This is a genomic window from Streptomyces qaidamensis (assembly GCF_001611795.1).
Taxonomy (GTDB): domain Bacteria; phylum Actinomycetota; class Actinomycetes; order Streptomycetales; family Streptomycetaceae; genus Streptomyces; species Streptomyces qaidamensis.
Genome location: NZ_CP015098.1, coordinates 3,250,099 through 3,707,696, shown reverse-complemented (window position 1 = coordinate 3,707,696; position 457,598 = coordinate 3,250,099). Strand labels below are relative to the sequence as shown.

General features: G+C 71.3%; 402 protein-coding genes, 6 tRNA genes, 3 rRNA genes, 1 other RNA gene, 7 pseudogenes and 1 riboswitch. Of the genes and pseudogenes, 227 read left to right on the top strand and 192 right to left on the bottom strand.

Annotated elements, in window-relative coordinates:
* Window positions 1-1,221 (bottom strand): acetyl-CoA C-acetyltransferase, encoded by a 1,221-nt coding sequence (locus A4E84_RS16200; protein WP_062927269.1) that lies wholly within the window; start codon window positions 1,219-1,221, stop codon window positions 1-3.
* Between the two features lie 141 nt (window positions 1,222-1,362).
* On the bottom strand, window positions 1,363-2,388 hold the full coding sequence (locus tag A4E84_RS16195; protein ID WP_062927268.1) for an SGNH/GDSL hydrolase family protein: 1,026 nt from the start codon (window positions 2,386-2,388) through the stop codon (window positions 1,363-1,365).
* 159 nt (window positions 2,389-2,547) lie between these two features.
* Between A4E84_RS16195 and A4E84_RS16190 the strand changes: the two genes are divergently transcribed.
* Window positions 2,548-3,936, top strand: a complete 1,389-nt coding sequence (locus A4E84_RS16190) for a cystathionine beta-synthase (protein WP_062927267.1) — start codon at window positions 2,548-2,550, stop codon at window positions 3,934-3,936.
* A 416-nt stretch (window positions 3,937-4,352) separates the two neighbouring features.
* Entirely contained in the window at window positions 4,353-4,775 is a 423-nt protein-coding gene (locus tag A4E84_RS16185; protein ID WP_062927266.1) for a DUF6924 domain-containing protein, read from the top strand.
* Here the strand turns inward: A4E84_RS16185 and A4E84_RS16180 are convergent.
* Window positions 4,743-5,609: a helix-turn-helix transcriptional regulator gene (locus tag A4E84_RS16180; protein ID WP_062927265.1), complete on the bottom strand. Its 867-nt coding sequence runs from the start codon at window positions 5,607-5,609 to the stop codon at window positions 4,743-4,745. The two genes, A4E84_RS16185 and A4E84_RS16180, sit on opposite strands and share 33 nt — an antisense overlap.
* A 145-nt stretch (window positions 5,610-5,754) precedes the next feature.
* Between A4E84_RS16180 and A4E84_RS16175 the strand changes: the two genes are divergently transcribed.
* Window positions 5,755-6,516 carry an SDR family oxidoreductase gene (locus tag A4E84_RS16175; RefSeq protein WP_062927264.1) on the top strand — a complete coding sequence of 254 codons (762 nt, stop codon included), beginning with the start codon at window positions 5,755-5,757 and terminating at the stop codon, window positions 6,514-6,516.
* 13 nt (window positions 6,517-6,529) lie between these two features.
* Here A4E84_RS16175 and A4E84_RS16170 read toward each other — a convergent pair whose 3' ends face one another.
* Complete coding sequence (locus A4E84_RS16170) at window positions 6,530-6,955, bottom strand: hypothetical protein (protein ID WP_062927263.1); 426 nt, start codon at window positions 6,953-6,955, stop codon at window positions 6,530-6,532.
* Between the two features lie 171 nt (window positions 6,956-7,126).
* Between A4E84_RS16170 and A4E84_RS16165 the strand changes: the two genes are divergently transcribed.
* Window positions 7,127-7,969: a MurR/RpiR family transcriptional regulator gene (locus tag A4E84_RS16165; protein ID WP_062927262.1), complete on the top strand. Its 843-nt coding sequence runs from the start codon at window positions 7,127-7,129 to the stop codon at window positions 7,967-7,969.
* Window positions 7,970-8,059: 90 nt separating this feature from the next.
* Window positions 8,060-8,644 carry a hypothetical protein gene (locus tag A4E84_RS16160; RefSeq protein ID WP_062927261.1) on the top strand — a complete coding sequence of 195 codons (585 nt, stop codon included), beginning with the start codon at window positions 8,060-8,062 and terminating at the stop codon, window positions 8,642-8,644.
* Between the two features lie 86 nt (window positions 8,645-8,730).
* On the opposite strand, the gene A4E84_RS16155 is transcribed toward A4E84_RS16160, so the two are convergent.
* The gene (locus A4E84_RS16155) at window positions 8,731-10,104 is read right to left on the bottom strand and encodes a type III PLP-dependent enzyme domain-containing protein (protein WP_062927260.1); all 1,374 of its coding nucleotides are present in this window, start codon (window positions 10,102-10,104) and stop codon (window positions 8,731-8,733) included.
* A 129-nt stretch (window positions 10,105-10,233) separates the two neighbouring features.
* Between A4E84_RS16155 and hutU the strand changes: the two genes are divergently transcribed.
* The 5 genes from hutU (at window position 10,234) to A4E84_RS16130 (ending at window position 16,123) form a co-directional block, all read left to right on the top strand.
* Window positions 10,234-11,913, top strand: coding sequence for a urocanate hydratase (hutU, locus tag A4E84_RS16150; protein WP_062927259.1), 1,680 nt, complete (start codon window positions 10,234-10,236; stop codon window positions 11,911-11,913).
* A complete protein-coding gene (locus A4E84_RS16145; RefSeq protein ID WP_062927258.1) occupies window positions 11,910-13,127 on the top strand; it encodes an allantoate amidohydrolase in 1,218 nt (405 codons plus the stop codon). Before hutU ends, A4E84_RS16145 begins: the two co-directional genes overlap by 4 nt.
* A complete protein-coding gene (locus A4E84_RS16140) occupies window positions 13,118-14,470 on the top strand; it encodes a formimidoylglutamate deiminase (protein WP_107308330.1) in 1,353 nt (450 codons plus the stop codon). Before A4E84_RS16145 ends, A4E84_RS16140 begins: the two co-directional genes overlap by 10 nt.
* Window positions 14,467-15,744 (top strand): imidazolonepropionase, encoded by a 1,278-nt coding sequence (hutI, locus tag A4E84_RS16135; RefSeq protein WP_062927257.1) that lies wholly within the window; start codon window positions 14,467-14,469, stop codon window positions 15,742-15,744. Before A4E84_RS16140 ends, hutI begins: the two co-directional genes overlap by 4 nt.
* A gap of 64 nt (window positions 15,745-15,808) precedes the next feature.
* Window positions 15,809-16,123: a hypothetical protein gene (locus tag A4E84_RS16130; protein ID WP_062927256.1), complete on the top strand. Its 315-nt coding sequence runs from the start codon at window positions 15,809-15,811 to the stop codon at window positions 16,121-16,123.
* A gap of 96 nt (window positions 16,124-16,219) precedes the next feature.
* On the opposite strand, the gene A4E84_RS16125 is transcribed toward A4E84_RS16130, so the two are convergent.
* Complete coding sequence (locus tag A4E84_RS16125; protein ID WP_062927255.1) at window positions 16,220-17,146, bottom strand: RNA polymerase sigma factor SigF; 927 nt, start codon at window positions 17,144-17,146, stop codon at window positions 16,220-16,222.
* A 239-nt stretch (window positions 17,147-17,385) separates the two neighbouring features.
* Here A4E84_RS16125 and A4E84_RS16120 point away from each other — a divergent pair, with 239 nt between their 5' ends.
* The 4 genes from A4E84_RS16120 (at window position 17,386) to A4E84_RS16105 (ending at window position 20,563) form a co-directional block, all read left to right on the top strand.
* Complete coding sequence (locus tag A4E84_RS16120) at window positions 17,386-17,763, top strand: STAS domain-containing protein (protein WP_030844747.1); 378 nt, start codon at window positions 17,386-17,388, stop codon at window positions 17,761-17,763.
* A 243-nt stretch (window positions 17,764-18,006) separates the two neighbouring features.
* Window positions 18,007-18,561: an ATP-binding protein gene (locus A4E84_RS16115; RefSeq protein ID WP_062927254.1), complete on the top strand. Its 555-nt coding sequence runs from the start codon at window positions 18,007-18,009 to the stop codon at window positions 18,559-18,561.
* Between the two features lie 251 nt (window positions 18,562-18,812).
* Window positions 18,813-19,514, top strand: a complete 702-nt coding sequence (locus A4E84_RS16110; protein ID WP_062927253.1) for an LPXTG cell wall anchor domain-containing protein — start codon at window positions 18,813-18,815, stop codon at window positions 19,512-19,514.
* 59 nt (window positions 19,515-19,573) lie between these two features.
* Window positions 19,574-20,563, top strand: coding sequence for a hypothetical protein (locus tag A4E84_RS16105; protein WP_062927252.1), 990 nt, complete (start codon window positions 19,574-19,576; stop codon window positions 20,561-20,563).
* Between the two features lie 58 nt (window positions 20,564-20,621).
* Here the strand turns inward: A4E84_RS16105 and A4E84_RS16100 are convergent, their stop codons facing one another.
* A complete protein-coding gene (locus A4E84_RS16100) occupies window positions 20,622-22,127 on the bottom strand; it encodes a peptide MFS transporter (RefSeq protein ID WP_062927251.1) in 1,506 nt (501 codons plus the stop codon).
* A 514-nt stretch (window positions 22,128-22,641) separates the two neighbouring features.
* Here A4E84_RS16100 and A4E84_RS16095 point away from each other — a divergent pair.
* Both A4E84_RS16095 and A4E84_RS16090 read left to right on the top strand, forming a co-directional pair.
* The gene (locus A4E84_RS16095; protein WP_062927250.1) at window positions 22,642-23,319 is read left to right on the top strand and encodes a response regulator transcription factor; all 678 of its coding nucleotides are present in this window, start codon (window positions 22,642-22,644) and stop codon (window positions 23,317-23,319) included.
* Window positions 23,320-23,354: 35 nt separating this feature from the next.
* Window positions 23,355-24,626, top strand: a complete 1,272-nt coding sequence (locus A4E84_RS16090) for an ATP-binding protein (RefSeq protein ID WP_062927249.1) — start codon at window positions 23,355-23,357, stop codon at window positions 24,624-24,626.
* A 13-nt stretch (window positions 24,627-24,639) separates the two neighbouring features.
* Here the strand turns inward: A4E84_RS16090 and A4E84_RS16085 are convergent, their stop codons facing one another.
* On the bottom strand, window positions 24,640-25,152 hold the full coding sequence (locus A4E84_RS16085) for a GtrA family protein (RefSeq protein ID WP_062927248.1): 513 nt from the start codon (window positions 25,150-25,152) through the stop codon (window positions 24,640-24,642).
* Between the two features lie 162 nt (window positions 25,153-25,314).
* On the opposite strand from A4E84_RS16085, the gene A4E84_RS16080 reads away from it, so the two are divergent.
* The 3 genes from A4E84_RS16080 to A4E84_RS16070 are packed head-to-tail and all read left to right on the top strand — an operon-like array spanning window position 25,315 to window position 28,162.
* Window positions 25,315-26,454, top strand: a complete 1,140-nt coding sequence (locus A4E84_RS16080; RefSeq protein ID WP_062927247.1) for a 5-(carboxyamino)imidazole ribonucleotide synthase — start codon at window positions 25,315-25,317, stop codon at window positions 26,452-26,454.
* Entirely contained in the window at window positions 26,451-26,978 is a 528-nt protein-coding gene (gene purE / locus A4E84_RS16075) for a 5-(carboxyamino)imidazole ribonucleotide mutase (RefSeq protein WP_107092465.1), read from the top strand. The genes A4E84_RS16080 and purE overlap by 4 nt, the downstream gene beginning before the upstream one ends.
* A 5-nt stretch (window positions 26,979-26,983) precedes the next feature.
* On the top strand, window positions 26,984-28,162 hold the full coding sequence (locus A4E84_RS16070; RefSeq protein ID WP_062927246.1) for a dipeptidase: 1,179 nt from the start codon (window positions 26,984-26,986) through the stop codon (window positions 28,160-28,162).
* Here the strand turns inward: A4E84_RS16070 and A4E84_RS16065 are convergent.
* Complete coding sequence (locus tag A4E84_RS16065; protein WP_062927245.1) at window positions 28,111-29,244, bottom strand: alkene reductase; 1,134 nt, start codon at window positions 29,242-29,244, stop codon at window positions 28,111-28,113. The two genes, A4E84_RS16070 and A4E84_RS16065, sit on opposite strands and share 52 nt — an antisense overlap.
* 52 nt (window positions 29,245-29,296) lie before the next feature.
* On the opposite strand from A4E84_RS16065, the gene A4E84_RS16060 reads away from it, so the two are divergent.
* Both A4E84_RS16060 and A4E84_RS16055 read left to right on the top strand, forming a co-directional pair.
* Complete coding sequence (locus tag A4E84_RS16060; protein WP_062927244.1) at window positions 29,297-29,656, top strand: MerR family transcriptional regulator; 360 nt, start codon at window positions 29,297-29,299, stop codon at window positions 29,654-29,656.
* Between the two features lie 113 nt (window positions 29,657-29,769).
* Window positions 29,770-30,906 (top strand): dipeptidase, encoded by a 1,137-nt coding sequence (locus A4E84_RS16055; protein WP_062927243.1) that lies wholly within the window; start codon window positions 29,770-29,772, stop codon window positions 30,904-30,906.
* A 22-nt stretch (window positions 30,907-30,928) separates the two neighbouring features.
* Here the strand turns inward: A4E84_RS16055 and A4E84_RS16050 are convergent, their stop codons facing one another.
* Window positions 30,929-31,327, bottom strand: coding sequence for a VOC family protein (locus A4E84_RS16050; RefSeq protein ID WP_062927242.1), 399 nt, complete (start codon window positions 31,325-31,327; stop codon window positions 30,929-30,931).
* A 13-nt stretch (window positions 31,328-31,340) separates the two neighbouring features.
* Window positions 31,341-31,712 (bottom strand): VOC family protein, encoded by a 372-nt coding sequence (locus A4E84_RS16045; RefSeq protein ID WP_062927241.1) that lies wholly within the window; start codon window positions 31,710-31,712, stop codon window positions 31,341-31,343.
* Between the two features lie 116 nt (window positions 31,713-31,828).
* Here A4E84_RS16045 and A4E84_RS16040 point away from each other — a divergent pair, with 116 nt between their 5' ends.
* Window positions 31,829-32,335, top strand: a complete 507-nt coding sequence (locus A4E84_RS16040; RefSeq protein ID WP_062927240.1) for a CGNR zinc finger domain-containing protein — start codon at window positions 31,829-31,831, stop codon at window positions 32,333-32,335.
* A gap of 648 nt (window positions 32,336-32,983) precedes the next feature.
* On the opposite strand, the gene A4E84_RS16035 is transcribed toward A4E84_RS16040, so the two are convergent.
* Window positions 32,984-34,327, bottom strand: coding sequence for a UDP-glucose dehydrogenase family protein (locus A4E84_RS16035; RefSeq protein ID WP_062927239.1), 1,344 nt, complete (start codon window positions 34,325-34,327; stop codon window positions 32,984-32,986).
* A 188-nt stretch (window positions 34,328-34,515) separates the two neighbouring features.
* On the opposite strand from A4E84_RS16035, the gene A4E84_RS16030 reads away from it, so the two are divergent.
* Window positions 34,516-35,673, top strand: a complete 1,158-nt coding sequence (locus A4E84_RS16030) for an acyl-CoA dehydrogenase family protein (RefSeq protein WP_062927238.1) — start codon at window positions 34,516-34,518, stop codon at window positions 35,671-35,673.
* A 39-nt stretch (window positions 35,674-35,712) separates the two neighbouring features.
* Here A4E84_RS16030 and A4E84_RS16025 read toward each other — a convergent pair whose 3' ends face one another.
* Window positions 35,713-36,918, bottom strand: coding sequence for a phospholipase D-like domain-containing protein (locus A4E84_RS16025; RefSeq protein WP_062927237.1), 1,206 nt, complete (start codon window positions 36,916-36,918; stop codon window positions 35,713-35,715).
* A gap of 241 nt (window positions 36,919-37,159) precedes the next feature.
* On the opposite strand from A4E84_RS16025, the gene A4E84_RS16020 reads away from it, so the two are divergent.
* Window positions 37,160-37,525, top strand: a complete 366-nt coding sequence (locus tag A4E84_RS16020; protein WP_062927236.1) for a four-helix bundle copper-binding protein — start codon at window positions 37,160-37,162, stop codon at window positions 37,523-37,525.
* A 60-nt stretch (window positions 37,526-37,585) separates the two neighbouring features.
* Here the strand turns inward: A4E84_RS16020 and A4E84_RS16015 are convergent, their stop codons facing one another.
* On the bottom strand, window positions 37,586-38,884 hold the full coding sequence (locus A4E84_RS16015) for an LCP family protein (protein WP_079128984.1): 1,299 nt from the start codon (window positions 38,882-38,884) through the stop codon (window positions 37,586-37,588).
* A 119-nt stretch (window positions 38,885-39,003) separates the two neighbouring features.
* Between A4E84_RS16015 and A4E84_RS16010 the strand changes: the two genes are divergently transcribed.
* Window positions 39,004-39,561 (top strand): acyl-CoA thioesterase, encoded by a 558-nt coding sequence (locus A4E84_RS16010; protein WP_062927234.1) that lies wholly within the window; start codon window positions 39,004-39,006, stop codon window positions 39,559-39,561.
* 7 nt (window positions 39,562-39,568) lie between these two features.
* On the opposite strand, the gene A4E84_RS16005 is transcribed toward A4E84_RS16010, so the two are convergent.
* On the bottom strand, window positions 39,569-41,050 hold the full coding sequence (locus A4E84_RS16005) for an LCP family protein (RefSeq protein ID WP_079128983.1): 1,482 nt from the start codon (window positions 41,048-41,050) through the stop codon (window positions 39,569-39,571).
* 126 nt (window positions 41,051-41,176) lie between these two features.
* On the opposite strand from A4E84_RS16005, the gene A4E84_RS16000 reads away from it, so the two are divergent.
* Window positions 41,177-42,214: a glycosyltransferase family 2 protein gene (locus A4E84_RS16000; RefSeq protein ID WP_062927232.1), complete on the top strand. Its 1,038-nt coding sequence runs from the start codon at window positions 41,177-41,179 to the stop codon at window positions 42,212-42,214.
* 101 nt (window positions 42,215-42,315) lie between these two features.
* Here A4E84_RS16000 and A4E84_RS15995 read toward each other — a convergent pair whose 3' ends face one another.
* From A4E84_RS15995 to A4E84_RS15975, 5 genes are all read right to left on the bottom strand, one after another.
* Window positions 42,316-43,977, bottom strand: a complete 1,662-nt coding sequence (locus A4E84_RS15995; RefSeq protein ID WP_079128982.1) for an LCP family protein — start codon at window positions 43,975-43,977, stop codon at window positions 42,316-42,318.
* A 242-nt stretch (window positions 43,978-44,219) separates the two neighbouring features.
* Window positions 44,220-46,007 (bottom strand): LCP family protein, encoded by a 1,788-nt coding sequence (locus tag A4E84_RS15990; RefSeq protein ID WP_062927231.1) that lies wholly within the window; start codon window positions 46,005-46,007, stop codon window positions 44,220-44,222.
* Between the two features lie 230 nt (window positions 46,008-46,237).
* A complete protein-coding gene (locus tag A4E84_RS15985) occupies window positions 46,238-47,980 on the bottom strand; it encodes an LCP family protein (protein WP_079128981.1) in 1,743 nt (580 codons plus the stop codon).
* Between the two features lie 241 nt (window positions 47,981-48,221).
* Window positions 48,222-49,403 (bottom strand): LCP family protein, encoded by a 1,182-nt coding sequence (locus A4E84_RS15980; protein WP_237304926.1) that lies wholly within the window; start codon window positions 49,401-49,403, stop codon window positions 48,222-48,224.
* A 115-nt stretch (window positions 49,404-49,518) separates the two neighbouring features.
* Window positions 49,519-50,289: a TIGR03089 family protein gene (locus A4E84_RS15975; protein WP_062927229.1), complete on the bottom strand. Its 771-nt coding sequence runs from the start codon at window positions 50,287-50,289 to the stop codon at window positions 49,519-49,521.
* 149 nt (window positions 50,290-50,438) lie between these two features.
* Here A4E84_RS15975 and A4E84_RS15970 point away from each other — a divergent pair, with 149 nt between their 5' ends.
* The gene (locus A4E84_RS15970) at window positions 50,439-51,911 is read left to right on the top strand and encodes an N-acetylmuramoyl-L-alanine amidase (RefSeq protein ID WP_062927228.1); all 1,473 of its coding nucleotides are present in this window, start codon (window positions 50,439-50,441) and stop codon (window positions 51,909-51,911) included.
* A gap of 144 nt (window positions 51,912-52,055) precedes the next feature.
* Window positions 52,056-53,138, top strand: coding sequence for a mannose-1-phosphate guanylyltransferase (gene manB / locus A4E84_RS15965; RefSeq protein WP_062927227.1), 1,083 nt, complete (start codon window positions 52,056-52,058; stop codon window positions 53,136-53,138).
* 175 nt (window positions 53,139-53,313) lie between these two features.
* Here the strand turns inward: manB and A4E84_RS15960 are convergent, their stop codons facing one another.
* The 4 genes from A4E84_RS15960 to A4E84_RS15945 all read right to left on the bottom strand — a co-directional run bounded on the left by A4E84_RS15960 (window position 53,314) and on the right by A4E84_RS15945 (window position 57,196).
* Complete coding sequence (locus A4E84_RS15960; protein ID WP_062927226.1) at window positions 53,314-54,315, bottom strand: DNA-3-methyladenine glycosylase family protein; 1,002 nt, start codon at window positions 54,313-54,315, stop codon at window positions 53,314-53,316.
* 63 nt (window positions 54,316-54,378) lie between these two features.
* The gene (locus tag A4E84_RS15955; RefSeq protein WP_062927225.1) at window positions 54,379-55,698 is read right to left on the bottom strand and encodes a coenzyme F420-0:L-glutamate ligase; all 1,320 of its coding nucleotides are present in this window, start codon (window positions 55,696-55,698) and stop codon (window positions 54,379-54,381) included.
* On the bottom strand, window positions 55,695-56,654 hold the full coding sequence (cofD, locus tag A4E84_RS15950; RefSeq protein WP_062927224.1) for a 2-phospho-L-lactate transferase: 960 nt from the start codon (window positions 56,652-56,654) through the stop codon (window positions 55,695-55,697). The genes A4E84_RS15955 and cofD overlap by 4 nt, the downstream gene beginning before the upstream one ends.
* A gap of 35 nt (window positions 56,655-56,689) precedes the next feature.
* Window positions 56,690-57,196, bottom strand: coding sequence for a cysteine dioxygenase (locus A4E84_RS15945; RefSeq protein ID WP_062927223.1), 507 nt, complete (start codon window positions 57,194-57,196; stop codon window positions 56,690-56,692).
* A 657-nt stretch (window positions 57,197-57,853) separates the two neighbouring features.
* Here A4E84_RS15945 and A4E84_RS15940 point away from each other — a divergent pair.
* The 3 genes from A4E84_RS15940 (at window position 57,854) to A4E84_RS15930 (ending at window position 63,471) form a co-directional block, all read left to right on the top strand.
* A complete protein-coding gene (locus A4E84_RS15940) occupies window positions 57,854-58,117 on the top strand; it encodes a WhiB family transcriptional regulator (RefSeq protein ID WP_010034659.1) in 264 nt (87 codons plus the stop codon).
* Between the two features lie 162 nt (window positions 58,118-58,279).
* The gene (locus tag A4E84_RS15935; RefSeq protein WP_079128979.1) at window positions 58,280-61,942 is read left to right on the top strand and encodes a glycosyltransferase family 2 protein; all 3,663 of its coding nucleotides are present in this window, start codon (window positions 58,280-58,282) and stop codon (window positions 61,940-61,942) included.
* Window positions 61,939-63,471 (top strand): DUF5719 family protein, encoded by a 1,533-nt coding sequence (locus A4E84_RS15930; protein WP_062927221.1) that lies wholly within the window; start codon window positions 61,939-61,941, stop codon window positions 63,469-63,471. Before A4E84_RS15935 ends, A4E84_RS15930 begins: the two co-directional genes overlap by 4 nt.
* Before the next feature lie 22 nt (window positions 63,472-63,493).
* On the opposite strand, the gene A4E84_RS15925 is transcribed toward A4E84_RS15930, so the two are convergent.
* Window positions 63,494-63,949: a metallopeptidase family protein gene (locus tag A4E84_RS15925; RefSeq protein WP_107308329.1), complete on the bottom strand. Its 456-nt coding sequence runs from the start codon at window positions 63,947-63,949 to the stop codon at window positions 63,494-63,496.
* 294 nt (window positions 63,950-64,243) lie between these two features.
* Here A4E84_RS15925 and A4E84_RS15920 point away from each other — a divergent pair, with 294 nt between their 5' ends.
* From A4E84_RS15920 to A4E84_RS15885, 9 genes and pseudogenes are all read left to right on the top strand, one after another.
* Window positions 64,244-64,666 carry a DUF3499 domain-containing protein gene (locus tag A4E84_RS15920; protein ID WP_030844668.1) on the top strand — a complete coding sequence of 141 codons (423 nt, stop codon included), beginning with the start codon at window positions 64,244-64,246 and terminating at the stop codon, window positions 64,664-64,666.
* Window positions 64,667-64,799: 133 nt separating this feature from the next.
* Window positions 64,800-66,412: pseudogene (locus A4E84_RS15915) on the top strand (L-lactate permease).
* 102 nt (window positions 66,413-66,514) lie between these two features.
* Entirely contained in the window at window positions 66,515-67,879 is a 1,365-nt protein-coding gene (locus A4E84_RS15910; protein ID WP_062927218.1) for a phosphomannomutase/phosphoglucomutase, read from the top strand.
* Window positions 67,880-67,950: 71 nt separating this feature from the next.
* On the top strand, window positions 67,951-68,121 hold the full coding sequence (locus A4E84_RS40755; RefSeq protein WP_079128977.1) for a Trm112 family protein: 171 nt from the start codon (window positions 67,951-67,953) through the stop codon (window positions 68,119-68,121).
* A 173-nt stretch (window positions 68,122-68,294) separates the two neighbouring features.
* Window positions 68,295-69,422 (top strand): SIS domain-containing protein, encoded by a 1,128-nt coding sequence (locus tag A4E84_RS15905; protein WP_062927217.1) that lies wholly within the window; start codon window positions 68,295-68,297, stop codon window positions 69,420-69,422.
* A 54-nt stretch (window positions 69,423-69,476) separates the two neighbouring features.
* The gene (gene manA, locus A4E84_RS15900; protein ID WP_062927216.1) at window positions 69,477-70,628 is read left to right on the top strand and encodes a mannose-6-phosphate isomerase, class I; all 1,152 of its coding nucleotides are present in this window, start codon (window positions 69,477-69,479) and stop codon (window positions 70,626-70,628) included.
* 156 nt (window positions 70,629-70,784) lie between these two features.
* Window positions 70,785-71,759, top strand: a complete 975-nt coding sequence (locus tag A4E84_RS15895; protein ID WP_062927215.1) for a cation diffusion facilitator family transporter — start codon at window positions 70,785-70,787, stop codon at window positions 71,757-71,759.
* A gap of 322 nt (window positions 71,760-72,081) precedes the next feature.
* The gene (ahcY, locus tag A4E84_RS15890; protein ID WP_062927214.1) at window positions 72,082-73,539 is read left to right on the top strand and encodes an adenosylhomocysteinase; all 1,458 of its coding nucleotides are present in this window, start codon (window positions 72,082-72,084) and stop codon (window positions 73,537-73,539) included.
* 134 nt (window positions 73,540-73,673) lie between these two features.
* Window positions 73,674-74,288: a hypothetical protein gene (locus A4E84_RS15885; RefSeq protein ID WP_062927213.1), complete on the top strand. Its 615-nt coding sequence runs from the start codon at window positions 73,674-73,676 to the stop codon at window positions 74,286-74,288.
* 38 nt (window positions 74,289-74,326) lie between these two features.
* On the opposite strand, the gene A4E84_RS15880 is transcribed toward A4E84_RS15885, so the two are convergent.
* Window positions 74,327-75,373: an RDD family protein gene (locus A4E84_RS15880; protein WP_062927212.1), complete on the bottom strand. Its 1,047-nt coding sequence runs from the start codon at window positions 75,371-75,373 to the stop codon at window positions 74,327-74,329.
* Between the two features lie 128 nt (window positions 75,374-75,501).
* Here A4E84_RS15880 and A4E84_RS15875 point away from each other — a divergent pair, with 128 nt between their 5' ends.
* The 4 genes from A4E84_RS15875 (at window position 75,502) to rrf (ending at window position 82,252) form a co-directional block, all read left to right on the top strand.
* A complete protein-coding gene (locus A4E84_RS15875) occupies window positions 75,502-76,509 on the top strand; it encodes a stage II sporulation protein M (protein ID WP_062927211.1) in 1,008 nt (335 codons plus the stop codon).
* A gap of 580 nt (window positions 76,510-77,089) precedes the next feature.
* Window positions 77,090-78,615 (top strand): 16S ribosomal RNA (locus A4E84_RS15865).
* A 305-nt stretch (window positions 78,616-78,920) separates the two neighbouring features.
* Window positions 78,921-82,040 (top strand): 23S ribosomal RNA (locus A4E84_RS15860).
* 95 nt (window positions 82,041-82,135) lie between these two features.
* Window positions 82,136-82,252 (top strand): 5S ribosomal RNA (gene rrf, locus A4E84_RS15855).
* The 16S, 23S and 5S rRNA genes sit together here, the layout of an rRNA operon.
* 76 nt (window positions 82,253-82,328) lie before the next feature.
* Here rrf and A4E84_RS15850 read toward each other — a convergent pair.
* The 5 genes from A4E84_RS15850 to A4E84_RS15830 are packed head-to-tail and all read right to left on the bottom strand — an operon-like array spanning window position 82,329 to window position 87,954.
* Window positions 82,329-83,639: a DUF58 domain-containing protein gene (locus A4E84_RS15850; protein WP_062927210.1), complete on the bottom strand. Its 1,311-nt coding sequence runs from the start codon at window positions 83,637-83,639 to the stop codon at window positions 82,329-82,331.
* A complete protein-coding gene (locus tag A4E84_RS15845) occupies window positions 83,639-84,628 on the bottom strand; it encodes an AAA family ATPase (RefSeq protein ID WP_107308327.1) in 990 nt (329 codons plus the stop codon). Before A4E84_RS15845 ends, A4E84_RS15850 begins: the two co-directional genes overlap by 1 nt.
* The gene (locus A4E84_RS15840; RefSeq protein ID WP_062927208.1) at window positions 84,628-85,830 is read right to left on the bottom strand and encodes a DUF4350 domain-containing protein; all 1,203 of its coding nucleotides are present in this window, start codon (window positions 85,828-85,830) and stop codon (window positions 84,628-84,630) included. The genes A4E84_RS15845 and A4E84_RS15840 overlap by 1 nt, the downstream gene beginning before the upstream one ends.
* The gene (locus tag A4E84_RS15835) at window positions 85,827-86,594 is read right to left on the bottom strand and encodes a DUF4129 domain-containing protein (RefSeq protein ID WP_062927207.1); all 768 of its coding nucleotides are present in this window, start codon (window positions 86,592-86,594) and stop codon (window positions 85,827-85,829) included. The genes A4E84_RS15840 and A4E84_RS15835 overlap by 4 nt, the downstream gene beginning before the upstream one ends.
* Window positions 86,595-86,598: 4 nt before the next feature.
* Window positions 86,599-87,954 (bottom strand): glycerophosphoryl diester phosphodiesterase membrane domain-containing protein, encoded by a 1,356-nt coding sequence (locus A4E84_RS15830; protein ID WP_062927206.1) that lies wholly within the window; start codon window positions 87,952-87,954, stop codon window positions 86,599-86,601.
* 140 nt (window positions 87,955-88,094) lie between these two features.
* On the opposite strand from A4E84_RS15830, the gene mtnA reads away from it, so the two are divergent.
* The 7 genes from mtnA (at window position 88,095) to A4E84_RS15795 (ending at window position 97,299) form a co-directional block, all read left to right on the top strand.
* Window positions 88,095-89,243 carry an S-methyl-5-thioribose-1-phosphate isomerase gene (gene mtnA, locus A4E84_RS15825; protein ID WP_062927205.1) on the top strand — a complete coding sequence of 383 codons (1,149 nt, stop codon included), beginning with the start codon at window positions 88,095-88,097 and terminating at the stop codon, window positions 89,241-89,243.
* Window positions 89,244-89,418: 175 nt separating this feature from the next.
* Window positions 89,419-90,108 carry a two-component system response regulator MtrA gene (gene mtrA / locus A4E84_RS15820; protein ID WP_009188938.1) on the top strand — a complete coding sequence of 230 codons (690 nt, stop codon included), beginning with the start codon at window positions 89,419-89,421 and terminating at the stop codon, window positions 90,106-90,108.
* A gap of 1 nt (window position 90,109) precedes the next feature.
* On the top strand, window positions 90,110-92,302 hold the full coding sequence (mtrB, locus tag A4E84_RS15815) for an MtrAB system histidine kinase MtrB (RefSeq protein ID WP_062927204.1): 2,193 nt from the start codon (window positions 90,110-90,112) through the stop codon (window positions 92,300-92,302).
* The gene (locus A4E84_RS15810; RefSeq protein WP_062927203.1) at window positions 92,292-94,121 is read left to right on the top strand and encodes an LpqB family beta-propeller domain-containing protein; all 1,830 of its coding nucleotides are present in this window, start codon (window positions 92,292-92,294) and stop codon (window positions 94,119-94,121) included. Before mtrB ends, A4E84_RS15810 begins: the two co-directional genes overlap by 11 nt.
* A gap of 295 nt (window positions 94,122-94,416) precedes the next feature.
* Complete coding sequence (locus tag A4E84_RS15805; protein ID WP_062927202.1) at window positions 94,417-95,340, top strand: ComF family protein; 924 nt, start codon at window positions 94,417-94,419, stop codon at window positions 95,338-95,340.
* Between the two features lie 311 nt (window positions 95,341-95,651).
* Window positions 95,652-96,347 carry a ribosome hibernation-promoting factor, HPF/YfiA family gene (gene hpf, locus A4E84_RS15800; protein ID WP_062927201.1) on the top strand — a complete coding sequence of 232 codons (696 nt, stop codon included), beginning with the start codon at window positions 95,652-95,654 and terminating at the stop codon, window positions 96,345-96,347.
* A 205-nt stretch (window positions 96,348-96,552) separates the two neighbouring features.
* Window positions 96,553-97,299, top strand: a complete 747-nt coding sequence (locus A4E84_RS15795; protein WP_062927200.1) for a response regulator — start codon at window positions 96,553-96,555, stop codon at window positions 97,297-97,299.
* Window positions 97,300-97,308: 9 nt separating this feature from the next.
* Here A4E84_RS15795 and A4E84_RS15790 read toward each other — a convergent pair whose 3' ends face one another.
* Window positions 97,309-98,481 (bottom strand): winged helix-turn-helix domain-containing protein, encoded by a 1,173-nt coding sequence (locus A4E84_RS15790; protein WP_062927199.1) that lies wholly within the window; start codon window positions 98,479-98,481, stop codon window positions 97,309-97,311.
* A gap of 68 nt (window positions 98,482-98,549) precedes the next feature.
* Window positions 98,550-99,116, bottom strand: a complete 567-nt coding sequence (locus A4E84_RS15785; RefSeq protein WP_062927198.1) for a GNAT family N-acetyltransferase — start codon at window positions 99,114-99,116, stop codon at window positions 98,550-98,552.
* A gap of 298 nt (window positions 99,117-99,414) precedes the next feature.
* Here A4E84_RS15785 and secA point away from each other — a divergent pair, with 298 nt between their 5' ends.
* Window positions 99,415-102,261, top strand: coding sequence for a preprotein translocase subunit SecA (gene secA, locus A4E84_RS15780; RefSeq protein ID WP_062927197.1), 2,847 nt, complete (start codon window positions 99,415-99,417; stop codon window positions 102,259-102,261).
* Between the two features lie 108 nt (window positions 102,262-102,369).
* On the opposite strand, the gene A4E84_RS45765 is transcribed toward secA, so the two are convergent.
* A complete protein-coding gene (locus A4E84_RS45765; protein ID WP_062927196.1) occupies window positions 102,370-102,639 on the bottom strand; it encodes an Rv3235 family protein in 270 nt (89 codons plus the stop codon).
* A 1,200-nt stretch (window positions 102,640-103,839) separates the two neighbouring features.
* On the opposite strand from A4E84_RS45765, the gene A4E84_RS15770 reads away from it, so the two are divergent.
* The 4 genes from A4E84_RS15770 to A4E84_RS15755 all read left to right on the top strand — a co-directional run bounded on the left by A4E84_RS15770 (window position 103,840) and on the right by A4E84_RS15755 (window position 111,080).
* Window positions 103,840-104,352, top strand: a complete 513-nt coding sequence (locus tag A4E84_RS15770) for a DUF6912 family protein (protein ID WP_062927195.1) — start codon at window positions 103,840-103,842, stop codon at window positions 104,350-104,352.
* A 70-nt stretch (window positions 104,353-104,422) separates the two neighbouring features.
* Window positions 104,423-105,088, top strand: a complete 666-nt coding sequence (locus A4E84_RS15765) for an HAD family hydrolase (protein ID WP_062927194.1) — start codon at window positions 104,423-104,425, stop codon at window positions 105,086-105,088.
* Window positions 105,089-105,556: 468 nt separating this feature from the next.
* Window positions 105,557-110,509, top strand: a complete 4,953-nt coding sequence (locus A4E84_RS15760) for an NAD-glutamate dehydrogenase (RefSeq protein ID WP_062927193.1) — start codon at window positions 105,557-105,559, stop codon at window positions 110,507-110,509.
* Window positions 110,510-110,621: 112 nt separating this feature from the next.
* Window positions 110,622-111,080, top strand: coding sequence for a GtrA family protein (locus tag A4E84_RS15755; protein WP_237304925.1), 459 nt, complete (start codon window positions 110,622-110,624; stop codon window positions 111,078-111,080).
* A gap of 63 nt (window positions 111,081-111,143) precedes the next feature.
* Here the strand turns inward: A4E84_RS15755 and A4E84_RS15750 are convergent, their stop codons facing one another.
* The 4 genes from A4E84_RS15750 to A4E84_RS15735 all read right to left on the bottom strand — a co-directional run bounded on the left by A4E84_RS15750 (window position 111,144) and on the right by A4E84_RS15735 (window position 116,792).
* A complete protein-coding gene (locus A4E84_RS15750; protein WP_062927191.1) occupies window positions 111,144-112,790 on the bottom strand; it encodes a glycosyltransferase family 2 protein in 1,647 nt (548 codons plus the stop codon).
* Window positions 112,787-114,982: a CDP-glycerol glycerophosphotransferase family protein gene (locus A4E84_RS15745; RefSeq protein WP_062927190.1), complete on the bottom strand. Its 2,196-nt coding sequence runs from the start codon at window positions 114,980-114,982 to the stop codon at window positions 112,787-112,789. Before A4E84_RS15745 ends, A4E84_RS15750 begins: the two co-directional genes overlap by 4 nt.
* Before the next feature lie 78 nt (window positions 114,983-115,060).
* Entirely contained in the window at window positions 115,061-115,885 is an 825-nt protein-coding gene (locus A4E84_RS15740) for an ABC transporter ATP-binding protein (protein WP_062927189.1), read from the bottom strand.
* Complete coding sequence (locus A4E84_RS15735) at window positions 115,878-116,792, bottom strand: ABC transporter permease (RefSeq protein ID WP_062927188.1); 915 nt, start codon at window positions 116,790-116,792, stop codon at window positions 115,878-115,880. The genes A4E84_RS15740 and A4E84_RS15735 overlap by 8 nt, the downstream gene beginning before the upstream one ends.
* A 179-nt stretch (window positions 116,793-116,971) precedes the next feature.
* On the opposite strand from A4E84_RS15735, the gene A4E84_RS15730 reads away from it, so the two are divergent.
* Window positions 116,972-117,598, top strand: coding sequence for a TetR/AcrR family transcriptional regulator (locus A4E84_RS15730; protein WP_062927187.1), 627 nt, complete (start codon window positions 116,972-116,974; stop codon window positions 117,596-117,598).
* Window positions 117,599-117,741: 143 nt separating this feature from the next.
* On the opposite strand, the gene galE is transcribed toward A4E84_RS15730, so the two are convergent.
* Together galE and A4E84_RS15720 are read right to left on the bottom strand one after the other, a co-directional pair.
* Window positions 117,742-118,722, bottom strand: a complete 981-nt coding sequence (gene galE / locus A4E84_RS15725; RefSeq protein ID WP_062927186.1) for a UDP-glucose 4-epimerase GalE — start codon at window positions 118,720-118,722, stop codon at window positions 117,742-117,744.
* A 71-nt stretch (window positions 118,723-118,793) separates the two neighbouring features.
* Window positions 118,794-120,611, bottom strand: a complete 1,818-nt coding sequence (locus tag A4E84_RS15720) for a glycosyltransferase family 2 protein (RefSeq protein WP_062927185.1) — start codon at window positions 120,609-120,611, stop codon at window positions 118,794-118,796.
* A gap of 157 nt (window positions 120,612-120,768) precedes the next feature.
* Here A4E84_RS15720 and A4E84_RS15715 point away from each other — a divergent pair, with 157 nt between their 5' ends.
* Entirely contained in the window at window positions 120,769-122,535 is a 1,767-nt protein-coding gene (locus A4E84_RS15715) for a glycosyltransferase family 39 protein (protein WP_237305132.1), read from the top strand.
* Here the strand turns inward: A4E84_RS15715 and A4E84_RS15710 are convergent.
* Window positions 122,465-122,980: a MarR family winged helix-turn-helix transcriptional regulator gene (locus A4E84_RS15710; RefSeq protein ID WP_062927184.1), complete on the bottom strand. Its 516-nt coding sequence runs from the start codon at window positions 122,978-122,980 to the stop codon at window positions 122,465-122,467. The two genes, A4E84_RS15715 and A4E84_RS15710, sit on opposite strands and share 71 nt — an antisense overlap.
* A gap of 96 nt (window positions 122,981-123,076) precedes the next feature.
* Here A4E84_RS15710 and A4E84_RS15705 point away from each other — a divergent pair, with 96 nt between their 5' ends.
* The gene (locus tag A4E84_RS15705; RefSeq protein ID WP_062927183.1) at window positions 123,077-123,490 is read left to right on the top strand and encodes an organic hydroperoxide resistance protein; all 414 of its coding nucleotides are present in this window, start codon (window positions 123,077-123,079) and stop codon (window positions 123,488-123,490) included.
* Here the strand turns inward: A4E84_RS15705 and A4E84_RS15700 are convergent.
* The 9 genes from A4E84_RS15700 to A4E84_RS44520 all read right to left on the bottom strand — a co-directional run bounded on the left by A4E84_RS15700 (window position 123,480) and on the right by A4E84_RS44520 (window position 142,403).
* Entirely contained in the window at window positions 123,480-125,060 is a 1,581-nt protein-coding gene (locus A4E84_RS15700; RefSeq protein WP_062927182.1) for a hypothetical protein, read from the bottom strand. The two genes, A4E84_RS15705 and A4E84_RS15700, sit on opposite strands and share 11 nt — an antisense overlap.
* 71 nt (window positions 125,061-125,131) lie before the next feature.
* On the bottom strand, window positions 125,132-126,970 hold the full coding sequence (locus A4E84_RS15695; protein ID WP_062927181.1) for an arabinofuranosyltransferase AftB family protein: 1,839 nt from the start codon (window positions 126,968-126,970) through the stop codon (window positions 125,132-125,134).
* Entirely contained in the window at window positions 126,967-129,207 is a 2,241-nt protein-coding gene (locus A4E84_RS15690) for a bifunctional glycosyltransferase/CDP-glycerol:glycerophosphate glycerophosphotransferase (protein WP_062927180.1), read from the bottom strand. Before A4E84_RS15690 ends, A4E84_RS15695 begins: the two co-directional genes overlap by 4 nt.
* A gap of 8 nt (window positions 129,208-129,215) precedes the next feature.
* Window positions 129,216-131,414 carry a bifunctional glycosyltransferase/CDP-glycerol:glycerophosphate glycerophosphotransferase gene (locus A4E84_RS15685; RefSeq protein WP_062927179.1) on the bottom strand — a complete coding sequence of 733 codons (2,199 nt, stop codon included), beginning with the start codon at window positions 131,412-131,414 and terminating at the stop codon, window positions 129,216-129,218.
* Window positions 131,415-131,603: 189 nt separating this feature from the next.
* On the bottom strand, window positions 131,604-133,865 hold the full coding sequence (locus tag A4E84_RS15680; RefSeq protein WP_062927178.1) for a bifunctional glycosyltransferase/CDP-glycerol:glycerophosphate glycerophosphotransferase: 2,262 nt from the start codon (window positions 133,863-133,865) through the stop codon (window positions 131,604-131,606).
* A 142-nt stretch (window positions 133,866-134,007) separates the two neighbouring features.
* Window positions 134,008-134,868, bottom strand: coding sequence for a carbohydrate ABC transporter permease (locus tag A4E84_RS15675; RefSeq protein WP_062927177.1), 861 nt, complete (start codon window positions 134,866-134,868; stop codon window positions 134,008-134,010).
* Window positions 134,865-136,211: a carbohydrate ABC transporter permease gene (locus A4E84_RS15670; protein WP_237304923.1), complete on the bottom strand. Its 1,347-nt coding sequence runs from the start codon at window positions 136,209-136,211 to the stop codon at window positions 134,865-134,867. The genes A4E84_RS15675 and A4E84_RS15670 overlap by 4 nt, the downstream gene beginning before the upstream one ends.
* Window positions 136,212-136,215: 4 nt before the next feature.
* Complete coding sequence (locus A4E84_RS15665) at window positions 136,216-137,628, bottom strand: ABC transporter substrate-binding protein (RefSeq protein ID WP_062927175.1); 1,413 nt, start codon at window positions 137,626-137,628, stop codon at window positions 136,216-136,218.
* 176 nt (window positions 137,629-137,804) lie between these two features.
* Entirely contained in the window at window positions 137,805-142,403 is a 4,599-nt protein-coding gene (locus A4E84_RS44520) for an FHA domain-containing protein (protein WP_079129369.1), read from the bottom strand.
* Between the two features lie 362 nt (window positions 142,404-142,765).
* Between A4E84_RS44520 and A4E84_RS15655 the strand changes: the two genes are divergently transcribed.
* The 4 genes from A4E84_RS15655 to A4E84_RS43915 all read left to right on the top strand — a co-directional run bounded on the left by A4E84_RS15655 (window position 142,766) and on the right by A4E84_RS43915 (window position 147,959).
* Window positions 142,766-144,457, top strand: a complete 1,692-nt coding sequence (locus A4E84_RS15655; RefSeq protein ID WP_062927174.1) for a serine/threonine-protein kinase — start codon at window positions 142,766-142,768, stop codon at window positions 144,455-144,457.
* A 122-nt stretch (window positions 144,458-144,579) separates the two neighbouring features.
* Complete coding sequence (locus tag A4E84_RS15650; RefSeq protein ID WP_062927173.1) at window positions 144,580-145,827, top strand: serine/threonine-protein kinase; 1,248 nt, start codon at window positions 144,580-144,582, stop codon at window positions 145,825-145,827.
* Window positions 145,828-145,885: 58 nt separating this feature from the next.
* Window positions 145,886-146,989: a peptide chain release factor 2 gene (gene prfB, locus A4E84_RS15645; RefSeq protein ID WP_062927172.1), complete on the top strand. Its 1,104-nt coding sequence runs from the start codon at window positions 145,886-145,888 to the stop codon at window positions 146,987-146,989.
* Between the two features lie 289 nt (window positions 146,990-147,278).
* Window positions 147,279-147,959: a hypothetical protein gene (locus tag A4E84_RS43915; protein ID WP_062927171.1), complete on the top strand. Its 681-nt coding sequence runs from the start codon at window positions 147,279-147,281 to the stop codon at window positions 147,957-147,959.
* Between the two features lie 102 nt (window positions 147,960-148,061).
* Here A4E84_RS43915 and A4E84_RS15635 read toward each other — a convergent pair whose 3' ends face one another.
* Window positions 148,062-148,253: a hypothetical protein gene (locus A4E84_RS15635; protein ID WP_062927170.1), complete on the bottom strand. Its 192-nt coding sequence runs from the start codon at window positions 148,251-148,253 to the stop codon at window positions 148,062-148,064.
* Window positions 148,254-148,510: 257 nt separating this feature from the next.
* On the opposite strand from A4E84_RS15635, the gene ftsE reads away from it, so the two are divergent.
* The 6 genes from ftsE to A4E84_RS42910 all read left to right on the top strand — a co-directional run bounded on the left by ftsE (window position 148,511) and on the right by A4E84_RS42910 (window position 152,646).
* Complete coding sequence (ftsE, locus tag A4E84_RS15630) at window positions 148,511-149,200, top strand: cell division ATP-binding protein FtsE (RefSeq protein ID WP_003990615.1); 690 nt, start codon at window positions 148,511-148,513, stop codon at window positions 149,198-149,200.
* A gap of 40 nt (window positions 149,201-149,240) precedes the next feature.
* Window positions 149,241-150,158, top strand: a complete 918-nt coding sequence (gene ftsX, locus A4E84_RS15625) for a permease-like cell division protein FtsX (RefSeq protein WP_062927169.1) — start codon at window positions 149,241-149,243, stop codon at window positions 150,156-150,158.
* A 68-nt stretch (window positions 150,159-150,226) separates the two neighbouring features.
* Window positions 150,227-151,396, top strand: coding sequence for a S41 family peptidase (locus A4E84_RS15620; RefSeq protein WP_079128975.1), 1,170 nt, complete (start codon window positions 150,227-150,229; stop codon window positions 151,394-151,396).
* 46 nt (window positions 151,397-151,442) lie between these two features.
* Complete coding sequence (gene smpB / locus A4E84_RS15615; protein WP_062927167.1) at window positions 151,443-151,925, top strand: SsrA-binding protein SmpB; 483 nt, start codon at window positions 151,443-151,445, stop codon at window positions 151,923-151,925.
* Between the two features lie 99 nt (window positions 151,926-152,024).
* Window positions 152,025-152,413, top strand: a transfer-messenger RNA (tmRNA) gene (ssrA, locus tag A4E84_RS15610).
* Between the two features lie 71 nt (window positions 152,414-152,484).
* A complete protein-coding gene (locus A4E84_RS42910; protein ID WP_159029581.1) occupies window positions 152,485-152,646 on the top strand; it encodes a hypothetical protein in 162 nt (53 codons plus the stop codon).
* Window positions 152,647-152,705: 59 nt separating this feature from the next.
* On the opposite strand, the gene A4E84_RS15605 is transcribed toward A4E84_RS42910, so the two are convergent.
* The 3 genes from A4E84_RS15605 to A4E84_RS15595 all read right to left on the bottom strand — a co-directional run bounded on the left by A4E84_RS15605 (window position 152,706) and on the right by A4E84_RS15595 (window position 157,250).
* Complete coding sequence (locus tag A4E84_RS15605; RefSeq protein ID WP_062927166.1) at window positions 152,706-153,716, bottom strand: LacI family DNA-binding transcriptional regulator; 1,011 nt, start codon at window positions 153,714-153,716, stop codon at window positions 152,706-152,708.
* Window positions 153,716-155,965: an alpha-xylosidase gene (yicI, locus tag A4E84_RS15600; RefSeq protein WP_062927165.1), complete on the bottom strand. Its 2,250-nt coding sequence runs from the start codon at window positions 155,963-155,965 to the stop codon at window positions 153,716-153,718. The genes A4E84_RS15605 and yicI overlap by 1 nt, the downstream gene beginning before the upstream one ends.
* Window positions 155,966-156,041: 76 nt before the next feature.
* The gene (locus A4E84_RS15595) at window positions 156,042-157,250 is read right to left on the bottom strand and encodes an MFS transporter (RefSeq protein WP_062927164.1); all 1,209 of its coding nucleotides are present in this window, start codon (window positions 157,248-157,250) and stop codon (window positions 156,042-156,044) included.
* 249 nt (window positions 157,251-157,499) lie between these two features.
* On the opposite strand from A4E84_RS15595, the gene A4E84_RS15590 reads away from it, so the two are divergent.
* The 6 genes from A4E84_RS15590 (at window position 157,500) to A4E84_RS15565 (ending at window position 164,575) form a co-directional block, all read left to right on the top strand.
* Window positions 157,500-157,745 carry a hypothetical protein gene (locus A4E84_RS15590; protein ID WP_062927163.1) on the top strand — a complete coding sequence of 82 codons (246 nt, stop codon included), beginning with the start codon at window positions 157,500-157,502 and terminating at the stop codon, window positions 157,743-157,745.
* A 13-nt stretch (window positions 157,746-157,758) separates the two neighbouring features.
* On the top strand, window positions 157,759-158,598 hold the full coding sequence (locus tag A4E84_RS15585; RefSeq protein ID WP_237304922.1) for a hypothetical protein: 840 nt from the start codon (window positions 157,759-157,761) through the stop codon (window positions 158,596-158,598).
* Window positions 158,599-158,648: 50 nt separating this feature from the next.
* Window positions 158,649-159,614 carry a LysR family transcriptional regulator gene (locus tag A4E84_RS15580; protein ID WP_062927162.1) on the top strand — a complete coding sequence of 322 codons (966 nt, stop codon included), beginning with the start codon at window positions 158,649-158,651 and terminating at the stop codon, window positions 159,612-159,614.
* Between the two features lie 214 nt (window positions 159,615-159,828).
* A complete protein-coding gene (locus tag A4E84_RS15575) occupies window positions 159,829-160,803 on the top strand; it encodes a hypothetical protein (RefSeq protein WP_237304921.1) in 975 nt (324 codons plus the stop codon).
* A gap of 371 nt (window positions 160,804-161,174) precedes the next feature.
* Window positions 161,175-163,367 (top strand): bifunctional polysaccharide deacetylase/glycosyltransferase family 2 protein, encoded by a 2,193-nt coding sequence (locus A4E84_RS15570; protein WP_062927161.1) that lies wholly within the window; start codon window positions 161,175-161,177, stop codon window positions 163,365-163,367.
* Window positions 163,364-164,575, top strand: a complete 1,212-nt coding sequence (locus A4E84_RS15565) for an acyltransferase family protein (RefSeq protein ID WP_062927160.1) — start codon at window positions 163,364-163,366, stop codon at window positions 164,573-164,575. Before A4E84_RS15570 ends, A4E84_RS15565 begins: the two co-directional genes overlap by 4 nt.
* Window positions 164,576-164,794: 219 nt before the next feature.
* Here the strand turns inward: A4E84_RS15565 and A4E84_RS44515 are convergent, their stop codons facing one another.
* Window positions 164,795-165,025, bottom strand: a complete 231-nt coding sequence (locus A4E84_RS44515) for a hypothetical protein (protein ID WP_062927159.1) — start codon at window positions 165,023-165,025, stop codon at window positions 164,795-164,797.
* 123 nt (window positions 165,026-165,148) lie between these two features.
* Between A4E84_RS44515 and A4E84_RS15555 the strand changes: the two genes are divergently transcribed.
* The 9 genes from A4E84_RS15555 (at window position 165,149) to A4E84_RS15515 (ending at window position 176,259) form a co-directional block, all read left to right on the top strand.
* Entirely contained in the window at window positions 165,149-166,066 is a 918-nt protein-coding gene (locus tag A4E84_RS15555) for a hypothetical protein (RefSeq protein WP_062927158.1), read from the top strand.
* A 157-nt stretch (window positions 166,067-166,223) separates the two neighbouring features.
* Window positions 166,224-167,609, top strand: coding sequence for a nitrate/nitrite transporter (locus tag A4E84_RS15550; protein WP_062927157.1), 1,386 nt, complete (start codon window positions 166,224-166,226; stop codon window positions 167,607-167,609).
* Between the two features lie 116 nt (window positions 167,610-167,725).
* Window positions 167,726-168,877 (top strand): uroporphyrinogen-III synthase, encoded by a 1,152-nt coding sequence (locus A4E84_RS15545; RefSeq protein ID WP_062927156.1) that lies wholly within the window; start codon window positions 167,726-167,728, stop codon window positions 168,875-168,877.
* A 273-nt stretch (window positions 168,878-169,150) separates the two neighbouring features.
* Window positions 169,151-169,744, top strand: a complete 594-nt coding sequence (locus tag A4E84_RS15540; RefSeq protein WP_062927155.1) for a CGNR zinc finger domain-containing protein — start codon at window positions 169,151-169,153, stop codon at window positions 169,742-169,744.
* A gap of 352 nt (window positions 169,745-170,096) precedes the next feature.
* The gene (locus A4E84_RS15535; protein ID WP_010039908.1) at window positions 170,097-170,618 is read left to right on the top strand and encodes a sigma-70 family RNA polymerase sigma factor; all 522 of its coding nucleotides are present in this window, start codon (window positions 170,097-170,099) and stop codon (window positions 170,616-170,618) included.
* Entirely contained in the window at window positions 170,618-171,448 is an 831-nt protein-coding gene (locus A4E84_RS15530; RefSeq protein ID WP_269465894.1) for an anti-sigma factor family protein, read from the top strand. Before A4E84_RS15535 ends, A4E84_RS15530 begins: the two co-directional genes overlap by 1 nt.
* 127 nt (window positions 171,449-171,575) lie before the next feature.
* Window positions 171,576-173,873: a HelD family protein gene (locus tag A4E84_RS15525; RefSeq protein WP_062927153.1), complete on the top strand. Its 2,298-nt coding sequence runs from the start codon at window positions 171,576-171,578 to the stop codon at window positions 173,871-173,873.
* A 331-nt stretch (window positions 173,874-174,204) separates the two neighbouring features.
* A complete protein-coding gene (locus A4E84_RS15520) occupies window positions 174,205-175,638 on the top strand; it encodes an NAD-dependent malic enzyme (protein ID WP_062927152.1) in 1,434 nt (477 codons plus the stop codon).
* A 339-nt stretch (window positions 175,639-175,977) separates the two neighbouring features.
* Window positions 175,978-176,259, top strand: a complete 282-nt coding sequence (locus tag A4E84_RS15515; RefSeq protein WP_003990598.1) for an HU family DNA-binding protein — start codon at window positions 175,978-175,980, stop codon at window positions 176,257-176,259.
* 243 nt (window positions 176,260-176,502) lie between these two features.
* Here A4E84_RS15515 and murA read toward each other — a convergent pair whose 3' ends face one another.
* The gene (gene murA / locus A4E84_RS15510; RefSeq protein WP_062927151.1) at window positions 176,503-177,843 is read right to left on the bottom strand and encodes a UDP-N-acetylglucosamine 1-carboxyvinyltransferase; all 1,341 of its coding nucleotides are present in this window, start codon (window positions 177,841-177,843) and stop codon (window positions 176,503-176,505) included.
* 252 nt (window positions 177,844-178,095) lie between these two features.
* On the opposite strand from murA, the gene A4E84_RS15505 reads away from it, so the two are divergent.
* From A4E84_RS15505 to A4E84_RS15460, 10 genes are all read left to right on the top strand, one after another.
* Window positions 178,096-178,668 carry a YqgE/AlgH family protein gene (locus A4E84_RS15505; RefSeq protein ID WP_062927150.1) on the top strand — a complete coding sequence of 191 codons (573 nt, stop codon included), beginning with the start codon at window positions 178,096-178,098 and terminating at the stop codon, window positions 178,666-178,668.
* A 29-nt stretch (window positions 178,669-178,697) separates the two neighbouring features.
* Window positions 178,698-178,973 (top strand): DUF3039 domain-containing protein, encoded by a 276-nt coding sequence (locus A4E84_RS15500; protein ID WP_033308193.1) that lies wholly within the window; start codon window positions 178,698-178,700, stop codon window positions 178,971-178,973.
* Window positions 178,974-179,184: 211 nt separating this feature from the next.
* The gene (locus A4E84_RS15495) at window positions 179,185-180,483 is read left to right on the top strand and encodes an extracellular solute-binding protein (RefSeq protein ID WP_062927149.1); all 1,299 of its coding nucleotides are present in this window, start codon (window positions 179,185-179,187) and stop codon (window positions 180,481-180,483) included.
* 665 nt (window positions 180,484-181,148) lie between these two features.
* Window positions 181,149-182,057, top strand: coding sequence for a carbohydrate ABC transporter permease (locus tag A4E84_RS15490; RefSeq protein WP_062927148.1), 909 nt, complete (start codon window positions 181,149-181,151; stop codon window positions 182,055-182,057).
* Window positions 182,054-182,899: a carbohydrate ABC transporter permease gene (locus A4E84_RS15485; RefSeq protein ID WP_062927147.1), complete on the top strand. Its 846-nt coding sequence runs from the start codon at window positions 182,054-182,056 to the stop codon at window positions 182,897-182,899. The genes A4E84_RS15490 and A4E84_RS15485 overlap by 4 nt, the downstream gene beginning before the upstream one ends.
* 1 nt (window position 182,900) lies before the next feature.
* The gene (locus A4E84_RS15480) at window positions 182,901-184,523 is read left to right on the top strand and encodes a beta-N-acetylhexosaminidase (RefSeq protein ID WP_062927146.1); all 1,623 of its coding nucleotides are present in this window, start codon (window positions 182,901-182,903) and stop codon (window positions 184,521-184,523) included.
* 291 nt (window positions 184,524-184,814) lie between these two features.
* Window positions 184,815-185,708, top strand: a complete 894-nt coding sequence (locus A4E84_RS15475) for an FAD binding domain-containing protein (RefSeq protein WP_062927145.1) — start codon at window positions 184,815-184,817, stop codon at window positions 185,706-185,708.
* Window positions 185,705-188,035, top strand: a complete 2,331-nt coding sequence (locus A4E84_RS15470; protein WP_062927144.1) for a 2Fe-2S iron-sulfur cluster-binding protein — start codon at window positions 185,705-185,707, stop codon at window positions 188,033-188,035. Before A4E84_RS15475 ends, A4E84_RS15470 begins: the two co-directional genes overlap by 4 nt.
* A complete protein-coding gene (locus A4E84_RS15465; protein ID WP_062927143.1) occupies window positions 188,032-190,350 on the top strand; it encodes a xanthine dehydrogenase family protein molybdopterin-binding subunit in 2,319 nt (772 codons plus the stop codon). Before A4E84_RS15470 ends, A4E84_RS15465 begins: the two co-directional genes overlap by 4 nt.
* Window positions 190,351-190,568: 218 nt before the next feature.
* A complete protein-coding gene (locus tag A4E84_RS15460; RefSeq protein WP_062927142.1) occupies window positions 190,569-191,735 on the top strand; it encodes an SUKH-4 family immunity protein in 1,167 nt (388 codons plus the stop codon).
* 11 nt (window positions 191,736-191,746) lie between these two features.
* Here A4E84_RS15460 and A4E84_RS15455 read toward each other — a convergent pair whose 3' ends face one another.
* The 3 genes from A4E84_RS15455 to A4E84_RS15445 all read right to left on the bottom strand — a co-directional run bounded on the left by A4E84_RS15455 (window position 191,747) and on the right by A4E84_RS15445 (window position 194,700).
* Entirely contained in the window at window positions 191,747-192,973 is a 1,227-nt protein-coding gene (locus tag A4E84_RS15455) for an LAETG motif-containing sortase-dependent surface protein (RefSeq protein ID WP_237304920.1), read from the bottom strand.
* Window positions 192,974-193,090: 117 nt separating this feature from the next.
* Window positions 193,091-193,933, bottom strand: coding sequence for a MerR family transcriptional regulator (locus A4E84_RS15450; RefSeq protein ID WP_062927140.1), 843 nt, complete (start codon window positions 193,931-193,933; stop codon window positions 193,091-193,093).
* Complete coding sequence (locus A4E84_RS15445) at window positions 193,927-194,700, bottom strand: alpha/beta fold hydrolase (RefSeq protein WP_062927139.1); 774 nt, start codon at window positions 194,698-194,700, stop codon at window positions 193,927-193,929. Before A4E84_RS15445 ends, A4E84_RS15450 begins: the two co-directional genes overlap by 7 nt.
* A 140-nt stretch (window positions 194,701-194,840) precedes the next feature.
* Between A4E84_RS15445 and A4E84_RS15440 the strand changes: the two genes are divergently transcribed.
* Window positions 194,841-195,509, top strand: a complete 669-nt coding sequence (locus A4E84_RS15440) for an HAD family hydrolase (protein WP_062927138.1) — start codon at window positions 194,841-194,843, stop codon at window positions 195,507-195,509.
* Window positions 195,510-195,583: 74 nt separating this feature from the next.
* Here the strand turns inward: A4E84_RS15440 and A4E84_RS42905 are convergent.
* Window positions 195,584-195,683, bottom strand: a tRNA-OTHER gene (locus A4E84_RS42905).
* A gap of 180 nt (window positions 195,684-195,863) precedes the next feature.
* On the opposite strand from A4E84_RS42905, the gene A4E84_RS15435 reads away from it, so the two are divergent.
* The 4 genes from A4E84_RS15435 to A4E84_RS15420 all read left to right on the top strand — a co-directional run bounded on the left by A4E84_RS15435 (window position 195,864) and on the right by A4E84_RS15420 (window position 201,361).
* A complete protein-coding gene (locus tag A4E84_RS15435) occupies window positions 195,864-197,540 on the top strand; it encodes an MFS transporter (protein WP_062927137.1) in 1,677 nt (558 codons plus the stop codon).
* A 175-nt stretch (window positions 197,541-197,715) separates the two neighbouring features.
* Window positions 197,716-199,515 (top strand): DEAD/DEAH box helicase, encoded by a 1,800-nt coding sequence (locus tag A4E84_RS15430; protein WP_062927136.1) that lies wholly within the window; start codon window positions 197,716-197,718, stop codon window positions 199,513-199,515.
* A 335-nt stretch (window positions 199,516-199,850) separates the two neighbouring features.
* The gene (locus tag A4E84_RS15425; RefSeq protein WP_062927135.1) at window positions 199,851-200,492 is read left to right on the top strand and encodes an IclR family transcriptional regulator; all 642 of its coding nucleotides are present in this window, start codon (window positions 199,851-199,853) and stop codon (window positions 200,490-200,492) included.
* Between the two features lie 77 nt (window positions 200,493-200,569).
* Entirely contained in the window at window positions 200,570-201,361 is a 792-nt protein-coding gene (locus A4E84_RS15420) for a S16 family serine protease (protein ID WP_062927134.1), read from the top strand.
* Here A4E84_RS15420 and A4E84_RS43440 read toward each other — a convergent pair.
* From A4E84_RS43440 to A4E84_RS15390, 7 genes are read right to left on the bottom strand one after another with little or no spacing between them, the layout of a single operon-like run.
* The gene (locus A4E84_RS43440; protein WP_167455409.1) at window positions 201,358-201,528 is read right to left on the bottom strand and encodes a hypothetical protein; all 171 of its coding nucleotides are present in this window, start codon (window positions 201,526-201,528) and stop codon (window positions 201,358-201,360) included. The genes A4E84_RS15420 and A4E84_RS43440 overlap by 4 nt on opposite strands.
* Before the next feature lie 10 nt (window positions 201,529-201,538).
* Entirely contained in the window at window positions 201,539-202,126 is a 588-nt protein-coding gene (locus A4E84_RS15415) for an ArsR/SmtB family transcription factor (protein WP_418082260.1), read from the bottom strand.
* Window positions 202,127-202,172: 46 nt separating this feature from the next.
* Window positions 202,173-203,138, bottom strand: coding sequence for a glycine betaine ABC transporter substrate-binding protein (locus A4E84_RS15410; protein ID WP_062927133.1), 966 nt, complete (start codon window positions 203,136-203,138; stop codon window positions 202,173-202,175).
* Window positions 203,135-203,941, bottom strand: coding sequence for an ABC transporter permease (locus A4E84_RS15405; RefSeq protein WP_062927132.1), 807 nt, complete (start codon window positions 203,939-203,941; stop codon window positions 203,135-203,137). Before A4E84_RS15405 ends, A4E84_RS15410 begins: the two co-directional genes overlap by 4 nt.
* On the bottom strand, window positions 203,938-205,197 hold the full coding sequence (locus tag A4E84_RS15400; RefSeq protein WP_062927131.1) for a betaine/proline/choline family ABC transporter ATP-binding protein: 1,260 nt from the start codon (window positions 205,195-205,197) through the stop codon (window positions 203,938-203,940). Before A4E84_RS15400 ends, A4E84_RS15405 begins: the two co-directional genes overlap by 4 nt.
* On the bottom strand, window positions 205,190-205,837 hold the full coding sequence (locus A4E84_RS15395; RefSeq protein WP_062927130.1) for an ABC transporter permease: 648 nt from the start codon (window positions 205,835-205,837) through the stop codon (window positions 205,190-205,192). The genes A4E84_RS15400 and A4E84_RS15395 overlap by 8 nt, the downstream gene beginning before the upstream one ends.
* Before the next feature lie 18 nt (window positions 205,838-205,855).
* Complete coding sequence (locus A4E84_RS15390) at window positions 205,856-206,326, bottom strand: Lrp/AsnC family transcriptional regulator (protein ID WP_033308172.1); 471 nt, start codon at window positions 206,324-206,326, stop codon at window positions 205,856-205,858.
* A gap of 123 nt (window positions 206,327-206,449) precedes the next feature.
* Between A4E84_RS15390 and hppD the strand changes: the two genes are divergently transcribed.
* Both hppD and A4E84_RS15380 read left to right on the top strand, forming a co-directional pair.
* The gene (gene hppD / locus A4E84_RS15385; RefSeq protein WP_062927129.1) at window positions 206,450-207,595 is read left to right on the top strand and encodes a 4-hydroxyphenylpyruvate dioxygenase; all 1,146 of its coding nucleotides are present in this window, start codon (window positions 206,450-206,452) and stop codon (window positions 207,593-207,595) included.
* A 176-nt stretch (window positions 207,596-207,771) separates the two neighbouring features.
* A complete protein-coding gene (locus tag A4E84_RS15380) occupies window positions 207,772-209,193 on the top strand; it encodes an FAD-binding oxidoreductase (protein WP_062927128.1) in 1,422 nt (473 codons plus the stop codon).
* Window positions 209,194-209,204: 11 nt separating this feature from the next.
* Here A4E84_RS15380 and A4E84_RS15375 read toward each other — a convergent pair whose 3' ends face one another.
* A complete protein-coding gene (locus tag A4E84_RS15375; protein ID WP_062927127.1) occupies window positions 209,205-209,615 on the bottom strand; it encodes an SsgA family sporulation/cell division regulator in 411 nt (136 codons plus the stop codon).
* Window positions 209,616-209,859: 244 nt separating this feature from the next.
* Between A4E84_RS15375 and A4E84_RS15370 the strand changes: the two genes are divergently transcribed.
* Together A4E84_RS15370 and A4E84_RS15365 are read left to right on the top strand one after the other, a co-directional pair.
* The gene (locus A4E84_RS15370; protein WP_079128974.1) at window positions 209,860-211,680 is read left to right on the top strand and encodes an RDD family protein; all 1,821 of its coding nucleotides are present in this window, start codon (window positions 209,860-209,862) and stop codon (window positions 211,678-211,680) included.
* A gap of 59 nt (window positions 211,681-211,739) precedes the next feature.
* The gene (locus A4E84_RS15365; RefSeq protein ID WP_062927125.1) at window positions 211,740-212,435 is read left to right on the top strand and encodes an RDD family protein; all 696 of its coding nucleotides are present in this window, start codon (window positions 211,740-211,742) and stop codon (window positions 212,433-212,435) included.
* Between the two features lie 33 nt (window positions 212,436-212,468).
* Here A4E84_RS15365 and A4E84_RS15360 read toward each other — a convergent pair whose 3' ends face one another.
* Window positions 212,469-212,747 carry a hypothetical protein gene (locus A4E84_RS15360; RefSeq protein ID WP_062931461.1) on the bottom strand — a complete coding sequence of 93 codons (279 nt, stop codon included), beginning with the start codon at window positions 212,745-212,747 and terminating at the stop codon, window positions 212,469-212,471.
* A gap of 415 nt (window positions 212,748-213,162) precedes the next feature.
* On the opposite strand from A4E84_RS15360, the gene A4E84_RS15355 reads away from it, so the two are divergent.
* A complete protein-coding gene (locus A4E84_RS15355) occupies window positions 213,163-215,511 on the top strand; it encodes an immune inhibitor A domain-containing protein (protein WP_062927124.1) in 2,349 nt (782 codons plus the stop codon).
* A gap of 122 nt (window positions 215,512-215,633) precedes the next feature.
* On the top strand, window positions 215,634-215,978 hold the full coding sequence (locus tag A4E84_RS15350; protein WP_062927123.1) for a hypothetical protein: 345 nt from the start codon (window positions 215,634-215,636) through the stop codon (window positions 215,976-215,978).
* 28 nt (window positions 215,979-216,006) lie between these two features.
* Here the strand turns inward: A4E84_RS15350 and A4E84_RS15345 are convergent, their stop codons facing one another.
* Together A4E84_RS15345 and A4E84_RS15340 are read right to left on the bottom strand one after the other, a co-directional pair.
* A complete protein-coding gene (locus A4E84_RS15345; protein WP_062927122.1) occupies window positions 216,007-216,597 on the bottom strand; it encodes an isochorismatase family protein in 591 nt (196 codons plus the stop codon).
* A 113-nt stretch (window positions 216,598-216,710) separates the two neighbouring features.
* Window positions 216,711-218,057 (bottom strand): nicotinate phosphoribosyltransferase, encoded by a 1,347-nt coding sequence (locus A4E84_RS15340; RefSeq protein ID WP_062927121.1) that lies wholly within the window; start codon window positions 218,055-218,057, stop codon window positions 216,711-216,713.
* Between the two features lie 183 nt (window positions 218,058-218,240).
* Here A4E84_RS15340 and clpS point away from each other — a divergent pair, with 183 nt between their 5' ends.
* From clpS to A4E84_RS15310, 7 genes are all read left to right on the top strand, one after another.
* On the top strand, window positions 218,241-218,558 hold the full coding sequence (gene clpS, locus A4E84_RS15335; protein WP_031102986.1) for an ATP-dependent Clp protease adapter ClpS: 318 nt from the start codon (window positions 218,241-218,243) through the stop codon (window positions 218,556-218,558).
* A gap of 32 nt (window positions 218,559-218,590) precedes the next feature.
* On the top strand, window positions 218,591-219,199 hold the full coding sequence (locus A4E84_RS15330) for a DUF2017 domain-containing protein (RefSeq protein ID WP_062927120.1): 609 nt from the start codon (window positions 218,591-218,593) through the stop codon (window positions 219,197-219,199).
* A 365-nt stretch (window positions 219,200-219,564) separates the two neighbouring features.
* Complete coding sequence (locus tag A4E84_RS15325) at window positions 219,565-220,989, top strand: amino acid permease (protein ID WP_062927119.1); 1,425 nt, start codon at window positions 219,565-219,567, stop codon at window positions 220,987-220,989.
* A gap of 133 nt (window positions 220,990-221,122) precedes the next feature.
* The gene (locus A4E84_RS15320; RefSeq protein WP_062927118.1) at window positions 221,123-221,545 is read left to right on the top strand and encodes a M67 family metallopeptidase; all 423 of its coding nucleotides are present in this window, start codon (window positions 221,123-221,125) and stop codon (window positions 221,543-221,545) included.
* 98 nt (window positions 221,546-221,643) lie between these two features.
* Window positions 221,644-221,739 carry a putative leader peptide gene (locus tag A4E84_RS45480; protein ID WP_311125941.1) on the top strand — a complete coding sequence of 32 codons (96 nt, stop codon included), beginning with the start codon at window positions 221,644-221,646 and terminating at the stop codon, window positions 221,737-221,739.
* Between the two features lie 116 nt (window positions 221,740-221,855).
* Complete coding sequence (locus tag A4E84_RS15315; protein ID WP_062927117.1) at window positions 221,856-222,134, top strand: MoaD/ThiS family protein; 279 nt, start codon at window positions 221,856-221,858, stop codon at window positions 222,132-222,134.
* Window positions 222,135-222,140: 6 nt separating this feature from the next.
* A complete protein-coding gene (locus tag A4E84_RS15310; protein WP_062927116.1) occupies window positions 222,141-223,091 on the top strand; it encodes a PLP-dependent cysteine synthase family protein in 951 nt (316 codons plus the stop codon).
* A 61-nt stretch (window positions 223,092-223,152) separates the two neighbouring features.
* Here the strand turns inward: A4E84_RS15310 and A4E84_RS15305 are convergent, their stop codons facing one another.
* Window positions 223,153-223,602, bottom strand: a complete 450-nt coding sequence (locus A4E84_RS15305; protein WP_062927115.1) for a type II toxin-antitoxin system PemK/MazF family toxin — start codon at window positions 223,600-223,602, stop codon at window positions 223,153-223,155.
* A gap of 213 nt (window positions 223,603-223,815) precedes the next feature.
* Here A4E84_RS15305 and A4E84_RS15300 point away from each other — a divergent pair, with 213 nt between their 5' ends.
* Entirely contained in the window at window positions 223,816-224,568 is a 753-nt protein-coding gene (locus tag A4E84_RS15300; protein WP_062927114.1) for an MBL fold metallo-hydrolase, read from the top strand.
* A gap of 73 nt (window positions 224,569-224,641) precedes the next feature.
* Here the strand turns inward: A4E84_RS15300 and A4E84_RS15295 are convergent, their stop codons facing one another.
* On the bottom strand, window positions 224,642-225,904 hold the full coding sequence (locus A4E84_RS15295; RefSeq protein ID WP_062927113.1) for a PTS transporter subunit EIIC: 1,263 nt from the start codon (window positions 225,902-225,904) through the stop codon (window positions 224,642-224,644).
* Window positions 225,905-226,080: 176 nt separating this feature from the next.
* The gene (locus A4E84_RS15290; RefSeq protein WP_062927112.1) at window positions 226,081-227,394 is read right to left on the bottom strand and encodes a PTS transporter subunit EIIC; all 1,314 of its coding nucleotides are present in this window, start codon (window positions 227,392-227,394) and stop codon (window positions 226,081-226,083) included.
* A 166-nt stretch (window positions 227,395-227,560) separates the two neighbouring features.
* Here A4E84_RS15290 and A4E84_RS15285 point away from each other — a divergent pair, with 166 nt between their 5' ends.
* The 4 genes from A4E84_RS15285 (at window position 227,561) to rdgB (ending at window position 229,972) form a co-directional block, all read left to right on the top strand.
* The gene (locus tag A4E84_RS15285; protein WP_033308152.1) at window positions 227,561-227,794 is read left to right on the top strand and encodes a PTS sugar transporter subunit IIB; all 234 of its coding nucleotides are present in this window, start codon (window positions 227,561-227,563) and stop codon (window positions 227,792-227,794) included.
* A gap of 105 nt (window positions 227,795-227,899) precedes the next feature.
* Complete coding sequence (gene rph, locus A4E84_RS15280) at window positions 227,900-228,637, top strand: ribonuclease PH (RefSeq protein WP_062927111.1); 738 nt, start codon at window positions 227,900-227,902, stop codon at window positions 228,635-228,637.
* 212 nt (window positions 228,638-228,849) lie between these two features.
* Complete coding sequence (locus A4E84_RS15275; RefSeq protein ID WP_062931460.1) at window positions 228,850-229,248, top strand: hypothetical protein; 399 nt, start codon at window positions 228,850-228,852, stop codon at window positions 229,246-229,248.
* 121 nt (window positions 229,249-229,369) lie between these two features.
* Window positions 229,370-229,972: an RdgB/HAM1 family non-canonical purine NTP pyrophosphatase gene (gene rdgB / locus A4E84_RS15270; RefSeq protein ID WP_062927110.1), complete on the top strand. Its 603-nt coding sequence runs from the start codon at window positions 229,370-229,372 to the stop codon at window positions 229,970-229,972.
* Between the two features lie 4 nt (window positions 229,973-229,976).
* Here the strand turns inward: rdgB and A4E84_RS15265 are convergent.
* Together A4E84_RS15265 and bcp are read right to left on the bottom strand one after the other, a co-directional pair.
* Window positions 229,977-230,063 (bottom strand) — tRNA-Leu (locus A4E84_RS15265).
* A gap of 39 nt (window positions 230,064-230,102) precedes the next feature.
* The gene (bcp, locus tag A4E84_RS15260) at window positions 230,103-230,570 is read right to left on the bottom strand and encodes a thioredoxin-dependent thiol peroxidase (protein ID WP_062927109.1); all 468 of its coding nucleotides are present in this window, start codon (window positions 230,568-230,570) and stop codon (window positions 230,103-230,105) included.
* A 95-nt stretch (window positions 230,571-230,665) separates the two neighbouring features.
* Between bcp and A4E84_RS15255 the strand changes: the two genes are divergently transcribed.
* The 3 genes from A4E84_RS15255 to A4E84_RS15245 all read left to right on the top strand — a co-directional run bounded on the left by A4E84_RS15255 (window position 230,666) and on the right by A4E84_RS15245 (window position 231,876).
* Window positions 230,666-230,995, top strand: a complete 330-nt coding sequence (locus tag A4E84_RS15255; protein WP_033308145.1) for a DUF3618 domain-containing protein — start codon at window positions 230,666-230,668, stop codon at window positions 230,993-230,995.
* Window positions 230,996-231,039: 44 nt separating this feature from the next.
* Window positions 231,040-231,396 (top strand): GroES family chaperonin, encoded by a 357-nt coding sequence (locus A4E84_RS15250; RefSeq protein WP_062927108.1) that lies wholly within the window; start codon window positions 231,040-231,042, stop codon window positions 231,394-231,396.
* Window positions 231,397-231,453: 57 nt separating this feature from the next.
* Window positions 231,454-231,521: riboswitch (guanidine-III (ykkC-III) riboswitch) on the top strand.
* 34 nt (window positions 231,522-231,555) lie between these two features.
* The gene (locus tag A4E84_RS15245; protein ID WP_062927107.1) at window positions 231,556-231,876 is read left to right on the top strand and encodes a DMT family transporter; all 321 of its coding nucleotides are present in this window, start codon (window positions 231,556-231,558) and stop codon (window positions 231,874-231,876) included.
* A 22-nt stretch (window positions 231,877-231,898) separates the two neighbouring features.
* Here A4E84_RS15245 and A4E84_RS15240 read toward each other — a convergent pair whose 3' ends face one another.
* A complete protein-coding gene (locus tag A4E84_RS15240; RefSeq protein ID WP_062927106.1) occupies window positions 231,899-234,307 on the bottom strand; it encodes a transglycosylase domain-containing protein in 2,409 nt (802 codons plus the stop codon).
* 478 nt (window positions 234,308-234,785) lie between these two features.
* On the opposite strand from A4E84_RS15240, the gene A4E84_RS15235 reads away from it, so the two are divergent.
* Genes A4E84_RS15235 through A4E84_RS15220 form a run of 4 tightly spaced genes read left to right on the top strand, consistent with a single transcriptional unit; the run spans window position 234,786 to window position 238,123 of the window.
* A complete protein-coding gene (locus A4E84_RS15235; RefSeq protein WP_062927105.1) occupies window positions 234,786-235,586 on the top strand; it encodes an ABC transporter permease in 801 nt (266 codons plus the stop codon).
* On the top strand, window positions 235,579-236,400 hold the full coding sequence (locus A4E84_RS15230; protein ID WP_062927104.1) for an ABC transporter permease: 822 nt from the start codon (window positions 235,579-235,581) through the stop codon (window positions 236,398-236,400). Before A4E84_RS15235 ends, A4E84_RS15230 begins: the two co-directional genes overlap by 8 nt.
* A 1-nt stretch (window position 236,401) precedes the next feature.
* Window positions 236,402-237,388, top strand: a complete 987-nt coding sequence (locus A4E84_RS15225) for an ABC transporter ATP-binding protein (protein WP_062927103.1) — start codon at window positions 236,402-236,404, stop codon at window positions 237,386-237,388.
* Window positions 237,389-237,421: 33 nt separating this feature from the next.
* The gene (locus tag A4E84_RS15220; protein WP_062927102.1) at window positions 237,422-238,123 is read left to right on the top strand and encodes a DUF1707 SHOCT-like domain-containing protein; all 702 of its coding nucleotides are present in this window, start codon (window positions 237,422-237,424) and stop codon (window positions 238,121-238,123) included.
* Window positions 238,124-238,177: 54 nt separating this feature from the next.
* Here the strand turns inward: A4E84_RS15220 and A4E84_RS15215 are convergent, their stop codons facing one another.
* Window positions 238,178-239,512, bottom strand: coding sequence for an SGNH/GDSL hydrolase family protein (locus tag A4E84_RS15215; RefSeq protein ID WP_062927101.1), 1,335 nt, complete (start codon window positions 239,510-239,512; stop codon window positions 238,178-238,180).
* Between the two features lie 194 nt (window positions 239,513-239,706).
* Here A4E84_RS15215 and A4E84_RS15210 point away from each other — a divergent pair, with 194 nt between their 5' ends.
* Both A4E84_RS15210 and A4E84_RS15205 read left to right on the top strand, forming a co-directional pair.
* Window positions 239,707-241,050 (top strand): DUF445 domain-containing protein, encoded by a 1,344-nt coding sequence (locus A4E84_RS15210; RefSeq protein ID WP_418082204.1) that lies wholly within the window; start codon window positions 239,707-239,709, stop codon window positions 241,048-241,050.
* A 65-nt stretch (window positions 241,051-241,115) separates the two neighbouring features.
* A complete protein-coding gene (locus A4E84_RS15205) occupies window positions 241,116-242,633 on the top strand; it encodes an MFS transporter (protein WP_062927099.1) in 1,518 nt (505 codons plus the stop codon).
* Window positions 242,634-242,720: 87 nt separating this feature from the next.
* Here A4E84_RS15205 and A4E84_RS15200 read toward each other — a convergent pair whose 3' ends face one another.
* Entirely contained in the window at window positions 242,721-244,187 is a 1,467-nt protein-coding gene (locus A4E84_RS15200; protein ID WP_418082203.1) for an alginate lyase family protein, read from the bottom strand.
* A 288-nt stretch (window positions 244,188-244,475) separates the two neighbouring features.
* The gene (locus A4E84_RS15195) at window positions 244,476-244,787 is read right to left on the bottom strand and encodes a hypothetical protein (RefSeq protein ID WP_062927098.1); all 312 of its coding nucleotides are present in this window, start codon (window positions 244,785-244,787) and stop codon (window positions 244,476-244,478) included.
* Between the two features lie 168 nt (window positions 244,788-244,955).
* Here A4E84_RS15195 and A4E84_RS15190 point away from each other — a divergent pair, with 168 nt between their 5' ends.
* The 6 genes from A4E84_RS15190 (at window position 244,956) to A4E84_RS42195 (ending at window position 247,998) form a co-directional block, all read left to right on the top strand.
* Entirely contained in the window at window positions 244,956-245,381 is a 426-nt protein-coding gene (locus A4E84_RS15190) for an Hsp20/alpha crystallin family protein (RefSeq protein ID WP_174569430.1), read from the top strand.
* 105 nt (window positions 245,382-245,486) lie between these two features.
* Window positions 245,487-245,945, top strand: a complete 459-nt coding sequence (locus A4E84_RS15185) for a DUF2267 domain-containing protein (RefSeq protein ID WP_062927096.1) — start codon at window positions 245,487-245,489, stop codon at window positions 245,943-245,945.
* 99 nt (window positions 245,946-246,044) lie between these two features.
* Window positions 246,045-246,530, top strand: coding sequence for a hypothetical protein (locus A4E84_RS15180; RefSeq protein WP_062927095.1), 486 nt, complete (start codon window positions 246,045-246,047; stop codon window positions 246,528-246,530).
* 76 nt (window positions 246,531-246,606) lie between these two features.
* The gene (locus A4E84_RS15175) at window positions 246,607-246,972 is read left to right on the top strand and encodes a VOC family protein (RefSeq protein ID WP_062927094.1); all 366 of its coding nucleotides are present in this window, start codon (window positions 246,607-246,609) and stop codon (window positions 246,970-246,972) included.
* 23 nt (window positions 246,973-246,995) lie between these two features.
* Window positions 246,996-247,544 (top strand): hypothetical protein, encoded by a 549-nt coding sequence (locus A4E84_RS15170; RefSeq protein WP_062927093.1) that lies wholly within the window; start codon window positions 246,996-246,998, stop codon window positions 247,542-247,544.
* 76 nt (window positions 247,545-247,620) lie between these two features.
* Window positions 247,621-247,998 carry a hypothetical protein gene (locus A4E84_RS42195; RefSeq protein WP_063827500.1) on the top strand — a complete coding sequence of 126 codons (378 nt, stop codon included), beginning with the start codon at window positions 247,621-247,623 and terminating at the stop codon, window positions 247,996-247,998.
* Here the strand turns inward: A4E84_RS42195 and tgmC are convergent.
* The 3 genes from tgmC to A4E84_RS44510 are packed head-to-tail and all read right to left on the bottom strand — an operon-like array spanning window position 247,972 to window position 250,948.
* Complete coding sequence (tgmC, locus tag A4E84_RS15160; RefSeq protein WP_062927091.1) at window positions 247,972-249,180, bottom strand: ATP-grasp peptide maturase system methyltransferase; 1,209 nt, start codon at window positions 249,178-249,180, stop codon at window positions 247,972-247,974. The genes A4E84_RS42195 and tgmC overlap by 27 nt on opposite strands.
* Complete coding sequence (gene tgmB / locus A4E84_RS15155) at window positions 249,164-250,165, bottom strand: ATP-grasp ribosomal peptide maturase (protein ID WP_062927090.1); 1,002 nt, start codon at window positions 250,163-250,165, stop codon at window positions 249,164-249,166. Before tgmB ends, tgmC begins: the two co-directional genes overlap by 17 nt.
* 3 nt (window positions 250,166-250,168) lie before the next feature.
* On the bottom strand, window positions 250,169-250,948 hold the full coding sequence (locus A4E84_RS44510) for a putative ATP-grasp-modified RiPP (RefSeq protein WP_237304919.1): 780 nt from the start codon (window positions 250,946-250,948) through the stop codon (window positions 250,169-250,171).
* Between the two features lie 190 nt (window positions 250,949-251,138).
* Between A4E84_RS44510 and A4E84_RS15145 the strand changes: the two genes are divergently transcribed.
* Complete coding sequence (locus A4E84_RS15145) at window positions 251,139-252,413, top strand: hypothetical protein (RefSeq protein WP_062927089.1); 1,275 nt, start codon at window positions 251,139-251,141, stop codon at window positions 252,411-252,413.
* On the opposite strand, the gene A4E84_RS15140 is transcribed toward A4E84_RS15145, so the two are convergent.
* The 12 genes and pseudogenes from A4E84_RS15140 to A4E84_RS15090 all read right to left on the bottom strand — a co-directional run bounded on the left by A4E84_RS15140 (window position 252,394) and on the right by A4E84_RS15090 (window position 266,417).
* Window positions 252,394-253,056, bottom strand: a complete 663-nt coding sequence (locus A4E84_RS15140; protein WP_062927088.1) for an HAD family hydrolase — start codon at window positions 253,054-253,056, stop codon at window positions 252,394-252,396. The two genes, A4E84_RS15145 and A4E84_RS15140, sit on opposite strands and share 20 nt — an antisense overlap.
* 73 nt (window positions 253,057-253,129) lie before the next feature.
* On the bottom strand, window positions 253,130-253,342 hold the full coding sequence (locus tag A4E84_RS15135) for a DUF397 domain-containing protein (protein WP_062931457.1): 213 nt from the start codon (window positions 253,340-253,342) through the stop codon (window positions 253,130-253,132).
* A gap of 153 nt (window positions 253,343-253,495) precedes the next feature.
* The gene (locus A4E84_RS15130; protein WP_062927087.1) at window positions 253,496-254,266 is read right to left on the bottom strand and encodes a DUF6339 family protein; all 771 of its coding nucleotides are present in this window, start codon (window positions 254,264-254,266) and stop codon (window positions 253,496-253,498) included.
* Window positions 254,263-255,189, bottom strand: coding sequence for a hypothetical protein (locus tag A4E84_RS15125; protein ID WP_062927086.1), 927 nt, complete (start codon window positions 255,187-255,189; stop codon window positions 254,263-254,265). The genes A4E84_RS15130 and A4E84_RS15125 overlap by 4 nt, the downstream gene beginning before the upstream one ends.
* Entirely contained in the window at window positions 255,186-257,123 is a 1,938-nt protein-coding gene (locus tag A4E84_RS15120) for a hypothetical protein (protein ID WP_062927085.1), read from the bottom strand. The genes A4E84_RS15125 and A4E84_RS15120 overlap by 4 nt, the downstream gene beginning before the upstream one ends.
* Window positions 257,120-258,154 (bottom strand): PD-(D/E)XK motif protein, encoded by a 1,035-nt coding sequence (locus tag A4E84_RS15115; RefSeq protein ID WP_062927084.1) that lies wholly within the window; start codon window positions 258,152-258,154, stop codon window positions 257,120-257,122. Before A4E84_RS15115 ends, A4E84_RS15120 begins: the two co-directional genes overlap by 4 nt.
* Window positions 258,151-260,778 carry a Z1 domain-containing protein gene (locus A4E84_RS15110; RefSeq protein ID WP_062927083.1) on the bottom strand — a complete coding sequence of 876 codons (2,628 nt, stop codon included), beginning with the start codon at window positions 260,776-260,778 and terminating at the stop codon, window positions 258,151-258,153. Before A4E84_RS15110 ends, A4E84_RS15115 begins: the two co-directional genes overlap by 4 nt.
* 320 nt (window positions 260,779-261,098) lie before the next feature.
* Window positions 261,099-262,271: a DNA cytosine methyltransferase gene (locus A4E84_RS15105; RefSeq protein WP_079129365.1), complete on the bottom strand. Its 1,173-nt coding sequence runs from the start codon at window positions 262,269-262,271 to the stop codon at window positions 261,099-261,101.
* A gap of 400 nt (window positions 262,272-262,671) precedes the next feature.
* Window positions 262,672-262,806: a hypothetical protein gene (locus A4E84_RS45760; protein ID WP_418082280.1), complete on the bottom strand. Its 135-nt coding sequence runs from the start codon at window positions 262,804-262,806 to the stop codon at window positions 262,672-262,674.
* 45 nt (window positions 262,807-262,851) lie between these two features.
* Window positions 262,852-263,112, bottom strand: a pseudogene (locus A4E84_RS45755) (very short patch repair endonuclease); the annotation flags it as partial.
* A gap of 688 nt (window positions 263,113-263,800) precedes the next feature.
* The gene (locus A4E84_RS15095; protein WP_062927081.1) at window positions 263,801-264,817 is read right to left on the bottom strand and encodes an SEC-C domain-containing protein; all 1,017 of its coding nucleotides are present in this window, start codon (window positions 264,815-264,817) and stop codon (window positions 263,801-263,803) included.
* 124 nt (window positions 264,818-264,941) lie between these two features.
* Window positions 264,942-266,417 carry a glycoside hydrolase gene (locus A4E84_RS15090; RefSeq protein WP_062927080.1) on the bottom strand — a complete coding sequence of 492 codons (1,476 nt, stop codon included), beginning with the start codon at window positions 266,415-266,417 and terminating at the stop codon, window positions 264,942-264,944.
* A gap of 223 nt (window positions 266,418-266,640) precedes the next feature.
* Here A4E84_RS15090 and A4E84_RS15085 point away from each other — a divergent pair, with 223 nt between their 5' ends.
* The 7 genes from A4E84_RS15085 to A4E84_RS15055 all read left to right on the top strand — a co-directional run bounded on the left by A4E84_RS15085 (window position 266,641) and on the right by A4E84_RS15055 (window position 273,267).
* Complete coding sequence (locus tag A4E84_RS15085; protein ID WP_062927079.1) at window positions 266,641-266,952, top strand: DUF6412 domain-containing protein; 312 nt, start codon at window positions 266,641-266,643, stop codon at window positions 266,950-266,952.
* A gap of 111 nt (window positions 266,953-267,063) precedes the next feature.
* Entirely contained in the window at window positions 267,064-267,774 is a 711-nt protein-coding gene (locus tag A4E84_RS15080; protein WP_062927078.1) for a YidC/Oxa1 family membrane protein insertase, read from the top strand.
* A gap of 143 nt (window positions 267,775-267,917) precedes the next feature.
* On the top strand, window positions 267,918-268,775 hold the full coding sequence (locus A4E84_RS15075; RefSeq protein ID WP_062927077.1) for a fumarylacetoacetate hydrolase family protein: 858 nt from the start codon (window positions 267,918-267,920) through the stop codon (window positions 268,773-268,775).
* 277 nt (window positions 268,776-269,052) lie between these two features.
* Window positions 269,053-270,852, top strand: a complete 1,800-nt coding sequence (locus tag A4E84_RS15070) for a serine/threonine-protein kinase (RefSeq protein WP_079128972.1) — start codon at window positions 269,053-269,055, stop codon at window positions 270,850-270,852.
* A gap of 222 nt (window positions 270,853-271,074) precedes the next feature.
* Window positions 271,075-271,467 (top strand): hypothetical protein, encoded by a 393-nt coding sequence (locus A4E84_RS15065; protein WP_062927075.1) that lies wholly within the window; start codon window positions 271,075-271,077, stop codon window positions 271,465-271,467.
* Between the two features lies 1 nt (window position 271,468).
* A complete protein-coding gene (locus A4E84_RS15060; protein ID WP_062927074.1) occupies window positions 271,469-272,002 on the top strand; it encodes a hypothetical protein in 534 nt (177 codons plus the stop codon).
* Window positions 271,999-273,267 (top strand): hypothetical protein, encoded by a 1,269-nt coding sequence (locus tag A4E84_RS15055; protein ID WP_062927073.1) that lies wholly within the window; start codon window positions 271,999-272,001, stop codon window positions 273,265-273,267. Before A4E84_RS15060 ends, A4E84_RS15055 begins: the two co-directional genes overlap by 4 nt.
* Before the next feature lie 36 nt (window positions 273,268-273,303).
* Here A4E84_RS15055 and A4E84_RS15050 read toward each other — a convergent pair whose 3' ends face one another.
* The 3 genes from A4E84_RS15050 to A4E84_RS15040 all read right to left on the bottom strand — a co-directional run bounded on the left by A4E84_RS15050 (window position 273,304) and on the right by A4E84_RS15040 (window position 275,882).
* On the bottom strand, window positions 273,304-274,170 hold the full coding sequence (locus A4E84_RS15050; RefSeq protein ID WP_062927072.1) for an LLM class F420-dependent oxidoreductase: 867 nt from the start codon (window positions 274,168-274,170) through the stop codon (window positions 273,304-273,306).
* Window positions 274,171-274,271: 101 nt separating this feature from the next.
* Entirely contained in the window at window positions 274,272-274,721 is a 450-nt protein-coding gene (locus tag A4E84_RS15045) for a heme-degrading domain-containing protein (protein ID WP_062927071.1), read from the bottom strand.
* A gap of 69 nt (window positions 274,722-274,790) precedes the next feature.
* Complete coding sequence (locus tag A4E84_RS15040; RefSeq protein WP_062927070.1) at window positions 274,791-275,882, bottom strand: Gfo/Idh/MocA family oxidoreductase; 1,092 nt, start codon at window positions 275,880-275,882, stop codon at window positions 274,791-274,793.
* Between the two features lie 95 nt (window positions 275,883-275,977).
* On the opposite strand from A4E84_RS15040, the gene A4E84_RS15035 reads away from it, so the two are divergent.
* Complete coding sequence (locus tag A4E84_RS15035; RefSeq protein ID WP_062927069.1) at window positions 275,978-277,330, top strand: ROK family transcriptional regulator; 1,353 nt, start codon at window positions 275,978-275,980, stop codon at window positions 277,328-277,330.
* Between the two features lie 91 nt (window positions 277,331-277,421).
* On the opposite strand, the gene A4E84_RS15030 is transcribed toward A4E84_RS15035, so the two are convergent.
* Window positions 277,422-278,252, bottom strand: a complete 831-nt coding sequence (locus A4E84_RS15030; protein ID WP_237304918.1) for a TetR/AcrR family transcriptional regulator — start codon at window positions 278,250-278,252, stop codon at window positions 277,422-277,424.
* 120 nt (window positions 278,253-278,372) lie between these two features.
* On the opposite strand from A4E84_RS15030, the gene A4E84_RS15025 reads away from it, so the two are divergent.
* The 6 genes from A4E84_RS15025 to A4E84_RS15000 all read left to right on the top strand — a co-directional run bounded on the left by A4E84_RS15025 (window position 278,373) and on the right by A4E84_RS15000 (window position 283,107).
* The gene (locus A4E84_RS15025; RefSeq protein WP_062927068.1) at window positions 278,373-278,588 is read left to right on the top strand and encodes a hypothetical protein; all 216 of its coding nucleotides are present in this window, start codon (window positions 278,373-278,375) and stop codon (window positions 278,586-278,588) included.
* A 97-nt stretch (window positions 278,589-278,685) separates the two neighbouring features.
* Window positions 278,686-279,468: an LPXTG cell wall anchor domain-containing protein gene (locus tag A4E84_RS15020; RefSeq protein WP_062927067.1), complete on the top strand. Its 783-nt coding sequence runs from the start codon at window positions 278,686-278,688 to the stop codon at window positions 279,466-279,468.
* A gap of 107 nt (window positions 279,469-279,575) precedes the next feature.
* Window positions 279,576-280,355, top strand: coding sequence for an HAD-IIA family hydrolase (locus tag A4E84_RS15015; RefSeq protein ID WP_062927066.1), 780 nt, complete (start codon window positions 279,576-279,578; stop codon window positions 280,353-280,355).
* Between the two features lie 121 nt (window positions 280,356-280,476).
* Window positions 280,477-281,199, top strand: coding sequence for a hypothetical protein (locus tag A4E84_RS15010; RefSeq protein ID WP_062927065.1), 723 nt, complete (start codon window positions 280,477-280,479; stop codon window positions 281,197-281,199).
* A 2-nt stretch (window positions 281,200-281,201) separates the two neighbouring features.
* Window positions 281,202-281,879: a class F sortase gene (locus A4E84_RS15005; RefSeq protein ID WP_062927064.1), complete on the top strand. Its 678-nt coding sequence runs from the start codon at window positions 281,202-281,204 to the stop codon at window positions 281,877-281,879.
* Between the two features lie 190 nt (window positions 281,880-282,069).
* Complete coding sequence (locus A4E84_RS15000; protein ID WP_062927063.1) at window positions 282,070-283,107, top strand: glycoside hydrolase family 6 protein; 1,038 nt, start codon at window positions 282,070-282,072, stop codon at window positions 283,105-283,107.
* Between the two features lie 70 nt (window positions 283,108-283,177).
* On the opposite strand, the gene glxA is transcribed toward A4E84_RS15000, so the two are convergent.
* From glxA to A4E84_RS14980, 4 genes are all read right to left on the bottom strand, one after another.
* Window positions 283,178-285,118, bottom strand: a complete 1,941-nt coding sequence (gene glxA / locus A4E84_RS14995) for a radical copper oxidase GlxA (RefSeq protein WP_062927062.1) — start codon at window positions 285,116-285,118, stop codon at window positions 283,178-283,180.
* The gene (locus tag A4E84_RS14990) at window positions 285,115-287,115 is read right to left on the bottom strand and encodes a glycosyltransferase family 2 protein (protein WP_062927061.1); all 2,001 of its coding nucleotides are present in this window, start codon (window positions 287,113-287,115) and stop codon (window positions 285,115-285,117) included. The genes glxA and A4E84_RS14990 overlap by 4 nt, the downstream gene beginning before the upstream one ends.
* Before the next feature lie 326 nt (window positions 287,116-287,441).
* Complete coding sequence (locus A4E84_RS14985) at window positions 287,442-288,155, bottom strand: FadR/GntR family transcriptional regulator (RefSeq protein ID WP_062927060.1); 714 nt, start codon at window positions 288,153-288,155, stop codon at window positions 287,442-287,444.
* An 86-nt stretch (window positions 288,156-288,241) separates the two neighbouring features.
* Window positions 288,242-288,315 (bottom strand) — tRNA-Lys (locus A4E84_RS14980).
* 200 nt (window positions 288,316-288,515) lie between these two features.
* Here A4E84_RS14980 and A4E84_RS14975 point away from each other — a divergent pair.
* From A4E84_RS14975 to A4E84_RS14955, 5 genes are all read left to right on the top strand, one after another.
* Window positions 288,516-289,841, top strand: a complete 1,326-nt coding sequence (locus tag A4E84_RS14975) for a peptidoglycan-binding protein (RefSeq protein WP_062927059.1) — start codon at window positions 288,516-288,518, stop codon at window positions 289,839-289,841.
* An 84-nt stretch (window positions 289,842-289,925) separates the two neighbouring features.
* Window positions 289,926-291,047 (top strand): SPFH domain-containing protein, encoded by a 1,122-nt coding sequence (locus tag A4E84_RS14970; RefSeq protein WP_062927058.1) that lies wholly within the window; start codon window positions 289,926-289,928, stop codon window positions 291,045-291,047.
* Window positions 291,048-291,148: 101 nt separating this feature from the next.
* A complete protein-coding gene (locus A4E84_RS14965; RefSeq protein ID WP_062927057.1) occupies window positions 291,149-291,754 on the top strand; it encodes a lytic polysaccharide monooxygenase auxiliary activity family 9 protein in 606 nt (201 codons plus the stop codon).
* Window positions 291,755-291,861: 107 nt separating this feature from the next.
* Complete coding sequence (locus A4E84_RS14960; protein ID WP_062927056.1) at window positions 291,862-292,356, top strand: hypothetical protein; 495 nt, start codon at window positions 291,862-291,864, stop codon at window positions 292,354-292,356.
* A gap of 85 nt (window positions 292,357-292,441) precedes the next feature.
* The gene (locus A4E84_RS14955; protein ID WP_079128970.1) at window positions 292,442-294,109 is read left to right on the top strand and encodes a long-chain-fatty-acid--CoA ligase; all 1,668 of its coding nucleotides are present in this window, start codon (window positions 292,442-292,444) and stop codon (window positions 294,107-294,109) included.
* On the opposite strand, the gene A4E84_RS14950 is transcribed toward A4E84_RS14955, so the two are convergent.
* The 7 genes from A4E84_RS14950 to ehuB form a co-directional block, all read right to left on the bottom strand.
* Window positions 294,075-294,148 (bottom strand) — tRNA-Lys (locus A4E84_RS14950). The genes A4E84_RS14955 and A4E84_RS14950 overlap by 35 nt on opposite strands.
* A 118-nt stretch (window positions 294,149-294,266) precedes the next feature.
* Entirely contained in the window at window positions 294,267-295,025 is a 759-nt protein-coding gene (locus tag A4E84_RS14945) for an IclR family transcriptional regulator (protein WP_062927055.1), read from the bottom strand.
* A gap of 320 nt (window positions 295,026-295,345) precedes the next feature.
* Entirely contained in the window at window positions 295,346-295,798 is a 453-nt protein-coding gene (locus A4E84_RS14940; protein WP_062927054.1) for a hypothetical protein, read from the bottom strand.
* Between the two features lie 343 nt (window positions 295,799-296,141).
* Window positions 296,142-296,927, bottom strand: a complete 786-nt coding sequence (gene ehuA / locus A4E84_RS14935; RefSeq protein WP_062927053.1) for an ectoine/hydroxyectoine ABC transporter ATP-binding protein EhuA — start codon at window positions 296,925-296,927, stop codon at window positions 296,142-296,144.
* Window positions 296,917-297,567 (bottom strand): ectoine/hydroxyectoine ABC transporter permease subunit EhuD, encoded by a 651-nt coding sequence (gene ehuD / locus A4E84_RS14930; protein ID WP_062927052.1) that lies wholly within the window; start codon window positions 297,565-297,567, stop codon window positions 296,917-296,919. Before ehuD ends, ehuA begins: the two co-directional genes overlap by 11 nt.
* A complete protein-coding gene (ehuC, locus tag A4E84_RS14925; protein ID WP_062927051.1) occupies window positions 297,564-298,274 on the bottom strand; it encodes an ectoine/hydroxyectoine ABC transporter permease subunit EhuC in 711 nt (236 codons plus the stop codon). The genes ehuD and ehuC overlap by 4 nt, the downstream gene beginning before the upstream one ends.
* A complete protein-coding gene (gene ehuB, locus A4E84_RS14920) occupies window positions 298,271-299,194 on the bottom strand; it encodes an ectoine/hydroxyectoine ABC transporter substrate-binding protein EhuB (protein WP_107308323.1) in 924 nt (307 codons plus the stop codon). The genes ehuC and ehuB overlap by 4 nt, the downstream gene beginning before the upstream one ends.
* 106 nt (window positions 299,195-299,300) lie before the next feature.
* On the opposite strand from ehuB, the gene A4E84_RS14915 reads away from it, so the two are divergent.
* Window positions 299,301-299,795, top strand: coding sequence for a DUF3830 family protein (locus A4E84_RS14915; RefSeq protein WP_062931456.1), 495 nt, complete (start codon window positions 299,301-299,303; stop codon window positions 299,793-299,795).
* On the opposite strand, the gene A4E84_RS14910 is transcribed toward A4E84_RS14915, so the two are convergent.
* Entirely contained in the window at window positions 299,776-301,188 is a 1,413-nt protein-coding gene (locus A4E84_RS14910; protein WP_062927049.1) for an amidase, read from the bottom strand. The two genes, A4E84_RS14915 and A4E84_RS14910, sit on opposite strands and share 20 nt — an antisense overlap.
* A gap of 17 nt (window positions 301,189-301,205) precedes the next feature.
* A complete protein-coding gene (locus tag A4E84_RS14905) occupies window positions 301,206-302,153 on the bottom strand; it encodes a D-2-hydroxyacid dehydrogenase (protein WP_062927048.1) in 948 nt (315 codons plus the stop codon).
* A 198-nt stretch (window positions 302,154-302,351) separates the two neighbouring features.
* Between A4E84_RS14905 and A4E84_RS14900 the strand changes: the two genes are divergently transcribed.
* Together A4E84_RS14900 and A4E84_RS14895 are read left to right on the top strand one after the other, a co-directional pair.
* A complete protein-coding gene (locus A4E84_RS14900) occupies window positions 302,352-303,167 on the top strand; it encodes a maleate cis-trans isomerase family protein (protein WP_062927047.1) in 816 nt (271 codons plus the stop codon).
* The gene (locus A4E84_RS14895) at window positions 303,164-303,895 is read left to right on the top strand and encodes a maleate cis-trans isomerase family protein (RefSeq protein ID WP_062927046.1); all 732 of its coding nucleotides are present in this window, start codon (window positions 303,164-303,166) and stop codon (window positions 303,893-303,895) included. Before A4E84_RS14900 ends, A4E84_RS14895 begins: the two co-directional genes overlap by 4 nt.
* A gap of 61 nt (window positions 303,896-303,956) precedes the next feature.
* Here A4E84_RS14895 and A4E84_RS14890 read toward each other — a convergent pair whose 3' ends face one another.
* A complete protein-coding gene (locus A4E84_RS14890) occupies window positions 303,957-304,220 on the bottom strand; it encodes a hypothetical protein (RefSeq protein ID WP_062927045.1) in 264 nt (87 codons plus the stop codon).
* On the bottom strand, window positions 304,217-304,438 hold the full coding sequence (locus A4E84_RS14885; RefSeq protein WP_159029580.1) for a hypothetical protein: 222 nt from the start codon (window positions 304,436-304,438) through the stop codon (window positions 304,217-304,219). The genes A4E84_RS14890 and A4E84_RS14885 overlap by 4 nt, the downstream gene beginning before the upstream one ends.
* Before the next feature lie 260 nt (window positions 304,439-304,698).
* Between A4E84_RS14885 and A4E84_RS14880 the strand changes: the two genes are divergently transcribed.
* Together A4E84_RS14880 and A4E84_RS14875 are read left to right on the top strand one after the other, a co-directional pair.
* Window positions 304,699-304,968 carry a hypothetical protein gene (locus A4E84_RS14880; RefSeq protein WP_062927043.1) on the top strand — a complete coding sequence of 90 codons (270 nt, stop codon included), beginning with the start codon at window positions 304,699-304,701 and terminating at the stop codon, window positions 304,966-304,968.
* Window positions 304,969-305,060: 92 nt separating this feature from the next.
* Window positions 305,061-306,179, top strand: a complete 1,119-nt coding sequence (locus A4E84_RS14875) for an LLM class flavin-dependent oxidoreductase (protein WP_062927042.1) — start codon at window positions 305,061-305,063, stop codon at window positions 306,177-306,179.
* Here A4E84_RS14875 and A4E84_RS14870 read toward each other — a convergent pair.
* Complete coding sequence (locus A4E84_RS14870) at window positions 306,149-308,014, bottom strand: putative bifunctional diguanylate cyclase/phosphodiesterase (protein WP_062927041.1); 1,866 nt, start codon at window positions 308,012-308,014, stop codon at window positions 306,149-306,151. The genes A4E84_RS14875 and A4E84_RS14870 overlap by 31 nt on opposite strands.
* 307 nt (window positions 308,015-308,321) lie before the next feature.
* Here A4E84_RS14870 and A4E84_RS14865 point away from each other — a divergent pair, with 307 nt between their 5' ends.
* On the top strand, window positions 308,322-309,587 hold the full coding sequence (locus A4E84_RS14865; RefSeq protein ID WP_062931455.1) for a M6 family metalloprotease domain-containing protein: 1,266 nt from the start codon (window positions 308,322-308,324) through the stop codon (window positions 309,585-309,587).
* A 133-nt stretch (window positions 309,588-309,720) separates the two neighbouring features.
* Here A4E84_RS14865 and A4E84_RS14860 read toward each other — a convergent pair.
* From A4E84_RS14860 to A4E84_RS14830, 7 genes are all read right to left on the bottom strand, one after another.
* Window positions 309,721-309,794, bottom strand: a tRNA-Lys gene (locus A4E84_RS14860).
* A complete protein-coding gene (locus A4E84_RS14855; protein WP_062927040.1) occupies window positions 309,785-310,381 on the bottom strand; it encodes a bifunctional DNA primase/polymerase in 597 nt (198 codons plus the stop codon). Before A4E84_RS14855 ends, A4E84_RS14860 begins: the two co-directional genes overlap by 10 nt.
* A 124-nt stretch (window positions 310,382-310,505) precedes the next feature.
* The gene (locus A4E84_RS14850) at window positions 310,506-310,874 is read right to left on the bottom strand and encodes a hypothetical protein (RefSeq protein WP_062927039.1); all 369 of its coding nucleotides are present in this window, start codon (window positions 310,872-310,874) and stop codon (window positions 310,506-310,508) included.
* Between the two features lie 341 nt (window positions 310,875-311,215).
* On the bottom strand, window positions 311,216-312,550 hold the full coding sequence (locus tag A4E84_RS14845) for an AAA family ATPase (RefSeq protein WP_062927038.1): 1,335 nt from the start codon (window positions 312,548-312,550) through the stop codon (window positions 311,216-311,218).
* Complete coding sequence (locus A4E84_RS14840; protein ID WP_062927037.1) at window positions 312,547-314,139, bottom strand: hypothetical protein; 1,593 nt, start codon at window positions 314,137-314,139, stop codon at window positions 312,547-312,549. Before A4E84_RS14840 ends, A4E84_RS14845 begins: the two co-directional genes overlap by 4 nt.
* Window positions 314,130-315,263 carry a hypothetical protein gene (locus A4E84_RS14835; protein ID WP_062927036.1) on the bottom strand — a complete coding sequence of 378 codons (1,134 nt, stop codon included), beginning with the start codon at window positions 315,261-315,263 and terminating at the stop codon, window positions 314,130-314,132. The genes A4E84_RS14840 and A4E84_RS14835 overlap by 10 nt, the downstream gene beginning before the upstream one ends.
* Entirely contained in the window at window positions 315,214-316,167 is a 954-nt protein-coding gene (locus A4E84_RS14830) for a phosphatase PAP2 family protein (RefSeq protein ID WP_062927035.1), read from the bottom strand. Before A4E84_RS14830 ends, A4E84_RS14835 begins: the two co-directional genes overlap by 50 nt.
* Before the next feature lie 201 nt (window positions 316,168-316,368).
* Between A4E84_RS14830 and A4E84_RS14825 the strand changes: the two genes are divergently transcribed.
* Window positions 316,369-316,992, top strand: coding sequence for a histidine phosphatase family protein (locus A4E84_RS14825; protein WP_062927034.1), 624 nt, complete (start codon window positions 316,369-316,371; stop codon window positions 316,990-316,992).
* 16 nt (window positions 316,993-317,008) lie between these two features.
* Here the strand turns inward: A4E84_RS14825 and A4E84_RS14820 are convergent, their stop codons facing one another.
* Window positions 317,009-318,460, bottom strand: a complete 1,452-nt coding sequence (locus tag A4E84_RS14820) for a hypothetical protein (RefSeq protein ID WP_062927033.1) — start codon at window positions 318,458-318,460, stop codon at window positions 317,009-317,011.
* Window positions 318,461-318,757: 297 nt separating this feature from the next.
* Here A4E84_RS14820 and A4E84_RS14815 point away from each other — a divergent pair, with 297 nt between their 5' ends.
* Window positions 318,758-319,153 (top strand): hypothetical protein, encoded by a 396-nt coding sequence (locus A4E84_RS14815; protein ID WP_062927032.1) that lies wholly within the window; start codon window positions 318,758-318,760, stop codon window positions 319,151-319,153.
* Window positions 319,154-319,281: 128 nt separating this feature from the next.
* Window positions 319,282-320,151: a spermidine synthase gene (locus tag A4E84_RS14810; RefSeq protein ID WP_062927031.1), complete on the top strand. Its 870-nt coding sequence runs from the start codon at window positions 319,282-319,284 to the stop codon at window positions 320,149-320,151.
* 49 nt (window positions 320,152-320,200) lie between these two features.
* Here A4E84_RS14810 and A4E84_RS14805 read toward each other — a convergent pair whose 3' ends face one another.
* A complete protein-coding gene (locus A4E84_RS14805) occupies window positions 320,201-320,722 on the bottom strand; it encodes a hypothetical protein (protein ID WP_062927030.1) in 522 nt (173 codons plus the stop codon).
* Between the two features lie 140 nt (window positions 320,723-320,862).
* Here A4E84_RS14805 and A4E84_RS14800 point away from each other — a divergent pair, with 140 nt between their 5' ends.
* From A4E84_RS14800 to A4E84_RS14775, 6 genes are all read left to right on the top strand, one after another.
* Window positions 320,863-321,567: a response regulator transcription factor gene (locus A4E84_RS14800; protein ID WP_062927029.1), complete on the top strand. Its 705-nt coding sequence runs from the start codon at window positions 320,863-320,865 to the stop codon at window positions 321,565-321,567.
* Window positions 321,564-322,961 (top strand): sensor histidine kinase, encoded by a 1,398-nt coding sequence (locus A4E84_RS14795; protein WP_062927028.1) that lies wholly within the window; start codon window positions 321,564-321,566, stop codon window positions 322,959-322,961. Before A4E84_RS14800 ends, A4E84_RS14795 begins: the two co-directional genes overlap by 4 nt.
* Window positions 322,962-323,147: 186 nt before the next feature.
* Window positions 323,148-324,461: an ABC transporter substrate-binding protein gene (locus tag A4E84_RS14790; RefSeq protein WP_062927027.1), complete on the top strand. Its 1,314-nt coding sequence runs from the start codon at window positions 323,148-323,150 to the stop codon at window positions 324,459-324,461.
* A 31-nt stretch (window positions 324,462-324,492) separates the two neighbouring features.
* Entirely contained in the window at window positions 324,493-325,476 is a 984-nt protein-coding gene (locus A4E84_RS14785) for a carbohydrate ABC transporter permease (RefSeq protein WP_062927026.1), read from the top strand.
* Window positions 325,473-326,360, top strand: coding sequence for a carbohydrate ABC transporter permease (locus A4E84_RS14780; RefSeq protein ID WP_062927025.1), 888 nt, complete (start codon window positions 325,473-325,475; stop codon window positions 326,358-326,360). Before A4E84_RS14785 ends, A4E84_RS14780 begins: the two co-directional genes overlap by 4 nt.
* A gap of 25 nt (window positions 326,361-326,385) precedes the next feature.
* Window positions 326,386-327,702, top strand: coding sequence for a glycoside hydrolase family 36 protein (locus A4E84_RS14775; RefSeq protein WP_062927024.1), 1,317 nt, complete (start codon window positions 326,386-326,388; stop codon window positions 327,700-327,702).
* A gap of 55 nt (window positions 327,703-327,757) precedes the next feature.
* On the opposite strand, the gene A4E84_RS14770 is transcribed toward A4E84_RS14775, so the two are convergent.
* The 4 genes from A4E84_RS14770 to A4E84_RS14755 all read right to left on the bottom strand — a co-directional run bounded on the left by A4E84_RS14770 (window position 327,758) and on the right by A4E84_RS14755 (window position 332,551).
* Complete coding sequence (locus A4E84_RS14770) at window positions 327,758-329,194, bottom strand: GH1 family beta-glucosidase (RefSeq protein ID WP_062927023.1); 1,437 nt, start codon at window positions 329,192-329,194, stop codon at window positions 327,758-327,760.
* 97 nt (window positions 329,195-329,291) lie between these two features.
* Window positions 329,292-330,200 (bottom strand): carbohydrate ABC transporter permease, encoded by a 909-nt coding sequence (locus A4E84_RS14765; RefSeq protein WP_062927022.1) that lies wholly within the window; start codon window positions 330,198-330,200, stop codon window positions 329,292-329,294.
* A 12-nt stretch (window positions 330,201-330,212) separates the two neighbouring features.
* Window positions 330,213-331,220: a carbohydrate ABC transporter permease gene (locus A4E84_RS14760; RefSeq protein ID WP_062927021.1), complete on the bottom strand. Its 1,008-nt coding sequence runs from the start codon at window positions 331,218-331,220 to the stop codon at window positions 330,213-330,215.
* A gap of 5 nt (window positions 331,221-331,225) precedes the next feature.
* Window positions 331,226-332,551 carry an ABC transporter substrate-binding protein gene (locus A4E84_RS14755; RefSeq protein ID WP_062927020.1) on the bottom strand — a complete coding sequence of 442 codons (1,326 nt, stop codon included), beginning with the start codon at window positions 332,549-332,551 and terminating at the stop codon, window positions 331,226-331,228.
* A 411-nt stretch (window positions 332,552-332,962) separates the two neighbouring features.
* Here A4E84_RS14755 and A4E84_RS14750 point away from each other — a divergent pair, with 411 nt between their 5' ends.
* Both A4E84_RS14750 and A4E84_RS14745 read left to right on the top strand, forming a co-directional pair.
* A complete protein-coding gene (locus A4E84_RS14750; RefSeq protein ID WP_062927019.1) occupies window positions 332,963-334,018 on the top strand; it encodes a LacI family DNA-binding transcriptional regulator in 1,056 nt (351 codons plus the stop codon).
* Window positions 334,015-334,833, top strand: a complete 819-nt coding sequence (locus A4E84_RS14745) for a serine/threonine-protein kinase (RefSeq protein WP_062927018.1) — start codon at window positions 334,015-334,017, stop codon at window positions 334,831-334,833. The genes A4E84_RS14750 and A4E84_RS14745 overlap by 4 nt, the downstream gene beginning before the upstream one ends.
* On the opposite strand, the gene A4E84_RS14740 is transcribed toward A4E84_RS14745, so the two are convergent.
* From A4E84_RS14740 to A4E84_RS14715, 6 genes are all read right to left on the bottom strand, one after another.
* Window positions 334,784-335,314, bottom strand: a complete 531-nt coding sequence (locus tag A4E84_RS14740) for an NUDIX hydrolase (protein WP_062927017.1) — start codon at window positions 335,312-335,314, stop codon at window positions 334,784-334,786. The two genes, A4E84_RS14745 and A4E84_RS14740, sit on opposite strands and share 50 nt — an antisense overlap.
* A 20-nt stretch (window positions 335,315-335,334) precedes the next feature.
* Window positions 335,335-336,525, bottom strand: a complete 1,191-nt coding sequence (locus tag A4E84_RS14735; RefSeq protein WP_062927016.1) for an MFS transporter — start codon at window positions 336,523-336,525, stop codon at window positions 335,335-335,337.
* 97 nt (window positions 336,526-336,622) lie between these two features.
* A tRNA-His gene (locus A4E84_RS14730) sits at window positions 336,623-336,695 on the bottom strand.
* A 116-nt stretch (window positions 336,696-336,811) separates the two neighbouring features.
* Window positions 336,812-337,414 (bottom strand): oligoribonuclease, encoded by a 603-nt coding sequence (orn, locus tag A4E84_RS14725; RefSeq protein WP_062927015.1) that lies wholly within the window; start codon window positions 337,412-337,414, stop codon window positions 336,812-336,814.
* Window positions 337,415-337,517: 103 nt separating this feature from the next.
* Entirely contained in the window at window positions 337,518-338,759 is a 1,242-nt protein-coding gene (locus A4E84_RS14720) for a helix-turn-helix domain-containing protein (RefSeq protein ID WP_062927014.1), read from the bottom strand.
* Window positions 338,760-339,136: 377 nt separating this feature from the next.
* Complete coding sequence (locus tag A4E84_RS14715; protein WP_062927013.1) at window positions 339,137-339,469, bottom strand: hypothetical protein; 333 nt, start codon at window positions 339,467-339,469, stop codon at window positions 339,137-339,139.
* A 304-nt stretch (window positions 339,470-339,773) separates the two neighbouring features.
* Between A4E84_RS14715 and A4E84_RS14710 the strand changes: the two genes are divergently transcribed.
* A complete protein-coding gene (locus A4E84_RS14710; protein ID WP_062927012.1) occupies window positions 339,774-340,301 on the top strand; it encodes a universal stress protein in 528 nt (175 codons plus the stop codon).
* A gap of 124 nt (window positions 340,302-340,425) precedes the next feature.
* Window positions 340,426-340,986, top strand: a complete 561-nt coding sequence (locus A4E84_RS14705) for a GPR1/FUN34/YaaH family transporter (RefSeq protein ID WP_062927011.1) — start codon at window positions 340,426-340,428, stop codon at window positions 340,984-340,986.
* 157 nt (window positions 340,987-341,143) lie between these two features.
* On the opposite strand, the gene glmS is transcribed toward A4E84_RS14705, so the two are convergent.
* The 3 genes from glmS to A4E84_RS14690 form a co-directional block, all read right to left on the bottom strand.
* A complete protein-coding gene (glmS, locus tag A4E84_RS14700) occupies window positions 341,144-342,961 on the bottom strand; it encodes a glutamine--fructose-6-phosphate transaminase (isomerizing) (protein ID WP_062927010.1) in 1,818 nt (605 codons plus the stop codon).
* A gap of 12 nt (window positions 342,962-342,973) precedes the next feature.
* Window positions 342,974-343,231, bottom strand: coding sequence for a hypothetical protein (locus A4E84_RS14695; protein WP_030838058.1), 258 nt, complete (start codon window positions 343,229-343,231; stop codon window positions 342,974-342,976).
* A gap of 202 nt (window positions 343,232-343,433) precedes the next feature.
* Window positions 343,434-344,318, bottom strand: a complete 885-nt coding sequence (locus A4E84_RS14690) for a DUF4429 domain-containing protein (protein WP_062927009.1) — start codon at window positions 344,316-344,318, stop codon at window positions 343,434-343,436.
* Between the two features lie 94 nt (window positions 344,319-344,412).
* Between A4E84_RS14690 and A4E84_RS14685 the strand changes: the two genes are divergently transcribed.
* Window positions 344,413-346,002, top strand: coding sequence for a beta-N-acetylhexosaminidase (locus A4E84_RS14685; RefSeq protein ID WP_269465893.1), 1,590 nt, complete (start codon window positions 344,413-344,415; stop codon window positions 346,000-346,002).
* A 131-nt stretch (window positions 346,003-346,133) separates the two neighbouring features.
* On the opposite strand, the gene A4E84_RS14680 is transcribed toward A4E84_RS14685, so the two are convergent.
* The 10 genes from A4E84_RS14680 to A4E84_RS14635 all read right to left on the bottom strand — a co-directional run bounded on the left by A4E84_RS14680 (window position 346,134) and on the right by A4E84_RS14635 (window position 359,235).
* Window positions 346,134-347,903 (bottom strand): IucA/IucC family protein, encoded by a 1,770-nt coding sequence (locus A4E84_RS14680; RefSeq protein WP_062927007.1) that lies wholly within the window; start codon window positions 347,901-347,903, stop codon window positions 346,134-346,136.
* The gene (locus A4E84_RS14675) at window positions 347,900-348,451 is read right to left on the bottom strand and encodes a GNAT family N-acetyltransferase (protein ID WP_062927006.1); all 552 of its coding nucleotides are present in this window, start codon (window positions 348,449-348,451) and stop codon (window positions 347,900-347,902) included. The genes A4E84_RS14680 and A4E84_RS14675 overlap by 4 nt, the downstream gene beginning before the upstream one ends.
* Window positions 348,448-349,734: a lysine N(6)-hydroxylase/L-ornithine N(5)-oxygenase family protein gene (locus A4E84_RS14670; RefSeq protein WP_062927005.1), complete on the bottom strand. Its 1,287-nt coding sequence runs from the start codon at window positions 349,732-349,734 to the stop codon at window positions 348,448-348,450. The genes A4E84_RS14675 and A4E84_RS14670 overlap by 4 nt, the downstream gene beginning before the upstream one ends.
* Window positions 349,718-351,160, bottom strand: a complete 1,443-nt coding sequence (desA, locus tag A4E84_RS14665) for a lysine decarboxylase DesA (RefSeq protein WP_062927004.1) — start codon at window positions 351,158-351,160, stop codon at window positions 349,718-349,720. The genes A4E84_RS14670 and desA overlap by 17 nt, the downstream gene beginning before the upstream one ends.
* 158 nt (window positions 351,161-351,318) lie before the next feature.
* Window positions 351,319-352,173, bottom strand: coding sequence for a siderophore-interacting protein (locus tag A4E84_RS14660; protein ID WP_062927003.1), 855 nt, complete (start codon window positions 352,171-352,173; stop codon window positions 351,319-351,321).
* Between the two features lie 146 nt (window positions 352,174-352,319).
* Window positions 352,320-353,363 carry an ABC transporter substrate-binding protein gene (locus A4E84_RS14655; protein WP_062927002.1) on the bottom strand — a complete coding sequence of 348 codons (1,044 nt, stop codon included), beginning with the start codon at window positions 353,361-353,363 and terminating at the stop codon, window positions 352,320-352,322.
* 211 nt (window positions 353,364-353,574) lie between these two features.
* Window positions 353,575-354,735, bottom strand: a complete 1,161-nt coding sequence (locus tag A4E84_RS14650; RefSeq protein WP_062927001.1) for an acyl-CoA dehydrogenase family protein — start codon at window positions 354,733-354,735, stop codon at window positions 353,575-353,577.
* Between the two features lie 5 nt (window positions 354,736-354,740).
* Window positions 354,741-355,691, bottom strand: a complete 951-nt coding sequence (locus A4E84_RS14645) for a hydroxymethylglutaryl-CoA lyase (RefSeq protein ID WP_062927000.1) — start codon at window positions 355,689-355,691, stop codon at window positions 354,741-354,743.
* Window positions 355,688-357,604: an acetyl/propionyl/methylcrotonyl-CoA carboxylase subunit alpha gene (locus A4E84_RS14640; RefSeq protein ID WP_062926999.1), complete on the bottom strand. Its 1,917-nt coding sequence runs from the start codon at window positions 357,602-357,604 to the stop codon at window positions 355,688-355,690. The genes A4E84_RS14645 and A4E84_RS14640 overlap by 4 nt, the downstream gene beginning before the upstream one ends.
* Before the next feature lie 14 nt (window positions 357,605-357,618).
* On the bottom strand, window positions 357,619-359,235 hold the full coding sequence (locus tag A4E84_RS14635; protein ID WP_062926998.1) for a carboxyl transferase domain-containing protein: 1,617 nt from the start codon (window positions 359,233-359,235) through the stop codon (window positions 357,619-357,621).
* 87 nt (window positions 359,236-359,322) lie between these two features.
* Here A4E84_RS14635 and A4E84_RS14630 point away from each other — a divergent pair, with 87 nt between their 5' ends.
* From A4E84_RS14630 to A4E84_RS14620, 4 genes are all read left to right on the top strand, one after another.
* On the top strand, window positions 359,323-359,916 hold the full coding sequence (locus A4E84_RS14630) for an SACE_7040 family transcriptional regulator (RefSeq protein ID WP_062926997.1): 594 nt from the start codon (window positions 359,323-359,325) through the stop codon (window positions 359,914-359,916).
* Between the two features lie 323 nt (window positions 359,917-360,239).
* The gene (locus A4E84_RS44505) at window positions 360,240-360,380 is read left to right on the top strand and encodes a hypothetical protein (protein WP_237304917.1); all 141 of its coding nucleotides are present in this window, start codon (window positions 360,240-360,242) and stop codon (window positions 360,378-360,380) included.
* A gap of 129 nt (window positions 360,381-360,509) precedes the next feature.
* Entirely contained in the window at window positions 360,510-361,667 is a 1,158-nt protein-coding gene (locus tag A4E84_RS14625) for an acyl-CoA dehydrogenase family protein (RefSeq protein ID WP_062926996.1), read from the top strand.
* Window positions 361,668-361,702: 35 nt separating this feature from the next.
* A complete protein-coding gene (locus tag A4E84_RS14620) occupies window positions 361,703-362,578 on the top strand; it encodes an acyl-CoA thioesterase (RefSeq protein ID WP_062926995.1) in 876 nt (291 codons plus the stop codon).
* An 82-nt stretch (window positions 362,579-362,660) separates the two neighbouring features.
* Here the strand turns inward: A4E84_RS14620 and A4E84_RS14615 are convergent, their stop codons facing one another.
* Together A4E84_RS14615 and A4E84_RS14610 are read right to left on the bottom strand one after the other, a co-directional pair.
* Window positions 362,661-363,449: a phosphatase gene (locus A4E84_RS14615; protein ID WP_062926994.1), complete on the bottom strand. Its 789-nt coding sequence runs from the start codon at window positions 363,447-363,449 to the stop codon at window positions 362,661-362,663.
* Window positions 363,450-363,583: 134 nt separating this feature from the next.
* A complete protein-coding gene (locus tag A4E84_RS14610) occupies window positions 363,584-365,065 on the bottom strand; it encodes a PucR family transcriptional regulator (RefSeq protein WP_237304916.1) in 1,482 nt (493 codons plus the stop codon).
* A 239-nt stretch (window positions 365,066-365,304) separates the two neighbouring features.
* Between A4E84_RS14610 and speB the strand changes: the two genes are divergently transcribed.
* Complete coding sequence (speB, locus tag A4E84_RS14605; RefSeq protein ID WP_030838119.1) at window positions 365,305-366,285, top strand: agmatinase; 981 nt, start codon at window positions 365,305-365,307, stop codon at window positions 366,283-366,285.
* Complete coding sequence (locus A4E84_RS14600; protein ID WP_062926992.1) at window positions 366,282-367,967, top strand: thiamine pyrophosphate-binding protein; 1,686 nt, start codon at window positions 366,282-366,284, stop codon at window positions 367,965-367,967. The genes speB and A4E84_RS14600 overlap by 4 nt, the downstream gene beginning before the upstream one ends.
* A 16-nt stretch (window positions 367,968-367,983) precedes the next feature.
* On the opposite strand, the gene A4E84_RS14595 is transcribed toward A4E84_RS14600, so the two are convergent.
* Both A4E84_RS14595 and A4E84_RS14590 read right to left on the bottom strand, forming a co-directional pair.
* On the bottom strand, window positions 367,984-368,586 hold the full coding sequence (locus A4E84_RS14595) for a hypothetical protein (RefSeq protein WP_062926991.1): 603 nt from the start codon (window positions 368,584-368,586) through the stop codon (window positions 367,984-367,986).
* Between the two features lie 177 nt (window positions 368,587-368,763).
* A complete protein-coding gene (locus A4E84_RS14590; protein ID WP_237304915.1) occupies window positions 368,764-369,402 on the bottom strand; it encodes a DUF7691 family protein in 639 nt (212 codons plus the stop codon).
* A 343-nt stretch (window positions 369,403-369,745) separates the two neighbouring features.
* Here A4E84_RS14590 and A4E84_RS14585 point away from each other — a divergent pair, with 343 nt between their 5' ends.
* The 5 genes from A4E84_RS14585 to A4E84_RS14565 all read left to right on the top strand — a co-directional run bounded on the left by A4E84_RS14585 (window position 369,746) and on the right by A4E84_RS14565 (window position 377,684).
* The gene (locus A4E84_RS14585) at window positions 369,746-370,597 is read left to right on the top strand and encodes a serine hydrolase (protein WP_062926989.1); all 852 of its coding nucleotides are present in this window, start codon (window positions 369,746-369,748) and stop codon (window positions 370,595-370,597) included.
* Between the two features lie 203 nt (window positions 370,598-370,800).
* Window positions 370,801-371,769: an esterase-like activity of phytase family protein gene (locus A4E84_RS14580; protein ID WP_062926988.1), complete on the top strand. Its 969-nt coding sequence runs from the start codon at window positions 370,801-370,803 to the stop codon at window positions 371,767-371,769.
* 134 nt (window positions 371,770-371,903) lie between these two features.
* Window positions 371,904-375,635, top strand: coding sequence for an ABC transporter ATP-binding protein (locus A4E84_RS14575; protein WP_062926987.1), 3,732 nt, complete (start codon window positions 371,904-371,906; stop codon window positions 375,633-375,635).
* A 112-nt stretch (window positions 375,636-375,747) separates the two neighbouring features.
* Window positions 375,748-376,137 carry a hypothetical protein gene (locus A4E84_RS14570; protein WP_062926986.1) on the top strand — a complete coding sequence of 130 codons (390 nt, stop codon included), beginning with the start codon at window positions 375,748-375,750 and terminating at the stop codon, window positions 376,135-376,137.
* Between the two features lie 119 nt (window positions 376,138-376,256).
* On the top strand, window positions 376,257-377,684 hold the full coding sequence (locus tag A4E84_RS14565) for a S28 family serine protease (protein WP_062926985.1): 1,428 nt from the start codon (window positions 376,257-376,259) through the stop codon (window positions 377,682-377,684).
* Between the two features lie 108 nt (window positions 377,685-377,792).
* Here A4E84_RS14565 and A4E84_RS14560 read toward each other — a convergent pair whose 3' ends face one another.
* From A4E84_RS14560 to A4E84_RS45750, 4 genes and pseudogenes are all read right to left on the bottom strand, one after another.
* Complete coding sequence (locus A4E84_RS14560; protein WP_062926984.1) at window positions 377,793-378,458, bottom strand: hypothetical protein; 666 nt, start codon at window positions 378,456-378,458, stop codon at window positions 377,793-377,795.
* A gap of 113 nt (window positions 378,459-378,571) precedes the next feature.
* Window positions 378,572-380,404, bottom strand: coding sequence for a glycoside hydrolase family 3 protein (locus A4E84_RS14555; RefSeq protein ID WP_062926983.1), 1,833 nt, complete (start codon window positions 380,402-380,404; stop codon window positions 378,572-378,574).
* A gap of 333 nt (window positions 380,405-380,737) precedes the next feature.
* The gene (locus tag A4E84_RS14550; RefSeq protein WP_418082202.1) at window positions 380,738-381,253 is read right to left on the bottom strand and encodes a LysR substrate-binding domain-containing protein; all 516 of its coding nucleotides are present in this window, start codon (window positions 381,251-381,253) and stop codon (window positions 380,738-380,740) included.
* 25 nt (window positions 381,254-381,278) lie between these two features.
* Window positions 381,279-381,353, bottom strand: a pseudogene (locus A4E84_RS45750) (hypothetical protein); the annotation flags it as partial.
* Between the two features lie 51 nt (window positions 381,354-381,404).
* Between A4E84_RS45750 and A4E84_RS45745 the strand changes: the two are divergent.
* Window positions 381,405-381,794, top strand: a pseudogene (locus A4E84_RS45745) (EamA family transporter); the annotation flags it as partial.
* Here A4E84_RS45745 and A4E84_RS14545 read toward each other — a convergent pair.
* The 4 genes from A4E84_RS14545 to A4E84_RS14530 form a co-directional block, all read right to left on the bottom strand.
* Window positions 381,760-382,944 carry a hypothetical protein gene (locus A4E84_RS14545; RefSeq protein WP_062926982.1) on the bottom strand — a complete coding sequence of 395 codons (1,185 nt, stop codon included), beginning with the start codon at window positions 382,942-382,944 and terminating at the stop codon, window positions 381,760-381,762. The pseudogene A4E84_RS45745 and the gene A4E84_RS14545 sit on opposite strands and share 35 nt — an antisense overlap.
* Before the next feature lie 182 nt (window positions 382,945-383,126).
* A complete protein-coding gene (locus A4E84_RS14540) occupies window positions 383,127-383,924 on the bottom strand; it encodes a sugar phosphate isomerase/epimerase family protein (protein WP_062931454.1) in 798 nt (265 codons plus the stop codon).
* Window positions 383,925-383,956: 32 nt separating this feature from the next.
* Window positions 383,957-385,108: a dihydrodipicolinate synthase family protein gene (locus tag A4E84_RS14535; protein ID WP_062926981.1), complete on the bottom strand. Its 1,152-nt coding sequence runs from the start codon at window positions 385,106-385,108 to the stop codon at window positions 383,957-383,959.
* Window positions 385,105-386,256 (bottom strand): Gfo/Idh/MocA family protein, encoded by a 1,152-nt coding sequence (locus A4E84_RS14530; protein ID WP_062926980.1) that lies wholly within the window; start codon window positions 386,254-386,256, stop codon window positions 385,105-385,107. Before A4E84_RS14530 ends, A4E84_RS14535 begins: the two co-directional genes overlap by 4 nt.
* Window positions 386,257-386,595: 339 nt before the next feature.
* Here A4E84_RS14530 and A4E84_RS14525 point away from each other — a divergent pair, with 339 nt between their 5' ends.
* On the top strand, window positions 386,596-387,645 hold the full coding sequence (locus tag A4E84_RS14525; RefSeq protein ID WP_062926979.1) for a LacI family DNA-binding transcriptional regulator: 1,050 nt from the start codon (window positions 386,596-386,598) through the stop codon (window positions 387,643-387,645).
* A gap of 403 nt (window positions 387,646-388,048) precedes the next feature.
* Here the strand turns inward: A4E84_RS14525 and A4E84_RS14520 are convergent, their stop codons facing one another.
* Window positions 388,049-388,621, bottom strand: a complete 573-nt coding sequence (locus A4E84_RS14520; RefSeq protein WP_062926978.1) for a dihydrofolate reductase family protein — start codon at window positions 388,619-388,621, stop codon at window positions 388,049-388,051.
* A gap of 172 nt (window positions 388,622-388,793) precedes the next feature.
* Between A4E84_RS14520 and A4E84_RS14515 the strand changes: the two genes are divergently transcribed.
* Both A4E84_RS14515 and A4E84_RS14510 read left to right on the top strand, forming a co-directional pair.
* Window positions 388,794-389,759 (top strand): bifunctional helix-turn-helix transcriptional regulator/GNAT family N-acetyltransferase, encoded by a 966-nt coding sequence (locus A4E84_RS14515; protein WP_062926977.1) that lies wholly within the window; start codon window positions 388,794-388,796, stop codon window positions 389,757-389,759.
* Between the two features lie 11 nt (window positions 389,760-389,770).
* Window positions 389,771-390,574, top strand: a complete 804-nt coding sequence (locus A4E84_RS14510; RefSeq protein WP_062926976.1) for a sugar phosphate isomerase/epimerase family protein — start codon at window positions 389,771-389,773, stop codon at window positions 390,572-390,574.
* 125 nt (window positions 390,575-390,699) lie between these two features.
* On the opposite strand, the gene A4E84_RS14505 is transcribed toward A4E84_RS14510, so the two are convergent.
* Complete coding sequence (locus A4E84_RS14505) at window positions 390,700-391,584, bottom strand: NAD(P)-dependent oxidoreductase (RefSeq protein WP_062926975.1); 885 nt, start codon at window positions 391,582-391,584, stop codon at window positions 390,700-390,702.
* 50 nt (window positions 391,585-391,634) lie between these two features.
* On the opposite strand from A4E84_RS14505, the gene A4E84_RS14500 reads away from it, so the two are divergent.
* Entirely contained in the window at window positions 391,635-392,030 is a 396-nt protein-coding gene (locus A4E84_RS14500; protein WP_062926974.1) for a MerR family transcriptional regulator, read from the top strand.
* On the opposite strand, the gene A4E84_RS14495 is transcribed toward A4E84_RS14500, so the two are convergent.
* The gene (locus A4E84_RS14495) at window positions 392,027-392,233 is read right to left on the bottom strand and encodes a DUF397 domain-containing protein (protein ID WP_237304914.1); all 207 of its coding nucleotides are present in this window, start codon (window positions 392,231-392,233) and stop codon (window positions 392,027-392,029) included. The genes A4E84_RS14500 and A4E84_RS14495 overlap by 4 nt on opposite strands.
* Window positions 392,223-393,044: a helix-turn-helix domain-containing protein gene (locus A4E84_RS14490; RefSeq protein ID WP_062926973.1), complete on the bottom strand. Its 822-nt coding sequence runs from the start codon at window positions 393,042-393,044 to the stop codon at window positions 392,223-392,225. Before A4E84_RS14490 ends, A4E84_RS14495 begins: the two co-directional genes overlap by 11 nt.
* A 329-nt stretch (window positions 393,045-393,373) precedes the next feature.
* Between A4E84_RS14490 and A4E84_RS14485 the strand changes: the two genes are divergently transcribed.
* Window positions 393,374-393,682 (top strand): hypothetical protein, encoded by a 309-nt coding sequence (locus tag A4E84_RS14485; RefSeq protein WP_062926972.1) that lies wholly within the window; start codon window positions 393,374-393,376, stop codon window positions 393,680-393,682.
* A gap of 11 nt (window positions 393,683-393,693) precedes the next feature.
* On the opposite strand, the gene A4E84_RS14480 is transcribed toward A4E84_RS14485, so the two are convergent.
* A complete protein-coding gene (locus A4E84_RS14480; RefSeq protein WP_062926971.1) occupies window positions 393,694-394,287 on the bottom strand; it encodes an ABATE domain-containing protein in 594 nt (197 codons plus the stop codon).
* A gap of 86 nt (window positions 394,288-394,373) precedes the next feature.
* Between A4E84_RS14480 and A4E84_RS14475 the strand changes: the two genes are divergently transcribed.
* Entirely contained in the window at window positions 394,374-395,174 is an 801-nt protein-coding gene (locus A4E84_RS14475) for an MBL fold metallo-hydrolase (protein WP_062926970.1), read from the top strand.
* A 7-nt stretch (window positions 395,175-395,181) separates the two neighbouring features.
* Here A4E84_RS14475 and A4E84_RS14470 read toward each other — a convergent pair whose 3' ends face one another.
* Entirely contained in the window at window positions 395,182-395,829 is a 648-nt protein-coding gene (locus tag A4E84_RS14470; protein WP_062926969.1) for a dihydrofolate reductase family protein, read from the bottom strand.
* Between the two features lie 77 nt (window positions 395,830-395,906).
* The gene (locus tag A4E84_RS14465) at window positions 395,907-396,272 is read right to left on the bottom strand and encodes a cupin domain-containing protein (RefSeq protein WP_062926968.1); all 366 of its coding nucleotides are present in this window, start codon (window positions 396,270-396,272) and stop codon (window positions 395,907-395,909) included.
* A gap of 225 nt (window positions 396,273-396,497) precedes the next feature.
* Between A4E84_RS14465 and A4E84_RS14460 the strand changes: the two genes are divergently transcribed.
* The 5 genes from A4E84_RS14460 to rbsD all read left to right on the top strand — a co-directional run bounded on the left by A4E84_RS14460 (window position 396,498) and on the right by rbsD (window position 402,336).
* Window positions 396,498-397,517 (top strand): LacI family DNA-binding transcriptional regulator, encoded by a 1,020-nt coding sequence (locus A4E84_RS14460; protein WP_062926967.1) that lies wholly within the window; start codon window positions 396,498-396,500, stop codon window positions 397,515-397,517.
* On the top strand, window positions 397,514-399,034 hold the full coding sequence (locus A4E84_RS14455; protein WP_062926966.1) for a sugar ABC transporter ATP-binding protein: 1,521 nt from the start codon (window positions 397,514-397,516) through the stop codon (window positions 399,032-399,034). The genes A4E84_RS14460 and A4E84_RS14455 overlap by 4 nt, the downstream gene beginning before the upstream one ends.
* On the top strand, window positions 399,024-400,973 hold the full coding sequence (locus A4E84_RS14450; protein ID WP_062926965.1) for an ABC transporter permease/substrate-binding protein: 1,950 nt from the start codon (window positions 399,024-399,026) through the stop codon (window positions 400,971-400,973). The genes A4E84_RS14455 and A4E84_RS14450 overlap by 11 nt, the downstream gene beginning before the upstream one ends.
* Window positions 400,974-401,047: 74 nt before the next feature.
* Window positions 401,048-401,950: a ribokinase gene (locus tag A4E84_RS14445; RefSeq protein ID WP_062926964.1), complete on the top strand. Its 903-nt coding sequence runs from the start codon at window positions 401,048-401,050 to the stop codon at window positions 401,948-401,950.
* A complete protein-coding gene (gene rbsD / locus A4E84_RS14440) occupies window positions 401,947-402,336 on the top strand; it encodes a D-ribose pyranase (RefSeq protein ID WP_062926963.1) in 390 nt (129 codons plus the stop codon). The genes A4E84_RS14445 and rbsD overlap by 4 nt, the downstream gene beginning before the upstream one ends.
* Window positions 402,337-402,580: 244 nt before the next feature.
* Here rbsD and A4E84_RS14435 read toward each other — a convergent pair whose 3' ends face one another.
* Together A4E84_RS14435 and A4E84_RS42900 are read right to left on the bottom strand one after the other, a co-directional pair.
* The gene (locus A4E84_RS14435; RefSeq protein ID WP_062926962.1) at window positions 402,581-403,111 is read right to left on the bottom strand and encodes a GNAT family N-acetyltransferase; all 531 of its coding nucleotides are present in this window, start codon (window positions 403,109-403,111) and stop codon (window positions 402,581-402,583) included.
* Between the two features lie 72 nt (window positions 403,112-403,183).
* Window positions 403,184-403,354: a hypothetical protein gene (locus tag A4E84_RS42900; protein ID WP_157851227.1), complete on the bottom strand. Its 171-nt coding sequence runs from the start codon at window positions 403,352-403,354 to the stop codon at window positions 403,184-403,186.
* A 527-nt stretch (window positions 403,355-403,881) separates the two neighbouring features.
* On the opposite strand from A4E84_RS42900, the gene recD2 reads away from it, so the two are divergent.
* Together recD2 and A4E84_RS14425 are read left to right on the top strand one after the other, a co-directional pair.
* A complete protein-coding gene (gene recD2 / locus A4E84_RS14430; protein WP_062926961.1) occupies window positions 403,882-406,161 on the top strand; it encodes an SF1B family DNA helicase RecD2 in 2,280 nt (759 codons plus the stop codon).
* 178 nt (window positions 406,162-406,339) lie between these two features.
* Complete coding sequence (locus A4E84_RS14425; RefSeq protein ID WP_062926960.1) at window positions 406,340-407,629, top strand: citrate synthase; 1,290 nt, start codon at window positions 406,340-406,342, stop codon at window positions 407,627-407,629.
* A gap of 702 nt (window positions 407,630-408,331) precedes the next feature.
* On the opposite strand, the gene A4E84_RS14420 is transcribed toward A4E84_RS14425, so the two are convergent.
* Both A4E84_RS14420 and A4E84_RS14415 read right to left on the bottom strand, forming a co-directional pair.
* Window positions 408,332-410,572 (bottom strand): heavy metal translocating P-type ATPase, encoded by a 2,241-nt coding sequence (locus A4E84_RS14420; RefSeq protein ID WP_062926959.1) that lies wholly within the window; start codon window positions 410,570-410,572, stop codon window positions 408,332-408,334.
* A 172-nt stretch (window positions 410,573-410,744) separates the two neighbouring features.
* On the bottom strand, window positions 410,745-410,984 hold the full coding sequence (locus A4E84_RS14415; RefSeq protein ID WP_062926958.1) for a heavy-metal-associated domain-containing protein: 240 nt from the start codon (window positions 410,982-410,984) through the stop codon (window positions 410,745-410,747).
* Window positions 410,985-411,097: 113 nt separating this feature from the next.
* Here A4E84_RS14415 and A4E84_RS45225 point away from each other — a divergent pair, with 113 nt between their 5' ends.
* Complete coding sequence (locus tag A4E84_RS45225; protein WP_257784339.1) at window positions 411,098-411,232, top strand: hypothetical protein; 135 nt, start codon at window positions 411,098-411,100, stop codon at window positions 411,230-411,232.
* Window positions 411,233-411,426: 194 nt separating this feature from the next.
* Entirely contained in the window at window positions 411,427-412,470 is a 1,044-nt protein-coding gene (locus tag A4E84_RS14410; RefSeq protein WP_062926957.1) for a zinc-dependent alcohol dehydrogenase family protein, read from the top strand.
* 63 nt (window positions 412,471-412,533) lie between these two features.
* Here A4E84_RS14410 and A4E84_RS14405 read toward each other — a convergent pair whose 3' ends face one another.
* Window positions 412,534-412,734, bottom strand: coding sequence for a helix-turn-helix transcriptional regulator (locus tag A4E84_RS14405; protein WP_062926956.1), 201 nt, complete (start codon window positions 412,732-412,734; stop codon window positions 412,534-412,536).
* 440 nt (window positions 412,735-413,174) lie between these two features.
* On the opposite strand from A4E84_RS14405, the gene iolC reads away from it, so the two are divergent.
* The 5 genes and pseudogenes from iolC to mmsA all read left to right on the top strand — a co-directional run bounded on the left by iolC (window position 413,175) and on the right by mmsA (window position 418,668).
* Window positions 413,175-414,125 (top strand): 5-dehydro-2-deoxygluconokinase, encoded by a 951-nt coding sequence (gene iolC, locus A4E84_RS14400; RefSeq protein ID WP_062926955.1) that lies wholly within the window; start codon window positions 413,175-413,177, stop codon window positions 414,123-414,125.
* Window positions 414,122-415,003 (top strand): Cgl0159 family (beta/alpha)8-fold protein, encoded by an 882-nt coding sequence (locus A4E84_RS14395; RefSeq protein ID WP_062926954.1) that lies wholly within the window; start codon window positions 414,122-414,124, stop codon window positions 415,001-415,003. The genes iolC and A4E84_RS14395 overlap by 4 nt, the downstream gene beginning before the upstream one ends.
* 64 nt (window positions 415,004-415,067) lie before the next feature.
* A pseudogene (locus A4E84_RS44500) lies at window positions 415,068-415,181 on the top strand (5-deoxy-glucuronate isomerase); the annotation flags it as partial.
* A gap of 86 nt (window positions 415,182-415,267) precedes the next feature.
* On the top strand, window positions 415,268-417,151 hold the full coding sequence (iolD, locus tag A4E84_RS14390) for a 3D-(3,5/4)-trihydroxycyclohexane-1,2-dione acylhydrolase (decyclizing) (protein WP_062926953.1): 1,884 nt from the start codon (window positions 415,268-415,270) through the stop codon (window positions 417,149-417,151).
* 14 nt (window positions 417,152-417,165) lie between these two features.
* On the top strand, window positions 417,166-418,668 hold the full coding sequence (gene mmsA / locus A4E84_RS14385) for a CoA-acylating methylmalonate-semialdehyde dehydrogenase (protein ID WP_062926952.1): 1,503 nt from the start codon (window positions 417,166-417,168) through the stop codon (window positions 418,666-418,668).
* Between the two features lie 40 nt (window positions 418,669-418,708).
* Here the strand turns inward: mmsA and A4E84_RS44495 are convergent, their stop codons facing one another.
* The gene (locus tag A4E84_RS44495) at window positions 418,709-419,173 is read right to left on the bottom strand and encodes a site-specific integrase (protein WP_237304913.1); all 465 of its coding nucleotides are present in this window, start codon (window positions 419,171-419,173) and stop codon (window positions 418,709-418,711) included.
* A 3-nt stretch (window positions 419,174-419,176) separates the two neighbouring features.
* Complete coding sequence (locus A4E84_RS44490; protein ID WP_237304912.1) at window positions 419,177-420,232, bottom strand: site-specific integrase; 1,056 nt, start codon at window positions 420,230-420,232, stop codon at window positions 419,177-419,179.
* Here A4E84_RS44490 and A4E84_RS14375 point away from each other — a divergent pair.
* The 4 genes and pseudogenes from A4E84_RS14375 to A4E84_RS40695 form a co-directional block, all read left to right on the top strand.
* Window positions 420,231-420,866 carry a hypothetical protein gene (locus tag A4E84_RS14375; RefSeq protein WP_159029579.1) on the top strand — a complete coding sequence of 212 codons (636 nt, stop codon included), beginning with the start codon at window positions 420,231-420,233 and terminating at the stop codon, window positions 420,864-420,866. The genes A4E84_RS44490 and A4E84_RS14375 overlap by 2 nt on opposite strands.
* A 229-nt stretch (window positions 420,867-421,095) precedes the next feature.
* The gene (locus A4E84_RS44485; protein ID WP_237304911.1) at window positions 421,096-421,248 is read left to right on the top strand and encodes a DUF2742 domain-containing protein; all 153 of its coding nucleotides are present in this window, start codon (window positions 421,096-421,098) and stop codon (window positions 421,246-421,248) included.
* Between the two features lie 46 nt (window positions 421,249-421,294).
* Window positions 421,295-421,498, top strand: coding sequence for a hypothetical protein (locus A4E84_RS44480; protein ID WP_237304910.1), 204 nt, complete (start codon window positions 421,295-421,297; stop codon window positions 421,496-421,498).
* A 17-nt stretch (window positions 421,499-421,515) separates the two neighbouring features.
* Window positions 421,516-421,749: pseudogene (locus A4E84_RS40695) on the top strand (AAA family ATPase); the annotation flags it as partial.
* Window positions 421,750-421,974: 225 nt separating this feature from the next.
* Here A4E84_RS40695 and cutA read toward each other — a convergent pair.
* A pseudogene (cutA, locus tag A4E84_RS14360) lies at window positions 421,975-422,301 on the bottom strand (divalent-cation tolerance protein CutA).
* Window positions 422,302-422,358: 57 nt separating this feature from the next.
* Entirely contained in the window at window positions 422,359-422,925 is a 567-nt protein-coding gene (locus tag A4E84_RS14355; protein ID WP_062926948.1) for a hypothetical protein, read from the bottom strand.
* A gap of 270 nt (window positions 422,926-423,195) precedes the next feature.
* Between A4E84_RS14355 and A4E84_RS14350 the strand changes: the two genes are divergently transcribed.
* Window positions 423,196-423,405, top strand: coding sequence for a hypothetical protein (locus tag A4E84_RS14350; protein WP_159029578.1), 210 nt, complete (start codon window positions 423,196-423,198; stop codon window positions 423,403-423,405).
* A gap of 78 nt (window positions 423,406-423,483) precedes the next feature.
* Here A4E84_RS14350 and A4E84_RS14345 read toward each other — a convergent pair whose 3' ends face one another.
* Window positions 423,484-424,056 (bottom strand): hypothetical protein, encoded by a 573-nt coding sequence (locus A4E84_RS14345; RefSeq protein ID WP_062926946.1) that lies wholly within the window; start codon window positions 424,054-424,056, stop codon window positions 423,484-423,486.
* 226 nt (window positions 424,057-424,282) lie between these two features.
* On the opposite strand from A4E84_RS14345, the gene A4E84_RS40685 reads away from it, so the two are divergent.
* On the top strand, window positions 424,283-425,041 hold the full coding sequence (locus A4E84_RS40685; protein ID WP_079128966.1) for an IS5 family transposase: 759 nt from the start codon (window positions 424,283-424,285) through the stop codon (window positions 425,039-425,041).
* Window positions 425,042-425,553: 512 nt separating this feature from the next.
* Here A4E84_RS40685 and A4E84_RS42185 read toward each other — a convergent pair.
* A complete protein-coding gene (locus A4E84_RS42185) occupies window positions 425,554-426,114 on the bottom strand; it encodes a transposase (RefSeq protein ID WP_237304909.1) in 561 nt (186 codons plus the stop codon).
* Window positions 426,115-426,173: 59 nt separating this feature from the next.
* Between A4E84_RS42185 and A4E84_RS14330 the strand changes: the two genes are divergently transcribed.
* Window positions 426,174-426,713 carry a PH domain-containing protein gene (locus A4E84_RS14330; protein WP_062926945.1) on the top strand — a complete coding sequence of 180 codons (540 nt, stop codon included), beginning with the start codon at window positions 426,174-426,176 and terminating at the stop codon, window positions 426,711-426,713.
* A gap of 123 nt (window positions 426,714-426,836) precedes the next feature.
* On the opposite strand, the gene A4E84_RS44475 is transcribed toward A4E84_RS14330, so the two are convergent.
* Window positions 426,837-427,241: a restriction endonuclease gene (locus A4E84_RS44475; protein ID WP_418082201.1), complete on the bottom strand. Its 405-nt coding sequence runs from the start codon at window positions 427,239-427,241 to the stop codon at window positions 426,837-426,839.
* Between the two features lie 473 nt (window positions 427,242-427,714).
* On the opposite strand from A4E84_RS44475, the gene A4E84_RS14320 reads away from it, so the two are divergent.
* A complete protein-coding gene (locus A4E84_RS14320) occupies window positions 427,715-427,924 on the top strand; it encodes a DNA-binding protein (RefSeq protein WP_237304908.1) in 210 nt (69 codons plus the stop codon).
* A gap of 80 nt (window positions 427,925-428,004) precedes the next feature.
* On the opposite strand, the gene A4E84_RS45220 is transcribed toward A4E84_RS14320, so the two are convergent.
* Window positions 428,005-428,130 (bottom strand): hypothetical protein, encoded by a 126-nt coding sequence (locus A4E84_RS45220; RefSeq protein WP_257784337.1) that lies wholly within the window; start codon window positions 428,128-428,130, stop codon window positions 428,005-428,007.
* A gap of 1,485 nt (window positions 428,131-429,615) precedes the next feature.
* Here A4E84_RS45220 and A4E84_RS14315 point away from each other — a divergent pair.
* The 4 genes from A4E84_RS14315 (at window position 429,616) to A4E84_RS14300 (ending at window position 436,812) form a co-directional block, all read left to right on the top strand.
* The gene (locus tag A4E84_RS14315) at window positions 429,616-432,273 is read left to right on the top strand and encodes a CocE/NonD family hydrolase (RefSeq protein WP_062926943.1); all 2,658 of its coding nucleotides are present in this window, start codon (window positions 429,616-429,618) and stop codon (window positions 432,271-432,273) included.
* Window positions 432,270-433,136 carry an ABC transporter permease gene (locus tag A4E84_RS14310; protein WP_062926942.1) on the top strand — a complete coding sequence of 289 codons (867 nt, stop codon included), beginning with the start codon at window positions 432,270-432,272 and terminating at the stop codon, window positions 433,134-433,136. The genes A4E84_RS14315 and A4E84_RS14310 overlap by 4 nt, the downstream gene beginning before the upstream one ends.
* A 130-nt stretch (window positions 433,137-433,266) precedes the next feature.
* Window positions 433,267-434,790 carry a vWA domain-containing protein gene (locus A4E84_RS14305; RefSeq protein WP_062926941.1) on the top strand — a complete coding sequence of 508 codons (1,524 nt, stop codon included), beginning with the start codon at window positions 433,267-433,269 and terminating at the stop codon, window positions 434,788-434,790.
* Between the two features lie 96 nt (window positions 434,791-434,886).
* Complete coding sequence (locus tag A4E84_RS14300; RefSeq protein ID WP_062926940.1) at window positions 434,887-436,812, top strand: AMP-dependent synthetase/ligase; 1,926 nt, start codon at window positions 434,887-434,889, stop codon at window positions 436,810-436,812.
* Window positions 436,813-436,885: 73 nt separating this feature from the next.
* Here the strand turns inward: A4E84_RS14300 and A4E84_RS14295 are convergent, their stop codons facing one another.
* On the bottom strand, window positions 436,886-437,281 hold the full coding sequence (locus tag A4E84_RS14295; RefSeq protein ID WP_062926939.1) for a rodlin: 396 nt from the start codon (window positions 437,279-437,281) through the stop codon (window positions 436,886-436,888).
* 245 nt (window positions 437,282-437,526) lie between these two features.
* On the opposite strand from A4E84_RS14295, the gene A4E84_RS14290 reads away from it, so the two are divergent.
* The 3 genes from A4E84_RS14290 to A4E84_RS45360 all read left to right on the top strand — a co-directional run bounded on the left by A4E84_RS14290 (window position 437,527) and on the right by A4E84_RS45360 (window position 439,264).
* Window positions 437,527-437,922 carry a rodlin gene (locus tag A4E84_RS14290; RefSeq protein WP_062926938.1) on the top strand — a complete coding sequence of 132 codons (396 nt, stop codon included), beginning with the start codon at window positions 437,527-437,529 and terminating at the stop codon, window positions 437,920-437,922.
* A gap of 188 nt (window positions 437,923-438,110) precedes the next feature.
* Window positions 438,111-438,338 (top strand): chaplin, encoded by a 228-nt coding sequence (locus A4E84_RS14285; protein ID WP_062931451.1) that lies wholly within the window; start codon window positions 438,111-438,113, stop codon window positions 438,336-438,338.
* A gap of 107 nt (window positions 438,339-438,445) precedes the next feature.
* Window positions 438,446-439,264, top strand: coding sequence for a chaplin (locus A4E84_RS45360; RefSeq protein WP_063827498.1), 819 nt, complete (start codon window positions 438,446-438,448; stop codon window positions 439,262-439,264).
* 49 nt (window positions 439,265-439,313) lie between these two features.
* Here the strand turns inward: A4E84_RS45360 and A4E84_RS14275 are convergent, their stop codons facing one another.
* On the bottom strand, window positions 439,314-439,523 hold the full coding sequence (locus A4E84_RS14275) for a hypothetical protein (RefSeq protein WP_159029575.1): 210 nt from the start codon (window positions 439,521-439,523) through the stop codon (window positions 439,314-439,316).
* A gap of 154 nt (window positions 439,524-439,677) precedes the next feature.
* Between A4E84_RS14275 and A4E84_RS14270 the strand changes: the two genes are divergently transcribed.
* Window positions 439,678-441,009, top strand: coding sequence for a glycoside hydrolase family 26 protein (locus A4E84_RS14270; protein WP_062926935.1), 1,332 nt, complete (start codon window positions 439,678-439,680; stop codon window positions 441,007-441,009).
* Between the two features lie 33 nt (window positions 441,010-441,042).
* Here A4E84_RS14270 and A4E84_RS14265 read toward each other — a convergent pair whose 3' ends face one another.
* The 8 genes from A4E84_RS14265 to A4E84_RS14230 form a co-directional block, all read right to left on the bottom strand.
* Entirely contained in the window at window positions 441,043-442,134 is a 1,092-nt protein-coding gene (locus tag A4E84_RS14265; protein ID WP_062926934.1) for a GNAT family N-acetyltransferase, read from the bottom strand.
* Entirely contained in the window at window positions 442,131-442,781 is a 651-nt protein-coding gene (locus A4E84_RS14260; protein WP_062926933.1) for a hypothetical protein, read from the bottom strand. Before A4E84_RS14260 ends, A4E84_RS14265 begins: the two co-directional genes overlap by 4 nt.
* A complete protein-coding gene (locus A4E84_RS14255; RefSeq protein WP_062926932.1) occupies window positions 442,778-443,929 on the bottom strand; it encodes a glycosyltransferase in 1,152 nt (383 codons plus the stop codon). The genes A4E84_RS14260 and A4E84_RS14255 overlap by 4 nt, the downstream gene beginning before the upstream one ends.
* Window positions 443,926-444,687 carry a polysaccharide deacetylase family protein gene (locus A4E84_RS14250; RefSeq protein WP_062926931.1) on the bottom strand — a complete coding sequence of 254 codons (762 nt, stop codon included), beginning with the start codon at window positions 444,685-444,687 and terminating at the stop codon, window positions 443,926-443,928. Before A4E84_RS14250 ends, A4E84_RS14255 begins: the two co-directional genes overlap by 4 nt.
* Entirely contained in the window at window positions 444,671-446,155 is a 1,485-nt protein-coding gene (gene murJ, locus A4E84_RS14245; RefSeq protein WP_418082200.1) for a murein biosynthesis integral membrane protein MurJ, read from the bottom strand. The genes A4E84_RS14250 and murJ overlap by 17 nt, the downstream gene beginning before the upstream one ends.
* 854 nt (window positions 446,156-447,009) lie before the next feature.
* A complete protein-coding gene (locus A4E84_RS14240; protein ID WP_062926930.1) occupies window positions 447,010-448,347 on the bottom strand; it encodes an O-antigen ligase family protein in 1,338 nt (445 codons plus the stop codon).
* A gap of 4 nt (window positions 448,348-448,351) precedes the next feature.
* Window positions 448,352-449,776: a sugar transferase gene (locus A4E84_RS14235; RefSeq protein ID WP_062926929.1), complete on the bottom strand. Its 1,425-nt coding sequence runs from the start codon at window positions 449,774-449,776 to the stop codon at window positions 448,352-448,354.
* On the bottom strand, window positions 449,773-450,939 hold the full coding sequence (locus A4E84_RS14230; RefSeq protein ID WP_062926928.1) for a glycosyltransferase: 1,167 nt from the start codon (window positions 450,937-450,939) through the stop codon (window positions 449,773-449,775). Before A4E84_RS14230 ends, A4E84_RS14235 begins: the two co-directional genes overlap by 4 nt.
* A 404-nt stretch (window positions 450,940-451,343) precedes the next feature.
* Between A4E84_RS14230 and chpG the strand changes: the two genes are divergently transcribed.
* From chpG to A4E84_RS14195, 7 genes are all read left to right on the top strand, one after another.
* Complete coding sequence (gene chpG, locus A4E84_RS14225; RefSeq protein ID WP_062926927.1) at window positions 451,344-451,583, top strand: chaplin ChpG; 240 nt, start codon at window positions 451,344-451,346, stop codon at window positions 451,581-451,583.
* Between the two features lie 246 nt (window positions 451,584-451,829).
* Window positions 451,830-452,456 (top strand): hypothetical protein, encoded by a 627-nt coding sequence (locus A4E84_RS14220; RefSeq protein ID WP_062926926.1) that lies wholly within the window; start codon window positions 451,830-451,832, stop codon window positions 452,454-452,456.
* Window positions 452,457-452,624: 168 nt separating this feature from the next.
* Window positions 452,625-452,909, top strand: coding sequence for a hypothetical protein (locus tag A4E84_RS14215; RefSeq protein WP_062926925.1), 285 nt, complete (start codon window positions 452,625-452,627; stop codon window positions 452,907-452,909).
* On the top strand, window positions 452,906-453,511 hold the full coding sequence (locus tag A4E84_RS14210; protein WP_062926924.1) for a vitamin K epoxide reductase family protein: 606 nt from the start codon (window positions 452,906-452,908) through the stop codon (window positions 453,509-453,511). The genes A4E84_RS14215 and A4E84_RS14210 overlap by 4 nt, the downstream gene beginning before the upstream one ends.
* Before the next feature lie 136 nt (window positions 453,512-453,647).
* Complete coding sequence (locus A4E84_RS14205) at window positions 453,648-454,166, top strand: hypothetical protein (RefSeq protein WP_062926923.1); 519 nt, start codon at window positions 453,648-453,650, stop codon at window positions 454,164-454,166.
* Between the two features lie 106 nt (window positions 454,167-454,272).
* The gene (locus A4E84_RS14200) at window positions 454,273-454,752 is read left to right on the top strand and encodes a tyrosinase family oxidase copper chaperone (RefSeq protein WP_062926922.1); all 480 of its coding nucleotides are present in this window, start codon (window positions 454,273-454,275) and stop codon (window positions 454,750-454,752) included.
* The gene (locus A4E84_RS14195) at window positions 454,736-455,602 is read left to right on the top strand and encodes a tyrosinase family protein (protein ID WP_062926921.1); all 867 of its coding nucleotides are present in this window, start codon (window positions 454,736-454,738) and stop codon (window positions 455,600-455,602) included. The genes A4E84_RS14200 and A4E84_RS14195 overlap by 17 nt, the downstream gene beginning before the upstream one ends.
* Before the next feature lie 107 nt (window positions 455,603-455,709).
* Here the strand turns inward: A4E84_RS14195 and A4E84_RS14190 are convergent, their stop codons facing one another.
* The 3 genes from A4E84_RS14190 to A4E84_RS14180 all read right to left on the bottom strand — a co-directional run bounded on the left by A4E84_RS14190 (window position 455,710) and on the right by A4E84_RS14180 (window position 457,454).
* Entirely contained in the window at window positions 455,710-455,991 is a 282-nt protein-coding gene (locus A4E84_RS14190) for a chaplin (protein ID WP_062926920.1), read from the bottom strand.
* A 160-nt stretch (window positions 455,992-456,151) separates the two neighbouring features.
* Window positions 456,152-457,111 carry a D-2-hydroxyacid dehydrogenase family protein gene (locus A4E84_RS14185; protein WP_062926919.1) on the bottom strand — a complete coding sequence of 320 codons (960 nt, stop codon included), beginning with the start codon at window positions 457,109-457,111 and terminating at the stop codon, window positions 456,152-456,154.
* A 31-nt stretch (window positions 457,112-457,142) separates the two neighbouring features.
* Window positions 457,143-457,454: a hypothetical protein gene (locus A4E84_RS14180; protein WP_159029574.1), complete on the bottom strand. Its 312-nt coding sequence runs from the start codon at window positions 457,452-457,454 to the stop codon at window positions 457,143-457,145.
* Window positions 457,455-457,598: the final 144 nt, after the last annotated feature.

The window sequence follows — 457,598 nt, the reverse complement described above, 5'->3', positions numbered from 1 at the left end:
TCAGCTGAGGCGCTCGATGACCATGGCCATGCCCTGGCCGCCGCCGACGCACATCGTCTCCAGACCGAACTGCTTGTCGTGGAACTGCAGGGAGTTGATGAGCGTGGTGGTGATGCGGGCGCCGGTCATGCCGAAGGGGTGGCCGACGGCGATGGCACCGCCGTTGACGTTCAGCTTCTCCAGCGGGATGCCCAGGTCGCGGTAGGAGGGGATCACCTGGGCGGCGAACGCCTCGTTGATCTCGACCAGGTCGATGTCGTCGATGGTCAGCCCGGCGCGGCCGAGGGCCTGCTTGCTGGCCTCCACCGGGCCGAGGCCCATGATCTCGGGCGACAGGCCGGAGACGCCGGTCGACACGATGCGGGCGAGCGGGGTGAGGCCGAGCTCGCGGGCCTTGGTGTCGGACATGATCACCAGCGCGGCGGCGCCGTCGTTCAGCGGGCAGCAGTTGGCGGCGGTGACCAGGCCGTCGGGGCGGAAGACCGGCTTGAGGCCCTGCGCGCCCTCCAGTGTGACGCCGGCGCGGGGGCCGTCGTCCTTGGAGACGACCGTGCCGTCGGGGAGGGTCACCGGGGTGATCTCGCGCTCCCAGAAGCCGTTCTTGATGGCCTCTTCGGCGAGGTTCTGCGAGCGGACGCCGAACTCGTCCATGTCCTGGCGGGTGACGCCCTTGGCGCGGGCCAGGTTCTCGGCGGTCTGGCCCATCGCGATGTACGGGTCGGGCAGCAGGCCGTCCTCACGCGGGTCGTGCCAGGTGGAGCCCTCGGACTGGGCGGTCGCGACCGTGCGGGCCTCCGCGTCGGCGAAGAGCGGGTTGTGCGTGTCGGGCAGGCCGTCGGAGCTGCCCTTCGCGTAGCGGGAGACCGTCTCCACGCCCGCCGAGATGAACACGTCGCCCTCGCCGGCCTTGATGGCGTGCAGGGCCATGCGGGAGGTCTGCAGGGAGGAGGAGCAGTACCGGGTGATGGTGCAGCCCGGCAGGTGGTCCATGCCCATCTGTACGGCGACGATGCGGCCGAGGTTGTGGCCCTGCTCGCCGCCGGGCAGGCCGCAGCCGAGCATCAGGTCGTCGATGTCCTTCGGGTCCAGCTCAGGGACCTTGGCCAGGGCGGCCTGGATGATCGTGGCGGTCAGGTCGTCCGGGCGGAGGTCCTTGAGGGAGCCCTTGACGGCGCGGCCGATGGGGGAGCGGGCGGCTGAGACGATCACGGCTTCGGGCATCACGGCTCCATTGACGTACCGGGTGGTCTGCTTGGGCTGTCTGGGAAGTTACCCGTACGTATGGGCTGGGTCACTGGTGTCGCGGTGTGACCCTGGCCGCAGTTTTCTAAGCGCTTGCTTTTCGACGTCCGGCGGGTTGCGTCAGTTCGACGGGGTGGCCGGTGCCGGCTCCTGCTCGGGTACCCGCCGACGCCGCCGGCGCTTCAGCAGCGCCCACGGCCCGCGCGGCCCGCTCGGCATGGCCGCCGCGACCTCCGTGCCCGCCTCCGAGGCGGCCTCCGCCGCCGCCCGCGCCACCGGCAGGAATCCCTCGCGGCGGGAGGCGTCCGGGCGCTCCTCCTCCGCGGGCCACAGGCCCAGGGACGCGCAGACGGTCGGCAGCACCGCCATCGCCGCCGTCGCGTAGCCCTCGGCGGAGGGGTGGTAGCTGTCCGGGCCGAACAGCTCGCGCGGGTTCTCGGCGAACTCGGGGCCCAGCAGGTCGCCCAGCGACACGGTGCGGCCGCCCTGTTCGACGACTCCGATCGTCTGGGCGGCCGCCAGCTGGCGTGAGGCCCGCCGGGCCAGCCAGCGCAAGGGCTGCCGCACCGGCTCGATCGTGCCGAGGTCGGGGCAGGTACCGACCACGACCTCCGCACCGGCCGTGCGCAGCCGGCGAACCGCCGAGGCCAGATGGCGGACCGAGCGCGTCGGGGGCATGCGGTGGGTGACGTCGTTCGCGCCGACCATGATCACGCAGATGTCGGGCACGGGATCGGGATCGGCCAGCACCAGGGCCACCTGGCGGTCCAGGTCGTCCGAACAGGCCCCCGGCGTCGCCACCGTGCGCAGCTCCACCGGGCGCTCGGCCAGCGCCGCGAGCCCCGACGCCAGGAGTGCCCCCGGCGTCTGCCCGCCGCGGTGCACGCCCTGGCCCGCGGCCGTGGAGTCGCCCAGCATCGTCAGCCGCAGCGGTGCCCCGGCCGGACCGGCGTACATCCGGCCGTACAGCCCGTCCGCGTGCGGCACGTGAGGTGACGTGCCGTTGCTCACCCGGCGCCGCGCCAGCTGCACCTCCGCCAGCACCAGCCCCACGGTGGCCGCTCCGGCCAGACCGATCCCGCCGCCGCCATAAGCCGCGCCGGCCGCGATCCGACGGGCCACCCTCGCCCTCGACATGCTCGTCATGCGTCGCCGCCACCTCCTCGAACCCGTACACCCAGTGCTTGCCCCGTACAGCCCGTCGCCCAATCTCAACGGGGAGTGAACGACCGTCACGGGCGACGGCGAAGTCATAGGCTGGCGGCACCACTACGACCGAATCTTTTGCAGCATCCGGAGACAACGGTGCAATTTCACGACTCGATGATCAGCCTCGTCGGCAACACCCCGCTGGTGAAGCTCAACAGCGTGACCAAGGGCATCAGGGCGACCGTCCTGGCCAAGGTGGAGTACTTCAACCCCGGCGGCTCGGTGAAGGACCGCATCGCCCTGCGCATGATCGAGGCGGCGGAGGAGAGCGGCGCGCTCAAGCCCGGCGGCACGATCGTCGAGCCGACCAGCGGCAACACCGGCGTCGGGCTCGCCATCGTCGCCCAGCAGAAGGGGTACAAGTGCATCTTCGTGTGCCCCGACAAGGTGAGCACGGACAAGATCAACGTGCTGCGCGCGTACGGCGCCGAGGTCGTGGTGTGCCCGACCGCCGTCGACCCCGAGCACCCGGACTCCTACTACAACGTCTCCGACCGGCTGGTCCGTGAGACGCCCGGAGCCTGGAAGCCCGACCAGTACTCCAACCCCAACAACCCGCTCTCCCACTACCACTCGACCGGCCCCGAGCTGTGGGAGCAGACGGAGGGGAAGATCACCCACTTCGTGACGGGCGTGGGCACCGGCGGCACCATCTCCGGGACCGGCCGCTATCTGAAGGAGATCAGCGACGGCTCGGTGAAGGTCGTCGGCGCCGACCCGGAGGGCTCGGTCTACTCCGGCGGCTCCGGCCGGCCCTACCTCGTCGAGGGCGTCGGTGAGGACTTCTGGCCGACCGCCTACGACCGGACCGTCGCGGACGAGATCGTCGCCGTGTCCGACAAGGACTCCTTCCAGATGACGCGCCGCCTCGCCAAGGAGGAGGGCCTGCTCGTCGGCGGCTCCTGCGGCATGGCCGTCGTGGCCGCGCTGGAGGTCGCCGCGCGGCTCGACGAGGACGACGTCGTGGTGGTGCTGCTGCCGGACAGCGGCCGCGGCTACCTCAGCAAGATCTTCAACGACGAGTGGATGGCCGACTACGGCTTCCTGGAGGACGCCGGACCGAGCGCCCGCGTCGCCGACGTCCTCGCCGACAAGGAGGGCGACCGCATGCCCTCCCTCGTCCACATGCACCCGGAGGAGACGGTCGGTCAGGCCATCGACGTGCTGCGCGAGTACGGCGTCTCGCAGATGCCGGTCGTCAAGCCGGGCGCCGGCCACCCTGACGTGATGGCGGCCGAGGTCGTCGGCTCCGTCGTCGAACGCGAGCTGCTGGACGCGCTGTTCAGCAAGAGCGCCTCGCTCGACGACCCCCTGGAGAAGCACATGTCCGGCCCGCTGCCCCAGGTCGGCTCCGGCGAACCCGTCGCCGACCTCATGGCCGTGCTGGGCAAGGCGGACGCGGCGATCGTCCTCGTCGAGGGCAAGCCGACCGGTGTGGTCAGCCGGCAGGACCTGCTGTCCTTCCTCGCCCGCACGGGTAAGTGACGGCCAACGTCCGGTGAACCGCCCGTGAACCGGGTGAACTCGCGGCGTCCGTGATCTTCGCGGACGTCGCGGAACCGGTACGCGGGTGTCACGTTCGCGCAGCACCCGCTTAACACGCGTCCGGCACATTGGTGGATGTCGGCAAGGGCGATGGGGGCACCTCCCAGGCGTTCAGCACTGGGGGAGGCTCCTCCCCGCCCCGGCCGGCGCCGAACGGCGTCACAGGACCTCCGGAGCGGCTCCCGGACCTCCACGGACGCCATGGACGCGCCCGCCCGGCCCTGACCGGGCCCGCGTCCTTCGCGGGGACCGCCGTCGTCCCGCCCCCCGGTCACGGGGGTGCGGCGGTCCCCGCGCACTTTCCTTCCCGGCCCTCCGGCCGCCGGGTTGTCAGTGGCGGATGGCAGGATCCCGCCATGCCACTGCCTCAGCCCCACGACCTGACCACGCTCGTGCTGCGCACCGACTTCGGCGACGACGCGGCGTGGGAGGCGCTGTGCGCCGCTCTCGACGGGGCCGACGAGCATCCGTGCGCCACCCGCGTCAGCGATCCCCGGTTCGCCGGGGCCGGCGTTCAGGCGCTGCTCGCCGAGGAGTCGGCCGCCGGGGAGGACGAGCGGATCTGCGAGGTCTTCCTCGCCGACGCGACGGCCCTGGCCGCCCCGGAGCACCCGCTCCTGGCCGTCGACCTCTACACGGAGCCGGGGCGGACCTTCCGCGTCCCGCTCCGCTGGTACCCGGAGATATCCGCCAACCTGAGCATCGCCAACATGGACTTCGCCGAGTACGCCGACGCCGCGGACCCCTCAGGCACGTTCCGGGGCTTCGGGGACGGCTGAGGACCAGCTCCCCAGCAGCGCCAGGCGCTCCGCCGTCTCCGAGCCCGGCTCGGGCGCGTAGGCCACGATCGTCTGGTCCGGGGCCGCCGGGATCGTGAGCGTCTCGTACGGGAGGGTCAGCAGGCCCGCGACCGGGTGCCGCACGAGCTTCACGCCGTGGTCGCAGGGCTTGACCAGATGGTCGGCCCACAGACGGCGGAACTCCTCGCTGGCCCGGGTGAGTTCGGCGACGAGCTCCCCCGTGACGGGGTCCCCGGGATGGTGGCCCGCCTGCAGACGGAGGTGCGCGACCGTCTGGGCGGCGATCGCGGACCAGTCCGGATAGAGCTCGCGCGAGGCGGGGTCGAGGAAGAACCGGCGCGGCAGGCTGAGATCGCCCGTGCCGCTGAAGCCGAGCACGGCGTCGGCGAGGGCGTTCCAGGCGAGGACGTCCATGCGGTGGTCCAGGACGTAGGCGGGGTTGCGGTCCATGCCGTCCAGGAGCAGCCGGACACCCGGGCGCACCCGGGAGGCGGCGGACCCGGGCCCGTCCTGCCGGCGCGGCCGGGCCACCGCCCGCAGATACGCGTGCTCGGCCTCGTCCAGCCGCAGCACCCGGGCGATCGCGTTCAGCACGGCGTCCGAGACACCCCCGGACTTGGTCCGGCAGGGATCCCCGGGCCCCCTGCCCTGTTCCAGGCGGACGTAGTAGTCGACGCTCACCCCGGCCAGCTGCGCCACCTCCTCGCGGCGCAGACCCGGGACGCGGCGGCGGCCGTACGAGGGCAGCCCCACCTCTTCCGGCCGGATCCGGGCGCGGCGCGAGCGCAGGAAGTCTCCCAGTTCTCCGTCCATGGCTGCGAGCCTAGGCCGCCCGGGCCCGGCGAACCTGGTACTGCCGGACCCAGGATGAGCGCAGCCCTGGGTGGCGCGGCCGGAGCCGCCGAGGGTGGTGGCCGAGGCCGGGGACACGCCCCGGCCGCCACCGAGGGGATATCCCATGTCGTACGACAACCTGGCCGGCCGTACCGCCGTCGTCACCGGAGCCGCGAGCGGGATCGGCGAGGCCATCGCCGTGCTGCTGGCCGCCCACGGGGTCCGGGTGGCCCTGCTGGCCCGGCGGGCGGACCGGCTGACGGCGATCGCCGGGAAGATCCGGGCCGACGGCGGGCAGGCCCTGGCCGTCGCCGCGGACGTCACCGACGAGACGTCCGTGGCCGACGCCGCCGACCGCGTCCGGGCGGAGTACGGGACCGTCGACCTGGTCGTGAACTGCGCCGGCGTCATGCTGCCCCACCCCGTGGACGCCCGGCGCGCCGACGAGTGGCAGCGGATGCTCGACACCAACGTCGCCGGGGTGCTGCGGATGACCGGCGTCTTCACCGGCGACCTGGTGAGCGCCGCCGAGGACGGCCGTACGGCCGACATCGTGAACATCTCGTCCATCGCCGCGCACGTCAGCTTCCCGAACTACGCGGTGTACGGCGCGACCAAGGCGGCCGTCACCTACCTGTCGGAAGCCCTGCGCGGAGAGTTCGGGCCCCGGGACGTCCGGGTCACGAACATCGAGCCCGGTATCGTCGAGAGCGAGCTGCGCACCCACATCTCCGACACGGAACTGTCCCGGCAGGTGGAGGACATGGTCGACGCGGTGGGCGCACTGTCCGCCGAGGAGCTGGCCGACCTGGTGGCCTACGCGACGAGCAGGCCGCGCCGGGTCAACCTGCGGCAGATCGTCGCGCTGCCGACGCGGCAGGTCTGAACGGCGTGCGCGCTCAGTCCTCCCAGTCACTGTCCTGGGAGGACCTGCGGCGGCGCCCGAAGAGGTTCGGATTGGTGCGGAGCGCCTGGACGACGTTGACGCCGACGATGCCCGCCCAGGCGACGAGCAGCCCGGGCAGCCGGGCCACACCCCCGCCGATCGCCGACAGCGGCACCGCGAGGACCAGGGAGACGATCCCGAAGCCGAACCGCTCGCCCCAGGAGTCCGTGGCCCCCGGCGACCGGGAGTCCCGGGCCGTCTGCATCTGCTGCTCGGCGAGCTGCCGGCGCACCCGGCGCTCCACCGCGCCGTCGATCCGCTGGTCGACCTTCTCCAGGAACGAGTCGACCAGCGCCGGCTCGTACTCCTCGCCCAGATCCCTGCGTGCGTGCAGGGTGGCGTCGAGTTCCTTCTTCAGGTCGGTGTCCCGCGCGTCCATTCCCGTCATGCCGTCCACGGTAGGAAGCGGCGGCGCCGGCCGCACTGGGGTTAGCCCCCGGTTCCGCAGGGGGCTACCGGTCGTACCGCCGCCGTCCTCCGGTCCGGCTTGCCGCTCTGCATATGCTCATGCAGAATCCTCAGCTACTGAATAGGCGAGGGGGAGCACGTCATGAGCGTGACCGACAGCCCTGCCGCGCGGCTCCAGGCGCTCTTCGAGGGCCACCGGCTGACGCCGACCCAGCGGCGCATCGCGCACAGCATGGTGCGGCGCGCGGCCGACGTGCCGTTCCTGTCGAGTGTGGAGCTCGCCGAGCTGGCCGGGGTCAGCCAGCCGTCCGTGACCCGCTTCGCCGTCGCCCTCGGCTTCGACGGCTACCCCGCCCTGCGCCGCCATCTGCGCGAGGTGGCCCCCGCCGAACCCGCCGCGGAGGCCGGGGCCCACAACGAGTACCAGCAGGCCGTCGAGGCCGAGATCGAGAACCTGCGGCACCTGGCGGAGGCACTGGCCGATCCCGCGCCGGTCCGGCGCGCGGGGCAGCTCCTCGCGGCCTCCCGCCCGCTGCTCGTCCTCGGCCTGCGGGCGGCTGCCGCCCAGGCGCACGGCTTCGCCTACTTCGCCGCCAAGGTCCACCCCGACGTACGGCTGCTCGGCGAGGGCGGCACGATGCTCCAGGACCGCATCGACGCCGCCGTCCGGGCCGGCGCGAGCACACTGCTCTGTTTCGCGCTGCCCCGGCACCCCCGTGAGGTCGTCGACACCCTCGGCTACGCCAAGGAGGCCGGGCTGACCGTCGTCACGGTCGCCGACTCCGCGTTCGCACCCGTCGCCAAGGTGTCCGACCTGCTGCTGCCCGCCGCGGTCGGCACCGGCCTCGCCTTCGACACGGCCTGCGCGCCGATGCTGCTCGGCCGGGTTCTTCTGGAGGCCATGTGCGACGACCTGCCCCAGGCCCAGTCGCGCCTGGAGGAGTTCGACACGAAGGCGGCGGCGCGCGGCCTGTTCGTCGACTGACGGCACGGTCGGGGCTTTTAAGACGTGTCTCACATTGCGTCGCTACCGTACGTCTCCACGAGGCTTCGGAGACCGGACGGGAGGCTGGACGTGACGCGCGGAGGACAGGGACTGGCCCGGGTGGCCGTCGTCGTACGGGCGGGGGCGGCCCCGCTGTGGTGGCTGGGCGTGCTCGCGGCGGGCATCGGCCTGCTCGCGCCGGGTCTGACCGGACGCCGCATCGGCGTCCTGGCCGGGGCGGCGCTGTTCCTCCTGGCGACGGCGGCGGTGGCCTGCGGACGCCGCAAGCGCTACGCGGCCCTGGCCGCCGCCGCGTCCCGGGCCGGCAAGCACGACGTGCTCCAGGACCGCGCGGTCACGGTACGCAACTGGCGCCGGGGCCACCGCTGGTGGCTCCTGCTCGCCTTCCTCGCCGCCCTCGGCAGCGCCGTCGCGGCCCCGGCGGCAGGAGGCATGCTGCTGGCCGGCTGCGGGGCGGGCCTGTGGCTGAAGTCGGCCTGGCTGGGCCGCCGGGAGCGGGCCGACGGGGCGTTGCTGTGGGTCCGCGTGGACTGGCTGAGCGGGGGAGCGGCCCACCCGGCGGGCAAGCGCGTGAAGGCGTACCGCAGCACGGGCATCGCGGCGGGGGACGCGGCGCCGGGAGGAGCCAGGAGGAAGTCACCGGCGTTGGTGTGACGCCCGTTTCAGGGGCGCGGGGCCGTGTCGATGTGCGGCCCCGCCGCGTGGGCGCCACAAGCCACACAGCGCCCGAGGCCGGAATCCTACGGAACCTCCCAGGCCGCTCGCGTCAACGCATCCGCCTGCGCCCCACCCGACTCCGCGACGACCTCCTCCACGCTCTGCGCCCGCCGCACCACCGCGAAGCGCCCGCCCGGTCCGAACCCGTACACCCCGGGCCGGACCAGCGAGTTGTACCCGTAGTGGTGCGCGAAGTAGTACGCCCCGGTGTCCAGCGCCGCCGCGTAGTCCCCCTGCTCCAGCAACGGCATGGACCGCCCCTGCGCCAGCAGGTCCCCCGCGAAACAGGCCGGCCCCGCGACGTCCTGCACCACCACCGGCCCCTCCTTCGGCCGCCCCTTCGCGTCGTACGCGGCGATGCGCAACGGCCAGCTCCCCGGCGCGTACACCGTCCGCGCGGCCACCTGCACCCCGGCATGCGTGACCGCCACGGCCCGCCCGCCGGAGGTCTTCGCGTACTCGACGCGCGCCACCACCGTCCCGTGCTTCGCCAGCAGTGACCGCCCGAACTCGGTGACCAGCCCGTACCGCCCGTCGAGCAGCCCCGGCACCTCCCCGGCCAGCAGCCGCGCGTACTGCGCGTACGTCGGGGTCGTCGCGTCCGACGCGAAGTTCACCGGCAGGCCGCCGCCGATGTCGAGCGTGTCCACCTGCCGCCGCCCGGCCCGCCGGTTGATCTCCTCCGCCAGCGCGTACGTCTCCGCCACGCCCCGCGCCATCAGGGACAGCGGGATTCCCTGGGAGCCGGCGTGCGCGTGCAGGCGGGTCAGCCAGGGCCGGTCCAGATACGCCTGGACGACCCACTCCCGGGCCCCCTCGTCGCGCAGCGCCACACCGAACTTCGAGGTGGCCGTCGCCGTGGACAACGCCTCGATGGAACCGCCGCCGACCTGCGGGTTCACCCGGATACCCAGAGGGGAGCGGCTGGCGCCCGACCGCATCAGGGTGTCGATGCGGTCCAGCTCCTGCGGATTGTCGGCGTTGACGGCGATGCCCAGGGACAGCGCCTCGCGCAGCTCGGCCGGGGTCTTCGCGGGGGAGTCGAGCACCGTCGTCTCCACCGGCATGCCCGCCGCCCGCGCCAGGGCCAGCTCACCCGGACTCGCGACCTCCGCGCCGACTCCCTCCTCCCGCAGCAGCCGCAGCACCGGCACCAGCGGAGTGGCCTTCACCGCGAAGGCGTGCAGCACAGGCGTGCCCGGCGCCACCACCGCGGCGAACGCCGCCCGCAGCTCCGCCGCCGACTGCCGGATGCCGGTGACGTCCAGCAACCCGACGATGGGGCTGTCGGGCCCGAGCAGCCCTTGCTCCACGGCCGCCCGCACCGCCTCGTCCCGCCGGGCAGCCCGCCCGGCCCCGGCGTCGCCCGCCTCTTCCGCCTCGATGTGTGCGCCCATGCATCCAGCCAAACACCCACGGCTGGGCCGCGCCGACGCCCCGACGTATTGACTAGTCCTATTCATGAGGTCAGGATGTGAATAGAAGCAGCAACATTCCGCCGGGAGCACCCACCCAGGAGGCAGACCATGTCAGGACCCCGCCCCGTCCGAGCACCACGCGGCACGGAACCGAGCGCCCTGGGATGGCAGCAGGAAGCCGCCCTGCGGATGCTGCAGAACAACCTCGACCCCGAGGTCGCCGAGCACCCCGACAAGCTCGTCGTCTACGGCGGCACCGGCAAGGCGGCGCGCGACTGGCGCTCCTTCGACGCGATGGTGCGCACGCTCAAGGGGCTGAAGCAGGACGAGACCATGCTGGTCCAGTCCGGCCGCCCCGTCGGCGTCATGCAGACCCACGAGTGGGCCCCGCGCGTCCTCATCGCCAACTCCAACCTCGTCGGTGACTGGGCCAACTGGGAGGAGTTCCGCCGCCTGGAACAGCTCGGCCTGACCATGTACGGGCAGATGACCGCCGGCTCCTGGATCTACATCGGCACCCAGGGCATCCTCCAGGGCACCTACGAGACCTTCGCCGCCGTCGCCGCCAAGAAGTTCGGCGGGACGCTGGCCGGCACCATCACCCTGACCGCAGGCCTCGGCGGCATGGGCGGCGCCCAGCCGCTCGCCGTGACCATGAACGACGGCGTCGCGATCTGCATCGACTGCGACCCGCGTGCCATCGACCGGCGCATCGAGCACCGCTACCTGGACGTGAAGGCCGACTCCCTGGACCACGCGCTCCGGCTGGCGACCGAGGCGCGCGACGCCCGTCGTCCCCTCTCCATCGGCGTCCTCGGCAACGCGGCCGAGCTGGTGCCGCAGCTCCTCGCCATGGGCGCCCCCATCGACATCGTCACCGACCAGACCTCGGCCCACGACCCGCTGGCCTACCTGCCCCTGGGCACCGCCTTCGAGGACATGGCCGACGCCGCAGCCAAGGACCCGGCCGGCTTCACCACCCGGGCCCGCGAGTCCATGGCCCGGCACGTCGAGGCCATGGTCGGCTTCATGGACGCCGGCGCCGAGGTCTTCGACTACGGCAACTCCATCCGCGGCGAGGCCCAGCTCGCCGGATACGACCGCGCCTTCGCCTTCCCCGGCTTCGTCCCCGCCTACATCCGCCCCCTGTTCTGCGAGGGCAAGGGCCCCTTCCGCTGGGCCGCCCTGTCCGGCGAGGCCTCCGACATCGCCAAGACCGACAAGGCGATCCTCGACCTCTTCCCGGAGGCCGAGTCCGTTCAAAACGCGTCCCTCGCCCGCTGGATCAAGATGGCCGGCGAACGCGTCCACTTCCAGGGCCTGCCCGCCCGCATCTGCTGGCTCGGCTACGGCGAGCGGGACAAGGCCGGCGAGCGGTTCAACGACATGGTCGCGAGCGGGGAGCTGGCCGCCCCGGTCGTCATCGGCCGCGACCACCTCGACTGCGGTTCCGTCGCCTCCCCCTACCGGGAGACCGAGGCCATGCTCGACGGCTCCGACGCGATCGCCGACTGGCCGCTGCTGAACGCCATGGTGAACGTGGCCTCCGGGGCGTCCTGGGTGTCGATCCACCACGGCGGCGGCGTCGGCATGGGCCGGTCGATCCACGCCGGGCAGGTGACGGTGGCCGACGGCACGCCCCTCGCGGGCGAGAAGATCCGCCGGGTGCTCACCAACGACCCCGGCATGGGCGTCATCCGGCACGTCGACGCCGGATACGACATCGCGGAGTCGGTGGCGGGGGAGCGGGGCGTGCGCGTCCCGATGCGCGAGGGTGACGGCGCGTGAGTTTCCCCAGCATGTGGGCGGAGCTGCTGCCGGTCGGCCGCAGCTCCGCGTCCGGTGGCTACCGCCGCTTCGCCTGGACGGACGCCGACGCCGACTGCCGCGCCTGGTTCGAGGACCAGGCCCGCGCGCGGGGCCTCGCCCACGAGGTCGACCGCAACGGCAACCAGTGGGCCTGGCTGGGCGACCCCGCCGAGGGCGACGCCGTCGTCACCGGATCGCACCTGGACTCCGTGCCGGACGGCGGCGCCTTCGACGGGCCCCTCGGAGTCGTGTCCGCCTTCGCCGCGCTGGACGAGCTGCGCGGCAGGGACGCCCGGTTCACCCGCCCCCTCGGCATCGTGAACTTCGGCGACGAGGAAGGCGCCCGGTTCGGACTCGCCTGCGTCGGTTCCCGGCTCACCGCCGGGCAGCTCACCCGCGAGCAGGCGCACCGGCTCACCGACGGCGACGGCGTGACGCTGCCCCGGGCCATGGAGGCGGCCGGATACGACCCGGACGCCATCGGGCCGGACCCCGAACGGCTCGCCCGCATCGGTGCCTTCGTCGAACTGCACGTCGAGCAGGGCCGGGCCCTCGACCTGTCCGGCGACCGGGTCGGCATCGCCAGCGCCATCTGGCCGCACGGCCGGTGGCGGTTCGACTTCCGCGGCGAGGCCAACCACGCCGGCACCACCCGGCTCGCCGACCGGCGCGACCCCATGCTGTCCTACGCCGAGACCGTCCTCGCCGCCCGGCGCGAGGCCGAACTCGCCGGAGCCGTCGCCACCTTCGGCAAGATCGCCGTGGAGCCCAACGGCGTCAACGCCATCCCCTCCCTGGTGCGCGGCTGGCTCGACTCCCGCGCCGAGGACCAGTCGCGCCTCGACACCGTGGTCGGCGGCATCGAGAAGGCGGCCCGGAGCTACGCGGACGCGCACGGCATCGACCTCGACGTCGTCCGCGAGTCCTTCACCCCCGTCGTCGAGTTCGACCACGCCCTGCGCGACGAACTCGCCCGCATCCTCGGCACGGACACCGGCCTCACCGTCCCCGTCCTCGGCACCGGCGCCGGACACGACGCCGGGATCCTGTCCGGGAGCATCCCGACCGCCATGCTGTTCGTGCGCAACCCCACCGGCGTCTCCCACTCGCCGGCCGAGTCCGCGAGCGAGGACGACTGCGTGGCCGGGGTACTCGCACTCGCCGACGTACTGGAAGGACTGGCGTGCAGGTGACGACAGCGGCCCCGCGGACGTACTGGCTGGAGCACGCCTGGCTCGGCCCTCGCGTCGAGCCGGGTGTCGCCCTGGAGGTCGCGGACGGCCGCATCACCGCCGTCCGCGCCGGCACCCCCGCCCCGACTCCCGGTGCCGAGGTCCTGCGCGGGCTCACCCTGCCCGGCCTGGCCAACGCCCACAGCCACGCCTTCCACCGCGCCCTGCGCGGCACCGTCCAGGTCGGCTCCGGAACCTTCTGGACCTGGCGCGAGGTCATGTACGCCACGGCCGCCCGGCTCACCCCGGACCGCTACCACGCCCTCGCCCGCGCCGTGTACGCCGAGATGGCCCTGGCCGGCGTCACGGCGGTCGGCGAGTTCCACTACGTCCACCACGCCCCCGGCGGCACCCCCTACGCCGACCCCAACGCGATGGGGGAGGCCCTCATCGCGGCCGCCGCCGAAGCCGGGATCCGCATCACCCTCCTCGACACCGCCTACCTCTCCTCCGGCTTCGGGCAACCGCCCACCACCCCCCAGCTCCGCTTCTCCGACGGGGACGCCGAGGCCTGGGCCGCACGCTCTTCACTTCTCAAGGAACGGGATCACGCACGGATCGGCGCGGCGATCCACTCCGTACGGGCCGTGCCCGCCGACCAGTTGGAGACCGTCGCACGATGGGCCGGGGAGCGGCGGGCCCCGCTCCATGTGCACCTGTCCGAACAGACCGCCGAGAACGAGGCGTGCCGGGAGCTCCACGGCTGTACTCCGACCCAGCTCCTCGCGCTGCACGGGGTCCTCGGGCCGCGCACCACCGGCGTCCACAACACCCACCTCACCGCGGAGGACATCTCCCTCATCGGCCGCAGCGGCACCGGCACCTGCATGTGCCCGACCACCGAGCGGGACCTCGCGGACGGCATCGGGCCGGCCGTCGCCCTCCAGAACGAAGGCTCACCGCTCTGTCTCGGCTCCGACAGCCACGCCGTGATCGACCTGCTCGAAGAGGCACGGGCCATGGAGCTGAACGAGCGGCTGCGCACCCGCACCCGAGGTCACTGGACGGCGGCGGCCCTCCTGCGGGCGGCCTCGGCCGACGGCCACGCGGCCCTCGGCTGGGAGGACGCGGGCGCCCTGGAGCCCGGCGCGCTCGCCGACTTCACCACCATCGCGCTCGACTCGGTCAGGACGGCAGGGCCGCTTCCGCGGCTCGGGGCCGAGACGGCCGTATTCGCCGCGTCGGCAGCGGACGTGTCGCATACGGTCGTGGCAGGGCGGCACGTCGTACGGGACGGGGTCCACTCCCTCGTACCGGACGTGCCGCGAGCCCTCGCGGACGCCGTCGAAGCCCTGCGCGGATGAAGCCGAAGAAACCGGGCAGCGAACCCGACCCCACCGCCGACCAGGCCACCAAGGACGCCATGAGCAACGCGACGACCGTCAGCCCCGCCCACTCCGCGAGCACCGCAAGCACGCTCATCACGAACATCGCCAGCCTGGTCACCAACGACCCCTCCCTAGGTGACAAATCCCCCCTCGGACTGATCCCGGACGCGGCCGTCGTCATCGAGGGCGACCGCGTCGCGTGGACCGGTGATCACAGGAAAGCACCCGCCACTGACAATCGGGTCGACGCGGGCGGCCGGGCGGTCCTGCCCGGCTTCGTGGACTCCCACTCCCACCTCGTCTTCGCGGGCGACCGGACGCAGGAGTTCAACGCGCGCATGTCCGGGCGTCCCTACAGCGCGGGCGGCATCCGCACCACCGTCGCGGCCACCCGGGCGGCGAGCGACGGGGAGCTCGAAGCCAACGTCACCCGTTACCTCACCGAAGCCCTCCGCCAGGGCACCACCACCTTCGAGACCAAGTCCGGCTACGGCCTGACCGTCGAGGACGAGGCCCGCGCCCTGCGCATCGCCGCCGCCCACACCGACGAGGTCACCTACCTCGGCGCGCACATCGTCCCGCCGGACCACGCCGAGGACCCGGCCGGCTACGTCGCCCTGGTCACGGGCGAGATGCTCGACGCCTGCGCCCCGCACGCCCGCTGGATCGACGTGTTCTGCGAGAAGGGCGCCTTCGACGGCGACCAGGCCCGCGCGATCCTCACCGCCGGCAAGGCCCGGGGCCTGCACCCCCGCATCCACGCCAACCAGCTCTCCTACGGACCCGGCGTGCAGCTCGCGGTCGAGCTCGACGCGGCCAGCGCCGACCACTGCACCCACCTCACGGACGCGGACGTGGACGCCCTGGCGAACAGCCGTACGGTCGCGACGCTGCTGCCCGGTGCCGAGTTCTCCACCCGGGCCCGGTGGCCGGACGCCCGGCGGCTGCTGGACGCCGGTGTCACGGTCGCGCTCTCCACGGACTGCAACCCGGGTTCGTCCTTCACCTCGTCCGTCCCGTTCTGCGTCGCGCTGGCCGTACGGGACATGGGGATGACGCCCGACGAGGCGGTGTGGTCGGCCACGGCGGGCGGTGCGGCGGCCCTGCGGCGCACCGACATCGGCCGTCTCACCCCGGGCGCGTACGCCGACCTGACGCTCCTGGACGCCCCGAGCCACGTCCACCTGGCCTACCGCCCCGGCGTCCCGCTGGTCAGGGGGGTGTGGCGGCGCGGACAGCGGGTGGTGTGATCACCGGCTCGGTCATAATGCGGTGCCGCGTCGGACGGCGGGCAGCACCGTAGGGCGGGGACGGATGACGAAGCACTGGTCGGTACCCGTGGTGGTGAACGTGCTGCTCGGGATACCGGGCGTGGCGCCCTTCCTCCTGCTGTGGCAGGCGGCGCACTGGCCGCTCACGGAACTCGGCTGGATCACGCAGGAACCGACCGAGAACGACGGAATGGCAGTCTGGCTCGTGTACGGCCTGCCGCACGTCGCGGTGTACGGCCTGATCTGGTGCCTCGTCAGGTTGCTGCGCCGCAGGACGGCACTGGCTCCGCGCACCTACTGGCTGCTGAGCCTGACGGCCTCGCTTCTCCCGACGGTCGCGCTGCACCTCGACTTCTGACAGGCCCCCGGAACCTCCGGGAGACCGCCGGTGACACGCGCCCGGGGGCGGGCCGTGCGGCCCGCCCCGAAGGACACGTTCACTCCTGGCCGAGGATCACTCCTCGACGGTCAGCCCCTTGCGCAGCCGCACCAGCGTCCGCGACAGCAGACGCGAGACGTGCATCTGCGAGATGCCGAGCTCTTCGCCGATCTCCGACTGGGTCATGCCGGCGACGAACCGCAGGGACAGGATCTTGCGGTCGCGCGGCGGCAGTTCGGCTATCAGCGGCTTCAACGACTCGACGTACTCGATGCCTTCGAGTCCGTGGTCCTCGTAGCCGATGCGATCCGCGAGCGCGCCCTCGGAGTCGTCCTCCTCCGGCTGGGCGTCCAGCGAGGAGGCGGTGTAGGCGTTCGAGGCGGCCATGCCCTCGACGACCTCGTCGTTGGAGAGCCCGAGGCGTTCGGCCAGCTCGGCCACCGTGGGGGCGCGGTCGAGCTTCTGGGCCAGTTCGTCACCGGCCTTGGCCAGGTCGAGCCGTAGCTCCTGGAGCCGCCGCGGAACGCGCACGGACCACGAGGTGTCGCGGAAGAAGCGCTTGATCTCGCCGACGATCGTCGGCATCGCGAACGTGGGGAACTCCACACCGCGGGACAGCTCGAAGCGGTCGATCGCCTTGATCAGGCCGATGGTGCCGACCTGGATGATGTCCTCCATCGGCTCGCTGCGGGAGCGGAACCGGGAGGCGGCGAACTTGACCAGCGCGAGGTTCAGTTCGACGAGCGTGTTGCGGACGTACGAGTACTCGTGGGTCCCTTCCTCCAGCGTCTCCAGACGCTCGAAGAGGGTCTTGGACAGGGCCCGGGCGTCGACCGCGCCGACTTCCTCGTACGGGGGGATGACCGGAAGTCCGGCGAGAAGGCCGTCCTGTGTGACGAGCATCTCGTCCTGCTCGATGGGATCCAGATGTTCCGGAGGGGATGTCGACGTCGCTTTCTGGGTACGCGATGCGTCGAGCCGGGGTGACATGATGTCCTCCATCGTTCTCGGCATATGGCTGCCGGAGCCGTTAGGTGCACTGCGGTGTGCGGCGCCTCCAAAGCCGGCCGTGGTCGGGTACGTGTCCTTACTAGGCCTACCCGCTTTCCCGAGCCCACCGCAAGTGCGTTCTGTGGGCATATGTCCGTTTGTGTGTAGTTGTTCGGGTGTCGAAGCGCGCTGGGAAGGCGTAGTGTTCGAGGGCGTCAGCAACCACCTCGACGTCGGGAGAGAGAGACGGCATGGACCGCGGGACGGTCGGCAGCGCACAGTCTGGCCGGCTTCTGGTGGAGGTGCGGGAAGAGGGCTCTAGTGCCGTCGTGACCCCGGCGGGTGAGTTGGATCACCACACCGCCGATCTGTTGCGTGAGCCACTCGACGACTGCCTCGCCAAGGGATTCAAGCGCCTGGTCATCGATTGCGCGCGCCTGGAGTTCTGCGACTCCACGGGGCTCAACGTGCTCCTCGGGGCGCGGCTGAAAGCGGAGGCCGCCGGTGGCGGCGTCTCGCTCGCCGGCATGCAGCCGGTGGTGGCGCGCGTATTCGAGATCACGGGTGCGGATGCGGTCTTCAGCGTCCACGACTCGCTCGAGGCGGCCCTGGCCGACGAGTCGGGCTGACCGGCGGTGTGTCGTTGCGCGGCGCCTCGGACATCCCCCTGTGACCGGTGTGTCGGTCCTGTCACGTCATTCGTGCGGAATACATGGGTGTTCCAGTCGTCCGCCAGGGCAGGAGACAGTCTGAACCTGTCGGTCGCCAGGGTGGCAGGGGTGCCGCGAAACCGACGCGCCGCGCACTGCGTGACCGACCGTGTAGTGAATTTTTTGAATCGTGAACTGGTGAATCGGTGAGGTGAAGCGCTGATGAGCACCACCCGGCCTTACTCGCCGGGCGACCGCGGGCCGGAGCCCGGCGGCGCTTCCGGGGCGTCCGAGGGTGGCGTAGCGGCGGCCGGTGCGTCCGGCGAGGGTGCGGGTGCGCCCTCCGGGGCCGTGGCGCCGCCGGGGGGCCGGCAGGTGCGCCGGCTGAGCTTCGGCGACGAGAGCGGCGTCGTTCCGCTGGCTCGCGACTTCACCCGCCAGGCGCTGTACGCGTGGGGCTGGCTGCCCGCCGCCTCCGCCGATCAGCGGGCTGCCGCCGAGGACGTGCTGCTGGTCGTCTCCGAGCTGGTCACCAACGCCTGCCTGCATGCCGAAGGGCCGGACCAGCTGCGCATCACCTGCGACAACAAGGTGATCCGCGTCGAGGTCGCGGACCGGGGCACCGGCCAGCCGGCCCCCCGTACCCCGCACCGTGCGGGACGCCCGGGCGGTCATGGCATGTTCATCGTCCAGCGCCTGTGCCTGGACTGGGGGGTCGTCCGCACGCCGGGAGTCTCCGGCAAGACAGTGTGGGCGGAACTGAGCGCACCCGCCTGATATCGGGCAGATCTCGTGATTCCGGATGTCTCTTTCCGTTCCGGACATAATAGAACGATTCCGTGCATAGCTGTCTGCTCCTGTGCGCGCCTGTCGGATTTCCGGCCGGTGCGGGCACCTGCGGTGCGTCCGAACGGGTGACCGTTCCGCCGTGGATCCGGCGCGCACTGTGTCTTCCTTCCTCAGGGCCCCGGGCGTACCTTGACGGCCCTATCTGATACGCCGTCAGGAACAGGAAGGGGAGCGGCACCGTGTCGTACCGGAAACGAACCGCCGTGCTCGCGTCCGCCGCGGCCCTGGCCGGCTCGGCGGTGTGGATGGCCGCCCCCGTCGCCCGGGCCGAGGTCGTCGACGTCAACTACCAGTGCAAGACGCCCATCGGCGACAAGAGCGCCGTCTCGCCCATCGACATCAAGGGCGTCAGGAGCGGCGGTGGCTACCGGATCACCATGTCCTGGCAGAAGGGTGTCTCCTCCAGCCCCGTCGAACTGGGCAAGGGCGCGATGACGCCGAGCGCCACCATCGCCCTGGGTGGCGCCGACAGCGGCACCCTGTCGGTGACCGGCCCCGCCAACGACGCCGCGATCCCGGCCAACACACCCATCAAGATCAGCGACCTGAGCGGCACGTACACGCCGAAGAAGAGTGGCGAGGTCACCTTCACGGCCGGTGTGCTCACCATCAAGGCCCTCGGTACGACCACCACGTGCACCCCGACGAACGACCCGGGCCCGTCCCTCACCCTCGACGTCACGGCCACGAGCGGTGGCGGCGCCACCGGCTCCGCCCGGGGCGGCGGCTCCGGTCCGGACAGCGGTGCCGGACTTCCGCAGACCGGACCCGAGGACTCGGCCGTCGCCCTCGGCACCCTCGGCGGCACGGTCCTGCTCGCCGGAGCGGCGGGTGCCCTGTGGCTGACCCGGCGTCACCGCGAGGCAGGGGCGGGCCGTTGACCGCCGCCCACCCTCGCCGGCAGGTGCACCGCTGAGCGCAACGACCGCTGGAGCCGCCGATGCCGCCCGCCGTCCGTCCTCCGTATGGGCCACTGCCGGTTCTGCTCGCGCTGTTGCTGGTCCTGGCGGGTGCCGGGCCCGCAGGGGCGGTGGAGCGGCCCGTGGTCGAGCTGTCCACGTCCCAGGCCGGGACGGGCGGTTCCGTCACCGTCAGCGGCAGCGGCTGGCGGCCCCGTGCCCTGCTGACGCTGCTCGTGTGCGGGCAGGCCGAGCCCGAGCGGGGGGTGACCGGCGGCACCAACTCCTGCGCCAACGCCGACGGCAGGGCCGTCACCACCGACGCGGAGGGGCGCTTCCGCCGTGAACTGCCCGTCGTGGAGCCGCCGGTGCCGTGCCCCTGCGTGGTGCACGTGGCGACCGTGACGGGGGCGGGGGCCGAGGCCGACGCGGCCCTCCAGGTCGCCGGGCACGCCGTCGAACCGCTGCCCGCGGACGCGGCCGGCGGGCGCTTGTCCCTGCTCGCGGACACCAGGCTGCGGGGCTCCGGCGGTCTGCTCACCTGGTTCGGCTCCCCGCCCGCCCGGACGCTCGTGGTCACCCTCGGCAACGTCGGCACGTCCCCCGTGCGCGACCCGGTCTTCCAGGTCGGCACCTCGCACGGCGTGTTCGCCCCCGAGTGGCAGGAGCAGCGCTGGCGGGGCACGATCCGGCCCGGCGGCAAGGCCCGTGTCGAGCTGCCCGTCGAGCTCGCGGCCGGGGCGCACGGCGACTACACCGTGACGCTGAAGTACGGCGGCAAGGTGCTCGCCGAACATCCCTGGGGGGTGGGCCGCCCCTGGGGCGTGACGCTGTTCTGGGTCCTCGTCCTGCTGGTCGTCCCCGCGGCGCTGTTCCGGGCCGCACTGGCCGTGGTCGACCGGGTGCACCCGCGCAGCCCCGGTCACGCGGCCCGGCCGGCCCGCCGGATGCGGCTGCCCGCCGCCCGCGGGTCCGCGGCCCCGCCCTGGTTCGCCCCGGAAGGCGACCGGTCCGAGGCGCGAAGGCCATGACGAAGGGCCGCCGCACCCTGGGGTGCGGCGGCCCTTCGCCGGAATCCGGTGACCGGCGTCAGCGGACGTCGCCCATCATGGCCTTGACCTTCTTGCGGTACATGTACACCGCGAAACCGGCGACCACGGCCAGTGCCGCCTCCAGCGCCACGAAGCCCGTCCGGTCGAGGTTGATCCCGCCGACGGCCGGGTTGGACAGCAGCGCGGTGACGGAGTCGCCCGCGGTGACCGCGAGGAACCAGACGCCCATCATCTGCGAGGCGTACTTCGCCGGCGCCATCTTCGTCGTCACGGACAGGCCCACCGGGGACAGGGTCAGCTCACCCACGGTCTGTACGAAGTAGATCGCGACCAGCCACATCGCCGCGGCCTTGTGACCGCCCTCCGCGATCGACAGCGGGGCGAGGAACAGGAAGAAGGACGCGCCCACCAGCACTAGGCCGGAGGCGAACTTCACGATGGTGCTCGGCTCCTTGCCACGCCGGTTCAGCCACAGCCACAGCCAGGCGAACACGGGCGCCAGCGCCATGATCAGGACCGGGTTGACCGACTGGTACCAGGAGACCGGGAACTCCCAGCCGAAGATCGTGTTGTCGGCCTTCTCCTTGGCGAACAGCGACAGGGTCGAGCCGCCCTGGTCGTAGATCATCCAGAAGACGGCGGCCGCGACGAAGAACCAGATGTACGCCGACACCTTCGAGCGCTCGCCGGAGTCCAGGTCCTTGTCGCGCAGGATGCGGGTGATGACCAGGATCGGCACGATCAGGCCGAGAAGGGTGAGCGGGATCAGCGCCCAGTTCAGGGTGAAGTGGCCGGTGCCGCCGACCAGGCCGTAGAAGACCACCGCGACGGCCAGCCAGATCAGGCCCTTGCGCAGGGTGGAGGCCTTCTCGGCGGGCGTCAGCGGGGTCGGGACCAGGCTGCTCTTCGCGTCCAGGTGGCGGCTGCCGAGCAGGAACTGCACGAGACCCAGCGCCATGCCGAGCGCGGCCAGCGCGAAGCCCAGGTGCCAGTTGACGCTCTCACCGACGGTGCCGATGACCAGCGGCGCGATGAACGCGCCGAGGTTGATGCCGATGTAGAAGACCGTGAAGCCACCGTCGCGGCGCGGGTCGTCCGGGCCGTCGTAGAGGTGGCCGACCATCGTCGAGATGTTGGCCTTCAGCAGACCGGAACCGACGGCGACCAGGCCCAGGCCGACGTAGAAGCTCGCGGCGGCGGGCAGCGCCAGGCACAGGTGGCCGAGCATGATGACCACGCCCGCGACGGCGACCGTCTTGCGGGGGCCGAGCACACGGTCGGCGAACCAGCCGCCGGGCAGGGTGAGCAGGTACACCAGCGACAGGTACACGGCGTAGATCGCCGTGGCCGTGCCCGCGCTGAGGTGCAGGCCACCCGGGGCGACCAGGTACAGCGGGAGCAGGGCCCTCATGCCGTAGTAGGAGAAACGCTCCCACATCTCGGTCATGAACAGAGTGGCCAGTCCGCGGGGGTGGCCGAAGAAGGTCTTCTCGGAACCGGGGGTGCCCGGTCGGGCCGAGTCCTTCGTCAGGCTGGACGCCATGGTCGTTCCTTGCTGCTCGGGACGCGCCCCGCGACAGCGGTGGTGCGCCCGGTGGGGGGCTGCCGGCACCGGTGGGTACGGCCGTCCGCCCGACGCCTACGGGGGTCCGCTCCGGGTCACGGAGCGGTGGGCGGTCGCCACCGGGATCCACGCCTCTACGCGCGTCGCCGCACGAGGAGGCCCGGCCACAGGTCGTTTCTCTCGGGGCCGGCGGGAACCGGCCCGCACACAAAAGAGACCTTCAGGGCAATTGGCCTCCGAAGGTCGCCGTGGTGCTACAGGCGTCGATTCACCATACGGCAGGACACCGCCGCATATGGAAGGACTTGAGACACGGATCACAGGTGTAAGGGGAACCGTACACACCGATTCCAAGGTCCTTACTGAAATTGCACCCCAGAGGCAGAGGTCCGTACGTCTACCCGGGCAACGTAAGAAGCGGGTATGCCAACGGTAAGAATCAAGGCTTCCGGTCACACCCCAGCTCAGGGCGTCGCAGGTCTACCATCACCTCATGACCCGTGTACTGCTCGCCGAGGACGATGCGTCCATCTCGGAGCCGCTGGCCCGCGCTCTGCGCCGGGAGGGCTACGAGGTCGAGGTCCGCGAGGACGGACCCACCGCTCTCGACGCCGGACTGCAGGGCGGCATCGACCTGGTCGTGCTCGACCTCGGCCTGCCCGGCATGGACGGTCTGGAGGTGGCCCGCCGCCTGCGGGGCGAAGGCCACGCCATCCCGATCCTCATCCTGACCGCGCGCGCCGACGAGGTGGACACCGTCGTCGGGCTCGACGCGGGCGCCGACGACTACGTCACCAAGCCGTTCCGGCTCGCCGAGCTGCTCGCGCGCGTGCGGGCCCTGCTCCGGCGCGGCGCCAGCGAGCCGCAGCAGCCGCCCGCCACCCACGGCGTGCGCATCGACGTCGAGTCCCACCGCGCCTGGATGGGCGAGGAGGAGCTCCAGCTCACCGCGAAGGAGTTCGACCTGCTGCGGGTCCTGGTGCGCGACGCGGGCCGGGTCGTCACCCGCGACCAGCTGATGCGGGAGGTCTGGGACACGACCTGGTGGTCGTCGACCAAGACCCTCGACATGCACATCTCCTGGCTGCGCAAGAAGCTCGGCGACGACGCGGCCAACCCGCGCTACATCGCCACCGTGCGCGGTGTGGGCTTCCGTTTCGAGAAGAGCTGAGCCGCGGACAGGCACGGGCGATCGGGTAACAGGACATGCGCCGCCGACTGATCCAGTCCACGCTCGCCGTGGTGCTCGTCGTGATCGCCGTCTTCGGCGTCTCGCTCGTCATCGTCGAGACCCGCACGATCAGCGACAGCGCCCAGGAGCGGGTGGAGTCCGAGGCGGTGCGGCTGGCCAGCATCGTCGACAGCCGGCTCTTCGGGGCACAGCAGGTCGACGCGGAGGTGCTGCGCAAGCAGGTCACGCAGGACCACTACTACGCGGTGATCCGCCTCCCCGGGGAGGCGCCCATCGAGGTCGGCACGAAGCCCGCCGGGGACGTCATCAGTGCGACCGCGGCCGGTGAGGAGGGCGAGACGGTCACCGTCCAGGAGCCGCGCTCCTCGGTGACCCGGGAGGTCGGCCGGACGCTGCTGATCATCGCGCTGGTCGCGCTGCTGGCGGTGGTGGCCGCGGTGCTGCTGGCCGTCCGCCAGGCGAACCGGCTGGCGTCGCCGCTGACCGACCTCGCGGAGACCGCCGAGCGGCTCGGCTCGGGTGATCCGCGGCCCCGGCACAAGCGGTACGGGGTGCCCGAGCTGGACCGGGTGGCCGACGTGCTGGACAGCTCCGCCGAGCGCATCGCCCGCATGCTGACCGCCGAACGCCGGCTGGCCGCGGACGCCTCCCACCAGCTGCGCACCCCGCTCACGGCCCTGTCCATGCGGCTGGAGGAGATCACCCTCACCGACGACCCGGACACCGTGAAGGAGGAGGCGACGATCGCGCTGACACAGGTCGAGCGGCTGACGGACGTCGTGGAGCGGCTGCTGACGAACTCCCGCGACCCGCGCACCGGCTCCGCCGTCTCCTTCGACCTCGACGAGGTCATCCAGCAGCAGCTCGCCGAGTGGCGCCCGGCGTACCGCAGTGCGGGGCGGGCGATCGTCAGCTCCGGCAAACGGCATCTGCTGGCGGTGGGAACGCCCGGCGCGGTCGCCCAGGTCCTGGCCGCGCTGATCGAGAACTCCCTCATGCACGGCGGCGGCACGGTGGCCCTGCGCACCCGCGTCACCGGCAACCAGGCGGTCATCGAGGTCACCGACGAGGGCCCCGGAGTCCCCGCCGACCTCGGCGCCCGCATCTTCGAACGGGCGATCAGCGGCCGCAACTCCACGGGCATCGGCCTGGCGGTGGCCCGTGACCTGGCGGAGGCCGACGGCGGCCGCCTGGAGATGCTCCAGACCAAGCCCCCGATCTTCGGCCTGTTCCTGTCCCGCACGGCACTGTCCAAGCCCCAGGACGACGAGCCGATGGTCCGCTAGCCGGACACGGCCTCTAGGGGATCTGCTGCCGCGTCTTCCGGGGGCCGGCCGAGTCGTTCCGCGGCACCGGGGCCGGGCCCGGCGCCGCCGGTGTCTCCCGGGCGGGGAGCGCGCGGAAGACCCACGAGCGGTAGGACCAGAAGCGGAACAGGGTCGCGACGCCGATGCCGAGGAACTTGAAGACGTTGTTCTGGAGCGGGGTGTTCCAGCCGAAGCCGTACGTCGCCACGTACAGGACGCCGTTCTCGATGACCAGGCCGATCGCGCTGAACAGCAGGAACAGGGTCATCTCACGGGTACGGCGGCTCTTGTCGCGGTCGCGGTACGTGAAGTAGCGGAAGCCGACGTAGTTGAAGACGATCGCGACGACGGTGGCGATGACGCTCGCGCGCACCACCTGGAGGTCGGTGGTGTGCCGCACCAGGTTGAAGACGACGAGGTTGACCAGCACCCCGGCACCGCCCACCGCGCCGAACTTGGCGACCTCGTGAACGAGCCGCCGGAGCCGAGAGGCACCATGTCCCATGGCCGTCCAGGCCCCCGTCCGTGTGTCGGCGTCAACCCAGCCATGCTAACCACCCTCCCGCGCGATCTTCCTGTGGATACCCATGGACGGCCGGAGATGGTCCGGACGGGCCCGGGGAGGGCGGGAAACCAGCCACTCCGGCGCGGCCATTACCCTGGGGGAGTGACGTTCCCGGTAGTCGGCATGGTCGGCGGTGGCCAGCTCGCTCGTATGACACACGAGGCGGGCATCCCGCTGGGCATCAGGTTCAAGCTCCTCAGTGACACCCCGCAGGACTCCGCTGCGCAGGTCGTGAGCGATGTCGTCGTCGGCGACTATCGCGACCTCGACACGCTGCGCGAGTTCGCCCGGGGGTGCGATGTGATCACCTTCGATCACGAACACGTACCCACCGAGCACCTCCGGGCCCTGGAGGCGGACGGCATCCCCGTGCGCCCCGGCCCCGACGCGCTCGTGCACGCCCAGGACAAGGGGGTGATGCGCGCGAAGCTCGACGCGATCGGTGTGCCGTGTCCACGGCACCGGATCGTGAGCGACCCGCAGGACGTGGCCGCCTTCGCAGCCGAGGGCGACGGCTTCCCGGTCGTCCTCAAGACCGTCCGTGGCGGCTACGACGGCAAGGGCGTCTGGGTCGTCGACTCCGCAGAGGAGGCCGCCGAGCCGTTCAAGGCCGGTGTCCCCGTGCTCGCCGAGGAGAAGGTCGACTACCTCCGCGAGCTCGCCGCCAACGTCGTACGCTCCCCGCACGGCCAGGCCGTCGCCTACCCGGTCGTCGAGTCCCGCCAGGTCGACGGCGTCTGCGACACGGTCATCGCCCCGGCCCCCGGCCTCGACGAGGGTCTCGCGGTCCGGGCCTCCGAGATGGCCCTGAACATCGCCAAGGAACTCGGCGTCGTCGGCCACCTCGCGGTCGAGCTGTTCCAGACCCGCGACGGCCGCATCCTCGTCAACGAGCTCGCGATGCGCCCGCACAACTCCGGCCACTGGTCGATGGACGGCGCCGTCACCAGCCAGTTCGCCAACCACGTCCGCGCGGTCCTCGACCTGCCCCTCGGCGACCCGCGCCCGCGCGCCGAGTGGACGGTCATGGTCAACGTCCTCGGCGGCGACTACCCGGACATGTACTCCGCGTACCTGCACTGCATGGCCCGCGACCCCCAGCTCAAGATCCACATGTACGGCAAGGACGTGAAGCCCGGCCGCAAGGTCGGTCACGTCAACACCTACGGCGACGACCTCGACGACGTGCTGGAGCGCGCCCGTCACGCTGCCGGCTACCTGAGAGGCACCATCACCGAATGAGCCCTGTTGTTGGCATCGTCATGGGGTCGGACTCCGACTGGCCCGTCATGGAGGCCGCCGCCAAGGCCCTCGACGAGTTCGAGATCGCCTACGAGGTCGACGTCGTCTCCGCGCACCGCATGCCGCGCGAGATGGTCGCCTACGGCGAGCAGGCCGACGCCCGCGGGCTCAAGGTGATCATCGCCGGGGCGGGCGGCGCCGCCCACCTGCCCGGCATGCTCGCCTCCGTGACCCCGCTGCCGGTCATCGGCGTGCCCGTGCCGCTGAAGTACCTCGACGGCATGGACAGCCTTCTGTCCATCGTGCAGATGCCGGCCGGTGTCCCGGTCGCCACGGTCTCCGTCGCCGGTGCCCGCAACGCCGGTCTGCTCGCGGCCCGCATCCTCGCCGCGCACGACGAGGAACTGCGCGGCCGGATGCGCGACTTCCAGCAGGAGCTGAACGACCAGGCCACCGAGAAGGGCAAGCGCCTGCGCTCCAAGGTCGAGGGCGCGGGCGGGTTCGGCTTCGGCGCCGGGAAGTGACGACGATGACCTCCCTGGAGGCGGCCCGGGAACTCCTGAGCGAGTTCCCGGTCGCCGACGGCCACAACGACCTGCCCTGGGCGCTGCGCGCGCAGGTCCGCTACGACCTCGACGCGCGGGACATCGCCGCCGACCAGAGCGCCCATCTGCACACCGACATCCCCCGGCTGCGCGCGGGCGGGGTCGGCGCGCAGTACTGGTCGGTGTACGTCCGCACGGACTCGCCCGACCCGGTCGCCGCCACACTCGAACAGATCGACTGTGTGCGGCAGTTGCTGGCGCGTCACCCCGGCGACCTGCGCCCCGCGCTCACCGCCGCCGACATGGAGGCCGCGCGCGGGGAGGGCCGCATCGCCTCGCTCATGGGGGCGGAGGGCGGCCACTCCATCGCCAACTCCCTGGGCACCCTGCGCGGTCTGTACGGCCTCGGCGTGCGGTACATGACCCTCACCCACAACGACAACGTCGACTGGGCGGACTCCGCGACCGACGAGCCGAAGGCCGGCGGCCTCACCACGTTCGGCCGTGAGGTCGTCCGGGAGATGAACCGGCTGGGCATGCTCGTCGACCTCTCGCACGTGGCGGCGACGACCATGCGGGACGCGCTCGGCGCGAGCTCGGCCCCGGTCATCTTCTCCCACTCCTCCGCGCGGGCCGTGTGCGACCACCCGCGCAACGTCCCCGACGACGTCCTGGAGCGGCTCCCCGCCAACGGCGGCATGGCGATGGTGACGTTCGTGCCGAAGTTCGTGCTCCAGGCGGCGGTCGACTGGACGGCCGCGGCCGACGAGAACATGCGTGCCCACGGCTTCCACCCCCTCGACACCACCGCGGAGGCCATGAAGGTCCACCGCGCCTTCGAGGAGCGGCGGCCGCGCCCGGTCGCGACGGTGGCGACGGTCGCCGACCACCTGGACCACATGCGCGAGGCGGCCGGCATCGACCACGTCGGCATCGGCGGCGACTACGACGGCACGGCCTTCACCCCCGACGGCCTCGCCGACGTCTCCGGCTACCCGAACCTCCTCGCGGAACTGCTCGACCGCGGCTGGTCCAAGGCCGATCTGGCCAAGCTGACCTGGAAGAACGCGGTCCGGGTGCTGGACGCGGCACAGGACGTGGCCCGGGGGCTTCAGGCGACGCGGCCGCCGTCCAACGCCACGATCGAGTCACTCGACGGCTGAGCGCCCAGAGCGGGGTAGTCGGTGTAGCCGGCCGCCCCGCCCACGTACATGAAGTACCGGTCGCGCAGCTCGTTGAGCGGCGCCCCGAGCCGCAGCCGGGTCACGAGGTCCGGATTGGCGAGGAAGGGCCGGCCGAGCGCGATCAGATCGGCCCCGGCGGCCAGCAGCGCCTCGGACACCCGGTGCACGCCCTCCGTGGAGATCTCGTCCAGCACCGGGTTGGCGATGATCACCCCGGGCCAGGCGGCCCGCATTCGCCCGAACACCGCCGTGTCCGGGTCGGCGTACCCCACGTGCAGATAGGCGAGTCCCCGTCCGCCCAGCCGCTCGACGAGCGCCGGGTAGAGCTCGTCCGTCTCGCCCTCCTCGATGCCGTTGACCGTGTTGCCGGGGGAGATCCTCAGCCCCACCCGCCCGGCCCCGACCTCGGCGGCCACGGCCTCCGTCACCTCGGCCGTGAACCGGATCCGGGCGGTGACGGAACCGCCGTAGCCGTCGGTGCGGAGGTTGGTGTTGCGGGCCAGGAACTGGTGCAGCAGATGGCCGTTGGCGGAGTGCACCTCCACTCCCTCGAACCCGGCATCCAGCGCGTTGCGGGCGGCCTTCGCGAAGTCCGCGACGGTGGTGCGGATGTCCTCGGCGGTCATCTCCCTGGGCACGACGGCCGGCCGGTGGCCCTCCGGTGTGAAGATCGTCTCCGGCAGCGGGACGGGCGAGGGGGCGACCGGCGTGAGTCCACTGGTCGCGGGGTGCCCGACCCGGCCGCCGTGCTGGAGCTGGAGGAACATCCGCCCGCCCGCGTCCCGCACCGCGTCCGTCACCAGCCGCCAGCCGGCCACGTGCGCCGGGCTGTGGACGGCGGTGATGTTCGGGTACGTCTGCCCGGTCGCGTTCGGTGTGGAGGCCTCCGCGATGATCAGCCCGGCTGAGGCGCGCTGGGCGTAGTACTCGGCCATGAGCGGGGTCGGGGTGCCGTCGGCCTCGGCCCGGTTGCGGGTGAGCGGTGCCATCACCAGACGGCTGGGCAGATCCAGCCCGGGAAGACGAGCCGGTTCGAAGAGTGCTGTCGTGTGCTGCGTCATGCTCGTACGCTAGAACCTGACACTGATGTCAGAATCAAGTCCGGGAGTGGACGTGCGGATCGGTGAACTGGCCCGGCGCACCAACGTCAGCGAGCGGTCGCTGCGCTACTACGAGAAGCAGGGGATGCTCACGGCCGAGCGGACCCCCGGCGGGCACCGGGAGTACCCGGAAGCGGCCGTGGACCGCGTGATCCGCATCCAGGAGCTGTTCGCGGCCGGGCTGTGCAGCGAGAAGATCGTCCAGTTGCTGCCGTGCATGCGCGACTCGGACGGCGGCCCCTCGCTCGTCGCCGGACCGAAGCTGGTCACCGACCTGACCGCCGAGCGTGCCCGCATCGACCGGATGATCGCCGATCTGGTGCGCTCCCGGGAGACCCTGGACGAGGTCATCGAGGCGGCCCGGCTGCCCTGAGGGCGGCTGCGCGCCCGGACCGGAGCAGTACTCCGAACGCCCCGCCCACCAGGAACCGCTCCCCGCTCCGTGCGACGGTGACCGTACCTCACGAACGACCGTACGGAGCCGCCATGGCAGACCTCCAGGACGACCTGCGCCCCACCGCCGCGGCCGCCGGCGAGTCCGCCGAGCCGGCCGAGCCGTACCCGGACGAGGGCATCGTCACGGCGGAGTCCTACGAGCCCGTCTCCGACCCGGACGACGCGCCCATGACCCGGGCCCGCGCCATCCTCGCCGCACACCCCGTCGCCGACGGCTACAACGCACTGCCCTGGGCGCTCAAGCGCCTGTCCTGGTACGACCTGGAGGACGGCGAGAGCACCGTCGACACGGATGTGCCCCGGCTGCGCAGCGGCCATGTGGGCGCCCTCTTCTGGTCGTTGCACCTGCCCGAGGGCCTCGACGGCGACCGGGCCGTCGGCGCCACCCTGGAGCAGCTGGACCTGGCCAAGACTGTCGTGCGGACCTGTGAGGAGGGTCTGCGGCCGGCCTGTACGGCCGGGCAGGTCGCGGACGCCCGCAACTGCGGCCGCGTCGCCGTGCTCCTCGGCCCCGCCGGGGCCCCGGCCCTGGGTGACTCGCTCGGCATCCTGCGCCAGCTGCACCTGCTCGGCCTGCGCGTCCTCACGCTGACCGGGGTGTCCTGGGCCAGCGAGGCGGGCCTGACCCGGTTCGGCGAGGAGGTCGTGCGCGAGATGAACCGCCTCGGCGTGATCGCGGACCTCTCCGGTGCATCCGCCCAGACCCTGCGCCGCGTCCTGAGCCTGTCCCGGGCACCCGTGCTGTGCAGCCGCTCCGCCGCCCGCACCCTGCGCCCCCACCCGGCCAACCTCCCCGACGACCTGCTGGCGGAGCTGGGCGCGGCCAAGGGACTGTGCCTGGTGCCGCTGACCGCCGAGCAGACCGGCCCGACCGTCCGCGATGTCGCCGACCACCTCGACCACATCCGCGCCGTGGCAGGGCCGCAGTGCGTCGGACTGTCCGGCACCTACGACTCCGGAGCCGCCCACCCGCAGGAACTCGGCGACACCTCCTGCTATCCGCGGCTGATCGCCGAGCTGCTGCGACGCGGCTGGGAGGAAGCCGATGTGGCCCTGCTGACCTGGGGCAACGTGCAGCGCGTGCTACGCGGCGCCGACTTCACGGCCCGCGCCGCACAGCAGCGCCGCGAACCGTCGACGGCGACGATCTCGGAGCTGGACGCGTAGCCCGCCGACCGGGCGGGCCGGATCAGCCGGACTCGATCCGGCACAGGCAGAACGGATGACCCGCCGGGTCGGCGTAGACGCGGAAGTCCTTCTTCACGTCGTCCTCCTTGTCCAGCACCCGCGCGCCCAGCGCCAGCACCCGCTCCTCGGCCGCGTCGATCTCGTCCCAGGTGGAACCGGCGTCGAAGTCCAGGTGGAACTGCTGGGCGTTGCGGTCCGCCCGCGGCCACTCCGGCGGGGTGTGGCCGGGAGAGCGCTGGAAGGCGAGCCGGGGCCCGCCGGGGAGGCGGAGCACCACCCAGTCGGGGTCGTCGTCCTCCCGCTCCGGCGTACCGCCGACGATCTGCGTGTAGAAGCGGGCCAGCTCGCGGGGGTCGGGGCAGTCGACGACCACGGAACGGAAACGGGCCACGGTGGACATGGGACCTCCGGGGTCAGCAGGCGCAGAGGCAGAACGGGTGCCCGGCCGGGTCGGCGTAAACCCGGAACGTCCGCTCCCGGTCCTCGGCGTCCAGCGGCTTCGCCCCGAGGGCCAGCACGCCCTTCTCGGCCGCGTCCAGGTCGTCCACCACGAGGTCGAGGTGGAACTGCTGCGCGCCGTCGGGAGACGGCCACGTCGGAGGCACGTACCCGGGGGATGCCTGGAAGGCCAGTGGTGTACCGCCCGGCACCTTCAGGTCGACCCACTCCTCCTCCCCGTCGGTCTCCACCGTCGGCGTGCCGCCCAGCACCTCCGCGTAGAAACCGGCCAGCCCGCGCGGGTCGGGACAGTCCAGGACGACGACACCCAGCTTGGCGAGAGTCATGACTTCCTCCTCGAAGTCGCCGTTACCCGCAGAGGCGGGCAACCAGTAACCGTTACTGCATGCTCCCTCATGAGCGGTAACATCGCAAGGGGAATCGCGAGAGGTACGGTCCAGCCATGACGGAGAGATCGCCAGCGCCCGGCGGCCTGGCCCTGGTCGAGGCCCTGGTGAACACGCTGGACATCGAGTCCGGCGCCGACGCGCTGGACACCCCCGACGGCCGGGCGCGCCTCGGCATCACCGAGGCCGGGACGGACCGGGCCCGCACCCTGCGCGAATCCCTGCGCGCGACCCTCCTCGCTCACGCCGGCCACCCGCCGCACCGCGAGGTCACCCCCCTCGGCACGCTCTTGGCCGAAGCCCCGCTCCTCGTCACGGTCGACGCGGCGGACGGCTCGGCCGCCCTCGCCCCCGCCGACGACCGCTCCCTGCACGCGCGCGTGGCCGCCGCCGTCGCGGAGGCCCTGGTCGCCGGCACCTGGATCCGCCTCAAGGCCTGCGAGGCCGCCGACTGCCACTGGGCCTACTACGACCGCAGCCCGGCCGGCCGCGGCCGCTGGTGCTCCATGCAGGTCTGCGGGGCCCGCGCGAAGATGCGCCGCTACCGGGCCAAAGAGGTGTAGAAGGCCTCTGGCGGACCGCCGCGGCGGAGCGCCGTCCAGCCGGCGCTCCGGCTGGGGCCGGTCTGCGCCGGCGCCGCGCCGTCCAGCCGGCGTTCCGGCTGCCGTCGGTCTGCGCTGGTGCTGTTGCTCGGCTGGCGTTCCGGCTGCCGTCGGTCTGCGCTGGTGCTGTTGCTCGGCTGGCGTTCCGGCTGCCGTCGGTCTGCGCCGGTGCTGTTGCTCGGCCGGCGTTCCGGCTGCCGTCGGTCTGCGCTGGTGCTGTTGCTCGGCTGGCGTTCCGGCTGCCGTCGGTCTGCGCCGGTGTCGTTGCTCGGTCTGCGTTCCGGCTGCCGCCGGTCTGCGCCGGTGCTGTTGCTCGGCCCGCGCTCGGCCTCCGTCGGCCCGCGCTCCCGCTGCCGCCCGGCACGTGCTCGCGATGCTCGCTGCCCTATCGTCGCGGCGGACGTGAGACATGGCAGCCCCGCTACGAGAGCCTCCTCGGCACGCCGGTGGCACGCACCGGACGCCACCGCTCCTTCCACGGGGCTCCGTCGGAAGCCCCGTGTCCGCCCCGCCGCACGGCCCAGTGGTGCAGAATGCACGAAGACGCCGGTTCGGCCGACTGAGCCTCGGCCGAACCGGCGTCACCCCTCTCCGAGTCCGCTCGCGGGCTCAGGCCTTCGGACGCCCCATAGCCCGGTACGTCCAGCCGGCCTTGCGCCAGCGCTCCGGGTCCAGGGCGTTGCGCCCGTCCAGGATGAGGCGGGCCGCCGCGACCTCGCCGAGCGCCTCGGTGTCCAGTTCGCGGAACTCCCGCCACTCCGTCAGATGCAGCACGATGTCGGCCCCGCGCACGGCGTCCAGCGCCGAGTCGGCGTAGCCGAGGGTCGGGAACACCCCGCGGGCGTTGTCCATGCCCTTCGGGTCGTACACCGTGACCTGGCCACCCTGGAGGTGGATCTGCCCGGCGACGTTCAGCGCGGGGGAGTCCCGCACGTCGTCCGAGTCGGGCTTGAACGTCGCGCCCAGCACCGCCACCCGCTTGCCCAGGAACGGCCCGCCGCCCAGCGCCTGCCGGGCCAGCTCCACCATCTGCCCCCGCTGGCGCATGTTGATCGAGTCGATCTCCCGCAGGAACGTCAGCGCCTGGTCCGCGCCCAGCTCACCGGCGCGCGCCATGAACGCCCGGATGTCCTTCGGCAGACACCCGCCGCCGAAGCCGATCCCGGCCCGCAGGAACTTGCTTCCGATCCGGTCGTCGTAGCCGATGGCCTCCGCCAGCTTCGCGACGTCACCGCCCGCGGCCTCGCAGACCTCCGCCATCGCGTTGATGAACGAGATCTTCGTGGCGAGGAAGGAGTTCGCGGAGGTCTTCACCAGCTCCGAGGTCGGGAAGTCCGTGACCACGAACGGCGACCCCTCGGCGATCGGCGTGGCGTACACCTCCCGCAGCAGCTTCTCGGCCCGCTCGCTGCGCACGCCCACCACGAGACGGTCGGGGTGCAGCGTGTCGTTGACGGCGAAGCCCTCGCGCAGGAACTCCGGGTTCCACGCCAGCTCGGCGTCCTCACCGGCGGGCGCGTGCGCGGCCAGGTAGGACGCGAGGCGGTCCGCGGAGCCGACCGGCACGGTCGACTTGCCAACGACCAGCGCCGGACCGTGCAGATGCGGGGCCAGCGAGGCGATCGCGGAGTCGACGTAGCTCATGTCGCAGGCGTACTCGCCGTGCCGCTGCGGGGTGTTCACACAGACGAAGTGCACATCGCCGAAGGCGCCGATCTCGGCCCAGTCCTGGGTGAAGCGCAGCCGGCCGCTGGAGCCGTCGATGCCGGCGACGTGCTTGCGCAGCAGCTCTTCGAGCCCCGGCTCGTACATCGGGGCCTCGGCCCGCTCCAGCTTCTCGATCTTCTCGCGCACCACGTCGAGGGCGAGCACCTCGAAGCCCAGCTCGGCCATGGCCGCCGCGTGTGTCGCGCCGAGATAACCGGTGCCGATCACGGTGATCTTCAGGGCCATGGGTGCTCCAGGGGTCTACGGCATGCGGTGCGCGCCCGAGCATAGCCGGGGCATGGCGGCGCGCTTCACTGGGCAACTTCTCCGCTGTCGCCTAGCTCACGTATCACTCCCGTGGGCGACCCCATAAACTTTTGATTACTTAACGGTAGTTAGCGTCAGCATCGCAGCGTTTTGGAGCGTGAGAGACCTTGGCCGGATCGGCTGACTTCGACCTGTACCGCCCGTCCGAGGAGCACGACATGCTCCGTGACGCCGTCCGTTCGCTGGCCGAGGCGAAGATCGCGCCGCACGCCGCCGCGGTGGACGAGGAGGCCCGCTTCCCGCACGAGGCCCTCCAGGCGCTGGTCGCGAACGACCTGCACGCCGTGCACGTGCCCGAGGAGTACGGCGGCTCCGGCGCCGACGCGCTGGCCACCGTCATAGTGATCGAGGAGGTCGCGCGGGTCTGCGCCTCGTCCTCCCTCATCCCGGCCGTCAACAAGCTGGGCTCACTGCCGGTGATCCTCTCCGGCTCCGAGGACCTGAAGAAGAAGTACATGACCCCGCTCGCCAAGGGCGACGGCATGTTCTCCTACTGCCTCTCCGAGCCGGACGCCGGCTCCGACGCCGCCGGCATGAAGACCAAGGCCGTCCGCGACGGCGACTTCTGGGTCCTCAACGGCGTGAAGCGCTGGATCACCAACGCGGGTGAGTCCGAGTACTACACGGTGATGGCCGTCACCGACCCCTCCAAGCGCTCCAAGGGCATCTCCGCCTTCGTCGTCGAGAAGTCCGACGAAGGCGTCTCCTTCGGCGCCCCCGAGAAGAAGCTCGGCATCAAGGGCTCCCCGACCCGCGAGGTCTACCTCGACAACGTCCGCATCCCCGCCGACCGCATGATCGGCGAGGAGGGCACCGGCTTCGGCACGGCGATGAAGACCCTGGACCACACCCGCATCACCATCGCCGCCCAGGCCCTCGGCATCGCCCAGGGTGCCCTCGACTACGCCAAGGGCTACGTCCAGGAGCGCAAGCAGTTCGGCAAGCCGATCGCCGACTTCCAGGGCATCCAGTTCATGCTCGCCGACATGGCCATGAAGATCTCGGCCGCCCGCGCCCTGACCTACCAGGCCGCCGCCGCCTCCCAGCGCGTCGACGCCGACCTCACCTACCTGGGCGCCGCCGCCAAGTGCTTCGCCTCGGACGTGGCGATGGAGGTCACCACGGACGCGGTCCAGCTCCTCGGCGGATACGGCTACACCCGCGACTACCCGGTGGAGCGCATGATGCGCGACGCCAAGATCACGCAGATTTATGAGGGCACGAACCAGGTCCAGCGCATCGTCATGGCGCGCAACCTGCCATAGCCCCGTCGCCGGGGGCCGGACGTCCGGCCCCCGGCGTTCTCACAGGAAGCGCCGGATCGGGGTCACCGCGGCCTCCGCGAGGCGCATGGGCAGGGGTCGCCGCTTCCAGCGGCGGGGATCGACCGGCTCGCCCCGCTTCCGGTCGGCCTCGAAGTCGGCGTCGAGCTCCGCCGTGAAGTCCTCGTCCAGGACGGCCAGGACGACCTCCTCGTCGTGCTCCATGGAACGGCGGTTGAAGTTGGTGGAGCCGATGAGGGAGCAGACCCCGTCCACGGTCATGATCTTCGTGTGGAGCATCGTCGGCTGGTACTCCCGCACCTCCACACCGGCGTCCACGAGCGTCTGGTAGTACTGCCGCCCGGCCAGCAGGCACACCCGCTGGTCGGTGTGCGGGCCGGGCAGCAGGATCTCGACCCGGACCCCGCGGTGGGCCGCCGCGGCGAGCAGGCCGATGAAGTAGGCGTCGGGGGCGAAGTAGGCGGTGGCCAGCCGCAGGCGCTCCTGCGCCGAGGTGATCAGGACCCGTAGGACCGTCTGCATGTCCTGCCAGCCGAAGGAGGCCGACCCCCGCACGACCTGGACCGTGGCCCGCCCCGGCTGCGGTTGGGCCGTGAAGCGGTCGTGGTCGTCGTAGAGGTCGTCGTGGCACTCGGCCCAGTTCTGGGCGAAGGCCGCGGCGATGCCGTCCACGGCGGGGCCGCGGACCTGTACATGGGTGTCGCGCCACTCGTCCGGGTTCCGGGCGGAGCCGCACCACTCCTGTGCGATCCCGACGCCGCCGGTGAAGGCCGTGTGCTCGTCGGTGACCAGCACCTTGCGGTGGCAGCGGTGGTTCTGCCGCATCGGCGACAGGCGCGTGGGTCTGCGGAACCAGGCGACCTGGACACCTGCCTCGTCCATGGCGTCCAGCAGGTCGGGCTCTATCTCCTTGGCCCCGAAGCCGTCCAGCAGCAGCCGCACCCGGACACCGGCGCGGGCCCGCTCGGCCAGGGCCGCGGCGAACTCGTGGGCGACCTCGCCGCGCCAGTACACGAACGTCATCATGTCGACGGTGTGCTCGGCGGCCCGGATGGCGGCCAGCATGGCGGGGAAGATCTCGTCCCCGTTCCGCAGCGGCACGAGCTCGTTGCCCTCGGTCGCGGCGATGCCGATCAGCCGCTCCAGCCGTCTGCGCAGCCGCTGCTTCTGCCCCTGTGGGCCCCCCGGACCCGAAGTCCGTGGCTCGTCGTACACCTGCTGTGTCATGTCTGGGTCTCCCCCCTGTACGGTTTCCGGCCGCCCCGCCCTCGCCGCGCCGGGCCCCGGCGCGCCTGCATCCCCTTTTTGCCGCTGCCGGAGCTTTCACGCAGAGCCCGCTGAGTCATGCCTCACAGACGGAGCGGACCACACTCGGGCGGCTCCGCCCTGTGGTGCTCATGGGGCCGGAGGCGTAGGACGAGAGGAGCGGGCGCCGATCCGCGGCCCCCGCCGCCCCTGGGAGGACGTCATGACCCAGCAACCCACCGCCGCCACCCCGCTGAGCAAGGAGATGCAGGACTGCGTCCAGGCGTGCATGACCTGCCACAGTGTGTGCGAGGAGACCATGAGCTCCTGTCTGCAGATGGGCGGTCCGGCCCAGATGCAGATCATGCGCACGGTCATGGACTGTGCCGAGATGACGCGCATGTGCGCCGACATGATGATGCGCCGCTCGCCCCTCATGGCCGAGATGTGCGCGATGTGCGCCCGCGCCTGTGACATGTGCGCCGAGGCGTGTATGGCCATGCCGGAGGACGCGCAGATGATGCGCTGCGCCGAGGCCTGTCGCCGCTGCGCCGAGATGTGCCGCTCGATGTCGGCCGCCTCGATGTGAGCACCGCCTCACGACGAAGGGGGCACCCGCCCGGGTGCCCCCTTCGCGCTGCCTGCCCGCTCAGTTGCCCGTGACGGTGACCGGGTCGTCGTTCTTCAGCTCGTTCACCAGGGTCTTCACCTTCGCGGTGTTCCACTGGAGGTTGCCGTTGGGGCTGCTGCCCGCGATCGGCATGTTCATCGACTTGCCCTCGCCGCCGCTGACGCCCTTCATCGCCCAGAACATGGATGCCAGGTCGAAGAGGCTCATGTCCTTGTCGACCACGAGGGTGTCCAGGCCGGCGCTCATGGTCGGGTACAGCTTGAAGGGGTTGAGGACCGTGCCCGGAGTGGCGACCTGGTTGGCCAGGGCCGACAGGAACTTCTGCTGGTTCTTCGTGCGGTCCAGGTCGGAGCCCCTGAGGGCGTAGCGGGTACGGACGAAGGCGAGGGCCTGCTCGCCGTCGAGGGTCTGCGTGCCCTTCTTCAGGTCCGCGCCGGACTTGGTGTCCTTGATGTCCTGCGGGATGTTCATCTCGACACCGCCGACCGCGTCCACGATGTTCGCGAAGCCGGCGAAGCCGATCTCGACGTAGTGGTCGATGTGCAGGCCCGTGTTGGCCTCCACGGTGCGCACCAGCAGCTCCGGGCCGTCCTCGGCGTAGGCCGCGTTCAGCTTCGTCTGGCGGCCGGTGGCCGGGTAGACCTTGCCGGAGTCGGAGCCCTTGAAGGACGGGATCGTGACGTTCGAGTCGCGCGGCAGCGAGATCAGTGTGGGGGCGCCGCCGCCGGTGTGAAGGATCATCATCGAGTCCGTGCGCTTGCCCTCGGCGGACCCGGTGTGCAGCTTCTTCTTCTCCTCGGCGGACATGCCCTTGCGGCTGTCGGAGCCGACGATCAGGTAGTTCGTGCCCTCGCCCGCCTCCGGACGGTCGATGACCTTCGACAGGTCGACCTCGCGGTTGAGCTTGGAGTCGGCCCAGAAGTACGTGCCGACGCTCGTCACGACCAGCAGCGTCACCAGCGTGATGGCCGTCACCTTGATGCGGCGGCGCCAGTTCGGCGCGGGGCGCGGCTCGTACAGGCCGTCACCCGGACCACCGGGGCCTCTGCCGCCGGGGGAGCCGTAGACCTGGCCGGTGTTGTAGCCACTGTCGTAACCGTCGCCGCCGTGGCCGCCGCCGTCGACGTAGGACGGCTGCGGGGGCACTCCGCCGCCGTACGCCGGGGCGCCGCCGTATCCCGCCTGCCCGGGTGATGCCGCCGGACCGCGGCGGACCTGCCGCATGACACGGGCGCTCTCGGGCTGCGCGCTCGAGCTGCCGCGTCCGTATCGGCTGCCGCGGTTGTCGCCGGGAAATCCCTCGGGCCAGTCATTCATGCGCCCCAGTGTGCAGGTCCCCGTAGTGCGCCATACAAGAGTCGTCGGAAAATCAGAGCACGGCTGTGGCGAAGCTGACACAAATCCCCCTCATACCGCGTCGGCATAAGGTGGGGGCCATGACAGACCAGCCCCCAGCTGCGGATTCCGGCAGTCCGGATATCCCGGGCAAGCCGACTTCGGCGTCCCGCACCACCCTCAGCCACATCATGACCCACAACGACACGAACCTTCTGGGGACCGTGCACGGCGGGGTGATCATGAAGCTGGTCGACGACGCGGCGGGAGCCGTGGCGGGACGGCACTCCGGCGGGCCGGCGGTCACCGCGTCCATGGACGAGATGGCGTTCCTGGAGCCGGTCCGCGTCGGTGACCTGGTGCACGTCAAGGCACAGGTGAACTGGACCGGCCGGACGTCCATGGAGGTCGGCGTCCGGGTCCTGGCCGAACGCTGGAACGAGTCCGCCCCGCCCACGCAGGTCGGCTCGGCGTACCTCGTCTTCGCCGCGGTCGACGCCGACGGCAAGCCCCGCCGGGTCCCGCAGGTACTCCCGGAGACCGAGCGCGACAAGCGCCGCTACCAGGAGGCCCAGATCCGCCGCACCCACCGCCTGGCCCGCCGCCGGGCGATCATGGACCTGCGGGAGAAGCGGGCGGCCGAGGGCTTCGAGGACTGACGCGCGCCTACGAGCACGCCACCTCGTCGCCCCGCACCACTCCGAACTCGCCCTGACCCGGGTCCTCGGCCCGCACCTTCCGCACGCGTTCGAAGTCCGCTCCGGCGATCACCTTCAGGGTCGGGCCCAGGCCCTTGACCGCCCGGAGCTCACTGCCCGGCAGAGCCGCCGCGAGGGACTTGGCGGAGCGGTCCCAGCGGGGGTCGTGGGCGACGATCGTGCGCCTGACGTCGCGGGTCGCGGAGTTCACCGGGGCCTTGGTCGTGCGGAAGCCGGTCGAGGTCAGGGCCGCGTCCACCCGGCGGCCCAGGCCGGCCGTGCGGGTGCCGTTCTCCACCTGGACGCGGATCTGCTGCGGGGCGACCGGGACGATCCGGGCCGCACCGCGCGACCGGTGCACCGACAGCGGCTGGTCCTGGCGCAGGGCGTGGAAGAGACGCTCGGACTTCTCGGTGTCCCACTTCAGCGTGGATCCGACGCCCTTCACGGCGTACCCCATCCGCCCGATCGGGACGGTCGTGAACTCGGAGGAGGAGGGGGAGAAGTTCCGCATGGCGCGGCCCAGGTCCAGCATCTCGTCCGTGCCGAAGCCCTTGTCGGCCCGGACCGAGCCGAGCACCGCCCGTGTCACGTCCCGGAACTTCATGGGGTTGAGGAGGATGCCGGACGAGGTGAGCCGTTCCACGAGAGCCGCCATGAAACGCTGCTGCCGCTTCATGCGGCCGAGGTCGGACGCCCCGTCGACGTGGCGCGCGCGGACGTACTGGAGCGCCTGCCCGCCGGCGAGCGTGTGCCGCCCGGCCGGCAGGTTCAGGCCGGTGTAGCTGTCCTTCAGGGGGTCGGCGGTGCAGATGGGCACGCCCCCGACCACGTCCACCGTCTTCATGAAGCTGGTGAAGTCGACCTCCAGGTAGTGGTCGATCTTCACCTTCGTCATGCTCTCGACCGTGCGCACGGTCAGCTGCGGTCCGCCCTCGGCGTACGCGGCGTTCAGCTTGAGGGGGTGCCCGTTGTGCCGCTTGCCCGAGACCCGGTCGACGTGCGACGGCGTCACCGCGTACGAGTCGCGCGGCAGGCTCACCACGCTCGCCCGTTCCCGGTCCTCGGAGATGTGCACGATCATGATCGTGTCGGTGCAGTGGCACGGGGCGCCGCCCAGCCGGTACTTGTGGCGCTCCTCCTTGCTGATCTTCTCGCGGCCGTCGGTGCCGACCAGCAGGATGTTCATGCCGTGGCCCGCCTGCGGGCGGTTCTTCATGTCCTTGAAGGGGTCGACCCGGGTGATGTCCGCGTCCAGGCTGGTCATCACCGCGTGCCCGATGCCGGCGGAGGCGAGGACCACCACGGACAGCGTGGTGACCGCCCGCATGCCCCAGCGCGGCCGCCGCGAGGGCGGTGCCGGCCTGCGCGGAGCGCTGCGGGGGGGGGGGGGCGGGGGGCGGCGGCGGGGAGCGGCGGTGGACCGAGGGGACCGCGGCGGCGTGGGCATGGGGCACCTCCGGACGACGGCCGTACGTGGGATCCGTGAAACCGTAGGCCGATACGATCTGCGGCCCGCGCCACCGCCCCGGCGGCGCGCACCGGTGTCCCCCGTTCGCGGTAACGTGAGCCCCCTATGAACGCCAATCCCGACGTGCGGCACCCCGCCGTTTCCGTGATCATGCCCGTCCTCAACGAGGAGCGGCATCTGCGGGGAGCAGTCCAAGCGATCCTCGCGCAGGAGTACGCCGGCGAGATGGAGGTCGTGATCGCCCTCGGTCCGTCCACGGACCGCACGGACGAGATCGCCGCCGAGCTCGTGGCCGAAGACGCGCGTATCCACACCGTCCCCAACCCCACCGGCCGTACGCCCGCGGCGCTGAACGCGGCGATCAACGCCTCCCGGCATCCGATCGTCGTCCGCGTCGACGGGCACGGCATGCTCTCGCCGAACTACATCGCGACGGCCGTACGGCTCCTGGAGGAGACCGGCGCGCAGAACGTCGGCGGCATCATGCACGCCGAGGGCGAGAACGACTGGGAGCACGCGGTCGCCGCCGCGATGACCTCGAAGATCGGGGTCGGCAACGCCGCCTTCCACACCGGTGGTCAGGCGGGCCCGGCCGAGACCGTCTATCTGGGTGTGTTCCGGCGCGAGGCGCTGGAGCAGCAGGGCGGCTACAACGTGGAGTTCATCCGCGCCCAGGACTGGGAGCTGAACTTCCGCATCCGCGAGGCCGGCGGGCTGGTCTGGTTCTCGCCCGAGCTGAAGGTGTCGTACCGGCCGCGGCCGAGTGTGAAGGCGCTCGCCAAGCAGTACAAGGACTACGGCCGCTGGCGGCACGTGGTGGCCCGCTTCCACGAGGGCTCGATCAACCTGCGCTACCTCGCCCCGCCGACCGCCGTGTGCGCGATCGGCGCCGGCATCCTGGTGGGCGCCCTGCTGACGCCGTGGGGCCTCGTGGTGCCCGGCGGCTACCTCGCGGCGATCCTGCTCGGCTCGGTCCCGGCGGGCAAGGGCCTGCCCCTGAAGGCGCGGCTGCAGATCCCGGTGGCTCTGGCCACGATGCACATGTCGTGGGGCTGGGGCTTCCTGACCAGCCCGCGGGCGCTGGCGAAGAAGGTCATCGCCTCCCGGCGCCCCGCGGTGCGCGCCGACGCCGCCGCGAGCTGACCCGACGCGGCCATGGGCCCCCTTCCCGGTCGGGGAGGGGGCCCATGGTGTGCGGCGCAGCAGGAGGGGAGCAGCCCCGCTCCCTCACGCCGCGGAGGCGTTCACCACTGGTAGGGCTCGTACACGTCCATGCACTCCGTCTTGTCCGCGCTCAGCGCGTCCGCGGATTCGGGCAGATCGCCCGCCTCGGGTGCCTTCTGCTTGGGGTAGGCCGTGCCCTCCCGCCAGTCGGCGCCGATCGTCAGCGTGGTGGTGACGTCGTCCGTGGCCCGCACCTGGCTGCTCGGGATGCCGACCGCCTTCGCCACCGACAGCGCGTTGGCGCGGCCCTGCTCGCCCGTGCTCTTCGGATACGTCACCTGGGTCCGGCCGTGCGGGTCCTGCCGGCTCGCGGCGACGGCCTGGGTGAAGCCCTCCTGCTGCAGCGCCGCCACGACCGCGGCGGCCCGTCGCGGAACGGCGGGCCGCTCGTCGCTCGCCGTCCCGTTGACGACGGTGACCGACAGCCCGGCGGCCGGCGCCGCGGCCGGACCCGTGGCCTTCACCGACGCCGGGGACGGACCCGAGGCGGTGCCCGCGCGTGCCTTTCCGGCCTTGTCGAAGGAGACGTCGTCGCGGAGCATCGCCCACATCTTGTCGGCGTCCTCCGGCTTGGGCACCAGGTGGTTGCGGTTCAGGGGGTCCTCGATCCACGGCATCGTCGTCATCGTGATGCGGTTGGTCGGGACCGACTTCAGCTGCATGCCGACGTCGTACAGCTCCTTGACCGTGCCGATCTCCTCGGACACCTTCAGCGCCTTCGTGCCCGCCTCGGCCAGGCCCATCAGACGGCCGGTGTCGGTGAAGACGTTCTGCTCCTTCAGCGTCCGGATCATCGCGTTCATGTACATGTGCTGCGCCTTGGCGCGCAGCGGGTCACTGCCCCAGGCGTGGCGGGTGCGCAGCCACTGCAGCGCCTCCTTGCCCTGCACCTTGTGCGTGCCGGCCTTCAGCTTCAGTCCGGAGCCGCCGCGCTGGCCGGACAGCGGCCGGTCCCACACGTTCTGGTTGACGCAGACGGGAACACCGCCGATGGCGTCCGCCATGTCCACCACTCCGGCGAAGTCGACCATCATCCAGTGGTCGATGTACACGCCGGTCAGGTTCTGCCAGGTGGCCAGGGTGCAGCCCGGGCCACCGCGCTGGAGCGTCTCGTTGATGATCGTGTTCTTGGCCGGGTAGGTGTCCCCGGTGTCCGGGTCGACGCACTTGGGGATGTCCACCCGGGTGTCCCGCGGGATGCTCACCACGGACGCGCTCTCGCGGTCCGCCGAGACGTGCAGGAGCATCTGCACGTCCGCAAGGGGCTTGCTGCCGACGTTGTCCCTGCCGCCGCCGAGCTTGACGTTCTCCGCGGAGTTCCGGCTGTCGGAACCGATCAGCAGGATGTTGAGCGGGGTCTGGCCCGCCGCGTTGGGCCCGGTCTTCTCGACGTCGGACTCGCCGCTGTTGCGTTTGCCCTTGTCGATGTTGCCGTTGAGGTGGCGGTAGTAGAGGTATCCGGCGCCGGCCGTCCCGAGTATCAGCACGGACAGCACGATCGCGAACCAGCGCACTATCCGGCGTTTGCCGCCGCGCCGCCGGCCACGCCGCCGGCCCTGGCCGCCCCCGCCCTCCGCGCCCCCGCCCGCGGCGGACGCCGCCGTCCCCGGACGTTCGTCCTGGGCGAGGCCGCCGCCCGACTCGCGCCGGGTGCCGCCTCCGCGCACGTCACTCTGCGCCATGCCCCTGCCTCCCCACCCCTACGGCCGACCCACGGGTCCGCCCCGCGTCGTGTTCGGATCGCGGGCGACCCGTGCCCGCCCGGACCACGGGTTCCCCCGGTGTTCCGCCGGCGCACGGCCGTCCCCGCTGCTGGTTGGACCACTGACATGCCCGGTCGGATGTACACCTGACCGATTCGTCCGGGCATGCCCCGTTCACGCATGCTCCGTCCACCTGTTAGACGCAGGACGGGACGGTCAGGTCACTTCGCGCACTCGACCTTGTCGGCCGTGGCCTTCTGAACGTCCTCCGGAACCTTCGCCGGAGTGGTGAGGGGCACGCCCGCACCCTCGAAGTCCTTTCCGAGGGTCAGTGTCATCGCGGGCACGCCCTGGGCGTTGGTCACGCTCTCGCCCGGCTTCATCGCGGCCCCGGACAGGCCCATGATCTCGGCGAGCCGGCGGGCCTGGTCGGCCTGGTCGGGCCCGTACTCCAGCGTGGTCTTCGCGAGCGGCTGCTCAGCGTTGCCCGCGTTCTCGGACTTGGTCACGCCCTCCTGGACCTGCAGCCAGCTGAGGGTCTCCTGGGCGCTTCCGGCGACGGCACCGCCGTTGAGGATCCGCACCCGCACCTCGGAGGCCTGGGCCTTGGTGCCCTTCAGCCGGGCGGCCTCGGCGGCCTTCTCCTTCTTCTTCTGCTGTTTCACGTCGGTCAGCGACACGTCGTCCCGGACCATCGCGAACAGCTGCTGGGCCTGGGGCTCCTTCAGGACCACCGTGGCCTTGACCTTCTCCGCGGGGTTGTCGACGACGGGCACAGTGGCGAACGTGAGGTTCTTGGTGTCGAACTTGCCCAGCTCCGCCCCGAGATCGGCCAGCTTCTTGATCGTGCTGATCTGGGAGTCGACGGTCAGCGCCTTGGTGCCCGCCTCCGCCAGCTTGATCATTTTCTGCGGGCTGGTGAGGGTGTCGTTGGACTTCAGCTTGCGCATCATCGAGCCGAGGAACTGCTGTTGCAGCTCGATCCTGCTCAGGTCACCGCCGAAGCCCACGGAGTGCCGGGTCCGGACGAAGGCCAGCGCCTCCTCGCCCTCGATCGTGTGCTCGCCCTTGGGCAGATCGAGCTTGGAGTCCTTGTCCTTGATGTCCTTGGCCAGGCACACGTCGACGCCGCCCACCGCGCTGGTCAGCGTCTTGACCGCGTTGAAGTCGGCCACCATGAAGTGGTCCATCTTCAGCCCGGTGAGCTCGGTGATCGTGCGCATGGTGCAGCTCGGGGTGCGTTCCTCCTGCCCGAGGCTGTTGTTGAAGCGCGTGCGCTGCTGGCCCGGGATGATCTTCTCGGTGCCGTCCTCCTGAGTCGTCGGACAGTCCGGGATGTCGGTGATCAGGTCCCGCGGGATGCTCAACACGGTCGCGTTGGAGCGGTCCTTGGCGACGTGCAGTACCAGTGTGGTGTCCGCGTGCCCGGCGCTGTCCTTGTCGCCGTAGCCCTCGTTGCCCTTGCCGGTGCGCTTGTCGGTGCCGATCAGCAGGATGTTGATCGCGCGGTCCTTGCTGAAGCCCCCGGTGCCGGCGCCGTCGTCGGAGACGGACGTGATGTTGTTGTTGAGGTGCTCGTAGTAGAGGTAGGCGGCCCCGCTCGCCGCGATCAGTACGAAGGCCAGTGAACCGCCGGTCCACATCAGGACCTTCTTGCCCTTCGCCTTCTTCGGCACCGGGCGGCGCCCGCGCCGTCCCGCGGCCGCCTCGGCCGGGGCGCCGGCGCGTCTGCGCGGGGAGGGAGCGTCATCACCGGGTGCCGCGGCTCCGGGACGCCGGGCGGGGGCGGTCCGGCGGGCGCCTGCCGCACCGGCCGCACCGGTCGTGCCCCGGCCGGTCGTGCCACGACGGCCGGTCGTGCCACGGTCACCGGAACCGCGCGGGCCGGGAACGGACGACTGCGCTGCGGAAGGGGCCAGTCGCAGTTCGTATTCACCGGTGTTCGGGTTGAGTACCCATTGGTCTGCGGGGTCGATGTCGTCCGCCCGCCCACGGCCTTGCGCGTCCACGTGCCTGATTCCTCCGTCGGGCCACGCGGCGCCCTCCCCCGGAAGGCGCACGGTGCTGTTCAAGCAGTGCACGCCCCCAGGACGGACCTCATGGGTGAGAGCACTGGATCGCACACACTATCCGCACACTTCCTCGTCAAGCGACGTGGGTGACAAATTGCACGTCTCACAACTGGGCAATCCCGCCCATTTGTTTGAAGGAAGTTCCGTGAACGCAAAGGGATTGCACGTCACTTCGCGCACTCCACCTTGTCGGCGGTGGACTTCTGCACCCCCTCCGGTGCCTTGGCGGGCGCGGTGAGGGAGACACCCGCCCCTTCGAAGTCCTTGCCGAGGGTCAGCGTCATCGCGGGCAGCCCCTGGTCGTTGGTCACGCTCTCGCCCGGCTTCATCGCCGCCCCGGACAGACCCATGAGGTCCGCGAGGCGGCGGGCCTGGTCGGCCTGGTCGGGCGCGTACTCCAGGGTCGTCTTCGCCAGCGGGGCGGGCGCGTTGCCGGCGTTCTCCGACTTGGTCACGCCCTCCTCGTTCTGCAGCCAGCTGAGGGTCTCCTGGGCGCTTCCGGCGACGGCACCGCCGTTGAGGATCCGCACCCGCACCTCGGAGGCCGGGGCCTTGGTGCCCTTCAGCCGGGCGGCGACCGCGGCGGCCTCCTTCTTCTTCCGCTCCTTGACGGCGGTGAAGGAGACGTCGTTCCTGATCATGTCGAAGACCTGCGGGGCCGTCGACTCGTTGAGCACGACCGTGGCCTTGACCTTCTCCGCCGGGTTGTCGATCACCGGGACGGTGGTGAAGGTCAGGTTCTTGGTGTCGAGCTTGCCCAGCTCCAGGCCGAGGTCCTTCAGCTTGCCGATGCTGTCCAGCTGCGCGTCGACGGTCAGCGCCTTCGTGCCCGCCTCGGCCAGGTCGAGCATCTTCGACGGGCTGGTGAGGGTGTCGTTGGACTTCAGCTTGCGCATCAGCGCGCTCAGGAACTGCTGCTGCAGCCCGATCCGGCTCAGGTCGCCGCCGAAACCGACGGCGTGCCGGGTGCGCACGAACGCCAGCGCCTGCTCGCCCTCGATGGTGTGCGTGCCCTTGGACAGTTTGAGGTGCGAGTCCGGGTCGTCGAGGTCCTTGCCCACACAGACCTCGACCCCGCCCACCGCGCTGGTCAGCGTCTTGACCGCGTTGAAGTCCGCGACCATGAAGTTGTCCGGCTTGACCCCGGTCAGCTCGGTCACGGTACGCGCTGTGCAGCTGGGCGTACGGCCGTCCTGGCCGAGACTCGTGTTGAAGCGGACCTGCTGCGTGCCGGGGATGATCTTCTGGGTGCCGTCCTCCTGCGTCGTCGGGCAGTCCGGTACGTCGACGATCAGGTCACGCGGGATGCTCAGCGCGGTCGCGTTCGAACGGTCCTTGGAGACGTGCAGCAGGATCGTGGTGTCGGCGTGCCCGACACTGCCCGCGTCGCCGTAGCTGCCGTTGCCCTTGCCGGTGCGCTTGTCGGTGCCGATCAGCAGGATGTTGATCGCCTTGTCCTTGCTGAAGCCACCGGTGCTCGCGCCGTCGTCGGAGACCGACGCGATGTTGTCGTTCAGGTGCTCGATGTAGAAGTACGCGCCCCCCGCGCCGGCGACCAGGACGAACGCCATCGCGCCGCCGGTCCACAGCAGGGCCTTCCGGCCCTTGGAGGCCTTCTTCACCGGGCGCCGTCCGCGCCGCCCCGGCAACGGCTCCTCCGGCGCCCCGCGGCGCCTGCGGGGCGGCGGCACCGCACGCCCGGGCGTCTCGGACCGTGACCGGCCGGGCGCCCGCGTGCGGCTCCGGGCCGGAGGGGCCGCCTCGGAGGACCGTGGCTTGCGGGGCGAGGGGACGCCCGGCTGCGGTGCGGAAGGCCCCAGTCGCAGTTCGTATTCACCGGTGTCCGGGTTGAGCACCCACTGATCTGCGGGATCGACGTCGTCCGCCCGCCCACGGCCTTGCGCGTCCACGGTTGTCTGTTTCCTCCGTCGGGGCACGCGGCGCCTTCCCCTCCAAGGCGCTCGGGTCTCGGTCACACAGTGCGCGACCTCGGGACCTTCCCTCAGGGCCGGGCGCACCGGATCGCTCACACTAACCGCCCCTTTCACCGCCGGGCGACGACGGTGACCCATTCCACGTCCCTACAGCTGGGCAATTCGCCCATTTCCCGGGTGAGGAGCTCAATACCTTGGAGCGGCCTTGGTGCCCGCTTTACTCACAGGTGTCCTCGGCTGCCGTGTTCCCCCGAAACGTCGGTGGAGGAGAAACAGTGACGGTGGGATCGCGAAAGGGACCCGGATACGAATCCCCGTACGACCCGTCACGTGGGCCGTTACCCTCCACCACCACCGGTGTGTCCGTACGCAGCCGCTCGAACAGCCGCTTTGCCGCGGGCTCCACGAGTTGGTCGCGATTGGCGTCGTAGGCGTACGACTCCCGGGGGACGGTCAGGAATTGCACTTGTTCCATGGGGATGTCGCGCAGGCCGCGCACGAGTGCGTACAAACCACGCAAGCTCGCCAGTTCCGGGTCGGTGGTGAGGGACGACGTGGCGGCGTCCAGTACGGGATACAGCTTCGCCGGATTCAGCAGGACGTCATTGCTGCGCGCCTTGTTGACGAGCGCCCCGAGGAAACGCTGCTGCCGCTCCATCCGCTCGGTGTCGCTGCCGTCGCCCAGCGTCTTGCGGGCGCGCACGTAGCCGAGGGCCTGCTCGCCGTTGAGCGTCACGCGCCCGGCGGGCAGCCGCAGCTTGGCGGCCCGGTCGTCGATCGGCTGCCGCAGGCACACCTCGACGCCGTCGACCGCGTCGACCATCTCCTTGAACCCGTGGAAGTCGACGACGACGTGGTGGTCGACGCGGATGTCGGTCAGCTTCTCCACGGTCCGGATCGTGCAGGCCGAGCCGCCGAGCTGGAAGGCCTGGTTGAACATGGCGAACCGGGGCGCGCTGCGGGACCCGTCCGGACGCCGGCAGCCCGGCAGGTTCACCATCAGGTCCCGGGGGATGGAGACGGCGGTGGCGCTGTCCCGGCCGGCGGACAGATGCAGCAGGATCGTGGTGTCGGACCGCTCGGTGCCGGAGTCCCGCCCGTAGCGGGCGTTGCCGCTCCCCTCGCGCGAGTCCGACCCGATCAGCAGGATGTTCCGGGCGTCCTTGACCAGGGAGGTGGGCCGCTCCCGGTCGTAGCGCGCGAGTTCGGCGGCGGCCGCTTCGTCGGGTGTGATGTTCCCGCTGAGCTTCGCGTACACGGCCCAGCCGATCCCCCCGGCGACCACGAGGAGTGCCGTGACCCCGAAAGCCGTGCGCCGCACCCACCGCCGCCGGCGCCGCCGCAGGAGCCCCCGCCCGCTGGCGGACGCTCCCGTGCCCGGACCGACCCTGTAGCCCACGGCAGCAACCACCCCTCCTGACGTAGGAACGCCCCGCGCGCACCGCTCCTACGACCATGGCGCGGATGGAGGGCCGGGGGTGGGTGGGGATGGGCCGTACGGGGGAGGGGCCCGGCTACCGGCCCGCGGTGCCGTGGGCGATCGTCGTGACCCGCTCGCTCTCCACCCGCTTGTCCAGCACCCCGTCCCCGGCCTGCTCCAGATGCCGGCACAGCACCACGGAACCCCCCGTGGCCAGGGGCCCGTACAGCCCCGCGTTCAGCCCGTCCCATGTGTCGTACGGCAGCCCCGACAGGATCCGCGACCCCGGCCCCGTCAGGCCCAGCGCCGTCGCCTCGGCCCGGGCCCGCTCGACCACCTCGGCCCCGCTGAACTCCCGCCCGGCCACGATCAGCGCGGGCCCCTCCGGATCCACGGGTGCGTACGGCACGAACCGGTCGCCCTGCCCCGGGACTTCCACCGCGTAGTCGGTGAACCCCTCGGGAGCCTGCGGAAACCGCCCGCCGAGCGGCCGCAGCGCCATCGCGATCCGCGCGCCGGAGCAGGCCCGCGCCTCCTCCAGCCGGTCCGGCCCGCTCACCACGACATCGGCCGCCCGGGCATCCCCGGACACGTCCGCGACGACGCCCACCGACGCACACGCCAGCAGCCACACCGCGGTCTGCCAGTGCGCGGGCAGCAGCAGCGCCACCCGGTCGCCGGGCTCGACGGACAGTTCGTCCTGGAGGAGGTTGGCGGTCTTGGCCACCCAATTGGCGAAGGTGGCCACGGACAGTTCGACACGTTCGCCCGTGGCGTCGTCGTAGAAGGTCACCAGGGGACGTCCGGGATCCGCGGCGAGCGCGGAACCCAGCAGGTCGGCGGGGGTGCGATCGGTGGCGTTCATCCGCGCAAGCGTACGCGGCGCACGACCCTGCGCCCAGCGGCCCGGCCACCGCCCCGCCGGGCAGCCGCCACCGGTTCGGCCGAACCAGGCCGACAGCCCGTCAAATCCCAAATGGACAGACTTGTATGACTATGTCAAAGATCAGGAGCATGCGTGGATTCCTTGCTTCCTCGATCGGTGTCACCTGTGCGGCCGCTCTGGCCCTTCCCCTCACCCCTCCCGCCCTCGCGGCGACGGCGAGACCGGTGCCGGCCACAGAAGCCGCGACGACGGCGAGACCCGCGCCCCACGCGGGGACCCCGGCCACCACCGCGGCCGGCCGGCGCGCGGCCGAACCGAACGCCGCCGGCAGCACCCAGTCCCTCCCCCTCGAACCCCTCACCCGCAACCGCGCCACTCCCTCCGCCCCCGCCGCCGAGCAGGGCCTGCCCCGCCGGGCCGTACGCCACTTCTCCCTCGTGGGCGTCGTCTGGGACGACCCCGACGCCGAACTGCACGGCCGCGTCCAGGTCCGCACCCGCGCCGCCGGCACCGGCAGTTGGTCGGGCTGGCAGGACGTGGAGACCCACAACGCCGACCACGCCGCCGACCCGGACACCCCCGAGAGAGCCTCGGGCCGCGTCCGCGGCGCCACGGCCCCGCTGTGGGTGGGCGACTCCGACGGCGTCGAACTCCGGGTCCGCTCCGAGCCCGACCACTCGGCAGCCGACTCCGCCGGACAGACCCCGGACGCCCGGGGCCTGCCGGAGGCGCCCCCGCTGCCCTTCGGCCTCCGCCTCGAACTCGTCGACCCCGGCGAGGACGACGACACAGCCCTCGGCGCCGAGGAGGGCCCCCGCGCCGCCGGCGCCTCGAACGCCGAGACCTCCGCTCTCACCGAAGCCTCCGCCGCCAACGCCGACCTCGCCCCGCTCGGAGCCACCGAGATCGCGGCACTGAGCCGCGCCCGGACCGAGCAGGAGTACCTCGTCCTCAACCCCGGCGGGCTGACGGAGCAGCAGCGGCAGGCCAAGCCGTACGTCGGCCCGCGCCCGGGTATCGTCACGCGGCGCGGCTGGGGGGCGAACGAGGGGTTGCGGGAGAGCGGCTTCCGGTACACGAAGAAGGTCAAGGCGGCCTTCGTGCATCACACGGCCAGCGGCAACAACTACCGCTGCTCGCAGGTCCCGTCACTCATCCGCAGTATCTACCGCTACCACGTCAAGAGCATGGGGTGGCGGGACATCGGCTACAACTTCCTCATCGACAAGTGCGGAAAGATCTACGAGGGCCGCGCCGGGGGCGTGGCGAGACCGGTCCTCGGCGCGCACACCCTGGGTTTCAACAGCAACAGCATGGGGATCGCCGTCCTCGGGTCGTACGGCGCCACGAAGCCGTCGAAGTCGGCGGTCAAGGCCGTCGCCCGGCTGACCGCCTGGAAGCTGGGGCTGTACCGGATGAACCCGAAGGGCAAGACGTACCTGAAGTCGGCCGGCAGCAATCTCCACCAGAAGGGTAAGAAGGTACGGCTGAACGTGATCTCGGGGCACCGGGACGGCTTCGTGACCGAATGCCCGGGACGCAAGCTCTACGGAAAGCTCGGCTCGGCCCGCTCCAAGGCGGCCCGCTACCAGGGCCGCTGAGTACACGTTCGACCGCCGTCGGGGGGCATGCGGGGAGATGGGACGTAATGCCGCACGGCCAGCGAAGGCGCCACGGAACGGTCTGCATACACTGACCGGCCGAAAGACAGTTCGGCCGGTCCCGGCAGGAAGCAGAGACGACACGTGACAGAAGCGATCCTCCTGGTCGGCGGCAAGGGCACGCGGCTGCGCCCGCTCACGGTGCACACGCCCAAGCCCATGGTTCCGGCGGCCGGGGTGCCCTTCCTCACGCACCAGCTGGCGAGAGCGAGAGCGGCCGGCGTCGAGCACATCGTCCTGGCCACGTCCTACCTGGCCGAGGTCTTCGAGCCGTACTTCGGCGACGGCTCCGCGCTGGGGCTCCACCTGGAGTACGTCACCGAGGAGGAGCCGCTCGGCACGGGCGGCGCCATCCGCAACGTGGCATCGCGGCTGCGCTCCGGCCCCGACGACCCGGTCCTGATCTTCAACGGGGACATCCTGACGGGCCTCGACATCCGGGCCCTGGTCGACACCCACGAGTCGTCGGGCGCCGACGTCTCCCTGCACCTGACGAAGGTCACGGACCCCCGCGCCTACGGTCTGGTCCCCACGGACGACACGGGCAGGGTCCTGGCGTTCCTGGAGAAGCCGCAGACGCCCGAGGAGATCGTCACCGACCAGATCAACGCGGGGGCGTACGTCTTCCGCCGCTCGGTCATCGACGCGATCCCGCTCGGCAGGCCGGTTTCGGTGGAACGCGAGACCTTCCCGGGTCTGCTGTCGGCCGGGGCCCACCTCCAGGGCATGGTCGACTCCACGTACTGGCTGGACCTCGGCACCCCGGCGGCCTTCGTCCGGGGCTCGGCGGACCTGGTCCTGGGCCGGGCCCCGTCGCCCGCCGTCCCCGGCCGCTGCGGCGACCGCCTGGTCCTGCCGACGGCCCGGGTCGCCTCCGACGCCAAGCTGTCCGGCGGCACGGTGGTGGGCGAGGGCGCGTTCGTCGCGGAGGGCGCGCGGATCGTCGGCAGCACGATCCTGCCCGGCGCGGTCATCGAACCGGGCGCGGTCATCACCGACTCCCTCATCGGCACCCGGGCCCGCGTCGGCCGGCGCTCGGTCCTCACGGGCACGGTCATAGGCGACGGCGCGGTGATCGGCCCCGACAACGAACTCCTGGAGGGCGCCCGCATATGGTGCGACGCCCGCATCCCGGCGGGGGCGGTCCGCTTCTCGTCGGACCAGTAGGACGCACGGGGGGCGGGGTGCGGCTCCCGAGCTGCGGGCATGCGTGCCGCTGGGGGCGACGGGGTCCCCCCTGCTCGAGCGCTTGAGGGAGGGCGGGCGCAGCGGCACCCCGCTACGCCGGGCTGCGAAACGCCCCGCCCCCGGCACCGACGCCGAGCACCTCGACCCCGACGGCTCACAACTGCCCGATATCCCACCGAGGCATCTTCGGCGCCCGCCGCGCCGGCACCCTCCCGCTCAGCAGAATCAACCGAGCCGCCCGATGCCGCTGCCCCGCATACGGCTCCAGCAGCTCCAGCATCACCGCGTCATCCGCGTCCCGGTCCCCGGCCAGCGCCCACCCCACGATCCCGGGCAGATGCAGATCCCCCACCGTCACCTCGTCCGCCGCCCCATGACTGCGCTGCACCGTCTCCGCGGAGGTCCACGGCCCGACCCCCGGCACCAGCTCCAGCCGCGCCCGAGCCGCCCCGGGCTCCATTCCCACCGCCTGCTCCAGCCGCGCAGCGACCCGTACGGCGCGCAGGATCGTCGACGCCCGCTTGTCGTCGACCCCGGCCCGATGCCACTCCCACGACGGAATCAGCGCCCACGTCCGAGGCGCGGGCATCACGTACATCCGAGCGGACGCGGGCCCCGGCGCCGGTTCCCCGAACTTCCGCACAAGCAGCCGCCATGCCCGGTACGCCTCGTCGGTCGTGACCTTCTGCTCCAGGATCGACGGGATCAACGACTCCAGCACGAGCCTGCTCCGGGTCAGCCGCAACCCCGGCCGCCGGTGCCGGGCCGACGCCAGCAGCCGGTGCCGCGGCACGAACGCCGACGGGTCGTCCGCGGCCCCGAGCAGCTCCGGCAACCCCTCCAGCAGCCATTCCGCCCCGGGCCCCCAGGCCTCCCCGCGCACCCCACCGCCGTACGCGCACACCCGCAGCGTCCCGGGCCCGGCCGGAGTGAGGCTGGTCCGCCACACGGATCCGTCCGGCGTCGCCCGGAATGTCGGGTCGCCGGGCCCGCGCCGCAACGGCCCGAGCACCAGGCCGATATCCAGCGGCCCGTCCGGCATCCACGCTCGCACCCGCCCCGGCCCCGTCGCCTGCCGCGGCACGCCCGGGGGCACGGCGACCTGCCCACCGCGCACCGTCGTACGGGTGGGCCGCTGAGCGAACCGTCCTGCCATGAATGACGTCCCTGGGATCCGTGAAGAAGCAGCCCTACGAGCGTAGGCGCCGCCCGGCGGCTGTCACCGCACCTCGATGAACGCCCCCGCGTCCCGCCCGGGCCGCGCCCGTGGTTCCTCGGCCGGATGTCCGACCGCCACCGCCCCCATCGGGTCCCAGTCCGCCGGCAGCTCCAGCACCTCGCGCACCACGTCCCGGCAGAACATCGTCGACGACACCCAGGCCGACCCCAGCCGCTCCCCGGCCAGCGCGACCAGGAAGTTCTGCACGCCGGCACCGGCGGCGACCACGAACATCTCCCGCTCGGCGCCGTCCCGCCGCGGGTCGCCGTACGTGTGGGAGCCGTCCATGACCAGGCAGGGGACGACGAGGTAGGGCGCGTTGCGCAGCACGTCCCCGCGCCGGACCCGCTTGGCGATGGACTCCTCGCTCTTGCCGTCCCGCCGCAGATCGGCGATCCACGCGTCCCGCATGGCGTCGAGCAGCCGGGTGCGCGACGCCTCCGACTCCAGCAGCACGAACCGCCACGGCGTGGTGTGGTGCGGCGCCGGGGCGGTCACGGCCGCGGCCACGGCCCGCCGTACGGCACCCGCGTCGACGGGCTCGTCGGTGAAGGACCGGACCGTGCGCCGCTGGGTCACGGCCAGCCGTACCGCCTCCGAGGTGCCGAGGCGGAACATGTCGTCACGGGCACCGCGGACCATGGCCCGCGCTCCCTCGCCGTCGTCGCCCTGCGCCACCAGGTGCGAAAGCCCGCGCACCACCGCCACGGGCAGCCCCGCGGCCTTGCCCTTGACCAGGTCGCCCGCGGCGGCGAGTTCGTCGGCCGTGGCGACGACGGTGGCGCTGAGCGGATTGCCGTACGCGTCCGTGCCGCCGCGCAGATCGTCGAGCACACGCACTCCGGCGGCCCCGATCGCGACGTCCGTGAGCCCGGCGCGCCAGGGCCGGCCGAAGGTGTCGGTGACGACGACGCCGACATCGACGCCGAGGGCGTCGCGCAGTCCGTCGCGGATGGCACGGGCCGACGCGTCGGGGTCCTCGGGGAGCAACAGCACCGTGCCGGACGGGGTGTTGGACGCGTCGACACCGGCCGCGGCCATGATCAGGCCCTGCCGGTTCTCCACGATCCGCAGGGCGCCGCGCCGGGCCACCACCCGGACCGTCTCCGCGTCGATCGCGGCCTCCCGGTCGGCGGCCCGCACGATCCGGCCCTCAGCCTTGGACACGATCTTCGAGGTGACGAGCAGCACGTCCCCGTCGGTCAGGCCGGGCTCGGCGGCCGCGATCAGCTTGGCCAGGTCGTCCCCGGTCGTGACCTCCGGTATCCCGCCCAGGGCCCACACCCGGTACCCGGCGGCTCCTTGCGTCTCGCCGCTCACGCCCCCCGCACCTCCTCGGCCAGTGCCAGCGCCTCCTGGGCCATCCGCGCGGTCGCGTCCGTGTCGCTCATCATCAGCGGCACGGCCCGGCAGCGGATCCCGGCCGCCTCGACCTGTTCGACCGCTGCGGCGTCCACCGAGTCCACGAGCCAGCCGTCCAGCAGGCCCGAGCCGTAGTGCTCGGCCACCGCCGTCGCGGTCGACTCGACGCCCACGGCGGCGAGCACCTTGTCGGCCATGCCCCGCACGGGCGCGTCGCCGACGATGGGGGAGAGGCCGACGACCGGCACCCCGGCGTCGGCGATCGCCTCCCGGATGCCGGGCACGGCGAGGATCGTGCCGATCGACACGACCGGGTTGGACGGCGGGAAGAGGATCACGTCCGCCTCGGCGATGGCCTCCAGGACGCCCGGCGCGGGCTTCGCCTGGTCGGCGCCGACCGGCACGACGGCCCGGGCGGGCACCGAGGCGCGCATCCGCACCCAGTACTCCTGGAAGTGGATCGCCCTGGTCTCGCCGTCGATCTCGACGGCCACATGCGTCTCGATGCGGTCGTCGGACATGGGGATCAGCCGCACGCCCGGCTTCCAGCGGTCGCACAGCGCCTGCGTCACCGCGCTCAGCGGGTAACCGGCGCCGATCATCTGCGTCCGCACGATGTGGGTGGCGAAGTCCCGGTCGCCGAGACCGAACCACTCGGGTCCGACGCCGTACGCCGCGAGCTCCTCCTTGAGGTGGAAGGTCTCGTCGGCGCGCCCCCAGCCCTGCTCCTCGTTGATGCCGCCGCCGAGCGTGTACATCACCGTGTCGAGGTCCGGGCAGACCTTCAGCCCGAAGAGGTGGATGTCGTCCCCGGTGTTGCCGATGACCGTGATGTCCGCGTCCGGGACGGCCCGCTTCAGACCACGCAGGAACCGGGCACCGCCGATGCCGCCTGCCAGAACCACAATGCGCATGGGCGACAGTCTTGCAGGCGGCTACGACATCCGGGTCAGGCAGTCACGGCACCCGGCAGGGCCCGGGCCTCGCAGTGCGGGGCCGTGTGCATCGGCATCTCGGTGAGGCCCGGGTAGTAGACGTGCAGGCTCACCGCCGGCTCCAGCGCGTCGTTGACGACTTCGTGCACGTACCCCGGCGCGAACACGCGCTGCGCGCCCGCCCGCAAGGCGCGCGTGCCCCGCTCCGTGCGCTCGGTCAGCGTGCCGTCCAGCACGGTCAGCACACCGGAGGAACGGCCGTGGTCGTGCAGCCCGCTGCCCTGCCCGGGGACCCAGGACAGCAGCCACACCTCGTAGCCGGGGCCGGTGCGCAGCCGGTGGTACCAGCGGCTGGTGGCGTCGTAGCGGACGAGGTGCTCCCACTGGGAGCGGTCCTCGGCGAGAGAGCGGGCCAGGCCGGCGAACTCGGCGACGGTGGCCGGGTGCTCGCGGGGGGTCTGGAGGAGGTGCGTGACTTCGAGGATGTCGCCGGCGATCTGGAGGTCGCTGTCGCTGTTCATGGGGTGCGTGGTTCCTCAGTGAAAGAAGGTCAGAGGGAACAGGAGGCGAGCTACGGGTGGCTCGGCCTTCAGCTGGAGCGGGTGTGGCTCAACAGCTGGGACAGCAACAGCTACAGCGAGCGCGGGCAGCACCGTGGGACCCGGCGGTGCGGGTCGAGGTGAGTGCCGAGTTCGCGAGCATGCCCACAAGGACACCGGTTCACACCTCCACTGTCAACTCGGCACCCGGTATGTGGGATGTGGTTCACCTCATCCGGTCGATCGCTCAGATGAAAGGTTTGTTCATGGCCCGCCCGGGACACATGGCGTCCAACCGGGCGCACAAACCCCGTTGCGTAGTCGTGATCCGACTGTGATCCGTTTCGCTTCGACGTGCGTGTCGGAACGAGATCGAACTCCTGGGCGTCCTTCCCTGTAGAGGTCTGCGAGGGGTCCGGCGGAAGGTGTGGGCCCTCGCGGGCTCCGCCCGTGTGTCAGGTTTTAAGGTGATTTGAACACTTTCCGCATGGGCTTGGTTCCGCAGAGTGAATAAGGGGCTCAATAGCAGATCTCGGCTTGACTCGCCCGGAGCAGCACACTTGTAATTTCACTCGTGTCGTTCAGCCGGAATCGGTAACGGCTAGATCACGGGGACGCGAAGACAGACGAGGGGCGCACATGACCGAGACGGTGCAGCAACTGCTGGTCGACGACGCGGACGAGGAACTCGGCTGGCAGGAGCGCGCGCTGTGCGCCCAGACCGACCCCGAGTCCTTCTTCCCCGAGAAGGGCGGCTCGACCAGGGAGGCCAAGAAGGTCTGCCTCGCCTGTGAGGTCCGCTCCGAGTGCCTCGAGTACGCCCTCGCCAACGACGAGCGCTTCGGCATCTGGGGCGGACTGTCCGAGCGGGAGCGCCGCCGGCTGAAGAAGGCGGCCGTCTGAGCCCCACCCCTCTGCGTGAACGGCCCGTCGTCCGTGGGTTATCCACAGGCGGCGGGCCGTCTTCCGTGCAGCCGATAGTGTGGTCGCTCGTCCGAGACGCCCCGCCGCCCCCTCCGGGCACGGGCGTCCACCGCAGTCCACCGAACCGGGGCCCGTACCTCGATGTCCGTGCACAGCCACTCGGCAGCCCATCACGACGCCGCTGCCACACCTGAGTTCCCGCGTCATGTGGTGACCGCGGTCCTCGTCTCCCACGACGGCGCCCGCTGGCTGCCCGACGCGCTCGCCGGGCTGCTCGGCCAGGAGCGCCCCGTCCAGTACGCGATGGGCGCCGACACCGGCAGCTCGGACGCCTCCGCGCAGCTGGTCACCGACGCCCTCGGCGCCGACCGGGTGCTGCACCTCGCCCGCCGCACCGGCTTCGGCCAGGCCGTCGAGGAGTGCGGCCGCACCGCCCCGGTGCTCACCCCGGACGAGCTGCCGTACCTGAAGCGCCCCAGCGGCTGGGACCCCGTCACGCGCTCCTGGCGCGACGACGCCTACGACCTGCCCGAGCTCCCGCACGGCGAGCCGGTGCAGTGGCTGTGGCTGCTGCACGACGACTGCGCCCCGGACCCGGACGCCCTGGCCCAGCTGCTGCGGGTCGTGGAGAACGAGTACGAGCTGGGCCGGGACGACGTCGCCGTCGTGGGCCCCAAGCTCCGCGGCTGGTACGACCGGCGGCAGCTGCTGGAGGTCGGCGTCTCCATCGCCAACTCCGGCCGCCGCTGGACCGGCCTGGACCGCCGTGAGCAGGACCAGGGCCAGCACGACCACGTCCGGACCGTGCTCTCGGTGTCCACCGCCGGCATGCTCGTCCGCCGCGACGTCTTCGAGCAGCTCGGCGGATTCGACCGTCATCTGCCCCTCATGCGCGACGACGTCGACCTGTGCTGGCGCGCGCACGCGGCCGGCTACCGCGTCCTGGTCGCCCCCGAGGCGGTCGTCCGGCACGCCGAGGCCTCCAGCCGCGAGCGCCGCACGGTCGACTGCATGGGCCGTGCGGCCGCCTCCCCGCACAAGGTCGACAAGGCCGGCGCCGTCTACACCCTGCTCGTCAACTCGCGTACGGCCGTCCTCCCCTGGGTGATGCTGCGGATCGTGCTCGGCACCCTGCTGCGGACCGTGGCCTACCTGGTCGGCAAGGTCCCCGGACAGGCCGTCGACGAGATCCGCGGCCTGCTGGGCACGCTGCTCAGGCCCGAGCGGATCCTCGCCGGGCGCCGCGGCAGAGGCGCACCCCGGATCGACAAGGGCGAGCTGCGGGCGCTGTTCCCGCCGCCCGGCGCGACCGTCCGCGTCACCGTCGAGCAGGTCGCGAGCAGCCTCGTCGGCCGCTCCGACCCGGAGGTCGCCGCCGGCGCGGGACGGCACGGCGGCGCCGTCGAGTCGGGCCCCGGCGGCGACGACGCCGACTTCCTGGAGATCGAGCAGTTCGCCCGGCTCAAGCGCATCGCGCGCAAGCCCGGCCCGGTGCTCTTCCTGGTGCTGCTGCTCGTCTCCCTGGTCGCCTGCCGTCAGCTCCTGGGCGGCGGCGCGCTCGCCGGCGGCGCCCTGCTGCCCGCCCCGGCCGACTCCGCCGAGCTGTGGTCGCGCTACCTGGACGCCTGGCATCCGGTCGGCACCGGCGGCACCTCGTCCGCGCCGCCGTACGTCGCGCTCGTGGCGATGCTGGCGTCCCTGCTGTTCGGCTCGACCGGCCTCGCCGTCACGGTCCTGCTCGTCGGCTCGGTGCCGCTGGCCGGAGTCGCCGCCTACTTCGCCTCCCGCCCGCTCGTGGAGTCCCGGCTGCTGCGCGCCTGGGCGGCCGTCGTCTACGCCTTCCTGCCGGCCGCCACCGGCGCCCTCGCCGGCGGCCGCATCGGCACCGCCGTCCTGGCCGTGCTGCTGCCGCTCATCGCCCGCGCGGGCATCGCGGCCGGCGGCCTGACGAACTCCGCCGGAACCCGCGGCAGCTGGCGCGCCACCTGGGCGTACGCGCTGCTGCTGACCATCACCACCGCCTTCACGCCGATCGTGTGGCCCATCGCGCTGCTCCTCGGCATCGGCCTGCTGGTGCTGCGCAGGAGCGACATCACGGCCTACGGGCTGCGGTTCCTCGCCCAGCTCGGCACCCCCCTGCTGCTCCTCGCGCCCTGGTCGCTGACGCTGCTCCCGTTCGGCTTCCTCAAGGAGGCGGGCCTCGACTACGGCGCCTCGGCCGCCTCCGCCCTCGACCTGCTCGGCGCCAGCCCGGGCGGCCCCGGCACCGTCAGCGGCCTCATGCTCCTCGGCATCGTGCTGGCCGCCCTCGCTGCCCTGGTGCGCTCGGAACGCCAGTCGGGCATCTGGACGGCCTGGGCGGTCGCCCTGACCGGCTTCGTCTTCGCGGTCCTGTCCAACGGCTCCACCTGGGCCGGCCCGGCGACCCTCGTCTACGGCATCGCCCTGCTGGCCGCCGCCGCGCTCGGCGCCGACGGGGCACGCGCGCGGGTGGCCGAGCAGAGCTTCGGCTGGCGCCAGCCGGTCGCCGTGCTGATCGCCTTCGCCTCGGCCGCCGGTCCGCTGCTCATCGCCGCCGGCTGGATGATCCGCGGAGCCGACGGCCCGCTGGAGCGGCGCGACCCGACCCAGGTCCCGGCGTTCGTCGCCGAGGAGAGCGGCACCCGCGACCAGGCCCGCACCCTCGTCCTCGACAGCGACTCCGGCGCCCGCGTCGTCTACATGCTGGTCCGCGGCTCAGGCGCCCGCCTGGGCGACGGCGAGATCGCCGCCGCCGACGGGGAGAACAGCAGGCTCGACAAGGTCGTCGCCAACCTCGTCGCCGGTTCCGGCGCCGACCAGGCCGACCAGCTCGGCGGCTTCGCAGTGCGCTACGTCCTCGTCCACCAGGGCGCGCCCCGCGAGGTCACCCGCGTCCTCGACGCCACGCCCGGCCTGACCCGCCTCAGCCAGCAGGACGGCGGAGCCCTGTGGCGCGTCAACCGTGAGGTAGCGCGCGCCACCATCACCCCCGACTCCGGATCCGCCGGTGCCCCGCAGCCGGTCGCCGCCGGACCCGTCGACATCCACACGACGATCCCGACCGGCGCGGACGGGCGGCTGCTGCGCCTCGCCGACTCCGCCTCAGACGGCTGGTCCGCCACGCTCGACGGCAAGCCGCTGACCCGCACCACGGTCGACGGCTGGGCCCAGGGTTTCGAACTCCCCGCCGCCGGCGGCAGGCTGGACGTCACCTACGACGACCCGATCGGCCACACGGCCTGGCTGTGGGCCCAGGGCCTGCTCGCCGTCGTCCTGGTGGTGCTGGCCCTGCCCGGCCGGCGCCGCGACATCGACGACGACCTCCCCGACGAGCCGGCCGTCCCGGCCCAGGCCGTCGCCGGCGAGGGCCGCCGCGCCCGGCGACTGCGCGCCCAGGCGGAGGCCGAGACCGAAGAGGCCGCCGGACCCGAGGAGTTCCCGCCCCCACAGCCTGAGCAGCCGCCGGCGGCAGTGCCGCAGCAGCAGAACTACGGTGAGTGGGACAACGCCGGCTACCAGAGCGGCGAGTACGCGAACTACGGCGACCAGTACCAGAACGCCCAGTACCCGGCGGACGCCTACGGGCAGCAGTACCCGGCGGACCCGTACCAGGGCGGCCAGTACGACCCGTACGCGTACGGGGGACAGGGCCAGAACCAGCCGTACGACCAGCAGGGCTACGACCAGGCCTACCAGCAGGGCTACGGCACGCCGTACGACCCGGCACAGCAGCACCACCCCCACGGCACGGGCAGTGAGCGTCCCGACGGGAGCCAGCAGTGAACCGCACCACCCTGTCCCTGATCGCCGGCACGACCGCGCTCGCCGCCGTCACCGGCTTCGCCGCGCTGTCCGCTCCGGACACCCCGGGCACGGACACCGCCGCCAAGGCGGCCGCCCAACTGCCCGTGGAGCGCACGAGTCTGCTGTGCCCGGCGCCCAGCACGTCCGACCTCGCCGAGACGTCCTACACCTCCTTCACGCCCGTCACGAAGGGCACCGGGAGCGGCGGCAAGGCCGAACTGCGGGCGGCCACCGAGGAGTCGGCGGACGCCCCGGCCGACGGCAAGGACGAAGGCGCGGGCAAGGACGGCGGGAAGTCCGGCAAGGACAAGACCGCGGAACCGGTGCTGACTCCCAAGGAGCCCGGCAAGCCGGTCACCGTCGACAGCTCCGGCGGCGATGCGCCCGCCCTCGTGGGGACCGCGGACGGCAGGTTCGCGCCCGGCTGGACCGTCCAGGAGACGACCGAGGTCGCCGCGGGGACCGGCCGAGGCCTGCAGGGCGTCAACTGCACCGCTCCGGAGACCGACTTCTGGTTCCCCGGAGTCAGCACGGACGCCGACCGCACCGACTACGTCCACCTGACCAACCCCGACGACTCGGCCGCCGTGGTCGACATCGAGCTCTACGGCAAGGACGGCGCGCTGAAGTCCGCGGTGGGGGAGGGCATCACGGTCCAGCCGCACTCCAGTGAGCCGGTCCTGCTGTCCACCCTCACCGACGAGCGGCAGACCAACCTCACCGTGCACGTCAACGTCCGCAGCGGACGCGTGGGCGCCGCCGTGCAGGCCCTGGACGACAAGCTCGGCGGTGACTGGCTGGCCGCGTCCGCCGACCCGTCGGGCAGCCTGGTCCTGCCCGGCATCCCCAAGGACGCCACCTCCGTGCGCCTGGTCGCCTTCACCCCCGCCGACGCAGACGCGGACCTGAAGGTGCGTCTGGCCTCCCCCTCCGGGCTGATCACGCCGGCCGGTCACGAGACCGTGCACGTCAAGGGCGGCATGACGACCGCCGTCGACCTGGGCGACGTCACCCGCGGCGAGGCGGGTTCCCTGGTCCTGACGCCGACGGACCGGTCCGTGCCGGTCGTGGCGGCCCTACGGGTCGTACGCGGCAAGGGCGACAAGCAGGAGACGGCGTTCATCCCGGCCAGTCGCCCCGTCGGCACGCGCGCGACGTCCGCGGACAACAGCGGCAAGGGCAGCACCCTGTCCCTGACGGCCCCCAACGCCGCCGCCACGGTCAAGGTCACCGCCTCGGCCGGCAGCGAGGGCGGGACCCCGGTGTCGAAGACGTACACGATCAAGGCCGGCACCACCCAGGACATCGAACCCCCGGTCCCCGGCGGCCTGAAGGGCACCTATGCGCTCACGGTCGAGCCGGTCTCCGGAGGCCCGGTCTACGGCGCCCGCACCCTGGCGGCGAGCGAGGGCGGCGTCCCCGCCTTCACCGTGCAGACACTGCCGGACGACCGGGGGACAGTGGCCGTGCCGGAGGCGGACGAGGACCTGTCGGTGCTCCAGAAGTAGGTCTGCCGGGCCGGGATCCGGCTCAGCCCTGGTCCTCGCCGTAGCGCGGATCGACCGTCTCCGGCGTCAGCCCGAGGAGCTCGGCGACCTGCTCGACGACGACCTCGTGCACCAGTGCCGCCCGCTCGTCGCGCCCCTTCGTGCGGATCTCGACCGGCCGCCGGTAGACGACCACGCGCGCGGGGCGGCCCTCGCGGGCGCTGATCGTGCCGCCGAGCGGAACGGCCTCGTCGTTCCAGGCCTGGCCGGGCCCGTCGAGCCGCGGCACCTCCAGGACCAGGAAGTCGACGTCGGCGAGCTGCGGCCACCGTCGCTCCAGGCGCTCCACGGAGTCCTGCACCAGATCGGCGAACGCCTCCGCGCGGCTCGCGGCGAGCGGCACCTGCGGCGGTGCGATGGGGCCGCGCATGCCCCGTCCGTGGCGATCACGACGGCGGGGCCCGGGGGCGGCGGCACGGGGCGGTACGGGCTTGTCCATCACTGGTGAAGGGTAGTCCCCGCCGCGCCCCCGCGCCCGGCACCGCACGGCGGCACGGGCGGCTTCCGGCCGCGCCGCACGGCATGTCGTTACATGACCATTCAAGCCAAGGTTGGGCTCAAATCCGTATCCCGCCGAGACCGGCACCCTCACGGCAATTGAGGGTTTTGTGATGACTCTTGACCGCTTGCGGCACCGTTCGGCGCTCCGGACGGCGATGTCCTGGCAGGTCAGCGAAGTGTGCCCGGAGGGGTGTGTGGGGTGTTTCACAGCACGACACGGTGGGGTGACCTGGTGGAGAGTCGTCGCGGCCCGCTCAAGAGTGCGGTACCGTCCAACGTCGTGAGCCCTGTACGTCGCTGTTCGCGCACCGCCTGCGGCCGTCCCGCCGTCGCGACGCTGACGTACGTCTACGCCGACTCGACCGCGGTCCTCGGCCCGCTCGCCACCTACGCCGAACCCCACTGCTACGACCTGTGCGCCGAGCACTCCGAGCGCCTCACCGCCCCGCGCGGCTGGGAAGTCGTCCGGCTCCTCGACGGTTCGGCACCGGCCCGCCCCAGCGGCGACGACCTGGAAGCGCTTGCGAACGCCGTGCGCGAGGCGGCCCGTCCCCAGGAGCGGGCGGCCGGGGCGGGCGGCGGGGGTCGCGGGGCCGACCCGAGGGAGGTCGCGCGACGCGGCCACCTGCGGGTTCTGCGCTCGCCCGACAACTGACCCCACCCCCGGTCCCCCGCATTCCCGTTTTCTCCACACGCGCACCATTGACGTGAGCTTGGCGCGGACATGACCATTCCGGCGTGAGGCTGCGAGAAATCGCTTTCGCATGACGGAAACCGGGAAGGCGCCCGTGTACGTCCGGGAACTGGAACCCCTCGCCGGCTCACTCGGCCTGTCCGCCCTGGTGGCTGCCCTGCCCTTGGTGATCGTCCTGGTCCTGCTCGGCGGCGTCCGCATGAAGGCACACCTGGCGGGCCTGACCGGCCTTGTCGCCGCCGTCCTCGTCGCCCGGCTCGCGTACGGCATGCCGCTCTGCCAGACCCTCTCCAGCGCTGCCCAGGGGGCCGTCTTCGGCCTCTTCCTCATCCTGTGGATCGTCGTCAACGCCCTGTGGGTGTACCGGATGACCGTCCGCACCCGGCACTTCGACATCCTGCGCCGGTCCTTCGGGCGGCTGTCCGACGACCCGCGCATCCAGGCCCTCGTCATCGCCTTCTGCTTCGGGGCGCTGCTGGAGGCGCTCGCCGGCTTCGGAGCGCCCGTCGCGATCAGCGCGGTGATGCTGGTCGCCCTCGGCTTCGAACCGGTGCGCGCCGCGGTCGTCGCCCTGGTCGCCAACACCGCGCCCGTGGCCTTCGGCGCGATGGGCACACCGGTCGTCACGCTCGCCCAGGTGACCGGACTGCCGATTCACTCCGTGGCGTCCGTGGTGGGCCGTCAGACGCCGCTGCTGGCCCTCGTGGTGCCCCTGGTCTGGTCTGGCTCGTGGACGGCCGGCGCGGCCTGCGTGAGACCTGGATGCCCGCCCTGGCGTGCGGAGTCGCCTTCGCCGTCGCCCAGTTCGCCGCCTCCAACTACGTCTCCGCCCAACTCGCGGACATCGGCGCCGCCCTGGCCGGCGCGGGCGCCCTGGTCGCCGTACCACGCGCGCGTGTGTGCCCGCCGCCGAAGCCGTACGCGCCTCCGTGCTGACCGGCGCCCGCAGTGAGGAACTGGACGAGCAGGACCCGCCCCGCGAGGTCCTGCGCGCGTACGCCCCCTACGCCCTGATCGTCGTGATCTTCTCCGTCGCGCACGGCCGTCAAGGACTGGCTCGCCAGAACCACCCAGACCTTCGACTGGCCCTTCCTGGATGTCGCCGGCCCCGACGGCGAACCGGTCGCCGGCAACGTCTTCAGCTGGCCCGTCGTGTCGACCGGCGGCACCCTCGTCCTGCTCGCCGGGATCTGCACGGCCGCCGTCCTCGGGGTGCACGCGCGCGTGGCGGTCAGGGAGTGGCTCGCGACCGTCCACGAACTGCGCTTCGCGATCCTGACGGTGACGTCCGTCCTCGCGCTCGCCTACGTCATGAACCTCTCCGGGCAGGCGGCGACCATCGGCCACTGCGTGGCGGCGGCCGGGGCGGGACTCGCGTTCCTGTCGCCCGTCCTCGGCCGGTTCGGCGTCGCCGTGACCGGCTCGGACACCTCCGCCAACGCCCTCTTCGGCGCCCTCCAGGCCACCGCCGCCCGCGAGTCCGGACTCTCGCCCGAGCTGCTGGCCGCAGCCAACAGCTCCGGCGGCGTCCTCGGCAAGATGATCTCCCCGCAGAACCTCACCATCGCCTGCGCGGCCGTCGGAATCGCGGGCCGCGAGGGCGACCTGCTGCGCAAGGTGCTGCCCCGGAGCCTGGGCCCGCTGCTGGTGATGGGCCTGATCGTGGTCGGCCAGAGCACCCCGGTCCTGGACTGGACGCTGCCCTGACCTGAGGTTACGGCTGAGGGTCCTCTTGGCATCCGCCCGGCGCGCTGTCGGTGGGCGAGGGTAGTTTGGGCGGACCGACAGTACTTTTCAGGAAGGTTGGCCGTGGCTGCTGATCTGTCGCAGGTCGTGAAGGCGTACGACGTACGCGGAGTCGTCCCCGACCAGTGGGACGAGTCCCTGGCCGAGCTCTTCGGAGCGGCCTTCGTGCGGGTCACCGGCGCGAGCGCCATCACGACCGGGCACGACATGCGGCCCTCCTCACCGGGCCTGTCGCGTGCCTTCGCGCGCGGGGCGGCCGCCCTGGGCGCCGACGTGACGGAGATCGGTCTCTGCTCGACCGACCAGCTGTACTACGCCTCGGGCGCGCTGAACCTGCCGGGCGCCATGTTCACCGCCTCCCACAACCCGGCGCAGTACAACGGCATCAAGATGTGCCGCTCGGGCGCCGCCCCGGTCGGCCAGGACACCGGCCTCGCGCAGATCCGCGAACTGGTCGAGGGCTGGAGCGAGTCGGGCGCCCCGCAACCGGCCGCGAAGGCGGGCACCATCACCGGCCGCGACACGTTGTCGGACTACGCGGCCCATCTGCGCTCCCTGGTCGACCTGACCTCCATCCGCCCCCTGAAGGTCGTCGTCGACGCGGGCAACGGCATGGGCGGGCACACCGTCCCCGAGGTCTTCACCGGCCTGCCGCTGACGCTGGTCCCGATGTACTTCGAGCTCGACGGCACCTTCCCCAACCACGAGGCCAACCCCCTCGACCCGGCCAACCTCGTCGACCTGCAGAAGCGGGTCCGCGAGGAGAGCGCCGACCTGGGCCTCGCCTTCGACGGCGACGCCGACCGCTGCTTCGTCGTCGACGAGCGCGGCGAACCGGTCTCCCCGTCGGCGATCACCGCCCTGGTCGCCTCCCGCGAACTGGCCCGACACGGCGGCAGGGGCACGATCATCCACAACCTGATCACGTCCTGGTCGGTCCCCGAGGTCGTCGAGGAGAACGGCGGCAGCCCGGTCCGCACCCGCGTCGGCCACTCCTTCATCAAGGCGGAGATGGCCCGAACCGGAGCGATCTTCGGCGGCGAGCACTCCGCGCACTACTACTTCCGCGACTTCTGGAACGCCGACACGGGCATGCTGGCCGCCCTCCACGTCCTGGCGGCCCTCGGCGGCCAGGCCGGCCCCCTCTCCGCCCTCGTGGCCCAGTACGACCGCTACGCCGGCTCCGGCGAGATCAACTCCACCGTCGCCGACCAGCAGGCCAGCCTCGCCGCGATCCGCTCCGCCTACGGCACCCGCGAGGGCATCACCCTCGACGAGCTCGACGGCCTCACGGTCTCCTCCGCCGACTGGTGGTTCAACGTCCGCCCGTCCAACACGGAGCCTCTGCTGCGCCTGAACGCGGAAGCGAGGGACGCCGAGACGATGGCCCGGGTCCGGGACGAGGTGCTGGGGATCATCAGGAGCTGAGGCCCCACCCCCACCGGCGGTAACCTGACCAGGCACGACCCCACGCGCCCGCACCCTCGGAGGAACCCCTCATGCCCCTCGAATCCGGCCTCCTCGAGATCCTCGCCTGCCCGGCCTGCCACGCCCCCCTCAAGGAGCAGGAAGCCGAACTGATCTGCACCGACACCAGCTGCGGCCTGGCCTACCCCGTCCGCGACGGCATCCCCGTCCTCCTCGTCGACGAGGCCCGCCGCCCCGCGTGACCGACGGGGGCGCCCGCACCCACGGGGACACCCGGTGCACCCATAGCCCCCGCGTGACCGACAGGGGGCGCACGCACCCACCGGGACACCCCGGGGCACACATAGCCCCCGCCACAGCGGGCACGATCCAGGACACCCTCATAACGGACCCCGGCGATGGGAAGCTGCCGCCCATGCTCGACGAATCGCTGCTCGACTCCCCTGAGGGCCTCGCCGAGGCCGACCACCGCGGACTGCTCCGCGGCGCCGCAGAAGCCGGTGCCCGCGTCCGCACGGCCGCCCGCCACGCCGCCGAGGCGGGCGTGGGCGACCTCAAGCCGGACGGCCGCCCCCGCGCGGTCCTCATCGCCGGCCCGGGCGCCGCCGCCACCCACGCCGCCGACCTCATCGGCACGCTCGCCGGCGCCGGCAGTCCGGTCACTCGCCTCGCCCCCACCGGCGTCGCCCCCGCCGCGGGCGCCCTGCGCTGGGAACTGCCCGGCTGGGTCGGCTCCGTGGACCTCCTGCTGATCACCACCCCCGACGGCACCGAACCCGGTCTGTCCCTCCTCGCCGAGCAGGCCTACCGCCGGGGCTGCACCGTCGTGGCCGTGGCCCCCGCCCGTACCCCGCTCGCCGACGCCCTCGCCGGTGTGCACGGCCTGTTCGTCCCCGTGGCGACCGCCCCCTACGACCAAGAGGAGCCCCTCGCCGCGTCCGCCCCCGGCGTCCTGTGGGCCCTGCTCACCCCGCTGCTCGCGCTCCTGGACCGCACCGGCGTACTCGCCGCCCCGCCGGACGCTCTCGGCAAGGTCGCCGACCGCCTCGACCGCGTCGCCGAACGCTGCGGCCCGGCCATCGCCACGTACAGCAACGCCGCCAAGACCCTCGCCGCCGAACTCGCCGACGCACTCCCGATCGTCTGGACCGAGGGGATCTCGGCCGGCCCGGCCGGCCGCCGCTTCGCCGCCGCCCTCGCCGAACTGTCAGGAACCCCCGCGGTCGTCGCCGAACTCCCCGAGGCGCTCGCCGCCCACGGCGCCCTGCTCGCCGGGCCACTGGCCGCCAGCGCCGACCCCGACGACTTCTTCCGCGACCGCGTCGAGGAACCACCCGCCCTGCACGCGCGCGTGGTCCTGCTCCGCGACCGCCCCATCGGCGGCCTCACCGCCGCCCCCGGCGCCCGCGACCTCGCCCTCAGCCACGACACACCGATCAGCGAGCTGGAACCGGAGGCCGGCGGCGAACTGGAGACCCTCGCGGAACTGATCGCCATCACGGATTTCGCCGCGGTTTACCTGGCGCTCGCTTCGAGGGTCTGATCTTGCCCGGGACACCCTGAAGCGCCCGCACCCCGCACACGCAGAGAGAACCCCATGGACCGCCTCGACAACACCATCCGCCCCTACGCCTGGGGTTCCCCGACCGCCATCCCGCAGCTGCTCGGCGTCGAACCGACCGGCGAACCGCAGGCGGAGATGTGGATGGGCGCCCACCCCGGCGCGCCCTCGCGCACCGACCGGGGCACACTCGTCGAGGTCGTCGGCGCCGACCCGGAGAAGGAACTCGGCCCCGCCGCCGTCGCCAAGTTCGGCCCCCGGCTGCCCTTCCTCCTCAAGCTCCTCGCCGCGGGCGCCCCGCTCTCCCTCCAGGTCCACCCCGACCTCGTCCAGGCGAAGGAGGGCTACGCGGACGAGGAGCGGCGGGGCATCCCCGTGGACGCACCGCACCGCAACTACAAGGACGCCAACCACAAGCCCGAACTGATCTGCGCCCTCACCGAGTTCGACGGCCTGTGCGGCTTCCGTGCCCCGCTGGAGGCCGCCGCCCTCCTCGACGACCTCGGAGTCGACTCCCTCAAGCCCTACGTCGACCTGCTCCACGCCCACCCCGAGGACGCCGCTCTGCGCGAGGTCCTCACGGCGATCCTCTCCGCCGACCCCGACGAGATGGCCCGCACCGTCGCGGAAGCGGCCGCCGCCTGCGACCGCCTCGGCGGCGCCTACGCCCCCTACGCCGACATCGCCCACCACTACCCGGGCGACCCCGGCGTCATCGCCGCGATGCTGCTGAACCACGTCAGGCTCCAGCCCGGCGAGGCCCTCTACCTCGGCGCCGGCATCCCGCACGCCTACCTGAACGGCCTCGGCGTGGAGATCATGGCCAACTCCGACAACGTCCTGCGCTGCGGCCTGACCCCCAAGCACGTCGACGTCCCCGAACTCCTGCGCATCGTCCGCTTCCGAGCCGGCGACCCCGGCGTCCTGCGCCCCGAGGCCTCCCCGGACGGCGAGGAGGTCTACGAGACCCCCATCGACGAGTTCCGCCTCTCCCGCTACGTCCTGCCCGAAGCCGGCACCGCCCGCGACCTCACCCGCACGACCCCCCAGATCCTGCTCTGCACGGCCGGCGCCGTCCGGGCGGGCGAGCACGACCTGACCCCCGGCCGGTCCGTCTTCGTACCGGCCGGCGAAAGGGTTGAAGTGTCCGGAACGGGAACGGTCTTCCGGGCCACGGTCGTCGCCTGACCGTTTCGACGCCCCTCGTGCCGGTGACCTGAAACACCACAGTCGGATCGGGCTGCAACAATGGCCCACCGTCAAGCACGGGCAAAGCCACGGGCGCCGCACACGGCGGCGTCCCGGCCCTGGAACGGCGTACGTACGAAGGGACAACGCGAACCTATGAGCGCGTCAGGCGGCACCAAGGCGATCGTGGCGGCACTGGCCGCCAACCTCGCGATCGCGGTAGCGAAGTTCGTGGCGTTCATCTTCAGTAACTCGTCGTCGATGCTCGCCGAGTCCGTCCACTCACTCGCCGACTCCGGCAACCAGGCGCTGCTCCTGGTCGGCGGCAAGAAGGCCAAGCGCGAGGCCACCCCGCAACACCCCTTCGGCTACGGCCGCGAGCGCTACATCTACGCCTTCCTCGTCTCCATCGTCCTCTTCTCGGTCGGCGGCATGTTCGCCCTCTACGAGGGCTACGAGAAGATCAAGCACCCGCACGAGCTGACGAACTGGTACTGGCCGGTCGGCGTCCTCGTCTTCGCGATCATCGCCGAGACCTTCTCCTTCCGCACGGCCATCAAGGAGTCCAACGTCCTGCGAGGCGAGCGCTCCTGGAAGGAGTTCGTCCGCCACGCCAAGGCCCCCGAGCTCCCGGTCGTCCTCCTGGAGGACCTCGGCGCCCTCGTCGGCCTCATCCTCGCCCTCGGCGGCGTCGGCCTCGCCCTGCTCACGGGCGACAGCGTCTGGGACGGCATCGGCACTCTCTGCATCGGCATCCTGCTCATCCTGATCGCCCTGGTCCTCGCCGCCGAGACCAAGTCGCTGCTGCTCGGCGAGTCCGCCGGCACCGAGGAGACCCAGAAGATCGAGGCCGCCCTCGTCGACGGCGAGACGGTCACCCGCATCATCCACATGCGCACGCTCCACCTCGGCCCCGACGAACTCCTCGTCGCCGCCAAGATCGCCGTCCAGCACGACGACACGGCGACCGAGATCGCCTCCGCCATCGACGCCGCCGAGTCCCGCATCCGCGACGCCGTCCCGATCGCCCGCGTGATCTACCTCGAACCGGACATCTACAGCGAGGCCGAGGCGGCCAAGGGCTCCGACCCCGAGGCCTCCCCCGGAGGCCCGGCCCCCGCGGCCCACTGACCTCTCCCGCCTGCGCCCACGGGGCCCGCCGGACCAACCGGCGGGCCCCGTCGCCGTCCCCGGACCCGCCGGTGATCGCTCGGGGGATTCACGGGCGGGCTGGGGTTCGCCCCCGCCCCCGGTGTAGCTTGGGACGGAGCCAGACGTCGCTGCTGATGGCGGTCGGGCGGTCCGATGCGGACCGGCCGAGGGAGAGAGGGCCTCCGACGGACTGCGCTGCGCGTACGCGGGCATGCCTGTGTCCTCTTTCGGGCACTCCTGTGTCCGCCGCCGCGCAGACCAGCCGTACCCACCTCGCCCCAACTCCGAGGAGCAGCTCGCAATGACGACTGTCGAGAACCGACAGGACTTCAAGGTCGCCGACCTCTCCCTGGCCGCATTCGGCCGCAAGGAGATCACCCTCGCCGAGCACGAGATGCCGGGTCTGATGGCGATCCGCAAGGAGTACGCCGCGACGCAGCCCCTGGCCGGCGCCCGCGTCACCGGCTCCCTGCACATGACCGTCCAGACCGCCGTGCTCATCGAGACCCTGGTCGCCCTCGGCGCGCAGGTCCGCTGGGCCTCCTGCAACATCTTCTCCACCCAGGACCACGCGGCCGCCGCCATCGCCGTCGGCCCGAACGGCACCGTGGACAACCCCCAGGGCGTCCCGGTCTTCGCCTGGAAGGGCGAGACCCTGGAGGAGTACTGGTGGTGCACCGAGCAGGCGCTGACCTGGCCGGACAGCCCCACCGGCGGCCCCAACATGATCCTGGACGACGGCGGCGACGCCACCCTCCTCGTCCACAAGGGCGTGGAGTACGAGAAGGACGGCAAGGTCCCCTCGCCCGACACCGCCGAATCCGACGAGCACCGCGTCATCCTCGAACTGCTGAACCGCACCATCACGGACGGCTCGCAGAAGTGGACCCAGCTGGCCTCCGAGATCCGCGGCGTCACCGAGGAGACCACGACCGGCGTCCACCGCCTGTACGAGATGCAGCGCGACGGCACCCTCCTGTTCCCGGCGATCAACGTCAACGACGCCGTCACCAAGTCGAAGTTCGACAACAAGTACGGCTGCCGCCACTCCCTCATCGACGGCATCAACCGCGCCACCGACGTCCTCATCGGCGGCAAGACCGCGGTCGTCTTCGGCTACGGCGACGTGGGCAAGGGCTGCGCGGAGTCCCTGCGCGGACAGGGCGCCCGCGTGATCGTCACCGAGATCGACCCGATCTGCGCCCTCCAGGCCGCGATGGACGGCTACCAGGTCGCGACCCTCGAGGACGTCGTCGACAAGGCCGACATCTTCATCACCACGACCGGCAACAAGGACATCATCATGGCCGCGGACATGGCCAAGATGAAGCACCAGGCCATCGTCGGCAACATCGGCCACTTCGACAACGAGATCGACATGGCCGGCCTCGCCAGGATCCCGGGCATCGTCAAGGACGAGGTCAAGCCGCAGGTCCACACCTGGACCTTCCCCGACGGCAAGGTGATCATCGTCCTGTCCGAGGGCCGCCTGCTGAACCTGGGCAACGCCACCGGCCACCCGTCATTCGTGATGTCCAACTCCTTCGCGGACCAGACCCTGGCCCAGATCGAGCTGTTCACCAAGCCCGACGAGTACCCGACCGGCGTATACGTGCTGCCCAAGCACCTCGACGAGAAGGTCGCCCGCCTCCACCTCGACGCGCTCGGCGTGAAGCTCACGACGCTGCGCCCCGAGCAGGCCGAGTACATCGGCGTGAAGGTCGAGGGCCCGTTCAAGCCGGACCACTACCGCTACTGAGCCGAGCAGCACCGCTGCCGGTCAGCCGGCTACCGGTTCAGATCTCCGAGGCAGGCCCCCGCACCCCCGTGCCGGGGGCCTGCCCCGTTTGACGGACCGGCGACCGGCCCAGCCCGTCAAGACCCAGGACCCCCATGCCCCGCGGCCGATATTCGCTCCACGATCCGCACGATCACACCCTCCTCGCAGACGAGCACTTCCAGTGCGCCCCCGGCCCCTCCGGCTGGCGCTACGTCTCCCAGCTGACCACCCCCGCCGGCGATCACCACGGCTCCGTCGACCTCACCCTCGACGAACTGGGCCGTCCCCTCCGCCTTGAGCTCCACGCCGCCGCCTGGCAGGTCCGCGGCGCCGCCCTCGACGGAGTGACCTGGGTCCGCACCGATCCCACCGGGACCGAGGCCACCGAAGGCAATGTGCGCGCCCACGCCTTCACCGGCACGTCCCCGGCATTCCTCGTCGCCACCGCCCGACTCCTGCGCCTCACCCCCTCCGCGACCGCCACCCGCGTACGCCTCGTCGCCTTCACGGACCCGGTCCTCGCCCCGCGCACCGTCGACCAGTCCTGGGCCTTGCTGAAAAGCGAAGCACACGCCACTGACAACGGCCCCCTGACCGTGGACGAATACCAGGTCACAGCCCTGGATACGGGCGAACAGCACACCGTGCACATCACCGGGGACGTGGTGCTCGCGGCCCCCGGCATCGAGCTCGAAGACCTGGAGTCACCACCGTCGGTGTTCACCTGAGCAGGCAGCGGAGCCCGGCCGGACTGCGCCGCCCTCCACTACCCCGGCGGCACGAACCCGGTGCCGGGCCGCTCGCCCGCCGAAGCCCCCGGTGACTCCGCGGGCCGCCACCCCGCGTCGGACGGCTCGGACACCACCTCGGGTGCCCCGACCGGCCGCGCAGAGGCAGCCGGTGCCGAGCCCACAGCCTGTGCGTTGCCCGCTGCCGGAGTCTCGCCCGTACCCACCGCGCCGTTCGTCGCCGGAGCCGGAGCCGGAGCCGGAGCCGGAGCCGGAGCCGGAGCGGATGCGGTCGCCTGGGCCGAAGCGGATGCGGATGCGGTCGCCTGGGCCGCATCGTTCCCGAAGGCCCGCCGGGCCTCCCGCGCCTGCCGTTCCTGCACGACAGCAGCCAGATACGCCGCCGGCGGCACACCCTGCGGCACCGGAGCGCCCGTCCGCTCGGCGAGATCCGACGCCAGCCGGTCCGCCATCGACCAGCCCACCTGTGGATCCAGCTGCTGCATGCGCGTCAGGTACTGCCGGACGGCGAGCCACAACCCGTCGGGCACCGCGGACAGATCGAGCGCCGAGAACCGCCCCGCCAGCCAGGGCGGAGGAGGCGGCACGAAACCGGTCCGCGTGACCGGAATCCGCTCCCGCACGACGAGCGTCCCCGCGAAAACATCCCCCAGCCGCCGCCCGCGCGCCGACACGAACGAGGCGATGCAGGCGACGGTCCCCAAGGTCATGAGGATCTCGATCACGCCGATCAAGCCCCTCACCAGCGCATGCCGGAACCGGATCGGACCCCCGTCGTCCCGCACCACCCGCAGCCCGCACGCCATCTTTCCGAGCGACCGCCCGTGACTGAGCGTCTCCACCGCGATCGGCGCGCCCACCAGCACGAGAACGAACGTGGCGATCGACAGCGCCGTCTGCGCCGCCTCGTCGAGCGACGCCGTGGAAACGACCAGCGCGATGGTCACCGCGACATAGACCGCCATGGCCGCCACCAGATCGAGCAGTACGGCCAGCGCCCTGCTGGGCAGCCTCGCGGGGCGCAGCTCCAACGTCACAGCCTCGCCCGTCACCAGCTCACTCACGCCTGCCGTCCTTCCCCTGCCCTGCCCCCGACAGGGCCAGTCTGCCAAGCTGAGGGCGCATCGCACCGTAGTACGACAAGCTGATCCACGACGAGCCTCCGACGACCAGCCGAGGAGCAGGCACCCCCATGGACCTCGACGTCTTCGTCTCCGCCCACCGAGCGGAGTGGGACCGCCTCGAAGCCTTGCTCCGCCGCCAGCGCCGCCTCAACGGCACCGAAGCCGACGAACTCGTCACCCTCTACCAGCGCACGGCGACGCACCTCTCCCTGATCCAGTCCAGCGCCCCCGACCCCCAGCTGACCGGCCGGCTCAGCCAGCTCGTGGCACGCGCGCGTAGTGCCGTGACAGGCACCCGACGCGCCTCCTGGCGCGATGTCACACGCTTCCTGGCTCACGGTTTCCCGGCCGCCGTCTACACGTCGCGCCACTGGTGGGTGCCCACCGCGCTCCTGTCGACGGCCGTCGCGGCCCTCCTGGGCTGGTGGATCGGTACCCACCCCGAAGTGCAGGCCTCCATCGCGGCCCCCAGCGAACTCCGCGAGCTGACCCGCCCCGGCGGCCAGTACGAGACGTACTACTCCAGCCACCCGGCGGCGAGCTTCGCCGCCCAGGTCTGGACGAACAACGCCTGGGCCGCTGCCCTGTGTCTCATCCTCGGGGTCTTCCTGGGACTCCCGGTCCTCTGGATCCTCTTCCAGAACATGCTCAACCTCGGCATCGGCATCGGCCTGATGTCCTCGGCCGGCCGCCTCGACACCTTCCTGGGCCTGGTCCTCCCGCACGGCCTCCTCGAACTGACCGCGGTCTTCGTCGCGGCCGGCACCGGCCTGCGTCTGGGCTGGACGCTCATCGACCCCGGCCCTCGGACACGGCGGACGGCGCTCGCGGAAGAAGGCCGAGCCGCCATAGGCATGGCCATCGGTCTGGCCCTCGTCCTCTTCGTCTCCGGCGCCATCGAAGGCTTCGTCACCCCGTCCGGCCTCCCCACCTGGGCCCGCATAGCCATCGGGGTCGCCGCCGAGGTGGCCTTCCTGACCTACGTCTACGTCCTGGGCAGCCGTGCCGCCCGTGCTGGAGAGACAGGTGACGTCGAGGCAGCGGAACGCAGCGCGACCGTCCCCACAGCAGCCTGATCGTCCCGCCCACCGGCGGATGTGCGACCACCTCTGTTCAGCTGCTAGTCTCCTCTTCGCCCCACAGGAGCCGTTGACACGGCGAGTGTGGGGAGGTAGATTTGAACAGTTGCCTGGAGATGGGCTCTAGCCCCGGACCAGCCACAGTGAACATCTACCTGCTTCTTGAAACGCTGATTTCATTGAAGCCTCTCCCGATGAATCGGAAATGAGCGGCCGGTCAATCCGGTCTGAAACTTCTGATAAAGTCGGAACCGCCGGAAAGGGAAACGCGGAAGCGGGAACCTGGAAAGCACCGAGGAAATCGGATCGGAAAGATCTGATAGAGTCGGAAACGCAAGACCGAAGGGAAGCGCCCGGAGGAAAGCCCGAGAGGGTGAGTACAAAGGAAGCGACCGTTCCTTGAGAACTCAACAGCGTGCCAAAAGTCAACGCCAGATATGTTGATACCCCGTCTCCGGCCATAACGGCTGGGGCGAGGTTCCTTTGAAGAAAACACAGCGAGGACGCTGTGAACGGTCGGGCCTATTCCGCCTGACTGTTCCGCTCTCGTGGTGTTCATCCCGATTACGGGAAAACATTCACGGAGAGTTTGATCCTGGCTCAGGACGAACGCTGGCGGCGTGCTTAACACATGCAAGTCGAACGATGAACCACTTCGGTGGGGATTAGTGGCGAACGGGTGAGTAACACGTGGGCAATCTGCCCTTCACTCTGGGACAAGCCCTGGAAACGGGGTCTAATACCGGATAACACTTCCATCCTCCTGGGTGGAGGTTAAAAGCTCCGGCGGTGAAGGATGAGCCCGCGGCCTATCAGCTTGTTGGTGAGGTAATGGCTCACCAAGGCGACGACGGGTAGCCGGCCTGAGAGGGCGACCGGCCACACTGGGACTGAGACACGGCCCAGACTCCTACGGGAGGCAGCAGTGGGGAATATTGCACAATGGGCGAAAGCCTGATGCAGCGACGCCGCGTGAGGGATGACGGCCTTCGGGTTGTAAACCTCTTTCAGCAGGGAAGAAGCGAAAGTGACGGTACCTGCAGAAGAAGCGCCGGCTAACTACGTGCCAGCAGCCGCGGTAATACGTAGGGCGCGAGCGTTGTCCGGAATTATTGGGCGTAAAGAGCTCGTAGGCGGCTTGTCACGTCGGGTGTGAAAGCCCGGGGCTTAACCCCGGGTCTGCATTCGATACGGGCTAGCTAGAGTGTGGTAGGGGAGATCGGAATTCCTGGTGTAGCGGTGAAATGCGCAGATATCAGGAGGAACACCGGTGGCGAAGGCGGATCTCTGGGCCATTACTGACGCTGAGGAGCGAAAGCGTGGGGAGCGAACAGGATTAGATACCCTGGTAGTCCACGCCGTAAACGGTGGGAACTAGGTGTTGGCGACATTCCACGTCGTCGGTGCCGCAGCTAACGCATTAAGTTCCCCGCCTGGGGAGTACGGCCGCAAGGCTAAAACTCAAAGGAATTGACGGGGGCCCGCACAAGCAGCGGAGCATGTGGCTTAATTCGACGCAACGCGAAGAACCTTACCAAGGCTTGACATACACCGGAAAGCATTAGAGATAGTGCCCCCCTTGTGGTCGGTGTACAGGTGGTGCATGGCTGTCGTCAGCTCGTGTCGTGAGATGTTGGGTTAAGTCCCGCAACGAGCGCAACCCTTGTTCTGTGTTGCCAGCATGCCCTTCGGGGTGATGGGGACTCACAGGAGACCGCCGGGGTCAACTCGGAGGAAGGTGGGGACGACGTCAAGTCATCATGCCCCTTATGTCTTGGGCTGCACACGTGCTACAATGGCCGGTACAATGAGCTGCGATACCGCGAGGTGGAGCGAATCTCAAAAAGCCGGTCTCAGTTCGGATTGGGGTCTGCAACTCGACCCCATGAAGTCGGAGTTGCTAGTAATCGCAGATCAGCATTGCTGCGGTGAATACGTTCCCGGGCCTTGTACACACCGCCCGTCACGTCACGAAAGTCGGTAACACCCGAAGCCGGTGGCCCAACCCCTTGTGGGAGGGAGCTGTCGAAGGTGGGACTGGCGATTGGGACGAAGTCGTAACAAGGTAGCCGTACCGGAAGGTGCGGCTGGATCACCTCCTTTCTAAGGAGCACTTCTTACCGATCCCTTCGGGGTGAGGTCAGAGGCCAGTACATCGGCGAATGTCTGATGCTGGTTGCTCATGGGTGGAACGTTGACTATTCGGCACACTTGATCGTCTTCTCCTTCTAGTACTGCTCTTCGGAGCGTGGAACGTCGAGGGGAGCGGGGAGTGTGTCGGGCACGCTGTTGGGTGTCTGAGGGAATGAACTTCCTCAGTCGCCGGCCCCAGTGAACTCGCCTGTGAGGGCGGGGTGATGGGTGGCTGGTCGTTGTTTGAGAACTGCACAGTGGACGCGAGCATCTGTGGCCAAGTTTTTAAGGGCGCACGGTGGATGCCTTGGCACCAGGAACCGATGAAGGACGTGGGAGGCCACGATAGTCCCCGGGGAGTCGTCAACCAGGCTTTGATCCGGGGGTTTCCGAATGGGGAAACCCGGCAGTCGTCATGGGCTGTCACCCGCTGCTGAACACATAGGCAGTGTGGAGGGAACGCGGGGAAGTGAAACATCTCAGTACCCGCAGGAAGAGAAAACAACCGTGATTCCGGGAGTAGTGGCGAGCGAAACCGGATGAGGCTAAACCGTATACGTGTGAGACCCGGCAGGGGTTGCGTATGCGGGGTTGTGGGATCTCTCTTCTGTTGTCTGCCGGCAACAGGACGAGTCAGAAACCGTTGATGTAGGCGAAGGACATGCGAAAGGTCCGGCGTAGAGGGTAAGACCCCCGTAGTCGAAACATCAGCGGCTCGTTTGAGAGACACCCAAGTAGCACGGGGCCCGAGAAATCCCGTGTGAATCTGGCGGGACCACCCGCTAAGCCTAAATATTCCCTGGTGACCGATAGCGGATAGTACCGTGAGGGAATGGTGAAAAGTACCGCGGGAGCGGAGTGAAATAGTACCTGAAACCGTGTGCCTACAAGCCGTGGGAGCGTCGGATGGAAGCTTGCTTCCATCTCGTGACTGCGTGCCTTTTGAAGAATGAGCCTGCGAGTTTGCGGTGTGTTGCGAGGTTAACCCGTGTGGGGAAGCCGTAGCGAAAGCGAGTCCGAATAGGGCGTTTCAGTAGCACGCTCAAGACCCGAAGCGGAGTGATCTAGCCATGGGCAGGTTGAAGCGGAGGTAAGACTTCGTGGAGGACCGAACCCACCAGGGTTGAAAACCTGGGGGATGACCTGTGGTTAGGGGTGAAAGGCCAATCAAACTCCGTGATAGCTGGTTCTCCCCGAAATGCATTTAGGTGCAGCGTCGTGTGTTTCTTGCCGGAGGTAGAGCACTGGATAGGCGATGGGCCCTACCGGGTTACTGACCTTAGCCAAACTCCGAATGCCGGTAAGTGAGAGCGCGGCAGTGAGACTGTGGGGGATAAGCTCCATGGTCGAGAGGGAAACAGCCCAGAGCATCGACTAAGGCCCCTAAGCGTACGCTAAGTGGGAAAGGATGTGGAGTCGCAGAGACAACCAGGAGGTTGGCTTAGAAGCAGCCACCCTTGAAAGAGTGCGTAATAGCTCACTGGTCTAGTGATTCCGCGCCGACAATGTAGCGGGGCTCAAGCGTACCGCCGAAGTCGTGTCATTCACACAATAGGGCCAACGCCTGTGTGGATGGGTAGGGGAGCGTCGTGTGCCGGGTGAAGCAGCACCGGAAGGTAGTTGTGGACGGTTCACGAGTGAGAATGCAGGCATGAGTAGCGATACACACGTGAGAAACGTGTGCGCCGACTGACTAAGGGTTCCTGGGTCAAGCTGATCTGCCCAGGGTAAGTCGGGACCTAAGGCGAGGCCGACAGGCGTAGTCGATGGATAACCGGTTGATATTCCGGTACCCGCTGTGAAGCGTCAAACATCGAGCATCGTGATGCTAAGGCCGTGAAGCCGTTCCGGACCCTTCGGGGAAAGGAAAGTGGTGGAGCCGCTGAACCAAGCGGTTAGTAGGTGAGTGATGGGGTGACGCAGGAAGGTAGTCCATCCCGGGCGGTGGTTGTCCCGGGGTAAGGGTGTAGGCCGTGATCCAGGTAAATCCGGATCACATGAGGCTGAGACCTGATGCCGAGCCGATTGTGGTGAAGTGGATGATCCTATGCTGTCGAGAAAAGCCTCTAGCGAGTTTCATGGCGGCCCGTACCCTAAACCGACTCAGGTGGTCAGGTAGAGAATACCGAGGCGTTCGGGTGAACTATGGTTAAGGAACTCGGCAAAATGCCCCCGTAACTTCGGGAGAAGGGGGGCCACGTCTGGTGATCCGTTTTACACGGTGAGCTGGGGGTGGCCGCAGAGACCAGCGAGAAGCGACTGTTTACTAAAAACACAGGTCCGTGCGAAGCCGTAAGGCGATGTATACGGACTGACGCCTGCCCGGTGCTGGAACGTTAAGGGGACCGGTTAGCTCAGATTCGTCTGGGCGAAGCTGAGAACTTAAGCGCCAGTAAACGGCGGTGGTAACTATAACCATCCTAAGGTAGCGAAATTCCTTGTCGGGTAAGTTCCGACCTGCACGAATGGCGTAACGACTTCTCGACTGTCTCAACCATAGGCCCGGTGAAATTGCACTACGAGTAAAGATGCTCGTTTCGCGCAGCAGGACGGAAAGACCCCGGGACCTTTACTACAGTTTGATATTGGTGTTCGGTTCGGCTTGTGTAGGATAGCTGGGAGACTGTGAACTCTGGACGCCAGTTCAGGGGGAGTCGTCGTTGAAATACCAGTCTGGTCGTGCTGGATGTCTAACCTGGGTCCGTGATCCGGATCAGGGACAGTGTCTGATGGGTAGTTTAACTGGGGCGGTTGCCTCCTAAAGAGTAACGGAGGCGCCCAAAGGTTCCCTCAGCCTGGTTGGCAATCAGGTGTTGAGTGTAAGTGCACAAGGGAGCTTGACTGTGAGACCGACGGGTCGAGCAGGGACGAAAGTCGGGACTAGTGATCCGGCGGTGGCTTGTGGAAGCGCCGTCGCTCAACGGATAAAAGGTACCCCGGGGATAACAGGCTGATCTTCCCCAAGAGTCCATATCGACGGGATGGTTTGGCACCTCGATGTCGGCTCGTCGCATCCTGGGGCTGGAGTCGGTCCCAAGGGTTGGGCTGTTCGCCCATTAAAGCGGTACGCGAGCTGGGTTTAGAACGTCGTGAGACAGTTCGGTCCCTATCCGCTGTGCGCGTAGGAATATTGAGAAGGGCTGTCCCTAGTACGAGAGGACCGGGACGGACGAACCTCTGGTGTGCCAGTTGTCCTGCCAAGGGCATGGCTGGTTGGCTACGTTCGGGAGGGATAACCGCTGAAAGCATCTAAGCGGGAAGCCTGCTTCGAGATGAGTATTCCCACCTCCTTGAGAGGGTAAGGCTCCCAGTAGACGACTGGGTTGATAGGCCGGATATGGAAGCACGGTAACGTGTGGAGTTGACCGGTACTAATAGGCCGAGGGCTTGTCCTCAGTTGCTCGCGTCCACTGTGTTGGTTCTGAAACCACGAACAGCCCCATGCCATGGTCACGGTATGGTGTGGCATGGTTCGACAGTTTCATAGTGTTTCGGTGGTTATAGCGTAGGGGAAACGCCCGGTTACATTCCGAACCCGGAAGCTAAGCCTTACAGCGCCGATGGTACTGCAGGGGGGACCCTGTGGGAGAGTAGGACGCCGCCGAACAATTCTTAGGGAAACCCCCGCATCTTCGGATGCGGGGGTTTTCTGCGTTTGGGCCCCCTTTCGGGGGCTCGTTGTTTTACAACCGTCCGGCCGTCTTCAATGCCAGGTACGCGTCCGCCAGCGCCGGCGCCAGGTTGTCCGGGGTGGCGTCGACGACCGTGACACCGTGGCGGCGGAGTTGTTCTGCTGTGCGGTGACGTTCTGACTGGGCCTGGGCTGCTGCTGCGGCCTCGTAGACGGCGTCGGCATTGCCGCGGGCTGTGGCCATTTCAGTGATGTGCGGGTCTGCCACCGACGCCAGCAGGACAGTGTGCCGCTGGGTGAGCTGAGTGAGGACCGGAAGCAGGCCCTCTTCGATGGGGGCGGCGTCCAGCGTGGTGAGCAGGACGATCAGGGAGCGGCGGGGAGACGTACGGAGAGTGGTCGCCGTGAGGCCTCGGGCGTCCGTTTCGACGAGCTCCGGTTCCAGCATGGCCATGGTGTTGACCAGGGCGGGAAGGACATCGCCTGCCGTGCGGCCCTGAACGAGGGCGCGGACCTTGCGGTCGTACGCGAGAAGGTCCACACGGTCGCCGGCGCGGGAGGCGAGCGCCGCGAGGAGGAGGGCCGCGTCCATGGAGGCGTCGAGGCGTGGTGCGTCACCCACGCGGCCGGCCGAGGTACGGCCGGTGTCGAGGACCAAGAGGATGTGGCGATCTCGCTCGGGGCGCCAGGTGCGTACGGCGACGGTGGTCCGGCGGGCTGTGGCGCGCCAGTCGATGGAGCGGGTGTCGTCACCGGGAACGTACTCGCGCAGGCTGTCGAACTCCGTGCCCTCGCCGCGGGTGAGGACGCTGGTGCGGCCGTCCAGTTCGCGGAGGCGGGCCAGTTTGGAGGGGAGGTGCTTGCGGCTGGTGAACGGCGGCAGGACGCGGACCGTCCAGGGGGCCCGGTGGGTGCCCTGGCGGGAGAAGAGGCCTAGGGGGCCGTAAGAGCGGATGGTGACGCGGTCGGCCTGGCGGTCGCCGCGGCGGGTGGGACGGAGACGGGTGGTCACGCGGCGGCGTTCGCCCGGGGGGACCGTGAGGCGGTGGCGGGAGGCCGTTGTCTCCGTGCCGGGCTGCCAGCTGCTGGGGGGCCAGGCGTCGCGGAGTCGGGCGCGGAGGGGGCGGCGGGACGGATTGGTGATGGTCAGGGTCACGTCTGCCGTGTCGCCGAGGCGTACGGAGGTGTCACCCGAGCGGGTCAGGCCGAGTCGGCGTACGGGGGCGGCCAGCGCGAAGTCGCAGGCGCAGGCCACGGCCAAGGGGGCGTTGACCGCGAGGATGCCCGTCCAGCTGGGCTCCCAGATACCGACGGGGAGGGAACCCAGGGCCGCGAGGAGGGCGGTGCGTCCGGTGAGTGCCATCAGCGGGGGACGGGGACGTGGGCGAGGATCGCGTTGATGACGGAGTCGGCCGTCACGCCTTCCATTTCGGCCTCCGGGCGGAGTTGCACGCGGTGGCGGAGGGTGGGGAGGGCGAGGGCTTTCACGTCGTCGGGGATGACGTAGTCGCGGCCGGTCAGCCAGGCCCAGGCGCGGGCGGTGGCCAGGAGGGCCGTGGCGCCTCGGGGGGAGACGCCGAGGGTGAGGGAGGGCGACTCGCGGGTCGCGCGGCAGAGATCGACGACGTAGGCGGTGATCTCCGGGGAGATCGTCGTCTTGGCGACGGCGGCTCGGGCCGCTTCCAGGTCGGCCGGGCCCGCCACCGGGCGTACGCCGGCGGCCTTGAGGTCGCGGGGGTTGAAGCCCTCGGCGTGGCGGGTGAGGACGTCGATCTCGTCCTGGCGGGAGGGGAGGGGGATGGTGAGTTTGAGGAGGAAGCGGTCCAGCTGGGCTTCCGGGAGGGGGTAGGTGCCCTCGTACTCGACCGGGTTCTGGGTCGCTGCGACCAGGAACGGGTCGGGCAGGGGGCGGGGGGTGCCGTCGACGGTGACCTGGCGTTCCTCCATGGCTTCGAGGAGGGACGACTGGGTCTTGGGGGGCGTGCGGTTGATCTCGTCGGCGAGGAGGAGGTTGGTGAAGACGGGGCCGGGCTGGAAGGAGAACTCGGCGCTGCGGGTGTCGTAGACCAGGGAGCCGGTCACGTCGCTCGGCATGAGGTCGGGGGTGAACTGGACGCGCTTGGTGTCGAGTTCGAGGGCGGAGGCGAGGGCGCGGACCAGGAGGGTCTTGGCGACGCCGGGGACGCCTTCGAGGAGGACGTGGCCGCGGCAGAGCAGGGCGACGACGAGGCCGGTGACGGCGGGGTCCTGGCCGACCACGGCCTTGGCGATCTCGGCGCGCAGGGCCTCCAGGGCGTCGCGGGCGGTGCCCGGGTCCCCGGTCTGCCCGGCGTTGTCAGTGGTCGGGTCCATCATGGACGGCGTACCTCTCTTTCGAGGGCGTCGAGTCGGTCGGCGAGTGCGATGAGTGCTGCGTCGTCGCTGGGCGGTGGTCCGAAGAGGAGGGATTGCTGGTCCTGGCCGTTGCCGTCGCCGTGGAGGTGGGCGGACAGGGCGGGGAGCAGGGCCTCGGGCGTGTGCGCCTGGGTGACGGGGACGCCTATGAGGGGGGCGAGGCGGGTGCGGGTGGTGGAGCGAAGAGCGTCGGCCGCGCGGTCGCGGGCGTCGGTCTTGCGGTAGAGGCGGGCGCGGCCTTCGGCGGTTTCGGAGGCGCGGATCGCGACGGGGAGTTTTTCGGGCACGAGGGGGCCGAGCCGGCGTGCCCTCCAGAGGGCGGCCAGGGCCGCGGCGATGAAGAGCTGCAGGGTGCCCCAGAGCCAGCCCGAGGGGAGCAGGTCGAAGAAGCTGCGTTCGTCGTCGGGGTTGGTGGCCGACGCGTCGGAGAGGGAGGGGAGGTACCAGACCAGATGGGGGCGGGAGCCGAGGAGTTGGAGGGCGAGCGAGGCGTTGCCCTGCTCGTCGAGGTGGTCGTTGAGGAGGATGTCGGGCGCGCCCAGGGCGATGGTGTCGCCGTCCCCTGTGCCGTCCGGGATGCGCAGCAGGGTGGCCAGGCGTTCGCTGGGGTAGCACGCGTCGGCGCCGAGGTGAGTGGTGGTGTAGCGGACGCCGCCCGTGTCGGCGGTGCCGGCGCGCTGGGCGGCGGGCAGGGCGCAGTCGGGGGAGAGCGTCGAGTCGAGGCTGGTGGCGGGGTCGGCGGTGACGCCGGGGGCGAGTCGTTCGATGGAGGCGCTGCCGGAGGCGACCAGGACGGTGCGGCCGCGGGAGTCGGCGAACGCGTTGTGGAGCCGGGTCTGCTGAGTGGGGGTCAGCAGGTCGGGGGTGGCGACCAGGAGGGTCGTGTCCGGGCCGGCCGCGGTGGCTGCCTCGTCCAGGGTGGTGACCACGCGGGTGTCCACGCCCCGGTCGGCGAGGAGTTCGGCGATGGCGCGGCTGCCGCCCGGGTCGGCGGAGCGCGGGTCGAGTTCGCCGTGGCGGGCATCGGAGCGGATGACGGCGATGGCGACGGCTCCCGCGAGGAGTACCACGAGGGCGAGTGCGATACCGCGCGCGCGGGTCCACACCTGGCGGGCGGTGGGCGAGGCCGAGGTGGACGTGAGGGTGGCCTCGGTGGTCATTCGGCGGCTCCCTGGCGGGTGTTGGGGGCCGTGGTGGCGCTGCTCGTCGCGAGCTGGGGCTTGGTGCGTTCCAGGTCGCGGTCGAGTTCCGCGATGCGGTGGTACGACTGTTCGGTCGCCGAGCGGCCGCCGTATGTGACGTCGTCGAAGTCGCGGGCGGCTGTGCGCAGTCGGTCGGTGTGGGCGGGCAGGGCCCGGCCGGCTTCGGCTGCGGCCTCGTCGGCGGTGCGGCCGGGGCGGACGTCGAGGAGGGCGCGTTCCTCCAGGGCGCGGACGAGGGCGCGCATGCGTTCCTGGACGGCCTGGTTCCAGTGGCCCTGGGCGGCGTGTGCCTCGGCGGTGGCGCGGTGGTCTGCGGCACTGCGGGGGCGGTCGTCGAACAAGGTTGCGGACGAGGTGGGTTGGCGGTGCGGGGCGCCCAGGCGCCACCACAGGGCGGCGAGGACGGCGATGACGGCCAGGATGATGACGATCAGGCCGAGTGTGCCGCCGGGGGTGGCGGTCGAGGCGGCGTTGAAGAGTTTGCCGAGCCAGTCCCAGAAGGCGTCGAGGGCGCGCTGGAACAGGCTGGGGTCGTTCTCGTGGTACATGCGCTTGGACAGCTCGCGCCGGGCCGCCTCGCGCGCAGGGTCGCGCGGGGTGGTGAGGGGCGGCTCGTCGGCGGAGCGGGCCGGCGACAGCAGGGAGCTGTCGCCGGCGCTCAGCAGCGTCCGTATGCCGGCGCGTGGCAGCGCCGTTGTGAGAAGTTCCCCCGCCCGGCTCACCGCATCAGCTCCCCGGGGTGGCGCCGGGGGCGGTGGAGCCGTAGCCCTGGACGCCGGCGGCGCGGGCCAGTTCGAGGTCGAGGGCCTCGCGGCGGATGCGCTGGTCGATGTAGAGGAGCACGGTGACGCCGGCCGTGATCGGGAACGTGATCATGGAGCCGATCACCGAGCCGATGCCGCTGATGATGAGGAACGTCCAGCCGAGGCTTCCGACACCGGTGCTGAGCCAGCCGGTGAGGCCGTCGCCGCTGAGGGCCGCGGCGAGGAGGGTGAAGGGGATGACGATGATCGAGGCGACGACGCTCGCGATGAGCGCGGCGAGCAGCTGGATGCCGAAGATCCGCCACCAGGTGCCCTGGACGAGCTTCGCGGAGCGGCTCATGGCCTTCTTGATGCCCTGCTTCTCCAGCATGAGGGCGGGAGAGGCGAGGGAGAAGCGGATGGCCAGCCACAGGGCGACGATGCCGGCGCCGATGATGCCGAGGACGGTGAGGGCGACGCCTGGACCGTTGCTCCCGGCGATGGTCACGAGGAGGCCGGGCAGGGCTCCCACGGTGACGACGCCGACGGTGATGAGCAGCAGCACGCAGATGAGGCCGAACAGTTTGAGGACCTGGGGGCGCCCGTCGCGCCAGGCCTCGCCGATGGTCACCGACTTGCCGAGTACGGCGCGGCTGGTGACGGTGGTGAGCAGGGCGGTCGCGATGACGGTGCCGACCAGGGAGATCACGAAGACGACGCTGGAGTTGAGCATGGCGTCGCCCATGGCGCGGCTCAGTTCGCTGAGGGTGGCGCTGGGGTCGTTGAGGGCTTCGGTGCTGGAGTCGTTCAGGACGAGGCCCTGGAACAGGACGACGATGAGCTCGGTGAGGACGGCGACGGTCAGGGAGATGCCCAGGACCGTGCGCCAGTAGGTGCGCATGGTGGAGACCGCGCCGTCGAGGATCTCGCCCACGCCGAGCGGGCGGAGCGGGATGATGCCGGGCTTGGCGGCGGGCGGGGGGCCGCCCCAGCCGCTTCCCCAGCCGCCGTGAGTTCCGGGCGCGCCGTATCCGCCGTGGCCTGCGGGGCCGTAGCCGCCGGGGGGCTGATTGCCCCAGCCCGGGCCGGGGGGGGGGGGCGGGGGCGCCTGGCCCGGGGCGGCCGGGCCGCTGGGGGCGGACCACTGAGCCGGTGGCGGCTGCTCCTTGGACCACTGCGGGCCGCCGGGGCCCTGCGGGGCCTGGCCGGGCTGGGCCGGCTGGTCCGCGGGCTGTGCGGGGGCGGGGCGGTCGGTGGGCTCGGCAGGGCCGGACTGGTCCGGCTTCTGCCCGTCGGACGGGGCGGATCCGGGCGAGGCCCAGCCCGGAGTGTCGTTCATCGTCGCTCCTTCACGGTGCCCGTCCGCGGTCGCGGCGGCAGGTTGGCAGCCATCGTGCCATGGGGTGGTCTTGGAGTGACCGGCCGCGGTATGGGCTGCGTACCTTCAATTGTCCGCTCGAAAGGGGGCAGACTGACGACATGGCTGATCAGTACGCGCACAGCGGCGATGACAAACGGCCGACCGAGATCCCGGCGATCCGCTGGGAAGAGCCACCGGAAGGCCCGGTTCTGGTCCTGCTGGACCAGACGAGGCTGCCGGCCGAGGAGGTCGAACTGGTCTGTACGGACGCATCCGCACTGGTGGAGGCGATCCGCTCGCTGGCGGTGCGTGGGGCGCCGCTGCTCGGCATCGCGGGGGCCTACGGCGTCGCGCTCGCCGCCGTGCGGGGCTTCGACGTGGACGAGGCGGCGGCCGCGCTGGCGGGTGCCCGGCCGACGGCGGTGAACCTGGCCGTGGGTGTGCGACGGGCCCAGTCGGCGCACGAGGCGGCGCTTGCCAAGGGCGGGGACGTCCGGCAGGCGGCCGCGGCGGCGCTGGCCGCGGCGCGGCAGCTGCACCGGGAGGACGCCGAGGCCAGTGGGCGGATGGCCGAGCACGGGCTGGCGCTGCTGGACGAGTTGCTGCCCGGTGGCGGGCACCGGATTCTCACCCACTGCAACACCGGTTCGCTGGTGTCGGGCGGAGAGGGGACGGCGTTCGCCGTGGCGCTCGCGGCGCACCGCACGGGTCGGCTGCGGCGGCTGTGGGTGGACGAGACGCGGCCGCTGCTGCAGGGCGCTCGCCTGACGGCGTACGAGGCGGCTCGCAGCGGGATGGCGTACACGCTGCTCACCGACAACGCGGCGGGGTCGCTGTTCGCCGCGGGGGAGGTGGACGCGGTGCTGATCGGGGCGGACCGCATCACGGCGGACGGTTCGGTGGCGAACAAGGTCGGGAGCTATCCGCTGGCGGTGCTGGCGCGGTACCACCATGTGCCGTTCATCGTGGTGGCGCCGGTGACGACGGTGGATCTGGACACGGCGGACGGGGCGTCCGTCGAGGTGGAGCAGCGTCCCGGGCACGAGGTGACCGAGGTGACGGCGCCGCAGGTGCCGGTGGTCGGTGCGGAGGCGGGGGGTGGAATTCCGGTGGCGCCGCTGGGGACGCAGGCGTACAACCCGGCGTTCGACGTGACTCCGGCCGAGCTGGTGACGGCGATCGTCACGGAGGAGGGTGCTGTTTCGCCTGTGACGTCAGAGGCACTCGCCGAGATGTGTGCGCGGTCACGCCGGGTGGCGGCGGGCTGAGCTGGGGCGCTGCGCGGGGTGCCCGGGGCGGCGGCGGGCTCCGGCATCCTCGCGTCTCAGCCCTGCTGGAGATCATCTACGGGCCGGCGAGGGCAGACAGTAGCGCTTGCTGCGACTATGGTCACTGGCCGGTGACCTACCTCACCACTGCCTTCGCCACCGTTATGAGAATGGGATGATGTCGTTTATGAAGGGACGAGTCCTTGTCGTCGACGACGACACCGCACTGGCCGAGATGCTCGGCATCGTGCTGCGTGGTGAGGGTTTCGAGCCGTCGTTCGTGGCCGACGGTGACAAGGCGCTGGCCGCGTTCCGTGAGGCCAAGCCCGACCTGGTGCTGCTCGATCTGATGCTGCCCGGCCGTGACGGCATCGAGGTGTGCCGCCTGATCAGGGCGGAGTCGGGTGTGCCGATCGTGATGCTGACGGCGAAGAGCGACACGGTCGACGTCGTCGTCGGCCTGGAGTCGGGCGCCGACGACTACATCGTGAAGCCGTTCAAGCCGAAGGAGCTGGTGGCCCGGATCCGGGCGCGGCTGCGGAGGTCGGAGGAGCCCGCTCCGGAGCAGCTCGCCATCGGTGACCTGGTCATCGATGTGGCGGGGCACTCCGTGAAGCGGGACGGGCAGTCGATCGCGCTGACGCCGCTGGAGTTCGACCTGCTGGTCGCGCTCGCGCGCAAGCCGTGGCAGGTGTTCACGCGCGAGGTGCTGCTGGAGCAGGTCTGGGGCTACCGGCACGCGGCGGACACGCGGCTGGTCAACGTCCATGTGCAGCGGCTGCGCTCCAAGGTCGAGAAGGACCCGGAGAAGCCGGAGATCGTGGTGACCGTCCGTGGTGTCGGATACAAGGCAGGGCCGAGCTGACATGTCCGGCGACAGTGCCGCTTCGGCGCCCGGCCGGTCCGGGGCCCGCCCGGAGCGGCCTGTCGGGCGGAAGAAGCCCGGCTCCCGCTGGGGACGGTTCCTGGAGAGCGGGCTGCTGCTCCAGGGCGGAGTCCAGGGCAGCCCGGTCATCCGCCTGTTCATGCGGTGGGTGCGCCGGCCCTTGCTGCCCGTCATGCGGCTGTGGCGGCGCAACATCCAGCTCAAGGTCGTCGTCACGACGCTGCTGATGTCGCTGGGCGTGGTGCTGCTGCTGGGCTTCGTCGTCATCGGGCAGGTGCGCAACGGCCTGCTGGACGCCAAGGTGAAGGCGTCCCAGAGCCAGGCCACGGGCGGGTTCGCGGTGGCCAAACAGCGAGCCGACGACGCGGCGAGCGGCACCGGCGACGACGGCACCACGTCGGTCGGGCGTCCCGCGCAGAACGTCACCCCGTGGATGAGCGACCTCGTCTCCTCGCTGTCCAGCGGCGGCCAGGGCGCCTTCGACGTCGTGACGCTCCCGGCCACCGACGCGGACGGGGCGGGCGGCCGCGGGCAGCGTGCCTCCGGTGAGGTGGACTGGAACCGGAGCGTGCCCGCTGACCTGCGTGAGCGGATCGGCCACAGTACGACGGCCGCGCAGAGCTACACCCGCATCACCTACAACAACCCGACCAAGGACTCCCAGCCGGGGCTGGTCATCGGCCAGCAGGTGGACGACCCCAACGGCGACCCGTACCAGCTGTACTACCTCTTCCCGCTCACCCAGGAGGAGAAGTCGCTGAGCCTGGTCAAGGGCACGCTGGCGACCGCCGGGCTGTTCGTCGTCGTGCTGCTGGGGGCCATCGCCTGGCTCGTCGTGCGGCAGGTCGTCACGCCGGTGCGGATGGCGGCGGGGATCGCCGAGCGGCTGTCGGCCGGGCGGCTCCAGGAGCGTATGAAGGTCACCGGCGAGGACGACATCGCGCGGCTCGGCGAGGCCTTCAACAAGATGGCGCAGAACCTCCAGCTGAAGATCAGCCAGCTGGAGGACCTGTCGCGGATGCAACGCCGGTTCGTGTCGGACGTGTCGCACGAGCTGCGGACGCCGCTGACGACCGTACGGATGGCCGCGGACGTCATCCACGAGGCGCGGGTGGACTTCGACCCGATCACCGCGCGGTCGGCGGAGCTGCTCGCCGATCAGCTGGACCGGTTCGAGTCGCTGCTCGCGGACCTGCTGGAGATCAGCCGGTTCGACGCGGGCGCCGCGGCGCTGGAGGCGGAGCCGATAGACCTCAGGGACGTCGTACGGCGAGTGGTCAGCGGGGCCGAGCCGCTCGCGGAGCGCAAGGGCACGCGGATCCGCATCCTCGGCGACCAGCAACCCGTCGTCGCCGAGGCCGACGCCCGGCGCGTGGAGCGGGTGCTGCGCAACCTCGTGGTCAACGCCGTCGAGCACGGCGAGGGTCAGGACGTCGTCGTCAAGCTCGCCGCTGCGGGCGGTGCGGTCGCCGTGGCGGTGCGGGACTACGGCGTCGGGCTCAAGCCGGGCGAGGCGACCCGTGTGTTCAGCCGCTTCTGGCGGGCCGACCCGGCACGCGCGCGTACCACGGGTGGTACGGGACTGGGGCTGTCCATCGCCCTGGAGGACGCGCGGCTGCACGGCGGCTGGCTGCAGGCCTGGGGCGAGCCGGGCGGCGGTTCGCAGTTCCGGCTGACGCTGCCCAGGACCGCCGACGAGCCGCTGCGGGGCTCCCCGATACCGCTGGAGCCCAAGGACTCCCGGCGCAACCGCGGTCTCGACGACGCCGGTCTGCCGTGCGGCGGCGGGGACGGTGAGAAGCGGGCGACCGTGCCGGCGCAGCCGGTGAGCGGGCCGGTGTCGCAAGGGGCGAAGCGGGACCCGATACCGCCGCGGAGCGCCCCTACGGCCGATCCGACGGCGCTGCCCGGCAATGGTTCACGTGTGGTGCCCAGGCCTGCCTCGGGCACGCGCCGGCAGGACGAATCGGCGGGGGCGGAGCAGCGGGCTCCCGGCGACGGCGCGGTTCGCCCGGAGAGGGCCGGGCGCGAAGGTGGTGCCGAGGGCCGGGCCGGACGGGATCCGGTCGTGAACGGGCCCCGGGACGAGGACGACCACTCCGCGGGAACGGGCAGCCGGGCGACCGGGCCCGGGGACGTGGACAGGCAAGGGGAGGCATCTCGTGGGCGCTGACCGCGAGGGGCGCGGCCGGCGCAGGCCCGCGCGCGTGATGGCGTACGCCGCCGGTGGCGTTCTGGTGCTGGCGGGGTGTGCCTCGATGCCGGACAGCGGGGATCTGCGGGGCGTGGAGTCCACACCGCGCCAGGAGACCCAGGTGCAGGTGTTCGCCGTGCCGCCGGGGGAGGACGCGTCGCCCTCGGAGATCGTGCAGGGCTTCCTGGAGGCGCTCACCAGCGACGATCCGCGGTACAAGACCGCACGGCAGTACCTGACCGGCGACGCCGCGAAGACGTGGCGGCCCGAGGCGTCCGCCACGGTGCTGACGGACGGGCCGGGTGCCAAGCCCGAGCCCGGCGGCGGCGGGGAGGCCACCGGCGAGATCTCGTACATGCTGACCGGCACCAAGGTCGCCACCGTCGATGCCCAGCAGGCGTACGCGCCCGCGACCGGGGCGTACGGCAGGAGCGTGCACCTGACGCAGGACGACAAGCGGCAGTGGCGGATCGACGCGCTGCCGCAGGGCGTCGTCATCGGCGAGTCGGACTTCCAGCGCAACTACATGTCGGTCGGCAAGTACTACTTCGCCTCGAACACCGATGCGGCCGGATCGAAGTCACGGCCCACGGCGGTCGCCGACCCCATCTACGTGCGCCGGCGCGTGGAGCCCATGACGCAGATAGTGAGTTCCCTGCTCAGCGGGCCCACGCGGTGGCTCGGACCTGTGGTCAGATCGAGCTTTCCCACTGGTACGGCGCTGGCGAAGAACGCCGGCGCGCTGACGCCGGACGACCGGAGCAAGCTGACGGTCCCGCTCAACGACAAGGCCGCGGGTATCGGCACGAACCGGTGCGAGGAGATGGCCGCCCAGATGCTCTTCACGCTGCGCAACCTCAGCCCCGCGGTGGACGAGGTCGAGCTGCGGGCCGGAGGGGCGGAGCTGTGCTCGCTCACGCAGGAGGGGGCCGATTCGACGGCCTCCCGCAGCTCGGCGCGGCACCCCGACTACCTGTACTTCGTCGACGGCAAGCACCGGCTCGTACGGATCGCCGCGGGCAGCAGCGGCAACGAGCCCGATCCGGCGCCGGGGGCCCTCGGCGAGGGTGACACGGCGCTGCGGTCGGTGGCGGTGTCCCGTGACGAGCACACCGCGGCCGGCGTCAGCCTCGACGGCCGGTCGCTGTACGTGGGCTCGCTCGTCTCGGGCGGTTCGCTGGGCGAGCCGGTGCTGCGCAGCCAGGGCCGGTCCGAGAAGGACCGGCTGACGCCTCCCAGCTGGGACGCGGACGACGGCCTGTGGGTGGCCGACCGCGACCCCGACCGTCCCCGGCTGCTCCTCTTCGAGGAGGGCAAGGGCGATCCGGTGGAGGTGCGCGTGCCGCACCTGGACGGGCGGGTCCAGTCCGTGCGGGTCGCCGCCGACGGGGTGCGGATCGCGCTCGTGGTGGAGAAGGGCGGCAAGAAGACCCTGCTCATCGGGCTGATCGAGCGGGACGAGAAGCCGGGTGAGAAGCCGGCCGTCAGGGTGGTGGAACTGCGCTCCGCGACGCCGGAGTTGGAGGAGGTCACCACCATGTCGTGGGCCGGGGACAGCCGGCTCGTGGTGGTCGGGCGCGAGCACGGGGGCGTCGAGCAGATGCGATACGTCCAGGTCGACGGCTCCACGCCGGACGTGCCGGCGCCCGCCGCTCTGACCGGCGTCAAGGAGGTCACCGCCGCCCAGGACGACCAGCTGCCGCTGGTGGCGTACTCGGTGGACGGCATCGTCCGCCTGCCGTCGGGCGAGCAGTGGCAGAAGGTGACGGAGGGGACGGCGCCGGTCTATCCGGGCTGAGCTGTGAACGCCCCGGCGGCAGGTGTGGCCGCGGTGCCGGGCATGAGCGGCCGCTCCTGCCGAGGCCGGACTCGGCAGGAGCGGCCGCCGGCGTTCAGGGGGCGTCGGCCGCCGGTGTTCAGGCGTGGGCGGGGCTGGTGCTCGTCGCCTCCGGCTTGTGGTCTTCTGCGGCGCTGCGGGGCGTCACTCGTGTGGGGACGAGCCGGTGGCGGGGGCGGGAAGTTGTCCACAGGCGGTCGCCCACGGTTGTCCACAGGGGTGGCCGGTCCGGGCCCGCAGGGGCACAGTGGTGGCCATGCGGGGGTGGTGGCAGGACCTGACCGACCTGGTGCTGCCGGGCGAGTGCGGAGGCTGCGGGGTGCCTCGTACGGTGCTGTGCGCCCGGTGCCGTGCGGTGCTGGGCGGAAGTGCGGTGCGGCGGGCGAGGCCGGTGCCGGAGCCGCCCGGGCTGCCCGCGGTGCACGCGGCGGCCCGGTACGCGGACGAGGTCCGGGCGACGCTGCTGGCCCACAAGGAACGGGGCGCCCTGGCGCTCGCCGGACCGCTCGGAGTGGCGCTGGCGGAAGCTGTACAGGCGGGGCTCAGGGACGCCCGGGCTCCGGCGCGGGCCGAAGGGGCCCGGCCCCCGGGCAGCAGGGCTCCTGCGCTGCTTGTGCCGGTGCCGTCCGGGCGGCGGGCCGTGCGGGCCCGGGGGCATGACCCGGCGCGGCGGATCGCGCTCGCGGCAGCGGGTGAGCTGCGGCGAAGGGGGCTTCCGGCCCGGGTGGCCGGCGTGCTGCGGCAGCGCCGGGCCGTGGCCGACCAGTCGGGGCTCAACTCACGGCAGCGGCTGGACAATCTCGCGGGCGCGCTGGCAGTGGCTCCAGGCGGCGCCCGGCTGCTCTCGGGAGGACCGGTCGTCCTCGTCGACGACGTGATGACCACCGGTGCCTCCCTGGCGGAGGCCGCGCGTGCCGTGCGGGCGGCCTCGGGCGGGCGGCGAACCGCTTTCGGGGTGACGGGGCCGATTCCGAACGCCTCATGGACTTCGGCCGTGTATGCGGGAGAGACGTGGGAAAGCAGAGAGGAACAGAACGTCGGATCAACGCGAGAGAGGACGGGCCGGCGGCCCGCCCGGCAGGTGAACGCGGGCGCGGGCAACGTCGGCGGAGTCGTCGAGGTGGTGTGCGCTGCAGTCGTCGCGGCAACACCGGATTCTTTCGAAATAAACCGGAACTGACTGAGATCTTGTGTCGTTGCAGGTAACGAGAGGGCCTATTCACCTGAACGGAGGTACGCCGCAGTAGAGGGTGACGACATCCGTCCAGGCGAGATATGTTCGGTTGAGAGGGAAAGCCGCAGGCCACACCTCTCGAATCCGAATGCCGTGCTGCGAGTTCTTCTTCATCACTCGCGCCGGTGGAGTGGAGATCTCGCTCGCGGGGGAGGAGGTGGAAGTCACCGAGTCCGAGGTTCCGGGACTCACCGGAGCCTGGTGCAAAAGGGAGACGCTCCGCACCGCAGCGGAGCGATCCGGGAACGGAGTTCTGCGTGGACATCGTCGTCAAGGGCCGCAAGACCGAGGTGCCCGAGCGGTTCCGGAAGCACGTGGCCGAGAAGCTGAAGCTGGAGAAGATCCAGAAGCTCGATGGCAAGGTGATCAGCCTCGACGTCGAGGTGTCCAAGGAGCCCAACCCCCGGCAGGCCGACCGCTGTGACCGAGTGGAGATCACGCTCCGCTCCCGCGGCCCGGTGATCCGGGCGGAGGCAGCGGCGAGCGATCCGTACGCGGCGCTCGACCTGGCGGCGGAAAAGCTGGAAGCCCGGCTGCGCAGGCAGCACGACAAGCGGTACTCGCGCCGTGGCGCGCGCCGGATCCCGGCCGCCGAGGTCGCCGACCACGTCCCGGGCGTGGCGACGCTCAACGGAAACGGCCTGGTGCCGGCTCCCGAGGAGGAGCCCGAGGCCGTACCCACGAAGAAGATCGGCTCGCTGGAAGTTCAGGGTGACGGCCCCATCGTCGTCCGCGAGAAGACCCACGTCGCAGCCCCCATGACCCTCGACCAGGCTCTCTACGAGATGGAGCTGGTCGGGCACGACTTCTACCTGTTCGTCGACTCCGAGACCAAGGAACCGAGTGTCGTCTACCGACGGCACGCCTATGACTACGGTGTGATCCACCTCAGCACGGACACGATGGTCACCCAGGCGCACGCCCCCGACGCGGGCGGTGCGCTCGGCGGCTGACCGTGCCGGCCGACAGCGGAACAGGTGCCCCTGGAGCGCGTGTGCGCCCCCAGGGGCACCCCCGTGCGACCACTTCGCGCCCCGCTCCGGCACCCCGGTGCCGTCCGGGCATGAAATCATGGTGGCCACGGCCCAACCGGTGGGTCGTTGCTCTGGGTTGGCGATGGCTCAGGACCTCAGGCCACAGCCTTCAGGGGGAGGAACGATGGCGGACAGCTTCGGACCGATGCGTGACGGGGATGCCAACGACGGCGTCGTCGGCATGGGCCCGGACTCGGGGACTCCACGCAAGGAACCGATCAGAGTCCTTGTGGTGGACGACCACGCCTTGTTCCGCCGGGGCCTGGAGATCGTGCTCGCGGCCGAGGAGGACATCCAGGTCATCGGGGAGGCGGGCGACGGCGCCGAGGCCGTGGAGAAGGCCGCCGACCTGCTGCCCGACATCGTCCTGATGGACGTGCGGATGCCCAAGCGGGGCGGGATCGAGGCGTGCACCTCCATCAAGGAGGTGGCACCCAGCGCGAAGATCATCATGCTGACGATCAGCGACGAGGAAGCCGATCTCTACGACGCCATCAAGGCGGGAGCGACCGGCTATCTGCTGAAGGAGATCTCCACGGACGAGGTGGCCACCGCCATTCGCGCGGTGGCCGACGGGCAGTCGCAGATCAGCCCGTCCATGGCGTCGAAACTGCTCACCGAGTTCAAGTCGATGATCCAGCGCACGGACGAACGCCGACTGGTGCCCGCGCCGCGCCTGACCGACCGCGAACTGGAAGTGCTCAAGCTCGTCGCGACGGGAATGAACAACCGTGACATCGCCAAGGAGTTGTTCATCTCCGAGAACACCGTGAAGAACCACGTCCGCAACATCCTGGAGAAGCTGCAACTGCACTCCAGGATGGAAGCGGTGGTGTACGCGATGCGGGAGAAGATCCTCGAGATCCGCTAGGACGCGGTCTCAGCCGAGAAGGCGGGCGAGTTCCTGCGTCAGGGGCTCGCGCAGCTCCGGGGTGTCGACCCGTTCCACGCGGGCGTCCGTGCAGTCCACCCACGTCGCCGCCTCGGCCAGGGCCTGGGCGACGGCCGGGACGGCCTTCGGGCCCTCCAGGGTGACTTGCTTGGCCACCAGCGTGCGGCCCTCGCGGGCCGGGTCCACGCGGCCGACCAGCCGGCCGCCGGCCAGGACCGGCATCGCGAAGTAGCCGTGGATGCGCTTCTGTTTGGGGACGTAGGCCTCAAGGCGGTGCGTGAATCCGAAGATCCGTTCCGTGCGCGCCCGCTCCCAGATCAGGGAGTCGAAGGGCGACAGAAGTGTCGTGCGGTGGCGGCCGCGCGGGGGCGTCTCCAGAGCCGCGGGATCGGCCCAGGCCGGCTTGCCCCAGCCCTCGACCGAGACCGGGACCAGGCCCGACTCGGCGATCACCGCGTCGACCTGCTCGCCCTTGAGGCGGTGGTAGTCGGCGATGTCCGCGCGGGTGCCCACCCCCAGGGACCGGCCCGCCAGGCCGACCAGACGGCGCAGGCACTCGGTGTCGTCCAGCTCGTCGTGCAGCAGATCGTCGGGCACGGCGCGCTCGGCGAGGTCGTAGACGCGCTTCCAGCCGCGGCGCTCCACGCAGACCACCTCGCCGTACATCAGGGCCCGTTCCACCGCGACCTTGGAGCCGGACCAGTCCCACCAGTCGTTCGTCTTCTTCGCGCCGCCCAACTCCGTCGCCGTGAGGGGGCCTTCGGAGCGGAGCTGCTTGATGACCTGGTCGTAAACGCCGTCGGGCAGGTCATGGTTCCAGTGCGGGCGGTTGCGGTAGGCGCGGCGTCGGAAGGCGAAGTGGGGCCACTCCTCGATGGGGAGGATGCAGGCGGCGTGGGACCAGTACTCGAAGGAGTGCGTGTCCTGCCAGTAGGCGTCCTCGACCGCTCTGCGGCCGACCGCGCCCAGCCTCGCGTACGGGACGAGTTCATGGGAGCGGGCCAGGACCGAGATGGTGTCGAGCTGTATCGCGCCCAGGTGGCGGAGGATGCCACGGACACCGGAGCGGCGGTCGGGCGCGCCGATGAAGCCCTGGGCGCGGAGCGCGATTCTGCGGGCCTCGTCCGCGGAGAGGTCTGCGAGGGGGCGAGGGGTGGTCATGGTCGCAGCGTAGGGGGTGGGACTGACAACGGGGGTGGCCTGCGGGTTCGCCGGGACGGCCGGGCAGGTCAGCGGGCCGGCAGGTACGGGGCCGTCGACGGCAGGCCCAGGTCCGAGGGGAGCAGCGAGCCCACCCAGGTGTCCCGTCGTACTCCCTTGTTGTTGGTCGCGGAGCGCAGCGTGCCCTCGATCGTGAAGCCCGCTCGTTCCGCCACCGCGCGGGAGGCCCGGTTGCCCACCTCGGCGCGCCATTCGACGCGGTCGAGTGCGGCGCGGGTGAAGGACCACCGGCAGGCGGTGCGGGCGGCCTCGGTGACGTAGCCGTTGGCGCGGTGCTGCTTGGCGGCCCAGAAGCCGATCTCGCCCATGCCGAGAGCGCGCATCGTGATGCCGAGCATGCCCGCCAGTTCCCCGGAGTGCAGGAAGACGCCGAAGGTGAACATGGAGCCGTCGCTCCAGCCGTCAGGGACCAGTTGCTCGGTGAAGCTCTGGGCGTGCTCGCGCAGATAGGGCGAGGGGATCGTGGTCCAGCGCTGGATGTCGGGGTCCTGGCAGGCCTCGTACACCGCGTCGGTGTCCTGGGGCCCCACCGTGCGCAGCAGGAGACGGTCCGTGGTGAGGGTGACGGGTTCCATCGGGCGATTCTGCTCGGAGGCCGGCCGCGATGTCTTGTGTTTGCCCTCGGTGAAGAAGTGATCACAGGTTGTGCGATTCGTTGGAGGGGTGCGGCACTATCCGCGGGGGCCGGACGTTGTCCCTTTGAAGCAGGCGTGAATCTCGACGCAGACGTGAATCAGAATCGAAGCAGCGGACGGTCGCCCGTCACGGCAGGCCCTCCCGGCGCGGCGGGGTCCTCGCATACGATGGCCGTTGCTCAGTAAGTCAAGTGGTAACCGACCGTCCCAGGCCCGACCGGCAAGGAGACCAACCCCCGTGTCCGTCCTCTCGAAGATCATGCGTGCAGGCGAAGGCAAGATCCTGCGCAAGCTGCACCGCATCGCGGACCAGGTCAACTCCATCGAAGAGGACTTCGTCGACCTCTCCGACGCCGAGCTGCGCGCCCTCACCGATGAGTACAAGCAGCGCTACGCCGACGGCGAGACCCTGGACGACCTGCTGCCCGAAGCGTTCGCCACCGTCCGCGAGGCCGCCAAGCGCGTCCTCGGCCAGCGTCACTACGACGTGCAGATGATGGGTGGCGCGGCCCTGCACATGGGCTACGTGGCCGAGATGAAGACCGGTGAGGGCAAGACCCTCGTCGGCACCCTGCCGGCTTACCTGAACGCCCTGTCCGGCAAGGGTGTCCACATCATCACGGTCAACGACTACCTGGCCGAGCGCGACTCCGAGATGATGGGCCGCGTCCACCGGTTCCTGGGCCTTGAGGTCGGCTGCATCCTCGCCAACATGACGCCCGCTCAGCGCCGCGAGCAGTACGCCTGCGACATCACGTACGGCACGAACAACGAGTTCGGCTTCGACTACCTGCGCGACAACATGGCGTGGTCCCAGGACGAGCTCGTCCAGCGCGGCCACAACTTCGCCATCGTCGACGAGGTCGACTCCATCCTCATCGACGAGGCCCGTACTCCGCTGATCATCTCCGGCCCGGCCGACCAGGCCACCAAGTGGTACGGGGACTTCGCCAAGCTGGTGAAGCGCCTCAAGCGCGGCGAGGCCGGCCAGCCGCTCAAGGGCATCGAGGAGACCGGCGACTACGACGTCGACGAGAAGAAGCGCACGGTCGCCATCCACGAGTCCGGTGTCGCCAAGGTCGAGGACTGGCTGGGCATCGACAACCTCTACGAGTCGGTGAACACCCCGCTGGTGGGCTACCTGAACAACGCCATCAAGGCCAAGGAGCTCTTCAAGAAGGACAAGGACTACGTCATCATCGACGACGAGGTCATGATCGTCGACGAGCACACCGGACGTATCCTCGCGGGCCGCCGCTACAACGAGGGCATGCACCAGGCGATCGAGGCCAAGGAAGCGGTGCCGATCAAGGACGAGAACCAGACGCTCGCCACGATCACCCTCCAGAACTTCTTCCGCCTCTACAAGCGACACGACCACAACGAGAAGGAACAGCCCGGCCTCTGCGGCATGACCGGTACGGCCATGACCGAGGCCGCCGAGTTCCACCAGATCTACAAGCTCGGCGTGGTGCCCATCCCGACGAACCGGCCGATGGTCCGCAAGGACCAGTCGGACCTGATCTACCGGACCGAGGTCGCCAAGTTCGAGGCGGTCGTCGACGACATCGAGGAGAAGCACCGCAAGGGGCAGCCGATCCTGGTCGGCACGACCTCCGTCGAGAAGTCCGAGTACCTCTCGCAGCAGCTCAGCAAGCGCGGCATCCAGCACGAGGTGCTGAACGCCAAGCAGCACGACCGGGAAGCGACGATCGTCGCCCAGGCCGGCCGCAAGGGCGCCGTCACGGTGGCCACGAACATGGCCGGCCGTGGTACGGACATCAAGCTCGGCGGCAACCCCGAGGACCTCGCCGAGGCGGAGCTGCGCCAGCGCGGCCTCGACCCCGAGGAGCACATCGAGGAGTGGGCGCACGCCCTGCCCGAGGCGCTCAAGCGGGCCGAGAAGGCCGTCCAGACCGAGAAGGACGAGGTCGAGAAGCTCGGCGGGCTCTATGTGCTGGGCACCGAGCGGCACGAGTCGCGGCGGATCGACAACCAGCTGCGCGGTCGTTCCGGCCGTCAGGGCGACCCGGGCGAGTCCCGCTTCTACCTCTCCCTCGGCGATGACCTGATGCGCCTGTTCAAGGCCCAGATGGTCGAGCGCGTGATGTCGATGGCGAACGTCCCGGACGACGTGCCGATCGAGAACAAGATGGTCACGCGCGCGATCGCCTCCGCCCAGTCGCAGGTCGAGCAGCAGAACTTCGAGACGCGTAAGAACGTCCTGAAGTACGACGAGGTCCTCAACCGTCAGCGCGAGGTCATCTACGGCGAGCGGCGCCGCGTCCTGGAGGGCGAGGACCTGCACGAGCAGGTGCAGCACTTCATGGACGACACCATCGACGCCTACGTCCAGGCCGAGACTGCCGAGGGCTTCCCCGAGGACTGGGACCTCGACCGGCTGTGGGGCGCCTTCAAGCAGCTCTACCCGTGCAACGTCTCGGTCGAGGAGCTGGAGGAGGCGGCCGGCGACCGCGCCGGGCTGACCGCCGAGTTCATCGGCGACTCCATCAAGGACGACATCCACGACCAGTACCAGGCGCGTGAGGACCAGCTCGGCTCCGAGATCATGCGGGAGCTGGAGCGCCGGGTCGTGCTGTCGGTCCTGGACCGCAAGTGGCGCGAGCACCTCTACGAGATGGACTACCTCCAGGAGGGCATCGGCCTGCGCGCCATGGCGCAGAAGGACCCGCTGGTCGAGTACCAGCGCGAGGGCTTCGACATGTTCACCGCCATGATGGAGGGCATCAAGGAGGAGTCCGTCGGCTACCTGTTCAACCTGGAGGTCCAGGTCGAGCAGCAGGTCGAGGAGGTCCCAGTCGAGGACACCAAGCCGGTGGCCGACCTGGAGAAGCAGGACGCGGTGCCGGCGCAGGCGGGCTCCCGGCCGGAGATCCGCGCCAAGGGGCTCGACGTCCCGCAGCGGCGCAACCTCCACTTCTCCGCGCCGACGGTCGACGGCGAGGGCGGCACTGTCGAGGGCGAGTTCACCGAGGACGGCGAGCCGGTGCGCTCCGAGGCCGACGGCCTGACCCGCGCGGAGCGGCGCAAGCAGGCGCGGAGCCGCGGGCGCCGCAAGAAGTGACGGTCGCCTGGACGCCGTAGCGGCTTGAAGGGCCGGACACCTGAGGGTGTCCGGCCCTTCGGCGTCGAGGGCGGTCGGCGTGGACCGCCTCAGTCGGCGGCGACGGCCTCAGTCGGCTTCCGGGCGAGGCGGACGGGGGCCGCCGAGTTCGACCGCCGTGCAGCGCCACCGGCGGTCCTGCCCGAGTTCCAGGCGGAAGGCCATGGCGCGCAACCGGTCGCCTGCACCGACACGGGCGAAGGCCTCGATGGCGCCCGGGCGGGGCTCGTAGTAGCCGATGTCACGGACGACGGGACGGGCGCCGCGCGTGCGCAGAGGGCCGCGTTCGGCCAGCCAGGCCAGCTCGTCGTAGGCGCGGCCGCGGGTGTGGCGGAGCATGGAGTGGACGGGGCGGTGGCCGCTCAGCACGGCGACGAGAAGGTCGGCGAAGAGGTCGGTGGGCAGGGGCTGGGGGATCGCCGCGGGGCGGAAACCCTGGGTCGGGACGCGGGGGGCCGTTCCGGTCTCGGCGGGGGCCGGAGCGGCGGCGTCCGTGTGTGCTGGGGTGGTGGCCGTTCCCGTGGTCCTGCGGTGTGCTGTGCGGGTCGCGGAGGGGGTCGGCGGGCGCGTGTCCGACGGGCGGGTGCGGGAGGCCCTGGCACGGGTGGAGGCCGGCGGACGTCCGCCCGCTGCCGGAGGCCGGGTCCGCCCACTCCCGGGAGAACGCGGAGGTGCTGCGCCGGCGGGCGCGGCCGGTGGGGCTTCGCGGCGGGCGGGGAAGCGGGGTTGGGTGCCCTCGGAAGGGTGCGGTGCGGTGCCGTCGAAGGTGTGCGGTGGGGTGCTGCCAAGGGTGCCGGGTGCTGTGTCCAAGGGAGGACGTGGTGCTGTGGCGCCGGCAGGTGTGCGGGGTGTGGTCCCGTCGAGGGCACGGGGCGGGGTGTCGGCCGGTGTGTGCGATGTGGTGCTGCCGGGGGTGTGGGGTGTGGTGCGGGCGGGTGTGCGTGGGGCGGCTCCGCCCGGCGTGTGGGGTGGGGTGGTGGCCGGTGTGTGCGATGTGGTGCGGCCGGGGGTGTGGGGTGTGGTGCGGGCGGGTGTGCGTGGGGCAGCTCCGGCCGGGGCGCCGGGTGTGGTGCCGCCCCCTGTACGCGGCGCGGTGCCGCCCGCGGCGCGGAGCGTCGTGTCCGCCGGTGGGAGGGGTGCCGTCGTCGAGGTGGGGCCGTGGGTGTCGGGTCGGTTGCGGGTGGGGCGGGGCGGGGTCCTGGTCATGACCTTGTGCATGGGGGGTCCCCGTTTCGTGGGCCCGGTGTGTACCGGGGAGTAACTTCGGGTGGTGATCTTGTACGGGGCCGACGGGGGCGGCGGCAAGGAAGCGCGAGGCGGGTTGTGGGCGCCGGAATGTTCACTTATCCGAGTGATGCCGGAGGCGTGGAGCCCACGAGTGCGGGGGTTCGCCGGGTGAATTCCGGGCCCGGAGTGGACGCGTCGGGCGTCACGGGGCGGGACTCGAAAGGGGACGCCCCGCACGTATCCTGAAGGCCTTCCGGAGCCTCACGGAGCCCTTCGGAGCACCCCGACCACGACCACGAAAGCGGCCAGCCCATGCGTGTCTACGTGCCCCTGACCCTCCCCGGTCTCGCCGAGGCGTACAGGACGGGCGAGCTGGGAGCCGGGCCGCTCGTCGCCTACGCCGTGACGCCGGGGCTGCGCGAGTGGTACGTCTCGGACGACACCGAGGAACTGGAGTACGCGGCGCTCGGCCGGGCCGCGCTGGCCTCGCTGCGCCTGCTGGCGGCCGAACCCGAGGCGCCGCCGCGCCGGGTCGTGATCGCCGTCGACGTGGCCGACCGGGCCGTGAGCGCGGATCCCGGCCGGGGGCCCGGTCCGGCGCCGGGCGAGGTGCGGGTCGCGGGCGCGGTGCCGTTGGGCAAGGCGGCGTCGGTGCATGTCGACGCGACGGACGCCCAGGCCGATGTGACGGCGGCCGCCGAGGCGCTGCCGGCGGCGGACGGCGGGGACGACGACGCGCAGTCCGTCGTGGACGGCGCGGAGGACCACGAGCTGCTGTGGTTCGCCACGCAGGAGATCGCGAACCTGGTCGGGCGCGGGGACTGAACCGCCCCCCCGGGGGCGCGTTGAGGCGTCGCCCTCTTGATTGTCAGTGGGGGCGGGTACGTTTTCGGGCATGGGGATGAAGACGGGCGCGCACATTGTCTGGGACTGGAACGGCACGCTGTTCCACGACATCGACGCGATCATCGGGGCGACGAACGCGGCCTTCGCCGAGCTGGGGCTGGAGCCGCTGACGCTGGAGAAGTACCGGGAGCTGTACTGCGTGCCGGTGCCCAAGTTCTACGAGCGGCTGATGGGGCGGCTGCCGACCGAGGCGGAGTGGGAGGCGATGGACGACGTCTTCCACCGGTACTACGCCGAGCACCGGACGGCGTGCGGGCTGACGGTGGGGGCCGTGGAGCTGCTGGCCGGATGGCGCTCGACGGGTCGCAGCCAGTCGATCCTGAGCATGTACGTGCACGAGGAGCTCGTCCCGCTGGTGCGCGGGTTCGGCATCGAGCCGCACTTCATACGGGTGGACGGGCGGACCGGGCCGTCGGGGGGCAGCAAGGCCGAGCACATGGTGCGGCACCTGGCGTCGCTGAGCGGGGTGGCTCCGGAGCGCACCGTGGTGATCGGGGACGCGGCGGACGACGCCGTGGCCGCGCTGCATGTAGGGGCCCGGGCCGTGCTGTACACCGGCGGGTCGCACAGCCGGGTGAGCCTGGAAGCGGTCGGCGTTCCTGTCGTGGACACGCTGGAAGAAGCGGTCGAAGAGGCGGAGCGGCTCGCGGCCTGACCGGTCCCCGGAGGTCCCCCAGACCAAAATGCGTAGCGGCACTGTGCAGAACGTCAAACTTCCGGGGCTGGTTTTGTACACATACGGCTCATGACGGAGCCCCTGTGAGGAGCGATAGCCTTGGTGGCGTGATCAGCGCGATAGTTCGCGGGGACGTCGTCGTCCCTGCCCTGCGCCCGGAGAGCACGGACGACATCCGTGACCGGGCGGCAGTCGCTGGTCTTCGCGGGCGGGACGTGCCGTCGAGGGCTCCCGGGACGCCGGGCATCACCAGGACCCGGGCGTCGCAGAGAGCATCGTCACACCGGTGGCGCAGCTCAAGAATGGCTCAGACATCCCCGCTCATCTCACCTTGCGGCATAGCGTCGGATCAGACCGGATACCCCGTGTCACGACGTGAGGTCGTAAGCGCAGAGGCCGTACTTCCTTCTACGTCACGCAACGGCGCGCGACAGGAGCCAGAGGACAATGCAGACCAAGCTGGACGAAGCCAAGGCCGAGTTGCTCGAGAGGGCCGCCCGGGTAGCTGAGAACAGCCCGGTCGGGGGGCACCTACCGACCGGGTCGACGGGCGAGGAGACCCCAGACGCCCAGAAGGCCCCGGACCGCGAGACCCTCCTCACGTTCCTCCAGCGTTACTACCTGCACACGGCCCCGGAGGACCTCACCGACCGCGACCCGGTCGATGTCTTCGGAGCTGCCGTATCGCACTACCGGCTGGCCGAGAACCGCCCCCAGGGCACGGCGAACGTCCGGGTGCACACCCCCACGGTGGAAGAGAACGGGTGGACCTGCAGCCACTCCGTGGTCGAGGTCGTCACCGACGACATGCCCTTCCTCGTCGATTCCGTCACCAATGAGCTGACGCGTCAGGGGCGTGGCATCCACGTCGTCATCCACCCCCAGTTCGTCGTGCGGCGCGACGTCACCGGCAGGCTCATCGAGGTCCTGTCGACCCCGGCCACCGGCGACCTTCCGCACGACGCGCACGTCGAGTCCTGGATCCACGTAGAGATCGACCGCGAGACCGACCGGGCCGATCTGAAGCAGATCACCGCCGACCTGCTGCGGGTGCTCTCCGACGCCCGTGAGGCCGTCGAGGACTGGGGCAAGATGCGGGAGGCGGCGATCCGGCTGGCGGAGGGGCTGCCGGACGAGCCCATCCCCGGCGACCTGCCCGGACCCCAGGTCGAGGAGGCCCGCGAGCTGCTGCGCTGGCTCGCCGACGACCACTTCACCTTCCTCGGCTACCGCGAGTACCAGCTGCGTGACGACGACTCGCTGGCCGCCGTGCCCGGCACCGGGCTCGGCATACTGCGCGCGGACCCGCACCACGCGGCCGAGGAGAGCCACCCCGTCAGCCCCTCGTTCGAGCGGCTGCCCGCCGACGCCCGGGCCAAGGCGCGCGAGCACAAGCTGCTCGTGCTGACCAAGGCGAACAGCCGGGCGACCGTGCACCGGCCCTCGTACCTGGACTACATCGGCGTCAAGAAGTTCGACGCGGACGGCAACGTCATCGGCGAGCGGCGCTTCCTCGGGCTGTTCTCCTCCGCCGCCTACACCGAGTCCGTGCGCCGGGTGCCGGTCATCCGGCGCAAGGTCGAGGAGGTCCTGGAGCGGGCCGGGTTCTCGCCCAACAGCCACGACGGGCGTGACCTGACACAGATCCTGGAGACGTACCCGCGCGACGAGCTGTTCCAGACCCCGGTCGACGAACTGCGGGCCATCGTCACCTCCGTCCTGTACCTCCAGGAGCGCAGGCGCCTCAGGCTCTACCTGCGCCAGGACGAGTACGGGCGCTACTACTCCGCCCTCGTCTACCTCCCGCGCGACCGCTACACCACGGCCGTGCGCCTGAGGATCATCGAGATCCTCAAGGAAGAGCTCGGCGGCATCAGCGTCGACTTCACGGCCTGGAACACCGAGTCGATCCTGTCCCGGCTGCACTTCGTGGTGCGCGTCCCGCAGGGCACCGAGCTGCCGGAGCTGTCCGACTCCGACAAGGAGCGCATCGAGGCCCGGCTGGTGGAGGCCGCCCGCTCCTGGGAGGACGCCTTCGCCGAGGCGCTCAACGCCGAGCTCGGCGAGGAGCACGCGGCGGAAGCGCTCCGCCGCTACGCGCACGCCTTCCCCGAGGGTTACAAGGCCGACCACAACCCGCGCGCCGCGGTCGCCGACCTCGTCCACCTGGAGCAGCTGAACGCCGAGGCGGACAAGGACTTCGCGCTCAGCCTGTACGAGCCGGTGGGCGCCGCCCCCGAGGAGCGCCGCTTCAAGATCTACCGCACGGGCGACGCGATCTCCCTCTCGGCCGTCCTGCCGGTCCTCAACCGGCTCGGCGTCGAGGTCGTCGACGAGCGGCCGTACGAGCTGCGCTGCTCGGACCGCAGCGTGGCCTGGATCTACGACTTCGGCCTGCGCATGCCCCGCGCGAATGGCGGCGCGGACTACTTCGGCGACGACGCCCGCGAGCGCTTCCAGGACGCCTTCGCCGCCACCTGGACCGGCAAGGCGGAGAACGACGGCTTCAACGCCCTCGTGCTGAGCGCCGGGCTGACCTGGCGCCAGGCCGTGGTGCTGCGCGCCTACGCCAAGTACCTGCGTCAGGCGGCGTCGACGTTCAGCCAGGACTACATGGAGGACACCCTCCGCAACAACGTCCACACCACCCGCCTGCTCGTCTCCCTGTTCGAGGCGCGAATGTCGCCGGACCGGCAGCGCGCGGGGCACGAGATCGTGGACGCGCTGCTGGAGGAGGTCGACGCGGCCCTCGACCAGGTGGCCTCGCTCGACGAGGACCGGATCCTGCGGTCCTTCCTCACCGTCATCAAGGCGACGCTGCGGACCAACTTCTTCCAGGAGGCCGCGGGCGGCAAGCCGCACGACTACGTCTCCATGAAGTTCGACCCGCAGGCCATCCCCGACCTGCCGGCACCGCGCCCGGCGTTCGAGATCTGGGTGTACTCGCCGCGCGTCGAGGGCGTGCACCTGCGCTTCGGCAAGGTCGCACGCGGTGGTCTGCGCTGGTCCGATCGGCGTGAGGACTTCCGCACCGAGATCCTCGGCCTGGTCAAGGCGCAGATGGTGAAGAACACCGTCATCGTGCCGGTCGGCGCCAAGGGCGGTTTCGTCGCCAAGCAGCTGCCCGACCCGTCCGTGGACCGGGACGCGTGGCTCGCCGAGGGCGTCGCCAGCTACAAGACGTTCATCTCGGCGCTGCTCGACATCACCGACAACATGGTGGCGGGCGAGGTCGTGCCCCCGGCGGACGTCGTCCGGCACGACGAGGACGACACCTACCTCGTCGTCGCCGCCGACAAGGGCACGGCGACCTTCTCCGACATCGCCAACGGGGTCGCCGAGCAGTACAACTTCTGGCTCGGTGACGCCTTCGCCTCCGGCGGCTCCGCCGGCTACGACCACAAGGGCATGGGCATCACCGCCCGCGGCGCCTGGGAGTCGGTCAAGCGGCACTTCCGCGACATGGGCGTGGACTGCCAGACCGAGGACTTCACGGTCGTCGGCATCGGCGACATGTCCGGCGACGTGTTCGGCAACGGCATGCTGCTCTCCGAGCACATCCGCCTGGTCGCGGCCTTCGACCACCGGCACATCTTCATCGACCCGAACCCGGACGCCGCCACCTCCTACGCCGAGCGCCGTCGCCTGTTCGAGCTGCCCCGCTCCAGCTGGGAGGACTACAACACGGAGCTGCTGTCGGCCGGCGGCGGCATCTTCCCGCGCACGGCTAAGGCGATCCCGGTCAACGCGCACATCCGCGAGGCCCTCGGCATCGAGGCCAAGGTCACCAAGCTGACCCCGGCCGACCTGATGAAGGCGATCCTGCACGCGCCGGTGGACCTGCTGTGGAACGGCGGCATCGGCACGTACGTCAAGTCCTCCGTCGAATCGAACACGGACGTCGGCGACAAGGCCAACGACTCCATCCGCGTGGACGGCAAGGACCTGCGCGTCAAGGTCGTCGGCGAGGGCGGCAACCTCGGCCTGACCCAGCTCGGCCGGATCGAGTTCGCGCTGCACGGCGGCCGGATCAACACCGACGCCATCGACAACAGCGCGGGCGTGGACACCTCCGACCACGAGGTGAACATCAAGATCCTGCTCAACGGCCTGGTCACGGACGGCGACATGACCGTCAAGCAGCGCAACAAGCTGCTCGCCGAGATGACCGACGAGGTCGGCCGCCTGGTGCTGCGCAACAACTACGCGCAGAACACGGCGATCGCCAACGCCCTCGCCCAGTCCAGCGCCATGCTCCACGCCCAGCAGCGCTTCATGAAGCACCTGGTCAGGGAGAGGCACCTGGACCGGGCGCTGGAGTTCCTGCCCACCGACCGGCAGATCCGCGAGCGGCTCGCCCAGGGCCAGGGCCTGACCGGCCCGGAGACGGCCGTCCTGCTGGCGTACACGAAGATCACGGTCGCCGAGGAGCTGCTGCACACCTCGCTGCCCGACGACCCGTATCTGAGGGGTCTGCTGCACGCGTACTTCCCGACCGAGCTGCGCGAGCAGTTCGCCGAGCGGCTCGACGGCCACCCGCTGCGCCGCGAGATCACCACGACGGTCCTGGTCAACGACACGGTCAACACGGGCGGCACGACGTACCTGCACCGCCTGCGCGAGGAGACCGGCGCGTCGCTGGAGGAGATCGTGCGGGCGCAGACCGCGGCCCGGGTGATCTTCCGCCAGTCCCCGGTGTGGGACGGGGTCGAGGCGCTCGACAACAAGGTCGAGGCCGAGGTCCAGACCCGCATCCGGCTGCACGCGCGCCGCCTGGTGGAGCGCGGCACGCGCTGGCTGCTCAACAACCGGCCGCAGCCGCTGGAGCTCGCCGGCACGGTCGACTTCTTCGCCGAGCGGGTCGAGCAGGTCTGGGGACAGTTGCCGAAGCTGCTGCGCGGCGCCGACCTGGAGTGGTACCAGAAGATCTACGACGAGCTGACCGGCGCCGGTGTCCCGGACGAGCTCGCCACGCGGGTGGCGGGCTTCTCCTCGGCCTTCCCGACGCTCGACATCGTCTCGATCGCCGACCGCATGGGCCGGGAGCCGCTGGACGTCGCCGAGGTGTACTACGACCTCGCCGACCGGCTGCGCATCACCCAGCTCATGGACCGCATCATCGAGCTGCCCCGCGCCGACCGCTGGCAGTCCATGGCCCGCGCGGCGATCCGCGAGGACCTGTACGCGGCGCACGCGGCGCTGACCGCCGACGTCCTGGCCGTCGGCAACGGCACCTCGACGCCCGAGCAGCGCTTCAAGGCGTGGGAGCAGAAGAACGCGGCGATCCTGGGCCGGGCCCGCACCACACTGGAGGACATCCAGAGCTCCGACTCGTTCGACCTGGCCAACCTGTCGGTGGCCATGCGCACGATGAGGACGCTGCTGCGCACGCACTCGTAGGGCGTACGGCGTGCCAGGCGCCCCGGGCCGGTCCGGCCCGGGGCGCCTCTTCTTGGGGTGCCTTAAGGCGATTCGAGGGGAGGACTTACCGACCCCGGCTAAGGCTGGGGGCGTGACTGTGAACGTTTCCGAGGAGCGGGTGTCCGCTCCCGCCCTCCCGGTCAAGCGCGTCGTCCTCGAAGCGGTGAACTTCGCTCTGGTCGGCGGCAGCGGCGTCGCCGTGAACTTCCTGGTGTTCAACGTGCTGCTGCACGGACTGCACCGGGACGCCATGGCGGCGACCGTCCTGGCCAGCCTGGTCGCCATGGGTACCAACTATCTCGGTTTCCGGTACTTCGCCTATCGCGACCGGGCGTCCCGCACCCGGCGTCAGATCACGCTGTTCTTCGTCTTCAGCGCCCTCGGCGTCGCCATGGAGAGCGGGCTGTTCTACGCCGGGTATCACGGCCTCGGCCTGGACGGGCCGCTCGAAGCGAATGCGGTCAAGGCGGTGTCCATCGTGCTGGCCTCGGCCTTCCGCTTCCTGGTGTACCGGACCTGGGTGTTCCAGCACGACGTACCAGGCGCCTAGGAGGGTGCCGCCCGTGCCGTTCTTGGCGGCACGACTGCCCGCAGCCGAGCGGACCGGTGGGGCCTACTTCAGCGCGCTCGCCACCAGCCGCGCCGCCGACTTCACGCGCGGGCGGGCCACCCTGCGTACCGTCGGGCGGATCAGCTTCGCCGTCACTCCCACCGGTTCCCAGCGGACCTGGAGGCGGCCCGCGCCGTGGCCCTCCGGTTCCACCGTCAGGTGGTGGGACGGGACGCGTGTCGTCAGCGTCGGGAAGGTCAGGGGCGCCAGCAGCAGGCCCGTGTGGGACAGGCCCTGGTGCCGGAGGCGGAGCAACGGGTGGCGGATCCCCGCGAAGCCCTGGAGGGGGAGCCGGGCCGCCCCGAGGTCGAGGTGGGCGTGGCCCTCGAAGATGCCGGGGCGGACGGGGGAGAGGCGGAAGTGGACGTGGAGACGGTGGCCGCCCGGGGCGATGAGGAGCGTCGCGCGCTGGGGGCCGACGGGAAGGCGCAGCGCCGGGTCGTACGTACGGATCGCGAGGTCGATCGAAGCGCCCGGGCCCCGGGTGATCTCCGTGATCTCGTGGCGGAACTGGGCGCTCGGGAAGGGGCGCGTCTCCAGCTCCAGGTCGGAGATGTCCAGTTCGCGGCGGGACCACTCCGCCTCGGGGACGCGGTTCCCCCAGTAGGTGCACCCCTCCGCGTCGGCTGTCACGCGCCTCGGTGCCACCCCGTGCCCCAGGCCGCGGGCCGCCAGCCGGGCCTCCGGCAGGCGCCGGTCGCGGATCAGCTGGATGACGACGCGTTCGGCGCGCGGGAGACGGGCGAACGCGCCGGGGGTGAGCGTGTCCAGGTAGGGGGTGACGAGGTCCGCGAAGGACGTCAGCCAGGCGTCGTCCCGGTAGGGCAGGTCACCGGTGTACATCCGGAGGTCGTGCTTGAGGAACTTGTGGTCCTTGTCCTCGCGCAGCGACTCGTGCCCGCTCTCGGCCAGGAAGGCGTCGATGAGGTGCTGGACGTGGACCCGGTCCCGGACGTTGGCGAGCTTGTGCCGCTGGTTGGATATCGAGGCGGCCTCGGAGGCCGCGAAGGGCGCCACGTACCAGCGGTAGACCGGTTCCGGGATGATCGTGAAGCTCTTGGCCAGGCAGTACGCCTGCGCCGAGAACAGCTGGTCCTCGTAGTGGATGCCCTCGGGGAAGCGCAGGTCGTGCCGGTCGAGGAAGGCGCGGGCGTACATCTTGCTGGTGGCCAGGTGCTCGAAGAGCAGGCGCGGGTCGGCCTCGATGCCGTCGAGGGCGCGGCGCTCGGCGACCAGGTGCGGCATCCACGTCGAGCGGCGGCCGTTGTCCACCCGGACCCGCTGCACCGCGCCCATCGCGAAGTCGATCTCGCGTTCGCGGTGTGCGGCGAGCAGCAGTTCGACGGCGTTGTCGGGGAGTTCGTCGTCGCTGTCGAGGAACATCAGGAACGGCGCCCGCGCGATCTGCAGGGCGCGGTTGCGCGGGGCGCTGCAGCCGCCGCTGTTCCGCTCCAGGCGGAGGTGGCGGATGCGGGGGTCCTCGACCGCGAGCCGCTGGGCCACCGCGGGGGTCGCGTCGGTGGAGTGGTCGTCGCTGATGATGATTTCGAGGTTGGCGTGGGTCTGGCGGCGGACCGACTCCACGGCGCGGGGGAGGCGCTCGGCGTCGTTGTGGACGATGACCGTCACGGTGACGTCGGGGGTGCTCATGCGGTCGCCTCCTGCGGGGTCGGGGCCGGCGTGCGTTCCTCGATCGGCAGCACGGGCGGCAGGTCCCGTTGGTCCTGGCCGAGGAAGACCCGGCGGACGACGCGTTCGGCGGCGCGCCCGTCGTCGTACTCGCAGAACCGGCGCCGGAAGACGGCCCGGGTCTTCGCCGCGCTCTCGTCGCGCCAGGCGTCGGTGGTGAGGATCTCCGTCAGCTCCTGCTGGGTGCGGGCGACCGGGCCCGGGGCCTGGTCCATCAGGTCGAAGTAGACGCCGCGGGTGGTGCGGTACGTCTCCCAGTCGTCGGCGTAGATCACGATCGGCCGGTCGAGGTTGGCGTAGTCGAACATGATCGAGGAGTAGTCCGTGACCAGGGCGTCCGCCGCCAGGCACAGTTCCTCGACCGGGTCGTAGGAGGAGACGTCGATGATCCGGCCGGTGCGGCGCAGGTGGGTGAGGGGGGAGGCGGCGCCGCCGTAGAAGTAGTGGCCGCGCACGAGCAGGACCGTGTCGTCGCCCAGGTGGTCGGCGAGGGTGGCGAGGTCCAGGCGCGGGGTCCAGCCGGCCTCGTAGTCGCGGTGGGTGGGCGCGTAGAGGACGGCACGGCGGCCCGGGGCGATGCCGAGGCGGTCGCGGACCGTGCGGATGTCGTCGGCGCCGGCCGTGTAGTAGACGTCGTTGCGCGGATAGCCGTGGTCCAGGGAGACGTAGCGCGACGGATACGCCCGCTCCCACATGCGGGTGGTGTGGCTGTTGGCCGAGACGCTGAAGTCCCATCGGTCGATGCGTTCCAGCAGCGCCTTGAAGTCCAGGCCCTGTGCGGCGGCCGGGAACGCCATCTGGTCGATGCCCATGCGCTTCAGGGGCGTGCCGTGGTGGGTCTGGACGTGGATCGCGTCCGGGCGTTTGACCACCGCGTTCTCGAAGTTGACGTTGTTGACGAGGTACTTGGCACTCGCCAGCACCTCCCAGTAGCGGCGGCTGCCGGGCACGACGTGGTCGGTGCCCGGCGGCAGCAGGGCCGCGTTCTCCTCGGTGACCACCCACACCGCGTGGATCTGCGGGGCCAGTTCGGCGAGCTTGGCGGCGATCGCGGCGGGGTTGCAGGCGACGCCGCGGTTCCAGTACGCCGCGAACACCGCGAGGTGCGGATTGACGGGACGGCCGAGCGCCCTGCGGTACTGGTGGTCACGGAGTCTGGCGCCCACCTGGCGCTTACGGGCCCGTACGGCCGACTTGGCGGTGCGGCGGGTGCGGTTGACGGTCTGGAAGGCCCGGTACTTCGCGTAGGCGCCCTCCTCCAGCAGGGAGCGGCGGACGCCTTCGAGCCCGCCCGGGCGGCGGTGGCCCTCGGGGCGGCGGCGCCGGGCGGCCAGGGACGCCCGGCGGAAGAACTCCCGCGCGACCTCCTCCTCCATGCCGCCACGCGCGAAGGTGCGCAGGCAGTCGCGGACCATGAGGTCGTAGAGCACGGTGTGGGCGGCGCGCCGGTCGCGGGTGAGGTCGAGGAGGGACTCGTAGCGCTCGACGAGGCCGTAGCGCTGCTCGGGGGTGACCGGGGGCAGGCTCGCGGGGCGCAGCCGGCGGTCCTCGTAGGCGACGTGCGGCAGGCAGGCGACGCGGTCGGCGAGCAGCAGGGCGGCCAGGGCCGCGTACGGCTCGTCGTCGGTGGCGAGCCGGGGCTCGTGCGCCCGCCAGAAGTCCGCGCGCAGGACGCGGGTGCCGAGCAGCGGGGTCAGCCGCAGCAGGGGCGAGCAGTCGTCGAGGGGGACGTCGGCGCGGCCCGCCCGGGCGAGGAGCGGGCCGTCCGGTGAGGGCATGCCGGAGGAGTGCCAGGTGCTGCGGACGTGGTCCACGAGGAGGACGTCGACCTCGCCGGGGAGCTCGGCCACCCGCTCGGCGACCATGCGCGGGGTGCCGGCCGGCAGGCCGTCCTTGGCGTGGACGAAGTGCAGCCAGCGGCCGGAGGCCCGGGCCGCGCCCTCCGCCCGGGCCGCCGCGTCCCCCGTGCCGTGCGGCAGCGGCACGACCTGGACCTCCGGGGCGTGCCGTTCGGCGGTCTCCCGGGCCCAGTCGCCGACCGCGGCCACGATCACCTCGGCGTCCGGCAGGGGGTGGGCGGCGAGGGAGCCGAGGAGTTCCGTCAGATGGTCCTGAACGTTCGGCCCGTGGACGACGACGCTGAGCTCGGCCATCACGGGGACCCCTCTCGCAGCTGCACGGTATGCGGTCATGCTGCCATCAATGGGGCGAAACGGCCGACCGGGTGCGCCTCACGAGGGAACGGTGGCCTTCGCCTTCGGCTTGTCCGCCTTGTCGCCGGTGAACGCCTCGTACTCCTTGAGCACGTCCTCCGTCGGCCCGTCCATGCGCAGTTCCCCGCGCTCCAGCCACAGCACCCGGTCGCAGGTGTCGCGGATCGACTTGTTGTTGTGGCTGACCAGGAACACCGTGCCCGCGTGCTTGCGCAGCTCGCGGATGCGCTCTTCGGAGCGCTTCTGGAAGGAGCGGTCGCCGGTGGCCAGCGCCTCGTCGATGAGCAGGACGTCGTGGTCCTTGGCGGCGGCGATGGAGAACCGCAGCCGCGCGGCCATGCCGGAGGAGTACGTCCGCATCGGCAGCGTGATGAAGTCGCCCTTCTCGTTGATGCCCGAGAAGTCGACGATCTCCTGGTAGCGGTCCTTGACCTGCTCGCGGGACATGCCCATGGCCAGGCCGCCGAGGTGCACGTTGCGCTCGCCGGTCAGGTCGTTCATCAGGGCGGCGTTGACGCCGAGCAGGGAGGGCTGGCCGTCGGTGTAGATCCGGCCGTTCTCCACGGGCAGGAGCCCGGCGACGGCCTTCAGCAGGGTCGACTTGCCGGAGCCGTTGGTGCCGATCAGGCCGATCGCCTCACCGCGGTAGGCGACGAAGGACACGTTCCTCACGGCGTGCACCCGGCGCACGCCCGAGGCCTTCTCGGTCTGCTTGCGGCGCACGATGCGGTTGAGGGCGGCGGTCGCGGAGCCGCGTCCGGTGCCGGTGCCGTTGACGCGGTAGACGATGTCGACGCCGTCGGCGACGACGGTGGGGATCTTCTCGCTCGGGTGCTCAGCCACGGCCGTACGTCTCCTCAGCCTTCCAGAAGTAGATGAACCCGCCGACACCGGCGACCAGTGCCCACCCGGCGGCGAGGGCCCACACATGAGTGGGGAGCTGGCTCGCGTGGAAGCTGTCGATCAGGGAGAAGCGCATCAGGTCGATGTAGACGGCGGCCGGGTTCGCCGCCAGCGCGAGCGTCACCACGTGGGGCAGGCTGTCCTTCTGCGCCAGCTTGTCGATGCTCCACATGACGCCCGAGACATACATCCAGGTGCGCAGCACGAACGGCATCAGCTGGGCGATGTCGGGGGTCTTGGCGCCCATCCGGGCCATGACCAGGGAGATGCCCGCGTTGAACGTGAACTGCAGGAACAGGGCCGGCAGCGCCAGCAGCCAGGACGCGCCGACCGGCACGCCGAAGCAGAGCAGGATGACGACCAGGGCGCCCATGGAGAACATCAGCTGCTGGAGCTGCTGGAGGCAGAAGGAGATCGGCAGGGCGGCGCGCGGGAAGTGCAGGGCGCGTACCAGGCCGAGGTTGCCGGAGATGGCGCGGGTGCCCGCCATGATCGAGCTCTGCGTGAACGTCCAGATGAACACGCCCGTGACCAGGAACGGGATGTAGTCGGGCACGCCGTGCTTGGTGCCGAGCAGTACGCCGAAGATGAAGTAGTAGACCGCCGCGTTCAGCAGCGGGGTCATCACCTGCCAGACCTGGCCGAGCTTCGCCTGGCTGTACTGGGCGGTGAGCTTGGCGGTGGCGAACGCGGTGATGAAGTGGCGGCGCGCCCACAGCTGCCGGACGTACTCGGGCAGGGAGGGCCGGGCGCCGCTGACCGCGAGGCCGTGACGGGCGGCGAGGGCCGCGAGGTCGTGTTCGGCCGGGGCCGGGGTCTGGGGCGGTGTGTGGAGGACCGTACTCACATCCGGTGCTTTCGCTCGGGGGTGTGGGACCTGGGGGGTGAAGAGCGAGGAGGAGCCGGCTCTTACCGGACTCTTCACGACTTCTTACGTCGGGACGGGACCGTATCGTCGTAACGGGAGCGTACGCCGGGCCAGCGTCGGAACGCAACCGTTTCGTCGTGACGCCCTATGCTGTCGGCATGACGACGAAGCCCGACGAGCCCCAGCAGCCCCCGCGCCGCCGGGCCCCCGCGGGGGCGGCCGTACTGCGGGAGGACGTGACGGAAGCGATCCGGGCGGCCGTCTTCGAGGAGCTCGCGGCCGTCGGCTACGCGCGGATGTCCATCGAGGGGATCGCCCGCCGGGCGGGGGTCGGGAAGACGGCGGTGTACCGCCGCTGGCGCTCCAAGCTGCACCTGGTGCTCGACATCGTCTCGGCGCTCGCCGTGCAGGGCCTGCCCGCGCCGGACACCGGCTCCCTGGAGGGCGACCTGCGGCTCCTCTACGAGGTGACGTCCCGCGCCCTGCGCCACCCCGTCGCCTCGCAGGTCATCCCCGATCTCCAGGCCGAGGCGGCCCGCAACCCCGACATCGCCGAGGCCCTGCAAAAGGCCCTGCGGGAAGGTCAGGACGGGGTCGCCACCGGCATCGTGACGGCGGCGGAACGCCGCGGTGAACTCAGCGAGGGCATCGACCACGACCTCGCGCTCGACCTGATCTCCGGCCCGCTCTACTGGCGCTCGGTGGTCATCCGCAGCCCGAAGCTGCCGAAGGGGTACCTGGGCGCGCTGGCCCGGGCCACGTCGGAGGGGCTCAAGGCGCTCTAGGCCGGCGGCGCGGTGCCGTCAGGGGCGTTGCCACGGAGGCCGGAGTGGGGGGGCGTGGCGGCGGGCCTTGCTGCGGCCCGGAGCGTGCGCCCACAGGAGTGAGCCCGGCAGCGCGCCGGGGCTCGCCCCGGTGCCGGGGCGGATCAGCCCCGTCCCGCCTCTGGATGCAGCCGCAGCCACCCCTCCCACGCCGACGCGATCATGTCCTGCACGTCGAGCCGGGCCTTCCAGCCCAGTTCCGCGGCGGCGCGGCCGGCGGAGGCCACGACCCGGGCCGGGTCGCCCGGGCGGCGGGGGGTGACGGCGGGCGGGCGGTCGTGGCCGGTGACGGCGTTGATGCGGTCGATCATCTCGCGGACGGAGACGCCCTCGCCCCGGCCGATGTTGAGCGTGAGGTCGCGGCCGGGGGAGGAGCGCAGGGCCGCCGCCGCCGCGACATGGGCCTCGGCCAGGTCGACCACGTGGATGTAGTCGCGCACGCAGGTGCCGTCCGGGGTCGGGTAGTCGTCGCCGAAGACGCGCGGCGGCGCGTTCTCGGTGAGCTTCTCGAAGACCATCGGCACGAGGTTGAACACCCCGGTGTCCGCGAGTTCCGGGCCGGCGGCGCCCGCCACGTTGAAGTAGCGCAGGCACGCGGTCGACAACCCGGTCGCCCGGCCGGTCGCCCGGACCAGCCACTCACCGGCCAGCTTGGTCTCGCCGTACGGCGACATGGGCAGGCACGGCGTCTCCTCCGTCACGAGGTCCACGTCCGGCATGCCGTACACCGCCGCCGACGAGGAGAAGACGAAGGACGGCACCTTCGCTGCCGTCACGGCGTCCAGCAGGACCCGCAGCCCCTCGACGTTCTCCCGGTAGTAGTGCAGCGGCCGTTCCACCGACTCGGCCACCTGCTTCTTCGCCGCGAGGTGGACGACTCCGGTGACAGCGTGGTCCGCGAGGGTGCGGGCGAGCCGCTCGGCGTCCAGGGTCGAGCCCACCACCAGCGGCACCCCGTCGGGCACCCGCTCGGCGAAGCCGGTGGACAGGTCGTCGTACACCACCGCCTGCTCGCCCGCCGCGGTCATCGCCCGTACGACGTGCGCGCCGATGTAGCCGGCGCCGCCGGTGATCAACCAGGTCATGTGCGGCCGTCCCCTCGTCAGTTGGCCCGTGGTGGTGGTGCGGTGCGCTGCTCCGTCGCGGACTGGTGCTCTCAGTGAAGCAGGCGGCGCAGCCGCGCGCGGGCGACCGACAGCACACCGCGTACGCCGGGGGCCACCCGCAGCGCCAGCGCGCCGGAGTGGGTGGCGTACGGCTGTACGAGTACCACGCCGTGCCGGGCGCTCGGGACAGCGCTGCGGCGCAGCAGACCGGCGCCCGTGAGCGCGTGCGCCGAGACGTCGCGGCTCACGCCGTCGCGAAAGCGGATACGAAGGCGCAGGTCCCAGGTGCCCGCGCCGAACGCGGACAGCGCGGCGAGATCGACGGCCACCTCCGCCGACCAGGCGCCACCGCGGACGGAACCGGTGGTCCCGGCGGGCTCGGAGCCCTGCGCGCAGGGTCCGAGCGCCACGGCTCCGGCGGGCTCGGCGCCCTCTGCGAGCGCCATGGCTCGTGAACCGGCTCTCCCGGCGGGCTCCGGGCCCTGTGCGAGCGCCACGGCTCCGGAACCGGGGGTCCCGGCGGGCTCGGAGCCGCTCGGGCACGGCGCGAGCGGCACGGCCGTGTCCCGGACCGCCAGGCTCCCGTCGTCCCGGTGCAGCCACTCCGCCTCCACCGTCTCCGGCCCCGCCTGCGCCACCCGCCCGTACAGCTCGTGCAGGCGCAGCCGCAGCCGGATGCCGCGCGCGCACGGCCGCAGCTCCGCGTCGACGGCGAGGGGCAGCGCGCGCACCGGCCGGGCCAGCAGCGGCTCCAGGGAGACCGGGAGGGCGTCCGACCAGACCGGCGTGCCGTCCGCGGCACGGGCGTACGGCGGGCACAGGCGGGCCGGGCGGGCCGCGAGCTCCCGCAGCCGGGGCAGGTCGCACGGCTCCGGGCAGGCCAGGACGACCCGCCCGATCAGCCGGCCGGGAGCGGCCGGGTTGCGCGCCCAGTCGTCGGCGTCGTACTCCGCGAGGTGCGCCCGCGTGAGCTCCCACCACGCCCGCCGGTACGCGGCGTCGCGCAGCCCCAGTTCGCGCACGTACATCCGCAGGTCGTGGTCGAGGAACTTGGCACGCACGGCCCGCGCGAGTTCCTTCTGCCCGGCGCCCAGCAGCACCTCGTACGCCTGCCGGCACGCCTCCGTGCGGGCCCTCCAGTTCTCGACGCCGGACCGGTCCAGGGAGATCGACAGCCGCCCGGCCGACCGGCGCACGTGCCAGACGTACACCCGGTCCGGGACCAGGGCGATACGGGGAGCAGCGGCCAGGACACGCGCGGTGAAGACGACGTCCTCGTACGGGAAGCGGCCCTCGGGGAAGCGGATGCCGTGCGCCCGCAGGAAGCCGGTGCGGTAGAGCTTGTTGACGCAGAGCGTGTCGTGGACCAGGCGCGGCCGCCGAGCGGGGTGCGGTACGACGGCGTGCAGCGCGTAGAGGCGCGCCTGCCAGGGGACTTCGCGCCCCGACGGCAGCTCACGGCGTACGCACAGGCCGCCCGCGACCTCGGCGTGCGCGCCCTCGGCCGCTTCGAGCAGCGCCGCGGCCGCGCCGGGCGGCAGGACGTCGTCGCTGTCCAGGAACATCACGTACGGCGAGGTCACCGCGTCGAGCCCGGTGTTGCGCGGGGTGCCGCAGCCGCCGCTGTTGGCCCGGCGGCGGATCACCTTCAGGCGGGGCTCCGAGGCGGCGAGCCGGTCGAGCAGGCCGACGCTGCCGTCCGTCGAGCAGTCGTCGACGGCCACCACCTCGCGCACGGCCGGTCCCTGGGCGAGCGCCGACCGCACGGCGTCCGTCACATGGACGGCGTCGTCGTAACCGATCACCACGACGGCGACCCCGGCAGGCGGCCTCCGGGCGTCCCTCTCGGTCTCACTCTCGGCATTCATCACGGCGGATGGTAAGCCGGGCGAATGACATGAAAGTGATAACACACCATCAAACCGCCCCGAACTCCCTGATTCAGCACAGAATCGGGCCGTGAAGAGCGGACAGTCGAGGGGGAGCGGCCGGTCCGGCGCGGGGCCGGTGCCCGTGGCGGTGCCCATGGCGGTGATGCTCGCGACCGGGCTGTGGGGCCTGGACCGCGGCGGCATGTGGGGCGACGAGAGTGTCACCTTCCAGGTCGCGCAGCGCACGGTCCCGCAGATCTGGCGGCTGCTGCACGACGTCGACGCCGTCCACGGCCTCTACTACCTGTTCATGCACGCCGTCCTCACCGTCCACCCCGGCGAGGTCGTGCTGCGCCTGCCGTCGGTGTGCGCGGCGACGGCGACCGCCGGCCTGGTCGCCGCCCTCGGCGTCCGGCTGGCCGGGCCCCGGGTCGGCCTGTGGGCCGGGATCCTGTACGCGATCACGCCGATGACCGGCCACTACGCCCAGGAGGGCCGGTCGTACGCGCTCGTCGCGGCAGGCGTGGCGGGGGCGACGCTGCTGCTGGTGAGGGCCGTGGACGCAGGGGGCGCCCGGGCCTGGTGGCCGTACGGGACGGTCGTCGCCCTGACCTGTGTGCTGCACGAGCTGGCGGTGCCGGTGCTGGGCGCGCACGCGCTGACGCTTGCCCTGCTGCGGGTGCCGAGGAAGGTGTGGTCCGGCTGGGGGCGGGCGGCGGGGGCGGTGGCGCTGCTCCTGCTGCCGCTGGTGTGGGTGTCGCAGGGGCAGTCCGGGCAGGTGGCGTGGCTGGTGCCGCCGGGGTGGGACCGGGTCGGGAGGCTGGGCCGGAACTTCTCTCCCGGCCCGGCCGGGCCGGTGTTCTGGGGGACGCTGCTGCTGATGGCCGTGGGACTGCGCGAGCGGCGCACGGCCGCGGTCGCGCTTCCGCTGCTGCTCGTGCCGCCGGGGATCCTGATGACCGTGTCGCAGGTCCGGCCGCTCTACCACGACCGGTACGTGCTCTACGCGCTGGCGGGCGCGTCCCTGCTGGTCGCGGCCGGGGCCGGGCGGGTGGCCGGAGCGCTGGGGCGGGTGCGGTTCGAGGGGCGGCGGATGCGGGCCGGGGGCCGCCGGGTGCGGGCCGTCGTGGGCATGGCAGGCGTCCTCGCCCTCACCGTCGCCTTCCTGAGCCAGCTCCCCGTGCACCGCCAGGACCGGTCCGCCGCCCACCGCCCGGACAACCTCGCCGAGGTCTCCGCGCTCGCCGTCAGCCGGATGCGCCCCGGTGACCCGGTGCTGTTCCTGCCGTCCGTCGGCAGGCTCGCCGCGCTGGCCTACCCGAAGGGGTTCCGGCGGGTGCGGGACATCGCGCTGCGGGAGTCCGCGCCCCGCTCCGGAACGCTGTGGGGACGGGAGGCGGCCCCCGGGGAGCTGGTGCGGCGGCTCGCCTCGGTGGACCGTGTCTGGGTCGTCGCCGCGCGCTCCGCCCTGGACCCGCGCCGGAGCCCGCCCGACCCGGTCGAGCGCACCAAGCTCGCCGTCCTGGCCTCGGAGTTCACCGTCCGTGAGGAGCACGTCCACGAGGGACACGTCCGTGACGACGTGCTCCTGCGCCTCTACGTCCGGCGCCCGCCCGGCGGTGAGTCGCCGGGCGAACCGTCCGGGGGTCGTTGGCCCGGTGTGTCGGCAGGCGCTCCGGCTCTCGCCCTCCCGGGCTCGGGTGCCGCCCAGCGCGGCGCGATCCCTCGCGCCCCTGCTCGCGGCGCGCTCCCGGCGCTTCCCCCTGTCCCCGGCGCTTCCCCCCCGTCTCCGGCGCCTTCGCCCCGTCTCCGGCGCCCCGTCTCCGCCGACGGCGTAGCGCCCGGTGCGGTTACGGCCGCTCGTCGGCGGACGAGCCGCCCCGCGGCTCCGCGAGCGCGGCCGCGTCCAGCGCGGTGGTGAGGTCGTCGAGGCGGGCGCGCAGGGCGCGGATCTCCTCGGGACCGAAGCCGGTCGAGGACGCGATCCGGCGCGGCACCTGAAGCGCCCGCCCGCGCAGCGCGACGCCCTCCTCGGTCAGCCGCACCTCCACCGACCGCTCGTCGCGGGCGCTGCGCTCCCGGCGTACCAGACCGGCCGCCTCCAGCCGCTTGAGCAGCGGCGACAGTGTGCCGGAGTCGAGACGCAGGTGCTCGCCGAGCTTCTTCACGGGCAGCTCGTCGTGCTCCCAGAGCACCAGCATCACCAGGTACTGCGGGTAGGTGAGCCCGAGGTCCTTGAGGATCCCGCGGTAGACCCCGTTGAAGGCGCGGGAGGCCGCGTGCAGGGAGAAACAGATCTGCTGGTCCAGGCGGAGCCAGTCGTCGTCGGGCGTGTTCATGCCTCCAGGGTAGCGCGTGCTCGCCATTTAATTGCGCACAACTTAGTTGTGTGCTCTAATTCTGGATGTCAGGCGGCCCGTAAGCGGGCCGCCGAACGTTGACGTGAGAGGGAAGGTTTTTCCATGGACGCGCTCTACACCGCTGTCGCCACCGCCACCCACGGCCGCGAGGGCCGGGCCGTCAGCTCCGACGGCGTGCTGGACCTCGCCCTGGGCATGCCCCAGGCACTGGGCGGCAACGGCCAGGGCACCAACCCCGAGCAGCTCTTCGCCGCCGGTTACGCCGCCTGCTTCGGCAGCGCCCTCGGTCTCGTCGGCCGTGGTGCCAAGGTCGACGTCAGCGACGCCGCCGTGACCGCCGAGGTCTCCATAGGCAAGCAGGGCGAGGGCTTCGGCCTCGCCGTCACCCTCCGCGTGGAGCTGCCCGACAGCGTGGACGAGGCGACCGGCCGCAAGCTGGTCGAGCAGGCCCACCAGGTCTGCCCGTACTCCAACGCCACCCGCGGCAACATCGAGGTCGACCTCGTCATCGAGTAACCGTTCGCACGCCACCCCCGACCCGCGCCAGCACCTCCCCCGTCCGTCTGCTCCACGCCACCACCACGGCCTCCTCGGGCACCGGGTGCCAGCGTGTCAGCAGCAGCCAGCGCACGTGGTAGCGGCGGACGACGGCGGACCGCTCGGCGCGGGTCGAGCCGGGGGCGAGATAGGCGCGGACGTCGGCCGCCCGGCGTTTGCGCTCCCGCTCGTCCAGGGCGGGGTCGGGCCAGATGGGCGCGGCGAGGTTCGGGCCGTACCCGGCGATGGCGTGACTGGCGAAGTACCCGTCGGTGATCACCACCTCGCCGGGCCCGATGTGCCGCGCGGCCCAGTCGTAGGACGGCCAGCGCGTCGGCTGCGTGAACCCCACCGGGTCGGCCGACCGCGGCACGACCGCCCCGGCGTGCACGGTGACGAACCCGGCGCACACCCCGGCCACCGCCGCCCCGCCCAGCACCCGCCGGGCCCGCCGCCAGGGCCGGGGCGCCGCCAGCTCCACCGCCAGGGCGAACTGCAGCGGCACCAGCACGGCCCACAGCGCCCGGGCGTACGTGTAGTGCCCGCTCACCCAGCCGTACGCCACCAGCAGGCACTCCAGCAGGAACATCAGCACCAGCGGATCACGCACCGACCGGCGCGCCCGCAGCCACAGCGCGGGCAGCCCGAGCAGCGCCAGCCAGGAGTTGGCGAGCATCCTCTCGTACAGCTGCTGGTGCATCGCGTCCATGCCGGTGTCGCCCACCAGCGTCAGGACGTCGTAGTACGGCCACGCCACCGCGACCGCCGCGCAGACCGCCCCGCACAGCGCCCAGCGTGCCGCGACCGGCCGGCGCCAGCCGCGCTGCCGGGAGGCCACGACCGCCACCGCCCCGGTGAGCGCCGAGGCCGCCGTGACGGGATGGGTGAGCAGGATCAGCGCGTACAGGGCGCCGATCCCGGCATACCCCCACCAGCCGCCGAGCCCGCTCGGACCGACGAACCGCACGGCGGGGGCGTCGTCCCGCGCACGGGTGCCCGTCCAGGCCCACGCCCAGAACGTCAGCCCGATGGCGAGCGCGGACGGGTAGCCCAGGTTCGTCGTCATCGACATCAGCCCGAGATAGCCGCTCCACAGGATCCGCGCGGTGCCCCACAGCAGCGTCATGAACAGCAGGGCCCACACCGGCGCCCACGGGCGGGCGGTGACGCTCCGGACGAACCGGCCGAGCCCCGTCAGCAGCACCAGCAGATGCACCGGTCCGGCGAGCTTCACGACCTCCCAGCCCGACAGCCCCGTCAGCCGCGCCACCAGGCCTTGGGCGACGGCGTACGGGCCGTAGTACGGGCTGCCCGCGCCCGGCAGGTCCGCCATGGTGTGGGCCGGGTGGAGCAGGTCGGCCTTGAGGCGCTCGACGACCGCCGCGTGCTGTCCGGCGTCACAGCACAGCGGGATCCGCCAGTACGCCAGCGTCATCACCAGCCAGAACAGGGCGCCGTAGAACTGGTACGGAGTGAGCCTCCCGGCACGGCCGCCGCGCAGCGCCGTCGCGCCGCGCACGGCCCGCCGGACCAGGACCGGGGCGCTCACAGGAGGGTGGAAGGGATCTGGGGCATGCGCCGAATGTTCCCGCCCTACGCATGCCCTGACCCCGGATCACTTCATCGGGTGAGGCCGCTGCGCCCACCTGCCGGTCGGTCGCACAGCGCCTGCTGTGCCGCCGCCGGCCAGCGCGCGAAGCGGAACCGCGTCCGCTCGACCGCTCCGGTGAGGTTCCGCCAGAACCGCTCGGCGGTGAGCGGTGCGCGCACCGACTCCCTCAGCTCGGCGAGATCACCGCAGCCCAGCGCGGCCCGGGCCGCCTCGACCGCCTCCCGCGGCGCCCCGGCCCGCAGCAGGTCACGCTGCGGCGGATGCTTAGCCGCCCACTCGGCGAAGACCCAGTGGTTGCGCAGGAACTTCTCGTGCCCGGGCCAGCTCCACCGCTCCAGCGCCAGGTGCGCGCCGATCGGGCTGGCCAGCCCCCAGGCGTCGTTGACGTAGGCGTCCAGCGGCGCCGCCGCCCCCGTCACGCCGAGATGACGTCCCACGATCACCACCTGGTACGGCGAGTCCGCGCGCATCGGCGTCGCGTGCAGCCGCCGCTCGGCGTCGAAGTAGAGCAGCGTCGGCACGGGCGCCCGCTCGGCCCGGGCCAGCATGGCGCGCCCCTCCGGCAGGGCGGGCCAGTTGTCCACCCAGGTGGCGGTGCGCACCGGGTTGTGGTCACCGAGGCCCTCCACATCGGAGCTGCGCACGTTGAACGAGCCGGGCGTGCTGCGCACGTCGAACGGGGCCCGCAGCGGACTGACCGCCGCGCACAGCCACACCACCAGCAACGCGCTCGCGACACCCGTGACCCTGGTCGCGGGTACGACCAGTACCGGCAGGAGCAGCAGGAAGAGGGCGGGCAGGATCATGCGGGCGTGCATGTAGTCACCGCCGACGCGGACGACGTACCCGGCGAGCAGCAGACCCGCCGCGAACGGCGCCAGCAGCACCGCGAGCGAGGCCCGCCCCGGGGCGCGGTCCCGCTGCTCCCGGCGGGCGCGCCGCACCAGCAGGACGGCCAGCGCCCCGAGCACCGGGACGACCGGCCACAGCCAGTACGGCCCGAGCGTCTCCTGCACGTACCCGGCGCCCCGGCTCCAGTCGCTGGCGCTCGCCTCCTTGGCGATCGCGGGCAGCGGCACCAGGACCCCGTAATACCCCGCCCGGAACACCTCGTACGCCAGCGGCACCGCCCCCGCCGAGGCCAGCATCGCCGCCGTGCCCCGCCGGGAAGGACGCAGCACCCACCACTGCGCGGCCAGGAAGCACGCCGTGACCACCGCCAGATCGGGCCGGACCAGCGGACCCAGCCCGAACACGAAGGCGGCCGTGCACGTCGGCCGGGCCTCCTGCCCGCGCCGGGTCCGCGTCAGCAGCCACCACGACAGGCCGGTCCAGAAGGTGCCCAGACCGCTCTCCAGACCCGAGGTCATGTACGACCAGAACGGCGGCACGGCCAGCAGTACGAGCACACCGGCCGGGAGCAGCAGCCCCGCCCCCCGGTGCAGCCGGCACGTGGCGAGCAGGGCGAACGCGAACCCGGCGGTGCTCAGGACCAGACCGAGACCGACCGCGAGGAACGCCGGGTCCTCGCCGGTGACCCAGGTGGCGAGGGCGAGCAGCCACTGCCAGAGGGTGCCCGTCGAACTCTCCGCCCGCTCACCGACGTTGAACACGGGCCCGTTGCCCGCCAGGATCTGCCGGACCGGGCGCAGGTAGATGAGCCCGTCGTCGCAGATCCAGCGGCGCCGGTAGCCCAGCACGAACAGGGCCGCGGTGGGCACGGCGACCAGGGCGGCATGCCATCCGTGCACCGGCCGCAGCCCCTCGACGGCGGCCGGCGGCCGGGCCGAGGCAGCCCGCTGGCCGGGCAGGGAGGGGACGGCCTCGGGAGTCGCGGGGGTTCTCATCTCTCGATCAGCGCCTCGGGTCGTGTGCGGGCCCCCTCGGTCCGGCGCGCCGCGGGCAGCAGCGCCCCGCCCCGCTCGCCCGGCATCAGCAGCCGGACGACCCGTTCGGCGGCCCGGCCGTCCTCGAACTCGCAGTACCGTTCCCGGAAGCCGGAGCGCAGCCGCGCCGCCTCCGCGTCCTGCCAGGTGCCGGACGCGAACAGCCAGGCCAGTTCCCGGTACGAGCGCGACACATGGCCCGGCGCGTCGGTCGTGATGTCGACGTAGGCCCCCCGGCTTGCCGCGAACGCCCCCCAGTCGTCGGCGTGGACGACGATCGGCCGGTCCAGCAGGACGTAGTCGAACATCAGGGCCGAGTAGTCGGTGACCAGCGCGTCGGAGGCGAGCATCACGTCCTCGACGTGCGGCTCGTCGGTGACGTCCACCAGCACGCCCCGCCGGTGCAGGTCGGCCAGACCGAGACCCCGCGCCACACCCGCTGCCAGCGACGGGTGCAGCCGGACGAGCAGTGTGTGCCCGGGGCCCAGGTCCGCGGCGAACCGGGCCGGGTCGAGCCGGTCGACATGGCCGCCCCGCCGGTAGTCACGGCGGGTCGGCGCGTACAGCACGACCGTGTGGTCGGCCGGGACGCCGAGCCGCTCGCGCACCGCCCGGCCCCGCTCGGGCCCCGCCCCGACCAGCACGTCGTTGCGCGGGCTGCCGGTCCGCAGCGAGGTGAAGTGGCACGGATACGCCCGCTCCCAGGCCCGTTCCGCGTGCCGCCCCGCGACCAGGCTGTAGTCCCAGCGGTCGGCGCGGCGCAGCATCTGCGGCACGTCGAAGCCGTGCCGGGCGCCCGGCTTGGTCAGCAGGTCGGCGCCCATGTACTTGAGCGGGGTGCCCTGGTGGGTGTGGATGTGCACGCTGCCGGGACGCTTGGCCAGGGTGCCGGGCCAGTTGACGTTGTTCACCCAGAACGTGGCCCGCGCCATGACCTCGTGGTAGCGCCGCGAGCCCGGTGTCACATGGTCGATGCCGGGCGGCAGCGCGTCCACCGCGTCCTCCCGGACCACCCACACGCCCCGGATGTGCGGGGCGATCTCGCGGGCCTTCTGGTAGATCGCGGCCGGGTCACCGGTCACACCCCGGTGGTGGGTCGCCGAGTAGACGGCGAGATGCGGATCCAGCGGGCGTTTCGACTGGGCCGTGTACCAGCCGCGCAGGGCGCTCTCCGACGCCTTCCTCGCCACCCGCCGCCGCCCGCCCAGGGCGGCCGCGCGCAGGTCCCGCAGCCCACGGGCGGTCGCGTACGTCGCGTAGGGCGCCGAGGCGAGCAGCCGCATCTCGGCCCCGCGCCAGCCGTCCGGCCGCGGGAAGCCGCCGTCGGGGAGGTGACGGCGGTGGAAGGAGCGGATCTCGCGGTAGAAGTCGCCCCGGTCCGCGGGCCGCACCCGGTCCTCGCGGGCCAGCACGAACAGCATGTGGTCCAGCGCCCGCTCCAGCAGCAGCGGCCGCGCCCAGTCCAGGTCGGGGCGCTGCTCCAGGAACGCGAACAGGCCCTCGTACTGCGGGAAGATCTCGAAGTGCCGGCGCCCGGGCGTCTTGGTGATCGCGCCCTGCCGGCGTTGCCGGTACTCCACGCCGATCCGGTCCAGGCAGGCGATGCGCTCGGCCAGCACCATCGACCGGTAGGTGACCGGCGCGTCCTCGTACAGCCCCGGCGCGTACTCCAGCGCGTGCTCCTGGAAGAAGGAGCGCCGGTAGGCCTTGTTCCAGGCGACCAGGAACAGGTTCAGATACTGCGGGCTCTGCCGGATGCCGAACGTCTCGAGGCCCGCCGCGGCCAGCAGGTCCGCCGCCTCGCTGCGTCCGCCGCGGCCCCACCAGTGGGTGCGCACATGGTCGAAGACCAGGATGTCCGGGTCGTCGGTCGCCGCGAGGCGTGCGGCGACGGCGGCCAGCAGGCCCGGTGTGTAGTGGTCGTCGCTGTCCAGGAACAGGACGTAGTCGCCGGCGGCCCGCGCGAGACCGGCGTTGCGGGCCCGGCCGAGGCCGACGTTCTCGGGCAGGTGCAGCACCCGTACCCGGGCGTCGCGGGCGGCGTACTCGTCGAGGATGGCGCCGCTGCCGTCGGGCGAGCGGTCGTCCACGGCGATCACCTCGAAGTCGCCGTAGGACTGGCCGAGCACCGAGTCGAGACACTCGCGCAGGAAGCCCTGCACCTTGTAGACGGGGACGATGATGCTGAAGCGGGGCACTTCTTCGGTCAGCTCCTCACGAGGGTGGCGGCGGGGGCCGGGACGCGCTCCGCGAGCGGGATCACGGGCGGGATCGACTCGGGCGGCTCACCGAGCAGCACCCGGCGCACGACGCGTTCGGCGGCCCGCCCGTCGTCGAACTGGCAGAAGCGCTCCCGGAAGGCGGCCCGCAGGGACGTGGCGGTCCCGTCCGCCCAGGAGCCGTCGCGGAAGAGGGCCGCCAGCTCCCCGGGAGTCCGGGCGACCCGGCCCGGCGGGAGCTCCATCAGGTCGAAGTAGACGCCCCGGGTCTCCCGGTAGACGTCCCAGTCGTCGGCGTACACGACGATCGGCCGGTCCAGGTTGGCGTAGTCGAACATGATCGACGAGTAGTCCGTGATCAGCCCGTCAGCGGCCAGGCACACGTCCTCCGACGAGCGGTGCCCGGTGACGTCGATGATCCGCCCGCCGCCCCGGGAGGCGCCCTGGTCGTAGAAGTAGTGGGCGCGCAGCAGCACCACGTAGTCGTCGCCGATCGCCTCGCAGAACTCCGCCAGGTCCAGGCCCGTCTCGAAGCCGGTGGCGTAGTCGCGGTGCGTGGGCGCGTAGAGCAGGGCCTTCTTGCCGTCGGGGACGCCCAGTTCCTTGCGTACCCGGGCGACGTCCTCGGCGGACGCCGTGCAGTAGACGTCGTTGCGCGGATAGCCGTACTCGAGGGTCTCGTGCGTGCTCGGGAACGCCCGTTCCCACATCTCGGTGGAGTGCCGGTTGGAGGTGAGGTTGTAGTCCCAGCGGTCCACCCGGGCCAGCAGCTTGGCGAAGCTGCCGGTCGCCGCGGCCACCACGGGGTACGTCGCCTGGTCGGCGCCCATCGTCTTGAGCGGCGTGCCGTGCTGGGTCTGGAGGTGGACGCTGCCGGGGCGCTTGACCACGGCGTCCGCGAAGTTGGCGTTGTTGACGAGGTACTTGGCGCGGGCCAGCACCTGCCAGTACCTCCGGCTGCCGATCACCGCGTACTCGACGCCCGGCGGCACGCTGCCCACCGCGTCCGGCTCCACCAGGAACACGGCGCGCAGGTGCGGCGCGAGTTCGCGGGCCTTGGCGTGGATCGCGGCCGGGTTGCAGGCGTAGCCGCGGCCCCAGTACGCGCAGTACACGACGAGGTTCCGGTCCAGCGGCAGGCGCAGAGCCGCCGCATAGCGCAGCCGGGTGCGCAGGCCCTGCGGGCGGGGGAGCAGCGCGGCGGCCCGCGACGCCGCCCGGTTGGCGGCGCGCAGGGAGCGGAACGCCGCGTACGACCCCGAGGCCAGCAGCCGGTGCTGGACGCCGAGGCTGCCGCCGGGGGCCCGGTATCCGTCGGGGCGGTGCCGCCGGTAGAGCGTGCTCGCCCGCCGGAAGAAGGCCCGTCGTCCGGACGTCAGCCGCCGGGGGTGGGCGGCCGTCTTCAGTACGGCGGCGAAGAGCTGCTCGAACAGCGGCATCAGCCGGTCCGCCGCCAGTTCCTGCTCGGCTGCCCGCGTCAGCACCAGCTCGGCCTGGTCGAGCAGTTCGGCGTGGTGCTCGCCGGGCAGGCCCAGCCGGTTGCCCTGCCGGCGCAGCAGGTGCCGGACGACGACCGTGCGCAGGGCCGCCATCCGCTCCGCCCGCAGGGCGACAAGACCGCCGAAGCCGACATCGGTGAAGTGGTCCCCGGGGAAGGCGATGTCCTGCTCGGTGAGGAAGGCCCGGCGGTAGACCGCGCTCCACGCGGGGAGCGTCACGCCCGTGAGCCGGGGGGCTCGGTCGGGGGTGAAGGCCCCGTCCGGCGTCCTGGCCAGCAGGGAGGCGGCCGGGGCGGTCGGCTCGCCCTCCCACCAGGGGGTGCGCTCGTGCTCGAAGTACAGGACGTCCACGTCGCCGGTCTCGCCCAGCCGGGCGTCCAGGGCCGCCAGTGCCCCCGGGACCAGGACGTCGTCGCCGTCGAGGAACAGCACATGGCCGCCGACCGCCGCCCGCAGCCCGGTGTTGCGCGCCCCGGCCAGTCCGTCCGACGGCGGCGAGTGCACCGGCGTCACCCGGGAGTCCCGCCCGGCGTATCCGGTGACGACGTCCGCCGCCGGCGCATCGGGTGCGTCGCACACCGGGATCAGCTCGAAGTCGCCGAACGACTGGGCGAGGACGGAGTCCAGCGCCTGGGACAGCCGGCCCGCGACCCCATGGGACGGGACGATGATGCTGAAGCGGGGCATTCTGCTCTTTCTGTCGGGAGGCTGGTCTGTCGGGAGGCTGGTTTGTCAGGAAGCGGGTCTGCCGGAGTCGGAGTTCTCAAGCGGTGCGCGGGCGTCCCGGCCGCCCGGACAGGCGCCAGGAGGACGGCCGGCGGGTGTCGGCCGGGACGGGCTGGAGGGCATGCGGACTCCCCGGGGTGCGAACCGTGGTCAGAGGCTGTCGCTGACGGCGCGGGGGCCGGCCGGCAGCGGTACGGTGGTGAGCGGTTCACGCGTCAGCGAGGCCGCCGCCGAGGGCACCGGGCGGCGCTCGTCGAGCGGCACGACCGGCGGCAGCTCCGACTCGCCGAGCACGACCCGGCGCACCACCCGCTCGGCGGCCCGGCCGTCGTCGTAGGTGCAGAACCGCTCACGGAACGCCGCCCGCAGCTGAGCCGAGCGGGAGCCGCGCCAGTGGCCGGTGGCGAAGATGTCGATCAGCTCGTCCTCCCCGCGAGCGACCGCGCCCGGCGGAAAGTCGCGCAGGTCGAAGTAGGTGCCCCGGGCCGCGTCGTACGCCTCCCAGTCGTCGGCGTGGACCACGATCGGCCGGTCCAGGTTGGCGTAGTCGAACATCAGCGACGAGTAGTCCGTGACCAGGGCGTCCGACGCCAGGCAGAGCGACTCCACGCTCGGGTGCCCGGAGACGTCGACGACCCGGCCGCAGGTGCTGGTCAGCGGGGCGTCGTAGGCGTGGTGGGCGCGGGCCAGGACGATGAAGCGCGGGCCGAGGCGGCGCACGATCCGCTGGAGGTCGAGGGTGTGGCGCTGGGAGCGGCGGTAGTCGCGGTGGGTCGGCGCGTACAGGATCGCCACCGAGCCCCGGGGGATGCCCAGCGAGGCGCGCAGCCGGGCCACGTCCGCCGGGGTCGCCGTCCGGAACACGTCGTTGCGGGGGTAGCCGTACTCCAGCGTGGTGTAGCGGCCGGGGTGGACCCGCTCGTTCGTCAGCGTGGTGTGGCGGTTGGCGGACAGCACGTAGTCCCAGCGGTCGACGTCCTTCAGCAGCCGCGTGAAGTCCCGGCCGCGGGCCGCCGCGGGGCGCTCCTGGAGGTCGAGGCCGAGGTGGCCGAGCGGGGTGCCGTGCCCGGTCTGGATCAGGACCTGGCCCCGCCGCTTGGCCAGCCGGTCGTCGAAGCCGGTGTTGCTGATCACGTAGCGGGAGCGGGCGAGGGCCGTCCAGTAGGCGGCCGTCCCGGGGACGAGGCGGCGCGGGCCGGGCGGGATCGTGTGGTGGTGCTCGCGGCGGGCGATCCACGCCGTGCGGATGTGCGGCGCGAGCTCGCGGAACGCGGCCTCCAGCGCACCCGGGTTGCAACCGTGGCCGCGGCCGTCGTAGGCGGCGAAGACGGCGCGGTCGGCGCGCAGCGGCAGACAGCGCTGCACGCGGTAGTGGGTCCGCAGGGCCGCCGACCGCAGGCCCCGCAGCAGCGTCCCGGTGGCCCTCGCCGCGGCACGGTGCAGGGCGGAGGCCAGCTGGAGGGTGCGGTAGGTGCGGTGCAGGCCGAAGCGGATCAGGACGTGGTGGATGCGGCAGCGCAGGGGGACGGGCACGCCGGAGGTGCGGTAGCGGCGGTAGTGGGCGCGGGCCCGGCGCAGGAAGTCGGCGCGCGAACCCCGGGGCAGCCGGTCCCGCCGGGAGTACACGATCGCCAGGTGGTGCACCATGCGGCGGAACAGCACCGGCCGCCACTGGGCCAGCCCGGGGCGCTCGTCGAGGAACGCGAAGACCCGCTCGTACTGCTCGAAGACGTCGAAGTGCCGCTCGCTGGTGGTGCGCAGGATGCTGCCCTGCCGCCGCTGCCGGTAGTGCACGCAGACGCGGTCGAGGGTCGCGATCGAGTCGGCTGTCATCAGCACCGGGTACGTCCACGGCGTGTCCTCGTAGACGCCGGGCGGGAAGACGAAGCCCTCGCGCTCGACGAACTCCCGCCGGTAGGCCTTGTTCCAGGCGACCATCAGCAGCCGCAGCAGCCCCGGCCGGTCCTCCAGGCGGAACGGCGCCGGGCCCTTCTCGGTGAGCTGCAGGGCCGCCTGGTTGCGGATCGCCTCACCCGTCCAGTAGGTGCGGGCGTAGTCGAAAACCAGCACGTCCGGCTCGCCGGTCTCCTTCAGCCGGTCGGCGATCGACCGCAGCGCGTCGGGCGTGAGGGTGTCGTCGCTGTCGAGGAACAGCAGGTAGTCGCCGCTCGCGTGCGCCACCCCGGCGTTTCTCGCACGGCCCAGGCCCACGTTCTCCGGCAGGTGGACGGGGCGTACGCGCGTGTCGCGGGCGGCGAACTCGTCGATGATCGCGCCGCACGCGTCCGGCGAGCAGTCGTCGACGACGATCAGTTCCAGATCGGGACAGGACTGGGAGAGCACCGATTCGAGGCACTCGTGCAGGTACGCCTGAACCTGGTACGCGGGGACAATGACACTGAACCTGGGCAAGAGGCCATCCATCGGTCGGCGCGGGCGTTCGGCCCGGGAACGGCCGATGGGCCGACTTGGTTACGCCGGCTACGGCATCCGGGGGAACGCGGAAGGGGCGGACCGCCCCCGGCCCGCCCCTTCAATTGCGCTGTTCTGAGGGCTACTTGACCGCGCCCGCCATGACACCGGACACGAACTGCCGCTGGAACGCGAAGAAGACGGCCAGCGGGACCACCATCGAGATGAACGCGCCGGGTGCCAGCACGTCGATGTTGTTGCCGAACTGCCGTACCTGCGTCTGGAGCGCGACCGTGATCGGCTGGCTCCCGGAGTCCGAGAAGATCAGCGCGACCAGCATGTCGTTCCACACCCACAGGAACTGGAAGATGCCGAGCGCGGCGATCGCCGGACCGCCGAGGGGCATGACGACACGGAAGAACAGGCGCAGTTCGCCCGCCCCGTCCAGGCGCGCCGCCTCCAGCAGTTCCTTCGGGATCTCCGCGAAGAAGTTCCGCAGCAGGAACACCGCGAACGGCAGACCGAAACCGACGTGGAAGAGCACCACGCCGAGCACCGAGCCGAAGAGACCGATGTTGCCGAAGAGTTCGGCGATCGGGATCAGCGCCACCTGCACGGGCACGACCAGCAGACCGACCACACCCAGGAACCACCAGTCCCGGCCCGGGAACTCCATCCAGGCGAAGGCGTAGCCGGCCAGCGAGCCGATGATCACGACGAGCAGGGTCGCCGGCACGGTGATCCAGACGGTGTTCAGCAGGGAGCTGGTGATGTCGTCGTTCTCCAGCAGCTTCGCGTAGCTGTCGAAGGTGATCTGCGAGGGCTCGGTGAACACCTTCCACCAGCCACTGGCCGCGATGTCCTGCGGCGCGCGGAGGCTGGACAGCAGCAGCCCGATCGTCGGCACCAGCCAGAACAGTCCCACGACGATGAGGAACACCCGCAGCACCCCGCCGCTGACCGCCTCGGCGAGCCGCGATCCCAGCGACTGTCTGGCCTTCATCGCCGCACCTCCCGCCGCAGCCTGCGTACGTTGAACCACATCACCGGGATCACGAGCAGCAGCAGGAACACCGAGATGGCGCTGGCGATGCCCGGCTGGTCCTCGGAGAAGCCCTTGCGGTACAGCTCCAGGGCGAGGACGTTCGCGTCGTCCTGGGAGGAGCCGGGGGCGATGATGAAGACCAGGTCGAAGATCTTCAGCACGTTGATCATCAGGGTGACGGCGACGACCGCGAGGACCGGCGCCAGCAGTGGCACCGTGACCCGTCTGAACACCTGCCACTCACTCGCGCCGTCGACCCGGGCCGCCTCCAGCAGCTCCCGGGGCACGCTCGCGAGCCCGGCCGCGATCAGCACCATCGCGAAACCCGCCCACATCCAGATGTACGAGCCGATGATGGCCGGGGTGACCAGGGACGGGCCGAGCCAGTCCAGGCCGTTGTAGGGCTCCTTGAAGTTGCTCGCCGGGAGACGGAGTTGGGCCCCGTCGGCCGCGGCGGGCAGTGTGAAGGTGCCGTCGCCGGCGGCCGTCGCCGACGCCACCACCCTGCCGTCCTTCACGGCCTCGATCCTCATGCCGGCATAGCCCAGTTCGGCGGAGTCGACACGGTTGAGCGTGCCGACGCCCTTGCCGCGCGTGAAGTCCTGCCAGGCGGTGCCCGTGACCTTGTCCGGCTCGGGCTTCGGCGCCGCCGCGGCCTTCGCGCCGTCGGGCATCAGGTCGGGCGCCACACCCACCAGGGGCAGCGAGACCGCCTCGCCCGTCCGGACCGGCGACGTGGTGATGAACGCGCCCCCGCCGGCCGGTTTCAGCGGCGACTCCCGGCCCGGGTGGGCCTTCGGGAACGCCGACGCCTGGGAGAACGTGTCGTGCACGCCCACCCACACCGCGTTCGCCACGCCCTTGTCCGGGTCCTGGTCGTACACCAGGCGGAAGATGATCCCGGCCGCCAGCATCGAGATCGCCATCGGCATGAAGACGACCAGCTTGAACGCCGTACCCCAGCGCACCCGTTCGGTCAGCACCGCGAAGATCAGGCCGAGCGCCGTCGCGACCGTCGGCGCGAACACCACCCAGATGATGTTGTTCTTCAGCGCGGTGCGGATGCCCTCGTCGGTGAAGAGGGCCTTGTAGTTGTCTATTCCGGCGAAGCCGCCACCGGACTGGTCGTAGAAACTGCGCACGACCGAGTACCCGATCGGGTACACCACGAGCGCGCCGAGCAGGACGAGCGCGGGCAGCAGGAACAGCGCCGCGACGGTCCTGCGGGTGCCGGTCACACTCTTGCGCGACTTGGGAGCGGCAGGGGGCCTGGTGCCCCCTGCCGCCGGAACCGGCGTCATGACGTCAGTTCCCGTAGGCCGCTGCCGCTTCGGCCTCCAGCTTCGCCTGCGTCCCCGCGATGTCCTTCGGGTTCTTCAGGAAGTCCTGGAGGATCTTCCACTCGCCCTTGCCGGGCGTACCGCCGAAGGCCTGCGGGGCCTGGTCGGACATGTCGAAGCGGAAGTCGTCACCGGCGTCGATGAGCGCCTTGGCAATCCTCTGCTGCACCGCGTTCGGGTACGCGGAGTTCGGCACGTTCTTGTTCGGCGAGAGGTAGCCGCCCAGCTTGGCCTGGATCTGCGCCGCGTCGGGCGAGGCGAGCCAGGTGGCCAGGGCCTGCGACCCCTTCGAGTCCTCCAGGATCACGGCCGCGTCGCCGCCCGAGACCACCGGTCCGTTGTCACCGACCGCCGGGAACGGGAACACCTTCGCGTCCGTGCCGATCTTCATACTGGAGGGGATGTTGACCTGCGCGAAGTCACCCGCCGCCACCATGGCGGCCTTGGGCTGGTCCCCGCCGGTGAACACCTGGGTGACGGACTCCGGGAAGTCGGTCTGCAACGCCCCGTTCGCCCCGCCCGCGATGTAGTCCGGCTTGCCCCAGACCTGCGCGAGCGTGGTCAGCGCGTCCTTCACGGACGGGTCCGTCCACTTGATCTCGTGCTTGGCCAGCTGGTCGTACTTCTCCGGCCCGGCCTGGGAGAGGTACACGTTCTCGAACCAGTCGGTCAGCGTCCAGCCCTCGGCGCCGCCGACGGAGAACGGGGTGACGCCGGAGTCGAAGACCGTCTGCGCGGTGCTGAGCAGATCCGGCCAGGTCTCGGGCTCACTCGCCCCGGCGTTCTCGAAGACCTGGTTGTTGTACCAGATCAGGGACTTGTTGGCCGCCTTGTAGTAGACGCCGTACTGCTTGCCGCCCACCTTGCCGATGTCCTGCCAGCCCTGTGAGTAGTTCTCGCCGAGCTCCTTGGCGGCCTCGGAGCCCAGCGGCTTGGCCCAGCCCTTGTCGACGGCCTGCTTGATGGCGCCGGGCTGCGGCAGCATCACGATGTCCGGCGGCTGCCCGCCGGCCACCTTGGAACCGATGAAGTTGACGATCGGGTCCTGCGCGGGCACGAACGTGACCTTGGCGCCCGTGCGCTTCTCGAACTCCTGCAGGACCTTCTTGAAGTTGGCCTGTTCGGTGCCGCTCCACACGGCGGCGACCTCGAGGCTCGTCCCGTCCAGCTTCGGAAGGGTGACGTTGTTGGCGGTTTCTTCGGTGTCGCCCGTGCTTCCACTGCTGCCTTCGTCGCTGCTTCCGCAGGCGGACAGCGAGAGCGCGAGCGCTCCCGCGGCGACGGCGGCCGCTGCCTTGGCGGCTCTGCGGTGCTGGGGGGTCGCCGTGTCCCGCTTGGGCGACCAGCGTGTCCGGATGGTGCTGCTCGTCATGCGCATGACTGCCCCGTTCTTCGTTCCTCGTCGAACGTCGAGCGCGCTCCCGTGCGATCTGGTCTACGCCCGGGTGTGCGGGGGCGGCAAGATGGCGTCGGCTGTCAAGCGGGAGATCGTGACTCCCTCGTGACCAGGGCCGCGGCCCATGACGCCGGGTGGGGCCGGCGGCCGTCTCCCGGCTACAGCAGCGACGGCACCTTCGCCGCCGCGACCTCCCGCGCCGCCCTTTCCAGCGCGCTGGCCAACAGTGCCAGGTCGGTCGGGCCGTTTCCGAGCTCCCGCACCGGACGCCGGGCCGGAGGGTCACCCATGCGGTGCCATTCCAGGGGGATGACCGTGGGGCGCAGCGTCGCCGTCCGGGGGATCCGGCCGGTGACCCGGCCGCCCTGGAACGGGGTGACCCGCCCGTCCGCACCGGTCAGCCTGCCCCGGCCGGGCGCCGGTTCGTCCGGACCCGGGGCGGGAGTGTCGAGTGTGACGCGCAGGGTGGCCCGGCGCGCCGGTTCCGTCTCCGCCGTACGGGGGCACGGGCCGGTGGCCGCCACCAGATGGACGCCGAGCCGCTCGCCCTCCTTGGCCACGGCCTCCAGCGCGCGCATCACCGACCCGGCCGCGGGCCGGCCGGTGGAGCCGAGCGCCGGGGAGACCAGCGCGTCCAGGTCGTCGACGACCACGACGAGCCGGGGGAGCGGGGGCGGGGCCGCCTCCGTCTGCCGCCGGGCCGCTCCGGGCCGCAGCCGAATGGTCGAACTGGACGGAGAGTCGAGATCCCCGGCCCCTCCCTGGGATGCGGTCTCGGCCGGCGCACCGCCCCGTGCCGTCGCCGTGCGCTGGGCGACCATACGGCCCGACAGCTCGCGCCCGGTATGCCACTCGGCGAAGTCGGACCGGCCGAGCAGCTCGGCACGCCGCTTCAGCTCGGCGCTCAGGGACTGCGCGAACTCCCGCATCCGGACCGGGTCGTGGGCCATGAGCAGCGTGGTGACATGCGGTACGTCCGTACATACCCGCAGGCCCTCGCCGTGCCCGCCGCCCGCGCCCGGGCCGCCCCGGCCGTCGACCAGCACGATGCCGAGGCGGTCCGGCCGCTCGGCGGCGGCCAGCGACGCGACGATCGCCCGCAGCAGCTCCGTACGGCCGCTGCCCGGCGGGCCCTCGATCAGCAGATGGGGCCCATGGACCGCGAGGTCCGCGCAGACCGGCCCGCGCGGACCGGCGCCCAGCACCGCGCGCACGCGCCCGCCCAGCGCGTCGGCGTCGTCGGCCGCGTCCGCCCAGCGCGCCATCAGCGACGCCGGGGTGGCCCGGGCCAGGCCCAGCTCGTCCAGCAGGCGGGCCGCCTGCGGCAGCGGTGCGGAGACGCGCGGCTGACGCTCGCTCGCCGGGCCGTCCGTCCGCAGCGGCGCCAGCGCCCGCGCGAACCGCTCGGCCCAGGCCGGGGAGACGGCGTCGACGGTGGCGATGGTGCCGTGCCCGACCGGTCCGGCCGGAGCGCCGTCACCGCCGGCCCCCGCCACCCGCACCAGCCGCAGGGCCGTCGCCACGTCCCCGCTGAGCAGCGCGACCGCGCCGCACTGCCGGAACGTCGGCGCCACCGAGCAGGCCGCCTCGTACGTCTCCGTCACCGGCGAGGCCGGGGAGGCGGCGGCCGTCTCGGCCAGGCAGACGACGTGGATCCCGGCCCGCGGGCCCTCCAGAGCCAGCCGCGCGACCGCTGCGCGCAGGTCGGCGCCGCCCGGGTCGCCGTCGACGACCACGACCGTGTACGGGCCGGGGAAGCCGGCTGTCGCGTCGGTGCCGGAGGCGTCGTCCCGCGCCCAGGAGGGGCGGCGGGGGGGCGGGACGGTCGCGGCGGGGGACGAGACGGTACCGGTGGGCTGTGCGCCGCTCCCCGCGGCCGCGTCCGCCAGCTGGTCCTCCAGGCGGCGGGTGAGTTCGTCGGTGCGGGCCGCGGCCTGCTCGCGGTCGAGGGCCAGCAGCAGCCGGCAGTCCTGCCCGTGCCCCGGGCGCACGTGCGGCAGCCAGCCCAGCCAGGACCACTCGGCGGTGCGCTCCTCAAGGGGGCGGGAGCGGTCCGCGGCGATCAGGACGACCTCCAGCGTGTCGGGGGAGTGCAGTGCGGTGAGCTGGGCCAGCACGGCCCGCGCCAGCCCGGCCAGCCGCGCCCGCGGTCCGGCCAGGCCCAGGGCACCGACCTCGCGCAGCCCGGCGGTCACGGGGACGGCGGGCAGCAGGCCCGAACCGTCCGGCGCCGCCCGGTCGGCCGTACCGAGGCGCACGGCGAGCGCCTCCGGGTGGCCGGGGCCGCGCTCCCACAGCCGCGGCCCCGGCCCCAGGGCCGTGAGCAGCAGCGTGGCCGGGTCCGGCCAGGTCTCCGGCGCGGCCGGCACGACGACCGGGTGCTGCTCCGCCACCACGGCGGCCGGGGCGTCCTCATACGCCTCGCGCGGCTCGGCCGCCTGCTCGCCACGCCCTCCGGCCAGCCGCCGGGCCCATGCCCCGAGCCCGCCACGCCTGCGGCTCCCCGGGGGCACGTCGGTACCGCGCAGGGGAGTGCCTTTGCGCCCGCGCCCGGCACGCTGGTCCGCGAGGGCCGGGTCGTCGGTACCGAGGGGAGCGGCCGGCCCGTCCTGGACCCAGGAGTGCGGGCCGGTTCCGTCCGCGTGACCGGTGTCGTACGCCGCGGCCCCGGAACGACCCGCGTGCGTGTCCCCGGCGCCGCTCGCGGGCCGGCCCGCTTCGTGCTGCCGTGCGGCGTCGGCCGGGGTTCCGGAAGAAGCCGGGGACGGCGAACCGTGAGCGGCGTCGTGCTCCCGGGTACGCGTTCCGTGCGTCCCGGAGGCGGCCTGCGCGGCCCCGGCGGGCCCCGGCCGCGATCCCCCGCCGGCCGTCTGCCGACGGGCCTCGCCGCCGGTGCCTCCGGGCGGCACCTCACTCCAGCCGTCCCCCGCGTGGGCGGCGCCCCCCGGACCCGGATGCGGCACTTCGCTCCTGCGGTCGCCTGAGAGGACTTCGCCCCGGTGGACCGGGGTGGGCACGTCGTTTCGGCGGTTGCCGAAAGCGGCTTCACCTCGGCTGCCCGGGGTCGGTACGTCGTTGCGGCGACCAGCGGAGGGTGTTTCGCCCCGGCTGCCCGGATGCGGCATCTCGCTCCGGCGGTCGCCTGAGAGGGCTTCGCCCCGGCTGCCCACGGTGGGCACGTCGTTTCGGTGGCTCCCGGCGGGGGCTCCACCCTGGCTGCCCGGAGGCGGTACGTCGCTCCGGCGGTCCCTCGCGCGGGCAGCGCCCCCCGCGCCCGGCGGCGGCACGTCACTCCGGCGGCCCCCGGCGGGTGTTTCGCCCCGGCTGCCCGGGAGCGGCATCTCGCTCCGGCGGTCGCCTGAGAGGGCTTCGCCCCGGCTGCCCACGGTGGGCACGTCGTTTCGGTGGCTCCCGGAGGGGGCTTCGGCCCGGTTGCCCGGCGTGGGCACGTCGCTCCGGTGGCTTCCGAAGGGGCCTTCGCCCCGGCTGCCCGCGGGCGGCACGTCGCTCCGGCGGTCCTCCGCACGGGCAGCGCCCCCCGCGCCCGGCGGCGGCACGTCACTCCGGCGGCCCCCGGAGGGCGCTTCGCCCCGGCTGCCCGGGGACGGCACCTCGCTCCGGCGGTCATCCGAGAGGGCTTCACCCCCGCTGTCGGCGAGGCGGGCACCGCTGCCCGCAGCAAGGGCATCGCTGCCCCGCACCCACTGCCGCGGCGCTTCCGCCCCCGCGCCCGCCCTTCCGCCATCGGTCCGCGGAGCTTGATGTCCCGCCGCCCCGGCACTTCCGCCATCGGTCCGCGGGGCTTGATGTCCCGCCGCCGCACCTCCGCCGTCGCTGCGCGGCGCCTGGTATCCCGCCTCCGCCCTCCCACTGCCGGTCCGCGGCGCCTGAGACCCCGGCCCCGCCCCCGTACCCCCGCTCTCGATCCGCGGCGCCCCGCCCTGCCCCGGCACCACGGCCGGATCAGTGGAACCGGGCCCCGCGGTACCCGGCGTGCCCCAGGCCGCCGAGCCGTAGGCGTGCTGCGTGGGGCCCGAAGGTCCGGCCGGTCCCGGATCCGCCATGGGGGCGGAAGAGGGGGACACTCCGTCCCCGGCGGGGCCGGCCACGCGCACGTGCCCCTCCCCGTCCGGTGTCGTCTCCACCCGGCCCCCCGGCCCCCCGGCCGGGGCAAGCCGCAGGGCCGACTCGCCGATCCGCAGCAGCGCACCCGGCGCGAACGGGACCACCCGGGCGCCGACCCGCGCGCCGTTCACCGTCGTGCCGTTCGTGGAGTCCAGGTCGGCGACGGCGACACGGCCGTCCGCGCTCACCGTCACGGCGCAGTGCAGCCGGGAGACGTCCGGGTCGTCGAGGGGCACGTCGGCGTCGGCGGAGCGGCCGATGCGGATCTCGCCGCCGTGCAGCAGATGGACGCCGCCCGCGTCGGGGCCGGCCACGACCTGGAGCTGGGCCGGGGCGTCGTCCAGCTCGGGGTGCGGCTCCGGCTCGCCGGGCGCGCCGACGGACAGCACGGCACCGTCGGTCAGCGGCGGCTCGCCCAGCGTGCAGCGCTGCGCGTCCAGCCGCTGCTCCCCGGCGTACAGCACAGGCGTGCCCGAGCCGTCACCGCCGGAGACCACCTGGACGAGCGCCGACGCCACCGCGGCGAGCGCCGTACCGGCAGGGGCCGTGACCAGTACGTCGCTGCGCGGGGCGCGGTCCAGCGCCGGCGCCGACGGGCCCAGCGGATCTACGACGGTCAGCCGGATCTGCATCGCCGTCAGCGGTCCCTTCTGCCCGGGCGCGGAGTCCCCCACCCCGCCCCAGCACGTCGGCCAGTACTGCCAGCATCCTCGCACCTGCCACTGACAGCGCGCCCCTCGCTCCGGAAAAGGTGATCTTGATTGGTCGGCTCTGCCCGCAAAAGTGCCTGAGAGATGACCCACAGGCGACCTCTTGAGATCAGTCACGTTCGTTCCCGGCAACCACAAGACCGAGGTGAGCGTCTTTCCTTCGAACGGGTGTGAGGGGCGCTACGTAAGACCCAGAGAAAGACGACACCCCGGTCCTCGGCCCCCCGGCACTACAGTGGGTCGGACAGGCCAGCAGGCAAGGCAAGCACCAGGGAGCGCATGACGTGCGGCCGGTAGGCAGCAAGTACTTGCTCGAGGAGCCGCTCGGACGCGGCGCCACGGGCACCGTCTGGCGAGCCCGCCAGCGCGAGACCGCGGGCGCCGAGGCGGCCGTGCCGGGGCAGCCCGGCGAGACCGTCGCGATCAAGGTCCTCAAGGAGGAGCTGGCCGGCGACCCGGACATCGTCATGCGGTTCCTCCGCGAGCGCTCCGTCCTGCTCCGGCTGACCCACCCGAACATCGTCCGGGTCCGCGACCTGGTGGTCGAGGGTGAGCTGCTGGCGCTGGTCATGGACCTCGTCGAGGGCCCCGACCTGCACCGCTACCTGCGCGAGAACGGGCCCTTCACCCCGGTCGCCGCCGCCCTGCTCACCGCCCAGATCGCCGACGCGCTCGCCGCCAGCCACGCCGACGGCGTCGTCCACCGTGACCTCAAGCCGGCCAACGTCCTGCTCCAGCAGTACGACGGGCAGATGCACCCGCTGCTGACCGACTTCGGCATCGCCCGCCTGGCCGACTCCCCGGGACTGACCCGCACCCAGGAGTTCGTCGGCACGCCCGCGTACGTCGCGCCCGAGTCCGCCGAGGGCCGCCCGCAGACCTCCGCCGTCGACATCTACGGCGCCGGCATCCTGCTCTACGAGCTGGTCACCGGCCGCCCGCCGTTCGCCGGCGGCTCCGCGCTGGAGGTGCTGCACCAGCACCTGAGCGCCGAGCCGCGCCGCCCCTCCACCGTCCCCGACCCGCTGTGGACGGTCATCGAGCGCTGCCTGCGCAAGAACCCCGACGAGCGGCCCAGCGCCGAGAACCTCGCCCGCGGCCTGCGCGTCGTCGCCGAGGGCATCGGGGTGCACGCGAACTCCGCGCAGATCGCCGCCGCCGAGGGCGTCGGCATGCTCCTCGTGCCCGACCCGGCCCCCGCGCCGGTGCCGGACACGCCCGGCGCGGCCGACCCCACCCAGGTCCTCCCGCAGGGCGCCGGCTCGTACGACCCGAACGCCGCGACCAGCGTCATGCCGCACACCGGCGGCCCGGCCGGCGCCGCCGACCCCACCGCCGTCATGAACCACCGGGGCGCGGCCGACCCGACCGCCGTCATGCCGCCGGTCCCGCCGGGCGCGCCCGGCCAACAGGGGCAGCAGGGCGGCCCGGATGACCCGCACCCCTGGCAGAACCAGCTGCGTGCGGCCCGCGACCGCAACGAGCAGACGCAGGTCCAGTACCTCGACCCCGGCCAGGACCCGCTGCGCCGCCGCCCCCAGCGCCAAGTGGCCCGGCCCCAGCAGCAGCCCCCGCGCCGCCAGGCACCCCCGCCCGGGCCCGGCTACGGCCACCCGCAGCAGCAGCCCCAGCCCCAGCAGTACGCCCCGCAGCCCCAGCGGCCCCAGCCGCCGCAGCGCTACGCCCCGCCAGCCCCGCCGCCCCAGCCGCAGCAGCCCCAGCAGCCGCAGCGCGAGCCCCGGCAGCCGCGGCAGCGCAGCGCCAACCCGATGCGGATCCCCGGGCTCGGCTGCCTGAAGGGCTGCCTCTTCACGATCGTCATCCTGTTCGTCGCGGGCTGGCTGATCTGGGAGCTGAGCCCGCTCCAGGAGTGGATCGGCACCGGCAAGGGCTACTGGGACCAGCTCACCGACTGGTTCAGCACCGTGACCGGCTGGTTCGAGAAGCTCGGCGGGAGCAGTTCCGGCACGAACTGACCGGAACCACCCTGCGGGATTGGTGATTTGTCGACACCCGGCGGGTGATTTCGGCCTCCACGGTGAAGGTTGGCTCTCCGGACGCGTAGTTTTAGCGACAACACGCGTCGGTAGGAGCAGCCTTGGCACGGAAGATCGGCAGCCGGTACACCGCCCACCAGATCCTGGGGCGGGGCAGCGCCGGCACGGTGTGGCTGGGCGAGGGGCCGGAAGGTCCCGTCGCCATCAAGCTGTTGCGCGAGGACCTGGCGTCCGACCAGGAACTCGTCGGGCGTTTCGTCCAGGAGCGCACCGCGCTGCTCGGCCTGGAGCACCCGCACGTCGTCTCGGTGCGCGACCTGGTCGTCGACGGCAACGACCTGGCGCTCGTCATGGACCTCGTGCGCGGCACGGACCTGCGCACCCGGCTGGACCGGGACCGGCGCCTGTCCCCCGAGGCGGCCGTCGCGATCGCGGCCGACATCGCCGACGGACTGGCGGCCGCGCACGCCGCCGGTGTCGTGCACCGGGACGTCAAGCCGGAGAACGTCCTCCTGGACATGCAGGGCCGGCTCGGCCCCGGCGGCTCGCACCGCGCGCTCCTGACCGACTTCGGCGTGGCCAAGCTCATCGACACCCCGCGCCGCACCAAGGCCACGAAGATCATCGGTACTCCGGACTACCTCGCCCCGGAGATCGTCGAGGGCCTGCCCCCGCGCGCGTCCGTCGACATCTACGCGCTCGCCACCGTCCTCTACGAACTGCTGGCGGGCTTCACGCCCTTCGGCGGCGGCCACCCGGGCGCGGTCCTGCGCCGGCACGTCACGGAGACGGTCGTCCCGCTGCCCGGCATCCCGGACGAGCTGTGGCAGCTGCTCGTGCAGTGCCTGGCCAAGGCCCCGGCCTCGCGGCTGCGGGCCTCGGAGCTCGGAGCCCGGCTGCGCGAGCTGCTGCCGATGCTGGCGGGCATGCCCCCGCTGGAGGTCGACGAGCCGGACACCGAGTCCGCGGAGGACTCCGACCGCGAGGAGCAGCCCGCCGGGCCGGTGCCGGCCGGGGAGCGGGTCCGGCGGCGGGGCGCGGTCCCCCTGGTGCCGGGCGCGAAGCCGGCCGACTCCAACCGCGACACCCATACCTCGATGCGCGTCCCCGCCCCCGACGAGCTGGCCGGCGGCGCCCACGGCACGGCCCGGGCCCCGCGCCCGGCGGGTGCTCCCCGCCCCGGCTCGGCCCGCAACCGCGCCGCGGCCCGACGCCGCCGGGTGGCCCTGGGAGCGGGCGCGGTCGCCCTCGCGGCGGCGATCGGCGTCGGCGCCTGGCTGACCACGTCGGACGACGACGGCGGCGCGCCTCCCCAGGACACGAGGAACTCCGCCCCGCAGACCCCCTGAGCAGCCGGCTCCGGCCGCCCGGCGATGGCCGCCGGGCGGAGCCGTTACGCTGGAGGGCGTGGCAGTCGTCGACGTATCCGAAGAGCTCAAGTCCCTCTCCTCGACCATGGAGTCGATCGAGGCCGTTCTGGACCTCGAGAAGATGAGGGCAGACATCGCCGTGCTCGAGGAGCAGGCGGCCGCGCCGTCCCTCTGGGACAACCCCGATGAGGCGCAGAAGATCACCAGCAAGCTGTCCCACCTCCAGGCCGAGGTGCGCAAGGCAGAGGCCCTGCGCGGTCGCATCGACGACCTGGGCGTCCTCTTCGAGATGGCCGAGGAGGAGGACGACCCGGACACCCGCGCCGAGGCCGAGTCCGAGCTCACCGCCGTGAAGAAGGCGCTGGACGAGATGGAGGTCCGCACCCTCCTCTCCGGCGAGTACGACTCCCGTGAGGCGCTGGTGAACATCCGCGCCGAGGCCGGTGGCGTCGACGCCGCCGACTTCGCCGAGAAGCTCCAGCGCATGTACCTGCGGTGGGCCGAGCAGCGCGGCTTCAAGACCGAGATCTACGAGACGTCGTACGCGGAAGAGGCCGGCATCAAGTCGACCACCTTCGCCGTCCAGGCGCCCTACGCGTACGGGACGCTCTCCGTCGAGCAGGGCACGCACCGGCTCGTGCGCATCTCGCCCTTCGACAACCAGGGCCGGCGGCAGACGTCCTTCGCGGGCGTCGAGATCCTGCCCGTGGTCGAGCAGACCGACCACATCGAGATCGACGAGTCCGAACTGCGCGTGGACGTGTACCGCTCGTCCGGCCCCGGCGGCCAGGGCGTCAACACCACCGACTCCGCGGTGCGCCTCACCCACCTCCCCACCGGCATCGTCGTCTCCTGCCAGAACGAGCGCTCGCAGATCCAGAACAAGGCGACCGCCATGAACGTTCTCCAGGCGAAGCTGCTGGAGCGGCAGCGCCAGGAGGAGCGGGCCAAGATGGACGCCCTCAAGGACGGCGGCAGTTCCTGGGGCAACCAGATGCGTTCTTACGTCCTGCACCCGTACCAGATGGTCAAGGACCTGCGCACCGAGTTCGAGGTCGGCAACCCCGAGGCCGTGTTCAACGGCGAGATCGACGGTTTCATCGAGGCCGGAATTCGCTGGCGCAAGCAGCAGGAGAAGTAAGTTTGTCGACAAGGCAACTGCCGCCATGAGCGCGGTAGTTGCCTTTTCTGTGCCCCCATGTCTGGGTTTTACATCACACTCACAGCCTCAGACTCCCGGCATAGCCCCCGTAGTTGGACATGGCGGCTGCAAACGGCCTTGACGTGTTCTTGAAAAGTGGGAAGGGTAAAGCGTGGCATGCGTGTCTCTGGGGCGCATGTGAACCGGGGGGCCTTTCACTGCGGCTTCCCCGTCGAGCACAGCCCCGAGCGCTGCCTAATGACGATGAGCTACTGGGGGTAGCAACCACATGACGAAGAAGACGCGGATTCGTGTCGCGCGGATAGCGGCCGGTGCCGTGATCGCCGCCGGTGCCTCGCTGACCGCCGCCGGTGCGGCATCCGCTCTCGACCTGGGCGTGAGTGTCGGCCTCGGTGACACCAATGTCGGTGTCGGCGTGGGCGTCGGCGAAGAGAACCCGGGTGAGCCCGGTGAGCCGACTGAGCCGGGCGAGCCGTCGGAGCCCGGTATCCCGACGGAGCCGAACCCGACCGAGCCGGGCACGCCCACCGAGCCGGGCACGCCCACGGAGCCGGGCACGCCCACGGAGCCGGGCACGCCCACGGAGCCGGGTACGCCGACCGAGCCGGGTACGCCGACCGAGCCCACCGACGAGCCGACGGAGCCCACCGAGGACCCGACGGACGGCGGCGGCAACGGCAACGGCGGCAGCACCGGCGACGGCAACAACGCCGACCCCGACGGCGGCACCTCGCCGCAGGAGGAGGGCTCCTCCGCCCTCACCGAGATCGGCTCGGACTCCACCCCGGCCTCGCAGGCCCAGGCCCAGGGCAACGGCCAGGAGCTCGCCGAGACGGGTGCCGCGCAGACCACCTTCCTGGTGATCGGCGCCGCCACGATGATCGCCGGCGGTGTCGGCTTCCGGCTTCTGCCGCGCCTCGTGAGCGGCCGTGGCGGGGCTGCCGCCTGACGGTAGCCGCGGCCGTAAGGGACCGTACGCACAGCGCACCACCGAGGGCCCGGAGCGAAACGCTCCGGGCCCTCGGGCATGTCCGGGGGGCTGCGTACCGCCTTACGCGGTCTGGTGCGCCAGCAGGGCCACCGCGGCGATCAGCACCGTCAGCAGTGCGATCAGAGCCATCGGATTCATGCCCGCCAGGAAGTTCTCCTGCTGCATCCGCTCACGGTTCGCGCGGCACACGGGGCAGCGGCCCTCGTTCACGGGGGACGCGCAGTTCGCGCACACCAGCCGGTCGTACGTCATGCGCTTGCCCTCCTTGCGCCGGTTCCACGTGTCCAACGTCCGTGGGGGTGGGAATGTTCCCCCCACCACTGTGCCAGGTTCCGTCGGCCGTCGCGCGGCTGCGCGTTTTCTGTGGTTGTACGCACAGTCTCCCCGCGCCCCTCCGGGCTCGGCATAAAACGGCACATCCATGGCGCAACCACAGTCGGTGACTGCGGTGCCCCACCCGGTTCGCGTAAGGTCACGCTCATCTACCCCCGGCGACCCGTGGTGCATCCGTGATCCGATTCGACAATGTCTCCAAGGTCTACCCCAAGCAGACCCGCCCCGCCCTCAGGGATGTGTCCCTGGAGGTCGAGAAGGGCGAGTTCGTCTTCCTCGTGGGGTCCTCCGGCTCCGGAAAGTCCACCTTCCTGCGACTGATCCTCCGCGAGGAGCGGTGCAGCCACGGACAGGTGCACGTTCTGGGCAAGGACCTCGCCCGCCTCTCCAACTGGAAGGTGCCGCAGATGCGGCGCCAGCTGGGGACGGTGTTCCAGGACTTCCGCCTGCTGCCGAACAAGACGGTCGGCGAGAACGTGGCCTTCGCGCAGGAGGTCATCGGCAAGTCGCGCGGCGAGATCCGCAAGTCCGTGCCCCAGGTGCTCGACCTCGTCGGGCTCGGTGGCAAGGAGGACCGGATGCCCGGCGAGCTGTCCGGTGGTGAACAGCAGCGCGTCGCCATCGCGCGGGCCTTCGTCAACCGGCCCAAGCTGCTCATCGCCGACGAGCCCACCGGCAACCTCGACCCGCAGACCTCCGTCGGCATCATGAAGCTGCTCGACCGCATCAACCGGACGGGCACGACCGTGGTGATGGCCACGCACGACCAGAACATCGTGGACCAGATGCGCAAGCGCGTCATCGAACTGGAGAAGGGCCGCCTCGTCCGCGACCAGGCCCGCGGTGTCTACGGCTACCAGCACTGATACCGCACCCGAGATCCACGGAAAGGCATAACCAGTCGCCATGCGCGCCCAGTTCGTCCTGTCGGAGATCGGTGTCGGTCTCCGCCGCAACCTGACGATGACCTTCGCCGTCGTCGTCTCCGTCGCCCTGTCGCTCGCCCTGTTCGGCGGGTCGCTCCTGATGAGCGACCAGGTCAGCACCATGAAGGGCTACTGGTACGACAAGGTCAACGTCTCGATCTTCCTCTGCAACAAGAGCGACGCCGAGTCCGACCCCAACTGCGCCAAGGGCGCGGTGACCGACGACCAGAAGAAGCAGATCAAGGCCGACCTCGGCAAGATGGACGTCGTCCAGGCGGTCACGTACGAGACGCAGGACCAGGCGTACAAGCACTACAAGGAGCAGTTCGGCGACTCCCCGCTCGCCAGCTCCCTCACGCCGGACCAGATGCAGGAGTCGTACCGCATCAAGCTGAAGGACCCGGAGAAGTACCAGGTCATCGCCACCGCCTTCAACGGCCGGGACGGCGTGCAGTCCGTGCAGGACCAGAAGGGCATCCTGGACAACCTCTTCAAGCTGCTGAACGGCATGAACTGGGCCGCCCGCGCGGTGATGGCGCTGATGCTGGTCGTCGCGCTGATGCTGATCGTCAACACCGTGCGCGTCTCCGCGTTCAGCCGCCGGCGTGAGACCGGCATCATGCGGCTGGTCGGTGCCTCCGGCTTCTACATCCAGGCGCCATTCATCATGGAGGCCGCGGTCGCCGGACTCATCGGCGGCACCCTCGCGTGCGGCTTCCTGCTGCTCGCCCGGTACTTCCTCATCGACCACGGACTCGCCCTGGCCGACCAGCTGACACTGATCAACTTCATCGGCTGGGACGCCGTCCTCACCAAGCTCCCGCTCATCCTCGCGACGAGCCTTCTGATGCCCGCGTTGGCCGCGTTCTTCGCGCTGCGCAAGTACTTGAAGGTGTGACGCATGCCAAGAGGGGCCGTGCGGTCAACCGGCCGTACGGCCCTTCCGCTTGTCCTAGACTCACCGGCATGTCAGGTCGTGACCCGTTCTGTCAGCCCCGCCGCATCCGTCGCGGGGCCGCCCTGACCTTGGTGTTCGCGAGCGTGCTCGTCGCCGGAGCGGCCACGGGGGCGTTGCCGCAGAGCCAGGGGAAGTCCGCCCCGGACGAGGCCCGTTCGGCCGGTCCGGCCGGGCGCCACGCGGACGTCGCCCGGGCCGCCGAGGAGGCCATGGCCGACGGCAAGTCCCCGGTCCAGGCCGCGAAGCGCGCCGTCAGCCGCAGCGGCGACCGCTGGGCCGCCGTCTACTCCCGGGGCGAGTACGAGGAGTTCGAGGAATCCCTCGACGGCCAGTACACCGGCGTCGGCCTGTGGGCCCGCAGTGACCGGGACGGCCGTATCGAGGTGACGAAGGTGCGCGCCGGCTCGCCCGCCGCCACCGCCGGGATCCGCCCCGGAGACCTGCTGCGCAGCGTCGACGGCGAGAGGACCGACGGCCGTCCCGTCACGGAGGTCGTCTCCTTACTGCGCGGGGACGCCACCGACGCCCCCGCCGGCACCGCCGTCCGCCTCGGCCTGGAGCGCGGCACCCGCGCGTGGACCGAAACCCTGCGCCGGGCCCAGCTGTCCACGGACTCGGTGACCGTGCGGGAACTCGACGGCCGGGTGACCGTGATCAAGGTCGCCACCTTCACCAAGGACTCCGGCCACCAGGTCCGCGAAGCCGTACGGCAGTCCCCGCCCGGCGCCGGAATCGTCCTCGACCTGCGCGGCAACTCCGGTGGTCTGGTCGGCGAGGCCGTGACCGCCGCCTCCGCCTTCCTCGACGGCGGCCTGGTCGCCACCTACGACGTCGACGGCGAGCAGCGCGCCCTGCACGCCGAGCCCGGCGGGGACACCACGAGACCCCTGGTCACGCTCGTCGACGGTGGGACGATGAGCGCGGCCGAGCTCCTCACCGGCGCCGTACAGGACCGCGGGCGGGCGCTCGTGGTGGGCGCCCGCACCTTCGGCAAGGGCTCGGTCCAGATGCCGAGCCGGCTGCCCGACGGCTCCGTCGCGGAGCTGACCGTCGGGCACTACCGCACCCCCTCCGGCCGCGGGGTGGACGGCCGGGGCATCACGCCCGACCTGGAGACCGGCGAGGACGCCCTCCCTCGGGCCCAGGCCGTACTGCGCGGCCTCGCGAGCCCCTCGTAATCGACTTTCCGCAGGGCCCCTCCGTAGTGCGAAAATGGTCGGCACTATGGCTAAGGAAAAAGGGCGCAAGCTGATCGCGCAGAACAAGAAGGCGCGGCACGACTACCTCATCATCGACACCTACGAGGCCGGCCTGGTCCTCACCGGGACCGAGGTGAAGTCCCTGCGCCAGGGACGGGCGTCGCTGGTCGACGGCTTCGTGCAGCTCGACGGGAACGAGGCGTGGCTGCACAACGTGCACGTGCCGGAGTACAGCCAGGGCACGTGGACCAACCACAGCGCCCGGCGCAAGCGGAAGCTGCTGCTGCACCGCGCCGAGATCGACAAGCTGGAGTCGAAGACAGGGGAGACGGGCCACACCATCGTGCCGCTCGCGCTGTACTTCAAGGACGGCCGGGCCAAGGTCGAGATCGCGCTGGCGAAGGGCAAGAAGGAGTACGACAAGCGTCAGGCGCTGCGGGAGAAGCAGGACCGCCGGGAGACCGACCGCGCGATCGCTGCGGTGAAGCGGAGGCAGCGCGGGGCGTAGGGAATACGCTGGCACCGACCCGCGTTGGTCACGTAGGATGGTGTCTGCACCCCACAGCGGGTGCGCGCCTCTCTCCGGAGGGGATTGTCAACACAACATGGGGATGATCGGTTTCGACAGCGGCTGTCGAAGCAGGGGAAGCGTGTCGAGGAAGCGGCAATGATCTCGTAAACCATATGTCGCAAAAAATAATCGCCAATACCAAGCGCGATTCCCAGTCCTTCGCCCTCGCTGCCTGATAAGCAGTGACTGAAGGACCCTAAATGGGTGTCAGCCCGGGAGTGTTCCCGACCCGGATCCTGGCATAAGCTAGGGAACTAAACCATCGAGCCCGGTCACGGGGTTCGATGGGAAATCAAACAGTGACTGGGCTCGTCGGCGACTTGTTCGCGTGATCGCCGGGGCCGAGAAAATCGCAGCGAACTGCACACGGAGAAGCCCTGATTCTGCACCGTTGGACGCGGGTTCGATTCCCGCCATCTCCACTCATCCCATGTGGGCGAAGGCCCCGCCGCTTTTGAGCGGCGGGGCCTTTGTCATGGGTCGTCGAGGAGATTTCATGGGTTACAGTCCGTCGGTTTACAAGTTCGCCGCGGGCGCCGACGTCCCCGTGCCGCTGGACCTTGAACTGGTCCGGGCCGTTCTGGAACCCCACGATGTCGGGGATCACCGACTGCGTTTCGACCCTGACGGCGACCTCCAGTTCTGGATTCGCCCCTGAGCATGCGGAAGAACGCCGTGGTCATCGAGATGACGGGGGAGCTGCTGGAGGCCGCGCTCCTAGGCCGGCATCCGGTGTGACGTGCTCGCCCGTTCCGTCAGCCGGGGCGCAAGGAGCGTCGTCTCCGGTACGGGGGCGCCGTGCAGCTTCCGTATCAGGAGGTCCACCGCGTGGGCGCCCAGTTCGTCGGCCGGCAGGGTCACCGAGGTGACCGGGACGCGGGGCGTCGCCGCCAGGTCGTCGGGGCAGACCGCGGTGACGGAGAGGTCGGCGGGGACCCGCAGGCCGAGGTGCTCGAAGGCGGTGATCAGGGGGGCCAGAAGAGGTTCGTTGTGGATGACCACGGCAGTGAGGGCGGGATGCTCGCGGAGCAGCCGTTCGGCGAGCCGGGGGGCCGTGGCGGGGTCGGGGTCGCCCGGGTGGACGGACGTGGTGAGGCCGTGCCGGGCGGCTGCCGCGGTGAAGCCCTGCATGAGGTGGTGGGCGTAGGCCGTTCTGCGGAGGTAGACCTCCGGGGGTGAACCGACCAGGGCGACCGTGCGGTGACCCAGCCCCGCCAGGTGGTTCACACAGACCTCGCCCGCCGCCCTGAAGTCGAGGTCCACGCAGGTCAGGCCGCGCGGGTCCGCCGGGACACCGATCAGGACCGACGGGCTGTCCAGGAAGCGGAGCCGGGGGAGACGGGGGTCGTGGAGTCCGACGTCCGTCAGCAGCAGCCCGTCCACCGACGCCGTGCCCAGGGCGCGGTTCAGGCCCTCCTCGGCCTCCTCCTGGGTGAGGAGCAGGACGTCGTGGTCGTGCGCGCGGGCCGTCGTCACCACCGACACCGCCAGCCGCATGACCACCGGAGTGTGCACGCCGGGGCGGAGCGGCGCCGCCAGGGCCAGGACGTTCTGCTTGCCGCCGGCCGGGCCGCGGGCGCCCGCGTGGGGGCGGTAGCCCAGGTCGCGGACGGCCGCCTCGACACGCCGCCGGGTCGCGTCGGAGATCGGGCGCTTGCCGCTCAGCGCGTAGGAGACGGTGCTGGGGGAGACCCCGGCCAGTCGTGCCACGTCCGTGATCCTGACCATCAGCCGAGCTCCAGCGCGATACGCCCCGTGCCGGGCGGGGCCTGGACCTCGTGGCCGCCGGCCGCCAGGCTCCAGGCGGCCGCCGGGGCGCCGCGCGTCGCCCGCAGGGTGTTCCCTTCGCGGACGACCGTGAAGGTCACGTCCCCGACCGGCACCGTCACCTCGTCGCCGGGCCGCAGGCCGTACGCCCGCAGCGTCACCCCGTCGGCGTGGTCGTAGTCCGGGCGGTCGTCCCGCGCGCCGACCGGGATCACCGCGCCGGGCCGCACCAGCAGCGGCGCGCTCAGGAAGCCGTGGCGTTCGCGCACCCAGCGCGGGCCGGTCACCGTCTCGCCGGTCAGGAAGTGGGTCCAGGTGCCCTCGGGGACGTAGTACGTGACGTCGCCCTCGTCGCTGAACACCGGGGCGACCAGCAGGTCCGGGCCGAGCATGTACTGCCGTTCCAGGTGCGCGCACCCCGGGTCGTCGGGGAACTCCAGCACCATGGCCCGCATCATGGGCAGGCCTTCGGAGTGGGCCGCGCGGGCCGTCTCGTACAGGTAGGGCATGAGGCGGAGCTTCAGCCGGGTGAAGTGGCGGGCCACGTCCACCGACTCCTCGTCGAACTGCCAGGGGACCCGGTAGGAGCTGCTGCCGTGCAGGCGGCTGTGCGAGGAGAGCAGTCCGAAGGCCAGCCAGCGCTTGAACAGGGCCGGGGTCGGGGTGCCCTCGAAGCCGCCGATGTCATGGCTCCAGAAGCCGAATCCCGACAGGCCCAGCGACAGGCCGCCGCGCAGCGACTCCGCCATCGACTCGTACGTCGCCTCGCAGTCGCCGCCCCAGTGCACGGGGAACTGTTGGCTCCCCGCCGTCGCCGACCGTGCGAAGAGGACGGCCTCCTGCTCGCCCCGGTGCTTGCGCAGCACCTCGAAGACCGTGCGGTTGTACAGGTACGTGTAGTAGTTGTGCATCCGCTCGGGGTCCGAGCCGTCGGACCAGACCACGTCGAGCGGCACCCGTTCGCCGAAGTCGGTCTTGAAGCAGTCGACGCCCTGCCCGAGCAGCGCCTCCAGCTTGGCGGCGTACCAGTCGCGGGCGGCCGGGGAGGTGAAGTCGACCAGGGCCATGCCGGGCTGCCACATGTCCCACTGCCAGACGCTGCCGTCCGGCCGCCTCAGCAGGTGCCCGAGCGCCTTGCCCTCGGCGAACAGCGGGGAGCGCTGGGCGATGTACGGATTGATCCAGACGGAGACCCGCAGGTCACGGGCGCTCAGCCGGGCCAGCATGCCCTCCGGGTCGGGAAAGACGCGGGGATCCCACCGGAAGTCGCACCAGTTGAACTCGCGCATCCAGAAGCAGTCGAAGTGGAAGACGGACAGCGGCAGTTCACGCTCCCGCATGCCGTCGATGAAGGACGTCACCGTCTCCTCGTCGTAGGAGGTGGTGAAGGACGTCGACAGCCACAGGCCGAACGACCAGGCGGGCGGCAGGGCCGGGCGGCCGGTCAGGGCCGTGTACCTGCGCAGGATCTCCTTCGGGGTGGGGCCGTGGACGACGTAGTACGTCAGCTCCTGCGTCTCCGCGCTGAACTGCACCCGGGAGACCACCTCCGAGGCGACCTCGAAGGACACCTTGCCCGGGTGGTCGACGAAGACGCCGTAGCCCGCGTCGGTGAGGTAGAACGGCACGTTCTTGTAGGCCTGTTCGCTGCACGTGCCGCCGTCGGCCTGCCAGATGTCGACGACCTGGCCGTTCTTCACCAGCGGACCGAAGCGCTCACCGAGGCCGTAGACGGACGTGCCGACGTTCAGGACCAGCTGCTCGCGCAGGTGGTGGGCGCCCGAGGCGTCCCGCATGATGCCCGCGTTCTTGTGGCCGCTGCTGGTGAGCGTACGGCCGTGCGCGAGGAACTCGACGTGCCACGGCCCGCCCCGGGCCAGCCGGACCGACAGGTCGCCGGAGGTCAGGGTCGCGTGCTCGTCGTCGTACGAGATCTCCGCGGTGGTGTCCGACGCCATGAGCTCGAACTCGGGGCCGAGGGGCTCGCCGCCGGTGAAGTGCGTCAGGGTCAGGCCGATGACGCCGGGCATGGGGGTGTGCACCTTGACCGTGAGGACCGGGCCGGTCATCAGGTCGCCGCGCGAGCGGACGGTCCGCGTCGGCGCGTGGATCTCCAGGGCGCCGTCCGACTCGGTGACGTCGAGGGCCTGGGCCGGGTGGGCCGCGGTGACGCCCTCGCGCAGGAGCCAGTAGCCGTCGGTGAACTTCATGTGGGGGTCCCTACTCTCCCGGCGCATGACGTCGAAGCGCTTCGACGATCGAACGTATGCGGGGGACCTGAGGGCGTCAATGGTGCGTGGGGATAACGGTGAAGCGATTCGAAGCGCGGCGCAGGGACAATGCCAGGGCCACGGACGCCGCCGTCACCGGGACCACGTAGCCGGCCGTCGGCGAGAGGTGCTCCACCGTCCAGCCGCCGATCGCACTGCCGCAGGCGATGCCGCCGAGCAGTCCGGTCACCGCGAGGGTCATGCCCTCGTTCAGCCGGCCCTCGGGGGTGCGCTCCTGGACCAGCGTCATGGTGGTGACCATCGTCGGGGCCGTCGCCATCCCGGCGACCAGCAGCGCCGCCGCCAGGGCGAGGAGCGAACCGGTGAGGGCCGCGGCGAGCAGCGGCAGGGCCAGCAGCCCGGCCATCGCCGCCACGCACCAGGGCAGCCGCGCCGCGGCCGGACCGGCGGGCTTCACGGCGCCGTACAGCAGGCCCGCCCCGCAGGAGCCCGCGGCCTGGAGCGCGAGCACGACACCGGCCGCCGACTGCCGCCCCTGCGCGTCGGCGAACGCCAGCGTGACGACCTCCGTAGCGCCGAAGACGGCGCCCATCGCCAGGCAGACCGCGAGCAGCGGGGGGATGCCGGGGGCGCGCAGGGGCGCCTTGCCGGGTATGTGTGCGCGCACCGGGGGCTCCGTCGCGCGCCGGGTCGTGAACAGGACCATGCCGGTCAGCAGCAGCACCGAGCCCACGAGCGTGCCCGCCTCGGGGAAGAACGCCCCGCACAGGAAGGCCGCGAGCACCGGGCCCAGCATGAAGCACAGTTCGTCCGCCGCCTGCTCGAAGGAGTTGGCGGTGTGCAGCGCCTCCGGATCGCCGGCCAGCAGATGCGCCCAGCGGGCCCGGGACATGCCGCCGGTGTTCGGCGTGGTGGCGGTGGCGGCGTAGGAGGCGAACAGCGTCCAGTCCGGGGCGTCGTGGTGCACGCACAGCAGCAGACAGAGCGAGCCGAGGACGGCGATCATCGTGGCGGGCAGGGCCACCCGGGCTTGGCCGTGCCGGTCGACGAGCCGGGCGATCCACGGTGCGACCAGAGCGGTCGCCGCGAGCCCCGTCGCCGTGACGGCCCCGGCAAGGGCGTACGAACCCCGGCTCCCGGCGATCATCACGACCGCGCTGACGCTGAACATGCCCATCGGCAGCCGGGCGATGAGGTTCCCGGCGGTGAACGCGCGGGTGCCGGGCAGGCGGAACAGGCGGCGGTACGGGGAGAGTTGCGGCATGCGTCCACCGTCGCCCGGGGACGATCAAGCGGTCCAACACCTGTTCCGTGCGCAGTCACGCACCTGGGTTGTGGATCCGCGACGGGGAGGCCGGAAGAGCGTGGCGGAAAACGTTCGCTCCTTGTTCTTCATACAGGGATATGGAGATTCCTAATGCTCCTCATGGCGCATGGAAAAGATGTTCATTCGGGAAAATCCTTCACTCGTTTGCCGCGCATCCGCCGAAGTGGGCCGACGGTTAGTCGGTACATGACCGAGGCGACCAGGAAAGACGGCTGGGCGGTAACGCTCGGCCCGTACACCTACATTCCCGCTCCAGCGCACTCGTCGGCGACTGTCAACGGGACGCTCACCAAAGGGGGTTGCCCGGTCGCGCTGCAGGTGACCGAGCCGGTTCTGCGCGATTTCATCGACCGCATGAGCGCACTGGAAAAGGATCTCGCCCGACGGTGGATCAGTGCCACGGATTGGCCCGCTTTCGCGCTCGCGGAATAGTCGGGGTCCCGCCATGTACGACAAAGTAGAGGGCACCGGCCGGCATCGGGCTCCGGCCCGCGATTTCATCACCCCCCTCACACCACCGGACCCGACCTGGGACCCCGCCGAGGAACTGGCGTTCATCCTGGAGGAGGCCCTCGGGGAGCAGGCGGCGAGGATTCCCGCACCCCGGGACGAGGACCCGGTCCCCGCCGCGGATCCGGCACCGGCCGCCGCCCCGGGCATCCATATGCGACGGCTCCAGGACATCACCGAGGAACTGCCGCCCGTACGGGAGCTGCCCCGGCGGCACCGCAAGGTCCGGGCCCGCAAAGCCCACGGCCTGCTCCGCACCACCAGCTTCCTCGTCGCCGCCCTGGCGGCCGTCATCGCCTCCGCGGTGAGCCTCCTCAGCGGCATCGTCGCCTACGACCCCCTGCGGCTGGTCGCCGTGTCCCCCGCGGCTCGGGGCCTGCGCACCTGGTGGCCGCTGCTGGTGTACGGGCCCTGGTTGGTGGGCTCCCTGTCCGTCCTGCGTGCCGCGCTGCACCAGCGCCGTGCCGTGCACTCCTGGTGCGTGGTCCTGGTCTTCTCCTCCATCGCCGTGCTGCTGTGCGTCGTCCAGGCGCCGCGGACGATCCTCGGCACCGCGGCGGCCGCCCTGCCCGGCCTCGCCGCCCTGGCCTGCTTCCAGCAGGTCGTCCGCCAGATCACCCTGACCAGACCGCCGATGCGGTCGGTACCCCGGCACCGGGTGGGGCAGGCTCCGCCGGAAGCGGGTGCGGAGGGCCGGAAGAACGCGGAGGGCCCGAAGGACCCGGACGCCCGCACGGGCGAGGCCGGGACGTCCCTGAAGGGCACCGGCCCCTGAGTCCGGGAGGGCCGCGCACCCCCGCGCTCCGGCCGCTGTAGGTTCGCGGCATGTCCGGGCACCTCGATCACCGTCTGCTGCGCGGCTTCGTCGCCGTCGCCGAGGAGTTGCACTTCACGCGTGCCGCGGTGCGGTTGCACGTGGCTCAGCAGGCGCTCAGCCGGGACGTGCGGCGACTGGAGCGGGAGCTCGGTGCCGAGTTGTTCGTGCGGACCACCCGGCAGGTGACGCTCACCCCCGACGGGGAGCGGCTGCTGCCGTACGCCCGCCGGGTGCTCCAGGCGCAGGAGGAACTGCTCGCCGCCTTCGGCCAGGCGAGGCCGCTGCTGGTCGACCTCAACTCCCCGGGCCTGGTCACACCGCGCCGGGTGCTGCACGAGGCGCGTGAACTCGCCCCCCGCCACGAACTGATGGCCCGCTACGAGAGCGGCCTGACGGGAGCCGCCGGAGAACTGCTCGCCGGCCGGCTGGACGCGTCGTTCGGACGGTTCGCCGGGCTGGACCCGGCGCTGCGGTCCGGGCTCGACCACCAGCCCGTGCGGTTGGAGCCGATGGCGATCGTGCTGCCGGACGATCACCGGCTGGCCGCGTGGGACGCTGTGCCGCTCGCCGAGCTGGCCGGCGAGAGCGTCTACGCCGGCGCCGGCAACCCGCGTACACCGGAGTGGACCGGTCTCGCACGGCTGCTGTTCGAAGGACGGGGCATCGATATCGCGCCACCCGCGCCGCTGGCCGTCGGGGATGAGGAGTTCCAGCGGATCATGGCCAGAACGCGCAACCCGGTCCTGGCCGTCGTGGAGTTCCCGGCGCTCCCGTCGATGGTGGTGCGGCCCCTGGTCGACCCGGTTCCGCTGGCCCCCGTCTCCCTGGTGTGGCGCAAGGGCCTGACCCATCCCGCGTTCGACGCGTTGCGCCGGGCGGCGGCCCGGCTGGCCGCGGAAACGGGCTGGTTGCGCAGGCCCCGGGGTGCCTGGCTCCCGGCCGGAGACGATGTCCTCATGGCGTCTCACGGTTGACACGATTCGACACGGCGCCCACACGAAACCTGCGCGTGCGCTACATTCGACGCCTGAGCACGGTGTGGTAAGAGGGGGCGCTCGGACGGGTGGGGGCCCGATCCGACGGCGGGTGCTCAGGTCGGCAAGCGCACCTGAACCATCCCGTGGGGGGAAGTGCGTGAGCGTGAAACAGTGGCGAGAAGACGCCCAACCAGAGTGGCCCGAGGCCGTTATGGCTACCGGGGAACTCCCGTCGGACAGCGGAGCCCGGGACGGGAGAGCCACTCAGGTCTTCCCCGACCGCGATGTCCGCACGACCGGCCACCGGCTGCCCGCCGGGACGGAGATACTGCGCGGCATTCCCCGCCAGAGCGAGGGCGAGGCCGACTCGCTCGCCCCGCAGCCGGCGAACGGGACCTCGGTCCGCGACCCCTGGCAGGAGCAGGAGGAAGCCGGAGCCGACCCGTCGGAGGACACCCCTGCCGCCGACGGGCAGACCCACGACCCACACGAGGTCACCGTCCAGCTCGACGCCGTGCAGCTCGGCGACGGCTTCCTGCGGCAGGTCAAGGAGGGCCCGGGCGCCGAGGCCGCCGCCGACCGGCCCGTCTTCGTCGACGAGTCCGGCCGCCGCAGCCGCCGCTACCGCCGGATCGGCATGGCCGTAGCCCTGGCCTGCGGGGCCTACGCCGTAGTCATCGTGGCCACGCTGCTGTCGGGCAACTCCAACGCTCCCTGGCTGCCCGTGCCGACCAAGGACGACAACCCGCCGGCCGGGCAGGTCGACACCCCGTCGCTGCCCGCCGAGTCGGCACCCGCCACGGACACCGGCGCCACCGCGCCGGGCAGCACGCCGACGACCGGCCAGGCCACGGCACCCGCGCCCGGCCCCAGCGCCGCCGCACCCGAGGCCACCGCCGCCCCCGGCCGTCCCGGCACATCCGCCGAGCCCTCGCCGAGCGCGACCCGGACCGCCCCGGCACCGGGCGGCAAGGCCACCGTCCCGGCCCCCACCAAACCGGCGGACCCGCCGAGCACACCGGCCACCGACCCGACCCCGACGGTCGAGCCCACGGCCACGCCCACCGAGACGACGGGCACCGGCGGCGACGGCGGCACCGTCGCCGAGGGCCCGGCCGAGCCGCAGCCCGTCGCCGAGGGCCCGGCCGAGCCGCAGCCCGTCGCGGAGACACCGGCCGCCGCCTAGGCCGTGCCCGCGGAAGCGGCGCCCACCGCCCGGGCGCCGCTCCACCGGCCTTTCTGGCGGGGCGCCGCTCCACCGGCCCTTTCGGCGGGGCGCCGCTCCCGCACCGGTCCGGCCGGCGGGGAGGGAACCCCGAGCTCTCCGGAGCGGAGCAGCCCATTTCGCGATCACCCGCTCCATCCGCTCCACCCGATCCATCCGCTCCACCCACTCGTCCCGCTCCCGCAGCGGGACCTCAGGACGCCGCGGAGTGCGCCCCACCCCGCGCAGCCGAGACGTCCCCGACCGGCCGGGCCCGGCCCACCTCACCGTCCGCCCGCCCGCCTCCGTCCCCGTATCACCCCATCCCGCACCACCCCGGAGTACCACCACCCATGGCATCCCGTACTCGCCGTTCCGGGCCCGCGTCGCGAGCCCGTGACGGCTTCAGGCGCCGGCGCCTGCCCATGCGTCTGTTGCTGCCCCTGCTCGTGCTCGTCGCGCTCGGCGCGATGCTCATGCTGCGCGGCTACGTGCACAGCGAGATCCTCGCCGACCACCGTGTCGGCCCGCCCGCGGCGAACGACCGCGTCCCGAAGGACATCCTGAAGGGCGGGCCCGTCATCGACACCCGGGGCGGGAAGCCCACCGCTCTGGACCTCCCGGACGGCGAACTGGTCCTGACCTTCGACGACGGCCCCGACCCGATGTGGACGCCCAAGGTCCTCGACGTCCTGAAGAAGTACGACGCCCGGGCCGTCTTCTTCATCACCGGCACCATGGCCTCCCGTCACCCGGACCTCGTCCAGCGCATGGTCGACGAGGGCCACGAGATCGGCCTGCACACCTTCAACCACCCGGACCTGTCGCTGCAGACCAAGAGCCGCGTCGACTGGGAGCTGTCCCAGAACCAGCTCGCGCTGGCCGGGGCGGCCGGTATCCGCACCTCGCTGTTCCGCCCGCCCTACTCGTCGTTCGCCCACAACATGGACAACAACACCTGGCCGGTCGCCGAGTACATCGGCAGCAAGGGCTACATCACCATCGTCAACAACACCGACAGTGAGGACTGGCGCCGGCCCGGGGTCAAGAAGATCATCAGCAATGCCACGCCGAAGGACGGCAAGGGCGCCATCGTGCTGATGCACGACTCCGGCGGTGACCGCTCCCAGACCGTGGCCGCCCTCGACGACTACATCTCGGGGCTGCAGGACAAGGGCTACCGCTTCCACACCCTCACCGGCGCACTGGACGCACCGAGCGCGCACACCCGCGTCGCCGGGCTGGAGTCGCTGAAGGGCGAGGCGTGGGTCTTCCTGGTGCAGGCCTCCGAGAAGGTGACCGGGGTTCTCGTCGCCGGCCTCGCTGTCGTCGGTGTGCTGGTCTTCGGGCGTCTCGGGCTGATGCTGATCCTCTCCGTGGCGCACGCCCGCCGGGTCCGGCGCCGCGGGTTCAGCTGGGGCGAACCCGTCACGGAACCGGTGTCCGTCCTCGTGCCCGCCTACAACGAGGCCAAGTGCATCGAGCAGACGGTCCGTTCGCTCGTCGCCAGCGACCACCCCATCGAGGTGCTGGTCATCGACGACGGTTCCAGCGACGGCACCGCCCGTATCGTCGAGAACCTGGGCCTGCCCGGTGTGCGGGTCGTCCGCCAGCTCAACGCCGGCAAGCCCGCCGCCCTCAACCGGGGCATCGCCAACGCCAAGTACGACCTGATCGTGATGATGGACGGCGACACCGTCTTCGAGCCGACCACCGTCCGCGAACTCGTCCAGCCCTTCGGCGACCCGCGCGTCGGCGCCGTCGCGGGCAACGCCAAGGTCGGCAACCGGGACTCGCTCATCGGCGCGTGGCAGCACATCGAGTACGTGATGGGCTTCAACCTCGACCGCCGCATGTACGACGTGCTGCGCTGCATGCCCACCATCCCCGGCGCGGTCGGGGCGTTCCGGCGCAGCGCACTGGAACGCGTCGGAGGCATGAGCGACGACACGCTCGCCGAGGACACCGACATCACCATGGCCATGCACCGCGACGGCTGGCACGTGGTGTACGCCGAGAAGGCCGTGGCCTGGACCGAGGCCCCCGAGTCCGTCCAGCAGCTGTGGTCCCAGCGCTACCGCTGGTCGTACGGCACCATGCAGGCCATCTGGAAGCACCGCCGGTCCGTCTTCGAACGGGGACCCTCGGGCCGCTTCGGCCGGGTTGGCATGCCGCTGGTGTCCATGTTCATGGTCGTGGCACCGCTGCTGGCCCCCCTGATCGACGTGTTCCTGCTGTACGGGCTGGTGTTCGGCCCCACCGAGAAGACCATCGGCGCCTGGCTCGGCGTCCTCGCGGTGCAGGGCGTGTGCGCGGCCTACGCGTTCCACCTCGACAAGGAACGCATGACCCACCTGATCTCCCTCCCGCTCCAGCAGCTCCTCTACCGCCAGCTGATGTACGTCGTCCTGCTCCAGTCCTGGATCACCGCCCTCACCGGCGGCCGGCTGCGCTGGCAGAAGCTGCGGCGCACGGGCGCGGTGGGCCTGCCCGGGTCCGGAACCGGCACGCCCCAGCAGATGACGGAGAAGAGGCCGGTCGGATGACCACGCAGGTGACCACCGCGGCCGAGGCGGCTCCTCAGGAGCGGACCTCCTCGAAGCAGCCCGGCCGCGACCGGTACTTCGACCTGCTGCGCGCCCTCGCGCTGTTCCGCGTCGTGCTGTACCACCTGACGGGCTGGGCCTGGCTGCCGCTGCTGTTCCCGTCCATGGGCGTGATGTTCGCGCTCGCCGGGAGCCTCATGGCCCGCTCGCTGAAGCGCCCGGCCGTGCAGGTGATCCGCGGCCGGCTGCGCCGGCTGCTGCCCCCGCTGTGGCTGCTGGGCGTCGTCGGCGTCACCGGCATGGTCCTGCAGGGGTGGGGTCCGGACGCGGACGGGCACCCCGGCTGGTGGCTGCTCCACCTCACCTTCTGGATCGTCCCGCTCAGCGACCCGCCGTACGCGGAGGGCCTGCCCGGCATCCACGGCTTCATCGGCGAGAACTGGGCGGCGGACCTCGCCGGCCCCCTGTGGTACATCCGCGCCTACCTCTGGTACGTCCTGCTGTCCCCGCTGCTGCTGAAGGCCCTGCGCGCCCTGCCGGTCGTCACGATCCTCGCGCCGATCGCCCTGGCCGTCGCCTTCGAGCAGGGCTGGCTCACGCTGCCCGGCGAGCGGATCCCCTCGGCGCTCACGGACTTCTCCACCTTCGGCGCCTGCTGGATCCTCGGCATGGCCCACCAGGAGGGCATCCTGCGGCGGCTGCCGCGCTACATCGTGCCGTCCGTCGCCCCCGTCATCGCCCTGGCCGGTCTCTGGTACGCCCTGCACCACGACTTCGGCACCGGAAACGACCTGGACAGCATGCCGCTGGCCCAGGCCCTGTGGTCGTTCGGCACGGTGTTCCTGCTGCTGCACCTCAGCCCTTCTTGGACGGAGTGGCCGCGCCGGCTGCGCCCCTTCGCGGGGACGATCACCCTGCTCAACTCCCGGGCCGTGACCATCTACCTGTGGCACAACACCTGCATCCTGATCGCCGCGACCCTGTGGGACCGCCTGTGGGGCTTCCCCCTGCTGGAGCAGAACGTGCCCGGCCTGCTGGAGAGCGTGTGGCCGGTGCTGCTCCTGGTCTGGGCCCTGATCGGCTGCTGCGTCCTGGCGTTCGGCTGGGCTGAGGACCTGGCGGCGAAGCAGAAGCCGCGGTTGTGGCCGACGAAGGAGCCGAGTGTGAGGGCTCGCGGGGGGCGGAGGCGCGCGGCGCACGGCGGCTGATCACGCCCGAGGGCCGGCGCCCGGACAGGGACCCGTCGTGACGGGTTGCACCGTCCGGGAGCGCCGGCCCAGTCACTTCGCCCGGCGTGACGCGGACGGCTTGAGCTTCCCGAACCCATCGCCCGGCCCGAACCGCTCCCAGGGCACCAGCGCGGGCGGCACCCAGCCGAACCCGATCGCGAAGACCGCGACGACCGTGGTGAGCTGGGCCGGGAGGATTCACCCCAGCCCGCCGACCGCGATGCCGCCCACCACCAGGGCGTGGTGCCCGTGGCCGGGCGCCACGCCGGACAGCGGGCCGGGGTCCACGGTTCTGCCCAGCAGGGCCACGGCCGCGAACGCGCCGAGGGTTGCAGTCGCCAGCGTGAGGAACGCACCCGCTCCGAAGGCGAAGTTCCCGGCGGTGGAGCGCCGCGCCTCGGGCTGCCCGGCCCCCGACTCAGCGGACATGGCCTCTCCCTCTCCCCTGTCGGGTCCGCCAGAGGATATCGGGCCCGTTCGTCCCGGCCTTCCCGGTGTGGAAAACTGCCCGGGTTGCGCTTGTGAACAAAGTGGCCGGCGGAAGCGGTGGGGATGAGTAAGCGGCAGATGCAGAAGATGCTGCGGCTGATGGCGAGCGGGGAACCCGTCGAGCTCACCAGCCCGATGGCGTCCGTGAAGAAGCTCGCCCGGCTGGCCTTCGTCGCCCAGCAGTTCGGCTACGAGTACGCCGACGTCCGTCAGAGCAGCGGCCGCGGCGGCGCGCTCACCATGCTGATCCTTCCCGACCCCAGCCCGCAGGCCCGGGGCCGGGCCGGGCAGAACTGGGCGCAGTACCCCGACGCGGCCGACGGGGTCTCCCTGCCGCCCGTCGTGCCGCACGCGTTCGAACTCCTCAAGGCCCGCATCAACTTCGACCTCACCGGCAAGCACGCCGAGAAGCGCATGGGGTATGGGGCTCTGGGCGGCACCGTCGGCTGCGCGATCCTCGGCTTCCGTATCGGAGGCGGGTCCGCCGGCTTCGTCGTGGCCGGAGTCGTGTGGCTGCTGCTCATGGCGGCCCTCGGGATCGGCCTCGTGGTGACACGCAAGCGCAACGCCAAGTTCGCGGCCCGGTTGCAGGCGGCCGGCTTCCTGCCGGTGACGGACGAGAACGGCCGGACGCGGTATCTGCCGCCGGGGGCCCAGCTGCCCGGGCAGGGCAATCCGTTCGCGGGCGGACCCTACGGGCAGCAGCCCTCGGGCCCGTACGCGCAGCAGCCCCCGGCACCGGCACCGGCACCGTACGGCGGTCAGCCCGCCCCGGGCCCCTACGGCGGTCAGCCCGCCCCGGGCGCCTACGGTGGTCCGCCCGCCGCCGGCCCCTACCCCGGCCGGCCCGCGCCGGGCCCGTACCAGGGTCAGCCCGCCCCCGGCCCCTACGGAGCGCAGCCCCCGGGCCCGTACGGCCAGCCGTACAACCAGCCCCACTCCCAGCAGCAGAACCCGCACTGGCAGCCCCCGCAGCCCTGAGCGAAACCTGCCGGAACCTCTCATCCCGCCCGAGCCGGGGGTGAGAGCAAAGTTCCCTCGCGGACACCCGCGGTGCCACAGGCAGGAAACGCGTCCTCCCTACCTTCGGGGTCAGTCACTCGAAGTACGACCGAGCCCGGAGCACAGTGGAGGCGTCATGACAGGTCCTGGCACAGCACCCGCACCCCCGAGCAAGGGCGGACGCTGGATCCGGCACTGGGACCCGGAGAACGAGACGTTCTGGAAGGAGACCGGGGAGAAGGTCGCTCGGAGGAACCTCTTCTTCTCCGTGCTGTCCGAGCACATCGGCTTCTCGATCTGGACCCTGTGGTCCGTGCTGGTGCTGTTCATGGGCCCGGAGTACGGGCTCACCCCGGCCGACAAGTTCATGCTGACCTCGATGGTCACGCTGGTCGGCGCGGTCGTCCGCGTCCCCTACACCTTCGCCGTGGCGATCTTCGGCGGACGGAACTGGACGATCATCTCCGCGAGCCTCCTGCTGGTCCCGACCGTCGCCGCGTTCGCCGTGATGGAGCCGGGGACCTCCTTCGCCACCTTCCTCCTCGTCGGTCTGCTGGCCGGCATCGGCGGCGGCAACTTCGCTTCCTCCATGACCAACATCAACGCCTTCTTCCCGCTGCGGAAGAAGGGCTGGGCCCTCGGCCTGAACGCGGGCGGCGGAAACATCGGCGTACCGGTGATCCAGCTCGCCGCGCTCGCGATCATCGGCGCGAGCGGCGGCCCGCGCGTGCTGCTCGGGATCTACATCCCGCTGATCGTCGTCGCCGCCGTCCTGGCCGCGCTCTTCATGGACAACATCGAGAACGTGAAGAACGACACCGGCGCCGCCAAGGACGCCGCGCGGGACCCGCACACCTGGATCATGTCGTTCCTCTACATCGGCACCTTCGGGTCGTTCATCGGATACAGCTTCGCCTTCGGGCAGGTCCTGACGAACCAGTTCGGACGCACCCCGCTGGAGGCCGCGTACGTCACCTTCATCGGTCCGCTCCTCGGCTCGCTGATCCGTCCCCTGGGCGGCTGGATGGCCGACAAGTACGGCGGCGCGAAGATCACCCTGTGGAACTACGTCGCCATGGGCGCGGCGACCGCCGTCCTCATCTCCGCGAGCATGGAGAAGTCGCTGGCGCTGTTCACCGTCGCGTTCGTGGTGCTGTTCGTGCTCACCGGCATCGGCAACGGCTCGACGTTCAAGATGATCCCGGGCATCTTCCAGAACAAGGCCCTCGCCAAGGGGCTGAAGGGTGAAGCGGCCGCTGCCCACGGGCGTCGCCTCTCCGGCGCCTCCATGGGGCTCATCGGCGCGGTGGGCGCGCTCGGCGGCGTCGGCATCAACCTCGCCTTCCGCCAGTCCTTCCTCTCCTACGGCTCCGGCACCGGCGCCTTCGTCGCCTTCCTCGCCTTCTACGCGGTCTGCTTCCTGGTCACCTGGGCCGTATACCTTCGCCGCACGACCCCCCGGGTACCCGCCACGACGGCGACCTCGGAGGCGGAGCCGCAGCTCAGCTACGCCAGGGTGTGACGTAACACCGTCGTCATCAAGCCGATCCTGGCCTGTCACGAGCCGTTGACAGGCTCGATCGGCATGTAGGTACGCCGTACCCATAAGTACGACGACTCGAGTGCGGGACGAGAGCCATGTACGAGGAAGAACAGCGACCGGACCACGGACCCCTGGCGGGTTTCACCGTGGGTGTGACGGCCGCGCGCCGGGCCGATGAGCTCGGGGCGCTGCTGCAGCGACGCGGTGCCGCCGTCCTGCACGCCCCTGCCCTCAGGATCGTGCCGCTCGCCGACGACAGCGAACTGCTGGCCGCGACGAAGGAGATCATCGAGCAGGTGCCGGACATCGTCGTGGCCACGACCGCGATCGGCTTCCGGGGCTGGGTCGAAGCCGCCGACGGCTGGGGGCTGGGCGAGGAGTTGCTGGCACGGCTGGGCGGCGTACGGATCATGGCGCGCGGGCCGAAGGTCAAGGGCGCGGTCCGGGCCGCCGGCCTGACGGAGGAGTGGTCGCCGTCGTCGGAGTCCATGGCGGAGGTGCTGGACCGGCTGCTGGAGGAGGGCGTCGACGGCCTGCGCATCGCGATCCAGTTGCACGGTGAGCCGCTGCCCGGCTTCGTGGAGGCGCTGCGGGCGGGCGGGGCCGAGGTGCTCGGGGTGCCCGTGTACCGCTGGATGCCACCGGAGGACATCACACCGGTCGACCGCCTGCTGGACGCGACGGTCGGCCGGGCCCTGGACGCGGTCACCTTCACCAGCGCCCCCGCAGCGGCCTCCCTCCTCTCCCGGGCGGAGGAGCGCGGGCTGCTCGACGAGGTCCTGGCGGCGCTCGGCCACGACGTCCTGCCCGCCTGCGTGGGCCCGGTCACCGCACTGCCCCTGCAGTCCCGCGGCATCGACACGATCCAGCCGGAGCGCTTCCGGCTCGGCCCCCTGGTGCAGCTCCTCTGCCAGGAACTCCCCGCGCGGGCCCGCTCCCTCCCCGTCGCCGGGCACCGCGTGGAGATCCGGGGCCACGCCGTCCTGGTCGACGGCCACCTCAAGCCGGTCCCGCCCGCCGGCATGTCCCTCCTGCGCGCCCTCTCCCGGCGCCCCGGCTGGGTCGTGGCCCGCGCGGACCTCCTGCGCGCCCTCCCCGGCTCCGGCCGCGACGAACACGCGGTCGAAACGGCCATGGCCCGCCTCCGCACGGCCCTCGGCACCCCGAAGCTGATCCAGACGGTGGTCAAGCGGGGCTACCGCCTGGCCCTGGACCCCAGCGCGGAGACGAAGTACGCGGACGCGTGATGTCGTCCGGGGGTTGAGCGGGAACACGCCAGACCCGGCCACCCAGCCCGAGCGGGATGCCTTGGGCCCGGGGGCCATCGGAGCATGGCCTCCGGCCCCGGCGTGGCCTGAACGCGCATCTCCTTCGGGCGGCCGTGGCGACGAGGCGTGTGCGAGGGGTTTCCGGCGTCGTAGCGGGCAGGCACTGTAAGAGGGAGCGGTTTACCGGCCCTCTCACGGGCGTCTCACCCAAGCCCTCGCGACCGGGGTGAACCCCTAGGCGGTGACAGGCACATGGCACTGGGTACGGCCACGGCCCCCTACGAGCTGCGCTTCGACGCCGGGCGGGCCTGTCTGGACCTGCTCTCCACCACGCACCCGGAGGAGCGGCTCGACTCCGTGGACGTACTGCGCGCCTGGATCACCGGCTCCGGACTCGTCCCGGCGGACACCGCCCTGACCCACGCGGACACCGGCTGGCTGCTCGCCTTCCGTGAACTGCGCGCCCAGATCGACCGGTTGGTCCGCTGCCGGCCGAGACCCGGCGTCGCCACGTACGACCTCGCCCTCGCCCGCGTCAACGACCTGGCCCGCACCGCGCCCCCGGCCCCGCGCGCGGTCCGCGGCGAAGACGGCCAGCTCCTGCGGCGGTTGGACGGCCCGCCCGGCTGCGCCGCCCTGCTCGCGGTCGTCGCCCGGGACGCCGTGGACCTGCTGACCGACCCCGTCGCCCGCGCGGCCCTGCGCCAGTGCGAAGGCGACAACTGCCCCATCGTGTACCTCGACACCTCCCGGGGACGCAGGAGGCGTTGGTGCTCCAGTGAGGTCTGCGGGAACCGCGAAAGGGTCGCCCGGCATCGTCGTCGCGCGGCACTCTCCCGCGCATGAAACGGAATTGAGTGGTCCGTGCACTCAATTTCCCTGTCCTAAATGCGACTTCTGCGACCGCACTGTCGAAGTGATTTCGATTACATGCCGTTTACCTACGCCACCGTAGGGAAGGCCTGGCTTGATCTTGCCGATGTGGCGGAAATGTAAAGAACGCGGGGTGGGAATGTGACCCCATGTCCAGCTCGTCACGTCATCTCGAAGAAATCTGTCACGTCTCTTTGAACACCCAACGGCTCGCGTCCGTACGGCTTGTGGAGCGACCGACTGGGGGAACCCCCGGACACCGGAGGTGGGCGTGCGCAAGGATTCCGTCGTGGCCAATGAACGTGCACCGAGGGCCCGACATCGCATGTCCCAGCCCTCGGAACCCGATGAGGAGCTGATGCGTGCGCTCTATCGCGAACACGCCGGACCCCTTCTGGCATATGTCCTGCGCCTGGTCGCCGGAGACCGGCAGCGCGCCGAGGACGTCGTCCAGGAGACGCTCATCCGTGCCTGGAAGAACGCCGGTCAGCTCAACAGAGCGACCGGATCGGTACGCCCCTGGCTGGTGACGGTCGCCCGGCGCATCGTCATCGACGGCCACCGCAGCCGGCAGGCCCGGCCGCAGGAGGTCGACCCGTCGCCGCTGGAGGTCATCCCCGCGGAGGACGAGATCGACAAGGCGCTGTGGCTGATGACCCTCTCGGACGCACTCGACGACCTGACGCCCGCCCACCGGGAGGTGCTCGTCGAGACGTATTTCAAGGGGCGTACCGTCAACGAGGCGGCCGAGACCCTGGGCATACCCAGCGGCACCGTCCGCTCCAGGGTCTTCTACGCCCTGCGTTCGATGAAGCTCGCACTGGAGGAGCGGGGGGTGACGGCGTGATGAGTGTTTACGGGGGTAACCAAGGGTTCGGTACGGGAGGCATGGGTATGTCTGGCCCCATGCAGGAATCTCCGGTGCCGAACGAGCACGAGACCGTCGGCGCCTACGCCCTCGGCATCCTCGACGACGCCGAAGCAACCGCTTTCGAGGCCCACCTCGCCACCTGCGAATGGTGCGCCCAGCAGCTCGACGAACTGGCCGGCATGGAGCCGATGCTCGCCGCCCTCGCCGACCTCCCCGGCTCCGGCAGCACGCCCGCGATCGGCGAGTCGCTGTCCGCGAAGCCCCGGCCGCGCCTGGTGGAGAAGCTGGTCGACGAGGTCGCCGACCGCCGCGCCCAGAAGCGCCGCCGCAGCTTCTACATGGTGGCCGCGGCCGGTGCGCTGATCATCGGCGGCCCGTTCGTCGCGGTCGCGACGAACGGTGGCGACGGCGGCGGCGGTGCGGAGAACCGCCCGCTCGCGGCCAGCCCCGCCAAGGCCGCCTTCGACGGCATCTCCGACAAGATCACCGCCACGGACCCGAACACCAAGGTCTCCGCCACCGTCGCCGTCCAGAAGAAGGACTGGGGCACGGGCATGGTCTTGGAGCTGAAGAACGTCAAGGGCCCGCTGAAGTGCGCCCTCGTCGCGGTCGGCAAGAACGGTGAGCGCGAGACCCTCTCCTCGTGGTCGGTCCCGGAGTGGGGCTACGGCCTGCCGGACGCCAAGTCCGAGAAGGCCAAGGAGCCCCTGTACGTCCAGGGCGGCGCCGCCTTCGAGCCGAACGAGATCGACCACTTCGAGGTCGTCACCTTCGACGGCAAGCGGCTGGTCGAGGTCGACGCCTAGCCCCGCCCGGTCGCCGGGCGGGAGCCATTGGGGGCAACAGGTCCCACGCCTGCCCGCCGGCCCGTAGCTTCCAGGGGTCCCCTTCGCGTACGGTTGACGGCTGCCCAGCACGTCAGAAGGGGGCCCGGTGGCCGCTCAGGCTCACAGACAAGGCGCGGTCGGTTCGGTGCACGATTCGGTTCGTGACCGGGAGATCGGCGTCGAACAGGAACACCTCGACCGGGTGTACCAGCGCCTTGAGGAGAAGATCCACGAGGCGGAGTTCCTGATGCAGGACGCGGCCCGGCGCGGGCAGGTCGGCACCCCCGGCGCACTCGCCGAGCGGGACGCGCAGGTCTTTCGCGCGGGCGTCCACCTCAGCCGGCTCAACAACGAGTTCGAGGACTTCCTCTTCGGCCGTATCGACCTGCTGACCGGCAAGGACGGCAAGAAGGGCCCCGACGGGGCGTACACCGCCATCGAGCCGGCGGAGGGGGCCGTACGCCCCGACAACACCGCCGACATCGCCGAGACCCTGCACATCGGCCGCATCGGTGTCCTCGACCAGGACTACGCGCCGCTGGTCATTGACTGGCGGGCCCCGGCCGCCGCCCCCTTCTACCGCTCCACCCCGGTCGACCCGGGCCGTGTCGTCCGCCGCCGCGTCATCCGCTCCAAGGGCCGCCGGGTGCTGGGCGTAGAGGACGACCTGATGCGCCCCGAGCTGACGGCGTACCTCGACGGTGGTGAGCTGCCCGTCATCGGCGACGGCGCCCTGATGGCCGCGCTCGGCCAGGCCCGCAGCCACACCATGCGCGACATCGTCGCCTCCATCCAGGCCGAGCAGGACCTGGTCATCCGCGCCCCCGCCGCCTCCGTGACGTACGTCGAGGGCGGCCCGGGCACCGGCAAGACCGCGGTCGCCCTGCACCGCGCCGCCTACCTCCTCTACCAGGACCGGCGCCGGTACGCGGGCGGCATCCTGATCGTCTCGCCGACCCCGCTGCTCGTCGCCTACACCGAGGGCGTGCTGCCCTCCCTCGGCGAGGAGGGCCAGGTCGCCATCCGCGCCATCGGCTCCCTGGTCGAGGGCAGCGAAGCCACGCTCTACGACTCCCCGTCCGTGGCCCGCGCCAAGGGCTCCTCCCGCATGCTCAAGGTGCTGCGGAAGGCCGCGCGCGGCGCCCTGGAGCTGAACGATCCACCGGAGCGGCTGCGCGTGGTCGCCTTCGGCCGCCGCCTGGAGCTTCAGGCCCGGGAGCTGGACGGCATCCGCCACTCCGCCCTCGGCGGCACCGCCCCCGTGAACCTGCTGCGCCCGCGCGCCCGCAAGCTCCTCCTGGACGCCCTGTGGGAGCAGTCCGGCGCGGCCGGCCGGCACAGCGACCCGGAGCTCGCGGCCGAGCTGCGCTCCTCCTTCGACGAGGACATCACCTCCGAGGACGCCTTCATCGCCTTCCTCGACGACTGGTGGCCGGAGCTGACCCCGGCGGCGGTCCTGGACGCCATGGCCGACGAACGACGCCTCGGCCGCTGGGCCCGGCGCATCCTCAACCCCGGCGAGGTCCGCAAGGTCGCCCGCTCGCTCAAGCGCGAGGGCCGCACGGTGCACGACATCGCCCTGCTCGACGAGCTCCAGGCCGTCCTCGGCGCCCCGGCCCGCCCCCGCAGGAAGCGCGAACTCGACCCGCTCGACCAGCTCACCGGCCTGGAGGAGCTGATGCCGGTGCGCGAGGAATCGCAGCGCGAGCGCGCAGAACGTCTCGCACAGGAGCGCGTCGAGTACGCCCATGTCATCGTCGACGAGGCCCAGGACCTCACCCCGATGCAGTGGCGCATGGTCGGCCGCCGTGGCCGGCACGCCACCTGGACGGTCGTCGGCGACCCGGCCCAGTCCTCCTGGTCCGACCCGGACGAGGCGGCGCAGGCCCGCGACGAGGCGCTCGGCACCCGGCCCCGCCGCCGCTTCGAACTCACGGTGAACTACCGCAACCCGGCCGAGATCGCCGACCTGGCCTCGAAGGTCCTCGCCCTCGCCATGCCCGGCTCCGTAGCACCGAAGGCGGTCCGCTCCACCGGCGTGGAACCCCGCTTCACCGTCGTGGAGGACCGACTGGGCGCGACCGTCCGCGACGAGGCGGCCCGGCTGCTGGAGCGCGTCGACGGCACGGTCGGTGTGGTCGTCGCCATGCAGCGCCGCGAGGAGGCCCGCCGCTGGCTCGCCGGTCTGGGCGACCGGGTCGTGGCGCTCGGCAGCCTGGAGGCGAAGGGTCTGGAGTACGACGCGACGGTCGTGGTCTCCCCGGCGGAGATCGCCGACGAGTCCCCGGCCGGCCTGCGGGTCCTCTACGTCGCGCTGACCCGGGCCACCCAGCAGCTCACGGTCGTCTCGGCCGACCGGGACGAGCCCGACGCGGCGGGAATCCCGGACCTGCTCAGGGACTGAGCCGGGTTACCCACTTGCCGGAGAAATGAACTCCCGGTACGGGAATGGCCTTACGGGATCTGTTTGTTAGCCTGGATGTGGCACCGGCCCGATCCAAGCCCCCGGGCCCAACCTTCGTCGCTACGAGCGACCACTTGCCGCGAGGCGAGCATGGCGGGTCGGTGCCACTTGACTGAGAAGAGACCCACGTCCACGTGACGTGGGTCTCTTCTTTCTGCCCCATTCCGCGAACAAAACGTTCGCAATCGAGGGCGGCTACCTGCTACTCAGCGGTAGGTGCGACGATCGGACGGCACAACTCAGCGTCAGGTGAAAGCAGAGGAAGTCGGCCATGGCAACGGCGCCCAGCGTCTCCTACTCGATGACGGTCCGGCTGGAGGTGCCCGCGAGCGGAACCGCCGTCTCGCAGCTCACCACCGCCGTGGAGTCCTCCGGAGGCTCGGTGACCGGCCTCGACGTCACCGCGTCCGGTCATGAGAAGCTCCGTATCGACGTCACCATCGCGGCGTCGTCGACCTCGCACGCGGACGAGATCGTCGAGGAACTCCGCGGCATCGAGGGCGTCACCCTGGGCAAGGTCTCGGACCGGACCTTCCTCATGCACCTCGGCGGCAAGATCGAGATGGCGTCCAAGCACCCCATCCGCAACCGTGACGACCTGTCCATGGTCTACACGCCGGGCGTGGCCCGCGTCTGCATGGCGATCGCCGAGAACCCCGAGGACGCCCGCCGCCTTACCATCAAGCGCAACTCCGTTGCGGTCGTGACGGACGGCTCCGCCGTGCTGGGCCTGGGCAACATCGGCCCCAAGGCCGCGCTGCCCGTCATGGAGGGCAAGGCGGCCCTCTTCAAGCGGTTCGCCGGCATCGACGCCTGGCCGATCTGCCTCGACACCCAGGACACCGACGCGATCGTCGAGATCGTCAAGGCGATCGCCCCGGGCTTCGCGGGCATCAACCTGGAGGACATCTCCGCCCCGCGCTGCTTCGAGATCGAGGCCCGGCTGCGCGAGGCCCTGGACATCCCCGTCTTCCACGACGACCAGCACGGCACCGCGATCGTCGTCCTCGCCGCGCTCACCAACGCCCTCCGCGTCGCCGGCAAGGCCATGGAGAACATCCGGGTCGTCATGTCCGGCGCCGGCGCGGCCGGTACGGCCATCCTCAAACTGCTGCTCGCCGCGGGCGTCAAGAACGCCGTCGTCGCCGACATCCACGGCGTCGTGCACGCGGGCCGCGAGGACCTCGTGGACGCCGCCCCGGACTCGGCGCTGCGCTGGATCGCCGACAACACCAACCCCGAGGGCCTTGCGGGCACGCTCAAGGAGGCCGTGCGCGGTGCCGACGTCTTCATCGGCGTCTCCGCCCCGAACGTCCTCGACGGCGACGACGTGGCCGCCATGGCCGACGACGCCATCGTGTTCGCGCTCGCGAACCCGGACCCCGAGGTCGACCCGGCAATCGCCCGCCAGACCGCGGCCGTTGTCGCCACCGGCCGTTCGGACTTCCCGAACCAGATCAACAACGTGCTGGTCTTCCCGGGTGTCTTCCGCGGACTGCTGGACGCGCAGTCCCGGACGGTCAACACGGAGATGATGCTGGCCGCCGCCAAGGCGCTCGCGGACGTGGTGACCGAGGACGAGCTGAACCCGAACTACATCATCCCGAGCGTCTTCAACGACAAGGTCGCGGGCGCGGTCGCCGGAGCCGTGCGGGAGGCCGCCAAGGCCGTCGGCGCGACGGCGGGCAGCCCGACCGGCGTCTGAAGCGGGTCCGTCCGGGCCCCCACGGGGGCCCGGGAGCCGCCGGCGCCCGGACTGTGAGTAACCCCACGGCGGCCCGGAACCCGGCGCGTCGCAAGAACCCTGTCAGCAGCGCAGCTATCGTGGCGCCAGGCTCAGGCCCTCTTTTCGTGTGACTCCCCAAGGGTGTTCTCACGACTCCTGCGGGTGCCGGATTGGCTTTCCCGCCGCAGGTAGGGGCAGGATGCGTCCCTGGGCGCGAGGGTCTGACGACGGACCCGGGTCCGGGGACTCATCGAGGACCCTGGCAGCATCGGCTTCGATCTGACGCCTCAACGGCAAGATGAACACGGGAGTAACAACATGAACCGCAGTGAGCTGGTGGCCGCGCTGGCCGACCGCGCCGAGGTGACTCGCAAGGACGCCGACGCCGTGCTGGCCGCGTTCGCCGACGTCGTCGGCGACATCGTCTCCAAGGGCGACGAGAAGGTCACCATCCCCGGCTTCCTGACCTTCGAGCGCACCCACCGTGCCGCTCGCACCGCCCGCAACCCGCAGACCGGCGAGCCCATCCAGATCCCCGCCGGCTACAGCGTGAAGGTCTCCGCGGGCTCGAAGCTCAAGGAAGCGGCCAAGGGCAAGTAACCCTGCCGTTCGCACGCCGACGGTGTGCGAACCACAGTGAGTGACATCAAAGGGGCGGCCACCCGAACCGGGTGGCCGCCCCTTTGGCGTCTTCGCGTGAGCTACCTCTTCGCGTGAGCTACCCGAGCGCCTTGCCCGGCAGCTCCACCTTCGCGCCGAGCTCCATGAGCTTCTCCATGCTGTGCTTTCCCGGGGGGTAACCCCCGGACCCCCAGCCGGGCGGGCGTTGCTCCGGGGCCGGGATCAGCCGAGCGCCTTGCCCGGCAGCTCCACCTTCGCGCCGAGCTCCATGAGCTTCTCCATGAAGTTCTCGTAGCCGCGGTTGATCAGGCCGATGCCGTGGACACGCGACGTGCCCTGGGCCGCCAGCGCCGCGATGAGGTACGAGAAGCCGCCACGCAGGTCGGGGATGACGAGATCCGCGCCCTGGAGCCTGGTCGGGCCCGAGACGACCGCCGAGTGGAGGAAGTTGCGCTGGCCGAAGCGGCAGTCGGAGCCGCCCAGGCACTCGCGGTAGAGCTGGATGTGCGCGCCCATCTGGTTCAGCGCGGACGTGAAGCCGAGCCGGGACTCGTAGACCGTCTCGTGGACGATGGACAGGCCTGTGGCCTGCGTCAGGGCCACGACCAGCGGCTGCTGCCAGTCCGTCTGGAAGCCCGGGTGGACGTCCGTCTCCAGCGCGATGGACTTCAGCTGGCCGCCGGGGTGCCAGAAGCGGATGCCCTCGTCGTCGATCTCGAAGGCCCCGCCCACCTTCCGGTAGGTGTTCAGGAACGTCATCATCGAGCGCTGCTGCGCGCCGCGGACGTAGATGTTGCCCTCGGTCGCCAGCGCCGCCGACGCCCAGGACGCGGCCTCCAGCCGGTCCGACAGGGCGTGGTGGGTGTAACCGCCGAGCTTGTCGACACCGGTGATCCGGATCGTCCGGTCGGTGTCCATCGCGATGATCGCGCCCATCTTCTGCAGCACGCAGATGAGGTCCTCGATCTCCGGCTCGACGGCCGCGTTGGACAGCTCCGTGACGCCCTCCGCGAGGACGGCCGTCAGCAGCACCTGCTCGGTCGCGCCGACGGACGGGTACGGCAGCCGGATCTTCGTGCCGCGCAGCCGCTGCGGCGCCTCCAGGTACTGGCCGTCGTCCCGCTTCTCGATGCGCGCGCCGAACTGGCGCAGCACGTCGAAGTGGAAGTCGATGGGCCGGCCGCCGATGTCGCAGCCGCCGAGCCCGGGGATGAACGCGTGGCCGAGGCGGTGCAGCAGCGGACCGCAGAACAGGATCGGGATACGGCTCGAACCGGCGTGGGCATCGATGTCAGCGACGTTGGCGCTCTCCACGCGCGTCGGGTCCATCACCAGTTCGCCGGGCGCGTCACCCGGACGGACCGTCACACCGTGCAGCTGCAGCAGACCCCGTACGACCCGAACGTCGCGGATGTCCGGAACATTGCGCAGCCGGCTCGGAGCGCTGCCCAGCAGCGCTGCGACCATGGCCTTCGGTACGAGGTTCTTCGCACCGCGGACACGGATCTCGCCCTCCAGCGGGGTTCCGCCGTGGACAAGCAGGACATCGTCGTTGACGGTCATGAATCTCGCGTTCCATGGAGTCGGGCAGGGGCCAGGAGGGAAAGGGTAATCGCCCACCACCCCCCTTCTGTAAGCCTGAGAGAGACCCAGCCACGTCATAGCTCTGTCACAACACGAACCGTTCCGCGCCGGGCACATGGGGTCACGGCCGGTTTCGTGCGCGTGGAACGCACCAGTGCGCCCTGAGCTGCGTTCCCTCCCTGTGCCGCATTGCCTCCCCAAGCGAAGGGAGAATGCGGGATCATGTCTGCCATGACCGAGGTGTCCTCGCTCACAGGGCGGTTGCTCGTGGCCACCCCCGCCCTGGCGGACCCCAACTTCGACCGCGCGGTGGTGCTGCTCCTCGACCACGACGAGGAGGGCTCCCTCGGTGTCGTCCTGAACCGCCCCACCCCGGTGGACGTGGGCGACATCCTGGAAGGCTGGGGGGATCTCGCGGTGGAGCCGGGTGTCGTGTTCCAGGGCGGCCCGGTGTCGCTGGACTCCGCCCTCGGGGTCGCGGTCGTTCCCGGCGGTGCCTCCGGCGAGACCACCCCGCTGGGCTGGCGCCGGGTGCACGGCGCGATCGGGCTGGTCGACCTGGAGGCCCCGCCCGAGCTGCTGGCCTCCGCCCTCGGCTCCCTGCGCATCTTCGCCGGGTACGCCGGCTGGGGCCCGGGCCAGCTGGAGGACGAGCTGGTGGACGGCGCGTGGTACGTCGTCGAGTCGGAGCCCGGCGATGTCTCGTCCCCGTCTCCCGAGCGGCTCTGGCGCGAGGTGCTGCGCCGCCAGCGCAGCGAGCTGGCGATGGTGGCGACGTACCCGGACGACCCTTCGCTCAACTGATGCGTGTGAGCTTCAGTACCCTTGGCTCTATGAGCACTCTCGAGCCCGAGCGCGGGACTGGTACGGGGACCCTCGTTGAGCCGACGCCGCAGACCTCGCATGGTGACGGTGACCACGAGCGCTTCGCCCATTACGTCCAGAAGGACAAGATCATGGCGAGCGCCCTCGACGGCACCCCCGTCGTGGCGCTGTGCGGCAAGGTGTGGGTGCCGGGCCGCGACCCGAAGAAGTACCCCGTGTGTCCCATGTGCAAGGAGATCTACGAGTCCATGAGCTCCGGGGACGACGACAAGGGCGACAAGTAGGCCCTGCCCGCCGGGCGTGAAGCCCCCAGGGTGCGCTTTGCGCGCCCTGGGGGCTTTTGTGCTGTCCGGGCGTTGCACGGGGTGCGTCTGCCGGTCACAGAGTGGTTGAGACCTCTTGTGGGCGTGTTCATGCAGTCCCTAGCCTCCGATGTGTTGTGCACAGCGAAACCTTCATTGCGCATGTTGCAACACTCCCTCGGAGGAACACTCCATGAACCTGTCCGTCCGTTTTGCCGGGCTCACCGCGCTCGCCGCTCTCCTGGCCACCGGGTGCGCGCCCCAGACCTCCTCGAACTCCTCCTCCGACAAGGACGAGAAGACCGGCACGCTGCGCGTGTGGCTCTTCCAGGAAGTCGGCAACGCCCCGAAGGAGAAGGTCGTCGACTCCGTCGTCGCCGGCTTCGAGAAGGCCCACAAGGGCACGAAGGTCGACGTCGAGTACATCCCGATCGACACCCGCGCCCAGCGCGTCAAGGCCGCCTTCAACGACCCCGCCTCCGCGCCCGACGTGATGGAGTACGGCAACACCGACACGGCCGGCTACGTGAAGGACGGCGGACTCCTCGACGTCACGAAGGAGTTCGGCGACTGGAGCGAGGCGAAGGACACCGACCCGACGGCCAGGCAGTCGGTGACGGTGGACGGCAAGCTCTATGGCGCCCCCTTCTACGTCGGCGTCCGCGCGCTCTACTACCGCACGGACGTCTTCAAGGAGCTCGGCCTGTCCGTCCCGAAGACCATGGACGAACTCGCCTCCACGGCCCGCGAGATCCGCGCCGCGAAGCCCGGCCTGTACGGGCTGGTCGTCGGCGGTGCCTACACCTACGGCGCGATGCCGTTCGTGTGGGCCAACGGCGGTGAGATCGCGAGCGGCAAGGGCGGCTCGTACGCGTCCGGCATCGACAGCCCCGAGGCCCGCAAGGGCATCAAGGCGTACACGTCCCTGTTCGGCGACGACAACTGCCCGGCCGCCAAGTGCGCGGGCATGGGCGGCAACGACACGATCTCCGCGTTCGCCGCGGGCAAGGCCGGCATGGCCATCGGCGGCGACTTCAGCCACACCGCCGTCGAGGCCGGGAAGGTCAAGGGCAAGTACGCCGTCGTCCCGCTGCCCGGGGTGAAGTCCGGCTCGATCGCGCCGGCCTTCGCGGGCGGCAACAACATCGGCATCCTGAAGAGCACCTCGCGCCGCACGCTCGCCGTCGAGTTGATGGAGCAGCTCGCCTCCAAGAAGACGCAGGGTGAACTCTTCGAGGCGATGGGCTTCCTGCCGACCTTCACGGACGTCCGCCAGCAGGTCGCGCGGCAGGAACCGTTCGTGAAGCCCTTCGTGCAGACCCTCTCCGCCGGAACCAAGTTCGTCCCCGCGTCACCCGCGTGGGCCCAGATCGACTCCTCCCTCGTCCTGCCGACGATGTTCCAGGAGGTCATCAGCGGCAAGAAGGACATCACGCAGGCCTCGGACGACGCCGCGAAGAAGATGAACGCCGCGTTCGGCTCCGCGGGGTGAGCCGGGTGAACGACCACACCGACGGTGTCGGAGCCGCAGGTGCTGCGGAGCGGGTCGACCCGCTGAGGGCCGGAGATGCTTCGGCCGGGGTCGGCACCGGCGTGAACGCGGGTGACACCCGTGCCGGGGGAGACGCCGAGGCGGAGACGGCCCGGCCGCGTGCCGCACGGCCACCGCGCGGGAACCGTCCGGTGTCCGCGCCGGCATCCGGTCCGGGGAGTGTCACCGGAGCCGAGGCGGCTGCGGCGGGCGCTGCCGGGGAGGGGTCCGTCGAGGGGGGCGGCAGCGCAGCCGAGGCGGGCCCGGCGGGGGCGGCTGGGGAGGGGTCCGTTGAGGGGGGCGGCGCCGGAGGCGAGGCGGGCCCGGCGGGGGCGGCTTGGGAGGGGTCCGTTGAGGAGAGCGGCACCGGAGTCGAGGCGGGCCCGGCGGGCGCTGCCGGGGAGGGGTCCGTTGAGGGGAGCGGCGCCGGAGTCGAGGCGGTCCCGGCGGGGGCGGCTCGGGAGGGTTCCGTCGCGGTCCGCGCGGTGCAGGGCGGGAGTTCCGTCGCGGTCCACGCGGTGCAGGGCGGGAGGAGTTCCGGCGCCGTCCGCGCGGTGCGGGGCGGGGGATCGGCCGGCCGGCCCCCGGCCAAGGAGGCCCGGGGGAAGCGGAGCGGCCGGACGGGGGTGCGCCGGGCCGCGTCCGGCACGTCTCCGCTCGTGTCCGGCGGCTGGACGCCCTGGCTGTACCTCGCGCCCGCGCTCGTCGTGCTCGGGGGGCTGCTCGTCTACCCGATCTACCAGCTCGGGCTGATCTCCTTCTTCCAGTACACCCAGGCGCAGGTCAGCGGCGGCGAGCCGGCCACCTTCGAGGGGTTCGGGAACTACGCCGAGCTGTTCGGGGACCCGCAGTTCTGGCAGGTGCTGCTCGCCACCGTGCTGTTCGCGGCGGCCTGTGTCGTCTCCACGCTCGCGGCCGGCTGCGCCCTGGCCGTGCTCCTCACCCGGGTGCGGGCCCTGCCGAGGCTCGCGCTGATGCTGGCCGCGCTGGGGGCGTGGGCGACCCCGGCGGTGACCGGCTCGACCGTCTGGCTGTTCCTCTTCGACCCGGACTTCGGCCCCGTCAACCGGATGCTGGGCCTCGGCGACCACTCGTGGACGTACGGCCGTCTCAGCGCCTTCTTCCTCGTCCTGCTCGAAGTGGTCTGGTGCTCCTTCCCGTTCGTGATGGTGACCGTGTACGCGGGGATCCGCGCCGTACCCGGCGAAGTGCTGGAGGCCGCCTCCCTCGACGGCGCCTCGCAGTGGCGCATCTGGCGCTCCGTACTCGCCCCGATGCTCCGGCCGATCCTGGTCGTCGTCACCATCCAGTCGGTCATCTGGGACTTCAAGGTCTTCACCCAGATCTATGTCATGACGAACGGCGGCGGCATCGCCGGCCAGAACCTGGTCCTGAACGTCTACGCCTACCAGCAGGCCTTCGCGTCCTCGCAGTACGGCCTCGGCTCCGCGATCGGCGTCGTGATGCTGCTGATCCTGCTCGCCGTCACGCTGGGGTACCTGCGGCTGCTGCGCCGGCAGGGGGAGGAACTGTGAGTCTGCTCCGCGCCCGTGTGCGCCGCCCGGGCCGGCTTGCCGCCGAGGCCTCCGCCCTGCTGATCGCGGTCGTCGTCGCCTTCCCCCTGTACTGGATGGTGCTCAGCGCCTTCAAACCGGCCGGGGAGATCGAGTCGAGCCAGCCCAGGCCGTGGACGCTCGCGCCCTCCCTTGATTCCTTCCGACGCGTCTTCGGGCAGCAGGAATTCGGCCGCTACTTCCTCAACAGCCTTCTCGTCGCGGGCTGTGTCGTGATCGCCTCCGCCCTCATCGCGTTTCTCGCCGCGACCGCCGTCACACGATTCCGCTTCCGCCTCCGGACCACCCTTCTGATCATGTTCCTGGTGGCCCAGATGGTGCCCGTCGAAGCGCTGACGATCCCCTTGTTCTTCCTCATGCGGGACGCCGGTCAGCTGAACACGCTGGGTTCGCTGATCCTGCCCCACATCGCCTTCTCACTGCCCTTCGCGATCTGGATGCTCCGGGGGTTCGTGAAAGCCGTTCCGGAGGCCCTGGAGGAGGCCGCGTACATCGACGGGGCGAGCAGGGCGCGATTCCTCTGGCAGATCCTTTTCCCGCTCGTGCTGCCGGGTCTCGTGGCCACCAGCGTGTTTTCGTTCATCTCCGCCTGGAACGACTTCCTGTTCGCCAAGTCGTTCATCATCAGCGACACCTCGCAGTCGACGCTGCCGATGGCCCTGCTCGTCTTCTACAAGCCCGACGACCCGGACTGGGGCGGGGTCATGGCCGCCTCCACGGTGATGACGATCCCGGTCCTGGTCTTCTTCGTACTCGTACAGCGCCGTCTGGTCTCCGGACTGGGCGGAGCGGTGAAGGACTGACGTGACCGAACTGATTCCGGCGCCCCGCAGTGCCGTAGCCGGTTCCGGCGAGGTGCGGCTGACGCGCCACTCCCGGCTCCACGCCGGCACCGGGACGGAAGGCGTCGGCCACTGGCTGAGCGCCACCCTGCGGCAGGCAACCGGCCTGCCGCTGTGCGAGGCGCGGGAGCCCGACGACACCGAGGGCGGCATCGGGCTGCGACTCGGCCCCGGGCTCGGCCCCGAGGAGTACCGCCTCCTCAGCGACGGCAACGGCGTCCTCGTCGAGGGCGGCGGCGCGGCCGGTGTCTTCTGGGGCGCCCAGACCCTGCGGCAGCTCCTCGGCCCCGACGCGTACCGCAGGGCCCCGCTGGGCCGCGACCGCGCCTGGACCGTGCCGTACCTGACGATCGAGGACGGCCCCCGGTTCCGCTGGCGCGGCCTGATGCTCGACGTCGCCCGGCACTTCATGCCCAAGGAAGGCGTCCTGCGTTACCTCGATCTGATGGCGGCGCACAAACTCAACGTCTTCCACTTCCACCTGACGGACGACCAGGGCTGGCGCATCGAGATCGAGCGGCATCCGCGGCTGACGGAGACCGGCTCCTGGCGCGCCCGGACCAAAACCGGCCATCGGGCCTCGCCCTTGTGGGAGGACAAGCCGCACGGCGGCTACTACACCCAGGACGACATCCGGGAGATCGTCGCCTACGCCGCCGAGCGGCATATCACCGTCGTCCCCGAAATCGACGTACCGGGCCACTCGCAGGCCGCCATCGCCGCGTACCCGGAACTCGGCAACACCGACGTCATCGACACGACCTCCCTCTCCGTCTGGGACACCTGGGGAATCAACCCGAACGTACTCGCCCCCACTGACAACACCCTGCGCTTCTACGAGGGCGTCTTCGAGGAAGTACTCGCGCTGTTCCCCTCGGAGTTCGTCCACGTGGGCGGCGACGAATGCCCCAAGGACCAGTGGCGGCGCTCGGGGGCGGCCCAGGCGCGCATCAGGGAACTCGGGCTCGCGGACGAGGACGGGCTCCAGTCCTGGTTCATCGGGCACTTCGACACCTGGCTCGCCGAGCGCGGCCGCCGGCTGATCGGCTGGGACGAGATCCTGGAGGGCGGGCTGGCCGAGGGCGCCGCCGTGTCCTCCTGGCGGGGCTACGCCGGGGGCATCGCCGCCGCCCGGGCGGGCCACGACGTCGTCATGTGCCCCGAACAGCAGGTGTACCTGGACCACCGTCAGGACCCGGGCCCCGAGGAGCCGGTACCGATCGGGTGGGTGCGCACCCTAGGGGACGTCTACCGGTTCGAGCCCGTTCCACCGGAGTTGACGCCCGAGGAGGCCCGGCACGTGCTGGGCACCCAGGCCAACCTGTGGACCGAGGTGATGGAGGACCACGCGCGCGTGGACTATCAGGCCTTCCCCCGCCTCGCGGCCTTCGCGGAGGTCGCCTGGAGCGCCCTGCCGGCCCCGGCGGCACGGGACTTCGCCGACTTCGAACGCCGGATGGCCGCCCACTACCGGCGGCTGGACGCCCTGGGCGTGGCCTACCGGCCCCCGACGGGCCCGCTGCCCTGGCAGCAGCGCCCCGGGGTGCTGGGCCGCCCGATCGACGGCCCACCGCCCAGCCGGTAGGGCCGGCGGTCGCGACGCCCGGCGACCGGTTCTGCCGCCCGTCGCGACCGAACAGCTCGAACACGCCGCGGAAAAAGCGCACAAGGGTCACCGAAAGTGCCAATCGGCATGCACTGGTGAACCTGTACGAAAACGGACCATCTCGCCGGTGAGGTGGGCGAATGCCTCCTAGCGGACCCGTGTCTTCGGCTCTCGCCAAGATGTGCCAGAGTTGCCACGTCCGCCCTGTCAGCACGTACCGTACGGCAGCACAGGTGGGACCAGGTGGGGCAGCGGGAAGGGGCAGCCGGTTTGACCACGCACGCACCGCAGGCGGGGCAGGCCGTCACGCTGCCCACGACGCTGGACGAGGCCGTAGCGGCGCTGACCGCCGTGCCCGCCGCCGTGCCCGTCGCGGGCGGCACCGACCTCATGGCCGCCGTCAACTCCGGGCAGCTCAGGCCCGCCGCGCTGGTGGGACTGGGCCGGATCAGCGAGATCCGCGGCTGGCAGTACCTGGACGGTCACGCGCTGCTCGGCGCGGGCCTCACGCACGCGCGCATGGGCCGCCCCGACTTCGCGGCCCTGATCCCGGCGCTCGCCGCCGCCGCGCGCGCCGCGGGCCCGCCGCACATCCGCAACGCGGGCACCCTGGGCGGCAACATCGCCTCCGCCGCCCCCACCGGGGACGCGCTGCCGGTGCTGGCGGCCCTGGAGGCGACCCTGATCATCGCGGGCCCGGGCGGAGCCCGCCGGGAGATCCCGGTCTCGCACCTGCTGGCCGGGATGGACATGCTGCGCGCCGGCGAACTCATCGGCTACGTGCGCGTGCCGCTGCTGCACGCCCCCCAGGTCTTCCTGAAGGCGACCGGCCGGACCGGCCCGGGGCGGGCGGTGGCGTCCGTGGCCCTGGTCCTGGACCCCGCGCGCCGGGGTGTGCGCTGCGCGGTGGGCGCCATAGCGCCGATGGCGCTGCGGCCCCTGGAGGCCGAGCAGTGGGTCGCCGGACTCATCGACTGGGACAACAACCGGGCGCTCGTCCCGGAGGCGCTGAGCGCCTTCGGGGAGTACGTCGCCGCGGCCTGCATCCCCGACGCGGCGCCGGCCGAGGACGGCTCGGTCGCGCAGCTTCCGCCCGCCGTACTGCACCTGCGGCGCACCGTCGCCGCGCTGGCCCGACGAGCACTGGGGAGGGCACTGTCGTGACCGACGACCAGCACGGAGAGGGCACGCCCCGGGGCGGCAGCCGCTGGGACCCGCTGCCCCAGGGTGAGTACGACGACGGCGCCACGGCCTTCGTCGAACTCCCCGAGGGGGGCGTCGACGCCCTGCTGGCCGCCGACAGCCCCCTGGCCGCGCCCGGCCACGGCTACGTACCGCCGCAGATAACGGTCAACCCCGCCTCGGCGGCCGGCACCGACCCGGCGGCCACCGGCACGTGGCCCGTGCCGGGCGCGCCGGTCGACGGGGCGCAGTGGCACGACCCGAACGCCGGGCACCCGCAGCACGGACACGAGCACGGCGCGCACCAGCAGCAGGGCCACGACGTGCCCGAGCAGTCGTACGGCTCCGACGTGCCCGAGCAGTCGTACGGCTCCGACGCGCCGTACGGCCACGGGACGCCCTACGGCTCCGACGCGACGGCGCCGCAGCACGGCGGCGACGACCGGTTCACGTACAACCCCGGGGCGACCGGGCAGTGGAACTTCGAGGAGACCGCGGCGGCGGGGGCCGTGCCCGGCCATGACGTGACCGGGCAGTGGTCCATCCCCGTCGCCGGGGGCGACCTTCCGGACGAGTCGGGCGAGTTCACCACGTCCTCGCTGGTCGAGCAGTGGGGCGGCACCCCGCCGGCCACGCTGCCCGGCGGAGCGCCCGCACCCTGGGCCACCCAGGCCGCGGGCCGGCCGTGGGGGCAGGACCCGCAGGACCCGGCCGGGCCGGAGGAGGCCCACCCGGGCTACCCCCACGAGCACGGTGACGAGCGGGGCCACGGGCACAGGCCGGACCTCGGCCGCGAGCCGGGCCACGACCAGGAGCAGGGCCCCGGCCACGGGCAGCAGGGCGACGCCGGACCGGCCTTCGGATACGCACCGGAGCAGCAGCCCGCCGAGGCCCTGCGGCGGGAGGCGGGCCCGGCTGAGGCCGGACCCGGACACCCGCAGGACGCCCACGCGCAGGACGCCCACGCGCAGGACGCCCACGCGCCGGGAGCCCACGAGGACAGCGGCCCCGCGCACCAGCCCGGCGAGTTCGGCCATGCGCCGGAGCCGTCCGCGATCGCCGGCCACGCGCCGGAGGCGCCCGGCACGGATCACGCGCCTCGGCCGTCGGAGTACGCGCCGGAGGAGCCCGGGGCGGCGGCCGGCCACATGGCGGAGCCGTCCCGTTTCGCCGACCTCGGGACCGGCCACGGGACCGGCCACGAGGCCGGCCACGAGACCGACCACGGATTCGAGCCCTCCGACTTCCCCGAGCACGGACCGGAGGTGCCCGCCCCCGACGGCCACGCGTTCGGGCAGCCGTACCCCGAGGCCCCCGGTGAGTTCCCCGGGGAGCCCGGGCCCGAGGCACACCCGGAAGCCGCCGCGCCCCCGCAGGACGCCCAGGAAGCCTCACAGCCCGCTCCCGGCTCCGGTGAGGTCTCAGAGGGCGCCGAGGACGCCTCCGGGGCCACAGAGGCCGCCGACGGCCCCTCCGAGCCCGCTGCCGGGCCCCTCCCGGCCTTCGCGGACGCCGATGCCGACACCGGCGGCCCGGAAGCCGCCGACGGCGAGAACCAGGACGACCCGGCCCCTGACGAGACCCGGGCGGCGGAGACGGTGCCCGAGCCAGCCGGTGCCGCCCCTCACGACGTACCCCCGGCCGCGCCCCAGGAGGAACACCCCCTCGCCTCCTACGTCCTGCGCGTCAACGGCACCGAACGCCCTGTCGCCGACGCATGGATCGGCGAGTCCCTGCTGTACGTGCTGCGTGAGCGGCTCGGACTCGCGGGCGCCAAGGACGGCTGCTCGCAGGGCGAATGCGGCGCGTGCAACGTCCAGGTCGACGGACGGCTCGTGGCGTCCTGCCTGGTCCCGGCCGTGACCGCCGCCGGCAGTGAGGTCCGTACCGTCGAGGGCCTGGCCGAGGACGGGCAGCCGTCGGACGTGCAGCGGGCGCTCGCGCGCTGCGGCGCCGTGCAGTGCGGCTTCTGCGTCCCCGGCATGGCGATGACCGTGCACGACCTCTTGGAAGGCAACCCGGCGCCCACCGAGCTGGAGACCCGCCAGGCGCTGTGCGGCAACCTGTGCCGCTGCTCCGGCTACCGGGGCGTGGTGGACGCCGTCAAGGAGGTCGTCGCCGAACGCGAGGCCCACTCCGGGCCCGCCGACGGCGACACCGACGAGGCCCGCATCCCGCACCAGGCGGGCCCGGGCGCCGGTGGCGTGAACGCGTCGGCCTTCGGAGCCCCCCCGGAACCGCACACCCCGGAACCGCACTCCCCAGAACCGCATGACCAGCCCTACGGCCAGGACGGAGGCCCCGCGTGAGCAACGAAGCAGCCACCGCCCAGGCCGCACAGGCCGCGGAGGCCGCCCCCGCCCCCGAACCGCTTCCGCACGGCATCGGCGCCTCGCTCCCGCCCGCCGACGCCCGCGCCAAGACGGAGGGCACCTTTCCGTACGCCGCCGACCTGTGGGCCGAGGGCCTGCTGTGGGCGGCCGTGCTGCGCTCCCCGCACCCGCACGCCCGCATCCTGTCGATCGACACCACCCACGCGCGCGAGATGCCCGGAGTCCGCGCCGTCGTCACCCACGAGGACGTCCCCGGCAGACCGCTGCACGGCCGCGGCACGGCCGACCGCCCGGTCTTCGCCTCCGAGGTCGTGCGCCACCACGGCGAGCCCATCGCCGCCGTCGCCGCCGACCACCCGGACACCGCGCGCATGGCCGCCGCCGCCGTCATCGTCGAGTACGAGGTGCTCGACCCGGTGACCGACCCGGAGCAGGCCTTCGAAGCGGAGCCGTTGCACCCCGACGGCAACCTGATCCGGCACATCCCGCTGCGCCACGGCGACCCGGAGGCGGCCGGCGAGATCGTCGTCGAGGGGCTGTACCGCATCGGCCGCCAGGACCCCGCGCCCATCGGAGCCGAGGCCGGCCTGGCCGTACCGCGCCCGGACGGCGGGGTGGAGCTGTACCTCGCCTCCACCGACCCGCACGCCGACCGCGACGCGGCCGCCGCCGCGTTCGGCCTGGAACCCGAGCGCGTCAAGGTCGTCGTGACCGGAGTCCCCGGCGCCACCGCCGACCGCGAGGACCAGGGCTTCCAGCTCCCCCTCGGCCTGCTCGCGCTGCGCACCGGCTGCCCGGTCAAACTCACCGCCACGCGCGAGGAGTCCTTCCTCGGCCACGTCCACCGGCACCCCACCCTGCTGCGCTACCGCCACCACGCCGACGCCGAGGGCAGACTCGTCAAGGTCGAGGCGCAGATCCTGCTCGACGCGGGCGCCTACGCCGACACCTCCTCCGAGGCCCTGGCCGCCGCCGTCGCGTTCGCCTGCGGCCCCTACGTCGTCCCGAACGCCTTCATCGAGGGCTGGGCCGTCCGTACCAACAACCCCCCGTCCGGCCACGTACGCGGCGAGGGCGCCATGCAGGTCTGCGCCGCCTACGAGGCGCAGATGGACAAGATCGCCAAGAGGCTCGGCCTCGACCCGGCGGAAGTGCGGCTGCGCAACGCTCTGGCCACCGGCGACGTGCTGCCGACCGGCCAGACCGTGACCTGCCCGGCCCCGGTCGCCGAACTCCTCCAGGCCGTACGGGACTTCCCGTTGCCGCCGCTGCCCAAGGACACCCCCGAGGACGAGTGGCTGCTGCCCGGCGGCCCCGAGGGCGCGGGCGAACCGGGCGCGGTGCGCCGGGGCGTCGGCTACGGCCTGGGCATGGTGCACATGCTCGGCGCGGAGGGCGCGGACGAGGTCTCCACGGCGACTGTGAAGGTCCACGACGGCGTCGCCACGGTCCTGTGCGCGGCCGTCGAGACCGGCCAGGGCTTCACGACCCTGGCCCGGCAGATCGTCCAGGAGACACTCGGCGTCGACGAGGTGCACGTGGCGCCGGTCGACACCGACCAGCCCCCGGCCGGCGCGGGCTGCCGCGGCCGGCACACCTGGGTGTCGGGCGGGGCGGTGGAGCGCGCGGCCAAGATGGTCCGGACCCAGCTCCTCCAGCCGCTCGCCCACAAGTTCGGCATGTCGACGGAGCTGCTCCAGATCACCGACGGCAAGATCACGTCGTACGACGGGGTCCTCTCGACGACCGTCACCGAGGCGCTGGACGGCAAGGAACTGTGGGCCACCGCCCAGTGCCGCCCGCACCCGACCGAGCCGCTGAACGAGGCCGGGCAGGGCGACGCCTTCGTGGGCATGGCCTTCTGCGCGGTCCGCGCGGTGGTGGACGTCGACATCGAGCTCGGTTCCGTGCGGGTCGTCGAACTGGCCGTCGCCCAGGACGTGGGCCGGGTCCTGAACCCCGCCCAGCTGACGGCCAGGATCGAGGCGGGCGTGACGCAGGGCGTGGGCATCGCCCTCACGGAGAACCTCCGCACGCCGCGCGGCATCGTCCGCCACCCCGACCTGACCGGTTACGCCCTCCCGACCGCCCTCGACGCGCCCGACATCCGCATCGTCCGTTTGGTGGAGGAACGGGACGTGGTCGCCCCCTTCGGGGCCAAGGCCGTCAGCGCGGTGCCGGTGGTGACGTCCCCGGCGGCCGTCGCGTCCGCCGTGCGGGCAGCGACGGGCCGTCCCGTGAACCGGCTCCCGATCCGCCCCCAGGCCGCGGTGGTCACCGAACGGGGCTGAGGGGATTCCGGGGATTCCGCGGAAAGGGAACGCGCGGGGGTGCTCCGAGCGTCTTGTGAGGTGACGCGGCGTGGTCGCCGGGCGCGCGTCGCTGTTCCGGGGCGTTGTCAGTGGTGGGGCGTACTGTTCTGGGCAGTGGGGAACGGCTGCCGGGCTGGGCCTGGGCGGTCTGCCGTGCTCCGCCAGGGGACGGTGAGCAAGCACATGCGGGGGAGCCCATGAGTACGACCGACGCCGGTTCCGCGGTGATCACCCTGACAGAGTCCGAGCTGGACCCGTGGGTGACGCACGCGTCCACGCGGCACTGGCTGACCGGCCCCGGACTGCCCGGCGACAGCGGCGTGCTGAGCTTCGCGGAGCTGAGCCGCGAGGGCCTGCGCACGGTCGCCGACTCGACGGGCGACCCGGACGACCGTCTCGCGGCGGAGCTGCGCGAGCAGCTGGTGATAGGCGGACTGCTGGGCCCCGCCGGCCTGGAGACGGAGTCGGTCCTGCTCGACGGTGCGACGGGCGAAATCTCGACGACGTACGTCCTGCACGACCGCCCCGACCTGATGGACCGCCGCCCCCTGGCCCCCTCCCTGCGGACGCTGGTCCGTTTCGCGGAGGCCACGGACGAACTGGCGGGTCTGCGCGGCCAGTTCGCCTCCTACGCGGGCCGCTTCGGCCCCAAGGCGGTGGCGGAGGCCTCCCAGCACCTGCTGGCGGTGTTCCGGGACGGCGCGGACGGCGAACCGGCCCCGTTCTGGAAGATGGCGGCACTGATCCGCCCCCTGTCCCTGGTGGCGGGCCGGGGCGGCGTGTCCGGCCTCTCCCTGGACCTCCCGCACCGCCTCCTGGACCAGGAGTTCGGCCCCGGAAAGGTCGCGCGCTTCGAGGACGTCGACTTCCCCGCGACCCTCACGCACGAACCGACCCGCCGCTTCCTGCGCGAGGTGGGCCTGCCGGAGGACGCCCACGTCTTCTCCCTGGACACGGACGTCCCCCTGGCGACGCTCGCCGAGTACTACGCCGACACCGGCGCCCCGGCCGAACTCCCCGCCGGGACCGACCGCCTGATCCGCCTCGGCCACCTGGTCGAGGACAACAGCCTGGTCGTCGACGGCGCGACGGGCGCGGTCCTGAACTGGAGCGAACCCGAGGCGACGCTGTACCCGCTCAACACGGACGTGTCGACCCTCGCCTTCACGCTCTGGCTGCTGCACCGCGAGCGCGCGATAGACGCCCTGTCGTCCCATGAGCTGACGACCGACACCTACGACCAGCTGGCCATGACGATGCTCCAGGTCCTGTCGACCGTGGACCCGACCGGCGTGACCGCGGGCGGAACGGTCCGTCACTACTGGACGGACGCGTTCCAGGACGAGGCGGGCGGGGTGCTCTGACGGCCCTGCCGTCAGGCGGACTTGGCGGCGCTGCGGCGGCGTACGGCGAACACCAGGCCGCCACCGATCACCGCGGCGGCGGCAGCGGCACCGGCGAGGAGCGGGGTGCCGTCGGAGCCGGTGGAGGCGAGGTTGCCGCCGGTGGTGCTGCCGGTCGTGGTGCCCGTGGAGCCACCGGTCGTGGAGCCACCGGTCGTGGAGCCGGTCGAGGTCGACGCCGAAGGGGAAGCCGTGGCCCCCGTGCCGCCGGCGGCCTGGCCCTCAGGGGCGTTGCCGTCGCCGGCACCACCGTTTGCGCCGTCCGAGGGGCTCGGCTCCGGCTCGTAGTCGCTCGGCAGGTCGATGCTGATCACGGCGGTGTTGTTGGCGCGGTTCGTGTCGTACTTCGGGGCGATGTCGTAGACGGACGATGCCTTGACCTCGCCCTTGGTGTCCTGCGCGGATTCCTTGATCTTCAGCGTGAAGGTGTAGTCCAGGGACTGACCGACGTCGAGGGTCGCGTCCTGCGGCCAGCACACGTACTTGGGCTTGCCCGTGGTCCCCTGCGGGCCGCTCGGCCCGTCGATCCCGAACGGCGCGCAGTCCTTCGGCACACCGACGGCCACGGTGCCCGGCGGGATCTGCACCAGCAGCGCCGGAAGGTCGTCGCTCTCCTGGTTCTGCACCCAGCCGGGGCCGTCGTTGCGCAGGGTCGCCGTGACCGACTGCTCTTCGCCGGCCAGCGCCTCGGTCGACTCACCGACCGCTACGAGGTCGGCGGTGCTGTCCGCGGTCAGGGTCAGCCGCCGGTAGCTGTCGTCGTACCCCTCGCCCGGCGCCTCACCGCTCGCGCTCGTGCCGTACTCGACGGCCTCCATCAGGGCGTTGTCCAGAGCCTTGAACCGGACGGGCGTGGTGACGGAGGCACCGGGCTCGACGACCGTGTCGAGTTCGCAGAGTGCCTGCCTGACCTGGTCCTTGACGGTCGAGTAGGTGCAGCCCTTCACCTGCTCCGGGAAGTCCAGCCCGCGCGTCAGACGCACCCGGAAGGTGACCCCGTCCACGGCGGCCGTGCCCTTGTTGGTGAGGGTGACGGACTTGTCGTACACGTCACCCGGCTGGGGAGCCGCGGCCGGCAGGGCCGACACGACCAGCTCGGGCGCCCCCTCCTCGGCGTGTGCCACGGGCGCGGCGACAGCGGGACCGGCGACGGCGATCACGGCAGCGGCCAGGACGGCTGCCGGGGGGCGGAGGTGCACGGTGGTTCTCCTCGTCGAAACAGGGGGCGAACGACCGGAGCGTGGGCCACCGGTCATGTCCTGGACACGTGAGGGGTGCTCGGGGTTGTGCACGAGTTTGCCGGGGCCGACGGGGTGTCAGAGAGGGCAGGTCAGGTCGGCAGCACTGGACGCGGGCGTTTCAGGACGAGGTGGGCGGGGCGGGTGGGAACCGGACGCACGGTGGAGGGCGGTCCAACCGTCCCAGCCCCGCTCTTTCAGTAACTCGATGAGCCGACGGGCGGACGGCACGGTGTCGAATGCCAGCGTGTCCATCAGCTCGACGAACGTCGGCTCGATATCGGCCGGGCCACCGAGGTACTCCTCGCCCCGCTCGTCGACCAGCTTGGTGAGGTAGGCAGCCACTTGGTCGGCCAGCTCGATCAGCGACGAGTCGTCGTCACCCCGTTCGAGAGCCTCACTCAAGTGCAGGTAGAAGCCGGTGAGCTCCGGGTCTGTGATCTGCTCCTGCTTGCGCGCGATCCACTCCGTCACCCGCCCGGGTGAGCGCGCCGCCAGCGGGATCCAGCCGTCCCGTTCGGCCTGGACGATCCGTTCGTCGACGCCGAGCGCTCGCAGCCGGTCGAGGAACGCGACGACATCGGAGGGGAGGGCCAGACCGTCCCCCGAAGCGAGCCGGGCGATTCGCTCACGGTGCCGCTGCCGCTCCTGGATCTCGGCCTCCAGCCTCCTGTCGATGTCCGCGACAGCAGCGGCGAACTCCTCCTCCCCGGCCTGGAGAAGCTCCCGCACACGCGCGAGTGGGACCCCGGCCTCGGCGAGGGTACGGATCCGCAGCAGCTCCACCACGGCACCGGCGTCGTACCGCCGGTATCCGGCGTGGTCCCGCTCGGGCTCGGGCAGCAGTCCCTTGGTGTGATAGTGCCGCACAGCGCGGACGGTGACTCCGGCGTACGCCGCCAGCTCGCCGATGGTCAGCATGGGACCAGTCTGCTCCGGATGATCTCGGCGACGTCGGGGGCGTGCGTGAAGACCAGCCCATGGTCGGCGTCGATCCAGTCCGCGGAGATGCGCGGCTGCTCGCGTATGAGCCGCTCCACGCCGGCACGCCACAGCCGGTTGTGCCGCGGGGCGCGCCCTTCGGTGCTGTCGCCTGCGATCGCAGTGGACGCGATGACGTGCACGGGCAGGTCGATCCTTTGGTACCGGTCGAGGACCTGGCCCCGGACCACATCCATCTCAAGACCCAGGCCGACGATGTCCTCGGCGGTGAGCGAGGCGTGACGCGCCGCCTCAGCCTCTGCGATGGCCCGGAACTCAGCGAGGTCGGCCTCGGTGAGGAACGGTTCCGGCAGCGGATTCGCCCCGTCGATGAGCACGAGCCCGGCGACGGTCCCGGGGCGCTCGGCCGCAAAGTGCACGGCCAGGTCCGCGCCCAGGGAGTAGCCCACGAGCACCGGCGCCGAGGGCAGGTCGAGTTCCGCCATCACGGCGACGAGGTCACCCAGGAAGGCATCGAAGGAGTACCGCTCGGCGGGGGAGGCGAGACCGTGACCCCGGAGATCGAAGGTCACAACATCATGATCCCGCCGCAGCAGCGAGACCAGCTCGTGCAGGTCGGCCTGTGTGCAGTTCAGCCCCGGGCACAGCACCAGGGGGCGCCCCCGGCCGCCACGTGACACCGGGATGGCGACACCGTCGTGCCGAACGGTGAAGCACTGGATGCCGCTGTCGCTTCTCACAGTCATGCGGACATGCTGGAGGGTTGACCCTGCGTCAGGGGCAACACCCCGGGTGTCGGACGGCGATCCGAGCGGCGGGCATCGGGCGATACAGGCTGGCGTTGCTGTCCCCGAATCGTCTGCCGGCCGCCTGGCATGATCAACGCGTGACCAGTGAACCTGGGCGGCCGGGCCGCACGAAGTACGTCCTGTTCGATGTCGATGGCACCTTGATCGACGCGGTGAGCAACCAGCGCCGGGTCTGGGAAACCTGGGCGGGGCGTTACGGGCTGGACGCGGACGACGTCTACCGGGTGGCTCTGCGGACACGGCCGATGGAGACGTTCGCTCGGGTCGCCGCCGACCGTGATCCGAGCGAGTGCCTGGCCCTGCTGCACGAGCTGGAGGACGAGGACGTACGGTCCGGCGTCTATACGGCTTTCCACGGCGCGTCGGAGTTGCTGCACGGTCTGCCGCGGGGGGCCTGGGCGCTGGTGACCTCGAACTACGAGCACCGGGTGCGCGGCCGTTTCGAGCGAACGGGCCTGCCTGTGCCGGAGGTGATCGTGGACGCCGCCGCTGTGGAAGAGGGCAAGCCCTCCCCTGTGCCCTATCTGCAGGCTGCCGCACGGCTCGGTGCCCAGCCGGCAGACTGCTTGGTCATCGAGGACGCCCCGTCCGGAGTGCGGTCCGGGATACACGCCGGGATGACGGTATGGGGCGTGAACGCCGCTGCGGCGGTGGAGGGCGTGCATCGCCACTTCGCCAGTCTGCGCGAAGCGGTCCCTCACATCCTGGCCTGGACGTCCGGGCCACAAGGGATCGCCGCAGTCTGATCCCGCGCTGCTTCGGCACCACCGGGTCGGCGCCCGGGGACCACCCCGTCCATGCGCTCGCCCGGTCATCGTTGTGGAGGCCGTGGCGGGATTCGGACCCGCGTCACCCCCGCGAGCGGAGCTCGCTGATGGATGCAGCGCAGGCGAGCCCCTGAACCACTCGGGCACACGGCCGGTGCGGTGACCGTAGGGCGGGGGTGGAGCCAGGCTCAAGGGCATCGCGGGGGCTGCAACGTGACTGCCATACGCAGTTCATGAAGGGGGCGGCCGAGAAGAGGCGTACGACCAAGGTCTCAGGCCGGGACCGTCCAGGGACAGGGGTCAAAGTGGGGTGTGGACCTTACGCTGGCGGGCATGACCGTCCCGAAGCCGCGTGATGCCGATGTCGAGGAAGCCGTTGATCCGCCGTTTGTGGCCGAGCGGGAAGAAGGCGTGCTGGGGGCGGCGTACCGGGCGTTGAGTGTCGGGATCGTCTCCGTCGTGCTGCTCATCGCCTTCGAGGCGACCGCCGTGGGGACGGCGATGCCCGTCGCGGCCCGGGAACTGGACGGGGTGTCGCTGTACGCGTTCGCGTTCTCCGGGTACTTCACGACCAGCCTGTTCGGGATGGTGCTCTCCGGGCAGTGGTCGGACCGGCGTGGCCCCCTCGGGCCGCTGACGACGGGCATCGCCTCCTTCGGCGCCGGGCTGCTGCTGTCCGGCACCGCCGGGTCGATGTGGGTGTTCATCCTGGGCCGGGCCGTGCAGGGGTTCGGCGGCGGGCTGGTGATCGTCGCGCTGTACGTGGTCGTCGGGCGGGCCTATCCGGAGCGGCTGCGGCCGGCCATCATGGCGGCGTTCGCCGCGAGTTGGGTGCTGCCGTCGATCGTCGGTCCGCTCGCCGCCGGCACGGTGGCCGAACAGCTGGGGTGGCGATGGGTGTTCGTCGGGATACCCCTGCTCGTCGTCTTCCCGCTCGCGCTCGCGCTGCCGCAGATACGGCGTCGGGCGTCCGGGCCGGCGGGGCAGACCGCCGCGAAGTCCGCCGCGGCGGAGAGCCCCGCCCAGGCGGACCTGCCCGTCCCCGCGGAACGGACCGCCCTCGCGGACCGACCTGTCACCTCGGACCCGGCGCGGACAACGGCCCCGGCACAGACAACCGACCGGCCCGTCACGTCGGACGCCGCGCGGACCAACGACCGGTCCGTCACGGCAGGCCGCGCGCAGACAACCGACCAGCCCGCCCCGCCCGACAACCCGCCCGCCTCCTTCGACCGTCGGCGTATCCGGCTCGCCCTGGCCATCTCCCTGGGCGCCGGGCTGCTCCAGTACGCCGCCCAGGACCTGCGCCCGCTCTCGCTCCTGCCCGGTGCCGTGGGTGTGGCCCTGCTCGTGCCGGCCGTGCTCGGGCTGCTCCCGCGTGGTACGTACCGGGCGGTGCGCGGCCTGCCGTCCGTCGTGCTGTTGCGCGGCGTGGCCGCCGGGTCCTTCATCGCCGCCGAGTCGTTCGTGCCGCTGATGCTGGTCACGCAGCGCGGGCTCAGTCCGACGCTGGCCGGGTTCTCGCTCGCCGCGGGCGGCGGGACGTGGGCGCTGGGCTCGTGGGTGCAGTCGCGGTCGCGGGTGGAGCCGTACCGGGAGCGGCTGACCACCGTCGGGATGCTGCTGGTGGCGGCGGCCATCGCCGCGGCGCCGAGCGTGCTGATCGACTCCGTGCCCGTCTGGACCGTCGCCGTCGCCTGGGCCTTCGGCTGTTTCGGGATGGGGCTCGTGATCTCCTCCACGAGCGTCCTCCTGCTCAAGCTCTCCGCCCCCGAGGAGGCCGGCACCAACTCCGCCGCCCTCCAGATCTCCGACGGCCTCTCCAACGTCGTCCTGCTGTCCGTGGGCGGTGCCGCCTTCGCCGCGCTGGGCGGCGGCACCGTGACCCACTCGGCCACCCACACCTCCGGCTCCCACCCGGCCGCCTTCACCGCGGTGTTCCTGCCGATGGCGGCGGTGGCGCTGGCCGGGGCCTGGGTGTCGACGCGGCTGCGGGAGCGCCGGCCGTAGAACCGGCGGGCCTCGGAGCGGGGCCGTACGCGCTGTGACGTCGGTCCCACCCGCAGGTGACCCGGCCCGGTCCGCGCCTTGACCGGCTCGGGGCGCCGGTAGGGTGGCCCGGTTGTCATACGTAGCCGAGCCGTCAGGCTCCCTCGCACGAGCCGCCCGACCCCCAACGGAGACCGTGACTACCACCGCCGGCACCAGTTCCGCCTCGCACCACCTGTCCCCGGCGTTCCCCGGCCGCGCCCCCTGGGGCACCGCCAGCAAGCTGCGGGCCTGGCAGCAGGGCGCGATGGACAAGTACATCCAGGAGCAGCCCCGGGACTTCCTGGCGGTCGCCACCCCCGGCGCCGGCAAGACGACCTTCGCGCTGACGCTGGCCTCCTGGATGCTCCACCACCACGTGGTGCAGCAGGTGACCGTGGTGGCCCCGACCGAGCACCTGAAGAAGCAGTGGGCCGAGGCCGCCGCCCGCATAGGGATCAAGCTCGACCCGGAGTACAGCGCCGGGCCGCTCGGCCGGGAGTACCACGGCGTCGCCGTGACGTACGCCGGTGTCGGCGTCCGGCCCATGCTGCACCGCAACCGCGTGGAGCAGCGCAAGACGCTCGTCATCCTCGACGAGATCCACCACGCCGGTGACAGCAAGTCCTGGGGCGAGGCCTGCCTGGAGGCCTTCGAGCCCGCGACCCGAAGGCTCGCCCTGACCGGTACGCCCTTCCGGTCCGACACGAACCCCATCCCCTTCGTGACGTACGAGGAGGGCAACGACGGCATCCGGCGGTCGGCGGCCGACTACACCTACGGCTACGGCAACGCCCTCGCCGACAACGTCGTCCGGCCCGTCATCTTCCTCTCCTACAGCGGCAACATGCGCTGGCGCACCAAGGCCGGTGACGAGATCGCGGCTCGGCTCGGCGAGCCCATGACCAAGGACGCCATCAGCCAGGCGTGGCGGACCGCGCTCGATCCGCGCGGTGAGTGGATGCCGGCCGTGCTGCGGGCGGCCGACCAGCGGCTGACCGAGGTCAGGAAGGCCATCCCGGACGCGGGCGCCCTCGTCATCGCCTCCGACCAGGACTCGGCGCGTGCGTACGCCAAGCTCATCCGGGAGATCACCGGCAGCAAGGCGACCCTCGTGCTGTCCGACGACTCCGGAGCCTCCGAGCGGATCGACGAGTTCAGCGCGAACAACGACCGGTGGATGGTCGCGGTGCGGATGGTGTCCGAGGGCGTCGACGTGCCGCGGCTCGCGGTCGGGGTGTACGCCACGACCATCTCGACGCCGCTGTTCTTCGCGCAGGCCGTCGGGCGTTTCGTGCGGTCGCGGCGGCGGGGCGAGACCGCCTCGGTGTTCCTGCCGACCGTGCCCGACCTGCTCTCCTTCGCCAACGAGATGGAGCGCGAGCGCGACCACGTTCTCGACAAGCCCAAGAAGCAGGGCGAGGAGGACCCGTACGCCGAGTCCGAGAAGGAGATGGACGAGGCGAACCGGGAGCAGGACGAGGACACCGGCGAGCAGGAGCAGTTCTCCTTCGAGGCGCTGGAGTCCGAGGCCGTCTTCGACCGGGTCATGTACAACGGCGCCGAGTTCGGCATGCAGGCCCATCCGGGCAGCGAGGAGGAGCAGGACTACCTCGGCATCCCGGGACTGCTGGAGCCCGACCAGGTGCAGCTGCTGCTGCAGAAGCGGCAGGCCCGGCAGATCGCGCACAGCCGCAAGAAGCCGGACGAGGAAGCCGACCTGCTCGAAATGCCCGCCGAGCGGCGGCCGGTCGTCTCCCACAAGGAGATGATGGAGCTGCGGCGGCAGCTCAACACGATGGTCGGCGCCTACGTCCACCAGAGCGGCAAGCCGCACGGGGTGATCCACACCGAGCTGCGGCGCGTGTGCGGGGGGCCTCCGGCGGCTGAGGCGACGGCGGGGCAGTTGCGCCAGCGGATCACCAAGGTGCAGGAGTGGGCTACGCGGATGAAGTAGCTCCTCTGCCGTGTCGTCCTCGGGTTGTGCGGGGCTTGGCGTGCAGTTCCCCGCGCCCCTTTGGGGCACGCAAACCGCCCAAACACAAGCACTACACCCAGACCCGTGCCCGGATTCTGGACGGAGCCTTCCGCTCAGCGAACCTGCTTCGCTACTGTCCCGCTACGCACACGCCCCGTGGCAGCGCCGCCGCGGAGCGCAGCCGTGAAGCGACGCGGCCCGGACAGGCCGGGCCGCCGGCCGATCGGCGGCCTCTGAAGCGCGTTACCGACGGGACTCGGTGACGCATCCGCCGACCGGGGGGCCGCCGACCTCACCACTAAGGAGTGGGCGTCGTGACCGCGGAGACCTCCCAGACGCTCGACCGGGGACTGCGTGTCCTCAAACTGCTCGCCGACACGGACCACGGGCTGACCGTGACCGAGCTCTCCCTCCGGCTCGGCGTGAACCGGACCGTCGTGTACCGGTTGCTCGCCACTCTGGAGCAGCACGCCCTCATACGCCGCGACCTCGGCGGACGTGCCCGGGTCGGGCTCGGGGTGCTGCGTCTGGGACGGCAGGTCCACCCGCTGGTGCGGGAGGCCGCGATGCCGGCGCTGCGGTCACTGGCCGAGGACATCGGCGCGACGGCGCACCTGACCCTGGTCGACGGGGCGGACGCGCTGGCCGTGGCCGTGGTGGAGCCGACCTGGACGGACTACCACGTCGCCTACCGGGCCGGATTCCGGCATCCCCTGGGCCGGGGCGCCGCCGGCAAGGCGATCCTCGCGGCCCGCCAGCACCCGATGACCGACCCCGGCTACCTGCTGACCCACGGCGAGCTGGAGGCGGGCGCCTGCGGGGCGGCCGCGCCGCTGCTGGGCGTGACGGGCGTCGAGGGCAGTGTGGGTGTGGTGATGCTGGCGGAGGCGGTGCCGGAACGGGTGGGGCCACGGGTCGTCGACGCGGCCCGGGAGGTCGCGGAGGCGCTGAGCTGACGCATGCCGGGTCGCGGGGGAGGCCCCCCGGACGCCCTGGTCCCGGCGGTCTCCCCCTCCCGCGTTAGATTGATCCCGTGTTCTCTCGCCTCACGCGCCCCCAGGTCATCGCCGTCTGCGCCCTGCCCGTCGTGGCCCTGCTCGCGACGGCGGCGCTGGCGCCGTTGCCGTTCTCGGTGGCGCCGCCGGGGCTGACGGCGAACGTGCTGGGGGAGAACAAGGGCACGCAGGTGATCACCGTCTCGGGTGCGCAGGTCCGGGACACCCGGGGCCAGCTGCGGATGACCACCATCGAGGCGACCTCCCCGGACACCCGGGTCTCGCTCCCCGACGTCATCGACAGCTGGTTCCGCACCGACCAGGCGGTCATGCCGCGCGACTCCGTCTATCCGAGCGGGGACAACGTCAAGGAGATCGAGCAGCACAACGAGAAGCAGATGAGGCAGTCCCAGGACGCGGCGACGCAGGCCGCGCTGGGGTACCTCGGCCTCGACGACAAGGACGTGAAGGTCAGCCTGAAGCTCGCGGACGTGGGCGGGCCCAGTGCGGGGCTGCTCTTCTCCCTGGGGATCATCGACAAGCTCGACGGCGACGGCACCGGCGGGGATCTGACCGGCGGCCGGGTCATCGCCGGTACGGGCACGATCGACGCGGCAGGCCGGGTCGGTGCGGTGGGGGGCGTCGCCCTCAAGACCCAGGCCGCGAAGCGCGACGGGGCGACGGTGTTCCTGGTCCCCAAGGCGGAGTGCGGGGACGCGCGTGCCAACCTTCCGAAGGGCCTGCGGCTGATTCCGGTGACCACGCTGAAGAGCACGGTGAGTTCACTGGTGGCCCTGGAGACGGGCAAGGGGTCCGTGCCGAGTTGTTAGTGGGCGGGCACCGGCCCGGGTCGGGCGGCCAGCTTCAGCCCGACTTCGACGAGGGTCCAGCCCAGGCGCGTACGGATGTCAGGACGGGGCGTCGAGCGGGGTTCGGTCTCGGCTCGGAGTTCCGCGGCGCGGGCGTGGTGCAGGGCGAGGTGGATGTCCGGGTGCATGGCGATCCTTTCAGTCGGTTCGGATCGGGAAGGCGTGTGTCTGGATGCGGACCTGCTCCACGCCGGGTGTTTTCTCGGCGGCAGCACGGTCGCGGTAGGTCTCGACCAGCGCGTGCATCTTCTCGACGAGCTCCCGTGTCAGTTCGGGAGTGAGGCTCAGGGTCGCACTGCTCATGTCCCAGGCGCGGGTCCACTCCTCCGGCCACGATTCGCGGTTGCCCAGCCAGGTCGACAGGGCCCGGGTCTGCGTGGTGGCGACCTCGTGCAGATACAGGTCCGCCGCCCCGCGGACGACCGGGTCCGAGTCGGTGAGCAGGGAGTCGTCGAAGCGGATGCCGTGGTGCGTCGCCTTCCACCAGCGTTCGCGGCCCTTGCCGTGCTCAGGAGCGTCCTCGACGAAGCCGTACTCCGCCAGTTGACGCAGGTGGTAGCTGGTGGCACCGCTGGACTCGCCCAGCTTCTGGGCCAGTTGCGAGGCCGTCGCCGGGCCGCTGAAACGCAGGGAGTCCAGCAGCTGAATGCGCAGGGGATGCGCCAGTCCCCGCAGGGATCGGGCGTCGAGTTGCCGTACAGGTGTGTTCTCGGGCTCGCTCACGATGCAAAGGTAGCGTTGCAAAGGAATGCTTGCAAGGGGTTCTTTGCAACTAGCCCTCCTTGACGAACCCCTCCTCCACCATCCAGTCCAGCGCCACCTGGTGCGGATCCTCCCCTTCCACATCCACCTTCGCGTTCAGCGTCCGCGCCACGGAGTTGTTCAGCCTCGCCGTCACCGGGTTCAGGACCTCCGCGATCGCCGGCCACTCCTTCAGGGACTTCGCGTTGATCATCGGCGCGGCGTTGTAGTTGGGGAAGAACTTCCGGTCGTCGTCCATCACCGCCAGGTTCATGGACTTGATGCGCCCGTCGGTGGTGAACACCTCACCGAACGTGCAACTGCCCTTGTACGTCTGGGTGTAGATGATCCCGGTGTCCATCTGCGTGATGTTCCGAGCCGGGACGTCCATGCCGTAGGCCTTCTGCATGCCCGGCAACCCGTCCGCCCGGTTCGCGAACTCGACCTCCACGCACAGCTTCACCGCCCCCGGATCCGACTTCGCCAGCTTCGCCACCTCCGACATGGTCTTCGTGCCGTACTTCTTGGCGTTCTCCTGGTTCATCGCCAGGGCGTACGTGTTGTCGAGCTTCGACGGCGGCAGCCAGACCAGGCCGTTGCCGGCGTCCTCCTTCTTCACCGCCTCCCACTGCTCCTGCGGATCGGTGATCGGCCTGCTGTGCCCGAGGTAGGTGATCCAGGCCGTGCCCGTGTACTCGTACCCGGCGTCCGCGTCGCCCTTGCGGACCGCCTCGCGGCTGCCGATGGAACCCTGGATGCCGGTGCGGTCGATCACGTCCGCCCCGGCCGCCTCGAACGCGATGCCCATGATCGAGCCGAGGATCAGCTGCTCGGTGAACGACTTCGACGTCACGGTCAGTTGCGCGCCCTTCAGCGGCTCACCCCGGCCGATCGACCCCGGCTCCACGTCGTCGGTCAGCGGAGAGCCGCTGGTCAGGCCGCAACCGGCCGCCGCCAGCAGCAGACCGGCCGCCGCCGGGCACGTACGCCGCCTCATGGCTGCAACCCCCGCGGCCGCAGCAGCAGTTCGGCGATCGACGCCAGCCAGTCCACCAGCAGCGCCAGCACCACCGTGAGGATCGACCCCAGCACCAGCACCGGCATCCGCTGGTTGGTGATCCCGGTCGTGATCAGCACACCGAGGCCGCCGCCCCCGCCGAAGACCGCCAGGGTCGCCGTACCGACGTTCAGGACGAGGGCCGTGCGCACGCCCGCCAGGATCAGCGGGACCGCGAGCGGGAGTTCGACCCGGGTCAGCACCCCCGTGGGGGACATGCCGATGCCGCGGGCCGCCTCCAGCAGGGTCGGGTCGTTCGCCTTCAGGCCCGTGATCGTGTTGGAGAGCACGGGCAGGATGGCGTAGACGATGATGCCGATCAGGGCGGCCCTGCGGCCGATGCCCAGCCAGATCACCAGGAGGGCCAGCAGGCCGATCGCCGGGGTCGCCTGACCCATGTTGGCGAACGCCATCGCCACCGGGGTGGCCCTGCTCATCGCCCCGCGGGTCAGCAGGACGCCCAGCGGGATCGCGATGATCAGCACGAAGAACGTGGAGATCACGGTCAGCTCGATGTGCTGCCACAGCGCCTTGGTCACCTGGCCGCCCGACAGGGCGTTGCGGGTGAGCGCGTCCAGATCGGCCTGCTGGAACCACAGCCAGGTGGCGAGCAGCACGGCGATCAGGGCCACCGGAAGGAACGTCAGCTTCTGCCAGGTGAGGCGTGACGGCCGGCGCTCCGGCGGGGGCGCCTCGGACTCGTCGAGGGGCTCGGAGGTCTCCTCGACCTCCGTGGCGGTCACCGCTGCCCTCCCGGGCCGCTCACGGCCGCCGGACCCGCGGCCCCCTCCTGCTCCGCGTGCGTCTGTGAGGCCCGCAGCGACTCCAGTTCGTGCTGGTGCTCCATCGCGTCGAGCCGGTCGGCCTCCAGCATCTCGTGCACGGAGTTGATGAGGGTCTCCATGTCGACGACGCCCGTGTACTCGCCGCGCCGCCCGGTCACCGCCACCCGCCCGGCGTTGTCGGTGAGCACCGCCTCCAGCGCGTCCCGCAGGGTGGCGTCCCGGGTGACCGTGTCGTGCACCAGCGTCCCGGCGCGGGCCAGCGAGCCCCGGGCCCGCATCAGGTCGCCACGCCGCAGCCACTTGTAGGGGCGGCCGCGCCGGTCGAGCAGCAGGATCTCGTTGCTGCCGCTGGTCCGCAGCCGGTTGAAGATCTGCTGCAACGGGTCGTCGACCGTGACCGTCGGATAGTCGGTGATCTCCACGTCCCGTACGCGGGTCAGGTTCAGCCGCTTCAGTGCCGCACCGGCGCCCACGAAACCGGACACGAAGTCGTCGGCCGGGTTGGTCAGGATCGCCTCCGGGGTGTCGAACTGCGCGATGTGTGACCGCTCGCGCAGCACGGCGATCCGGTCGCCGATCTTGATGGCCTCGTCGAAGTCGTGGGTGACGAAGACGATCGTCTTGTGCAGCTCGTGCTGGAGCCGGATCAGCTCGTCCTGGAGGTGGTCCCGGGTGATCGGGTCCACCGCACCGAACGGCTCGTCCATCAGCAGCACCGGCGGATCGGCGGCCAGGGCCCGGGCCACGCCCACGCGCTGCTGCTGCCCGCCGGAGAGCTGACGCGGGTAGCGGCCGCGGAACTCCCCGGGGTCCAGGCCCACGAGGTCGAGCAGTTCCTCGGTCCGTTCCCTGATCCGCGCCTTCGGCCAGCCGATCATCTTCGGGACGATCCCGATGTTCTGCGCGACCGTCATGTGCGGGAAGAGCCCGGCGGACTGGATGGCGTAGCCGACCTTGCGGCGCAGCTTGACCGGGTCCATGTCGGTGACGTCCTCGCCGCCGATGCGGATGCGGCCGCCGGTCGGCTCGATCAGCCGGTTGATCATCTTGAGCGTGGTCGACTTCCCGCACCCCGAGGGGCCGACGAAGACGACGACCTCACCCGCCTTGATCTCCATGCTGACGTTGTCCACGGCCGGCTGCGCACTGCCGGGATAGCGCTTGGTCAGGCTCTCCAGCGCGATGGACGCGCCGTGGTCGCCGGTCTCAGGCACGGATCCCCCTGGGAATGGTCAGCCGTCCGATCAGGACGTACGCGGCGTCGAACAGCAGGGCCAGAACGATGATGCCGAGCGTGCCCGCGAGGACCTGGTTGAGCGCGTTGGCGCTGCCCAGCGAGGCCAGGCCCCGGAAGATGACGTTGCCCAGGCCCGGTCCCGAGGCGTACGCGGCGATGGCGGCGATGCCCATCAGCATCTGGGTGGAGACCCGGATCCCGGTCAGGATCGGCGGCCAGGCCAACGGCAGCTCTACCCTCAGCAGCCGGGCCGGGCGGGACATCCCGATGCCCGTGGCCGCGTCCACCAGCGTCGGGTCGACGCCGCGCAGCCCGACGATCGCGTTGCGCACGACCGGCAGCAGCCCGTACAGCGTCAGCGCGATCACCGTGGGCGGCACGCCGAGGCCCACGAGGGGGATGAGCAGACCGATCAGGGCGAGCGCCGGCACGGTCAGGATGGTGGCGGTGGTCGTGGTCGCGAGGTTCCCGGCCCATTCGCTGCGGTAGCCGGCGACGGCGATCAGCACCCCGAGCAGGGTCGCCACGACCATGCACTGGAAGACGGCGCTCGCGTGCTGGTAGGCGTCCGTGAGCAGCTGCTGGTGCCGGTTGACCAGGTACTCCCAGAAGTTCACACGCGCTCACCCCACGACTCAGGTCTCCTCCGCGGCCTGCTCCACGAGCGGGATGATCCGCAGCGGAACGGGGTTCTCCATGACGATCGCCGTGGAGGCCCGGACGATGCCATCAAAACCGACGACCCGGTCGATCACACGCTGGAGATCGGCGTTGGAGCGGGCCACGAGCCGGCACAGCATGTCCCCGGTGCCGGTGGTCGTGTGCAGCTCCAGCACCTCCGGCACGGTCGCCAAGTGGGCCCGTACGTCCGGCCCTTGCCCCTGCCGGATCTGCAGCGTGGCGAACGCCGTTACCGGGTAGCCGAGCGCGGCCGGATCCACCTGCGGGCCGAATCCGCTGATGACTCCGTTCGACTGAAGCCGGTCCAGCCGGGCCTGCGCGGTGCCGCGGGCCACCCCCAGCCGCCGGGACATCTCCAGCACCCCGATCCGCGGCTCCCTGGCGAGCAGCAGGATGATCCGGCCGTCCAGATGATCGATCGCCACAGCAGCCTCCCGGCATGGTCATCCTGTACAGAAGGGCCGCCGATACGGCCGTATTGCTGAACAGATTGCCCAGTCAAAACGCAAACTATTGCGCACCTTGCCGAGCGGGGAGACCCTGCGGCTATGACGCAGACCACACACCACACTCCCGACACCGCCCGGCAGGCCGACCCCTTCCCGGTCAAGGGAATGGACGCGGTCGTCTTCGCCGTGGGCAACGCCAAGCAGGCGGCGCACTACTACTCCACCGCCTTCGGCATGAAGCTGGTCGCGTACTCCGGACCGGAGAACGGCAGCCGCGAGACCGCGAGCTACGTGCTGGAGAACGGCTCCGCCCGCTTCGTCCTCACCTCGGTCATCAAGCCCTCCACCGAGTGGGGCCACTTCCTCGCGCAGCACGTGGCGGAGCACGGCGACGGCGTCGTCGACCTCGCCATCGAGGTCCCGGACGCGCGTGCCGCCTACGCCTACGCCCTGGAGCACGGCGCCCGCTCGGTCGCCGAGCCGTACGAGCGCAAGGACGAGCACGGCACGGTCGTCCTGGCCGCCATCGCCACCTACGGCGAGACCCGGCACACCCTCGTCGAGCGCTCCGGCTACGACGGCCCCTACCTGCCCGGCTACGTCGCGGCCCAGCCGATGGTCCAGCCGCCCGCCCAGCGCACCTTCCAGGCGATCGACCACTGCGTCGGCAACGTCGAGCTCGGCCGGATGAACGAGTGGGTCGGCTTCTACAACAAGGTGATGGGCTTCACGAACATGAAGGAGTTCGTGGGCGACGACATCGCCACCGAGTACAGCGCGCTGATGTCGAAGGTCGTCGCCGACGGCACGCTCAAGGTCAAGTTCCCGATCAACGAGCCGGCCATCGCCAAGAAGAAGTCCCAGATCGACGAGTACCTGGAGTTCTACGGCGGTGCGGGCGTGCAGCACATCGCGCTCAACACGGGCGACATCGTCCAGACGGTCCGCACGATGCGGGCGGCCGGCGTCGAGTTCCTCAACACGCCCGACTCCTACTACGACACGCTCGGGGAGTGGGTCGGCGAGACCCGCGTCCCGATCGACACCCTGCGCGAACTGAAGATCCTCGCCGACCGCGACGAGGACGGTTACCTGCTGCAGATCTTCACCAAGCCGGTCCAGGACCGTCCGACCGTCTTCTTCGAGATCATCGAGCGCCACGGCTCGATGGGCTTCGGCAAGGGCAACTTCAAGGCCCTGTTCGAGGCGATCGAGCGCGAGCAGGACCGCCGCGGCAACCTGTGACCCGGCCCGACTCCTAGTCCGTGCGGGTGTCACGGGGCACCCGCACGTCGGTCTCCGGGTGGTGGCAGAGCAGTCACCAGCGGGAACGAGAGTGCTTGTGGAGGACCCACTCCCGCTCGGTCCCTCCCGCTCGGTCTCCAGGAACGGTTCCCACCGATGGCCCCCGGTGGGACCCTGTGATCATGAGCCGTAGCGAAGCGCCCCGCTCCGAAGACGCAGACGCCGCAGCGACCGGCGGCCTTGTCGACTCCCTGCTCAGCGGCCTGCCCGCGGAGGCCGTCCTCACCGACCCCGACGTCACGGCCTCCTACGCCAACGACATGGCGAGCTTCTGCCCCGCCGGCACCCCGGCCGTGGTCGTGCTGCCCCGCACGACCGAGCAGGTCCAGCACGTGATGCGCACCGCCACCGCCCTGCGCGTCCCCGTCGTCCCGCAGGGCGCCCGCACCGGGCTGTCCGGCGCCGCCAACGCCTCCGACGGCTGCATCGTGCTCTCCCTGACGAAGATGGACCGCATCCTGGAGATCAACCCGGTCGACCGTATCGCCGTGTGCGAACCGGGCGTGGTCAACGCCGCCCTGTCCCGCGCCGTCGGCGAACACGGCCTGTACTACCCGCCGGACCCCTCCAGCTGGGAGATGTGCACCATCGGCGGCAACATCGGCACCGCCTCCGGCGGCCTGTGCTGCGTGAAGTACGGGGTGACCGCCGAGTACGTTCTCGGACTGGACGTGGTGCTCGCCGACGGGCGCCTCATGTCCACCGGCCGCCGCACCGCCAAGGGCGTCGCCGGCTACGACCTGACCCGCCTGTTCGTCGGCTCCGAGGGCTCGCTCGGCATCGTCGTGCGGGCCGTCCTCGGGCTGCGCCCCAAGCCGCCCGAGCAGCTGGTGCTGGCCGCCGAGTTCGCCTCCGCCGCGGCGGCCTGCGACGCCGTGTGCCGCATCATGGAGGGCGGCCACGTCCCGTCACTCCTCGAACTCATGGACCGTACGACGGTCAAGGCCGTCAACGCCATGGCGCAGATGGGCCTCCCCGAGAGCACCGAGGCCCTGCTCCTGGCCGCGTTCGACACCACCGCCCCCGCCGCCGACCTCGCCGCCGTCGGCGCCCTGTGCGAAGCGGCCGGTGCCACCCAGGTCGTCCCCGCCGACGACGTGGCCGAGTCCGAACTGCTGCTCCAGGCGCGGCGGTTGTCGCTCACCGCGCTGGAGGCGGTCAAGGGCGTGACGATGATCGACGACGTGTGCGTGCCGCGCTCCCGGCTCGCCGAGATGCTCGAAGGCGTCGACAAGATCGCCGGAAAGTACCAGCTCACCATCGGTGTCGTCGCCCATGCGGGGGACGGCAACACCCATCCCACGGTCTGCTTCGACCCGGCCGACCCCGACGAGTCCCGGCGCGCCCGCGAGTCCTTCGACGAGATCATGGCCCTCGGCCTGGAACTGGACGGCACCATCACCGGCGAACACGGCGTCGGCGTCCTGAAGAAGGAGTGGCTCGCGCGCGAGATCGGCCCCGTGGGCATGGAGATGCAGCGGGCCGTCAAGCAGGCCTTCGACCCGCTGGGCATCCTGAACCCGGGCAAGCTCTTCTGAGCCCGGGGCCCTCACTGGGCGAGCAACTGGTCCAGCTCGTCGTCCAGCCCGAGCTGCTCACCCTCCGTCCCCGGCGGAACCACCCGCAGCGTGCGCTCCAGCCAGGCCGACACAGCCGTCGCCGGAGCCTCCAGCAGGGCGTCCCCGTCGGGTGAACTCAGCGCCATCAGCACGACGCTGCGCCCCTCGGTCTTCGTCGGCCACACCCGCACGTCCCCCTGCCCGCACGGCCGGAACACGCCCTCGACCAGCAGGTCCCGGGCGAACGTCCAGTACACCGGGTGCTCGGTGTCGATGTGGAAGGTGACGTGGACGGCGTAGGGGTCGTCCGTGAGGTACCCGAGCCGGGCCGGCACGGGGATCCTGCGCTCCGGTGACAGGACGAGTTTCAGCTCCAGTTCCCGCTCCACCACGGTGTGCACGGCGGTCTCCCTTCTCCTGACGGCTGCCCGCGAGGGCCGGTCAGGAGGAGAGAGCGGGCGCGGGCCGCGGCATTACGCGCCTTCCCGGAAGTTTTTTCGCAGGGGGATCCGCCGGAGCCGCGCGGTGCGTAGCACATCGGTGCTCGAAAGGGGCGGGTCCGGTGGGAGCGGCGGTGGGGCTTGCGCACGTCTGATAGATGTGGAGGCCCCCATTTGGCCCCCGAGCAGATACGGGACGACGGACATGAGCGCCCCAACCCCGGCCCCCGGTGACGACAGGCCCCGCGAAGGGTATTACCCGGACCCGTCCATTCCTGGATATGTCCGGTACTGGAACGGCGCTTCCTGGGTGCCGGGCACCAGCCGTCCGGCACCCCGGGACGGCGAGTCGCTCGCGCCACCGCCCGGAGCGGGGGCGGCGCAGCCCGCCTCGGTCGAGGAGACCGGCCCGCACTTCTTCGACGAGGACCCGGTGGAGGAGCCGTCCGAGCCGCCGTCCGCCGCCGACGCCCAGCACGGCAGCCGTCCCGAACCGGCCTCCGCCTGGGGCGCGGACCGCTCGCGTCAGTCCGGCTTCGGCGGCGACCAGGACCGCCGTGTCTCGTGGGGCGCGCCGCAGGGGGCGCAGGGCGCCGACCCGAGGGTGTCGCCCGCCGGCCTGCGGCCCGACGGGGAGGCCGCCCGCACCGACGGCACGGCGAACGTCCCGCCGGCCGACCAGGAGGCGAACGCGGCGGCGGGGGGCAGCACGTTCGTGTTCCGCCGCCCGGCGGGGCAGACGGGACAGCCCGGGGGAGGGGCCCCGGCCGGTGCCCCCGACGACGGCACGATGACGTTCCGCGCGGCGTCCCCGCGCACGGGTCCGGCCGGCGGCGGCCCGAAACCGTCCGTGGGGCCGGGGGGTTCGGACCGCGGGGCGGCGGGTTCCGGCGGAAACTCAGGCGGCGCCGGCTTCGGTCCGGCGGGATCGGGCGGCGGCGCGGCGGCGTCCGGCTTCGGAGGGCAGGGCGGGGGCGCTGGCTCCGGTTTCGGGCCGGCGGGGCCGGGCGGCGACTCGGCCGCTTCGGGTTCCGGCGGGCAGGGCTCAGCAGCCGGTTCCGGCTTCGGGCCGGCCGGCCCGGGCAGTGGTGCGGCGGCGTCCGGCTTCGGCGGCCGGCCCGGGGCGGCGGGCGCGGGTCCGTCGGGCCCCGCGTTCGGCGCGCAGACCGGGCCGGCCGGTTCCGGGAGCGGTTCCGCGGGGCCCGGCTTCGGCGCGGGCAAGGCGGCCGCCGCCCGCGCCTCCGCCGCGCAGCCGGGGGCCGGGAGCGCGGCGGCCCAGGCCCCCGGGGCCGCCCCGACGGCGCTGTCCGGACCCCAGGCGGCGCCCGTCGTCCCCGCGCAGTCCGGCGGGCCCGGCAGCGCCCAGCCCGGCGCCGCGGCCTCCTCCGGTACGCCTCTCAGCGCGGGCCCCGGCGGCGGCCAGTCCTCCTGGGCGCAGCAGGTGCACCGGCTCGCCGGAGCCGGCGGCGGTGACGAACAGCCCGTCACACCCTGGAAGCCGCCGGTCGAGGACGTGTTCCAGGCGGCCGCCCGGCGCCAGGCGGAGGCTCGCCCGGCCGGACTCGGCAAGCGGCTGGTGGCGCGGCTGCTGGACACCGTCGTGCTCGCCGCGCTCACCGCCGCGGCCGCCGTCCCGCTCGGCACCAGGGCGATCGACCACGTCAACGAGAAGATCGACGCGGCCAAGCTCTCCGGCGAGACCGTCACGGTCTGGCTGCTCGACGGCACCACCTCGATCTACCTCGGCATCATCCTGGCCGTGCTGCTGCTCGCCGGCGTGCTCTGCGAGGTGCTGCCCACCGCCAAGTGGGGCCGCACCCTCGGCAAGAGGCTGATGGGCCTCGACGTCCGCGACATCGAGGGCCACGACTCGCCCGACTTCGGCGCGGCCCTGCGCCGCTGGCTGGTCTACAGCGTGCCCGGGCTGCTCGTCGTCGGAATCGTCGGCGTCGCCTGGTGCCTCTTCGACCGGCCCTGGCGCCAGTGCTGGCACGACAAGGCCGCACACACGTTCGTGGCGGGCTGACTCCCTCGGACGGCCTTCCGCCGGATGCGGAGCCCGGGAGTTCGCGATCGACTCGGGCCATGAGCAGCGAACCGCCCTCCGGCTCCGGTCAGGAGCCTCCGGACGAGGACCCGTTCCGCAAGCGCCCCCCGAGCGAGCCGCCCGGCGAGGGCACGGGCCCGCCCTACGGCAGCGAACCCCCGCCGTACGGGGGCGGCGGTCCGGGCGGTCAAGGCGGCCCGGGAGGTCCCGGCGACGGCTTCGGGGGCGGCCCCTACGGCGGTGATCCGTACGGCGGCGGTTCCTACCCCACCGACCCCCTCGCCGGCATGCCCCCGCTCGCCGACAGCGGCAAGCGCACGCTCGCGCGCATCCTCGACATGATCCTGGTGGGTGCCGTGGTCTGGCTGCTCACGTGGGGTTTCGGCGTCAACGAGTACGACGTGGACAGCGACCGTATCGAGGTCAGCAAGTCGTTCTGGCAGTCGGGGGTCGCCGCCGTCCTCTACATCGCCTACGACACCGTCCTGACCGCGCGGACCGGCCAGACCCTCGGCAAGAAGCTGCTGCACATGCGCGTGGCCAACCTGGACAACGGCGCGACGCCCTCCGTGCAGAACGCGCTGGCGCGCGCCGCGGTGCTGTGGATCCCGTTCGCCTTCTGCTGCGCGTGCGTCTGGACCGCGATCTGCGGCGGCTGGAGCTTCTTCGACCGGCCCTACAAGCAGGGCCTGCACGACAAGGCGGCCAAAACGGTCGTGGTCAGCACCGATTGAGGCCCAGAAGGATCAACCGGGTGCAGCGGGCGGTCAGGAGGCCGCCCGTTCGCGTACCGGTTCCGGGGCCGGCACCGGAACCGAGGCCCGTACCGGTTCCTGGGGCGCGGGCTGTTCCACCGCGGCAGGGCGCTTCCCGGACAGCGGCACCGTCATGGCGACCAGCAGCCCGAGGACGAGCGCCGCGACGGCGATGACCGCGATCCCCGCGCCCGAACTCGTCTGAGACAGCAGCAGCATGGCGAAGGTCGAGAAGATCACGGTGCACGAACCGTAGGCGAGCTGTGCGGCAGTCGGACGGGGCATGGCCATCATGTCCTCGAAAGTGGGGGTCCACGGCGGTGTCGGCCTGGCATTGCGCCGGTTTCCGGGCGTCCGGCCATCCGACATTCTCACCGGCAGCGTGCCCGACCGGAACCGACGGTAAGCGTGACCTAATCAACAAGGGCGGTGCACAGGGGGCGCACGGAGTCATGACGTCCACCTGGTGGACATATGCACGCGCCCGCACGGCCGGTGACGGGTGTCCGCGACAACCGTTTGGTTGTCCGTAAAACGAACGTTGCCTCCGCATAGTGCACTTGACTTGTGCAAGTCAAGGTCTGTCTTTTCTTCTAAACCTCTAGTCAAATGTCGTCACTTGACTACACGCGTTGATCACGCGCGCGCGGATTTCCACGACCGGGACCCTGCCTGCCGCGCGCCCGAACGCGGGGGAGGATCTCAAGTGACCAGTAGACCCTGGACGTTCAGAGCGGCCGCCATAAGCGTGGCGCTCGCGGCGGCCACCGCCACCGCCTCGACCTACGCGGTGGCCGACGACGCCCCGGCTCCCCGGCCCACCACCGTGGACCGGCACGACCCGGCGGAACGTCACCACGACGAGCACGACCTCGAAGGACCGCTGAGCAAGACGCAGGACGCCCAGCGACAGGAGGCCCTGAATCAGGTCCTGTCGGGCAAGAGCAAGGTCAAGAACCGCGAGGGCTCGAAGGTCGTCCAGCTCAAGAGCAAGAAGGGCGACGCCAAGTACGTCGAGCTCGGCCGCGAGAAGACCGACAAGATCTTCACGATCCTGGTCGAGTTCGGGGACGAGATCGACAGCCGCTACGGCGGCACCCCGGGCCCGCTGCACAACGCGATACCCAAGCCCGACCGCAAGAAGGACAACTCCACGGCCTGGCGGGCCGACTACGACCGGGACTACTTCCAGGACCTGTACTTCGGTTCCGGCAAGGGCGTCGACTCCGTCAAGACCTACTACGAGAAGCAGTCCTCGGGCCGCTACTCGGTGGAGGGCGAGGTCTCCGACTGGGTCAAGGTCCCCTACAACGAGGCGCGCTACGGCAACAACGCCTGCGGCGACACCAACTGCTCCAGCGTGTGGAACGTCGTCAGCGACGGTCTGAACGCCTGGGTCTCCCAGCAGAAGGCAGCGGGGAGGACCGACGCGCAGATCAAGGCGGACGTCGCGCGCTTCGACGAGTGGGACCGCTACGACTTCGACGGCGACGGCGACTTCAACGAGCCCGACGGCTACATCGACCACTTCCAGATCGTGCACGCGGGCGAGGACGAGTCCGCGGGCGGCGGCGCCCAGGGCACCGACGCGATCTGGGCCCACCGCTGGTACGCCTTCGGCACCGACGCCGGTGCCACCGGCCCCGAGAACAACAAGCTCGGCGGCGCGAAGATCGGCGACACCGGCATCTGGGTCGGCGACTACACCGTCCAGCCGGAGAACGGCGGACTCGGCGTCTACGCCCACGAGTACGGCCACGACCTCGGCCTGCCGGACCACTACGACACCGCGGGCGGCGAGAACTCCACCGGCTTCTGGACGCTGATGTCGTCCGGTTCCTGGCTCGGCACCGGCAAGAACGAGATCGGTGACCTGCCCGGCGACATGACCGCCTGGGACAAGCTGCAGCTCGGCTGGCTGAACTTCGACAAGGCCAAGGCCGGCGTCAACTCCTGGCACAAGCTGGGCGTGGCGGAGTACAACACCAAGCACAAGCAGGCCCTGGTCGTCGACCTCCCCAAGAAGGCGGTCACCACCGAGGTCGTCACCCCCGCCGAGGGCAAGACCCAGTGGTGGAGCGGCAGCGGTGACAACCTCAAGAACACCCTGACGCGTGCCGTCGACCTGACCGGCAAGTCGAAGGCGCAGCTGACCCTCGACGGCTGGTACGACATCGAGGCCAACTACGACTTCCTCTACACCGAGGTCTCGACCGACGGCGGCGCCAACTGGACCGCTGTCGACGGCACGGTGGACGGCCTGCCGATCCAGCGTGACGCCAGCGACAAGCCGGTCCTGACCGGCACGGTCGACGGTTACAAGAAGCTCGCCTTCCCGCTCGACGCCTACGCCGGCAAGAAGATCGACCTCCGCTTCCGCTACCAGACCGACGGCGGCGTGGCCCAGAAGGGCTTCGCGGCCGACGCGATCACGGTGACGGCCGACGGCGCGCCCGTCTTCTCCGACAACGCCGAGAGCGCGGACGCCGCGTGGAAGGCCACCGGCTTCTCCCGCATCGGCGCGTCCTTCACCAAGGACTACGCGCAGTACTACATCGCCGAGAACCGGCAGTACGTGTCGTACGACAAGACGCTGAAGACCGGCCCGTACAACTTCGGCTTCACGGCGCGCCCGGACTGGGTGGAGCACTACGCGTACCAGAACGGCCTGTTGATCTGGAAGTGGGACACCTCCCAGGTGGACAACAACACCAGCCAGCACAAGGGCACCGGTCTGGTCCTGCCGATCGACTCGCACCCGGACGCGCTGAAGTGGGCCGACGGCACGCTGATGCGCAACCGCATCCAGGCCTACGACTCGCCGTTCAGCCTCTACCGCACCGACGGCATGACGCTGCACAAGGCGGACGTGGCGAAGTACATCCCGGGGTCGAAGGGCGTCTCGGTCTTCAACGACCGGAAGAACACCTACTACGACGAGTCGAACCCCACCGCGGGTGTCAAGATCACTGACACCAACACGAAGATCAAGATCCTCAAGGAAGCCAAGGACGGCTCGACGATCGAGCTGGAGGTCGGCGCCGCGGGTAGGTAATCCGCATCCTTGCAGGTCAGAACATGATCGGCGGTGACCCACTGGCGGGTCACCGCCGATCCGTGTTTAGGTGCGTCCTGTGGCTCTCTTATTGACACCGACCGACACGGGGGGATGAGCGCATGGCCGCAGGAGGCTTCTGCAAGCTGCCGAACGGCATGGTGGTGGTGGCACTGAACCTGCCCAGCCCCGCCGCCGACGGCCCCGGCGCCGTCCGCGTCCTCGTCCACTCCGTGAACCGCGCCCGGGCCCTGACCAGGCTCCGCAACCTCGGTCTGCGGTCGGTCTACCTGCGCGGCAACGCAGCCCCGCCGACCCCCGACGAGATCACCGCGGTCCTGCACCACCCCGACGGCCTGATATGGCGCACCGCCCCTGACAACGGTGTCGCGTCGAGCCCGGACCTGGTCCAGGAGCTGTGGCGCCCGATCCGGGCCCTGCTGAGGCGCCCGACGGCCCAGACCTGACCGGCGGACGCCCCTGTGGGCCCCGGGGCTACTGCACGACCGGCTTGCCCGACAGCTCCACGCCCGCCCGGCGCAGCTCCTCCAGGGCCCGCTCGGTGCTCTCCGCGGCCACCCCGGCCGTCAGGTCCAGCAGGACCTGCGTACGGAAGCCCTCCCGGGCGGCGTCGAGGGCCGTGGCGCGTACGCAGTGGTCCGTGGCGATGCCGACCACGTCGACCTCGGTGACCTCGCGTGAGCGCAGCCAGTCGGCCAGGGGTGTGCCGTTCTCGTCCGCGCCCTCGAAACCGCTGTACGCCGCCGAGTACGCCCCCTTGTCGAACACCGCGTCGATCGAGCCGGAGGCGACGGCGGGGGCGAAGTTCGGGTGGAAGCCGACGCCCTCCGTGCCGGCGACGCAGTGCGCGGGCCAGGAGCGGGCGTAGTCCGGGTTGGCGGAGAAGTGGCCGCCGGGGGCGATGTGGTGGTCGCGGGTGGCCACGACGTGCTGGTAGCCGGACCCGGCCGCCTGCCCGATCAGCTCCGTGACGGCGGCGGCCACGTCGGCACCACCGGCCACCGCGAGGCTGCCCCCCTCGCAGAAGTCGTTCTGCACATCGACGACGATCAAGGCGCGGCGCATGGTCGGTGTCCTTCGGCTATGAGGTCGGCAAGCCCGGCCGTTGGACCACCGAGCCTATTGACAGAGGGGAGCGGACGGGAGGGGTACGGGTCGGCGCGTCACGGCACACGCAATTAGCTACCCGAGCTCTCGTGCAGGTACTCCGTGGGAAGGACGGGCTCCCCGCGTGAGAGCTGCGTGGCCGACATCGGGAGACTCGCGCGCGCCCTCGTGTGCCGCTCGCGCGCCGCGTCCAGGGGCTCGCGCGCCACCACCTCGCCGCCCTTGACCAGCTCCACCAGCAGCTGCCGGTCCGCGAGCCCGGCCGGCACCGGCCCGGTCCCGATCACCTCGGCCTCGGCGACGCCGTAGGAGTCCAGCCGTCGCGCGGCCCACTTGCGTCCGCCGATCGACGTCTTGCCGCCGCTGGACTTCTTCGCCACCGGCACCAGCGGCGCCTTCGGGCCCGTGGACTCGGCCCGCGCGACCAGCTTGTAGACCATCGAGGAGGTGGGGTGGCCGGAGCCGGTCACCAGCTGCGTCCCGACGCCGTAGGCGTCCACCGGCGCCGCCGCCAGCGAGGCGATCGCGTACTCGTCCAGGTCCGAGGTCACCACGATCTTCGTGTCCCTCGCGCCCAGCTCGTCGAGCTGCTGGCGCACCCGGTGCGCCACCAGCAGCAGGTCACCCGAGTCGATCCGCACCGCGCCCAGCTCGGTCCCGGCGACCTCGACGGCCGTGCGGACCGCCTCGGCGACGTCGTAGGTGTCCACCAGCAGCGTGGTGCCCCGGCCCAGCGTGTTCACCTGGGCCTGGAAGGCGTCCCGCTCGCTGTCGTGCAGCAGGGTGAAGGCGTGCGCCGAGGTGCCGACGGTCGGGATGCCGTAGCGGAAGCCGGCCGCCAGGTCGGAGGTGGTCGCGAAGCCGCCGACGTACGCGGCCCGGGAGGCCGCGACCGCCGCCAGCTCGTGGGTGCGCCGGGCGCCCATCTCGATCAGCGGCCGGTCACCCGCCGCCGCCGACATGCGCGAGGCGGCCGCGGCGATCGCCGAGTCGTGGTTGAGGATCGACAGGATCACGGTCTCCAGCAGCACGCATTCGGCGAAGGTGCCCTCGACCCGCATGATCGGCGAGCCCGGGAAGTACACCTCGCCCTCGGGGTAGCCCCAGATGTCGCCGCGGAACCGGTAGCCGGCGAGCCACTGGAGGGTCTCCTCGTCGACGATCTCCCGCTCCCGCAGGAAGTTCAGCACGGCCGTGTCGAAGCGGAAGTTCTCCACCGCGTCCAGCACCCGGCCGGTGCCGCCCACGACGCCGTAGCGGCGCCCGTTCGGCAGCCGCCGGGTGAAGACCTCGAACACGCTCCGCCGCTCGGCCGTGCCCGCCGTCAGGGCGGCCCGCAGCATCGTCAGCTCGTACTGGTCCGTGAAGAGCGCCGTCGAGGGAACGTCCACCGGCAGCCCAAGGTCCGCTACGTCCACTTCAGCTCTCCTCGCCATTTCTCGCCGGGTTGCCTGTCGGCCGGGGCCGGGGGTCGTCCCCCGGTGCCCGCAGCATGCTGAGGAGCGTACCCCCATTTCGTCAATCTGACGATTGCGGTCCGCGGGCACGCGATCGCCTTGCGGCCAGGCCCGTTTGTGCGACTACCCCCCTCGGGTGGCAGCATGGGCAGTGTGACGTCACCCGCGCCCCTGGAGATCGAACGCACCGAGTCGGCGGAGGAGGTCTTCGCCGTACCCGAGCCGGACGTCCCGTGGGTCACCATCGTCCACAACGACCCGGTCAACCTCATGAGCTACGTGACGTACGTCTTCCAGTCGTACTTCGGCTACTCCAAGGACAAGGCCACCAAGCTCATGCTCGACGTCCACCACAAGGGCCGGGCGGTCGTCTCCAGCGGCAGCCGCGAGGAGATGGAACGCGACGTGCAGGCCATGCACGGCTACGGCCTGTGGGCCACCCTCCAGCAGGACCGCAAGTAGCCAGCACCCCGCCCAGCAGCGAAAAGGCGTTCATGCCCGGAACCTTCGAACCGCTCCCCGGCGGCGGCGCGGCCGTCGCCCTCGACGACGTCGAGATCTCCATCATCCGGTCGCTGGCCGTCCAGCTCCTGGAGCTCATCGGCCCCGGCCCCGCCGAGGACACCTCCGGCGACCCGCTCGCCGAGTTGTTCGCCGAGGGCCCCAGCGAGCCGCCCTCCGACCCGGTGCTGAGGCGGCTCTTCCCGGACGCCTACAGCGACCCGGAGCAGCCCGCCTCGTCGCGGGACGCCGAGGAGCAGAAGGCGTACTCCGCGGAGTTCCGGCGCTACACCGAGAACGACCTGCGGGCCGGCAAGCGGGACAGCGCCCTCGCGGTGATCCGCTCCCTCGACGCGCTCTCCTCGGCCTCGGCCGGCGAGGGCGGCACGGTGCTGAAGCTGTCGCCGGCGGAGTCCCAGCAGTGGCTGGGCGCCCTGAACGACCTGCGGCTCGCGATCGGCTCGCGGCTGGAGATCACAGACGACGAGGACACCGACCTCCTCTACCGCCTCCCGGACGACGACCCGCGTAAGCCGATGGTGATGGCCTACCTGTGGCTGGGCGGCCTCCAGGAGACGCTGGTCGGAACCCTCATGGCCTGATCCGTGCAGGTTTTGTGACCTCTGGGTGACCGATCGGTGTTCGCTCAGAGGACACTCAAATCCGGATAACGATCACGTCACCGCACCCGCCTTCTATGGCCTCTTCGGGTGCTCTTTGTCCGCTTTTCCCTGTGTGGTGCGCCACATCTCACCCCTGAAATCAGTGTTGCGGCCGTGATAAATCTTCACGACCGCCCGGCAGAACACCACCCGAATGTTCGGCCGGGTGCGCCACCGAGCCGGTAACCGCCGGCCAGGCACGAGCGGGTTTCCGAGCCCGCTCAGCTCCATCATTCCGGGGGGATCGAAACCCGATCCGAGGTCGACGAAGGACCCGGGTCGGCATGGAGAAAGGCGCACCACACATGACCTCTGCGCAGGTCGACACGGAAAGCGTGCCCGAAGAGGGGTACGAGCGCGGCCTCGGCAGCCGTCAAGTCCAGATGATCGCGATCGGCGGCGCCATCGGCGTCGGCCTGTTCATGGGCGCCGGGGCGAACATCGCCAAGGCCGGCCCCAGCATCATCCTCATGTACGCCCTCGCGGGCGTCGTGATCTTCTTCATCATGCGGGCCCTGGGCGAGCTGCTCCTCTACCGGCCCGTCTCCGGCTCCTTCGCCGAGTACGCCCGCGAGTTCCTCGGCCCGTTCTTCGGCTTCGTCACGGGCTGGACGTACTGGCTCATGTGGGTGGTCACCGGCATGGCCGAGCTCACCGCCGCCGCGATCTACATCCACTTCTGGTTCCCGGAGATCCCGCAGTGGGTCAGCGCCCTGGTGTTCCTGGTGGTGCTCTTCGGCGTCAACCTGATCTCCGTCAAGATCTTCGGCGAAGTCGAGTTCTGGTTCTCGATGATCAAGGTCACGGCCATCATCGGCATGATCGTCATCGGCCTCGGCGTGCTCACCCTCGGCTTCTCCGACGCCGGTGACACCGCCGCCGTCTCCAACCTCTGGTCGCACGACGGCTTCTTCCCGAACGGCATCGGCTCCAGCCTGATGACGCTCCAGGGCGTCATGTTCGCCTACCTCGCCGTCGAGCTCGTCGGCGTCACCGCGGGCGAGTCCGAGAACCCCGAGAAGACCCTGCCCAAGGCCATCAACACCCTGCCCTGGCGCATCATCGTCTTCTACGTCGGCGCGCTGCTGGTGATCCTCTCCGTCGTCAAGTGGACCGAGTTCTCCGCCGGCGAGAGCCCGTTCGTGCACGCCTTCGGCAAGATCGGCATCCCGCTCGCCGCGGGCATCGTGAACTTCGTGGTGCTCACCGCGGCCCTGTCGTCCTGCAACTCGGGCATGTACTCGACCGGCCGGATGCTGCGCGGCCTGGCCGCCAACAGCGAGGCGCCGCGGGCGTTCGGCAGGCTCAACGCCCGCAAGACGCCCGCCGTCGGCATCACCGTCTCGGTCGCGCTCATGGGCATCGGCGTCGTCCTGAACTACGTCGTCCCGGAGAAGGCGTTCCTCTACGTCACCTCCGTCGCCACCGCGGCCGGCATCTGGACCTGGATGATGATCCTCGTCAGCCACATCCGCTACCGCTCCGCGGTCGACGCGGGCCGGCTGCGCGCCTCGTCCTTCCCCGCCCCTGGCGGTGCGCTCTTCAGCTGGGTCGCGCTGCTCTTCCTCATCGGCGTGACCTGCATGATCGCGTACGACAAGGATGCGCGGGTCTGCCTGTACGTCGCGGCCGGCTGGGCCGTCGCCCTCGGCATCGGCTGGGCGGTCCTCAAGCGCCGCAACCCGCAGCTCACCGAGCGCCGCGGCGCGGAGTTCGAGAAGGTCGGCTGACCAACCCGCAGGACGCCCAGCCGCAGGGAGTACTCGTGGCACTCCCTGCGGCTGCCGCTCAGGGCGTCCGGCATATGGGCCGTTCCGTACCAACCCTCGGTACGGAACGGCCCTTCTGCTTATCCTGACGAGCATGCTGACCATCACCCAGGCCCTCGTCGACCAGATCGTCGTTCACGCGCGCAAGGACCACCCCGACGAGGCGTGTGGCGTCGTCGCCGGCCCGGCGGGCTCGGACCGCCCCGAGCGCTTCATCCCCATGCTCAACGCGGCCATGTCGCCCACGTTCTACGAGTTCGACTCCGGCGACCTGCTCAAGCTCTACCGCGAGATGGACGACCGCGACGAGGAGCCGGTGGTCATCTATCACTCCCACACCGCGACCGAGGCCTACCCCTCACGCACCGACATCTCCTACGCCAACGAGCCCGGCGCCCACTACGTCCTCGTCTCCACCGCCGACACCGACGGCGCCGGCGAGTTCCAGTTCCGCTCCTTCCGCATCGTCGAGGGCGAGGTCACGGAGGAGGAGGTCCAGGTCGTCGAGGCATACTGAGGACGCCTGAACAGCACGGTCTCACTCCCCGGCCCAGAAACGTCCGCCATGTGGGATCACATTCCAGAACCCGGACCGGGAATCGATACGATGAGCCCATGGTTTTCCACGACGTGAGCGACAAGACGCCGGGCGAGCTGCTCGTGGCGCGGCTGCACGTCGACCTGTGCAGGCTCGCCAGCGCCATCTGTTGACGCAGGCCCCTGCCGCCGTACGGCCGTGAGCCGCGGCGCCGCCCACACGCACCACCCCGCTGTTCCTGCGCTGCCGCGCGCCCCGACCGACTACTCCCGACAGGAGCCCTGAAGCCATGGCCATCGAGGTCCGCATCCCGACCATCCTCCGCACCTACACCGACGGCCAGAAGGCGGTGGAGGGCAAGGGAGACACCCTCGCCGAGCTGTTCACCGACCTCGAGACCCGGCACGCCGGCATCCAGGCCCGCATCGTGGACGACGGTCAGCTGCGCCGCTTCGTCAACGTGTACCTGAACGACGAGGACGTCCGCTTCCTCGACGGCATCAACACCAAGCTGTCGGACGGCGACAACGTCACGATCCTGCCGGCCGTGGCCGGCGGCATGGTCTGATCACCGATGCGCTACGACTCCCCCCTGGCCGCGGTCGGCAACACCCCCCTGGTGCGCCTGCCGCGGCTGTCGCCGTCCGCCGACGTCCGCATCTGGGCGAAGCTGGAGGACCGCAACCCGACGGGGTCGGTCAAGGACCGTCCGGCCCTGCACATGATCGAGCAGGCGGAGAAGGACGGCCGCCTGACGCCGGGCTGCACCATCCTGGAGCCGACGTCGGGCAACACCGGCATCTCCCTGGCCATGGCGGCGAAACTCAAGGGCTACCGCATCGTCTGCGTGATGCCGGAGAACACCTCGCAGGAACGCCGGGACCTGCTGGGCATGTGGGGCGCGGAGATCATCTCCTCCCCGGCGGCGGGCGGTTCCAACACCGCCGTACGCGTCGCCAAGGAGCTCTCGGCCGAGCACCCCGACTGGGTGATGCTCTACCAGTACGGCAACCCGGACAACGCGGGCGCCCACTACGCCACGACCGGCCCCGAGATCCTCGCGGACCTGCCGTCCGTCACGCACTTCGTGGCCGGCCTCGGCACCACCGGCACCCTCATGGGCGTGGGCCGCTTCCTGCGCGAGCACAAGCCGGACGTCCAGATCGTCGCGGCCGAACCGCGCTACGACGACCTGGTCTACGGCCTGCGCAACCTCGACGAGGGCTTCGTCCCCGAGCTGTACGACGCCTCCGTCCTCACCACCCGCTTCTCGGTCGGCTCGGCGGACGCGGTCACCCGCACCCGCGAGCTGCTCCAGCAGGAGGGCATCTTCGCCGGCGTCTCCACGGGCGCCGCGCTGCACGCCGCGATCGGCGTCGGCAAGAAGGCCGTCAAGGCGGGGGAGACCGCCGACATCGTCTTCGTCGTCGCCGACGGTGGCTGGAAGTACCTCTCGACGGGCGTCTACACGGCGGCCACCACGGAGGAGGCCATCGACACGGTCCAGGGCCAGCTCTGGGCGTAGCCGACGGCGAACACCGACACGACGAAGGGCCGGAGTCACGACTCCGGCCCTTCGTGCCCGCTCAGCCCGCCAGGTACCGCACCCGGTCCCACAGCGCCGGATCCACCACGCCGATCCGCCGCCTGAAGCCCCACACCGGGACCTCCCGCAGCTCGTCCGTCTCCAGGAAACTCGCCCGGGCCCGGGCGTCGCCCACCGAGCCGGGCGGCAGCGGGATCACCCCGGCGCGCCCGCCCCGGACCCGGGTGGTGATCTTCGCGACCGTCGCCCGCTCCCCGCGCACCGCCAGCACCAGACAGGGGCGGTCCTTCGTACGGGCCTCGTCCTCGTAAGGGACGTCCGCCCACCAGATCTCCGCCGGCTGCGGCCGGCCCTCCGGCGCGCCGGCCGGTGCCGCCGTCCGCACCCGCCGGGCGGACGGCCGCCGCCCCCGGCCCCAGCCGTCGACGAGCGTGGCGACGAGCGCGAGCAGTACCACCGCGGCGAGCGCCAGCCACCAGGACGTGTCCATACTGAGACGTTACCGGCGCCGCCCCTGCCGCGCGCCCCCCTCACGAGGATCACCTGCCGGCCCTGCCAGCCGAACCGGTGACAGCACAGGTGAGTTCGCACACAACAGGCCTTTGTGGAGGAGCTACCGGAGGTTTTGCGCCTTACGCTCGACGGACCGCACGACCCCCGACGCCCCTCTCAGACTTATCCCGCCAGCGGAGGTTTCTGCTTCATGAAGCTCACCGTCGTCGGCTGCTCGGGGTCGTTCCCGTCCGCGGAATCGGCCTGCTCGAGCTACCTCGTCGAGGCCGACGGCTTCCGGCTGCTTCTCGACATGGGCAACGGTGCCCTGGGCGAGCTGCAGCGCCACTGCGGTCTCTACGACCTCGACGCGATCTTCCTCAGCCATCTGCACGCCGACCACTGCATCGACATGTGCGCGTACTTCGTCGCGCGCTACTACCGCCACGACGGCGGCCGCTGCGATCCACTCCCCGTCTTCGGCCCCGAAGGCACGGAACACCGGCTGACCACCGCCTACGCGGACACCCCCTCCGCCTCCTCCATGAGCGAGGTCTTCGACTTCCACACGGTCAAGCCGTCCACCTTCGAGATCGGCCCGTTCACGGTGCACACCGAGCGGGTCGCCCATCCGGTGGAGGCCTACGGCATCCGGATCGAGCACGGCGGCAAGGTCCTGACGTACTCCGGTGACACCGGCGTGAGCCCCGCGCTGGACGAACTCGCCCGGGATGCCGACCTGTTCCTGTGCGAGGCGGCCTTCACGCACGGCAAGGAGGACATCCCCGACCTGCACCTCAACGGCCGCGAGGCGGGTGAGACGGCGGCCCGGTCCGGAGCCCGCCGCCTGGTCCTCACCCACGTCCCGCCGTGGACGGACCCCCAGGTCAACCTCGCCGACGCCCGCGAGGTGTACGACGGTCCGGTGGACCTCGCCGCGCCCCGGCAGACGTACGAGATCTAGGTCCCGGCGCCCGCACACGCGAAGGCCCCGGAACCCCAAGCTCGGGTTCCGGGGCCTCCTGCGTGGCGCGGGCCTACTTGGCCTCGGCCTTCTGCAGCTCGGCGAGTTCCTCGTCGGACTCGCGGCCCGGCGTGGGCAGGTTGAACTTGGTGATCGCGAAGCGGAACACCACGTAGTAGACCGCCGCGAAGCACAGACCGACCAGGGCCAGGCCCCACGGGTTGGTCGCGATACCGAGGTTCAGAGCGAAGTCGATCGCACCGGCCGAGAAGCCGAAGCCGTCCCTCATCCCCAGAGCCCAGGTCAGCGCCATCGAGACACCGGTGAGCACGGCGTGGATCGCGTAGAGCACCGGGGCGATGAACATGAAGGTGAACTCGATCGGCTCGGTGACGCCCGTGACGAACGACGTCAGCGCGAGCGACAGCATCATGCCGCCGACGATCTTGCGCCGCTCGGGCCGGGCGCAGTGCACGATCGCCAGGCACGCGGCCGGCAGGGCGAACATCATGATCGGGAAGAAGCCCGTCATGAACTGCCCGGCGGTCGGGTCACCGGCGAGGAAGCGGGCGATGTCACCGTTCTTGCCCTCGTACTCGCCGGCCTGGAGCCACGGGAAGGAGTTCAGCAGGTGGTGCATGCCGACCGGGATCAGCGCGCGGTTGGCGACACCGAAGATGCCCGCGCCCACCGCGCCGGAACCGACCAGCCACTCACCGAGGTTGTGCAGGCCCGCGCCGAGGACCGGCCAGATGTATCCGAAGACGATGCCGATGAACAGACCCGCGAAGGCCGACAGGATCGGGACCAGGCGGCGGCCGCCGAAGAAGCCGGCCCAGTCCGGCAGCTTGGTGCGGTAGAAGCGCTGGTAGAGCAGGGCGACGACGATGCCCATGACCACGCCGCCGAGGACACCGGCGTTGACCGCCTTCTCCACCATGACGACCTTGCCGTCGACGGCGGTCGGCACCTTCGGCTGGTTCGGGTCGGTGAAGGTGGCGAGCACTCGCTGGAAGACCAGGTAGCCGGTGACGGCGGCGAGCGCCGTGGAACCGTCCGACTTCTTGGCGAAGCCGATCGCGATGCCCACGGCGAACAGCAGCGCCATGTTGTCGAGGATCGCGTTGCCGCCCGCGGCCATGAAACTGGCGATCTTCGTCAGGAAGGCGGGGAACTCCGGGCGGCCCAGCATGTCGTCGTTGCCGAGCCGGACCAGCAGGGCTGCCGCGGGCAGCACCGCGACGGGCAGCATCAGGCTGCGGCCGATCCGCTGCATGACGGCCATCACGGCCGAGCCCTTCTTCGGGCTCGCGGGCGCGGCGGTGTCTGTGGACATGAACTTCCTCCAGGGGGCACGGCGCCGCCCAGGAAGCATGCGAAGGGGGACGGCGGCGTCTCAAAGAAAGGGGAACGCGGTCATCGCCGCGCGACCTCCACCGGTGAGTGGTGTAGACCAGTTGTAGCACGGTAGGCCGAACGAGTGGAACCCGCCAATTCCGCCCGCTGTGACGATCACGCCTTGGCGCTGTCCTCGACCTCTTCCGCGGGCTCACGCCCCGGAGTCCTCAGGTCGAACTTCGTGATCGCGAACCGGAAGATCACGTAGTAGAGGAGCGCGAACCCCAGCCCGATCGGGACGATCAGCCACGGTCTGGTCGCCAGGTTCCAGTTGATGACGTAGTCGATCAGCCCTGCCGAGAAGCTGAACCCGTCGTGCACCCCCAGCCCCCACGTCACCGCCATCGAGGCCCCCGTCAACAGCGCGTGCACCACGTACAGCGCCGGCGCGACGAACAGGAACGAGTACTCGATCGGCTCCGTGATGCCCGTGACGAACGACGTCAGCGCCACCGACAGCATCAGGCCACCGACCTCCTTGCGCCGGTCCGGCCGCGCACAGTGCGTGATCGCCAACGCCGCCGCCGGCAGGGCGAACATCATGATCGGGAAGAACCCCGAGGTGAACTGGCCGGCCTCCGGATCCCCCGCCAGGAACATGTTGATGTCACCGTGCACCACTGTCCCGTCCGGCTTCGTGAACGAGCCGAACTGGAACCAGATGGGCACGTTCAGGAACTGGTGCAGCCCCACCACCAGCAACGCCCGGTTCGCCACCCCGAACACGCCCGCGCCCCACGCGTCCAGCCCGTCCATCCAGTCGCTGAAGCTCTCCAGCGCGTCACCGATCGGCGGCCACACCCACAGGCACAGCGCGGCGAACGCGATCGCCACGAACGCCATGATGATCGGAACCAGCCGCCGCCCGTTGAAGAACCCCAGCCAGTCCACCAGCCGCGTCCGGTGGAACCGGGCCCAGAAGAACGCTGCCAGCAGCCCCATCACGATCCCGCCGAACACCCCCGGATTCTGGAACGCGAACGCCGTGACCTCCCGGCCCCCGTCGGTCACCTGACACCCGACGTCCGGAACCGCCACCGACCCCTCGGGGCAGTCCTCCGGGAACTGCCGCAGCACCGTGAAGTACACGAGGAACCCAACCACCGCGGCCAGCGCCGTCGAACCGTCCGACTTCTTCGCCATCCCGATCGCAACGCCCACGCAGAACAGCAGCGGCAGCCCCAGCGAACCGTCCAGCAGCGCCCCGCCCGCCCCCGCCATCACCTTCGAGACGTTCGTCCAGCCAAGACCGTCGTCCCCGAACACGTCCGGCTGCCCCAGCCGGTTGAGGATCCCCGCCGCCGGCAGCACAGCGATCGGCAGCTGCAGACTGCGGCCCATCTTCTGCAATCCCTGGAACAGCCGGTTCCAGCGAACACGGACCGGGCTGGCGGCGGCCTCGGCGCCGGCAGGGGTGTCGGCACTCATTCCGGTCCCCTTTGTCGGGAGGCATACTCGTGGTGTAGACCAGTCGTTCGACGGTCGCGTCGCGCTGGTGTGACGCCATCCTTTGGCACACACGACATGGCCGCTCGCGAAGTTGGACCAACTGTGGGTTACTGCGACAAAGCGGTTCGGATCAGGGAGAGCGAAGATGGCCAGCAAGGCTGAGAAGATCGTTGCCGGGCTCGGCGGCATCGACAACATCGAAGAGGTCGAAGGCTGCATCACCCGCCTGCGGACCGAGGTCGTCGACCCCGCCAAGGTAGACGAGGCCGCCCTGAAGGCCGCCGGCGCCCACGGCGTCGTCAAGATGGGCACCGCGATCCAGGTCGTCATCGGCACCGACGCCGACCCCATCGCCGCGGACATCGAAGACATGATGTGAAGAGCGGGGATCGTCCCGGGCTTCACCCCCTGACCTTCCCGGCGCACCAAGGGCCCCTCCCACCGCGGGAGGGGCCCTTCCGCACGTACGGATAGGCTCAGCCGCATGTCTCGAATCGACGGCCGCACCCCCCAGCAGCTCCGCCCCATCACCATCGAACGCGGGTGGAGCAAGCACGCCGAAGGATCCGTTCTGGTCTCCTTCGGCGACACCAAGGTCTTCTGCACCGCCTCCGTCACCGAAGGCGTCCCCCGCTGGCGCAAGGGCAGCGGCGAAGGCTGGGTCACCGCCGAGTACTCCATGCTGCCCCGCGCCACCAACAGCCGCGGCGACCGCGAGTCCGTCAAGGGCCGCATCGGTGGCCGCACCCACGAGATCAGCCGCCTCATCGGCCGGTCCCTGCGCGCCGTCATCGACTACAAGGCTCTCGGCGAGAACACGATCGTGCTCGACTGCGATGTCCTCCAGGCCGACGGCGGCACCCGCACGGCCGCGATCACCGGCGCCTACGTGGCACTGGCCGACGCCGTCGCCTGGGCCCAGGGCAAGAAGCTCATCAAGGCCGGCCGCAAGCCTCTCACCGGCACCGTCTCCGCCGTCTCCGTCGGCATCGTCGGCGGCGTCCCCCTCCTCGACCTCTGCTACGAGGAAGACGTCAAGGCCGACACCGACATGAACGTCGTCTGCACCGGCGACGGCCGCTTCGTCGAAGTCCAGGGCACCGCCGAAGCCGAGCCCTTCGCCCGCGACGAACTGAACGCCCTCCTCGACCTCGCCGTCGCCGGCTGCGCCGATCTCGCCGCCCACCAGCGCACCGCACTCGACGCCGTCCTCGAAAAGTAGGCCGTCCTCGAAAGTGGGCCGTCCTCGACAGTGGGCCGTCCTCGACAGTGGGCCGTCCTCGAAAAGTAAAGGGCACACCAAGACGGGTGCTCGGCTCGGGCAACCGAGCCGAGCACCCGCGCGTCTGAAGGAGTACGGGCGCACGGCTCATCCCTGTGCGCCCGGCCAGCCACGCGGGCCCGACCGGCCCGCCGAACGAGAGGGACCGCTCCATGGCCGCGAGCCGCCGACGCCGCACCGCAGCCGTCGCCGCCACCCTGGCGGCCGTCGCGCTGACCGCCGGACTCACCACCGGCTGTGCCGCCGTCGACAAGGCGCTGGACTGCGTCCAGACCGCCGACGCCATCGCCGACAGCGTCACGGAACTCCAGCAGGCGGTCGACAGCGCGGCGAACGACCCGACGCAGCTCGACGAGTCCCTCGACTCCATCGACAAGAACCTCGGCGAGATCGGCGACAAGACCGACAACGCGGATGTCAGCAAGGCCGTCGACGACCTCAACAAGGCGGTCGACAACGTCCGTACGTCGATCGAGAACGGCGACGAGACACCCGACATCAGCCCGGTCACGGACGCGGCGGGCGAACTGACGAAGGTCTGCACGCCGTAACGCTGCGCCGGCCCGGCCGGGCTTCTCGTGTGCCGGGTTTCTGCCGTCGATGGGGTGCGGGTCCGCGGGGGCTGATCGCGCAGTTCCCCGCGCCCCTGGCGGGGCCCCTACCCTTGGGGCCATGAGTCGCCTGATCCTCGCCACCCGAAACGCCGGGAAGGTCACCGAACTTCGCGCGATCCTCGCCGAAGCCGGGCTGCCCCACGAACTCGTCGGCGCCGACGCCTACCCGGACATCCCCGACGTCAAGGAGACCGGGGTGACGTTCGCCGAGAACGCGCTTCTCAAGGCCCACGCGTTGGCCCAGGCGACGGGCCTGCCCGCCGTCGCCGACGACTCGGGCCTCTGCGTCGACGTCCTCAACGGCGCCCCGGGCATCTTCTCCGCCCGCTGGGCCGGCCGGCACGGCGACGACAAGGCCAACCTGGACCTCCTCCTCGCCCAGCTCTCGGACATCGCGGACGAGCACCGCGGCGCCCACTTCGCCTGCGCGGCGGCCCTGGCCCTGCCCGACGGCACGGAGAGGGTGGTCGAGGGACAGCTCCGCGGCACCCTCCGCCACGAGCCGACGGGCACGGGCGGCTTCGGCTACGACCCGATCCTCCAGCCGGACGGCGAGCACCGGACCTGCGCGGAACTGACCCCTCAGGAGAAGAACGCGATCAGCCACCGGGGGAAGGCATTCCGGGCGCTGGTGCCCGTCGTGCGTGAGCTGCTCGGCTGAACTCTGGTGCGGCCGGAGGGACTCGAACCCTCACGGGAGTTACCCCACTGGGACCTAAACCCAGCGTGACTGCCAGTTCCACCACGGCCGCCTGGCATTGCCCGGCCATGCTACTGGTCGGGCAACGCCCTCAGACCCCCAGATCCTTGATGATCTTGGCGACGTGGCCCGTGGCCTTGACGTTGTACAGGGCGCGTTCGACCTTGCCCTCCTCGTCCACGACGATCGTGGAGCGGATGACGCCGACGACCGTCTTGCCGTACAGCTTCTTCTCGCCGAAGGCGCCGTAGGACTCCAGGACCTGCTTGTCCGGGTCGGCCAGCAGGGTGACCTTCAGGGACTCCTTGTCGCGGAACTTGGCCAGCTTCTCCGGCTTGTCGGGGGAGATGCCGATGACCTCGTAGCCCGCGCCCGCCAGCAGCTCCAGGTTGTCGGTGAAGTCGCAGGCCTGCTTCGTGCAGCCGGGCGTGAGGGCGGCCGGGTAGAAGTACACGATGACCTTGCGGCCCTTGTGGTCCGACAGGGACACCTCGGTGCCGTCGGCGTCGGGCAGGGTGAAGGCGGGGGCCATGTCCCCCGGCTGGAGTCGCTCGCTCATCTGGCCAGCGTAACCGGGGGTGCTGACAGTGTGATGACCCGTGGAGCTGACAGACTGTCCTGCACAGGCTTCACACCGACTTCGGAGGCGACACGGTGGCGGACACGGCGGACTCCAGGACCCCGGCGCAGATCGAGGCGGACATCAGGCGCCGCCGCGCGACCCTGGCCGAGACCCTCGACGAGATCGGGGTGCGGGTGCACCCCAAGACGATCGTCGGGGATGCCAAGGCCAAGGTCGCTTCCAACATTGATCACACCCTCGGACGGGCTTACGTGGGGGTCAACCGGGCCGTCACCGATGTGCGCGCCCGGTTCGTGGACGAGGACGGGGCGCCCCGGCTGGAGCGTGTCGTGCCCGTCGCGCTCGTCGTCGTGGGCGTGGTCGGGCTGCTCGCGGTCAGCACGCGGCGGCGCAAGGGCTGACCCGGCTGCGTACGTTTGCGGGGGAGACAGGTAGGTTTCAGGGCGTGAGCGCCAAGAGAAACGAGCACAATACCCATCCGGACAAGCTGCCGATCCGGATGCTGCACGACCGCGTACTCGTGCGGCAGGACACCAGCGAGGGCGAGCGGCGTTCCGGCGGCGGCATCCTGATCCCCGCCACGGCGGCGGTGGGCCGGCGGCTGGCATGGGCCGAGGTCGTCGCGGTCGGGCAGAACGTGCGGACCGTGGAGGCGGGCGACCGGGTGCTGTTCGACCCGGAGGACCGCGCCGAGGTCGAGGTGCGGGGGATCGCGTACGTGCTGATGCGCGAGCGTGATCTGCACGCCGTGGCCGCGGACCGGTTCGAGGGCGCCGAGGACTCGACGGGCCTGTACCTCTAGGACCCATGGCGAAGGGGCCGGTGACCACCGTCACCGGCCCCTTCGCCGTGTCGTGGGGCTTTGCTACGTTGGAAGGACCCCCGACGAGACGCGCCGTACCGGGATCAAGGCAAAGACGACGCACCGACACCGTCAGCCCTTTTCCCGGAGGTGCCCGTCATGGCCTGGGTTCTGCTCGTCGTCGCCGGTCTGCTGGAGGTGGGCTGGTCCGTCGGCATGAAGTACACCGACGGCTTCACGCGTCCGCTGCCCAGCCTGCTCACCGGCGCCGGCATCGTCGCCAGCATGCTGCTGCTGTCGCAGGCCGCCAGGACCCTCCCCATCGGTACCGCCTACGGAGTGTGGGTGGGGATCGGTGCGGCCGGGGCGGCGGTGTTCGGCATGGCGGTGCTGGGTGAGCCGGCGACCGCCGCCCGGATCTTCTTCGTGTGCCTGCTGCTGGTCGCCGTGGTGGGGCTGAAGGCGACCAGCGGTCACTGACGCGTCCTGAGCCGTCGTGGCGCTACTCGCGGCGGGCGGTCTGCGGGACCACGCCCCAGCCGGGGCCGGTCGGGCCGCCCGTCGCGCCGCCGTCGCTCGTGTCGCCGCCGCCACCGCCCTCCGTGGTACCGCCGTCGGCCGTACCGCCGCCCGTGGTACCGCCGTCGGTCGTGCCGCCGTCCGCGGTGCCGCCGCCCGTGGGGGACTCGCCGCCGGTGCCGCCGTCGGTGGTGCCGCCGTCGGTCTGGCCCGCGGTCTGCCCCTCGGGGGCGCTGGGGCTCTGGCCGGGCGTCTCGGTGCCGGTCTCCTCGCCGCCGGTGGTCGTGCCGCCGTCGGTGGTGCCGCCGGTGGTCGGGTCGGCGGGGGCCTCGCTGCTGGGTGCCTGCGAGACGTCGGAGCCCGGCTGGAGCCTGAGGTCGAACTCCTTGACGGGCTTGCCCTTGAGGGCGTCCTGGGTGAACTGCGTCCAGATCTCCGTGGGCGCCCCGCCGCCGTTGATGCGCGGCAGGCCCATGGCGCCGTACAGCGACTTGTGGGCGGCGGTGACGGGGTCCTGTCCCATGACGGCGACGACGGTGGCGAGGTCGGGGGTGTAGCCCGCGAACCAGGCCGCCGTGTCCTCCTCGGCGGTGCCGGTCTTGCCGGCGACGGGGCGGCCCGCGCCCTGGGCGGCGGAGGCGGTGCCGTTCTGGACGACACTGCGCAGCATGGAGGTGGTGGTGTCGGCGGCCTCGCGGCTCACGGCCTGCCGGGTGCGCCGCTCGGGCAGCTCGACGGGCGTGCCTTCCTTGCTGACCTTCTCGACCATCGTGTAGGTGCCGTGCCGCCCGTGGTTGGCGAGCGTGGCGTAGGCCTCCGCCATGTCGAGGACGCTGGCGGTGGCGGTGCCGAGCGCGATGGCGGGGCCGTCGGCGAGGTCGGGGGTGGTCTCGGGGACGCCCAGGTCGATCGCGGTCTGCTTGACCTTCGCGGGGCCGACGTCGGCGGCCATCTGCGCGTACACCGAGTTAACGGAGCTGTCGGTGGCCTCGGTGACGGTGATGTCGCCGTAGGAGTGCTGGTCCTCGTTCTCGGGGTTGTACGGTTCGCCGGCCCAGCCCTGGACCACGCGCTTGTTGGTGCCGTCGTAGATCGTGTTCGGGGTGATGACGCGGCCGTCCTGGGTCTCCGAGTGGTTCTCGACGGCCGAGGTGAACACGAACGGCTTGAAGGTGGAGCCGACCTGGAAGTCCCGGCGGGTGGCGTTCGGCGTGTACTGCTTGACGTAGTCGATGCCGTTGTACATCGCCACGACCTTGCCGGTCTTCGGGTCGACGGAGGCGCCGCCGGCGCGGACGTAGGTGTCGACCTTGTTGTTCTTCTTGTCGAGCTTGGCCATCAGCTTGTCGTTGACGGCCTTCACGAACGCGTCCTGCTTGCCCTTCTGCAGGGTGGTCGTGATGCGGTAGCCGCCGGCGTCGAGCTTGCTCTCTTCGATGATCTTGTTCTGGGTGAGGTAGTCCTTGACGATCCGGACGATGTAGCCGCGCTGCCCGGACATGCCGGTCGAGAGGGTGGACTCCTTCGGCATGGGGAACTTCATGCCGGCCCGCTCGGACTCGCTGAGCCAGCCCTTCTTGACCATGCCGTCCAGGACGTAGTTCCAGCGGGACTCGGCGGCCTTGCGGTTCTCCGGGTGGGCGACGACGTCGTACTGGCTGGGGGCGTTGACGAGCGCGGCGAGGTAGGCGGAGCGGGCCGGGTCGAGTTCCTTGGCGTCCATGCCGTAGTAGGCCTGGGCGGCGGCCTGGATGCCGTAGGCGTTGCGGCCGAAGTAGCTGGTGTTGAGGTAGCCCTCCAGGATGTGGTCCTTGCTGACCTCGCGGTCCAGCTTGATCGCGATGAAGAACTCCTTGGCCTTGCGCGTGACGGTCTGGTCCTGGCGCAGGTAGTAGTTCTTCACGTACTGCTGGGTGATCGTGGAGCCGGACTGCTTGCCCTTGCCGAGGGCGGTGTTCCAGGCGGCGCGGACCATGGCCTTGGGGTCGACGGCGGACTCGGTGTAGAAGTCGCGGTCCTCGGCGGCCAGGATCGCGTGCTGGGCGTCCTTGGAGATCTGCGGGAGGGTGACGTTCTCCCGGTTGACCTCGCCGTCGCGGGCGATCACGGAGCCGTCGGCGTAGAGGTAGACGTTGGCCTGCTTGGTGGCGAGCGCGTTGGCCGGGGGGATCTTCACGAGGGAGTAGCCCAGGAAGAACCCGCCGACCAGCAGCAGGACGACGATGATGAAGCCGCCGAGCGTCATGCGCCAGGTCGGGATCGCCCGGCGCCAGCCGGTCCGCTTCGGTTTCCCGGCCGCCGCGGGCGTGCCCGGGGCGCCGTCGGCGTGCGCCTGCGGCTGGCTCGCTGCCCAGCCCGGATTCGGCTGCTGCGGCTGAGGCTCGTCACTCATGTCGTGCACGGACTCCTGTTTCGCGTCGTACGTCGTTCCCGTACGTCTCTGCTCGCTCTTGCGCCCCTGTGATGAAGACTGTCCCATCCGTTGATCAGTTCCCTGATCGAGGGCCGTGTCGTGTGCCGTGTGGTGAGGCGGGCCGCGTGTGAGCGGGTGCGCGGGCGGGCACGGGGCCGACCGTGGTGCTCCGCACGTCTGCCCGCATCGTGATCTCGCCTGCGCGACATTCGCCCGAAGGGGGACACGGCCGTGGATCGCGACGGCTCGTACGCTCCGCCCGGCCGGCACCGCCGCCACGCTGCTCGCCCCGGCCACGGGCGCCTCGGCCCACGCGGACGCAACGGATCGTACCGTCTGCGCCGGTGCGCACTCGCCCCGCGGCGCCCCCGCCGCTCCCCGAAATTGCGTGGCACGCCCGATCACCCGACCACTAGGCTCCTGCGCTTCGGTGCCGGCGGCGAGGAGGGCTGTGGATGTGGGCTCGGGACGGTTGTACGCGGCCGTCGCGGCGGGAGGCTTCCGGCGGTACGCGACGTACCGGGCGGCCACGGTGGCCGGAGTGTTCACCAACACCGTCTTCGGCGTCATCCTCGTCTACACGTATCTGGCGCTGTGGCACGAGAAACCGAACCTCGGGGGGTACGACCAGGCGCAGGCCGTGACGTACGTCTGGCTGGGGCAGTGCCTCTACGCGACCCTCGCGATCCAGGGCGGCGGCGCCGAGAAGGACCTGATGGAGCGCATCCGCACCGGCGAGATCGCCGTCGACCTGTACCGGCCGGCCGATCTTCAGCTGTGGTGGCTGGCGGGGGACGTGGGGCGGGCGCTGTTCCAGATGCTGGGGCGGGGGGTGGTGCCGTTCGTTTTCGGCGCGGTCTTCTTCCCGATGGCACTGCCGACGGACGTCACCCCGTGGGCGGCCTTCGTGGTGACGCTGCTGCTGGCGACGGTCGTGAGCTTCGCCCTGCGCTATCTGGCCGCGCTGAGCGTGTTCTGGCTGATGGACGGCATGGGTGTGAACCAGGTCCTGACAGTCACGGGGATCTTCTTCTCGGGCATGGTGCTGCCGCTGAACGCCTTCCCGGGCGCTCTCGGCGAGGTGGTGCGGGTGCTCCCGTGGGCGGCGCAGATCCAGATGCCGGCGGACGTGCTGATGGGGGAGACCGATCCGCTCGGGGCGTTCGCCTTCCAGGCGGCGTGGGCGGTGGCGCTGCTGGCGGCGGGGCGGCTGCTGCAGTCGGCCGCGACACGCAGGGTGGTGGTGCAGGGTGGGTGAGCGCAGTGCCGTGGCCGAGGGGCTGCGGGCCTACCGGCTGATCGCCGGGATGTGGATCAGGTCGAGCATGACCTACCGCACCTCGTTCGTCGTCACGGTGTTCGGGAACCTGACGGTGACCTGCCTGGACTTCGTGGGGATCCTGCTGATGTTCTCGCAGGTGGACTCGCTGGGCGGCTGGTCGCTGCCCGAGGTCGCCTTCCTCTACGGGCTGTCCGTGACGTCGTTCGGGATCGCCGATCTGGCGCTCGGCTCGATGGACGTCCTGGGCGCCCGGATGCGCGACGGCTCCTTCGACACGCTGCTGGTGCGTCCGGCGCCGGTGCTCGCCCAGGTCGGGGCCGACCGGTTCGCGCTGCGCCGGCTGGGCCGGATCACCCAGGGCGCGGTGGTGCTGGGCTGGGCGCTGGCGTCGGTGGACGTCGAATGGACCGCGTCCAAGGTGCTGCTGGTGCCGGTGATGGTGGTCAGCGGCGCGGCGATCTTCTCGGCGGTGTTCGTGGCGGGTGCGGCCTTCCAGATCTACGCCCAGGACGCCGCCGAGGTGCAGAACGCGTTCACCTACGGCGGGACGACTCTGCTGCAGTATCCGCCGACGGTGTTCGGCAAGGACCTGGTGCGGGGCGTGACCTTCGTGCTGCCGCTGGCCTTCGTCAACTGGGTGCCCGCCACCTACGTGCTGGGGCGGCCGTACCCGGTCGGGCTGCCCGGGTGGATGGCGTTCGCCTCGCCGCTGGTGGCGGTGGCCTGCTGCCTGCTGGCCGGGCTGGCGTGGCGGACGGGGCTTCGTTCGTACCGGAGTACAGGGAGTTGAGTTGACCGAGTCGGCGAGCGGGTTCATCGAACTCGACGGTGTGGAGAAGGTCTTCGAGGTGCGCAGGAAGACCGGCTTCATGAAGCGGGAGCGGCGGCAGGTGAGGGCCGTCGACTCGATCTCCTTCCGGGTGGAACGCGGCGAGATGGTCGGCTACATCGGGCCCAACGGCGCCGGCAAGTCCACCACGATCAAGATGCTGACGGGCATCCTCACCCCCAGTGCGGGCCGGCTCAGGGTGGCGGGCATCGATCCCTCCCGGGAGCGGACGCGGCTGGCGCACCGCATCGGCGTGGTGTTCGGGCAGCGCACGACGCTGTGGTGGGACCTGCCGCTGCTCGCCTCCTACCGGCTGATGCACCGCATGTACCGGATCCCGGACGCCCGTTACCGGGAGAACCTCGACCGTCTGGTCGAACTCCTGGATCTGGGAGACCTGCTGGACGTGCCGGTACGGCAACTCTCCCTCGGGCAGCGGATGCGCGGCGACATCGCGGCGGCGCTGCTGCACGACCCGGAGGTGCTGTACCTCGACGAGCCGACCATCGGGCTGGATGTCGTGTCGAAGTCCAGGGTGCGGGAGTTCCTGCGGGAGTTGAACGCCGAGCGCGGCACGACGGTGCTGCTGACCACGCACGACCTGCAGGACATCGAGCAGTTGTGCAAGCGGGTGATGGTCATCGACCACGGGCGTCTGATGTACGACGGCTCGCTCGCCGGGCTGCACGAGGCCGGGGAGAGCGAGCGGACCCTGGTCGTGGACCTGGAGCGGGAACTGCCGCCGATCGAGGCGCCGGCGCCTGCCCGGGTGGTCCGGGTGGACGGTCCGCGGCAGTGGCTCGCGTTCCCGGCGGGGGAGTCGGCGGCGCCGCTGGTGGCGCGGATCGCGGCCGATTACCCGCTGGTGGACCTGTCGGTCCGGGAGCCGGACATCGAGGCGGTGATCGCGAAGATGTACGCGGAACAGGCCGAGCGGGCGATCTCGTAGCCCCCGGCGGGGTGAACTCGTAATCTGCTGTGTATGACCGACGACGCCCTCCCGGACCTCCGCGCCTCCGACGCCGACCGTGAACGGGTCGCCGAGATCCTGCGGGACGCCCTCGCCGAGGGCCGTCTCGACATGGCGGAGTTCGAGGAGCGGCTCGACGCGACGTACCAGGCCCGGACGTACGGGGAACTGGCGCCGATCACCCGGGACCTGCCGGCCGCGGGCGTGACCGTCCCGGCGGTCTCCCTGACGAAGGACCCGGCGGCCGCCCCGGACTGGTCCGGGCGGATCGTGGGCGGCGAGGGGTCCTCCACGTGGGCCGTGGCCGTGATGTCCGGCTTCCAGCGCAAGGGGCGCTGGACGATGCCCCGGCGGTTCACCTGCTTCGCCTTCTGGGGCGGCGGCGAGATCGACCTGCGCGAGGCGAACTTCGCCGACCGCGAGGTCGAGGTCAACGCCATCGCGATCATGGGCGGGGTGGACGTGATCGTGCCGCCCGGAGTCGAGGTCGTCGTCCGCGGCGTCGGCGTCATGGGCGGCTTCGACAGCCGCGAGGAGGGTGTGCCGGGTGAGCCGGGCGCCCCGCGGGTCGTCGTCACGGGCTTCGCGTTCTGGGGCGGTGTCGGGGTGCAGCGGAAGCTGACCCGGGCACAGAAGCTGCGCATCCGCGAGGAGCGGCGCCAGGAGAAGCTGGAGCGCAGGGCGGGGCGGCGGGAGCCGGACGGGGAGCCTTGAGCAGCGGTGTGCCCGCCGCCTGTGGTCGGGCAGCGGGCACGGGACGGGACGGCGCTACAGCTCCGCCGGTGCCGACCCCTTCAGCGTCTCCAGGTCGAAGGACTCCGCCATCCGCGCGTACCCCTTGTCGCTGGGGTGCAGATGGTCGCCGGAGTCGTAGTCGGCCCGCAGCCGCCGCGGGTCGTACGGGTCCCGCAGCGCCTGGTCGAAGTCGGCCACCGCGTCGAACACCCGCCCGGCGCGGATCTCCGCGTTGATCGTCCGGCGGACCGCCTCCCGGGCCTCCGTGTACCCGCGGTGCCCGTAGAACGGCATCAGGGTCGCGCCGACGACCTTCACCCCGCGCGCGTGGGCCTGCCCCACCATCGTGCGCAGGCCGTTCAGGATCGCGTTCGGGTCGGCGAGCTGCGGGTTGCGCAGGATGTCGTTGACGCCGAGGTCGATGACGACGACCTTGACGTTCGTCCGCTCCATGACGTCCCGCTGGAAGCGGTTCAGCCCGCTGGGGTTGTCCGCGGGGCGGCCCAGCCCGTCGGCGAGGACCTGGTTGCCGCTGATGCCCTGGTTGACGACGCTGTAGCGGGGCAGGTCACGCCCGGCCGCGATCTCCGCGCGCAGCCGGTCGGAGAGCACGTCGGTCCACCGGCTGTTGGTGTCCGGCGTGGAGGTGATGCCGTCGGTCAGGGAGTCGCCGAGGGCGACGATCGTGCCCTCGGACTCGTTGCTCAGCACGTCCAGCGCGGTCAGGTACCGCCAGGAGCCGGTCCGCTCGGTGTAGGGCGTGCCGGTCGCGTCCTGCGTGTGGTCGCCCTGGGCGACGTAGGAGACCTGCCGGGCGTGCCGGTGGTAGGTCACGGGGCCGGAGCCGGCTGGGGTGTAGGTGGTGATCAGGACGTCGGAGTCGTGCGGGACGACGACCCGTACCGCGTCGCTCATCACCTGCTGTCCGGGCGGGATGACGACCGCGGGTCCGCCGCTGAAGGTCAGCTGCCGCATGGTGTCCGCGAGCGCCGCCGCCGTACCACTGCCCGCGGACACGGCGATCGTCGCCCGCGTGATGTTCAGCGGCGACTGGCCGTAGAGATTGGACAGCGTCACGCGGGCACCCGTACCCCCGACGCTGGTGTGGACGACGTTGCGTACCGAACGGTCCGCCATGCCGGTCGTCTCGGTGCCGGGTTCGGCGGCGGAGGGGGACGTGGACCAGGTGCCGACCCAGGTGCCGGTGGAGGCGGGGGCGGCGGAGTTGTGGGGGGCGCTGCCGTCGCCGAGGGCGTTCCGGTTGCGCAGGCCGTCGTCGGACGCCACGCCGACGTATATGGCGGTGGAAAGGGCCACGATCGCTGCGACGACCAGGGCCAGGAGGGCGTAGCCACGTCCTCGGGTCATGCTGTTCAGTTCTCCTCGGGCGATGGGAGCCCAAGGCTCCGATCTGATGTGCCCATGATGCGGCATGGGCCGGGGGGAGCTCACAGGACCCCATGGCATTACCCCCTCCCGACAGACGCCGGGAACTCCTGTTCCGTTCCAGGAGTCGGTCAGGAAGGGACAATGTGTGCGGGATCACCAAGCGGGTGGAGCGGATGGAACGGACGAAAGCAGCAGAAAAGGACGCCGGTATCGGAGGGCAGCATGCCCGGCCCGGCGGCGCGGTGAACCGTGCGATGACGACCTTCAGCCCGGCGGACGAGGAGAAGCAGCGCGGCGTACGGCAGATGAAGCTCACCGCCACCGGACTCCTGGTCTTCGTGGCCGTGGTCTACGTCCTCGCCAAGTGGGCACAGAACTCCGGCGCCGGCCCCTGGGCGGGCTATGTGGCCGCGGCCGCCGAGGCGGGCATGGTGGGCGCGCTCGCCGACTGGTTCGCCGTCACCGCCCTCTTCCGGCACCCCCTCGGCATCCCCATCCCGCACACCGCGATCATCCCCACCAAGAAGGACCAGCTCGGCGTCTCCCTGGGCGAGTTCGTCGGTGAGAACTTCCTCTCCGAGGACGTCGTACGGCAGCGGCTGCGCGCCGTCGGCATCGGCAGCCGCCTCGGCGCCTGGCTCGCGGTCCCCGAACACGCCGACCGGGTCACCGCCGAGCTGTCCACCGCCCTGCGCGGCGCCCTGACGGTCCTGCGCGACTCCGACGTCCAGGCCGTGGTCGGCGAGGCCATCACCCGCCGCGCCAACGCCCAGGAGATCGGGCCCGGCATCGGCAAGATGCTGGAGAAGGTCGTCGCCGACGGCGGCCACAAACGGGTCGTCGACCTCGTCGTCAACCGCGCGCACGACTGGCTGGTGCTGCACCGCGACGAGGTGATGGACGCCGTGGAGGGCGGCGCCCCCGGCTGGACGCCGAAGTTCGTCGACCGCAAGGTCGGCGAGCGGGTCTACCGTGAACTTCTGCGCTTCGCCACCGAGATGCGCGACATGCCCGGCCACCCCGCCCGCGGCGCCCTCGACCGCTTCCTCACCGACTTCGCCTCCGACCTCCAGTCCGACACCGACACCCGGGCCCGCATCGAGCGGCTCAAGGGCGAGGTGCTGGGCCGCGGCGAGGTCCAGGACCTCATCGCCAGCGCCTGGACGGCCGTACGATCCATGATCGTCGCCGCCGCGGAGGACGAACGCAGCGAGCTGCGGCTGCGCGTGCGGGCATCCCTGCTGTCGCTGGGCTCGCGGATGGCGGCCGAGCGCAAGGTCCAGAACAAGGTCGACAAGTGGGTGGAGGACGCGGCCGTCTACGTCGTCACCACCTACCGCAAGGAGATCACCTCCCTGATCACGGACACGGTGGCGAGCTGGGACGCCGAGCACACCACGAAGAAGATCGAGGCCAACATCGGCCGCGACCTGCAGTTCATCCGCATCAACGGCACGGTGGTCGGCTCCCTGGCCGGCCTGCTGATCTACACGGTCTCCCGCGCGCTGGGGGCGTAAATCCGGGGCGTGAGAAAAGGTGCTCAGGGCACTCGACCCGGGTTCGCCCGATGGGGAGGGAGCCCATGACCACCGCGCACGCCGAGACCGGCCGAACCGTGACGACCGACATCCCCGCCCGCCTCGACCGCCTCCCGTGGTCGCGCTGGCACTGGACGATCGTCATCGGTCTCGGCACCGTGTGGATCCTCGACGGACTCGAAGTCACCGTCGTCGGCAACATCGCCAGCCGCCTGTCCGAACCCGGCAGCGGTCTGCCCATCACCTCCGGCGAGGTCACCGGCATGGCGGCCGCCCTGTACGTGGCGGGCGCCTGCCTGGGCGCGCTCTTCTGGGGCCGCCTGACGGACAAATGGGGCCGCAAAAAACTCTTCATGATCACCCTGGCGGTCTACCTGGCGGCCACGGCCCTCACCGCGATCGCCTTCGACACCTGGTGGTTCTTCCTCTTCCGGTTCCTCACCGGCTTCGGCATCGGCGGCGAGTACGCGGCCATCAACTCCGCGATCGACGAGCTGATCCCCAAGGAGTACCGCGGCCGCACCGACCTGATGATCAACGGCAGCTTCTGGCTGGGAGCCGTCTTCGGCTCGCTGCTGTCGATCGTCGCGCTGGACACGGACATCTTCGCGGCGAACGTCGGCTGGCGCCTCACCTTCGCCCTCGGCGCGGTCCTCGCCCTGGTGATCCTCCTCGTCCGCCGGCACGTCCCCGAAAGCCCGCGCTGGCTCCTGATCCACGGCCGCGAGGACGAAGCGGAACGCATCGTCTCCTTCATCGAACGCAAGATCGAGGAGGAGAGGGGTGAGCCGCTGCCGCGCCCCGAGGGCGAGATCACCATCCACCAGCGCCGCAGCGTCTCCTTCATCGAGATCGGCCGCACGGTCTTCTCCGCCTACCGCAGGCGCGCCATCCTCGGCTTCTCCCTCTTCATCGGCCAGGCCTTCCTCTACAACGCCATCACCTTCGGCTTCGGCGCGATCCTGACGACGTTCTTCGACGTCCCGAGCGGCAACACCGGCTACTACTTCGCGGTCATCGCGCTCGGCAACTTCTTCGGCCCGCTGCTCCTCGGCAAGCTCTTCGACACGGTCGGCCGCCGCATCATGATCTCCGGCACCTACATCCTGTCCGGCCTGCTCCTCTTCGGCACGGCCTGGCTCTTCGACCAGGGCTCCCTGAGCGCGGCCACGATGACGGCGTGCTGGTGCGCGGTCCTGTTCTTCGCCTCGGCCGGCGCGTCCAGCGCCTACCTGACCGTCTCCGAGGTCTTCCCCATGGAGACCCGCGCCATGTCGATCGCGTTCTTCTACGCCATCGGCACGGCAGCCGGCGGCATCAGCGGCCCGCTCCTCTTCGCCAAGCTCACGGAATCCGGCGTCGTCGGCGACACGGTCCTCGCGTTCTCGATCGGCGCGACGCTGATGTGCCTGGCGGGCCTGGTCGCGGCGCTCCTGGCGGTGAAGGCGGAACGCCGCTCCCTGGAGGACATCGCCACGCCGCTGACGGCGGTGGACAGCGGGGGCACCGACGGCGCGTCCAAGGGCGGCTCCGGGACGGAGGGGGCTCGGACGACGGCGTAGGTCTGGTGGCCGGGGTGCGATCGGAGCATGCGGGCCGCGAACGGAAGGGCAAACAAGGGCAGGGCCGGCCCACATGCTCCGACCGCGCTACTCGGCCACTCCTCGACGCCCCCGGTCACGCTTCCGCAGCAACAGCAACCCGCCCGCCACCGCGCCGATCCCCGCCGCGGCGGCCCAGCCCGCCGCATCCCCGGAACCGGTCGCGGCGAGGTCGCCCCCGGCAGCCGGAGACGCCGAAGCCTGCGGCCGCACACCCCCGGCACCCCGTGCCCCACCGGACGGATCCGGGCCCGGCGTCGACCCGGCGGCCGTCTCCTCCACCCGCTCCCGGGTGAACGCCAGCGTCCCGAACCCCAGCTGGTCGAACCCCCCGCTGTTGGGCCCGTAATCCCCGCCCCCGCCCTCGGGCGCGGCCTTGGCTGCCGCCCGCGTGAGGTACGACGCCGGCAACCCCCGCCGCTTGGTGTAGTGGTTGGCGATCATCGCCCAGATGGGCCGGGTCATCGACGGGTCCACGCCCGCGACACCGGACGCCGTCTCGCTCCCCGACCCCCCCCCGATCGCCCCCTTCCTCCGCGTGTTGGCCCTGTACGGCACATCCCCGCCCAGGCTCCACTTGGCCACGTACTGCGCCCCCTTGAGGAACCGGCTGTCGTCGTACCCGTACAGGTCGATCCCCTGGTTCCACGCCATCTCGCACACCGTGCCCATCAGCCCGACCCCGAGCAGCGCATGCCCCTGATCCCGACCGGCCTCGACCCACTCGCCGAGCCCGTCCTCGTGGACGACGGGAATGGCGTGCTTCACCGACCCCATGCCGTCCCCGTGCTTGAAGTACTCCACGGCCCGCTCGACCACGGCCCGTTCGTCGCAGAAGATCCCTGTCGCGAGCACACACGCGATCGCCGTCAGGTCCCAGTTGGGCCAGTAGTTCGTGACGACGGCGCCGTTGTGCCTGGTCAGGAAGTCGTCGCTCAGCGGATGGAAGACGGTGCGCATCAGCTCCCGCGCCCGCCCCAGGTCGAAGTCCCCGTGCTCCCGCACCAGTTCGGCCGCGTTCGCGAACTGGTAGCCGTACAACCCCGCCGCCAGGAACCGATCGGCACTGCCCTCCAGCCTGGTCAGCTTCCCCGACCAGGCGTTGAGGATCGCCACGGCGGTGTCGGCGTGCGCCTCCTCGCCGCTGACGTGATACCGCAGGGCGTTCTGGTACGCGGCGTGGATGTCGTTGTAGAGGATCCCGTAGTTCTCCGGCGACCCCGACCCCCGGTACACGACGGCCTGCGGATTCGGCCGCCACCCGCTCTGCGCATGCCGGTTGGCGGTGAGCTTGGCGAACCCGGCGGCGTACGGTCTGGCACCCGCCCTCACCTTGGCCGCCATACGGTCCAGATCGGTGCGGGTGTGCAGCAGCCCGGGGTGAGCGAGAGGGGCGCCGGCAGCGTCGGCCGGCGTGGCGAGCGCAGGCGCGGTCACAGTCGCAGTCGCACTGATGCCGATACCGATGCCCGCTGCCTTCACCACGCTCCGGCGGCTGATGATCTGTCGTTTCACGTCGTCGTACCTCAGCGTCACAAGTCGCGTACCTGCGGGGGACGGTGAGGAGACGTCCGGCGGTGCGGGCGATAACAGAAACTGCGCTATAGTTGATCTGTGTCCAGTCGCCGGAACTCCGGTGGGCGGACAGTGCGTTGGTGGTCCAAGGAAAGACGCCCCACTTCCTGTGGGGAAATGCAGGTGCAAGGCCTGCCCGGCGCTCCGATCAAGAACCCGGCCCTGGGATTCAGGGCCGGGTTCTTTGCTGTCGCCTACGCGCCGGTGTCGCCTACGCCCGGCCGTCGCCTACTCGCTGGGACTCCGCCGGTCGGCGACCGCCCACGACGCCAGCCCCACGGCCCCCGCCACCCCGAACACGGCAGGCCAGGCGCCCACCTTCTTGGCCAGCGGATGAGACCCGGCGAAGGCGGCGACATACGCGGCCGACAACGCCCCCGCGGCCACCCCACCGGCCTGCTGCCGCCACTGTCGCGCGGCCACCACCCCGGCCGCGGCCAGTACGACCCCGCCGAGCGGCCGCTGCCTGGTCCAGCGGGCAACGCCGTACCCGCCCACGAGCCCGCTCGCGGCGACCACCGCACTCGGAACCTTCGCCATACCTGCCTCCTGCGTCCTGCGCCGTGCTGGGGATCTTGAGGCTAGCCCGCAGCTTTCCGAAACCCGAACCTGAGCCCAGGCTTGTCAAGTTTCCTCCTTCGAGCTATATAAGAAGACGCAGACCGTAGGGCATCGCACCACTGCACCTGAAGAGAGGAGTGACCAGTGATGCTCATGCGCACGGACCCCTTCCGTGAACTCGACCGACTCACCCAGCAGGTCTTCGGCCCCGCCGCCACCCGCCCATCGGCGATGGCGATGGACGCCTACCGCTCCGGGGACGACTTCTTCGTCCACTTCGATCTCCCCGGCATCGACCCCGAGACGATCGAACTGGACGTCGAGCGCAACGTCCTCAACGTGCGAGCCGAGCGCAGGTCCCCCGCCCCCGAGGGCGCGGAACCGCTCGTCGCCGAGCGCCCCACCGGCACCTTCACGCGCCAGCTCTTCCTCGGCGACACACTCGACACGGAGCGCATCGACGCCTCCTACGAGGCCGGCGTCCTGACCCTGCGCATCCCGGTGGCCGAGCAGGCCAAGCCCCGCCGCATCCAGATCTCGGGCGGCGACACCCGCAGGCAGCTCAGCGGCTGACCGCACCGCACCGCCCACAGCCAGGTCGCGCCGCCGGCACGATCCCCGGCGGCGCGACACGGGCCCCCTCACCCTCACTCACGCACCCGGAGGAAAACCCCACACATGAGCACGACGACGGTGCCCCGTGTGACTCCCAGCCGCGCCCCCCACACCACCGAAGGCAACGGCTGGCCCCAGCTGATCGAAGCGGTCCGCGAGACGGGCCTGTACCCCACCCGGACGAAGGCGGAGCAGGTCACCCGCACCGTCCTGGCCGCCCTCGGCACCCACGTCACCGGCGACGAGCGGGTCGAGCTCGCCCGCTCCCTGCCCGGCGAGGCCGCCCGGCTGATCGCCGCCCAGATCCCGGCCACGCACCGGCTCACGGCCGCGCGCTTCGTCGACGAGGTCGCCTCACACACCCCCGGAGCCACATCCGCCACGGCCCGCTGGGACGTCAGCTCGGTCCTCAGCACGCTGCCGCCCCTGATCGGCGACGACCTGGTCACCCGCATCCTGGCCCAGCTCCCGCCCGGCTACGCCCTCCTGTTCGGCCGAGCCGACCTGACCCCGGCGTCGTAGGCTCCCGCAACTCAGCGCGCAAGGCGGCCACCCCTTGAGACGCAGGGGGTGGCCATGCCGCCTTGACCTCAAGTTTGCTTGAGGTCCTACGTTGACCGCATGAGCGCACAGACCGAGAACCTCAAGGAGTACTCCCCGGAGGAACTGGCCGCCCAGCCGATCGGCGCCTGGACCGGCGAGGCCTACCGCAGGGTGGTGGGGGCCATCCGCGGCCAACTGGCCGTGGAGAACCTCACCCAGCCCCACTGGTGGACCCTCAACCACGCCTCCGGCGCCCCCGGCCACTGGACCCGCGCGACCCTCACCGGCCGCCTGACCCCCTACGACGACCAGAACACCGACTTCAATGCGGTCTACGACGACCTCATCGCCCGGGGCTGGCTCACCCAGGACGCGACGGGCGCCATGACCCTCACCGAGGAGGGCGAGGCCGGCCGCCTCCGCGCCCGGGAACGCAACCTCCGCGTCCATCACCGCACCCACGAGGGCATCACCCAGGCGGACTTCATCACGACGATCAACGTGCTGCGCCGCATGGTCGCCAACCTGGGCGGCAACGGAAACCTCCCCGAGAACCCCAAATAGTTCGACAGACCCAGGCCTCCCCACGCATCCTGCGAACCGCACCTCGCGCAGCGAACCCACTTGAGGGAGAAGGCCGTTGAACCCGACCATCCGCCACATCACCTTCGACTGCACGGGCGAGCCCTACGAACTGGCCTGCTTCTGGTCCGAGTTCCTGGGCCACCCGATCTCCGACATCGACAAACCCGGCGACGACGAGGTCCTGCTCGAACTCCCCGACGGAGTGCCCGGCCTCCTCTTCGTCAGAGTCGAGGAGGCCAAGACGGCGAAGAACCGCATCCACTTCGACCTGGGCCCCACGGGCCGCACCCGCGCCGAGGAGGTCGAACGCGCGGTCTCCCTCGGCGCCCACATCCTGACGGACCGCACCCTCCCGAACGGCCGGGGCTGGGTGGTGATGGCGGACCCGGAGGGCAATGAGTTCTGCGTCGAGCGGGGCTAGAGGCTGGTCGCGAATCCATCACCATGCTTTCCCTCGACCGCATCAGGGGTCTCCTGCGCGAACTGGACGACCCGGAGCACCTCGAAATCCCGCAGCACTACGACCTCCCGGCCGCCCGCGACCGCTTCACCCGCCTGACCAGCGCCCTGAAGGTGCGCTACGGCCAGTCCGCCACGCCCGGCATGCCCCAGGACGCGAGCTACTACGGCGCCGTCTCGGTCCCTGCCTCCGCCACGGGCACCGACCGCCCCCTGTGGGTACTGATGAGCAACTTCGGTCCCTTCGTCACGGCCGGCACCGGCAGGGACGGGGGAATGCCCGGCTGTGAGGAGGGCCTGACCGAGGAATTCCTGATCTGGCTCGACGAACTCTGCACGGAGCTGGGATGCGTCCACGTACCCGTGACCCTGCTCCTGGAGCCGTACGACGGCCGGGCCCAGTTGGAGCCTCCGGAGGAGGACGAGGAGGTGCTGAGGGCGTGGGCGGCCGCCGAGTACGGCTTCGATCCCGACGAGGACGAAGACGAGGAACTGCCGCTGGCCTGGTGGGACAGGTACTTCCAGTACATGTGAGCCGCACGGCGATGGGCGCCACCGCCCACCCCGCGGCGCCGACTCAGGAGCTGTAGAACCGAACCAGGAGGCATGCTTGTCAGCGGTCGAAGACCAACCACGGGTGTACGAGATCCGCATTGCCGGACACCCGAGCACGGAGGAGGCGCTCGCCCTCCAGGACCCGATCAAACGCCTCCTGTGCCCGGACCCCGACCACGCGCCCCCGTGCGAAGTCCCCTGGAGCTTCACCGTCGCCGACGACGGGCCCGACGGAGGCTCCACGGCGCTCGTCCTGGGTGTGTATGCGTCCGAGGGGGAGGCCACGCGGGTGGCAGCCCAGGTGCGCAACCTGGCGGGCGCGGGGAGGGCCGTGGCTGTGAGTGAGGGTGATGCCGGGGAGTGGGAGGAACTCGTGGAGCAGTATCGGTTCGAGAGGGGACTGCACTCAGAGCGGAGCGGTCCCGGGCAGTAGGAGACCAGGCATCTTCGGGTGCTCCAGGCGCTGTCCCCTGTCGCACACTCGCAGTGTGAAGGTCTCCGGCCCTGGACGGCCTGCGGCGTCGAAGGCGTCCAGGACGCCCTCGACGCGCTCCCACAATCTCACCGGGCCGCCCTCTCGTACGTGCCAGTCGCCGTCCACGGGCGTCAGCGTGGCCGCGGAGCCGCTCACGACGTCGACCAGGTACACGACCTCATCGACGGTGACCATCTGGGCGTTCGGTACGGCGCATTGGGCGAGGAACCGCAGATGGAACGCCCCTTCGGTCACAGCCGCGAGGCGCTCCGGACCGTGTCGGGCCGTTCTGGGCTTGTCCGGAAGCCCGGCGGCCCAGTGGGCAGGATTTCCGAACGCGGGAGCGGCATGTGTCCGCGCAGACATGAAGGACACCGTGCCGGGCAGCAATCCCCCCTCGGCCGTGCCATCCCCGGCGACGGTGAGCAGCACACGCGCATAACCGTAGAGCCATCCCGACAGGGTGAGCAGGACCTTTCCGCCCGGCCGGGTCTGCGCGAGCAGGGCAGGTGGGACCGTACGGAAGGAGCAGGCGGCGACGACTCGATCGAAGCGGGCCTCGGGCCAGTACCCGTACAGCCCGTCCGCCACGGCCAGGGTCGGGGTGTAGCCGCAGCCGTACAGCGCGTCCGCCGCCGCCTCCAAGCGACGGGGGTCGACCTCGATGCTGGTGACATCTCCGGAATCGAGACGCTCACAGGCCAGCGCGGTCGAGTAGCCGGTGCCGGTCCCGATCTCCAGCAGTGTGTGTCCCTCGGCCACTTCGGCGTCGGACCACATACGCACCACCAGGGATGGCAGCGTGGACGACGAGGTGGGCGCGCCACCGTGCCGTACGACCGGTGCCCGCCAATCGGGTTCCTCTCCGTCGAACTGGGTGATTAGCGTGGTGTCCGAGTACACGGCCGCCAGCCACCGGCCGTAGTCGAGCTCGGCGGTGACCGGTTCCCAAGCCGTCAGTCCCTGCTCGTCACGCTCGCCGGCGGGCAGGTAGAACCCGCGCACGAATCGGTGCCGTGGCACCGCTTCCACAGCGGCCCGCCAGGCCGGGTCAGCCAGACCTTCGTCCTGCGAGAGGGCGTCCACCATGGCTGCGCGTAGCGGGACCCCATCGGTTTCGGGGTCAGCGGGCATCGCCATCACCTGGTGTCTCCTTCCGTACGTTGTTGCTCAGAATGTCGGCGAATGCCTCGGCGATGTGCGCCGCCTCCGGAAGCCAGCCCCACTGTCCGTTCGGATTGCACTCGATGGCCCACCAGTCGTCGGGATCGTCCCCGTCCCCGGTGAGCGCGAAGTCGAAGCAGCCGAAAACCAGACCGAAGGACTCCAGGTATGCGTGCAGGGCAGCCTCGATCGGCGCAGGTACGGCGATGGAGGAGTGCGACAGCTCGTCCCAGTCGCCACGACGCCAGTCCAACGCTCGGTCGGGCGTGATGATCTGCTGGGCGAAGACCCGATGGCCCACCACAGTGATCCGTACATCCGCGCGTTTGGGGACCTCTGCCTGGAATAGGTGCGCGGTCACCGTCAGGGACTCGTCGAAGCTGTCAGGGTCCACCCGCTGGGTCCAGATCGCGCCGGTGTGGCCGTCCTCGCTGCGGGGAAGCCCGCGGAACGTCTTGCAGACGACCCGTCCGTGATCGGCGGCGAACTTCCTGGCCGTATCCGCGTCGTTGGTGATCAGCGTGGGTGGGACCCGAAGCCCCAGTACGGCAAACCGCTGCAACTGGGCCGGCTTGAAGTCCGCGCGAGCCACCGCATGCGGATGGTTCACGTACGTCGCCATCCGCAGAGCGTTCAGGACACCACCCAACCCGTGCCTCGCCTCTGCCTCGCAGAAGACCTGCTGTTGCCGGGGGAGATGCCCGAAGCGGGCGGTGTACGGGGTGGGGCGACGGTAGTAGACCGCCGCCACCTCCCGTACGTCCACCTCTCGACTCGGGGTGGTCAGCCGCCCGGCCCACACAGGATCGTCTTCGCCGAGGCGGAATCCGAAGGCCAGGTCGGCTCCGATATGCGCGGGATCGACGCGTACGACAGGCACCTCGCGCTCATTGAGCGCATGGATGACGAGATCCGCGGTGACGTCCTCCAACGCGGTGACCACCAGAACCGTGGACGCCACCGGTCAGTCCGACTCGTAGTCGGTGGTGTGGTCGTCCTGAGTCTGTGGCTGCGGATTCTGCCCGTCCCCGCCTCCGGAGATCGATGCGGTTCCCGTCGTCCTGGATGTGCCGTGCTTGCCCATCTCGACGGCCCGGCCGTCGGTACCCGTGTACCGAGCCGTCTGTGAAGGCCCGTCCAACACGACGCTCGCGTACGACGGCGGGCGTACGGGCAGCCGGTCCGTCACGAGTCGCATGGCCCACGGGCCTTTGACGACCACAGCCTTCACGAGTCCACCGTCGTCATGCGAGCGGACCTCGCCCTCCGCGGCCAGTCGAGCGCGACCCGCTCCGAGCAGGTCGAGGACCGCACGCGAGGGACACAGTTCGCCCTCGTGCCGCGGCGGAACAACCCAGTACGTCCCCGGCGGTTGCCGTCTGTCGATGCGCGGAACCCCCAAGTAGGTGCCACGACCAAGGCACGTCACGGCATCGTCGTTGACCCACGCGAGACCGGCATGCCCATCGACCAGGGCGTAATAGGTGCCTCCCGCCACTCGGCGGTCGAAGATGATGCCCCCTCCCAGTAAGCCACTTAGCTCGGCCCCCACGCGGTCCTGGTCCTCGGACTGGACGGCGGCGTGCACGATCTCGGACGGCATACGCACGGCGGCGAATCGCCGGCCGAGAGGCAGCAGCGCGACGCCCTGCGTGGCCCACTCCGCCCATACGCGCTCCGGGTCCGGGTGCGTCCGAGCCAGCCACTCCGAGACCACTCCGTCCAAGCCCTCATGTGTGTACACAACGTGCTCCCTCGCTGTCCGACGGTGTGCACGGGACAGAGTTCACCAACCGATCTGTCTATTCGAGGACTTTGGAAGGCTGTTGAGAGGACATCAAGAGGGCCTAGGTACCTACTTGAGGTGGATCCGATGTCCTGTAGGGGACTCACGTGGGAAGGTTGGAGCCGCAGACAGCAGGAGGAGGTGGCTCATGCCAAGGCCCACAGGCAACGTTCGACTCAAGGCGGCTCGGGTGGCCGCCGGCTTCAACTCGCAGCAGGACCTGGCCGACGCTCTCACCGAGCATGCGAAGGACATGGGCATTCGAGGCTTGTCCATCGGGGTGCGTCAGGTCCGGCGCTGGGAGTCGGACAATCCACCGTGGCCCCAACCAGACTGTCAGCGCGTGCTGGTACACCTGCTCGGCCAGAGCCTGGAGACCCTCGGCTTCACGCCTCCGTGGGGGGCGGAAGGAACGGTGCCTGATGACGCCAGGCGCAGGCGGGTTGCCGGTGCGGCGCCGGCACCGGGTCTGGCGATCGGAGCAGGCCGTGCCCCAGCCGCCTCGCACCCGGAGACCGCCGGAGCGGACTTCGAGGCCGTCACTCGTTCCCACCGTCGGCTCTACTGGTCGGTCGCACCGACCACACTGCACCCGGCTGTCGTGGCACACGCGACGCTCGGCTGTGCCCTGCTGCCGGAAACGTCCGACTCCACCCGGCGTACGATCGCCGCTGCCCTTGCCGAGACGTACCTCCTGGCGGGCCGGATCGAGTTCTTCGACCTCTCCGAGCCTGCCACCGCACACGACACGCTTCTCCTCGCCCTGCAAGCGGCGGGCGAGGCCGACCACGCATTGCTCGGTTCGGCGATCATCGCGCACATGGCCTTCATCCCGGGCTGGGTGGGCGATCAGGAAGGAGCGCAGGAGCGGATGATCGCGGCCCGGACCTACGCCCGCCGTGCCCCTGCCTCCGCCGAGTTCCTCGCTTGGCTGGACGCAGTGGAGGCCGAGTGCGAGACCAGGTGCGGCGACACCCGAACCGCGCTGAATCTGATCACCCATGCCGAGGACGTCCTGGAGGCCGGAAACGAGCACCCGTCACCGCCGTGGCTGGACTGGTTCTCCCCGGCGCGGCTCGCGGCCTTCAAGGGAAACACCCAGCTGCTCGCCGGCCACCTCCCGCAAGCCCGGGCTGCGCTTCTCCAGGCGCTTGAAGCCATGACTCCGGGCGAGGAGAAGCAACGAACGGTCGTGTACGGCGACTTGGCGGCCGTCGAAGCGGCCTCGGGCAATCCCGAAGAGGCCTGCGAGTACGCGGGCAAGGCACTCGATCAGCTGGCTCTCACCTGGTACGCCACCGGTATGGACCGGGTGCGGGAAGTCCGACGTGCGTTGACTCCGCACCAGCACGAGAGCTGTGTTCGCGACCTCGACGACCGCCTGTACGACTGGTCGACGACCCTCAGCGCGTTGAGGCGTTGAACGAGTCCACCCTGGAGGCAAGCTCGGTGAGGGTCTCGATACGGAAGGTCGGCAGCTCCTTGGCTTCGGTGCTGTTCCACTGAATCCCGGCCCACGGCCCGCGATGCACGAGCGCGGTACGCATCCCAGCCTGCCTGGCAGGCGCGATGTCGTTGTCGCACCGGTCACCGACGTACAGAATCTCGCCGGCCTCGAAGGGCACGGCAGCGGCCACGCGCTTGAAGAACTCGGGGTCGGGCTTACTGGCGCCCCAGTCGTCGGAGGTACCGATCAGGTCGACGTCATCGGAGAACAGCTCCCGCAGAATGCCACCGGCCCGTACGGTCTGGTTGCCGGCGATCCCGAGCCACAACCCGGCGGCCCGGAGCTGTCGGAGGGCGGGCCGAACATCGCTGTACAGGTCGTCTTCCCCGAAGCTCTCCGGCTGCCCGGCAGCGGCCCGCTTCTCCCGCTCGGCGTACAGATCGAACCCGGGCCGGAACTCCTGGAAGGTCTCCCGGTAGTCACGGCCCTGGGCGATGACGGCCCCGAACATCGCATGAAAGGTGTGCCTCGGCACGCCGAGCCAGTCGGCCCAAGTCCCGTACTCCCGGGTCTCGTCCACGAGGCACTCACCGACGTCGAAGACCACTGCGCGAATCATGAGGGCAGAGTATCGGCAGCCAGTTCTTCAGTACTGACCGCAAGAGCCCATTGCTGTCGTCTCGGTAGCAGGGTCAATACCTCGCACTGAGACGCTTCACGGCCTGGGTGAAAGAGCACCACGCATCGCCGCTCGCGGCGATCACGTGCGACCCCGCGATCTTCGAGTCCCGAACGAGAATGCCGTCACCGGCGAGCGCACACTCGACGCACTCCCCTCCGGCGCCGTTGCTATGGGAAGACGTGAACCACATCAAATGGTTGTCAACACCGTCTTCGGTCGACATCACCATGTGCTCCTTCAAGGTCGGTCCGAGAGTCGCGGCTACCGCCGCGGAGCGCAGATGGGGAGCCGCACAGGGACATTCGAATGGGGGACTTCATTCGGATCACGGCGATCGTTCGAGCTGTTTGTGAGCCCGGCTGTACGTATGAGCTTCTTAACTCGCCAATGCGGAACGAGCCTCGGCTCTGACGCTCCTCACCAAGTGCCCCAGCTCGGGTTCCGAAGCCGAGTCGAGGTCGAGGAATGCCGTGATGCGGAGAAGGCGCATCAGGCTCTCCCGGAGTACGTCCCTGGACGAGACGAGTCTGTCGGACTGGTCATCGCGGTGCGCCCTGACGATCGATCGCACAAGCGCCGGTGAAGCGGCGAGAGCGGAACGTCTGGCCATGATTTGGTCGAGATCGGATTCACCCAGAACGTCCAACAGGTGATAGACATCGTCTTCCGTCGGGTCGTGGAGCACGTGCGCGCGGGTCCACAGACGGGCGAACGCGTGGCGGGTCAGGTCGGTGCCCTTGAAGCGGTCAGCCACATAACGGCCGTCCGAGTCGGCAGGCCAACGCCAGGCACACACGTCGGGAAGCAGGACGAGCGAGAGAAACGCCCAGACCTGCCGTTGTGAGGCTTCTCCCGGCACCATGAGGCACTGCTCGTGCAGAATCTGGGCCGTCTCCCGGTCGAAGATGCTCCGTTGCACGGTGGATCGGGAGGTCGGAAAACCTTGACCACGGGCGATTCGAAGCACGCTCTCTCGGAGTTGATCGAGCTCCTCCCGTGAGATGCGGCGGCCTCCGGTGGCGGCGTAGACGGCTCGCGGAGAGTGATTGGCCACCATGGTCGGGTGGTGCTCAGGGGAGATTTCGTGGAGCTTGCGGAAGCGCCGCTCCGTCTCGTTGGGGAGGAGACGTGGGTATAGCAGGCTCATGCTGTGGCCTCCCGGGGGAACTTGACACCGGCGTGGACGTGGGCGCGGAACCGAGACGGATCTCTGCGCCGTTCGTCGCGAAGTCGCTTGATCGCCTGTTCGGCAGCCTCACCCGGGCGTGCCAGGTACGTGCGCACGAGAGCGCGTACCAGACCGGCCATCGTCAAGTCGCCGTCAGGATCGTCCGATGGGGACTCGTCGACGAACGCTTCGTCGTCCAAGGCGCGTCCTACGAGGTCGGTGACGATATCGGCCTCGAGGATGCTCCATAGCATCCCGGACAACTCTCCCTGCGTGGACTCCATGGCCTCCTTGACCGCGGGATTGTCTTCATTGAGCAGGACGAGGAGGCTGCCCATAGCGGCCTGCTGCCAGTCGCCACCGTCCATGCTCACATACCAGGCGGAGCCCGCGGGGAGCCCGGCTTCGCTGAAAGACACCGGGGCCACCGGCAGCAGTCCGGCACCGCCTTCCAGATGGATTCGGATTTGGTCGCTCCAAAGGATCGAGCCGGCGCGCGTAGCGACGAAGGGCACGGCGGAGGGGAGATCGGCGGCCAGCTCTATCAGTGTCTCGACGGTCAAGAACCCGCCGAGTCGAGTGCTGTCCGCCGAGAACTGGATCTCGCAGGATGTGCGAGCCATGTGGGCGGGGAGGTCGTGGACGAATGCGGACCTGCGCAGAAGCGACGTGGACGGCCAGTACCGAACACACAGACGCAGAGGCGCATCCGGTGTCAGTCCGCAGTCCTCGCGGAGCTCGGCGAGGTCGATTTCGATCACGCGCCCTAGAGCGATGTCGGTGGTGTAGTCCCAGGCGGTGAACGCGGTCGGCGCAGGCTCGCCCGTGGCGTCGCCCGACCTCCACGCTTCGGCGTGAATCCGGCCTACAGGCCTGCGGTAGGGCCAGACTCGAACGCTCATGAGCGGCCCACCACGTTGATGTCGATGAGTACGTCAGCCACGGCGATGACGATCATCTCGACATCCACAGCATCACCGGAGTGGTAAAGGACTTCTCCGGTCACGATGCGTCCGTCCGCAGGAATGCGCCAGCCGTAGACCTCCGGCTGCGTCGCTCCGGTGGGCGTTTGTCCTTCCGCTCCTCCGTCACCGGTCATGACTCGTACGGAGCCCTCGACTCTGTCGGGTCCATGAAGCCGAACACGCTGCACGATGACCGGCAACCCGTCGATCACTTCGAAGTAGGGCTCGGACGTCAACGTCGGCCTGCGGGCGCCACGTCTCCTTCCGGCCGGTTCCCATGCGCCGCCTCCTTCCCCCGCGTCGCCTCGTGGGGCAGGAAACGGTGCGAGGCCCGGAGGAGCTCCGGAAACATCATCCTGTCTCGCAGGCGCCATGACGACCCGTGAGGTTCCGGGTAGGAGGCTGGAGGGGAGCACAGCCGTGCCGAACCCGCCGGGGCCTGCCAAGAGATGCCCGAGCCGTTGTGCCACCGAGCCCAGGGCATAAGCGCCGACCTTGACGGCTCTCCGCGCCTGGGCACCGCTGAGTCTGTCGCACTGCTCCTTCAAGCGCCGTCCGGCAGTGCGTACGAAGGTCGCTTCTCGGCCCTGCAACTGCTGGTATTCCCACCCGTCGTGGGTCGGCGGTTCGGCTCGTGCGAACGTCTGGTCCAAGTCGTCGTTGACTCTGAATACGGCGGCATAGCCGGCGTCGGGATTCGATCTCTCCGGTCCGGAGTGGTAACGGACGACGAGCTCGGGACCACGCAGCAGACAGACGTGGTGAGGGGCTCCCTCGAGTCCGAGTTCACGCGCGGCGAGTGAGGTCACGGACGCGCCGTACGTGTACTGGTGTGCGAAAAGGCCGAGTTCCATGCGTGGTTTGCCGCAGGCGAGCATGAGGCCGGAGCCTTCCGAGACCGTTCGGTAGGCGGAAGCGAAGAAGGCGAGGGCTGCATCGGATTCGGCGTCCGGCACCTTGATGTCGACACCGTTCGCCGTCACTCGGACAGCCATGTGTACGGCCCGGTCCGTAAGCATGATCGGCCACAAGTTCCAGGCCGCCGCGTCGGCGAGAAATGCGCCCGCATCGGCCACGGAAAGTTCCGGCGGCGCGTCCGAGTCCGGGAGCGAGGGATCCGTCAGGTCGGGATCGACCACGATGAGGGTCGTGCCCGTCTCCTCCGCTTGAAATCCGGGAATGCCCAGCTCTCGGGCGATCGTGTCCGCGTGAGCGTCCAGCAGGGGCTCACAGTGTTCCTCTTCCGGCAGTCCCCACCAGTGCCGTCCGGTGTACCGCGAGTCGTCTTCCCAGAAGGCCTCCCGGATTGCTACGCCGATGAAGCGTGAGCGCAGGTCCCCACCTTCATCCTCAAAGCGCGTGTAGACGAGCACGCAGCCGACTTTGGACAGCTGGAACAGGGCGCTCTTGCCGTAGCCGTAAGTGCCGCCGCTCGAGGAGGCCGAGGCGCCGTCGCGGTCACCGCTGTTCAACACGAACCGCGCCCATTCCCTCCTCTCCGTCCTTCCGGCGTCGGATCGGGTCGGCCCGGCGAGCCCGGACGTGCCACGGTCGGAGACGGCGAGATAGCGAATGGCCGTAGCTTTGGTGAGGCGATGGAAAATCCCGTCCGTGAAGCCGGTGCTCGACGAGCCGAGCGAGAACATGCGGCGCCAGGCTGCAACGTGCCCGGGGCCGACGGTGCTCAAATCGAGACGGAAGGGCACGACGGGGTGTCCGGGCAAGCGGGCGTCCCAGGAATTCTGGGCCGCTTCACGGACGAGCAGCGTCAAACGCGACAGGCTAGGGCGGCCGAGCTGGCTGAGGAGGCCGCTGGCGGTGATCCCTCCGTCGGCGCGAAAGGGTTGTGCGTACCAGCCAGGCTCGTTCATAGATCGGCTCCCAAGCGTTCCAGGACGACCTCCCGCTCGGTGAGGTGTGAGACCGCGTCGAGATCGACTTGGTACTCCACGCTATGCACCCCGGCGGGGACGGCTCCGCGTACAAAACTTTGGGGGACAATGCGGGGAAAGTCACCCGCGACCTCGTACCAGCGGTGTTCTGTCGGAAGAAAGCGGGTTCGGCTCATCGGACCTTCGTCGCCCTCGGGTAGGCCGAGAGCCGCCAACCTAGTGTCCAAGGCCCCCAGATCATGGGTCTTTTCTCGACATGCGTCGAGTATCTCGGGTATCGATCGGGCCCCCGGCGCCGTCGACTCAGTGATGCGCAGCCAGACGAGGGCGAGTGTCCCGTTCTCGGGTGCTTCCAGTTGGTCCGCCCCATGGATGTGGACGATACGGTCCTCGGCAGCCACGGTGCCCTTGACCTCTATGGCGTGGTGTGCGCCGCGGAAGTCCTGAGGGCAGCCGAGTGGGCCGAGCCAGGCGCGGACCGAGCGCGGCTGCACCTCCAACAGGTCTTCCAACACGACTAGTTCGGCGAACAAGCCCGCAAGTCGCGGGAGGGTCCACTTGCTGGACGTACCGCCGAGCAAGAGCCTCCAGGCGTGCAGTGTACGGACAATGAGTGACGGCGCCCGATCGGGATTCGCGGCTATCAGGCCGGTCAGATCTGCGACCAGTCCCGTGAACGTTCCCGCGAGATCGTGCCGTCGACAAGCGATGTCGGCGTATCTGACGGGCAGTTCATCGTCGCTCGACAGCGTCCGAGTGGTCAGCTGTACACCCGCGCTGCGCAGATCGTCCTCGACTTGGTCGCCCGGATCAATGGGCACCAGCAGGTGGCGCAACCCATCGGCATCCCGACCCAGTCGGAGTAGACCATGGGGAGTCTCGGCCTCCAGCGCCACCGTGATCATCGCGCTCTCGGTCTCCATGAAAGCTTGCCGGTCGAGCCGGTCCCAAAGCACTTCCAGGAGTTCGCGCAGACGCAGAGAAGCCACAGACCAGCGGTGGTCGTTCATGTGGCAGCCTCCGGACCGGCGTCGAGGTCCTGCTCGAGCACTGAGAAATCTTCGTCTTCGTCTTCGCCGGCGGAGGGGAATACTCGAGAGAGATCGGCCTGGAGGTAGTCGTACTCGATGCCGAGGTCCTGCCCGCTGGTCGGCTTGGGGAAGACGAGCGCGGCGCCCCACACGATTTCGCCGGGTGCGTCTAGAGGGACACGCCCCTCCACAGGCCGCTCCTCACCGTTCTTGCGGATGATCGGCACCGGGGCTTTGGCGTCGATCGGATAGAGGAGGACAAGGCCACGCTCGGGCTGTTGGGCCATCCTCAACTTTTGTAGGACGATGCGGTTCACCTTCTCCTCGCCCTTCGGGACGGTGAGGTCGAGGGCCTCGTCGCGGGAACCCGTGAGGGTCTTGATGTCAGCGACCGATTCATCGCCGGTCGACGAGAGGCGGGTGCGCACCACAAGATCGACCGCTGCGCCGTTGGGTAGATCGACGCGGCCGCCGGCGGTGGCCGGCTTCTTCCCGATGACTCCGATATTCCAGAAGGCCAAAGCGCCGGAATTCTTGTTCCTCTTGATGACGTAGTCTCGCATCAGGCTACGAGCGGCGTCGAGCGCCTTAGGGTGAAACTCGTACTCGTCGATGAAGGCGAGCACGTGTTCCATCGGTACACCCCGCCAGAGGGCGCGGCCGACGGTGACACCGTCGTCGACGCTTCCGTCGCGATGTGCACCGGCCAACAGTTTGTGCACTGCTACGGCGTTTTCGGAATGCCACCGCTCGTCAGCGTCGTTCTTCTCACGCGGGAAGTAGCGCGTCTCGACGAGTTGGCCCCCGTATGAGGCCGCAGCTCTTACCGCACTCTTGGATTTCGCCGGGGCTGTCACCTTCATCTTGGGGTGGCACCTGATCCGAGGGGCCAAGTCGAGCGGCGTGAGGTGCTCGGTGAGGTAGCGGTCGATTTCGATGCGCATCTCCGCCTCGACCGTTGCCAGATGGGCGAACCAGCGTCGGGTTTCGTCCGGCATGAAGATGCGGGGGAGGTCTTCGTAGCCAGGCCGGTACCCGAACCAGCGCCCCATCTGCAGAAGTGTGTCGTAGACGTTGGATGAGCGTACGAAGAAGCTGACCACGAGCCCCTCCAGGGTGAGACCCCGGGACAAGGTGTTCCCGCCCACCGCGATGACGTTGACCGGCCCGGAGTCATAGTCAAGTCGGTCGGTGCTGCGGTAGTGGTCCATGACGATTCTCGTCGTCGAAACGACCGAGGCCAGCACCGCAGACACGGCCTCGAAGTCCAAGCGCCGGTTCGCGTCCGCCGGTTCTACTCGGCGGGACTCCTCGTTCCACAGCGCCCGTAGCTCGTCGACGACACCGGTCCGCTCGCGAAGCCCCTGATCGACCTCATCGCGAAGCCTCTGGAGCACAGGGTGGTACGAGTCGTGGACGCGCGTATCCGAGTGTGCGTGGACGAGCATCGAGGAATGCTGGTCGTTCTGTCCTCGTGCATGCCGGGCGGCGGTGGCCAGCCAGAACCAGAAGACGGCGCGGCGAAGCGATGGAGTCGCTTCGGGGGCGAAGTCGGGAGCGTCGGCCTTCTTGGCCGGTCGCAGTGCGGGCAGTTCGTTGACGGGGATACTGCGGATCATGTCGAGTCCGCCGGGAACCTCGGACGGGTCTTCATGGTCAAGCGGATTCCGGCCGAAAAGGGTTTCGGGCCCTTGGTATCGCTCTCCACGAGGAAGGCTGAGGATGAAGTCTCGAGGGTAGAAGTCCTCCTCATCGACAGGGTCGACGAGGAGGTTGGCGAAGGGCGTGGCCGTGTAACCCACGTAGCAGACCTTGGGGATGCGGCCGATCACATCGCGTATGAGCGGATTGATCCGGCGCGTGGCGAGAGTCGCTTGGTCGGCCTCGTCGTCGATGATCAACGTAGGACAGTTGCCCAGCTGCTCTCGTGCCTGCTCGAGCCAGTCTCGCAACTTCTTGAGTACAGGGCCGTTCTTCTTGACCACCAAGAGCAGGTGCTGGTCTTTGGAGGCGAGGAAGGATTGCGCATTGGGTGGAGGCTGGAAGTCGTGCTCAGGCTTGGTTATCTGATGCCACAGCGGTGGATTGAGATCCACGAGATCTCGGATGAGACGAGTCTGCGTCTGCCGCCGCAGTGAATTGTGCACGCCCGACAGGACGATGAACATGCGGTACCCGCGGTCTGCGGCCTTGCTCACGACGGCCGTGAAGTTGCTCGTCTTGCCGGACTGCACGTGCCCGATGACCAGCCCGCGGGAACGGAAGTTCACGGTCTTAGGGTGATCGAGCATCGCGACGACCCGGTCGGAGGCCTCGTCGATCTTCCTGACTTCATCGAAGTCCAGATAGCGCCGCAGACGCTTCTCGAAGGCCGGCCAGTTTTTGTCCCCTGCTCGCGGTCCCCCATACCAAGGAACGGCGTTCTCCCGCCCCAGCGCCAACGGCTCACGAAGGCTGACGATCTTCGTCATGGCCGCTTCGTGTCGCCGCAGCATCTCCTCGATCACCTCGTCGGGAACGAAGAGATCGTGCAGCTGCTGCGTGGCCTCGTGCGGGAGCATCCCGTCGAGCATGCTCTGAAAACGCGCCCAGGCCGCGTCCATACGCGGGTCTCCCACAATGCCTCACAAATGATCACGGCCGGCCGACGTCCCCCGCCTGACCGACACCACGTCCTTCCAGCTGCTTACGCTACCGATCAGCACTGACAAAGCATGCCGGGTTGCCAATATCGGCTCACCGTAGGAACTATCTGCCGGGGGTTTTGCCGTTGGCGGTCCAAACACGTCAGCCGTGGCTAGGGCTGCCAGGGAAACCGGGCGGTCGGCTCGCACGCCTGAGGTGGTGTGCAGCCGTCTGAATGAGGTAACGGTCGAGAGGGCGGCAAGAGGGGCGGGTGTACCCGCCTACAACGGCGTCTGTTTCATACCGGCTGCTTGACGGGCGACGCCACCTGCACGGGGAACAGCTCCGGCACTTCCACCCCGTTGCTCCGGTGCCCGGCCGGCAATGGCGCCGATTGCGGTGCCGCCGCATGGCAGGCGATGGCCTTCTTGACGGCGGCGTCGCGAGCTTCGTTCCCCAGGCCCAGCGCGGCGGCGAGGATGTGGACGCCGAGGAGAGGGGGGATGGCGTTGCCGATTTGCTGGGGAATGTCTTTACCTCGCCACGGAAAGTCCCGGGGAAAGCTCTGCAGCTGGCCGGCCTCGGCGTCGTCGAAACGAGGGTCGGTGTCGGGCTGGCCCGGAGGGCCCACCTTGTTTCTCCGAATCTTTCCGGTGACGGTGAAGGCCGGCTCATCATGTTGCCGCCGGCCACGCGCCTTGGGGTCTCCGCCGGTGCCATAGTTGGAGGTGACCTCGAACGGCGTGAGACGCTCGAGCACGTCCGCCATCGTTACGTAGGACCGCCTGCCCTCTTCCTCATGCGTGTACTTCTTGCGAAACGGGCGATGGGTTTTCTCCGGCAGCAACGCCGGTCCCCGACGTCGTGCGATCAGCACTGCACGCTTGCGGGTTTGTGGCACCCCGTACTCCTCCGCGCGCAGTACAGCGGTTTCGACCGAATAGCCCTCTTTCGTGAGGATCGCGTCGTAGGCCTCCCATACCGGCATCACCGTGGGGACCTGCTCCAGCACGATTGCTTCGTACGGTCGCCCCTCAGCAAGGGCGGTCAGCGCCCACCGCAGCGGTTCGAGTACCAAACCCGTCCGGCCCTTATCGCCCGGGGCTTTGGCGAGCTCGGTGAGCTCGGCCTCGACCTTGGCCTTCTTCCGCTTGTCGTTCTTGCTCTCGGCCATGAGGCCGGCCAAGTCGAGTACCTGGGTGAGCGCCCGGCGTCCGGCGCCACCATCGCGTCCGCCCGCAACCGTGTATGTCTGGCAGGGAGGACCCCCGGCCAAAACTTTCGCCTCCGGGAAGTCGGCCGGGTGGAAGGCCTTCACGTCGCCCGACATGGTCGCCAGGCCCGCCGCCTCGCGCGTCGCGCACGCGTCGGAGTCCAGCTCGATGCCGACGGCGGGAATCCCCAGCCAGCGGGCAGCCACGTCCAGCCCACCGGGACCGGCGAAAAGATCCACAATAAGGGGGTCGGGCACGTAGTCTCCAGGCTGTATGCGGTCCGCGGAGGCGATCACGAGGATGTCCCGAACGTGGCCGCCTCGATCTCCCCTCAGTGGGTCGTCATCATCGATCTGACAGGATAACGCCTGTTCACGGTGGCCGGCCACCGTGGGACGCTTTCGCTGTGCCGGGTCGACACAGGTATGCGGCGGTCGTCTTCCATCCGCCTCTGAGCTCGGCGAACAAGCCAAGTCGGCGGTCCCTGAGGTCAACTCGGACAAACGCCAACGTGATCGAGTTCCTGCCCTGGCTGGTAGGCGACACGGATGGCCTGTCCGAACGTTTGTCGCCGCACAAGGGTTTCAGACCGAGAGGTGGCTCGGTACGGCCGTGCGTTTCCGTCTTGCAGGCGTCGTCTCAAGGCGAGTCGGGGTTTCAGGAGCCGTTCAGGGGCCGCCTTCGACGAGAGCTCGCGCGCTCGGCCCGTGCCTCTTCGATCTCCTTGGACAGCCGGTCGTAGACCTCGCGTACTCGCAGGGCGGCGGTCGCCGGGTCTTCGTGCTCCCACACGCGCAACACCTCCCACCCCGCCTCGCGCAGCCACTGATCCGTCTGCCGATCGCGCTGGCGATTCGTCTCGAATTTCGCGGTCCAATAAGGCGTGTTGGTCGCCGACAAGGTGTGGTGCTCGGGGCACCCGTGCCAGTAGCACCCATCCAGGAAGACGGCCAGGTGGACTCGGGTGAAAACGAGATCAGCGGTGCGCCTGACCTTCGGTAGCGGTCGTGTAGACACACTGAATCGGAGTCCCAGGGCGTGTACGGCACTCCGTAGAGCCTTTTCAGGCTTCGTGTCCCTCGGCCTATTGGACTGCATGCTTGCACGCGTGGCCGGCGATGACGCCCAGGAGGGCTGAGCATCCTTCCGGCGCGCGCTGCTCTCACTCATGGTTTCTCAGGGGAAGACGGGACGATGGGCTTGGTCGCGATCGGTCATGCAGCCCGTGGCAATGCCGAGAGTACTCGTTCGAGCGATCGCAGGTTGGGCCCCGTTGCATGCCATGGCAAATGGTTATGGCGGTGGTGGCGGAGCCGGTGTCCTAAGAGGCATGGAGTGGCAGGTGTGGGTAAGGGCAACGCTTCCTGAAGCGGTACTGGAGCAACATGGCACCGCGTCGATCTGGCGCATGGAGGGTGGCGGTTGGACGGGTTCCGTGTCGTGGGGCATGGCCATGTGGATTCAACGAGGCGTACGTACGCTGATGACAGCTTGGTGCCGTGAAGGCCGCCCGCTTCCTGGCCAGTCTCGTGCCTCCGCACCCCGCCTCAAGGGCGCTCCCACTCCGCTGCGCTGCGTTCCGCGTCGGCTGCGCCGATGGCCCTGCGGGCCACCCGTGACCCGGGCCGCTCCAGCACGGGAGAGAAGCGAGCGGGCGGCCCGGGGAAGCGGGGGTCTGGGTGGGCGGCGCAGCAGTGGGGTGTGTGGGTGCCCGGCGTGATGGGCGCGTCAGCGGGTCCGGGCACGCCGGGTTGGCTCAGCGGCGACCCGTCGGGGGAGTCGGATATCAGGCAGCGACGCCGTGGCACTGCCCATACGCCGTGCCCGACCCGCACCAGCAAGGTGCCCCCTGCTGCGGCGGCCAAGCCACCGCTCGCCCCCGCGCCGCCAGTGTCGTCGCGTACTGGGGGAGGAGGGTCGTGTCGCCGGGGGAGGAGAGTTCCGAGGCGGCGAAGGCCTCGTAGGAGGGGACCGTGCCCGTGACGATGCCCAGGTTCGGGGTGCCGGAGGCGGACAGTTCGCGTAGGGCCGTCTCTATGGTCGCGAGGTGTTCCTCGTGGGTCGGGTACTCCGACGTGAGGGTCGGGTACGCCTCCAGGAGCTCCGAGAGTTCCGTCGCCGGCCAGTGCAGGACCGCCACTGGGAAGGGGCGGGACAGGGCCTCCCGGTAGGCGCCCAGTTCTGCTCGGAGACGGAGGATCTCCGCCTCCAGTTCCGCGGGGTTCTCCGAGCCCAGGGACCAGACGCGCTTGGGGTCGTGGAGTTCGTCCAGGGTGATCGGGAGGGAGTGGACGGTGTCCGCCAGGGCATCCCACTCGTCGTGGGACCTGCCCAGCATGCGCCGTACGCGGTGGCGGCCGAAGAGGAGGGGGTGGGTGGCGTAGGGGGGCTCGGCGACGTCCGTCAGGAGGCGGCGTACGGCCTCGGTGAAGGTGTCGTGGGCCGCTTCCAGTTCGTCGTGGGATTCCAGGGACTCCGCGACGATCACCCAGGGGGCCGGGTCCTTGGGGGACGCCACCCGGACGCCCTCGATGATCGCGCGGGCCTCGGCCTCGTGGCCGTACTCCCAGAGGTTGGAGGCCTTGAGCGCCCGTACCAGGTGGGGGTTCTCCAGGCCGTCGGGGGAGGACAGCAGGCGGTCGTAGAGCGTGGTCGCGGTGGGGCGGTCGCCGGAGAGTTCCAGGTGGGCCGCCGCCCGCAGCAGCAGGGCCTCGGCGTCCTCGGGATACAGGCCGGCGGTCCGCTCCAGGCGTGCCGCCTCGGCGGTGTGGTCGACGTTTTCGGCAGGCGTGTCGGGGCGCATGGGGGACACCGTACTGCCGGGAGGTGACGAGCGTGAGAGATGCGCAGGCCAGACCACCCGGCCTCCCGAATTCCCATGCCCGCCACCCAGGCTTCACGGTTCGCCCCGAACCGCCGCCGCCGACCTACAGCGTCACGCCGTCTATGTGGAGGGTTTGGACCGACTTCGCGGCGAATGGGAGGCTTACCGATTTGCCGTTCAGGCGGATGTCCGAGCGGGGTGTGTAGAGGTCACCGCCGCCCGTCGTGACCGTGTTCCAGCGGGGTACCAGGCCTCCGGAGCCGCCCGTGACCGTCGAGAAGCGGGAGAGGTCGAAGGTGAGGGTCTGGGCGGACGTGGACGTGTTGACCGCCACGATCACCAGGCGGCGGGCCGCCGCGTCGTACGCCGCCACCGCGTAGCTCACGCCCGTGTCCATGATCGTCATGCCGGGGCGGATGTGGCGGCTGAACTGGGCCAGTACGTAGTGCTTGGTCTGGACGGTCGTCGGCTGGAGGGTGTTCTTGTCGTAAGCGATCATCGCCCAGCCCGCCGTCGGGTCCATGACCTGCCAGTAGCACCAGGCCGTGGGGTGCAGCCAGCGGAAGTCGTAGCAGAGGTTCGAGGCCATGGTCAGGCCGGTGCCGTCGCTGTCGCCCGTCTCGGAGTTCCACAGCTTCTTGCGGGAGGTGGTCACCACGTCCGTGTAGAGGAGGTCGCGGCGGCCGCCCGAGCCCTGGTAGCCGTGCACGTTGACCTGGGAGACCAGGCCCTTGGTCGTCGAGTTGAAGGACGACCAGGTGGAGCGGGCCGTGTCGTAGTTCGTCTCGTCCGAGGCGGCGATGCGCAGGCCCGTGAGGCCGCGCTTGTCCAACTCGCTGCGCATGTAGGGGAGGACGGCGGCCTGGACCGCCGGGTCCATGTGGCAGCCCTCCTGGGTGCCGGTCGCGGTCCACCAGGTGGAGGCCGGCTCGTTGAAGGGGTCGACCGTCGCGAAGTTCACGCCCCAGTTGTTCTTCGCGTACAGGGCCGTTGCCGCCAAATGGCTCGCGTGCTGGCGGTAGTTCCAGGTCTGGAGGTTGTTGCCGCCGCCCGCGGCGCCCGAGGGGTTGTGGTTGCTGCACATCCACCACATGGGGGAGTTGGCGAAGAGCTCGGTGATCGCGCCGCGCTGGGTCGCCTTCACCAGCATCGCGCGCTGGTTGGCGTCCGCCGTCCACTTCCACGCCGAGGAGGTGGGGTCCTCGTTGTTCCAGTCCTGCCAGAAGCCCTCGATCTGCTTGAAGGCGGGGATGTTGGGCGACTTCACCATCGTCTCGCCGCCGACGCTGTTCCAGCTGCACGCGCCGAGGTTGTAGCGGGCGATGTTGAGGCCCAGGCCGGGGAGGGAACGGCCGTTGTACGTGACGGACTTGGTGGTGAAGAACAGGTCGGCGAAGTCGTCCCGGGCGCCGAAGACGTTGGCCCACCAGGCGAGGGAGGTGCCCCAGCCCTCCCAGGTGCCGTACGTCGTCGACGGGTTGACGGCGATCGTGGCGTCCGCGTGCGCGGTGCCCGTCGCCAGGGCGCTGCCGAGGAACGTACCGCCTGCTGCTGCCAGCAGACTCCTGCGTCGGATCACGGCTCCTCCGTAAGGGAGATGGGGGCAGACGCCGGCCCCCGGCCCGGCGTCACAGGGGTGTCCCCGTGGTTGGTGACGAGAAGCATCGGGTGTGGCGGGTGGGTTGTCGAGAGTTCTGACGAACCTTTCTCAAACCCGTGTACGAAGTGGTGGGCCCGGGCGGCAGGGGCATCCTGTATAACGAACAACAGGGCCTGCACACGTACGAGGGGAGGGGCAGCCGGTGAACCGGAGCTGGGTCACGCTGCGTCCCGCCCTCGCGTTGCTCTTCCTGCTCGTCGAGGTGGTGCTGCTCGACACCGGCAGCCTCTCCGCCACCGTCGCCCTCGCCGCGACCACCGCGGCCTCCGCCGCCCTCGCGCTCTGCGCCGTCGTCGCCTCCCGCTGCGCGCCCACCGTGCCGCGCACGCGGGTGCGGACGGCCATCCGCGACCGGGACCGGCGTACGGCCTTCCTGCCCCAGCGTGATCCCGACGCCCGGGGGCGCACCCGGCCCCGGGCACCCGGCCACGCCCTCCGGGCGACCGTCGCGTAGGGGCGTATCCACACCAGAGTGAGGGCGTATCCACACCTGGGTGACCCCGCGCGGGTCGTCATGCCGCCATGACCTGCTTCCGGCACGACGAGACCCCCGGAGGGCTCACCCATGTCCGTCTTCGCCAACCTGGTCGAGCACCTTGCCGACCTGCTCCAGCCGCTGTTCGGCGCCTCGGCCGCAGCGGGCGCGATCGTCCTGTTCACCGCGCTCGTACGACTCCTCGTCCACCCCCTGTCCCGGGCCGCCGCGCGCGGCCAGAAGGCCCGCACCGCGCTCCAGCCGAAGATCGCCGAGCTGCGGAAGAAGCACGGCAAGAACCCCGAGAAGCTCCAGAAGGCCGTGCTGGAGCTGCACGCCGAGGAGAAGGTGTCGCCGCTGGCCGGCTGCCTGCCCGGGATGCTCCAGCTCCCGGCGTTCTTCCTGCTCTACCACCTGTTCTCCAGCGACACGATCGGCGGCGAGCCCAACGGGCTGCTCGGCCACCAGCTGCTGGCAGCGCCGCTGGGGGAGCGGTGGACGGACGCCCTCCAGGGCGGTGTCCTCAGCGGGGCGGGGCTCGTCTACGCCGGTCTGTTCGTGGTCGTGGCCTGCGTCGCCGCGTTCAGCTACCGGCTCAGCAAGCGCATGATGGCCGCCAACCCCGCCGCCCGGCCCGGCGACGGGGAGCAGCTGCCCGGGCTGGGGGCGGTGACCAAGGTGATGCCGTTCATGTCGTTCTTCACGCTGGTCACCGTGGCCGTCGTGCCGCTGGCCGCCGCGCTGTACGTCGTCACCAGTACGACGTGGAGTGCCGTCGAGCGGGCCGTGCTGTACAGGTGACCGGGCGGGCGGGGTCCAGTACGTGAACGGGGTATTGCGGAGTGCACGCCCAGCTTGGAGGATCGACCAGTCCTCCGATGGCTGTCCCGCCGCATCCGGGTTGCGCGCATCGGCCGGGCGCCCGCGATCGAGGGAGACTGATCATGAAGCTGCTGCGAGTCGGTACGGCGGGGGCGGAGCGGCCCGCGCTGCTCGACGCCGAGGGGACCCTGCGGGACCTGTCGGGCGTCGTCGCGGACGTCGACGGCGCGCTGCTCGCCGACGATGAGGCACTCGGCCGGGTCCGGGCCGCCGCCGAGGCCGGTGAGCTGCCCGTCCTGGACGCCACCGGGCTGCGGATCGGGCCGCCGCTGGCGCGGATCGGCAAGATCGTCTGCATCGGGCTGAACTACCACGACCACGCGCGGGAGACCGGCGCCGAGCCGCCCGCCGAGCCGGTCGTCTTCATGAAGGCGCCGGACACCGTCGTCGGGCCCAACGACACGGTCCTCGTGCCGCGGCGGTCCCGCAAGACCGACTGGGAGGTCGAGCTGGCCGTCGTCATCGGGCGTACGGCCAGGTACCTCGGGTCCACGGAGGAGGCACTGGCGCATGTCGCCGGGTACGCCGTGGCGCACGACGTGTCCGAGCGGGAGTTCCAGATCGAGCGCGGCGGGACCTGGGACAAGGGGAAGAACTGCGAGACGTTCAATCCGCTGGGGCCCTGGCTCGTCACGGCGGACGAGGTACCGGACCCGCAGGACCTGTCCCTGAAGCTCTGGGTCAACGGGGAACTCAAGCAGGACGGGACGACGGCCGAGCAGATCTTCCCCGTGGGGGAGGTCGTGCGGTACCTCAGCCAGTTCATGACGCTGTACCCGGGCGATGTGATCAACACCGGGACGCCGGCGGGGGTGGCGCTGGGCGCGTCCGAGCCGAAGCCGTTCCTGCGGGCCGGAGATGTCGTGGAGCTGGAGATCGAGGGGCTCGGGCGGCAGCGGCAGGAGTTCAAGGACGCCTGAGAGGCGGACACCGCCCTTTCGCCGGCGACTTCGGACAGCTCGGCCCGCCTTCCGGACGGCGCACGGCGTGCGGACAGCAGGGTGAAATGCGCCCCCAGCGCAGTTGTGCGCGATAGGAGCGCGTGAAAAGCGCGCGCTCCTATTCGGACTCTCATACCGCTCGATGTGCGGAAATCAGCCAGTACGGTTGGCGGTCGGGTGGACGGACGCAGGGGCGACGCTCCGAAACAGACCGCTGTTGCGCCGTCTCGCACCCTGACGCTGAACGGGGGGCGCCATGCGGGTACTTGCGGAGCGGTACGAGCTGATCGAAGAAGCAGGACGTGGCGGAATGGGCCAGGTCTGGCGCGCCACGGACCGGGAGCTGGGGCGTGTGGTCGCCGTGAAGGTCCTGCCGCCGGAGCTGACCAGGCACGAGGAGTTCCGGGTCCGGTTTCGCAGGGAGGCCCGCACCATCGCCTCGCTCAGCCACCGCAACATCGCCGTGCTGCACGACGTGGGCGAGGACGTACGGGAAGGCGAGACGACCCCTTTCCTCGTCATGGAGTTCATCGACGGCCGCACCGTGGCCGACGCACTGGCCGAGGGACCGTTCACGGTCGAGCGCGCTCTCGACGCCGGCCGGGGAATCGCGGAGGCCCTGGCCCACAGCCACGGTCAGGGCCTGGTGCACCGGGACATCAAACCCTCCAACGTCATGCTCACCTCCGAAGGCGGGGTCAAAGTCCTGGACTTCGGGATATCCAAGGTGGTGGCAGAGACCACCACCCGCCTCACCGCGACGGGAATGACGGTCGGGACCCCGGCCTACCTGTCACCGGAGCAGCTGACCGGTGGAGCCGTCGACGGTCGCTCCGATCAGTACTCCGTGGGCTGCCTGCTGTACGAACTGCTCACGGGACGCCCGCCTTTCCTCGGCGACTCCCCGTTCGCGGTGATGCACCAGCACATCAGCACGGAGCCCGTAACCCCGTCCAAGCTGCGGCCGCAGATCCCGGCGGCGGTCGATGAGGTCGTGCTGCGGGCGCTGTCGAAGGACCGGGAGCAGCGCTTCGCCGGCATGAGAGAGATGCAGCAGACCCTGGCCCGCGCGGGAATCAGAGTCCCCGGCCTGCCGACGGTGCCTCCGGCCCCTCCGGTCCCGCCGCCGTCGGAAGCGGGGCCCGGGCGGACGATGCTGGCCGAACAGCCGACCCAGGCCGCCTCGGTGCCGAAGCAGGCTGCTGCCACACCCCCGCCGCCTCCCAACGGTCCCGGCGAGGCGGCGACCGACCGCAGTGATCAGGCAACCGTCGCCTCCACGGCGGCGACTGCCACCGGGCCCGAGCGGACCGACGCCGCCGCAGAGCCGTCACCGCGCAGATGGCGACGGCTCCCGTCCGGGAACCGTGCGACGGCCCTGCTGGGGCTCGTGGTCTCGGCCATGGTCGTCCTCGTCCACCAGGACCTCGATCCGTCGAGCGACTACTTCGTGCCGTTGGCGTCGATCGCGGTTCTCGGACTGGCCGCATTCCGCCGGCTTCCGCTGACGTCCGCTCTTCTGTGGTGGGGCGCCGGTGCCCTGGTCACCGCCGGCGTCACCGCGGGCGCGGCAGTCGAGGAGAGCGACTACGCCTTTGCCTCCGATGACGATTTCGACGACCCCCTCCACTTCTACAGCTCCTACTACAAGGACTACTACGAACTGCCCGAGGATCCTTCCGGCCACACGCTGTTCGAGGAGGGGTACGACGGAGGGTACGAGCCCGCGTCGGCCATGGTCTCCGTGGATTACACGGGGCACGAGCCGATGTCCTTCCTCGCCGCCCCGGTCCTCGTTCTCGCCGTCCTGTGCCTGGTCAGGGCTCTGTGCACCCGACGGCACTCTGCTCTTCTGGCGGCCGCCGGTATCACGCTGGCCGGACTGGGAGTCAGCTGGCTGGCGTTCGGAGCGGATGCTCAGCTGACTGCGTTCTCCGTCGCCTGGGGCCTGACGGCACTCGTGGCTGTCGTCCAGGAGTTGCGCGGCCGCCGGCGAGGGCCGGGCCCACGGCAGCCCAGGAGCCGGCGCCGCCTCCGGTTCGTCGTCGCCGAGTAGAGACGGCGCGCACATCGCCGGGCGGGCAGCCCCCGCCTTCTCCCGAGAGACAGGGCTTAGCTCATGACGTTCTTACGCGCGCGCAGCATGCGCGGCATCGCAGGAGCACTACTGGTGGTGGCGGTCGTCGCGGGGTGCGGGGACTCAGGGAACTCGAGGGGATCCGGGGGGACGACTCCACCTGGCCCCCCGACCCACACCCAACCGAGCCGCGACATCTCCGTGTCGCCCTCAGCCACACCGACCGACGACCTCACCGAGCCGTCCTCGCCCTCGCCCTCGACGCCGGAGCCTGCTCCGTCATCGGCGTTCGTCGCGCCGAAGGGCTCCGTTCCCGCTGAACTGGTCGGCGAATGGGACGGGGACGGCACCTCCGTGCGGTTCGACAAGATCCGCTTCTCCAGCGGTGGCGACGTGAGCCTCATCTACAACAACGGTCTCGTCCTCGAAGGATCAGCGGTGGCCGAAGGCACCTCCATGACCCTGTACGTGCCGATCGGCCCCATCGCGTACGACTACTGGGCGATCGAAGAATTCGACGCCGGCTACGGGTACACGTTCGAGAATCTCATGCTGGACGGGGTCAGCTACGTCCGGCAGATCGGTGGGAGCTGAGATGGCTGTCACCGGTGCGGTTCGGTCGTCGCTGCTCCTCGTCACCCTCCTCGTGGGCGTCACGGCCTGCGCCTCACGGGGCGAACCGCCCGGCCCGGGGCCCACGTCCCGTACGGCCTCGCCCAACCCGGCGCCGAGCACCACACATGCCGATCCGCCCGAACAGGCGCTCCCCCAGGCCCTCGTCGGGACGTGGCAGAGCGACTCGAAGGACAGTGACGCCGGCCTCACGTACCGCTTCCGGGCCGACGGCGGCTACACCTTCACGGGCGTCCTCGCCTACGACTCCCCGGACGGCATCGTCCAGGTCACTCACGCCTCGGAAGGCACGGCACGGGTCCGAGGGGCGCAGCTCGTCCTGACGCCCCGGAAAGCCGAGACATCCCGCCGGGACCCGGGCGATCCGGAGGGCGACTACTCGGCCAGGCCCGCTGCGCGCACCCCTCAGCGTCACACGTGGGAGGTGACGGGCGACGCCCTCGCTCTCACCGACCAGAAGGGGCTGACGGTCACGTACGAGCGGCGGTCGCCGTGAACCCGTCCACCTCGCGGTTCGCCCTCCGCATCCGGGTCCAGATCGTCCTGCTCGCCGTCATCACCGTGGCGACACCCCTGTCCGCATGGGCGTTCAGCGAGGCCTCCGGGACGTACCAGGACGCGGTGCGCCAGGAGATCACGCGTCAGGAGACCCTGTTGGACGATGTGCGCACGGTCTACACCGAAGACGCGCGCCTCGCGTTCGAGGTGGCCGCGGCCTCGGCGCGCGCCGACGCGCTGAGACCGATCCGCCATGAGGGCAGGACCGCCGCGTCGGAGTACGAGATCGCCGCCCAGACCGCGTTCGCCCTGCGCAGCACCGCCGATTCCGGGAGCTTCCTGCACGACGCCTACCGGCACCGGGAACTCGGCTACGACCTGCCCCGCCGACTCGCCGACCTGCAAAGGGACAAACCCGGGCGCTACGGCCTCGAGCCAGAGGCGACGATGCGGTCCGGGGACACATGGGTCATGTGGGGGCTCGGGTTCGCCGCGCTCGCCGGGGCGGCCGTCATCGCCGGGGTGGTCGCCGCGAACGTGGTGCGGCCGCGCGTTCTGCGCAGACCACCGGGGCCGGACCGCCGGCGCGTCATCAGGAATCTGCAGCTCATCCCCCAGCCGGCCCTCACGCGCACCGGGGAGAGCCGCCTCGCCGCGCTGCTCCAACTGTTCGTCGTCGTCCTGCTGATGGTGCTGCCCCTCGGGGCCGTCTACGCGGCCGGCGGCGAACAGCGGGCCCAGGCGGAGGCAGCCCGCAAGGCCAGCCAGCTGGGTACCGCCGCTCTGGCCTTCGGGCAGCGCATGGCATTCCTGGAAGAGAGCCGCCGAGCGGCAGAGCTCACCGAGCTCCGGGCGATGGCCCGCGAACGCGCCTCGCTGGAGACCGGGATCGCACCCGGTCAGGCACGACACGAGCGAGTGGTGGCCGCGGTCGAGACCCGGGCCGCGGAACGGGTGCGCGAGATCGCCGAGTACATGGGGCGTCCACCCACCCGCGCCGACCGCGTCGACGCCGCGACGGTGACGACTCTGGCCGAGGATCCCGAGCACCTGTCGGACCTGCGGGACGAGCAGAAACGCCAGGTGTCCTTCGCGGAGCTGGCCAGCAGCCGCGGCGTGTACCTCGGCGCGGCGGCCGCCATGGCCGCCATCGCGCAGATCCTGGTCGCGGCCGCTGTCGCCGACGGCCGCCGCAGGTGGCTGCTGTGGCCGGCCGGCGCCGCAGTGTGCTCGACCGTTCTGACCGGCATGGCCCTGATCTGAACCGTGCCCTGCCGGACCGCCCCTGGCGGAAGCAGCTCAGGCGAGCAGAGCCGCCACCTCGCGCCACGCCTTCCTCGGGAGGGCGTCGCGGGGCTCGCCGGTCAGGACCTGGAGGGCGACGTGGTCCGCGCCCGCCTCGAAGAAGGCGTCGATCCTGGTGCGGATCGCCTGGTCGTCGCCCCAGGCGAACAGGGCGTCGACCAGGCGGTCGCTGCCGCCGTCCTTCAGGTCGTCCTCGGTGAAGCCGTGCCGGAGGAAGTTGTTGGTGTAGTTCGGCAGGGGGAGGTAGATCTCCAGGAACTCGCGGGCCAGGGAGCGGGCGCGGACCGGGTCCGTCTCCGGGACGACGCCCAGCTCCGGCGCCAGCAGCGGGGCGTCGCCCAGGATCTCGCGGGCGTGCGCCGTGTGCTCCGGGGTGACCAGGTACGGGATCGAGCCCGCCGCCCGGTCGCGGGCCAGCCGCAGCGACTTCGGGCCCAGGGCGGCCAGGAGCCGGCGCTCCGCAGGAACTCCCGCGGTGTCCAGGCCGTCGAGGTGGCCGACCAGCGCCGAGTAGGGGCGGGCGTACTGCTCCACGCGCTTGGCGTGGCTGACCCCGAGGCCCAGCAGGAAACGCCCGGGGTGGGCCGACTCCAGTTCCGCGAAGGCCGCGGCGGCGGCGTCCGGTTCGTGCTGCCAGATGCTCTGGATGCTGGTGCCGACCGTGAGCGTGGAGGTCGCCCCGATCAGCGGGGCGGCGTTGGCGGCGGAGCTGTTGCCGCCCAGCCAGACGGCGCCGTAGCCGAGTTCCTCCAGTTCGGCGGCGGCCTCGGCGAGTTCGCCGCGCCGGTCCGGGTCCTCCGAGCGCAGGCCTACGCTCCAGATGCCGTACCGGCCGACGGTGTCCTTCAGGGGGGTGGTCATGGGGTGGGGTCCCTCCGGTGGGCGCCGTGCTCGATCACGCGTACGCAGGTGCCAACCGGAGGGGGTCCCCGCTCATTCCGGGCTCGTTCCGGGAACGAAGGTCAGCGGTCCAGGAACCGCTCCAGCGCCTCCACCACCAGCCGGTGGTCCTGGAGTTGCGGCAGCCCGGACACCGTCACCGCGCCGATCACGCCCACGCCGTCGACGGTGATCGGGAACGAGCCGCCGTGGGCCGCGTAGGTGTCGGGGTCGAGGCGCGAGGACTCCTCGAAGGTGCTGCCCTTGGCGCGGAAGCGGGCGCCCACCAGGTAGGAGGCGGAGCCGTAACGCTCGACCACGCGGCGCTTGCGGGCGATCCAGGCGTCGTTGTCCGGGGTCGAGCCCGGCAGGGCCGCGTGGAACAGCTGCTGGCCGGCGCGGTGGATGTCGATGGCGACCGGGGCATGCCGCTCCCGGGCCAGCTCGACGAGGAGCGAGCCGAGCGCCCAGGCGTCGTCGTACGTGAACTGGCGGAACACCAGGTGGCGTTCCTGCTTCTCCAGCTCCTCCAGGCTCGGGGTGAGCTCCGGGTGGAACTTCGGGGTGAGCCCCTGGCTGTGGGGGGGGGTTGCTCTTGTGGGTCACAGCGTCACCGTCACCTTCTCGCGGGCCGAACGACGGGCGGCCTCCAGTACGTCCAGGGCGGCGGCCGCCTCCCGTGCGGTCACCGGATTCGGGGCGCCCTCCAGCAGGGCCTTCGCCACGGCCGCATAGTAGGCCGGGTAGTCGCCCGCGAGGGTGGGTTCGGCGCGGCCGCCGCCGGTGACCGGGGACTCGCCGGAGCCGACGCGGCCCCACAGCGACTCGGGCTCCGCACCCCAGCCGGGGCCGGGGCGAAGGCCGTCCCGGAGTGCCGCCTCCTGGGGGTCGAGGCCGTACTTGACGTAACCGGCGGCAGAGCCCAGGACGCGGAAGCGGGGGCCGAGTTGGGCGGTCGTCGCGGAGACGTGGAGGTGGGAGCGGACGCCGCCGGTGTGCGTGATCGCGATGAACGTGTCGTCGTCCGTCTCGGCGCCCGGGCGGCGGATGTCCGTCTCCGCGTAGACGGAGGCCGCCGGGCCGAACAGGACCAGGGCCTGGTCGACGACATGGCTGCCGAGGTCGTAGAGCAGACCTCCGATCTCTGCGGGGTCGCCGGACTCCCGCCAGCCGCCCTTCGGCTTCGGACGCCAGCGCTCGAAGCGGGATTCGAACCGCCAGACGTCGCCCAGCTCGCCCTCGTTCAACAGCTTGCGCAGGGTGAGGAAGTCGTTGTCCCAGCGGCGGTTCTGGAAGACGGAGAGGAGCAGCTCGCGCTCCTCGGCCAGGGCGGCCAGCTCGCGGGCCTCGGCCGCGGTGCCCGCGACGGGCTTGTCGACGACGACCGGCAGGCCGGCCTTCAGCGCGGTCGTCGCGAGCGGCACGTGCGTCTTGTTCGGGGACGCCACGACGATCAGGTCCAGCTCGGCGGCCCGGGCGAACAGCTCGTCCGGTGTGGCGGCGAGGCGGACATCCGGGAACTCGGCGCGGGCCTGCTGCTGCCGCTCCGGGTTCGAGGTGACCACCGTGTCGAGGGCGAGGCCCTCCGTGGCGGCGATCAGCGGGGCGTGGAAGACGGAGCCGGCGAGGCCGTAGCCGATAAGGCCGACGCGGAGGGGCGAGCCGGGGGCTGTGCCGGGGGGTGTGCCAGTCATGCCACCCACTTTCGCAACGCTGTTGCCAAAGTGCAAGCGCCGGGGACAATGGTGGTGTGAACAGGGCGGACGACCGTACGGGCGGAGTGGGCGGCATGCGCGGGGCGGGAGGGCCGGGGACGACCGGTCCGGTCGGGCCGGGTGGCGGCGGGGTGAACCTGCTCGCCCTGCGCAGCCACAACGCCGCGCTGGTGCTCGACCTGTTGCGGGCGGCAGGGGACGAGGGCATCAGCCGGCTCGAACTCGCCGAGCGCACCGGGCTCACTCCCCAGGCGGTCAGCAAGATCACGGCCCGGCTGCGGGAGGACGGCCTCGCGGCGGAGGCGGGACGCCGGGCGTCGACCGGGGGCAAGCCGCGCACGGTCCTGAGGCTGGTGCCGGAGGCCGGGCACGCGGTCGGCGTCCACCTGGACCGGGACGAGGTACGAGCCGTGCTCGTGGACCTGCGGGGCACGGTGGTGGGGGAGCGGCGGGCCGCGCTGGACCTGGGGGCGGGGGCGGAGGCCGTGCTGGGGGCGGTACGGGAGACGGTGACGGAAGCGCTGGCGGCGGCCGGGACGGGTGTGGTTCCCCGGCTGGGAGCGGCCGGGGGCGGCGGGGCCTCCCGGCAGGGGGCGGTCGACGGAGGGCCCCAGCAGGAGGAGGCGGGTCCCGGCGGGGCATCCGGGTCGGGGGCGGCCGAGGTCGGTGAGACCTCCCCGCAGGGGGCGGCTGGGCTCGGAGAGGCTTCCCGGCAGGGGGCTGCCGGGGGCAGTGGGGATTCCCTGCTGGGCCCGGCCCGGCTCGGCCCCGCCCTGCTCGGCGTAGGGATCGCGTTGCCCGGGCCGCTTGATCATGCCCGGGGGGTCCTGCACCGGGTGACCGGATTCCCCGAGTGGGACGGCTTCCCGCTGCGGGAGGCGCTGGCGGAGCGGCTCGGCGCGCCGGTCGTGGTCGACAAGGACACCAACGCGGCGGCGCTGGGCCTCGCCGCCGGTGGCGAGTGCGGCTCCTTCGCGTACCTGCACCTCGGCACGGGACTGGGCGCAGGGCTGGTCATCGGCGGCAGCGTGCACCGGGGTGCCAGGACCGGGGCCGGGGAGTTCGGCCACCAGGTGATCCAGCTCGACGGCCCGCCCTGCACCTGCGGGAACCGGGGCTGCGTCGAGGCCCTGTGCCTCGGTGCGGTGGCGCGCGGTGATCTGCGGGAGGCGGCACGGGTCCTGGGGGCCGGGGCGGCGAACCTCATCGGGCTGCTCGACATCGACGTCGTCCTGCTCGGCGGCCGGACGGTGGCGGCGGCCCCGGAGACCTTCACGGACGGGGTCGGCGCGGTGCTGGAGGCCTGGGCCAGGCGCACGGGCCAGGACGTTGTACCGGTGCGCGTCGCGGCGGGGGGCGGCGGCGTCGTGGCGGCGGGGGCGGCCGAGCTGGTGCTGGGGCCGGTGTTCGGGCGTGGCGGCATCTGAAGCGCCGGGTCGGGGAGTGGCTCGGCCGGTTCAGCGGCTCGGGCAGGACGCTGCGCGAGAAGCGCCGGCTGAGCTGGTGCCGGGGCCGGTATCAGGGCGCGGTGCGCGGCTGATGTCCGGGCGCTGACGATCGATGCCCGGCGGCCCCGGCGGTCGCCAACGGCACTGCGGCCTCGGCCGGGAAGATCCTGGCCAGGTGATAGTCCAGCACCTTCCGCACTCCCGCGAGGGACCGGCGTTCGTGTACGACGTCCAGGCCCAGCCCGACGGCTCCCGACACCAGCAGGTCGGCCTCGTGTGCCCGGTCGATGCCCGGGGCCGTGCTCCCCGCCGCCTGGCCGGCCCCGATGATGTCCGCGACGAGGTCTTCCAGCGGCTGCTCGGCCGCCAGGAAGACCGCCGCGAGCTCGGGATCGGTCAGGCTGCGCGCGTAGTACGCCGTGAACACGCGCAGGGCGAAGGCGCGTTGCTCGTCCAGCGGAAGGAACTCGTCCAGCACGGCCCGCAGCAGCGCGCACGGGTCGGTCATGTCGTACGGGATGCGCGCCCGGGCCAGCCGCTCGTTCTCCTCGTGCAGCAGGCGCAGCGCGTCCACCAGGAGGGCGTGCTTGGAGTCGAAGTGGTACTGCACGACCCGCAGTGACACCCCCGCCTCCGCCGCGATCCTGCGCATGCTGGCCGCGTCCAGGCCCTGTCCGGCCGCGATCCGCCACACCGCCTCGGCGATCCGGCGCCGCTGCCGCGCCCGGACGTCCGACGGCGGGGACGCGGGCGGCGTGCCCGGCTCGGGCAGCGGCTGCCTGCGCCTGCGGTAGGCCCGGGCCTGACAGCTCCGGGAGCAGTACACGGGCGGACGGCCCCGGCTCGGACGGGTCAGGGCCGCGCCGCACACCGGGCACGCCCGCGTCTTTTCGTCACGCACCTTTCCACGATAGCGCGTCGAGAAAGTGTGACGTAATCAGAAGATCGCCTGCCATATCGGGCGGATATACCTCCGCTGATTGATACGTTCGTAACGTAGTTCCTAGCGGAAAGGAAGGCCATGAAGTACGACATCCTGCAGGTTCTCGGCATGCTGGTGCTGGCGGTGTGCGTCCAGGGGCTCGCCCGGCTCCTCATCGACGACAAGCGGGGCCTGCTGGGCGGGCTGCCCGGTGGCTTCGTCCCGCTGCTGGTGACCTACGCGGTCCTCACCGCGGTGGGTCTCGTCCTCGCGGGCTGGGCCCACACACGCGCGAAGGCCCTGGGCCGCCGCTAGGTCGCGTCCGCCGACCGGGCGGATCCGCGCCGCCGTTCGGGGGTGATTCGGGCGGGCGCCGTCTCGCGATCCCCGCCGGTCGGAATGTCACATCATCATGCGACTCTGCACGCCCGCTCATCTCTGCCTGGCGGCGGCAGCGACGGCCGCCGTCCTGCTCCCCGGTGCTCGTCCGGCGTACGCGGACGCCCCGGCGCCCGCCTGTGCCGCGCCCGACGACCACACCTTCCCGCTCACCACCCGCATCCACGGCGGGCCGGACTCCTACACGGCCGGGGGCGGGTTCGGGACCTGGTACGTCGACCTGACCAACACCACCGACCGGACCTGCACCGGCATCCACCCCGTCGTCGTCCTCGTCGACGACAAGCGCGCTCTGGAACCGTCCCAGCCGCGTCTCGAGTTCTTCGAGGGGCCGCGGGCCCACCCCGTGCGCTTCGAGAAGACCGGCGAGGACGAACTGGTCGGGGCGTTCACCGACGAGGAGGACCGGTTCGCCGGGTTCACCGTCGGGCCGGGCAGGACCGTCACCGTGAAGGTGCGGCTCATGCTCACCTCGGACGCCGTGCCCAACGACGTCACGGCCAACGCCGCGGTGGTGCAGCGGCACGACGACGACGGCGACTGGGTCGGGCAGTCGAACGACTACCGGTTCGGGATCGGCGGCGGGGACGCGGGGACCGACACCGGCACCGACACCGACACCGGTAAGGAGACCCGCCCCGACCCCGACCCCGACGCCTCCGTCCCGCCCCGCGAGGACCGGTTCCCCTTCGCTGAGGAACTGGCCCGGACGGGCACCGGCACGCAGGTCGTCGCCGCCGCGGCCCTGCTGCTCACCGGCGGCGGGGTCCTGCTCGTCGCCCGCCGTCGCCGCTGATCAGGCGTCCCGCCAGTCGGGACGCCGCACGCGGGCCATTCCGCAAGATCCCGCCACTGTCTAGGCTGGGTCGCACGCTGGACCGCGTACGGCAGGAGATCCCGCACATGGCAGACCGCAAGCCCATCGAGTCGTGGCTCACCGACATGGACGGTGTGCTCATCCACGAGGGCGTACCGATCCCCGGCGCCGACGCCTTCCTCAAGAAGCTGCGCGAGTCCGGGAAGCCCTTCCTGGTCCTCACCAACAACTCGATGTACACCCCGCGCGACCTGCACGCCCGGCTGCGCCGCATGGGCCTGGAGGTGCCGATCGAGAGCATCTGGACCTCGGCCCTGGCCACCGCCCAGTTCCTGGACGACCAGCGGCCGGGCGGCTCGGCGTACGTCATCGGCGAGGCCGGGCTCACCACCGCGCTGCACGACATCGGCTACATCCTGACCGACCACGAGCCGGACTACGTCGTCCTCGGCGAGACCCGCACGTACTCCTTCGAGGCCATGACGAAGGCGGTTCGGCTCATCCTCGGCGGCGCCCGGTTCATCTGCACCAACCCCGACGAGACGGGTCCCTCCACCGAGGGACCGCTGCCCGCGACCGGCGCGGTGGCCGCGCTGATCACCCAGGCGACCGGCAAGAAGCCGTATTTCGCGGGCAAGCCGAACCCGCTGATGATGCGGACCGGGCTGAACGCCATCGGGGCGCACTCCGAGACCAGCGCCATGATCGGCGACCGCATGGACACCGACGTGCTGGCCGGCATAGAGGCCGGGATGCAGACGTTCCTGGTGCTCACCGGCCTGACCCGGCCCGAACAGGTCGAGGACTTCCCCTACCGGCCGTCGCAGGTCGTGGACTCGATCGCGGACCTCGTCGAACGGGTCTGAGCCCGGGCGCCGGCACCCGAAGAGCTCAAACCCGTCGTCACCCGTACGGAGCAGCCGCCGCGTCCCTGAGGATGCGACGGCCCTCCGCCCGGGGGAGGCTCCAGGCGTCTGGAGGTTCACGATGGGTTTCCTGAGAGTCACTGTCTGTACGAGCGTCCTGGCCGTCGTCGCCCTCGCCCCCTCGGCGTACGCGGCGGACGAGGGGAGCGTCTCGGTGACCCCGGCGGCCCCCGCCCCCGGCACTGACGTCACACTCCGCCTGACCGGCTGCGCGCAGCGGACGGCCGTGGCCGCCTCGGCGGCGTTCGTCGCGGACGCCCGGCTCACCGTCACCGGAGCGCGCGAGCTTGCCGGTGAGAGCCGCGTCCGCTCCACGATCGAGGCGGGTCCGTACGCCGTGCGGATCACCTGCGGTGCCGCGAGGCAGACCGTCACCCTCACCGTCCGGGACGGCACGGCGCGGGGGTCCGGCGCCGCGCCGCTGCCCGTGTCCGGGGCCGGTGGACAGCAGCCCGCGCACGGTGAGCCGGCGAACGGTGAGGTCGGACAGCAGCCCGCGCCAGGTAGGGGCGGGCAGCAGCCCGCGCCGGAAGGGGGCGGGCAGCCGTCCGCTCCCGGCCGTGACCCGGAGACGTTCCCCTCTCACCGGCCCGGTGCGCCGGCCTCGCCCGTCGCCCCCGTCCGGGCGGGCGGTGGCGGTGCCGCCGAGCGCATCGCCGCCGAGGAGCGGGGCGCCGGTCCCGGCGCGGCGCAGGGGGTGACCGGGCTGGTACTCGCGGGGGTGGCCGCCGCGGTGATCGTCGTGCTGCGACGCGGTGTCCGCCGGGGCCGCGGGACGGACTGACCATGCGGGATCGCGATCACCTGGACAGACGCTTCTCCGGCACCGGCCGCCTGCTGACCGGCATGGCCTGGGTGGTGCTGCTGCTCGGGCTGTGGCTGTGGGGCCGCGAGGTCACCGAGATGCGGCACGGCATCTCCGCCCCCGCCACGGGCGACATGGCGGCGGCCGGACGGCCCCCGGACATCAAGCTGCCGCCCGAGCACCGCCCGCTGGGGGACGCGCTGCCGCAGCGCGTCGACATCCCCGGGCTCGGCGTCCAGGCCCCCGTGGTGGCACGCGGCCTCGACGCCGACGGTGCGCTCGACCCACCGCCGTACGACCAGCCGGGTGTGGTCGGCTGGTACGCCGGCGGGGTCGCGCCCGGGGCGCCCGGCACCGCGCTGATGGTCGGTCATGTCGACACCGGCACCCGGCCGGCCGTCTTCTACAAGGTCAGTGCCATGCGGCCCGGCCAGACGATCCGGGTGCTGCGGGCCGACGCCAAGGTCGCCGAGTTCACCGTCGAGTCCGTCCAGGTCCTGACCCGCGACCGCTTCGACGCCCACCAGGCCTACGGGCCCCGCGAGTCGGGGCGGGCCGAACTGCGGCTGGTCACCTGCGGCGGCAGCTTCGACCGTACGACCCGCAGCTACACGGCGAACGTGGTCGTCTCGGCGTATCTGACGGGGACCGGCCTCTGACGGACCCGGCGGGGCCCGGTGCGGCCACCCGGCCCGGTCGGCGACCGCTCCCCCTGAAGCCGGGCTCGGACGACGCCACGTCCCGGCACGGTGGCGCTGCGTCATCCGCGCAGGTGGGGTTTGCCTCGTGGGTGCCGCGGGACGTATGTCAGGATTGAGACTTGTCACGCTGCACCCAAGGGGGAGTTGGATGTACGGCAGCAGGGGGGCCGGGGTGTTCGCCGGGAGGCGGATGTCCGCAGTGGTGCTGGGGGCGGCACTGCTGATCACGGGGTGTTCCTCCTCCGACGGAGGAGACGGATCGGAAGAGCCCGCCGACGCGGGCGCCGGGATCACCCAACAGCCCAAGAAGAAAGCCCCGTTCTGGGTCAATCCGGACGGGACCGCGGCCCAGCAGCTCGCCGAGCTGGAGAAGTCGGGCAAGAAGCAGGAAGCCGAGGAGATCCGCAAGATCGCCGAGCAGCCGACTGCCGAATGGGTCGGCCCGGACGACCCGCAGCAGCAGACCCGCGGCCTCACCGAAGCCGCCGACAAGGCCGGCCGCACGGCCCTGCTGGTCCTCTACAACATCCCGCACCGCGACTGCGGCCAGTACTCGCAGGGCGGCGCAGCCGACGGCAACGCCTACCGCGACTGGGTCGACGGCGTGGCCGCGGGCATCGGAGACCGGCCCGCCACGATCGTCCTGGAACCGGACGCGCTGCTCCACCTCGTCGACGGCTGCACGCCCCAGCAGTTCCACGAGGAGCGCTACGACCTCCTCAAGGGCGCCGTCACCAAGCTGAAGTCCCTGAAGAACACGAAGGTCTACCTCGACGCGGGCAACGCCGGCTGGCAGAACCCCGACCAGATCTTCGAACCGCTGAACCGCGCGGGCATCGCACAGGCCGACGGCTTCTCGGTCAACGTCTCCAACTTCTACTCCACCGAAGACTCCATCGCCTACGGCAAGAAGCTCTCCGCCAAGGTCGGCGGCAAGCACTTCGTCATCGACACCAGCCGCAACGGCAAGGGCCCCTACACCGACGGCAAGCCCGACGAGCGCTGGTGCAACCCGCCGGGCCGCTCCCTGGGGGAGACCCCGACGACGAAGACGGCCGACCCGCTGGTCGACGCGTACCTGTGGGTGAAGCGGCCGGGCGAGTCGGACGGCGAGTGCAAGGGCGGACCCAAGGCGGGCCAGTGGTGGGCGGACTACGCCCTGAAGCTGGCGAAGGCCACCGGCTGACGACCGGTCCCTCCCGGACCATACGAAAGGGGCGCTCTCCTCGCGGAGAGCGCCCCTTTCCGGTTGTCTGTCAGGGCACCTTGACCCACTGCGCCTTGCTCGGGGTCCCGTCGGCGTCCGTCACGAACATCATGTACCAGCCCGCCTGGACCAGGTTCCGGTTCTCCGGCACGGTCACGGTCAGCTTGCTGCCGGACGCCTCGAAGTCCAGGGCGATCGACCGCTGGTCGACGTCGGTGACGTGCGTGGCGGCGCTCGGCCGGATCAGCCGGACCTTCTTGACCTTCGCCGCGTCCGACGAGGTGAACGTCCCCGTCCCGCCGCGCTCGATGGTCTGCGGCCCGCCCGACAGCGAGGGCCGGTCCCCGTCGCCGTAGAGGTACGGCGGCGTGTATATCTCGATGCGCTGCTCGAACTCGCCCGGCTTGGTGTTGGCCGCATCCGCGTAGAGCGAGTCGGAGCCGAAGAACATCACGCGGCCGTCGGGCAGCAGGATCGACCCGGAGTGGTAGTTGCGGCCCACGAGCGGGTCGGCCACGCGCCTGAGCTCGTTCTTCTCCGTGTCGTAGAGCCGCGCCTCGAAGATGTTGGAGTCACCGCGGCCGCGGTAGTCCTCCGAACCGCCGGAGATCAGCACGCTGTCGTCGGGCAGGACCGAGGCGTTCGGGTAGCGCGTGCCCTTGTCCAGGGACGGGCCGTCCTCGAAGCGCGGGTCCGCCTTCTTCAGGTCGACGATCCGGGTCTTCTCGCTGGACTTCTCGGACTCGCCGACGCCGCCGCCGCCGACCACCATGTACTTCTCGTCCTGCGCCGGCGGCAGCAGTACCGTGCCCGACGTCTCCATCAGCGTGGGATCGCTCAGCCCCGGGATCTTCGAGAACTTGTTGGTGTCGACGTCCCACACGCCCGGCTCACGGCCCACGTCGTCCGGCCCGTAGCCCGCGTTGGACCCGGAGTAGAAGACCTTGCCGTTCTGCATGAGGAACAGCGCCGGGTACGTCGGGAACTGCCGGACCTTGTCGGTGTAGGTCCACTTCTTGGTCTTCGGGTCGAAGACCTCGTTCTTGCCCGGGACCAGCTGGCCGATGTCGTCGAGGCCGGAGACGCTGAGGATCTTCCCGTCGCTCAGGGTGGTGAGCGTCGGGTACCAGCGGGCCTCCTTCATCGGGTCGACCTTGATGTACTTCTCGGCCACGGGATCGAACTCGAAGGCGTCCCGGATGCCCTGGAAGTCCTTCTTGTCGAGCGCGAGCTTCTGCGCGATGCCGTAGGTGTTCTTGGCGTCGGCGCCCTTCAGGCCGTGCACGCGGTAGTTGTCCTGCGTGCCCGTCTCGTACTTCTTGCCCCGCTTCTGCGCCTCGACGTAGATCCGGCCGAGACCGGGGTCGTTGCGCAGGAACCTGCCGGTCGCCTTGTCGAAGACCTTCTTCGCGCGCGGCACGAGCACCGGGTCCTTCGAGACGAACGTCTTGCCGTTCTCCTTGCCCGTGAACTTCGTGCCGGCGGGCAGCGTGATCGGCTGGTCCGGGTTCTCGTTGTGGACGATCATCAGGCCACCGGCCTTGGTGACGTCACCCTTGAGCTTCTCGTAGCGCTTGGTACCGCCCGCGATCAGCAGGTTGCCGTTGGCGAGCTGGGTGTGGCCGGTGCAGAACAGGTCGGCCGGTGTGGGGACCTTCTTGATGGTGCCCTTGACCGGGTCCCAGATCCGGGTGTCGAACTTCTTCGCGTCGAAGTTGTCCTGGTCGTTGCCCGACCCCGCGACGAGCAGCACCTTGCCGGTGCGCAGCAGCGCCGCGTGGATGGTGTTCTGCCGGTACTCCTCGGGGAAATCGATGATCTCCCACTTGCCGTTCGCGGCCTTGTACTCCGGTTTGTTGATTGTGTACTGGTGGTATTTCTCGGTGCTGAAGCGGTAGAGCCACGGCCCGTTCATCCCGGCCAGCGCGAGTACCACCGCCGTGCCGATCGCGAGTCGACGGGCCCGGCGGCGGCCTGCACGGTCGTTCATTCCTTACGTCCCCCAAGTCCACCAAGGGCGATCTGCATGGTCTGGTCGGTTCCCCCGACCTCCCCGTGTGCGCCCGGGGTGGCGGCCCACGTGGGCTTCTGCTGCGGGACGTGCCCCGACGGCTGCTGCGGGATGGGCAGCGGCTGCGTCCGGTTCGGCCCAGCAGGGTCCTGCGGCTGTTCCGCGGCATGGGCGGCGGGCTTCTTCGCGTCCTGCCGCAGCTGCCAGCGCCAGGCGAACACCGGCGAGGCGGTGATCAGCAGCGCGAACGTCGCCCAGATGATCATCGCGGGGTGGGAGTGACCGAAGACGAAGCCGGCCGCGATGGACCCACCGAAGATGGCGACGAAGTACCAGTGGTAGCGGAACGTGCCGAACCAGCGGTCCGGGCTCGCCGAGTCGCCCTTGGGCGTGACCACGAACTTGCTCTTGCGCCGCAGCACGGAGTCGATGAGCGCCTTCGCGTACAGCGGCGCCGACAGCGCGGACATCACCATGCCGGCCACACCGCCGGAGCCCTCCGGCTCGTGCGGCGAGACGTTGTGCCGGCGGTTCCAGACGTACAGACCGATCTGGAGGGCGGAGGCGTTGCCGTAGAGCATCAGCCAGACCGCCGGGTCGATGTTCACACCCGAGGCGCCCAGGCCCAGGAACAGGCAGCAGCTCAGCGCCGCCAGGATCCAGTTGAGGGCCGACATCGGGTAGAAGATGATCATCATCGTGTAGTTGAAGAGCTTGCTCGGCGGAAGCGAGTACCAGCCCTTCCAGTACTGCCCGATGATCGTCTCGTACGTCCCTCGCGACCAGCGCATCTGCTGGGTGAAGAAGTCCGTCCAGGCGCTGGGGCCCTCACCGACGGCGAGCACGTCCGGCGTGTACACCGAGCGCCACTTGCGGCCCGTCGCCGGGTTCTTGTGGCGGTGCATCTCGAAGCCGGTCGCCATGTCCTCGGTGATCGAGTCGTACAGACCGCCGATCTGCTTCAGCGCCTTGATGCGCACGGCGTTGGAGGTGCCGACGAACATGGGGGAGCCGTAGCGGTTGCCGGCGCGCTGGATCAGCGCGTGGAAGAGGAACTGCTGCGACTCGGCGGCCTTGGTGATGGGGTTGTCGTAGTTGCCGTAGACCTGCGGGCCGATGACGAAGCCGACGTCCGGGTCGCGGAAGAAGCCGAGCATCCGCTCCAGGTAGTTGGGCAGCGGCACGTGGTCGGTGTCGACCGAGGCGAAGAAGTCGTAGTTGTCGCCGTGCGCTTCCAGCCAGGCGTTGTAGTTGCCGTGCTTGGTCTTGGCGCGGTGCGGGCCCTTGGCCTGGTTCCACTTCGCGACGCCCTTGCGGGAGAAGTGGTGCACGCCGAGGCGCTCGCAGACCGCCTTCACCTCGGGGTCGTCGCCCTCGTCGAGCAGCCACACGTGCATCAGGCCCCGGTGGCGGATCTTGACGGCCGCCTCCAGGGTCTTCGTCACCATCTCCAGCGGCTCCTTGCCGGGCACGAAAGAGGTGAGGAAGGCCACTCTGGTGCCGGTCTCGGGCACCACCGGGATCGGGTCGCGGGCCACCAGCGTGGCGTGCGCGTTGGACAGCACGTTCATGCAGCGGAAGAACTCGATCAGGCCGATCGAGACGAGCATCACCATGTCGAGCGTGGGCAGCCAGTCGAAGGCCGGGTAGTCGCGCTCGGTCCAGTGCTCGGGCTGGAGCAGCCAGAACAGCAGCACCAGGGACAGCACCGGGGCCGCGGCCAGCATCAGGGCGACCCGGATGCGGTGCGGTTCCTGCGAGATCAGCGAGCGGTACTGCACCTTGTACGGCTTGCTCGGATCCGGCTGGGTGAGGGGACCCGCGAGCCGGCTGTAGTGCTCGTAGTCGTACCTCGGCAGGGTCTTCTTGATCCGCCGGAACGTCCCCGTCGTGCTCATCCGGTGCCCGGGCACCCTGAGCTGGGTGGTCTGGGACGGGTCGTGGTCCTGCCGGGCACCCGTCGGCCTCGACGTCATGAGTCATCCCCCCACACGCGGGCAACCGCGTGTTTCGTAGCTTCTTACCGTCTGCTCCAGGTCCCCCTCGACCTTCACAGACGTATCAGTGGTGGATCGCAGTCACCACGTCATCCACACCCTATAGACACGGCAACGCGACCTTCCGGTTGCATGATGCCCCCCACGGCATCGGTTCATGAACGCGGGCCCCTACCCCCGCTCAGCCTGCAACCGGCCCTAAAGCCCCCCAACTGCCGCGAACCCGCAGCACCTTGTAAAGCCAGATGACCAGGGTTCTACGGCGTCCATCATGATCGCAAGATGCGAAACACGGTGGTTACCGGTCAAACGCGTTCATTGTGACGGGTGTGGGGGCCGTGTGGAGCCGTTGTGGACAGGCGGGCGCGGATGTTGCCGAAGTGTTCTCTTATGGCCTCCTCCGCCCGCATCGCGTCGCCGGACCGCACCGCGTCGAGGATCTCCCGGTGCTGCCGGCAGGTCACCTTCGGGTCCTGCGGCTCGCCCCCGAGGTCCGTGCGGACCCGGTGGAAGGCGTCCCAGAACGCCTCCAGGACCTCGCACAGCAGCACGTTGTCCAGCCCCCGGTAGAGGGTGGCGTGGAAGGCCCGGTCGGTCTCGGCGAGGCCGGCTCCCTGCGCGGCCTCCTCTTCCATACGAACGACTAGCGCGTCCAGTTCAACGAGGTCCGCTTCCGGCATCCGTCCGGCGAGCCGGGACACCAGGCCCGTCTCCACCGCCTCCCTCAGCTCCAGCAGCTGCAGCAGGGAGTCCTCGCCCCGGTAGTGCCCGGCGACCGTGCGGAAGGCGAGGCCCTCGATCATCGGGGCCAGGGACATCGGGCCGACGTAGGTGCCGAAGCCGTGCCGGATCTCCACGATGCCCATCGCCTGGAGCGCCTTCAGTGCCTCCCGCACCGAGTTCCGGCTCGCGCCGAGGTACTCCATCAGCTCGGGCTCGGTCGGCAGCGGGGCCCCGGAGGCCAGCCGGCGGTCGATGATGAGCTTCTTGATCCGCTCTTGTAGGTCACGCGCTGCCATGGCGAGAGGGTATCCGGCCAGACCGCGGCAGGCTGTGCACAGGCATACAAAAGGCCCCCCGCTTCCGCGAGGGGCCTTCCGGTCGGTGCGCCGCCAGGGACTCGAACCCCGGACCCGCTGATTAAGAGTCAGCTGCTCTAACCAACTGAGCTAGCGGCGCCTGCTGACGCCGTAACTCTACAGGACGTGCGCAGGTGCTCCGGACCACCCGGCCCGGGGCCGGGAGGGGGCGGTTAAGGCTCCCGCGTACATCATTCGGACCGTCAGCATGCGCATGGGGGCGACAGTTGCGAAACTGACGACGCGCGCCTTCTGGTGCTCGGGCGCCGCATTTTCCGCCGGAAGTGTGAGGGGAATCGCATGGAGTCTCCGGTATTCGAGGAAATCGACCCCGCGAGCGACTGCGACTGCCCCGGCTGCGTCCACTGGCGTCGTGCCCTGCCGCATTCCTGGTCCGGCCGGGCCGGCGCTCACCCGGCCGCTCACCCGGCCGCGCACCGGGCCCTCGCCCTGGCGGCGGTGGCCTCCACCGCCCTCGGCGCCGGTCACGCCGTACCCGCTGCGGCCGCCCCGCACGCATCCCACCGACCGGGTGTCGCCGCAGGTGACGAGCCCGACAGCCCCCAGGGCGGTTCGGCCCCGCTGCACGGCCCCGGCGGCCGCCCGGCGAAGCCGTCCGTCGCTCCCAAGCCCACCGCCATCACCCGCACGGAGATCATCAACCGGGCCAGGACCTGGGTCACCGCGAAGGTGCCGTACAGCATGAGCGCCTTCTGGTCCGACGGTTACCGGCAGGACTGCTCCGGCTATGTCTCGATGGCCTGGCGGCTTCCCGGAAACGAATGGACGGGCAGCCTCGCCCAGTACGGGGAGCGCATTTCCAAGGAAGAACTCCAGCCGGGCGACATTCTGCTGTTCCACAATGCGTCCGACCCCGCGAACGGCTCGCACGTCACCATTTTCGGCGGCTGGACGGACGCCGCGCACACCCACTACACCGCCTACGAGCAGACCCGCCCGCACACCCGCCGCCAGTCCACCCCGTACGCCTACTGGAACGACTCCGACCGGTACGTGCCCTACCGCTACAAGGGCGTCACCCCGGAGGAGACGGTGCCCGGGAAGGACGGCGGCCAGCCCGGCGCCCCGGCCGTCACGCCGTATCCGGGAGCGGCGTATTTCGGCCCCGGCGCGAACAACAAGTACGTCACGCTGCTCGGCCGGATGCTCGTCACGCGCGGGGCCGGCGGCTCGTACGCGTCGGGCCCGGGGCCGCGCTGGACCGACGCCGACCGCCGCGCGACCCGGGCGTTCCAGCAGGCGCAGGGCTGGACGGGCGCGGACGCCGACGGGCTGCCCGGCCCGCGCACCTGGGAGCTGCTGGTCTCCGGCGAGGGCAAGGACGTGAAGGACGGGGCGGTCGGCCCGCCGCCCGCCTCGCACGGCGTGCCCGGCTACCCGGGGCGGGCGCTGTTCCGCCCGGGTGCGGACAACGCCTACGTCACCCAGCTGGGCAGGCAGCTCGTGCGGAAGGGGTTCGGCCGGTTCTACAAGGTCGGGCCGGGACCGCGCTGGACCGAGGCGGACCGGCGCGCCGTCGAGGCCTTCCAGCGCACCCAGGGCTGGCGGGGCGGCGCGGCGGACGGCTACCCGGGGCCGGAGACCTGGCGGCGCCTCTTCTCGTAAGGCCCTCGGTCCGCCCCGGCTCTTCCGGGCGGTCCCTCACCGACCACTGATGTGACGCATCTGGCGCGGAGGCTGGAGGCAGGCATGAGTACGACCACTTCCCACCCGTCCGAGCCCGACGGACCGGCCGACGGACCGGCCAGGTCCGCCCGGCTGATCCAGAACGCGGCCACCACCGAGATCCCCGTCCACCTGTTGTTCCGCGACGACCCCGTCCCGGCGACGGTGCCGCTGAAACCGGCGGTCGTGGGCCGCAGGCAGGGCACCGGGGAGCAGCCGCGCCTCAGGCGCCCGGCCATCGCCCCGAAACGACCGGTGCCGCAGCTCGATCCCGACCTGGTGGAGCGGCCCGCGCGGGTGCTGCCCGGCGCGGCCGGTGTACTGGCCGGGGCGTGCGGTGCGGCCGGCTGCGTGGCCACCTCGTGGTGGGCCGGGGTGCTGCCGCCGCTCGCGGTGGAGGCACTGCGGCTGCCCGCGATCGCCGGAGCCGGGCTCGGTCCCGCGCAGTGGGCGGCGTACGCGGGGGCCGGGGCGCTCGGGCTGTTCGGGCTCGGCGGGCTGGCGCGGGGCCGGACCGGGCGGGCCTGGGTGCTGGACCTGTTCGGCCGCTACCGGGGCACCGTCCGGCGCTCCGGCCTGCTGTGGGTCAACCCACTGCTGCTGCGCCGCCGGGTGGACGTACGGCTGCGGCACTGGCGCAGCGAACCGGTGCCCGCGGCCGACGGGGGCGGAGTCGCGCTGCGGGTGGTCGTGCTGGTGGTGTGGCGGGTGCGGGACACCGCCCGGGCCACGCTCGGCGTCGAGGACCACGAGACGTATCTGCGCGAGTGCGTCGAGGCGGCTCTGGCCCGGGTTCCAGTGGAGACGCCGGGCGGGCCGAGGGGGGCCGGGGACGCGGCGGCCGAGACGCTGACCCGGCTGGTGGCGACGGACGCGGCCCCGGTCGGCCTGGAGGTGTTCTCCGTGCAGCCGGTCCGTGTGGAGTACGCCCCCGAGGTCGCCGCCGCGATGCACCGCCGCCGGATGGCCGCGCTGGACGCACAGCACCGGGCGAGCGTGCTCACCTCGGTCGTGGACTCGGTGGAGGACACGGTGACCCGGCTGACCGTGCGGGGACTGGTCGAACTCGACGACTACGAGCGGAAGGCGCTGGTGAAGGACCTGACGGTGGCGTTCTGCGCCGGCCGGGGAGAAACAGCCCCGTGATTGGTATGGACATGTTCAACTAGCGGCCATAATCTCGAACTTGGTCTAGACCTACATGCACGGCTCACTGAACCTCCCCCACGTTCTCCAGGAGCGGCAGCATGCGTACAAGGACCAAGTTGTCCGCAGCCGCGGTGGGACTGGCCACGACCGGAGCCCTCGTGCTCTCCTCCGGCGGCGCCAGCGGCCACGGCTACACCGACCTCCCCATCAGCCGGCAGAAGCTCTGCCAGAACGGCACCGTGACCAACTGCGGCTCGATCCAGTGGGAGCCGCAGAGCGTCGAGGGCCCGAAGGGCTTCCCGGCCTCCGGCCCGGCCGACGGGCAGATCTGCAACGCCGGCCTCGGCCACTTCGGCCAGCTCAGCGCACCGCGCACACCGTCCGGCGGTGCCTGGCCCGCCACGAAGGTGACGGGTGGACAGAGCTACACGTTCCGCTGGCAGTTCACCGCGATGCACGCCACGACCGACTTCAAGTACTACATCACCAAGCCGGGCTGGAACCAGAACCACAGCCTGGCCCGGTCCGACCTCAACCTCACCCCGTTCTTCACCGTGCCCTACAACGGGCAGCGGCCGCCGTCCACGCTCTCCCACAGCGGCAGGCTGCCGTCCGGGCTGAGCGGCCGTCACGTCATCGTGGCCGTCTGGACGATCGCCGACACGGCCAACGCGTTCTACGCCTGTTCGGACGTCGCCTTCTGAACCCTCCGAACTCTGAGGTTCTCTTGAGTCACCGGTGCGGCCGGCGCGGGTAGGTTCCTCCCACGCCGGCCGCTCGGGGCCGGCGCATCGACCTCGGGGGATACGCGATGGACGTGATCTTCTACGTCGTGCCCGGACTGATCATGGCCCTGGCCGTCTTCATGGCCTACCGGGTCGTGCGGCGCTGGCTGCAGATCCGGGGCGCCTGGAACAGCGGCCTGACGGCCGAGGGCCGCTGCCTGCGGACCTTCACCACGGTCGGCGGCGGCCACGGCGAAACCTCGGTCCGCACCACCCTCCACCACGTCTACGAGTTCATCGCGCACGACGGCCGGGTCATCCGCTTCGAGGAGGACGGCGGCCCCGCGACGACCGTCGAGGGCGACTACGTCACGGTCCACTACACCGACGGCCGCCAGGTCGTGGCCACGGCCCAGGCGCCCAGCCGCGTGAAGCAGGCGGTCGGCGCGATCGGCATCCTCGCGTTCCTCGGCGTGGTCGTCGTGTTCTGCGCCGGCTTCGTCGTCACGTACAGCCAGGCCTTCGGCGAGTACGGCGATGTCGTCTTCAGCGTCGACAGCCGGACGTCCGTGGTGCCGTGAGCCGTGGTGCCGTGAGCCGTGGTGGCGTGATCCGTGGTGGCGCGACCCTCCACATCTGACGACACGTCAACTACCGTGCGCGCCCATGGAATCCAGGGCGAGCACGGTCGCGGAACTCATCGCCGCCCGGTGGGGCGATGACCGCCCCGGCCTGCGCTGGGAGGACCGGACCCTGACGCACCACGAGGTGGCGGCGGGCGCGGCATCCCGGGCCGCACTCCTCACGGACCTCCTCCCGCCGGCCGCCGAACCCCACCTCGGCGTGCTGCTCGACAACACCCCCGAGTTCCCGCTGTGGCTGGGCGCGGTGGCCCTGGCCGGGGCGGCCGTCGCCGGGGTCAACCCCACCCGCCGCGGCGCCGAACTCGCCCGCGACATCCTCCACACCGAGTGCCGCGTCCTGATCACCGAGCGGGCCCACCTGCCGCTGCTGGAGGGTCTGGACCTGCCGGGCGTCCGCCTGCTGGTGACGGACACCACGGAGTACCACGAGCTCCTGACCTCCTACGCGGACGCCCGCCCGGACCCCTCCCGCGCCACCCCGCGCGATCGCTTCCTGCTCTACTTCACCTCCGGCTCGACGGGCGCCCCCAAGGCCGCACTCTGCTCCCAGGGCCGCCTGGCGGCCGCCGGCCGCTCCCTGGCGGACCAGTTCGCCCTGTCCGCCGACGACGTCCACTACGTCTGTATGCCGATGTTCCACGGCAACGCGGTGATCGCAGACTGGGCACCCGCGCTGGTGACCGGTGCGACGGTGGCGCTGCGCCACCGCTTCTCGGCGTCCGGGTTCCTGCCGGACGTACGCCGGTACGGAGCGACGTACTTCACGTACGTGGGCCGGGCGATCCAGTACGTCCTCGCGACCGGGCCGCGGCCGGACGACCGCGACAACTCCCTGCGCCTGGGCTTCGGCACGGAGGCGGGCGCGGTGGACGCGGCTGCCTTCGAGCGGCGGTTCGGGGTGCGGCTGGTGGAGGGCTACGGCTCGTCGGAAGGCGGGGCGGCGATCGCGTGGTCACCGGGCACACCGCCGGGCGCCGTCGGCCGGGCGGCACCCGGGCTCGTCGTCCTCGACCGGGACACCCGCGAGGAGTGCCCGGCGGCCGTCTTCGACGGGGCGGGGCGACTGCTCAACGGGGACGAGGCGATCGGCGAACTGGTGAACCGGGGACCCAGCGCCTTCGAGGGCTACTGGCGCAATCCGCGGGCGGAGGCGGAACGCCGCAGAGGGGGAGGCTGGTACTGGACGGGCGATCTCTTCTGCCGCGATGCCGACGACTACCTGTACTTCGCCGGCCGCACCGACGACCGCCTCCGCGTCGATGGCGAGAACCTGGCGGCCGCGATGATCGAGAACATCCTGGCCCGCTACGAGGGGGCGGAGGCGGTCTGCGTGTACGCCGTGCCGGACCCGGTCACCGGCGACCAGGTGATGGCGACGATCGCCGGCTCGTTCGATCCGGAGAGCTTCGCGAGATTCCTGGCCGCTCAGCCCGATCTGGGGACGAAGATGGCGCCCCGGTTCGTCCGGGTGGTGGAGCGAATGCCGGTGACGGCGACGAACAAGATCCACCGGGCGGAGCTGCGCAGGGAGGGCCTCACCTGCGCGGACCCGGTGTGGCGGAGGGAACCGGGGGAGCGCACGTACCGCTGGATGGCCGATGGGGATCCTGAACGCGCTGAGGGGCCCCTCGCTCCCACGAGAGGCCCCTCATCCGTGCGCCGCCAGGGACTCGAACCCCGGACCCGCTGATTAAGAGTCAGCTGCTCTAACCAACTGAGCTAGCGGCGCATGACTCTCGCCTGCCGCCGGAAGGTGTTCCGCGGCGGGCGACGGAGAAAATACTACCCAATGTCGGGGGGTGCTCCGGACCACCCGCGCCGGGTGCTCCGGAGCATCCGCGACGGGCCTAGATCGCCATGGAGAGCAGCACCGGTGCCGCACTGCGGTTGAGGGCGTCCGCGGCCTGGCGCAGGCGGTGGGCGTGCTCGACCGGGAGGGACAGGGCCAGGCAGCCGACGGAGGAGCCGGCCGTGATCGGGACGGCCGCGCAGACCGTGCCGACCGCGTACTCCTGGAGGTCCAGGACGGGCACGGTGGGCGGCTGGGCCTCCAGGCGGGAGAGCAGCAACCGGTCGCTGGTGATGGTGCGCGAGGTGAGGCGGGCCATCTTGTGCCGGGCGAGGTGGTCGCGGCGGCCGGCGTGGTCGAGCTGGGTGAGCAGGCTCTTGCCGATGGCGGTGGCGTGGGCCGAGGAGCGGAAGTCGACCCACTCGTTGACCGCGGGCGCGGCCGGGCTGGCGGCATACTGGGTGATGCTGATCTCGCCGTCGACGTACCGGCTCATGTAGACGGCGGCGCCGACCGAGTCGCGCAGCCGGTCCAGGGTGCGCTGGAGCTTGTCGCGCAGGGCCTGCTCGCGGTGGTGGGCGGAGCCGAGTCGGGCCAGGGTCTCGCCCGTGACGTACGCGCCGGCGGCGATCTGCTCGACGTACCCCTCGCGGCGGAGCATGCGCAGGAGCGCGGTCAGTCGCTCCGGGGCGATGCCGGTGTGGCGGGCTATCTCGGCGTCGGTGACACCGCTGGAACCGCGCGCCACCGTCTCCAGGACGCGCAGGGCTTCCTGGGCCGAGTGGTACGGGGTGGTCGGCTCGTGCTTCAGCGCCACGGTGGTCTCCCCCTGCGCTTGCTGTTGGGCCGTAATCCGGACAGCGAATCCCCTCCACGATACCGGGCAACGGGCATGCGGGAAGCGGGGGTTGACAAGATTCGCAGGGCTCCAGGCTGGGGCATTGGCCCTCTGGAATATGCCAGATGCATGCCCCAGCCTCCGGGCCCCGCGTTCCGCCTGGTCACAGGCGGTAGTTGTGTCGCTGCGGTGAGGAACTGCCGCGTGCGGTCCTTCTCCGGCTCACTGAAGGACACGGCCCGGCCGGGCGGTCCGCCGGCGCCGCGACGCGATCGGGTGCGACCGCGTCGAGGGCGGCCTCAGGTGGTGGAGCTGAACTTGGGGTCCCCGCCGGTGCCGAGGAGCTTGCCGCCCTCCCACAGGCCGATTTCCCAGTAGATCGTGGAATGCTCGGGGATCTCGTCGGCGAAACTGTCGCAGACCTGCCAGCCGGCCGAGGAGCCTCCGAGCTCGTAGCAGCGGAAGTTGTCACCGGTGCGGTTCACCGTGCCGCGTACTTCGATGTGATGGCCGTCGCCAAGGGTGTCCCGCACGTAGAACTTGTCGCCGAGAGGCCTGAAGCAGGCGAGGCCCGCCGTCGCGCGAGGGTTCTCGTATCCGGTCACCTCGTTGCAGTTGGCGTCGAGGGTGGGCGTGGTCGACGTCGCGGAAGCCCTCTCCGTATAGAGCGTCGCGGCGGAAGCGGACGTGCCGAGAAACGCGACGAGGGCGAACGCGGTGGTCGCGACGACCATGGGGGTCGCGAGTTTCATCCTGAGCCTCGATCCTGTTGACTTCAGGTTGTCGTCGGCCGCTCCTGTGCCATCGGATCTTCGGAACGGCCGTTCACGCGGACGGCGGACGTCTCCTTTCCCCTGGACGGTGAGGGGGAGGGTGCCCCCTATTGCTATGTGCATGACATTACGCAGGGTCCCGGTACCCGCATCCAACGGCGCACCATCGCCGGAGCGCGGCCGTCAACCCGTGGACCTCACGTGTCCGGTGGTCCTGCACGGGATGACGGCCGCAGCCGCGTCGGTCTCTGCACGCGGCTTCTGTCCTCGCGCGCCGCGTCGACGTCGGTGACTCACCAGCGCAGACCCGTCGGGCCGGCCGTCACAGCACGGCGCCGAGGAATTCTCTGGTGCGCTCGTGCTCCGGCTCGCTGAAGATCTTCTCGGGCGGACCGGACTCGATGATCCGGCCCGAGTCGAACATCAGCACCTGGTCGGAGATGTCCCGGGCGAAGTTCATCTCGTGGGTCACGCAGAGCATGGTGATGTCGGTGGAGCGGGCGATGTCTCTGAGGACGTCGAGCACGCCGGCGACCAGCTCCGGGTCGAGCGCGGACGTCACCTCGTCCAGGAGCAGCACCTGCGGCCGCATCGCCAGCGCCCGGGCGATCGCCACCCGCTGCTGCTGACCGCCGGACAGCTGCGCCGGGTGAGCGTCGCACTTCTCGGCCAGGCCCACCATGTCCAGCAGGCCCTTGGCCCGCTCCACCGCCTCGTCCTTCGACAGGCCGAGGACGGTGACCGGCGCCTCCGTGATGTTCCGCAGCACCGTCATGTTCGGGAACAGGTTGAACTGCTGGAACACCATCCCGATCTTCTTGCGGACCTCCCGGACCTCCTTGTCGGAGGCGGGGAACAACTTCTGCCCGTCGACCGTGATCGTGCCCTCGTCGGGCTTGAGCAGGGTCATCAGCAGCCGCAGGATCGTGGTCTTTCCGGAACCGGAGGGACCGATCAGGGTGACGTGCTTCCCGGCGTCCACCGTGAAGTCCAGGTGGTCGAGGACCGTGTTCTGGCCGAACCGCTTGGTGACCTGGTCCAGCCGGATCAGCTCGCCGGCGCTCTGGGCGGGGTTCTTCTCGGGGTTGGGGAGAGTGTCAGTGGGCAAGGCGTCGCTCCAGGGCTCGCAGGGCAAGGGAGGCCAGGTAGGAAATGACGATGAAGGCCACGCCGATCACCGTCAGCGGCTCGGTGAACTGGAACTGCTCACGGGCGAAGAGTTGTGCCTCGCCCAGCATCTCCAGCACGGTGATCGCCATCAGGATCGGAGTGTCCTTCAGCATGGCGATGACGTAGTTGCCGAGCGCCGGGACGACACGGCGGATCGCCTGCGGAAGGATCACCGCGGACCACGTCCGGCGCAGGGGCAGGTTCAGCGCCGTGGCGGCCTCCCACTGGCCCACCGGCACAGCCTCGATGCCGGCCCGGTACACCTGCATCGTGTAGGTCGAGTAGTGCAGGCCGATACCCACGACACCGGTGGTCAGGGCGGAGAAGGCCAGGCCCCACTCGGGCATCACGTAGAACAGGAAGAAGAGCTGCACCAGCAGCGGTGTGTTCCGGATGAACTCGGTGATCGCGCCGACCGGCCAGGTGACCCAGCGCGCGGGCACCCGCATGAGCAGCGCCCACACCAGGCCCAGCACGAAGGAGATCACCGACCCGATGACCAGGATCTGCAGGGTGACCAGCAGGCCGTCCCAGAAGTGCGGCATGAAGTCCGCGACCGCGTTCCAGTCCCACTTCACGAGACACCTCCCACACCGGTGGCCTCAGGCTGCCGCGTGGCTTCGACACCGGCCCGAGGCTCCTTCCCCACGCCTGCCTTCAGCTTCTTCTCCAGGCCCCGCATCAGCCGGGTGAGCAGGAAGGCGATGACGAAGTAGATCAACAGGATGTACGTGTAGATCTCCGCGCTCTCCTGGAGCGCCAGGCGCACCAGGTTGCCGCTGAACGCCAGGTCGCCCATGCCCATGAGGGACACCAGCGCGGTGCCCTTGAGCAGTTCGACCAGCAGGTTGGAGAACGGTGGAATCATCTCGGGCACCGCCTGCGGCAGAAGGACCAGCCGTATCCGCTGCCAGGGGGTGAAGCTGAGGGCGATGGCACCCTCCCGCTGGGCCGGATCGACGGCGGCGATCGCGCCGCGCACGATCTCCGATCCGTACGCCCCGTACGTGAGCCCGAGCGCGAGCGTCCCGGCCCACATGGGCACGAGCTGCCAGCCGAAGCTCAGCGGCAGGACGAAGTAGATCCAGAAGATCATGATCAGCGCGGAGGTCCCGCGGAACACCGTGGTGTACAGGCCCGCGAGGAACCTGACTGTCCGCGACCGGTGCGTGCGGGCGATACCGACGACGAACGAGACCGCCGCGCCCAGCAGGGCACTGAGGACGAGGAGTTGGACCGTCGTCCAGATGCCTCTGACGACGAGTTCCCAGAGTCCGGATGTCATCCGCCGCAGAGCTCCTTCGCGGTCATGTCCGTCATCTCGTTCTCGGTGAACCCGAACGGCTTGAGAATCCGGAGCAGTTCGCCGCTGTCCTTGAGCTTGTGCAGCTCGCGGTTGAAGGCGTCCCGCAGGTTGGTCTCGTTCGGCCGGAACGCGAAGCCGCCGCCGTCGACGTGCGGTTCACCCTGGACGATCGGCTTGAACGGCTCGGTCACCTCCGCCTTGGCGGACTTCTTGACCACTTCCCGGGTGGTCAGCGCCGTACCGGCGAAGACATCGACGCGCCCGGTCTCGACCGCGTTGAGGCCGGCCACCTGGTCCGGAACGATGAGGATGTCTCCCCGCTTGTAACCGGCCTCCACGGCGTAACCGATCTCCGCGTAGCCGGCTCCGGTGGCGAACTTCGCCTTCTTCTCGACGACGTCCTTGTAGTCGCTCAGGCCCAGGGGGTTTCCCTTGCGCACGATGAACGAGTCGAGCATCTGGTAGTCGGGGTCGGAGAAGATGACCTGCTCGCAGCGTTCCGGGTTGATGTACATGCCGGCGGCCACGATGTCGAACTGCTGCGAGTTCAGGCCGGGGATGAGGGAGCCGAACTCGGTGGGGACCGCCTGCACCCGGTCGACCCCGAGCCGCTTGAAGATGACCTTCGCCAGCTCCGGCGCCTCGCCGGTCAGTTCGCCGTTCTTGTCGATGTACCCGAAGGGGATCTCCCCGGCGATGCCGAGCCGTGCCACGCCCTGAGCGCGGAGCCGCTCCAGGAGCTCACCCCCCTCCGTGTCGGAGGCGGTGGCCACGCGCGAGCATCCGGACGCCCCCAGCGCGCCGAGCGCCGCGACCCCCGCGAGCAGCGACCGGCGGGTGGGCCCTGATGTGCGGTCACGCCTGACTATGGGCGGAATTCTGTCTGGTGGTGAGGCCATGGGCGCGCGGCTACCCGAAGCATTTCGAGTTATGCCGATCTTTTTAGGACCGATACGCGCCGATGCGCCCTTGACCATGGCGGCCGTGGGCACTCCCATGGAGGGCATGGCTGATCGCTACATCGAAGTCTCGCTGCTCAAGCGCGACGTGACCTGCACGGCCAGGCTGCTGGACGACCGCGCGCCGATCACCTGCGCGGCCGTCTGGGATTCCCTTCCGCTGGCCGGGGACGTCTACCACGCGAAGTACGCGCGCAACGAGATCTACGCTCTTTTCCCACCCTTCGCCCCAACCGAGCCACCCCTGGAGAACCCGACCATCACCCCCATTCCCGGCGACCTGTGCTATTTCACCTTCGCCGGGGCGGAGTTGGGGACCAAGGCCTACGGCTACGACCGCGAGGTCCGCGCCGGGACCACGCTCGTCGACCTGGCCCTGTTCTACGAGCGCAACAACCTGCTGCTGAACGGCGATGTCGGCTGGGTCCCCGGCATCGTCTGGGGCCAGGTCGTCGACGGCCTGGAGACCATGGCCGAGGCGTGCAACGACCTGTGGAGGTCGGGAGCGGCGGGGGAGACGCTCAGCTTCCGGAGGGCGTAGGCCGGCCGGCCGAGGCCGCCCCGGCCCCGTACAGCGCGTGGGCCGCCCGCAGCACCAGATCGTCCCGGTGCCGGGCGGCCACGAGCTGCAGACCGATCGGCAGGCCGTCCGCGTCGGCGCCGACCGGCACGCTCGCCGCGGGCTGCTGCGTCATGTTGAACGGGTAGGTGAACGGGGTCCAGCCCGTCCAGCGCCGGTGGCCGGATCCTTTCGGTACCTCGGCGCCCGCCTCGAACGCCGTGAGCGGCAGGGTCGGCGTGACGAGCAGGTCGTACGTGTCGTGGAACCGGCCCATCCGGCGGCCCAGGTCCATCCGGACGTCCACCGCGGCCAGATACTCCAGCGCCGAGTAGCGGGCGCCCCGCGCGCAGATCTCCCGCAGCCCCGGGTCCAGCAACTCCCGCTGGTGCGGGCCCAGATGCTGAGTCACCCGGGCAGCCCCGCTGAACCACAGGGTGTGGAATGCCTCCACCGGGTCGGTCAGGTCCGGGTCGGTCTCCGTGACGTACGCGCCGAGCTCCGCCAGCCGCTCCACCGCCCGCCGCACCGCCCCGGCGACCGCCGGCCGCACCGCCACCTGCCCGCCCAGCGACGGCGAGTACGCCACCCGCAGCCCCCGCACCCCGCCCGCCAGGCCGCCCGTGTACGGACCGGCCGGGGCCGCGAGCGCCGACCAGTCGCGCGAGTCCGGGTGGCCGATGACGTCCATCAGCAGCGCCGCGTCCGCCGCGTCCCGGGTCATCGGACCCACGTGCGCCAGCGTGCCGAACGCGCTCGCCGGGTAGAGCGGCACACGCCCGTAGGTCGGCTTCAGCGCGAAGATCCCGCAGAACGACGCCGGGATGCGCACGCTGCCGCCGCCGTCCGTGCCCAGCGACAGCGGCCCCGCGCCGAGCGCCACGGCCGCCGCACTGCCGCCGCTCGACCCGCCCGCCGTGCGCGAGGGGTCCCAGGGGTTGCGCGTCACACCGCTGAGCGGCGAGTCCGTCACACCCTTCCAGCCGTACTCGGGGGTCGTCGTCTTGCCGAGGAAGACCGCCCCGTGCTCGCGCAGCCGGGCCACGGAGGGAGCGTCCTCGTCCCAGCGCCCGGCCGCCGGGTCCACGGCCTTCGAACCCCGCAGGGTCGGCGCGCCGCGCTGCAGCAGGATGTCCTTGACGGTGACCGGCACCCCGTCGAGCAGGCCCCGTGGCTCACCGCGCCGCCATCGCTCCTCCGACTCCCGGGCCCGTTCCAGTGCGTCCTCGGCGGTCAGCCGGACGAAGGCGTTCACCTCCGGCTGGACCGCCTCGGCCCGCTCCAGCGCCGCCCGTGTCGCCTCCACGGGACTCCACTCGCCCTTGCGGTACCCGTCGAGAAGCCGTACGGCGGTCAGCTCGGTGAGCTCGGTCATCCAACCTCCCAAGAACGTCAGTGTCCGGGTACGTACCCACGCTGCTTGTCGACCACGTTCTTCAGCGGCTCCCCGGCCGCCCACCGTTCGTACAGCTCCACGAACTGGGCCCCGAGTTCGTCGCGCCAGCCGATGGTGTCGCCGCTCATGTGCGGGGACACGATCAGGTCCGGTGCCTGCCACAACGGGCTGTCGCCGGGCAGAGGTTCGGCCTCGAAGACGTCCAGGGCGGCGCCCGCGATCCAGCGTTTGGCCAGGGCCTCGGCGAGCGCGTCCTCGACGACCAGCTGGCCGCGGCCGATGTTGACGAACCGGGCCGACGGCTGCATCAGGCCGAAGCGGCGTGCGTCGAACATCCCGTGTGTCTCGTCCGTGAGCGGCGCCGCCGCGATCACCCAGTCGGCGCGGGCCAGCAGCCGGTCCAGGTCCTCCGGGCCGTGCACGCCGGAGCGCGCGGCACGGCCCACGAGCGCGGTCGTGATGCCCAGCGCCCCCAGTGTGTGCGCGATCGCCCGGCCGATCGGACCGGAGCCGACCACGACGGCCCGGGTTCCGGCGATCTTGTGCGACTCGCGGTGCCGCCAGGTCCGTTCCCGCTGGAGTTCCAGCGTCCGCGGCAGGTCCTTGGCCATCGCCAGCACGAGCGCGGCGACGTACTCGGCGATCGGCTGGTCGAAGATGCCGCGCGCGTTCGTCACCACCGTGTCCGAAGCGGCGAGTTCCGGGCACATCAGGTGGTCCACACCGGCGCTCGCCGTATGCACCCAGCGTGGCCGCGGGCCCTCACCCGGCCAGGCGTCCCGCACGGCGCGCGAGGTGAAGTCCCACACCAGGAGTACGTCCGCACGCGGGAGGCGCGCGGCGAGTCCCGCCGCGTCGGTGTGCTCGATACGGGCGTGACCGGTGAGGCGGCCGAGGCGGGGGAGAGGTTCGGCGTCCAGGACGAGAAGAGTGGGGGTGGGCATGAGCAGCCGTTTCTCCAGCCGTTCGGCGGGGCCGGCCGGCCTGGGGGCGGCCGCCGGTGACGACGAGTTAACCCGGTGTTGACCAAGGAGTGATCCGGGCGGATTGACCACGCTCGCACCCGAACCTACCGTCGTCAACACGGGCGTTCCCACGATCCGTTGCACACTCGTTGCCCAGTGTGAGGCCGGTGCCCTGCCATGGACGTCTCATTTCTCGGCGGGCCCAGCCCGCAGCGCGGGGTCGGCGTCGTCGCCCCCTTCGACTTCGCACTCGACCGCGAGCTGTGGCGCTGGGTGCCGGACGAGGTCTCGCTCCATATGACCCGCACACCGTTCGTGCCGGTCGAGGTGAGTCTGGACCTGGCCCGCCTGGTCAGCGAGCACGAGACGCTGGGCGAGGCGGTCCGCACGCTCAACGCGATCGCCCCCGAGGTCGTGGCCTACGCCTGCACGTCCGGCAGCTTCGTCGGCGGCATGATGGGCGAGCGGGCGATGTGCGAGGCGATGAGCCGGGCCGGTGCCGTACCGGCGATCACCACCTCCGGCGCACTGCTGGAGGCCCTCGTGGAGCTGGACGTACGCCGGGTGGCACTGGTGACGCCGTACACGGTCTCGGTGACGCAGTCGCTGGAGGCCTACGTCGCCCAGGCCGGCGTCACGATCTCCGGCTGCGCCTTCATGGGGCTGACCCGGCACATCTGGAAGGTCCCCTACCGGGAGGTGGTGGACATGGCGCGGCAGGCCGTCCGCGACGACGCCGACGCGCTGTTCATCAGCTGCACCAACCTGCCCACCTACGACGTGATCCCCCAGCTGGAGGCCGAGCTGCGCATCCCGGTGATCTCGGCCAACCAAGTGACGATGTGGGCGGCACTGCGCCGACTGGGTACCCGTGCGGTGGGGCCGTACCAAGCGCTGATCAATCCGGCGGCGCGTTCCGGTCCCGCAGCACCGGGGGCGGACCCCGGTCCCGTACTGCCGGAAGAAGAGCAGCAGCAGGAAGGCTGGACATGACAGCACTGGGATTTCTCTACCCGGGCCACTCCGCCGAGGACGACTATCCGCGCATCGAGCAGTTGCTGGGCAGCGACATCCGGGTGGACCTGGTGCACACCGACATCGGTGAGGACGCGCACCGGGTGGACGCGCTGCTGGAGATGGGCTCCGCCGGCCGGCTCGCGGCGGGAGTCCAGGAACTGCGGCACGCCGGTGCGGACGCGGTGGTGTGGGCCTGCACGAGCGGCAGCTTCGTCTACGGCTGGGACGGCGCGCAGGAGCAGGTCCGCGCCCTGGCCCAGACCGCCGGGCTGCCGGCCTCGTCCACGTCCTTCGCGTTCGCGCACGCGGTGCGGGAACTGGGGGCGCGCAGGGTCGCGATCGGAGCGACCTACCCGGAGGACGTGGCGCAGCTCTTCGCCGAGTTCCTGCGCGCGGCCGGCGTGGAGGTCGTGTCCGTCAACAGCTCCGGCATCATCACGGCCGCCGAGGTCGGCACCTGGGGCGAGTCCGAACTCCTCGCCCTGGCCCGGAACTCCGACCACCCCGATGCCGAGGCGCTCCTCCTGCCCGACACGGCCCTGCACACGGCGGCCCACATCCCGGCCCTGGAGAAGGAACTCGGCAAGCCGATCCTCACCGCCAACCAGGTCACGGTCTGGGAGGGCCTGCGCCTGGCGGACCGACGGGTGAACGCGCCTGAACTGGGAGCGCTGTTCACGAGGGAGCCGATCGTCCAGGCGTGAGCCGCGAGAACGCCCCCTCGCCGCCCGCGGCACCTGTCGCGGGCGGCGAGGGGACCGCGGTTCATGCTCTCCGTTCAGGGGGCGGGGGCGGGGGATGCGGCGGTGGCGGGACGGTGGGCCGCTCCCGGCGGCGACGGGTGAGGACCGAGGGGAACGCGAAGCCGACGGCTCCGCCGGCGAGGGCCCCGACGGCCATGGCCAGGAGGAAGTCCCATCCGATCCCTGAGCCGAACAGCTGCTGCGGCCCGGCGACCACGGCCCCGAAGAAGCCCGCGGCGCCGGCGCCGCGCAGGCGGCCGCGCAGGCCGGTCCGGTGCCTGCTCATGGACGTTCGCTCCTCGTCCGCCGCCACCGAAGCAGACGCAGCGCGACGTACGCGACGAGGGCGACGGTGAAGAGCGCGGCGGCTGCCAGTCGGGCTGCCGTCCAGGCGAGTCCACTCGGGTCCCAGACGGCTTCGGCCAGGTTCATGCCGACGGCCACCGCGAACGCAGCCTTGAGGTAGCCGGCCGCTCGCGCCACCTCGTACGCACCAGTGGTCATGGAGTCCGAGTGCCCCGGGGCGGTCGGGGCAAGGTGCCGTGCCCTCGGACGCGCCTTCCATGGGGGCCGGAATCGGTCCCGCCCCTTCTTCGGGGCAGAGCGGGGCAAAATAGCTCCAACACCCCACCCGAAGCTGAGGAATGCTCAACTCCGCCGCATCACACGGCCCTTGGGTTGACCGAAAGCGCGTTCCCCTTCAGTCGTCCATCCCGTGCACACTGACCACGTCCGCAGCCAGTCGTGCCGTGAAGGACTCCCCGATGGCCGAACCGGGCCCGTTCAGATCCCCCGCAAGCGCTGTCCGGCTGTCCGGGCGCCTGCTGTGCTGGTGCCTGGCCACGGCCATGGCCTCCGCCGTCGTGGACGCCTTCCTCCATCCCGCGCCCGGGTGGTGGGGTGCCGTGTGGCTCCTGCCCTGGTGGCTCACCTGTGCGACCGCCCTTGCATGGGCCGCCCTGCGGGCCCGCGAGAAGGCCGACCGGCCGCCCCCGCAGGGCGGCGCCCGGAGCGACTGGGAGCAGGCCGCCTGACGGTCCCGGGCGCATGGCCGGGAATAACCGGAGACTGTCCCCTGTTAGAGCCGGAACGACAGCACACGGCCCACAGCAGGAGGCACCCCACCGTGGCGGCAGACGACACACACGGCGCGGCAGACGAGATACGCGGCGCGGCACAGGGCGACGCGCCCGTCCCCCTCTCCGTACTGGACCTGGTCACCGTGGGGGCCGGCCGCACCGCCTCCGACGCCCTGCGCACCAGCGTCGGCCTGGCCCGCCTCGCGGAACACCGCGGCTTCCACCGCTACTGGGTCGCCGAGCACCACTCCATGCCGGGCGTCGCCTCCTCGTCCCCGGCCGTGATCCTCGCCCACCTCGCCGCCCACACCGACCGCATCCGGCTCGGCTCGGGCGGTGTGATGCTGCCCAACCACGCCCCGCTCGTGATCGCCGAGCAGTTCGGGACGCTGGAGGCCATGGCCCCGGGCCGGATCGACCTCGGCCTCGGCCGCGCCCCCGGCACGGACGGCGCCACGGCCGCCGCCCTGCGCCGCACGGAACGCCTGGGCGAAGGCGCCGACGACTTCCCCCAGCAGCTCGCCGAGCTGACCCGCTTCCTCGACGACGACTTCCCCGACGGGCATCCCTACCGCCGCATCCACGCCGTACCGGGCCCCGTCCAGGCCACGTCCCCCGGAGGCGTCCAGTCCCCGCACCGCCCGCCGATCTGGCTGCTCGGCTCCTCCGGCTTCAGCGCCCGCCTCGCCGGGACCCTGGGGCTGCCCTTCGCCTTCGCCCACCACTTCTCCGCGCAGAACACCGTCCCCGCCCTGGACCTGTACCGGGAGTCCTTCCGGCCGTCCGCCGTGCTCGACGAGCCGTACGCCCTCATCGGCGTCTCCGCGCTCGCCGCCGACGAGGAAAAGGAGGCCCGCCGGCAGGTGCTGGCCGCCGCCCTCAGCATGGTCCGGCTGCGCACCGGCCGCCCCGGCCTCGTGCCCAGCCCTCAGGAGGCGGAGGCCTACGCGTTCAGCCCCATGGAGCGCGACTTCGTCGACTCCTGGAACGCCAACGTCGTCCACGGCACCCCGGACGAGGTCCGCTCGGGCCTCGACGACCTCGCCAAGCGCACCGGCGCCGACGAGCTGATGATCACGGCCAACGCGCACGGCGGTGACGTCCGGCTCCGCTCCTACGAACTCATCGCCGACGCCTACGGGTTGCCGACGCCCGCCTCCGCCTGAACGTCGGGCGTGCCCAGCAGCTCGGAGATGCGGTCCGGCGGCACCGGACGGGAGTAGAGCCAGCCCTGCCCGGTGTCGCAGCCGATGCTGCGCAGCCGGGTCGCCTGGGCCGAGGTCTCCACGCACTCGGCCGTGACGGTCAGCCCGAGCCGGTGTGCCAGCTGGATCATCGCCTCGACGACCACCTCGTCGGCCGGGTTGGCACGGGCGGCCGCCTCCCGGTCGTCGTACTGGAAGCCGCGCACAAACGATCCGTCCAGCTTCAGCACCGAAACCGGCAGCCGGCTCAGGTACGCGAGGTTCGAGTAGCCGGTGCCGAAGTCGTCGATGGCGATGCGCACGCCCATGTCGCTGAGCGCCTTCAGGGTCTGCAGCGGGCGGCCCGCCGAGCCCATCACCGCGGACTCGGTCAGCTCCAGCTGGAGCAGATGCGGTGCCAGACCCGTCCCGGCCAGGGTCTCCGCGACGTCCGCCACCAGGTCGGAGTCCCAGACCTGACGTACCGCCACGTTCACGCTGACGAAGATCGGCGGCTCGTCGGGGTGGTCGAGCTGCCAGCGACGGGCCTGCTCACAGGCCGTGTGCAGCACCCAGCGGCCCAACGGGACGATCGAACCGTCCTCCTCCGCCAGTCCGATGAACCGATTCGGCGTCAGGACGCCGAACTGCGGGTGGTTCCAGCGGATGAGCGCCTCGACGCCGTGCAGCCGGTCGTCCTCCATACCGACCAGCGGCTGGTACTCCAGTCGGAACTCGCCCCGCTCGATGGCCGGCCGGAGCGTGGAGGCGAGGGCCTGGCGGGTCATGCGGTGCGCGTTGCGCTCCGGGTCGAACAGGGTCCAGCGGGCCTTGCCGTCGGTCTTCGCCCAGTACAGCGTCGTGTCCGCCGCCTGCATCAGCGCGGTGGGGGTGGTGCCGGCCGCGTGCCGCTCGACGACGCCGATCGACGCCGAGACCGACAGCCGCTGGCCGGAGATGTCGAACGGGTCCTGGACCGCCCGCAGCGCCGACTCGGCCAGTTCGGCCAGCTGTTCGGTGCCCGTGGAGTCCTCGACGAGCAGCGCGAACTCGTCCCCGCCGAGCCGGGCGACCAGCGGGATGCTGGTGCGTGAGTGGCCGGCCTCGTCGGCGCAGTGGGTGAGGCGCTCGGCGACGGCGGCCAGCAGTCTGTCCCCCACGCGGTGGCCGAGGGTGTCGTTGATGGCCTTGAAACCGTCCAGGTCCAGGTAGCACAGCCCGATCCGGCCCGTGCCGCTCTGTTCGTAGGACTCCGCTTCCAGCGCGGCCGAGAGCCGTTCGAAGAACAGGGTGCGGTTGGGCAGCCGGGTCACCGGGTCGTGCATCTGCAAGTGCCGCAGTCGGGCCTGGAGTTCCCGGCGGGCACTGATGTCGGCGACGGACAGCAGCACGCCGTCGTCCTCGGCGGCCAGCGGCGCGACCGTCACCTGCACCCACAGCGAGCGCCCGTCGGGGTGCTTGAGCCGGCGCGTGCAGCGCAGGCGGGACTGCCGTCCGCGCAGCACCTCGCGGTAGGCGTGCCAGGTGCGGGCGTCGGAGGTGAGGTCGACCAGGTCGGCGGCGACCGCCCCGGCGAGCCCGTCCGGGCTGCCGCCGAGCAGCGCGGCGAGCGAGTCGTTGGCGCTGACGACCGTGCCCTCGCGGTCCACGACGGCCATGGCGAGCGGGGCGGCCGTGAAAACCGAGCGGTAGGGCAGCCCGGACGGGGGCTCGGTACGGGGAGACGTGTCGATCTCACTCTCTGTGACGACCGGCCGGTCCAGGTCTACCGCGGGCGCCGGCCCTTCGGAGGTTCCGCTCACCGCTCGCTCCCGCATGTATTCGATCTCTGTCCGTGCAGGAAAGGTCAGGAAAGTGTGCCGATCATAGAGGCTGGCCCGAGGGCCTTCCAGCCGGTGTCCAGTCTTCCCGGCCAACCGGCCCTTCTGCCAGATCGTTTCTGCACGCGCCTGGACGCCTTCTTCAGGCCGCCGACCAGTTGTGACGTTCTGTGAGTACTTCGGGGGTGTCGGCTTCCGTGATTTTTCGCCCCCTTCACCCGACCGGTGCAGGCAAACAGGACGCAGTACGACAAATCATCACAGGCTGGGTGCGGTGTCCCGCGATCCGCACCCGGAGGTACCCGTGCCGCGTCCGTTTCCGCGCGCCCGACTGCGCAGCACCGCGGCCGTGTTCACGACCATGTCGGCGCTCGCCGCCACCTCCCTCGGCGCCGGCCCCTCCGCCGCCGAGCCCGACTCGGCCGCGCCCTGCGCCCTGACCCGGACCGACGCCCACCACTCCGAGGGCCTGGACACCTGGAACGCCGCCTATCCGCGCCCGGCCCGGTCGCTGGACGCGGTGATGGTATTCCTGTCCTTCCCGGACTCCCACCCGCTGACCACGCCGCAGGAGCTGACCGCCGACCACTTCCCGGCGACCACCCGCTTCTTCGAACGTGCTTCCTATGGCCGTTTCACCCTGCGCCCGCACGCGCTGCGGCACTGGATCCAGATGCCGAAGCCGTCCACCGCGTACGACATACAGCGCGACTGGAGCCCCGGGCACCGGGCCGCCTACCTGCGCGACGCCCTCGCCGTGGCCGATCCGCAGGTGGACTTCTCGCGCTATGACGTCGTGTACTTCGTCGCCGACCCGGACGCGCCCGGCGTGGACTCCGACGCGACCAAGGTGGTGAACCTGTCGAGCCCGCTGCGGGCCGACGGCACCGACCTGCGCAGGATCGTCACGGTGTTCGAACAGCATCCGCCGGACCGGCTCGTCCTCGCCCACGAGACCGGGCACGTGTTCGACCTGCCCGACCTGTACCACCGGCCCGTGGACGGCAAGGGCGACTGGGACACGCACGTCGGGGACTGGGACCTGATGGGCAGCCAGTTCGGACTCGCCCCGGACCTCTTCGCCTGGCACAAGTGGAAGCTGGGCTGGCTGGATCCGCGGCAGGTGCGGTGCGTGCAGGACGCCGGGCCCGCCCGGCTGACCCTGGAGCCGCTGGCGGCGGGGCCGGGGGTGCCGGCGACGGGGACCGCGGGGGCTCCGGCCTTCGGTCTCGGGCGGGGTACCAAGCTCGCCGTGGTGCGGACCGGGCCGGACAGTGTGCTCGCCTTCGAGGCGCGCGGGCCGGTGGGCAACGACGTGGCCGCGTGCCGGCAGGGGGTGCTCGTGTACCGGGTGCGGGGCGGGGCGCAGTCCGGGAGCGGGCCCATCGAGGTGATCGACGCCCATCCGCGCACGGACGCGTGCTGGGAGGACTCCGTCTACCCGCCCCTGGCGGACGCGCCGATCGGCATCGGGGAGAGCTTCACGGTGCCGGGGGACGACGTGCGGGTGAAGGTGGAGGGGCGCACGGCGTCGGGGGCGTGGACGGTGAAGATCGCGGTGGGGCGCTGAGAGGCGGAGGTGCGACGCCGAGTGGCAGGGGTGTGGATGGCGCGGCCCCCACGACGCGCGGCGAAGGCGCGCAGAAACAACGGTGGCGGCTTGTGCTCGCGCTTTCCGCGAACCCAAGCCGCCACCGACAACGTGCGCCGCCAGGGACTCGAACCCCGGACCCGCTGATTAAGAGTCAGCTGCTCTAACCAACTGAGCTAGCGGCGCCTGCTGACGTCGTAGACCTTAGCACCCTGGTCGGCGGGAGGAAAAATCGAAATCCGCACCGCTGAGCGGGCCGCCCGGACGGCCGCCCAGAGCAGTACCTCGGGCCCGGGGAGCCAGGGCTGACGGGTGTCGGGGGCGACGAGCCAGCGGGACGCGGAGCGGCGGGCGGGGGAGGTACTCTCCGACGGCGCCGGGACGGTCACGGCGTCGCCGGTGCCGTGGCAGAGCAGCGGCGGTACCGCGTCCGTGCGGTTGGTCTCCCGGCGGTCCCGCGCGCCCCACTCCTCCCACTCCAGCAGGGCGGGGAGCCGCTGCGCCGTCCCCGGCGCGGCGAACAGCAGGATCCGCCCCCGGAACTCCGCGACCGGGCCCGAGCCCGGGCCGTCGTCCCACAGCCGGTCGAGCATCCGCCGGCCGAACATCGAGGGCGCGCTGACGACGTCGAAGACCGCCCCGCAGGGCAGCACGACCGGTGCGTCCGGCCGCTCCTCCCAGAGGGCGAGCGTGCTTCGCGGATACGTTCCTGCCGAGGCGAGCCAGGCTGCCCCGGACGGGGTGACATCGGAGGCGTTCCATGCGCTGCTCATGGCACCCAGGTCTACCCGCCGTGAGCGCCCCGTTCCCGAGGGTTGCGGGAAATCGGGACAGGAGAGGGTGGGAGGGAGTATCTTGCCCGCCTGGCATATGCCAGGTGATCGGTAAGGGCTTGTTCTACGCGCTCTCGCCGGGCCCCCGGCCCTCGGCGTCGCCCCGCATCAGATCCCGTCCGAACTCCACCATCTTCTTGGCGTAGTCCTCGGTCCACTCGGCCCGCTCCGCGATGTCCGCCGTCGTCAGCCGGTCGAACCTCCGCGGATCGGCCAGCTGTGCCGCGGCCATCGCCTGGAACTCCACCGCCCGGTCCGCCGCGGCCCGGAACGCCAGCGTCAGCTCCGTCGCCCGGGCCAGCAGGGCCCGGGGGTCGTCGATCGACTCGAGGTCGAAGAAGTGCTCAGGGTCGGAGGCCGCCTCCGCCGGCTCGAAGAGCAGGGGCGCGGGGCGTAGCCGCGGTTCGTTCCGACGCGGCGTGGGCTCCGCCATGTCTTCTCCTCCTCGTACGTCGCGCTGGCCCGCCCCCGCGGGCGGGGGACCTCCCAGGTGGAGTGAGCCACCGTCCATTGTCTCGCGGGCGCGCAAGTGGGCATCGCGGTAGTGGGTACGGCCACGCCACCACCCGGTGTTCGTCACGGCTTCCGGGAGGCGCCGTGTTCCGGCCAGATCACGGCCGCCACGCCACCCGGTCTTCCGCCCAGGTGCGCAGGCACCGCGTGGTTCGCCTCCCAGCCGTCCGGGCTGCATCCCTCGGCGGCCTCCGGCGGCCTCCGGCGGCGTACCGGCCTCCGGCCGGCGGGGCGGGCGGAGGGCGTAGCCGGCGGCGCCGGTCACGGCCGCCACGCCACCCGGTGTTCCGCCAGGTGCGCCAGCACCGCGTGGTTCGCCTCCCAGCCGTCCGGGAACTTCACCACCGTCCCCAGTTGCACCGGCTCCGTCGACGGATAGTCGTCCAGCAGGTCGGTCACCCCCGCTCGGCAGACCACGATGCAGGCGTGCCGGTGACGGGAGGCCAGGACGCAGAGGCGGCCCGTCTCCAGGTGGAAGGCCGTGGCGTCGGGGCGGCCGGAGAGGGGGTGCAGGACCACCGTGACGTCGTACTCCCGGCCCTGCAGCCGGTTCGCCGTGTCCACGACCACATCGGTGACGCCCAGGCCGGCCAGCGCCGCTCGGACCGCGGCCGCCTGGTCCCGGTGGGCCGTGCCGACGGCGATCCGGTCGGCGGTGAGGGGCGAGGGGACCGGGGAACGTTCCGAGGTCGCCGCACCCGCCCGGTCCAGCAGCCGCCGTACGACGGTGGCCACCGCCCCGACCGCCTCCGGGTCCGTGCGCGGAGTGTGCCGGGCGGGCAGCTCCAGCAGGCCCCAGCCCGACACGGCCGCCTCGTCGATCACCCGGTCGGGGCCCGAGCCGTCCGACGGCACGCCGAAGGCCAGGGTCCGGTCGCCGGGGCCGGTGCCGCTGTGGAACGGCGTGTACGGGTAGAACGCGTCCGAGACCAGGGGCGCCGCCGAGGCCGGAAGCCGCCAGGAGACCGGCAGACGGTGCTGGGGCAGGTCCGGGTTGTGCGCGAGCAGGGTCGTCACCGCCGAGGCCGACGGGTCGTACGCCAGACCCGCCCACTGCTCGCTGCCCACGATCGCGAACGGATCCAGCTGCCCCGGGTCCCCCACGAACAGCGCCCGCTCGAAGAGCCCGGCCACCGCGAGCAGCGAGTCGGACCGCATCTGGTACGCCTCGTCGACGATCGCGTGCCGCCACGGCTCGTCGATCTTGACGTGCGCCCACTTCGCCGCCGTCGAGATCACCACGGCCAGCCCGGCGAGGTCGGCCGCCTTGGCCGACTTGCGGACGTTCTCCAGGCCGTCGAGCGCCTTGTCGTACGGGTCGGAGTCGCTGCTGTGCAGTCGGCCCACCGGCAGCTCCGGATTCTTCTCGGCGAGCCGCAGGACCAGATCGTCGACCTGGGCGTTGGTCTGCGCGACCACCATCAACGGGTGGCCGGCTTCCGCCAGTTCCAGCGCCGCGCGGACCACCAGCGTGGACTTGCCGGCGCCCGGCGGCGAGTCCACGACGACCCCGCGCGCGGTGCCGTGCAGCGTGTCGCGCAGGATCGCGTCGGTGGCCCGCCCCGCGGCGGCCGAGGGGTCGAACACCGTGGTCACAGCACATCCTCCTCGGTCACCGGGTCGGCCGCCTCCAGGGCCGCCTCACCTGGCGGCCCGCCGTGCGTCCACGGCGTCTCCTCCGGGTCGGGCAGCTTCGCGCCGCCCCGCTGCTCGTGCTCGAAGAGCGTGAAGCAGACCCGGTCGCCCTTCTCCGGCACCGAACCCGGCTCGGGCTCCTTGCCGCGGCCCATCTTGTCGAGGACCCGCAGCACGACGTACGCGCCGTCCTCCTCGTGGGCCACGAACTCAGCGGACTGCGGCTTCCCGCCCAGCGACCGGTACACCTTCGTCCGCTCGCCGAGCTGCGGCCGGTCGTCCGTACGCACCGTGACCAGGGGGCGGGGGCTCGGCCGCTTGCCGTCGCTGTACGCCATCACGACATCGGTGACCTCACCCGAGAACGCCTCCCCGGACAGCCGCCGGCCCGCCATCACCAGCGGGTCGTCGAGGGCCTCCTGCGCCTCCAGCCGGGCCTGCTCGCGCTCGCGCGTGGCGAGCTTGTTCGCCGCGGTGACCGCGTCGTCGCGGCGCGGCTGCGGGGGCTCCCCGGCCAGCACCCGGTCGCGGTGGCCGGTGAACGACCAGCGGTCACGCGTCCACCGCTCCTCGACCCGCGCCCCCTCGGGCAGCTCCCGCAGCAGGTCCAGGCCCCGCCAGACCGCGTCCCAGGTGGGCCGGGTGCGGCTGAGCACCAGGTCGCGGATCTCCCGCTCGGCGGCGGTCAGCGCCCCGAGCCGGTCGTCCGCCTCCAGGCCGTCCTCCGCGGCGGCGAGGGCGGTGCGGGCCCGGTCGTAGCGCTCGATGGCCGGGGCGAGCAGCTTGTTGTCGAACGCCGGGTCGGTGGCCGGGCCGGCCGGCGGGCACGTCAGCTGCCCCTGCGCGTCCCGCTCCAGCTCGGCCCGCAGCGCGGCCTCGGCGCCGGTGACGCCCTCCGGCGGGTCGATCCAGGCCAGCAGGGCCCCCAGGTGCTGGTCCTCCAGGGTGGACTGCCCGGTCACCCAGTGCCGGCCCAGGAGGTCGGTCATCGCCAGCAGCAGCGAGGAGCCGGGCACTCGGGCCCGCTCCCCGAAGTGCGTCAGCCACCGCCCGAGCAGCGGCACCCGGGGCGGCGCCGGGTAGGGGGCCTCCGGATCCTGCTCGGCCGTACGCCGGAACCGCGTCGAGCGCCCGAGCAGCCGCACGAGGTCGATGCCCGCGCGGCTCGGCACGATCAGCTGCGGCGCGTCCGCGCACAGGTCGACCTCGACCTTGACGCGCTTGCCGGTCTCGGGGTCGGTCTCGGTGCGCTCGGCGGCCTCCACGGATTCGGCGTAGGAGTCGATGTACGGCAGCACGACGCCGGCCAGTTCGGCCAGGAATGCGAACCTGAGGTCGCGGTCACGGGGCTGCGGGACGGCCAGCAGGCGCGGTGCGTCCCGGTCGGTGCCGACCAGCGCGCCGAGCGGGGCGCCGGCCTCACCGGCGGTGATCAGCGGCACCAACACCAGCGGGCGGTCGCCGAGATGACGGTGCCGGACGGTGGCGGCGGGCTGGGCGCGGCCCGTGCTGACGGCTTCGAGCCGGGCCAGGGTGGAGATCAGCGACACGCCGCCTCCAGTGCCTCGGCGCGCAGGGCGGCCGCCCGCCGCAGGGCCGCCACGGCCGGGTCGCCGGGATCGCCCGCCTCGCCGCGCGCGGCCGCGAGGACCTCCTCGACGGTCGTCAGACCGCCCAGCTCCGCACGGACCGGACGCCCGAGCGTGGTCACCGCGCCCTCCCGGCGGGACCGGGACCGGCAGTGGAAGGCCAGCTCGCATGCGGACAGGCACTCGGGCGCGTAGGTCGCCGGGACCGACTCCACGGCCGCGGTCAGCTCCTCGACGGGCAGTTCCGGCGAGAAGCAGGTGCCCTCGGGAAGCGCGTCGGCGATGTCCTCGATGCGGGTCAGCCGGGCCAGCTGACGGGCCGTGACCGCCCGCTGCTTGCGGATGTCGACGGCGGACGCGGCCGGCAGGTTGGAGAAGTCCCGGGGGCACACCAGCAGGATCCGGTGCCGCACCCGCGGGGCCGGGGCCCCTTCCGGAGCGAGACGGGCCGCGACCTCCTCCAGGGCCAGCACGTACACCGCCGCCTGCCGGGCCGCGGCCCCGACCTTCGCCGGGTCCGCCGAACCGTCCAGCAGCGGGAAGGACTTGATCTCCACGACCGTCCAGCCGCCGTCCGGATGGACCACCACCGCGTCCGGCTCAAGGAAAGCGGGGGAGCCCGCGACGTCCAGCGCGAGCATCGGATGGTCGAGCAGCGTCCACGCGCCCGGATGCGCGGCGGCCTCCCGCAGCTCCAGCTCCGTACGGGCAGTGCGGCCCTGGGGGCCGGAAGCCGTCAGGTCGGGCACGCGCGCGTCGGCGGGCGGCTCGGCGGATCGGTCGAGCTTCTCGTGCACCAGCCGCAGCAGCTCCGCGCCGCCGTCGGCCTTGACCTTCGCCTCGAAGGCGTTGCCTCTGGTGAGCGCGAACTGCGACTGCCCGAACGCCGACGGCGAACCCAGCGCGCTCGCCAGGGCCGTCTTGTTCACCCCGGCGCCGTCGAGGATCGCGCGCCGCGCACAACCGGGGTTGGCGGCCAGCGCCGCCAGGGCACGCGCGTCCAGTGCCTTCGCGGGTACGTCGGGCCCGCGCAGCTCAGCGAGCTGCTGCCGGAGCGCCGTCCCCCGCGTCCTTGGGGGAGGCACCCGGCTCGGCTCCGGATCCGTGCCGCGCCTCGCGCTGCCGTGGAATTCGCTCACCCGCGGAAGTCTGGCATCCGGCACTGACAATCGAGGAACCTGCGGCGGAAGAGTCCACCGCGACCGGTGCGACGCGCGGCACGAACCGCGCCTTGAGACGGTCCGAGGTGCGCATCACGGCGGGTGCCAGCAGCAGTCCGACGCCCATGACGGCCGCGCCCGCGACCGCGTCGAGGAAGTAGTGGTTGGCGGTGCCCATGACCACGATCGTCGTGATCAGGGGATAGGCGACACCGGCCGCCTTCGCCGCGCGCGTACCGCCGAAGCGCCACAGCATCACCCCGCACCACAGGGCCCAGCCCACGTGCAGACTCGGCATGGCCGCGTACTGGTTGGTCATGTCCCCCATGCCGCGCGGTGCGCTCGCGGCGCCGCCCCACCAGCCGTACGAGCTGTACTGCGCCATCGTGTCCACGAAGCCGTGGCTCGCGTCGAGGAGCCGGGGCGGGCAGGTCGGCAGCAGGGTGAAGCCGATCAGGCCGATGAGGGTGGACGTCATGAGCCAGGTGCGGGCGGCGCGGTAGCGCACGGCCCGGGAGCGGAAGAGCCACACCAGGACCACCGGTGTGACCAGGTAGTGCAGCGACGCGTACCAGAAGTCGGCGGGTATGCCGATCCAGGCCTCGCGCGTGAAGAGGCGGTTGAGCGGGTTCTCGAAGTTGAGGTACAGCGCCTTCTCGAAGCGCAGGATCATCAGACCGTGGTCGACGGCGCCGGAGACGTCGCCGCGGGCGAGGAGCCGGCCGGCCGAGTAGAACCCGTACACCAGAAGGATCAGCGGCAGCTCGGTCCACCAGCGCAGCCTGGGCGCGGGGGCCGCCTCGGTGCCCGGTGTCTCGGTGTGCTGCATCCGATCGTCCTCCCCCTTCGTCATCACGCGTAGCCCGGTCGGCCGTGCCACTTTACGGCGTGGACCCGCGCCCCGGGGGGCGCCTCCGGCCCTCAAAGACGCAGAGATCGCCCCCCGGGTTGCCCGCGGGGGGCGTGCGCGATGATGGAGGAGTTCCCCACGTGTCGTTCTTCTCGCGTTGTTCTTCCGGAAAGGTGCCCCATGGCCGCGCGCATCCTGCTGGCCCGCCACGGACAGACCGAGTGGTCCCTGTCCGGCAAGCACACGGGCAGGACGGATGTGCCGCTCCTGGAGGAGGGCCGACGCGGCGCCGAGCGGCTGGGCGAGCGCCTGCACCGGGCGCCGTACGACGGCCTGGCCGGCGTCGAGATCCGCACCAGCCCGCTGGCACGCGCGCGTGAGACCTGCGAACTGGCCGGCTTCGGCGACCGCGCGCGCACCTGGGACGCGTTGCTGGAGTGGGACTACGGGGCGTACGAGGGCATGACCCCCGCGGACATCCAGGCCGTCCGGCCCGGCTGGCTGATCTGGCGCGACGGTGTGCCGGGCGGGGAGTCGCTCGCCGAGGTCACGGCCCGGGCCGACGAAGTGGTCTCCTGGGCCCGCTCCGAGGACCGCGACGTCCTGGTCTTCGCCCACGGGCACATCCTGCGCTCCATCGGGGCACGGTGGCTGGGCCTCCCGATCGACTTCGCGGCCCGGATCCGGCTGAACCCCACATCGCTGTCGGTGCTGGGCTGGGCCTACGGGGAGCCGGCGATCGAGAGCTGGAACGACCTGGGGCACCTGGCCCAGGGCGTGCCGGGCGTCGCGCGGCAGGCGTGACGTTCGCCACAGCCCCTCAGGCCGTGCGCGCCGACGAGGCGTGCCTCTCCAAAAACGCCGACACCCCGGAGGCCCTGCGGTGCGGCAGCAGCACGCGCGCCGTCGCCGCCAGCATCGTCTGCACCCGGGACGACTGGACCTCCTCCAGCAGATCCAGCACCCGCATCCCTGTCACCGCCGCTTCGTCCGGCCGGCCCCCGCGGGCGAGGTCGTCCGCCAGCTCAGCCGTGTAGAGGGCGATGTTCCGGGTGAAGTGCGGATCCTGCAGCCCGGCGGCCCGGCGCGCGTGCCGCGCCGCCCGGGGCCAGTCCCCGAGCGTGGACCAGCACTGCGCCTCCAGGCCCTCCAGTTCGGCCTCCCCGTAGAAGCTCATCCACTCCGGGTCGGCGTCCGAGGAGCCCCGCTCGAAGAAGGCCTGCGCCCGGGCCAGTGCCTGTTCGCAGCCGACGCGGTCGGCGAGCCCCGCCCAGCCGCCCGCCTCGCGCAGCGCGAGCAGCGACATCAGCCGGGCCGAGCCCACCGGCCGGGCGACGCGCTGCGCGGCCTGGGCCGCCCGGACCGCCTCGCGTGGCCGGCCCGCGTCGCGCGCCAGGAACGCCGTGTTGCAGAAGGCATGCGCCTCCAGGCCCGGGTCGCCGGTCATCCGGGCGGTCGCGAGGGCCTCCGCGTAGTGCGAGCGGGCGTCGTCGAAGCGCCCCGAGTCGTGGGCCAGCCATCCCACGGAGATGGCCAGTTCACCGGCGCCCGAGTAGAGCCGGTCCGCCGTCTTCTGCCGGGTCGTGCCGGCGTCCAGCAGGGCGTAGGCCGCGCGCAGCGGGGCGGCGGCGCGACGGTAGAGGCCGTCGGCCCCGTGCCGGTCGTCCAGCAGCCGGATCCTGCGGACGGCTTCTTCCAGGGCTCCCGCGTCGCTCGCCCCGGCGCGGTGCACGGGGCGCTGCGCCGCCGCGGCGTCGAGGGCGAGGCCGACAGGCCCCAGTGAGGCGGCGGCCACCGTGGCGCCTCCGCCGGTCATGAACGCGCGACGTAGCACGTCGCTCTCCTCGTCGGTGTCGTGCGGGTGGTGCGGGTCGTACGGGTTCTGCGTTTCATACGGCTCGCCCGCCCCGCTGGTCTCACTCGTGGCGTTCGCCGGGTTCGCGGTGCGCGTCAGGGGCGCGCCCTCGGTTTCGCGCGCCCGGCGTCCGCGTACCGACGAGCGGGGCGCGAACCCCAGGTCTGTGAGCGTGCGGCCTGGGAACATGTGCAGGAACACCCGTTCGTACGCGTAGTTGGGGCAGCGGATCTCGCCCGACTCGACCCGGCCGATGTACCGCGCGTCACAGCTGACCTGCTCGCCGATCTCGAGCCCGGCCCGGCGGATCGCCGCGGCGAACTCGGCCGGTGAGCGCTGTCCGCGCAGTCGCCGGAAGACGAGGTTCGGCCGTGACGGCCGGTGGGGTTGAGACGAGGTCAACGATGACGACGCCATGGCCGGGTCCTCCCGTGCGAACCGTCGAACCATGCCGGATGTGGGGCGACTTGTTGCGATATGCCCGCATCGTCCGCCCCGTGTCCGGCGAGCAAGAACGTACCTGCTGTGATGGAGTCACCACGCTGGGTTTGGCTACAAACCGGATATCTCATCCGTGATCTGCCATGAAGTGCCATTCTTTGCGGCTGACTTCCGCCGTAGCCCTTGACGGACTGCCGCGTTGAACTCCGCGGACCGGGAGGCCCCCGACTCCCGACCGCTCGTGCAAGCAGGGCTTTTCGTGGTGGAGGCCGGATGGAGACCAGCCGGATCAACGATCCTCGTACGTCGCCGGGCACACCGGCGGCCTGCTGCGATGTGGTGACGGTGCCGGCACGGCAGGGTCTGGAGGCGGTCGACATCCTGCGGCGCGGACCAGGGGACGCGGTGGGACCCGTGCTGCACGACGACGGTGGTGACACCCTCGGCTTCCTGGTGCCGCCGGGGACGGCCGCCGCGTGGGACGTGCCCGGGAGCACCTGCACGGAGACCGACGGACGCGGACTGCCCCTGGCGCCCGACCCCCCCCGGGCGGGCCCGGACTGGCTGCTGCCGCCCGGCGAGGCCGACCTGGCGACCGACCCCGCGGTGCTGCGCGAGGCCCTGGGGGAGGCCGCCCGGATGATCAAGGCGGCGGACAGCTGCCGCTGAGGCGCCCACGGACACCGGGCCGCGGGGGCCCACGCCCACCGGGCCGCGGGACCGTACACCTTGCTTAGCAGGCCACCGGGCCGCGGGACCGTACACCTTGCTTAGCAGGCCACCCCGATAATGAGCCCATGGGAAAGTCCAAGGGCGGCCGGCGCAGACAGGCCGGTGCGGAGGCCGTCGTCGAGAGCGTCGACGGCGGGCTCGCCGAGCTGATCCCCGACCGCGAGCGGCCCCGGGCCTGGACCCTGGTGATCGACGGAGCCCCGCAGTCGCACGTCGACCTGGACGACCCGGCGTACCTGTCCTTCGAGTACCAGCGCCGCCTCGGGCACGTGATCGACCTCGTCGCCCCGCCCGGCCGGCCCCTGCACGCCGTGCACCTCGGCGGCGGCGCCCTCACCCTCGCCCGCTACGTCGCCGCCACCCGGCCCCGCTCCACCCAGCAGGTCGTCGAACGGGACGCCCCCCTCGTCCAACTGGTCCGCCGAGAGCTGCCGCTGGATCCGAACGCGCGCATACGGGTGCGCTCCACGGACGCCCGCGAGGGTCTCGCCAAGGTGCCGGACGGCTGGGCCGACCTCGTCATCACCGACGTGTTCAGCGGGGCCCGGACACCGGCCCACCTGACCTCGACCGAATTCCTCGACGACGTGCGCAGGGCCCTCAAGCCCGGCGGTGTCCACGCCGCCAACCTCGCCGACGGACCGCCGCTCGCGCACCTGCGCGGCCAGATCGCCACCGCCGCCGCCCGCTTCGGGCAGCTCGCACTGGTCGCGGATCCGGCGGTGCTGCGCGGCAAGCGCTTCGGGAACGCCGTCCTGGTCGCCTCCGACCACCCGTTGCCGACAGCCGAACTCACCCGCCTCGCCGCCTCCGACCCGCATCCCGCCCGGGTCGAGCACGGCAGGACGCTCACGGACTTCACCGGAGGGGCCGCGCCCGTCACGGACATCGCGGCGGTGGCGTCGCCGGCGCCACCGGCGTCGGTGTTCAGATGACAGGCTGCGGCGCTCGGTCGAGAGAGGCGCCGACGGCCGCCCGCGGCACTCAGTAGGTCCCGATCTCCACCCGCGGCGGCCCGTCGTGCCACGTGCAGAACACCGACACCCGGTCCGCGCCCGAGGAGAACTCCACGCGGATCCACGACTCCGTCTTCCACACCTGCATCGACCAGCCCGCCCCGGGCGTCGCCGAGACGAGCGAGGCGGAGGTCTTCCCGAGATCGAAGACCGCCCGGCCGCCGTCGGTGTCATAGCTCTTCACCCGGCCCGGGGCGGCGGGGGCGGCGGGGGCGGTGCTGGGCGAGGGCGTGGGAGCGGGGCTCGGCCTCCCGGCCGTGGACGCCGGGGGCGTGCTCGGCTCCCGCCGCTTCGGCGGAGGCGTCCGCTCCGGCGGCGTGGCCAGTGCCTTCGGCTCCCGGGTGGCCGCATCGGCGGCCTTGATGGGCAGCGCGCGGGGCGGATCGTAGGCCGTCCCCGTCATCACCGTGTGGACGCCCCACCACGACAGCGTGACCGCCGCGCCCGTGGCGAGCAGCCAGGCCAGTACGTGTACGAGTCCTCTGCGCATCGCGGGCCATACTGCCTCACGCGCCACACGTGCCCCACGCAATGCCTGCAAAAGGGGGTGTGCGGTGGTCCGTTGTCCCCAGCCGGGGAGTTGTCCACAGGCCCGCACCCGGCTGTTCGAGATGGCGTACGGTGCGGCGCATGGCAAGTGTGCTCGTGGTCGAGGACGACCAGTTCGTACGCTCGGCGCTGATCCGGCACCTGACCGACGCCTCGCACACCGTGCGCAGCGTCGGGACGGCACTGGAGGCGCTGCGCGAGGTCGCCCACCTCCGTTTCGACGTGGTCATCCTGGACCTCGGACTGCCCGATCTCGACGGGTCCGAGGCCCTGAAGATGCTGCGCGGGATCACCGACGTGCCGGTGATCGTCGCCACAGCCCGGGACGACGAGACGGAGATCGTCCGGCTGCTGAACGCCGGGGCGGACGACTACCTGACCAAGCCCTTCTCGGTCGAGCACCTCTCGGCCCGCATGGCGGCCGTGCTGCGCCGCGCCCGCTCCGGCGCCGCGGAAGGGGAGCCGACCCCCATGATCCGGGTCGGCGGCCTGACCGTCGACCCGCTGCGCCGCCAGGCCGAGCTGGACGGCGCCCGACTCGACCTCACCCGCCGCGAGTTCGACCTGCTCGCCTTTCTGGCCCGCAGGCCCGGCGTCGTCGTCCCCCGCAAGGAACTGCTGGCCGAGGTGTGGCAGCAGTCCTACGGCGACGACCAGACCATCGACGTCCATCTGTCCTGGCTGCGCAGGAAACTGGGCGAGACGGCGGCCAGCCCGCGCTATCTGCACACCCTCCGGGGCGTCGGTGTGAAGCTCGATCCACCGGGGGCGGGTGCTCCCCGATGAGGTGGGCCCTGGTCAAGGTGTCGCTGGCGGTGACCACCATGGTCGTGGTCGCCTTCGCGGTGCCGCTCGGACTCGTCATCCGCGAGATGGCCCGCGACCGTGCCTTCTCGGGCGCCGAGCGGGAGGCAGCGGCGGTCGCCCCCGCCCTGTCCATCACCACCGACCGCGACCAGCTGGAGCGGGTCGTCGCCTCCGCCGGTTCCGACGCCGGGATGGCCGTGCACCTCCCGGCGGGCGACGGCCAGGAGGCCCTCGAACTCGGGCGCCGGCGCGCCGCCGAAGCCGACATCGCGGCTGTGCGGAAGCTGGGCCGCGCCTCCACCACGGGCGTCACGGGCGGCTCGACGCTGCTCCAGCCGGTCGCCCTCAGCACCGGCAGGATCGCGGTCGTCGAGGTGTACGTGCCGGAGTCCGACGTCACCAACGGTGTGGGCACGGCCTGGGCGGTGCTCGCCGCGGTCGGGGTGGCGCTGATCCTCGGCTCGGTCGCGGTCGCCGACCGGCTGGGCGTCCGCATGGTCCGGCCCGCGCAGCGCCTGGTCGAGGGGGCACACGACCTGGGGGAGGGCCGGCTGGGGGCCCGCGTCCCCGAGGAGGGCCCGAGCGAACTGCGGCTCGCGGCGGTCGCGTTCAACTCCATGGCCGACCAGGTCGTCCAGCTCCTGGCGAACGAGCGGGAGCTGGCGGCCGACCTGTCCCACCGGCTGCGGACGCCCCTGACCGTGCTGCGGCTCAACACCGCCTCGCTCGGCGAGGGACCGGCCGCCGACCAGACCCGCACCGCGGTCGAGCAGCTGGAGCGCGAGGTCGACACCATCATCCGTACGGCCCGGGAGGCCAAGCCGCAGACGGCCGCGGCCGGTCCGGGCGCCGGGTGCGACGCGGCCGAGGTGGTCCGGGAGCGGATGGCGTTCTGGTCGGCGCTCGCCGAGGACGAGGGCCGCAAGTGGCGGGTGGCCGGGGCCGACCGGCCGGTGCGCATACCCGTGGCCCGGGCCGACCTGGCCGCCGCGCTGGACGCGCTGCTCGGCAACGTCTTCCGGCACACCGCGGAGGGCACCGCCTTCGCCGTCGACGTGCACAACGGCGAGGACGCGGTGATCGTCCTCGTCTCCGACGCGGGCCCGGGCATACCCGACCCCGAGGCCGCGATGGCGCGGGGCCGCGGCTCCGGGAGCGACGGCTCGACCGGGCTCGGCCTGGACATCGTGCGCCGGCTGGCGGAGTCCACCGGCGGGGACGTACGGATCGGCTCCTCGGTGCTCGGCGGCACGGAGGTGCGCATCTGGATCCAGCTGGACGGCCGCGCACCGGCGACCGGAGGGCACCGGCAGCCGCGGCGCCGCCGCCCCGGCCGGCTCGCGGCCGTACACCACCGCTCCCGGTCCCACTGAACACTCCCACCGAGCCGCCTTTACGAGACGGTCACGTTTCGACAAATGAAGGGAACGGCTCTTGACGCATGACCGGACATGCGGCTGTCATTGCGCCACCGTGTTCGGTCAAGTTGATTTCTGGTCGATTACGGCTGGATCTCACGCCACACCCTCGTGGCCGAACCCTGCCCTCAGGAGCCGTCCATGCACGACCTCTCTCCCTCCGGAGCCTCCCTCTCCGCTCCCAGCCGCCGCACTCTCCTGCGCGGCGTGGGCGGCGCCGCCCTGCTCGGCGCCGGCATACCCCTGCTGAGCGCCTGCGGCGGCAGCGGATCGTCCGCCGACCCGAAGACGGTCACTCTCGGCTCCAACTCGTCCGACGCCGTGCCGAAGAAGGCGTTCGCGGAGATCTACGCCGCCTTCACCAAGAAGTCCGGCATCAAGGTCGACGTGAACACCAAGGACCACAACACGTTCCAGGAGCAGATCAACTCCTATCTGCAGGGCACGCCCGACGACGTGTTCACCTGGTTCGCCGGCTACCGCATGCAGTTCTTCGCCTCGAAGAAGCTGGCCGCGCCGATCGACGACGTGTGGCAGAAGATCGGCGGCAACTTCCCCGAGGCGATGCAGAAGCTCAGCAAGGGCGAGGACGGCAAGTACTACTTCGTGCCGCTGTACACGTACCCGTGGGCGGTGTTCTACCGCAAGAGCGTCTTCGCGCAGCACGGCTACGAGGTCCCCACCACCTGGGACGACTTCACCGCCCTGTGCAAGCGGATGCAGAAGGACGGGCTGGTGCCGATCGCCTTCGGCGACAAGGACGCCTGGCCCGCGATGGGCACCTTCGACCAGATCAACTTCCGCACCAACGGCTACGACTTCCACGTCGAGCTGATGGCCGGCAAGGCCTCCTGGACCGACCCCAAGGTGCGCAAGGTCTTCGACCACTGGACGGAGCTCCTGCCCTACCACCAGGAGGGCGCGGTGGGCCGCACCTGGCAGGACGCGGCGCAGACACTGGTGGCCAAGAAGGCCGGCATGTACCTCCTGGGCACCTTCGTCGGCCAGCAGTTCACGAACAAGGCCGACCTGGACGACCTCGACTTCTTCGCCTTCCCGGAGATCGACCCGCAGTTCGGGCAGGACACCGTCGAGGCGCCGACCGACGGCTTCATGCTCTCCAAGGCCCCGAAGAACCGCGACGGTGCCGTCAAGCTCCTCGAGTACCTGGGCACCCCCGAGGCCGAGCAGATCTACCTGAAGTCCGACCCGAACGTGGTGGCCGCCTCCACCAAGGCCGACACCTCCTCCTACACCGCGCTGCAGAAGAAGGCGTACGAGATGATCTCCGGCGCGAAGAGCCTCACGCAGTTCATGGACCGCGACTCCCGCCCGGACTTCACCTCCACGGTGATGCAGCCCGCGCTGCAGAACTTCGTCCGCAACCCCAAGAACGTCGACAGCATCCTCTCGTCGATCGAACGCCAGAAGAAGACGATCTTCGCCTCCTCCTGACCGAACGGAGACTCGACGACTCGGATCCGACATGACTGCCACCCCCGCGAAGGCTCCGGAGCCGGCCACCCAGCCGGCTCCGGGGCCCGCCCCCACACCCGCGCCCGCCAAGGCGCCCCACGGCCACCGGCGGCTGCTCACCCGCCGCGACCGCCTCACGCTCGGCCTGATGGCGGGTGTGCCCACGATCCTGCACGTCGCCCTGGTGTGGCTGACGGCGCTGGCCTCGATCGCGCTGGCCTTCACCACCTGGGACGGCATCGGCTTCGACTCCATCAAGTGGGTCGGACTGCAGAACTTCCGGGAGCTGTTCACCAGCAACCCGCAGTTCTGGCCCGCCGTCGAGCACAATGTGATCTGGTTCGTGGTGCTCATCGTGCTGCCCACGCCCTTCGGCCTGTTCCTCGCCGTGCAGCTGGACAAGAAGATCCGCTTCAGCCGCGTCTACCAGACCGCGTTCTTCCTGCCGGTCGTGATGTCGCTGGCGGTCATCGGGTTCGTCTGGCAGCTGATCTACAACCCCGACACGGGCCTGATCAACAGCATCATCGGCGCCAACAAGCCCGGCCACTACATCGACTGGATCGGTGACCCGGACCTCAACCTGTGGGCCGTGCTCATCGCCGCGTCCTGGCGGCACGCCGGATACATGATGATCCTCTACCTGGCCGGCCTGAAGAGCGTCGATCCCGCCCTGCGCGAGGCCTCCGCCCTGGACGGCGCCAACGAGTGGCAGACGTTCAAGAACGTCGTCTTCCCGACCCTGCGGCCCACCAACACCGTCGTGCTGGTCGTCACGATCATCGAGGCGCTGCGCGCCTTCGACCTGGTCTTCGTCTTCAACAAGGGCGCCCAGGGCACCGAACTGCTGTCGATCCTGGTGACGAACAACATCATCGGCGAGTCCAGCCGCATCGGATACGGCTCCGCGATCGCCGTCGTCCTGCTGGTGATCTCGCTCGTGGTGATCATCCGGTACCTGATCGCCACCTTCCGGAAGGAGCGGCGCGCATGAGCACCCTGAGCGCCCCGCGCAAACAGCGCACACCGATCCGCCCCGCCCGGGTCCTGCTGCACACCTTCCTCGTCGTCACGGCCCTGGCCTGGCTCGCGCCCCTGCTGTGGGCCCTGTTCGCGGCGATGCGGCCGTACGCCGAGACCAGCACCAAGGGCTACGTCTCCTGGCCCGACAAGCTCACCTTCGACAACTTCACCAACGCCTTCCAGCAGTCGGACATGCTGCACTACTTCGGGAACACGCTGCTGATCGCGGTCCCGGCCGTGCTGCTGACGCTGCTGCTGTCGTCGATGGTCGCCTTCTACGTCAGCCGCTTCGACTTCCGGGTCAACCTGTTCCTGCTGCTGGTGTTCACGGCCGGCAACCTGCTGCCCCAGCAGGTCATCATCACCCCGCTGTACCGGCTCTACCTGCTGATCGACCTGCCCGGCATCACCATGAGCGGCAAGCTGTACGACTCAGCACTCGGCCTGGTGCTCATCCACGTGGCGTTCCAGTCCGGGTTCTGCGCGTTCGTGCTGAGCAACTACATGCGCTCGCTGCCCCACGAACTGACCGAGGCGGCCCTCGTCGACGGCGCCTCCGTCTGGCGGCTGTACTGGCAGATCGTGCTGCCGCTGTGCAAGCCGGCGATGGCCGCCCTCGCCACCCTGCTGTCCATCTGGATCTACAACGACTTCTTCTGGGCCATCGTCCTCATCTCCACCGGCGAGAACATGCCGATCACCTCGGCGCTGAACAACCTCTCCGGCCAGTACTTCACCGACCCCAACCTGGTCGCCGCCGGCGCCCTGCTCACCGCGATCCCCACCCTGATCGTCTACTTCGCGCTCCAGCGTCAGTTCGTCAGCGGCCTCACCCTCGGCGCCAACAAGGGCTGACGCCCGCTTCCCGAAAGAGAACCCCGTGCACCACCCCTTCACCCCGGTCGCTTCGGTGCCGGTCAACCCGCACAGGGCCAGCGTCCACGAGGAGGGCTGGCAGTCCTGGAGCCCCAGCGGCGCCTACGCCCTGGACGCGGCGCCCCACCGCCCAGCCAACGCCAACTGGGCCACGGTCTGTTACCGCCCCGGGGCCACCGTCCCCGCCGGCACCTTCCAGGGCGAGGGCCTGCTCGCGCTCGACCCCGGCGACGGCTCACCGGTCCGGCTGTGGGCGGCGGCCGAGCCGACGCGTAAGGTGCCGTCAATCCGGCTGGTCTGCGGGGACGGCCGGGTCGCCGAGATCAGCGCCGACGGCCCGGTGAAGGAGTGGACCGGCCCGGACGTCCAGTCGGTCCTGGGCGACTGGGCCGCGGGCCTCGGCCTCGACGCCTCCCGCCCGGCACCGACCGTCTGGTGCTCCTGGTACGAGTACTTCACGGCCGTCACCGAGGACGACATCCACGAGAACCTCCGTGCGATGGACACCCTCGACCTGCCCGTCGACGTCGTCCAGATCGACGACGGCTACCAGCGGGCCCTCGGCGACTGGCTCACCCTCTCCGGCCGCTTCCGCTCCCGCGCCGGGATCGCCGAGAAGATCCGCTCCCGCGGCCGTCGCGCCGGCATCTGGACGGCCCCGTTCCTCGTCGACCCGGCGAGCGACCTGGCCGCAGCGCACCCCGACTGGCTGGTCCGCGACACCACCGGCGGCTTCGCGCACGCCGGCCGCAACTGGGGCCACGACCTGCGCGTCCTGGACACCACCCACCCGAACGCGGCCGCGTACCTGACCGAGGTCTTCACCACCCTGCGCGCCGAGGGCTACGACTACTTCAAGACCGACTTCCTCTATGCGGGCGCCCTGGACGGCATACGCCACGCGGACACCGACGCCCTCACGGCCTACCGGGCCGGCATCGCCCTGATCCGCGAGGCGATCGGCGAGGACGCCTACCTCCTGGGCTGCGGCGCCCCGATGCTCCCCTCCATCGGCCTGTTCGACGCCATGCGCGTCAGCCCGGACACGGCACCCCACCGCCGCCCCGAAGCCGACGACTACAGCCAACCCGGCCAGGACCCGGCCGAGTTCACGGGAGCGGCCCGCCAGTGGCAGCACAACCGGCTCTGGACCAACGACCCGGACTGCCTGATGGCCCGCCCGGCGGTCGAGACCCGTGAGCGGTGGGCGGCCCATGTGGAGTCCACCGGAGGCCTGATGGCTTCCAGCGACCGTCTGCTGTCCCTGGACCGGTGGGGCGTGGAGACGACCCGCCGCCTGCTGTCGGGCACCCACCACTGAGACGGAGTGGGGCGCGGCACTCCCCTAATCGTGCCGCGCCCCGTTCCCCCGTCGGTCAGACCGCCTCGACCTCGGGCAGGGCCCCGGTCCGCGCCGCCCGGCCGTACCACCGGGCGCTCGTCTTCGGCGTGCGCTCCAGCGTCGCGTAGTCCACGTACACCGCGCCGAAGCGCTTGCCGTAGCCGTAGGACCACTCGAAGTTGTCCATCAGGGACCACAGGTAGTAGCCGCGGACGTCCGCGCCGTCGGCGATCGCCCTGCGGACCGCCGACAGATGGCCGTGGAGGTAGGCCACCCGCTCCGGGTCGTGCACCCGGCCGTCGGAGTCGATCTTGTCGTCGTAGGCCGCGCCGTTCTCCGTGATGTACAGCGGCAGGCCCGGTGCCTCCCGGGTATAGCGCATGATCAGCTCGTGCAGACCGGTCGGGTCGATCGTCCAGCCCATCTCGGTGCGGTCGCCGGGCGTCTGGTGGAAGGCGACGTCGTCCGCGGCCGGCCACGGCGAGTGGTCGCTCGCCCCGTGGCCGTCGGCGCGCGGCGCCTTCGCCGACGCGTCCGCCGCCGAGACCAGCGCGGGCGTGTAGTAGTTGAGGCCCAGCGCGTCCAGCGGCTGGTTGATCAGCTCCAGGTCGCCGTCGAGGACGTAGTCCCAGTCCGTGAGGGACGCCGTCGCCACGTACAGGGACTCCGGGTAGGCGCCGTGCAGCATCGGTCCGTGGAACACGCCGTTGGCCAGGTCGTCGATCCTGCGGGCCGCCGCCAGATCCGCCGGGTCCTGCGAAAGCGGCCGCACCACCGAGGAATTGAGGCTGACCGCGACCGTGTTGCGGGCCGGCATCACCGACCGCAGCGCAGACGCGCCCAGCCCGTGCGCCAGATTCAGATGGTGCGCGGCACGCAGCGAGGCCGCCGGGTCCGTACGGCCCGGGGCGTGCACCCCGGAGGCATACCCCAGGAACGCGCTGCACCACGGCTCGTTGAGCGTGATCCACTGCTCCACCCGGTCGCCCAGCGCCTCGCCGACGATCTGCGCGTACTCCGCGAACCGGTACGCCGTGTCACGCTCCGGCCAGCCGCCCGTGTCCTCCAGCTCCTGCGGCAGGTCCCAGTGGTAGAGGGTGACGGCCGGCTTGATGCCCTTGGACAGCAGCTCGTCCACCAGCCGCCGGTAGAAGTCCAGGCCCTTCTGCACGGCCGGGCCCCGGCCGGTCGGCTGCACCCGCGACCACGAGATGGAGAAGCGGTAGGCGCCCAGGCCCAGCTCCGCCATCAGCGCCACGTCGTCGCGGTAGCGGTGGTAGTGGTCGACAGCGATGTCACCGGTCTCACCACCGGCCGTCTTGCCCGGCGTATGGCTGAAGGTGTCCCAGATCGACGGCGTACGGCCGTCCTCCCGCACCGCGCCCTCGATCTGGTACGCGGACGTCGCCGCGCCCCACAGGAAGGCGGGCGGGAAGGTCACCGCAGTGGCCGGGTTCTCGGAGTCAGGCATGGAAGCGCTCCCAAGGGGTCGTATGGACCGACGAGTGGAGGGGGAGGGGAGGAAAGGGGCCGAGGCGGCTGTGGCTCGGCCCCTGGGAAAGCAGGGCTCAGCCCTTGACGGCGCCCTGCATGATGCCGCCGACGATCTGCTTGCCGAAGATCGCGAAGACGATCAGCAGCGGCAGTGTGCCCAGCAGGGCGCCGGCCATGATCAGGGACTGGTCGGGGGTGTAGCCGCGTCCCAGCCCCGCCACCGCCACCTGCACGGTCGGATTGCCGGTCTGGGTCAGGACCAGGAAGGGCCACAGGAAGTCGTTCCAGGTCTGCACGAACATCAGCATGCCCAGGACGGCCATCGCCGGTCGCGCGGTCGGGAACACCACGTGCCACACCACGCGCCAGCTGCTCGCGCCGTCCACCCGGGCCGCCTCGATGATCTCGTCCGGCAGCGCCTGGATCAGGTACTGCCGCATGAAGAACACACCGAACGCGCTCACCAAGGACGGGAAGATCACCGCCTGGAGCTGGTCCGTCCAGTCGAGCTTGGCGACCATCATGTACAGCGGGATGATGCTGAGCTGCGGCGGCACCATCATCGTGCCGATCACGATCAGCATCGCCGCACCGCGGCCCTTGAAGCGCAGCTTGGCGAAGGCGAATCCGGCGATCGTCGACAGGAACACGATGGTGAACGACGAAATGCCGGCCACCAGGGTGGTGTTGAGGAACGCCTCGCCCAGATTGGCGTCCGTCCAGGCCACTTCGAGCTTGTCGAAGAGGCCGGAGCCGAACCAGAACGGCGGCGGAGTCTGCGCCAGGCGCTGGTTGTCGCGCGAGGCGGCGATCGCCGTCCACACCAGCGGGAACAGCGAGATGACGGTGAAGAGGGCGAGGATGACGTACGCCACCGGGCCGGCGTGCAGCTGCCCGCCCGCGCGTGCGGCCTTCATGCCGCGTGACCGCTTCGGCGGCTCGGGGACCGCGTCGGCCGGGGGTTTCGTCAGGGTCGTCGTCACGGCCGGTTCTCCTTAGCTACTGGCGCGCAGCCGGCGCGAGATGACGTAGTTGACGATCCCGATCACGATGAGGATCAGGAACATCGTCCAGGCGATGGCGGAGGCGCGGCCCAGGTGCTGGTTGATCCAGCCCTGCTCGTACAGGTACAGGCCGAGCGTCTGGAACTGGTGCTGGGATCCGCCGGAGGCGCCCTTGTTGGCGTCGAACAGCAGCGGCTCACCGAACACCTGCGAGGCACCGATGGTCGACACCACGACCGTGAACAGGATCGTCGGACGCAGCGAGGGCAGCGTGACGTGGAGGAACTGCCGCCAGCGGCTGGCTCCGTCCAGTGCCGCCGACTCGTACAGGTCCTGAGGGATCGCCTGCATCGCGGCCAGGTAGATCAGCGCGTTGTAGCCCGTCCAGCGCCAGATGATGATGGTGGACACGGCGATCTGGGACGGCCACTTGTCGTTCTGCCAGTCGACGTGGTCGATGCCGACGGCGTTCAGCGCCCAGTTGATCATGCCGTAGTCGCGGCCGAAGAGCAGCACGAAGACCAGCGAGGCGGCGGCGATCGACGTGGCGTAGGGGGCCAGCATGACGACGCGGTAGAACGTGGAGCCGCGCAGCTTGTAGTTGAGGATGTGCGCCAGGCCCATCGCCATCAGCAGCTGCGGAACCGTGGAGATGATGCCGATGGTCAGGGTGTTCTTCGCCGCGTTCCAGAAGAAGTCGTCGTCGAAGATACGGGTGTAGTTGCGCAGGCCCACCCAGGACATGTCCGTGGGCGCCGTCAGCTCCACCTGGTGCAGCGAGGCCCAGCCGGTGTACAGCAGCGGGAACAGGCCGAACGCGAGGAAGAGCAGGAAGAAGGGCGAGACGAACGCGTACGGGCTCCAGCGCATGTCGCGCTGCCAGCGGCGGGAGAGCCGGGCGCGCTTCTTCCTTGCCGCCTCCGCGTCGGCCGGCGGGCGGCCCGGGGCCGCGCCCCCCTCCTTCACGGGGGGCGCGGCGGTGTCGTGCCTGGTTGCCATTCCGGTCACTGGTCCAGGTTGTTGTCGATGGTCTTGACGGCCGTGTCCCACGCCTCCTTGGGCGACTTGCCCTGGGTGACGAGGATGACGCCGTTGTCCGTCAGACCCTGCTGGATGATCTGGTCCTTCGGGCCGATCGTCTGCACCGGGCTGCTCTTGGCGGCCGCGGCGAAGATGGTGCCGATCGGCGCGTCACCGGTCATCTCGTTCTTGGCGCTCTTCACCGCGTCCGACTCGTAGGCGGCCGGGGTGCTCGGGAAGCTGCCCTGCACGGCGAACAGCTTGGCCTGCTGCTCGGGCGCGGTCAGCCAGGCAGCCAGCTTCGCGGCCTCCTCGGCGTTCTTGCCCGACTTGGGAACCGTCAGGAAGGAACCGCCCCAGTTGCCGGACTTCGGCGACGCGGCCACGTCCCACTTGCCCTTGGCCTCCGGCTTCGACTTGCCCTTGATGTAGCCGAGCATCCACGGCGGGCAGGACATCGCCGCGAACTTGCTGTTGGCGATCGTGGTGTCCCAGGCGGGCTGGAACTGTGTCTGGTTTCCGATCAGTCCGTCCTCGGCCGCCTTGGCGGTGAGGTCGAAGGCGGCCTTCACGGCCGGGTTCGACTTGTAGATGACCTTGCCGGAGGAGTCGTAGAAGCGGTCCTTCTCGCTGCTGAGGATCGCCTGGAGCAGCCCGCCGGGGGAGTCCAGGAAGGTGGTGCCCTCCGGCGCCTTCTTCTTGTAGTCCTCGCCGACCTTGACCAGCTTGTTCCAGTCACCGGCCCACAGCTTGCCGACCTCCTCGCGGTCGGTGGGCAGACCGGCCTTCTCGAAGAGGTCCTTGCGGTAGCAGATGGCCATCGGGCCGACGTCCGTGCCCAGGCCGACGGTCTGACCGTCCTCGGTGGTGGCCTGCTGCCACTTCCACTCCAGGTAGTCGCCCTTCTTGCCGTACTTGGAGAGGTCCAGGAGCTTGGCGGACTGGGTCTTGACGATCTCGGCGATGTTGCCGACTTCGACGCCCTGGATGTCCTGCAGGCCGCTGTTGGTGGTCAGGTGGTTGACCAGCGTGGGGTAGTAGTTCTCGTTCCGCTCGACGACCGTCTGCTGGATGTCGACGTCCGGGTGGAGCTTCTCGTACTCCTTGTAGAGGCCGGCCTCCTCGAACCCGAAGGTGCCGAAGAGTCCCAGGGTGATCTTGGTCTTGCCGCCGCTGCCGCCGCTGCCGCCGCCCGACGAGGAGCCGTCGCCTCCGCCGTCGTCCGCACAGCCGGCCAGCAGCCCGGCGCCCAGCGACGCGACGGCCGCGACGACCATCGCCTTGCGGGCGGTTCGGATGCGTGCTCGCATGTCGTCCTCCTGTTGCCCTGACGTGCCGACCCCCCGGCCAACTGCATCGTCGGACCGTTTTCACGCGCTTAAGGCTCGGGCGGGGAACGTGCGGGTTGTGTATGTGTCAGGTAGTGTGGGAGCGCTCCCACCAGTGATGTGTTGAAGAGTCCCCGGTCGCGGCGGGGGTGTCAAGGGACCGGACAGGGAGAGATGCGTTCAGTTATCGGGCTGTTAACTGGACCCGGGCCGGGCTCGGTTGAGGCCCGGGCAAGTGATATCAAGCCGATCCGGGCACCGGTCGTACCGGCTTTCCCGACCGAAGCGGAAGGCCGGGGGGCGGTGAGCCCTCGGCGGCAATCACAGGGCTGACGAGCCTGTTAAATTCCAGGCCAGTCGCAGAGTGCGGGCGTGGACGGGAAGGCGGAGCCCATGGCAACCCACGGAGCGCGGGGCCGAAGTGGTGGCCGGCCCACCCTCGAAGAGGTGGCGGCGCGCGCCGGTGTCGGCCGCGGCACCGTCTCGCGGGTGATCAACGGCTCGCCCCGGGTCAGCGACGCGACCCGCGCGGCCGTCGAGGCGGCGGTCGCGGAGCTCGGCTACGTCCCCAACACCGCGGCCCGCGCGCTGGCCGCCAACCGCACGGACGCGATCGCGCTGGTCGTGCCCGAGCCGGAGACCCGGTTCTTCGCGGAGCCGTACTTCTCGGACATGCTGAAGGGCGTCGGGGCCGCGCTGGCCGACACGGAGATGCAGCTGCTGCTGATCTTCGCGGGCAACGAGCGCGAACGCGCCCGCCTCGCCCAGTACCTGGCGGCCCACCGCGTGGACGGCGTCCTGCTGGTCTCGGTGCACGCGGACGACCCGCTGCCCGACCTGCTGGCCCAGCTGGAGATCCCGGCGGTGATCAGCGGCCCGCGTTCGTCGGCGGAGACCCTGCCGTCGGTCGACTCGGACAACTACGGCGGCGCCCGCCAGGCCGTCGAGCACCTGCTGTCCCGGGGCCGGACCCGGGTGGCACACATCACCGGCCGCCTCGACGTCTACGGCGCCCAGCGCCGTGTCGACGGCTACCGCGAGGCCATGAGCGACGCCGGCCACGGGGTGGACGAAGGGCTGATCGAGGCGGGGGACTTCACCGAGGAGGGCGGGTACCGGGCGATGGTGGCCCTGCTGGAGCGCCACCCCGACATCGACGCGGTCTTCGCCGCCTCCGACGTCACCGCGGCCGGCGCCCGCCGGGCGCTGCTCGACGCGGGCCGCCGCATCCCTCAGGACGTGGCGCTCGTCGGCTACGACGACTCCGCCATCGCCCGCCACATGGAACCGCCGCTGACCAGTGTCCGCCAGCCGATCGAGGAGATGGGCCGCCGGATGATAGACCTCCTCCTCACCGAGGTCGCCGACCGCCGCCCGCTCGCCTCCCGGGGCTTGGAGCGCCGGCAGATGGTCCTGGCCACGGAGCTGGTGTCCCGGTCGTCGTCGTGACGCACCACCCGCTCCTCGACGCCACCGAGGTGCCCCGGACCGAGCCGTACCTGCGGACGGTGGGTGAGGTGTTCCGCGCCTTCCGCGAGCAGGACTCGGGCTGCGTGTCGTACGGGGTCCGGCCGGCGAACGGCGAACGCTGGTTCGTGAAGGAGGCGACGACCGCCGCGGCCCGGCGATCGCTCGACCGCGCCTGGACCTTCCACCGCGCGGTACGCCACCCGGCGATCGTCCCCCAGCTCCACCGCCTCGCCGCCCGCTCCGGCGGGCCGGCGGTCGTGATGCCCTGGTGCCCCGGCGAGGTCCTCTACCACCCGACCCTGCGCCGCCACGGCGGCCGCGCACACCCGGACCATCCCCTGGCCCGCTTCCGAGCCCAGCCCGTAGCCCCGGTCCTGCGCGCCGTCGACCGGCTCCTGGACGCCCACCTCGCGGTGGAGGCGGCGGGGTTCGTCGCCGTCGACCTCTACGACGGGGTGTTCCTCTACGACTTCGACGCCGGTGACCTCCGGCTGATCGACCTCGACGAGTACCGCCCGGGCCCGTTCACCCTGGAGGCGGACCGCCTGCCGGGCTCGCGCCGCTTCATGGCGCCGGAGGAACGGCGGCGCGGCTCCCGCATCGACGGCCGTACGACGGTCCACGCCCTGGGCCGCGCCATCCGCCTCCTCCTGGACGCGGGCGACGAGGAACGCGCCTGGCGGGGCACGGCGGAGCAACTGGCCGTGGTGGACCGGGCCGTGCGGGCCGACCCGGCCGAACGATTCACCGGGGTGGCGGAGTTGGCTGCCGCGTGGCGGCGGTCGGTGAGCTGAGGCCGGGGTGGCGCCGCAGGGCCTCCACTCCGTCGGGCACGAACAGCCTCGTCCGGAGTGCCTCCCCGAGCTCCGCCTCGCCGATCCAGCCGTGCCAGGCGATCGCGGACGGGTCGGGGGTGAGGGGCTCGGAGACGACGGCCTCGTGCACCCCGAGCCAGTAGGGGCTGATCGCTCCTCGGCAGAGGAACTTGTAGACGAACCGCACCCGAGCCCGGACGCCCAGTTCCTCGGTCAGCTCCCGGGCCGCCGCCTCCTCGTACGACTCGCCGACCTCGACGGCCCCGCCGATCAGCCAGTCGTAGTGCCCGGGGAACCGCGAAACGTGCTCCGGCCTGCGATGCACCAGCACCCGTCCCCGCGCGTCCCGGCAGACCGTCGTCGCGATCCGGTGCGGCCAGCCGTTGCGGATCGCCTCGTCCCGGTCGACCACCCCGAGCACCCGGTCCTGCCCGTCGACCCGTTCCACCGGCTCACGCATGGGCCCACGATCGCACGCGCTCAGACCCGAGCCGGTTCCGGCCGCCGCAGCAGATACACCGCCGCCGTCACGACCAGGACGGCCATGCAGGCGATGAACACCAGCCCCGCGCCCTCCAGGCCGATCGGACCGGTCAGGAGACCGACGCCGATCACGGGCACGGAGATGCCCGTGTAGGCGACGACGAACAGGGTCGAGATCACGGCCGCGCGCCGGTGTTCGGGGGAGGCCGCGGCCACGTCGGCGAGGGCACCGCGGAACGCCAGCCCCTGGCCGACTCCGCCGACGAGCGCGCTGGCGATCAGCAGGGACATCTGGTCCCACCGCAGGGCGCCGGCGAGCAGCGCAAGACCGGCGAGGAGCCCGGCGCAGCCCAACGGCAGGGAGCGCCGTACGCCGACCCGGCCGACCGCCAGCTGCCCGGCCGTCGAGGAGAAGAAGGCCAGCGCGACGATCAGCCCGCTCACGGCGTGGTCGTCCACGTGCAGGGACTCCGCGAGGAAGGCCGGGCTGACCGAGGTGAACACCCCGAACAGGGCGAACCCGACGAAGGAGGCGGTGGCGGCGGGGCCGAACACCGCGCGTACCTGCGGGGGCAGTGCGGGCCGCTGCGGGCGCACGGTGCGCAGCGGCTGCCGCTCCCTCACCGTCTCCGCGAGCCGCAGCAGCACCGCGGCCGAGGCGGCCACCAGGGCGAGATGGGTGACGAACGGCAGGTACAGCGGCCATGCGGCGTACTGCGCGAGCAGCCCGGAGAGCAGGGGACCGCAGCCCAGCCCGCCCATGTTGGCGGCCGTCGCCACGAAAGTGGCCCGGGAGGCGCCGCCCTCGGGCGCCAGCTCCATCACGTACGCCGTGGCGGCGCCGGTGAACAGCCCGGCGGACAGCCCCGACAGCAGCCGCCCCGCGTAGAGCCAGCCGAGGCCGGTGGCGCACAGGAAACAGACGGCGCTCAGCGCCGCGAAGCCCAGGCCGCACAGCAGCACCGGGCGCCTGCCCACGGCGTCCGAGGCGTTGCCGACCAGCAGCAGCACACCGATCACGGCGAAGGCGTAGAGGGCGTACACCACGGTGACCGTCAGCTCGGAGAAGCCGAACTCGTCCTGGTAGAGGGGGTAGAGAGGCGTCGGCAGTGTGGTGCCGGCCATGCAGACGGCGAACACCGCCCCGCTGAGCACACACGCGCGCCATCCCGGGCGTCGACCGTCCATGCCGCCGACGGTAGCCAGCCTGCCGCGCCGCCCCGGAGAGGCGCGCAAAAAGCTTCAGCCGGTGGCTTCTTCACGAAGCCACCGGCTGATTACTCAGGGTGAGTGACGGGACTTGAACCCGCGGCATCCTGGACCACAACCAGGTGCTCTACCAGCTGAGCTACACCCACCATGACCGGCTTGGAGGTCAGTGACTTCCCTGACCGGCCGAGAAAAAGTGTACAGGGTCCGAAGGGGTGCTCGCGCCCGGCTTTCGCCGCGCCGCCCCCGACGGGCCCTCGTCCCGCTACTGAGCAGGCAGAACGTGCTTCGCCGCGATCGTCCGCGCGGTGTCCGAGTCGGGCCCGGGCTGCGGGACGAACACGGCCTCGCGGTAGTACCGCAGCTCCGCGATCGACTCGCGGATGTCGGCGAGCGCACGGTGGTTGCCGTTCTTCTGCGGGCTGTTGAAGTACGCCCGCGGGTACCAGCGGCGCGCCAGCTCCTTGACCGACGAAACGTCGACGATCCGGTAGTGGAGGTAGTTCTCCAGGGCCGGCATGTCGCGCAGCAGGAAGCCGCGGTCCGTGCCGACGGAGTTCCCGCACAGCGGCGCCTTGCCCGGCTCCTTGACGAACTCCCTCACGTACGTCAGGACCTGGTCCTCGGCGTCCTTCAGGGTGGTCCCGGCGGCCAGCTCTTCGAGCAGCCCGGAGGCGGTGTGCATCTGACGCACCACGTCCGGCATCGTCTCCAGCGACTGCTCCGGCGGCCGGATGACGATGTCCACGCCCTCGCCGAGCACGTTCAGCTCGGAGTCGGTCACGAGGGCGGCCACCTCGATGAGCGCGTCGTCCGACAGCGAGAGGCCGGTCATCTCGCAGTCGATCCACACCATGCGATCGTTCATGTGTCTAACCTTACGGCCCGCCGCCACCGGCCGGGCCGCCCGTGCCGGGAAAGCCGAAGGGGCCCGCGAGGAGACGTGCTCCTCGCGGGCCCCGGGCACTCGATCAGGGCGCGCTGCGCTGCCCGGGCAGGCTCGCCGACAGGGCCGGCGACTGGCCGACGGCGCTCGCCGCCGTACGGCGGGACTGCAGCGGCACCGGGTGCTCCGGGTGGAGCGGCGTCGGTGCCTGGCCGGGCTGGCCCGGGTGCCCGGCGTGGCCCGGATGGCCCGGCATGCCGGACCCGGGGCCGCCCGGAGCGCTCTCGGTGTCCTGGGGCCGCTCGCCCTGCGGGCGCCGGGCGCGGTAGGCGGCCCGGTACGCGGCCGGGGACGAGCCCAGTTGGCGGCGGAAGTGCCCGCGCAGGGCCACCGGCGACCGGAAGCCGCAGCGCCCCGCCACCTCGTCCACCGAGTAGTCCGACGTCTCCAGCAGGCGCTGCGCCTGGAGGACCCGCTGGGTGATCAGCCACTGCAGCGGAGCGCTCCCGGTCAGCGAGCGGAAGCGGCGGTCGAAGGTACGGCGGCTCATGTACGCGCGCGCCGCCAGCGTCTCCACGTCGAACTGTTCGTGGAGGTGCTCCAGCGCCCAGGCGACGACCTCGGCGAGCGGGTCGGCGCCGATCTCCTCCGGTAAAGACCTGTCGAGGTAGCGCTCCTGCCCGCCGCTGCGGCGCGGCGGCACGACGAGCCGCCTGGCCAGGGCCCCGGCCGCCTCGTTGCCGTGGTCCGTGCGCACGATGTGCAGGCACAGGTCGATGCCCGCGGCCGTGCCCGCCGACGTCAGGACGTCGCCGTCGTCGACGAACAGCTCGCGCGGGTCCACGTGCACCGACGGGTAGCGCTTGGCCAGCGTCGGTGCGTACATCCAGTGTGTCGTCGCGGGGCGGCCGTCCAGCAGGCCCGCCGCCGCGAGGACGAAGGCGCCGGTGCACAGCCCTACGATGCGGGCGCCCTCCTCGTGGGCGCGGCGCAGCGCGTCGAGCGCCTCTTCCGGTGGCGGAGAAGTGATCGAACGCCAGGCCGGTACGACGACCGTGCCCGCGCGCGAGATCGCTTCCAGGCCGTGTGGTGCGGTGAGTTCGAGTCCCCCGGTGGTCCGTAGCGGACCGTCCTCGCCCCCGCACACCAGCAGTCGGTAGCGCGGTACGCCGGCGTCCTGGCGGTCAACCCCGAACACCGACAGCGGTATGGAACTCTCGAAGATGGGGCCGCCGCTGAACAGCAGCACCGCGACGATCTCCTTGCGGCGTCGCCCGGAAAGTTTCCGGGCCGCGGCTTCCGGCGCGGCAGTGGAGTCGTGGCTCATACTGCTAAGCCCCCCTCGGTGGTCGCGGCTCCTCGGTTGTGTCGCTCCTGCACGTTTCCCCTCGGTCCTGCACGAGTCCCCCGCCGTAGACAGTCAAGATCGAATCTACTGTGTCCCGTCGCGCCGAAGTGGCCGGTTCGGCACTCGGCACATTGTCGACTTGGCAACTTGGCGTGAAGCATTCGATCACGAAGCGTTGCACTCATGGGGCGAGCAGGGAAGTGCGCCTTGTCGCAGTGGCCAATCCACGTAGGGTGCGCAGACCCCCTGAGGCCCTTTCCGTGCAGGTCGAACGGGGTCTGGGGGGTGGGGGGAGCGGGGGATGCACGGGGGCGTGAAGTTGGCTGAAAAGTGACGCGCGCGTGCGCGGAAACCGGTCAGCCGACCGGTGTATCTCCTCCGGTGTGCCGTCCGCCACGGTGGGACCCGGTTCCGGTGCGGTGGTGCCGGCCCCGGTGGGGTGCCCGGTCCTCCGCCGCGAGCCGGGTCGCGCCCCGCTCGGACTGGCGCAGCAGGACCCGGCAGGCGCCCGTGACGGCCGCGAGCCCGAGGGCCGTGCCGGCGGCGCCGGCCAGAGAGGCGCCGTAGCCGAGGAGCACCACCGGGACGAGCAGGCAGCTGAAGGCGGCCCAGCGAACCACATCCGTCGCGGTGTCCCGCGGCGGCGGGGCCGCGCGGTCCGCCTCGGTGGCGGGGCGGGGTCCGGACATGCGTGCTCCCTGTGGCGTGACTCTCGGGGTTCAACGCGTGGCGGCGGCGTCGGTCACTGGCCGTCCCGATCACCTCCGCGGTCATTGAATCCCGTGCAAACCGCCTGTACAGGGCAGCAACCATTGCGTTACGGGCGGTGCCTCGTGCATGCTCCCTGGAACCCGCACGCACCGTGAGCGGGATCTGGGCTAAGGAGGCGTGCCGCCGTACCCTTGAGGGTATGGGGGTGGGAAGACCATTCCCGGACACAGCTCCGCCGCACACCGTTGTCCCCCGTATAAGGATCACAACGCCGAGACAGCCATGGCCGGTCACGAATTCTTCGAACCCGCGGACCGCAAGCGGCCCGTCGCCGATCCCACGGCGGCCGAGCCCCTGGCGGCGGAAGAGCCACGCCACTCCTGCGACCCCGCCTTCAAGCACGGGGTCGTCGTCGGCTTCGACGGCTCCACATCCAGCGAGCGCGCCCTGGCGTACGCGATCGGCATGGCCCATCGCTCCGGGTCGGGCCTGATCATCGTGCACGTCGCCAACCGGCTGCCGACCACGGTGTGGGCCGGCTGCGAGCCGCCCGTGTTCGTGGACGTGCCGGACCACCGCACCGAGGTGCTCGGTCTGGAACTGGCCTGTGCGGACTACCTCGCCGAGGTGCCCTGGATCCTGGTCGAGCGCGGCGGTGACATCTGCCACGAACTCGAAGAGGTCGGCCGGGAGTACGAGGCCGACGCGATCGTCGTCGGCTCCACCCACGGCCTCGTGGGGCGCATCTTCGGCTCGGTCGCGGGGCGGCTCGCCAAGCGGGCGCAGCGGCCGGTCATCGTCATTCCCTGACGTACCCCGAGCGGTAACTCCCTTGTGCAGCGCGTAAATCTACTCACGCGTAGAGGTGTTTGTGCCCTTGTGAAGGGCATATACGGGACACCGTACAACTGCACATGCACGAAGGGAGCCCGCCGTGGACAAAGACGTCTCCGCGGGAAGCGGAATCACGACCGTGGCCGGTCGACTCGCCCTCGGAATCACCCTGTTGGCCTTCGGGCTGGGGCACACCGCCGTGATCGACGGTGTGTCAGCCACTGACGCCGTGTCAATCGCCCAGTACGTGGGCGGAGTCGCGCTCTTCGTCGCGGGGCTGGTGGCCCTGCGCGAGGGTGACTCCGTCGGGGGTACGGCGTTCTCGGTGCTCGGGGCGCTGTGGTTCACGTGGGCCGTGTCCGACAGTGCCTCCGGCAACGAGGCCGGGCTGTTCCTGCTGTTGTTCGCCCTCGTCGCGCTGTCCCTGACGCTCGCGGGCGGGGACCAGCTCGGGCAGGGCATGTACGGGCTGTTCTTCGTCGCCCTGTTGCTCATGGCGATCGCGAGTTTCGCCGGCAACGACGGGCTCGTGAAGGTGGGCGGCTGGTTCGCCGTCGCCGCGGGGGTGGTGGCCTGGTACGCGGCGACCGCGGCGTTGGCCCACTGGCCCACGGCGATTCCGCGACGCGCTGCGGGCCGGGGCGTGACGGCCACCGGTTAGCTGCGCCGGCTGGGGAGTTGGGCGGCTTCCCGGCGATGAAACGGACCCCCCCGTGCAGGGTGGCAGCACGTGGGGGGTCCGTCCTCTTTCGCCGGTCTGTGCGGGTGCGTTGTGGTTGCTCGCGCAGTTCCCCACGCCCCCGAGAAAAGAAGGGCGACTACTCCACCGTCACCGACTTGGCGAGGTTGCGGGGCTTGTCGATGTCACGGCCGAGCGCCAGAGCGGTGTGGTACGCGAGGAGCTGGAGGGGGATGCCCATCAGGATCGGGTCCAGCTCGTCCTCGTTCTTCGGGACGACGATCGTCTCGTCGGCCTTCTCCTGGGGCTGGTGGGCCACCGCGAGGATCCGGCCGCTGCGGGCCTTGATCTCCTCCATGGCGGCGCGGTTCTTCTCCAGGAGGTCGTCGTCGGGGACGATCGCGACCGTCGGGAGGGCCGGCTCGATCAGGGCCAGCGGGCCGTGCTTGAGCTCCGAGGCGGGGTAGGCCTCGGCGTGGATGTAAGAGATCTCCTTGAGCTTCAGGGAGGCCTCGCGGGCCACCGGGTAGCCCCGGACACGGCCGATGAAGAGCATCGAGCGGGCCTCGGCGAACTGCAGGGCCAGCTTCTTGACGTCGTCCTCCCGCTCCATGATCTCGGCGATCTGCGCGGGCAGCTTGCGCAGACCCTCGATGATCCGCTTGCCGTCCCGGACCGACAGGTCGCGGGTGCGGCCGAGGTGGAGGGCGAGCAGGGCGAAGGCCACCGTGGTGTTGGTGAAGCACTTGGTGGAGACGACGCAGACCTCGGGGCCGGCGTGGACGTAGATGCCGCCGTCCGCCTCACGGGCGATCGCGGAGCCGACGACGTTCACCACGCCCAGGACGCGGGCGCCCTTGCGCTTGAGCTCCTGCACGGCGGCCAGCACGTCGTAGGTCTCGCCGGACTGGGAGACGGCGACGTAGAGGGTGTCGGGGTCGACGACCGCGTTGCGGTAGCGGAACTCCGAGGCCGGCTCGGCGTCGGCGGGGATGCGGGCCAGCTGCTCGATCATCTGGGCGCCGATCATGCCCGCGTGGTAGGAGGTGCCGCAGCCGAGGATCTTCACGCGGCGGATCCGCCGGGCCTCGCGGGCGTCCAGGTTCAGGCCGCCCAGGTGCACGGTGGAGAAGCGGTCGTCGATGCGGCCGCGCAGCACGCGGTCCACGGCGTCGGCCTGCTCGTGGATCTCCTTGTGCATGTACGTGTCGTGGCCGCCCATGTCGTAGGAGGCGGCCTCCCACTCGACCGTGGTGGGCTCCGCCGTGGTGCGGGTGCCCTCGGTGGTGTACGTGCGGAAGTCGTCGGCCTTGAGGGTGGCCATCTCGCCGTCGTCGAGGGTCACGACCTGGCGCGTGTGGGCGACCAGCGCGGCGATGTCGGAGGCGACGAACATCTCCTTCTCGCCGATGCCGAGGACGACCGGGGAGCCGTTGCGGGCGACGACGATCCGGTCGGGGAAGTCGGCGTGCATGACGGCGATGCCGTACGTGCCCTCGACGAGCCGGAGGCTCTCGCGGACCTTGTCCTCCAGCTTGGGCGCCTGCGAGCGGGCGACGAGGTGGGTGAGGACCTCGGTGTCGGTCTCGGAGAGGAACTCGACGCCGTCCGCTTCCAGCTTGCGGCGCAGGTCGGAGGCGTTGTCGATGATGCCGTTGTGCACGACGGCGACCTTGTTGTCGGCCGACATGTGCGGGTGGGCGTTGACGTCCGACGGGGCGCCGTGGGTGGCCCAGCGGGTGTGGGCGATGCCGGTCGTGCCCTTGAAGCGGGCCGGGACCTTGGCCTCCAGGTCGCGCACGCGGCCCTTGGCCTTGACCATCTTCAGGCCGGACGTCTTCGGGGACGTGACGACGATGCCCGCGGAGTCGTAGCCGCGGTACTCCAGCCGCTGGAGGCCCTCCAGGAGGAGGGGCGCGACGTCACGCTTCCCGATGTAACCGACGATTCCGCACATATATACGTATTCCTAGCCGTAGACGATGCGCCGCAGCTGCCGGAGTGAGAGCTCCGGCGGGGCCACCGCGCGGTATTTGAGGTCCGCCTCGATCCGTTCGAAGATCGCCGCGTTGACCAGGCCCTGGGCCTGGAGCTCGCGGTGGCGGCGACGGACGTATTCCTCGGTCGTCTCGTCGAAGTAGGCGAGCACGTCCTGGATCACACGCAGCGCCTCGCCCCGGCCGAGGGCGGTGGACCGCGTCAGATGATCAACGAGTTCGTCGTGCACTCGCTAGATCCTGGAGTACCGGCGACGCTTTCGCAAGAATTCTGCCCGATTTCGGGCAGACTCCTGCGGGGGGCTCCAGTCACGCCTCGTCGGGCGTACCCGAGAGGCTCGCCGAGCGCATGAGCATGACCGAGCAGCACGAGTACCTGCGCGCCAGGTTCTCCCGGCGCACGATGGTCAGAGGCGGTGCCGTGCTCCCTTCCTACATCCGCTTGAGGACCGCCTGCTTGGCGAGGGCGAACTCCTCGTCCGTCAGCACACCCGAGCGGTGCAGTTCACCGAGCTCGCGCAGGCGGCGCAGCAGGGCGTCGTGATCGTCCTCGGAGGCCGTGACCGGAGCGGAAGGCAACTCCGGGCGCGCGTCCACCGGGTCGGTGGCGGCGGCCCGGGCCGGGTGCGGAAGCCTGGCCTGGACCGCCGCAGCGACCAGCGCCATCAGCGGGTCCTTCTTGAAGCCCCACAGCTCCACGGCGTTGGGGTCGTACTTGGGCGGGGTCTTGGTGGGCGCGTGCCGCACGGTGAAGCGCAGGTGGCCGTTCTCCAGACCGGCCGCCGGGTGCCACTCCACGCCCGTGATGTCGGCGAGCGCGAGCGTGCGGGCGCCGGCGGCGGCCTTGGCGTCCTCGGTCTTCCAGTTCCACTCCAGGCGTATGCGCTCGCCGTCGAAACCGGCGGTGCCGTCCCCGGCGGAGACCGACAGGGGGACGGAGGGGCCCGGCAGCAGGTACGCGTCGACCGGCCCGGCGGGGACCTGGTCGAGGAGCAGGGCGCTGCGGACCTCGTCCACGAAGTACTCGGCGACGCCGTAGCGGTCGGACTCCACGATCAGCTGGTACGGGTCGTGGGGCTCGGTGAGCCGGCCGCCGGTGGCGTGCAGCAGCGGGTCGGCGCCGTCGCGCAGCCGGAGCCTGAGCCGCCCCGCCTTCTTGCCCTGCTCCAGGGAGACACCGGCCAGCGCCCGCAGCGGCACGACCAGTTCACCCAGCTCCTTGCGCAGCAGGCTGACGTTCTTGTCCCGTCCGGGAGTCAGCCGCAGCGCGTCCCCGTCGAAGGCCCACGTGCCGTCCTTCTGGATGATTTCCGCCATGCGGTGGATTGTTCCACCCGTCTCAGGAGAGAGTGGTCCAGACCTCTTGGAGCTCAACGGCTCGTGAAGGGACATGCTTGTGAGAGATGGCCGTGTGAGACAGCACCGCAGAACGCTCCGCCTGCTCGGTTCCCTGCTGCTGGTCGCGATGACCGCCTCGGTGACCGGGGCCGCTCCCGCACCGGCGGCATCGCCCACCCCGCTCGACCGGGTGATCCCCGCGCCCGCCTCGGTCGCCCCGGGCGGGTCCCCGTACCGGATCACCCGCGGCACCCACATCCGCGTCGACGGATCCCGGGAGACCCGGCGCGTCGGCGAGTACCTCGCGAAGATCCTGCGCCCCTCGACCGGCTACCACCTCCCCGTCACCGCCCAAGGCGCCGGGGGCATCCGACTGCGCCTGGCCGAGGGCCCGTTCGGCGTAGAGGGCTACCGGCTCGACAGCGGCCGCCACGGCGTCACCATCACCGCCGCCCGGCCCGCCGGCCTCTTCCACGGCGTGCAGACACTGCGCCAGCTCCTCCCCGCGGCCGTCGAGAAGGACTCCGTCCGGCCCGGCCCGTGGCTGGTCGCGGGCGGCACGATCAAGGACACCCCGCGCTACGGCTGGCGCGGCGCGATGCTCGACGTCTCCCGGCACTTCTTCACCGTCGACCAGGTCAAGCGCTACATCGACCAGCTGGCCCTCTACAAGATCAACAAGCTGCATCTGCACCTCAGCGACGACCAGGGCTGGCGCATCGCGATCGACTCCTGGCCGCGCCTGGCCACCCACGGCGGTTCCACGGAGGTCGGCGGCGGCCCCGGCGGCTTCTACACCAAGGCCGACTACAAGGAGATCGTGCGGTACGCCGCCTCCCGCTACCTGGAGGTCGTGCCCGAGATCGACATGCCCGGCCACACCAACGCGGCGCTGGCTTCGTACGCCGACCTGAACTGCGACGGCGTCGCACCGCCGCTCTACACCGGCACCGAGGTCGGCTTCAGCTCGCTGTGCGTCGGCAAGGAGATCACGTACGACTTCGTGGACGACGTGATCCGGGAACTCGCCGCGCTCACGCCGGGCAGGTACCTCCACATCGGGGGCGACGAGGCGCACTCCACCAGCCATGAGGACTACGTGAAGTTCATGGACCGGGTGCAGCCGATCGTCGCGAAGTACGGCAAGACGGTGGTGGGCTGGCACCAGTTGACCGGGGCGGCCCCGGCGCCCGGCGCTCTCGCGCAGTACTGGGGGCTCGACGGCACCAGCGCCGAGGAGAAGGAGCGGGTCGCGAAGGCCGCGCAGAACGGGACGGGAGTGATCCTGTCCCCGGCCGACCGGGTGTATCTCGACATGAAGTACACCAAGGACACGCCGCTGGGGCTCTCCTGGGCCGGGTACGTCGAGGTGCAGCGGTCGTACGACTGGGATCCCGGTGCCTATCTGCCAGGGGTGTCGGGCGGGGCCGTGAAGGGTGTCGAGGCGCCGATGTGGTCGGAGACGCTCGAGAACTCCGGGCACATTGAGTTCATGGCGTTCCCACGGTTGCCCGGTGTCGCCGAATTGGGGTGGTCGTCGGCGGCTTCGCATGACTGGGAGCGGTACAAGGGGCGGCTTGCTGCGCAGGCTGAGCGGTGGGACGCCCTGGGGATCGACTACTACAGGTCGCCCCAAGTGCCGTGGGGCTCCGCCGGGCGGTGAATCGTCTGCTGGTGCGTGGGGGCTGGTCGCGCAGTTCCCCGCGCCCCTGAGAGGTGCGCAGTTCCCCGCGCCCCTGTATCGACGGGCACCCCGGAGGACCGTACTCCGGGGTGCCCGTCCGCTCGGGGTGGTCAGAGGTCCGCTATGGGGTTCCTCAGGGTGCCCACCAGTTGGAGGGCGCCCGACGGGTCCGACAGGTCCACCATCTGTTCGTTGTCGCGGAGTTGGAGGCGGTTGAGGCAGGAGAGGGCGAACTCGGGGGCGAACATGTCGTACTGCTTGAACTTGTCGGCCAGTTCGGGCTTCGACTCCTGGTAGGCGCGGGTGACGTCCGCGACCGTGCGCCAGAAGTCGTCCTCCTCCAGGATGCCCTCGGTGGCGAGGTTCGCCGCGAGGAAGCGGAAGAAGCAGTCGAAGACGTCCGTGAAGATCGACAGGAGTTTCTTGTCCTCCGGGACCTCCACGCGCAGCCGCTCCACCGTCGGCGGCAGCACCGCCTCCGGGTCCATGACCGCGATCTCCTCGGCGATGTCCTTGTAGATCGCCCGCTGCACGACCCCGTCCTTCAGCACGAGGATGACGTTCTCACCGTGCGGCATGAACACCAGGTCGTAGGCGTAGAAACTGTGGAGCAGGGGCGTGAAGTACGCCTGGAGGTAGCGGTGCAGCCACTCCTTCGGGGCGAGGCCCGACTGCTCGATCAGCGCGCCCGCGACGGACGCCCCCTGGCGGTCGACATGGACCAGGGACGCCATGGTGGCCAGGGACTCGCCCTCCTCCAGGGACGGCACCGGGCTCTCCCGCCACAGCGCGGCGAGCATCTTGCGGTACGGCGAGTAGCGGTCGGTCGCCTGCTCGTACTCCAGGTGCCGGTAGCCGACGGCCGCCCGCTCCCGGATGATCGACAGGCCCGTCGACCGCAGCACCGGGTCGCCCTCGATGAGCTGGGCCAGCCAGTCGTTGATCGCCGGGGTGGCCTCCATGTAGGCGGCCGACAGACCGCGCATGAAGCCCATGTTGATGACGGACAGCGCGGTTTTGACGTAGTGCTTCTCGGGGCTGGTCCGGTTGAAGAAGGTCCGGATGGACTGCTGGGCCAGGTACTCGTCGTCGCCCTCGCCCAGGCACACCAGGTGCCTGCGGGCCACCTCGGCGGCGAAGGTGACGCTGAGCTTGTTCCACCACTGCCAGGGGTGCACCGGGATGAGCAGGTAGTCGGCCGGGTCGAGATCCTGGTCGCGCAGGACGCCGTGGAAGCGCTCGACCGTCTCCGCGCCCAGCTCCTCACGCAGGAACGACTCGTACTCGATGCCGACCCCGGCCGTGAACGCGGCCCGTGACCGGTGGGCGGCCAGCCACACCAGCCGGACCGGGCTCGCCGTCTCCGGTGCGTACGACAGGTACTCGTGGATGCCGAAGCCGAGCCGCCCGTTGTTGGCGACGAAGCAGGGGTGGCCCTCGGTCATACCGGTCTCGATGGCCTGGAAGTCACCGCGGGCGAGTTCGGCCGCCGTGATGTCCGGCTTGGTGAGCTTGTAGCAGGTGCCGGAGAGAGTGGAGGAGATCTCCTCCAGGTAGACCGGCAGGATGTCGTCGCTCAGGCCGAGGGATTTCCGCAGTTCGACGAAGAAGTCCAGTGCGGCGAGGGGGAGTTCGGAGCCGTCCCGGTGGCGGGTGATCGACTCGGCGTCCACCTGCCAGTGGTCCAGGGCCCGGCGGGCGGCCGAGAAGCGGTAGCTCGTCAGGCCGTCGTCACTGCGGACGACGTACTGTTCGCCGTCCTCCTCGGGGGTGATCAGCCGCTCGTGCGCGAATTCGGCGAGGGCTTTGCGGATCAGGAGGCGGTTGGCCCGCGCCCAGCGGTGGGGGGACAGATGCGCTACGGCGTCGGACAGGGTCATACGGCTACTCCTCGGGCGGCCAGGAACTGTGCACGCGTGCAGAAGCTCAGCAGCGCGCGCTTCTCCGGCTTGTCGATCTCACGCTCGGGCACGAAGCCGACGGCCTCGTTGAGCGCGTGTACTGCCTTGTTGCTCACGTCGGGCTCCACCACGACCCGGCGGGTGCGCGGGTCGGCGAACAGCTCGTCCATCACGGCGGTGATGACGGCCTTGGTGAAACCGTGGATCGGCCGGTCGGTCGGCGCGACCAGGAAGTGCATGCCGACGTCGCCGGGCTCCGGGTCGTACAGGCCTTCCAGCTCGACGTACCGGGGGTCGTACTTCTCCATCAGGAACGCCGGGCGGCCCTCGTGCAGGCCGAGGTAGGCGTGGTGGTGCTCGTGCGCGGCGATCCGCATGTACTCGCGCTCGACGTCCTGGAGTTTCGCGTCCTGCATCATCCAGTAGGCCGCCTTGGGGTGGGTGACCCAGGAGTGCAGCAGCCCGGCGTCCTTCAGGGGGTCGAGCGGGCGGACGGTGAGCGTTCCGATGCCGGTGGTGGCGCTCATACGGCGAACTCCTGGAACGCGATGGTCTTCTCCACCGGGTAGTACTCGCTGCCGAGCAGCTCGCGGATGATGTACGCGTTCCGGTACGGACCCATGCCCAGGTCCGGGCTGGTGATGCTGTGCGTGTGCACGCCGGCGTTCTGGAGGAAGATCCCCCGGCCGGTGACGTCGATCGCATAGTTGCGGGCGACGTCGAAGTTGCCGTGGGAGTCGTAGACCAGGCGGTCCTTGACCGGGGCGAGGAATTCCGGCTCGGCGTACTTGTAGCCGGTGGCCAGGACCAGGCCCTGGGAGTCCAGCTCGAACTCCTTGCCCTGCTCCTCCTGGCGGAAGCCGAGCGTGTACGTGCCGTTCTCGTAGCGCGCGCTGGTCAGGGCGGAGTTGGTGAGCAGCCGGGTGGGGACGGGGCCGCCGAGGTTCTTCTGGTAGAGCAGGTCGAAGATCTCGTTGATGAGGTCGCCGTCGATGCCCTTGAACAGGCCCTTCTGCTCGGCCGTGAGGCGGTAGCGGGTGGCCTCCGGCAGCTCGCGGAAGTAGTCGACGTACTCGGGGGACGTCATCTCCAGCGTGAGCTTGGTGTACTCCAGCGGGAAGAACCGCGGCGAGCGGGTCACCCAGTTCAGCCGGTAGCCGTGGACGTCGATCTCGCTGAGCAGGTCGTAGTAGATCTCGGCGGCCGACTGGCCCGAGCCGACCAGCGTGATCGAGTCCTTCTTCTGGAGCTCCGCCTTGCTGTCCAGGTAGCGGGAGTTGTGCAGGAAGTCGCCGCCCAGGCCCTGGCAGGCCTCGGGTATGTGGGGCGGGGTGCCGGTGCCGAGGACGAGGTGACGGGCCCGGTAGGTGTCGCCGGCGGTGGTTTGCACGACGTAGAGCTCGTCCTCGTACGTGACCTCGGTGACGGTCGTGCCGAAGCGGATGCTGCTCAGTTTGCCCGCGGCCCAGCGGCAGTAGTCGTCGTACTCGACACGCAGCGGGTAGAAGTTCTCGCGGATGTAGAACGAGTAGAGCCGGCCCTTCTCCTTCAGGTAGCTCAGGAAGGAGTACGGGGACGTCGGGTCGGCGAGGGTGACCAGGTCCGACATGAACGGGGTCTGGAGGTGGGCGCCGTCCAGGAACATGCCCGCGTGCCACTCGAAGTCGGGCTTGGACTCCAGGAAGACGCCGTCGAGTTCGTCGATCGGCTCGGTCAGGCAGGCCAGGCCGAGGTTGAAGGGGCCGAGCCCGATCCCCACGAAGTCATGAGTCGCAGGAAAAGGGGCCGGGTTTTCAGGACGCGCGGTCAAGGGACTCTCCCAGGTACTGCTCGGCGTGGCCGGCGATCAGATCGAGGACGGCGGCGATGTCGGACGCCTGCGTCTCGGGGTTGAGCAGGGTGAACTTCAGGTAGTGACGGCCGCCGACCTTGGTGCCCGCGACGATGGCGTCACCGGAGGCGAAGAGGGCCTTGCGGGCGTAGAGGTTGGCGCGGTCGATCTCGGCGGGGTCGGTGACGGCCGCCGGGATGTAGCGGAAGACCAGCGTGGACAGGCTCGGCTCCACGACGACGTCGAAGCGCGGGTCGGCGGCGATCAGCTTCCAGCCCTCCCGGGCCAGGTCGCACACCTCGTCGAAGAGCTGCCCGATGCCGTCGGCACCCATGGTCCGCAGGGTCATCCACAGCTTGAGGGCGTCGAAGCGGCGGGTGGTCTGCAGGGACTTGTCCACCTGGTTGGGGATGCGCTCCTCCACCATGCGGCGCGGGTTGAGGTACTCGGCGTGGTAGGTGGCGTGGCGGAGCGTGGCTGCGTCCCGCACCAGCACGGCCGAGGAACTCACCGGCTGGAAGAAGGACTTGTGGTAGTCGACGGTGACCGAGTCGGCGCGCTCGATGCCGCTGATGCGGTCCCGGTGCTTCAGGGAGGCGAGCAGACCGCAGCCGTAGGCGGCGTCGACGTGCATCCAGGTGCCGTACTGCTCGCACAGCTCGGCGATCTCGGGCAGCGGGTCGATGGAGCCGAAGTCGGTGGTGCCTGCGGTGGCGACGACGGCCATGGGGACGAGGCCGTCCTTGGCGCAGCGCTCCAGTTCGCGGGCGAGCGCGACGGTCTGCAGGCGCTTGTCGTGGTCGACGGGCAGGGAGACCACGGCGTCCTGGCCGAGGCCGAGCAGCTTCGCGGACTTCTTCACGCTGAAGTGGCTGACCTCGGAGGCGAAGATGCGCAGTTTCGCCAGGGAGTCGCTCTTCGCTTCCTCGCGGGCGAGCAGCAGCGCCTGGAGGTTGGACTGGGTGCCGCCGGAGGTGAACACGCCGTCGGCGGCCGGGCCGAGGCCGATGCGGTCGGTCGTCCAGTCGATCAGTTTCCGCTCGATGAGCGTGCCGCCGGCCGACTGGTCCCAGGTGTCGAGGGAGGAGTTGACGGCGGACAGGACGGCCTCGCCGAGCACGGCCGGGATGACGACCGGGCAGTTGAGGTGGGCCAGGTAGCGGGGGTGGTGGAAGTAGATCGCGTCCCGGAGGTAGACGTCCTCCAGTTCGTCGAGCACCGCGGTGGTGTCGTGCAGCGGCTGGTCGAGGTCGATCCCGTCGATGCGCGGGGCGAGGGCGTCGACGGTGATGCCGGTGAACGGCCGGTCGGTGGTGGCGAGTTTGGCGGCCACCCGCTCGACTCCGTCGGTCACGGAGCGGCGGTACTGCTCCGCGGTGGTGTCGTTGAGCAGGTGCGAGCGCATGTGGGGGTCCTCCGGTGGGGACGGTCCGGTGTGGGACGGGATGGGCTGGTCTCCGGCGTCCAGAACTTAGGTAAGCCTAACCTAACTTGATCGAGGCGAGGGCGGGCCTTGCCGTGACCGTGATCACTCGTGTCACCTCGGTCCCGGTGGGGCTGCGGCTATGCCTCCGCCCGCAGTTGCTCCTCGCTCACACCGCGGCGCCAGTAGCCGACGAACGTCACCCTGCGGCGGTCGATCCCGCGCTCGCGCACGAAGTGCCGGCGCAGCTCCTTCACGCACCCGGACTCGCCGGCGATCCAGACGTACGGCCGTTCGGCGGACGGCAGGTGGGCGGCGCGGAGGGCGTCGAGGGCCAGGGGAGCCCCCTCAGCGCCCCGCTCCTCCCTGACGAGCCAGGTGATCTCGGCGTCGGCCTCGGTCGTCAGGTCCTGGATGTCGTCGGCGTGCGGGACCTCCAGGAAGACCCGGGCGCGGGTGCCGGCCGGCAGTGCCTCGACGATGGCCGAGGCGGCGGGGACGGCGGTCTCGTCGCCCCAGACGACGACGAGGTCGGTGTCCTCGGGCGGTCGGAAGCGGATCGCCCGGTTGTCGGCCACGGCCGGGCCGAGCAGCAGGACCCGGTCCCCGGCGGCGGCCCGGGCGGCCCAGCGGGAGGCCGGGCCGGCCTGGACCGACGCTCCCGGCCCGATGCCGTGCAGGGCGAAGTCGATGTCGATCTCGTCGGGGTCCCGGCGCAGGCCGCGCAGGGTGTACGACCGCATCACGGCCCGTACGTCCTCCGGGAGTTCGCGCCAGCCCTGCCACCAGCCGTCCCCCAGTTCGAGCGGGACGACCGGCTCGGGCTGCCCGGGATGCGGCAGGAACAGGGACAGGGACTGGTCGTGCCCGTCGGAGTGGAAGGCGTGCAGGTCGGGTCCTCCGAAAGTGACCCGGACCAGAGACGGCCCGAGCCGCCTCGTCCGCACGACCTGAAGGGAGAAGAAGCGGAACGGCGCGGCTACGGCGGTGGTCATGGTGACTCCTGATGCATCGTCAGGGGTGAGGGGAGGCACCCGGGGGGCACGGAGCCGTGTCGGCATGCGGCTCCGCCGCGCGGGCGCGACCAGCCGCATCCGGCCCGCGCCCGCGACACCCCCTCAAGCGCCCAGCGGGGGGCGCGTCAGGAGACCTTCTTCGCGCTCTCGATCGCCTTGGCGAGGTTCTCGACCAGAGGCGTGCACTTGTCGTACGACAGGATCGGCTCCGGCGAACGCGCGATGACCTGGCCGGCCTTGACCGCGGGCAGCTTCTTCCAGGTCGCCTCGGTGATGTCGGCCGGCTGGATGGTCGAGGCGCGGTCGTCCATCATGATGACGTCGGCCGGGTACTTGTCGACGTTCTCCCAGCTGAGGTTCTCGAACCAGCCGCCGTTGGCCTCCATGGCCTTCTTCGGGGGCTCGACGAGGTTCACGCCGAGGGCCTTGAAGTACTCCAGGTCGATGGAGAAGTTGGAGCCGGAGACGTAGAAGATGGCGTCCGAGGCGGAACCGGCCAGCACCTTGATCTCGGGGCGGGACTTGGCCGCCTTGCGCAGCCGCTCGGAGGCAGCCTCGAAACGCTTCTTCGCCTCGACGACCTTCGCGTCCTTCAGGTCGGCGCCGAGCGACTCGGCGAGCTCCGCCATGCGCTGCAGCGGCTTCGGCATCTGACGGTCGAAGACCGAGAGGGCCACGCTCGGGGCGAGCTTGGCGATCTTGTCCTTGGACGCCTCCGGGACGTACCAGAGGGTGCCGGCGGCGTCGAAGGTGGTGGTGATGAGCACCTCGGGCTGGAAGGCCGCGTACTGCTCGACGTTGAACTGGTCGAACCGGTTGCCGAAGACGGTCAGCTTGCTGACGTCCATGTCGCCGGCCTGGACGTCGGCCTTGCCGTCCTTGGTCTTCGTCGGGCCGAAGACGCCCTCGACCTCGATGCCGTAGTCGTACAGGGCGGCGGCGACACCGGTGAACGCGACGATCTTCGTGGGGACCTGGTCCAGGCTCACGGTCTTGCCGCGGTCGTCCTTGAAGGACCAGGGGCCGGACTTGGCGGCGCCCTTCGCGTCCGAGCCGCCGTCCTTGGAGTCTTCACTGCCACACGCGGTCACGAGGGCGCCGATCCCGAGAGCACCACCGGCGGCGAGCAGGCCGCGGCGGGAGAAGCGGGCGGTTCTGGCGTTCGACATGACGGGGTCTGCTTTCGTGCGTACGGAGCCACTGCGGGCACGGCTGAAAGCCGCTTGGCTGAGATCAGGATTAGGTTAGCCTAACCTCAGATTGTGTCGAGGGGGGCCCTCGAGTGTGTGCCCGGGCGGAGTCCGGGGAATGCGAACGGGCGCGGTGATCCGAGTCACCGCGCCCGTGTGGCCGGGGGCCGTCGGCCCCGGGTTCGGTCCCTCAGCCGACGAGCCCCAACTCCCGGGCGATCAGCATCCGCTGGACCTCGCTCGTCCCCTCGCCGATTTCCAGGATCTTGGAGTCGCGCCACATGCGGGCGACCGGGTACTCGTTCATGAAGCCGTAGCCGCCGTGGATCTGGGTGGCCTCGCGGGCGTTGTCCACCGCGATCGTGGACGAGTGGAGCTTCGCCAGTGCCGCTTCCTTCTTGAAGGGGGCGCCGGACACCAGGCGGACCGCCGCGTCGCGCCAGGTGAGGCGGGCCGTGTGGGCCTTCATCTCCATGTCGGCGATCTTGAACTGGATGGCCTGGTTCGCGGCGATCGGCTTGCCGAAGGCCTGGCGCTCCTTGGCGTACTTGACCGACTCGTCGACGCAGCCCTGCGCCAGGCCCGTCGCCAGCGCCGCGATCGCGATGCGGCCCTCGTCGAGGATGCGCAGGAACTGGGCGTAGCCGCGGCCCTCTTCGCCCAGGAGGTTCTCCGCCGGCACGCGGACGTCCGTGAAGGACAGCTCACGGGTGTCCGAGGCGTTCCAGCCGACCTTGGAGTACGGGGCCGCGACCGTGAAACCCGGGGTGCCGGTCGGGACGATGATCGAGGAGATCCGCGGCTTGCCGTCGGCTGTGCGGCCGGTGACCGCGGTGACCGTCACCAGGCCCGTGATGTCCGTGCCCGAGTTGGTGATGAAGCACTTCGTGCCGTTGATGACCCACTCGTTCGTCGACTCGTCCAGGCGGGCCGTCGTGCGGGTCGCTCCCGCGTCGCTGCCGCCGTCGGGCTCCGTCAGACCGAACGCGCCCAGCACTTCGCCCGAGCACAGGCGGGGGAGCCACTCCTGCTTCTGCGCCTCGGTGCCGTAGAGGTGGAGCGGCATCGCGCCGAGCGAGACGCCGGCCTCCAGGGTGATCGCCACCGAGGAGTCGACCCGCGCCAGTTCCTCCAGGGCCACGCCGAGGGCCAGGTAGTCGCCGCCCATGCCGCCGTACTCCTCGGGGAACGGCAGGCCGAACAGGCCCATGCGGCCCATCTCGCGGACGATCTCGTACGGGAACTCGTGCCGCTCGTAGAAGTCGCCGATCTTCGGCGCCACCACCTCGTGTGCGAACTCCTCGACGGTGCGGCGGAGTTCCTCCAGCTCGGGGGAGAGACGGTAGTCCATGGTGATCAGTGCTCCTCGCTGTCCTCGTGGGACAGGGCTCGGACGGTGCGGGACGGGCTCGGGCGGCCCAGTTGGGCGGCCATCCAGGTGCTCGTGGCGACGAGACGGCCGAGGTCGATTCCGGTGTCGATGCCGAGGCCCCGCAGCATCCACACGAGGTCTTCGGTGGCGAGGTTTCCGGTCGCCGACTTCGCGTACGGGCAGCCGCCCAGGCCGCCCGCCGAGGCGTCGACCGTGGTGACGCCCTGCTGGAGCGCCGCGAGTGTGTTGGCGAGGGCCTGGCCGTAGGTGTCGTGGAAGTGCACGCCGAGGGCGGTGGGCGGGACGCCCGCCTCGTCCAGGGCCGCCAGGAGCGCCACCACATGGCCCGGGGTCGCCACGCCGATCGTGTCGCCCAGGCTCAGTTCGTCGCAGCCCATGTCCAGCAGGGCCCGGCAGACCTTCACCACCTGGGGGATCGGGACCGCGCCCTCCCACGGGTCGCCGAAGCACATCGAGAGGTAGCCGCGGACGTGGACCGATGCGGCCTTCGCGCGGCTCACCACCGGCTCGAACATGGCCAGGGCCTCGTCCACCGTGCGGTTGAGGTTGGCCTTGGCGAAGGACTCCGTCGCGCTGGCGAAGACCGCCACCCGCCGGGCGCCCAGCCCCAGGGCGCGGTCCAGGCCGCGCTCGTTCGGGACGAGCACCGGGAGCGCCACCGGGAGGTCGCTGACGAGAGGGAACAACTGCTCCGCGTCCGCCAGTTGGGGGACCCACTTGGGGTGGACGAAGCTCGTGGCCTCGATCGTCGTCAGGCCCGCGTCGGCCAGGCGGCGGATGAACTCCGCCTTGACCTCCGTGGGAACCGTCGCCTTCTCGTTCTGCAGGCCGTCGCGCGCACCGACCTCGTGGATGCGGACACGGGTCGGCAGATCCCTGCTCGGGACGGCCATCGGGAGCCCTGGGACTGTCATTGCGCCGCCTCCTCGTGCGGTGCGATGACCGCCAGCACCTGGTCCATGGCGACCGTGGTGCCCGGTGCCACGTCCAGCTCGGTGACCTTGCCCGCGTGCGGCGCGGAGATGACGTGCTCCATCTTCATCGCCTCCACCACCAGCAGGCTCTGACCGGCGCTCACCTCGTCGCCGACGGCGACCTTCACCACCGTCACCGTGCCGGGCATCGGCGCGGTCAGCGAGTCGGCGCCCCCGTGGGCGGCGCGGGTGAGGGACGCGGCGACCGGGTCGTGGTCGCGCACGTGCCAGGCGTCGCCGTCGCGGCCGAGCCAGTCGGCGGCGCGGTGGAACGTGTGGCGGACGCCGTCCAGGGTGACCGCAACCCGGTCGTCGGTGACCGTGGCCGTGCCGCGCGGGGTGTACTCCAGGGGCTCCTGCACCCGCAGGGGGAAGACCGGCGGCTTCGCTACGCCGCCCAGACGCCAGCCGCTCGGCACCGAGAACGGGTCCGTCCAGCCGCCCGGCTCCGGCCGCAGGGCCTCCACCCGTACGGCCGCCGCCGCCTCGTACACCTCCTCCGGTACGTCCGTGGGGACCAGGTCCTCCACCTCGCGCTCCACCAGGCCCGTGTCCATGTCGCCGGAGACGACCGCCGGGTGGGCGAGCAGGCGGCGCAGGAAACCGGCGTTCGTCTGGACGCCGAGCGTGACCGTCTCCGCCAGGGCCGCCCGGAGCTTGCGCAGGGCGGTCGCGCGGTCGGGGCCGTACGCGATGACCTTGGAGAGCATCGGGTCGTAGAGGCTGCCGACCTCCGTGCCCTCGGTGAGGCCCGAGTCGGTACGGACGCCGTCGCCCTGCGGCTCACGCAGTCTCAGCACCGTGCCGCCGGAGGGGAGGAAGCCGCGCGCCGGGTCCTCGGCGCAGATGCGGGCCTCCACGGCGTGACCGGTCAGCCGTACGTCCTGCTGGCTGAAGCCGAGGGGCTCCCCGGCCGCGACCCGCAGCTGCCACTCGACCAGGTCCAGGCCCGTGATCAGCTCCGTGACCGGGTGCTCCACCTGGAGGCGGGTGTTCATCTCCATGAAGTAGTACGACGACGGGTCGGTGCCGGGGACGATGAACTCCACCGTGCCCGCGCCCCGGTAGCCGCAGGAGCGGGCCGCCTGGACCGCCGCCTCGCCCATCGCGGAGCGCGTCTCCTCGTCGAGGAGCACGCTCGGCGCCTCCTCGATGATCTTCTGGTGGCGGCGCTGGAGGGAGCACTCGCGCTCCCCGAGGTGGACCACGTTCCCATGGCCGTCGGCCAGGACCTGGATCTCGATGTGGCGGGGGCGGTCGATCCAGCGCTCGACGAGGAGCGTGTCGTCGCCGAAGGAGGCACGGGCCTCGCGGCGGGCCGACGCGATCTCGTCCTCCAGCCGCGTCAGGTCCCGCACCAGGCGCATGCCCTTGCCGCCACCGCCCGCGCTGGGCTTGAGCAGCACGGGCGCGCCCAGCTCGCGGGCCGCCTCCGCCAGGTCCGGGTCACGCCCGCCCGGCACCACCGGCACCCCGGCCTCCTGGACCGTCTCCTTGGCGCGGATCTTGTCGCCCATCAGCGCGATCGCGTCCGCCGGAGGGCCGATGAAGACCAGGCCCGCCTCGGCGCAGGCGCGCGCGAAGGCGGCGTTCTCGGCGAGGAAGCCGTAGCCGGGGTGGACGGCCTGGGCGCCCGTGCGGGCCGCCGCCTCCAGCAGGCGCTCCACCGACAGGTAGCTCATCGACGCGGGGGCCGGGCCGATCCGCACCGCCGTGTCCGCCTCGCGGACGTGCCGGGCGTCGGCGTCCGCGTCGGAGAAGACGGCCACCGAGCGCACGCCCATCGACCGCAGCGTACGGATCACCCGTACGGCGATCTCGCCGCGGTTGGCCACCAGTACTGTCTCGAACATCGTCGTCCGTCCCCTCACATCCGGAAGACGCCGAACTGGGGGTCACCCAGGGGCGCGTTGGCGCACGCGGTCAGGGCCAGGCCCAGGACCTGACGGGTGTCCAGCGGGTCGATCACACCGTCGTCCCACAGGCGGGCCGTCGCGTAGTAGGCGTTGCCCTGGCGCTCGTACTGGGCGCGGATCGGGGCCTTGAAGGCGTCCTCGTCCTCCGCGGGCCAGGACTCGCCGCGGCCCTCCAGCTGGTCCCGCTTGACGGTCGCGAGGACCGAGGCGGCCTGCTCGCCGCCCATGACCGAGATCTTGGCGTTCGGCCACATCCACAGGAAGCGGGGGGAGTACGCCCTGCCGCACATGGAGTAATTGCCCGCGCCGTACGAGCCGCCGACCACGACCGTCAGCTTCGGTACGCGGGTGCAGGCCACCGCCGTGACCATCTTGGCGCCGTGCTTGGCGATGCCGCCCGCCTCGTAGTCCTTGCCGACCATGAAGCCGGAGATGTTCTGGAGGAAGACGAGGGGGATGCCGCGCTGGTCGCACAGCTCGATGAAGTGGGCGCCCTTCTGGGCCGACTCGGAGAACAGGATGCCGTTGTTGGCGACGATGCCCACCGGATGCCCGTGGATCCGGGCGAAGCCCGTGACCAGGGTCTGGCCGAACTCGGACTTGAATTCGGCGAAGCGGGAGCCGTCGACGACCCGGGCGATGATCTCGCGCACGTCGTAGGGGGTGCGGGAGTCGACCGGGACCGCGCCGTAGAGACCGTGCGGGTCGACCTTGGGTTCCGTCGCCTCCGTGACCTCCCAGGGGAGCGCCTGGCGCGCGGGGAGGGTGGAGACGATCGTGCGGACGATGCGCAGGGCGTGCGCGTCGTTCTCCGCGAGGTGGTCGGTGACGCCGGAGACGCGGGAGTGGACCTCGCCGCCGCCGAGTTCCTCAGCCGTGACCACCTCGCCCGTGGCCGCCTTCACCAGGGGCGGGCCGCCGAGGAAGATCGTGCCCTGGTTGCGGACGATCACCGCCTCGTCGCTCATCGCCGGGACGTACGCCCCGCCCGCCGTGCAGGAGCCCAGGACGGCGGCGATCTGGGGGATGCCGGCGCCGGACATGCGGGCCTGGTTGTAGAAGATGCGGCCGAAGTGGTCGCGGTCCGGGAAGACCTCGTCCTGCATGGGGAGGAAGGCGCCGCCGGAGTCCACCAGGTAGACACAGGGGAGGCGATTGTCGAGGGCGACCTCCTGGGCGCGGAGGTGCTTCTTGACCGTCATCGGGTAATACGTGCCGCCCTTGACCGTGGCGTCGTTGGCGATGACCACCGTCTCGCGGCCGCTGACCCGGCCGATGCCGGCGATGACGCCGGCGGCGGGGGCCTGCCCCTCGTACATCCCGTCGGCCGCGAGCGGGGCCAGCTCCAGGAACGGCGAGCCCGGGTCGAGGAGGGTGTCCACGCGGTCGCGGGGGAGCAGCTTGCCGCGCGCGGTGTGGCGGGCGCGGGCCTTCTCGCCGCCGCCCTGTGCGGCGGCGGCGAGCTTGGAGCGCAGCTCCTCGACGAGGGTGTGGTGCGCCTCCTCGTTGGCCCGAAAGGCCTCCGACGCGGGGTCTGCCGCGCTCGTGAGCTCCGGTGCCTCGTGCATCCTGCGGGTCCCCTCACCTTGTTAATGAGCGTTAACGCATTTCCTTCAGGTTAACGACCGCTAACCTCCCTGTCTAGAATTGTTCTCATGGCCACCAGAACCGACGCCTCCACCCGCCGCGAGCAGATCCTCAAGGAGGCCGCGCGGCTGTTCGCCGAGCGGGGCTTCCACGGGGTCGGAGTCGACGAGATAGGTGCCGCGGTCGGGATCAGCGGGCCCGGGCTGTACCGGCACTTCGCGGGCAAGGACGCGATGCTCGCGGAGCTGCTGGTGGGGATCAGCGGGCAGTTGCTGACCGGGGCGAAGCGGAGGCTGACGGAGGTGGACGGGGGTGGGGCGGAGCAGGTGCTCGACTCGCTGATCGAGGGGCATATCGACTTCGCGCTCGATGACCGGCCTCTGATCACCCTGCACGACCGGGAGCTGGATCGCCTGCGGGACAGTGACCGGAAGATGGTGCGGCAGCTGCAGCGGCAGTACGTGGAGCTGTGGGTGGGGGTGGTCCGGGAGGTGTACCCGGGGCTCGGGGAGCCTGCGGCCCGGTCGGCCGTGCACTCGGTGTTCGGGCTGCTGAACTCGACGCCGCATCTGGGCAGGGGCGGGTCGCTCCCCGGGCGGGGGGCTACGGCGGAGCTGCTGCACCGGATGGCCCGGGGGGCGTTCGCGGCGGCGGGGGTCTAGGGGCCTTCGCACACCCACCACCCACCCGGACCCGTCAGCCGGCAGGCTGGACTCGCCCGGGGCTCCGCCCTCGACCCGGGCGGGGGCTTCGCCCTCTGTGCCCCCGGGGGTTTCCCGCCCATCCGCCGGTAGCCGTGGGCCGGAAGACCGGCCCGCCCCGGGGCTCCGCCCCCGACCCGGGCGGGGGCTTCGCCCTCTGTGCCCCCGGGGGGTTTCCGAGGTCATCCCGCAGGTCGCGGAGCGGTATGCCATCGCCCGGTCGCCCGAAAGGTGGGGCATCTGCGGCGGTAGCAGCGGCGGCAACTGCGCCTTCACCGCCGCGCGTGGCAGCCGCTCTCGCTGAAGCGGGCTACGACTTCCGCCTTGTCCTGGGGGACGGCGGACACAGCCTCAACCACGGCGGCGTCCTGCTGCCGGACGCTCTGCGCTGGCTGTGGCGGCCCAGCGAGGATGATCGACTCTGATCCCCGGCCTCGTGCAGCGTGACGAGCGTTACCCCGCCCACCCCGGCCCCACCCTGGACGCGTCTCAATACTGGCCGGTATCTTTGGCTGAGCAAGCGCTTAGACATGCGGAGTCCTGGAGGTGGCGGCGTGCGCCGTACGGTGTTCAACGAGGATCACGAGGCGTTCCGGGAGACCCTTCGCGCCTTCATCGAGGCCGAGGTCGTACCCGTGTACGACGAGTGGTTCGCGGCGGGCCAGGCGCCCCGCGACTTCTACTACAAGCTCGGTGAGCTGGGCATCTTCGGCATCAACGTCCCCGAGGAGTTCGGCGGCGCGGGCCTGGACAGCCACAAGTTCGAGGCCGTCCTCTATGAGGAGACCGCTCGCGCGGGCGTCGCCTTCGGCGGCTCCGGCGTGCACGTGCTGCTCGCCCTGCCGTACATCAAGATGCTCGCCACCGACGAGCAGAAGAAGCGCTTCCTCCCGAAGTTCGTCAGCGGCGAGGAGATGTGGGCCATCGCGATGACGGAGCCGGGCACCGGTTCCGACCTCGCGGGCATGAAGTCCACCGCCAAGCTCAGCGAGGACGGCACCCACTACGTCCTCAACGGCGCCAAGACCTTCATCACCGGCGGCGTGCACGCCGACCGCATGATCGTCTGCGCCCGCACCTCCGCCCCGACCGCCGAGGACCGCCGCCACGGCATCTCCCTCTTCGCCGTCGACACCAAGTCCGAGGGCTACTCCGTCGGCCGCAAGCTCGACAAGCTCGGCCTGAAGACCTCCGACACCGCCGAGCTGGCGTTCGTCGACGTCAAGGTGCCCGTCGAGGACCTCCTCGGCGAGGAGAACAAGGGCTTCTACTACCTCGGCCACAACCTGGCCTCCGAGCGCTGGGGCATCGCCTTCGGCGCCTACGCCCAGGCCAAGGCCGCCATCCGGTTCGCCAAGCAGTACGTCCAGGACCGCACCGTCTTCGGCAAGACGGTCGCGTCCTTCCAGAACACCAAGTTCGAGCTGGCCGCCTGCCAGGCCGAGTTGGACGCCGCCGAGGCCGTCGCCGACCGCGCCACCGAGGCCCTGGACGCCGGCGAGCTCACCCCCGCCGAGGCCGCCTCCGCGAAGCTGTTCTGCACCGAGGTCGCCCACCGCGTCATCGACCGCTGCCTCCAGCTGCACGGCGGCTACGGCTTCATGAACGAGTACCCCATCGCCCGCCTGTACGCGGACAACCGCGTCAACCGCATCTACGGCGGCACGAGCGAGATCATGAAGTCGATCATCGCCAAGGACATGGGCCTGTAAGGCCCCCGCAATCACTGGCGTATACAACTGACTTCATGAGCCAGGCACTCCAGGATCTCCTCGATCTGCTCGACCTCGAGCCGATCGAGGAGAACATCTTCCGCGGCCAGTCCCGGTCCGCCGTGGTCCCCCGGGTCTTCGGTGGCCAGGTCGCGGCCCAGGCGCTGGTCGCCGCCGGACGGACCGTCCCGGCGGACCGGCCGCCCCACTCGCTCCACGCGTACTTCCTGCGCATGGGCGACCCCGGCGCGCCCATCGTCTACGACGTCGAGCGCATCCGCGACGGCCGCTCCTTCACCACCCGCCGGGTGGTCGCGGTCCAGCACGGCCGGCCGATCTTCTCGCTGTCCGCGTCCTTCCAGGAGCACGAGGAGGGCATGGACCACCAGACGCCCATGCCGCCCGCCCCGGACCCGGCGGCGCTGCCCACCTCGCAAGAGCGCTTCCGCGGCTACGGCCACCTCGACCCCAAGGTCGTCGAGCACTTCCTCGCCGCCCGTGAGGCCATCGACCTGCGCTACGTCGAGGAGCCGCCCTACGGGCGGTTCGGACAGCCTCGCGAGCCGCACTCCCAGGTGTGGTTCCGCACCAACGGCAAGCTCGACGGGCCCGTCGACGATGCCCTGCTGCACATCGTCCTCGCCACCTACGTCTCCGACATGACCCTGCTCGACTCGGTCCTGCTCGCGCACGGCCGCGGCGGCTGGGCGGTCGGCGACGTCGTCGGGGCCTCCCTGGACCACGCCATGTGGTTCCACCGGCCCTTCCGCGCCGACGAATGGCTGCTGTACGACCAGGAGTCCCCCTCGGCGTCCGGCGGCCGCGGCCTCGGCCAGGCCCGCATCTACACCCAGGACGGCCGGCTCGCCGTGTCGGTCATCCAGGAGGGCGTGGTGCGCGTTCCCCGCTGACCGGGATGCGTACGGCCGGCCCGACGTCCCCGTACCGACCTCGGCGAGGGGACGACGAGCCCGGCCGGCCTGGGCCCGTCGGTCAGTCCAGCCCGGCCGCCGACAGCAGGTACGCCGTCATCGGGTCGTAGTGGCGGGGGCTGATCACGTGGTCGTCGAGGGGGACCGTCACCTGCACCGTGCCCTCGGCCTCGGCGATGAACAGGGCCGGGTCGTTGCAGTCGGCGTAGCCGACGGAGTCCACGCCGTGCTGCCCCGCGTAGCCCGCCCAGCCGTGGTCGGCGACCACCAGGTCGGGCAGCGGGCGGCCCCCGCGCTCCAGGGCCGTCAGGATCGCCTTCATCGGCTCGCCCGAGTGGGTGTGCCACAGGGTGGCGCCGTGCTCCAGCACCGCCACGTCCGCGAACTGCATGACGTAGCCCTCCTCCGTCGTCAGCCCGTCCGGGATGACGACGATCTCGCAGCCGGCCGCGCGCAGCGCCGCCGCGGTCGCGCGGTGCACGTCGAGCAGGCCGCCGGGGTGGCCGGTGGCGAAGAGGACGCGCTGCTGCCCGTCCGCCGCCTTGCGCAGCCGCCCGGCCATCCGCTCCAGACCGTCGACGGTCAGCTCCGGGTCGATGGTGTCCTGGCCGTACCGGTATTCGGGGTCGTCGTTCACGCCGACCCGCTCCGCCATCACCGCGAGGACGTCCTGCTCGTCGCTCCAGCGGTCGCCGAGTTCCAGCCCGAGCCAGTAGTGGCGGTCGCTGTTCGCCAGCTTGCGGTAGTGGGAGAGGTTGTTCTCGCGGGGGGTGGCGACGTCGCCCGCGATGCGCGTCCTGACGAGGTGTTCGACGAGTTCGGCGCGGCTGGGTGTCCCGGATATCGGCATGGCATCCATTGTGAGGCAGCCGACTGTGGGCGTCCCTGGCGTATCGAGCGCTGGGACGTGCGTCACGTACTCAGCGGGACACCCGTCACGTACTCAGCGGGACACCGCTCACCTACTCGGATCCGCCGGCCTCCTCAGAGCTGCCGCAGCGCGAACCACAGTTCCATCCGCACGTCCGGGTCGTCCAGGTCCGTCTCCAGCAGCGTCGCGCAGCGGGCGATGCGCTGCCGCACGGTGTTGCGGTGCACGGACAGGGCGACGGCCGTGCGGTCCCAGCTGCCGTGCAGGGAGAGCCAGGTGCGCAGGGTCTCGGTCAGCGCGGGGTGGGCCGCGACGGGGGCGAGGAGGGCGTGGGCGTGGGCCGCCGCCTCGCCGGACGGGACGAGGTCGGCCAGGGCGGGACGCGGGCCGTGCCGGAGCAGCGGGGTCCGGGTGGCGCGGGCCCGGGCCAGGGCGCGGGCGGCCTGGGTGTCGGCGCCGGGCCAGTCGTGCGGGGCGACGGCGGCGCTGACGCCCAGGGTCCAGCCGGGCAGCGGCGCCGGTGCCCGGCCGGCCGGGACCAGGACGCGTACGACGTCACCCGCCGGGTCGACCAGGGCGGAGCCGAGCGCGGCGCCCAGGGCTGAGGCCGCGAGGGGCTCGGGGGTGTCGTCGCCGTCGGGGCGGGCGTGGACGACGGTCCACGGCCCGTCGCCGAGCAGCGGCGCGACCTCCTCGGGCGGCGCGCCCAGCAGCAGCCGCACCAGCGCGGAGGAACGGGCCGCACCGGTGCCGCTCTGCTGCTCGCCGGTGAGCAGCGACAGCAGGACGGCGGCCGCGGAGGCGATGGTGTGGTCCCCGGCCTCCCGTTCGGGCTCGGCCACACCGAGCACGAAACCGTGCCCGGCGCCGAGGGCGTAGGAGGCGAGGTGGCTGCCTGCGACCGTGTTGGTCGCGGAGGCGGGGACGGGGCGTTCACCCGGGCCGCCGTCCGGCCGTACGACCTCCGCCAGCCGCGTGAGCGCCCCGCGCACCTCGCTTCCCGGCTCCCGTCCCGCCCGCGCGATCTCCGTCCCCTCCGGCCCGTACAGCACCGCGAACCCGCCCAGCCGCTGCGCGAGCCGGCGCAGCACCGACGGGACCGGGTCGGGGCGGGACGCGGCGGCGGCCAGGCTCTGCTGGGCCTCGGTGACCCGGCGGAGTTCGGACAGGCGGGCCTGGGCCATCAGCTGCCAGACCGCGCGGGCCACACCGGAGAAGGTGGTCCGGGGCGGCACCTCCAGCAGCGGCAGGCCGTGCGCCGCGCAGGCCGCGACCAGGGCCTCCGGCACCGTGTCGTGCACCGGCGCCACCCCGAAGCCGAGGGCGGCGCCGCCGGCCGCCGTGATCCGGGTGACGTAGTCGTCGAAGTACGTGGTCGCCGGGCCCGCCGCCTCCGGGATGTGCACGCCGGCCGAGAGCAGCAGTTCCCCGCCCAGGAGGTACGGATACGGGTCCGCCATCTCCGAGGTGTGCACCCAGTGGATGACGACGGCCTCGGCGGGCGGCCCCGCGAGCTGCCGCAGCGCCAGGTCCTCGCGGGCCAGCAGCGCCGTCAGCGGTACGGGCGGGGTGGGCGGGACCGCCGGATCCGGCATGGTGTGCGTTCCCTCCATCCGGCACCGGCTGGCATGGATGAAACGTACACTTCGCAGTTGCTTTCCGGCCACCTAGGGTCAGTCCTCGTCCCTGAGGGCGACGCCGCCCTCCTCGCCACCCGGCGTGAGCGGCTCGCCGGGTGGCTGCCGAACGCGTGTCCGAACCCGCCCCGGCGCCCCGGTACAGTCATGGCAAGCAGTACATACGCGATGAAGCGTAGGAAAGAAGGCATTTCTCCATGAGCAGCAACGAGACTCCGCGCGGGCCCGTCGACTCCTCCCGCGTTCCCCGGTACGCGGGCCCGGCGACCTTCGCCCGGCTGCCCCGGCTGGACGAGGTCGGCCGGGCCGATGTCGCCGTCGTGGGCGTGCCGTTCGACTCGGGCGTCTCGTACCGGCCGGGCGCCCGCTTCGGCGGCAACGCCATCCGCGAGGCGTCCCGGCTGCTGCGCCCGTACAACCCGGCGCAGGACGCCTCCCCGTTCGCCCTCGCCCAGGTGGCGGACGGCGGCGACATCGCCGTGAACCCGTTCAACATCAACGAGGCCGTCGAGACCGTCGAGGCCGCCGCGGACGACCTGCTCGGCACCGGCGCCCGCCTGATGACCCTCGGCGGCGACCACACCATCGCGCTGCCCCTGCTGCGCTCGGTGGCGAAGAAGCACGGCCCGGTGGCCCTGCTGCACTTCGACGCCCACCTCGACACCTGGGACACCTACTTCGGCGCCGAGTACACCCACGGCACCCCGTTCCGACGCGCGGTCGAGGAGGGCATCCTCGACACCTCCGCCCTGTCCCACGTCGGCACCCGCGGCCCGCTCTACGGCAAGCAGGACCTCACCGACGACGAGAAGATGGGCTTCGGCATCGTCACCTCGGCCGACGTCTACCGGCGCGGTGCCGACGAGGTCGCCGACCAGCTCCGCCAGCGCATCGGCGACCGCCCGCTGTACATCTCCATCGACATCGACTGCCTCGACCCGGCCCACGCCCCCGGCACCGGCACCCCCGAGGCCGGCGGCATGACCTCCCGCGAATTGCTGGAGATCCTGCGCGGCCTGGCATCCTGCAACCTGGTGTCGGCCGATGTCGTCGAGGTGGCCCCCGCGTACGACCACGCGGAGATCACGTCGGTGGCGGCCTCCCACACCGCCTACGAACTGACCACGATCATGTCGCGCCAGATCGCCGCGGCCCGGAAGGACTCGGAAGCGAAGTGACTCACGACCACGACCTGGTGCTCCGTCCCACGCCCGCCCAGACGGAGGCCGCCCTGAACCCTCCTCCCGGCCGCACCGGCGGAGACCTGGTCGTGGAGACGCTGGCCGGGCTGGGCGCGACGACCGTGTTCGGGCTGCCCGGCCAGCACGCCCTCGGCATGTTCGACGCGCTGCGCCGCTCCGACCTCAGGTACATCGGCCTGCGGGTGGAGAACAACGCCGGGTTCGCGGCGGACGCCTACGGCCGGATCACCGGTGAGGCCGCGCCCCTGTTGCTCTCGACAGGGCCGGGCGCCCTGACCTCGCTCGCCGCGCTCCAGGAGGCGGCGGCGGCCTCCGCGCCCGTGCTGGCGATCAGCAGCCAGGTTCCGACGGCGGGCCTGGGCGGCGGCCGGCACGGCTACCTCCACGAACTCCCGGACCAGGCCGCCTCGTTCCGAGGCGTGGTCAAGTCCGTCCACACCGTCCGCACCCAGTCGCAGATCCCCTCGGCGATCGAGGCGGCCTGGAAGTCGGCGCTGAGCGCCCCGCACGGCCCGGTGTGGGTGGAGATCCCCCAGGACGTCCTGCTCGCCGAGACGGCCGTCCCCGTCGTCACGGGCGGCGACGCCTTCCCCGAGGAGCTGGTGCCGCGCCCCGAACTGACCGCCGTGGCCGCCGACCTGCTGTCCAGGGCTGCCCGTCCGGCGATCATCGCGGGCGGGGGAGTGGTCCGGGCGGACGCCTCCGGCAAGCTGAAGCAGCTGGCGGAGCGGCTTCAGGCGCCGGTCGTCACCACCCCCGGCGGCAAGGGCGCGTTCCCCTGGAAGCACCCGCTGTCGCTCCAGTCGTGGATCGAGGACCGGCACACCACCGACTTCCTGGAGGACGCGGACGTCCTCCTGGTCGTCGGCTCGGGCCTCGGCGAACTCTCTTCGAACTACCACACGTTCAAGCCCCGGGGCCGGGTCGTCCAGATCGAGGCCGACCTCGGCAAGCTGGAGTCCAACCACCCGGCGCTCGGGATCCACGCGGACGCCCGCCTCGCGCTGCAGGCGCTGCTGGAGACGGTGGCCGAACGACAGGACCCGGGAGCCCCGGAGCGCGTACGGGAGGTGCTCGCCGAGGTCGCCGACCGCATCGCCGCCCAGGAACTCACCCTGGAACAGGACGTGCTGGCCTCCGTCCGCACGGCGCTCCCGGCCGACTCCCCGTCCTTCTGGGACATGACGATCCTGGCCTACTGGGCCTGGTCGGCCTTCGACGCCAAGGGCCCCAACCACATGCACTCGGCGCAGGGCGCGGGCGGCCTCGGCTACGCCTTCCCCGCCGCCCTCGGCGCGGCGGCGGCCGACCCGACCCGGCCGGTCCTCGCCGTCTCCGGCGACGGCGGGGCCCTGTACTCCATCGCCGAGCTGGCGACGGCCCGCCAGTACGACCTGGACGTCACCTGGCTGATCGTCGACGACGGCGGCTACGGCATCCTGCGCGAGTACATGAGCGACGCGTTCGGCCAGGCGACCGCGACGGAACTGACCCGGCCCGACTACGTGGCCCTCGCGGAGTCCTTCGGTGTGCCCGGGGTGCGGACGACCCCGGAGAACCTGGAGCAGGACCTCGCGAAGGCGCTCCGGGCGCCCGGGCCCTCGGTGGTCCTGCTCCCGGCCGTGCTGCGGATGTTCGCGCCGACGCACCTGGGGTGAGCTCCGGCCGGACCTGTCAGAGACCGTCGCGGACCATCGCGGCGACGATGTGGACGTGGCGGTCGGCCGCCGTGCCCGACCACTCGTTGTCGTAGTTCAGGCCGTAGGGCCAGAAGTGGCCGCCGCCGGTGGAGATCTTGGCGCCCGAGCCGTCGTACTGCCGGACGAGCGCGGTGGCCTGTCCGCCGGTCCAGGTGCCGCTGCCGCCCAGGCGGGACCAGCCCGAGCTCGTCCCCACGCCGATGGTGTGGGCGATCTCGTGCAGCGCCGTCCGCTCGTTCATGTAGCTGCGGTTGCTGCCGAAGCGGATGGTGCCGTTGATGTTGCCGTCGGCGGTGGGGACTCCCGGCTCGTAGCGGACCGTGATGGTCTTGCCCAGGTCGCTGAGGTTGTTGTAGCGGGCCACCGCCGCGTTCATGGCCTTGGTGATCTGGTCGTAGGCCGAGCGCTGGTCCGCGGTGGGGTTGCTCGCGCGGACGAGGGACCAGGTGATGGTGGCCGCCGCGGCGCGTTCCCGGGCGGGGGCGGGCGGAGCCTGGACCGTGGCGGCCTGGGCGACACCGGGACCGGCCAGCAGTGCGGCGGCCAGGGCGGCGACGAGTGCCTTGCGTGGGCTCATGCGGATCCTCCAGTGGGGGGTGGTCGTCACGAAACTTGCGAAACTTCGCACGACGTTCGGGATCTCGTACAAGCGGCGCCGCCGTCCACACAAAGTCCTGGTATGACACGGCAGTTGGCGCGCTGTCGACCGCAAGTATCCCGGTGGGAAAGGCGGCGTCAAGAGTTCCGGCAGTGGTCAGTGAAACCAGAAGAGCAGCGTGTCCGGATTCCTCCCGAGCTTCCGGGCGCTCTCCCACTCCTCCGCCTCGAACCGCATGACCCTCGCGAACCGCCGGGCCGCGTCGCGGAATTCGGGATCCAGGCGGCCGAGTACGGACCCGTAGACATCGGCCAGAGCGGAGGCCCGCTGGGCCGGCAGGGTGCCGATCGCGGGCACCGCGTCACCGGGATGGGGCAGCCGCAGCGGCGGGCCGCTGAACAGGAACGTGCCCGGGAGCAGGTCGGACGGTACGCCGTGCCGGGCCAGTTCGTCGTCCATGGCGTAGAACCACGCCGGGCGGCGCCAGGCGCCGAGGTCGGTGGGGTCGGAGAAGTGCGCCGCGACGGCCTGGTAGAAGGCGTAGCTGTAGGCGGGGCAGAGATCGGTGCTCGGGGTGCCGTCGATCAGCTCGTCCAGGGCCCGGCTGATGGAGACGTCGAGGTCGATGCCCTGCTCCTGGAAGCGGGCGTCGGTCCGCTCGCACTCCGTGCGCACCCGGGCCAGTGTGCGCTCCTGCTGCTCGGTCCGCTCCACCGCCGTGAGCAGCCGCACCACCGTTCTCATGTCGCCGGTGCTCATCTCCAGGCAGTAGCCCACCGTTGTGCTTCCCTTCACCCGATCGCCGGACACCGGTGTCCATGATCGGGGACGCGGGAACGGCCCCGGACCGAGGGGATGCTGTTGGTTAATCCGGGGTGCCGGACAGCCGGTCGGTGTACCGAAGGAGGGACCAACGCGGCGTGGGGGCGGCGGCCTGGGGCGGGGCCGGAGGCGGCCCGGCGGCGCGGAGCTGGGTTTCGGTCGCAGATGTCACCCGAGCATGGTGGGCAGCCCCGATGGGAGGCCGCTGTGCCGAGGCTGGCCGCCGCCTGTGAAACCGGGCAGGCTCCGGTAACGAATCGCACAATCCTTCGTCACTGCTACAACCATCCGTGCCCGTCCGGGAGTCATGTGGTGCATGACTTCTGGGATATCCCGCCGCGCGAGAGTGCTGGCGGCGGCCGTGGGTACGGGCGTCCTCGTGCCGCTCGTCGCCACCGCCACGCCCGCCTCCGCCGCCGCTCCGGCCGTGACCTGCACGTCCGCCAAGGCCGGGCTCGCCGCCAAGCTGAAGAAGGACATCACCGCCGCGCTCGCCACCCGCAAGGGCACGGTCGCCGTCGGCCTCTACGACCGCAGCACCAACACGACCTGCACCCTGCGGGCGAGCTCCGCCTACGATTCGGCCAGCATCGTCAAGGTGACCGTCCTCGCCACGCTGCTGTGGGACGCCAAGAAGACGAACCGGTACCTCACCGACCGCGAGAACACCCTCGCCAAGGCGATGATCACCAAGTCGGACAACGCGGCGACCTCCACCCTGTGGAAGCAGCTCGGCATGACGAAGATCAAGAACTTCCTCGCGGCCGCCGGCATGACGCAGACCAAGCCCGGCGCGAACGGCTACTGGGGCCTGACGCAGATCACCGTCACCGACGAGCAGAAGCTGCTGAAGCTCCTCACCGCCAAGAACGCCGTCCTCAGCGACAACTCCCGGGCCTACATAGTGAAGCTGATGGGCCAGGTCGTCTCGTCCCAGCGCTGGGGCACCCCGTACGGGGTGCCCTCAGGCGTCACCGTGGCCGTCAAGAACGGCTGGCTGCAGCGCTCCACGAACGGCTGGCGGGTGCACAGCGTCGGCGCGTTCAAGGGCGGCGGCCACGACTACGTGATGACCGTGCTGTCCCACGGCAACAGCACGATGAACTACGGCATCGCCACCATCCAGGCCGTGGCCAAGGTCATCCACAAGGATCTGGCGGCGAGTTGACGGGGGAGGCTAGCCGAGAAGGTCCAGGAGCCTCCTGACGACGGCGAGGATGGTGTAGAGCGCGGGGGGAAGGATGTTTTCCATATCCGGGCAAACGACCACAAGGCGGGGCGAGTAGCTGCCCGGGTGGCCGGCTCACCGGATCGGCCGACCTTCACCCTGCCGCCCACCGGGCGTCACCGGCCCGCTCTACGGTGACGCCCATGCCCCTGAGAACCCACCTCGCCCTCCTCACGGCAGGCCTGGCGGCGGCCACGTGCCTGACCGCCGCCGGTCCCGCCCAGGCGACAGCACACGCCTGCTCGCCGTCCGTCTCCATCGACCGCTTCTCCGACGCGCTCGACAAGACGACGTACGACGACACCTTCGTCGGCAACCTCTCCGCGCTGGAGGTGGACCGGGACGGCTCCCTGGCCGCCCTCTCGGACCGCTCCTCGCTGTTCCGCCTGGACGCGAGGACCCTCAGCCCCCGGTCCGTGACCTCCCTCGCCGACGAGACCGGAGCCGCGCTCGACTCCGAGGGCCTGGTCGTGGACCGCGACGGCACGTACCTCGTCACCTCCGAGACCGAGCCGTCGGTACGCCGCTACTCCCGCACCGGCCGGATCCTCGACCGCTTCCCCGTCCCGGACGACCTGCGCGTGAGCCCCGCGGGCCGGGGACAGCCCAACGGCACCTTCGAGGGCCTCACCCTGCTGCCCGGCGGCCGCACCCTGGTCGCGTCCATGGAGTACGCCCTGTCCGGCGACCCCGCCGACACCGTCCGCTTCCAGACCTGGACCCGCCACGGGAGCCACTTCCGGCTCGCCGCCCGGTACACCTACCGCACCGACCCCGGCCTCGGCGTACCCGAGATCAAGGCCACGCCCGACGGCCGCCTCCTGGTCCTGGAACGCGGTTTCACCGCCGGCGTGGGCAACACGGTCCGCCTCTACCTGGCCGACCCGCGCCACGCGATGAAGAAGACCCTGCTCACCGACCTCGTCACCTGCCCGTCACTGGGAGCGACGGCCAGGCAGCCCCAGCCGAACCCCCTCCTGGACAACATCGAGGGCATGACGATCACGGGCCGCACGCGGAACACCCTGAAGGTGCTGCTGGTCAGCGACGACAACGAAAACCCCGCTCAGACGACCCGTTTCTATCACTTGCGCGTACGGGCATCTGCCTAGGGGCGCGGGGAACTGCGCGACCAGCCGGGACGGTGCCGCACCCGTCCACAAAGAGAACCGTTACGGCGGGATGAAATCGGCTCCCGAACACGTTGGTGCCTTCCGGCAGAGCAGGACGACTGGAAGGCACCGGTGTGACACCGAAACGGGGATGGGCACGACGACTGTGGGCCTATGCGTGGCGCCACCCGAAGGACGTCGTACTCGCCCTCGGCTCCTCCCTGGCCGGCATGGCCGTCATGGCCCTCGTCCCGCTGATCACCAAGGTGATCATCGACGACGTCATCGGCGACCACACCAGGTCCATGACCACCTGGGCCGGTCTCCTCATCGCCGCCGCGCTGGTCGTCTACGTCCTCACCTACGTCCGCCGTTACTACGGCGGACGCCTCGCCCTCGACGTCCAGCACGACCTGCGGACGGAGATGTACGGCACGATCACCCGGCTCGACGGCCGCCGCCAGGACGAGCTGTCCACCGGCCAGGTCGTCGGCCGCGCCACCAGCGACCTCCAGCTCATCCAGGGCCTGCTCTTCATGCTCCCGATGACCATCGGGAACTTCATGCTCTTCCTGATCTCCCTGGTGATCATGGCCTGGCTGTCCGTGCCGCTGACTCTGGTCGCCCTGGCGGTCGCGCCCGCCGTCTGGTGGATCGCCAGGCGCAGCCGCACCCGGCTGCACCCCTCCACCTGGTACGCCCAGGCCCAGGCCGCGGCCGTCGCGGGCGTGGTCGACGGCGCCGTCAGCGGCGTACGCGTGGTGAAGGGCTTCGGGCAGGAGGACCAGGAGACCGGCAAGCTCCGGGAGGTCGGCCGGAGGCTGTTCGCGGGCCGCCTGCGCACCATCCGCCTGAACTCCGTCTACACCCCGGCCCTGCAGGCCGTCCCCGCGCTCGGCCAGGTCGCGATGCTGGCCCTCGGCGGCTGGCTGGCGGTGCGCGGGCACATCACGCTCGGTACGTTCGTCGCCTTCTCCACCTACCTCGCCCAGCTGGTCGGCCCGGTCCGCATGCTCGCGATGGTGCTCACCGTCGGCCAGCAGGCCCGGGCCGGCACCGAGCGTGTCCTGGAGCTGATCGACACCGAGCCGTCGATCGAGGACGGCCACAAGGACCTGCCCGCCGACGCCCCCGCGACGGTCGAGTTCGACGACGTCTCCTTCGGCTACGACGACGGCCCCGGCACGGCCGGCAGCGTCCTCGACGGGCTGTCCTTCGAGATCCGCCCCGGCGAGACCCTCGCCGTCGTCGGCTCCTCCGGCTCCGGCAAGTCCACCGTCTCCCTGCTCCTGCCGCGCTTCTACGACGTCACCCGCGGGGCCGTCCTGGTCGGCGGCCACGACGTGCGCGAGCTGACCACCGAGTCGCTGCGCGCCGCGATCGGCCTCGTCCCCGAGGACTCGTTCCTCTTCTCCGACACCGTCCGCAACAACATCGCCTACGGCCGCCCCGACGCCACCCAGGAGGAGATCGAGAAGGCCGCCCGCGCCGCCCAGGCGGACCGCTTCATCGCGGAGCTCCCCGCGGGCTACGACACCACCGTCGGCGAGCACGGCCTCACCCTCTCCGGCGGCCAGCGCCAGCGCGTCGCCCTCGCCCGCGCCATCCTCAGCGACCCGCGCCTGCTGGTCCTGGACGACGCCACCTCCGCCGTGGACGCCCGCGTGGAGCACGAGATCCACGAGGCCCTGAAGGGGGTCATGCAGGGCCGTACGACCCTGCTGATCGCCCACCGCCGCTCCACCCTGAACCTCGCCGACCGCATCGCCGTCCTGGACGGCGGCCGCCTCGCCGACCTCGGCACCCACGAGGAACTCCAGGAGCGGTCCGCCCTCTACCGGCGCCTGCTCACCGACCCGGACGAACTGGGCGCGGTCTCCCCGGGCCACACCCAGCCGGCCTGCCCCCGGGAGGACACCTCCGTCCGGGACGAGCTGGACGCGGAGTACGACGCCGAGCGCGGGGTCACCCCGAGGCTGTGGACCGGCGACCGCGAGCGCAAGGACCTCGCCCTCACCGAGAGCCCCGCCACCCCCGAGCTGCTCGCCGAGGTCGACGCGCTGCCCCCGGCGACCGACGTCCCGGACATCGACGAGTCGAAGGCGGTCCGGCCCGAGGCGTCCTACGGCCTGCGCCGGCTGCTGCGCGGCTTCGGGCTGCCGCTGCTGGTCAGCCTCGCCCTGGTCGCCACCGACGCGGGCATGGGCCTGCTGCTGCCCGTGCTGATCCGGCACGGCATCGACTCCGGCGTCACCCAGGCCGCACTCGGCGCGGTGTGGGCGGCGGCCCTGCTGGGGCTGCTGACGGTCGCGGTGCAGTGGACGGCCCAGATCGGTGAGATCCGGATGACCGGGCGGACCGGCGAGCGGGTGCTGTACTCGCTCCGGCTGAAGATCTTCTCCCAGCTCCAGCGCCTCGGGCTCGACTACTACGAGCGTGAGCTGACCGGCCGGATCATGACCCGGATGACGACCGACGTCGACGCGCTGTCGACGTTCCTCCAGACCGGCCTGGTCACGGCCTTCGTCTCGGTCGTCACCTTCTTCGGCATCATGGGCGCCCTGCTGGTCATCGACGTGGAGCTGGCGCTGGTCGTCTTCGCCACGCTGCCGCCGCTGATCATCGCCACGTTCTTCTTCCGCCGCGCGAGTGTGAAGGCCTACGAACTGGCCCGCGAACGCGTGTCGGTGGTCAACGCCGACCTGCAGGAGTCGGTGGCCGGGCTGCGGATCGTGCAGGCGTTCCGGCGCGAGCGGGACGGCGAGCGGCGGTTCGCCGGGCGCAGCGCCGACTACCGTGAGGCCCGCATCCGGGGCCAGTGGCTGATCTCGGTGTACTTCCCGTTCGTGCAGTTCCTGTCGTCGGTGGCTGCCGCGGCCGTGCTGATCGTGGGCGGGGCCCGGGTCGACGCCGGGACGCTCGCGATCGGCTCGCTGGTGGCGTACCTGCTCTACATCGACCTGTTCTTCGCGCCCGTGCAGCAGCTCTCCCAGGTCTTCGACGGCTACCAGCAGGCGACCGTGTCGCTCGGCCGCATCCAGGAGCTGCTGCGGGAGCCGACGTCGACGAAGTCCGCCGACGAACCCCTGGAGGTCGCGTCCCTGCGGGGCGAGATCGCCTTCGAGGACGTGCGCTTCGCCTACGGCGACGCCGAAGAGGCTCTGGGCGGCGTCGACCTGCGCATCCCGGCCGGGCAGACCGTCGCCTTCGTCGGCGAGACCGGCGCGGGCAAGTCGACCCTCGTCAAGCTCGTGGCCCGCTTCTACGACCCGACCGGCGGCCGGGTCACCGTCGACGGCACCGATCTGCGGGACCTGGACCTCACCTCGTACCGGCACCGTCTCGGGGTCGTCCCGCAGGAGGCGTACCTCTTCCAGGGCACCGTCCGCGACGCCATCGCCTACGGCCGCCCCGACGCCACCGACGCCGAGGTGGAGGCGGCGGCCCGCGCGGTCGGCGCGCACGACATGATCGCCCGGCTTACGGGCGGCTACCTCCACGAGGTCGCCGAGCGGGGCCGCAACCTGTCCGCCGGGCAGCGCCAGCTGATCGCGCTGGCCCGCGCCGAGCTGGTCGACCCGGACGTCCTGCTGCTCGACGAGGCGACGGCCGCCCTGGACCTGGCCACCGAGGCCCAGGTCAACCAGGCCACCGACCGGCTGGCAGGCCGCCGCACGACCCTCGTCGTCGCCCACCGCCTCACCACCGCCGCGCGTGCCGACCGGGTCGTCGTCATGGACCACGGCCGGGTCGTCGAGGACGGCACCCACGAGGCGCTGCTCGCCCGCGGCGGCCGGTACGCGCAGCTGTGGCGGACGTTCATCGGCGCCGCCGAGCCGGAGGAGCCGGTCGGCGCGTCCCGCTGACGGGGCCGCCCGGCCGCGTTTTCGTAACGCTCGTGCAACCATCCGACATACGTCATGCGTCCGTACTGGCGTACGCCGATGGTCGCGGACGACGCGGTACGGGAGGACGACAGTGCACAGTGGAGCGATACGCCGGCGGTTCGCGCTCGGACTGGCCGTGCTGACCGCCTCCGGGCTGCTCGCCGTCGCCGCGCCGGGGGAGGCGCAGGCAGCCTCCGCGCACTGTCCCGGCCGCAAGGTCCGCACCCTGCCCTTCTCCACCGGCACCGTGCTCGTCTACAAGCGCGGCGGTTACGTCTGCGCCGTGACCCTCACCAAGAGGCCCGGCGTGAAGCGCAAGATGTCGGTGAGCGTGCAGGCGCGCGGCAACCGGCCGGTCGTCGACGCGGGCAAGTACGCCTACCACGCGGGCCCGGTGACCGTGCACGCCGGGCGCCGCTGCGTCTGGCTCAAGGGCCAGGTCGGCCGGGGGAAGTTCAGCTCCGGCTGGATCCTCTGCTGACGGACGCCGCGCACCCCGCGACACGCCCCCCGCGCACAGGGTTTTCCCTATGTCCCCTGGTGCTCCGGTGAGTTGGTCCGCTAGCTTCCGGCGCACATCTGTCTCACAGGGGAGTGCGCATGCGCAAGGCGCTCAGATGGCTGCTGGCGCTCACGGTGCTCATAGGCACACTGGGCACGGCGGGAGCGGCCACCGCCGCCGACGCCACCGGCACCACCGACATCAAGGAAAGGCTGCTGTCCATACCGGGCATGAGCCTGGTCGAGGAGAAGCCGTACACCGGCTACCGCTTCTTCGTCCTGAACTACACGCAGCCGGTCGACCACCGCAAGCCGTCCAAGGGCACGTTCCAGCAGCGCATCACCGTGCTGCACAAGGAGGTCTCGCGCCCGACGGTGTTCTTCACCAGCGGCTACAACGTCTCCACGACGCCCCGCCGCAGCGAGCCGACCCAGATCGTGGACGGCAACCAGGTCTCCCTGGAGTACCGCTTCTTCACCCCGTCCCGGCCCGCCCCGGCGGACTGGTCCAAGCTGGACATCTGGCAGGCCGCCAGCGACCAGCATCGCGTCTTCAAGGCGCTGAAGGGCATCTACGGCAAGAAGTGGATCTCCACGGGCGGCTCCAAGGGCGGCATGACCGCCACCTACTACGAGCGCTTCTACCCGCGGGACATGGACGGCGTCGTCGCCTACGTCGCCCCCAACGACGTCGTGAACAAGGAGGACTCGGCCTACGACCGCTTCTTCGCCCGCGTCGGCACCAAGGAGTGCCGCGACCGTCTGAACGGCGTACAGCGCGAGGCGCTGGTGCGCCGCGAACCGCTGGAGAAGAAGTACGCGGCCTTCGCGCAGGACAACGGCCTCACCTTCACCACCATCGGCAGCCTGGACAAGGCCTACGAGGCGACCGTCCTCGACTACGTGTGGGGCTTCTGGCAGTACAGCCTGCTGTCCGACTGCGACCAGATCCCGGCCGACGCCAAGAACGCCACCGACGACGAGATCTGGGACTCCGTCGACGCGATCGCCGGCTTCTCCGCCTACGCCGACCAGGGCCTGACGACCTACACGCCGTACTACTACCAGGCCGGCACCCAACTCGGCGCGCCGACCATCCACTTCCCGCACATCGAGAAGCAGTACATCCGCTACGGCTACCAGCCGCCGCGCAACTTCGTCCCCCGGGACATCCCCATGAAGTTCCAGCCCCAGGCGATGCGGGACATCGACACCTGGGTCCGGCACAACGCCCGACACATGCTGTTCGTCAACGGACAGAACGACCCGTGGAGCGCGGAGCCGTTCCGCGTCGGAAAGGGCGCGAAGGACTCCTACGTCATGACCGCCCCCGGCATGAACCACGGGGCCAACGTCGCGGGCCTCGTGCCCGAGCAGAAGGCCCTCGCCACCGCCCGCATCCTCGACTGGGCCGGTGTCGCCCCCAGCGCGGTCCAGGCGAACCCGCAGGCGGCCAAACCGCTGGCGAAGTTCGACGCCAAGCTCGACAAGCGGGACGTCCAGCGTGAGATGACGCTGCGTCCGTAACCACCCGCTGCACGCACACGACCGCCCCTCGGCCTCCGGGCCGAGGGGCGGTTCGGCAACTGGCCCGGCCGGCGGCGGACCTGCCCCCGCAGCACGTCCGCGCCCCGCTCACAGGGGCCGGGCGCACCCCACGGGCCGTTTCCCGCCCAGCCGGACGTACAGGGCGGTCGGGCCGGGGCAGTCGGCGCGGTCGGTGACCGCACGGACCACCTTGTACTGCGGCTTGCGCTCGCCCTCGCCGTCGCAGGCGGTCTCGCGGACCTGCCCGTCGCCGGAGCCGTAGACGCAGTCGCCGACGATCGTGCGGGGCCCGCCCCCGCCGCCCGGGTCGCCGGGGTGTGGCGGCTGGAGGTTGCGCATGCAGGCGTAACCCTGCGGGACCGCCCCGTCGCCGTCCTCGTCGGACGCGGGCCGCTGTTCGCTGATGTGCAGCACGAAGTCGGTGGTCGCCGGGCAGCGCGGCCCGTCCCGCACCGTGCCGTCGTGCCGTGCCACGACCCGGGCCGCCGCCCGCTCACCGGCGCACGGCACCTCGGTGAAGCTGGTCGTGCCGAACGAGCTGCACTCGCCGACCGCGAGGAACACCGCCCCGTATCCGGAGGGCCGGGTCGGCACCGGTGACGCCGTGGCGGTCCGCGCGGTCCCGCCGGTCGCGGGATCGCCCAGCCGGCCGTCCTCCGCCACGCCGCCCGACGGGCTCTGGCAGCCGGTCAGCAGCATGCCGAACAGCGCCACCAGTCCACAGACCACCCCCACGGAACTTCTCTCACGCATCGCCGACCCCCCGAGTGTGCTCGCCCAGCGTGACCCGCCGTCGCGGGCGCACGCCAGGCACATGGGGCGGTTTGCGCACGTTGGGGGTGGTGCGCCCGGGCCGTGGCGTACGTCTAGTACGACAGCCCGTAGCCGATGGGGTACAGCACCTGCTCCGGATCATCCGCCCGCTGCACCGCCACCGGCAGCTTTCCGCGCGGTTTCACCCGCCCGGCGATCACCCGTGCGGCGGCCCGCAGTTCGACGTCGGTCCAGGAGTAGGCGGCCAGGCAGGCCGGTACGGAGGGCAGCCGGGCCACGTCGTACGGGTTGCGGATGGCCACCGCCACGACCGGCCTGCCCGTGGCCACGAGCTGCTCCACCAGCGCCTTCTGACCGCTGCCCGCCGTGACGTTGTACGTGGCCACCACCACCGCGTCGGCGTCCCGCGCCGCCGCGACCGCCTTCGCGATGGTGGCCGTCGAGGGGGCGGTGCCGGTCGACAGGGCCGTGGCCGTGAAGCCCAGTTCGCTCAGCGCGCCCGCGAGCACGCCGGTGGGCGGTCCCGTCGTGCCGGACGGCGAGGCCGGGTCCGCGCCGACCACCAGCACCTCGGGGTACCGGCGCCGTGACAGGGGCAGCAGCCGCCCCTCGTTGACGAGCAGCGTGGTCGTCCGCTCGGCGATCCGGTCGGCCGACGCCAGGTGCGCCCGGGTGCCGACGGTCCGGTCCACCCCGGCCCGACTGACGTACGGGGAACGGAACAGCCCCAGCCCGGACTTCAGCCGCAGCACCCGCAGGATCGATTCGTCGAGCCGGGTCTCGGTGAGCTCGCCCTCGCGCACGGCGTTCAGGACGGCGTTCCAGGCGAGGTCCAGATCGGGCGGGTTGAGAAGCTGGTCCACGCCCGCCTTCAGCGCGAGCACCGGCACCCGGTCGTCGCCGTACTTGGTGCGTACGCCCTCCATGCCGAGGGAGTCGGTGACCACGACCCCGTCGTAGCCGAGACGTTCGCGCAGGATGCCGGTGAGGATGGGACGGGAGAGGGTGGCCGGGTCGCCGGAGTCGTCGAGGGCCGGGACCATCAGGTGGGCGGTCATGATCGAGTCGATGCCCGCGGCGATCGCCGCCCGGAACGGCGGGGCGTCCAGCCTCTCCCACAGCTCCCGGCTGTGCGTGATGGTCGGGAAGCCGGTGTGGCTGTCGACGTTGGTGTCCCCGTGCCCCGGGAAGTGCTTGGCGGTCGCCGCGACCCCGGAACCCTGGTACCCGGCGACCTCGGCGGCCACCAGCGCGGACACGGCCCGCGGATCGGCGCCGAAGGACCGTACGCCGATGACCGGGTTGGCCGGGTTGACGTTCACGTCGGCCACGGGGGAGTAGTCCTGCCGGATCCCCATCGCCCGCAGCTCGGCGCCCGCGATCCGGCCGAGGGTGCGCGCATCGGACCGCGACCCGCCCGCGCCGACGGCCATGGCGCCCGGGAAGAGCGTGGCGGGCCTGCCCACCCGGGCGACGATCCCGTGCTCCTGGTCGGTGGAGATGAGCACCGGCAGCCCGCGCGGCAGCTCCAGGGACGCCTTCTGGATGCCGTTGGACAGGTCCGCGATCTGGTGCGGCTCGCGGGTGTTGTGCGCCCAGGCGAAGTAGATGATGCCGCCGACCCGGTACTTCGCCACCAGCTCGGCGGCCGTACGGACCCCGATCTCCTTGAGGTTGGCGTCGATGTCGGCCTGGTCGGGGGCGGTGGCGGAGTGGCCGTAGACCCGCATCACGAAGAGCTGGCCGACCTTCTCCGGCAGCGTCATGCGGGAGACGAGGGCGCGCAGTCGGCTGTCGTCCGGGGCGGCGGCGTGCGCGGGCCCGGCGGCCGTGAGGGCGGCGGTGACGCCGGCCGTGGCGGCGAGGAGGGTGCGTCTGGAGGGCTGAGCCGTGTTTCCCGTGTTTCCCGTGCCGGTGTCGTGCACGTGCGCTCCTTCCGGAGGTGATCCGATGCGGATCCGCTGAAGGAAACTTCCAAGAGGTCACCAATATCCGGGAAGTTTCTGCCAGTCAAGGGAGTGCACGGTAACCGCCGAGGGGCCGCCACCGGCGCGGTTGGAGGGGGACGCGCCGATGGCGGCGGGTGCCGCCGGCCGCGGTACGGCGGAGAGGGTGGTCAGCGATCGCAGCCAGTGGCGAGGGCCGACACCGCACCGTGGTGACTCTCCGGTGGCCTGCGATTGGACGGAGACGGTCCGGTCCGGGTTCCCGACTCGGCCCGGATTTCCGCAAGTCGGTACGGCAGGGGTACCAGGGGGTCAGCGGGGCGGATGAGCCGCCATTTCCGGCCACAGCTCACCGAGCACCCGTACGGTTTCCGCGATGGCCGGACGCCGCGCCGCCCCCGTCCGCCACAGCGCGTACAGCCGCCGCACCGGCATCGGATCGAGCGCCACCGCCACCACCCCGGCGGGCAGCGGCCCGCGCCCCAGCCGCGGGATGAGCGCGACCCCGAGCCCGGCCGCGACCAGGGCCACCAGGGTGGGGTTCTCGTCGGCCTGGTGGACGAGGCCCGGCTCTTGCCCGGCCGCGCGCAGCGTCCGCAGCAGCCAGTCGTGGCAGACCCGCCCCGGCGGCCGGCAGATCCACCGCTCGCCGCCCAGCTCCTCCCGCCGCCCAGCTCCTCCCGCCGCACGGCGGTCCGCCCGGCGAAGGGATGCCCCGCGAGACGAGCGGATCGCACAGGTCGTCCCCGATGACCGCCTGCCCCGGACCCGGCGGGGCGGGCAGCGGCGCGACGTCCCAGTCGTGCGCCACGGCGAGGTCGACGGCACCCTTCGCCACCGGGCCGACCGGCAGATGCGGATCGACCTCGGAGAGCCGGGCGTCCAGGGCGGGATGTCTGCGGCCCAGCTCGGCCGGCACCCCCGGCATCAGCCCGCGCGCCGCCGACGCGAACGCGGCGACGGTCAGCCGCCCCGTCGGCCGGCCCCGCCGCTCCTCCAGGCCGGTCTCGGCGCGCTCCACGATGGCCGGCCACTCCTCTGTTGCCGCTACCAGTTGTGCGCTCTGGACTGGCAGGGCGCGGGCACGGTCCTCTACGTCGGCTGGATCACCACGGTCTTCGGCTTCGGCGCATGGTGTTTCCTCCTGCGCCACCACCCCGCCTCCACCGTGGCGCCGTTCCCCCTCCTGGTTCCCGTCTTCGGCATGCCGTCGGCGTTCCTGTTCCTCGGCGAGCCGCTGAGCCCGCTGCGGTGGTGCGCGGCGGCGCTGCCGGTGGGCGGGGTGGGTGCCGGCCTCCCTCACCCCGCGGGGTCTCCGGGCCCGACGGCCGCCCCTAGGACGCCTCGACCAGCATCCCGGGCGGGCTGACGTGGAACGTGCGGGCCCGTACGCCGAAGCCCGTGTCCCCGTCGAGGTGGCTGTCGTCGTCCCAGGTAATGAGCACGCTCTCCGGGCCGTTGCCGAAGGCCGTCGCGGTGCAGGTGTGGGACCGTTTCCCGGGGCCGGCCGTGCTGACCCGCACCGGGTCGCCGAGTGAACCCTGGCTCTCCGAGCAGACCTTGGCCATCACCGTCGGCACGGTGTCGTGGGTGTCCGCGCTCTCCTCGACCCACGCCATCAGGAAGCGCCCGCCGGGCAGCCGGGACAGGGCCGGGGAACTCCGGGTGAAGCCCCGGGGGTTGCCGGCCGTGATGTCGAAGGTCTCGGTGCCGTCGGGCTGGAAGATGCTCGCCGCGATCGTGGTCTGCGGTTTGCCCAGGTCGCTGGGCTGAATGCGCTCGATGTGCGCGACGACGAAGCGCCCGCTGTCGAGCAGGGTGATCGCGTTGACCCCGGTGAAGCCACCGACGTTGGGCCGGATCTCCCCGCCCAGCGGATGGCCCTCGAAGTCGAAGAACCGCAGGGTGAGCCGGCCGCCGCCGATGGATGACGGATCGGTCGACCAGGCGACGACCACGTTGCCGTTGGTGAGGATCGAGGCGGCGGGCTTCTCGTGGAAGCCCTCGGTGGTGCTGACCGTGAACTCCGGTGCCGCCGGGCTGCCGTCCGAACGGAACCGCCGCGCGCGGATGCGCTGGTCGGGCCGCCGGCTCGCCCAGGTGACCAGCACACCACCGTCGATCATGAACGCGAGGCACGGCCGGACCTTCGGATCCGCGTCGGCCGTGACGAGAGTCTCCGGACCGGCCTTCCGGCCTTCGGTGAACCGCTGGAGCTTCACGGACGGGCTGGGGCCGGGCATGCCGAACGGCGTCTCCAGCCACACGGCGAACTGGCCGCTGATCCCGGCGGACAGCACGGACGGCCACAGCGGCCGTACCCCGGGCCCGTCCGCCGGCTGCGTACTGACGGCGAACTCGCTCCCGAGCTTGTCGCCGTCGTCCCCCAGGAACTGGCCCTTGATGACGAAGTCGCTGTCGTCCGACCACAGCTCCAGGAACTGAGTGCCGAACAGGCCGTCGACGGCGGGCTGGAGCTGGTCGCCGGACTTGGTGGTGTTGACGAGGAAGTCAGCCATGGCTGCTCTCCGAATCAGGATGCGAGGGGAAGAGAGAGCACTGCGACCGGCCGAGTCCTTGGGAAAAGCGTGTCACGCCCGGGGGACGGGTGCATCCGGAACGGCCCGGGGGCGGCCCCCGCACGCCACCGCCCCGCCCCCGGGCAGCGGGGGCGGGGCGGCGGGCGTGGTCCAGGGCGGGGTCAGCGGGTGTGCTCGGTGAACCTCTGCGCCGTCTCGGCCAGGACCTCCTGGCCGTCCCGCGCCCACAGGACGTCGTTGAACAGCTCCACCTCGATGGCGCCGGTGTAGCCGGCCGCCTCCACGTGGTCCTGCCACTCCCGCATGTCGATCGACCCGTCGCCGATCTGGCCGCGGCCGGTGAGGACGCCCTCGGGGAGGGGGGTCGTCCAGTCGGCGAGCTGGAAGGTGTGGATCCGGCCGCCCGCGCCCGCCCGGGCGATCTGCGCGGGGGCGGTGTCGTCCCACCAGATGTGGTACGTGTCGACCGTGACGCCGACCTGGTGCGCCGGGAAGCGTTCGGCGAGGTCCAGGGCCTGGGCCAGGGTCGACACCACACAGCGGTCCGAGGCGTACATGGGGTGCAGCGGCTCGATGGCCAGCCGGACGCCGTGCCGCTCCGCGTACGGGCCCAGTTCCGACAGGGCGTCGGCGATGCGCTCGCGGGCGCCGTGCAGGTCCTTGGAGCCCGCGGGGAGACCGCCCGAGACCAGGACCAGCGTGTCCGTGCCCAGCGTGGCCGCCTCGTCGATCGCGCGGCGGTTGTCGGCCAGGGCCTTTGCACGCTCGCGCGGGTCGATCGCCGTGAAGAACCCGCCCCGGCACAACGTCGTCACCGTCAGCCCGGCGTCCCGCACCAGCTTGGCCGTGGCCTCCAGGCCGAACGCCTGCACCGGCTCGCGCCAGAGCCCCACGTTGCGGATGCCCAGCCGGGCGCAGCCGTCGGCCAGTTCCGGCAACGACAGCTGCTTCACCGTCATCTGGTTGATCGAGAAGCGTTCGAAGGACCCGCTCACTGATTCACCCCGTACACGCTCAGCAGCGTCTTCATCCGCTCTTCAGCCAGCTTCGGGTCGGGGAACAGCCCCAGCCCGTCGGCCAGTTCGTACGCCGTCGCGAAGTGCGGCAGCGAGCGGGCCGACTGCAGGCCGCCGACCATCGTGAAGTGCGTCTGGTGGCCCGCCAGCCAGGCCAGGAAGACCACGCCCGTCTTGTAGAAGCGGGTCGGGGTCTGGAACAGGTGCCGGGAGAGCCCGACCGTGGGGTCGAGGAGATCGCGGAAGCCCTGCACGTCGCCCGTGTCCAGGGCCCGGACCGCCTGCGCCGCCAGCGGGCCCAGCGGGTCGAAGATGCCGAGCAGCGCGTGGCTGAAGCCCTGCTCGTCGCCCGCGATCAGCTCGGGGTAGTTGAAGTCGTCGCCCGTGTAGCAGCGCACGCCCTTCGGGAGCCGGCGGCGGATGTCGATCTCGCGCTGTGCGTCCAGCAGGGAGACCTTGATGCCGTCGACCTTGTCCGGGTGGGCGGCGATCACGTCCAGGAACGTGTCCGTCGCCGCGTCCAGGTCGGCCGAACCCCAGTAGCCCTCCAGCGCCGGGTCGAACATCGGGCCCAGCCAGTGCAGGACGACCGGCTCGGCGGCCTGGCGCAGCAGGTGGCCGTAGACCTCCAGGTAGTCCTCCGGCCCGGAGGCCGCCGCCGCGAGCGCCCGGGACGCCATCAGGATGGCCTGCGCGCCGGACTCCTCGACGAGGGCGAGCTGCTCCTCGTAGGCCGCGCGGACCTCCGCGAGCGAGCCGGAGGCGATCTGGTCGGTGCCCACACCGCAGGCGATGCGGCCGCCGACCGCTCTGGCCTCGGCCGCCGACCGGCGGATCAGCTCCGCCGCGCCCGCCCAGTCCAGGCCCATGCCGCGCTGGGCGGTGTCCATGGCCTCGGCGACGCCCAGCCCGTGCGACCACAGGTGGCGGCGGAAGGCGAGGGTGGCGTCCCAGTCGACCGCGGCGGGCGAGTCGGGGGAGACGTCCGCGAACGGGTCGGCGACGACGTGCGCCGCGGAGAAGACCGTGCGGGAGGTGAAGGGCGTGCCCGGGGTCACGGCCAGGGGCTCGGTGCGGGGCTCGTAGGTCCGCAACGCCCCATCGGCGCCGGGGAGTCGGATGGTCACAGCGAGATCTCCGGCACGTCGAGACGGCGGCCCTCCGCCGAGGACTTCAGGCCCAGCTCGGCGAGCTGGACACCGCGGGCACCGGCCAGCAGGTCCCAGTGGTAGGGGGCGTCGGCGTAGACGTGCCGCAGGAACAGCTCCCACTGGGCCTTGAAGCCGTTGTCGAACTCGGTGTTGTCCGGGACCTCCTGCCACTGGTCGCGGAAGACCTCCGTGGCGGGGATGTCCGGGTTCCACACCGGCTTGGGGGTGGCGCTGCGGTGCTGGACGCGGCAGTTGCGCAGGCCCGCGACCGCGGAGCCCTCGGTGCCGTCCACCTGGAACTCCACCAGCTCGTCGCGGTTGACGCGGACGACCCAGGAGGAGTTGATCTGGGCGATCGCGCCGCCCTCCAGCTCGAAGACGCCGTACGCGGCGTCGTCGGCCGTCGCGTCGTAGGGCTTGTCGTTCTCGTCCCAGCGCTGCGGGATGTGCGTGGCGGTGAGCGCCTGGACGGACTTCACCCGGCCGAACAGCTCGTGCAGCACGTACTCCCAGTGCGGGAACATGTCGACGACGATGCCGCCGCCGTCCTCGGCCCGGTAGTTCCAGGACGGGCGCTGGGCGGTCTGCCAGTCGCCCTCGAAGACCCAGTAGCCGAACTCGCCGCGCACGGAGAGGATCCGGCCGAAGAAGCCGCCGTCGATCAGGCGCTTCAGCTTCAGCAGGCCCGGGAGGAACAGCTTGTCCTGGACGACGCCGTGCTTGATGCCGGCCTCGTTCGCCAGCCGGGCGAGGTCCAGGGCGCCGTCGAGGCCGGTGGCGGTCGGCTTCTCCGTGTAGATGTGCTTGCCGGCCGCGATGGCCTTCTTCAGGGCCTCCTCGCGGGCCGAGGTGACCTGCGCGTCGAAGTAGATGTCCACCGTCTCGTCGGCGAGGACCGCGTCCACGTCCGTCGAGAAGTGCTCCAGCCCGTGCTGCTCGGCCATCGCCTTCAGCGCGTGCTCACGGCGGCCGACCAGGATCGGCTCGGGCCACAGCACCGTGCCGTCGCCGAGGTCGAGGCCGCCCTGCTCGCGGAGGGCGAGGATGGAGCGGACCAGGTGCTGGCGGTAGCCCATGCGCCCGGTCACGCCGTTCATGGCGATTCGCACCGTCTTGCGTGTCAACGTCGTTCCCTTCGTACGCGGTCGCGGCGCCGCGTACGCCCCACCCATCACAGGCGGCCCGGTGAGCCGTCCGTTAACTGGTGAGCGTTGCAGCAAGCGCTTTCTATACATGGAGAAGCTAGCCTCTGAACCGCGGTCCGGACAAGACCGTGACCAGGACGAGTTGTTCGAGGGGGCGAACAACAGAGGGTCGGGGGCTTAAGGTCTGCTCGGAACCTTGGCCATGGGTTCGTCGGGGGAGCGGCGGTCGACCTGTTGATCCGGGCGGAACCATGACCAGTGGTCCAGGTGTGTACGAGGGCGGAGACGAGACGAGATGCGCGACCGGAGGACGACGAGATGACGGTGACCCTGGCGGACGTGGCGGCCCGCGCACAGGTCTCACCCGCGACGGTGTCGCGCGTGCTGAACGGCAACTACCCTGTGGCGGCCTCCACCCGCGAGCGGGTGCTGAAGGCCGTGGACGAGCTGGACTACGTGCTCAACGGGCCCGCGAGCGCGCTGGCCGCCTCCACCTCCGACCTGGTCGGGATCCTGGTGAACGACATCGCCGACCCGTTCTTCGGGATCATGGCGAGCGCGATCCAGGCCGAGATCGGAGGGCCGGGCGGCCGTGCGGGCGGGGAGAGACTCGCGGTGGTCTGCAACACGGGTGGCTCACCCGAGCGGGAGCTGACCTACCTCACGCTGCTGCAGCGGCAGCGGGCCGCGGCCGTGGTGCTGACCGGCGGGGCGATCGAGGACGCGGCGCACCAGGCGGCCATGGACGCCAAGGTGCGGAAGCTGGGGGAGGCCGGGACGCGGGTCGTGCTGTGCGGACGGCCGCCGGCGCCGGACACCGGGGCCATCGCGCTGACCTTCGACAACCGCGGCGGCGGGCAGGAGCTGACCGAGCACCTCATCGGGCTCGGACACCGGCGGCTCGGCTACATCGCGGGCCCCGAGGAGCGGACGACCACGCGGCACCGGCTGGAGGGGCACCGGGCCGCGCTGGCCGCGCACGGCATCGAGGAGGACCCCCGGTGGACGGTGCACGGGCGCTACGACCGGCGGTCCGGCTACGAGGCGACGCTGGAGCTGCTGCGGCGTGACCCGTCGCTGACGGCGGTCGTCGCGGCGAACGACTCCGTCGCGCTGGGGGCGTGCGCCGCGCTGCGGGACTCGGGCCTGCGGATCCCGGAGGACGTGTCGGTGGCGGGCTTCGACGATCTGCCCTTCAGCATCGACGCGGTGCCGTCGCTGACGACCGTGCGGCTGCCGCTGGCGGAGGCGGGGGCCCGGGCCGGGCGGATCGCCATGGGCCGCGAGGAGGCACCGCCCGGCGGGATCGCGTCGGTGCGGGGCGAGTTGATGGTGCGCGGGTCCTCCGGGGTGCCGCGGTCTTCTTGAGGTGCCGTGACGTGAGGCGGCTCCCGGTCGGTGCCGGGGTGTCGGTGCTGGGTTCGAGGAGGCCCGGGGTTGGTGCCGGGGATGTGCACTGGGTGTGCCGCGCCCCCGGGGCTGGTGTCGGGCGGGTGGGTGCCGTGGCTTGAGAGCTGAGAGCGTTGGGCCGGCGTGCCGCGGGCCCGCACGCCGCCTTTGCTTCGGCCCGCACGCCCCTGCCTCGTCGCGCACGCCCCTGCTTGGGCCCGCACGCCCCCGCAGGGACCAGGGGGCCCCGACCGGGCCGGTCGCTCCCGGGTCGCGCCGGCCCGGGCACGCGCCGCCCAGCCCGTCCTCGGCCTGAACCTCCCCGTCCTCGCGTGATCCCGCACCCGCCGGGCCGGCCCGCGGGGCGTGTGCGGCGGCATCGTCAGCGGACGACGTCGAAGACGTTCTTCTGCAGCCCGTTGGCGTAGGCCTCGTGCTCGACGAGCCGCAGCTTCTGGGTGTCCTTGTCCGTGGCGCTGAAGAGCCGCTTGCCCGCACCCAGCAGGAGCGGAAAGACGAGCAGGTGGTAGCGGTCGATCAGGCCCGCGTCCGAGAGCGCCTGGTTGAGGGAGGCGCTGCCGTGAATGATGATCGGGCCGCCCTCGGTCTCCTTCAGCGCGGCGACGTCGTCGAGCGAGCGCAGGATCGTCGTCTCGCCCCAGTTCGACACCAGGTCGTCCTCGGTGAGGGTGGTGGATACGACGTACTTCGGCATCACGTTGTAGTCGGCGAATTCCTCCATGTCGGGCCACACCGGACTGAACGCCTCATAGCTGGTGCGGCCCATCATCATCGCGGTGGCCTCCTCCTGCTCCCGGCCCTTGATCTCGAACGCCTCGGGAAGGAACTCGACGTCCTTGAAGGTCCAGCCGGAGTTCCGGTAACCGGGCTCGCCGCCCGGGGCCTCGACGACGCCGTCGAGCGAGATGAAAGCGGTGCTGATCAGAGTGCGCATCCTGAGTTCCTCGGTATCTCGTGTCGGGTTCTCTTCTTCTGACTGCGGAGTACGCGGAAACTCATCGGCCGTCTCCTGCCCGGATCATCTCGTGCCTGGTCTCGACCGTCCTGGAGAGCTAGGCTCGGTTCACGGACATCTCTGACTGAGTCAAATATCGGAGGTCCACGCCATGACCGTCCAGGACATCCGCTCGTTCAACCGCTTCTACACGAACGTCATCGGAGCCCTCGACTACGGCCGCCGGCTCTACGCCCCCTACACCCTCACCGAGTCCCGCGTCCTCTACGAGCTGGCGCACGCACCCCGTACGGACGCGGCCGATCTGCGGGCCCAGCTGCACCTGGACGCCGGGTACCTGACGCGCATCCTGAACAAGTTCGAGGAGGACGGGCTGGTCGAGCGCGGCCCGTCCGAGACGGACCCGCGCCGCCGCAGCGTCACGCTCACCGTGCCCGGCCGGGAGGCCGCCGCGCTGCTCGACGAGCGGGCGCGGCAGTCGGTCGGGGCGCTGCTGGACATGGTCAGGGCGGAGGACCGGCCGCGGCTCGCGGAGGCCATGCGGACCGTCCGGACGATCCTGGGCGACGGCCGGGCCCCGGGCCCCGAGGACGTCGTCCTGCGCGCGCCGGCCCCCGGCGACCTCGGCTGGATCGTGCAGCGCAACGCCGCGCTGTACGCCGCCGAGTACGGCTGGAACGCCGACTACGAGGTCCTGGTCGCGAGGATCGTCGCCGACTACGCCGAGGACCACGATCCGCGTCTGGAGCGGACCTGGATCGCCGAGCTGGACGGCCGGCCGGTGGGCTGCGTGATGTGCGTGCGGGACGACGCGCCCGGCGCCGCCCGGCTGCGGCTCCTGCTCGTCGAGCCGGACGCGCGCGGCCTCGGCATCGGCGACCGCCTGGTCGGGGCGCTCGTCGGCTTCGCGCGCGAGGCCGGCTACCGCGAGGTCGTCCTGTGGACGAACGACGTCCTCGCCGCGGCCCGCCGCATCTACCGGCGCCACGGTTTCGTCCTGGTCGCGGAGAAACCGCACCACTCCTTCGGCCAGGACCTGACCGGCCAGGACTGGCGACTGGATCTTCACGCAACACCCGGGGGACGGAAGGGAGTCGCAGGCGGGGGTGCCGGGTAGATTCCGTCCACATGAAGCTGGCGTTCTCCACCCTCGGTGTCCCTGGCCTGTCCCTACCCGACGTCCTGCGCCTCGCGACCACGCACGGCTACCACGGCGTGGAACTGCGCACCCACCCCGAGGAACCGGTCCACACCGGCCTCGGCCCCGCCGAACGGGCGGACGTCGCGGCCGAGTTCAAGGGAGCGGGCGTAGAGCTCCTGGGTCTGGCGGGCTACGCACAGGTCGCCGCGCCGGGCGACGACGAGCCCGTCCTGGCCGAGATCCGTGCCCTCGTCGATCTGGCCCACGACCTGGGCGCCCCGTACGTCCGGGTCTTCCCCGGCGGCGACCTCGACGTGCAGACCCCCGAGGAGGCCGACGCGACGGCCGCCCGCCGCCTGGGCACGGCCGCGGAACACGCCAACGACCTGGGCGTACGCATCCTCCTCGAAACCCATGACTCGCACCGCACCGCCGCCGACGCGATGCGGATCCTCGGCCTCGTCGGCCACCGCCAGGTCGGCGCCCTCTGGGACGTGATGCACACCTGGCTCGGCGGCGAACAGCCCTCCGAGACCTACGCGGCGCTCTCCCCCCACCTCGGCTACGTCCAGGTCAAGGACATCGCCTCCGTCGAGGACACCACCCCCCTGCCGCTCGGCGCGGGCGTGCTGCCCCTGGCCGAATGCGTCGAGGTCCTCTCCCGCCACGGCTGGGACGGCTGGCTCTGCTGGGAGTATGAGAAGCGCTGGTACGAGGAGGCGGCGCCGCTGCCGGACCTCTTGGGGCCGGGGCGTGAGCACTTGAGCAGGCTGCTGAACGAGTCGGCGTGACGCCCGGCCCCGGGCGGACCGGGTGATCCCGCTCGCCAGGACCGTCAGCGGTCGCCCGGGCCGGCAGGTCTGCGACAGCACCCGTGCCGGTCAGGGGTGATGTCGCGGTCCTGCCGACGGCGTGATCACCGGGTGCCGGGCCTGCCGAACTCCTCGATCAGCACCGGGTACTGTTCCTTCCCGTGCCCGGCGGCGATCGCACGATCGGCCATCGCCTTGATCAGCCTCGGCAGCTCGGCGTTGACCCCCACCGCCTCGCTCTCCTCGATCAGATGCGCCATCGCCCGCGCGTCGGTCTCCAGCGCCGACACCTCGGCCGGGAACGAACCCCGGTCGATCTGCTCGGCGTACCCCGGCAGCCAGTCGGCGACGCCGGCGGCGATGTGCCGCGCGAACGGCGCGTACGTCCCGGCGTCGACCCCCGCCGTCCTGAGCAGGGCCGTGCCCTGGAGCCAGGCGTTGAGCACGCTCCACATCATGACCAGTCCGGCCGCGTCGTACAGCGACGCCAGCCCGTGGTCCGCACCGAGGTAGGTGACGGTGCCGAGCGCGCCGAGTGCCGGCTCGTGCGCGTCGAAGTCCGAGCGCGCCCCGCTCTGCAGGATCACCGCGTCAGGAGTTCCGACGGTCGACGGGATGGCCATGATGGCGCCGTCCAGGTAGCGGGCGCCTCGTGCTTCAGCCCACCGGGCTGTCTCCCGGGCCTGGCCCGAGTCGCCCGATGTCAGATTGATCAGCCTCGTGCCGCCCAGCTCGACGCCGCTCGCGCCGAGTGTCTCGTGCACGGCGTGGTAGTCGGTGACGCAGATGACGGTGAGGGAACCGGCCGCGAGAGCGTCGCCGACGGTCGCCGCCGCCCGCGCCCCCTCGGCCACCAACCCGTCGGCCTTGCCGGCCGTACGGTTCCACACCGTCGTGGGGTGCCCGGCCCTCAGGAACGCCCCGGCGAGTGCCTGGCCCATCAGGCCGAGTCCGATGACTGTCACGGGTGTTGGGGTGTTTTCGTCCATGGCAGCATCGTCAACGTTGATACCGGTGTGAAGGTCAAGCGAGGTTGTCGATGCGGATCGGGGAACTGAGCCGGCGGACGGGCGTCAACGCCCATCAGTTGCGCTACTACGAGTCCCAGGGCCTGCTGGAGCCGGCCCGCGGAGCGAACGGCTACCGCGAGTACGACGAGAGCGCCCTGCTGCGGGTGAAGCAGATCCGCCACCTGCTCGGCGCGGGCCTGTCCTCGGAGGACATCGCGTACCTGCTTCCCTGTGCGACGGGGGAGGCCCCGACACTGGTCGGGTGCCCCGAGTTGCTGGCCGCGATGCGGTCACGGCTGCGACGGCTGGACGACCAGCTGGCGAGCCTCGCCCAGTCCCGGGACGCGCTCGCCGACTACATCGAGGCGGCCGAACGCGTGGGCGGCGAGAGCTACCCGCCCCTGGGTCTCACGCAGCCTGCCTAACCCCGGATGTGCCCGTCCTTGACGGCGGTGACGAACGCCGCCCAGCCGCTCCGCGAGAAGACCAGGGCGGGGATGTGGGTGGCTTTGCTGTCCCGCACCGGGACGTGGGGGTGGCCGGGGCCGACTTCGAGGCACTCGCCTTGATCCCCGCCGCTGTGGCTGGACTTGTACCAACCTGTGAGGGCGAGGTGCTCATTCATCATGCGCATGTTCCTCCGCTGCCGCCCTGACGAGGGCCAGTGACTCCTGCTGCGACAATGCGTCGCTCAGCGCCAGAGCGTAGGCGGTCTGACAAGCACTCACCAGAGCCGGCTCGTCCATCAAGTTGCCTGTCTGGAAGCCCTCCACGTAGGCCACCGGGGCCGAGTCCTCGAAGGTCATGAGCGTGAGCAGGCTCTGCATGAGTGCGTGCGCCCCCACGCCGTAGGGGAGCACGTGCAGGCGCAACCGTCCCGACTCAGCCATGTTCGCCACCTTGTGCAACTGCTCAGCCATGACCCGCGGCCCGCCGACACGGCGACGGAGGACTGCCTCGTCGAGCAGCGTCCAGACGACGGGCTGTGCAGGGCCGTCGAGGATTCGGCGGCGTTGCGTTCGAATGACAACGAGCTCGTCAAGTTCCTCGGGCGTGTGGTTCGGACGGTAGGCCCCGAACAGTGCGCGTGCGTAGCCGTCGGTCTGAAGCACTCCGGGAACCAGGGAGAGTGCGAACTGCTGGATCTGAGCTGCCAGTTGCTCCAGCTCGGCCACCGCCGCGAAATGGTCGGTGTAGCGCGACTCCAGATCCTCCAGCCACCGCGCGAAGAACCCGTCCGTCCCCAGGGCCCGGTCGATCCGCTGCGCGTCATCCGGCTTGGGGAGGCGTCTGCCCGCCTCGAAATGGCTGATCAGCGTGGGCGAGCACACCACCTGGTCGCCCAGTTCCTCCTGGGTGAGGCGGGCGGCGGTCCGCCTCAGCCGCATCTCCTCCCCGTACTTCTGACGCGGTGTTCGAAGCATGCGGCGTTCCTCCATCGGCCAACTCCTCTTCTTGACAAGCCCGATGTCAAGCTCCACCCCCTGGCAGCGTAGCCAGGGCCGGCCTCACTCTGTGAGTGATTCAGTACAGAACGCAGTCACCGCAGGTGAGAAGGCAGGCAAACAGACGTGGTAGACCTCATCGCCCGGCTCCTGGAACCGTTCCTCTGCTTCTTCTTGCCGCCACGGGGGAGGCGACGGCGATCGGCGGCACCACCCCCGCGCCCGTACGCATGCCCGGCGGCCTGCTGCCGTTCCGACGAGCCTCCGCTCCGGGGTGAGGACAACCGGCTGGTGCGCCCTTATCTGATGGCGGAGGCGGGCGCATGACCGGCGGAGCGCGCGATCACGCGGTGGCCGGGCGGCTCCTGCCGTGGGCCGGTGCCGGCGGCAGGCCGTGCTACCTCGTGGGCGACGGCACCGGGTACGTCTCACGACTCGCCGACGAGATCGAGGACGTGCAGATCGACATGGCGGACCGGCTGCTCGGGCACGCCGTCGGACTCCTCGCGGAACGCCGGGTGACCAGCGCGGAACTGCACTACTTGGCCCGGCGGCTCAGCGAGTCCCTGCGGGACGTCATAAGGGTCGCGGAGAGCAGAGGGGAGCGGCTCGGCCGTTCGCACCGGCCATGACCGGGACGGTGTCAGCGCTGCTCGGTGCGGCGGGCGTACGCCCGGGCGGCGCGGGCACGGTCGCCGCAGCGGGTGGAGCACCAGTGGCGGCGGCCGTGGCGCAGCAGGTAGCGGTTGCAGGGCGGGGAACCGCAGGCGGTCAGGCGCTCGGCCTCGGGGGAGGTGAGCAGGTCGGCGGCGTCGGCGGCGAGGGTCGCCAGGGCGAGGTCGACGATCGCGGTGGTGGGGGGGGGGGCGGTCCGGTAGGGGCCGGTCTTGTCGTCCCACCGCAGCAGCGGGGCCGTCGGAACCCTGGTCATCGCGTCGTTGACGGCTGCCACCGCCGCGGGCAGGGCGGGTACGCCGTCGGCGCGGGCGGCGAACAGCGACCTGATCTGTTCACGCAGCGACCGCAGTTGGGCCGCGCACATCTCCCGCATGCCGGCGTCGACAGGGGCGAGCCCGCGTTCGGTCAGCCAGTGGTTCGTCTGTGCGGGGCTGCCCAGGAGGTCGAGCGTGCGCCCGCCGGGCAGTGCGATCGCGGTGTTGGCGAGGGCCAGGGAGGGGTGCTCCTCCTCGCCCTGGGCGGGCGGCGGGGCGGGTTGTCCGGTCACGGGCTCCTCCATGCTTCTCATGGTACGGCTTGCCTGTATCCGTGAGAAGCGGCTACGGTCGTCTCACGGTTCGATCGCGTCTATCCGTGAGGTGCTGCATGTCTTCTGTTCCCGTGACGGCCGACTTCCCCGTCCGCGTTCTCGGCGGCCCGACCGCCTTCTTCGAGTACGGCGGCCTGCGCTTCCTGACCGACCCGACCTTCGACGCCCCCGGCGACTACGGCCGGCCCGGGGGCCCGCTCCTGACCAAGACCGCGCCCGCCGCCGGCAGCCCCGCCGACCTCGGCCGCGTCGACGTGGTGCTGCTCTCCCACGACGAACACCCCGACAACCTCGACACCTCCGGCCGGGCCCTGCTCGCCGGCATACCCCTGACCCTGACCACGCCCGGCGGCGGTGAGCGCCTGCGCGAGAGCCTGGGGGGCAGGGTCAAGGGGCTGGCCGACTGGGAGTCCGTCGCGCTGGACCGTCCCGGCGGCGGCACGGTCACCGTGACCGGCGTCCCCGCCCTGCACGGCCCCGGCCCCCGCGAGCAGGTCGAGCCGTTCACCGGCCAGGTCGTCGGCTTCGTCCTGACCGGCGAGGGCCTGCCCACCGTCTACGTCAGCGGCGACAACGCCTCGCTCGACGCGGTCCGTGAGATCGCCGGCCGCTTCGCCCCCGTCGACACCGCCGTGCTCTTCGCGGGTGCGCCCCGCTTCCCCGTCCTCTTCGACAACCAGGTCATCGTCCTGGACAGCGCCATGGCCGCCGAGGCCGCCCGGATCCTCCGTGCCCGCCGCGTCGTCCCCGTCCACTACGACAGCTGGGCCCACTTCACCGAAGGCGGCGACGCGCTGGAAGCCGCCTTCACCGCCGCCGGATTCGCCGACCGGCTGGACTGGGGCAAGGGCGCCTGACCTGCCGTCACTTCCTCCAGAAGAGGTGATGGATCACGCCGCTCGGACTCGGCACCACATCGCGGTGGAAGCGGTCGAGCAGTTCCTCGGGCGACTCCCACAGCCGTGAGCCGGACCCGAGCACCACCCCGGGCGAGACCGTCACATGCAGCGTGTCCACCAGGTCGGCGTCCAGGAACTCCCGGACGGTGGCCGCCCCGCCGCCGAGCCGGACGTCCTTGCCCCCGGCAGCCTTGCGCGCCTGGGCGAGCACCTCGGCGGGATCCCCGCCCACGAAGTGGAACGTCGTGTCGGAGAGGGTGAACGAGGGACGCTCGTGGTGCGTCATCACGAACACCGGCGTGTGGAACGGCGGCTCGTCGCCCCACCAGCCCTGCCAGTCGTGGTTCTCCCAAGGGCCGCGCTGCGGACTGAACTTGTTGCGGCCCATGATCTCGGCGCCGATGTTGTGGTGGAAGTCGCGCACCAGGTAGTCGTCGAGGCCGCGGCTCCCGCCCGGGTCGGTGCGGTTCGGCCAGCTCGCCGTCGCGCCGGCCCAGGCGAACATCGTCCCCGGGTCGGCGTGGCCGAACGGCCGCTCCAGGCTCTGGCCCTCACCGGCACCGAATCCGTCACTCGAGACGTTGAAGTTCTGTACGCGCAGCAGCTGGGACACGGGCTCCTCCTGTGGTCGACGAGGGATGGACCGCCCGGGCCGCCGAAACTCATCGGTGGCCCGGGGGACCCCTCACCTCACCCGGCCTGCGCCACCACGTGGTCGAGCACCTGCTGGAAGTCCTCGGTCGGCGAGAACTCCACCAGCTCGCTGTCCTCCAGCGCCACCGGCACATGGCCGGGGCCCCAGTAGTACGCCTGCCCCGCCTCGTACTCCTCCTCGCCCGTGGCCGTGCGCATCCTGATCCGGCCCTTGAGCAGGTAGCCCCAGTGCGGGCACTGGCAGGCGTCGTCGGGCAGCCCCTTGAGGGCCGGGCCCATGTCCGTGCCCTGAGGGAGGGTGATGTAGCCCACCGACAGGCCGCCGCCGATCGGCATCATGCGCAGTTCCACGCCGTCGCCTTCGAGGGCGACAGGTACGTCGTTCCGGGTCGCCGCCGTCATGGTTCCTCCGCTCCGGCCCACCAGGGCCTCGTACGCCCTCAGCAAACCCCGTACCTCCAGCCTGGGCCGCCGGACCGCCCCCCGCGACATCACGATCCGGTCAAGAGGTACCGCCGGGGGCTTGATTCGGCCGCGTGTAATCGATTCCATGCTCCCGTCGATGTAATCGATTCCACGAGCACTCACCCCGTGCTCCCGACTGATCCACAAGGAGGTGGAGCGGCGGTGGCCAGCATCAAGGACGTCGCTGCCGAGGCCGGCGTCTCCGTCGCCACGGTCTCGCGCGTCCTGAACGACCACCCGTCGGTCAGCGCCGACGCACGCACCCGCGTGCTGGCCGCCGTCGAGACCCTGGGCTACCGCCCGAACGCCGTCGCCCGCTCCCTGCGCACCGACCAGACCCACACCCTCGGCCTGGTCATCAGCGACGTGATGAACCCGTACTTCACCGAACTGGCCCGCTCCGTCGAGGAGGAGGCCCGCGCGCTCGGCTACAGCGTCATCATCGGCAACGCCGACGAGCGGCCGGACCTCCAGGACCACCACGTGCGCACCCTGCTCGACCGCCGCATCGACGGTCTGCTCGTCTCCCCGACGGACGGCGGCTCGCCGCTGATGCTGGACGCCGTGCGGGCCGGGACGCCCATGGTGTTCGTGGACCGGTGGATCCCGGGCGTGGACGTGCCGGTGGTGCGGGCGGACGGGCGGAGTGCCGTACGGGACCTCGTGGCTCATCTGCACGGGCTGGGGCACCGGCGGCTCGCCATCATCGCGGGTCCGGCGGCGACCACGACCGGCCGCGAGCGCGTCGAGGTCTTCCGTGAGGCGCTCGGCGCGTACGGGCTCGAACTGCCCGACGCCTACATAGGGCAGGGCGACTTCCAGGCCGAGAGCGGCCGCCTGGTCACCGAGGGCTTCCTCGATCTGGCCGAGCCGCCCGAGGCCGTCTTCGCCGCCGACAACCTGATGGCGCTCGGCGCGCTGGACGCCGTACGGGCGCGTGGCCTGCGGGTGCCGGACGACCTGGCGCTGGCCGCGTTCGACGACATCCGGTGGTTCGTGCACACCGATCCGCCGGTCACCGCGATCGCCCAGCCCACGGGCGAGCTGGGCCGGGCCGCCGTACGGGCCCTGGTCGACCGCATCGAGGGACGGCCCGGCGAGTCCGTGACCCTCCCCGCCCGGCTCGTCGTACGCCGCTCGTGCGGCGAGAACCCCACCCCAGTGCAAAGGAGCACGACGTGAGCAACGCGGACGAGTTGCTGCGCATCGAGGGCATACGGAAGACCTTCCCGGGCGTGGTCGCGCTGGACGGCGTCGACTTCGACCTGCGCCGCGGCGAGGTGCACGTACTGCTCGGTGAGAACGGTGCCGGCAAGAGCACCCTCATCAAGATGCTATCCGGCGCCTACACCCCCGACGCCGGGCGGATCCTGGTCGGCGGCGAGGAGACGCGCATCCAGGGCGCGCAGGACTCCGAGCGGCTCGGGATCGCCACCATCTACCAGGAGTTCAACCTCGTACCCGACCTCACGGTCGCCGAGAACATCTTCCTCGGACGCCAGCCGCGCCGCTTCGGGATGATCGACCGGAGGCGGATGGAGGCCGACGCCGAGGTCCTGCTGAAGCGGGTCGGCGTGAGTGTGTCCCCCCGCGCCCGGGTCCGTGAACTCGGCATCGCGCGCCTGCAGATGGTCGAGATCGCCAAGGCGCTCAGCCTGAACGCCCGCGTGCTGATCATGGACGAGCCGACCGCCGTGCTCACCTCCGAGGAGGTCGACAAGCTCTTCGCCATCGTGCGCACGCTGCGCGAGGACGGCGTCGGGATCGTCTTCATCACACACCACCTGGAGGAGATCGCCGCACTCGGCGACCGGGTGACCGTCATCCGCGACGGGAAGAGCGTCGGGCAGGTCCCCGCCGCCACCCCCGAGGACGAGCTCGTCCGGCTCATGGTCGGCCGCTCCATCGAGCAGCAGTACCCGCGCGAGCGGGCCGACCGCGGCGCCGCCCTGCTCACCGTCGAGGGGCTCACCCGGGACGGCGTCTTCCACGACATCGGCTTCGAGGTGCACGCCGGTGAGGTCGTCGGCATCGCCGGGCTGGTGGGCGCCGGCCGTACCGAGGTCGTCCGCGCGGTCTTCGGGGCCGACTCGTACGACAAGGGCACGGTGAAGGTGTCCGGCACCCCGGTCGCCAAGTACGACGTCAACGCGGCGATGACCGCCGGGATCGGACTCGTCCCCGAGGACCGCAAGGGCCAGGGCCTGCTGCTGGACGCCTCGGTCGAGGAGAACCTCGGCCTGGTGACGCTGCGCTCGGCCACGCGTGCCGGGCTCGTCGACCTCAAGGGCCGGCGCGAGTCCGCCGAGCGGATCGCGGGGCAGCTCGGCGTACGGATGGCGGGCCTCGGCCAGCACGTGCGCACCCTCTCCGGCGGCAACCAGCAGAAGGTCGTCATCGGCAAGTGGCTGCTGGCCGACACCAAGGTGCTGATCCTCGACGAGCCGACACGCGGCATCGACGTCGGCGCCAAGGTCGAGATCTACCAGCTCGTCAACGAACTCACCGCCGCCGGCGCGGCCGTCCTGATGATCTCCAGCGACCTTCCCGAGGTGCTCGGCATGAGCGACCGGGTGCTGGTGATGGCCCAGGGCCGGATCGCCGGTGAACTCTCCGCCGCCGAGGCGACCCAGGACGCCGTGATGGCACTCGCAGTAAGCAACCCCAGCACTGACAAGGAGGCCTCCCGTGGCCACTGACACGCTCAAGAGCACGACGGGCGCGGGTGGCGCCTCGGGAGGCCTGCGCCGCCTCCTGCTCGACAACGGCGCGCTCACCGCGCTCATCGTCCTCGTCATCGCGATGTCGGTGCTGTCCGGCGACTTCCTGACGACGGACAACCTCCTCAACGTCGGCGTGCAGGCGGCCGTGACCGCCATCCTCGCCTTCGGTGTCACGTTCGTGATCGTCTCCGCGGGCATCGACCTGTCGGTCGGCTCGGTCGCCGCGCTGTCCGCCACGGTCCTCGCCTGGAGCGCCACCTCCGCGGGCGTCCCGGTCTTCCTCGCCGTGCTCCTCGCCATAGCGACGGGCATCGTCTGCGGCCTGGTCAACGGCATCCTGATCTCCTACGGCAAGCTGCCGCCGTTCATCGCCACGCTGGCCATGCTGTCCGTGGCCCGCGGCCTGTCCCTCGTCATCTCCGAGGGCTCCCCGATCGCCTTCCCCGACTCCGTCTCCCACCTCGGCGACACCCTCGGCGGCTGGCTGCCGGTGCCGGTCCTGGTGATGGTCGTCATGGGCCTGCTCGCGGCCTTCGTGCTCGGCCGGACCTACATCGGCCGCTCGATGTACGCGATCGGCGGCAACGAGGAGGCCGCGCGGCTGTCCGGCCTGCGTGTGAAGAAGCAGAAGCTCGCCATCTACGCCTTCTCGGGCGTCTTCGCCGCCGTCGCCGGCGTCGTGCTCGCGGCCCGGCTCTCCTCCGCGCAGCCCCAGGCCGCCGACGGCTACGAGCTGGACGCGATCGCCGCCGTCGTCATCGGCGGCGCCTCCCTCGCGGGCGGCACCGGCAAGGCGTCCGGCACGCTCATCGGCGCGCTGATCCTGGCCGTGCTGCGCAACGGGCTCAACCTGCTGAACGTCTCCGCGTTCTGGCAGCAGGTCGTCATCGGTGTCGTCATCGCGCTCGCGGTGCTGTTCGACACGCTGCGGCGCAAGGCGGGCGCGACCCCGGTGGCCGGTGCCTCTTCAGGAGGCAAGGGCAAGCAGGCGGCGACGTACGGGCTCGCCGCCGTGGTCACCGTCGCGATCGTCGGCGCCACGTCCTTCCTGCACAACGGCTCCTCCGCCGCGAGCAGCCCCAAGATGGGCCTGTCGCTGTCCACCCTCAACAACCCCTTCTTCGTACAGATCCGGGCGGGTGCCGAGGCCGAGGCGGAGAAGCGGGGCGTGGACCTGACCGTCACGGACGCCCAGAACGACGCCTCCCAGCAGGCCAACCAGCTCCAGAACTTCACCAGTTCCGGCCTCGGCGCGATCATCGTCAACCCAGTGGACTCGGACGCCGCGAGCAACTCCGTGAAGGCCGCCGACCAGGCGAAGATCCCGGTCATCGCGGTCGACCGGGGCGTCAACAAGGCGTCGGTGGACGCCCTGGTCGCCTCCGACAACGTGGCCGGCGGTGAACTCGCCGCCAAGACCATCGCCGACAAGCTGGGCGGCAAGGGCAAGATCGTGATCCTCCAGGGCCAGGCCGGCACGTCCGCGGCCCGGGAGCGCGCGCAGGGCTTCGCCAACGGACTCAAGGCCTTCCCCGGTATCCAGGTCGTCGCCCAGCAGCCCGCGGACTTCGACCGCACCAAGGGCCTCGATGTCATGTCGAACCTCCTCCAGGCCCACCCGGACGTCCAGGGCGTCATCGCCGCCAACGACGAGATGGCGCTCGGCGCGATCAAGGCGTTGGGCTCCAAGGCGGGCACGTCGGTCCCGGTCGTGGGCTTCGACGGCACGCCGGACGGACTGAAGGCGGTCGAGGGCGGCACGCTGTACGCGTCGGTGGCGCAGCAGCCGTCCCAGCTCGGGAAGATCGCCGTGGACAACGCCCTGCGGGCCCTGAAGGGCGAGAAGGTCGAGGAGACGGTGAAGGTGCCGGTGAAGGTGGTCACCAAGGAGAACGTGGCCGGCTTCAGCGGCTGACCTCGGGGAACGGCCGGGCGGTCACCCACAGCCGGTGGACCGCCCGGCCATGTCACTCACGTGGGGAGCAACTCATGTATGACTACGACCTCCTGGTCGTGGGGTCGGCCAACGCCGACCTGGTGATCGGAGTGGAGCGCCGGCCCGGTGCCGGCGAGACCGTGCTCGGCTCCGACCTGGCCGTCCACCCGGGCGGCAAGGGCGCGAACCAGGCGGTGGCCGCCGCCCGGCTCGGTGCCCGTACGGCGCTGCTGGCCCGGGTCGGCGACGACGCGCACGGCCGGCTGCTGCTGGACTCGCAGCGGCAGGCAGGCGTCGACACGGTGGGTGTCCTGGTGGGCGGCGCGCCGACCGGCGTCGCGCTGATCACGGTCGACCCGTCCGGGGACAACAGCATCGTCGTCTCGCCCGGCGCGAACGGCCGCCTCACCCCGGAGGACGTCAGCGCCGCCGGGTGCCTCTTCCAGGGCTCCCGGGTGGTGTCGGCGCAGCTGGAGATCCCGCTGGAGACGGTGGTGGAGACCGTACGGAGCCTGGCACCGGGGAGCCGTTTCGTGCTGAACCCCTCGCCGCCGCGCCCCCTTCCGCGGGAGGTGCTGACGGCCTGTGACCCGCTGATCGTGAACGAGCACGAGGCGAAGGTGATCCTGGGCGACTCCGCCGTCGGGGACACCCCCGAGGACTGGGCGCGGATCCTCCTCGCCAAGGGCCCGAGGTCGGTGGTGGTGACGCTGGGCGCCGAGGGCGCGCTGGTGGCGTCGGCGGAAGGCGTCTCGCGCGTCCCGGCCGTGAAGGTGGAGGCCGTGGACACGACGGGGGCGGGCGATTCCTTCACCGCCGCGCTGGCCTGGCGGCTGGGGGCGGGCGAGTCCCTGGCCCGGGCGGCGGCGTACGCGGTGCGGGTGGGGGCCGCGACGGTGACGAAGGAGGGCGCGCAGGCGTCCTTCCCGACGGCGGCGGAGGTCGCCGGCTCATGAAGAAGGCCGGAATACTGAACCGCCACCTCGCCGGTGCGCTGGCCGAACTCGGCCACGGCGACGGGGTGCTGGTGTGCGACGCGGGCATGCCCATCCCCGACGGCCCCCGGGTGGTGGACCTGGCCTTCCGGGCGGGGGTGCCGGCGTTCGCCGAGGTGCTGGACGGGCTGCTGGCCGAGCTGGTGGTCGAGGGGGCGACGGCGGCGCAGGAGCTGCGGGATGCCAACCAGGAGGTGTCGGCGCTGCTGGAGGGGCACTTTCCCGGGCTGCGCCTGGTGTCGCACGAGCGGCTCAAGGAGCTCTCGGAGGAGGCCCGCCTGATCGTCCGCACGGGCGAGGCACGGCCGTACGCGAACGTCCTGCTGAGGTGCGGCGTCTTCTTCTGATGCCTTCTGATGACGCCTACTGACGCCTTCTGAGGCCGCGAAACGCGCCCGGACGGTTTCGAGGGGGCCCGGTCCGTCGACCGGGCCCCCTCGGCTTTTCCCCTCCCGTCAGGAGCCCCCGCGATCCCCCCAGATCCCCCTCCAGAAGTCCTGACGCCTAGTACGACAGCCGTGGGGCCGGAAGGGTTGCACGGCGAGGTAAGGAATTCTTGCCGGATTCTTGAGAGGCCCTCCGACGGCGTGCTCACCGCGGGCCGGGCCCGGCGCCGGGTCGCCGTCGGCGGGCTGTGAGTACGCGGGTGAGGCTCCCGTCGTCCTCCTCGATGTCGCGCACGTGCTCGAATCCGATCCGCCCGAGCAGGCGCAGCGAGGCCTCGTTCTCCGCGGCGACGGTGGCGTGCACCCCGGCGAGCCCGAGCGTCCCGAAGCCGTAGGCCAGGAGGGCCTCGGCGAGCTCGGTCCCCAGTCCGCTTCCCCAGGCCTCGGGAGTCAGCGCGTAGACGATCTCGTGTCCGTCCACCGCGTCGGTCCGCTTGATCTCCGCATGCCCGACCAGCCGCCCGTCGCGCCGGACCGCCCACACGTCGAACAGGTCCCGCGCGTAGACCTTGCTGAAGATCCGCCCGAACAGGGCCCGGTCGTCCGCCTCGGAAGAGGGTCCGTCACCCATCCACCGGGACACCCCGACGTCCTGGAACAGGGCGACGAAACCCTCTTCGTCGTCCGGGGTGTAGGGGTCCAGGAGCAGGCGCGCGGTGCGCAGGGTCGGGGGCATGGGGCGGACGCTATCCAGGGGGAGGCGGAGCGGCAATCGGGTTCAGTGCCGCCCGGGCAGCCGCCGGCGCCCTCACCGCCGCAGGCTGTAGCTCACCATCGACGCCCCCACCACCGACCCGAACGCCGGCAGCAGGAACTGCGCGAAGGCCTCCCAGCCCCAGACGATCCCCGCGCATGCCGCCGTGATGTTGATGGCCAGGGACATGATCCACAGGGCGACGCTCTGGGCCTGGGGTGACATCGTTCCTCGTCGTCATTCGGGGCGGGGAGAAGGAAGGGGCCCGGGGCGGAATCAGCCCGGCCCCGGGCTGGGGAGCGGGCGGAATTCCGGCGCGGGTTCCCGGTGCAGCGGGGGAGAGCCGGGGGTGTTCTCGTTCGGAGCGGAAGGCCCCGGAGCCACGACCGTGTGATCCCCGGAGATCGCGGGGGCCGTCACGAGCAGCGTCAACGTGCTGACGGCGCACAGGGCTACGAGAAGCGTGCCCGCGGTGTATGCGCGCAGAGGGACGCTCGGGCCTGGGGAACGCATCGGCATCACGGTCGCTCCGGAATCGAATCCGCCCCCCTTGACGAACCCCTGAATTCTTCCACGGGAAAGGATCACAAAAGGGGCGGCACAGATGCTTGAACTGTAAAGCTTCGGACTCTTGTGTGAATTGGCCGTGAAAGCCGAAGCCTTGGTCGCATACTGATCGGCCGCTTTATGCGGGTACCGTCGGCGGTTCCGCCCCCCACCGCACTGTCGTACCCGGGCGGTACCGTCGGATCATGACCGATCAGGCGGGGGCCGCCCAGGCGGGCGAGCGGCGCATGGCCACGCTGGAAGGCGTACTCGAACGCATCACGTACGCCAACGAGGAGAACGGCTACACAGTCGCCCGGGTCGACACCGGCAGAGGCGCCGGCGACCTGCTGACGGTCGTCGGCGCGCTGCTCGGCGCACAGGTGGGCGAGTCCCTGCGCATGGAGGGCCGCTGGGGTTCCCACCCGCAGTACGGAAAGCAGTTCCACGTCGAGAACTACACGACGGTCCTGCCGGCCACCGTCCAGGGCATCCGCCGCTACCTCGGCTCCGGCCTGGTCAAGGGCATCGGCCCGGTCTTCGCCGACCGGATCACGCAGCACTTCGGCATGGACACCCTCCAGATCATCGAGGAGGAGCCCAAGCGCCTCATCGAGGTCCCCGGCCTCGGCCCCAAGCGCACGAAGAAGATCGCCGACGCCTGGGATGAGCAGAAGGCCATCAAGGAGGTCATGCTCTTCCTCCAGACGGTCGAGGTCTCCACGTCCATCGCCGTGCGCATCTACAAGAAGTACGGCGACGCCTCCATCTCGGTCGTGAAGAACCAGCCGTACCGCCTCGCCTCCGACGTCTGGGGCATCGGCTTCCTCACCGCCGACAAGATCGCCCAGTCCGTCGGCATCCCGCACGACAGCCCGGAGCGCGTCAAGGCCGGATTGCAGTACGCGCTGTCCCAGGCCACCGATCAGGGCAACTGCTACCTCCCCGAGGAGCGCCTCATCGCGGACGCCGTGAAGCTCCTCCAGGTCGACACGGGCCTCGTCATCGAGTGCCTGGCGGAACTGGCCGAGCCCCCGGAGGAAGGCGAGGACCCCGGCGTCGTACGGGAGAAGGTGCCGGGCCCCGACGGCGGGGAGCCCGTCACCGCGATCTACCTCGTCCCCTTCCACCGCGCGGAACTCTCCCTCTCCGCCCAGCTGCTGCGCCTCCTGCGCACCGGCGAGGACCGCATGCCGGGCTTCCGGACCGTGGCCTGGGACAAGGCGCTGAGCTGGCTGAAGGGGCGCACGGGCACCGATCTCGCGCCCGAGCAGGAGGCCGCGGTCAAACTGGCCCTGACCGAGAAGGTCGCCGTCCTCACCGGCGGCCCCGGCTGCGGCAAGTCCTTCACGGTCCGCTCGATCGTGGAGCTGGCCCGTGCCAGGAAGGCGAAGGTCGTGCTCGCCGCCCCCACGGGCCGGGCCGCCAAGCGCCTGTCCGAGCTCACCGGCGCCGAGGCCTCCACCGTCCACCGCCTGCTGGAGCTCAAGCCCGGCGGCGACGCGGCCTACGACCGGGACCGCCCGCTGGACGCGGACCTGGTGGTGGTCGACGAGGCGTCCATGCTGGACCTGCTGCTCGCCAACAAGCTGGTGAAGGCCGTCCCGCCGGGGGCGCACCTGCTGTTCGTCGGGGACGTCGACCAGCTGCCCAGCGTCGGCGCGGGGGAGGTGCTCCGCGACCTCCTGGCCGACGGCGGCCCGGTCCCGGCGGTCCGCCTCACCCGGGTCTTCCGGCAGGCCCAGCAGTCCGGCGTGGTGACGAACGCGCACCGGATCAACGCCGGCCAACACCCGGTCACGGACGGCATGAAGGACTTCTTCCTCTTCGTCGAGGACGACACCGAGGCCGCCGGCCGGCTCACCGTCGACGTGGCCGCCCGGCGCATTCCGGCCAAGTTCGGGCTGGACCCGCGCCGTGACGTCCAGGTCCTCGCTCCCATGCACCGCGGCCCGGCCGGCGCGGGCACCCTCAACGGCCTGCTGCAACAGGCCGTCACCCCGGGCCGGCCCGACCTGCCCGAGAAGAGATTCGGCGGACGGGTGTTCCGTGTCGGCGACAAGGTCACCCAGATTCGCAACAATTACGAGAAGGGCAAGAACGGTGTCTTCAACGGCACCGTCGGCGTGGTCACCTCGCTCGACCCGGTCGACCAGCGCCTGACGGTGCTCACGGACGAGGACGAGGAGGTGCCGTACGAGTTCGACGAGCTCGACGAGTTGGCCCACGCGTACGCCGTGACGATCCACCGCTCCCAGGGCAGCGAGTACCCGGCGGTCGTCATCCCGGTCACCACGGGCGCCTGGATGATGCTCCAGCGGAACCTCCTCTACACGGCGGTCACCCGGGCCAAGCAGCTGGTCGTCCTCGTCGGTTCGCGCAAGGCGATCGGCCAGGCGGTGCGCACGATTTCGGCGGGCCGGCGGTGCACGGCACTCGACTTCCGGCTCGGTTCCGCGAAAAATGATCGATCAAATGAGTCGTGAAGGTCACAAGACACTTCCGGAAGGGGGACCCAGGGGGCAGGATGAGCAAGTTGACGGCACTCAGTGCCGTCGATAGGCCCGATGGTCGACCCCGAGTGCACTCTCCTGAGCCAAGTGGGGGATGGTAGAGACAGTCAGGGCACCTCGAAGATGAGGCACAACGTCGGTGAGGGAAGACGTGAGCGACAACTCTGTAGTACTGCGGTACGGCGACGGCGAGTACACCTACCCGGTGATCGACAGCACCGTCGGTGACAAGGGCTTCGACATCGGAAAGCTCCGCGCCCAGACCGGTCTGGTGACGCTGGACAGCGGTTACGGCAACACGGCCGCTTATAAATCCGCCGTCACCTACCTGGACGGCGAAGCGGGCATCCTGCGGTACCGCGGCTACCCGATCGAGCAGCTGGCCGAGCGCTCCACCTTCCTGGAGGTCGCCTACCTGCTGATCAACGGCGAGCTGCCGACCGTCGACGAGCTCTCGGTGTTCAAGAACGACATCACGCAGCACACCCTGCTGCACGAGGACGTCAAGAACTTCTACAAGGGCTTCCCGCGCGACGCCCACCCGATGGCCATGCTGTCCTCGGTCGTCTCGGCGCTGTCCACGTTCTACCAGGACAGCCACAACCCGTTCGACGAGCGCCAGCGCAACCTCTCCACGATCCGGCTGCTCGCCAAGCTTCCGACGATCGCCGCGTACGCGTACAAGAAGTCGATCGGTCACCCGTTCGTCTACCCGCGCAACGACCTCGGCTACGTCGAGAACTTCCTCCGCATGACCTTCTCGGTCCCGGCGCAGGAGTACGAGCTCGACCCCACCGTGGTCTCCGCGCTCGACAAGCTGCTGATCCTGCACGCGGACCACGAGCAGAACTGCTCGACGTCCACGGTCCGCCTGGTCGGCTCCTCGCAGGCGAACATGTTCGCCTCGATCTCCGCCGGCATCAACGCCCTGTGGGGCCCGCTGCACGGCGGCGCCAACCAGTCGGTGCTGGAGATGCTGGAGGGCATCCGCGACTCCGGCGGCGACGTCGACACCTTCATCCGCAAGGTGAAGAACAAGGAGGACGGCGTCCGCCTGATGGGCTTCGGCCACCGGGTCTACAAGAACTTCGACCCGCGCGCCAAGATCATCAAGGCCGCCGCGCACGACGTGCTGTCCGCGCTCGGCAAGTCCGACGAGCTGCTGGACATCGCGCTGAAGCTGGAGGAGCACGCGCTCTCCGACGACTACTTCGTCTCGCGCAGCCTCTACCCGAACGTCGACTTCTACACGGGCCTGATCTACCGGGCCATGGGCTTCCCGACCGAGATGTTCACGGTCCTGTTCGCCCTCGGCCGCCTGCCGGGCTGGATCGCCCAGTGGCACGAGATGATCAAGGAGCCGGGCTCCCGCATCGGCCGCCCGCGCCAGATCTACACGGGCGTGGTCGAGCGCGACTTCGTTCCCGTAGAGGAGCGCTGAGCCGCAGCAGCGCTTCGGCCCCCGTATCCGCTTGGCGGGTGCGGGGGCTTTCGCGTGGGCGGTACGCGCTTCGCGTGATCTCTCACGTGATTTCTTACGCAATGAAGAAGGCGCCCCGGCGTCGGTCCCCCCACGGGCCGACGTCCAGGGCGCCTTCCCAGTCCCGGTACGGATTCCCCCCACGGGATCCGGCCGGGCGTCTGTGAGGACAGCGCCTGAATCGCTGTTGAGCAGAACGAGCAGAACTCGTCGTACTGCGGTACTGCGGTGCTGCGGTGCTGCGGTATTGCGGTGGTTGTGCGATCTGCCGGGACAGCACACGCCCGGGAGGGCCGCTCAAAGCTTCCCGGTGTACCTGCCCCGGCAACGCTCCCCCAAGCTCTCAACTTCGTTCGAGCAGGGAGGTACCCCCATCCGGAGAAGTCCCCCAAGACATCTCCAGATGCCAGGTGGCGCCCCCCAAGACGCTCCCTGACATCGTCAACTTAGACCTTCGAACCCCTTCGATGGTTACGTTCACATCACTGTGATCTGCGTCTCTTGCGTATGTCCGTTAGATGCGCAAGAGCCCGGGTATGCCGTTCGAGGCCCAAGCGTAAGGATGATGCGCGAGCCTTGTGAAGAGCTTATGTGAGCCGGGCCCGGGACTCCAGAGGGGCTCAAATCGCGTTCGCCGTGAACTTGGGCCGAATTCGGGCGACTTCACCGAAATGTCCGCAGCCGCAGACTGTTCGTGACGACGAAGACCGACGAGAAGGCCATAGCGGCCCCCGCGATCATCGGGTTCAGCAGGCCCGCGGCGGCCAGCGGAAGCGCGGCCACGTTGTAGCCGAAGGCCCATACGAGATTGCCCTTGATCGTGGCCAGGGTCCGGCGGGACAGCCGGATCGCGTCCGCGGCCACCCGCAGATCGCCGCGGACCAGCGTCAGATCGCCCGCCTCGATCGCCGCGTCCGTGCCGGTGCCCAGGGACAGGCCCAGATCGGCGGTGGCGAGCGCGGCCGCGTCGTTGACGCCGTCGCCCACCATGGCGACGACCCGCCCCTCGGCCTGCAGCCGCCGTACCGCGTCGACCTTGTCCTCGGGCAGCACCTCGGCCACCACCTGCTCGATGCCCACGGCCGCGGCCACCGTCTCGGCCACCGCACGGTTGTCCCCGGTCAGCAGCACCGGCGTGAGTCCCAGGGCGCGCAGCTCGCGCACGGCCTCGGCGCTGGTCTCCTTGACCGCGTCCGCGACGGCCAGCACGGCCCGCGCCGTTCCGTCCCAGCCGGCCACGACCGCCGTACGCCCGGCCCGCTCGGCCTCGTCCCGCGCGCGGGCCAGCTCCGGCGGCAGCTCGTCGAAGAGCCGCCCCACGGCGACGTCACGGCCCTCCACGCGCCCGCGTACGCCCCGCCCGGGCACGTTCTGGAACGCTTCGGCCTCCGGGAGCCGCCCGGCGCTCTCCTCGGCGCCCAGCGCGATCGCACGGCCGACAGGGTGCTCGGAGGCGTGCTCGACGGCGCCCGCGAGCCGCAGCACCTCCTTCTCGTCGGCGCCCTCGGCGAGGTGGATCTCCTGGAGGGTCATCCGGCCCGTGGTGACGGTGCCGGTCTTGTCCAGGACGACCGTGTCGACCCGGCGCGTGGACTCCAGGACCTCCGGGCCCTTGATGAGGATGCCGAGCTGGGCGCCGCGGCCCGTGCCGACCATCAGGGCGGTCGGCGTGGCCAGGCCCAGCGCGCACGGGCAGGCGATGATCAGGACGGCGACGGCAGCGGTGAACGCGGCGACGCCGTCGCCCGTCAGCCCGAGCCACGCCCCGGCCGTGGCGACGGCGATCAGCAGCACCACCGGCACGAAGATCCCCGAGATCCGGTCGGCGAGCCGCTGTACCTCGGCCTTGCCGTTCTGCGCGTCCTCCACCAGCTTCGCCATCCGCGCGAGCCGGGTGTCGGCGCCGACCCGCGTGGCCTCGACGACCAGCCGCCCGCCCGCGTTGACCGTCGCGCCCGTGACCGCGTCCCCGGCCGTCACGTCCACCGGCACCGACTCGCCGGTCAGCATCGAGGCGTCCACGGCGGAGGCACCCTCGACGACCGTGCCGTCGGTGGCGATCTTCTCGCCGGGCCGTACGACGAACCGGTCGCCGACGGCGAGGCGCTGCGCCGGGATCCGCACCTCGCGCCCGTCCCGCAGCACGGCCACGTCCTTGGCGCCCAGGTCCATCAGCGCCCTGAGCGCGGCGCCCGCGCGGCGCTTGGAACGGGCCTCCAGCCAGCGGCCCAGCAGGATGAACGCGGTGACGCCGGAGGCGACCTCCAGGTAGATCGAGGAGGCGCCGTCCCCGCGCGAGACCGTGAGCTCGAAGGGGTGCCGCATGCCCGGCATGCCCGCGTCGCCGAGGAACAGCGCCCACAGGGACCAGCCGAAAGCGGCCAGGGTGCCGAGGGAGACCAGGGTGTCCATGGTGGCGGCGCCGTGCCGGGCGTTCGTCCAGGCCGCCCGGTGGAAGGGCAGCCCGCCCCAGACGACGACCGGCGCGGCGAGGGTGAGCGAGAGCCACTGCCAGTTGTCGAACTGGAGCGCCGGAACCATGGCCAGGAGGATCACGGGCAGGGCGAGGACGGCGGAGACGGTGAGGCGCCGGCGGAGCGCCGACAGCTCGGGGTCCTCCGTCTCGGCGTCGGAGGCCTCCTCCCGCGGGGGTGCGGGCTCCTCGGCGGTGTACCCGGTCTTCACCACGGTGGCGATCAGGTCGGCGACCTCGATGCCCGCGGGGTAGGCGACCCGGGCCTTCTCCGTCGCGTAGTTCACCGTGGCGCAGACGCCCTCCATACGGTTGAGCTTCTTCTCGACGCGGGCCGCGCAGGAGGCGCAGGTCATCCCGCCGATGAGCAGCTCGACCTCGGCGAGGGCCGGCTCCCGGTCGGCCGGTGCCTTTGCGGTGGTGCTGGTCATGTCCTCTGACTCCAGGAGATGCGGGTGCCCGGGAAGCGGAACGGGCCGTACGGGCCGGGGCGGCGGCGTACGGCCCGTACACGGGTACGAGTGCCAGGACCGGCGCGTCTCAGACCTGCCGGCCGCCGGACTTGGGTGCGTCAGGCCCGGCCGTGGGCCGGGCCCGGGTGGCTCAGGCCCGGCCGGCCAGTTCGAAGCCGGCCTCGTCCACGGCGGTGCGTACGGCCTCGTCGTCGAGCGGGGCCGCGGAGACGACGGTGACCTCACCGGTCTTGGCGACGGCCGTCACCGAGCTCACGCCGGAGATCTGGGAGATCTCGCCGGAGACCGCGCCCTCGCAGTGTCCGCAGCTCATGCCGCTCACCTTGAAGACGGTGGTGACGGGGCCCGTGGTGTCGGTCTGGGCGGTCATGTCGTTACTCCTCGTCGAGGCATGTGGGGCTGTGGGGTCCGCTGAGGGACCCACACATCCCAACTGTACCCCTAGGGGGTATCAGTTCACGACGTCCCCATGAACGGTTCCAGATGGCGCACGAGGGCACCCTTCAGCTCCTGCACGAACGCCTCCCGCTCATCGCCGTCCGGCACGGCCTGGCACGCACCGGCGGGCTGACCACGGCGGCGGCGGTCATGCGCCTCACCGGCCGCGCCACCTGGTGAGGGCCGGGTGCCCTGCATCGTTCCCACGAGCGCTTCGGCCCGGGCGGCTGTCGGCGGGGCCTCGGGTCGTTCGGCGGCCCGCACCGCGGCGCTAGCGTTCCCCAGGGCGCCGGACACCCGGGACGCGCGGTCACCCGACGCCACCCGGGCCCCTGGCGCCCCGGGCACGACAGCGACGAAAGGCGGGTGGGTCCATGCGGGCCGTGGTGTTCGAGCGGTACGGGGAAGCGGCCGAGGTGCGGGAGGTCACGGATCCGGAACCTGCGGAGGACGGAGTCGTCGTGCGGGTCGAGGCCACCGGGCTGTGCCGCAGCGACTGGCACGGCTGGCAGGGCCACGACCCGGACATCGCACTGCCGCACGTGCCCGGGCACGAACTCGCCGGGGTCGTGGAGGCGGTGGGCGCCCGGGTGACCGGATGGCGGCCCGGCGACCGGGTCACCGTGCCGTTCATCTGCGCCTGCGGCACCTGCCCGTCCTGTGCGGCGGGCGACCATCAGGTCTGCGAGCGCCAGACCCAGCCCGGCTTCACCCACTGGGGCTCCTTCGCCCAGTACGTGGCGCTGGACCACGCCGACGTGAATCTCGTGGCGCTGCCCGGGGAACTGTCCTTCGCGACAGCGGCCTCGCTCGGCTGCCGCTTTGCCACGGCGTACCGAGCGGTGGTGCAGCAGGGCCGGGTGGTGGCGGGGGAGTGGGTCGCCGTGCACGGATGCGGCGGGGTCGGGCTCTCGGCCGTGATGATCGCGGCCGCGTCGGGAGCCCGCGTCGTGGCGATCGACGTGTCGGAACGGGCCCTGGAACTGGCGCGGAGCTTCGGCGCGGCCCACTGCCTGGATGCGACGGCGGTGCCGGACACCGCGGCCGCGGTCCGTGAACTGACCGGCGGCGGTGCCCACCTCTCCCTCGACGCCCTGGGCTCACCCGGTACATGCGCCGCATCCGTGGACGGCCTGCGCCGCCGCGGCCGGCACGTCCAGGTGGGCCTGCTGCCCTCACCGGCCGGCACGACCCCCGTGCCGATGGCCCGCGTGATCGCCCTGGAGCTGGAACTGCTCGGCAGCCACGGCATGGCCGCGCACAGCTACCCGCCGATGCTTGAGCTGGTCCGCAGCGGCGTCCTGCGCCCCGACCTGCTGGTGACGTCGACGATCGGGTTGGACGAGGTCCCGGCCGCGCTGGCGGCGATGGGGACGGCGCCGGGAGCGGGGGCCACGGTCATCGAGCCCTGGAGCTGACACCCCGGCCGACGACCGTGCCCCACGCGAGGGCGGGGCACGAGGCCGAGGCAGGGGAGGGACTCACTCGGCTCTTCGGCCGCGGTTGCCGGGCCTGGAGGCGACCCACGCCCGGACGGTGTCGGCGTACCAGTAGGGCTTGCCGCCCTCGACATGGTCGGGCGGGGGCAGCAGCCCGTGTTTGCGGTAGGACCGAACGGTGTCGGGCTGCACCCGGATGTGCGCCGCGATCTCCTTGTAGGACCAGAGCCTTCGGTCGGTCATGACGTGCACCTCCCCGCGCGCACCACGGCGGCGGCCGTGGACGGCCGTCCGGGGGAGCCGGGTGCTGCGCTGGCGATCAACAAGCCTGTGTCCGGTCAACGACTCTCTGTGACACGGGGCAGGGCCTGTGGGCCGGGTGTGACGGAAGACCCGCGTACACGGCACGCACGTGACAGGACGGGGGCGTTTGTGACACAGCCGGGGCAAAGGCGCGCTCCGGACCGTCGGCGGGGCGCCTTGACGCGAAGTCCGATGCGCGGGCGCCGGGACCGACACCGAGGCCTGAACACCACGGAACCGTGAAACCCGGATCGCGACATCTCGACCAGGGCATACGGAAAGCGCTGTCATGATCTGGTCCGAATGTCTGGACAAAACATTGACAGGGCGTCGAGAGGGGGCTACAAAACCGGGGAGAGCCGAGCACCGAGGGGACACCGATGGCGTACGACCTGATCACCATGGGGCGGATCGGAGTGGATCTGTATCCGCTCCAGACGGGCGTCCCGCTGCCGCAGGTCACGTCCTTCGGCAAGTTCCTCGGCGGCTCCGCGAGCAACGTCGCGGTCGCCGCGGCCCGCCTGGGGAGGCGGACGGCAGTGATCACCCGCACCGGCGACGACCCCTTCGGCACCTACCTCCACGAGGCACTCAAGGGCTTCGGCGTGGACGACCGCTGGGTCACCCCGGTCCCCGGCCTGCCCACGCCGGTCACCTTCTGCGAGGTCTTCCCGCCGGACGACTTCCCGCTGTACTTCTACCGGCAGCCCAAGGCCCCCGACCTGGAGATCGACGCCCACGAGCTCGACCTCGACGCCGTCCGCGACGCCCGGGTCTTCTGGGTCACGGGCACGGGCCTGAGCGAGGAACCGAGCCGTACGGCGACCCTCGCGGCCCTCGCCCACCGCGCCAAGTCCGGCACGACGGTCTTCGACCTCGACTGGCGCCCCATGTTCTGGACCGACCCCGGCGCGGCCCGCCCCTTCTACACCGAGGCCCTGCGCCACACCACCGTCGCCGTCGGCAACCTCGACGAGGTGGAGGTCGCCACCGGCGTGCGCGAACCCCACGCCGCCGCCCGCGCCCTCCTGGACGCCGGTGTCGAGCTGGCCGTCGTCAAGCAGGGCCCCAAGGGGGTCCTGGCGGTGAACAGCGCCGGCGAGAGCGCCGAGGTCCCGCCGCTGCCCGTGAACGTCCTCAACGGCCTCGGCGCCGGCGACGCCTTCGGCGGCTGTCTCGTCCACGGCCTGCTGGCCGGCTGGGACCTGGAGAAGACCATGCGGCACGCCAACGCCGCCGGTGCCATCGTCGCCTCCCGTCTGGAGTGCTCCTCCGCGATGCCCACCCCGGCCGAGATCGAGGCGGCCGTCACCGCGGGAGCCGTCCAGTGACCGTCGACGTCCTCGAACTCGTCCGCCTGCGCAGCCACCGCCCGGAGGCGATCGCCGAAGCCGCGGCCCGCCGCCCCCGGAGGCCGCTGCTGAACACGAGCGGCCGCCTGATGATCGTCGCCGCCGACCACCCGGCCCGCGGCGCCCTCGGCGTCGGCGGTCGCAGCCTGGCCATGGCCAACCGCGCCGACCTCCTCGAACGCCTGTGCCTGGCCCTGTCCCGCCCGGGCGTCGACGGCGTCCTCGCCACCGCCGACATCCTCGACGACCTGCTCCTGCTCGGCGCCCTCGACGACAAGGTCGTCCTGGGCTCGATGAACCGCGGCGGCCTCCAGGGCGCGAGCTTCGAGCTCGACGACCGCTTCACCGGCCACCGCCCCGAGGACATCGAGCGCCTCGGCTTCGACGCGGGCAAGCTGCTCCTGCGCATCGACTACGACGACCCGGGCTCGCTCACCACCCTGGAGTCCACCGCCCGGGCCGTCGACGCCATGGCCGCCCGCAAACTCCCCGTCTTCGTCGAGCCGTTCATCAGTTACCGCGACGAGCAGGGCCGGCTGCGCAACGACCTCTGCGCCGAGGCCGTCACCAAGTCGATCGCCATCGCCTCGGGTCTCGGCGGCAGCTCCGCCTACACCTGGCTGAAGGTCCCGGTCACCGACAACCCCGACGACATGGCCGAGGTCATGGCCACCTCCACGCTGCCCGCCGTGCTGCTGGGCGGCGAGGTGGGCGACGATCAGGACGGGGCGTACGAGAAGTGGCGCGGCGCTCTGCAACTGCCCACCGTGTGCGGGCTGGTCGTGGGGCGTTCGCTGCTGTACCCGGCGGACGGCGACGTGGCCGCCGCCGTGGACACCGCCGTCGGACTGCTGTGAGGGCCGCCTCATGAACACCCGCACCTTCACCACGGGCGACAGCACGGAAGACCACGAGTTCCCTCTCCCGGGCGCGTCCCGGGCCCAGATCGCCTCCGGCGCGGGAGGCCGCTTTGCTTTGGCAGGAGCGAAGTGCGAGCGACAACTCCCCGCCCGCTACGGCCCCGCGCCGGAGGTCTCCCCGACGAGGCGTAAGCGGCCTCCCCGGGTGAACGCCCGTCGTCACCGCCGCGTATCCGTGACCACCCAGAGGGAGGGACACCGATGACCCCGACGACGAGGCTGACGGTCGCACAGGCGCTGGTGCGCTTCCTGGCGGCCCAGTACACCGAACGCGACGGCGTCCGGCAGCGGCTCATCGGCGCCACCTGGGGCATCTTCGGCCACGGCAACGTCGCCGGCATCGGCCAGGCGCTCCTGGAGCACGCCGAGGAGATGCCCTACCACCAGGGCCGCAACGAACAGGCCATGGTGCACGCGGCGGTCGGCTACGCCCGCCAGTCCGGCCGCCTGTCCACGCACGCGGTGACGACCTCCATCGGCCCGGGCGCCACCAACCTCGTCACCGGCGCGGCCCTCGCGACCATCAACCACCTGCCGGTGCTGCTCCTGCCCGGTGACATCTTCGCCACCCGCCCCGCCGACCCGGTCCTCCAGCAGCTCGAAGTGCCGTACGCGGGCGACGTGTCGGTCAACGACTGCCTGCGCCCGGTGTCGAGGTACTTCGACCGGATCACCCGCCCCGAGTCCCTGATCCCCGCGGCGCTGAACGCGATGCGCGTGCTCACCGACCCGGTCGAGACCGGCGCCGTCACCCTCGCCCTGCCCCAGGACGTGCAGGCCGAGGCGTACGACTGGCCGGAGGAGTTCTTCGCCGAGCGCGTCTGGGCGGTACGGCGGCCCGGCGCCGACCCGGCGGAACTGGCCGAGGCCGTGCGGGCGATCCGGGCGGCGAAACGGCCGCTGGTGGTCGCGGGCGGCGGCGTCCACCACAGCCGTGCCGAGGAGGCCCTCGCCGAGTTCGCAGGGGCCACCGGCATCCCGGTCGCCTCCACCCAGGCCGGCAAGGGCTCCCTGCGCCACGACCACCCCCAGGATGTCGGCGGCATCGGCCACACCGGCACCGCCACCGCGGACGAACTCGCCCGCACCGCCGACCTGGTGATCGGCGTCGGCACCCGCTACACCGACTTCACCACCGCCTCCGGCACGCTGTTCGGCAACCCGGACGTGCGGTTCCTCAACCTCAACATCGCCCCCTTCGACGGCCACAAGCTCGCCGGCCGGCCCCTCATCGCGGACGCCCGCAGCGGCCTGCAAGAGCTCACGGACGCCCTGGGCCTGCACGCGTACCGGGTCGCCGGCAGCTACGCCACCGAGTACACCGAGGACAAGGAGCGCTGGGAGCAGCGCGTCGACGCCTGCTACGAGGTGGACGAACCGGACACCCGCCCGACCCAGCCGCAGGTCCTCGGCGCCCTGGACGAGATCGCGGACGCGTCGGACATCCTGATCAACGCCGCCGGCTCCCTCCCCGGCGACCTGCACAAACTGTGGCGCACCCGGTCGCCCGACCAGTACCACCTGGAGTACGGCTATTCCTGCATGGGCTACGAGATCCCCGCGGCCATCGGCGTGAAGCTGGCCGCCCCGGACCGGCCCGTGTGGGCGCTGGTCGGCGACGGCACGTACCTGATGATGCCGACGGAGCTCGTGACGGCCGTCCAGGAGGGCATCGCGATCAAGGTCCTGATCATCCAGAACCACGGCTACGCGTCCATCGGCGGGCTGTCGGAGTCGGTGGGCGGCGAGCGGTTCGGCACCGCCTACCGCTACCGCTCCGAGGACGGCTCGTACACGGGGCCGCCGCTGCCCGTGGACCTCGCCGCCAACGCGGCCAGCCTCGGCATGCGCGTCCTGCGCGCGAAGACCGTACGGGACCTGCGGGAGGCCCTCGCCGAGGCCCGGGCGGCCGACACTCCCACATGTGTCTACGTCGAGACCCAAACGGCAGACACAGTGTCGGGCGCGCCTCCCGCGCAGGCCTGGTGGGATGTACCCGTGGCCGAGACCGCGACACGGCCGTCCGCGGTCAAGGCACGTGAGCTGTACGAACGGCACGTCTCCACCCGACGCCGCCATCTGTGAAGGAGTTCCCGGCCATGACGAAGATCGTCAACCACTGGATCGGCGGCAAGACCGTCGAAGGCGCCTCGGGCACGCACGGGCCGGTGACCAACCCGGCAACCGGCGAGGTGACGACGAAGGTCGCGTTCGCCTCGGTCGACGAGGTGGACGCGGCGGTCGCCGCCGCCAAGGAGGCCTACCTGACCTGGGGCCAGTCCTCGCTGGCCCAGCGCACCTCGATCATGTTCAAGTTCCGGGCGCTGCTGGACGCCAACCGGGACGCGATCGCCGAGCTGATCACCGCCGAGCACGGCAAGGTGCACAGCGACGCCCTCGGCGAGGTCGCCCGCGGCCTGGAGATCGTCGACCTGGCCTGCGGCATCAACGTGCAGCTGAAGGGCGAGCTGTCGACGCAGGTCGCCAGCCGCGTCGACGTCTCCTCGATCCGCCAGCCGCTGGGCGTCGTCGCGGGCATCACCCCGTTCAACTTCCCGGCGATGGTGCCGATGTGGATGTTCCCCATCGCCATCGCCTGCGGCAACACCTTCGTGCTGAAGCCGTCCGAGAAGGACCCGTCGGCCTCGCTGAAGATCGCCGAACTGCTGTCCGAGGCGGGCCTGCCGGACGGCGTCTTCAACGTCGTCCACGGCGACAAGGTGGCCGTGGACCGCCTGCTGGAGCACCCGGACGTCAAGGCCGTCTCCTTCGTCGGCTCGACCCCGATCGCCCGCTACATCCACACCACCGCCTCCGCCAACGGCAAGCGCGTGCAGGCCCTCGGCGGCGCCAAGAACCACATGCTGGTCCTCCCGGACGCCGACCTCGACGCCGCCGCCGACGCCGCCGTGTCCGCCGCCTACGGCTCCGCGGGCGAGCGCTGCATGGCCATCTCCGCCGTGGTCGCGGTCGGCTCGATCGGCGACGAGCTGGTGGAGAAGATCCGCGAGCGCGCCGAGAAGATCAAGATCGGTCCCGGCGACGACCCGGCCTCCGAGATGGGCCCGCTCATCACCAAGGTCCACCGCGACAAGGTCGCCTCCTACGTCGAGGGCGCGGCGGCCGAGGGCTGTGAGGTCGTCCTGGACGGCACCGGCCACACGGTCGACGGCTTCGAGAACGGCCACTGGATCGGCATCTCGCTGCTCGACAAGGTGCCCACCTCAGCCAAGGCCTACCAGGACGAGATCTTCGGTCCGGTGCTGACCGTGCTGCGCACCGAGACCTACGAGGAGGCCCTGGACCTGATCAACGCCTCGCCGTTCGGCAACGGCACCGCGATCTTCACCCGCGACGGCGGCGCGGCCCGTCGCTTCCAGTTGGAGGTCGAGGCCGGCATGGTCGGCATCAACGTCCCGATCCCGGTCCCCGTCGGCTACCACAGCTTCGGCGGCTGGAAGGACTCGCTCTTCGGCGACCACCACATCTACGGCAACGACGGCACGCACTTCTACACCCGCGGCAAGGTCGTCACCACCCGCTGGCCGGACCCGGCCGACGCCCCCGCGGGCGTGGACCTGGGCTTCCCGCGCAACCACTGAGGCACCCCCCTTGCGTGCCCTCTGACCTGCGGCTTAGTGGTCAGAGGGCGTCGTCAGTCCGCCCAGAGTCCGCAGCACCTTGATCCGGGGAGCTGAACGCGCCGTCGATGGCACGCCTTGTCCGGTCCTCCGAGTCGGGGAACAGGTGGCTGTACACGTTCAAGGTCATCGCAGCGTTCGTGTGCCCGAGGCGCTCCGACACGACCTTCACCGACTCGCCCGCCGCGATCAGCAGCGAGGCGTAGGTGTGCCGCAGCTGGTGCATCGTCACCTCGGGCAGGCCAGCCGTGTTCCGGGCTGGCCGCCATGCGCTGTCCATGAGCCGCGTAGCGACCACAGGGCCGCCCTTCGGGTCTCGGAACAGGAAGTCGTCCGGCCCGCCCGGGAACACCTTCAGGTGCGCAACGAGGGCGTGCAGCACCACGTCCGGCAGCGGGATGACCCGCTCTGACTCCTTCGTCTTGGGCGGGCACACGCGGGTGCCGCCGCCCTTCGTCTGCTGCACCTGCTACTCGACGCGCCGCTGCCGTTTGAAGAAGTCGACGTGCCGCACCTGTAGCCCAAACAGCTCGCCCGGCCTCAGGACCGTGCCGGCGCCCACGGTGATGAGGGCCCGGTACCGCTTGGGCATCGCCGCGGCCAGCGCGCGGACCTGATCCACGGTGAGCGGCACGACCTTGCGGCGCGGCACCTCGGGCAGGTCGACATCCGTGCACGGCGAAGCAGCGATGACCCGGTCGGAAACCGCGGCTCGGAAGACCGCGCGCACGGTGTGCACGGTGTTGAAGGTCGTGCGCACGGTCGACGGCTTCATGCCACCCTTCTCCAGCCCGGTGACCCAGCTCTGCACGTCGCTGCGCCGGATCCGCGCCAACGGCCGGTCACCAAATGCCGGGTAGGCGTGCACCCGTAGGTGCTGCTCCGCCTTCACCTGCGTCGTGGGGCGGTGCGGCTTGGCCTGCCGCCACTGCTCCGCGTAGGCCCGGAACGTGACGCGGCCGGCGCGCGGGTCGCCGTACTGGCCGGTGAGTACCGAGGCGCTGACCTCGTCGAGCCACCGTTGCGCGTCGACCTTCTTGGTGAAGTGCCGGGCGTGCTCCTTCCCCGCTTCGTCTCGGTACCGAGCCCGCCACTTACCGTTCGGCCTCTTCTGAATGCTCGCCACTGGTTCCCCCCGGTGCGCTGGAACTTGGCTTCCATCGCTTCCACTGACACGCCGCAGTAGGCGCGCAGGCCAGACGGTTGTGCGCGTTCCTGGAAGCGGTTGTACGCGGTGCCGTCGTCCTCCTCGGGGAGGTCGATCGGGCGATCCCCCCCCGTTCATCCAACGCCAGGCCAGGTAGGCCGTGACGACCGTGCCGTCGGTCAGTTGCAACTCGTCTTCGGCGATCGTCGGCGGCAGCAACAGGGCGTCGGGGCGAGCCTCAAGGGCTACGGCCAGTGCGACGAGATCGTCGACGTCGACACGCCGCTGCATCTTCTCGATCTTCGTGATGGTGTTCGCGCGCATCGGGCGGCCCTGGGCCGTTACGCGCTCGGCGAGCTGCTCAGTGGTCAGGGGCATGGATTCGCGCAGCCTCTTGACGTTCTCCGCCAGTCGGGCGCCGGTAGGGCCCAACTCGTTCGCGCGGCGGGTGCGCGAGGCGGTCGACGGGGATGCGATTTCGGTGGCGGATTCTTCGATGTTGGGAGTGTCCGCTACCAACCCGCGCGGCATCGCCCCGGAGATCGCCGAGGAAGGCAGCGTCGACCTGACCGTCCCGCACGTCGACGGGCACCGGGTCTTCGTCGGCCCGTACGACAGCGCGGCCGACGCGCTTGACGACATTCGCAGGATGGGCCGCTGCCACGACTGCCGCACCGAGGTGGACGACACCGCTGCGCCGTATGCGGACAAGTGGCTTCACATCGACGGCTCACTGGTGCGCATCTGCCCGGCGTGCCGAGGCGAGCAGGCGGCCGTGACCAACGGGCAGATCACCGCCCTCCGTCGGAAGGCGTTCGCCGAGATGGCGCGCGACATCCACGCCAGTACGGCGGCCGCGAAGGACCCGGTCCTTGCGCTGGACAAGGTCATTGCCGCGCTGCCGGAGATCCTGCCGGGCGTGCTGAAGCGGACGGTGCCGTCGGCCAGCGACGAAACGGCCGACCTGCTCGTCACCGACATCACCGCCCGGCTCCAGGCCCTCAGCGCGTGACCAGCCGTCTCGGCCTCGTCGACTCCGCCCGGCTCGTGGCCGGGCGGAACCCGGGGCCCTGATCCCACGGCGCGGTCCCGCCACCACCGCGCCCACGCCCTCCCCCTCTTCCGTAGGCCGTCCGCCCAACGGCCAACCTCTCGGATCGGAAAGACCGTGAACGAACACCGCGGCGCCTCAACGCGAGGCGACGCCCCCGATGCGGTGGCGCTGTGGGTATCCGCCCGGGTTGACCGAGCTCCTCGGCAACCAGCGCCAGGCTGTGCCCGCCTACGGCACGCCCGAGTGGCAGCAGTTGCCGGGCAACGACCCGCGCAAGGCCGCGGCCATCCTCACGCCGCCGAGTCGTGGCGCCGATACGGTCACGACGACCTGTCGGTGATCGAGGCCGCCGAGATGTGGCGGAAGTACGGCGACGACGTCCTCCAGTGGTTCAAGAAAGCGTCCCGGCCGCACGTCCCGATCGGCGGACGCTCGCCGAGCTGGACGCGCTCGCCAAGCCCCACCAGCCGCGCCCCGTGCAGGCTTCCGAGGGCTGGCCGCCGGTCGCGATCCCCGGCCGGCCCGGCTGGTACCGGTGCCTCCGTGACGGCCGTCAGGTCGACGTGCACAAGCGGCAGGCGGCAGCGTGACCGACACCTTCGGTCTGATGGCGAACCTCTCCGGCGACGAGCAGGGTCTCTGCGAGCAGCACGACCAGTTCCTGCCGTGCCAACACGTGCAGTGCCGGGAGGCTGAACCCGTGCCGGCGGACGGCGCCAACGAGCGCTCTCCCCGACTGGACTGGTTCGAGGCATTCAGCACGGACTTCAGCCGCGTGGACTGGTTGGCTGGCAAGTTCATGGAGCGCGGTCAGCAGGTGGCCCTCGTCGGTGACGGCAAGGTCGGCAAGACCCTGTTCGTGCACGACTGGCTGTACCGCTGCGTGACGGGCAGACCCGGGGAGAGGCCGAGCAGGCGGCCGCGGTCACAGGCCGCGCGCTCGACCTTGCCTCCGGGGTGGCGTCCGTACGACCCCGACAGCGGCTCGCGCCCGTCCTACGGCGACTCGGCGAGCACCAGGCCGTGCCCGCGGTCGTCGAGGTCTTGGACAGGGCGCGCGGCTGAGCTACTCGGCCGGCGTGGTGTTGGCGGCGAGCCACCGCAGGCAGGCCTCCGAGCCGGCCATGATCGGCACGGCCGCGATCTCCGGGTTCTGTCAGGGGTGGTGCTTCAGGAGGTGCGCCTCCAGCTCGGCGTACCGGCTCTGCTGGGTCTTCAGCAGCAGCTGCCACTCCTCTCCGGTGCCGAACTCTCCGTCGTGCCAGAAGACAGAGGTGACGGGCCCGATGATCTGGGCGCCTGCGGCGAGCCTGCCCTGGACGACCGATCGGGCCAGCTCGACCGCCTGCTCTCGGGTCTCCGTCGCTGTGGATACCTGCACGAAGTCAGTCATGCGCGGGAGCCTACCCACGGGCAGTGGGCAGGCCACCGGCCCAACGTAGGCGGCCGCTTACGCCTTCGGGACGTTCCACTCCGCAGGCGTCTCCAGCGACTCCGGCGTGTACAGCACCAGCTCGGGCCGTTGCTTGGCTGGCACGGCGAAGACGGTCTTGCCGCGGACGCAGTCGCCGGCCTTCATCTTCGCTTCGTACGGGTATTCAGGCTTGGGGAAGTCCCCGTAGGTGACGCTGCTGGGCTCGATCCGTGCCCCGTCTGCGTAGGCCAGGGCCCAGGGGTATCGGGTCACCCCGCTTGTGCCCTTCTTCAGGCAGGCCTTGATCTCCACGGCGGCCCAGGTGTAGCCGGTGGTGCCGAACTCCTCGTCGGCTGAGGTCTGCGGGTGGAAGGTGTCTTGCTCGTAGCCGAGCACGGTGATGCCCATCGTGATGCCGTCGTCGGTGAACGTGAGCTCCTGTCCGAAGGCTCGGGGCTTCTCGGGGCTGGGCTTCGGCTCCGCCGTGCTTTTCTGTGCCGCAGGCTTGCTTGCCTTCGCCGTGGTGCGCGGCTCAGTGTCACTGCCGCAGGCGCTCAAGGCGAGCAGCAGGATGGCGGTGGTCGTGATGGTGCGGGTGCGCATGATCCCCCCGAGGTGCTGCTTTTCCGAGAGGGCATCATGCGCCCCGTAAAGACCGCCTGTGGGGCGTGTAGCCGTGTTGTGACCCAGCGTTCGTATGGGCGGGTATCTACCTGCCTCTCACCCGTGCTCCAACTCGCAGTTGAGGCAGTAGGTGGCGTGCGTCAGGTTCGGGCAGCCAGGCGTAGCGCATACCGTCGACGGCGGGTCGCCGTCCCTGATGCTGACCGACGTCTGTCCCCTCATAAGAGCCTCCAGGACGAGCCTCGCGTGATGCTGCTCGCGAGCTACACCGCAGTCTCCGATCAAGTCGTCCAGCGGTACGGGTCTGTCCGTCAGGTAGTCCTCGTGCAAGCTGCGGAGCAGCTTCCAAAGGGGTTCGTCTTCTCCGCCGGTGACCTTGAGGTCGTAGGCGGTGATGAGTGCGTAGATCCGCTCGTAGTCGTGACGCCCGATCGGACGTTCCTCCAGGCCATGCCCTGAGTGTGACTCGCCGTTTCGGCAGTACCGGAAGGGGGGAGTCGCTGGACACAGCGATGCCCCGCCAGAGTCGATCAGGCCTTAGCTCCCGTGCGGGTAGCTGCATCGATATCCCGCCTTCCACTCGGCGAGCGAGCGTGGGTGCCAGGTCACGCGGACGGGGCGACCGGCGAGGGGGAACCAGTCACAGAACACGCCGTCCCACTGATCGGTGAAGTGCTCCCACCCGTACTCGCCGTCGCAGGCCGGCTGACCGCAGCTCCCGCACACCACGACTTCGCCAGTGAAGTCTCGGAACCGGCCGCGCCAATGGCCCCCGTCGCACTCGGAGCCGGTCGGCGAGAACGGCCACGGGTACTTCTGCCGCACGCTGTCGAGGGCGAAGGAGTGCTTCCAGTCCATCCGGAGCAGCCCGACAGCGGCCGGGTACGCCGGGCAGAACACGCCCCCGTCTTGTTCGGCGAAGTGGCTTGCCCCCTGCGAACTGCGGTATGCGGGCTGGGCGCAGGCGCTGCAGATGTGGATATCCCCCTGGTAGGCGCCGATGTTCGCTCCCGGCGCAGCGAGGGTGTGTTGGCGAGCTCGGGTGTAGCGGGTGCCGGAGTCGGCTGCGGCAGCGCGGATGTCGTGCTTCTGGCGACGATCGCGGGTCATCGAGGAGTCCTCCCTGGCGCGCCCACGCCCGCGCCGAAGCGAGGAGAATTTCAGTGATCGTGCGCGATTCGGAGAACCTTGTCCGCCTGCGGGGCGTGGGTGCTGGTCCGCGGGGATTCCGGCGTGCGCTGCCGCCTCGGCGGGAGCATACAGGCGTGCGCCGGTCTCGTGGCGTACGACGTCGGATGGATGGAGCAAAACGAGCGCCCCTTTAACCGCATGAGGTATGCGGTTGGTTGGGTTTGACCTGCGGATTTCTAGGCAGATGGCACGCCTCTCGCCGCCCGGCTGGAGAGTTGTCCCAGCAGCAACCGGGCGACGGGCATCCGCGGTACTCGGTTTTCGGCGCTGGCTCGGTACGAAGGTAGACGTACACCCACAGAGGCCCGTCGTCTGCTTCTGTCCGGGGCCTCGGGGTGTAGACGGCCTGCATGCCTGCACCGTCGTCGTGGCGGAGGCTGTCCGGCGGGTTCAGTGGGTCACCGAAGAGCGGGAGCGTGCGCCCATCGAGCGGGCCGCCTTGCGCGAGGATCCCACCAAGATCCACCTCGCGGCCGACGGCCGCTGCCGCCCACTGGCCTTCGTCCTGACCGGTGGACAGGTCAACGACGCGCCTGCCTTCACCGAGGTCATGGCACGCCTGCGCGTCCCTCGCCGCCGGGGCAGGCCCCGCACCCGGCCGGACGCGGTCCTGGCGGACAAGGCCTACCCGTCCCGCGCGATCCGCGGGCATCTGCGCGGCCGTGGCATCCGGGCGGTCATCCCGATCAGGGCGGACCAGAACATCCACCGGTTGAGGCGCGGCAGCCGGGGCGGGCGCCCACCTGCCTTCGACCGCGAGGCTTACAAGCAGCGCAACACCGTCGAGCGGTGCATCAACCGCCTCAAGCAGTGGCGCGGTATCGCCACCCGCTACGAGAAGACCGCCACCATTTACCTGGCCGGCCTCCACGTCGCAGCTATCTTCCTCTGGTCAGCCCGCTGATCCGAATGAAACGGCCCAGTGGCCTGCCAGGCCCAAGGGCTTGGGGTTCGTAGGTAATGTCCATGACGATGGGGTGGTCCGGCTTAAGCCGAGGTTCTCAGACGATGGGGGCGTCCTGAGGGTGACGGAGCTCGATAGGGGCGTGGTTTCTTGATCTCGAAATGAAGAAGAAGCACCATCGAGATATGAGCCTCGTTCACCTGGTCCTGACCAAGTACTGGACTCGCGGTTGCTACTACGCAGAGGAGGTCCATGGCACATCAGAAACGGAAGAGCGTGACCGTTTCCTGTTCAACCGGCAAACGGGCATCTCATATAGGAACGTGCCGTGGTCTGGCCCTCGCCAAATGGACCCCTACGACCGATCTTGGCACGAGGTCGGGGACTGCCCCTGGGGCACCACCGTCTACAAAGGCGAGGGAAGTCCGCAGCCGACAACACCACATCTTGTTCTGAACGACATGGTTGGAACTCGCCACTGCTACGCAACAAAGAGGAACAAGGACGGAAGCCTACACTGCTTCGCCGACAGCAAGGACTACAAGAATGCTCCCGAAGACACTTCTTCGGATCCACGAGTCGGATCCCGGCACGATCTGAAGGATTGCCCTTGGCCAGAGGATGAGGTAAGGGGGATGAATCTCTTCTACCGCATGTTCGTGACAAAAGGATGAGCTGATCTCGCGGAATTCCTGGACTGGCCATCGGCGGTCATCCTCGCGTCTCTTTGCGACCAGTAGGGCGACCCGTTGGTGAGGGAGCCTGCTAGCACGGACGATGGTGGAGTCCACCGAGACCACCCAGTTCAGGTCGGCCTCCTCGTCGGCCTGGGCCATCAGCGCCGAGACCACGCGCTCCCACGTGCCGTCCGCCGCCCACATCCGCAGCCGGTTGTAGACACCCCGCCAGTTGCCGTACTTCTCCGGGAGGTGCATCCACTGCGTCCCGGTCTGGAACTTGTAGGCGATCGCGTCGATCACCTCACGGTGATCCCGCCACCGCCCACCCCGCTTCGGCGTCCGGTCCGGAAGTAACGGCGCGATCCGCGCCCACTGCGCGTCAGTCAACGGCACAACCAGACCAACGATCAGATGATCTGAACGAAACGGCCTAGTTCAGGAGGGGGGACGTCATGGCGACGTTCAACGTGCATCCGGACATCGACGCGGCGGCCGAGAAGCTGTCCAGCACTGTGGGCGCGAAGCGTGAGATTCAGCGGCTGCCCGAGGTGCTGTGGGAGGGCGAGACCGTAGAGATGCTCGCCACGGGGGTGTACGGCAAGGGCAACGGCCTGCTGGCGATGACGAATCAGCGGTTGATCTTCTACTTCCATGGGGTGATGTCGCAGAAGGTTGAAGACTTCCCCTACAGCCGCATCAGCTCGGTGCAGTGGTCGGGCGGCATGCTGATGGGGACACTGGCGGTGTTCGCCTCGGGTAACAAGGCTGAGATCAAGCAGGTGCCCAAGGACCAGGGGAAGACGCTCGCGGATCAACTGCGGCAGCGAATCTCGGGTGGCGCCCCGAGCTCCCCGGCTCAGCCCGCACCTGCCGCTGCGCCGGCCGGGGACATCGCGTCACGTCTGGCGACCCTGGACCAGCTGCGTGCGGCTGGTGCGATCACGGACGAGGAGTACCGAGACCGCCGGACGAAGATCCTCGACAGTCTCTAGCGGTATGACTAGGCCCCGGCGGGAGGACTCAGCCGGGGCTTCATCGTGCGTCCGTGGTGCCGAGCCGTCGGACGGCGCCGGGCTGAATACCGAGCCACTGCGAACAGGCGTAGTGAGTGGCCTTTACGGCATCCACGGAGCTGGTCCGGTGCGGGTCGCCCACGCGGCGAGGGCGCTCTCATCGAAGAGCCGGATGCCGTGGTGCCCTGCGTACTCGGCCGCTGGCCGGGTGAAGACCGAGGTGGTGACGACTGCGGCGACCTGGGCGCCGTGGACGCTGTAGCAGGTCCCTCCGAACCGCTGAAGATCGGGCGAGCCGACCTTCGTGGTGGGACCGTACCGCTTGCACTGGATGACGACCCGCTGGCCGTCTGGTGCGGTGGCAATGACATCGGCGCCCAGGTCCCCGGCGCCTCCGACCACTTGGACTCCCAAGCAGCCGTCGCGCTCGCAGAGGAAGGCGATGGCGTGCTCGAAGTCGCGCGGGTTCATGGCGTGATAGCGAGCCACCTCGGTGGACTGCAACATGCGAACGTGCTGAAGCTGGGCTGCTTGCCGGTCCCGGCGTTTGCCGAGTGCGATACCGCCGCCGATGAGGGGCAGGACGAGGAAGAGAGCGCCGATGCCGTTCCCGTCGGCCCAAATGAGTAGGGCTGCTGGGAGGAGGATGATGGCAGCTGCCGCGAATAGGCAGTTGGCGGCCCCGGTCGGCTCGGACGGTTGTGTGAAGCGTTGTGTGGGCGCGCCCATGGTTCCCCCCAAGGGATTGTGCAAGGTGGGGATGCTATCGGCCTGGTAGCGGGGTGGGCACCGTCTTCGGCAGTAGAGACCCCTTCTAGATCCGCTCGCATGGGTAGCGGAGTCGGAGGGGGCACGTGCAGGCTGCGCTGCGGAGTGCTATCGGGCCGGGTCATTCCCTCGCTCGGATGACACCTTGGCAGGTCGATACGGGCCCTTCGATGGAAACCCGGTCTTGCAGTGACCTACAAGACGGGAGTCCGTTGACGCCCGCTATCGTCCCGACCCTCGACGAGGTCCGCGCCTGGCCGGCCACGGTGAGCGTGCCACAGGCGGCAACCGCGCTCGGTGTCTCGAAGGAGCACCTTCGCCAGCTGATCATCCGTGGCGAGTCGCCGGTGACGCTCGTCCCGCTTGGCACCCGGCAGCGTGTGGTCACGGCGTCGCTCGTTCGGCTACTGGAAACCACCTGAGCCATTCAGGAGTACGAGGGCCCCGCGCGGTGACTTGCGCGCTCGGGCGCCACGATGTGGGTTCCTGCCGAGAGATGCCGCTACTTCGCCTGCCGCTTGAAGGGGTCGAGGAGCAGCACCTGCACAACTGCCGTGATCATGAACGCCCATACCGCCACGGGGAACAAGGCATTCACGTCTGGCTGCACCAAGGCGAAGCCGAACACGGTTGCGCTCCCCGCGAAGTACGCGGCCGGAACCCACGCCGGCACTACCCCCCCGCCGCCACGCCAACGTGAAGGGCATGAAGGCGAGGACGGACATGCTGGCGAGCGGTACTGCGGCCCACACGTACCGTTGCCACGGCTCGCGGAACATGCGTGGCCGTGGCGAGTACGTCAGGTGAGCGTGCGATGCAGGATCCCCTTGTGCCGACATGGCGCCAGCATGGCTGTCCGAAGAGCGGACGGCGGCCGTTTCGCAGAAACTCCGGTTGAGTCTGCCGGGGTCGGAGGTCCGCCGCTGCTATCCCCCTACGTCATCCGGGACGAGCTCGTCGGGTTCCAGCGAGAAGAACACCACGCGAGCGTCAGTCGCTCGAATCGGGTGGTCTGCCTGAAGGGCTGGTCGGTACGGTGACCCGGTGTGCTTCTACGCCATGACCTACTACACGCTGCACTACGCGTGTGTTTCGTGCCGTGTCAGCTTCAAGCAGCATGCCCATCCGCAGCGGAAGCACGTGTGCCCAAACTGTTCCCAGCCCCTCATTTGCGCTGGTCATGACTTCGCGCCGCCGCCCAGGCGTGATGTTCACGCGTGGTCTGTGGTGGCTGCGGTGCTGGGTGAAGGGTTGCGCTACGAAGGGCGATCTGCCTGCGGGTGCGGCAAGGAGCCCAAGTACCGCCCGCGGACACGAGCCGAACTGCGGGTGCGTCGAACTGTTGCCGCAAGGGGCAGGCTGCCGCTGTCCGAGACGTTGTCCCGACCGGACCCTCTGACCCCGTCCACGGACTGACCAGCAGCCGGACACCTACGGGCACCACGTCCGGCCGGGCGGGCGGGAGCTCCGGCCGCTCCTCGGGTGCCCGCTCCGCTGTGATCTCCTGGCCCGTCTCCCACGGCGACGCAAGGTCGATCGTCGCCAGAGACGAGGCGTGACGGCGGGCGGCGAGCAGCTCCAGCAGTGGGAGACTGCGCCCTGGTGGGGTGCAGTCCGCGGACAGTCCGCGAAACGCTCTAACGTGCCCAACGGCACCCAACGTCAACAACGCATAAACCCGCAGGTCAGAAGGGGTGCTCAGGTGAAACCGCAGGTCACGCCCATGAGTCCGGGCTTCCCGCGCAACCACTGAGGCACCCGCCGAGAGTTTTCTCCGGGGGCTCCCTGCGAGAACCGCAGGGAGCCCCCGCCCCGTTCCTGCTGACCTCTGCTTCTCAAAACAGCAGTGAAGGCGGATTTCTTCTGCTGATTTCGTAGGCAAACAGCCATTGGCGTGCTGCTTTTCGTCGATGTTCGATGCTGCGCACATCCAGCGCCGAGCCGCCGAGCCGCTGGGAACCGCCGCATGACCGACACGCTCCGCCCTGTCCGCCGAGCCCGATGCCGTACACCACCCGCAGTACGCCAAAACTCCGTGTACACCCCTGGGGGGCCCCGCACTTCGGCCTCCGGTCGACAACTCATCGACAGCTTCACCCCGTACCGTTGACGCATGGATCTTCGACTGCCCGGACTGAACGGGCCGCTTCGGAGGCCCCGGAGGCTCCTCGCCGCCGGGGCCGCCGTCGTCGTCCTCGCGGGCGCGGGAACGTGGACGGCCGTCGCCGGCGACGAAGCGCCCCCGGTGCGCCGCACGGACCGGCTCCTGAACACCCAGGACGGCGTGCGGATCGACACCTCCTTCTTCACCTCCGGAGGAGACCGCCGCCGCCCGGCCGTCCTGCTCGGACACGGCTTCGGCGGCAGCAAGCGCGACGTACGGCAGCAGGCCCAGGACCTCGCCCGGGACGGCTACGCGGTCCTGACCTGGTCGGCCCGCGGTTTCGGCAAGTCGAACGGCAAGATCGGTCTGAACGACCCCAAGGGCGAGGTCGCCGACGTCTCCAAGCTCATCGACTGGCTCGCGCGGCAGCCCCAGGTCGAGCTCGACAAGAAGGGCGACCCCCGCGTCGGCATGGCCGGCGGCTCCTACGGCGGCGCCATCGCCCTGCTCACGGCCGGGCACGACAAGCGCGTGGACGCCATCGCCCCGGCGATCACCTACTGGAACCTCGCCGACGCCCTCTTCCCGAACGGCGTGTTCAAGAAGCTCTGGGCCGGCATCTTCGTCAACTCCGGCGGTGGCTGTGAAAAGTTCGAGCCCGCGCTGTGCCGCATGTACGAGCGGGTCGCCGAGTCGGGCAAGCCCGACGCCGAGGCGCGCAAGCTGCTCGAAGAGCACTCCCCGTCCGCCGTCGGCAAGAACATCAAGGTGCCGACCCTGCTGATGCAGGGCCAGTCCGACTCCCTCTTCCCCCTCGGCCAGGCAGACCAGGCCGCGAAGGCCATCCGCGCGAACGGCGCCCCCGTCGACGTCGACTGGATCGCCGGCGGCCACGACGGCGGCGACATGGAGACCGGCCGCGTCCAGGACCGCGCGAAGACCTGGTTCGACCGCTACCTGAAGGACGACAAGGGCGCCGACACAGGCCCCGCCTTCCGCGTCACCCGCACCCTCGGCACCGGCTCCGGCGACGGAGAACCCCGCCTGACCGGCGTGACCTCGGACCGCTACCCCGGCCTGGAGGCCGGGCAGCGCTCCATCGCCCTGGCCGGCCGCGAGCAGAGCTTCGACAATCCGCCCGGCGCCAGCCCGCCCGGCGTCTCCGCCCTGCCCGGCCTCGGCGGCGCCGGCGGCCTCAGCCAGCTCGCCACGCTCGGCATCGGCGTCTCCCTCGACTTCCCCGGCCAGTTCGCCGCGTTCGAGTCGGCGCCGCAGCGCGAGGACCTGCAGATCACCGGCTCGCCCACCGCGACCGTGCACGTGAAGTCCACCAGCGACGACGCCGTGCTCTTCGCCAAGCTCTACGACGTCGGCCCCGGCGGCGGCACCCAGCAGGTGCTGCCCTCCCAGCTCGTCACGCCCATCCGGGTCGAGGACGCCAAGGCCGGCAAGGACGTCCGGATCACCCTCCCGGCGATCGACCACGAGGTCGACGACGGCCACCGGCTGCGTCTGGTCCTCGCCTCCACGGACCTCGGCTACGCCTCCCCGACCGCCCCGGCGACGTACACCGTCTCCCTCAAGGGCGACCTGAAGGTCCCCTCGGCGCTCGGCGAGCGCGACAGCCGGGCCGGGCTGCCCGCCTGGGTCTGGTGGCTGCCGCTCGCCGGCGCCGGCATCGCGCTCGCGCTGATCCTCACGGGACGCCGCCGCACGGTGGCACCGGCCCCGCCGGACCCCGCACTGGCCGAAGTCCCCCTCCAGATCACCGACCTGACCAAGCGCTACGCGAAGGCGTCGGACCGGTACGCGGTCAAGGAGCTCTCCTTCCGCGTGGAGAAGGGCCAGGTCCTCGGCCTGCTCGGCCCCAACGGGGCGGGCAAGACCACCACCCTGCGCATGCTGATGGGCCTGATCAAGCCCGACGGCGGCGAGATCCGCGTCTTCGGCCACGCCATCAGCGCCGGCGCCCCGGTCCTGTCCCGGGTCGGCGCCTTCGTCGAGGGCGCGGGCTTCCTGCCCCACCTGTCCGGCCGCGAGAACCTGGAGCTGTACTGGCGCGCCACCGGCCGCCCGCCCAAGGACGCTCACCTGGAGGAGGCCCTGGAGATCGCGGGCCTGGGCGACGCCCTCGCCCGGGCCGTGCGCACCTACTCCCAGGGCATGCGCCAGCGCCTCGCCATCGCCCAGGCCATGCTCGGCCTGCCGGACCTGCTCATCCTCGACGAGCCGACCAACGGCCTCGACCCGCCCCAGATCCGCGAGATGCGCGAGGTGATGATCCGCTACGCCGCCGCCGGCCGCACGGTCATCGTCTCCAGCCATCTCCTCGCGGAGGTCGAGCAGACCTGCACCCACCTGGTCGTGATGGACCACGGACAGCTCGTCCAGGCGGGCCCGGTCGAGGACATCGTCGGGTCGGGCGACACCCTCCTCGTCGGTACGGCCACGCCCGTGGACGAGCCCGTCGTGGAGAAGGTCGCCGCCCTGCCGGGCGTCGCCTCGGCCGTGCGCGCCGACGAAGGCCTCCTCGTCCAGCTCGACGCCGACGGCACCCCGCAGCGCCTGGTCGCCGACCTCGTACGGCTGGACGTGGCGGTGCGGTCGGTCGGCCCCCACCGCCGCCTGGAGGACGCCTTCCTCACCCTGATCGGAGCCGAAGCATGAGCCAGCTCGCCGAGCCGCCCGTCGAGGTCGCCGACGGCTACCGCGCGGGCCGTACCCTGCCCTTCCGCGTGGAGCTGGTCCGGCAGCTGAAGCGGCGCCGCACGCAGGTCATGGGCGGCGTCCTGCTCGCCCTGCCGGTCATCCTGCTCATCGCCTTCCAGGTCGGCGGCGACCCGGGCGGCAACAACAACCGCGTCAACCTCATGGACACGGCGACGGCGTCCGGGGCCAACTTCGCCGCCGTCAACCTCTTCTCCGCCGCCGGCTTCCTGCTGGTCATCCCCGTCGCCCTGTTCTGCGGCGACACCGTCGCCTCGGAGGCGAGCTGGTCCTCCCTGCGCTACCTGCTCGCGGCCCCCGTGCCCCGAGCCCGGCTGCTGTGGTCCAAGCTCGCCGTCGGACTCACCCTGAGCCTGGCCGCGATGCTCCTGCTCCCGGTCGTCGCCCTCGCCGTGGGAACGGCCGCCTACGGCTGGGGACCACTCGAACTGCCCACCGGCGGCACCCTGTCCACCGGCACGGCCGCCCAGCGCCTGCTCATCGTGGTCGCGTACATCATGGTGTCCCAACTGGTCACCGCCGCGCTCGCGTTCTACCTCTCGACCAGGACGGACGCCCCGCTCGGCGCGGTCGGCGGCGCGGTGTTCCTCACCATCATCGGCAGCGTCCTGGACGAGGTGACGGCCCTCGGTGACTGGCGCGACTTCCTGCCCGCGCACTGGCAGTACGCCTGGCTCGACGCCGTCCGGCCCCAGCTGGAGTGGTCGGACATGATCCAGGGCACGTCCGTCTCGGTAACGTACGCGGTCGTGCTGTTCGCCCTGGCCTTCCGCGGTTTCGCCCGCAAGGACGTCGTCTCCTAGGTCAACGGAGGATCACCCACCGGTCTCGAAGGCCGGTCCCCGTGGCCGCTTCGAGACCCTTCCGCAACGCCCCGTACCGCACGTTCGGGCCCCCTGCGCCGTCACAGTCGCAAGAAGCCGACGCCGAAGGATGCAGGGGGTACGGACGATGGAGCGGTTCCGGACACGAAAAGCGCTGCTCGCACTCATGGCCGCGAGCGGACTGCTGCTCACCGCGTGCAGCGCGGGCGGCGACACCGGCGGGGGCAGCAGGGCCGCCGACCGCCCCGAGTACGGCACGGGCGAACCCGCACCCGCCCACGGCGACGAGGACGGCTCGAGCGAGCGGGACGACCTCCGCGAAGACCCCGGCCACCTCTCCACCTTCGCCCTGGACGTCGACACCGCCTCCTACGACTACGCCCGGCGTTCCCTCGCCGACGGCCGGCTGCCCGACCCGTCGACGGTCCGCCCGGAGGAGTTCGTCAACAGCTTCCGCCAGGACTACGAACGCCCCGACGGTGACGGCTTCTCGGTCACCGTCGACGGCGCCCGCACCGACGACGAGGACTGGTCCCTGGTCCGTGTCGGCCTCGCCACCCGCACCGCGGAACGCAGCGGCGAACGCCCGCCCGCGGCCCTGACGTTCGTCATCGACGTCTCGGGCTCCATGGACGAACCGGGCCGCCTGGACCTCGCCAAGGAGTCCCTGTCGGTGATGACGGACCGGCTGCGCGACGACGACTCGGTCGCGCTCGTCACCTTCAGCGACGAGGCCGAGACCGTCCTGCCCATGACCCGTCTCGACGGCAACCGCGACGAGATCCAGGACGCCGTCTCCGACCTGGACACCCAGGACTCCACCAACCTCGGCGCCGGCGTCGAGACCGGCTACGAGACGGCCGTCGAAGGCCTGCGCGAGGGCGCCACCAACCGGGTCGTCCTCATCTCGGACGCCCTCGCCAACACCGGCGACACCGACGCGGACAGCATCCTGGAGCGCATCTCCGGCGAGCGCCGCGAGCACGGCATCACCCTCTTCGGCGTCGGCGTCGGCAGCGACTACGGCGACGCCCTCATGGAGCGGCTCGCCGACAAGGGCGACGGCCACACCGTCTACGTGTCCGACGAGGACGAGGCCCGCAAGGTCTTCTCCGAGCAGCTGCCGCGCAACGTCGACCTCACCGCCCGCGACGCCAAGGCGCAGGTCGCCTTCGACCCCGAGACGGTCGAGGAGTTCCGCCTCATCGGCTACGACAACCGCCGCGTCGCCGACGAGGACTTCCGCGACGACCGGGTCGACGGCGGCGAGGTCGGCCCCGGCCACACCGTCACCGCCCTGTACGCCGTGCGCACCGCACCCGGCGCCCGGGGCCACCTCGCCACCGCCACCGTCCGCTGGCTCGACCCCGAGACCCGCGACCCGCACGAGGAGACCGGCGACCTGGAGGCCGACGCCCTCGACGACTCCGTCTGGAGCGCGAGCCGCGGCCTGCGGACCGCCGCCACGGCCGCCTACTTCGCCGACGCCCTCGGCCGCGGCGACCACGACCTGCCCGACGCCCCGCGGCTGGACGAACTCGCCGACCACGCCGACGACTTGGCCGACAGCACGGAGAGCGAGGAGATCCGCAGGCTCGCCGAGGCGATCGGCACCGCGAACCGCATGATGTGACCCCCGCGCATTGACCCGGGCTTACTTGTGAGTAAGTTGACTCCAGAGTAAGAAGGTACGGCAGCACGTCAGCCTCATCCGCGACCGGGAGCCGTCATGGGCGTACGCAAGGATCTGCAACGCGCGAAACACCGCACCGACCTGGCGATCCGCACGAGGGCCGAGACCGTCAGGGACGAGCGGGGAATCGTCCGCGAGGCCCGCACGGCTCCCCTCGCGCCCCGCCCGACGACCGGCAGCATCGCCGACATCCCCTACACGAACGCCGCCGAGGCCCCCGACGCCGTGGTCCTGCGGCGCGAGCAACACGGCAGCTGGCAGCCCGTCACGGCGGCGGCGTTCGCACACGAGGTCACCGCCGTGGCCAAGGGCCTGATCGCCGCCGGCCTCGAACCGGGCGGCCGCGTCGCCGTGATGTCCCGCACCCGCTACGAGTGGACGGTCCTGGACTTCGCGATCTGGTCGGCGGGCGGCCAGACCGTCCCCGTCTACGCCACCTCCTCGGCCGAACAGGTGGAGTGGATCGTCCGCGACTCGGGCGCGCGCCACATGGTCACCGAGACCGCCGCGAACGCCGACACCGTCCTGACCGGCACGGCCGCCCACCCCGAGCCCCCGCGCGTCTGGCAGTTGGACGCCGGCGCGCTCGACGAGCTCACCGCCCTCGGCCGGGACGTCCCCGACGAGGAGGTCACCAAGCGCCGCACCGCCCTGACCCCCGACGTCACCGCGACCCTCTGCTACACCTCCGGCACCACCGGCCGCCCCAAGGGCTGCGTCCTCACCCACGCCAACCTGCACGCCGAGGCCGCCAACACCGTCGAACTTCTGCACCCCCTGTTCAAGGAGGTCACCGGCGAGACCGCGTCGACGCTCCTCTTCCTCCCGCTCGCACACATCCTCGGCCGCACCCTGCAGATCGCCTGCCTGATGGGCCGCATCGAGACCGGCCACTGCCCGAGCATCAAGCCCGACGAACTCCGCCCGGCCCTCAGGGCGTTCCGCCCGACCTTCCTGGTCGGCGTCCCGTACCTCTTCGAGAAGATCCACGACACCGGCCGCGCCACCGCCGAGAAGCTGGGCCGCGGCGCCTCCTTCGACCGCGCCCACCGCATCGCCGTCCGCTTCGGCGCGGCCCACATGAACCGGTTCCTGGGCAAGGGTCCCGGGCCCGGCCCGGGCCTGCGCGCCGCATGGGCCCTGTACGACCTGCTGGTCTACCGCCGCATCCGCAAGGAACTCGGCGGCCGCCTGCGCTACGCCATCAGCGGCGGCAGCCCCCTCGACCGCGACCTGAACCTCTTCTTCTACGCGGCCGGCATCCTGATCTACGAGGGCTACGGCCTCACCGAGACCACCGCCGCCGCGACCATCGTCCCGCCCCTGGACCCCCGGCCCGGCACGGTCGGCCTGCCGGTCCCCGGCACCGCCGTCCGCATCGCCGACGACGGCGAGGTCCTCATCAAGGGCGGCATCGTCTTCGGCGCCTACTGGAACAACCCGGCCGCGACCGGGGAGGTCCTGGACGACGGCTGGTTCGCCACCGGCGACCTCGGCGCCCTCGACGAGGACGGCTACCTCACCATCACCGGCCGCAAGAAGGACCTCCTCGTCACCACCGGTGGCAAGAACGTCTCCCCGGCCGTCCTGGAGGACCGCCTGCGCAGCCGCCCGCCCGTCGGCCAGTGCCTCGTCGTCGGCGACAACCGCCCGTACGTCGCCGCCCTGATCACCCTCGACCCGGAAGCCCTCGCCCACTGGCTGGCGGTCCGCAAACTCCCCGCCGACACCCCGCTGGCCGAGCTGGTCCACGACGAACGCCTGCGCGCCGACGTGCAGAAGGCGGTCGACCACGCCAACGAGGCCGTCTCGCGCGCCGAGTCGATCCGCGCCTTCGCCCTCGTCGAGGGCGACTTCACCGAGGAGAACGGGCTGCTGACCCCGTCCCTGAAGGTCAAGCGGAAGGCGGCGACGGCCGCGTACGCGGAGCAGATCGAGGCGCTCTACGCGGGCAGGGGCTGACGCCGCGGGCACGGCGAAGGGGGCGGACCACCGGGCGGTTGCCCGGCGACCCGCCCCCTTCGGCGCCGGTGCGTCAGTCGCCGTTCGCCGACAGGATCGACACGTCCTCCAGCAGGTGCGCCAGCGCACCGTCGCGCTTGGCGTTGGTGGAGTTCTCCGCACACTGCTGCTGCTGGTGGTCCGACAGGATCGGGATGTCCTGGATCGGGATACCGATGAGGGCACCGACACCGATCGGCAGGTCGTTCACCGCGATGCACGGCTTGTTGAACGAGCCCTGGATCAGCGCCATCTGCGGGCTCATGTTGCCGTACGTGGACGAGTTGCCGAAGCTCTGCATCGCCCCGTTGCCGTTCACGGCCGTCGGGCCGCTGTCGTCGCCGACAGCGAGCGCCTGCGGGGCCGCGGCAGCGGAGGCTCCCATGACGGAAGCGGCGATCGCCGCAGTGGCAATAACCTTCTTGATCACTGACCAGTCCTTTCTGAGGAAACCCCGTCCTCCGGAGCGTTCTGGTCAACTACACGGGCGGTGCATGGTTTCTCCTCATCACTCTGTCAGCCCATGCCAGGACAGTTTGTGTGTTCTTCGTTCCCGTTGATTATCAGGGGGTTCTGGGTGCTGCGGGCCAACCGGGTGAACACCCGCAACCAATCATCCGGAGCCGTGTTGATGAGGCCGTAGGACATGCGTCGCTACGAGGAAAGGAACGCGAAGTGCTCAAGAAGGCAATGGTCGCCGCGGCGGCCGCCGCCTCAGTCATCGGAATGTCGGTGGCGGCAGCTCCCCAGGCTCTTGCCGTCGGGGACGACTCCGGACCGTCCGTCGCCAACGGGAACGGCGCCTCGTCGTCGTTCGGCAACTCGGCGACCAAGGGCGACATGAGCCCTCAGCTCTCGCTGGTCGACGGCACGCTCAACAAGCCCTGTCTCGCCGTTCAGGACCTCGACGTCGGTGTCGCCGCCCTCATCGGCGTGGTGGTCCAGGACATCCCGGTCCTGTCGGACCACGTCCAGCAGCAGTGCGCGGACAACTCCACGAACGCCAAGCGGGACGGCGCGCTCAACCACATCCTGGAGGACCTGTCGGTCCTGTCGGCGAACGGCGGCTGAGCCGTACCGTATGCAGCCCGGGCGGCCCGCCGTATTCACGGCGGGCCGCCCGGCCGCATCTGTCCACTTTTCGTGGGGCAATCGAGTGAATTCCCCCACCCCGTACGTTGTTCAGTTTCTTCGACTGTCAATTCCTCGTTTGCAGGCTGCAGGTCATGGTGGGCATGACCGCAGAGAAGGGAAAGTTCATGAAGAAGAGCGCTGCTGTCGTCGCAGGCGCGATCATGGCTCTGGGCATGGCCGGTCCGGCCATTGCCGACTCGGGTGCCCAGGCGGCCGCCGTCGGCTCCCCGGGTGTCCTCTCCGGCAATGTGATCCAGATTCCCGTGCACATCCCGATCAACGTGTGCGGCAACACCGTGAACATCATCGCCGCCCTGAACCCGGCGTTCGGCAACGAGTGCGAGAACGACTGACGCGCTGACGCGCGCGCAGCATCGGCTGCGACCTGGCCGGCCCCGGGACAACACCGTTCGTTCCGGGGCCGGCTTTTCCCACTTCTACGAGCAGGAAGACAACGAGATTGCGACAGACCCTGAGCAGGGGAATGGTCGCGGCAGCGGCTGCGACGGGCATCCTGTCCCTGTGCGGCGGCGCCGCTCTCGCCGACTCGTCGGCCGACGGAGTCACGAAGGGATCGCCGGGCGCAGCGTCCGGCAACACCGTCCAGGCGCCGGTCGAGGTACCGGTGAACGCCTGCGGCAACACCGTCGACGTCGTCGCCGCACTCAACCCGGCCTTCGGCAACTCCTGTGCCAACGAGGCGGACACCCACGGTGGTCACAGCGATCGCGGCCACGGGCGCGACCGCCACGAGGCCTCCGGGCCCGGGGGCGGCAACGACGCGTTCCACGGACGCGGCGAGGACGGGTCCCACGGACGCGGCGAGGTCTGGCCCCGCGGTGACGGCGAGGGCAGGTCCCGCGGTGACGGCGAGGCCTGGCCCCGCGGTGACGGCGAAGGCCGGTCCCACGGTGACGGCGGCTACGGGGACGACGACGGCGGCTACGGGGACGACGACGGTGGCTACGGCTACGGCGACACCCCTCCGACGAAGCCCCCGCACACGCCTCCGCACACCCCGCCGCCGACCGAGCCCCCGCACACACCCCCGTCGACCGAGCCCCCGCACACACCCCCGCCGGGCGGCCACCAGTCGACACCCCCGGGTACGCCCCCGGGCGACCACCACACCCCGCCACCCCCCGGCGGTCAGGAGCAGCCGCCCAGTCTCCCCGAGACCGGCGCCGAGGCCCTGTACGGGGCCGCGGCCACCAGTGCCGCGCTGATCGTGAGCGGTGTGGTGCTGTACCGGCGAGGTCGGGCAGCGTCCCACCGCTGAAACAGCGGGTGCCGGACGCAAGCGCCCGGCACCCGTGCAGCCAGTGGGATCAGCACTGGTCCGGGAAGAAGAAGCCGAGCAACGGGATGCCCAGCAGGGTCAGTCCCAGGCTGTCGTGCTCGTTGCACTCCCGGGAGGTGGACTGGTCACCGGCTTCGGAGAGGAGGTCCGCGTCCGAGGCGGCCGCGGTGCCGCCGAGGACGGCGACGCTCAGGGCCAGGCTGGAAAGCACCGTGGCGGTGCGCTTCATGTGAGTCATGGGAACAAAATAGGCATTTCTTAATGAAAACCGCGTACTTCTGCCGGGCCAGCCGGGTGAACCGTCCCACTCGAAAGCCTCAGCGCCGGTGGCGCGCACTCCTTTCATATGACTGGGTGTCAGTAAGTGGAGGAGAACGCGAGAGGGGCGGCCCATGGCCACACAGCAGCGACGCGCACGGTCCCGGCGGCTGGTATTCGTCGCGGCGGCGGTCGCCGCGGCGGCGGCGCTGACGTCCGGTCACACGGTCGCCGCGGGCGCCGGACCGGCGCGGTCCGCCGAGCCGCCCGCACCGGCCACCGCCGCGACACCGACATCCCCCGCGTCGACACCGGTGTCCCCGGCCGCCCCGGCCGGATCGCCCGTACCCTCGGCTTCCCCCGCTTCGACCGCTTCCCCGGCTCCCGCCGCGGCCGTCCCGGCCTTCGGCGCCTACCTCGACTACGGGCCCCGGGGTGTGGCCCGGATGGCCCAGCTCAGCACCTGGCTCGGCGGTGCCGAGCTGCGGGTCGGGCACACCTACCTGCCGGGCGACCGCTGGAGCAACATCGAAGGGCTCCCCGGCTTCCTCGACGTGTGGGCGAACTGGCGTCGCGAGCGGGCCGACCGGCTGCTCGTCCTCAACGTGCCCATGATGGAGCGCAACGAGGAGGGCGTATCGGACTGGGAGGTGCGCCGGCTCCTGCGCCAGGGCGCCGAGGGCCGGTTCGACCACCACTTCCGCAGGCTCGCCCAGCGGCTGGTCGAGCTGGGGGTGCCGGACACGGTCCTGGTGCTCGGCTGGGAGATGAACGGCATCACCTACACCCACCGCTGCGGGCCGGACCCGGAGGCCTGGAAGCAGTACTGGAACCGGATCGTCACCACCATGCGCTCGGTGCCGGGCCAGAAGTTCCGGTTCGACTTCACCCCGAGCCGCGGCCGGGACGCCGTTCCCTGGACGCAGTGCTACCCCGGGGACGAGACCGTCGACATCATCGGAATGGACGCGTACGACCAGCCGCGCGGCATGTCGTTCGACGAACAGGTGAAGGAACCCTACGGGCTGCAGCACCACGTGGAGTTCGCCAAAGCCCGCGGCAAGGCCATCTCCTTCCCGGAGTGGGGACTCTTCCGCAACGGCGACAACCCCGAGTACATGAAGCGCATGCTCGCGTGGATGGACGAGCACAAGCCGCTGTACCAGACGCTCACGGACTACTGCCCGCACGGCGTGTGGCAGTGCGACGACAACCCCCGGGCCTCCCAGATCTACCGGTCTTTCCTCTTCGGCCGCGACGACCGGCCGGACCCGGCCCCCACGACCCCCGCCCCCACGACCCCGGCCCCCACCACCCCGGCCCCCACCACCCCGGTGCCCACCCCTCCGGCCCCCACCCCGGAGCGCCCGGCGAACTGCTCGCCGCTCAGCCTCGGAGACTGGGTCGAGTACTGGATCGGCGGCAAGCTGTGCCTGCGCCTCGACTGGTGGTCGCGCACGAGCTAGCCGGAACGTGACGTCCTGCCGCCGGGGACCCGGTCAGGACCCGCCGCGTTCCCGCAGGCGCCGCAGCAGCTCCTTGCCCCGCCGCCGGGCCGCCGCGTCGCACAGCGCCGCCGTCAGCAGCGGCGCCGTGCGCCGCCGGGCCAGCAGCAGCCGCTGGTTCACCACCATCCGCGGACGCCAGTGGTGCTTGTAGGGCTCATTGCCGCGCAGCAGACTCAGCGTCGCGGGCGTGCCGTCCTTGGTGTGGGTGGCGGTCGAGTCGAGCAGCATCGCCGCCACGTCCGCCTTGCGGTCGCGCAGCCCCGGATGGGCGCCGTACAGATAGCCGCCCGCGAGCCGGGGCGACAGCAGCGTCAGGTCCACGGCCACGACCTCGCCGTCCAGCCGGAACTCGGTGACCACCGCGTTCCCGGAGCGCACCATCGGGCCGACCGACCGCACGAGATGCTCACGGAACCGGGTCCGCAGGTGCTCCGACGTCACCTTCCGTCCCTCCCACTGCAACCGGTGCAGCTCCAGCAGCCGCAGCAGGGCCGTCTCCACCTCCCCGGGGGAGACGACGTGGCGCTGGATGCCGAGCGCGTCCAGCCGGCGCAGCTTGGCGCGCAGCCGCTGCTGGGTCTTCGACGGCAGCCGCGCGATCAGCTCACCCATCGGCACGGCCGGCAGCTCCAGGCACACCGAGTCGTTCACCCGGCTTCGGGGCCCGGCCCACCGCTCGTAGACCTGTTCGGCCGCGCCGCCCGGCCGGACCTCGCGCAGGTCGATCAGCGCGGCCCGGGCGCTGGCCGCGAGCGCGCCGGTGAGCGCGGCCAGCGCCCCCTCGCCGTGTTCGTCGTCCAGCAGCACGTCCCCGTAGTCGGAGATCGCCCCGCCGAGCGGCACCAGCGCCGGCAGCGGGCGCCGTACACGCATCAGCGGCGCCGCCGCGACCAGCGCACCGTCGTGCCGCACCAGCACCAGCCGGAGCCGGCCGCGCCCGCCGTACGACTGCCACCACGAGTGCAGCCACGCGTGGCTCTGGAACGGGGTGGCGGACGCACACCGCCGGTGCAGCCGCTCCCAGTCGGCGGCCAGGCCGGCGAAGGCCCGCTCGTCGGTGACCAGTTGGGCGGTGTAGGTCACAGCTGCCCGTGGGTGTCGGCGGCGACGGCCGGGCCGGGCACGGCGGCGGGAGGCCCGGTGCGGTCGGCGGCCCGCCGCGGCCGGACCAGCAGCGCCAGCCCGCCCAGCAGACCGCCCGCGCTCGCCCCGACCAGGCCCGTCACCCTGGCCGGGGCGGAGGACGGCTCGGTGGGCTTCACCGCCCGGGCGAACTGCTGGAGTTCCACGTGGGTGGACTGCTCGGTGTCACCGGCGTGCCGGGTCAGCGCGCGGGCCACGGCGTTGGCCATGTCGGCGGCGGCGTCCGGACGGGAGGAGGTGGCCGTGACCGCCACCATCGGCGCGTCCGGCGAGGTCGCCGTCCGCACGCTCTCCCGCAGCGTCTGCACGGGCACGCCCGCCCACACCTGGGCGTCGCCGAGCACCGCGAGCTGGGGGGCGACCCGGCCGTAGGCCTGGGCGAAACCGAGAGCGGTGGCGGTGTCGGACTTCTCCGTCGGCACGGCGACGACATAGCTGGTCGCCGTGTACGCCGGCGTCCTGACCAGGCCGTACGTGCCGCCGAGCAGACCGCCTGCGACGGCCCCGGCCGCCAGCAGGGACCAGGGAGGCAGAGCCCTGGTGAGGGCGGTGACCTGGCGGTGCTGCCTTGCGGAGGTGTCGGTCATGAGGTGCGGGCTTCCTGGAAGGAGGGGGACAGGGGGCGGGCGACCGCGGCGGCGTACACGTCCATGAGCCGCGCGGCGCTGCGGGTGATGCAGTAGTGGCGGGCGGCCTCGGGTGCGGTGCGCGGTGGGGGGCCCTGCCGTCGTACGTCCGTCAAGGCGCGGGCGTAGGCGTCGGGGCCGCCGGTGACGCGCCGGGCGGCGGGCGCGGCGGACGGCGGCAGGTCCTCCAGCGCCGGGCAGGAGGAGTAGAGCACCGGCAGGCCGGACGCCAGGGCCTCCACGATCGCCAGGCCGAACGCCTCCTCCGGGGACGGCGAGGCGAGGACGTCCATCGCGGCGGTCAGCGACGGCAGGTCGGGGCCCGGTGTGCCGTCCGGGACGCAGGGGCGCTCGCCCGTGAACAGCACGCGGTCGGCGACCCCGGCCGCGCGGGCGGTGCGGCGCAGCACGTCCTCCTCCGGCCCGCCGCCGACCAGCAGCAGCCGGTGGTCGGCGGGGAGTTGCGCCAGCGCCCGGACGAGCACGCCGAAGCGCTTGCCGGGGGTGAGGCGGCCGACGGCGCCGATGACGTAGGCGTCGTCCGGCAGGCCGAGCCTGCGGCGGGTGTCGAGGCGGCGGGCCTCGTCGAAGCGGAAGCGGGCCACGTCGACCCCGTTGGGCACGACCTCGATCCGCGGCCCCGGCACGCCCCAGCGCTTCAGCCGCTCGGCGACCGTGGGGGAGACGGCGACCGTCGTACGGCCGAGCCGCTCGCCCGCCAGGTACAGGGCGCGCACCCCGGCGTTCAGCGGGCGGCCCTCCATCTGCGAGTCGCCGAGGGAGTGCTCGGTGGCGACGACCGCCCGGACCCCCGCGAGACGCGCGGCGATGCGGCCGTAGAGGCAGGCCCGGTAGAGGTGGGTGTGCACGAGCTGGTAGCCACCCGACCGGATGACCCGCACCAGGCGGGGCAGCGCGGCCAGATCGCGGTTGCCGGCCATGCCGAGGTCGAGGACCCGCACCCCGTCGGCGGCGAGCCCCGCGGCCACGGTGCCAGGGTTGGTCAGGGTCACCACGTCGCAGTCGACGGGCAGATGCCGCAGCAGCAGCCGCAGTTGCTGCTCGGCGCCGCCCACGCCGAGGCCGGTGATGATGTGCAGAGCCTTCACCGCGGCTCCTCGACGGGTCGGCGGCGCAGCCGGTGCAGCCGGTACTTCAGGAACAGCCGTGCGGCCGTGTCGTTCTGGCCGATGTGCACCCGGGGCAGGGCGTGCGGACCGCCGAGCGGGCCGGGGTCGATGGCGCAGGCGTAGGCGTATCCGGCCTCCCGGACGGCGTCGACGGCCCGCTGGTCGAGCGTGCCGTACGGGTAGCAGAAACCGGCGGGCTCGGCGCCCGTCAGCTCCGCGAGGACGGTCCTGCTGCCCTCGGCCTCCGACTTCAGGGTGACGTCGTCCGCCTTGGTCAGGTCGACGTGTGTGAGGCCGTGCGAGCCGATCTCGACGCCCTCGGCCGCGGCCTGCCGGACGCCGTCGGCGGTCAGCAGCCGCTTGCGCGGGCCCAGCGGATCCCATGCGTTGTCGCCGCCGAGCCGGCCCGGCAGCACGAACAGGGTCGCGCCGCAGTCGTGCCGACGCAGGACGGGCAGGGCCTCGGAGACGAAGTCGGCGTAGCCGTCGTCGAAGGTCAGCCCGACCAGGTCACGGCCCTCGCCCCGGGCCCGGGCGGCGAGCAGCTCGGCCATGGACACGCCCCGCAGCCCGCGCCGTCCGAACCAGCCCAGCTGCCGGTCCAGCCGCTCGGGCGTGACCGTGATGCGGTAGGGATCGTCCGTGGGGTCGCCGACGGAGTGGTACATCGCGATGAACAGGGCCGGAGCGGGTCTGGTGCGGGTGTCGGTGTCCGGGGAATCAACGGGAGCGGCCATGAGGGAGCCTTCGTGAGAGGGAACGGAGGGATGCCAGCGCGGTGACGCAGCCCTGGTCGCCCAGGGCCCGGCCGAGCAGGAGGAAGACGGCGCCGATGGTGAGCGCGCCGGCGAGGAGGGAAGCAACGGGAGCGGAGGCCTGGCCCGCGGCCCATGCACCGGCGGGCGTCGCGACGGCCGCCGCCCCCACGGGCCTGCTCAGCTCGGCCAGCACGCGCCGGATGCGGATCGGGATGCTGCGCGGGCCCATACCGGCGAGCAGCAGGGCGGCCGTGACGGTGATACCGGCGGCGTTGGCCGCGGCGATGCCCATGACGCCCCACGGGCCCACCGCTCCCGCGCCGATCCCGCCGGTGACGGCGAGTCCGACGGCCATCGCGCCGAGCGGGTACCAGGTGACGCGCCCCGCCGAGAAGTACGAGCGGATCAGGGCGCCGACCAGCGTGTGCCCGAGCAGGCCCAGGGCGTACACGCGCATCACCCGGACCGTCGCCGCCGTGTCCTGGCCGGTGAACGCGCCCCGCTGGAAGAGCAGTTCGACGATCTGCGGGGCGCAGGCCACGACGACGGAGGCACCGGCCAGCATCACGCACGCGGCCAGGGCCAGGTCCCGCTCGACCCGGCTGCGGGCCCGCTCGGTGTCCCCGTCGGCCAGGGCGCGCGCGACCACCGGGAAGGTGACCGTGCACAGCATCAGCGACAGGGTCATGGGGATCTGGGCGATCTTCTGCGCGTAGTTGAGATGCGAGATGGCACCGGAGGGGAGGGTGGAGCCGAGGAACCGCTCGATCAGCACCTGGGACTGCCGGCACAGCGCGAACAGCAGCACGGCGGCGAGCAGAGCGACCCCCATGGGGCGGCCGCCGCTCTCCGCGCCGGTGGATCCGGCCACCGGCCGGGCCCGCAGCAGGCGCCACAGCACGGGCAGTTGCGCGACGACCATCAGACAGCCGCCGATCGCCACCCCGGCCGCCGCCGCGCGCACGCCCCACCGCGTGCCCAGGACGAGGACGCAGGTGATGATGCCGGTGTTGTAGGCGACGTAGATGGCCGCCGGTGCCAGGAACCGGCGGTGGGCGCGCAGGGCCGCGCTGCAGTACCCGGCGAGGCCGAAGGTCAGCACGCAGGTGGCGGTGAGCCGGGTGCAGTCCACGGCGAGCGCGGGGTCGGGCAGGCCCGGCGCCAGGACGCGCACGACCTGCGGGGCGAAGGCGGCCAGCAGCGCGGCGACGGCGGCGAAGGCCAGCGCGAGCCGGGGCAGCGTACCGGCGACCAGTGAGCGGACCGGGTCGCCGGGGACGCCCTGCGCCCGCCGCGCCAGGGCCATGCTGAAGGCCGGGATCAGCGCGATGGCCAGCCCGTCCTCGATGAGCAGCGTGGCGGCGAACTCGGGCACGGTCCACGCCACGAGGAACGCGTCCGTCGCGCTCCCGGCCCCGAACATCCGGGCCAGCGCCTGATCCCGCACGAGCCCGAGCAGCGCCCCGGCGAAGGAGAGAACAGCGGTGATCAGAGCGGCCCGGGCGAGGAACCCCCGGGTGACGGGGGCGTCCGCGGGGGAGGCGTGGGGGACGGCCGGTACACCGTCGGCAGCCGCAGCCCCTGGGAGGGCGGGAGGTTCATGCGCGGCATGGGCCGCGGCTTGGGGAAGGGCCGGAGGTTCATGCGCGCCGTTGGCCGCGGCTAGGGGGAGGGCCGGAGGTTGGTGCGGGGTCGTGGCCGGAGGTTGGTGTGAGGTCGGGACTGGAGGAACGGGCGCAGGTCCGTGCGGGGTCGGGACTGGAGGAGCGGGCGCAGGTTCGTGCGGGGTCGGGACTGGAGGAACGGGCGCAGGTTCGTGCGGGGTCGGGACTGGGGGGAGGGGCGCGGGTTGGTGCGGGGTCGTGGCCCGGGGGAGGGCTGGAGGTTGGTGTGGGGTCGGGACTGGGGGGACGGGCGCAGGTCCGTGCGGGGTCGGGACTGGGGGGACGGGCGCGGGTTGGTGCGGGGTCGTGGCCCGGGGGAGGGCCGGAGGTTGGTGTGAGGTCGGGACTGGGGGGACGGGCGCGGGTTGGTGCGGGGTCGTGGCCCGGGGGAGGGGCGGAGGTTGGTGTGAGGTCGGGACTGGGGGGACGGGCGCAGGTTCGTGCTGGGTCGGGACTGGAGGAACGGGCGCAGGTTCGTGCTGGGTCGGGACTGGAGGAACGGGCGCAGGTCCGTGCGGGGTCGGGACCGTAGGGACGGGCGCAGGCTCGTTCGGAGTCGCCGCACGTGGAATGGCCGCAGGCGTGGCCCGGGGGATCGTCGGCCCGCCGCCCGTGTTCGTCTGTTCGGGCATCACCGTCATCGCGCCGGGGCCTCCTTCGCCATGCGCCGCGCGGTCGGACCGGGCCAGTCCGTCGTCGCCGGAGCGGCCGCGTCCGCCAGGCCCCACCACGCCGTCAGCCCGAAGCACATCGCCGTCAGCACGGTCGACGGGCCGCCGATGTCCGCGTAGGCGAAGTCCGTCAGCTGCCAGACCAGCAGGCCGCAGGCGACCAGGCCGCAGTCGAGGCCCGGTGCGCGGGCCCGCCGGGTCCGCCACAGGGCGCGCACCGCGCACAGCAGCAGGGCCAGCCAGCTGCCCGCCAGCGCCAGGAGCCCGAGCAGCCCCTGCTCGGCCAGGACGAGCAGGTACATGTTGTGGGGGGAGAGCAGCGGCTGCTTGCGGAAGGCCGCGCCCGCGCCCTCCGTGTCGCTGCCCGCCGAGAGGGCCAGCGAGGCGTGCGAGTCGCGGTGTTCGGGGAAGCCCTTCAGACCCACCCCGGTCAGCGGGTGCTCGCGCCACATCCCGGTCGCCGCCGCCCACATGGTGTACCGGTCGGTCACCGACTGGTCGGGCGCGTCGGCGACCTGCGTGATGCTGCTGATCCGCTCCTGCAGCATCGCCGTACCGACTCCGAAGCCGCCCACCAGGATCACGCTCGCCGCGACCACCACGGCCCCGGCCGCGAGCGCCCGCCGCACCCCGCTCAGCAGGAGCTGCACCGCGCACGTCACCGCCGTCGCGATCCACGCCCCGCGGCTGAACGACAGCGCGAGCGGCGGCAGCAGCACCAGCGCGCAGGCCAGGGCGGCGACCCGCTGCCGCACCGGAGCGCTGCCCAGCGCCAGCCCCAGCGCGCACACCAGCCCGAGGGAGACGACCGTGGCCATGCCCATCACGTCCTGTGCCCCGAACGTGCCGACGGCCCGCACCGGCCGGCCCTGGTACGAGGCACCGGTCCCGGTCGCGTACTGGTGCACCCCGACCGCCCCCTGCCACACCGCGAGCCCCACGAACGCCCAGGCCAGCAGCCGGAAGTCACCCCGGTCGCGGACCAGCAGCAGCACCGCCGCCGGGACCAGCACGAAGACCTGGAGGTAGCGGCCGAGGCCGGTGAGTCCCTCACCCGGCGACACCGACCCCAGGGCGGCGACGGCGACGCCGAGCACCGGAAGTCCGAGCACCAGCGCCGCCGTGGGGGACAGGGGCCGCCGCCGCTCCCGTACGAGACGGACCACGCAGAACAGCACGGCCAGCGCGGATACCGCGTCGGCCGGCCCGGCACCGCCCTCGCCGCCCGGCCCCGGCGGCAGGGCGAGCAGGACCACGACGGCCAGCAGCGCGAGGACGGGCGCGGGGGCCCCGGCCCGGATCATCCGCTCAGCTCCCCGTCGGACGCACGAGCGCGACCGCCGTACGCAGCAGGATGCAGACGTCCTGCCACAGCGACCAGTCGTCGATGTACGCGTTGTCGAACCGGGCCCGGTCCTCGATCGAGGTGTCCCCGCGCAGCCCGTGCACCTGGGCGAGACCGGTGATGCCGGTCCGGACCCGGTGGCGGGCGGCGTAGCCCGGGTGGGTCTGCCCGAACTGCGCGACGAAGTACGGGCGTTCCGGCCGCGGTCCGACCAGGCTCATGTCGCCGCGCAGGACGTTCCACAGCTGGAGCAGCTCGTCCAGGGAGGTGCGGCGCAGGAAGCGGCAGAACCACGGCATCTGGCGTTCGTCCGCCACACTCCAGCGGGTCGCCGACTCGTGCGCGTCGACCGGGCGGTGGGTGCGGAACTTCAGCAGCGTGAAGGGCCGCCCGTGCCTGCCGATGCGCTCCTGCCGGAAGACGACCCCCGGCCCGCCGCTCAGCCGCAGCACCCCCGCGCACACCAGCAGCAGCGGACTGACCAGGAGGAGCAGCGCCCCCGACACCACGACGTCCAGCACCCGCTTGCCGGTCCTGCCCCGCTGCCGCGTCCCGAGGTCCAGGCGACGGCAGGAGAACCCGGCGAGCCGGTCCCCGGTCCGGTACGACGGCACGTCCGGGTCGACCTCCCACACCGTGCAGCCCGACTCGGCCAGTGCCCGCAGCAGCGGCCCCTGCTCGGCCCGCATGCAGGGGTGCACGGCCAGCACCTCGCGCACCCCGTTCTGGACGATCGCCCGCTGGACCTCCTCGCCCGTGGTCAGCACGGGCAGACCCCCGCTGCCGTCCGGCTCGTCGGCGACGACACCCACCGGCCGCACCCCGTCGCGCGGATGACGCAGCACGGCCGCGGCCACCCGCTGCGCGGTCGCGGCGGGCCCGACCACGAGCGCGGCCTGCGGCCGGTGCAGCAGTTCGGCGCGCCGGCACGCGTGCACCGCGCCGCGCCCGGCGCAGCCCGCCGCGGTCTGCAGCAGGAAGCCGGCGAGCAGGGTCGAGGCGGAGAGCAGGTGCTGCGGGGTGTACGCCGCCACGAACGCCCCGAGTGCCAGCCAGGCCACCGCGATCCGGCCGCCCACGGCGGGCAGTTCGTCCAGCACGGCCGGCACCCGGCCGGGCCGGGGCGGACGCAGCAGCAGCGAGGCCGCCACCAGCACCGCCAGCAGCAGCGGGTGGCGTTGGGTCCCGGACAGCGCCAGCCCGCCCAGCACGGCCGCCGTGCCGTCCGCTGCGAGCAGCGGCAGCGGCGACACGGGCCGGGCCGGCGGCATCCGGCCGGGGAAGCGGAAACCCGCGGCGGCGCCGCGCGGCGGCAGGACCGACACGGACGGGAACCGGGGGTCCCGCGGCTGCCCGGCGGGGGTGGGAACGGTGCTTTCCGCGGTCACGAGGCGACAGACTCCCTGCGCTCGGTGGACACGGCGTGCGCGGCCAGGAGTTCGCGGTACACGTCCGCGACCGCCTGAGCCGTGCGGCGCACGTCGTGCGTGGACAGGACGTGCCGGCGCCCCTGCTCGCCGAGCGCGGTGCGCAGCGGCGGGTCCGGCAGCAGCCCGGCGACGGCCGCGGCCAGTGCCGCCGGGGCCAGGGCGGGGACCAGGCAGTGCGGTACGAGGCCCGGCGGCAGGCTCTCCCGGGCCCCGCCGACGTCCGTCACCACCACCGGCCGCCCGCACGCCATGGCCTCCAGCGGGGCCAGCGCCATGCCCTCCCACCGCGACGGCAGGACGACCAGGTCCGCCGCCTGGTACCAGGGCACGACATCGTCGACGTCCCCCGCGAACAGCACCGAGCCGGGGGCCAGGGCCCGCAGCCGGCCGTGGTCCGGCCCGTCGCCGACCAGCACCAGTCGCGCCCGGGGCACCCGCCGCAGTACGGACTCCCACGCCGTCAGCAGGACGTCCTGCCCCTTCTGCCGGCACAACCGCCCCACGCACACCACGAGCGGCCCCCGCGGACGGCTGTGCGGCAGCAGCTCCGCCCGCACGGCGTCGGCGTCGTCGGCCGGACGGAAGCGCTCGACGTCGATCCCGTTGGGGACGACGCTCCACCGCCCGCGGACCCCGGCCCGCACCCCCAGCCGGCGTTCCGCCTCGCTGACGCACACCACTCGCGCCGCCCAGCGGGCCCCCCGCCGCTCCCAGCCGCGGGCGAGGGCCGCGGTGACGCCGCCCACCGCCTCGAACGACCAGGCGTGCGGCTGGAAGACCGTCGGGATGCGCCCCCGCACGGCGAGCCGCCCGGCCAGCCCGGCCTTCGCGCTGTGCGCGTGCACCAGACAGGGCCGTACGTCCTCGACGATCCGGGCGAGCCGCCGTACCTCGCCCGTGAGCGACGGTCCCGGCGCACGCGTCGCCGCCCAGTTCCGTACGTCGGCGCCGAGCGCCGTGAGCCGGGCCGCGAGGGGGCTGTCGGGGCAGGCGACCGTGACGTGCAGGCCCGCGGCCAGCTGCGCCCCGGCCAGGTCCGTCACGACGCGGGCGACCCCGCCGTCCACGGGCTGCGTGACGTGGAGGACCCGTGGCGGAGGGTCGGTCGGTGACAGGTGCATGCGCGGTATTCCTCGCTCACGGATGGCGCTCGGGACGGCGGGAACGCGCCTGAACTGCCGGGTGCCGACAGCGCCGAAGTGCACGCCCGGCACACGCCGCGTCCCGCTGGGAAACGAGCCGGACGGCCACCTGGTCACCACCGCACCGGAGGGCTTCGCGGACCGTGGTGCCCTCCCTCGTCCCTGAGTGCGATTTGCTTGCTGTAGGGGTGCGTTGAGAGGTTTGCGACTCTAGACGCTGTCCGTACTTTTCCTTCAAAACCGGGCGTGTGTGTCGGAACGGTGAAGGCGGCCTTTCCGGCGAGATCACTCCTTTGGCGGCACAACTCGCGTGAACGCCACGCGTTGACACAGCGCCGGGCATCCGCCCGGATGTTTGTGTCAACCCCAAGGAGCACCTCTCCATGTCGCGTATCGCGAAGGGCCTGGTCCTGACCTCCGCTGCCGCTGCCGCTGTCGCGGGCAGCACCGGCATCGCCGCCGCCGACGCCGGCGCGCAGGCCGCCGCCGCCCACTCCCCGGGCGTGCTGTCCGGCAACGTCGTCCAGGTTCCGCTGCACATCCCGGTCAACGTCTGCGGCAACACGGTCGACATCATCGGCCTGCTGAACCCGGCGTTCGGCAACGAGTGCGAGAACGACTGACGTCGCCTCGAAACCCTGACCGGCCGTTCTCCTGCGGGACCACGCGGGAGAGCGGCCGGTTTCGCGTTGCCCCGAACGGGGGCCGACGGGCGGATCGGCGGACGGGGAACGCGCACGCCGCCTACCAGGGGGGACGCCGCGAGCCCGGGGACGCGGCGCTGACCTGGGGCGTTCGCTCGGTTGCGGAGCGTTCCGGCCGCTCGCACGGTGGGCACAAGATCCGACGCACCACCGAAAGGAACCCCCATGCGTCTGCCCGCACGGCGAATCGCGACGTCCGCGCTCTGCGCCACGCTGCTGCTCGGGGTCACCGGGCCCGCGGCCGTGGCCGCCGACAGCGCATCGGCCCCGGAGCACACCCACGCGGCGTCCCGGGCCCCCGTCCCCGACGCGGACGAACTGCTCGGCCAGGTCGAGAGCCTGGGCGGCCTGGGCGGCGTCCTCGTCCCGGTCGCCGACCTGCTGACCGCCGTGCTCAAGGCGGACGACGGCCAGCTGCCGCATTCCCAGGCGGCCAAGCTGAGCACCTCGGTGCAGGACGCCATCGACCACGCGACCGCGACCGCGACGGCCCCGACCGCGCCGGGCGCCGCCCCCCAGAGCAGCCCCCTGCCGCAGGCCAGCACGCTGCCCGCCCCCGTCGAGGACGACGCCGAGCTGCCCGAGGACCTCGCCGCCGAGGCCATGACCGCCCTGGAGAAGTCCACCGGGGAGCTGCTCAAGGCCGTCACCTCCGGTGACGCCGCCCAGGTCACCCCGGCGGTCGACGCCGTCGTGGCCGGGGTCGTCAACGCCGTCGCCGCGACCCTGGTCGGCAGCCGGCTGCCCGCACCCGACCTGGCCGGCCTGCCCTCCCTGCCGAAGGCCCCCTGAGAGCGCCCCCGCTCACCGGTCGTCGTGCCGGCCCCCCGGACCGGCACGCGTCCGTTCAGCGACTCATATGAGGTTCTGGCGACGGGGTTTCCGCTCCGTCCAGGCATCGTTAGGCACGGCGTCCGAATTCCCCGCCGGTGACATCCGTCGCCGAAGAAAGGATTCACGATGAAGTCCCTGAAGGCCGCCGCCGTCGTTGCCGGTTCCCTCGTCGTCGCCGGTGCCGCCGCACCCGCGCACGCCGCCTACGACACGGACAGCGTCACCCCCACCAGCCTCAACGGCGCCGTCAACGCGCTCACCAGGGAGCCCATCGACCCGATGCCGCTCAAGCACCAGTCCAACGCGCTCGACACCGAGAACGAGGACTCGATGCTCAGCACCGTCAAGCAGGCGACCACCCGGCTCAACTCGAACGGCGGGCTCCTCGGCGGTCTTCCGCTGCCGAAGTGACCCCACCCGCGCACGCCGGGGCGCGCACGGCGGGCGCCGGCCGCGCGTTCGCCCTGCTGCTCGTCGTCACGGGAGCGGCCGGGCTGCTGGCCTCCTGGATCATCACCCTCGACAAGTTCAAGCTGCTTCAGGACCCGGACTTCACGCCCGGCTGCAGCCTGAACCCGGTGGTGTCCTGCGGCAGCGTCATGGAGAGCGACCAGGCCGAGGTCTTCGGGTTCCCCAACCCGATGCTGGGACTGGTCGCCTACGGCGTCGTCATCTGCGTCGGCCTGAGCCTGCTGGCCGGTGCCCGCTTCCCGCGCTGGTACTGGCTGGCCTTCGACGCCGGATGCCTGTTCGGGGTGGGGTTCGTGACGTGGCTGCAGTTCGAGTCGCTGTACCGGATCAACGCGCTGTGCCTGTGGTGCTGCCTGGCGTGGGCCGCGACGATCCCCCTGTTCTGGTACGTGACCTCGTTCGCCGTGCGCCAGGGGTTCCTGCCCGCGCCCGGGGCGGTGCGCCGGTTCCTCGACGAGTTCACCTGGGTGCTGCCGGTGCTGCACCTCGGCATCGTCGGCATGCTGGTCCTGACGCGCTGGTGGGACTTCTGGACGAGCTGACCGACGGCCGTCCGAAAGCGGTCCGGTCCGTCGTATTACTGCGGCAGTCGGGGGAATTGTGCGCTCGTGCGGTTCCCCGGCTCGTTACTCGGTACGCACGCTGAGCCCCCGACACGCGAAAGGGACCGTACCCCAGATGAAGTCGACCACCCGAGGAACCCTCGCCGCAGTGATCACGTGTGTGGCGGCCGCGGCCGGCGCCGCCACCGCGACCCCCGCCGCCGCGGTCGGCACGGTCCCCGTCCCCGTGCCGCTGGGCGGCGCCGAGAAGGCCCTCAACGTGGAGCTGCCCGAGGCCACCGGGCAGCTCCCGGTACCGGTGCCGGGCTCGCCCGACGGACCCCGCTACGTCGAGGGCCGGCTCATCCCGGAGCGCGCCGTCCCGCAGCTGCCCGTCCACGGCGGACTGCCCGGCGCCGACCTGCGGGCGCCCCTGCCGCACATCCTCGGCGCCGGCTTCGACCACATCGGTGTCGACGCCCCCGCCTCCGACCTGCGCACGCTCGCCCCGGGCGGGTCCGTCGACGCCCCGCTCACCTCGCCCCACGCGGACGGCTTCGGCCTGCCCCAGGCGAAGCTCCCGCAGGTGGGCGTGCTGGCCCCGCTGGTGCAGACGGTGCCCACGGCGGACCTGGGTATCGGCCCCGGTCTGTAGGACGCCGGTCCGTACCGGGTGTTCTCGTGTGGCCCCCGCGGTGGTGACCGCGGGGGCCTTCGGGCTGTTACCGCAGTGACAACCCGAGCGGAACGAGGAGCACGACATGGTCGTAGGCGTCGGTGGAGTACCGGTGGGCACGGCAGGGGACGAGGGCGCCGCGGGCACCCGGCGCGGTGTGCTGCGCGGCCTGGCGGCCGCGGCGGCCGGCGCCGTGCTGACCCCCGTCGCCGTGGCCGCCTGGCCCGAGGAGTCCGACGGCAAGAACACGGACGTGCGGGCCGGCGACGGCATGTTCGAGGAGACCTACCGGGGCCGCCTCATCCGCGGCGTGCCGATCCCCTCGCCGGAGCAGGAGGCCGGTGACGTGGACTGGCACGTCACCGTGGACGGGCGGCCGCTGCACCTGATGCGCCGCGCGGACGGCAGCTGGCTGAGCATGGTCGACCACTACCGCTCCTACCCCACCCCCCTGGCGGCGACCCGCGCCGCCGTCGACGAACTGGGCCCGGGGCAGCGCCTGCGCGACCTGCCCGGCCACGGCCCGGGCCACCAGGACGGGGGAGCCCATGGCGTACACGCGTAAGGACGTCAGCACCCTCACCCGCACCGAGAAACGCCGCTTCGTGAAGGCGATGCTGGAGGTGAAACGGCGCGGCGAGTACGACGAGTTCGTCCGCACGCACATCGAGTACTACACCTCCGACGGCGAGGACGGCCTGCGCACGGCCCACATGGCGCCCTCCTTCCTGCCCTGGCACCGGCAGTTCCTGCTGGACCTGGAGAAGGCGCTGCGCCGGGTCGACGCGTCGGTGTCGGTGCCGTACTGGGACTGGACGCGTGACCGCACGACCACGTCCGCCCCCTGGACCGCCGACCTCCTCGGCGGCACCGGCCGGCGCTCCGACCGCCAGGTGATGACCGGGCCGTTCGCCTACGCGGAGGGCAACTGGACCATCAAGGAGGGCATCACGGACGAGGAGTTCCTCACCCGGGACCTGGGCCGCGCCCGCGACCCCATCCAGCTGCCCACCGAGGCCGAGCTGGAACGGGCCCTGAAGGACCCGCTCTACGACGCGTCCCCCTGGGACTCGACGACGGGCAAGGGCTTCCGCAACAAGCTGGAGGGATGGGGGAGCAGCCAGGGCAGCGCCTCCTGGCAGAACCACAACCGGGTGCACCGCTGGGTCGGCGGGGCCATGGTCGGCGGCGCCTCCGTCAACGACCCGGTGTTCTGGATGCACCACGCCTTCGTCGACCTGGTGTGGTCCCGCTGGCAGCGGCGGCACCGGGAGCACCGCTACCTGCCGGCCAAGCCGCCCGGACCGGGCAGCGCGCAGTACCGGCGGGTCGTGGCGCGGCACGAGAAGCTGCCGCCGTGGAACGTGACCCCGGACCAGCTGGAGGACCACGGGCGGATCTACCGCTACGGGTGACCTGGTGACCGCCTTTCGGCCCATGCGAAGAGCCCCGGCGCTCAGGGTGCCGGGGCTCTCTGTGCGTGCACGGTGTGGTGCGTGCGTGCACGGGGTGGGTCGTGCGATCAGTGGCCGTACCCGTAGCCACCGGGGTGGCTCTTGGGGTCGTCCTTGTTCTCGCACTCGTTGCCGAACGCCGGGTTGAGCAGGCCGATGACGTTGACGGTGTTGCCGCACAGGTTGACCGGGATGTGGACCGGCACCTGGACGACGTTGCCCGAGAGGACGCCCGGCGACCCGACGGCCGCGCCCTGGGCACCCGCGTCGGCCACGGCCAGACCGGCCCCGCTGAGTACCACGGCACCCGTGCCGAGTGCGGCACCGGCTGCCTTCGCGATGCGAGACATCACGTTCTCCTTCTGACTCGGTGAGCACGGCTGCAGGTGGCGCCGCCGTGCTCACCGTTCAACGCGCCCGTACCCGGGTGGTCACGGCGATCATGGCCGGATCACCCGTCCTGGACGGGCACGCTCCGCCATGAGGACGGTCAGAAGGGGGCAGGCCGCGTCAGGGAAGCCGTCGCACTGGTGTGCCGTCGAGGAACGCACGGATGTCCTCGACGGCGTGGCCGTAGTAGGTCGCGTAGTTGGCGCGGGAGACGTAGCCCAGGTGCGGGGTGGCCAGGAGGCGGGGTGCCGTGCGCATGGGGTGGTCCGCGGGAAGGGGCTCGATGTCGAAGACGTCCACGCCGGCTCCGGCGATACGGCCCGTGTGCAGGGCGTCGAGCAGGGCGTCCTGGTCGACGATCGCCGCGCGGGAGGTGTTGATCAGGTAGGCGGTCGGCTTGAGGAGGGCGAGTTCGGCCGGACCGAGCAGGCCCCGGGTACGGTCGCCGAGGGCCAGGTGGACGGAGACGAAGTCACTGCCCGCGAGCAGCTCCTCCTTCGAGCCGGCACGTTCGACACCGACCTCGCCGGTGCGCTCCCGGGTGAGGTTCTGACTCCAGGCGCTCACGTGCATGCCGAAGGCGAGCCCGACCCGGGCGACCCGGCCGCCGATCTTCCCCAGGCCGAGCAGCCCGAGTCGCCGGCCGTGCAGATCGGCACCGACGGTGCTCTGCCAGGGGCCGCCGGAGCGCAGGGCGTTGCTCTCCTCGACGATGCCGCGAGCGAGGCCGAGCAGCAGGGCCCAGGTCAGTTCGACGGGCGGGGTGGAGGAACTGGCCGTGCCGCACACCGTGACGCCCTGTTCCTCGGCGGCCGCGTAGTCGATGACGGAGTTCCGCATGCCGGAGGCGACGATCAGTTTCAGCCGGGGCAGCCGGGTGATCAGCGACCCGGGGAACGGGACGCGTTCGCGCAGGGTCACCACGATGTCGAAGCCGGCCAGGGCGGCGGCCAGGTCGTCCTCGCCGTCGATGTGCCGGTCGAAGAACACGACCTCCACGTCGTCCGCGACCACCGACCAGTCGGCGGCCTCGGCCGCCACCTGCTGAAAGTCGTCCAGTACAGCGCAGCGCAGCCGCACGTCGTGCCCCTTTCACGGCCCAGGGTCCCGTTCACCGGCCATGATCGCGCGTACGCCGGGGGTGCGGGAAGTGCCTGCCGGGGACCGTGGTCAGGAAACGGCCCTCGCCGCCCCCGGGCATGGCCGCGGCGCTCCACAGGGCCAGGAGACCGGCGAGGGCGACGGTCCCGGCCGTGAGCACAAGCGCCCCGGCGGCCAGTGCGCTCAACGGCCCGTCGGCCAGGGCCGGGACGGCCGAGCCGCCGGTGAGCGCGATGCTGAGCGGGACCAGCACCGACCCGCAGACCGCCGCGGCCAGCGGCAGCGCGACTCCGCAGGTCAGTACGGCCTCCCGGACAGGCATCCGCAGGACCGCGCACGAGCGCGGCGTGCCGAGCATTCGTACGGGAGGGGCGGGTGGAAATCATCATGGAGATGTGTTGACCGTTCCCGACGATTTCGTGGCCGCTTCGTGGTTGCGGAGCACTGAAAGCGAGAGCTCGGGGGA

Bases quoted from the DNA above. Each gene is read 5' to 3' on its own strand.
- A4E84_RS15060 (WP_062927074.1), top strand. From the start codon at position 271,469: ATGGCTGTCACCGGTGCGGTTCGGTCGTCGCTGCTCCTCGTCACCCTC.
- A4E84_RS15080 (WP_062927078.1), top strand. From the start codon at position 267,064: ATGTCCGTCTTCGCCAACCTGGTCGAGCACCTTGCCGACCTGCTCCAG.
- A4E84_RS14615 (WP_062926994.1), bottom strand. From the start codon at position 363,449: ATGCCGATATCCGGGACACCCAGCCGCGCCGAACTCGTCGAACACCTC.
- A4E84_RS15210 (WP_418082204.1), top strand. From the start codon at position 239,707: ATGGAACGGACGAAAGCAGCAGAAAAGGACGCCGGTATCGGAGGGCAG.
- A4E84_RS15295 (WP_062927113.1), bottom strand. From the start codon at position 225,904: ATGTCCACAGACACCGCCGCGCCCGCGAGCCCGAAGAAGGGCTCGGCC.
- A4E84_RS15895 (WP_062927215.1), top strand. From the start codon at position 70,785: ATGAGCGCGTCAGGCGGCACCAAGGCGATCGTGGCGGCACTGGCCGCC.
- A4E84_RS15665 (WP_062927175.1), bottom strand. From the start codon at position 137,628: ATGCGCATGACGAGCAGCACCATCCGGACACGCTGGTCGCCCAAGCGG.
- A4E84_RS16015 (WP_079128984.1), bottom strand. From the start codon at position 38,884: ATGAATGACTGGCCCGAGGGATTTCCCGGCGACAACCGCGGCAGCCGA.
- A4E84_RS14200 (WP_062926922.1), top strand. From the start codon at position 454,273: ATGGTCGTAGGCGTCGGTGGAGTACCGGTGGGCACGGCAGGGGACGAG.
- A4E84_RS15670 (WP_237304923.1), bottom strand. From the start codon at position 136,211: ATGACGCCGGTTCCGGCGGCAGGGGGCACCAGGCCCCCTGCCGCTCCC.
- A4E84_RS14585 (WP_062926989.1), top strand. From the start codon at position 369,746: ATGACTTCTGGGATATCCCGCCGCGCGAGAGTGCTGGCGGCGGCCGTG.
- A4E84_RS15000 (WP_062927063.1), top strand. From the start codon at position 282,070: ATGTACGGCAGCAGGGGGGCCGGGGTGTTCGCCGGGAGGCGGATGTCC.
- A4E84_RS14985 (WP_062927060.1), bottom strand. From the start codon at position 288,155: ATGGCAGCGCGTGACCTACAAGAGCGGATCAAGAAGCTCATCATCGAC.
- A4E84_RS15005 (WP_062927064.1), top strand. From the start codon at position 281,202: ATGCGGGATCGCGATCACCTGGACAGACGCTTCTCCGGCACCGGCCGC.
- A4E84_RS15300 (WP_062927114.1), top strand. From the start codon at position 223,816: ATGAAGCTCACCGTCGTCGGCTGCTCGGGGTCGTTCCCGTCCGCGGAA.
- A4E84_RS16170 (WP_062927263.1), bottom strand. From the start codon at position 6,955: ATGGACGCGCGGGACACCGACCTGAAGAAGGAACTCGACGCCACCCTG.
- manA (WP_062927216.1), top strand. From the start codon at position 69,477: ATGGACCGCCTCGACAACACCATCCGCCCCTACGCCTGGGGTTCCCCG.
- A4E84_RS14410 (WP_062926957.1), top strand. From the start codon at position 411,427: ATGCGGGCCGTGGTGTTCGAGCGGTACGGGGAAGCGGCCGAGGTGCGG.
- A4E84_RS14240 (WP_062926930.1), bottom strand. From the start codon at position 448,347: ATGATCCGGGCCGGGGCCCCCGCGCCCGTCCTCGCGCTGCTGGCCGTC.
- A4E84_RS15035 (WP_062927069.1), top strand. From the start codon at position 275,978: ATGCGCGGGGCGGGAGGGCCGGGGACGACCGGTCCGGTCGGGCCGGGT.
- A4E84_RS14545 (WP_062926982.1), bottom strand. From the start codon at position 382,944: ATGGCTGACTTCCTCGTCAACACCACCAAGTCCGGCGACCAGCTCCAG.
- A4E84_RS44475 (WP_418082201.1), bottom strand. From the start codon at position 427,241: ATGTTGCAGTCCACCGAGGTGGCTCGCTATCACGCCATGAACCCGCGC.
- A4E84_RS14965 (WP_062927057.1), top strand. From the start codon at position 291,149: ATGCGTACAAGGACCAAGTTGTCCGCAGCCGCGGTGGGACTGGCCACG.
- A4E84_RS16175 (WP_062927264.1), top strand. From the start codon at position 5,755: ATGTCGTACGACAACCTGGCCGGCCGTACCGCCGTCGTCACCGGAGCC.
- A4E84_RS14895 (WP_062927046.1), top strand. From the start codon at position 303,164: ATGACAGCACTGGGATTTCTCTACCCGGGCCACTCCGCCGAGGACGAC.
- A4E84_RS15370 (WP_079128974.1), top strand. From the start codon at position 209,860: ATGAGCGCCCCAACCCCGGCCCCCGGTGACGACAGGCCCCGCGAAGGG.
- A4E84_RS45765 (WP_062927196.1), bottom strand. From the start codon at position 102,639: ATGCTCCGCCACACCCGCGGCCGCGCCTACGACGAGCTGGCCTGGCTG.
- A4E84_RS16065 (WP_062927245.1), bottom strand. From the start codon at position 29,244: ATGACGCAGCACACGACAGCACTCTTCGAACCGGCTCGTCTTCCCGGG.
- A4E84_RS14710 (WP_062927012.1), top strand. From the start codon at position 339,774: ATGGCCGGTCACGAATTCTTCGAACCCGCGGACCGCAAGCGGCCCGTC.
- A4E84_RS14250 (WP_062926931.1), bottom strand. From the start codon at position 444,687: ATGGCCGCTCCCGTTGATTCCCCGGACACCGACACCCGCACCAGACCC.
- recD2 (WP_062926961.1), top strand. From the start codon at position 403,882: ATGACCGATCAGGCGGGGGCCGCCCAGGCGGGCGAGCGGCGCATGGCC.
- murA (WP_062927151.1), bottom strand. From the start codon at position 177,843: ATGACCGTCAACGACGATGTCCTGCTTGTCCACGGCGGAACCCCGCTG.
- A4E84_RS15555 (WP_062927158.1), top strand. From the start codon at position 165,149: ATGAGTAAGCGGCAGATGCAGAAGATGCTGCGGCTGATGGCGAGCGGG.
- A4E84_RS15840 (WP_062927208.1), bottom strand. From the start codon at position 85,830: ATGACCACCGAGGCCACCCTCACGTCCACCTCGGCCTCGCCCACCGCC.
- A4E84_RS15760 (WP_062927193.1), top strand. From the start codon at position 105,557: ATGCAGACCAAGCTGGACGAAGCCAAGGCCGAGTTGCTCGAGAGGGCC.
- A4E84_RS15730 (WP_062927187.1), top strand. From the start codon at position 116,972: ATGACGACGAAGCCCGACGAGCCCCAGCAGCCCCCGCGCCGCCGGGCC.
- cofD (WP_062927224.1), bottom strand. From the start codon at position 56,654: ATGCGCATTGTGGTTCTGGCAGGCGGCATCGGCGGTGCCCGGTTCCTG.
- A4E84_RS44490 (WP_237304912.1), bottom strand. From the start codon at position 420,232: ATGCCCCTGACCACTGAGCAGCTCGCCGAGCGCGTAACGGCCCAGGGC.
- A4E84_RS16095 (WP_062927250.1), top strand. From the start codon at position 22,642: ATGACCCGTGTACTGCTCGCCGAGGACGATGCGTCCATCTCGGAGCCG.
- A4E84_RS14505 (WP_062926975.1), bottom strand. From the start codon at position 391,584: ATGGACGAAAACACCCCAACACCCGTGACAGTCATCGGACTCGGCCTG.
- speB (WP_030838119.1), top strand. From the start codon at position 365,305: ATGAGCAGCAACGAGACTCCGCGCGGGCCCGTCGACTCCTCCCGCGTT.
- A4E84_RS15130 (WP_062927087.1), bottom strand. From the start codon at position 254,266: ATGAGCCTGCTATACCCACGTCTCCTCCCCAACGAGACGGAGCGGCGC.
- A4E84_RS14230 (WP_062926928.1), bottom strand. From the start codon at position 450,939: ATGCACCTGTCACCGACCGACCCTCCGCCACGGGTCCTCCACGTCACG.
- A4E84_RS15885 (WP_062927213.1), top strand. From the start codon at position 73,674: ATGCCCCGCGGCCGATATTCGCTCCACGATCCGCACGATCACACCCTC.
- A4E84_RS15110 (WP_062927083.1), bottom strand. From the start codon at position 260,778: ATGGACGCGGCCTGGGCGCGTTTTCAGAGCATGCTCGACGGGATGCTC.
- A4E84_RS40685 (WP_079128966.1), top strand. From the start codon at position 424,283: ATGCGGTTGGTTGGGTTTGACCTGCGGATTTCTAGGCAGATGGCACGC.
- A4E84_RS15575 (WP_237304921.1), top strand. From the start codon at position 159,829: ATGGCTACCGGGGAACTCCCGTCGGACAGCGGAGCCCGGGACGGGAGA.
- A4E84_RS15140 (WP_062927088.1), bottom strand. From the start codon at position 253,056: ATGATTCGCGCAGTGGTCTTCGACGTCGGTGAGTGCCTCGTGGACGAG.
- A4E84_RS14850 (WP_062927039.1), bottom strand. From the start codon at position 310,874: ATGGCGGAGCCCACGCCGCGTCGGAACGAACCGCGGCTACGCCCCGCG.
- A4E84_RS14940 (WP_062927054.1), bottom strand. From the start codon at position 295,798: ATGAAACTCGCGACCCCCATGGTCGTCGCGACCACCGCGTTCGCCCTC.
- bcp (WP_062927109.1), bottom strand. From the start codon at position 230,570: ATGAGCGAGCGACTCCAGCCGGGGGACATGGCCCCCGCCTTCACCCTG.
- A4E84_RS15550 (WP_062927157.1), top strand. From the start codon at position 166,224: ATGACAGGTCCTGGCACAGCACCCGCACCCCCGAGCAAGGGCGGACGC.
- A4E84_RS15935 (WP_079128979.1), top strand. From the start codon at position 58,280: ATGTCCGTGCACAGCCACTCGGCAGCCCATCACGACGCCGCTGCCACA.
- A4E84_RS14190 (WP_062926920.1), bottom strand. From the start codon at position 455,991: ATGTCTCGCATCGCGAAGGCAGCCGGTGCCGCACTCGGCACGGGTGCC.
- A4E84_RS14300 (WP_062926940.1), top strand. From the start codon at position 434,887: ATGGGCGTACGCAAGGATCTGCAACGCGCGAAACACCGCACCGACCTG.
- A4E84_RS40755 (WP_079128977.1), top strand. From the start codon at position 67,951: ATGCCCCTCGAATCCGGCCTCCTCGAGATCCTCGCCTGCCCGGCCTGC.
- A4E84_RS15595 (WP_062927164.1), bottom strand. From the start codon at position 157,250: ATGCCGCAACTCTCCCCGTACCGCCGCCTGTTCCGCCTGCCCGGCACC.
- A4E84_RS15925 (WP_107308329.1), bottom strand. From the start codon at position 63,949: ATGGACAAGCCCGTACCGCCCCGTGCCGCCGCCCCCGGGCCCCGCCGT.
- A4E84_RS14610 (WP_237304916.1), bottom strand. From the start codon at position 365,065: ATGCCGGATCCGGCGGTCCCGCCCACCCCGCCCGTACCGCTGACGGCG.
- A4E84_RS14810 (WP_062927031.1), top strand. From the start codon at position 319,282: ATGGGAAAGTCCAAGGGCGGCCGGCGCAGACAGGCCGGTGCGGAGGCC.
- A4E84_RS14800 (WP_062927029.1), top strand. From the start codon at position 320,863: ATGGCAAGTGTGCTCGTGGTCGAGGACGACCAGTTCGTACGCTCGGCG.
- A4E84_RS15170 (WP_062927093.1), top strand. From the start codon at position 246,996: ATGCTTTCCCTCGACCGCATCAGGGGTCTCCTGCGCGAACTGGACGAC.
- A4E84_RS16070 (WP_062927246.1), top strand. From the start codon at position 26,984: ATGACCTCCCTGGAGGCGGCCCGGGAACTCCTGAGCGAGTTCCCGGTC.
- A4E84_RS14580 (WP_062926988.1), top strand. From the start codon at position 370,801: ATGCCCCTGAGAACCCACCTCGCCCTCCTCACGGCAGGCCTGGCGGCG.
- ehuC (WP_062927051.1), bottom strand. From the start codon at position 298,274: ATGACATCCGGACTCTGGGAACTCGTCGTCAGAGGCATCTGGACGACG.
- A4E84_RS15830 (WP_062927206.1), bottom strand. From the start codon at position 87,954: ATGAACGACACTCCGGGCTGGGCCTCGCCCGGATCCGCCCCGTCCGAC.
- A4E84_RS16025 (WP_062927237.1), bottom strand. From the start codon at position 36,918: ATGACACAGCAGGTGTACGACGAGCCACGGACTTCGGGTCCGGGGGGC.
- A4E84_RS16045 (WP_062927241.1), bottom strand. From the start codon at position 31,712: ATGACTCTCGCCAAGCTGGGTGTCGTCGTCCTGGACTGTCCCGACCCG.
- A4E84_RS15020 (WP_062927067.1), top strand. From the start codon at position 278,686: ATGCGACTCTGCACGCCCGCTCATCTCTGCCTGGCGGCGGCAGCGACG.
- A4E84_RS15195 (WP_062927098.1), bottom strand. From the start codon at position 244,787: ATGGCGAAGGTTCCGAGTGCGGTGGTCGCCGCGAGCGGGCTCGTGGGC.
- A4E84_RS15520 (WP_062927152.1), top strand. From the start codon at position 174,205: ATGGCAACGGCGCCCAGCGTCTCCTACTCGATGACGGTCCGGCTGGAG.
- A4E84_RS15515 (WP_003990598.1), top strand. From the start codon at position 175,978: ATGAACCGCAGTGAGCTGGTGGCCGCGCTGGCCGACCGCGCCGAGGTG.
- A4E84_RS14680 (WP_062927007.1), bottom strand. From the start codon at position 347,903: ATGACCCTGTCCGACGCCGTAGCGCATCTGTCCCCCCACCGCTGGGCG.
- A4E84_RS42910 (WP_159029581.1), top strand. From the start codon at position 152,485: ATGGGTTACAGTCCGTCGGTTTACAAGTTCGCCGCGGGCGCCGACGTC.
- A4E84_RS14640 (WP_062926999.1), bottom strand. From the start codon at position 357,604: ATGTTCGAGACAGTACTGGTGGCCAACCGCGGCGAGATCGCCGTACGG.
- A4E84_RS14790 (WP_062927027.1), top strand. From the start codon at position 323,148: ATGCACGACCTCTCTCCCTCCGGAGCCTCCCTCTCCGCTCCCAGCCGC.
- A4E84_RS45480 (WP_311125941.1), top strand. From the start codon at position 221,644: ATGGTTTTCCACGACGTGAGCGACAAGACGCCGGGCGAGCTGCTCGTG.
- A4E84_RS16020 (WP_062927236.1), top strand. From the start codon at position 37,160: ATGACCCAGCAACCCACCGCCGCCACCCCGCTGAGCAAGGAGATGCAG.
- A4E84_RS14690 (WP_062927009.1), bottom strand. From the start codon at position 344,318: ATGGCGGAAATCATCCAGAAGGACGGCACGTGGGCCTTCGACGGGGAC.
- A4E84_RS14495 (WP_237304914.1), bottom strand. From the start codon at position 392,233: ATGATGAATGAGCACCTCGCCCTCACAGGTTGGTACAAGTCCAGCCAC.
- A4E84_RS44520 (WP_079129369.1), bottom strand. From the start codon at position 142,403: ATGCAGATCCGGCTGACCGTCGTAGATCCGCTGGGCCCGTCGGCGCCG.
- A4E84_RS15975 (WP_062927229.1), bottom strand. From the start codon at position 50,289: ATGAACGCCACCGATCGCACCCCCGCCGACCTGCTGGGTTCCGCGCTC.
- A4E84_RS14815 (WP_062927032.1), top strand. From the start codon at position 318,758: ATGGAGACCAGCCGGATCAACGATCCTCGTACGTCGCCGGGCACACCG.
- A4E84_RS14830 (WP_062927035.1), bottom strand. From the start codon at position 316,167: ATGCAGCACACCGAGACACCGGGCACCGAGGCGGCCCCCGCGCCCAGG.
- A4E84_RS14310 (WP_062926942.1), top strand. From the start codon at position 432,270: ATGAGCCAGCTCGCCGAGCCGCCCGTCGAGGTCGCCGACGGCTACCGC.
- iolD (WP_062926953.1), top strand. From the start codon at position 415,268: ATGACCCCGACGACGAGGCTGACGGTCGCACAGGCGCTGGTGCGCTTC.
- A4E84_RS16185 (WP_062927266.1), top strand. From the start codon at position 4,353: ATGCCACTGCCTCAGCCCCACGACCTGACCACGCTCGTGCTGCGCACC.
- A4E84_RS14195 (WP_062926921.1), top strand. From the start codon at position 454,736: ATGGCGTACACGCGTAAGGACGTCAGCACCCTCACCCGCACCGAGAAA.
- A4E84_RS16050 (WP_062927242.1), bottom strand. From the start codon at position 31,327: ATGTCCACCGTGGCCCGTTTCCGTTCCGTGGTCGTCGACTGCCCCGAC.
- A4E84_RS14525 (WP_062926979.1), top strand. From the start codon at position 386,596: ATGACGGTGACCCTGGCGGACGTGGCGGCCCGCGCACAGGTCTCACCC.
- mtrB (WP_062927204.1), top strand. From the start codon at position 90,110: ATGTCCGGCGACAGTGCCGCTTCGGCGCCCGGCCGGTCCGGGGCCCGC.
- A4E84_RS15875 (WP_062927211.1), top strand. From the start codon at position 75,502: ATGGACCTCGACGTCTTCGTCTCCGCCCACCGAGCGGAGTGGGACCGC.
- A4E84_RS14595 (WP_062926991.1), bottom strand. From the start codon at position 368,586: ATGAGCCCACGCAAGGCACTCGTCGCCGCCCTGGCCGCCGCACTGCTG.
- A4E84_RS14890 (WP_062927045.1), bottom strand. From the start codon at position 304,220: ATGAGCAGGCACCGGACCGGCCTGCGCGGCCGCCTGCGCGGCGCCGGC.
- A4E84_RS14655 (WP_062927002.1), bottom strand. From the start codon at position 353,363: ATGTCGAACGCCAGAACCGCCCGCTTCTCCCGCCGCGGCCTGCTCGCC.
- A4E84_RS15685 (WP_062927179.1), bottom strand. From the start codon at position 131,414: ATGCCCCGCTTCAGCATCATCGTCCCGTCCCATGGGGTCGCGGGCCGG.
- galE (WP_062927186.1), bottom strand. From the start codon at position 118,722: ATGACCTGGTTGATCACCGGCGGCGCCGGCTACATCGGCGCGCACGTC.
- A4E84_RS15995 (WP_079128982.1), bottom strand. From the start codon at position 43,977: ATGGCGCAGAGTGACGTGCGCGGAGGCGGCACCCGGCGCGAGTCGGGC.
- yicI (WP_062927165.1), bottom strand. From the start codon at position 155,965: ATGAAGTTCACCGACGGCTACTGGCTCCTGCGCGAGGGCGTCACCGCG.
- A4E84_RS14885 (WP_159029580.1), bottom strand. From the start codon at position 304,438: ATGACCACTGGTGCGTACGAGGTGGCGCGAGCGGCCGGCTACCTCAAG.
- A4E84_RS16100 (WP_062927251.1), bottom strand. From the start codon at position 22,127: ATGGCGTCCAGCCTGACGAAGGACTCGGCCCGACCGGGCACCCCCGGT.
- A4E84_RS14825 (WP_062927034.1), top strand. From the start codon at position 316,369: ATGGCCGCGCGCATCCTGCTGGCCCGCCACGGACAGACCGAGTGGTCC.
- A4E84_RS16130 (WP_062927256.1), top strand. From the start codon at position 15,809: ATGACGAAGCACTGGTCGGTACCCGTGGTGGTGAACGTGCTGCTCGGG.
- A4E84_RS15145 (WP_062927089.1), top strand. From the start codon at position 251,139: ATGCCAAGGCCCACAGGCAACGTTCGACTCAAGGCGGCTCGGGTGGCC.
- A4E84_RS14795 (WP_062927028.1), top strand. From the start codon at position 321,564: ATGAGGTGGGCCCTGGTCAAGGTGTCGCTGGCGGTGACCACCATGGTC.
- A4E84_RS15580 (WP_062927162.1), top strand. From the start codon at position 158,649: ATGTCCGGGCACCTCGATCACCGTCTGCTGCGCGGCTTCGTCGCCGTC.
- A4E84_RS15605 (WP_062927166.1), bottom strand. From the start codon at position 153,716: ATGGTCAGGATCACGGACGTGGCACGACTGGCCGGGGTCTCCCCCAGC.
- A4E84_RS14510 (WP_062926976.1), top strand. From the start codon at position 389,771: ATGAAGCTGGCGTTCTCCACCCTCGGTGTCCCTGGCCTGTCCCTACCC.
- A4E84_RS14375 (WP_159029579.1), top strand. From the start codon at position 420,231: ATGGATTCGCGCAGCCTCTTGACGTTCTCCGCCAGTCGGGCGCCGGTA.
- A4E84_RS16085 (WP_062927248.1), bottom strand. From the start codon at position 25,152: ATGGGACATGGTGCCTCTCGGCTCCGGCGGCTCGTTCACGAGGTCGCC.
- A4E84_RS15745 (WP_062927190.1), bottom strand. From the start codon at position 114,982: ATGGCCGAGCTCAGCGTCGTCGTCCACGGGCCGAACGTTCAGGACCAT.
- A4E84_RS15290 (WP_062927112.1), bottom strand. From the start codon at position 227,394: ATGAGTGCCGACACCCCTGCCGGCGCCGAGGCCGCCGCCAGCCCGGTC.
- A4E84_RS14180 (WP_159029574.1), bottom strand. From the start codon at position 457,454: ATGCCTGTCCGGGAGGCCGTACTGACCTGCGGAGTCGCGCTGCCGCTG.
- purE (WP_107092465.1), top strand. From the start codon at position 26,451: ATGAGCCCTGTTGTTGGCATCGTCATGGGGTCGGACTCCGACTGGCCC.
- A4E84_RS15095 (WP_062927081.1), bottom strand. From the start codon at position 264,817: ATGCGCCCCGACACGCCTGCCGAAAACGTCGACCACACCGCCGAGGCG.
- A4E84_RS15715 (WP_237305132.1), top strand. From the start codon at position 120,769: ATGGCGGTGATGCTCGCGACCGGGCTGTGGGGCCTGGACCGCGGCGGC.
- A4E84_RS15120 (WP_062927085.1), bottom strand. From the start codon at position 257,123: ATGAACGAGCCTGGCTGGTACGCACAACCCTTTCGCGCCGACGGAGGG.
- A4E84_RS15135 (WP_062931457.1), bottom strand. From the start codon at position 253,342: ATGTCGACCGAAGACGGTGTTGACAACCATTTGATGTGGTTCACGTCT.
- A4E84_RS15620 (WP_079128975.1), top strand. From the start codon at position 150,227: ATGTCAGGTCGTGACCCGTTCTGTCAGCCCCGCCGCATCCGTCGCGGG.
- A4E84_RS14485 (WP_062926972.1), top strand. From the start codon at position 393,374: ATGACCGGCGGAGCGCGCGATCACGCGGTGGCCGGGCGGCTCCTGCCG.
- A4E84_RS16115 (WP_062927254.1), top strand. From the start codon at position 18,007: ATGAGCACCACCCGGCCTTACTCGCCGGGCGACCGCGGGCCGGAGCCC.
- A4E84_RS15530 (WP_269465894.1), top strand. From the start codon at position 170,618: ATGAGTGTTTACGGGGGTAACCAAGGGTTCGGTACGGGAGGCATGGGT.
- A4E84_RS14780 (WP_062927025.1), top strand. From the start codon at position 325,473: ATGAGCACCCTGAGCGCCCCGCGCAAACAGCGCACACCGATCCGCCCC.
- A4E84_RS14915 (WP_062931456.1), top strand. From the start codon at position 299,301: ATGGCTGATCGCTACATCGAAGTCTCGCTGCTCAAGCGCGACGTGACC.
- A4E84_RS15015 (WP_062927066.1), top strand. From the start codon at position 279,576: ATGGCAGACCGCAAGCCCATCGAGTCGTGGCTCACCGACATGGACGGT.
- A4E84_RS14215 (WP_062926925.1), top strand. From the start codon at position 452,625: ATGAAGTCCCTGAAGGCCGCCGCCGTCGTTGCCGGTTCCCTCGTCGTC.
- rph (WP_062927111.1), top strand. From the start codon at position 227,900: ATGTCTCGAATCGACGGCCGCACCCCCCAGCAGCTCCGCCCCATCACC.
- A4E84_RS15460 (WP_062927142.1), top strand. From the start codon at position 190,569: ATGAGTACGACCGACGCCGGTTCCGCGGTGATCACCCTGACAGAGTCC.
- A4E84_RS15535 (WP_010039908.1), top strand. From the start codon at position 170,097: ATGTCCCAGCCCTCGGAACCCGATGAGGAGCTGATGCGTGCGCTCTAT.
- A4E84_RS14560 (WP_062926984.1), bottom strand. From the start codon at position 378,458: ATGCGTGAGAGAAGTTCCGTGGGGGTGGTCTGTGGACTGGTGGCGCTG.
- chpG (WP_062926927.1), top strand. From the start codon at position 451,344: ATGTCGCGTATCGCGAAGGGCCTGGTCCTGACCTCCGCTGCCGCTGCC.
- A4E84_RS15040 (WP_062927070.1), bottom strand. From the start codon at position 275,882: ATGACTGGCACACCCCCCGGCACAGCCCCCGGCTCGCCCCTCCGCGTC.
- A4E84_RS15220 (WP_062927102.1), top strand. From the start codon at position 237,422: ATGACCGACGACGCCCTCCCGGACCTCCGCGCCTCCGACGCCGACCGT.
- A4E84_RS14260 (WP_062926933.1), bottom strand. From the start codon at position 442,781: ATGACCGACACCTCCGCAAGGCAGCACCGCCAGGTCACCGCCCTCACC.
- A4E84_RS15790 (WP_062927199.1), bottom strand. From the start codon at position 98,481: ATGACCACCCCTCGCCCCCTCGCAGACCTCTCCGCGGACGAGGCCCGC.
- A4E84_RS14500 (WP_062926974.1), top strand. From the start codon at position 391,635: ATGCGGATCGGGGAACTGAGCCGGCGGACGGGCGTCAACGCCCATCAG.
- A4E84_RS14345 (WP_062926946.1), bottom strand. From the start codon at position 424,056: ATGACCCGCGATCGTCGCCAGAAGCACGACATCCGCGCTGCCGCAGCC.
- A4E84_RS15215 (WP_062927101.1), bottom strand. From the start codon at position 239,512: ATGACCCGAGGACGTGGCTACGCCCTCCTGGCCCTGGTCGTCGCAGCG.
- A4E84_RS15970 (WP_062927228.1), top strand. From the start codon at position 50,439: ATGCGTGGATTCCTTGCTTCCTCGATCGGTGTCACCTGTGCGGCCGCT.
- A4E84_RS16195 (WP_062927268.1), bottom strand. From the start codon at position 2,388: ATGACGAGCATGTCGAGGGCGAGGGTGGCCCGTCGGATCGCGGCCGGC.
- A4E84_RS14970 (WP_062927058.1), top strand. From the start codon at position 289,926: ATGAGTACGACCACTTCCCACCCGTCCGAGCCCGACGGACCGGCCGAC.
- A4E84_RS14870 (WP_062927041.1), bottom strand. From the start codon at position 308,014: ATGCGGGAGCGAGCGGTGAGCGGAACCTCCGAAGGGCCGGCGCCCGCG.
- A4E84_RS14905 (WP_062927048.1), bottom strand. From the start codon at position 302,153: ATGCCCACCCCCACTCTTCTCGTCCTGGACGCCGAACCTCTCCCCCGC.
- rdgB (WP_062927110.1), top strand. From the start codon at position 229,370: ATGAGTCGCCTGATCCTCGCCACCCGAAACGCCGGGAAGGTCACCGAA.
- A4E84_RS14760 (WP_062927021.1), bottom strand. From the start codon at position 331,220: ATGGCAACCAGGCACGACACCGCCGCGCCCCCCGTGAAGGAGGGGGGC.
- A4E84_RS14635 (WP_062926998.1), bottom strand. From the start codon at position 359,235: ATGCACGAGGCACCGGAGCTCACGAGCGCGGCAGACCCCGCGTCGGAG.
- A4E84_RS14855 (WP_062927040.1), bottom strand. From the start codon at position 310,381: ATGAGCAGCGCATGGAACGCCTCCGATGTCACCCCGTCCGGGGCAGCC.
- A4E84_RS42900 (WP_157851227.1), bottom strand. From the start codon at position 403,354: ATGTCACCCCAGGCCCAGAGCGTCGCCCTGTGGATCATGTCCCTGGCC.
- tgmC (WP_062927091.1), bottom strand. From the start codon at position 249,180: ATGGCGATGCCCGCTGACCCCGAAACCGATGGGGTCCCGCTACGCGCA.
- A4E84_RS16200 (WP_062927269.1), bottom strand. From the start codon at position 1,221: ATGCCCGAAGCCGTGATCGTCTCAGCCGCCCGCTCCCCCATCGGCCGC.
- A4E84_RS15350 (WP_062927123.1), top strand. From the start codon at position 215,634: ATGGCCGCAGGAGGCTTCTGCAAGCTGCCGAACGGCATGGTGGTGGTG.
- A4E84_RS45225 (WP_257784339.1), top strand. From the start codon at position 411,098: ATGGCGCACGAGGGCACCCTTCAGCTCCTGCACGAACGCCTCCCGCTC.
- A4E84_RS15285 (WP_033308152.1), top strand. From the start codon at position 227,561: ATGGCCAGCAAGGCTGAGAAGATCGTTGCCGGGCTCGGCGGCATCGAC.
- A4E84_RS14910 (WP_062927049.1), bottom strand. From the start codon at position 301,188: ATGACCGAGCTCACCGAGCTGACCGCCGTACGGCTTCTCGACGGGTAC.
- A4E84_RS14480 (WP_062926971.1), bottom strand. From the start codon at position 394,287: ATGGAGGAGCCCGTGACCGGACAACCCGCCCCGCCGCCCGCCCAGGGC.
- A4E84_RS14490 (WP_062926973.1), bottom strand. From the start codon at position 393,044: ATGGAGGAACGCCGCATGCTTCGAACACCGCGTCAGAAGTACGGGGAG.
- A4E84_RS43440 (WP_167455409.1), bottom strand. From the start codon at position 201,528: ATGCACCCGGACATCCACCTCGCCCTGCACCACGCCCGCGCCGCGGAA.
- A4E84_RS15365 (WP_062927125.1), top strand. From the start codon at position 211,740: ATGAGCAGCGAACCGCCCTCCGGCTCCGGTCAGGAGCCTCCGGACGAG.
- A4E84_RS14205 (WP_062926923.1), top strand. From the start codon at position 453,648: ATGAAGTCGACCACCCGAGGAACCCTCGCCGCAGTGATCACGTGTGTG.
- A4E84_RS14785 (WP_062927026.1), top strand. From the start codon at position 324,493: ATGACTGCCACCCCCGCGAAGGCTCCGGAGCCGGCCACCCAGCCGGCT.
- A4E84_RS14435 (WP_062926962.1), bottom strand. From the start codon at position 403,111: ATGCCCCCGACCCTGCGCACCGCGCGCCTGCTCCTGGACCCCTACACC.
- A4E84_RS15545 (WP_062927156.1), top strand. From the start codon at position 167,726: ATGTACGAGGAAGAACAGCGACCGGACCACGGACCCCTGGCGGGTTTC.
- glxA (WP_062927062.1), bottom strand. From the start codon at position 285,118: ATGAACGACCGTGCAGGCCGCCGCCGGGCCCGTCGACTCGCGATCGGC.
- A4E84_RS14880 (WP_062927043.1), top strand. From the start codon at position 304,699: ATGGCCGAACCGGGCCCGTTCAGATCCCCCGCAAGCGCTGTCCGGCTG.
- A4E84_RS14715 (WP_062927013.1), bottom strand. From the start codon at position 339,469: ATGTCCGGACCCCGCCCCGCCACCGAGGCGGACCGCGCGGCCCCGCCG.
- A4E84_RS14445 (WP_062926964.1), top strand. From the start codon at position 401,048: ATGTATGACTACGACCTCCTGGTCGTGGGGTCGGCCAACGCCGACCTG.
- A4E84_RS15940 (WP_010034659.1), top strand. From the start codon at position 57,854: ATGACCGAGACGGTGCAGCAACTGCTGGTCGACGACGCGGACGAGGAA.
- A4E84_RS15360 (WP_062931461.1), bottom strand. From the start codon at position 212,747: ATGGCCATGCCCCGTCCGACTGCCGCACAGCTCGCCTACGGTTCGTGC.
- A4E84_RS16125 (WP_062927255.1), bottom strand. From the start codon at position 17,146: ATGGAGGACATCATGTCACCCCGGCTCGACGCATCGCGTACCCAGAAA.
- A4E84_RS16180 (WP_062927265.1), bottom strand. From the start codon at position 5,609: ATGGACGGAGAACTGGGAGACTTCCTGCGCTCGCGCCGCGCCCGGATC.
- clpS (WP_031102986.1), top strand. From the start codon at position 218,241: ATGGGCAGTGTGACGTCACCCGCGCCCCTGGAGATCGAACGCACCGAG.
- A4E84_RS15185 (WP_062927096.1), top strand. From the start codon at position 245,487: ATGAGCACGACGACGGTGCCCCGTGTGACTCCCAGCCGCGCCCCCCAC.
- A4E84_RS15025 (WP_062927068.1), top strand. From the start codon at position 278,373: ATGAAGTACGACATCCTGCAGGTTCTCGGCATGCTGGTGCTGGCGGTG.
- smpB (WP_062927167.1), top strand. From the start codon at position 151,443: ATGGCTAAGGAAAAAGGGCGCAAGCTGATCGCGCAGAACAAGAAGGCG.
- A4E84_RS14540 (WP_062931454.1), bottom strand. From the start codon at position 383,924: ATGACGGTGAAGCAGCTGTCGTTGCCGGAACTGGCCGACGGCTGCGCC.
- mtnA (WP_062927205.1), top strand. From the start codon at position 88,095: ATGGCTGATCAGTACGCGCACAGCGGCGATGACAAACGGCCGACCGAG.
- A4E84_RS14770 (WP_062927023.1), bottom strand. From the start codon at position 329,194: ATGCCTGACTCCGAGAACCCGGCCACTGCGGTGACCTTCCCGCCCGCC.
- A4E84_RS15320 (WP_062927118.1), top strand. From the start codon at position 221,123: ATGCTGACCATCACCCAGGCCCTCGTCGACCAGATCGTCGTTCACGCG.
- A4E84_RS14405 (WP_062926956.1), bottom strand. From the start codon at position 412,734: ATGACCGACCGAAGGCTCTGGTCCTACAAGGAGATCGCGGCGCACATC.
- A4E84_RS16055 (WP_062927243.1), top strand. From the start codon at position 29,770: ATGGCAGACCTCCAGGACGACCTGCGCCCCACCGCCGCGGCCGCCGGC.
- ehuB (WP_107308323.1), bottom strand. From the start codon at position 299,194: ATGGCCTCACCACCAGACAGAATTCCGCCCATAGTCAGGCGTGACCGC.
- A4E84_RS15125 (WP_062927086.1), bottom strand. From the start codon at position 255,189: ATGAGCGTTCGAGTCTGGCCCTACCGCAGGCCTGTAGGCCGGATTCAC.
- A4E84_RS15245 (WP_062927107.1), top strand. From the start codon at position 231,556: ATGGCCTGGGTTCTGCTCGTCGTCGCCGGTCTGCTGGAGGTGGGCTGG.
- A4E84_RS15205 (WP_062927099.1), top strand. From the start codon at position 241,116: ATGACCACCGCGCACGCCGAGACCGGCCGAACCGTGACGACCGACATC.
- A4E84_RS14565 (WP_062926985.1), top strand. From the start codon at position 376,257: ATGCGCAAGGCGCTCAGATGGCTGCTGGCGCTCACGGTGCTCATAGGC.
- A4E84_RS15305 (WP_062927115.1), bottom strand. From the start codon at position 223,602: ATGGACACGTCCTGGTGGCTGGCGCTCGCCGCGGTGGTACTGCTCGCG.
- A4E84_RS15705 (WP_062927183.1), top strand. From the start codon at position 123,077: ATGGACGCGCTCTACACCGCTGTCGCCACCGCCACCCACGGCCGCGAG.
- A4E84_RS15315 (WP_062927117.1), top strand. From the start codon at position 221,856: ATGGCCATCGAGGTCCGCATCCCGACCATCCTCCGCACCTACACCGAC.
- A4E84_RS15590 (WP_062927163.1), top strand. From the start codon at position 157,500: ATGACCGAGGCGACCAGGAAAGACGGCTGGGCGGTAACGCTCGGCCCG.
- A4E84_RS15445 (WP_062927139.1), bottom strand. From the start codon at position 194,700: ATGACTGTGAGAAGCGACAGCGGCATCCAGTGCTTCACCGTTCGGCAC.
- A4E84_RS14645 (WP_062927000.1), bottom strand. From the start codon at position 355,691: ATGACAGTCCCAGGGCTCCCGATGGCCGTCCCGAGCAGGGATCTGCCG.
- rbsD (WP_062926963.1), top strand. From the start codon at position 401,947: ATGAAGAAGGCCGGAATACTGAACCGCCACCTCGCCGGTGCGCTGGCC.
- A4E84_RS14630 (WP_062926997.1), top strand. From the start codon at position 359,323: ATGGCCACCAGAACCGACGCCTCCACCCGCCGCGAGCAGATCCTCAAG.
- mtrA (WP_009188938.1), top strand. From the start codon at position 89,419: ATGATGTCGTTTATGAAGGGACGAGTCCTTGTCGTCGACGACGACACC.
- A4E84_RS14305 (WP_062926941.1), top strand. From the start codon at position 433,267: ATGCAGGGGGTACGGACGATGGAGCGGTTCCGGACACGAAAAGCGCTG.
- A4E84_RS16155 (WP_062927260.1), bottom strand. From the start codon at position 10,104: ATGGGCGCACACATCGAGGCGGAAGAGGCGGGCGACGCCGGGGCCGGG.
- A4E84_RS14955 (WP_079128970.1), top strand. From the start codon at position 292,442: ATGGAATCCAGGGCGAGCACGGTCGCGGAACTCATCGCCGCCCGGTGG.
- A4E84_RS15450 (WP_062927140.1), bottom strand. From the start codon at position 193,933: ATGCTGACCATCGGCGAGCTGGCGGCGTACGCCGGAGTCACCGTCCGC.
- orn (WP_062927015.1), bottom strand. From the start codon at position 337,414: ATGAACGATCGCATGGTGTGGATCGACTGCGAGATGACCGGCCTCTCG.
- A4E84_RS14900 (WP_062927047.1), top strand. From the start codon at position 302,352: ATGGACGTCTCATTTCTCGGCGGGCCCAGCCCGCAGCGCGGGGTCGGC.
- A4E84_RS15505 (WP_062927150.1), top strand. From the start codon at position 178,096: ATGACCGAGGTGTCCTCGCTCACAGGGCGGTTGCTCGTGGCCACCCCC.
- A4E84_RS15570 (WP_062927161.1), top strand. From the start codon at position 161,175: ATGGCATCCCGTACTCGCCGTTCCGGGCCCGCGTCGCGAGCCCGTGAC.
- A4E84_RS16040 (WP_062927240.1), top strand. From the start codon at position 31,829: ATGACGGAGAGATCGCCAGCGCCCGGCGGCCTGGCCCTGGTCGAGGCC.
- A4E84_RS15330 (WP_062927120.1), top strand. From the start codon at position 218,591: ATGCCCGGAACCTTCGAACCGCTCCCCGGCGGCGGCGCGGCCGTCGCC.
- A4E84_RS14355 (WP_062926948.1), bottom strand. From the start codon at position 422,925: ATGCGCACCCGCACCATCACGACCACCGCCATCCTGCTGCTCGCCTTG.
- A4E84_RS15240 (WP_062927106.1), bottom strand. From the start codon at position 234,307: ATGAGTGACGAGCCTCAGCCGCAGCAGCCGAATCCGGGCTGGGCAGCG.
- A4E84_RS14675 (WP_062927006.1), bottom strand. From the start codon at position 348,451: ATGAGCGCCACCACCGGCATCGGAACGCTCACCGTCCGCCCGCTCGAC.
- A4E84_RS16000 (WP_062927232.1), top strand. From the start codon at position 41,177: ATGAACGCCAATCCCGACGTGCGGCACCCCGCCGTTTCCGTGATCATG.
- A4E84_RS14805 (WP_062927030.1), bottom strand. From the start codon at position 320,722: ATGCGCAGAGGACTCGTACACGTACTGGCCTGGCTGCTCGCCACGGGC.
- A4E84_RS15435 (WP_062927137.1), top strand. From the start codon at position 195,864: ATGACCGTCCCGAAGCCGCGTGATGCCGATGTCGAGGAAGCCGTTGAT.
- A4E84_RS15075 (WP_062927077.1), top strand. From the start codon at position 267,918: ATGAAGCTGCTGCGAGTCGGTACGGCGGGGGCGGAGCGGCCCGCGCTG.
- A4E84_RS14330 (WP_062926945.1), top strand. From the start codon at position 426,174: ATGGCGACGTTCAACGTGCATCCGGACATCGACGCGGCGGCCGAGAAG.
- A4E84_RS14735 (WP_062927016.1), bottom strand. From the start codon at position 336,525: ATGGACGGTCGACGCCCGGGATGGCGCGCGTGTGTGCTCAGCGGGGCG.
- A4E84_RS14220 (WP_062926926.1), top strand. From the start codon at position 451,830: ATGCGTCTGCCCGCACGGCGAATCGCGACGTCCGCGCTCTGCGCCACG.
- A4E84_RS15050 (WP_062927072.1), bottom strand. From the start codon at position 274,170: ATGACCACCCCCCTGAAGGACACCGTCGGCCGGTACGGCATCTGGAGC.
- A4E84_RS15720 (WP_062927185.1), bottom strand. From the start codon at position 120,611: ATGAATGCCGAGAGTGAGACCGAGAGGGACGCCCGGAGGCCGCCTGCC.
- A4E84_RS14820 (WP_062927033.1), bottom strand. From the start codon at position 318,460: ATGGCGTCGTCATCGTTGACCTCGTCTCAACCCCACCGGCCGTCACGG.
- A4E84_RS15795 (WP_062927200.1), top strand. From the start codon at position 96,553: ATGGCGGACAGCTTCGGACCGATGCGTGACGGGGATGCCAACGACGGC.
- A4E84_RS16035 (WP_062927239.1), bottom strand. From the start codon at position 34,327: ATGGCCCTGAAGATCACCGTGATCGGCACCGGTTATCTCGGCGCGACA.
- A4E84_RS14960 (WP_062927056.1), top strand. From the start codon at position 291,862: ATGGACGTGATCTTCTACGTCGTGCCCGGACTGATCATGGCCCTGGCC.
- hutI (WP_062927257.1), top strand. From the start codon at position 14,467: ATGAAGCCGAAGAAACCGGGCAGCGAACCCGACCCCACCGCCGACCAG.
- A4E84_RS16010 (WP_062927234.1), top strand. From the start codon at position 39,004: ATGACAGACCAGCCCCCAGCTGCGGATTCCGGCAGTCCGGATATCCCG.
- A4E84_RS15765 (WP_062927194.1), top strand. From the start codon at position 104,423: ATGGGGATGAAGACGGGCGCGCACATTGTCTGGGACTGGAACGGCACG.
- A4E84_RS15675 (WP_062927177.1), bottom strand. From the start codon at position 134,868: ATGAAGGCCAGACAGTCGCTGGGATCGCGGCTCGCCGAGGCGGTCAGC.
- A4E84_RS14515 (WP_062926977.1), top strand. From the start codon at position 388,794: ATGACCGTCCAGGACATCCGCTCGTTCAACCGCTTCTACACGAACGTC.
- A4E84_RS15750 (WP_062927191.1), bottom strand. From the start codon at position 112,790: ATGAGCACCCCCGACGTCACCGTGACGGTCATCGTCCACAACGACGCC.
- A4E84_RS14315 (WP_062926943.1), top strand. From the start codon at position 429,616: ATGGATCTTCGACTGCCCGGACTGAACGGGCCGCTTCGGAGGCCCCGG.
- A4E84_RS15495 (WP_062927149.1), top strand. From the start codon at position 179,185: ATGAACCTGTCCGTCCGTTTTGCCGGGCTCACCGCGCTCGCCGCTCTC.
- A4E84_RS15115 (WP_062927084.1), bottom strand. From the start codon at position 258,154: ATGAACGACCACCGCTGGTCTGTGGCTTCTCTGCGTCTGCGCGAACTC.
- A4E84_RS14285 (WP_062931451.1), top strand. From the start codon at position 438,111: ATGAAGAAGAGCGCTGCTGTCGTCGCAGGCGCGATCATGGCTCTGGGC.
- A4E84_RS16090 (WP_062927249.1), top strand. From the start codon at position 23,355: ATGCGCCGCCGACTGATCCAGTCCACGCTCGCCGTGGTGCTCGTCGTG.
- A4E84_RS15785 (WP_062927198.1), bottom strand. From the start codon at position 99,116: ATGGAACCCGTCACCCTCACCACGGACCGTCTCCTGCTGCGCACGGTG.
- A4E84_RS14420 (WP_062926959.1), bottom strand. From the start codon at position 410,572: ATGACCAGCACCACCGCAAAGGCACCGGCCGACCGGGAGCCGGCCCTC.
- A4E84_RS14465 (WP_062926968.1), bottom strand. From the start codon at position 396,272: ATGACGGCGGCGACCCGGAACGACGTACCTGTCGCCCTCGAAGGCGAC.
- A4E84_RS14350 (WP_159029578.1), top strand. From the start codon at position 423,196: ATGCTGCTCGCGAGCTACACCGCAGTCTCCGATCAAGTCGTCCAGCGG.
- A4E84_RS15905 (WP_062927217.1), top strand. From the start codon at position 68,295: ATGCTCGACGAATCGCTGCTCGACTCCCCTGAGGGCCTCGCCGAGGCC.
- A4E84_RS14620 (WP_062926995.1), top strand. From the start codon at position 361,703: ATGAGCCAGGCACTCCAGGATCTCCTCGATCTGCTCGACCTCGAGCCG.
- A4E84_RS15845 (WP_107308327.1), bottom strand. From the start codon at position 84,628: ATGGACCCGACCACTGACAACGCCGGGCAGACCGGGGACCCGGGCACC.
- A4E84_RS15500 (WP_033308193.1), top strand. From the start codon at position 178,698: ATGAGCACTCTCGAGCCCGAGCGCGGGACTGGTACGGGGACCCTCGTT.
- A4E84_RS14650 (WP_062927001.1), bottom strand. From the start codon at position 354,735: ATGGACTACCGTCTCTCCCCCGAGCTGGAGGAACTCCGCCGCACCGTC.
- A4E84_RS14520 (WP_062926978.1), bottom strand. From the start codon at position 388,621: ATGCGCACTCTGATCAGCACCGCTTTCATCTCGCTCGACGGCGTCGTC.
- A4E84_RS16165 (WP_062927262.1), top strand. From the start codon at position 7,127: ATGAGCGTGACCGACAGCCCTGCCGCGCGGCTCCAGGCGCTCTTCGAG.
- A4E84_RS15410 (WP_062927133.1), bottom strand. From the start codon at position 203,138: ATGAGGCGGCGTACGTGCCCGGCGGCGGCCGGTCTGCTGCTGGCGGCG.
- A4E84_RS14750 (WP_062927019.1), top strand. From the start codon at position 332,963: ATGGCAACCCACGGAGCGCGGGGCCGAAGTGGTGGCCGGCCCACCCTC.
- A4E84_RS14415 (WP_062926958.1), bottom strand. From the start codon at position 410,984: ATGACCGCCCAGACCGACACCACGGGCCCCGTCACCACCGTCTTCAAG.
- A4E84_RS14275 (WP_159029575.1), bottom strand. From the start codon at position 439,523: ATGACTCACATGAAGCGCACCGCCACGGTGCTTTCCAGCCTGGCCCTG.
- A4E84_RS14720 (WP_062927014.1), bottom strand. From the start codon at position 338,759: ATGAGCCACGACTCCACTGCCGCGCCGGAAGCCGCGGCCCGGAAACTT.
- A4E84_RS14660 (WP_062927003.1), bottom strand. From the start codon at position 352,173: ATGACCACCGCCGTAGCCGCGCCGTTCCGCTTCTTCTCCCTTCAGGTC.
- A4E84_RS15180 (WP_062927095.1), top strand. From the start codon at position 246,045: ATGAGCGCACAGACCGAGAACCTCAAGGAGTACTCCCCGGAGGAACTG.
- A4E84_RS15960 (WP_062927226.1), bottom strand. From the start codon at position 54,315: ATGGCAGGACGGTTCGCTCAGCGGCCCACCCGTACGACGGTGCGCGGT.
- A4E84_RS15710 (WP_062927184.1), bottom strand. From the start codon at position 122,980: ATGGCGAGCACGCGCTACCCTGGAGGCATGAACACGCCCGACGACGAC.
- A4E84_RS43915 (WP_062927171.1), top strand. From the start codon at position 147,279: ATGACGAAGAAGACGCGGATTCGTGTCGCGCGGATAGCGGCCGGTGCC.
- A4E84_RS16120 (WP_030844747.1), top strand. From the start codon at position 17,386: ATGGACCGCGGGACGGTCGGCAGCGCACAGTCTGGCCGGCTTCTGGTG.
- desA (WP_062927004.1), bottom strand. From the start codon at position 351,160: ATGCGCTCGCACCTGCTCAACGACACCACCGCGGAGCAGTACCGCCGC.
- A4E84_RS15695 (WP_062927181.1), bottom strand. From the start codon at position 126,970: ATGAGAACCCCCGCGACTCCCGAGGCCGTCCCCTCCCTGCCCGGCCAG.
- A4E84_RS15275 (WP_062931460.1), top strand. From the start codon at position 228,850: ATGGCCGCGAGCCGCCGACGCCGCACCGCAGCCGTCGCCGCCACCCTG.
- A4E84_RS15190 (WP_174569430.1), top strand. From the start codon at position 244,956: ATGCTCATGCGCACGGACCCCTTCCGTGAACTCGACCGACTCACCCAG.
- mmsA (WP_062926952.1), top strand. From the start codon at position 417,166: ATGACGAAGATCGTCAACCACTGGATCGGCGGCAAGACCGTCGAAGGC.
- A4E84_RS16005 (WP_079128983.1), bottom strand. From the start codon at position 41,050: ATGCCCACGCCGCCGCGGTCCCCTCGGTCCACCGCCGCTCCCCGCCGC.
- A4E84_RS15850 (WP_062927210.1), bottom strand. From the start codon at position 83,639: ATGGCACTCACCGGACGCACCGCCCTCCTCGCGGCCCTGGGTTCCCTC.
- A4E84_RS16105 (WP_062927252.1), top strand. From the start codon at position 19,574: ATGCCGCCCGCCGTCCGTCCTCCGTATGGGCCACTGCCGGTTCTGCTC.
- A4E84_RS15310 (WP_062927116.1), top strand. From the start codon at position 222,141: ATGCGCTACGACTCCCCCCTGGCCGCGGTCGGCAACACCCCCCTGGTG.
- A4E84_RS15565 (WP_062927160.1), top strand. From the start codon at position 163,364: ATGACCACGCAGGTGACCACCGCGGCCGAGGCGGCTCCTCAGGAGCGG.
- A4E84_RS14740 (WP_062927017.1), bottom strand. From the start codon at position 335,314: ATGCGTGAGCCGGTGGAACGGGTCGACGGGCAGGACCGGGTGCTCGGG.
- A4E84_RS14975 (WP_062927059.1), top strand. From the start codon at position 288,516: ATGGAGTCTCCGGTATTCGAGGAAATCGACCCCGCGAGCGACTGCGAC.
- ahcY (WP_062927214.1), top strand. From the start codon at position 72,082: ATGACGACTGTCGAGAACCGACAGGACTTCAAGGTCGCCGACCTCTCC.
- ftsX (WP_062927169.1), top strand. From the start codon at position 149,241: ATGCGCGCCCAGTTCGTCCTGTCGGAGATCGGTGTCGGTCTCCGCCGC.
- A4E84_RS15585 (WP_237304922.1), top strand. From the start codon at position 157,759: ATGTACGACAAAGTAGAGGGCACCGGCCGGCATCGGGCTCCGGCCCGC.
- A4E84_RS15345 (WP_062927122.1), bottom strand. From the start codon at position 216,597: ATGCGCCGCGCCTTGATCGTCGTCGATGTGCAGAACGACTTCTGCGAG.
- A4E84_RS14270 (WP_062926935.1), top strand. From the start codon at position 439,678: ATGGCCACACAGCAGCGACGCGCACGGTCCCGGCGGCTGGTATTCGTC.
- A4E84_RS15635 (WP_062927170.1), bottom strand. From the start codon at position 148,253: ATGACGTACGACCGGCTGGTGTGCGCGAACTGCGCGTCCCCCGTGAAC.
- A4E84_RS44515 (WP_062927159.1), bottom strand. From the start codon at position 165,025: ATGTCCGCTGAGTCGGGGGCCGGGCAGCCCGAGGCGCGGCGCTCCACC.
- hutU (WP_062927259.1), top strand. From the start codon at position 10,234: ATGTCAGGACCCCGCCCCGTCCGAGCACCACGCGGCACGGAACCGAGC.
- A4E84_RS15945 (WP_062927223.1), bottom strand. From the start codon at position 57,196: ATGAACAGCGACAGCGACCTCCAGATCGCCGGCGACATCCTCGAAGTC.
- A4E84_RS14755 (WP_062927020.1), bottom strand. From the start codon at position 332,551: ATGCGAGCACGCATCCGAACCGCCCGCAAGGCGATGGTCGTCGCGGCC.
- A4E84_RS15070 (WP_079128972.1), top strand. From the start codon at position 269,053: ATGCGGGTACTTGCGGAGCGGTACGAGCTGATCGAAGAAGCAGGACGT.
- A4E84_RS15540 (WP_062927155.1), top strand. From the start codon at position 169,151: ATGGCACTGGGTACGGCCACGGCCCCCTACGAGCTGCGCTTCGACGCC.
- hppD (WP_062927129.1), top strand. From the start codon at position 206,450: ATGACGCAGACCACACACCACACTCCCGACACCGCCCGGCAGGCCGAC.
- A4E84_RS14990 (WP_062927061.1), bottom strand. From the start codon at position 287,115: ATGACGTCGAGGCCGACGGGTGCCCGGCAGGACCACGACCCGTCCCAG.
- A4E84_RS14475 (WP_062926970.1), top strand. From the start codon at position 394,374: ATGTCTTCTGTTCCCGTGACGGCCGACTTCCCCGTCCGCGTTCTCGGC.
- A4E84_RS15010 (WP_062927065.1), top strand. From the start codon at position 280,477: ATGGGTTTCCTGAGAGTCACTGTCTGTACGAGCGTCCTGGCCGTCGTC.
- A4E84_RS15325 (WP_062927119.1), top strand. From the start codon at position 219,565: ATGACCTCTGCGCAGGTCGACACGGAAAGCGTGCCCGAAGAGGGGTAC.
- A4E84_RS15770 (WP_062927195.1), top strand. From the start codon at position 103,840: ATGCGTGTCTACGTGCCCCTGACCCTCCCCGGTCTCGCCGAGGCGTAC.
- A4E84_RS15805 (WP_062927202.1), top strand. From the start codon at position 94,417: ATGCGGGGGTGGTGGCAGGACCTGACCGACCTGGTGCTGCCGGGCGAG.
- iolC (WP_062926955.1), top strand. From the start codon at position 413,175: ATGGCGTACGACCTGATCACCATGGGGCGGATCGGAGTGGATCTGTAT.
- glmS (WP_062927010.1), bottom strand. From the start codon at position 342,961: ATGTGCGGAATCGTCGGTTACATCGGGAAGCGTGACGTCGCGCCCCTC.